The organism is Rhodanobacter sp. UC4451_H18 (assembly GCF_052978225.1).
This window is the reverse complement of the sequence record NZ_CM129663.1, coordinates 3,292,655-3,744,952: the sequence shown is the minus strand read 5'-3', so window position 1 is coordinate 3,744,952 and position 452,298 is coordinate 3,292,655. Positions and strand designations below refer to the sequence as shown.

Here is a 452,298-nt window from a genome sequence, read left to right as displayed (position 1 = left end):
GAAACCAAAGATGAAGTACCAGCGGTCGCCTCGATTGGTGGCGACGATGGTTCGTGCGCCTCCGCGCTTTCCACGGCCGGGCAAGGCAATCCGTTTCTTGACCAACTGTCCGCCGAGGTCGGCATCGATCAGTCGTGCCTCCATCTCGATCACCGACTGGAACAGATCAGGACCGGCCAGACCCGTCTTGCCCATCCAACGGCTGAACGTCCGTGTTCTGAAAATCCGTTTCATGGCTACAACCATAGCACTTGGTGATATGGTTTTCATCTGCCCGTGGAGTCCTCGCATCAGTCAAAAAAGAAGCCCGCCATCGGCGGGCTTCTTCAGGCCAACGAGGTATCCCGTGCCCTACCCCAGCAACACCCGGTTCATCCGCTGCACGAATGCGGCGGGGTCCGGCAGCTGCGCACCGGCGGAAATCTCCGCCTGCTCCAGCAGCAGCGTAGCGAGATCGCGCGCCTTGTCCTCATCGGCCTCGTTCTCCACACGCTTGACCAGCGCGTGCGCCGGGTTGATCTCCAGCGTCGGCTTGCTCTCGGGCATGTCCTGCCCGGCTTCGCGCAGCAGACGCGCCAGGTGCGGGGCCATTTCGTAATCGGAGAGCGCCAGGCACGACGGCGAATCGGTCAGGCGGGCGGACACCTTCACCTCGCCCACGCGATCGCCGAGCAGGTCCTTGAGCTTCTTCAGCAGCGGCTCGGCCTCTTTCGTGGCCTCTTCCTGCTTTTTCTTGTCGGCCTCGTCCAGCGGTACCTCGCCCTTGGCCACGCTCTTGAGCTTCTTGCCTTCGTACTCGCCCAGGGAGCCGATCATCCATTCGTCGATGCGGTCGGACATCAGCAGCACCTCGATGTCCTTGGCCTTGAACGCTTCCAGCTGCGGGCTGCCGGCGGCGGCCTTGTAGCTGTCGGCGGTGATATACCAGATCGCGTCCTGGCCGACGGCCATGCGGCTGATGTAGTCGTCCAGCGAGACGTTCTGTGCGGTGCCCTCGCCCCTGGTCGAGGCGAAGCGCAGCAGCTTGGCGATGCGCTCGCGGTTGTTGGCGTCTTCGCTGATGCCTTCCTTGAGCGTATTGCCGAAGGCCTTGTAGAAGGTCGCGAACTTCTCCGGTTCGTCGCGGGCGAGCTTCTCGATCAGGTCGAGCACGCGCTTGACGCAAGCCGCCTTGATGCGGTCGACCTGACGGTTGTGCTGCAGGATTTCGCGGCTGACGTTGAGCGGCAGGTCGTCGGCATCGACCACGCCGCGCACGAAGCGCAGGTAGTTCGGCAGCAGCTCTTCGGCGGCGTCCATGATGAAGACGCGCTTGATGTAGAGCTTCAGGCCCTTGCGCTCGTCGCGGCCGCCCATCATCAGGTCGAACGGCGGCTGCGCGGGAATGTAGAGCAGCGTGGTGAAACTCTGGCTGCCCTCGACGCGGTTGTGCGTCCACGCCAGCGGGTCGTTGAAATCGTGGCCGAGCGACTTGTAGAAGCTCTGGTAGTCCTCGTCGGAAATGTCCGATTTCGGCTTGGTCCAAAGCGCGGAGGCCGCGTTGATGCTCTCGAACTCGTCGGTGGGCTTGCCGTCCTTTTCCACCGGCATGCGGATCGGGAACGCCACGTGGTCGGAGTACTTGCGGATCAGCGATTTCAGCCGCCAGCCCTTGAGGAAGTCGTCCTCGTCGGCCTTCAGGTGCAGGGTCACCGCGGTGCCGCGTTCGGCCTGCTCGACCGCTTCCAGCGAGTACTCGCCCTTGCCGTCGCTCTCCCACTTCACGCCCTCGGCCGCGGGTGCGTCCGCGCGCCGGGTCACCACGGTGACCTTGTCGGCCACCACGAAGGCGGAATAGAAACCCACGCCGAACTGGCCGATCAGGCGGGCGTCGGCCTTCTGCTCGCCGCTCATCGCCTCCAGGAAACGGCGCGTGCCCGAGCTGGCGATGGTGCCGATGTTGGCCACCACCTCGTCGCGGCTCATGCCGATGCCGTTGTCGCGCACGGTGACGGTACGCGCCTCCGGGTCCCAGTTGATGTCGATGTGCAGCTCGCTGTCGCCGGCCAGGAGTCCGGGCTTGGCGATCGACTCGAAGCGCAGCTTGTCGCAGGCGTCGGAGGCGTTGGAGATCAGCTCGCGCAGGAAGATCTCCTTGTGCGAGTACAGCGAGTGGGTGACCAGGCGCAGGACCTGGGCAACTTCGGCTTCGAACTGGCGAGTTTCGGCGACAGGCGCATTCATGGGCGGATTCAACTCCATGGCAAATGAAAATGGTGGGTCGTCGCCTCCTCGGGCATGACCGGCGGACCGACCCCGCACGATCCCCGCACCGGTGGAACCGGTCATGGAAACGCGACAACTGGCCCCGAGATTCGGGCAGCCGGCCGCGGTTTCAAGGCCGGGCGGCCGATAAAATGGCCCGATGACGTACCGCGGACGCTTCGCCCCTTCGCCCACCGGGCAACTGCACTTCGGCTCGCTGGTGGCCGCGGTGGGCAGCTGGCTGTGCGCCCGCCACGCCGGCGGCGAATGGCTGGTGCGGATGGAGGATATCGACCCCCCGCGCGAGGTGCCCGGCGCCGCCGCCGACATCCTCGCCGCGCTGCCCGCGTTCGGCCTGGTGGCGGATGCGCCGGTGCTGTTCCAGTCGCAGCGCACCGCCGCCTACGACGAGGCGTTCGCGGCGTTGCGCGCGGCCGACCTGGTATTTCCCTGCACCTGCAGCCGAAGCCAGCTCGCCGCCAGCGGCGGCATCCATCGCGACGGCCACTGCATCGACGGCAGTCACGCCGATCGCGAACCGGCGTGGCGGCTGCGCGTGAGCGATGTGGAGATCGGGTTCGACGACGCCCTGCTGGGGCCGCAACGCGAGCGGTTGCGCGAAACCGTGGGCGATTTCGTGATCCGCCGCGCCGACGGTTTCTATTCCTACCAGCTGGCCTGCGTGGTGGACGACGCCTTCCAGGGCATCACCGAGGTGGTGCGGGGCCAGGACCTGCTCGACTCCACCGCGCGGCAGATCTGGCTGCAGCGCTGCCTGGGCCTGACCACGCCGACGTATCGACACCTGCCCCTGGTGCATGACAAGGCCGGCAACAAGCTGTCGAAATCCTCCCACGCCTGGCCGCTCGACCCCGGCGAGCCCACGCCGGCGCTTCGCCGCGCACTCGCTTTCCTCGGGCAGGCATTGCCGGACCGGCCGGTGGACGCAGACGCCCTGCTGGCCCACGCGCTGACCAGCTTCGACCCCGCCCGATTGCCGCATTGCAGCGGTAGTTCCCCCGACTGATCGGCTATAACTGGACGGCCGTTCACGCCGTTTTGCACGAGCAGTGCAGGCGCGCGACAACGGCAACATTCGCGTGCTTGACTTGGGCAAACAGGAGATCGACGGCATGACCCAGCGTACGGCTTTGGTTACCGGGGGAACCGGGGGCATCGGCAGCGCCATCGTGCGCCATCTGGCGAAACAGGGTCACAAGGTCGCCACCAATTATCGCGACGAGGCCAAGACCGCCGCCTGGCGCGAAGCGATGGCGCAGGAGGGCATCGAGGTGTGCACGGTGCGCGGTGATGTGTCCGATCCCGAATCCTGCGCGGCGATGGTGCGGGCGATCGAGGAAAAATGCGGTCCGGTGGACATCCTGGTCAACAACGCCGGCATTACCCGCGACACCACCTTCCACAAGATGAACTATCAGCAGTGGACGGACGTGATCAACACCAACCTCAACTCCTGCTTCAACGTCACCCGCGCGGTGATCGAGGGCATGCGCGCGCGCAAGTGGGGCCGCATCGTGCAGATCAGCTCGATCAACGGCCAGAAGGGCCAGTACGGCCAGGCCAACTACGCCGCGGCCAAGGCCGGCATGCACGGTTTCACCATCTCGCTGGCGCAGGAAAACGCCAAGTTCGGCATCACCGTCAACACCGTCTCGCCCGGCTACGTCGCCACCGACATGGTGATGGCCGTGCCGGCGGAAGTGCGCGCCAAGATCGAGGCGCAGATCCCGCTCGGCCGGCTCGGCCGGCCGGAGGAGATCGCCCACGCCGTGGCCTTCCTCACCGGCGAGGAAACCGGCTGGATGACCGGCGCCAACCTGGCGATCAATGGCGGCCAGTACATGGGGTGGTGAAAGAGCAGGAGTGATAGAAGAGGAGTGAGAAGTGAGAGAGGAGCCCCTGCTTTCTCTCTTTCCCCACTCCTCTGCACTCACTTCTCACCTTTCCCCAGGAGCTTCTCGATCACCTTGCCCACCGCCGCAAAGGCGAACGCGCCGGTGACGTGGGTGGCCGCGCCCAGGCCGCCGCCGCAGGCGAGGTTCATGGAATCGCCGCCCAGCGGCCGGGTGCCGCAGACAGTGCCGTCGGGTTGCGGGTACTGCACGTTCTGCAGCGAATAGACGGCTGAAACGCCGAAGTAGCGATCGGGGTTGCGCGGGAAATTGAAATCCGCACGGAGCTTCTTGCGGATCAGGCTGAACATTGCGTCGTGCTCCGTGCGCGACAGGTCGCGCACGCGGATCTGGGTGGGGTCGGTGCGACCACCCGCCGAGCCCACGCTGACGATCGGCAGCTTGCGCCGGCGGCACCAGGCGATCGTTTCCAGCTTCACCCGGAACGCGTCGCAGGCATCGAGCACCACGTCGTAGCCGCGGTCGAGCAGCTCGTCCAGCGTGGCCGGGGTGAGGAAGCGCTCGATCGCCTCCAGCCGGATCGCCGGGTTGATCGCATGCGCGCGCGCCGCCATCACGCCCACTTTCGACTTGCCGTATTCGCCGTCCAGCGCGTGCAGCTGGCGATTGGTGTTGGACACGCAGACCTCGTCGGCGTCGATCAGGGTGAGCCGGCCCACGCCGCTGCGCGCCAGCGCCTCGACCGCCCACGAGCCGACGCCGCCCACGCCGATCACGCAGACATGCTTCTGCGCCAGCATGCCCACGCTGCCCTGCCCGAACAACCGCTCGACGCCGGCGAAGCGCTCGACCGGCACGGCTACCTCGTTCATGGCATACCCGCGCGAAGCGGCGGCGGCAGGAAAACGGTCACGGCGAGCACCCTGGCGAAAACGGTCATTTTATCGCGCCGGCTTGGCCTCGCGGCAGTCGCGCAGGCTATGCTTGCGCTTATCCCTCGAAATGGAGCGGCTCCATGCGTGTTGCCCTGATGATCCTGCTCGGCCTGGTGATTGGCATCATCGGTACCGTCAACGTGATGAACGTGCTGAGCGAGCGCAATCCGATGCCCGCAGCGGTGATGCATACGCTCGGCTATCACGTGGGCGAATTGAAAGGCGCGATCAAGGCCAACCAGTGCGAGGCGGCGAAGGTCCAGCATCACCTGGCCCGGCTCGAATCCACCGCCAGCGACATCACGCCGGTGTTCGGCATGAACGACAAGGATTTCGCCGACCACGCCAGCCAGTTGCAGGACCGCCTGCACCAGGCCGTGGCAGCGGCGCCGGCGACCTGCACCGCGCTGGCCGCCGTGCTCAAGCCGGTGGGCGAGAGCTGCAAGAGCTGCCACGACAAATATCGCTGATCGCGGGCGCCGCTCAGAAGCGGATCTTGCCGCGCAGCATCTGCGCGTACATCACCCAGTCGCCGGCAAGGCTGTACAGCGGGTGCTTGAACGTGGCCGGGCGGTTTTTCTCGAACGCGTAGTGGCCCAGCCAGGCGAAGCCGTAGCCGGCCACCGGCACCAGCCACAGCCAGCGCCACTGGCCGCTCGCCACGGCCAGCACCAGCACCGCGAGCACCAGCGTGCTGCCGATGAAATGCATTCGGCGGCAGCTGCGATTGGCGTGCTCGCCGAGATAGAACGGATAGAACTCGGCAAAACTGCGAAAGGTCGACATGCTGCTGCTCCGCGAGCGGGCGCCCTGATTCCGCCCCGCCACATTTACCAGGCGCGTTGATATTGCACCGGTGCGTCGATCGACGCACCCAGCTGCACTGCCGCGCGGCGGGGAAAATAGGGATCGCGCAGGCTCTCGCGAGCGATCAGCACCACGTCGGCGTCGCGGTTGGCGATGATCTGCGCGGCCTGCTCCGCGCCGGTGATCAGGCCCACCGCACCGGTGGCGATCCCGGCCTCGCGGCGGATTTGCGCCGCGAACGGCACCTGGTAACCCGGCGCCAGCGGAATCTTCACGTGCGGCAGCAAGCCGCCGCTGGAGACGTCGATCAGGTCCACGCCCAGGGGCTTCATCTGGCGCGCCAGTTCCACGCTCTGCCCAATGTCCCAGCCGCCGGCATCCGCCCAGTCGGTAGCCGAGACGCGCAGCCACAACGGCAGTGCGGCCGGCCACACCTCGCGCACGGCGACGACCACCTCGCGCACCAGACGGATGCGATTCTCGAAGCTGCCGCCGTAAGCATCGTCGCGCAGGTTGCTCAGCGGCGACAGGAACTGATGCAGCAGGTAGCCGTGCGCCGCATGCACCTCGATCAACTCGAAACCCGCTGCCAGCGCGCGTTGCGCGGCGGCGCGAAAGTCCGCGATCACCGCCTGGATACCGGCCTCGTCCAGCGCCTGCGGCGCCGGCCAGCCGGCAGCGAACGGCAGCGCCGAAGGCGCGACGGTAAGCCAGTCGCCCTGCCCCGCCGGCACGGGGCCGTGCCCGTCCCACGGCCGCAGCGTGCTGGCCTTGCGCCCGGCGTGAGCCAACTGCATGCCGGCAATCGCGCCCTGCGCCTTGATGAAACGGGTGATCGGCTGCCATGCCTGCAACTGGGCGTCGTTCCACAGGCCGGTGTCCTGCGGCGAGATGCGCCCCTGCGCGGACACCGCCGAAGCCTCGGCGATCACCAGCGCCGCGCCGCCGACCGCGCGGCTGCCCAGGTGCACCATGTGCCAGTCATTGGGCACGCCGTCGGTGGCCGAGTATTCGCACATCGGCGACACCGCGAGGCGGTTGCGCAAGGTCAGGCTGCGTTGGGCAAGCGGATCGAACAGGTTCATGGAAAATCCAGCGTCACGGAACGGTCGAGATGCAGACGGCGACGCCGGGAATCAAGCCGCCGTGTCGCCGCGCGCGACGAAAGTCGCATCCGCCTCGGCCAACCAGCCGGCGATGCGCGCGGCGACCGGCGCCGGCGCCTTCATCCAGCCGAAATGGTCGGCCGGCGTGCCATCCAGGTCGTCGCGCAAGATCGTCTCCACGCGACGCGCGGCCGGACCGAGCTTGCCCAGCAGCCATGCCAGCGAGGCCGGCGGACCGAGCCAGTCCTGCTGCAGTCGCAACGCCAGCACCGGCAGTTGCAGCGCGGCCAGCAAGCGCTCGAAATCCTGCGTCATGCCGGCCACCGCATAGCGGCCGCTGCGGCCGCTGCGTGCCCAGTCGGCGATCACGCCGCGCGCCTCGTTGCCGCCGAAACCGATCCGCCGCCCGGGCAGATGGCCGACCAGCGCAGCCAGCCAGGGCGCCAGCGCATAAGCGGCACCAATCAGCCAGCCGTGCCGGAACCGCCGCCAGTACGGCGCGCCACTGGCGACCAGCACCACGCCGGCGAAATCGTGCGGATGCAGGCTGGCGTAAAGCAGTCCGAGCTGGCCGCCGAGGCTGTGGCCGCCCAGCCAGCAGCGCGCCTGCGGCCAGCGCTGGCGCACCGCCGCCATGCCGGCGGGCAAGTCGTCCTCCAGCAATTGACGGTAACCCCAGTTGCAATCGCGGCCGGCGCGCCGATCGCTGGAGCCGATGCCGCGCCATTCATGCAACACCACGGCGACGCCGGCCACCGCCAGCGCTTGGGCCAGCGGCAGGTAATGCCGCGCCGGCATGCCCATCGCCGGCATCCAGTACAACAACTGCTGCCAGCGACCGGCCGGAAGCGTGGCCAGCAGCTCGCAGCGCGCGCCGTCGGCGGCGGTGACCGGGATGACCAGCGACTCGGCCGCGACAGGGGCGTTCTGGATGAAATGGTCGGGCATCCCGACAGGCTAGCGAATTGCCCGCGCCACTACAAAAAGAGGCCGGCTTGCGCCGGCCTCCTCAAGCAGACCTCGCCACCGTCATCAGACGGGGGTGACGTCTTCGGCCTGCAGGCCTTTCTGGCCGTCGACCACCTTGAAGGTCACCTTCTGTCCTTCCTGCAGGCTCTTGAATCCCGAACCAGTGATGGCGCGGAAATGCACGAACACGTCGGGGCCGCTTTCACGGCTGATGAAGCCGAAGCCCTTGGCGTCGTTGAACCACTTGACTGTACCCGTTTCACGATCCGACATGACTCACACTCCGATCCAATCCAGACTCTATCGACTAACCGGCCACAGGGGGGCCGACGGTTTACTGAGCATGCCAAGGTCGGGTGCAACGGACGGATTCAGGAAATCCCCAGTGGGCACTCACGCCGCCAAGCAGACGCAGCGATTCAAGCATAACGGATTTTTGGAAGAAAAGTGATTTGTCAAGCGGCTCGTCGTGACAGCCGTCCCGACAGCCGAAATCCGTTGCCGATCCGCGCCCCTGGCGGGCCGGGGCGGGCTCGCCGACAACCGACCCCTGCCGACCCCGGCGCGCGGGTTTCAGGTTTTCTTTACTTCACTTGCGGTTTAGTTGATTCGTTCGACCTTCCGCCAGACCGGGTGCCTGCGGCCTGCCCAATGCACAGGAGAGCATCATGACCACCCCGTTCCGCCTGGCCCTGGCCGCCACGGCCGCCACCTTGCTTCTCGCCGGCTGCGCCAGCGACACCGGGACCCGGCCGACACCGGCCACCTCGTCCCACGCCACCACCCGCTCGACCGCTCCGCCGACACCCGGCCAGCGCTCCAGCCACCACGCCGCCGCGCCTGGCGACGCGAACCTGCCGGAACAGACCGGCATCCCCGCCTGCGACGACTACCTGTCCAGCTACCTCGCCTGCCACCGTGCGGCCGGCATCTTCTCGGCCGAACAGCTGCCGCTGCGTTACGAGGCGATGCGCACCAACTTGCTGCGCGATTCGCAGAACCCGGATGTCCGTCCGCAACTGGGCGAGCGCTGCAACTCGCTGGCGCGCAGCCTGCGCGAGGCACTGCATGGCAAGTCCTGCAGCCCCAACCCGGCTCCGGCGGGCAGCACGCCGTAGGCTGGGCGCCTAAGCCAGTCGACGCAGCTCGGCGCGCAGCGACCGGGCGAAGGCGGCCGGTCGCGAGCGGACCACCCGCACCTGCGGCGTGCCATGCCAGCGCGCGGTATCGAGGATGGCTTGTGCCAGTTCCGCCAGCAGGCGCGGCGCGATCGCCACACCGGGTTCGAGTTCGATCGACTTGACCTCGAACAGGCCATCGCCGCGATGCGCCTTGGCGTCGAGCCGCCCGACCAGCCGGCCGCGATGCAGGATCGGCAGCACGAAGTAGCCGTAGCGCCGTCGCGCGGCCGGGACGTAGCACTCCAGGCTGTAGTCGAAATCGAACATCGCGCGCAGCCGCGTGCGGTCCCACACCAGCGGATCGAACGGCGACAGCAGTGCCGTGCGCGTGGCGCGCAGCCGCCCGCCCAGCGCCCGTTCCAGCAGATCGGCGTGATCGCGATGCACGTAGCCGGGAGTCGCCCAGCCCTGTACCGCCACGGCCAGCAGTTCACCGCTGGCCAGCAGCGGCGCCAGTTCGGCAGCGCCAACGCGCGGCTTGAGCCGGTGGTAGTCGGCGATCCACGCGGCCGGCGCCACGCCCAGTGCGCGCACGCCGTCGAGGACGAAGCGGCGACGCAGCGCGGCGGCCGGGAGCGTGGCCACCCGCGGATCGGGCGGCGGGTCGAGTTGCGCCAGCACCCGTTCGCTCAAGTCGTACACGCGCTGGAAGCGCTCGCGCCGCAGCACCATCAGTTCACCCAGGGCGAACCACGCCTCCAGCCAGCGCTTCTCCGGCTTCCACTCCCACCAGCCCGAGCTGGCCGCGCCCTGCTCGCGGGCAAAATCCGCCGCGCGCACCGGGCCCTCGGCGCGAATCCGCTCGAGCAGGCCGTCCATCCCGCTGCGCTGTTCGCGATGCATGCGTGCGGCGTGTCGGTGCGCCCAGTGTCCACCGCGCTGGTCGCTCCACGCACGGTGCCACGGCAGATCGGCGGCGCTGACGAAGCAGGCCTCGTGCGCCCAGGTTTCGGCCAGCTTGCCTTCGGCCAGCGCCTCGTCCAGCCAGGCCATCGGGTAATCACCCAACCGCGCGTGCAGTACCAGGTACGGGCTGCGCGCCACGACGTGGATGGTGTCGATCTGCAGCAAGCCCATGCGCTCGATGGCGGCCACCACGTCGGCGCGCCGGGCGCGTCGCCGGCTGGCCTGCAGCAAGCCCTGGGCCGCCAGTTGCAACAGGCGCGCCTGGGCAAGGCTGAGGGTGGGCGAAGCTGAAGCCCGGCTCAATGGCGTGTCGCCGTTGCCCGCATCGGCGGGCGATCTTGAGCGGACATATACACATCCCTTGCTAGGGTCCAGAGGAGTTCGGGTGCGGCGGCATGCGCGACCGGACCCCCGTGTTTTTTCGGACACTCATTCTGGCATGGAGGATTCCATCATGAACTTCCGCACTCCCCTGTACGGCTGCCTGTTGGCCGGCGGGTTGTTGTTCGCCGGCGCGAGCCTGGCGCAGGACACCCCTGCCCCGGCCGCTTCCGCCACCGCTACCGATACCGCCACGTTCAACACGCCGCAGGGTCAGGTCGTGGTCAAAAGCGCACCGGCTCCGGCGCCGACGATCGCCCCGGCGCCCTCGTTCCAGCAGTTGGCGGCGGGCGGCAAGGGCATCACCGAGGAACAGGCCTCGGCCTATCCTCCGTTGGCCAACGACTTCCTCAACGCGGACAGCAACAAGAATGGCAAGGTCAGCGAAGCGGAATACGCACGCTGGGTGAAGCAGCTGCATTGAACACGCGGACGCGATGCCCGTGAATCGTGCATTCACGGGCATCGGATAAACTTGCCGGCCTGAATCGACGGCCGGCATGGCGCTCGCCGCGCATCGGAAAGACATCATGAAACTCCCGCTCGTCGCAGCCTGCGCGGCATGGGCCTGCGTGGCTGCTGCCACGGCGCATGCACAGAATCCCGACCCGATGGACATCCGCGGCTGCACCGCGATCGAGAGCGATGCGCAGCGGCTGGCCTGCTACGACCAGGCCACCGGCCGGGTCAACCTGCCGGTGGCGCAGAAGCGCACGGTGCAGGCCGCCGGCGGCGAAGTGTTCGGCCACGACCATCCCGGGGCACCCGCGGCCGGCCCCGGCAACAGCGAGGTGGCCGTGCCGCTGTCGCTGCTTGACAGCCGCTGGGAGCTGGCGCCGGAAAGCAAACTGGGCACCTTCAACGTACGCGGCTACAAGCCGGTCTACGTGCTGCCCATCTTCGCCAGCAGCAACCAGAACAACCAGCCGCACAGCCCCAACCCCGACAACGACGCCACCGGCAGCGAGCGGCTGGACAACATCGAGGCGAAATTCCAGCTGAGCCTCAAGGCCAAGGTGTGGCAAGGCGTGTTCGGCGACGCCGGCGACCTGTGGGTGGGCTATACCCAGTCGTCGCGGTGGCAGGTCTACAACTCCACCCTGTCGCGCCCGTTTCGCGAGACGGACTACGAGCCCGAGGCGATGCTGATGTTCGACACCAGCTACCACGTGCTTGGCTGGGAGGGACGCCTGCTCGGCATCGGCTTCAACCACCAGTCCAACGGCCGCGGGCTGCCCTTGTCGCGCAGCTGGAACCGGCTGATCGCCAACGTCGGCTTCGAACGCGAGGGCTGGACGGTGATGATCCGCCCGTGGTGGCGCATTCCCGAATCGCGAAGCATCGACGACAACCCCGACATCAGCGATTACGTGGGGCGCGGCGAGGTGGAGATCGTGCACGAGTGGAACGGCCAGGAATTCGGCCTGACCTTGCGCGACTCGTTCCGCGGCGGCAGCCGCCAGCACGGATCGTTGCGCTTCGGCTGGAGCTTTCCGATCGCCGGCAACCTGCGCGGCTACGCCGAACTGTTCAAGGGCTACGGCGAGAGCCTGATCGACTACAACCACAACGCCACCTACCTCGGCGTGGGCGTGTCGTTGCTGGACTGGTACTGACGCGCGACGCGTTGCCGGCGGGCTTCAAGGCTCGCCGGCGACGCCGTTGCGTTCACCAATGCACTGGCGCATCGGGGCACGATTGCCCTGGTTGCTCAGTGGTGATGGCCACCCGCACCGTGCACGTGGCCATGTGCCAGCTCTTCCTCGCTGGCCGCGCGCACGTCGGTCACCTCGATGGCGAAATGCAGGGTCTTGCCCGCCAGCGGATGGTTGCCGTCGATGAAGACCTTGTCGTCCTCGACGCGGGTGACGGTGACGTTGATCTCGCCCTGCGGACCGCGGCCCTGGAACTGCATGCCGGGCTGGATGTCCTCCACGCCCTGGAAGGCCGAGCGCGGCACTTCCTGCATCAGCTCGGGATGGTGCACGCCGTAACCCTCCTCGGGAACCACGTCGGCGGTGAACTTGTCGCCCGCCGAGCGGCCTTCCAGCTGCTTTTCCAGGCCCGGTACGATCTGGCCGCCGCCGTGCAGGTAGGTCAGCGGATCGCGACCGGCGGAGCTGTCGATGACCTGGTTCTGGTCGTCGGTGAGGGTGTAGTGGAAGGCGGCAACGGAATCTCGGGCAATCTGCATCATCTGGCCTCGCTCGGGGGTCATGTGGGCCGACCACGGTCGGCAAAGGGACAAAGCCTATCAGACCGCGCGCGCATGGCCTGCGCAGGAGGCGTCCCGAGCGCCGCCGACCAGCTCAATGCAGGCCGTGGCGATCGCCGTGGACCGCGGTGACGGGATGGTTCACCCCTGCAAGCGGGCCCGCGTGTCGCGACCGATCTTCTGCGGCGTGTCGGTGGGCGCGTAGCGCTTGACCACCTGGCCGTCGCCATCGACCAGGAACTTGGTGAAGTTCCACTTGATCGCCTCGCTGCCGAGGATGCCCTTGGCCTGGCTTTTCAGCCATTGGTACAGCGGCGCGGCGTGCTCGCCGTTCACCTCGACCTTGGCGAACATCGGAAAGGTCACGTCGAAGCGGGTGCTGCAGAAATCCTTGATCTCGGCTTCGCTGCCCGGCTCCTGGTGGCCGAACTGGTCGCAGGGAAAGCCCAGCACCACCAGGCCCAGCTCGCGCTGTTCGCGCCACAAGGCTTCCAGGCCCTCGTATTGCGGAGTGAATCCGCACTGCGAGGCGACGTTGACCACCAGCAAGGTCTTGCCGCGCCACTCACCCAGCGATCGCGGCTTGCCGTCGATGTCGGTCACGGTGAAATCGTGGATGCTGGTCATGGCTTGCTCCGGAACTGTGGCGGGTGTCCGGCCAGCGTATGCCATCGAGATGGCTCGGGCATATCCATATGCGGCATGCTCCTTTGGCGCCGGCGGTGCGCGCGGCTACCGTCAAGGCGTTGCCGCCACGCCGGATTCGCCGTGCTCCACCTTGCCCTCGTGCTGCTGTCCCTGTTGCTGCTGGCCGGCGTGTTCAGCCGCGCGCCGGACGATCCGTGATCGGCGCCACTCACCCCTGGGTGGCGGGGATCTCGAACACCTGGCGCAGGTAGGCCACGTAGGCCGGGTCATCGCACATGTTCTTGCCGGGGGAATCGCTGAGTTTGGCCACCGGCTGGCCGTTGCAGCGGATCATCTTGATCACGATGTTGATCGGCGCCGGCCCCACGTCGTTGGTGAGGTTGGTGCCAACGCCGAAGGCGAGTTGGCAGCGGCCGCGGAAATGCGCGTAGAGCTGCATCACGCGCGGGATGTCCAGGCCGTCGCTGAACACCAGCACCTTGTTGCGCGGGTCGACGCGGTTGTCGCGGTAGTGCGCCAGCACCTTCTCGCCCCAGGCGAACGGATCGCCGGAATCGTGGCGGGTGCCGTCGAACAGCTTGCAGAAGTACATGTCGAAATCGCGCAGGAAGGCATCCAGCCCGTACACGTCGGACAGCGCGATGCCCAGATCGCCACGGTATTCGCGCGCCCACGCCTCCAGCGCCGCGACCTGCGAATCGCGCAGCCGCGGCCCCAGCGCCTGGTGTGCCTGCAGATACTCGTGCGCCAGCGTGCCCAGCGGGGTCAGGCCCAGTTCGCGTGCCAGCCACACGTTGCTGGTGCCGGCCAGCTGCGCGCCCAGTTCGTCGCGCAAGGTGATGACCACCTCCTGCTGCCAGCGCCGCGAATACCGCCGGCGGGTGCCGTAATCGGCGATGCGGCACAGCGTGTAATCCGGCGCATCGCGCAGCATGGCGATCTTGTCGTGCAGGCGCCGGCGCCCTTCGGCCAGATCCAGCCCGGCGCTGGTGCGGCGGAAATATACCTCGTTGACGATCGCCAGCAGCGGCACCTCGAACATGATCGTGTGCAGCCACGGCCCGCGGATGCGGATCTCGATCTCGCCGGGCACGGCGGCCGAGGGCGCGATCTCCACGTACTTCTCGTTGAGCTGGAACAGGCCCAGGAAATCGACGAAATCGCTCTTGATGAAACGCCAGCTGCGCAGGTAATCCAGCTCGTCCGCGCGAAAACGCAGGCGGCACAGCGCGGCCAGTTCGGCGCGGATGTCGTCGATGCACGCGGCCAGGTCAATACCCGGCGTGCGGCACTTGAAGCGGTATTCCACCTCGGCCGCGGGATACTGGTGCAGCACCACCTGCATCATCGAGAACTTGTACAGGTCGGTGTCGAGCAGCGATTCGATGACCATCGGGCGCCCAGGGGAGGAAGAAGCGGCAGCACCGGCCATTATCCATGGTCGGCCATCGGCGCCGGGCAAAATAAAACCCCATCGGCCAGGGGAGGACCGATGGGGCTTGTCAGGCGGCCTCCAGGGGAGGTAAGGCCGGCCCCTCAGCAAGGCGATGGATTGCCCCGCTTCCTGTCGCCGTCACGGCGATACATGGGCTTAGTGTGTGCGCGACGACGTGAGTTCAACGTGCACGCCCGCCGCCGTTCAGCGCCGCGACAGGTGCGCCGCCCCGCCCGGCGCCAAAGCTGGCCCTACACTGGGCCCATTGCACGGAGAATCCCATGCGCGGAACCTCGATCGACGCCCCCCGGATGACGCGGATCACCGCCCTGCTTGCGATCGCGCTGATGCTTCTCGGCAGCAGTCGATTCGTGCGCGCCGCCGAACTCCGCATCGACCTGGGCCATGGTGCCACCCGCTGGAGCACCGCCACCCTGCTGGCGCGCCCGGACGCGCGCACCGTCACCGTGCTCGGCGACGTGGCGTTCAAGCGCACCCGACACTACCGCGCCGTGCCGCTGGCGGCCCTGCTGCCCGGCATCGTGGCCGGCGATCACCTGCAATTTGTCGCGAAGGACGGCTTTGTCGCCGAAATACCCGCCGCGCTGATCCTGAGCCGGCGCGGCAGCGTCGCCTGGCTGGCGATCGAGGAGCCGGCCCGGCCGTGGCCGGCGCTGCCTGGCGGACACGGCCGCGCCGGCCCGTTCTATGTCGTGTGGACGCAGCCGCGCGCGGCGGGCGTGGGACCGGAGCAATGGCCATATCAACTGGCCACGATCCGCCGCGCCGACAGCATGGCTGCGCGTTTTCCGGCCATTCTGCCGGACCCGCGAACGCCGGCGGACAGCGCCGTGCGGCGAGGGCTGGCGGTGTTCCAGCGCACCTGCTTCGCCTGCCACACACTCAACGGCGCCGGCGATGCCCGACTCGGGCCGGACCTCAACATTCCGCACAACCCCACCGAGTACCTGCGCGCCGACCTGCTGCGCGGGTACATCCGCGATCCGCAATCGCTGCGCCGCTGGCCGCAGGCGAAGATGCCGGGCTTCGACACGCGGGCGCTTTCCGACGCCGACCTCGATGATCTGCTGAGCTACCTGCGCCACATGGCGGGGAGAAAAACATTGCCGGGCGGCGGGCACTGAGTTTTCAGCGCGGCGCGTCCTGAGCCTCCGCACCGTGTGGCGGCGTCATCAGCGCTTCCAGCGCGCGATCGCGGCGCGGCTTCGGGTCGCGAGCCAAAGCGCGGACGTCGGCGTAGAACGCCGCCCAGTCCTGCCCCGAGCGCTGGAACAGCACGTCGAACGCCGGCACCCAGTGGTCGTACAAGCCGAACGGCAGCAGCCGGGCGTTGTTGATCGGCTGCGCCACCCACGCGTCGTAGCGATGGTCGCCGGGCCATCGGCGTTCGCGCCACTGCGCGTAGCGTTCGCGGAACGCGGCGATCGCGGCCTGCTTGCCGGCTTCCATTGCCTCGGCATCGACGCCGCTGGCGTACAACAGCTTCAGGCGCTCGCGCAGATCCAGCACGAGCCGGGTGAAGCCGTCGGCGATCGCGTCATCGTGGCCTTGCGCCGGCGGCAGGCCGCGCGAGGCGCGCCATTCGCGCAGGCCCTGGCGCTGCACGAAGCTGGCGAAGGATTCGTTGAACGCGCTGTCGCTTTTCACGTAGATCAGCTGGTGTGCCAACTCGTGGAAGATCGTGCCGGCCAGCTCGTCGTCGTCCCAGCGCAGCATGCTGGACAGCACCGGATCGGCAAACCACCCCAGCGTCGAATACGCCGGCACGCCGCCGATCCACACATCGTCGCCGCGGGCCTTCCAGCGCGCCGCATCGGCCTGCGCCGCCTGTTCGCTGAACCAGCCCCGGTAAGCCACGCAACCGGCGATCGGAAAGCACTGCGGCACCGCCTGCACCGAATAGCGCGGCGCAGCGAACACGTTCCACACCACGTAGTCGCGATCCAGCGGCACGTAGCCGGTGTAGCTGCGATTGTCAGGCAGGCCCAGCTCGCGCGAGGCGAACCGGCGCGCCTGCAGCGCCAGGCGCAGGCGCGCGGCCAGCTGCGGGTCGGTGTGCTGGTCGGCGAGCACGCGCTCGATCGGGCGTCGATGCACGATGAGTTCGGCTTGCCCGTGGGCGGCCTGCGCGTAGTAGCGCACGCTGGTGCAGGCGGACAGGGCAAGTCCCGCCACCATCAGGAGGGCAAACCGGAATATCGCGGCGGATGCGCTTGACGGTCGCGAAGGCATCCGCCGATTGTGCCTGAACGCCCGGCGCTACCGGGCGCGGCGGGGGTCAATGGCGACGGTCGTCGCGGTCGCGCGAATGACGTCCGCCGCGCTGCGAGTCGCGATGTCCCGAGTGGCCATCGTCGCGGTAATGGCCGCGGTCGTTGTCGCGATGGCGGTAGTCGCGTCCGTAGTCGCGCCCGTGATAGCGCGGATAGCGCGAACCGCCGTACCAGTGCGAGCTGATGCCGACGCTCACTCCGGGTGCGTAGCAGCAACCGTAGTAGCCGCCGTAATAGGCCGGCCCGTAGTAGCTGTCGTAAGGCGAGGCGTAGTACGTCGTGCCGCTGCCGTAATACGCGTCGCCGGACGACCCGCCGCCACGCACGTAGGTATAGCCGGGGTCGTAATAGCAACCGGACAGCGCCGCCGCTGCCACCATCAATCCAACGCAAGCGAGCAGTCGTTTCATGGTTCACCTCCGCGGTGCTTATCAAGCTCCACGCTGGACCATGCCGCTTGAACTCTGCCTGAGCGGACCCGGCGCCGCGGCACCGGCCCGCCCGCGGAGATTCAACCCTTGCGCTTGCCCAGGTCGTCGCGCGGCGATGCCGTCACGGACGCATCGCCCGTGCCGGTCACCGGCGCGTGCATCTCCGTCACGTTGGGGGTCGGATGCGACGGGTTGGCGCCAGGCCACGACGGCTCGCGCTGGTCCCGCTCATGCTTGGCGTCAAGCAAGGCCTGGATATGCGCCACGGCTTCTTCCGGGCTGATGTGCGCCACCGGCCGGTCGGCCGGACGAGGGCGCGCGGGCGACGACTTGGGCGCAGGCCGGGTTGCGACCCGAGGTGCGGCTGGCCGCGTGGCCAACGGCTTCTTCGCCATGGCTTTCTTCGCGGCAGGCTTCTTCGCGGGCGTGGCCCTGGCCGCGGATTTCACGGGCACGGCCTTGCGTGCGGCGAACTTGCGCGGTGCCGACTCGCGCGACGCTGCGCTGACGCTGGCGCGAGACTTCTTCGCTGCGGGCTTCGGCGCGGCCTTGCGGGTAGCGACTTTGCTTGTCTCCGGCCGCCGGGGCGTCGCCTTCTTCGCGCTGCGCGGGCCGGTCGTGCGCTTGGCGACGGCCTTCTTCGCGGCGGTTTTCTTCGCCGGGGACTTCCTGGCGGCTGCCTTCTTCACGGCGACCTTTTTCGCCGGAGCTTTCTTAGCAACTGATTTCTTCGCGGCGGGCTTCTTCGCGGCGGGCTTCTTCGCGGCGGCTTTCTTCGCGACTGGCTTTTTCGCTGCGGACTTTTTCGCCGATGCTTTCCCTGCCGCGGACGTCTTCGCTGCCGACTTGCGGGTCATTGCCATGCGTTCGTTCTCCTGCGGTGAGCGGTGAGCAACGCGGCCAGTATGCGCGTATCGGCGCGCGACGGCATTACGCAGCGCAAGAAGCGTTCATCTGCGGGCCGACCGAACGCGCGCTCAGCCCGGGTGCATCAGCGCGTCGAGAAAGTGCGGCAGCACGCGATGATTGATCGCGATGGTGAACAGCACGCCATAGGCTGCGCCCCACAGGTGCGCGCTGTGGTTGACGTTGCCCTGCCCGCGCCGGTCCATGTAGATCGAATAGGCGGTGTACAGCACCGCGTAGACGATTGCCGGCATCGGGATCACCAGCACGATGATCTGCTGCCATGGCGCGATCAGGATGTAGGCGAACAGCACCGCCGACACCGCGCCCGACGCACCCAGGCTGCGATAGTCCGGGTTGTTCCGGTTCTTCAGCCAGGTCGGCAGGATCGAGACCACCAGCCCGCCGATGTAGAACAGCGCGAACCCCAGCGTGCCGAGCACGCCGGTGTAGAACGGCTCCATCGCACGCCCGAAGAAGAACAGCGTGAACATGTTGAACAGCAGGTGGCCGAAATCCGCGTGCACCACGCCGTAGGTCACCAGCCGGTGGTACTCGCGCTGGCGGGTGATCGCCGGCGGCCACAGGATCAGGTCGTTCATCAGCCGCGCGTTCTTGAACGCCATGAACGAGACGATGCAGGTGATGGCAATGATGGCCAAGGTGATCGGCATGGACGGTTCCGCGACGCAAAAGTCGGCATCTTGGCGCCTTGCCCCGGGCTTGTCGACTCGCCCGGCGCCCCGGCGCACTTATGCCCGGCGCGGCGCGGCTTATGCGAAAGCGGCAGTGTCGCCGCCGTGGCCGCCCCTCTATCATCTGCCGTTTTGCACCGCGCCCCGCGGTCGGACGAAATGCATGAGCCTGCTCCGTTACCTGCATCTGGACGTCTTTGCGGCCACCCTCGGCGGTGGCAACCACCTGGGCGTGGTGATCGGCGCGGACGGCTGGGACAGCGCGGCGATGCAGCGTTTCGCGCGCTGGACGGCGCTGGTGGAAACCACCTTCCTGCTGCCGCCGACCGACCCCCGGGCGAGCTATCGGGTGCGCATCTTCACGCCGCACGAGGAGATCCCGTTTGCCGGCCACCCCAGCATCGGCAGCGCCCATGCGGCGCTGGAAGCAGGTCTGGCCACGCCGCGCGACGGACTGCTGTGGCAGGAGTGCGGCGCCGGCGTGTTGCCGATCCGGGTCGAAGGCAGCGGCGCCATGCGCGAACTGCTGCTGCGCTCGCCGGGCGAACGCGTGCTGGCGACCGGCCGCGACGCAAACCCGCTGCTGGCCGCAGCGCTGCACGGCGTGACCGATGGCGCGCTGCCGCCGGCGCTGGTCGACGGCGGCCGACGCTGGTGGCTGGCCGAGGTCGCCGACGAAGCCAGCCTGCGCGCCTGGCAACCCGACCACGCGGCCATTCTTGCGCTGGCCCGCGCCAGCAGCAGCATGGGGCTGTGCGCCTTCGCACGCGTGGCATCGGATCAGCCGCGACTGGTGGTGCGCGCATTCCCCGCCGGCGTGGGCATCGTCGAAGACCCCGCCTCCGGCGCCGCCAACGGGTTGATCGCCGCCTGGATCGCACACGCCGAACCGCATGGCCCGCTGGCCCGCGGCTACCAGGTCAGCCAGGGCCGCGAGATCGGCCACGACGCGCAGCTGATGGTGCACATCGACAACGACGCGATCTGGGTCGGCGGGCGCAGCCACACCATCGTCGACGGCAGCCTGGCCTGGTCGGCGTGAGCTTCCAGTCTCTCGGTGCCGGTGAAAGCGGCTTTCTGCTCGGGCGCTGACACGCACGCGCCCACGGCTTAAGCTCGTCGCACCTGCGACCGCCGGGAGCGCACGATCGTGTTCCATCCCTTGCACAGGCTGGGCCGTGCCCTGGCCCGTTACCTCTCGAAGCCGCGCGTCGGCGGCATGCATTTCGGCACCTCGCGCCACGACATGCTGGAGGCATCGCTGCGGCCGGCCGACGTGCTGCTGGTCGACGGCAACAGCCGCATCGGCACCGCGATCAAGTACGTCACCCAGTCGAGCTGGTCGCACGCGGCGTTGTACGTGGGCGACACCCTGCGCGACCGCTACCCCGCGCTCGGTGCGCACGTGCTGATCGAAGCCGACGTGGTGGAAGGCGTGCGTGCGCTGCCGCTGCAGGCGTATCGCGGGGCGCACACGCGCATCTGCCGCCCGGTCGGGTTGCACGCCGGCGAGATCGAGCAGGTGATCGAACACGCCGCGCGTCGCCTCGGCCAGCGCTACGACATGCGCAACGTGATCGACCTCATGCGCTACCTGCTGCCGACGCCGCCGGTGCCCGGACGCTGGCGCCGGCGCCTGCTGGCGCTGGGCAGCGGCGAGCCGACCCGGGCGATCTGCTCGTCGCTGATCGCGGCGGCCTTCCACAGTGTGCGTTATCCGATCCTGCCGATGCTGGACCGCGACTACCGCCAGTTGCGCGGCACCCAGCGCGCGCGCCAGGAGATCCTGCACATCCGCAGCTCCAGCCTGTTCACGCCGCGCGACTTCGACATCTCGCCCTACTTCCGCATCATCAAGCCGATGATCGAGAGCGGTTTCGATCCGCACCACCTCCACTGGGCGACCCTGGCGCCCGGCGACCTGCAACCGTCGGCGGGATCGCTGCAGGCCCCGCGATGAATCGGCGCGCCGCTCAGCGCAGGTTCGGCAGCGCCGCGAGGCACGACTCGCGGCAAAGGTAGCGCTGGTTGGTTGCCCCGCCGTCGTACAGATAGGCTGCCCCGCCGGCGAAAATCTCCCAGTGGTAGAGCTGGCCCGCACGGCGCAGGGTGCCGCGGTAGCTGCACGGCATGATGATCGCCTCGGCGTCGAACGTGGCCGGATCGACCACCTCGGCCAGCGTGAAATACCGCGCCACGTCCGCGCGACTGAGCGTCAACGCGCTGCAGATGTCGGCGTCGGCGCGCGTGGCATCGACCTGCCGCTGCAACGAAACAACCTCGATGCCGCCATTGCCGCGCACCGGCACACACGCAGCCAGCGCTGCGCCCAGCAGCACCAGGCCCAACGCCTTCACGGCTTGCCTCCAGCGGTCAGCGCCTGCAGCAACTGGGCGCCCTCGGTGACCTCCTTGCGGGCGATCGCGCCGTGCGCGTAGACGTCGCCCAACAGGTTCAGGCCGAACAGGCCGACCAGAATATCCACCAGGTACTTGAGCGACTTCAGTTGTTCCGGCGTCGGCGCCTCGAACGCCTTCTGCGCGGGCTGGAACGTGCCCACCACCTCGATCCCCAGCGAGTCCTGGTTGGAGGGATAGCGCGAGGGATACGGCTTGCCCAGTTCATGTCGCGAAAGGTTCTTCGCGCGGGTACCGAAGCCCACGCCTTTCGCGTGCATGAGCGAGGCAATCGTCTTCAGTTCCTGCGGATCGCAGCCGTGTTCGACCTGGCAGCGCGCCTGCAGCACACCGACGTGCCAGCACACCTGATCGACGCGTGCGGTCTGGCAGATCTTGCCGGCCTTGTCGATCAAGAAGTGCGCGCCGGTCTGCTTGCCGCCCGCGTACGCTTCGAGCGTGCTGGTGGCGGTGGAGGAATCGGTACGATGCAGCACGATCGCGTGGACGGCATCCAGGCTGCCATGCTCGATCGACGCATACAGCTTGACCTCGATCGCCGGGTCGACCAGCTTGCCCTTGTCCAGCGTTGCCATCGGCCGCCCTCCCCTGGAGATGCGCCGCCGCCCGATGGCGGGCGCGGCGCGTTGGAAATTCCGTCGCACGATGCTGCAGCCCCCGGCCGGAGGCGTCAAGCAACCGGCATCAGGCCGCCGCGCCCGCCGCCTGCCCCGACGCCCACGCCCACTGGAAGTTGTAGCCGCCGAGCCAGCCGGTGACGTCGACCACCTCGCCGATGAAGTAGAGGCCGGGCACGAGTTTCGATTGCATCGTGCTGGAGGAGAGGCCATCGGTGTCGACGCCGCCGAGAGTGACCTCGGCGGTGCGGTAGCCTTCCGTGCCGCTGGCGGTGATCGGCCACGCGGCGAGCTGCGCGCCGATCTGCGTCAGTTCGGTCTCGCGGTACTGGCGCATCGGGCGGTTGCCGAGCCATTGCTCGCACAACCGCTGCGCGAGGCGCTTCGGCAACACCTCGCCGAGCACGGTCTTCAGTTCGGCCAGCGGCCGCGCCGTGCGTTGGTCGACCAGCCAGGCGCCGACGTCGAGGTCCGGCAGCAAGTCGAGGCGCAAGTCGTCGCCGGGCTGCCAGTACGAGGAGATCTGCAGGATCGCCGGGCCGCTGATGCCGCGATGGGTGAACAGCAATCCGGCGCGAAAACCCTGCCTGCCCACGCGGGCCTCCACCCTCGGCAACGCCACACCGGCCAGATCCGCGTAATGCTCCTGGTGCTTGCCGCTCAGCGTCAGCGGCACCAGGCCGGCGCGCGTGGGCAGCACGGCGTGGCCGAACTGGCGGGCCAGTTCGTAACCGAAACCGCTGGCGCCCATGCTGGGAATCGACAGGCCGCCCGAAGCGACCACCAGCGACTCGGCATGCACCTCGCCGCGCGCGGTGTGCACGCTGAAGCCCTCCGGCGTCCTGCGCACGCGTTGCACGGCGCAGTTCGCCTCCACCGTGACGCCGGCCGCGGCGCACTCGTCCAGCAGCATGCGCACGATCTGCTTCGAGGAGTCGTCGCAGAACAACTGGCCCAGCTCCTTCTCGTGGTAGGCGATGCGATGCTTCTCCACCAGCGCGACGAAATCCCACGGCGTGCAGCGCGCCAGCGCGGACTTGGCGAAATGCGGGTTGGCCGAGAGGTAATTCGCCGGCGTCGTGCCCAGGTTGGTGAAGTTACAGCGGCCGCCGCCGGACATCAGGATTTTCTTGCCGACCTTGTTGGCGTGATCGACCACCAGCACGCGCCGGCCGCGCTGGCCGGCGGTGATCGCGCACATCAGGCCGGCGGCGCCGGCGCCGATGATCAACACGTCGGTTTTCAAGAACTCACCATGGTCACGCCATCAAGCTCGTTGTTCGTCATCCCGGCGCGGCGCCTTTCAACGACCGAAGGGTCGGTCAAGCCGGGACCCGGTGACTGTGTCCGTTGAAAGGCGCCGGATTCCGGCTTGCGCCGGAATGACGGAAGTGAGGGTTGCGCCATTATCGCCCAGCGCCATCGCTTACACTTTGCCTCCTGTTCCCAGCGAGCCGCCGCCATGCCCTCCTTCGACGTGATCTCCGAAGTCGACAAGCACGAACTGACCAATGCCGTCGACCAGGCCAACCGCGAACTCGGCACGCGCTTCGACTTCAAGGGCGTGGACGCGAAGTACGTGCTGGACGATGGCGTGATCGCCCAGAGCGCCCCCAGCGAATTCCAGCTGCAGCAGATGCTGGACATCCTGCGCGCCCGCCTGATCGCGCGGAAGATCGACGTGCGCGCGCTGGACGTCGGCGACCCGGAAACCAACCTGGGCGGCTCGCGCCAGAAGATCACCGTCAAGCAGGGCATCGAGCAGCCGGTGGCGAAGAAACTGGTGGCCGAGCTGAAGGCGGCCAAGCTCAAGGTCGAGGCGCAGATCAACGGCGACAAGCTGCGCGTCAGCGGCAAGAAGCGCGACGACCTGCAGGCGGCGATGGCGGTGCTGCGCAAGGCCGACGTGGAACTGCCGCTGCAGTTCGACAATTTCCGCGACTGAGCCGGGATTCGGGATCCGGGATCGAGGCCGGCATCCCACGCGCCCCGCCACAGCGGATCAAGGCCTTCCCCCGCAGGAGCCCGCTCGCGGGCGATGCTTTTCTTCGCGGGATCCCGGATTCGCAAGAGCAAAAGCATCGCCCGCGAGCGGGCTCCTACGCTTTGGACAGCAGCCGTCCGCCCATCACCGCGTTGACGGCCACCACCACGGCCACCGCCAGTGCGTGGGTCAGCAGGTCGGTGGCGGCAGAATCGAACGCGTGGCAGATCTCCAGCAGGCTGGCCGAAGCCGCCGCGCTGGCCAGGCCGATCAGCACCGCGGCAAGCACCGGCCGCAGCGGGCAGGCGCGGCGCAGCAGCACGACCAGCAGCGCGGACAGCGGCACCGAGAAGCCGATGATGAAGAGCAGGCAGTCGGCGCTCTGCTGCACGCCGGCGACTTCGGTGCCCGGCGCGAGCCACGTGCGCAGGCAGCCGAGGCCGCTGGCACCGATCCACAGCAAGGCACCGGGCAGCGGCAGCCACGCCCACGCCGCACGGCGCCCCGGCACGGCCAGCGCGAACGCGGCCCACGCCGCGCTGATCGCGGTGATCACCGCGCCGATGCCGGCCCAGGCCAGGTCCGGCGTGGCGGCCCAGCGCCGCAGCATCGGACCTGCGCCGTAGTGCATCAGCAAGCCCGCCGCCAGCGCCGCCACCAGCAGCAGCCAGCCGGCCGTGCGCAGCCCTGGCGGCAGCAGCCGCCGCACCGGCACCAGGTCGGTGCCAAGGCGGTCGATCAACGCCTGGTGGGATTGCGGATCGGCCGTCACGTCAGGGTTCTCCATGGAAACGTTCGCGCAGTGCCTTCAGCGCGCGATGCAGGTTCACTTTCAGCGCGCCGGTATTGCGCCCGGTCAGCTCGGCCGCCTCGCTGAGCGAGCGCTCGCGCAGGCCAAGCTGTTCCACCGCCTCGCGCTGGCCGGGCGGCAACTCGGCGATCGCCTCGTGCAGGCGCTGTGCGCGCTGCTCGCTTTCGGTGGCGGCGCTGGCGTCGTCGGCATCCGGGTGACGGTCGAGCGCGAATTCATCGTGCAGTTCGCGGCTGTCGCGGCGACCGCGGCTGCGCAGGGAGTCGATCGCGCGGCGAGCGGCGATCGCGCCGAGCCAGGCATCGTAGGAACGACTGGGGTCGTAGGTCTGGCGCACGCGATGCACGGTGATCAGGGTTTCCTGCACCACGTCATCCAGATGATCGGGCGCCACACCCTGGCGGCGTGCCACGGCGCGGATCAGCGCCACCGAATCGGCCAGCAGTTTTTCGTAGGCACGCCGGTCGCCGGCCTGCGCGGCGGCCATCCACGCCGACCGGCGCCGGTCGGGCGATTCGCTGGCGCTGGCGGCGGCGGATTCGGCTGGCACGGTCCGGACGGGACTGATCCCATGGGAAAGTCCACTATCTAGACCCATGAAGGCGGTGGCGGTCAAGGCTTGCGACCCGTTCGCTCCACGACGGAACGCTCACCGGGGTCTTCGCCGCATCGTGCGCCGACGTTACCTCCTGCCCGCAGGTAACCCGGGCGGCGGCGGCGGCGAATCCTCAGGCAACCACCCACGGATGAAACTCCATGCTCGTGTTGATCCTCGCCTATCTCGGCGGCGTCCTGACCATCCTCAGCCCGTGCATCCTGCCGGTGCTGCCGTTCGTGTTCGCCCGCTCCGACCGGCCGTTCATGCGCAACGGCTTGCCGATGCTGCTGGGCATGGCGATCACCTTCGCCGTGGTCGCCACGCTGGCCGCGCTCGGCGGCGGCTGGGCGGTGCACGCGAACCAGTACGGCCGCTGGGTGGCGATGGCGGTGCTGGCCTTCCTCGGGCTGACCCTGCTGTCGACCCATCTGGCCGAGTGGATCACGCGCCCGTTCGTGGCGCTGGGCAACCGGCTGTCGCAGCGCTCGGCCGCGGACGGCGACTCGGTCTGGGGCGCAGCCGGCCTCGGCGTCGCCACCGGCCTGCTGTGGGCGCCGTGCGCGGGGCCGATCCTCGGCCTGCTGCTGACCGGCGCGGCATTGAACGGCGCCAGCGTGCAGACCACCCTGCTGCTGCTCACCTACGCCGCCGGCGCCGCCACCTCGCTGGGCCTCGCCCTGCTGATCGGCGGCAGGGTGTTCGCGCTGATGAAGCGTTCGCTAGGCGCCGGTGAATGGGTGCGTCGTGCGCTCGGCGTGCTGGTGCTGTGCGGCGTGGCCGCGATCGCGCTGGGGCTGGACACCGGCCTGCTCACCCGCGTCTCGCTGGCCAGCACCAGTGGCATCGAACAGAAGCTGATCGACGCCGTGCGCCCGGCGCCGGCGCCGCAGCCCGAGCTGAAGGCCGGCGAGCCGTTGCCGGTGGAAGGCACGTTCCCGTCGCTGGCCGGCGCCACGCAGTGGCTCAACAGCCCGCCGCTGAGCGCCGAATCGCTGCGCGGCAAGGTGGTGCTGGTCGATTTCTGGACCTATTCCTGCATCAACTGCATCCGCGCGCTGCCGTACGTGCGCGGCTGGGCCGACAAGTACAAGGACCACGGCCTGGTGGTGATCGGCGTGCATGCGCCGGAGTTCGCCTTCGAGAAGAACCCGGCCAACGTCGCCAAGGCGGTGAAGGATCTGGGCGTCGACTACCCGGTAGCGCTGGACAACGACTACGCGATCTGGAGAGGCTTCAACAACGAATACTGGCCGGCGCACTACTTCATCGACGCGCAGGGGCGGATCCGCCACCACCATTTCGGCGAAGGCGAATACCGGCAAAGCGAGGACGTGATCCGCCAATTGCTGACCGATGCAGGCCAGAAGAACCTGCCCGGCGGCTACGTGCGCGACGACCATCGCGGCGTGGAGGCCGCTGCATCGAACGATCCCACCCGTTCGCCCGAGACCTATGTCGGCTATGCCCGCGCCAGGAACTTCGTCGGCGGCCGCGTGACGCGCGACAAGGCGCACGACTATCACGCACCGGCCGCGCTGGCCACCAACCAGTGGTCGCTCGACGGCCGCTGGAGCGTGCACGACGAGAACGCGCAACTGGAGCAGGCCGGCGGCGCCATCGTCTATCGCTTCCGCGGCCGCGACCTGCACCTGGTGCTCGGCCCGGCGGCGGACGGCAAGCCGATCCGCTACCGCGTCACCATCGACGGCAAGCCGCCCGGCGCCGACCACGGCATGGATACCGACGCCGATGGCAACGGTACCGTCACCGGCCAGCGCCTGTATCAACTCGTGCGCCAGGCCAACGGCAGCGGCGAACGCCTGTTCAAGATCACCTTCCTCGATCCCGGTGTGCGGGCCTACGCCTTCACCTTCGGCTGATCCGATCCGCCATTCCACCCATTCCGCAACCCGGGAGGCCGTCATGTCTCGACTCGATGAAACCCTCGCGATGGATCGCCGCCGCTTCCTGCGCGCCGCGCTCGGCGGCAGTGCCGTGCTGGCCGTGGGTGGCGGCTGGCTGGTGCCGCGGCTGCACGCGGCGGCCAACACGCCGGTGGGCGAAGCCGGCAACGTGCTGCTGGAGATCTTCGACGATGCGGGCCGCGACCTCGGCGCGCGCGAGGTAGCCAAGCTGGTGCTGAGCGACGCGCAGTGGCGGCAGCGGCTGTCGCCGGCGTCGTACGAAATCATGCGTCACGCAGGCACCGAGCGAGCATTCAGCGGCGAGCACGAACGCCCCGCCGTGCCCGGCCTGTTCCGCTGCATCGCCTGCGGCACCGCGCTTTACGACGCCGCCACCGAGTTCGACTCCGGCACCGGCTGGCCGAGCTTCTGGCAGCCGATCGCGCGGCGCAACCTGGTCGAGGCGACCGACCACCTGTTCGGCATGACGCGCACGGCCATCAGCTGCAAGGGCTGCGACAGCCACCTCGGCCACGTCTTCAACGACGGCCCGCGCCCGACCGGCCTGCGCTACTGCATGAACTCGGTGGCGTTGCGGTTCGTGCCGCGCCGGACGGCCTGATCCGCCAGCCGCGGCCGGCTTGGATTTCGCCGCGCGCGCCGCCATCTGCACTGCAGGGCGTCGCCCGCCCGTTGCCGGAGTCCGCCATGAGCACCGCACTGACCATCCCCTGCCCGCATTGCGGCGCGCTCAACCGCGTGCCCGCCGAGCGTGTTGCCGAGCACCCGAACTGCGGCCGCTGCAAGCAGGGCTTGTTCGAGGGGCATCCGGCGGAACTCACGACCGCGAACTTCGACGCGATAGCCGGCCGCGGCGACCTGCCGGTGCTGGTGGATTTCTGGGCGCCGTGGTGCGGGCCGTGCGTCGGTTTCGCGCCGGTGTTCGTGCAGGCCGCCGGCAGGTTCGAGCCGCGCCTGCGGCTGGCCAAGCTGGACACCGAAGCCCAACCGCAGATCGCCGCGCGCTTCAACATCCGCAGCATCCCCACCCTGGTCATGTTCAGGCAGGGCCGCGAGATCGCGCGGCAATCCGGTGCGCTGAACGCGGCGCAGCTGCAGCAGTTCATCGAAGGCGCGCTGGCGCGCGGCTGATCAGCGCGCAGCAGGCCGCCGCTCGCCACGTCGTCCGCCGCCAGCGCCACGCCCTGCCCTGCATCGCCGCACGCAATACCAGGTCGGGATGAGGCGTGTAGCGGGTGCCGCGCTGCAGCGCGCCGTCGACCCATGCCTTTCAGCACACTCGGTGCATGCGCCGCGCGTTTAGGCTTCGGTCTTTACGCTCGAGGAGAGGCCTGTGCGCAAGTCCCTGCCGTTTGCCCTGATGGCTGCCCTGCTGTTGCCGGGGTTCACCACCGCCGCCGTGGCGGCCGACAACCACAAGCCGGCGGCGAGCGCCGAGGCAACCGGCAAGGACGGCTTCCAGCTGCCGCCGTTCCCTGCCGACGCGCACGTGACGCAGACCACCACGGTCGACGGCAAGACGCTCAAGTACACCGTCACCGTTGGCTCGCTGCCGGTGCGGGACGAGCAGGGCAAGACCACTGCCGAAGTGGTGTTTACCGCCTACACCATCGCCGGCAAGGACCGGCCGGTGACCTTCGCGCTCAACGGCGGCCCCGGCGCCTCGTCGGTCTACCTCAACCTGGGCGCGATCGGCCCGAAGAAGGTGAGCTTCGGCGACGCCGGCGACTCGCCTTCCGACCCGCCGGTGCTGCACGACAACCCCGGCACCTGGCTGGGCTTCACCGACCTGGTCTTCATCGACCCGGTGGGCACCGGCTACAGCCGCGCGCTGGTCGACGACAAGCAGGCGACCAAGGATTTCTACAGCACCGACGTCGACATCAAGTACCTCTCGCGCATCATGTACGACTGGCTGGTGAAGAACGGCCGCATGGATTCGCGCAAGTACTACGTGGGCGAAAGCTACGGCGGCTTCCGCGGCCCGCGCATCACCGAGTACATGCAGACCCAGCTGGGCGTGGCGATGAGCGGCGTGACGCTGATCTCGCCCTACCTCGATCCGTCGGCGTGGAGCGACGACACCGTCTCGCCGCTGCCGTGGATGACCACCCTGCCTTCGATCGCCGCCGCCCACCTGGAGCGCGAGGGCAAGCTCAGTGCCGAGGCGATGGCGCCGATCATCGCCTACACCCGCGGCGAGTACGCGACCACGCTGATGAAGGGCCGCTCCGATCCGGCCGCCACCGAGGCGATGATCCGGAAAGTGACCGAGCTGACCGGGCTGGACCCGGTGTTCGTCAAGCGCTCCGGCGGTCGCATCGAGACCCAGGCCTACCTGCGCGAGGTGTACCGCGCCGAGGGCAAGCTGGGCAGCCGCTACGATTCCAACGTCACCGCCTGGGACCCGTTCCCGCATGCGCCCTCGCAGCGCACCGGCGACCCGCTGCTCAACAGCATCATCGCGCCGACCACCAGCGCGATGGTCAACTTCGTCACGCAGACGGTGGGCTGGAAAGTCGCCGGCCGCTACAACGCGCTCAGCTACGAGGTGAACCGCCTGTGGCATGAGGACGACGACGCCCGCGAGGGCTCGGTCAGCCAGCTGCGCGAGGCAGTGGCCAACGATCCGAAGCTGCGCGTGCTGATCGCGCACGGCTGGGACGACCTCTCCTGTCCGTTCATGGTCTCGGTGCTGGCGGTCGACCAGATGCCGGCCATGGGCGACCCGACCCGCGTGCAGGTGAAGGAGTATCCCGGTGGCCACATGTTCTACTCGCGCGCCGACAGCCAGTCCGCGCTGACCCGCGACGTGAAGGCGTTGTACGGCGCCAGGTAAGCGTGCCGCGCGACGACGGCAGGAGTCGGCAGCGCCCCGCCGACTTCCGCGTCGTCGCCATCCGCCAGGCCACCCATGAACAAGCGCACGCTGTATCACGTCGACGCCTTCACCACCACGCGTTTTCGCGGCAACCCGGCCGGCGTGGTGCTGAACGCCGACGGCATGTCCGACGCGGAGATGCAGGATCTCGCGCGGGAACTGAAGCACTCCGAGACCGCCTTCGTGCTGGCGCCGGACGGCGCGGACCACGACGTGCGGCTGCGCTACTTCTCCCCCACCACCGAAGTGCCGCTGTGCGGCCACGCCACGATCGCCACCCATTACGTGCGCACCGGCTTGCCCGGCTTCGGCAGCAACGAATTTCGACAGAAGACCGCCGCCGGCATCCAGCGCATCCGCATCGGCCGCAACGAAGCCGGGGGCCGCCGCGTCTTCATGCAGCAGGAGCGGCCGCGCATCGGCCCGCCGCTGGGCGATTCCGTCCGCCGTCGCATCGCCGCCGCACTGGGCGTGGCCGACGACCAGCTGACCCCGACGCTGCCGCTGCAGGTGATCTCCACCGGCCATGGCAAGGTCATGGTGCCGCTGGAACCGACGGTCGACCTCGACGCCCTGGCGCCGAGGATGTCCGCGCTGGCGGCCCTGAGCGCGGAGATCGGCTGCAACGGCTACTTCGTGTTCCAGCGGCGCGAGGGCGAGGCAGCCACTGACGGGCGCATGTTCGCCCCCGCCATCGGCATCGACGAGGACCCCGTCACCGGCAATGCCAACGGCCCGCTGGGAGCCTATCTGGTGCACCACCGACTGCTGCCGCACGACGGCGCCTCGCTGCGGTTCGCCGGCCACCAGGGCCGCGCGCTGCGCCGCGACGGCATCGTCCATGTCGAGGTGCGCATCGTGGACGACGAGCCGGTCGAGGTGACGATCGCGGGCGACGCCTGCATCCTGTTTTCCGCGCCGCTGAGCGGCTGACGCCGGCCCTCCCGCCCGCCGCGTCAATCCATCCGAAGGCCGGCACGCACCAGGTATTGCACGCTGAACATCCGTCGGGAATCGGTCCACACCCGCTGCACCGCCAACCCCGCCTTGTCTGCCAGCGCCGCGAAATCCTCCAGCGAATACTTGCAGCTGTATTCGACCTGGACAGCCTCCTCCGCGCCGAAGCGCACCTTGTCGCGCCCGATCGCCACCTGCTGCTCGTGCCGACTGACCAGTTGCGTCTCGATGCGCCCGGCCATCGGGTTGTAGCGCGCGCGGTGGGCGAAGGCGGCGAGGTCGAAATCGCTGCCGATCTCGCGGTTGAGCCGGAGCAGCATGTTCAGCGTGAACTCGGCGGTGACGCCGGCCGCATCGTTGTAGGCGGCCTCGATCAGCGCCGGGTCCTTTTTCAGATCCACCCCGATCAGCAGGCCGCCGGCGTCGCCCATCTCGCTGCGCATCTTGCGCAGCAAGGCCACCGCGTCATGCGCCTCGAAATTGCCGATGGTGGAACCGGGGAAATAGAGCACCGTGCGGCGCGGCGCGCGCGGCGGAATCGGCAGGCGCAACGGCTTGCTGAAATCGGCACACAGCGGTTGCAGCGGCAGTTGCGGAAACTCCTGCGCCAGGCGTTGCACGCTGTGCTGCAGCGGCTCGGGCGAGATTTCCACCGGCACGTAACTCACCGGCTCGCGCAGGTGGCGCAGCAGCATGCGCGTCTTGCGTCCGCTGCCGCTGCCGTACTCGACCAGGCGCACGTCGCTGCCGAGGCTGTCGGCGATGTCGGCGGCGTGCTCGCTCATCAACGCGATCTCGCAGCGGGTGAGGTAGTACTCCGGCTGCTCGCAGATCTGCTCGAACAAGGCCGAGCCGCGCTGGTCGTAGAACAGCCACGACGGCAGCCGCTTGGGCTTCAGCGCCAGCCCGTGCCGGGCGACTTCGAGCAGTTCGCTGGCGGGCGGGCGGCGTTCGTCGTCGCGAAGGCCGCAGGCTTGCATGCTGTTCATCGGTCCTGTCCCAGTCGCAGCCCGGCAAACTGCCAGCGGGCATGGGGTGGAAAGAAATTGCGGTAGCTGGCGCGGATGTGATCGCGCGGGGTGGCGCAGGAGCCACCGCGCAGCACCCATTGGCCGCACATGAACTTGCCGTTGTATTCGCCCAGCGATCCGGGCAGCGGGCGGTAACCGGGGTAGCCGACGTACGGCGAGGCGGTCCATTCCCACGCGTCGCCGAACAACTGCAGCGCGCCCTCGCCAGCGTGCGCGGGCAGCGGCTGGAAGCGCCCGCTTTCCTGCAGGTTGCCTTCGATCGCGACGCCCTGCGCGGCGGACTCCCACTCCGCCTCGGTCGGCAGCCGCGCGCCGGCCCAGCGCGCGAACGCATCGGCCTCGTAGTAGCTCAGGTGGCATACCGGTTCGGCGGGGTCGAGCGCACGCACGCCGGCCAGGGTGAACTCGCTGGCCAGGTCATCCTGCCAGTAGAGCGGATGTTGCCAGCCTTCGCGCTGCACCGTGGCCCAGCCGTCGGACAACCACAGGCCGGGCTCGCGATAGCCGCCTTCACGCACGAACGCCAGGTATTCGGCATTGGTCGCCAGCCGGTTGGCCAGCGCATGCGGTTGCAACAGGGTGCGGTGGCGCGGGGTTTCGTTGTCGAAGGCGAAGCCTTCGCCACGATGGCCGATCTCCACGATGCCCTCGCGCCCGGGCAGGAATTGCAGCGGCACCGTGGGCGCACCCGCGGGTGCCGCGATCGACGAATGCAGCGCCGGCTGCAGCGGATTGCACCAGAACGCATGCTTGATGTCGGTCAGCAACAACTCCTGGTGTTGCTGCTCGTGCTGCAGACCCAGCTCGACCAGGCTCGCCAGTTCCGGATCGTCGCGGCGATCCAGCAAAGCAAGCACCGCCTCGTCCACGCGCCGGCGGTAATCGCGCACCTCGTCCAGCGAGGGCCGCGACAGCAGCCCGCGCTGCGCGCGCACGTGCATCGGCCCGACCGACTGGTAGTAGGAGTTGAACAGGTAATGCCAGGCCGGGTCGCGCGGCTTCCAGGCCGGGTCGTGCGCAAGCACGAAGGTCTCGAAGAACCAGGTGGTATGCGCCAGGTGCCATTTCGCCGGGCTGGCGTCGGGCATCGACTGCAGCTGCATGTCCTCGGCCGTCAGGCTCGCGCACAGCGCCGGCGTCTGCCGGCGCACCCGCTCGAAACGCGCGGCGGTGCCGGCGCGGGCCGACAGTGGATCAACGGTCATGCATGCTGCGCCGCGGTCGCGACGGCCGGACGAACCGGCCACGGGACAGCGGCATGATGGTGCGAAAGTGCATGCCCTCAAGGATGCCGCGAGAGTTGTTCAGAACTTGTGATCGGACACGCCGTCTTGCGACGGGTACAAACGCGCGAGCCCGGCCGGGGCCGGGCTCGCACACTCGCATCACGACGTGACTCAGTTGCCGTCGTAGCCGTCGTCGCGGTCGTAGCCGTCGTCGCGGATGTAACGCGTCTGGTACGGGTCGTCGTACACCACGGTACGCGTTTCCACCACGCGGCGGGTCACCACCGGCGCACCGTACTCGTACACCACCGTGCGCGGCGCGCGGTAGACCGGCTGGTTGTAATAAACCGGAGCCGGCCGCAGCGCGTCGGCGACCAGGCCGACCACGGCACCGGTGACAATGGCCCCGGCGATCCAGCGGCCGCCGCTCCAGTGGCCGCCATGACCGTAGTAGCCGCCGTGATAACCGCCATGGTGACCGCCGTAGTAGCCACCATGGGGACCATGCCCGCCCCAGCCGCGCGCGGACGCGCCCAGAGGCATTGCCAACGCGGCGACCAGCGCCAGGCCGATCGCGGCACTCTTGCCGGAAGCACGCAAACCCGCTGTGTTCATGATCGTTCTCCGTTGTACGCGGGGATAGTCGAGCGCGCGGGCTTAATGCGCACTGAAAGGTTCACGGCTTGATGCGCGCCGTATCCCACGGGTTGACTCCCGTCACGGCCCGGCGCCGGCGCAGCAGCCAGCAGCCGTGGATGTCGGCACGGCGGGCGAAGTCGAACGGGATGCTGGGCGCGCTCCAGTCCTCGATCTCGAAGTGCGGCTCCAGCGCCTCGCGATCCAGCTTGAAGCGACGGAAATTGTTTGAGAACACGATCACGCCGTCACGGGTGAGCCGTTCGTTGCAGGCTTCGAGCAGCTTCACGTGATCGCGCTGCACGTCGAAATCCTCGGCGCGCTTGGAGTTGGAGAAGGTCGGTGGATCGACGAAGATCAGGCCGTAATGGCCGCGATCACGCTGCAGGAACTCCAGCGCGTCGAACTGCATCAGCCGATGGTCGGCGCCGGTGAAACCGTTCAACGCGAGGTTGCGCGATGCCCACTCCAGATAGGTGGCCGACAGATCCACGCTGGTGGTTTCCAGCGCGCCGCCGGCCGCCGCGTGCACGCTGGCGGTGGCGGTGTAGGCGAACAGGTTGAGGAAACACTTGCCGTCGGCCAGCTCGCGCACTTTCGCGCGCACCAGCCGGTGGTCGAGGAACAGGCCGGTATCGAGATAATCGGTGAGGTTGACCAGGAACTTCAGGCCGCCCTCCTCCACTTCGATGAACTCGCCGCGCTGGTCGAGCTGGCCGTACTTGGAACCGCCCTTGCCGCGCTCGCGGGTCTTGATCGCGACGCGCTCGCGCGGCACGCCCAGCACCTCGCCGGCGACGCGGGCGATCTCGCGCAGGCGCAGGCGCGCCACGTCGGCGGGGATATCCGCCGGCGCGCGGTACTCCTGGATGTGCAAATGGTCGTCGCCACCCGTGTCGCCGTAGACGTCGATCGCCGCCGCGTACTCGGGGAGGTCCTGGTCGTAGGCGCGCCAGCAGTGGATGCCTTCGCGGGTGAGCCGCTTGCGCAAATGCCTGACGTTCTTCTCCAGCCGGTTCTTCAGCATCTGCGCGCCCGGCGAGAGCGGCCTGGGTTCGCGCGGCGTCTCGTCGCGCGGCTTCAGGTCGAACGTCAGCAGCACGGTTTCCAGTGCGCCGTTGTACAGCGCGTAGCGCTTGTCCGCATGCAACTGCATGGCACGCCCCAGCTCCAGGTCGCCGGCCAGCACCGCGGCGCGCCAACCGGTGAAGCGCTGGCGCAACGTGTCGCCCAGCGCGCGGTAAAGCTTCGGCATCTCGGCGCGGTCGCCGAGGCGCTCGCCGTACGGCGGATTGGTGATGACCAGGCCGTAGCCGACGCCGGGCGGCGGCGCGGCGCGGGCCATGTCCTGCTTGTCCAGGGTGAAAAAGCCGGCCACGCCGGCGGCCTGCGCGTTGCGTTTGGCCGTCTGCACCATGCGCGGGTCAGCGTCACTGCCGAAGAAGCACGGGCGCAGCCCGCGCAAGCCGGTCTCGGCACGCTGCTTCGCCTCGTCCAGCAGGCTGCGCCACAGCGCGATGTCGTGCTGCTGCCAGCCGAGGAAGCCGAAGTATTCGCGGCGCAGGCCGGGCGCCACGTCGGCGGCCATCAACGCACCTTCGATCAGCAGGGTGCCCGAGCCGCACATCGGGTCGAGCAGCGCGCCGCCGCCGGCGTAGACCTCGGGCCAGTGCGCGCGCAGCAGCATCGCCGCGGCGAGGTTTTCCTTGAGCGGCGCTTCGCCCTGCTCCTCGCGCCAGCCGCGGCGATGCAGCGGTGAACCCGCGAGATCAAGCGATACGGTGGCGCGGTCGCGCCGCAGGCGCAGGTTGATGCGGATGTCCGGCTCGTCGGTGTCGATGTCCGGGCGCGAGCCGTCGCGCTGGCGGAACTGGTCGACCACCGCGTCCTTGGTGCGCAGGCCGACGAACTGGCTGTGGGTGAGCTTGCTCAGCGCGGTGCCGGCGTCCACGGCGAAGGTGCCGTGCGCGGCCAGGTGCGCGCTCCAGTCGATCGTCTGCACGCCGCGATACAGCGCCTCGTCGTCGGCCGCGTCGAACTCGGCCAGCGGCAGCAGGATGCGGCTGGCCAGGCGCGACCACAGGCAGGCGCGGTAGGCGGTTTCCAGCGTGCCGGAGAAGTGCGCGCCGGCCAGTGCCTCGCGCACGTCGTTGGCGCCGAGCGCGACCAGTTCGTCGCGCAGCAGGTATTCCATGCCTTTCGGGCAGGTGGCGAAGTAATGGTTCATGCGGCGCTCGCCAGGCGTTCGAGCATGGCCCGGAACTGCGTCGCGATCAGCTCCATGCTGGAGCCCAGCCGGTGGTCGTCGTCCAGCACGAGCAGCGGCAGCCGGCGCTTCGCGGCGAACGCCTGCACGCCGGCCAGCGGGCACACCTCGTCGCGCCAGCCATGGATCAGCATCGTGGGCACGCCGGGACGCAGATCGAACGCCCGCGCGTATCCCGGGACTTGACTGGGCGTGGCGAGCAGCAACAGCCCGGCCACGGGCACCTCCAGCGAGACCAGGCCGGAGACGAACGCGCCCATGCTCGACCCGACCAGCAGTGGCGGCGCGTCCAGCGATTCGATCGTGGCGCGCAGGCGCGCGATCCGCGGCGCGACCGACCCGGCATGGCCGCGCGCGTCGTCGCTGCGGTAGTCCGGTCGCTGCGTGCGCCAGCCCAGCGACTCGGCCAGTGCGGCCAGCGCGCTGACCTTGGTCGCCTCCGGCGCGGAATCCGAGCCGTGCGAAAGAATGATCTGGCCGCGCATGGCGGTCTCCGGAAAGGCCAAAAGCAAGACGCGCATGGTAGCAGGCGGCGTTTCCGGCTCCGGCCGCGCCATGCGAGACTTGGCCGATGTCCCTGACCCTCCACGACCAGCCGCTGCCCTACGTCGACCGGCTGCCCGAGCGCCCGGCCGAGGCCATCGAACTGGTGGTGATCCACTGCACCGAGCTACCCGACCTGGCCATGGCCCGCGAATACGGCGAACGCGTGCTGCATCCGAGCGGCACCGGCAACAGCGGCCACTACTACATCGACCGCGACGGCACGATCTGCCGCTACGTGCCCGGCACGCGCATCGCCCATCACGTACGCGGGCACAACGCGAATTCGATCGGCATCGAGCTGGTGAACGCGGGCCGCTACCCCGACTGGTTCGACTCGCGCCGCCAGACCATGACCGAGCCCTACCCCGCCGCGCAGATCGACGCCCTGCTTGCCCTGCTGACGCAGTTGCGCGCGGCGTTCCCGAACCTGCGCCGGATCGCCGGCCACGAAGACCTGGACACCGACCTGATCCCGGCCAGCGACGATCCCGCGCAGCAGATCCGCCGCAAACTCGACCCCGGCGTGCGCTTCCCGTGGGACGCCATCGTGCCCGCCTGCGGCCTGCAACGGCTGCGTTAGACTGCGAACCAGCCTCCCCAGGCCCAGGCCATGTCGGAATTCACCGTCCAGCCGCTGCTGCAAACGCCGCTCGTCGCGGCGCACGACGTGCATTGCCGCGGCGAGTGCCGTCATCGCAGCGCGGAGGAATGCGCGGCCGCGACGCACCTGGTGTTTCCGTATCGCGGCCTGTTCCTGCGCCACGTCGGCAGCACGCAGTCGGTGGCCGATGCGAACCACGTGCTGCTGTTCAATGCCGGCCAGGACTACCAGGTCAGCCATCCGGCGACTGGTGGGGATGCCTGCCTGTCGCTGTCGATCGCGCAACCGCTGCTGCGCGAGCTGGCGCCGACCGACCTGCTGCAGCGTCGCGACGAACCGGTCTTCCACGGCCAGTCGCTGCGCATCGACGAACGCGCCCAGGTGCTGGTGGCACTGCTGCGCCACAGCCTGCGCCACGGCAACATCGAGCCACTGGAAGCCGAGAGCCTGGCGCTGACCCTGGTCTGCCGCAGCCTCGGCCCTCGCACCACCCATGCTCCCGGCGCCAGCCACGCGCGCCAGCGGCTGGTGGACCGGGCCAAGCTGCTGCTGGCCAGCGACCTCACCCGGCGCTGGACGCTGGCCGAGATCGCCGCGGACATCGGCGGCTCGCCGGTCTACCTCACCCAGGCCTTCCAGCAGGTCGAAGGCATGCCGCTGTACCGCTATCACCTGCGCCTGCGGCTGGCGCATGCGCTGGACCGGATCGCCGATTGCGAGGACGTCGCCGCCCTGGCGCTGGACCTCGGCTTCTCCAGCCACAGCCACTTCAGCGCCGCGTTCCGCCAGGCTTACGGCCGCACGCCCAGCGCGTTCCGCCAGGCCGCGCTGACGCGCGCATCGTGAGTCGCTAAAGATCCTGACAGCCGCGCCTGCCGCAGCATGGTCTCCTGTGCATGCCCGATCCCGGGCAGCCCACGGAGAACCCCATGAACGAGAAAACCTGCGCCGCCTGCGACTACCCGCTGGACCACAACGCGATCGAAGTGACCATCGGCGGACGCACCGTCGAAGTGTGCTGCGAGGAATGCGCGCAGAAGCTGCGCGAGGCGGCAGCGCAAGCGTGAGCGGCGAAGTCCCCCTCGCCACAGGAACGGCGCCCCGAGGGGCGCCGTTCCGCCGCCGGGAAACGCCCGACGGGACCACCGACATGGCCCGAAAATTCCGGGGAACTACCTGATGACCAATCGTCGCGTCGCGGTGTACGGCGCCTACGGCCACACCGGCCGTTTCGTGCTGAACGAGCTTCGCCGACGCGGCTTCGTGCCGGTCGCCTGTGGCCGCGACGCGTCCCGACTGCAGCAACTGGCTGCGACCGCCGACGTGGAAGTGCGCGCGGCCGCCGTCGACGATGCCGCGGCATTGGACGCCGCCTTCGCCGGCACCGCCGCGGTGCTGCATTGCGCCGGGCCGTTCCTCGACACCGCCGTGCCGGTGCTGGATGCCGCGTTGCGCGCACGCATCCACTATCTGGACGTGGCGGCGGAACAACGCGCCGTGCTCGATACGTTCGCACGCGATGCGGCGGCGAAAGCCGCTGGCGTGACCGTGCTGCCGGCGATGGCCTTCTACGGCGGCCTCGCCGACCTGCTCGCCAGCGCCGCGCTCGGTGGCGCCACCGATGCGGATGCCGTGGACGTCGCCGTGGCGCTTGACGGCTGGCATCCCACCCGCGGCACCCGCATCACTGGCGAGCGCAATCATTACCCGCGCACCTGCATCGAGCACGGCCGCAGCCGCACCGTGCCCGACCCCGCGCCGCTGCGCGAGACGGATTTCCCGGCCCCGTTCGGACGACTGGAAACCGTGCTGCTGCCCTTGTCCGAGGCCGTCGTGCTGCCACGGCACATCACCTGCGGCGACCTGCATTCATGGATGAACCTGGCTCCGCTGCGCGACCTGCGCGATCCGTCCACGCCGGCACCGGTGGCCGCCGACGGCAGCGGGCGTTCCGCGCAGCGGTTCGTGGTCGACGTACGCGTACACCGAGACCAGCGCCGCCTGCGCGCCGTTGCCAGCGGCCGTGACATTTATGCGGTGACCGCGCCGCTGCTGGTGGAAGCGTTGCAGCGCATTCTGGACGGCCGCGTCAGCGGTACCGGCGCACTCGCCCCGGGCCAGGCTTTCGACGCCCGCGACTTCCTGGCCGCGCTCGATCCCCGGCAGATCGCCGTCACCTTCGACCGCTGAACGGGGATCGCGGGGCACCGCCGCTATACTGGCGCCCCCTGCAAGGATCCCCCATGAGCGAAGACCACGTCGCCGAACTCGTCGAACTGCTGCAGCTCGAACGGCTGGAAGACAACCTGTTCCGCGGCCAGAGCCGCGACATCGGCACGCGTTTCGTGTTCGGCGGCCAGGTGCTGGGGCAGGCCTTGTCGGCGGCGCAGCAGACAGTGGACCCGGCGCGCGAGGCGCACTCGCTGCACGCCTATTTCCTGCGCGCCGGCGACATCCGCGCACCGATCGTCTACAACGTGGAACGCACCCGCGATGGCGGTTCGTTCTCCTCGCGGCGGGTGGTGGCGATCCAGCACGGCCAGCCGATCCTCAACGGCTCGATCTCGTTCCAGCTCGCCGAGCACGGCGTGGAGCACCAGACCTCGATGCCCGAAGTGCCCGCGCCGGAAGACATCGAGCCGATGCATCCGCTGCCGGCCGACGAACTGGCGCGGCTGCCGGTGAAACTGCAGCGCTGGCTCGGCATCGACGGCCCGTTCGAGTTCCGCCAGGTGTGGCCGCGCGACGAGATGCACCCGGTCAAGCGCCCGCCGATCCAGCACATCTGGTTCCGGCTCACCGCGCCGATCGACGATTCGCCGATCCTGCACCGCGCGCTGCTGGCGTACGCGTCGGATTTCCACCTGATCGGCACCGCCACCTTGCCGCACGGCATCTCGTACATGACCCAGAACGTGCAGATGGCCAGCCTCGATCATGCGCTGTGGTTCCATCGCCCGTTCCGCGTCGACGAATGGCTGCTGTACTCGTTCGACAGCCCCACCGCGCAGGGTGGGCGCGGCCTGGCGCGCGGGCAGATCTTCAGCCGCGACGGCGCCCTGGTCGCCTCCAGCGCGCAGGAAGGGCTGATCCGCGTGCGCAACGGCGTGGCCGGGGACGACTGAACGCCCGGTTCAAGGCTGTTCGCGTAAACTTCCCGCATGCGCCAGATCTATACCTCCCCCCGCCCGGAAAACATCGATTCGGTGGTCGCCCTGATGGCCGAGCACGGCATCCAGGCGACGGTGTCCAATCGCTCCAACTACCATCGGCGCGGCTGGCAGCGGCACAGCTATTCGCCGCGCCGGCAGGATCGCAGCCAGTGGCCGCAGGTGTGGATCACCCACGCCGACGACTACAGCCAGGCGCGCAAGCTGCTGATGGGCCTCGGCATCGAGCCGGTGATCCGCCACGGCGAGGAACTGGCCGCCACGCGCAACGCCTCGCCGCTGGAGCGCCGCGCCCGCATCGCCACCCGCGTGCGCCGCGTGCTGCTGCTGGCCGTGCTGGCGGTGTTCGCGGTGCAGATGCTGCGCTACCTGCGCGTGTTCTGAACCGGGCCGCGCCGGCATAGAATCGGACCATGCGCCGCTCCGATCCCGTCCGCCTGTTCCAGACCCTGCCGCATGCCTGCGGCTACTACGCCGAGCGCACGGCGCAGAACCTGGTGCTGGACCCGGCCGCGCCGCAACTGGATCAACTTTACGGGCCGGCGCTGGAACGCGGCTTCCGCCGCGCCGGCGGCCACCTCTACTACCCGCATTGCCCGCAGTGCCACGCCTGCACGCCCTGCCGCATCGACGTGGAAAACTTCCGGCCGGATCGCGCGCAGAAGCGCTGCCTGAAGCGCAACGCGGATCTCACGGTGGTCGAATGCATGCCCGGCTACAACCGCGAGCGCCACGCGCTGTACGAGCACTACCTGCGCACGCGTCATCCCGGCGGCGGCATGGATGATGCCGACGCCAGCGATTTCCGCCGCTTTCTCACCGCGCCGTGGAGCCCCACGCTGTTCCTCGAACTGCGCCTGGGCACGCGCCTGCTGGCGCTGGCGGTGACCGACGTGTGCCCGAACGGGATCTCCGCCGTCTACACCTTCTACGACCCCGCCGAAACCGCGCGCAGCCTGGGCACCTGCGCGATCCTGCAACAGATCGAACTGGCCCGCCGCCGAGGCATGCCCTGGCTGTACCTGGGTTTCTGGATCGACGGCCACCCGAAGATGGATTACAAGCGCCGCTTCAAGCCGCTGCAGATTCGCGGCACGGATGGCTGGCGCGAACTGGCGTAGGGCGGGCACTGCCCGCCGCTTCGCTGGCGGCAGAGGAGTGAGTGAAGAGGAGCGAGAAGTGAGAGAAAGCGGGATGACGCAGACTGGATGCTTTCTCTCACTCCTCACTTCCAACCTCTCACTTCTCGCTCCATCGGATACGGGTAGAGCTTTTCCAGCGGCATGGAGATGCCGTCGTCGCCGACCACGCGGCAATGGCTGCGGTCGAGCTGGCGCGGGTCCTCGACACCGCAGCTGTGCGCGATGATGCCCACCTCGTGCATCACGTTGCGGGCGTAGTTCGCCACCTTCTCGCACTTGTCGGTGACCACCAGGCCGCGCTGCAGCTTCGGGTTCTGCGTGGTGATGCCGGTGGGACAGGTATTGCGGTTGCATTGCAGCGACTGGATGCAGCCCAGCGCCAGCATGAAGCCGCGCGCCGAGTTGACAAAATCCGCGCCGGTAGACATCGCCCGCGCCACGTCGTAGGCGGTGATGCACTTGCCCGAGCAGATCACCTTGATGCGCTGGCGCAGGCCGCGCCGGATCAGCACGTTCACCAGTTCCGGCAACGCCTCGTGCAATGGCAGGCCGACGCCTTCCATCAGCGTCTGCGGCGCCGCGCCGGTGCCGCCCTCGGAGCCGTCGACGATGATGAAGTCCGGTGCGCTCTCGATGCCGCGCAGCTCGACCTCGTCGCACAGTTGCTCGATCCAGTCCATGCCGCCGAACACCGCCTTGAAGCCGGTCGGCTTGCCGGTGAGCTCGCGGATGTGCGCGATCGCATCCATCAGCTGCGCCACGTTGGCGATGTCCAGGTGGCGGTTCGGGCTCTGCGAATCCTCGCCGACCGGGATGCCGCGGATCGCCGCGATCTCCTCGGTCACCTTGGCGCCCGGCAGCAGGCCGCCCATGCCCGGCTTGGCGCCCTGGCCGAGCTTGATGCTGACCATCTTCACCTGCCTGTGCGCGCAGATCGCGAGCAGCTTGTCGTCGTCGAGCTTGCCGTCGCTGGTACGCACGCCGTACTTGGCGGTGCCGATCTCGAACACGAGGTCGCAGCCGCCCTCCAGGTGGTACGGCGCCAGACCGCCTTCGCCGGTGTCCATCCAGATGCCGGCCTTGGCCGCGCCGATCGACAGCGCACGCACCGCCGGCGCCGACAGCGCCCCGAAACTCATCGCCGAGATGTTGAAGAACGCGGCGTGATCGTACGGCTCGCGCGCGTACGGGCCGATGCGCACCGGCTTGGCATCCACGTGGTGATCGCCCAGCGCCGGGAACGGTGCGTTGACGAAGAACGGCACGCCTTCGGCGCGCAGGTCGCGGGTGGAGCCGAACGCGTTGGTGTTCTCGGCGTTTTTCGCGGCGCGATAGACCCACACGCGCTGCGCGCGGTTGAACGGCAGTTCCTCGCGATCGCTCGAATACAGGTACTGGCGAAAGAACTCGCCCAGGTGCAGGAACCAGTAGCGGAAGTGGCCGATCACCGGGAAGTTGCGCAATACCGCGTTGGCGGTCTGGTTGCGGTCGATCACCCACGTGGCCATCAGCACCAGCACCGCCACCGCCAGCAGCATCAGCGCCAGCAGCGCGAAGGTCTCCACCAGTACCACCAGCCAATGCGAAAAACCCGTCGATTGCATGCCGCCTCTCCCCCGTCGTCATCCGGTGCGATGCCGCAAGCGTAACCCAACGGCGCGCGCCGCCTGGCTCACAGCTCGATGCGCAACGCCTCCTTCGCGCGCACCGCCTTGGCCACTGCCGCCTCCAGCGTGCCGGCGCGCGCCAGCGTCACCGCCATGCGCCGGCGGCCCTTCACCTCCGGCTTGCCGAAGATGCGCAACTGCGTGTCCGGCTCGGCCAGCGCCGCGGCCACGCCGTGGTAACGCGGCCCCGTGCCATCGCCTTCGACCAGCACTGCGCACGAGGCCGACGGTCCGTATTGGCGGATCACCGGGATCGGCAGGCCGAGGATCGCGCGCGCGTGCAGCGCGAACTCGGAAAGCTCCTGCGAGATCAGCGTGACCAGGCCGGTGTCGTGCGGCCGCGGGCTGACCTCGGAGAAGATCACCCGATCGCCCTTGACGAAAAACTCCACGCCGAACACGCCCCAGCCGCCCAGCGCGGCGGTCACCGCCGCGGCCTGCCGCTGCGCCTCGGCCAACGCGGCCTCGCTCATCGGCTGCGGCTGCCAGGATTCGCGATAGTCGCCGTCCTCCTGGCGATGGCCGATCGGTGCGCAGAAGCTGACGCCATCGACGTGGCGCACGGTGAGCATGGTGATCTCGTAATCGAAATCGACGAAGCCCTCGACGATCACCCGGCCCTTGCCGGCGCGCCCGCCGGACTGCGCGTACTCCCACGCGTGCTGCAACTCGTCGGCACGGCGCACCACGCTCTGGCCCTTGCCGGACGAACTCATCACCGGCTTGATCACGAACGGGTATCCGATCGCGGCGGCGGCCTCGCGGTACCGGGCCTCGTCGTCGCAGAAGCGATACGGCGAAGTCGGCAGCTGCAGCTCCTCGGCCGCCAGCTTGCGGATGCCTTCGCGGTCCATGGTGAGCCATGCCGCGCGGGCAGTCGGGATCACCCGCTGCCCTTCCTCTTCCAGCGCGAGCAGGGTCGGCGTGTGGATCGCCTCGATCTCCGGCACCACCAGGTCGGGCCGCTCGGCCTCGATCACCGCACGCAGCGCGGCGCCGTCGAGCATGTCGATCACGTGGCTGCGATGGGCGACCTGCATCGCCGGCGCGTCGGCGTAGCGATCCACCGCGATCACCTCCACCGCGTAGCGCTGCAACTCGATCGCCACCTCCTTGCCCAGCTCGCCGGCGCCCAGCAGCAGCACGCGCAGCGCGTGGTCGGTATGGGGCGTGCCGAATGGCTTCATCGGGTTCTCCGGTGCGGGCAAACCGGCATTGTATGCGGCCACGCGGGGCGTCCGGCGGCGGCGTTCACGGCATGCCGGAAGTTCGCTTGCATCAGATATCATTTTGATATCTAATTTTCCCACCTCAGGGAGACTGCTCATGAACGAACATCAAGGTTTTTCGGTCGCCGGCATTCCTTTCGTCGGCTTTTGCCTGGTGCTGGCCGGCATCGGCGTGTGGCTGGTGCTCGGCGCCATCCACGGCCAGCCGGACGCGCCGCCGCTGGCGCGGTTGCTGGGCGGCGCGCTGCTGCTGGCGATCGACGGCTTTCTGCTCAAGGGCTTCTTCCAGGTCGCGCCGAACGAGGGCCAGGTGCTGCAGCTGTTCGGCAAGTACGCCGGCACCGTGCGGGTCGAGGGCCTGCGCTGGACCAACCCGTTCTACTCGCGCCAGCGCATCTCGCTGCGCGTGCGCAACTTCGAGAGCGGCAAGCTCAAGGTCAACGACAACGACGGCAATCCGATCGAGATCGGCGCGGTGGTGGTGTGGCAGGTGCTGGATACCGCCGAGGCGGTGTTCTGCGTCGACGATTACGAGGACTTCGTGCACATCCAGAGCGAATCCGCGCTGCGCCAGATGGCGCAGAGCTACCCCTACGACGCCCACGACGACGGCAAGCCCTCGCTGCGCAGCCACGGCGAGGTGATCAACAACCACCTGCGCGACGAGATCCAGGCGCGGCTGGAGAAGGCCGGCGTGCAGGTGATCGAGTCGCGCATCAGCCACCTCGCCTACGCCCAGGAAATCGCCCAGGCGATGCTGCAGCGCCAGCAGGCCGGCGCGATCATCGCCGCGCGCACCCGCATCGTGGAAGGCGCGGTCAGCATGGTCGGCATGGCGCTGGTGCAATTGCGTGCGCAGGGCGTCGTGGAACTCGACGAGGAGCGCAAGGCGACCATGGTCAGCAACCTGCTGGTGGTGCTGTGCGGCGAACGCGGCACCCAGCCGGTGCTGAACACCGGCACCTTGTACTGACCCGTGGCCGGCGAAAAAAAAGCCTACCCGCTGCGCATCAGCGCAGCCGTACTCGACGCCATGCAGCGCTGGTCGGACGACGAACTGCGCAGCGTCAACGCCCAGATCGAGTACGTGCTGCGCGAGGCCTTGCGCAAGGCCGGCCGGCTCAAGGCCGGCCCGATCCGGCCGACGCCGGACGACGACGCAGACTGACCCCACCCATCCCCGAAGCCTGCCCATGCCCACCCATCCGACCAACCTGTCGGCCAGCGGCCCGCACCTGACGCTCGCCGTATTGTTCGGCGTCGCCGGCGCGTTGGCCACGCTGGCACTGATGCCTTATCTGCTGGCGCTGGTGCCGACGCAGCTCACCGCACTGCACTGGCCGCTGCCGGCCATCGTGCTGACGCAGGTGGGAGCGACCGGCGTGCTGTGCTGGTTGCTCGGCTGGGCGGGCCTGCGCCTGGGCGCACCGTACGGACTCGACGCACCGTGGCTGCGCGCCTGGGTATATGCGCAGCCGCGTGATCCGGCGCGGCGTTCGCGCTGGTTGCTGGCCGCGCTGCTCGGCGTACTCGCGGCGCTGGGGGTGATCGGCCTGTCGCTGCTCGGCCCGCAGCCGGCTCACACCGGGACGGTCATCGCGGCCTGGCGCGGCGCGCTGGCATTGCTCTACGGGGGCGTCGTGGAGGAAGTGTTGTGCCGCCTGTTCCCGATCGGCGCCATGGTGTGGATGCTGGCGCGCGGCAACGGACGCGTGGCGCGGCCGTGGATGTTCATGCTGGCAATCGTGCTGGCCGCGCTGCTGTTCGGCGCCGGCCACCTGCCCGCCGCGCACGCCGCCGGCATGCTCGGTACCCCGCTGCTGGTGGCGCGCATCGTGCTGCTCAATGCCATAGTCGGCATCGTCAGCGGCGGCCTGTTCTGGAAATACGGACTGGAGCACGCGATGCTCGCGCACTTCTGCGCCGACGTGGTGCTGCACGTGACCCTGCCGCTGATCGGCACCTGACGATCAACGCGTGTCGGCGCTCACCGCCTGCAATTGCGGCAGCTTCAGCAGGCGCACCTTCGGATGTTGCCCACCCGTCACGAACAGCCACGGCCCCTGCAGCACGATCGATTGCACGGGCGGCACGCCGTCTTCGGCGCCGAGGCGTTGCAGCGGCCGGCCGTCGCGGGCGTCATAGACGACCAGCTCGCGCGTCTGCGGATCGACCACCAGCAGCCAGTCGTGTCCGGCACCCTGCCAGTGCACCAGCTGGTTTGCCGCGGGAAGTTCCGTCGTTTCATCGGACGCCGGCAGCCACGACCACAGCAGGATCGCCGACAGCACGACGAGCAGCACGATGCCGGGCCGGCGCAGACGCTGCAGCAAGCGCCCGGGCCACGCGGCCGTGTCGGATGAATGCCGAAGGGCGATGCGCATGTCCATGCCGCCACCATCGCCGTCGACGATGACCGCCGCATGACACTTGCCGAAACTATTCGTGACGCGGGCGCAGCGCCCAACCCAGCGCCAGCCAGCCGATCACGAAGGCCAGCCCGCCGAACGGCGTGATGATTCCCGTCCAGCGCGGCGCACCGAGCGCCAGCGCGTACAGGCTGCCGCTGAACAGCACGATGCCGGCGGCAAACGCCACCGTCGCCACGCGCGCGCCGCGGCCGTGGCCGAGCGCCACGGCGAGCGCCAGGGCCAGCGCGTGCCAGGCGTGATATTCCACCGCGGTATGCCACAGCTCGACGGCACGGGCGTCCAGCATGCCGCGCAAGGCATGTGCGCCGAACGCGCCCAGCAGCACCGCGCTGGCGCCGGCGAGGCCGACCAGCAAGGCAGTGGCGAGGTGGGCAGGTTGTCGCATGGGCGGTGTATCTCCCGTACCGTCGGCGCCGCGGCGCGGCCGGTGTCGTATGCTTGAACGGATGAAGCTGCAGGATTCTCGCATGAAGTCACTTCGCACCCGCCTTGCCGCCCTGCTTGCGCTGCTGGTTGCCGGCACGCTGCTCGCCGGTTGCCACGGCGCGACGCCGCTGCCGTTCCGCCTGACCGACCTCACCGGCCACATGCCGCAGCTCGAGTTCAACCTGACCAGTGACGAGAACAAGCCGGTGTCCGCCACCGACTATCGCGGCAAGGTGGTGCTGCTGTTCTTCGGCTACACGCATTGCCCGGACGTCTGCCCGCTGACCATGGCCCAGCTGCACGTGGTGATGAAGAAGCTCGGCGCGCAGGCCGACGGCGCACGCATCCTGTTCGTCAGTGTCGACCCGACGCGGGACACGCCGGCCGTGCTGCACGGCTACGTCAACGCGTTCGACAAACATGCGATCGGGCTCACCGGCGCACCGCGCGCGGTCGAGGCACTGGTCAAGCGCTACCGCTCCGCGTTCACCCGCGAGCCGTCCGGCAAGGACGGCAACTACGAAGTGAGCCACAGCTCGGCGATCTACGTGTTCGACCGCGACGGCAACCCGCGCGTGTTGTACACCCCGGCCGACAAGCAGGACGACCTGGTACACGACCTGCAACTGCTGCTCGACCAGGGAGAACCGACATGAAGCACGCCCGCCTGTTTGCCCTGCTCGCCGGACTGTCGCTCGCTGCCGGCGTGCATGCCGCGGCCGCCGACCAGGTGCACGCCAGCCACGCCTGGATTCGCGTGTTGCCCGGCACGTTGCCGGCCGGCGGTTACGTCACGCTGGAAAACCGCGGCGACCAGCCGGTTGCGTTGACCGGCGCGCGCAGCACGGCATACGCGGAAGTGATGCTGCACCACAGCTCGACCCAGGGCGGCATGAGCCGCATGGCCATGGTCGAATCGTTGCCGATCCCCGCGCACGGCAGCGTCGTGCTGGGGCCCGGCGGCTATCACCTGATGCTGATGAAACCGGCCGCGGCGGTGTTACCCGGCAATCGGGTGCAAATGCAACTGCAATTCGACGACGGCAGCAGCCTGCCGGTCGACTTCGCCGCCCGCCCCGCCAATGCGCTGGGCGACGAGGCCCCCGCGTCTGCCCATTCCGGGCACTGATTCAATCCGCTCAGTCGTGCGCGCTGCCGGCGATCACCGTCGGCGGCAGCGGCTTGCGCGGCAGGCGCCCGTTGCGTGACAACCGCATCCAGTGGCGCAGCGCAATCAGGCCGCCGACCGACTCGATCAGCGCCGCCGGCACCCAGGTGATCAGCCCGCCGACCATCTGCCCGGTCAGCACGTTGAAGGTAAACGCGCGGCCGCAGATCTCGAAGATCGGATAGAGGTCGGTGCGCGAGAACGTGATGATCGCGCCAGCCAGGATCTGCGGCGTCATGGTGATCGCCGGCGACAGCACGCGCATGCCTGCCACCATGCGACCCGGCGGATGCGGGCGGTGGTCGAGCACCAGCGCCCAGTAGGCGAAGCCGCTGAGCAGCATCGTCCAGTTCATGAAGCGGTACACGCGCCAGTCCAGCATCGCCAGCGTCTGCAGGCTCGGGATCAGCCAGATCAGCACGAACACCACGAACAGCACGGTGACGATCGTGGGATTCATCAGCACGCCCATCACCGACCGCCACGGCCACGACCGCTGCAACGGCCGCAGCCACCGCGCCCGCCACGCCAGCGGCAGGCCGGCGCGCAGCGCACTGGCCGGATAGGCGATGACGATCAGCAGCGGCGCCAGGTGGTGCAACAGCAACTGCTGCAGGCGATGCATGAAGAACTCATGCTCGGCGTAGTAATCGAGATAAGTGTGCAGCGACAGGTAGATGATCGCCATGCCGATCCAGAACGCCAGCCGCCGGCTGGACGGCACCCTCAGGCGGCGGCTGCCGCGCCAGTACAGCACGCAGGCCAGCACGAACGTGGCCAGGAACAGCCACGAGAACTCCCACGGCACCACCCATTTCAACAGCGTTGCAATCACGATCGGCTTGCTTCCACGTCCGTCAGCACCGGCACGACCGGCGACCACCGCCCAGCATAGTGCGCCGCGCCGGCGCCGTCTGCCCTGCCGCGGACGATCGCTTGCGGCAGATTGCCGCCATCAGCGTCGACGCCGGCTGTGGCGGGTGCGACGCCAGCCGTACAGCAGGCCGATCAGCACCACCAGCGCCGGCACCAGCACGATGTTGATCACCTTCACGCGCAGACCCAGCGCGTCGATCTCGGCATTGAGCTGGTGCTGCACGTCGCGCAGCTCCTTGTTGATGGCGAGCTGGCGCTGGCGGAACTGCTCGATCTCGCGGCGCTGCTCGGGGGTGACCGTGCTCGACCGCGCACCCTTGGCCGGCTGCAGCTCGTCCAGCCGGCGGCGGGTGTCGGCCAGCTCCTTCTCCAGCTCCTGCTCCTTCTGCAGGAACTTCTGGTCGGCCACGTTGCGCAGCGCCTGCACCCGGGTGAACGGCCGCTGCGAGGTGGAGCGCGCGCGGATCGACAGCAGCGCCGACGAGCCGCTGAGGTTGTCGACCAGGTTGGTGACGAAATCACCGTTGTTGGCGAAGATGCGCACCATGGTCTGGCCCAGCACGGTCTGCGGCTCCACCCACAGACGATCGCTGAGCACGTCGGTGTCGGCCACCAGCACCACCTGTGCGTTGGCCGCCGAATGCGCACGGTGGCCCGGCTTGCCGGCGTCCTCGGGAAACGCGCTGACGAAGGTGCCGCGCAACCGCGCCGCCAGCACGTAGTGCGCGTTGTCCGCCTTGTAATCTTCGAGCAGGCTGGTCGGGTCGCTGCTGGCATCCATCACCCGCTGGGTCGGCGCCAGCTCGGCGTCGGCACTGCTCTGCAGCAGCGGGACCAGCCGCGCGGTCGCGGTCCGGGTGAGGTCGAAATGGCCGATGCTGGAGACGTTGATGCGCTGCAGGCTGGCGGTCACCGGATCATTGCGGTTGAGCTCCTGGTCGCCCAGCCCGAGCATTGCCGGATGGTTGAGGCTGCTGCCGGCCAGCTCGATTTGCAGGCCGCGGCTGCGGTCCAGCACCACCTCGCGCGGCTGGTATTCCACGCCCCACGCGGCGAACAGGCGCGGCAGGTCCGAGGCGTGCGCAGGCAAGCCGCCGATGTCGGGCGTGAACGGTGCGGCGTCGAGCTCGGCATCGGGATCGACGAACACCACCAGGTGGCCGCCGCCCATCACGTACTGGTCGATCGCGTACTGCGCGGCCGGCGGCAGCTGCTTGGGGTGGATCAGCAGCAGCACCTTCAGGCGATCATCCACGTGCTGCAGGGTGGCGGCGTCGAGGGTCTTCAGCTCGAACAACTGGCCCAGCTGCTGCATCACCGCCCAGGGCTGCTCGCCCAGCGCCAGGTCGCCCTGCACCGGCAGCGAGCTGAGCACGCCGATCTCCGGCTTGCGCACCTGGTTCAGCTCGTACAGCAGCTTGGCGATGTCGTATTCGAGGAAGGCCTCGCGCGAGGGATCGAAGAACGCGATCGAGAGCGATTTTTCCGGCGTGCCGGCGTCCTCCGCACCACGCGCCTCGCCCGGCGCCATGGCGCTGCCGGCCAGTCCGAAGAACACCCGCTCGCCGTTGCTGCCGCCATTGGCGGCAATCAGCCCGCTGCCCTCGGCGCCCGCCTCGTCGTCCGAATACGGCACCGGGTCGATCACGCGCAGGCGGATGCGCCCGTGCGAGCGCGCCACCATCTCCTGCAGCATCTCGTTGACGCGCCGCTCGTAGCTGCGCAGCTTGGGCAGGTCGCGCGTGGCGTGCTCGGAGAAGTACAGGGTCAGCTGCAGTGGCCGTTGCAGGCTGTCGACGATGTGCCGCGTGCCGGGCGTCAGCGTGTAGAGCTGGTCAGCGGTCAGGTCGATCCGCGTGGCATGCAGCCAGCGGCTGCTGGCCACCACCAGCGGCACCAGCACCAGCACCAGCGCCACCAGGCCGGCGTACAGCCAGCTGCTGCGGGTCAGGCGCAGCGGCGTGGTGAGCAGACGGGGCAGGCGCAGGCGCGGCATCGTTCAGCGCGTCCGCTTGAGGTCGAGCAGCAACACGCCGGCGACCAGCCAGCCCAGCGTGCTGAGCACGAAGTACAGCAGGTCGCGCAGGTCGAGCACACCGCGCGAGATCGCCTCGAAATGACGCAGCATCGAAAGGTGCGCCACGGCGTTGATGAGGCGCCGCGGCAGCGCGCCCTGGAAGAAATCCAGCACCTGCGGCTGCCCGGCCAGGATCAGCAGCACGCAGACCAGCGCGGTGAGGATGAAGGCCACCACCTGGCTGCGCGTCAGCGCCGACAGGCAGGCGCCGATGGCGATGAAGTTGCCGGCCATCAGCCAGCTGCCCAGGTAGCCGGCCAGGATCACGCCGTTGTCCGGCGCGCCCAGGTAGTTGACGGTGATCCAGATCGGAAAGGTCAGTGCCAGCGCCAGCCCGATGAACAGCCATGCGGCGAGGAACTTGCCGAGCATCGCCTGCCACAGCGTCAGCGGCAGGGTGAGCAGCAGTTCCAGCGTGCCGCCCTTGGTCTCCTCGGCCCACATGCGCATGGTGATCGCCGGCACCAGGATCAGGTACAGCCACGGGTGCATCACGAAGAACGGCTGCAGGTCGGCCTGTCCGCGCTCGTAGAAATCGCCGACGTAGAAGGTCAGGATGCCGGCGAGCACCAGGAAGATCACCAGGAAGACATAGGCCACCGGCGTCGCGAAGTAGCTGCCCAGCTCGCGCCGCACCACCGCGTTGACCGGACTCATGCCGCCACCCCGCGGCCGACTTCCTCACCGCTGGTGATCTGGCGGAACACCTCGTCGAGGCGGCCGCGTTCGAGCTGGATCTCGGAGACTTCAAGCCCCTGCTCTTGCAACAGCCGCTCGACCGGTTCCAGGATGCGCTCGCCCGGCTTGGGGAACACCGTGACGCGACCGTCCAGCGGGTCGATCTCCACTCCGGCCACCTGCGGCAGCCGGCCCAGCATTTCCTGCGACATGCCGCTGCCCGGCGCACTGAACGATACCGCGCCGTGATAACGCGAGCGCGCCTCCAGCTCGGCGGGCGTGGCATCCGCCAGCAGCTTGCCGCGGGCGATGATCACCACCCGGTTGCACAGCGCGTGCACTTCTTCCAGCAGGTGGGTGGAGATCAGGATCGTGCGGTCGCGCGCCATCATGTCGATCAGCTGGCGCACCGCGTGCTTCTGGTTCGGGTCGAGGCCGTCGGTGGGTTCGTCCAGCATCAGCACCGGCGGGTCATGCAGGATCGCCTGGGCCAGGCCCACGCGTCGGCGCAAACCCTTGGACAGCGTGTCGATGCCCAAGCCGAGCACCTCGTCCAGCTGCAGTTGCTGCACCACCGCATCCATGCGCCGATAGCCCGCCTCGCCGCGCAGCCCGCGGATGCGCACGATGAATTGCAGGAACTCGCGCACGGTCATCTCGCCGTAGCTGGGTGCGCCCTCGGGCAGATAGCCCAGCGCGCGCTTGGCCTTCAGCGGTTCGCGCATCGCGTCGTAGCCGCACACCCGCGCGCTGCCGGAGGTCGGCACCAGGAAGCCGGCGATCATGCGCATGGCCGTGGACTTGCCCGCGCCATTGGGTCCGAGCAGCCCCAGCACCTGGCCCGGCTCGACGCGGATGCTCAACGCATCCACCGCCGTGAGGTTGCCGTAGCATCGGGTGAGTTTGTCGGTTTCGATCATGTCCGCGAGCGGGCTGTGGCCGGGCTGGCGACGCGCTGGCCGCCGGCCAGTCGGGGCGCCGGAGTGTCCCGGCAATGTACCGCAAGAGCGCCGCGACCGCGCGCACGTCCGGCGTGCAGTCGCAGGGGCGCCCAAGAAAAAGGCCCTTTCATCACGAAAGGGCCTTCATCGAACAGCTGCCGTGCGCCAGGTTTATTCGGCGGCAGTGGCAGCCGCAGCCGGTGCGCTGGAGGCGGCCGGTGCGGGCGCCGAACCTGCAGCCGCCGGTGCACCGTTCTGCTCGGGCGGAAGCAGGCCTGCTTCCTGCTCCGGCGTCTGCGCCGGCGCGTCGAGCAGCGGCAGCGACACCTGGTGGCGTGCGTAGCTGGTGATCGCACCGGTGGAATCCCTCACCTCTGCCGCGACCACGATGTCGTAGGGCGGGTTCACGGTGCTGTCGAACTTGTAACCGTGGGTCTGCGCGTAGGCGGTGAGCATCTTCACGGTCTGCGGCACGCCGTTGAAGGTGCCTTCCCAGATGCCCTGCAGCGTGGAACCGCCGAAGGCCATCATGCCGCGCACATCGCCTTCCACCACCAGGTTGCCGAAGCGGTCGCGGGTGCCGGCCGTGGCGGCGGCCGCGGCGGCTGCGGCGGCGGAAGCGGACGGCGCCGGCTCGGCGGCTGCGGTCGCGTCCAGCGTGGGCGCGACGGGAGCGGTCAGCTGCTCGCTCTGGCCGTTGATGGTCAGCGTGCTGGAGTCGATCGGCAGGGCCACGTCGAAATCGAAATCCGGATCGCCGTAGTTGGTGATGAACAGGATCGCCGGGCCGGTCACGTTCACGCCCAGCTTCTTGGCCTGCGCCTTCAGCTCGGTCTGCGACTGCGCCAGGATGTCGTCGAGCACTTCGGAGCCGCCCTTGCTGCGGTCGATGTGACGCGTGACGAACAGCACCGGGGTCGGCTGCGACTGCGCGATCTTCGGCATCAGGCCGCTGTAGTCGACGTTGGCCACGCCGGCCAGCACGTTCTGCAGGTTGTTCAGGCTGAACTGGATGAACGAGTCCGGATCGCCGTGGATGTACAGGTTCGCGAAGCGGTTGATCAGGTTCCAGCCGTACTGCACGTCGTACGACCAGGTGATCTGGGTCAGGCGGCCGTGACCCTGGCGCTCGAGATCCAGCGTGAAATGCTTGTCCAGACCGCGCCAGTTGTTGTCCAGGTTCCAGACGATGGTCGCATCCTGCGTGTTGTTGTCGATCTGGTCGAACTGCGGCGTGGCGCTGGCGATGGTCAGACCGCCGTCACCCAGCTTGGGGTCGGTGCTGGTCCAGCTGATCTCGGAACCCGGGCCATACGCCTTGCCGGAGAACTTGAACTGCACGCCGCTGTCCTGTGAACGGAGCACGGAGTAATCCGGGAAGCGCCGGAAATTGTTCAGCAGGTCGTACACCTGGCGCATGTCCTTGCCGACAACCTGTGAGCGTTCGACGTGCCCGCTGGAGGGCATGACCACCGCCGCCACCACGCCAATCACCGCGACGATGACCAGGGCAACCAGAAATTCAAAGACACGCATCATTCCAGAGTTCTCCGAAGCGTCTTTACGCCATACCTTGAGTGTGCCCCAACAGCTGCGCGGGCCCAGGGGGCAGCAGCGGGGGTCGGCAAACGCCGAAGCCGCCGATGTTACTTGCTCGCGGGCTTGAACGCCATCCGCCCGCAGAGGCTCCCGCCGCGGCCGCGAAGGCAGCTCCACCCAAGGCGCGCAACCCCGTCGGAGCTCATACGATGCCCAGTTCCAGCGCCTTCAGCACGGCCCGGGTGCGATCGCGCACGCCGAGCTTGGAAAGGATGTTGGAGACGTGGTTCTTGACCGTGCCCTCGGCCACCTTCAGCGAGTTGGCGATCTCCTTGTTGCTGTAGCCGCCGGAGAGCAGGCGCAGGATCTCCGTCTCGCGCTCGGTCAGCGGGTCGGGCTGTTCGAGGCTGGTGAACTGGTTCTGCATCCGCGCCACGCCGGCCATCAGGCGCTGGGTGACCATCGGCGCCACCAGCGAGCCGCCGGCGGCGACGGTGCGCACGGCCTCGACCAGCTGCTCCAGCGAGACGTCCTTCAGCAGGTAGCCGCGCGCGCCGGCCTTGAGGCCCTGCAGCACCAGCTGGTCGTCGTCGAAGGTGGTCAGGATGATGGTCGGCGGCAATTCGTTGCGCGCCGACAGCGCCTGCAGGACTTCCAGCCCGCTCATGTTCGGCATGCGCAGGTCCAGCAGCATCACGTCGGGCTTGATCCGCGGCACCTCCAGCACGGCCTGCGCGCCGTCGGCGCACTCGGCCACCACGCGGATGTCCTCGGCCAGGTCCAGCAGCGAACGGACGCCCTGCCGCACCAGGTTCTGATCGTCGACGAGACAGACGGAAATCATCGGGGATCCTCGGTCATGGGTGACTGGCGGCTGGCTGGGTGGTGCCCCTGGGGAAGCGCCGTATTGTTGCACGGCTTCCGCCGCGGGCGACCGCGCCTGCACGAGGGCTGCCGCCGAACCACTTACGAAACATCCAGCGCCGGCGGCTCGAACCGCGAGGGCGTGTGCGCCAGCGCCGCCTGCTCGCCCAGTGGCAGCCGCACGGTCAGCGCAAAGCCTCGACTCAGGCCGGCATCCAGCGACACGCTGCCGCCGAACTCGGCCAGGCGCTCGCGCATGCCGGACAGGCCGTTGCCTTCGGCCACCTGGTCGGCGCCGCGACCGTCGTCGCGCGCGTGCAGCCCCAGCTGGCCGGCCTCGGCGTAGGCAAAATTGAGCCACAGGTTGCGCGCGCCCGCGTGTCGCGCGGTATTGGTGACGATTTCCTGCGCGCAGCGCAGCAGCACCTGGGCGCGCTGCGGGTCCTCCACGCTGAAGCGCGGCGGCATCGCCACGTGCACGTTCAGGCCGGGCACGCCCTCGGTGAGGCCGCGCAGCGCCTGGGTCAGGTCGATCGAGTCGTCCTGGCGCAACTCGCTGACCACCTCGCGCACGTCGGCCAGCAGCAGCTTGGCCGTGCTCTGCGCCTTGCGCACGTGCGCCGCGGCCGCCTCGTTGGTGAGGTGGCAGGCCACTTCCAGGTTCAGGCTGAGCGCGGTGAGATGGTGGCCGATCAGGTCGTGCAGGTCGCGTGCGATGCGCATGCGCTCGGCGATCCGGCTCGATTCGGCCAGCAACGCCCGCGTGGTGCGCAGCTCGGAGTTCAGGCGGCGCTGCACGTCGCTCTGCTCGGCCTGCTGGCTGGTCGCCAGCGAGGCGATGTAGGTCAGCGCCGAGATGCCCAGGTAGATGCTGGTCTGCAGGAAGGCCAGTCCGACGCTGTGGTCGTACTCAGGGAAGTTGACGAACACCGCGACCAGGCTGAGGTTCTGCAGCACGATGCACAGCACGCCCAGCCACACCGGCAGCAGCCACGGCAACGCCACCGCGCTGATCGCCATCAGCATCGCCGACAGGCCGCTGTGGCTGTACCAGCCCACCGCCATCGCGAAGAAGCTCATCGCCACCAGCCCGATCAGGCGCAGCCCCTGGTAACGGCGCTGGCCGAGGTTGCTGGTGACCACCCAGTACAGGAGGCCGAACAGCAGGTAGCACAGCGTCCACATCAGCAACGCGAGGTTGGGCCGATGCAGCAGGCTCACCCGTTCGGCCGCCCAGCTGGTGATCAGCGGGGTACCCACGCACAGGTAGGTGAACAGGCCGGCGTAGCGCAGCAGCCGCACGTGGTTGAAGTTGGACAATTGCATGCCCGGCATCATAGGGGAGCACGCCACGCGCGCAATGCGCGGGAAGTCACGCCCGGCCAGGCCTTGCCGGCACCGTTTTACGCCGGTTTTACATGTTCCCGGCTTGATGCCAGCGCGACAGCCGCATGGCATAATGCGCCGTCCGGGAGCCGCACCGTCGACTCCTGTCCCGATTCCACCATTGCGGAGCAACGAATGGCCCTTGCCATCCGCGACGTGCGCGAGCACGACCTGGATGCCGTGCTGGCGCTCAACAACGCCGCCGGTCGCTCCATCCTCACCCTCGATGCCGGCCAGTTGCGCTACTTCTTCGAGCACGCGAACTACTTCCGCGTCGCCGAGATCGACGGCCACATGGCCGGTTTCCTGATCGCCCTGCGCGAAGGGCTCGACTACGACAGCCCGAACTACCGCTGGTTCGCGGCGCATTACCCGCAGTTCGTCTACATCGACCGCATCGTGATCGCCAACGCCTACCGGCGCCACGGGCTGGGCCGCATTTTCTACAGCGATGTGCACAGCTACGCCGAAGTGCGCGTGCCGCTGCTGACCTGCGAGGTGTTCCTGGAGCCGCGCGACGACGTGGTGGTGCTGTTCCACGGCACCTACGGCTTCCAGGAGGTCGACCAGCAGAAGATGGGGCCCGACGGCCCGCAGGTCAGCCTGCTGGCGAAGGACCTGCCCAGCTACGCCTACGTCCGCGACACCTGGCTGGAGCACGGCGGGCTGCCCGACACGGCGTGGCTGGCCGAGCGCGAGCTGCCGCACGACGACAGCGGCCAGCGGCGTATCGCCCGCGAGCGGCACGCATGAACGCCCGCGCCGAAACCAACGACGCCTGCGACCTGCGCTTCGGCCAGGTCGGCATCGCCTGCGTGCGCGTGCGCCGGGTCGACGCCGCCGCGCTGTGCGACGAACTCGAACGCCGCGTGCGCGCCGCGCCGCAGATGTTCGCCCGCGCCGCGGTAGTGCTGGACCTGAGCCACCTGTCGAGCCTGCCCGACGACGGCGCGGTCGACGCCCTGCTGGAGGCCGTGCGCAGCGCCGGCATGCTGCCGGTGGGCCTGGCCTACGGCACCAGCGAGACCGAGGCGCTGGCCAAGCGCATGGGCCTGCCGCTGATCGCCAAGTTCCGCGCGGCGTACGAACCGGCCGCGGCCGCGCCGGCGGCAGCCCAGCCGGCGCGCACCGAACCCGCGCCGCCGCCCGAACCGATCCTGTCCACCCCCGCCGCCGGCAACCGGCAAAGCACCGAGCACCACATCGGCACGGTGCGCTCCGGCCAGCAGGTCTACGCGCGTGACTGCGACTTGATCGTCACCGGCACCGTCGCCAACGGCGCGGAGGTGATCGCCGACGGCAACATCCACATTTACGGTGGCCTGCGCGGGCGTGCCATGGCCGGCGCGCAAGGCGACGAGAAGGCGCGCATCTTCGTCTCCGGCTTCCGCGCCGAGCTGGTCGCGATCGCCGGGCAGTACCGCGTGTTCGAGCAGATTCCGGCCGAACTCGAAGGTCAATCCGTGCAATGCTGGCTGGAAGGCGAAAAGCTGCTGATCGCCAGGCTGTGATCGTTCACCACGCATCCTGTACAACAAGAACAACCACGCGGAGATGGGCCCTTGACTGCTGAGATTATCGTTGTCACCTCCGGCAAAGGCGGCGTCGGCAAGACGACGACCAGCGCCTCGCTCGCCACCGGCCTGGCCATGGCCGGCAAGAAAACCGCGGTGATCGACTTCGACGTCGGCCTGCGCAACCTCGACCTGATCATGGGCTGCGAACGCCGCGTGGTGTACGACTTCGTCAACGTCGTGCACGGCGAGGCCACGCTCAAGCAGTCGCTGATCAAGGACAAGCGCTACGACAACCTGTACGTGCTGGCTGCCAGCCAGACCCGCGACAAGGACGCGCTGACCATGGAAGGCGTCGAGAAGGTGCTCGACGGCCTGTCCGCGGAGGGTTTCGAGTACGTGGTGTGCGACTCCCCCGCCGGCATCGAGAAGGGCGCCCACCTGGCGATGTACTTCGCCGACCACGCCGTGGTGGTGGTCAACCCGGAAGTGTCCTCGGTGCGCGATTCGGACCGCATCCTCGGCCTGCTCGCCAGCAAGACCCGGCGCGCCGAGAAGGGCGAGACCCCGGTCACCCAGCACCTGCTGCTGACCCGCTACAACCCGGCGCGCGTGGCGATCGGCGAGATGCTCAGCGTGAAGGATGTGGAGGAAATCCTCGGCATCGAGGTGGTCGGCGTGATCCCCGAATCGGAGAACGTGCTGACCGCCTCCAACAACGGCATCCCGGTAATCGTCGACGCCAACTCGCAGGCCGGCCAGGCCTACGGCGACACGGTGGCCCGCATTCTCGGCGAAGAGCGCCCGTTGCGCTTCATCGACGTGCCCAGGAAGGGCTTTCTCCAGCGCGTGTTCGGAGGTTGATCACGATGGGTATTCTCGATTTCCTGAAGCGCAAGCCCGAAGCCACCGCCACGGTGGCGCGCGAACGCCTGCGCATCATCGTGGCGCAGGAGCGCTCCACCCGCGGCGCACCGGACTACCTGCCGATGATGCGCAACGAACTGCTCGAAGTGATCAAGAAATACGTCCACGTCGACCTCGATGCGATCAACATCAACTTCGAGCGCGACAGCGGCCACGAGATCCTCGAACTCTCGGTCACCCTGCCGGAAGGCAAGCAGGCGGCCAAGGGCGAGAACAAGGACGAAGCCAGGACCGGCTGAGCCGCGGCCAGCCGGTTTTCATCATTCGACAGCCCGCCGGCACCCTGTCCGGCTCCACTCCGCCGCCACCGCACGCGCCCGGCGCACGACCATGCATCCCGACATCACGCGACCTTCCGGCGATCCGGCCCGCACCGTGCTGCGCATGGCCGACATCGGATTCGACGCGCCCGCGGCGCTGCTCGGCCGCTTCGGCCTGCACCTGCAGCGGGTGGCGGCGGGTGAACCGATTCCCGGCAGCTTCTGGGGCGAGGAGGAGGCCGGCATCATCGGCACCACCGTCTACGCCCGCGACGACACGCCGGCGCACTCGCTGCTGCACGAGGCCGGCCACCTGATCGTGCTGCCGGCGGATAGACGTCCGGACGTCCATACCGACGCCACCGATTCGATCGAGGAAGAAGACGCCACCTGCTACCTGCAGATCGTGCTGGCCGACGAGCTGCCCGGCGTGGGCCGCGAACGCCTGATGCGCGACATGGACGCCTGGGGCTATTCGTTCCGGCTCGGCTCGACCCGCGCGTGGTTCGAACACGACGCCGAAAATGCCCGCGAATTTCTCAAGGCGCGCGGCCTGCCGCACACCTGACGCAAATCCCCGACTCCGAACCCCGAATCCCGGCTACCTGGCGTGCCAGTTGCCGTCGCGGCCCTTCTCGTACTTCTGCTTGACCGCCGACCAGGCGACCTTGTGCGCCACTTCCTCGCGTGACTCGTCGCCACGCCGCTCGTCCTTGTCGGCGTATTCGTCCCAGGCGCTGTTGAATGCTTCCTTGTAGATCTCCTGCGCGTGCCTGGGCAGGTGGTCGCGTACGGAATCGGGCAGGTTGCTGATGGAGGAATAAGGCATGGCCGCAGGCTCCGCAATGGATGGTGAGGCTGGGTACCGTGTACCGCGCGCGATCAACCTGCCGTCAATTCCATGTGGTCTGCGCGGAAAGCACCGCCGCTCAGCGACGCGAGACGTGCGGGTCGTTCGGCACGTACCAGCGCCACGGCTCGTCGACCGCGCGGGTGATGCCGACGCGCGGCGTGACCACCGGCGCGGCGGGCGGCGGCACGCCATCGTCGACGATGCTGAAGCCGCCGGCGCCGTCGACCAGGTCGATGCCGTCCTGCGCGCGGTCGATGCCCATCGCCTGGCACAGCCGCGCCGGTCCGCGGCACAGGTCGCGATCGCTGCGGCAGGCGGGGCGTGCGGCGCGCATCGCGGCCAGCCCGTCCAGCGGCGCCAGCGCGCGCAACAACACCGCCACGCCCTCGCCCTCCTCGCCGCAGACCGGGTTGCAACACCAATGCATGCCGTAGGTGAAGTACACATAGAGCAGCCCCGGCATACCGAACATCGTCGCGTTGCGCGCCGTGCGGCCGCGCCAGGAGTGCGCGGCCGGATCGGTCGGCCCGCAGTAGGCTTCGGTTTCCACGATGCGGCCGCTGCGGCCGTCGGCGTGCCGCAGCACCTTGTTCAGCAGTTCCGGCGCCACCGTGCGCGGGTCGCGCCGGTAGAATGCGCGCTCCAGCACCATGGCGCGATCAACCCGCCGGCTGCGGCTGGTAGTTGCCGACATCCGCGCGGAATCCGATGGCCAGCCGGTTCCAGCCGTTGATCGCGATGATCGCCAGGGTGAGATCGACCATGGCCTTGTCGTCGAACTGGGTGCGTACCTCGTCATACAGGGCGTCAGGCAGATCGTTCGTCGATACCAGGGTGACCGCCTCGGCCCAGGCCAGCGCGGCACGCTCGCGCGCCGAGTAGAACGGCGCCTCGCGCCACGCCGCCAGCACGTGCAGCCGCTGCTCGGTTTCGCCGGCGGCGCGCGCGTCCTTGCTGTGCATGTCCAGGCAGTACGCGCAGCCGTTGCTCTGCGACACGCGCATCTTCACCAGCTCGATCAACGAATGCTCCAGGCCGCTGCCGCGAACCTGGGCTTCCATCGCCAGCATGGCCTTGAAGGCGGCCGGCGAGGCGGTCCTGTAGTCGATGCGTCCACTCATTCCTGTCACCTCTCGTCAGTTCGAACCGGTTCGAACAGTTGCTGCGCGTCGGCGTAGCCGAAGTCGGCAACCAGTCCCTCGAAATTTCCGCTCTCGCGCATGCGCGCCAGCGCGTGATCGACGGCCGCCAGCGCCAGCGTGGTCAGCCGCGTGGCGGTGCTGACCCGGGCCACGCCGAGCCGGAAAAGCTCGGCCAGGCCGGGCATGCCGGCGCCTGCCGCGACGTTGACCGGCGCGTCGAGCGCGCGCACCAGCGCGGCCAGCGTGGCCGGATCGGCCAGTCCGATCGGATAGATGCAGTCGGCGCCCGCGGCGAGGTAGGCGCGGCCACGCTCGATGGCGTCGGCCAGGCGTGCGGCCGGCTCGGCGCCGTCATGCTGCATCCAGTGATCGACCCGTGCATTGATCACGATCGGCACCCCGGCCGCGTCGGCGGCCGTTCGTGCCGCGCGCACCCGCGCCGCCGCCGCGGACGCCTCGCGCAGCGGGCCGTGGCCCGGCATGCCGTCCTCGATGTTGATGCCGACGGCGCCCGCGGCAATCACCGACTGCACCGTCGCGGCCACCTCCGCCGGCGTCTCGCCGTAGCCGGTCTCGATATCCACCGTCACCGGCACCTCCGCCGCGCGCACGATGCGGGCGACCGCCGCCAGCACCTCGTCCAGCGGCGCCTGCTCGCCATCGGCGTAGCCCAGCGACCACGCCACGCCGGCGCTGGTGGTGGCCACCGCGGCGAAGCCCCGCCGCGCGAACAGCCGCGCGCTGAGCGCATCCCAGGCGTTGGGCAGCAGCAGTACGCGGCTGCGGTCATGCAGGCGCCGGAACGCCTGCGCCATGTCTGTCCGGGCCCGTGACTGCATCGTCGCGCGTCGCCTCGTCTGGCGGAGTTGACCTTGCAGCATACGCCGCCGGCCACACTGGCGCATGGCGCCTGCTACAGTCCGCGCCGATCGACCCGAAGCTGTCGCGGGCTGCGCCCGTCGCGACGGAGGAATCCATGACCACGCGCCGACTGGTGCTGTTGTTCGACGGCACCTGGAACAAGCCGGAATCGAATACCAACGTGGAGCGCCTGCGTCGGCTGATCGCGCCGCGCGACGCACTGGGCAACGTGCAACAGGTCAACTACATCCCCGGCGTGGGGGTGAAGCGCGGGATCACCCACCTGCTCGGCGGCGCGTTCGGCTATGGCCTCTCGGGCAACGTGCTGGATGGCTACCGCTGGCTGTGCGACACGTGGCAGGCGGGCGACGAGATCTACCTGTTCGGTTTCAGCCGCGGCGCCTATACCGCGCGCAGCCTGGGCGGCCTGATCCGAAAATGCGGCCTGCTCAAGCGCGACGGCCGCGGCAAGCTGTCCCGCGCCGACGCAAGTCACGCCTACGATTTCTACCGCGACGTGGAGACCAGGCCCGACGACCCGGCCGCGCGGGCATTTCGCCAGCAGCACTCGATCGAGGTGGACATCCATTTCATCGGCGTGTGGGACACGGTCGGTTCGCTCGGCATCCCCGACACCGCCTCGTGGTTTCCGTTTGCGCGCTCGCGCTACCGCTTCCACGACACCGAGCTGAGCAAGATCGTCAAGCACGCCTACCAGGCGCTGGCGCTGGACGAACATCGCGGCGATTTCCAGCCCGCGGTGTGGACGCGCAATCCGTACACCGTCAAGCCCGGCGAATCGCTGACCTCGAAGAAGCGCGAACAGATCGACGTCGAGCAACGCTGGTTCATCGGCTCGCACTCCGACGTGGGCGGCGGCAATCGCCGCGACGGCGCCGGCCGCAAGCCCGACCCGCTGCCCGACCTGGCCCTGGCCTGGCTGCAGACCCGCGCGATCAAGGCCGGCCTCACCTGCAGCGAACTGCTGGTGCCGCCGCGTGATGCATGCACGGGCGTGCCGCGCGACTCCTACAAGGAGTTCATGGACGGCCTCTACAAGGAGTTCAAGCCGCCGTTCGACCGCACCGTGGGCAGCGGCGTCAACGAGAAGGTGGACGAATCGGTGTGGCGTCGCTGGCTGGCCGACCCGGGCTACCGTTCGCCCAGCCTGGTTCGCGCCCTGGCCACCGCGACCGTGTTGATGTCGGTGGAAAGCGTGACCGACCCGGTCGCGCCGGTCGGCAGGCGCGGCGGTTGATCCACGCTTGACGGGCGGCCGGCGGTTTCCACTACGATGGCCCGATGGGAGATGGCATGCCTCCCGTTGCGGGCGCGCGACGCGTCCGCAACCAACCACCCCGGGTGCTTCCGCCACGAGGTTGATGATGCCTGCAACGCCGGTTCCCGGCGGCGCAGGCCTGCCTGTCGCTGCGGTCGCCGGAACCTTTCCTGCAACGGAGTAGCGCACGTGGGTCTGACTGGATTTGTCGCGATCGGGCTGGGCGGTGCCCTCGGTTGCTGGTGCCGCTGGGGCCTGGGCCTGCTGTTCAACCCGCTGTTCCCCACCCTGCCGCTGGGCACCCTGGCCGCCAACCTCACCGGCGGCCTGCTGATGGGCGTGGCAATCGGCCTGTTCCGCCATTTCCAGGCCGCGTCGCCGGAGCTGCAATTGTTCGTGATGACCGGCTTCCTCGGCGGCCTGACCACGTTCTCCACCTTCTCCGGCGAAGCGGTCACCCTGCTGCTGCGCCAGCAGTACCTGTGGTTCGGCGGCCACGTGCTCAGCCACCTGGCCGGCTCGCTCGGCATGACCGTGCTCGGCCTCGCCCTGACCCGCAACCTGCTGCGCCACTGAACGGGAGACCCCATGAATCACGAAGCCCTGCAACACGGCGCGCACCTCACCTTCTATTGCCATGCGCGCGCACGCCACGAAGGCATCCTGCTTTCCGAGTGGCTGCTGGCGCAGGCCAAGGCGCTGCATATCGGCGGCGGCTCGGTGTTCCGCGCGATCGCCGGCTACGGCCGCCACGGCGTGCTGCACGAGGAGCAGTTCTTCGAACTGGCCGACGACCTGCCGGTCAAGATCGAGTTCGTGCTGCTCGACGAGCAGGCCGAGGCGCTGCTGCAACGGCTGCGTGAGGCCCGCGTCGACGCCACGTATGCACGCTGGCCGGCAAGCTTCGCGGTATTCGGCGATTCGCCGCAGCCGCATGGGCATCATCAAGGCACGAGGTAGCGCATGAGCCAGGACGACCTCAAGAACCGCGCCGGGGAACTGCTGGCGCAAGCCGGCATCCACATCAACGGCCACGACGCGACCGACCTGCAGGTACACGACGAACGCCTCTACGCCCGCGTGTTTGCCCACGGTTCGCTGGGCCTGGGCGAGGCCTACATGGACGGCTGGTGGGACGCCGCCGACCTGCCCGGCCTGTGCACCCGCCTGCTCAGTGCGGGCATCGACCAGGGCCTGAAGACCCTCGACACCGTGCTCGCCCACCTCAAGGCGCGCTTCATCAACCTGCAGCGCGGCGAGCGCGCGTTCGAGATCGGCAAGGCCCACTACGACCTCGGCAACGACCTGTTCCAGGCCATGCTTGGCAAGCGCCTGGTTTACTCGTGCGGCTACTGGGCCAAGGCCGACAACCTCGACGACGCGCAGGAGGCCAAGCTCGACCTGGTCTGCCGCAAGCTGCAGTTGAAGACCGGCCAGCGCGTACTCGACATCGGCTGCGGCTGGGGCGAGGCGCTGAAGTATGCCGCCGAGCACTACGGCGTCGAAGGCGTCGGCATCACCGTCTCGCAACAGCAGGCCGACTACGCGCGCGAACTCTGCGCCGGCCTGCCGATCGAGATCCGCCTGCAGGATTACCGCGAGGTCGACGAGCCGTTCGACGCGGTGTATTCGATCGGCATGTTCGAGCACGTCGGCGGCAAGAACTACCGCAGCTATTTCGAAACCGTGCGCCGCTGCCTGAAGGAGGGTGGCCTGTCGCTGCTCCACTGCATCGGCAGCAACGGCGCGCCGGCGCAGACCGATCCGTGGATCGAGAAATACATCTTCCCCAACTCGATGATCCCCGCCGCCAGCCAGGTCGCGGCCGCGCTGGAAGACCTGTTCGTGGTCGAGGACTGGCACAACTTCGGCGCCGACTACGACCGCACCCTCACCGCCTGGCGCGCCAACGTCGAATCCGCCTGGTCCACCCTGCCGGAAACCTACGATGAACGCTTCCGGCGCATGTGGCGCTACTACCTCGCCGTCTCCGCCGCGGTCTTCCGCAGCCGCCGCGACCAGCTGTGGCAGATCACCCTGAGCCCGCACGGCGTGCCCGGCGGCTACCGCGTTCCGCGCTGACCAGCGAAACCCCGACGTAGCCGGCGCCTCCCATCCATGCCACCCACTCCACGCAAATCGCAGGCGGCACCATGACCACCTCAGCTCTGGTACTCACGCTGTTCCTCGCCTGGACGCTGCTCCTGCTGGTCGTGATGGAGGTGCTGCGCAGCTACCTCGTCCTCACGGGTCGCGTGCGCTCGAATGAGTTCAAGCCCGACAACTCGAATATCTCGCCATTCATGCAGCGGCTCGCACGTGCTCATGCGAACTGCACCGAGAGCCTGCCCGTCTTCGGCGGTCTGCTACTTGTAGCGCTGGTGACGAACCGGACCGAAGTCACGGATGCGCTGGCCCCGTGGCTGCTGGGCGCGCGGGTCATCCAGTCCGGCATCCACCTGGCTTCGACCAGCGTCATCGCCGTCAATGCCCGCTTCACCGCCTTTGCCGTGCAAATGGGCATTGGTGTTTACTGGACGTGGGGGCTGCTCGGCCTGTAGGTCAAACGAGGTCGGCTTCATTCAAATTCAAACGCCACAAACTCTCCCCGGGAGCCGAAAATGGATAGCCGGAACAAGTATTGGTTTCCCGCCAAACGGTACGGCTGGGGTTGGGGCCTGCCGGCTCGGTGGCAGGGCTGGGTTTGCCTCGCCGTCTATGCGGGCTGTGTTGCGCTCGTCTTTCGTTTGCTGCCGCCAGCGGCCGATCCGGTCATGTTCGCGCTCAGCCTGGTATTGCTTACCCTCGGCCTGATCGCCGTGTGCTGGCTGAAGGGCGAGCCGCCGCGCTGGCGTTCGGGCGACTGATCGGCATGGACGATCGCAGACAATCCGGGGTACCGGATTGAACCGCCACGCGCTTGCCGCAACACTCGCAGGCATGAAACACCTGCTCGCCCGCATCTCCCTCTGCCTGCTCCTGCTGCTGCCCGCGGCAGTCATCGCCCACCCCGCTCTGTGGGTAGTGAAGGACGCCGACACCACGATCTACCTGTTCGGCACGGTGCACCTGATGCCGAGCGACACCAGCTGGCATTCCCCCGAGCTGGACCGGGCGATGGCGGACAGCCGGACGTTGTACGTCGAGATCACCGACGACGACCCGGCGAACATGGCGGCGCTGGTGCTGCGCCACGGCATGGATGCGGCGCACCCGTTGTCCAGCCAGCTCAGCGAGTCGGAGGCGCATCGGCTGGACCTGCTGGCGAACAAGCTCGGCGTGCCCGGCGGCATGCAGACGCTGAACGTGATGCGCCCGTGGCTGGCCGCGCTGACGCTGGCGGTGACGCCGCTGCTGAAGGCCGGACTCGACCCGGAGCATGGCGTGGACAAGCAGCTGAAGGCGCAGATGAGCGCCGCCGGCAAGCCGGTGCTGGGGCTGGAAACCGCCGAACAGCAGATCCGCTTTCTCGCCGACATGCCGCGCGCGATCGAGCTGGCCCTGCTGCGCTCGACCATGCGCGACGCGGACAAGGGCACGTTCCGGCTCACCGAACTGATCGACGCCTGGAAGGCCGGCGACGTGGACGCCATCGCGCGCATCGGCAACGACGACATGCGCCGGCACGAGCCGAAGCTCTACCAACTGCTGCTGGTGCAGCGCAACCAGGTCTGGGCGACGAAGATCGCCGCGATGCTGCAGCAGCCCGGCACGGTCTTCATCGCCGTCGGCGCCGCGCACCTGGCCGGGCCGGACAGCGTGCAGGTGCAGTTGCGAAAGCTCGGCATCTCCGCTCAACGAAATTGAGGCCATCGCCGTGATGAAGTCCGCATGGATCGTTGCATTCGCACTGGTGTGTCCGCTTGCCTTGTGGGCACAAACGCCGGTGCAGCCATCGCACGGCCGAAATTTCAGCCACCTGCAGGTCATCGACATCGCCAACGGGCCCAACGCGATCGACATCGATGGCGATGGCCGGAAAGATCTGGTCTTCAATGCCCACCGAAGCAACTTCAACGCACATGATTTCGAGCACATCACGTTCTACATGCTGGGTCATGTTGAGGCCGGTGAAACGGATGGGACGGTGCAGGAGAAGCCGATGTGGAATGTCGTGCCGTTCTTCAACGAGAAGATTCCCGAATACGTGGCCTTCGACACCATCGAGGGGGCGGATTGCTGGCTGCGCGACATGGTCTTGCTACGCAACCCGGAGGGTTCCGTCACCGTTATCACGGCTGATCGCACCCTGGGGACGTCCTATGCCGACAAAGCGCGCATGACATTCTCGATCTATCGTGTTGCGCACAATGCGGATGGTGCACCAGGATCACCGCCTGTTTATTTCCAACGTATCGACCAGTTCCAAAGCAGGAACCTCTATTGCGATGCGAATTACGCCATCGCCGCAGAGCTCGGCGTGAAGTTCAGGCACCCGCTCGAAGACAACGGCATCGATCACTGAAAGGTACCCGCAGGCACCGGCTTTCTGGCACCATCGTCCGGCTATCCGCGCAGCCTGCGCGCTACCTGATTGATCCAACTCCATGAACCTGCAAGCCAATTACGAACAGATCCCGCTGAAGGAATACGCCGAGCGGGCCTATCTCGACTACTCGATGTACGTGGTGCTGGACCGCGCCCTGCCGTTCGTCGGCGACGGCCTGAAGCCGGTGCAGCGGCGCATCATCTACGCGATGAGCGAGCTTGGCCTGGCCGCCACCGCCAAGCCGAAGAAGTCCGCGCGCACCATCGGCGACGTGATCGGCAAGTTCCATCCGCACGGCGATTCGTCGTGCTACGAGGCGATGGTGCTGATGGCGCAGCCGTTCTCGTACCGCTATCCGCTGGTCGATGGCCAGGGCAACTTCGGTTCGCCGGATGACCCGAAAAGTTTTGCCGCGATGCGCTACACCGAATCCAAGCTCAGCCCGATCGCCGAGGCATTGCTCGGCGAGCTGGCCCAGGGCACGGTGGACTGGGTGCCGAATTTCGACGGCACCATGGACGAGCCGAGCTGGCTGCCGGCGCGCGTGCCGCACGTGCTGCTCAACGGCTCGATGGGCATCGCGGTCGGCATGGCCACCGACATCCCGCCGCACAACCTGCGCGAGCTGGCCACCGCGTGCATCCGCCTGCTGGACGATCCGGACGCCAGCGTCGCCGACCTGTGCGAGCACGTGCGCGGGCCGGACTACCCGACCGAGGCGGAGATCATCACCCCGCGCGCCGACCTGCTGGCGATGTACCAGACCGGCGGCGGTTCGGTGCGCGCCCGCGCGGTGTACCAGCGCGAGGAAGGCAACATCGTGATCACCGCGCTGCCGCACCAGGTAAGCCCGTCGAAGATCCTCGAACAGATCGCCGCGCAGATGCGCGCGAAGAAGCTGCCGATGATCGAGGACCTGCGCGACGAGTCCGACCACGAGAATCCGATCCGGCTGGTGATCGTGCCGCGCTCGAACCGCGTCGACGCGGACGAGACCATGCAGCACCTGTTCGCCACGACGGACATGGAGAAGAGCTTCCGCGTCAACCTCAACATGATCGGCCTGGACGGCCGGCCGCAAGTGAAGGACCTCAAGCGCATCCTCACCGAGTGGCTGAGCTTCCGCACCAGCACCGTCACCCGGCGCCTGGAACATCGCCTGGCCAAGGTCGACCGTCGCCTGCACCTGCTCGAAGGCCTGCACACCGCCTACCTCAACCTCGACGAAGTCATCCGCATCGTGCGCAGCGAGGACGAGCCCAGGCCGGTGCTGATGGCACGCTTCCGGCTCAGCGAGGAGCAGACCGACTACATCCTCGAAACCCGCCTGCGCCAGCTGGCACGGCTGGAGGAGATGAAGATCAACACCGAGCGCGACCAGCTCGAGGAGGAGCGCGCGCGCATCAACGTGCTGCTGAAATCGCCGGCCAAGCTGAAGGGACTGATCAAGGACGAACTGCGCGCCGATGCCGAGAAGTTCGGCGACGCACGCCGCTCGCCGCTGGTCGAGCGCGAGGTGGCGCATGCGCTGGACGAGAGCGCGCTGGTAGCCAGCGAACCGGTCACCGTGGTGCTCTCGCAGAAGGGCTGGACGCGCGCCGCGAAGGGCCACGACATCGACGCCGAGGCACTGAACTACCGCGAGGGCGACGGCCTGCTCGCCGCGGTGAAGGCGCGCACCACGCAGCAGGTCGCATTCATCGACTCCACCGGCCGCGCCTACTCCACGCCCGCGCACACCCTGCCCTCGGCGCGCGGCAATGGCGAGCCGCTGACCGGCCGCTTCAGCCCGGCCGCGGGCGCCAGCTTCGACGCGGTGATCGCCGGCGACAACGACACGCGGCTGATCCTCGCCACCGACTTCGGCTACGGCTTCGTCAACCGTTTTGAATCGCTCACCGGCCGCAACAAGGCCGGCAAGCAGATCATCTCGCTCAGCGACGGCGCGAAAGTGCTGGCGCCGCAGGTCAGCGCCGATCCGGCCCGCGACCGCATCGTGGTGGTCACCAGCGAAGGGCATCTCTTGATGTTCTCGGTGGCCGAACTGCCGGAACTGGACAAGGGCAAGGGCAACAAGCTGATCGAGATTCCCAAGAAGCAGCTGGCCGAGGGCGAGCGCGTGGCCGGCGTGGCGGTCGTCGCCGAAGGCAAGGGCGAGGTCACCCTGTACGCCGGCGCGCGCAAGCTCACCCTGAAGTGGGCCGACCTGGTCGAGTACGGCGGCAACCGCGCCACCCGCGGCAACCTGCTCCCCCGCGGCCTGCGTCGCGTCGAACGCATCGAAACCACCGGCTGAACCGAACACCCGTAGGAGCCCGCTCGCGGGCGATGCTCTTGGGCGACTTCGTCAGAAGCATCGCGCGCAAGCGGGCTCCTACGACAGACAGGTCGTGACGCCTCCCGGAACTTGTCGGCGCGCCGCCTTTCCAACAGGGATGTACACGCCGACGCGGCCTCGCGCGTTGGATACGTGATCACCTCGGAGTCCGCATGAACGTCCCCCGCCTTCTCCCCGCCCTGCTGGCCACCTTGCTGGCCGCGCCGGCATGGGCGCAGACCACGACCCAGCCGCTGAACCTGAAACTGCCCCCGGGCGAACTGCCGGCCGCCAGCAGCACCGCAACCGCAGCCGCGAACGACGCCACGACACCCGCTCCCGCCACCACGCCCCGCACGCGCACCGCAGACAGCGTCGCCGCCACGCCACCGCGCGACCCGCCAGGCGTCTACTACGGCGACACCAGCGGACGCCTGGGCAACACCGAAGTCGCCCGCGACGCGCGGGCGGACTGCGACGACTCCACCTACAACCAGCCACAAGTCCACGGCAGCGTCGGCATGGGCGTGGCCGGCGGCAGCCGCTTCAGCGGCAACTACCAGACCGGCACGGTCAACGTCACCAAGGCCTTCGGCAGCTGCGACGAGCCGAGCGGCGGCATCAGCATCTCCGTCGGCGCCGGCACCAGCCACTTCCACGGTCGCGGTCATTGATGCGGCAGGGGTACTCGCGCCCAAAGGGGTCAGGTTCATTTCCTACGCCAGATTGAGCCGTATGGAAGTGCGCCACGCGCGCGCTCCCGGCAGCACTCGTTTCAACAGCCATGCAACCTGATCCGCTCCAACGCAGGAAGCACGGCATGGCGCGCTAGCCCCGTATCGATCTTCCCGGCATCCCGCAACACGTGGTTCAACGAGGCAATGACCGCCAAGCCTGCTTCGCGGGAGAAGCCGGCTACTTGCGCTATCTGCAGGAGTTGCGTGGAGCATCATCCAGACACGACTGTGCAATCCACGCCTACGTGTTGATGACAAACCACGTCCACCTGCTGGTGACACCGGCCACCACCGGAGCCATCTCCCGCATGATGCAAGCGGTAGGCCGCCGCTACGTCGGCAGTTTCAATGCACGCTACCGGCGCACGGCACCTTGTGGGAAAGACGCTTCAAGGCAGCACTGGTCGATACCGACCGGTACCTGCTCACCTGCTATCGCTACATCGAGCTCAATCCCGTCAGGGCCCACATGACCGACGATCCCGCGGACTACCCTTCGAGCTACCACCACAACGCGATGGGACAACCAGCGCCGCTCATCACGCCGCACCAACAATACATGCTGCTGGCCACCACACCTGCCACACGACAAGCCGCCTACCGCGCGCTGGTCGATGAACTCGTGGAAGAAAAGCATCTCGACGACCTTCGCCAACACACTCAGCAGCAGCGCGCCTGGGGCAGCGAACGCTCTCGACAGCAAATCGAAGCACTGACCCAACGCTCAGTCAGCGTCAGGCCTCGCGGCAAACCCCCCAAGCCGCGAAAAATCGGGACTAAATGAACCTGCCCCCTTTTTTCGACCCCTTTTTTCGGGGACTGGGCACCGCGGCCTGCCGGGCGCGCGAACGGGCGAAACGGCCAGCCCTTGCCTCGACCCATGCGCGGAATCGATCCACGCCCGGTATCTTCTGTTGCTGCGGGTAGTCGCGGATATCCGATGCCAATTCAATGGACAGCGCATCCTCGAACAGGGCCCGTTACGTCACGGCGCGAGCGAAGGGCAGGGACCGCCCCAGCCCTCGTCCAACCCCCCGCGCGCTGCCAAGTGGGGTCTGCCGAACGGGCCAACTCAACCTCACTCCGTTCTTGCCACCGTTTTTGCCCCCACTTTTTCGCTTCCGCTACCATTCGCTGCGAACGTAGAGTTCCCTTTCACAGGAGTGAGCACTTATGGCGTTCGATGAGGGGAAAAGCCGCTCGGGTGAACCCGATCTCGACTTGCTCGGCTTGCGGCTGGGAGCAAATCGGATCGCCCAAGGAACGGTGGCCTACGAGGTTGGCAACGAACTCGTCGTCAGAAAGAAGAAGCGAGAAACCCTTTACAGGAATGGCTTCACATTGCCGGTGACGGCAGAACGACTGATGGCCGAGGCCGAGCGAACAACACGGCACTCGACGAAACTGACGCGCAACATGAAGGCCGCGGGTCAGATTCGGCCGGTCGATGCCGCACCCAGAACGGTGTCCGCGCACCACGTGGTTGCGGCCAAGGATCTACGCGCTGACGAAGCGAGAAAGATGCTGTTCCGATGGTGCATAGGCATCAACGACGTCGACAACGGCGTGTATCTGCCGGCCCACAAGAAGTCCACGGTGGCCAGCATTCCGGGCGCATCGAAGCATGCGGTGATACATACCGACCTTTACCATTTGAATGTCCTGGCGCGGCTCATGCCGGTACCAGCCAACAACCCTCAGAACGGGAGACTGGCGCTTCGTCAGATCAAGCAAGAGCTGGTCGACGGCGTCTTCCCCTACTAACCGGGCCATGCGATGACAATCTGGGAAATTGCGAACGACTCGATCGACAAGGCATCCATGCTCGTGGCGACCGAAAGCGATCGAGCCAACCTGCACTTCTGGGACCAGTTCGGCGGCGACGGATCGCCGATCCACTGGTCGAAGCCACCCAAGCTGCAACCGTTCACCGACAAGAAGCGATCGAAGCCAAAACCACGCGTGGACATAAGCCCGTTCCGGCCCGGCAGCCTTGCGCTCAACGCCAGGGCGCGCGACGCGCTGGGCGAATTCCTCGGCCAGTTCGGCCAACTGCTCGAAATCGACGTGCTTGGCGAGGTCGAGTACTATTACAACATCACCAACGCCATCGACTGCATCGACCACGACAGGTCGAACGTGCTGCCGGGCGGGTTCATCAAAAAACCGGTGTTCAAGGACTCTGCGGTCCCGACCCAGGCGACGATATTCAAGGATGCTACCCACCGCTCGAGCATCTACGTCAACGACGCCGCGAAATCGGAACTTGAAAAGCGCATCGCCGAGTCCGGCATCACGGGCATGAGCTTCAGGAAAGCGTGAACGCAACGGGGTGCCTGGCAAAAAGGGGACGTGGCCAATCAAGCCACCACCCTCAAAGCTTGTACTTGTACTTCCCCTTCACCCCCAACCCCTCCCTCTCCGGCCACACCGGACACAACGCCTCCACCACCTCCATCAACTCCACCCAGTCGGAAAGACCCCCCTTCCCCGGCAGCGAGGCCGACACAACGCAGCCACCGGCCAGCGGCTCGGCCACCCGGTCAGGATGCTTCGTCGGCAGCTTGGGCGAGGAGTTCATCGAGCCATTCCGTGCGGTCGAACAGGGCGAAATATTCGCATACCTCGGTCATTTGAGCTTTCGGCCACGGTCGCGCTGCCCGAGCAGTACCGCTGGTCAAGCGTGGACGCAAACCTGGACTTGTCAGAGGACCGGTTGGTGAACCCTCACCCGGTCTTCCTGGCGCAGGATCGTGATCCTCAGATGCGCGCGGCGTGCTACCGGGCCTGGTTGCGTGAGGGTGTCGGCGAAGACGAACTGGCGAGCATCAGCGCGCACCTCGAACAAGACCGTGCGCTGCGCGACGCGAAGTTCCAGGCGATGATCGAAAAGGCCCTGGGCCGCCCGGCCCACGTACGGCACCGCGGTCGGCCGCGACGCGCAAACCGCCCGCCGGACGAGGCTTAATTCCCTCCGTCCCCTTTTTGTGAGGGGCAAGCCTGCCGGCAGCAGGCATGCTGACCCAACCTCAGGCACAGGCGCTTCAGTGCGTTGTGGCAAGGACGCTTCAAGTCCTGTCTGCTGCAAAGTGAACGCTACCTGCTGACCGTCATGCGCTACATCGAGCTCAACCCGGTACGCGCCGCCATGGTCGAGGCGCCGCAAGACTGCGTCCCCTTTAATTCGTTTTTTGCGGCGTCGTACCCGCCGCGATTGGCGCCGGAGCGGCCACCACCCGGTTTCCGCCCTGCTCCTTGGCGCGGTAGAGCGCCTGGTCCGCACGTTGCAGCACGGTTTCCTGGTTGTCCCAGCTCTGGAGCAACGTGGCCCCAAGCGATGCGGTTACCTGCCCGACTGGCGCGACGGACAAGTCGGCGATCGCCAACCGCAGGCGTTCGGCCACCCGCTGCAGGCCGGGCGCATCGACGTTCGGCACGATCACCAGGAATTCTTCGCCACCCCAGCGCGAGATGGTTTTGCCCGCGCGCAGCAGCCCCTGGCAAGCATCGGCCACCGCCTGCAGCACCTTGTCGCCCATCGGATGGCCGTGCGTGTCGTTGATCGCCTTGAACTTGTCCAAGTCCAGCATGATCACGCCGGCAGGGATCCGTTCGCTCAGCGCCTGACGCAACATCTGCTCGCCGAGCAGGCGGCTCTGCACGCCCGTCAGCGGATCCCGGCGAAGCATGACCTCCATCCGGTCCCGTTCCCGGGCCAGTCGCCTGATCTTGCCGACCAGCGCCCGCTGCACCGGCAGCAGGACGACGACCATGATGCTCGCCGGGCCATACGCCATCAGCAGATCCCGGCCCCGCGGCGACCACATTTCCTGCCCATGCAACAGCAGGTAGACCAGCACCGGCAGCGCGATCAGCACCCAGCTCAGGGCGGCCATGAGAAAAGCCAGCCGGCCGGGGAGGAAGATCATCAGCATGATCAGGAACACCACGAACAACGAAGACACGGGCGGCAGGATGTCGATCAACTGCACGCCGGGCGTCAGGGTCGCCTGCAGAGTGTAGAGCCACGCCGGCGCAGCGAGCGCGACGCCCGCGGCCAGCAGATCGATTCGCACGATGCCGAGCACCCAATCCGGACGCCGCACCAGGGCCGTGATCAGACCGACACTGAGCACGCAGAACGCGGGAGGAACGACCAGATCCATCATGCGATGGATGGGCGCGAGCCAATGGATCAGGGTGGCGCAGGCGCTGGCGAACAACGTCAACGCCAGCATGATCATGACCGCGATGCGGACGTAGCGTTCGTCGGGGTCTTGCGCTTGCGTCATGGGGCTTCGGAAACCACTGGCATGCTCAACGGAAACCGCCTCCCGGACAGAACTCCCGCTGGCGCGCGGGCATGCCTGCATTATCGGCCGGAAAACCGGCCACTTGAATCCCGCCGCCTAAGGGACGGACGGAATCAAGAGACGCGCCCCCAGGACGCTAAAACGGGACGGAGGAAGTTAAGGGGCGCGGGACCTAAGGGCGCTAAAACGGGACGGCGAGAAACCCGACATGCACCTACCTGCGCCGTCTCGCGTGGCCGATGCTGCCCGTTGCCGTGTGGCGGGACACTGGGATGCTCCGGCTATCGACTCTGCTCATGCCACGCCAAGCTCGCCTGCAAATTCCGGGTGTACCGCTCCACATCACCCAGCGCGGGGTCAATCGATGCGCCATCTTTCTGGATGACGACGACCGCCGCCACTATCTGTGTTTGCTGGGCGAAAGCGCCGCGAAACATGGGCTGGAAATCCACGCCTATGTCCTGATGGGCAACCACGTGCACTTGCTCGTCAGCTCCGGGGAATCCGGCCAGGTGTCGTTGGCCATGCGCCAACTTGGACAGGCCTATGTCACCGCATTCAACCGCCGCCATCGACGCACCGGAACCCTGTGGGAAGGACGCTTCAAATCCTGCCTGGTCGACTCGGATCGCTACCTGCTGACCGCATACAGGTATATCGAACTCAACCCGGTGCGCGCCGCGATGGTCGATAAGCCCGAACATCACCACTGGTCCAGCGTCCACGCCAACCTGGCGCGTTGCGAAGATTCACTGGTCACACCCCACCCCTGCTTCGTTGCGATGGGAAGTACGCCGCTGGAACGCGCCGATGCCTACGGAGCGTGGCTCAAACAAGGCATCAGCGACGACGAACTGATCGCCATCCGCCAGCATCTGCAGCAGGAACGCGCCTTTGGGAGCAAACGTTTCCAGGCCATGGCGGAAAAGACGCTGGGCCGCTCGGTGAGCTTGCGCCGTCCAGGACGGCCGAGACGTCCAGACGTTGGGCTAGAGGGCATTTAACTTCCTCCGTCCCGGTTTCGACCAATCATTTCGTTGGTATCGATATCCACCATTTGAGCTGAATACTCATGGAGATCGTCGAAAATTGCCGTGGCGACTTGAGCGCTTCGAGAAGACCCCTTCCTGATGATGTAGATGTCCACATCGTGCCCGCTGGCACGTGTTCGCTGCCCGGATCACGGCGTGGTGCAGGTCGCGGTGCCTTGGGCCGAGCCACGCTCTCGCTTCACGTTGCTGATGGAGCGCTGGATCATCGACGTGCTGCAGCAGTGCGCCACGGTCAGTGGCGCCTGCCGGCTGCTGCATCTGTCCTGGGACGAGGTGTTCGGCGTCATGGAGCGAGCGGTGCGCCGTGGTCAGTCGCGCAAGGGGCCGCTGTCGCTGCGTCGGATCGGCGTGGATGAAAAGGCGTTCCGCAAAGGCCATTCGTACACGACCATTGTCAGTGACGTGGATCGTTCCACCAGGACATGTTTCAAGATCGGCTGGTGTCATTTGTGTGGTCTAACGAGGTGGTAGAGAAAGCTACGCCGAGCTTGCTTCAATAGCCTCAAGCGAACAAGAGGCAGCGGCCGTCCCACGACGATTCAAACGACTGTAAGTGAACCCCTTTTTGAACCACCTTCTTCCCCCGCACCAACCTCCCCTCATCCTGCAGCCGTCGATACAACGATCCCGCACTGAAATCCAACCCGTTCGGCCAAGCCAGTGCACCAAGCTCGATGAAGTGGCGTGCAAAGAACGCCGGCTCACGCAGCGGCGCCGTCATCTCAGTGTCCGCCTCAACGAACCTGGAAAAGTCAAACACGCCCGAGGCACCGTCGGAGAAACGCAGCAACAGCTGATACCGCTCTTTTGGTTCGACTGCGATCAGCTTGATCATCGTCGGCTCCCGGAATCCGACTGGGGAAGCAAAGGGTCGGGCCTGGCATCATTGCATTCGGACATCTAGACGGCCCCGCGGATGATGCGACCGACCGTGGTGAAATGCACGTTGAAATAGGCGGCAATCTGCGTGTAGCTGTATTCACCGGTGGCCCACGCCGCCCGCATGGCGGCATCACGATCCAGGTGGGCTTTCGCAATCGCCTTTAGCGGCGGTGCCGGTGGCCGACGCTGAGCACGCGGAATGTTGATGTCGTCCGGCCGCTGCCCGGCTCGTTGGTGTGAAGCAGCGACAAAAGTATCGTCACCGAGGAATACTTGGCGGTTCAGATGTTTCCAGATCGACTCGCCTTCCATCCCCTCGTGCACGAACTTCTCGTACGCTGCCACGGCCCGGGCACGGCGTGTTCCAAACTGCGCAAGAAGCCCATCAGTCTCCAGCCAAGCTGGCGCGCCCACCTCCCCCGTAATGGCTTGATAGCTGCTCCACGGCCACTTTGCGGGCGAGTCCACCATGTGTGCACGCACCGGATTCAACACCACGTAACGGGTCAACTCCAGTAGATAGCTGTCGGCATCGACCAGGATCGCCTTGTAGCGCCCTTGGAACAGGTGGCCCGTGCGGTGGTGACGGCGATTGCTCCATTGCGTGAACACGCCATTGAGTTGGCGCATCCCTTTTGACAAATTGCCATCCGGCGTCGCGATCACCAGATGGTAGTGATTGCTCATCAGGCAGTACGCATGGCAACACCAGTTGAACTGGCCGACCACCTGACCGAGCACCCCAAGAAACTGCGCACGATCCACGTCATCCTCATAGATCGCCTCCCGGCGATCACCACGTGCCGTCACGTGATAGAGCGCACCACCAAATTCAAGGCGAACGGGTCGAGCCATGCCGCGGAGCCTACTCCAGCGAATGCTACGATGCTAGACCTGACCCCATGCTTTCTAGACCTGACCCCATGCTTTCTTTTCGCCCCCTTTTTGTCGTCCGCGGTCAGATCTTTGCCGTCGCCGCAAGCAACGCGGCTCTAAAAGCATCTAGGCTCGGCATCCCGACTCGTTCGAACTCGACACGTCCATCTTCAATCATCCCCACCAAATCCGCGCTTGTAGGTGAATATCCCAATGCTAAATCGAGCTGACGCTTTAATGACGCTGGGCTGGAATCGTTGCCTGATTCATCCTCCAGTGCTGCACAATCTATATATGGGGCTTCCTTAAGCGCACATAGAAACCAAGCCTCCTGCTTCGGCTTCGGTACCATCGGCACCCCTCTTTCATAGCCGCAATCCCGAAATCCTAATGCTATAGCATTCACAATATGATTCCACCTTGCTGCAACATCAGAATTCGTGCCGTCGCTATCATGAAATAATACGGCAACAGTTGTATCGTTTAGATCCATCTCTATTTGCGACGCATAACGACCCAAGGCTTGCGCGAGTCTATACTGCGCCAGCATTTCTTTTCCACGTCTAGCACTCGGCAAACCGACTGACGGGGACCATCTTCCTAGCTTTGCTTTTGCAGCCAAAGCGGCTCGACTTATCCAATGAATGCATGAGCAAGCAATTGGCGAAAAGTCCATCAGCCGATGTATTTCCCTATCTATTAGTAAAGCCATAGGACCAGCATTAAACCGGTCACCATCACAGGAGGCAGAACCGTTATTGCTTCCTCCAATATCGCTTCCGCCCTCCCCGGACATTACGAGAAGCATCTCACTCATCCTTAAGTTTTGCGGCATCCTCAGAAGCCAAATCAGAACTTAAAAGTTCTAAACCCGTGTCCGCAAACGCTTCACCAGGACCCATGATCTCCAATTTTTCCTTCATTCTTTCTACAGAAAAGAGACGGCGACAGCGAACGGCGCCACTCTTGTTTCGAAACAAGAAAAAAACCGAATCAACCGCTACTGTGTCTGGGAGATAATTCAGAAGCATAGGACTATGCGTGGTAAGAATGACCTGTTGCCTGACAGTCAATAGATAATTGACCAACTTATCCATAAGCTCCGGATTTATACCATTTTCAATTTCATCTAATAGAATTAAGTCGTAAAATTTATGCGCCAAGCTACCAAGGTCCTTTCTCTCAGCATCGCTGAGGGCCTTGGAACGTATTTGCTTAGCCACACCAGGCTCCGCAATAGTTTGCGCCAATATCGAAAGGAGCCTCAATAGACCGTCATTAACATGACGCGCTTCCGTCTCCATGCCATCACCATAGTCTTCTGTGACATAGAGTCGGCGCCATCCATATTTTGTTGATTTTGACGTTACTTTTGAAATTTTTGGATAGAATATCTTGAGTTTTTCTGTTAGTTGTTTTTTGCTATCAAACGACAAACCGTCTATGAATGCGGCCAAATGCTCTCCGCCCACCCCAATGTCGACTGCATCACGAGAAGGCTTTCTCATCAAATTGGGCGATAGCAGTTCGAGAGACTTTATTCCCTCAAGACTAATATCCAAGATTATTTTTGCTAACGACGCATTACCAGATACGTTGTCGGCCTGGAACTGAGAGAAAACCGATCCTTCGTATTTAAATGTTACCGGAAATTTCCGATCATTCGAAGAAATTGAAATCTCTCCGGATTCTAATTTAATGATTTCAGACTTGACGAAACTATCAAATTCTTCGTTTGCCTTTATTTGTAAACTTTCCGAAGTACACCGTAGCAGCTGAGTGTTGAAGGATCCACCCCAAGTCAACTCCCCAAAGGCGGTCTCCATTTCTATTTGAAAAGTAATTAGGTTTCGGCGCCTTCCTTTGCTGCTCAAGTCTGCCTTCGACCAATCTCGCGCTTTCAGCCATTCACTCATACCACCCACGGTCAGCTGCCTAAGGAAGTCTAGCGCTTGAAGGATGGTGCTTTTTCCAGATCCATTTAAACCGACGATGCAGACCAGCTTGCCAAGGACATCTTCATCCTTGGGCGGAAATTGAAAGTCTATTAACGATTTAAAATTATCAATCGTTATTCGTTTTAGCACGACCCACTCCTTAATTTGCGATCTACATTCTCAAACGCGCTGTTGATTCGTGAGCCATTACATATTCCGCCGATACTCCCCCCCCACCTCATACAACGCATGGCTGATCTGCCCCAGCGAGTTGTACTTCACCGCCTCGATCAGCTGCTCGAACACATTGCGCCGATCCCGCGCCGTCGTTTGTAGCACCTTCAAGCTGTCGGCAGCCAGCGCGTTGCGCGCCTCCCCATACCGCTTCACGTTGGCGATCTGCTGCCCCTTCTCCTCCTCGGTCGAGCGGATCAACTCGATCTCGGTAGCGATCTCGCCGCCCTTGTCCTTCGGCAGGAAGGTATTGACGCCGATCAACGGCAACGACCCATCATGCTTCTTGTGCTCGTAATACATCGACTCTTCCTGGATCTTGCCGCGCTGGTACATGGTGTCCATCGCCCCAAGCACGCCGCCGCGCTCGCTGATCGCCTCGAACTCCTTGTACACCGCCTCCTCGACCAGGTCGGTCAGCGTGTCGACGACGTAGCTGCCCTGCCAAGGATTCTCGTTGAAGTTCAGCCCCAGCTCCTTGTTGATGATCATCTGGATCGCCACGGCGCGCCGCACGCTTTCCTCGGTGGGCGTGGTGATCGCCTCGTCGTAGGCGTTGGTGTGCAGCGAGTTGCAGTTGTCGAACAGCGCGTACATCGCCTGCAAGGTGGTGCGTATGTCGTTGAACTGGATCTCCTGCGCGTGCAGCGAGCGGCCTGAAGTCTGGATGTGGTACTTCATCATCTGGCTGCGCGGGCTGGCGCCGTAGCGCTCGCGCATGGCGCGGGCCCAGATGCGGCGGGCGACGCGGCCGATGACGGTGTATTCCGGGTCCATGCCGTTGGAGAAGAAGAAGCTCAGGTTGGGCGCGAAGTCGTCCACCTTCATGCCACGGGCAAGGTAGTACTCGACGATGGTGAAGCCGTTGCTGAGGGTGAAGGCGAGCTGGCTGATCGGGTTGGCGCCGGCTTCGGCGATGTGGTAACCGCTGATGCTGACCGAGTAGAAGTTGCGCACCTTGTGGTCGACGAAGTACTGCTGGATGTCGCCCATCATGCGCAGCGCGAATTCGGTGGAGAAGATGCAGGTGTTCTGCGCCTGGTCTTCCTTCAGGATGTCGGCTTGCACGGTGCCGCGCACCTTGGTGAGCGTGTCGGCCTTGATGCGGGTGTAGGTTTCCGCGTCGACCAGCTCGTCGCCGCAGACGCCGAGCAGGCCTAGCCCTAAGCCGTCGTTACCCTTGGGTAGATCGCCGTGGTACTGCGGGCGCGAGGTGTTGGCGTAGAGCTTGTCGATGGTTTGCTGCGCGGTGGCCCAGCGCTGCTCGTCTTCCTTCAGGTACTTCTCGACGTTCTGGTCGATGGCGGTGTTCATGAACATCGCCAGGATCATCGGCGCGGGGCCGTTGATGGTCATCGACACCGAGGTGCTGGGCGCGCTGAGGTCGAAGCCGGAGTACAGCTTCTTCATGTCGTCGAGCGTGGCGATGTTGACGCCGGAGTTGCCGATCTTGCCGTAGATGTCCGGGCGCGGCGCCGGGTCCTCGCCGTACAGGGTGACCGAGTCGAACGCGGTGGACAGGCGCGTGGCGGCGCCGCCCTGGCTCAGGTAATGGAACCTTCGGTTTGTCCGCTCGGGCGTGCCTTCGCCGGCGAACATGCGGGTGGGGTCTTCGCCGCTGCGGCGGTACGGGTAGACGCCGCCGGTGTACGGGTAGTGGCCGGGCAGGTTTTCCTTGCCGAGGAAGGTGAGCAGTTCGCCCCAGTCCTTCGACTTCGGCGGGGAGACTTTCGGGATCTTCTGGTGGCTCAGCGATTCGCGGTAGTTGTCGACGCGGATGACCTTGTCGCGCACCTTGTATTCGTTGACGTCGGCGGTGACCGAGGCGTACAGCGCGGGCCATTCGCGGAGCTGGTGGATCGCCTCGTGGCTGAGTTCCTTCAGCGCGGCGTTGTAGCGCTGGCGCAGGGTGAGCAGCGAGCGGTCGGCCTCGGCCTGCAAATCGGCGTTGCGATACAACTCGAGCGGGCGCGGCAGCTTGTCGTCGCCCAGTTCCTTCAACGCCTCGTAGTAGTGCTGCGCCTTGCTGGCGTACTCGGCCTGGGTCTCGATGCTCTTGTTGATGGCGCGGCCCTGCTCGGCGATTTCGGCGAGGTAGCGCACGCGGGGGCCGGGGATCAGCACGGTGGCGCGGGGTTCTTTCAGGGTGGTGTCGAGGTTGGGGGTCCACTTGTCGGCGGGCAGCGACAGCTTTTCGCGCATGAGCCGGCACAGGTTGGCGAACATCCAGGTGATGCCGGGGTCGTTGAACTGGCTGGCGATGGTGGGGTACGCCGGCACGTCCTCGTCTTTCACGGTGAACGCGGTGCGGTTGCGCTTCCACTGCTTGCGCACGTCGCGCAGCGCGTCCTCGGCGCCGCGCTTGTCGAACTTGTTGAGCACGATGAGCTCGGCGAAGTCGATCATGTCGATCTTCTCCAGCTGGCTGGCGGCGCCGTAGTCGCTGGTCATCACGTAGGTGGGGAAATCGACCAGGTCGACGATCTCCGAATCGCTCTGGCCGATGCCGGCGGTCTCGACGATGACCAGGTCGTAGGGCTGGCTCTTGAGGAAGTCGATGCAGTCGTGCAGCACGGTGTTGGTGGCCGCGTGCTGGCGGCGGGTGGCCATCGAGCGCATGTAGACGCGATGGCTGCGCAGCGAGTTCATGCGGATGCGGTCGCCCAGCAGCGCACCGCCGGAGCGGCGACGCGTGGGATCGACGGCGAGCACGGCGATGCGCATGTCGGGAAAGGCGTGCAGGAAGCGCAGCAGCAGTTCGTCGACCACGCTGGATTTGCCGGCGCCGCCGGTGCCGGTGAGACCGAGGACGGGCGTGTGCTTGCCGGCCAGCTTCCACTGCTTGCGCAGGCGGTCGAGTTCGGCGTCGGTGTAGCTGCCGCCTTCGAGGCTGGTCAGCACGTGGCCGATGCTGATCTCGTCGTCGACGTCGGGCGTGGCGTGGCTGGCCGCCTCGCGCTGGGTGAGGCGCGACTCGCGGCCCTGCTGCGCGCGGCGGATCACGTCCTCGATCATCTCCACCAGGCCCAGCTTCATGCCGTCGTTGGGGTGGTAGATGCGCTCGACGCCGTAGGCTTCCAGCTCCCTGATCTCTTCCGGGGTGATGGTGCCGCCGCCACCGCCGAACACGCGGATATGGCTGGCGCCCTTCTCCTTGAGCATGTCGACCATGTACTTGAAGTACTCGACGTGGCCGCCCTGGTAGGACGACATGGCGATCGCGTCGGCATCCTCCTGCAATGCCGCGCGCACCACGTCCTCGACCGAGCGGTTGTGGCCGAGGTGGATCACCTCCGCGCCCTGGGCCTGGATGATCCGCCGCATGATGTTGATCGCCGCATCGTGGCCATCGAACAGGCTGGCCGCGGTGACGAAACGCAGTGGGGTGGTTTCCGTCTGCGGGGCGCTGGCGGGGACGTGCTTGGCGGGGGAACTCATGGCAACTCCGGACATCGTGTGCTTGAACCGTTCGATTCTAGTGGGAATCGGCATCAAGGGCTTGGACGGGGTCAGCCTGATGCGAGGCGCGCCGGGGTGTTCCTCCGGCATCCGGCGGCGCCCCACGTGGTGGCTGCCACCACGTTTTGCCGACATACTCGGCTCAGACAGGTGACGCCATCGGCGCGCCGACCAAGGCGAACGGGTAACGGACCGCGGCAGGGAGCGGCGCCAGGCAACTTCAACGCACTGGAGGAATGCACGCATGAAGAAGGTGATATTCGCGGCCATCTTTGCCTTGGTCGCGGTGGTCGCGCAGGCCAGCTCGGTCAAGGATCTCGAATCCTCCGCCGTCATCGACGGCAGCATCGTGGTGACCACGGATGGCTCGGTGCGGACCACGCAGATCGATGAGCCCGAGAAGTACGGTCCCATCGCCGAGATGGTGCGCAACGCCGCGCTGAAGTGGCGCTTCCAGCCCGTGCTGCGCCATGGCGAACCGGTGGTGGCGAAAGCCAGCATGCATGTCCGCGTGGTGGTCAAGAAATTGTCCAAGGGCCGCTATGCCGCGCGCATCACGGGCGCGACGTTCGGCGACGACGACCTCGTGCCCACCAACGAGCTGCGATATGCGGACAGCCAGCGGGTCATGCCGATCTACCCCGCCGCCCCGGCCAAGGCCGGCGTGGACGCCACGGTGTACGTGGTGTTGCGCGTGAACCGCAGCGGCCGCGTCGCCGATGCCGTGGCCGAACAGGTGAACCTTGGCAGCCCCGGGGCCGAAGTTCTGGCGCGCAGATACCGCCGTGCCTTCGCCGAGGCGGCGCTGGAGGCGGCGCGCAAGTGGACTTTCAAGGTCCCCACCACCGGCGAGCTGGCCGCCAGATCGGACTGGACGGCTCGCGTCCCGATCAATTTCCACATCGAATCACCGCGCCATGGCGATGCCGTGCCGGTCTGGCAGACCTACGTTCCCGGGCCGTACACGCCCGCCCCATGGGTTCACCGCCCGGGGCAAGACGCCGGCGATGCCATTGCCGAGGGTGCGCTGCAGACCGATGGCACCGGCCCGGTACTGCTCAGCAAACCGGACCAGGGCTGACAAGCGGCGAATAGCGCGCCGTCCGGTGGCGCGGAAGCGGCGCTTGCCCAAGGACACGCCATGGTGGCGATCACGCCGCCGCAGGCGTGGCTCAGGCCTGGTCGCAGAAGAGGTTCGGCGAACCCACCACGCGCGCGCCCACCGTTTCCCCGCGCAGGAAAGCAAACGCCGCGTTGATCACCTCGGGCGCATCGAGCACGCGGCGGTGACCGAGGCCCTGCGTCGTGTACAGCCGCGCGCCGGAGCAGTACTGGGCGTAGCGCTCGCCCTCGCCCCACGGCACCTCGGTGTCATCGAGGTCGTGCACGATCAGCACGGGCTGGCCCAGCGCGGGCAGGTGGCGATGCACCTGCAGTTGTTCGACGCTGACGCCGGTGCGGCGCAGCAGCCAGTCGAAGAATGGTTGTTGCAGGTGTTCGCCCAGGCGCACGAAGCGGAAAAAACGGCTGGCCGCGGCCTTCATGTCTGCCGCCGGCGCCACCAGGATCAGCCGCCGCGCATGCCAACTCTCGTCCTGCGCGAAGACAACGGCGGTGCCACCCAGCGAGTGGCCGACCGCCAGCGCGGCGTTGCCGTAATGTTCGCCGATCGCGTGGATGGTCGCGGTGAATTCCGGCAGCGTGCACAGCGTGCCGCTGCTGTGGCCATGGCCGGGCTGGTCGAACGTGACCACGGCCAATCCCAGCGCGCGCAAGCGCGCCACCCACGGCAGGAAGCGCAGGCCGAAGCTGGACCAGCCGTGCGCCAGCAGCGCATACGGCTGGATCGAGGGATCGCCCCAGACATAGGTGGCGATGGTTTCGCCGTTGACGCGCAACTCGCCGCGGCGCATGTCCGCGTCGCCCTGCACGGCTTCGGCGCGGCTGCGGCTGCTGGCGAACGGGGTGGCAAACAGGCGCGCGGCGCGGTTCACGGTGCGCCCGGGCGCGATCCGCCCGCCCAGCACGAAGCCGGTGCGCACGGTGCCGAGCCTGATTTTTTCGATGACGGTGGACATGGGTCTCGCCTCAGGTTTGCCAGCTGCGCCACAGGCGCTCGAAGGCCGCGCGGGTGCGCTGGCCGGCTTCGTCGAATCCGAACAGCCCGGCGTCGTGGTGCAGGCCGAGCATCAGGGCGTAGATCTCGAAGGCGAGCTGGGCGACGTCGGTGTCGCTGCGCAGGTGGCCCAGTTCCACCGCCTGCGCGATCGCCTTCTGCAGTTCGTCGCGCCAGCCGGCCTGCTGCCGCACCACGCCGTCGTGCAGCGCACCGTCGCGGCCGTCGTACTCGCTCACGGCCGACAGCAGCACGCAGCCGCTCTGGTGCTCGCGGCTCCACTCGAACCAGTGCGCCACGATCGCGCGCAGCCGCGGCAGGCCGCGTGGCTGCTTCAGCGCGGGGAGCAGCACCTGGGTCACGAAGCGCTGGCGGCCGGTGTCGAGCACGGCCAGTTGCAGGTCTTCGCGCGAGCCGAAGTGGGCGAACACGCCGCTCTTGGACATGCCCACGTCGCTGGCCAGGCCGCCGATCGACAGGCCTTCCAGCCCGTCGCGGCGGGCCAGCGCATAGGCATGATCGAGGATGGTGTCGCGGGTGGCCGTGCGCTTGCCGGGGCGGGTTGCGAGTGTCATGTCGGAAAAATAGCACGACCGTTCGTTCTATATCAAATGGCACTCACACAGTCTCGGCGGACCTTGCGGCTATGCTTCACCACTGCACGCCATGGAGGATTCCGCATGAAAATCCGCAACCTGGGCATTCCGCTCGCCACCGCCCTGCTGGCCGCCTGTGTCACCTCGCCCACCGGCCGCTCGCAGCTGATGGTGGTGTCGGACAGCCAGATGAGCCAGATGGGGCTGGCCGCGTTCAACGACATGCGCAAGCAGGGCAAGTTCGTCGACGCGCCGCGCGAGCGCGCCTATGCCACCTGCGTGTCCCGCGCGCTGGTCGCGGTGCTGCCGCCGCCGTGGAATACCCAGCAGTGGTAAGTGCAGATCGTTGGTGACGACACCGCCAACGCGTTCGCCCTGCCCGGTGGCCGGATCGGCGTGAACAAGGGCATGTTCAAGCTCGCCGACAACCAGGACCAGCTGGCCGTGGTGCTCGGCCACGAGCTGTCGCACGTGGTGGCACGCCACGGCGCGGAGCGCGTGTCCGACAACATGGCGGCGCAGGCGGCGGTGGCCGCCGGCACGATCTACGCCGGGTCGCGCGGCGGCGACGCCGGCAACGCCGCCGCCCTGCTGGGCGCCGGCGCGCAACTGGGCATCCTGCTGCCGTTCTCGCGCACCCAGGAAAGCGAGGCCGATACCTTGGGCCAGCGCTACATGGCGCAGGCCGGTTTCGATCCGCGCGCGGCGGTGGTGCTGTGGCAGAAAATGGGCGCGCAGGGCGGCAGCAAGCCGCCGGCATTTCTTTCCACGCATCCCGCGCCGGGCAACCGCGCCGAGGCGCTGGGTCGGCAGGCGCAGCAGTTGCTGCCGGTCTATCAACACGTACGCGCCAGCGGCCACGCACCGGACTGCCACTTGTGAACGGCGCTTGATCGCCGCCTGAACGAGCCACGCGCGGCGGGTCAACTGCCCGCCGCGCATCTCGTTTTCCATCCTGCCTGCCGCCTGACGCGGCGCCGACGGAGAACGCGATGTTGCGCAGCCCACTCAAGTTTGCCCTGCTGGCCGGTTTCGGCCTGAGCCTTGCCGGCGCGCTGTATGCGCCGCCCGCCACCGCGCACGCGCGGGTCGCGGTGGGCGTGAGCATCGGCGTGGCGCCGCCGCCGGCCCGCTTCGAACGCGTCCCGCCGCCACGCCGCGGCTACGTCTGGGCGCCCGGTTACTGGCGCTGGAACGCGCCCGCGCATCGCCATGTCTGGGTCGGCGGCTACTGGGTGCGGATGCGTCCGGGCTACCACTACCGGCCGGCGCATTGGGTCCGTCACGGCCACGATTGGCGCTTCCGGGGCGGCTACTGGGGCCGCTGAAGGCCGCGGCCCGCGGCGCTCCATCCGCAGCCGGCTTGACGCGCCGCACCATCGCCGCAGGGGACGACGTACTAAACTTGGCGTTTTGACTGATCGCCCCGGCCCTGGTCGGGGCGATCGATTTCGTCCCTTACCACCATCGAGCGGGCCGCGTGCCCGCACCTTAGTCGGCGAGGCCTGCGGGCAACGTCAATCCATGGAGTCACCGTCGCAATGATTTTTGAAACCATCGCCAAGACCGGCCACGAAGAAGTCGTGTTCTGCCACAACGCCGACGCCGGCCTGAAGGCCATCGTCGCGATCCACAACACGGTGCTGGGCCCCGCGCTCGGCGGCCTGCGCATGTGGCCGTACAAGTCCGAGGCCGAAGCGGTGAACGACGTGCTGCGCCTGTCGCGCGGCATGACCTACAAGAACGCCGTGGCCGGCCTGAACCTGGGCGGCGGCAAGGCGGTGATCATCGGCGATCCGAGCAAGGACAAGTCCGAGGCGCTGTTCCGCTCGTTCGGCCGCTTCATCAACTCGTTGAACGGCCGCTACATCACCGCCGAGGACGTCGGCATCGACGTCAACGACATGGAATACGTGTTCCGCGAAACCGAGTACGTCACCGGCGTGCACCAGGTGCACGGCGGCTCGGGCGATCCCTCGCCGTTCACCGCCTACGGCACGCTGCAGGGCCTGATGGCCACGCTGCAGTTCAAGCACGGCAACGAGGACGTGGGCAAGTACAGCTTCGCGGTGCAGGGCTGCGGCCACGTCGGCGGCGAGTACATCAAGCTGCTGCGCGAACAGGGCGCCAAGGTGTTCGTCACCGACATCAACAAGGAAGCGGTGCAGCGCTGCGTCGACGAACTCGGTTGCGAGGCGGTGGGCCTGGACGAAATCTACGACGTGGACGCGGACGTCTATTCGCCGTGCGCGCTGGGCGGCACGCTGAACGAGCAGACCATCAACCGCATCAAGGCGAAGATCATCTGCGGCCCGGCCAACAACCAGCTGGCCACCGACGAGATCGGCGACGAGCTGAACCGCCGCGGCGTGCTGTATGCGCCGGACTACGCGGTCAACGCAGGCGGCGTGATGAACGTGTCGCTGGAGATCGACGGCTACAACCGCGAGCGCGCGATGCGCATGATGCGCACGATCTACTACAACCTGGGCCGCATCTTCGAGATCAGCAAGTCGCAGGGCGTGCCGACCTACCTGGCCGCCGACCGCATGGCCGAAGAGCGCATCGCCGCGATCGGCAAGATCAAGCTGCCGCACATGGGCAACGGCGGCACCCGCTTCCAGGGCCGCATGCGCGGTCAGTGATCCCGACGGTTGCGCAAGACAAGGGCCGCGTCGCGAGGCGCGGCCTTTTTCATGGCAATCACGCCAGGCAGACGCCGTTGCGGCCGGCGTGCTTGGCCGCGTACATCTGCTGGTCGGCGCGGGCGACGGCTTCCATGAAACCCTCGCCGCGGCGATATTGGGTCACGCCGGCGGAAAAGCTGAAGGGCTGGCCCTCCGCTGCCCGCAATCCGCGCACGCCCTGGAGCAGACGATCGACCGTGGCGAGCGCGTCGACCCCGGCGCTGTCCGGCATCAGCACGAGAAACTCCTCGCCGCCCCAGCGGGCCACCATGTCCGAGCCGCGCAGCAGGTCGCGCACCGTATCCGCGAATGCGCGCAGAACGCGGTCGCCGCCGGCGTGGCCGAGCGTGTCGTTGATTTCCTTGAAGTGATCCAGATCGATCAGCGCCACCGAAAAGATCGTGCCGCTGCGCTCGGCGCGTGCCTGTTCCTGGGCCAGGCGATCCTGCGCGTGGCGGCGGTTGGCGAGTCCGGTGAGTTCGTCGTAGGCGGCGAGCCGCTGCACTTCCTCCAATGCGCTGGCCAGCGCCACGCCCTGTTCGCGCAGGTTGGAACGCAGGCGCGAGAGCCGCGACGCCACGTACGAAATCACCGGCAGCACGATCAGCAGCATGCCAAGGGCGGAAATGTCGTCGAGCATTTCCGGCGAGTCCAGCGACCACCCGATGGCGGGCGCGCGCTGCCACTCCATCACCGCGATGCTGACCAGAAAGCTTGCCAGCGCAAAGATGGTGAGCCGGGCGATGCGCTGCCACGGCAGCGAGAACGCGCCGAAGGTGAAGACCAGCAGCAGCGGGCACAATGCCAGGTGGCGCGCGCTGCCTGCGGACATGTAGGCATAATCCACGGCCACGATCGCCAGCACGGTCTGCCATTCGGTGAGCGCCGGATCGGCAAAGCGCAAGCTGAAGCCGCTGCGCAACGCGGCGTAGATGAGCCCCTGCCCGATCGCCTCGATCACGCCCAGGATCAGCAGGTTTTCCCAGCTCATCCAGCCCAGGAAAACGCCGCCTGCAAAGAACAGCGCGCAGCCCGCGGTGGCCACGCAGGCGATCAGCCACTGGCGCAGCCGGATGCGCTGGTGTCGCTCCGACCCCAGGATGATCTTGTCCAACCGCTGCATCAACGTTGTCACGTGGGCCTTGCCACCTCTTGTCGCCGGGGCATACATGGGGTGCACCATGGGCAACTGTGCCCATGGACAACCTGCAAGGCGGCCCGAACTCTGACGGTTGCCCGCCGTCGTCTTGCGACACGGCAACGGCCGGGGCGGCGAAAACTTTAGCCGGTCCCCGCGCAGGACTCGGTGAAGGCCGCCTGGCGGCGCTCCCGCGGCCGTTGCGTGGGCACGCCAGACTGTCCATCCCCCTTCCGGCTTTGCGTATGCGCGGCGGTCAACGAATAATCGGGTACGGGAGGTGCCACGGATGCGCAGGATGATGATCTGGCTGGGTTGCGGCATGTTCGCGCTGGTGCTGCTGATGGTCAGCGGGCTGTTGCTCGCCGATCGGCTGACCCCGCGCGCCACCGGTGCCCCGAGCAGCGCGTTGCCGACGCAGCCGGCGCAGACCCCGATCGATCGCGAACTGGCCCCGTACCTGGCCGCGCACCCCGGCGAGACCGCGGCGACCCTGCTGCCCGACGGCCTGGACGCGTTCGCCGCGCGCGCAGCCTCCGCGCGCCTGGCCGGGCGCAGCCTGGACCTGCAGTACTACATGTGGCACGACGACCTGGTCGGCCACCTGCTGGCGCGCGAGGTGTACGCCGCGGCGGAGCGTGGCGTGCGCGTGCGCCTGCTGCTCGACGACATCAACACCAAGGGCCTCGACCCGGCGCTGCTGGCGCTGGACGCGCACCCGAACATCGAGGTGCGCCTGTACAACCCGTTCCGCAACCGCAGCGGCGTGTGGCGATTGCTGGAGATGGTGCAGCGTTTCTTCAGCGTCAACCACCGCATGCACAACAAGGCGTGGATCGCCGACGGCCGCGTCGCGCTGGTCGGGGGGCGCAACATCGGCGACGAGTACTTCGACGCCAACCGCAGCGTGAATTTCCGCGACCTCGACATGCTCCTGCTCGGTCCGGCCGTGGCCGACGCCAGCGCGATCTTCGACGACTTCTGGAACTCCAGCGCCGCGGTGCCGATCGAGGCTCTGAACCCGCAGACACCGGAAAATCTGCACAGGCTGGTGGCCGCGCTCGCCCACGAGTCCGCCGACGCGGCCGCGCAGGTCTACCTTGGCCGCGTCGCCGCCTCGCCTTCGGCGCAGCGCCTGACCAACCACGAGCTGGTGCCGCACTGGAGCGCGAACATCACCGTGGCATCCGATCCGCCGCAGAAGACAAAAGGCGCCGACCGCCGCGGCTGGCTGCAGCCGCGGCTGGCCGCGCATCTCGACGGCATGCATCGCGAGGTACTGCTGATCTCGCCCTACTTCGTCCCCGGCAAGCAAGGCACGGCGACCCTGCTCGGGCTGGCACGCGGCGGCACCCGCGTCGGCGTGGTCACCAACTCGCTGGCCGCGAACGACGTGCCGGCCGTACACAGCGGCTACGAGCGCTATCGCGATCGGTTGCTGGATGGCGGCGTGAGCCTGTTCGAGATCCGTCGCCACGGCCCGGTCGCCACCCACGGCCTGTTCGGCAGCAGCGGCGCCAGCCTGCACACCAAGGCATTCGTGATCGACGGCGCGCGCGGCTTCGTCGGATCGTTCAACCTCGACCCGCGCTCGGCCAACCTCAACACCGAGATGGGCGTGCTGTTCGACGACCCCGGCCTGGCCCGCGACCTGCGCCAGGAATACCTGCGGCTGGCCGCGCCGGTGCTCAGCTACGCGGTGCGCCGCGGCGCGGATGGCTCGACACAGTGGCTGGACCGCAGCACGCAGCCGCCGCAGGTGCTGGAGCACGAGCCCGACACCAGCTGGTGGCTGCGCACGACCACCCGCGCGATCAGCTGGCTGCCGATCGAATCGCAGCTGTAGGGACGCACGGGCCAGGCGGTGCCGCGTGCGCTAAAATCAGCGGCTCGCACCCAAGGAACCACCATGCGCCCGTTCCCGCTCGGAGAAGACATCGACCTGTTGCGCGAATCCGTGCATGCGTTCGCGGAGAAGGAGATCGCCCCGCGCGCCGACCGCATCGACCGCGACAACCTGTTCCCCGCCGACCTGTGGAAGAAGTTCGGCGAGATGGGGCTGCTCGGCGTGACCATTCCCGCCGAATACGGCGGCAGCGGCATGGGGTTCCTCGCGCACATGGTGGCGATGGAGGAGATCTCGCGCGCTTCCGGTTCGGTGGGCCTGTCCTACGGCGCGCACTCCAATCTCGCCGTGCAGAACATCTTCCACAACGGCAACGAGGCGCAGCGGCGCAAGTACATCCCGAAACTGTGTTCGGGCGAGTACGTCGGCGCGCTGGCGATGAGCGAGCCGGGCGCCGGCTCGGACGTGGTCGGTTCGATGAGCTGCAAGGCCGAGAAGAAGGGCGACGCCTGGGTCGCCAACGGCAACAAGATGTGGATCACCAACGGCCCGGACGCCGACGTGCTGCTGGTCTACATGCGCACCGCGCCGCGCGTCGCCGGCAGCCGCTGCATGACCGCCTTCATCGTCGAGAAAGGCATGAAGGGCTTCCACACCGCGCAGAAGCTGGACAAGCTGGGCATGCGCGGCTCCAACACCTGCGAGCTGGTGTTCGAGGATTGCGCGATCCCCGAGGAGAACATCGTCGGCGAGGTCAACGAGGGTGTACGCGTGCTGATGAGCGGCCTGGACACCGAGCGGCTGGTGCTCTCCGGCGGCCCGATCGGATTGATGCAGGCATCGCTGGACCTTGCCCTGCCCTACGTGCGCGAGCGCAAGCAGTTCAACGCGCCGATCGGAACGTTCGGCGTGATGCAGGCGAAGATCGCCGACATGTACACGCGGCTGCAGTCCTCGCGCGGCTTTGCCTACATGGTCGCGCAGCAGTTCGACAATGGCGTCAAGTCGCGCATCGACCCGGCCGCGTGCCTGCTCAACGCCTCGGTCAACGCGGTGCAGGTGGCGCTGGAGGCCATCCAGACCCTCGGCGGCAACGGCTACATCAACGAGTTCCCCGCCGGGCGCCTGCTGCGCGACGCCAAGCTGTACGAGATCGGCGCCGGCACCAACGAGATCCGCCGCATGCTGATCGGCCGCGAACTCTTCCACGGCAAGGCATGAACCACATGCGCCGACAAAGGCATCGGCGCCGGCACATCGAACCGAATTCCGCCGCATGCTGATCGGCCGCGAACTCTTCCACGGCAAGGCATGAACCATATGCGCCGACAAAGGCATCGGCGCCGGCACATCGAACCGAATCCCGCCGCATGCTGATCGGCCGCGAACTCTTCCACGGCAAGGCATGAATCACATGCGCCGACAAAGGCATCGGCGCCGGCACATCGAACCGAATTCCGCCGCATGCTGATCGGCCGCGAACTCTTCCACGGCAAGGCATGAACCACATGCGCCGACAAAGGCATCGGCGCCGGCACATCGAACCGAGTCCCGCCGCATGCTGATCGGCCGCGAACTCTTCCACGGCAAGGCATGAAGCAAGGCGCCGAGGGAAGGTGCCAGACATGAAAAGGCCCGCACGACGCGGGCCTTTTCATCACGCATGACTCGCGCGTTTCAGAACGTCCAGTTGAAGCTGATGGTGCCGGTCTGACCCTGCTGGTGCTGGCCGGCGTAGCGGTCGTAACCCAACTGCAGGCTGGCCGCCGGGCTCATTTGCCAGTCCAGCGTGGTGCCAAGCACGCTGCCGTAGCGCGCCAGCCCGATGCCGCCGACCGGGGCAAACTGGTTGACGCCGCTGAAGCTGGCGTCGACCCACTCGCCACGCAGGCCGAAACTCTGCTGCCACAGCAGGCGCGTGCGCAGGCTGAGGCTGCCGCCATGCGCCAGCGCCCACGTGCGCGTGGCGCGCACGCCCAGGCCGGCCTGCCACAGGGCGGTGGTCTGCGCTCCCGACTTCAGTCCGAAGCCATAGGCGCCGACTTCGTTGAAGCCATCGCGTTGCAGCTGGGCGTACTGCATGTCGACGTACGGCGTCAGCTCGGTGCGACCCAGCGCAAGGCGGTAACCGCTCTCGCCATAAGCCACGCCGTAGCGGCCATTGACGTTGCTGGCCACGCCGGTGACCTGGTTGCCCAGTTGCACCTGGCGACGCATCATCTCGCGATAGCTGCCAAGCCCGAAGCGGCCCATGGTGTACCACGAGCCGTGGATGATGCCGCCGTACAGCATGCCTTCCAGCGCGTGGCTGCGGCCCTGGTCGGCACTGCCGGCCAGCCGGCCCAGCCCCTCGCTCTGGCTGATCGCGTAACCAGCCACCGCGTTGCCGCCGCCGAACCGGTAATCCTGGCCGACCAGCCAGCCACTGAGATCGACGCCGACGTTGCTGTAGCCGCTGCGCGACAGGTCGCCGTGATAGCCGAGGTTCTGCGTCCAGCCACCGGGCTGCGGGTTGTCGACCAGCGTATCGAAACGATCCGACAACGCGCGCGTGCCGGCGTTGATCGCCTCCAGCGTCATCGCGGCACTGGCCGCGTGCAGTTGGCCGGACAGGCTCTCCAGCGAATTCTGCAGCGCCGGGATGCCCTGCGTGTGCTGCAGGTTGCCGGCGCCCTCGATGAAGCCCAGCGATGCCGGCGCGATCCCCGACGGCGCCGCCGGACCCAGTTGGGTGTTGATCTGGTCGAATGCCGTCTGCACGCGCTGGGCCGCACCGTAGGACGCGGCGGTATAGCCCATCCCCTGCACGGCCGTGGCTTGCACCTGGGTCACGTTGAGCCAGGCGTTGTTGCCGTCGTAATTGAGCGTGGCGGTGAGCAAGGTGACGTTGGATGCCTTGTTCAGCGCACTGAACGTCCCGGTGAGGCCGCCGGTCGCGGTGAGCACGTCGGTGTGCGTGTTGACCGTGTAGCCGGAGTCGTAGCCGGTGACGTACAGGTCGCCGCCGTTGAGCGTGGCGGTGCCGGTCACGCGCAATGCCGAACCCAGCGAAAGCGCCAGTCGCCCGCTGCTCTGCTGGGTGTAGTTCCCAGCCACGTTGACGTCGCCGCCGGCCACGGCCAGCACGCCGGCATTGCCCACGTTGCCGCCGATATCGTGGGTCTGGCTCAGCGTGCCCGCGGTGCCGATGTTGACGCTGCCGCCCAGCGACTTCGCCGTGAGCGTGCCGCCCAGCACCTGGGTCATGCCGGTGTAGCTGGCCGCCTGGGTCAGGTTGAGCGTGCCGGTGCCTTGCTTGATCAGGCCGCCCGCGCCGGAGATCGGGTTGTTCCAGTTGGAGCTGCCGGTGAAGCTGACGGTGACGTCGCCCCAGTTGAACTTCGCCGGGCCGTCGACCGCCCGCCCGACGTTCAACGCGCCGTAGCCGAAGACCGGGTCCGGGCCGGCAGCGCCGAGATCATCGGCGGTGCCGAGCAGGGTCTGCCGCACCAGATCATTGGTGAAGTACGGGAACGCCTGCCACACCACGGCTGCGGCGCCGGAGATTTCCGGTGCAGCGAACGAGGTGCCCTTGACGATCCAGTAATCCGGGCTCGTCGTGCTGGCCGTTGCATCCTTGTCCAGTACGATCACGTCGCCCGGCGCGGCCAGGCAGTAGTCCATCGCCTTGCCGCAGGCGTTGGAATAACTGGCCAGCTGAGTCGGGTGCAGGCTGTCCAGCGCCACCGCGACCAGCCAGCCCTGCTCCAGATCGGGCGACAGCGTGGGCAAGGCGGCGATGTCGCTGGGATCGGTCCTGGATTCGTTGCCCGCGGCGAACACCACCAGGCCGCCGTGCTGCACCACGAAGGGTCGATAAGCGGCAGCGAAAGCCTGGTTGATCGAGGCGTCGGTGGTATCCCAGTAGATGCCGCCCCATGAATTGTTCATCACCTGCACGCCGGCATTGATCAGCGCCGGGTTCAGGGTCTGCGCGAAAAAGTCCGCGTCGGCGGCGGTGACCTTGTTGCCCTGGCCCGAACCGTCGTCGGTCGGCTCGGTGTCGCTGATGATGCGCGCCGATACCAGTTTGGCCCCGGGGGCGATGCCGCCCGGGAACTTGTCGAAAGCCGCGCCGGCGGCAATCTCCGATACCCAGGTGCCGTGCCCGACCACGTCGTCGATGGAGGTGTTGTTGAGCGTCGGGTCGACGTAGATCAGCTCCTGCGTGACCCGACCGGCCACGGTCGGATTGCTGCGCATGATGCCGCTGTCGACGACGCCCAAGGTGATGCCGGCGCCGGTGAAGCCCTTGCTGTGTGCGGCATAGGTGTTGGTGAGACCGAGCTGGGCGTCGATCGGCGGCTGATCGGCCGGCGGCGGTGCCGGTGGTGGTGCCGGCGGCGGAGCGGGTGGCGGCCCGGATGGAGTGACCGGCGGCGCCTTGACCATGCCGCCGCCACCGCCGCAAGCACCCAGTGCAAACGCCAAGGCCGTCACCAAGGCGACGTTGCGTCGACGCATTCCCGCCACAGTCCTGCTCATGTTCCTTCTCCCGTCTCGTTCAGCACGCCGACCGCCAACGCTCGATCGCGGCAGTAGTATCCCCCCGGATCGGCGTATCTTCGCACAACATAATGTCATGAAAAACGCGCCGATATGTGCGCTTCGTCTACTGCCGGGGCCATTTGCCGTCGCCGGGAGCGCACTGCGATAATCCAGAGGTTCATTCCGGGCATTTGCCCGTCGATTGCCACCTTTCAGTACCCCAGCGGAGTGTCATCATGTCGGACGTAAGCATCGTCATCACCGGTTCCAGGCGCACCGCCATCGGCTCCTTCCTCGGCCAGTTCACCGGCGTGCCCACCCCGAAGCTCGGCGCCACCGCGATCCGCGCGGCGCTGAAGCAGTCCGGCGTGGCGCCGGCCGAGGTCAGCGAGGTGATCATGGGCTGCGTGCTGCCGGCCAACCTGGGCCAGGCCCCCGCGCGTCAGGCGGCGCTGGCCGCCGATCTGCCGGCCGGCACCGGCTGCACCACGATCAACAAGGTGTGCGGCTCGGGCATGAAGGCGATCATGCTCGGCCACGACCTGATCAAGGCCGGCTCGGCCAGCGTGGTGGTGGCCGGCGGCATGGAGTCGATGACCAACGCACCGCACATGGTGCAGGCGCGTACCGGCATCCGCTACGGCGATGGCCAACTGGTCGACCACATGGCCTGGGACGGCCTGACCAACCCCTACGACGGCAAGTCGATGGGGGTGTTCGCCGAATCCTGCGCCGACAAGTACCACTTCACCCGCGAGGAACAGGACGCCTACGCGATCGAATCGGTCAATCGCGCCAAGGCAGCCCAGGCGAGCGGTGCGTTCGCCGACGAAATCGTCCCGGTCACGGTCAGCGGTCGCAAGGGTGACGTGCTGGTCGACACCGACGAGCAGCCCGGCCGCTCCGACATCGCCAAGGTGCCCACGCTCAAGCCCGCGTTCCGCAAGGAGAACGGCACCGTCACCGCCGCCAGCTCGTCCAGCATCTCCGACGGCGCTGCCGCGGTGGTGCTGATGTCCGCCGACGACGCGGCCAGCCGCGGGTTGAAACCGCTGGCCCGCATCGTGGCCCATGCCACCCATTCGCAGGAGCCGGAATGGTTCACCACCGCGCCGGTCGGTGCGATCCGCAAGGTGCTTGAAAAAGCCGGCTGGAAGGTCGAGGACGTCGACCTGTGGGAGATCAACGAGGCATTCGCGGTAGTGGCGATGACGCCGATGAAGGAGCTGGGCATTGCGCACGACAAGCTCAACGTCAACGGCGGCGCCTGCGCGCTCGGCCACCCGATCGGCGCCAGCGGTGCGCGACTGGTGGTGACGTTGATCAACGCCTTGAAAACGCGGGGATTGCGTCGCGGCGTAGCCTCGCTGTGCATCGGCGGCGGCGAGGCGACGGCGATTGCGGTGGAGTGCACCGACTGACACGACAAGGCGCCGTCCATCCCGCCGCCTTCACCTGACGCTTGCGTAAATCGTTTTGCCGGCAAGGCCCGCAGCACCATGAAAGATGTGGCGCAATGCCGGCGAAAGCGCTATTAATACACGGCCAAACGGCATTCCACGGCAAAGGAGATCACCCATGAAGTTTACGCGTACCCTACTCGCCGCCGCGCTCGTCGCGCTGTTGGCGGCATGCAGCAACGGCGCGCAGGATTCCGCGCAGGACGCCCAGAAGTCGGCGGACACGGCGCAGCAGGCGGCAGACCAGGCGCAGCAGGCTGCTTCGGAGGCCCCGAACACGGCCACCGAACAGGCTGCCGGCCAGGCCGCCACCGCCGCTTCCGCTGCGGGCGAGGCGGCCACCCAGGCTGCCGGCGCCGCCAGCGCCGCTTCCGCGATGGCTCCGGCCGCTGCCGGCACCTCGCATGACGCGATGTCGATGGCGAAGGATGCCGCCAGCAACGCGGCCGACGCGGCCAGCAACGCTGCCGACGCCGCCAAGAGCGCTGCCAGCAACGCGAAGGACGCCGCCGAGAAAGCCAAGGACGCCGCGAAGGGTCACTGATCCCCAGCTGGCTCTCGGCAACAGAAAAAACGGTCGCCTCGTGCGGCCGTTTTTTTTGCCCTTGATAACCAAGCCGCCTTGCCTTGCGCCGGCCACCTTCCGTTTTGGGGGGCACGCCGCCGCCGGTTATGATCCAGAGTTTGGCAACCCGCCGTTTCCCGCTTCCCGTGAATCCCTCCATGAATGTTTTCGCGACCCAGATCGACCCCCGCTCACCCGAGTTCCAGGGCAGCACGACCCAGTTGCGCGCCATGGTCGACGACCTGCACCGCGAACTGGCGCGCAACGCCGAGGGCGGCGGCGCGAAGGCACGCGAGAGGCACGTCGCCCGCGGCAAGCTGCTGCCGCGCGAGCGCATCCGCGCCCTGCTTGATCCCGGTTCGCCCTTCCTCGAACTGTCGCCGCTGGCCGCACACGGCATGTACGACGACGCCGCGCCCGGCGCAGGCATCGTCACCGGCATCGGCCGCGTGCACGGCGCCGAGGTGGTGGTGGTCGCCAATGACGCCACCGTCAAGGGCGGCACCTATTTCCCGATGACGGTGAAGAAGCACCTGCGCGCGCAGGAAGTGGCTCTGGAAAACCGCCTGCCCTGCATCTACCTGGTCGACTCCGGCGGTGCGTTCCTGCCACTGCAGGACGAGGTGTTCCCGGACAAGGAGCACTTCGGGCGGATCTTCTACAACCAGGCGCGGATGTCGTCGCTCAACATCCCGCAGATCGCGGTGGTGATGGGCTCATGCACCGCCGGCGGCGCCTACGTGCCGGCAATGAGCGACGAGACGATCATCGTGCGCGAGCAGGGCACCATCTTCCTCGGCGGCCCGCCGCTGGTGAAGGCGGCCACCGGCGAGGTGGTGGACGCCGAGACGCTGGGTGGCGCGGACGTCCATACGTCCATTTCCGGCGTGGCCGACCACTTTGCCGAGAACGACGCGCACGCGCTGTCGATCGCACGCGACATCGTGGCCCACCTCAACCGGAAGAAGGACATGCCGCTGGCGCTGCGCACACCGGTCGAGCCGAAGTATCCGGCCGAGGAACTGTACGGCGTGATCCCGCAGGACACCCGCCGCCCGTTCGACATCCGCGAGGTGATCGCGCGCATCGTCGACGGCTCGGAGTTCCATGAGTTCAAGGCGCGCTACGGCAAGACCCTGGTGTGCGGCTTCGCGCACATCCACGGCTACCCGGTGGGCATCGTCGCCAACAACGGCATCCTGTTCGCCGAGAGCGCGCTCAAGGGCGCGCACTTCATCGAGCTGTGCAACCAGCGCAACGTGCCGCTGGTGTTTTTGCAGAACATCACCGGCTTCATGGTCGGCAAGAAATACGAGCAGGCCGGCATCGCCAAGGACGGCGCGAAGATGGTCACCGCGGTCGCCTGCTCGCACGTGCCGAAGTTCACCGTGGTGATCGGCGGCAGCTTCGGTGCCGGCAACTACGCGATGTGCGGCCGGGCCTACGGGGCCCGCTTCCTGTGGATGTGGCCGAACGCGCGCATCTCGGTGATGGGCGGCGAACAGGCCGCGAGCGTGCTCGCCACGGTGAAGCGCGACGGCATCGAGGCCAAGGGCGGCGAGTGGTCGGCCGAGGAGGAGGAAGCGTTCAAGGCGCCGTTGCGCGAGCAGTACGAACGCCAGGGCCACCCGTATTACGCCAGCGCGCGGCTGTGGGACGACGGCATCATCGACCCGGCCGATACCCGGCGGGTGCTGGGACTGGCGATCTCCGCCTCGATGAATGCCCCGATCGAGCCGCAGCGCTATGGCGTGTTCCGCATGTAGTCAGGCGGACCGCCCTCAATCGCCGGCTTTTTCGCCGCGCAGGCGCACGTCGTCGGCAAGCATCTCGGCGCGTTCGGCTTCGGCTTCGCGTTGCGACTCGAAGAAGCGCTGCACCTGCTGGCACACTGCCATGGTGTTTTCACGCGCGATCGCCGAGACCAGGAACCACGGCTGGGTCCAGCCCAGCTTGTCGACGATGCCTTGCGCCACGGCCTGGCGTTCGCCCTCCGGCAGCACGTCGGCCTTGTTGAGCACCAGCCAGCGCGGGCGCTCGAGCAACTCCGGATTGAACTTCTGCAGCTCCTGCTCGATCGCGCGGACCTGATCGGCCACGTCGGTGCCGTCGATCGGCGCGATGTCGACGATGTGCAGCAGCAGGCTGGTGCGCGCCACGTGGCGCAGGAACTGGATGCCCAGCCCCGCCCCCTCGGAAGCGCCCTCGATCAGGCCGGGGATGTCGGCGATCACGAAACTCTGGTCGGTACCCAGGCTGACCACGCCAAGATTCGGGTGCAAGGTGGTGAACGGATAGTCTGCCACCCGCGGGGTCGCCGCCGACACCGCGCGGATGAAGGTGGATTTGCCCGCATTCGGGAACCCCAGCAGGCCCACGTCGGCCAGCAGGCGCAATTCGAGTTTCAGCTCGCGCACCTCGCCCGGCGTCCCTGGCGTGGCCTTGCGCGGGGCGCGGTTCACCGAACTCTTGAAATGGATGTTGCCCAGCCCACCCTTGCCGCCTTGCGCCACCAGCATGCGCTGGCCGTGGGCGGTCAGGTCGCCGATCACCTCGTCGGTGTCGACGTTGGTGACCATGGTGCCTACCGGCACGCGGATCGTGGTGTCCTCGCCGCCCTTGCCGTACATCTGGCTGCCCATGCCGTTCTCGCCGCGCTGCGCCTTGAAGCTGCGCTGGTGGCGAAAGTCGATCAGGGTGTTCAGGCCCTCGTCGGCCACCAGCCACACCGACCCGCCCGAGCCGCCGTCGCCGCCGTCGGGGCCGCCGAACGGAATGAACTTCTCCCGCCGGAAACTGATGCAGCCATTGCCACCGTCACCGGCCAGGACCTTGATTTGCGCTTCGTCGACGAATTTCATGGAATAGGGCCGGGAATGGAGAATCGGGAGTCGGGAATCGGAAGAGCAGGCAACCAGGGCATGGTACGAGGCCGGCGGCAGGCCCGCCTTTGCCATCCCGATTCCCGGCGGTACAAAACAAAAACCCCGCCGAAGCGGGGCCTTCGTTGCCGCGTCGCGAAGAGCTTACGCCTGCACGACGTCGACGAAACGGCGGTTCTTGTCGCCGCGGACAGCAAACTGGACCTTGCCGTCGACCAGCGCGAACAGCGTATGGTCGCGACCCAGGCCGACGCCATTGCCCGGATGGAACTGGGTGCCGCGCTGGCGCACGATGATGTTGCCGGCTTCGATGGCCTGGCCACCGTAGACCTTGACGCCGAGGTATTTCGGGTTCGAATCGCGACCGTTGCGGCTGGAACCTACGCCTTTTTTATGTGCCATGACTCAATGCTCCAGGTGCTCAGGCGTTGATGCCCGTGATCTCGATTTCGGTGAAATGCTGCCGATGGCCCTGCTGACGCTTGTAGTGCTTGCGGCGGCGGAACTTGATGATGCGGATCTTGTCGGCACGGCCGTGCTTGCGCACGGTGGCGCTGACGGTGGCGCCCTCGACGACCGGCGCACCGATGGTGACCGACTCGCCGGTGCCGACCAGCAACACCTGGTCGAAGCTCACGCTGGCGCCTTCATCGGCAGTCAACAGCTCCACGCGCAGCACGTCACCCTGCTGCACACGGTACTGCTTGCCACCGGTCTTGATGACTGCATAACTCATGGGAATGCCCTTCTGTCGTTATTCTCTTGGGTATCGCCAAGGCCCTGCGGGTCTGGCGAACCGCGGATTATAGCGATGGCAACACGGCCTGGTCAAATAGTGAGCAGGCCCACTGAACGCCCGCCCGGCGCTCAGTGGGCCACGGCCGGCGACGGCGCGGTGCCGCTGGCGGCGGGGCTGGCCGGGCAGCGGCCGGTGGCGTCCAGCGTACCCTTCTGCTGCAACTCCCGGATCATCTGTTCGCCGCGCTCGTGCCCCCATTGCTGGCCGACCTTCATGCCCTCGGCCATCGTCTGCGGCATCTGGGTGATCACCTTCTGGCCCAGCGCGGACTTGTAGAACTTCAGCAGGCCGGCCACATCGGCGGCGGTGAAGTGCTGCTGGTAGACCGGAACCATCCTGTCCAGCAGCTGCTCGGTGCCGGCCGCGTCGATGAAGCCCTGCCAGTAGGACGCCGGCACGCAGGGCACGGCCTGGCCCATCACGCCGGCCATCTGCGTGTTCATCTGGCTGAACATCTGGCTCAGGTGCATCACCTCGAACAGCTGGCGTACCTGCCTGGCGCTGGATTGCGCCGCCATCGCCGCGCCGCTCGCGCCCCATGCCAACACGGCCGCAGCCGCCATTCCTGCCCATCGGTGCATGCCGGTTCCCGGTCGAGTGGAACCGCCATTTAGCCACAGCCGCCGCGTCGGGGGAAAGCAAGGCGCGGCTCCTGTCGAGTGAACTATCCAAACTACTTGGTATAGTAATGAGTCCCCCCCATATACGGCGTCCATGGACACCATTCGCATCCGCGGCGCACGCACGCACAACCTCAAGAACATCGACCTCGACCTGCCGCGCGACCAGTTGATCGTGATTACCGGCCTGTCCGGCTCGGGCAAATCCTCGCTGGCGTTCGACACCATCTATGCCGAAGGCCAGCGCCGCTACGTGGAGTCGCTCTCCGCGTACGCACGACAGTTCCTGTCGATGATGGAAAAGCCCGACGTCGACCATATCGAAGGCCTGTCGCCGGCGATCTCGATCGAGCAGAAATCCACCTCGCACAACCCGCGCTCCACCGTGGGCACGATCACCGAGGTGTACGACTACCTGCGCCTGCTGTACGCCCGTGTGGGCACGCCGCGCTGCCCCGACCACGGCATCCCGCTGGAGGCGCAGACGGTAAGCCAGATGGTCGACGCCACGCTCGCGCTCGACCCCGGGCAGCGCTACATGCTGCTGGCGCCGGTGGTGCGCGAGCGCAAGGGCGAGCATGTGCAGGTGTTCGAGCAGCTGCGCGCACAGGGTTTCGTGCGCGCCCGCGTCGACGGCGCGGTGTACGACCTCGATGCGGTGCCGCCGCTGGGGCTGCGCATCAAGCACACCATCGAGGTGGTGGTGGATCGCTTCCGCCCGCGCGAGGACATCAAGCAGCGCCTGGCCGAATCGTTCGAGACCGCGCTGCGGCTCGGCGACGGGCTGGTGATCCTGGCCAACATGGATGCAACCGACGCCCCCGAGCAGTTGCTGTCCTCGCGCTATTCCTGCCCGGTCTGCGACTACTCGCTGCCGGAACTGGAGCCGCGGCTGTTCTCGTTCAACTCGCCGATCGGCGCCTGCCCGGCCTGCGACGGCCTGGGCGTGACCCAGGTGTTCGACGCCGCGCGCGTGGTCGGCCACCCGGAGCTGTCGCTGGCCAACGGCGCGGTGCGCGGCTGGGACCGGCGCAACGCACACTATTTCCAGCTGCTCATGTCGCTGGCCGCGCACTACGGCTTCGACGTCGACGCGCCGTGGCAGAAGCTTCCCGCGGACGTCCAGAAGGCCATTCTCTACGGCAGCGGCAAGGAACAGATTGCCTTCCGCTACATCACCGAGCGCGGCGGCAAGGTCACCCGCGAGCACGCGTTCGAGGGCATCGTGCCGAACCTGGAACGACGCTACAAGGAAACCGAATCCGCCGCCGTGCGCGAGGAGCTGGCCAAGTACATCAGCGACCAGCCCTGCCCCGCCTGCGAAGGCCAGCGGCTGAACCGCTCGGCGCGCAATGTGTTCGTCGCCGACCACGCGCTGCCCTCGCTCACCGCGCGCTCGATCGATGATGCGCTGGCGTTCTTCCAGGAGTTGAAGCTCAGCGGCTGGCGCGGCGAGATCGCGGTGAAGATCGTCAAGGAGATCCGCGAGCGGCTGACCTTCCTCAACGACGTGGGCCTGAACTACCTCACGCTCGATCGCCAGGCCGATTCGCTCTCCGGCGGCGAGGCGCAACGCATCCGCCTCGCCTCGCAGATCGGCGCCGGCCTGGTCGGCGTGATGTACGTGCTGGACGAACCGTCGATCGGCCTGCACCAGCGCGACAACGAGCGCCTGCTCGGCACGCTGACCCGCCTGCGCGACCTCGGCAACACGGTGATCGTGGTCGAGCACGACGAGGACGCGATCCGCATGGCCGACCACGTGCTCGACATCGGCCCCGGCGCCGGCGTGCACGGCGGCGAGATCGTGGCGCAGGGCACGGTGCAGGACATGCTCGACTCGCCGCGCTCGGTCACCGGCCAGTTCCTCTCCGGCGTGCGCGCGATCGAGGTGCCGAAGGAACGCCGCCAGCCTGTCGACGACGCGTGGCTGCATCTGAACGGCGCCAGCGGCAACAACCTCAAGCAGGTCGACCTGGCGATCCCGGCCGGCCTGTTCACCTGCGTCACCGGCGTGTCGGGTTCGGGCAAGTCGACCCTGGTCAACGACACCCTGTTCCGCCTCGCCGCGATCGAGCTCAACGGCGCCAGCGCGCAGCCGGCGCCGTTCAAGTCGGTCACCGGACTGGAACTGTTCGACAAGGTGGTCGACATCGACCAGTCGCCGATCGGCCGCACGCCACGTTCCAACCCCGCCACCTACACCGGCTTGTTCACCCCGCTGCGCGACATGTTTTCGCAGGTACCGGAGGCGCGCTCGCGCGGCTACACGCCAGGCCGCTTCAGCTTCAATGTGCGCGGCGGCCGCTGCGAGGCGTGCGAAGGCGACGGCATGATCAAGGTGGAGATGCACTTCCTGCCCGACGTCTACGTGCCCTGCGACGTCTGCCACGGCAAGCGCTACAACCGCGAGACGCTGGAGATCCTGTACAAGGGCCACACCATCGCCGACGTGCTCGACATGACGGTGGAGGACGCGCTGAAGCTGTTCGAGAACGTGCCAACCATCGCGCGCAAGCTCGACACCCTGCGTGCGGTCGGCCTCGACTACATCAAGCTCGGCCAGAGCGCGACCACGCTGTCCGGCGGCGAGGCGCAGCGTGTGAAGCTGTCCAAGGAGTTGAGCAAGCGCGACACCGGCAACACCCTGTACATCCTCGACGAGCCCACCACCGGATTGCACTTCCACGACATCGAGCAGCTGCTCGACGTGCTGCACCAGCTGGTCGACCAGGGCAACACCGTGGTGGTGATCGAGCACAACCTGGATGTGATCAAGACCGCCGACTGGGTGGTCGACCTCGGCCCCGAAGGCGGCGCCGGCGGCGGTCGCATCCTGGTCGCCGGCACGCCGGAGACCGTGGCGGCCACAACCGGGTCGCACACCGGCCACTTCCTCGCACCGCACCTGAAACCGGCCAAGCCGAAAAAGCCGGGCACCACCACGCGGGTCAAGGCCGCCACCAAACACATTGCCTCGGCCGACAAGTACAAGCCGATGCGCGGACGAAAGAAGAAGCCCACATGAGTACTCGCACCCCCAACCCGCCGCCAGCCGACACGGACACCGGCGCGGGCAAGCCGCTGTTCGTCGCCGCCATCGGCGTGCGCTGGCGCGATCTCGACGCGTTCAATCACGTCAACAATTCCAACTACCTCACCTACCTGGAAGAGGCGCGCCTGCAATGGCTCAGCCACGTGCCGGGCCCGTGGTTCGACGAGCACGCCATGCCGGTGATGGCCGCCAGCCAGGTCAACTACCGCCGCCCGATCGCGTGGCCCGCGCAGTTGCAGGTGCAGCTGTTCTGCGAGCGCATGGGCAACAGCTCGATGACGATCGCGCACCGGGTGATCGACGCCGAACGGGCCGACACCCTTTACTGCGACGGCAACGTGGTGATGGTCTGGATGGACCCGGCCACCGGCAAGCCGGTGCCGCTGCCAGAGGCGATCCGCCGCGCGGTGGAGTAAACGGCCCGTGCATGCCGCCGCCCGCACCTTCTTCACGGTCAGCGCAACCGGCGCCCATCGGATCGAAACGATCGCCGGCGCGCGCCATGCCTGGCGCTTCCGGCTGCATTTTCATGCCGGCGACGAAGTCGTGCGGATGTTGGCGGGACGGGCACGACTGCGCTTCCCCGATACCTGCAGAGACGTGGTCGCCGGCGATACCGTCGTGGTGCCGGCGGGTGTGATCCACCGCTTCGAACCGGTGGATGGCGGTGGCTGGTCCTTTGTCTCGCGCTTCGAGCAGCCCGCCGCGAACAGCGACGAGGGCCGCGAAGCGCTCATCGCGCGGGTCGCGGCCTTGCTGGCCGAACGACCTTCGCTGCACACCGACGTGGAGATGATCGCGCGCACGTGCGCGATTTCCGCCGGCCACCTGTCGCGCACGTTCCGCCGCCAGACCGGCACCAGCCTGCACAACTTCCACGTCCTGCTGGCCTTGCACAAGGCCAAGGCCCTCTTGCGGAACCAGGTGCCGATCATCGACGCGGCGCTCGACGCAGGCTTCTGCGACCAGGCTCATCTCAACCGCGAATTCGCGCGGACATTCGGCATGACTCCCGCCGCATTCCGAGCGGCCTGGGCCACTTGCGGATCGATGTCCAGGGCCATGTACAAGGTTCCGGGCAGCGGGTTGTCGTAATACGGCGCCACCGGATGAAAACCCAGCGCGACATAGAGCTGCCGCGCCGCCGCCATCGACGCCAGCGTATCCAGCAGCATGCACGCATAGCCGGCTCGCGCGGCCCACGCGATCGCCGCTTCGGCCAGTTGCCGCCCCAGCGCCTGCCCGCGCGCCGCCGGGCGCACGTAGAGGCGCTTGATCTCGCACACGCCAGGCTGCGGCCATGGGCGCAAGGCCACGCAACCCGGCGTGGCTCCCGCACTGTCGCGCGCGAGCAGGATCACGCCGCCTGGTGGCGCGTACTTGCCGGGCAGTTGCGCCAGTTCCGTGGCCACATTCTGAAAGGAAAGATCGACGCCGAGGCTGTCGACATATTCCGTGAGCAGTTGGCGCACGCTCCCGATGTCCTCCGGCAGGCGGGCGGGCGCGATGGTGACGGTCGGGGAGGCGGGCATGCTCGGTCACTCGCGGGAAAGCTCCCGACACGATAGTGAATCCGGACCGCCGGTTCTTGAACGGTTCTGATCGCACGCGCACCCCGCCGACGCGCGCTGCACGCGTGATCGTTATGATGGCCGTTCGGTCCCCACCATGGAATGCACCATGACGACAGCCCGCCACCTCCTCGCCTTCGCCTGTCTCACCGCCCTGGCCGGCACTGCCAACGCGCAGACGGCCGACAGCACGGCACTGAGCTTGTACCGCAGCGACAACCCCTCCCTGTATGCCAGCCAGGGCGGCGACGTCGACGCGGGCTACGCGGTAGTGCGCGAACAGCGCGCGCTGACCTTGGCCGCGGGCACCCACGACGTGACCATCGGCAACTTGCCGAATGCGCTGGACGCCGAGGCGCTGGCGCTGGCCTTTCCCGACAACGATGCCACGGTGATCTCGCAGCGGCTGTTGCTGGCGCAAGGCAACGACGGCGCGTTGTCCGGTCTGGTCGGACAGGAGGTCAACGTGCTGGGCAGCAACGGCGAATCGCTGGCCAACGGCACGTTGCTGCGTGCCGGCAACGGCCTGCTGGTCCGCGGCGTCAGCGGCGTCAGCGGCACCACGCTGGTGCGCGATTACGCGGCGGTGCGCAGCAACGGCGGCAGCTTCCCGCTTGGCTCCAGCCTCAGCCTGCGCGTGGACGCCGCCCGCGCCGGCCGGGCGCGCGCCGTGCTCAGCTATCCCACCGCCGGCCTGGGTTGGCGCGCTGCGTATGTGGCGACGCTGCAGCCGGGCAATGCCTGTCGCATGCAGTTCGAATCGCGCGCCAGCATCGCCAACCGCAGCGGGCGCGACTGGCAAGACGCCCAGCTCACCCTGATCGCCGGCGAGCCGAACATGGCCAGGGATTCCGGCCCGCGCCCGATGATGGCGATGGCGCGCGGCTACAGCGCCAAGGCCGAGGCGATGCCGCAGCAGGACAGCCTGGGCGATTACCGCAGCTTCACCCTGCCCGACAAGGTGAGCCTGCCCGACGGCAGCGTCAGCCAGGTGCCGCTGTATGCCACGCGCACGATGGATTGCGAGCGCACCACCTTGCTGGAGAACGGCAATGCCTTCGAGCCGCAGCAGCCTGTCATCCAGCGCGACTTCCAGCAAGGCGTCGGCGCCATCGTCAGCACGCTGCAACTGAAGGCCTTCGACAGCCTGCCCGCCGGTTACCTGCGCGTGCTCCAACACGACCGCCACGGCGTGCCGCAGTTCATCGGTGAAGGCCGCATCAACGACACGCCCAAGGGCAGCGACGCCACGATCACCCTGGGCACGCCGTTCGACCTGCGTGCCGAACGCACGCGCACCAGCTTCCACGTCGACAAGGACGGCCGCACCCTCGACGAGGCCTTCCGCATCGAGCTCAGCAATGCCGGCGACAGCGCGCGTACCGTGACGGTGCGCGAGCATCCCTCGCGCTGGCGCGAGTGGAAGCTGGTCTCCTCCAGCAGCAAGCCCGCGCAGCAGGACGCCGACACGCTCGAGTTCCGGGTAGAAGTGCCCGCCAACGGCAAGGCCACGCTGAGCTATGCCGTGCGCTACAGCTGGACCGCCGACCAACAGCCGCAGTAACCGAACGGAGTCGATCATGCTCAACCTCATCACGCACGACCATGCCATCCGTGAAATCCAGCTCGCCCGCCCGCCGGTCAACGCGCTGAACCTGGAACTGCTGCAGGCGCTGCGCAAGGCGATCGACGACAGCGTGCGCGACGACGTGCGCGGCATCGTGCTGTCCGGCGCGCCCGGCCTGTTCTCCGCCGGCGTCGACGTGCCCGCCCTGCTGCAGCGCGACCGCGCCGGGGTTCGCGAATACTGGCGGGAATTTTTCGCCCTGTGCGGCGCGCTGGCGCGCGCGCCGATCCCGCTGGTCGCGGCGATCACCGGTCACAGCCCGGCCGGCGGCGCGGTGCTGGCGCTGTTCTGCGACTACCGGGTGATGGCCGACGGCCCGTACCGGATCGGCCTCAACGAGGTGCAGGTCGGCCTGATCGTGCCCGAGGCGATCCAGCTGGCGCTGCGTCGCGTGGTCGGCACCTACCGCGCCGAGCGCCTGCTGGTGGTAGGCGCCATGATCGAATCGGCCGACGCGCTGGCTTGCGGCTTCGTCGACGAAACCACCGCCGTCGAACAGGTCACCACCCGCGCGCTGCGCTGGCTGGACGAACTGCTGGCGCTGCCGAAGCACGCCATGCTCACCACCCGCCGCCTGGCCCGCGCCGATCTCGCCAACGCCTACGCCGACCTGGACGCGTTGCCGCTGGACGACTTCGTCGAAGCGTTCTTCCACCCGGAGACGCAGGCCACCTTGCAGGCGCTGGTGGCGCGGCTGAAGAGCAAGAGCGAGAAGTGAGTAAAGAGGAGTGAGGAGTGAGGTCGAGCATTCGCTTCCACTCTCTTTTCTCCCACCTCTCCACTCACTCCTCGCCTGTTGCCACTGGTCGCGACGGGTCGCTGACCCAGCCGCTCCACGATGGCGCGTACAGCCGCGAGCCGTGCAGGCCGGCGTGTTCCATCGCCAGCAGGTTGTGGCAGGCGGTGACCCCGGAGCCGCACATGTGCACCACGTGCGAGGGTTCGGTGGCGCCGAGCACGGCGGTGAACTCGGCACGCAACTGCACCGCCGGCTTGAAGTGGCCATTGGCATCGAGGTTGTCGGCGAACGGGCGGTTCAGCGCGCCGGGGACGTGGCCGGCGGCGCGGTCCAGCGGCTCGGTATCCCCGCGGTAGCGCGGCGCGCCGCGCGCGTCCAGTAGTTGGCCCGAGGCGCCATCGGCGACGGCCCGGTGATCGAGCAGCAGCTGGCTGGCGTCGTAGCGCAGCGAAACATCGCTGGACGGTCGCGGCGCGGGCTCGCCGCGTTCGACGGGCTTCCCCGCCGCCGTCCAGGCGGCCCAGCCGCCATCCAGCACCGCGGCGGGAATGCCCGTCAGGCGCAGCAGCCACCAAAGCCGCGCGGCCGCCAGCGCGCCGCCGGCGGCGTCATAGGCCACCACCTGCATGCCGTCGCGCCAGCCCCAGCGCGACAGCAATGCGCTGAACGCCGCCTCCAGCGGCAGCGGGTGGCGGCCCAGACCTTCGGCCTGGCGCGACAGGTCGGACAGGTCGCGATCGAGACTGGCGTAGATTGCGCCGGGCACATGGCCCTGCGCGTAATCACGCGCGCCGCCGGCGGGGTTGGAAAGCTCGAAGCGGCAATCCACGATCAGTACGTCGCGTGGCGTCAGCGCGGCCAACGCGTCGACGTCGATCAGGGTAGTTTTCAGGCTCATGTGCGGTCCATCCTCTCCAGCAGGTTGCAAAGCATCGCGGCGGTGGCGCCCCAGATGCGGTGTCCGGCGTGGACGAATTCCACCATCGGCCGCTGCTGCCCACGGAACTCCATCGTGTAGCGACGCAGGTTGGCCGGGTCGAACAGGAACGTCAGCGGCACCTCGAACACCTCGGCCACTTCATCGGGCGACGGATACAGGCGGGCCTCGGCCGCGATGCTCGCCACCACCGGCGTGACGCTGTAGCCGCTGATCGTCTCGAAGCGATCGAGGAAACCCAGCGGCTTCACCAGCGCGCGATTCAGGCCGATCTCCTCCTCGCTCTCGCGCAGCGCGGTATCCACGGCATCGGCATCCCGCGGCTCGCTGCGCCCGCCCGGAAACGCCACCTGGCCGGCATGGGCCGGCAGGCGCGCGTCGCGCACGGTAAACACCAGCCGCGGCTGCACGCCTTCGCGGATGCCGAGCAGCACGGCGGCCGGCAGGCGTGCCTGGTCGCCGAGCCATTCGTTCACCTCGGCGTGGTTCCAGGCCGGACCTTCGGGCGGTGCGGACAAGGGCCGCAGCGCCTGCACCAGGGTATCCATCATGGCCGGCGACCGGGCAGCAGCACGTCCATCACGTGGCGGCGTTCGGGATCGCTCATCGCGCGCCAGCGGCCGATTTCCTCGCCGCTGCGGCGGCAGCCGATGCAGTAGCCGTGGCTGTCCAGTCGGCACACGCCGGTACAGGGAGTCAGGGGCGGAACTGGCTGCGGCGCGGGATCGTTCGGCATGTCGGCGCATGTTAGCACCGGCCGGATTCAGCCCCTCAGCCCCGCGGCGGCTTGATCTCGATCAGTTCGATCACGAACTGCAGCGCCTCGTTGGGCCCGATGCGCGGCAGCGCGCCCTCCTCGCCGTATGCGAGCCGCGAGGGGATCACCACCTTCCAGCGATCGCCCACGCGCATGCGCGGGAGCACGTCGCGCCAACCGGGAATGACCTGGTCGACCGCGATCGTCGCTGGCGCGCCATGCGCCCAGGTGCTGTCGAACTCGGTACCGTCCACCAGCATGCCGCGGTAGTTCACCACCACCGTGCTGGTCAGGCTCGGGTGCACCGCGCCGCTACCCTGGTGCACCACCGCGTACTGGATGCCGGAAGGCAGCTGCACCACGCCCGGCTTCTTGCGGTTTTCCGCCATGAACGCCGCGCTCTTGCTCGCGTTCGCCGCAGCGATGCGCTTGAACTCGGCCAGGGCGTCGCTGTGCATCTGTTGCTGCAGGCGTTGCAATTGCGCCTGCATCTCGCCAATCGGGACGCGCGGCTGGTGACGCGCGTAGGCGTCCGCGATCGCGCGCTGCAGGGTGGACAGATCCACCTCGGGCGAGCCGCCGGCGAAGCGGCTGCCGATCTGGTAGCCGATCGCATAGGACAACTTGACCTTGTCGGGTTTCGCCGTGCTGGCGGCTTGCGCGGGCGCGCCAGCCTGTGCCGCATGCGCCGGCAGCATGCCACCCGGCAACACGCCGATCAGCAGCCACGCCGCCAGATGTGTCACGCCTTTCGCCATCGAATCCATGCCCGCCGTGGTGAGGTATCGCGGCCCCGCACGCGTGCCGCTGATGCATACGCGAGTTGAGAACCCCGCCATCGGCAAAGGTTCCCGCTGCTACCATCGGCGGCCTGCACTCACAGGAACCGGCCATGGCCTATCGCAATCTGGAACTCGGCAACCGCGGTGCGGTGCGCACGATCGTAGTGAACCGCCCCGACAAGCTCAATGCGCTGGATCGGCAGACGCTCAACGAGCTGACGCTGGCCTTTGCCCAGGCCGCGCAGGACGACGCCGTGCGCGTGGTGGTGCTCGCCGGCGCCGGCGAAAAGGCGTTCGTGGCCGGCGCCGACATCAGCGAGATGAGCGGCTGCAGCAGCGTGCAGGCGCAGGCGTTCTCGCGCGCCGGGCAGCGCCTGATGAGCAGCATCGAACGGCTGGGCAAACCGGTGATCGCGCGCGTGCAGGGTTTCGCGCTGGGCGGCGGCATGGAGCTGGCGATGGCCTGTCACCTGCGCGTGGCCAGCGAAAAGGCGAAGTTCGGCCAGCCGGAAATCAACCTCGGCCTGATCCCCGGCTTCGGCGGCACCCAGCGCCTGCTGCGCCTGGCCGGGCGCAGCGCCGCGCTGGAACTGTGCCTCACCGGCACCCCGGTCAACGCGCAACGCGCGTACGAACTGGGCATCGTCAACCGCGTGGTGGCACCCGAGGCGCTGGACGAAACCGTGGAAGCGCTGGCCGACCAGCTCGCCGCCGCCGCGCCGCTGGCCGCCGCCGGCATCCTCGATGCCGTGCTGCAAGGTGGCGAGACGTCGCTCGACCAGGGGCTGGAATTCGAGACGCAGGGTTTCGCGCTGATGTTCTCCACCGAGGACATGCGCGAGGGGACGCGCGCGTTCCTGGAGAAGCGCAAGGCCGCGTTCAAGGGGCAATGAGCCCCCCGACAAAGTTACTGGTCAGTGCCCGCCGCGGTATTTCTTTTCGCCGGCGGTGATGGCGACGTCCAGCCGGTTCTCCGGTGGCGCCAGCGGACAAGTCGCGAACGAGGTGAACGCGCAGGGCGGGTTGTAGGCCTTGTTGAAATCCAGCACGACCTTGCCCGGATGCTCGAGACCACCGGCGGGCAGCGCGGCGTACAGGAATCGCGCGGCGCCGTAGGTCTGCTTGCCCGAAGTGCGATCGGCCAGCACGAAGAACAGCTCGCCGCCCGGCTCCTCCTGATAGGGCAACAGCTCGAAGGTGTGGCCATCGCGCTGGAACACCGCCTTGCCGGGCACCTTCACCGTGTCGATGGTGCCGATCACCGAGCCCATCGCGAGGTCGTGCGCGGGCACGAACGGCACCCAGTCGGCCTCGATGCGCCAGGAGTCGTCGATGGGAAAATAATCGATGCCGAGGAAATGCCGGCGCGCCTCGGCGTCCTCGTCCTTCACCCGCAACGCCTTGCGGCCATCGCGCTCGATCACGTAGAAGCTGGCCTTGCCGAAACGCACGGTGGTGGGCTCGGCATCGGCGGAGTGCATGTCGTCCACCAGCGCGGCTTCGGTCACGGCCTTGCCGTCGATGGTGGCGCCGCTGGCCGGGTCGAGCGCCAGGTGCAAGCTGCCATCGTGCGCCAGCGTCACCGTGCCCAGGTGCGCGGGGCCGGCCTTCAGCACGATGTCGTTGTCGGCGGCGCTGCCCACGCGGTTGGCACCTTCGTTCAACCATTCCAGCCCGATCAGGCTCAGCCATCCCGTCGGCGCGGTGAGCCGTGCCACGCGGGCGGCGCGCCATTGCTCGATCTGCTGCGTATAGGTGGCGCTGGGTGACGGAACATCGGCGGCAGACACGGTGGCAACTCCGGAAAGCATGGCAAGAACGAAGGCGGCGGTACGCAACATGGGGACGATCACGCTTCGATGAAAGCGTCGAGTATGCGCAGCAGCGCGCGCCGCCGGCAAGCCACCACCCGAAACGATCCCGAGCCTCCACGTGACGCGCAGCGCCCTTGCTCTTGCGAATCCCGAATCCCGGCTCTCACCGCCCCCGCAGGAACAACTTGTCCAGCTCGCCCAGCGACAGCTGCGCCCACGTCGGCCGCCCGTGATTGCACTGGCCGGAGCGCTCGGTCTCTTCCATCTCGCGCAGCAGCGCGTTCATTTCCGGCAGGGTCAGGCGGCGCCCTGCGCGCACCGAGCCGTGGCAGGCCATGGTGGAAAGCAGTTCGTTTTCCAGTTCCTGCAGGCGTCGCGAGCTGCCGTGCTGGGCCAGCTCGCCCAGCACGTCGCGGGCCAGCTGGGCCACATCGGCGCCATCGAGCAACGCGGGGATGCGCCGCACCACCACGCCCGACGGGCCGCTGCGGGAAAGCTCCAGGCCCCACTCGGCCAGCGCGTCGGCATGTTCCTCGGCGGCGGCGGCCTCCTTCGCGCTCACCGCGAGGTTGAGCGGCACCAGCAGCAACTGCGAACGCAGGTTGCTGCACACGCGCCCGGCCTTGAGCTTCTCGTAGGTGATCCGCTCGTGCGCCGCATGCATGTCCACCAGCACCAGTCCGGCGGCGTTCTCGGCGAGGATGTAGATGTTCTTCAGCTGGGCGATCGCGAAACCCAGCGGCGGCGCCTCGCCAGGTTCAGCTTCGCGCATCGGCGCCGCGTTCGCGGCGCTGCCGAGCAACGCGGCGTAATCGGCCAGTGGCTCGTCGCGCACGCCCAGCGACAGCCGGCTCTGGCTAGCGCTGGCCGGCCAAGCCGCCGGCATCGGCATCGGTGCGGCCATGCGCAGGCCGCCCTCGGCCTCGTGCGCGGGCGACGCGACCTGCCCTGCACGCGTCTGCGCCAGTGCCTCGTGCAGGGTGCGGAACAGGAAATCGTGCACCAGCCGCTGCTCGCGGAACCGCACCTCGTGCTTGGCCGGGTGCACGTTCACGTCGACGCCTGCCGGGTCGAGTTCGAGGTACAGCACGAAGGCGGCGTGGCGACCGTGGAATAGCACGTCGGCATACGCCTGGCGCACGGCGTGGGCGACGATGCGATCGCGCACCAGGCGCCCGTTGACGTAGAAATACTGCGCGTCGGCCTGCGCCCGCGACGCGGTGGGCAAGCCGACCCAGCCGGACAACTGCAAGCCGGCGGCGGCGTGCTCGACGCGCAGGCTGCGTTGCGGGAATTCCGCGCCGAGCACTTCGGCCACGCGCTGCAGCACGGCCTGTTCGTCGCGCGCCGCCTTCCACACGCGCACCGGCTTGCCGTTGTGGCTGAGCCGGAACTCCACCGAACTGCGCGCCAGCGACAGCGATTTCAGCAGGTCGTCGATGTGCGCGAATTCGGTGCGTTCGGCGCGCATGAATTTCTTGCGCGCCGGCACGTTGTAGAACAGGTCGCGCACTTCCACGCTGGTGCCCGGCGGGTGCTGCGCCGGGCGTGCCGCCTGCAACCGGCCGCCATCGACCTCGATGCGGAAGGCAGCCTCCTGGCCGGCGGTGCGCGAGACCAGCGCGAAGCGCGACACGGACGACACCGAGGCCAGCGCCTCGCCGCGAAAACCCATGCTGGCGACGTGTTCGAGGTCGTCGAAACTGCCGATCTTGCTGGTGGCATGCGAGGCCACTGCCAGCGGCAGGTCGTCCAGCGCGATGCCGCCGCCGTCGTCACGCACGCGGATCAACCGCGCGCCGCCGGCCTCGATGTCCACCTCGATGCGCGTGGCGCCGGCGTCGAGGCTGTTCTCGACCAGCTCCTTGACCACCGAGGAAGGCCGCTCGATGACCTCGCCGGCGGCGATCTGGTTGATGAGTTCGGGAGGAAGCGCGCGGATGTTGGCCATCCGCGGACTTTAGCAGCCCGCCGTCGGAAGACGGATCAGCCGGACGGAATCGTCAGCACCGCGCCGGCCTGCACGATGTTGCTGCGGATCTGGTTGGCGGTCTTGAGCGCGCCTACGCTGATGCCGTATTGCTGCGCGATGCCGCTGAGGCTCTCGCCGCGGGTGACCCTGTGCTTGTCCGCGGCGTCACCGGCCGACTTGATGGCGCTGCCGGCGGGGGTGTCGACGGCCGCCACGCGCACGTCGCGGCGCTTGGCCGCCTGCGCGGCAAACCAGGTGCCCGGCGGCGGCGTCGATTCAAAATAATTCCTGACGCCGGACATCACCGCGTTGGCCAGCAGTTTCTGGTGCGACGGGTCGCGCAGCTTGCGCTCTTCCGCCGGGTTGCTGATGAAGGCCGTCTCCACCAGGATCGAGGGCACATCGGGCGAACGCAGCACCACGAAGTTGGCGCGTTCGACATGGCCGCGATGGGTCGGACCGAGCTTGGCCAGCGCGCGCAGCACGTTGCCCGCCACCTCGTCGCTGGCCTGGATCGCCCAGCCCTGCTGCAGGTCCAGCAGCACCTTGGCCAGGCCATCGTCCTTGTCGTCCAGGCTGATGCCGCCAATCAGGTCGGCACGGTTTTCCTTGTCGGCAAGCCAGCGCGCGGCCATGCTGGTCTTGCCGCGTGGCGACAGCACCCACACCGACGAGCCGCGGGCGTCGTCGCTGGTGAAGGCGTCGGCGTGGATCGACACGAACAGGTCGGCGTTGTGCTCGCGCGCGATTTCGTAACGGCGCTTGAGCGGAATGAAGATGTCGCTGTCGCGGGTGAGCACCGCCTTCATGCCGGGCTGGCGATTGATCTCCTTCGCCAGGTCGCGCGCCACCGCCAGGGTGACGTTCTTCTCCTGGGTACCGGCCGGGCCGTGCGAGCCTGGATCCTTGCCGCCATGGCCGGCGTCGATCGCCACCACCACGGCACGCTGTCCGTTGAGCATCGCCGCAGCCTGCTCGGCGGCGACCCGGCGGCTGTGCGTGGGGTTGCTGTAGGTGACGGTCGGGATCGGCGCGCTGGCAGTGGGCGCCTTGGCGCTCGGCGCGCTGGCCGGATACAGATCCAGCACCAGCCGGTAATTGTCGTTCGCGGTGGGCTTGAGCACGAAACTCTTGAGCGTGCTGGCGGGATCGACCGCGGCGATCAGTTGCAGGTCGTCGCCGCGGCGCGCATGGCTGATGCCGCGAAACAAGCCTTGCGCCGTCGGGGCGGAGAAGCCGCCCACGGCCTGGCTGTCGCGCAGATCTACCACGATCCGGCCATCCTTCTGCGCGATCGTGTAGTGCAGCGGACCGTCGGCATCGAGCACCACGCGGGTGTATTGCGGCCCCGCCCAGACGCGGGCGTCCTTGATCTGGGCCGCTTGGGCGGCGCACGGCAGCAGCGCCGCCAGCATCGCCGCGACGCCCCAACCGGCCAGCTTGTTCAGATAACCCCGCATGGGCCGCATTGAAACGCAGTCGCCAGGCGAATGCAAGCGTGTTTTCCTTTTAATATCCGCCACCTGCAGTGCATTCATCAGGGGATATCAAGTTATCGGCCGCAAGTGCCACATTTCGAACAGCTCCCTGCCCGATTCGGCGACCGGGGAAAACCCAAGCAGAAATAGTCACTTGGAGTGTCAGGACAGGCGCGAGAGCAACTCGTCGCCACGCACGGTATCGGCACGCAGGACGGCCTGGCGACCGGGCCCGGCGTAATCGAGATGAACGTGGAGATCCGCCGCCGGCAAGGCGCCGGCACCGCGTTCGGGCCACTCCACCAGCACCAGCGCAGCCGGGTCGGCCAGCGTGTCCAGGCCCAGCCACTCCAGCTCGGCGGGGTCGGCGATGCGGTACAGGTCGAGATGCCAGGCCGGTCGCTGCGCGGTCGCATAGCCCTCGACCAGGCTGTAGGTCGGGCTCTTGACCCGCTCGCCCACGCCCAGCGCCAGCAGCAGGGCCCGGGCGAAACTGGTCTTGCCGGCGCCGAGCGGGCCATGCAGGTAGACCACCAGGCCGTGATCCAGCAGGCCGGCCACGCGTTGCGCCAGTGCGGCGGTCGCGGCCTCGTCCGGCAAGCTGCGGGAAAGCTCGTTGGACATGGTCCCGTTCATTCGTCGGTTTCACAGGGAACGGCATTGCCGAGCCGCCGCAGCGGCAGCAGCAGGTCACTGGCCAGCAAGCCGCGCTCGCCCTCGCATGCGGCGAGGTCGCCGGCCCGCGCATGCAGGCCGACGCCGAGGCGTGCCGCCTGCCAGGCGTCGCAGCCTTGCGCGAGCATGGCCGCGACGATGCCGGTGAGCAGATCGCCCATGCCGCCGGACGCCATGCCGGGGTTGCCCCACGGACAGACGTCCAGACGTCCATTCGGATCGGCCACCAGGCTGCCGGCGCCCTTCAGCACCACGACGGCATCGAAGCGCGCGGCCAGCTCGCGCGCGGCCGCGAAACGGTCACGCTCGACCGCCTCCACGGAACGGCCGAGCAATCGCGCCGCCTCGCCCGGATGCGGCGTCAGCACGGTCGGCGCGGTGAATCGCCGAGGCTCCTTCGCCAGCAGGTTGAGGCCGTCGGCGTCGAGCACCAGCGGCTTGCGGGCATCCAGCGCGGTCAGCCACAGCGCATGCGACCACGCGGACTGGCCGAGCCCGGGGCCGAGCGCCAGCGTGTCGGCACGCTCCAGCAGCGGCTGCAGCGCCTGCGGGCCGTCCACGCCGTGGGCCATCAATTCCGGTCGCGCCGCGTTGAGCGCGCCCACGTGTTCGGCATGCGTGGCGACGCTGACCAGGCCGGCACCGGCGCGCAGTGCCGCCGCGCCGGCCAGGTGCACGGCGCCGGCCATGCCCTGCCCGCCACCGATCACCAGCACATGGCCATAATTGCCCTTGTTGGCATAGCGACGGCGCGGCGGCAGGCTCGCGGCAACAAGCAGATGCGCGTCCGGCGCCACCTGCGCAAACGCACTGGCCGGCACGCCCAGCGTCGCCAGCTCCAGCACGCCCGTGCAGTCGGCCGCGCGACCGGTGTGCAGGCCGCGCTTGTCGGCGATGAAGGTGACCGTGAGATCCGCGCGGATCGCGGCACCGGGGCACTGCCCGCTGTCGGCGTCCAGCCCGGACGGCACGTCGAGCGCCAGGACGGGGATGCCGCTGCCGTTGATGCGTTCGATCAGCGCCGCGGCAGCCGGCTCGGGCGCGCGGTTCAAGCCGATGCCGTACAGCGCATCCACCTGCAGGTCGGGCTCCGGCAATTCGTGCAGTGCGTCGACGGCATGCACTGCACCGCCGGCGTCCACCCACGCGGCACGCGCCGATGCGGCATCGCCGCGCGACGTGTCGGCCAGCGCCACCATGTCGACCTGCAGGCCCGCTTCGCGCGCCAGCACGCCAAGCAGGAAACCATCGCCGCCGTTGTTGCCCGGGCCGCAATGCACGCGAAGCCTGCGCGCCTGCGGCCAGCGCCGGTGCAGGCTGCGCAGGGCGTCGCTGGCGGCACGGCGCATCAACTCGCTGCCGGAGATGCCCAGTGCATCCAGCGCGGCGCGATCGATCCGCCGCATGTCGTCGACGGTGTACAGGTCGCGGGGCGAAGGTTCGGACATGCGGCGAATTATAGGGGTGCGACTAGACTATGCGGATGTCCGTGTCGTCCGCTTCCGCCTCACCCGATTACGCCGCGCTCGCCCGCGACATCAAGCGCTGGGCGCGCGAACTGGGGTTTGCCGAGACCGGCATCAGCGGTGTCGACCTCGCCGAGGACGAGCGGCATCTGCAGCACTGGCTCGATGCCGGCCGGCACGGCGAGATGGAGTACATGGCCAGACACGGCAGCAAGCGCACCCGCCCGGCTGAACTGGAACCGGGCACGCAACGCGTCATCTCGGTGCGCATGGATTACGCCCCACCCGGCACCGCCAACGCCTGGGACGTGCTCGGCGACGGCGAGGCCGGCTACGTCTCGCGTTACGCGCTGGGCCGCGACTATCACAAGCTGATGCGCAACCGCCTGCAGAAACTGGCCGAGCGCATCCGCGCCGCGGTGGGCGAGTTCGGCCATCGCGCCTATGTCGATTCCGCGCCGGTGATGGAAAAAGCGCTGGCGCGCAACTCGGGGCTGGGCTGGATCGGCAAGCACACCGTGCTGATCAACCGTCATGCCGGCTCGTACTTCTTCCTCGGCGAGCTGTACACCGACCTGCCGCTACCGGTGGATGCACCGGCCAGCGCGCACTGCGGCACCTGCACGCGCTGCATCGAGGTGTGCCCGACCCAGGCAATCACCGGGCCGTACCAGCTCGACGCCAAACGCTGCATTTCGTATCTCACGATCGAGCTCAAGGGCAGCATTCCCGAAGATCTGCGCGCGCCGATGGGCAACCGCATCTTCGGTTGCGACGACTGCCAGCTGGTATGCCCCTGGAACAAGTTCGCGCAGGTCGCCACCGAGGCGGATTTCGCGCCGCGGCACAGCCTGGACGGCGCGAAGCTGGTCGAGCTGTTCGGCTGGAGCGAGGAGGAGTTTCTCAAACGTACCGAAGGCATGGCGATCCGCCGCACCGGCTACGAAGGCTGGCTGCGCAATATCGCCGTGGCGCTGGGCAACGCGCCTCCCGGTGACTCGGTCGACGCCGCCCTCGCCAGCCGCGCCGACGATGCCTCGCCGCTGGTGCGCGAACACGTCGCCTGGGCGCTGGCGCAGCAAGCGGCCAAACGGCGCGCCGGCTGAATCCCGCGGTCAAGCCGGCGACGGCGCCGCCGGCAAGCCCGGGCCCGACCGTCAGGCAGCGGCCATCTGCTTGGGGATCGAGCGGTTGGTGTGGCTGATGTGGTTCCCTTCACCGGCGGCGATGTACACGCAGGTGGGCTGGAATTTCTCCAGCTCAGCCTCGTTCAGCTGGGCGAAGGCGGCAATGATGACGATGTCGCCGGGCTTGGCCCGATGCGCGGCACTGCCGTTCACCGAGATGATCCCCGAGCCTTCCTCGGCGCGCAGCGCGTAGGTGACGAAGCGCTTGCCGTTGTTGACGTTCCACGCGTGGATCTGCTCGTACTCGCGGATGCCCGACGCATCCAGCAGCAAGCCGTCGATCGCGATCGAGCCTTCGTAGTGCAGCTCGGCGTGCGTCACCGTGGCGCGGTGGATCTTGGCCTTGAGCATGTTCAGGTGCATGACGTTGTTCCCGCGGTGCTCCGCAAAGTCGGCGATTATCGAACCGATGGCGCTGCGCTGCAACATCAACGGCCCGCCCACGATATGTGCGGGCGGCTCAGTCCAACAGCAAGTTGTCGATCAGCCGGGTGCCGCCCAGCCGCGCGGCGATCAGCGCCACCAGCCCGTCACGCTGGCCATCGTCCGGCTCGGCGAGATCCCCGGCCCGGCGGATCGCCGCGTAGTCGGGCACGAAGCCGGCGCGGGTCAGCTGGGCTTCGGCCACCTGCTCCACGGCGCGCCAGGCGTGGCCCTGGCCCAGCAATTCGCGCATTTTCAGCAAGGTGTCGTGGATCAGCGGCGCCCGCGCACGCTCCTGCGCCGAAAGGTACTGGTTGCGCGAACTCAGCGCCAACCCGTCGTCGTCGCGCACGATGGGCGCGGCGATCACCTTCACTGGCAGCGACAGGTCGCGCACCATGCGCTCGATCACCTTGAGCTGCTGGAAATCCTTCTGCCCGAACACGGCCAGGTCCGGATTGACCAGGTTGAACAGCTTGCACACCACGGTGGCCACGCCATCGAAGTGCCCGGGCCGGTGGGCACCTTCCAGCGTGGCGGTGACCTGCGGCACGCGCAGGTTCACGCTGAGCGCGGCGCCGTAGGGATAGATCGTGGCGACCTCGGGTGCAAACAGCAGGTCGCAACCTTCGTCGGCCAGCGCCGCCTGGTCGTGCACCAGGGTGCGCGGGTAGCGCTCGAAATCCTCGCCGGGGCCGAACTGGGTCGGATTGACGAACACGCTCGCCACCACCCGATCGGCACGCGCCCGCGCCAGCCGCACCAGCGACTGGTGGCCGGCGTGCAGATTGCCCATGGTCGGCACGAAGCCGACCGTCTGGCCCTTGCTGCGCCAGCCGCGAACCGCGGCGCGCAACGCCGGCGCATCCTGAACCGTTTGCATGGTGGAAACTCGTCAGCTCAGTTGAAACAATGTTCCGGCGCCGGAAAGGCACCGCTGCGCACGTCGTCCGCATAGGCGCGGATCGCCGCTGCCACAGAATCGCGGCCGGCGAGAAAATCCTTGCTGAACTTGGGGCGCTTGCCGGGCGTGACGCCGAGCATGTCGTGGATCACCAGCACCTGGCCATCGCAATGCGGGCCGGCGCCGATGCCGATCACCGGGATCTCCACCGCCGCGGTCACGCGCCGGCCCAGCTCGACCGGCACGCCCTCCATCACCAGCAATTGCGCGCCCGCCGCCTGCACCGCCAACGCGTCGGCCACCAGTTGATCCGCAGCGGCCTGCTCCCGGCCCTGGACGCGGAAACCGCCGAAGCGGTGCACGGATTGCGGGGTCAGTCCCAGATGCGCGCATACCGGCATGGCCCGCGCGGTCAGCGCGGCGATGCCCTCCAGCACGTGCGCGGCGGCGCCTTCGAGCTTCACCATCGCCGCACCCGCTTCACCGACCAGCCGCGCACCGGCCGCGAGCACGTGGGCGACGTCGCGATCGGCCATGAACGGCAGGTCGGCCACCAGCAAGGTGGCGGACAAGCCGCGCGCCACGGCTGCGGCGTGGTAGACCATCTGGTCGAGTGTCACCGGCAAGGTGCTGGCGTGTCCTTGCACCACCATGCCGAGCGAATCGCCGACCAGCGCCACGTCGATGCCCGCCGCTTCCAGTTGCCAGGCGAAGCTGGCGTCGTAGGCCGTCAGCATGGTGATGCGCTGGCCTTGCGCCTTCATCGCGCGCAGGCCCGGCACGGTCACCGGCTTGCGGTCGGGGAGATTGGCGTTCTGCACGTACACGGGGGTTTCCTGGTCGGCGAGGGTGACTGCCGATTATGGCGCAAGCAGCCGCTCGCAACCGGCCGGGTCGACCCGCGCCAGCAGCTCGGCCACGCGCCCCTGGCCGGGCAGGTGCAGATCCGGTACGACATCGTTCAGCGGCAACAGCACGAAGGCACGCTCGGCCAACCGTGGGTGCGGCAGGGTCAATGCCGGGTCGTCGCGACGCACGCCCTCGACATGCAGCAGATCCAGGTCGAGCGTGCGTGGCCCGTTGCGTTCGGCGCGGACGCGGCCGGCGCGCTGCTCGATCGCCAGCAGGTGCTGCAGCAGCGCTTCGGGCGACAGCGTCGTTTCCAGCTCGGCCACGGCATTGATGAAGGATGGTTGATCGAGCACGCCCCAGGGCGGCGTGCGGTAAAGCGGCGAGCGCTGCAGCAAGCAGGTGCCGGGCAGCTCGGCGAGCGCGTTGAACGCGTCGAGTACCTGCTGGCGCGGTTCACCGAGGTTGCTGCCCAGCGCCACGTAGGCCAGGGTCATTCGGAGGCCGGGTTGTCGCTGCGTTTGCGCCGGCGCCGGCGCGGGCGCGGCGGCTTGCGCACCGCCGGTGCGGGAGCAGCCTCTGCCGCAGCCGCGCCGCTGAGCACCGGCAAGGCCGCGGCCAGCACGTCCTGCGGCAGGCGCTGGGCGTGCGCCCACCACTGCCCCAGCTCACGCATCGCCGGCGATTCGTCGGCGCGCAACAACAGGAAATCGAACGCCGCGCGGAACCGCGGATGTGCCATCAGGCGGAACACCCGCTTGCGTTGCACCTGCTCGAAACGCGGCTGCAGCGACCAGATCTCTTCCATGGTGAAGGTGAAGCGCCGCGGGATCGCCACCCGCTGGCACTGTTCGCCGACCACCTTGGCAGCCGCGCGCGACCACGCCTCGGCGCTGTCCAGGCCGCGCTCGATGCCGAGTTGGGCCTCGTCGCGCACCTCGCCCCACAGCAGCACCGCGAACAGGAACGCGGGGGTGACCGACTTGCCTTCGCCAATGCGCGCATCGGTGTTGGCCAGGCCCTGCTCCACCAGCGAGCGCAACGCCGCATCGCCACGCTTGAGCGCGCGCGCGGTGGCCGGGAACAGGAACTTCAGCAGGCCGCACTGCTCCAGCATGCGGAAACTCTTCAGGCCGTTGCCGGACAGGAACATCTTCAGCGATTCGTCGAACAGCCGCGCCGGCGCGGCGTCGCCCAGCAGCGGCCCCAGCGATTCGAAAGGCGCCGCCGCCGCCGCGTCGATGCGCATGCCGAGCTTGCCCGCCAGCCGCGCGGCGCGCAGCATCCGCACGGGATCTTCGTGGTAGCGCACCTCGGGGTCGCCGATCAGGCGCAGCACGCGATCGTGCAGGTCCTGCATGCCGCCGACGTAATCGCGCACGGAGAAATCGCTGATGTCGTAATACAGGGCATTGACGCGAAAATCGCGGCGCAGCGCGTCCTCCTCGATGGTGCCCCAGATGTTGTCGCGCACGATGCGGCCGTCGACGATGTGGCGGTCGCCCTCGCCTTCCTCGCCGGTGCCGCGGAAGGTGGCGACTTCGATGATCTCCGGGCCGAACACCACGTGCGCCAGGCGGAACCGTCGCCCGATCAGGCGGCAGTTGCGGAAGAGCTTCTTGACCTCCTCCGGCGTGGCGTCGGTGGCGACGTCGAAATCCTTCGGACGAAACCCCAGCAACAGGTCGCGCACCGCGCCACCGACGAGGTAGGCGGCATAACCGGCGTCATGCAGCCGGTACAGCACGCGCAGCGCGGCCTTGCTGATGTTCGCCCGCGAAATGATGTGCTGGTCGCGCGGAATGATTCGCAGCGCGGGGGTGGGATCGGTGCCTGGTGTGGGGTTCAAGCGGTTGGAATCCTTGCGGGACGCAGGCGCCCCGTGCTTGCCATGTTCACGATGCCGAGCATCAACAAATAGCCGCGGCAGGACGACGATCTGTGCACCTGCGCGGCAGGCTTCGACGCGCGTCGATCGGGCGTTGCCGCGCGAAGCAATTCCGCTATACTAGCGCGCTTCGCCGCACAACGCTCCCTTCGTCTAGTGGCCCAGGACACCGCCCTCTCAAGGCGGGAACACGAGTTCGAGTCTCGTAGGGAGCGCCATTTGGTTGTGCAATCTTCCATGATTGCCATGGTCTGGAAGGAGTGCGGTAGCCCAAGGTTACCGGCTATCGGCTGGATCAAAAGCAGCCATCCATGGCCGCACTGTCTGTCACCTGTGCGATCATCCCCGATCGCGGTTGTCCGGGAACATCCGGACAGCAGGGAGTTCCGGGCCTTCGGCCGGATCAGAAGCGGCCATCCATGGCCGCACTTTTCAAAAGAGCCCTCTGCCGAACCCCGCGAGAGCCCTTCGGTGTACTTTGCCGTGGATCTGCGTCGTTTTTCAGAAGAGCGTTCCATCTGCCCCTTCCTACAGCCGAGTTGACTTCATGACTTTCGTCGTCATCGACAACTGCATCAAGTGCAAGTACACCGATTGCGTCGAGGTGTGCCCGGTGGATGCCTTTCACGAAGGCCCGAACTTCCTGGTGATCGACCCGGACGAGTGCATCGACTGCACCCTGTGCGAGCCGGAGTGCCCGATCAACGCGATCTACCCGGAGGACGACGTGCCGGTGGGGCAGGAGCCGCTGGTGGCGCTCAACGCCGAGCTGGCCAAGAGCTGGCCGGTGATCACCGAGCGCAAGGACGCTCCCGCCGATGCCGGCGACTGGGAAGGCAAGCCGGACAAGCTGGCGCTGCTCGAGCGCTGAACCGGCCTGCCGTCACGATGTCGAAACGAAAACGCCGCCCCTCCGGGCGGCGTTTTCGCCTGCGTGGCGCGCTTGCGATCAATCCAGCTTCGACTTCAGCCGATCGATCACCTTGGCCACCGCGCCCAGCGAATCGCTCTGCGCGCGAATCTCGCTGCCGGCGTCGCCGCGGCTCTCCACGTTGACCTGTACCTGGTGCATGCCGCCACCGGCGGTGCTGGCAGAATCATCCCGGTGCCGGCCGAACAGTCGCGAGAAGAAACCGCGCTTCTTGCCGGTGGCGGCCGCCGTCACGCTGACCACGTAGGAGTGCGTGGCGTCGTCGTGGCTGACCAGTTGGCCCGCCTTGCCGTCGGCCAGCACCTTGCCCACCTGCTGGTACACGCTGTCGACCGTGCCCTCGTGCACGAAGCCGTCGGAGATCTGCCCTGCCTGGCCCGGCACGCCCGCCACGGAGGCAGTCGCGCCGTCCGCCGTCGGCTGGTTCGCGCCCGGCGGCGGGATCACCAGGGCGTCGCTGGTGGAGGGACGATCCATGCTGGGCGGAATCTCCAGCGGCGCCTCCTGCCGGGCCTTCTGCCACGCGCTGTGCGAACGGAACATGCCGCAACCGGAGAGCAGCAGGCCGGCGAGCGCGACGGCCGGCAAGGCCACGAGGAGCGAGGTTTTCTTCATCGAATCGGATTCCGTGAGTGAGCCAGGCCCGGATCAGCGGGCGCAGGTGTCTAGGATGACAGACTGGACAGCGCCTGGTGCAAGCGGGCGCGATCCGGGCCGTCGGGCAGTTCCACCAGCGGCAACCGCGGCCGGGCCGAGCCCAGCCCCAGCGGCGGCAGTCCGGCCTTGACCGCGATCGGATTGGGCGCGCAGTCCAGCGCGTGCAGCAAGGGTTCCAGTGCATCCCGGCACCGTGCCGTGGCCGCCTCGTCGCCCGCCGTGGCGGCGTCGCACAGGGCGCGGAACAGCCGCGGCACCAGGTTGGCCACCACCGAGACGGTGCCGGCCGCACCGGCAAGCATCGCCACACCGGCGCTGGCGTCGTCACCGGACAGATAGACGAAATCCGCGCGCGCAAGTTCCGCCAGCGCGGCGATCCGCGGCGCATCGCCCCGCGCTTCCTTGATGCCGATGATCGCCGGATGCTCGCTCAGGCGCGCCACCGTCTCCGGCAGCAGGTCGCAACCGGTGCGACCGGGCACGTTGTAGAGCAACACCGGCAAGCCGCCTGCATCGGCGACCGCGGTGAAGTGTCGCCACAGGCCCTCCTGCGTGGGGCGCACGTAGTACGGCACCACCACCAGTGCCGCATCCGCGCCCAGCTCCTGCGCACGACGCGTGGCAGCGATGGTCTTCGCGGTACCGGCCTCGCCGGTGCCGGCAATCACCGGCACGCGACCTGCCACGCGCTCGATCGCGAACGTCAGCAGGCGGTCGAACTCGCCCGCCTCCAGCATGTGCGCCTCGCCGGTCGAGCCGGCCACCACCAGCGCCTGGGTGCCGCCGGCGATCTGCTGTTCGATCAGGCGGCCGAACGCCGCCAGGTCGAGGCTGTCGTCGGCCGCGAACGGCGTGACCAGCGCACAGATGCTTCCACGAATGTCCACGTGCTCGATTCCGCTGCAACGGCAAGCCATGCATGTTACTTGCCGCTTCGCAAGACGGGCAAGTAAGCTCGATGGGAGTAACCTGATGCTTCCGCATCGGGCGGAATGCTGCCCACAGGTGGACCTCCTTGAAATCTCCCTCCACTGCCTCGCACGCGGCCGGACGCACGACTGGCGACAGCCAGTTGCTGATCCAGGCGCTCACTCCGGCCGACAAGTCGCCGCTGCTGGCGCTGGCCCGCCGCATTGCCGACGCCGGCTGCAACCTTTCCGAATCGCGCGTCTCCACCATCGGCACCGAGGTCTCGCTGATGCTGCTCGCCAGCGGCGCCTGGGATGCGCTGGCCAAGCTGGAAACCGCACTGACCAAGCTGGCCCGCGACGAAAGCCTGCGCCTGGTGCACTACCGCACCGGCCAGCGCGGCAACAGCGCGCAGCTGCCTTACCTGGTGGAAGTGGTGGCCGCCGATCGCCCCGGCATCGTCGCCCGCATCGTGGAGTTCTTCGCCCAGCACGAAATCAGCGTGGAGCAGTTGAACTCCACCCGCTATCGCGCCATGCAGACCGGCGCGGAGATGTTCCAGGCCCAGTTCACCATCGGCATCCCGGCGGACATCCACATCGCCGCCTTGCGCGACGATTTCCTGGAACTGTGCGACGGCATGAACCTCGACGCGATCATGGACCCGGTGAAGTTCTGAAGTGTTGCCGTCCGCCGAGCATCGCGCGAACGCCTTGCCCTGACAAGACCTGTCATCCGCCACCCCGGGCGCGCTAGTCTGTGGCCGTGGCCCTGCCGGAGGACGTCAGCATTGCAGAACCGCGAGTCGATTCACGCCAGCCGGCCCCGGCTTGCCCGGTCGCCTCGCCGCCGCACTGTCGTCATCCGCGCCACGTCTCCCTTCCATCCCACCGCAAGCACGGCCGCGCAGGCCGCGCAGGATGCCCCATGCCCGCCATCGGCAAGAAACTTCCCGCACTGAAAGGCACCACCGGCGACGGCACCGAGCTGAAGCTTTCCGACTACCGCGGCCAATGGCTGGTCGTGTACTTCTATCCGAAGGATTCGACCCCCGGCTGCACCAACGAGGCCAGGGACTTCCGCGACTTGCACGCGAAGTTCCGCCAACGTCACGCGCAGGTCATCGGCGTGTCACGCGACTCACCGAAATCACACGCCAACTTTGCCGCGAAGCAGGAGCTGCCGTTCCCGCTGATATCCGACGCCGACGAAACCTGGTGCCAGGCCTTCGACGTGATTCACGAGAAGGTGCTCTACGGCAAGCGCCACCTCGGCATCGTGCGCAGCACCTTCCTGATCGACCCCGACGGCAAGCTCGCCGCCGAATGGCGCGGGGTGAAAGTCCCCGGCCACGCGCAGGCCGTGCTTGACGCGATCCCCGCCGCCTGAGCCATTCGCCCTGATGAGTTGTCGCCATCCGCTTTGCCCACCCACCAGCGAGGACACTTCCGCATGACCGGAAGCAAGCGCATCTACGCTCTCGACACCAACGTCCTGCTGCATGACCCGACCTCGCTGTTCCGCTTCGAGGAACACGACGTATTCATCCCCATGACCGTCCTGGAGGAGCTGGACGAGAAGAAGAAAGGTGCTTCGGAAGTCTCGCGCAACGGCCGCCAGGTCAGTCGCTTCCTCAACGAACTGATCGAGGCCGGCAAGCAGCACGACCTGGCGGAAGGGCTGGAACTGGCCAATCCGCAAGGCGTCAAGCTCAAGCGCGGCGGCTCGGCCGGTCGGCTCTATTTCCAGCATCGCATCAGCAGCAACGGCCACACCAAGGCCGACAACCAGATCCTCGCCGCGGTGATCGAGCTGCGCGACCAGAACCAGGATCGCGACGTGATCCTGGTCACCAAGGACATCAACCTGCGCATCAAGGCCGGCATCAACGGCCTGGTTGCGGAGGATTACGAGAACGACCGCGCGCTCGACGATTTCTCCCTGCTCTACACCGGCTCGACCGAACTGCCGGCGAACTTCTGGGACCTGCACCCGGAAGTGCACTCGTGGACCGATCACGGCCGCACCTATTACCAGCTCGATCGCCGCGAGGACGAGGCGTGGCATCCCAACGAGTGCCTCTACCTGCCCGGCGAGAACGAGATCGAACTGCGCGTGCAGAAACTGGACGACGAGCACGCGACGCTCATGCTTCTGGACGACCACTCGCACGCCAACCATCACGTCTGGGGCATCGGTGCGCGCAACCGCGAGCAGAACTTCGCGCTCAACGCGCTGATGGACCCGGAGATCGACTTCGTCACCCTGCTCGGCAACGCCGGCACCGGCAAGACCCTGCTGGCGCTGGCCGCCGGCCTGGCCCAGGTGATGGACCAGCAGCGCTACCGCGAGATCATCATGACGCGCGCCACTGTTTCTGTCGGCGAGGACATCGGCTTCCTGCCCGGCACCGAGGAAGAAAAGATGACGCCGTGGATGGGCGCGCTCACCGACAACCTCGAAGTGCTCGCCAACCCCGAGGACGGCGGCAGCTGGGGCCGCCAGGCCACCAACGACCTGCTTGCCTCGCGCATCAAGATCCGCTCGCTCAACTTCATGCGCGGGCGCACCTTCCTGTCACGCTACCTGATCATCGACGAGGCCCAGAACCTCACCCCGAAGCAGATGAAGACCCTGATCACCCGCGCCGGCCCCGGCACCAAGATCGTCTGCCTCGGCAACGTCGAACAGATCGATACTCCCTACCTCACCGAAACCACCTCCGGGCTTACCTATGCGGTGGATCGCTTCAAGAGCTGGGAGCATTCGGCGCACATCACGTTGCGGCGGGGAGAGAGGTCGCGGTTGGCGGACTTCGCGGCGGAGATGATGTAGGAGCTGGCTTTCGGTTTTCGGCGTTCGGAAGCCCGGTAGCGGAAGACCTGCCAGGCAACACCACTCCTGCCATCATGGTGAACACCCGATGCGCTGCGCGCGGTTGACCAGCCGCGACGCGGAACGCAGGTTGGATTTGCCGGTGTCCAACGATCCATTGCGGGCACGTCCATGGGAAATCGTGCCAAACAGTTGGGGGGCAAGCCTTGAACGCGGTGACCCGTCGGGGCTGGCCAACCTGGCTGCGGAAACGGCGCACGCGCGAATCCGCATCCGGTGGCTGAAGAACGTGATCGCACGTGGTACCGGGCCCGTCACGTAGGTAGAATGTGTTGCCGTTGCCAAAGCCAAGACCGAGTTTTCGCCTCTCACGACCAAGCAAGGACCGCCATGTCAACCGCACTTTTTATGCAACTGTTCCAGATCATGCTGGTTCTCGGCCTGGGCACGGCGTTGGCGGTTTCCGCCATACGGTTGATGTGGATTGCCGGCAGTTTCCTCAAGCGCAAATCGCGCCTGTTGCCGTAAAGACAAGTCGCACGAAATGGCGTCCGGCCGGGCCGGCGTCAACTGATGTTGCCATCGGTCGAGTAGAATCACGACATTGCTGGCTCCGTGGTTCCTCTGCCCATGTTCGTGACGCCGCGCCTCATCCTGTTGCTCTTGTTCGCCTTCTTCGCACTGTGCGTGCTGCTGGTGCATTTGCGCGGGCGGGTGCGGTTGCGTTTCGACCGCCAGCTGGTGGATCACTCGGCAGTGTTCGCGCCTTACAACCTGCTGATGTACGCGTTCTCGGCGGTGCCGGCCAAGCCGATACTCGACCGCCGCGGATTTCCCGAGCTGGATTTGCTGCAGGCAAACTGGGAGACGATCCGGGCCGAGGCGCTGCACCTGACGGACCGGGGACACATTCGCGGCACCACGAAGAACGACGACGCCAGTTTCAACAGCTTCATCAAGCAGGGCTGGAAGCGCTTCTACCTCAAGTGGTACGGCGAGCCGCTGGCCTCGGCCCAGGCGCTGTGCCCGAAGACGGTGGAACTGCTCAATGCGATCCCCGGAATCAAGGCGGCGATGTTCGCCACGCTGGCACCCAACAGCAAGCTCAATCCGCATCGCGATCCGTTTGCCGGTTCGCTGCGCTATCACTTGGGCCTGATCACGCCGAACTCGCGCGACTGCCGCATCTTCGTCGATGGCGAAGAGCACGCCTGGGGCGACGGCAAGGACGTGGTGTTCGACGAGACCTTCGTGCACTGGGTGGAGAACAAGACCGACCAGACCCGGGTGATCCTGTTCGCCGACGTGGAGCGCCCGCTGCGCACGCGCTGGATGAGTGCGATCAACCATCGCGTGGGCGCGTTCATGGGCAAGATCACCGCTTCGCCCAACAGCGACACCGGTACCGAGAAGACCGGCTTCGTCAACCGCCTGTACGCGTGGAGCCAGCGCAAGGGCGCCATGCATCAATGGAAGGCGGCGTTCAAGCGGCGTCACAAGAAGCTGTACAAGGCCGGAAAATACGTCGGCATCCTTGTGCTGTTGTGGCTGATTTTCCTGGCTCCCTGGCCATTGCTCCGCTAGCGGTCACGTTTCGCTCCATCCATGCGTCCTGGCAGCATCCTTTCCCCGGAGTGCCTCATGGATTCGCAAACCGCCCTGTTCCAGCAACACCGCCAGCGCCTGTTCGGCCTGGCCTACCGCATGCTCGGCACGCCCGCCGACGCCGAGGACGTGCTGCACGATGCCTGGCTGCGCTGGCACGCACAGAATGTCGCCGCGCTGGACGACCCGGAAGCCTGGCTGGTCACCGTGACCACGCGCATCGCGCTGGATCGCCTGCGCCGGGCCAAGACCGAACGCGCGCACTACTCCGGCCCCTGGCTGCCGGAGCCGCTGACCGTGGATGCCGACCAGCCCGAGGCGCAACTGGAACGCGCCGAAAGCCTCACCCTCACCTTTCTGCTGTTGCTGGAGCGGCTGAGCCCCGAGGAGCGTGCCGCCTTCCTGCTGCGCGAAGTATTCGACTACAGCCACGCCGAAACGGCCTCGATGCTGGAAATCAGCGAAGACGCCTGCCGCCAGCGCGTGCACCGGGCGAAGCAGCGGCTGCGCGAGGATCGACCGCGCCAGACGATGCCGAACGCCGACATCCAGCGGCGCCTGCTCGAACGCTTCATGCAGGCGCTGCAGCAGCCGGACATGCCCACGTTGCGTGCCTTGTTTGCCGAAGACGCCATGAGCGTATCCGACGGCGGCGGCCTGGCGCGGGCCACCCTGCACCCGCTGCACGGCGCCGAGCGGCTGGCCCGGCTGTACATGCAGATCGCGCTGCAGCAGCAGCGCCATGGTGGCGTGCGCCACGAAATCCGTCAGCTCAACGGTACGCCGGCCCTGTTCGGCTGGCAGGGCGACACGCTGGTCTCGGCCAGTTGGATCGACGACGACGGCGAACGCATCACCGCGGTGCATGCCCTGCGCCACCCCGGCAAGCTTGCCCGGCTGGCGGCGGTCACGAAATCGACGGCGCCCACGTCCTTGCACTGAACGGCCGGTCCCGGCCGCACACCGCAAGGAGAACCCCATGCCTCGTTTCAACGTCAACAAGCGCCTCGACGCCGTGAAGCCCCTGTTCGCCCTGGGCGAATACATCAAGAACTCCGGCATCGAACAAAGTCTGATCGAACTGGTACAGATGCGCGTTTCCCAACTCAACGGTTGCGCCTACTGCCTGGACATGCACAGCAAGGATGCCCGCGCCGCCGGCGAGACCGAGCAGCGCCTGTACGTGCTGCAGGCCTGGCGCGAGGCGCCGTTCTACAGCCCGCGCGAGCGTGCCGCGCTGGCGTGGTGCGAGGCGGTGACCCGGCTCGACCCGGTGCACGGCGTGCCGGACGAGGTCTACGAACAAGCCCGCGCCGAATTCAGCGAAGAACAGCTGATCGACCTCAACATGGCAGTGATCGCGATCAACAGCTGGAACCGCATCGCCATTCCCTCTCGCGCGGAACCCGGTCACTACCGGGCGGCGCAACACTGAACCGGCGGCGCCTCGCGCAAACCGTGCACGACAAGCCTGCCTCGCGATGCGCGCCAACGGCGTATCCCGTCAACGGCATGACACCGGCTGGGGCACGACCATCCCGCGCCGATCCAACGAAAAGGCCGCGGCATGCCGCGGCCTTCATTGCGCCCAGCGGCGTCCCGGATCAGGCCGCGAGGCGCTTCACGATGGCGTCGGCGAAGCTGCCGGTGCTGCCCTTGCCGCCGATGTCCGGCGTCACGCTGTCGCGATCGTTCGTCATGGTGTCGCGGATCGCGGCGCGCAGCTTGTCGCCCTTGGCCACCATGTCCAGGTAGTCGAGCATGTCGGCCGCGGCCAGCAGCAGCGCGCAGGGGTTGGCGATGCCCTTGCCCGCGATGTCCGGTGCCGAGCCGTGCACCGCCTCGAAGATCGCCGCGTGCTCGCCGATGTTGTCGCCCGGCGCCAGGCCGAGGCCACCGACCAGGCCGGCGCACAGGTCCGAGAGGATGTCGCCAAACAGGTTGGTGGTGACGATCACGTCGAACTGGTACGGGTTCATCACCAGCTGCATGCAGGTGTTGTCCACGATCATCTCGTTGAACTCGATCTGCGGGTATTCCTTGGCAATCTCGCGCGCCACATTGAGGAACAACCCCGAGCTGGTCTTCAGGATGTTCGCCTTGTGCACCGCGGTGACCTTCTTGCGGCCCTTCTTCACCGCCAGCTCGAACGCGTAGCGCACGATCCGGCTGCTGCCCTTGCGCGTGTTGCGCGCCACCGACTCGGCGATCTCGCCGTCGGCGGACAGGGTTTGCCCCTCGGAGCGGTAGGCGCCCTCGGTGTTCTCGCGCACGGTGATGATGTCGATGTTCTCGTAGCGCGACTTGGTACCGGGGAAGCTCACCGCCGGGCGCACGTTCGCGTACAGGTCGAAGTGGCGGCGCAGGGTCACGTTGACCGAGGTAAAGCCGCCGCCGATCGGCGTGGTCAGCGGGCCCTTCAGCGCGACCTTGTGCTCGGCGATCTTGTCCAGCGTGGCCTTGGGCAGCAGGTCGCCGTGCTTCTCCAGCGCGACCATGCCGGCGTCGACGAAGTCGTATTTCAGGCCGCAGTCCAGCGCGTCGAGCACGCGCAGCGTGGCGGTCATGATCTCCGGGCCGATGCCGTCGCCCGGGATCACGGCGATGGTGTTGTTCATGGGGGGACTCCTTGGGGGCTGATCGCATGCACGGCGCGCAAGGCGCGCGTCAAGACCGCCCATTATCGCTCATGCGCCCCAATGCCGGACACCCGTCCGCCGCGCAAGTCGTTGCAAATCCTCGCATGGAGCGTTGCGGAAAGCCGCATGCCCGCGGGCGTCTCAAGCGTGGTCGGCGCACTCCGGCGCACCGGACTCGCCGTTCTCCAGCTGGTCCAGGAAATCCACCGCGCGGCGCAGATGCGGGATCACGATCGAGCCGCCCACCACCAGGCCCACGCTGAACACCTCGAAGAACTCGTCGCGCTGCACGCCGGCTTCCTTGCACTGGGCCACGTGGTAGCTGATGCAGTCGTCGCAGCGCAGCACCATCGAGGCGACCAGGCCCAGCATCTCCTTGGTCTTCAAGTCCAGCGCGCCGGCCTTGTAGGTCTGCGTGTCCAGCGCGAAGAAGCGCCGCACGACCTGGTTGTCCTCGGCCAGGATGCGCTCGTTCATGCGTTGGCGGAACGCGGTGAATTCGGCCAGCTTGTCGCTCATGCGCCCGCCTCCAGCAATTGCGCCAGTTTGCCGCTGCGGTCGGCCGCCGCCAGGTCGTCGAAGCCACCGACGTGGTGGTCGTTGATGAAGATCTGCGGCACGGTGCGCGCGCCACCGCTGCGCGTCAGCATCGCCTCGCGCTGGGACGGGTCGGTGTCCACGCGCACCTCGGTCCACTCCAGCCCACGGGCCTTGAGCAGGTTCTTGGCGGCCACGCAGTAAGGACACACCGCGGTGGAATAGACCTCGATCTTCGACATCACGACAACTCCGCAAAACGGGGGAACGGCCTGTAAATGGGGGCGTCCGGGACAACAGGCAAGGTGGGAACCGACGCCGCCCGGGGCGGTCACAATGCTATTGTCGCTTACCCATGGCCATGACACCACGACGACCCGCCCGGCGTGTTCTGACTGCGCTGCTCTGCGCCGGCCTGACCTGCATGGCCAGCGCGCAGGACGACGTACGCCTGCCCGACCTGGGCAGCTCGGCCGACGCGCTGATCTCGCCGCAGGAGGCGCGTGATTACGGCGCCTCCATGCTGCGCCAGATGCGCGCGCTGGACATGGTGGTGGACGACCCGCTGCTGGACGACTACGTCAACGATCTCGGCCATCGCCTGGCATCCAACTCCGACAAGCCCAAGGACCACTTCGCCTTCTTCATCGTGAAGGACCCGGAGATCAACGCCTTCGCCGCGCCGGGCGGCTACATCGCGGTCAACTCCGGGCTGTTCGTCATCACCCGCGACGAGAGCGAACTGGCCGGCGTGATCGCGCACGAGATCGGCCACATCACCCAGAACCACCTGCAGCGGGCATTCGAGGCCTCGCGCAAGGATGCACCGCTGATGGCGCTGGTGCTGCTGGGTGCGGTACTGGCCGGCGCCGGCAGCCACAGCGGCGACGCGCCGATGGCGGTGCTCGCCGGCGGCCAGGGCCTGATCGCGCAGCGTTCGATCAACTTCACCCGCAAGGACGAGATCGAGGCCGACCGCGTCGGCATCCAGACCCTCGCCAAGGCCGGTTTCGACCCGGAAGCGATGGCGGCCTTTTTCCAGCGCATGCAGGACGTGCTCAGCACCGGCGCCGGTGGCGACGACGTGCCCGTCCTGCTGCAGACCCACCCGGTGACCAGCATGCGCATCAGCGACGCCAAGGCGCGTGCCGGCGCACTGGTGGCGGCGCAGAAGCTGCGGCCCTCGGGCACCGTCATGGACGTGCAGCAGTGGCAGCAGCACACCGCGCCGATCGCCTTCGTCAAGGACCCGACCTCGCTGCTGGACACGCCCAGGCCCGGCCCGCTCGACACCTACCAGCTGATGCGCGAACGCGTGCGCGTGCTGGCCGGCGACGCCACCCGCGAAGCGACGTACTACGGCTCCAACCTGCAGGACCGGCCTGCGTTCGACACCCCGGCCAACCATTACGGCTACGCGCTGGCACTTACCCGCAGCGGCCGCGGCGCACAGGCGGTGGCGCAGTTGCAGCCGTTGCTGCGCGACGCGCCGGACAACCTGATCCTCAAGCTCGCGCTGGCCGATGCCAGGTTGCAAGCCGGCCAGCGTGCCGCGGCGCTCGCCATCTACCAGGACCTCAACGAGCAATCGCCGCGCAACCGCGCGGTGGCGCTGGCCTACGCCAAGGCGCTCACCGCCGGCGGCGACAAGGCGCAGGCCGGCCTCGCCGCCAGCTTGCTGCGCCCCCTGCTGGACGACGCCAGCGAACCGGAGATCTACAGCGCCTACGCCCGCGCCAGCGACGCAGCCGGCGACAACGTGCGTGCCGGCGAGGCGTTCGCCGATGCCAGCTATTACTCCGGCCGCCCGTTCGACGCGATGGAACAACTGCAGCGTCTGCTCAAGCGCAACGACCTGGATTACTACGCCCGCGCACGCATCCAGGGCCGCATCACCGAACTGACGCCGCTGCTGCTGGAGCTGCGCAAGCGCCGGATCGAGACCAAGGACAACCCGGACAGCCAGCAGCACGCACAACCGTTCGGCCCGTGCATCGAGCCCGCCTGCCGCGGCAGCGCGCCAGTCTCCGCCTGGCGGCAGGATTGATCCGCCGCTGAAGGTCCTTTGCGCGCCGGCGCATCATGCATCGTCCACCGCCATGGGCCAGAATGGGCCATGTCCAGACCTTCCGCCCGCGTACCCGCCGTCGACCTTGCCGCCCCGCAGCTGTACTTCAGCCGCGAGCTGGCCGCCCTGGAGTTCAACTTCCGCGTGCTGGCGATGGCCCGCGATGCCAGCGTGCCCCTGCTCGAACGCGTGCGCTACATGAGCATCGTGGCGAACAACCTCGACGAGTTCTTCGAGGTGCGCGTGGCCATGCTCAAGCATCATCACGCCTACGGCTCGGCCGCGCCGGGCCCGGATGGCGTCCCCTCCGGCGAATTGCTGGCGCGCATCCGCGGCCGGGTGCTGGACCTGGTGGCCGAGGTCTACGCCGCGTGGCGGGAACAGATCCGCCCGCAGTTGGAGCAGGAGCACATCCACATCCTCACCCGCAAGCAGTGGACGCCGCGCCAGCGACGCTGGCTGCAGGGCTATTTCGAGCACGAGGTGCTGCCGGTGCTGTCGCCGCTGGGGCTGGACCCGGCGCATCCGTTCCCGCGCATCCTCAACAAGACGCTGAACATCGCGGTCGTGCTGAAGGGCCGCGACGCCTTCGGCCATGAAGGCCATCTGGCCCTGGTGCGCGCACCGCGCTCGCTGCCGCGGATCATCCGCGTGCCGGCCGAGGTCAGCGGCCGTGGCCATCACTTCGTGTTCCTGGCGGAGTTGCTGCAGGCTTTCGTCGACCTGATGTTCCCCGGCCTCAAGGTGCTCGGCTCGTACCAGTTCCGCGTCACCCGCAACAGCGAGCTGATCGTCGAGGAGGCGGAGGTCGAGAACCTCGCGCTCGCCCTCAGCGAGGAGTTGCTCGGCCGCGGCTACGCGCGCCCGGTGCGGCTGGAGATCGCCGAGGATTGCCCGCAGGCGATCACCGCGCTGCTGGTGGAGAAATTCCAGCTCGGCGAGGCCGACGTCTACCGCTGCGACGGCCCGGTCAACATCATCCGCGCCGGCCTGATCTACGACTGGCTGGACCGTGCGGAGCTGAAGTTTCCGCGCTTCACCCCGCAGTTGCCGCCGTCGCTGGACAGCAGCCTGAACAAATTCGAGGTGATCGCCAAGGGCGACGTGCTGCTGCACCATCCCTACCAGAGCTTCGCCGCGGTGATCGACCTGCTGCGCCAGGCCGCCGCCGACCCGCAGGTGCTGGCGATCAAGCAGACCCTGTACCGCGCCGGCGAGGACACCCCGCTGGTCGACCTGCTGGTGGAGGCCGCGCGCCACGGCAAGGACGTCACCGTGGTGATCGAACTGCGGGCGCGCTTCGACGAGGAGGCCAACATCCGCCTGGCCACGCGGCTGCAGGAGGCCGGCGTGCAGGTGGTGTACGGCGTGGTGGGTTACAAGACCCACGCCAAGATGATGCTGATCGTTCGCCGCGAGGGAGACACCTTGCGCCGCTACGCGCACCTGTCCACCGGCAACTACCACCAGGCCAACAGCCGCGTGTACACCGACATCGGCCTGATGACCGCCAACCCCGAAATCGGCGAGGACTTGCACAAGGTGTTCCAGCAGCTGTCCGGACTGGGCCCGGTGATCGAGCTGAAGCGCCTGCTGCATTCGCCGTTCACGCTGTATCGCGGCGTGCTGGCCCGGATCGAGCGCGAGACCGAACACGCCCGCGCGGGGCGACCGGCGCGCATCGTGGCCAAGCTCAACGCGCTCAACGAGGCGAAGGTGATCACCGCGCTGTACACCGCCTCGCAGGCCGGCGTGGAGATCGACCTGATCGTGCGCGGCGCCTGCACCTTGCGACCCGGCCTGCCCGGTGTCTCCGAGCGCATCCGGGTGCGCTCGATCGTCGGGCGCTTCCTCGAACACAGCCGGGTGTACTGGTTCGCCAACGATGGCGAGGCGGAAATCTACTGCGCCAGCGCCGACTGGATGGAGCGCAACCTGATGCGGCGGATCGAGATCGCCTTCCCCATCCTCGATCCGCAGCTGGCCGCGCGTGTCTACGACGAGACGCTGGCCAACGGCCTGGCCGACAACACCCAGGCGTGGCTGCTCGACAGCGACGGCCGCTACACCCGCGCCGAGCCCGGCGACAACCCGCCGTACAGCGCGCAGCAGACGCTGCTGGAACGACTGTGCCCGTGAGCCGCCTGCAATGCGCGCACGCGTGCGAGAATCCGCACTTCGCGATTGCCGGAGCGCCGGATTGAGCGCAGTCGAACAAACGCCGATCCGCGATGGCGAACTGATGGCCGCCATCGACATGGGCTCGAACAGCTTCCACATGGTGGTGGCGCGCATGGAGCATGGCGAACCGCGGGTGATCGACCGCCTGCGCGACACCGTGCGCATGGCCGCCGGCCTGCGCGCCGACGGCAGCCTGGATGCCGAACGGCGCGCGCGCGCACTGGCCTGCCTGGCCCGCTTCGGCCAGCGCATCGCCGGCTTGCCCACCGCGCGCGTGCGCGCCGTGGCGACCAATACCGTGCGCCAGCTCGCCTCGCCGCAAACCTTTCTGACCGCGGCGGAAGCCGCGCTGGGCCACCCGATCGAGGTGGTCTCCGGCCGCGAGGAGGGCCGCCTGATCTTCCTCGGCGCCGCGCACGACCTGCCCGCCTCGCGCGAACCGCGGCTGGTCATCGACGTCGGCGGCGGCAGCACCGAATTCATCATCGGCCGCGGCCTCGCGCCGTTGCACACCGAGAGCGTGCAGGCCGGCTGCATCGCTTCGACCCTGCGTTTCTTCCCCGGCGGCAAGATCACCCGCGCGCGCTGGCAGCGCGGCCTGAGCGAGATCGGCGTGCTGCTGCAGCAGTTCGCGGAGGACTATCGCGAATCGGGCTGGCAGGATGCGTTCGGCTCGTCCGGCACCACCAAGTCGATCGGCGCGGTGGCACTGGCCATGGAGCTTTCCGACGACGGCATCACGCCCGCGGCGCTGGCCGCCCTGCGCGATGCGCTGATCGAGCAGGGCCAGGTCGGCACGCTCAAGCTGCCGGGCCTGGTTCCTGAACGCACGCCGGTGTTCGCCGGCGGCGTGATGATCATGGAAGCGGCCTTCACCGCGCTGGGCATCGAGCGGCTGCGCGTGTGCGAAAGCTCGATGCGCGAAGGACTGCTGTGGGACCTGCTCGGCCGCGCCGGCGGCAGCGACCCGCGCACCGCCAGCATCGACGCGCTGGCGACCCGCTACGGCGTCGACCGCGCGCAGGCGCGGCGAGTGGAAGCGACGGCACTGATGCTGTTCGACCAGGTCGCGCGCAACTGGAAGCTCGACGCCGACGCGCGTGAGTGGCTGTCCTGGGCTGCGCGGGTGCACGAGATCGGCCTGGCCATCGCGCACAGCCAACATCATCGCCACGGCGCCTACATCCTGCGTCATGCCGACCTGGCTGGCTTCTCGCGGCAGGAGCAGGAATTGCTGGCCGCGGTGATCGAACTGCACCGGCGCAAGCCGGACAAGTCCATCGTCGCCAGCCTGCCGCTGCGTTATCGCGCGCTGGCGAAGCACATCACCGCGCTGTTGCGTCTGGCCGTGCTGTTCCGCCGCGCCCGCCGCGCCGAGTCGCTGCCGCAGATGCAACTGGCAGCCAGCGCCCGCTCGCTGCGCCTGAAACTCCCGCCGGGATGGGGCGAGCAGCACCCGCTCACCGAAGCCGACCTGCAACAGGAAAAGGCACCGATGACCGAACTTGGGGTGAAACTGGATCTCGCGAACAAGTGATCCGCCTTTTTCGCGGCATGCCGATGCCATGCCGCGTATCATGGACGCCCGCCTCGTGAATGCCGGTCCGGATCGCTCGCTGCCATGCTCAAATCCCTGCTGATCGCCCTGCTCCTGCTCGTTCCGTTCGGCGCCGCCGCGCAGGCGGGCAAACCTGCACCGGCCACATCGAGCGCCGCGCCCGTCGCCGCACCGCCGCACGTCCTGCTGCACACATCGCAGGGCGATCTCACGCTGGAGCTGTATCCGGACAAGGCGCCCAAGAGCGTGGCCAACTTCCTGCAGTATGTGCGCGACGGCTTCTACGACGGCACCCTGCTGCACCGGGTCATCCCCGGCTATCTGGTGCAGGGCGGCCTCTACACCCGCGACCTGCAGCCCAAGCGCACGCGCCCGGCCATCGCCAGCGAGGCGGACAACGGGTTGTCGAACCTGCGCGGCACGATCGCCGTCGCCCGCGGCGCCGATCCCAATTCCGGCACCGCGCAGTTCTTCTTCAACCTGGTCGACAACCGCCGGCTGGATTTCGTCGGCAACCAGAGCGGCCTCACCTGGGGCTTCGCGGTGTTCGGCAAGGTGACCAAGGGCATGGACGTGCTGGACAAGATCGCCGCCCTGCCCACCCGCCCGCTGGGCCCGTTCGCCGGCGACGTACCCGAGCCACTGGTGGTGATCGAGAAGGCCAGCGTGATCGGCGAAGAGGTTCAGGCGCCGGCGAGCAGCGCCAAGGCGCCGGCCAGGGCAGCATCTGTCACCAAGCCGACCAGCAAGCCGGCGGCGAAGCAGTCCGGCGGGAACTGATCGGCATGGCCACGTTGTTCATCGCCGACCTGCACCTCGATCCCGCACGCCCGCAAATCACCCGCCTGTTCGAGAATTACCTCGCCAGCGACGAAGTGCGAAGCGCCGACACGCTGTACATCCTCGGCGACCTGGTGGAAGCCTGGATCGGCGACGACGATGATGCCGAGTTGCCGCAGCGCATCGCCGAGGCCATCCGCGCCGTGCACGATGCCGGTGTGCCGGTGCATTTCATGGTCGGCAACCGCGACTTCCTGCTCGGCGAAACATTCGCCACCCGCGCCGGCATGACCCTGCTCGACGACGGCACCGTGCGCGACATCCAGGGCCGGCCCACCTTGCTGATGCACGGCGACACGCTGTGCACCGATGACCTCGCCTACCAGGCCGTGCGCAAGCAGGTTCGCACGCCCGAATGGCAGGCGCAGATCCTGGCGATGCCGCTGGAGGCGCGCCGCGCGTTTGCCGCCAAGGCCCGCGCCGACAGCAAGGCACACACCGGCAGCACCATGGAAAGCATCATGGACGTCAACGCCGAGGCGGTCGCCGCGGCACTGCGCGGAGCGGGCGTGACGCGGTTGATCCACGGACACACGCATCGGCCAGCCATCCATCGTCTCGAACTGGACGGAAAGCCTGCCGAGCGGATCGTGCTGGGGGACTGGTACGAACAGGGGTCGGTGCTGGTGGTGGACGGCGAGCGCGTGGAGCTGCGTGGATTGGCGACGAGGTGAGGCCCCACGGGCCAGAAACTCGACATCAAGGATTGATTCCCCGAACCGTTCGGGCTGAGCGTAGCGCTGGAGGCGCGCAGTCGAAGCCTCGGCGCGACCTGCCAAGCAAGAGCTCGCTTCGATGGAATGCGTCGCGGTGTAGAGGGCGCGGAGATTGTGAATCCCATCCACGGGATTCACAATCTCCGCGCTGTGCGCTACCGGGCCAGCCTTCGGCTGTCCAAATTCGTTCCAGACGAATTTGTCGCTCGCGGAGGCAGGATGCCGGAGCGAACAGCGGCAAAGCCGCCGGCCCGAAGGGTGAGGCGCAGGATGCGCCGAGTCACCGGAGAGTCCGTCCACCGCCTCTCTCCGCCAGATACGCAAAACGCCCGCTTCGACGGAGCACGTGGTTACTTGGTCGTGCACGAGGGATTGTTCGGCCCATCCATGGGCCTCACCCCTTCGCGCTGCGCGCTACGGGGCCAGCCTGCGGCTGTCCAATTTTGTTCCAGACAAAATTGTCGAACCGGGAGGGTCCGTCCACCACCTCTCTCCGCCAGATACGCAAAACGCCCCGTTCGGGGCGCTTTGCGTATCTGGCGGAGAGAGAGGGATTCGAACCCTCGATCAGGCTTTTGACCCGATACTCCCTTAGCAGGGGAGCCCCTTCGGCCACTCGGGCATCTCTCCGGGGTTTTGCCGCATGACTGCGGAGCCGGCAAGGATACTGATCGGCGCGGCCCAGGTAAAGTCTTGAAACGGTGGTCAGTGGTCGCCGCTGTCGTCCGGAGCGCTGCCGGCGTCGTGTTCACCGCGGATTCGCTGGTAGATTTCCTCGCGATGGACGGCCACGGTTTTCGGCGCGTTGATGCCGATGCGTACCTGATTGCCTTTCACGCCAAGAACGGTGACGGTCACCTCGTCGCCGATCATCAGGGTCTCACCGACCCGGCGGGTCAGAATCAACATGATTGCTACTCCATAAAATGCTGCTGGTCACAGGCTTGCGGATTGACCCTGCCTCACCCCTGAGCGTGAGTCCATCCGCGGCTCGACGTTTTTGATCCGTCGAAGGCCCTACCGCCTTCCCGGCTCACAGCCAAAACACTCCTTAAGCGTCCTGACTGGCGGCTTTGCGCCTTTTGGCGAAAAACCGACCTCCGCGGATACTAACTGAGCACGATTCCCCGGTGCAATCGGCGCTGCAGCAGTCGTTAAGCCGAATCAACGCGAGGAAACCCAGTCGGCAAGACCCGCCAGGATCGCCGGCAAGTCGGCGCTGTCGGAACCGCCGCCCTGGGCCATGTCGGGTCGACCGCCGCCCTTGCCACCGATCTTCGCCGCGACATGGGCGACCACGTCACCGGCCTTGATCCGGCCCAGCGCCTTGCCGTGTACACCGGCGATCAGCGCGACCTTGCCGTCGGCAGCCCCGGCCAGCAGCACCACGCAATCGCCGAGCTGCTGCTTGAGCTGGTCGACGCTGTCGCGCAGCGACTTTGCGTCGAACCCTTCCAGGCGCGCAGCGACCACCTTGATGCCGTCGACGTCTGCAGCCGAGGCAGTCAGGTCGGCAGTGGCGGAACCGGCGGCCTTGCTGCGCAGCGAATCCAGTTCGCGCTCGAGTTTCTTCTGGCGATCGAACAACTGGCGCAGTTTTTCCACGGCGTCGTCGCCGCTGCTGGAGAGCAGACGGGAGAGATCGGCGAGGCGGCGCTCCTCCTCGGCGACATGCGCGAGCGCACCGTCGCCGGTGACCGCCTCGATGCGACGCACGCCGGAGGCGACGCCGGATTCGCCGACGATCTTGAACAGGCCGATGTCGCCGGTGCGGTTGACGTGCGTGCCGCCGCAGAGTTCGGTGGAAAAGTCGCCCATCTTCAGCACGCGCACTTCATCGCCGTACTTTTCGCCGAAGAGTGCCATGGCACCAGTGGCGATCGCCTCGTCGTAACCCATGCGGTGCACCTCGGCGGCCGCGTTGCGGCGCACCTCGGCGTTGACCATCGACTCGACGCGAGCCAATTCCCCGTGGCTCACTGGCTTGGGGTGCGAGAAATCGAAACGCAGGCGCTCCGGCGCCACCAGCGAGCCCTTCTGGGTGACGTGGGTGCCGAGCACCTCGCGCAGCGCCGCATGCAGCAGATGCGTGGCCGAGTGGTTGAGCACGATCGCCTGGCGGCGCGCGGGATCCACCTGGGCGTCGAGCAGGTCGCCGCTGCGCAGCGGTTGCGTGCCGTGCCAGTGGCCGGCGTGGCCGAAGAACACGCCGCCCATCTTCAAGGTGTCGTCGACCGCGAAACGGCCGGACGTGCCGGACAACGTGCCGGTGTCGCCGACCTGGCCGCCGGATTCGGCGTAGAACGGCGTGCGATCCAGGATCAGCAATCCTTCCTCGCCCTCGCCCAACCGGTCGACATGGCGACCGCCGCGCACGATGCCAAGCACCTTGCCGCCGCGGTCTTCCAAGGCCTCGTAGCCGAGGAACACGGTAGGCGGCAGTTGGCTGGCCAGCTCGGCCGGCATCTGTCCCCTGGCCTCGAACTTGCCGGCGGCGCGGGCGCGTTCGCGCTGCTCGTTCATGGCCTGCTCGAAGCCGGCCATGTCGACGTCGAGGCCGCGCTCGCGTGCGATGTCGGCGGTGAGGTCGACCGGGAAACCGTACGTGTCGTAGAGGCGGAACGCCTCGGCGCCCAGGATGGTCTTGCCGGACTTCGCCGCGGCCTCGTCGAACAGCCGCATGCCGTGTTCCAGCGTTTCGCCGAAACGCTGCTCCTCGGTGCGCAACGCATCCTCGACGATGGCCTGCTTCTCTTTCAGCTCCGGATAGGCCTCGCCCATCTCCTCCACCAGCGGCGCCACCATCTTCCAGAAGAAGTCGCCGCGCACGCCGAGCATCCAGCCGTGCCGCAGCGCGCGGCGGATGATCCGGCGCAGCACGTAGCCGCGCCCCTCGTTGGACGGCAGCACGCCGTCGACGATCAGGAAGGAACAGGCGCGGATGTGGTCGGCAATCACGCGCAGCGACTTGTTGGCCAGGTCGGGCGTGCCGGTGAGTTCGCCGGCGACGCGGATCAGGTGCGCGAACAGGTCGATCTCGTAATTGGAATGCACGTGCTGCAGGATCGCGGCAAGCCGCTCCAGGCCCATGCCGGTATCCACGCACGGCGCCGGCAGCGGGCTCAGCGTACCGTCGGGGGCGCGGTCGAACTGCATGAACACCAGGTTCCAGATTTCGATGTAGCGGTCGCCGTCCTCATCCGGCGAACCGGGCGGACCACCGGCGATGTGCGCGCCGTGGTCGTAGAAGATCTCGGTGCACGGGCCGCACGGGCCGGTGTCGGCCATCTGCCAGAAATTGTCGGAGGCAAACGGCGCGCCCTTGTTGTCACCGATGCGGATGATGCGCTCGACCGGCACGCCGATCTCGTCGCGCCAGATCGCGAAAGCCTCGTCGTCGGTGTGGTAGACGGTGACGGTGAGCCGCTCCGGCGGCAGCTTGAACACCTGGGTCAGCAGCTCCCACGCCCAGCCGATCGCCTCATGCTTGAAGTAGTCGCCGAACGACCAGTTGCCGAGCATCTCGAAGAACGTGTGGTGGCGCGCGGTGTAGCCGACCTGGTCCAGATCGTTGTGCTTGCCGCCGGCGCGCAGGCAGCGCTGCACGTCGGCCGCGCGCACGTAGCCGGGTTTCTCGCTGCCGAGGAACACATTCTTGAACTGCACCATGCCGGAGTTGGTGAACATCAAGGTCGGGTCGCTGGCCGGCACCAGTGAACTGGACGGCACGATGGCGTGGCCCCGGGCGCGGAAGAAGTCGAGGAAGGCGGAACGGATTTCGGAGGTTTTCATGCGGATCGCGGTGGCTGGCGGCAGGGGGTCACACCGGCTTGGCGCCAATCGCTCCGCCACCGCCGGGTGGCGATGGATGTCAGGGAAGATCGTCGGCGTCGTCCACTTCGGCGTGGGTAACACGTCGTACTGTGGCGGCGGCAAAGCCGCGGCGCAAGAGGAACTGTGCCCGGCGGGCGCGTTCGGCGGGGTCGTTGGCGCCTGTCTTGCCGTAGCGTCGGCGCAGTTGGGCGGCGGCCGACGCGTCCCAGTCGACCTCCGCCGCGTCCAGCAACTCGCGGATGCGGGCGTCGGCCAGGCCGTGGCTTTTCAGCTCCTGGCGCAGGCGCATGGGTCCGTAGCCCTGGGCAATCCGGCTGCGCAGCAGCACTTCGGCGAAGCGGTCGTCGTCCTGGTAGTGCTGCTCGCCCAAACGATCCAGCGCCGCAGCGGTTTCCTCGCCCTCGTAGCCGCCCTGGCGCAGCTTGGTCTTCAGTTCCTTGCGCGAATGCTCGCGGCGGGCGAGCAGGCCCAGCGCCTTCTCGTAGGCGCTGCGTTGGGGTTTGGTCGGGTTGCCCGCGCCAGGACGCTTGTTCATGTCATGGCCATGCGAACGCATACCGGGTACGGGCAAATTCCCCCCGCCGTTCTGCCTGGGCGTGGCGTGGCGGAGCCGAAGGGCGACCCTTCGACGCCGATCCTGCGGATCCACGCCCGGGCGGACCGGCCGGGAAGACATGCATCGTCGCGCCGAGATACGGCACCTGGCCAAAACGCGCATGGCCCGGGCGAGCCGGGCCATGCGCATGCAACGGAACGTCAACCATCACGGCTCACGCTTCCTCGAGCGCCTCTTCGGGACCGGCCGCGGCCGCCTTGCCCACCGGCACCAGCAGGCGTTCGCGCAGCTGCTTGTCGATCTCGTTGGCGATGGCCGGGTTGTCGCGCAGGAACTGGCGCACGTTCTCCTTGCCCTGGCCGATGCGGTCGCCGTTGTAGCTGTACCAGGCGCCGGACTTGTCGATCAGGTTCTGCGCCACGCCCAGCTCGATGATCTCGCCTTCGCGCGAGGTGCCCTCGCCGTACAGGATTTCGAATTCGCACTGGCGGAACGGCGGCGCCACCTTGTTCTTGACCACCTTGACGCGGGTTTCCGAGCCGATGATCTCGTCGCCCTTCTTCACCGCGCCGATGCGGCGGATGTCCAGGCGCACCGAGGCGTAGAACTTCAGCGCGTTGCCGCCGGTGGTGGTCTCGGGGCTGCCGAACATCACGCCGATCTTCATGCGGATCTGGTTGATGAAGATCACCAGGCAGCCGGACTTCTTGATGTTGGCGGTGAGCTTGCGCAGCGCCTGGCTCATCAGGCGCGCGTGCAGGCCGACGTGGGAGTCGCCCATTTCGCCCTCGATTTCCGCCTTCGGGGTGAGCGCGGCGACCGAGTCGACCACCACCATGTCCACTGCGCCCGAGCGCACCAGCATGTCGGCGATTTCCAGCGCCTGCTCGCCGGTGTCGGGCTGCGACACCAGCAGGTCGTCGACCTTGACGCCGAGCTTTTCCGCGTAGGTCGGATCGAGCGCGTGCTCGGCGTCGATGAACGCGGCAGTGCCGCCGGCGCGCTGGCAGCTGGCGATGGCCTGCAGGGTCATGGTGGTCTTGCCGGAGGACTCCGGGCCGTAGATCTCGACCACGCGGCCGCGCGGCAGGCCGCCGACGCCCAACGCGATGTCCAGGCCCAGCGAACCGGTGGAAACCGTCTCGATCGCCTCGTTGACGCGGTCACCCATCCGCATCACGGCGCCCTTGCCGAACTGCTTCTCGATCTGGCCGAGGGCGGAGGTGAGCGCCTTGCGCTTGTTGTCATCCATCGTTGGTATTCCGGTTGGGCGGTGAGTGGGAGGCATGATGCCCGGATCGAATCTCACGGGTTGCGATCATGCGGGCTCGGCCGCGCGCGGCAACGGGCCATGATCGGAACGTGCAGTATCCCACACTCGTCAAGCCGGTCCGGCAGCGCGCGGCGCCTCATTCCGTCAGGGTTTTCCGCAAGCCTTCGAGCGCCGCCGCCACGGTTTGCCGGCGCACGGCCTCGCGATCGCCGGAAAAATGGAACATCCGCGCATGGGCGTAACCGCCGCGGCGTTTCCAGCCGATCCAGACCGTACCGACGGGTTTGCCCGGCATGCCGCCGGTCGGGCCGGCGATGCCGGTCACCGCTACCGCCACGCCGGCACCGAAGCGCGCCAGCGCGCCGGCCACCATCTCCAGCACGGTCTCTTCGCTGACCGCGCCGGCATGCTCCAGCGTGCGCGGGTTGACCCCGAGCAGGGCCTCCTTGGCCTCGTAGCTGTAGGTGACCACGCCGGCGTCGAACCAGGCCGAACTGCCCGGCAGGTCGGTCAGCGTCTTGGCGATCCAGCCGCCGCTGCAGGATTCGGCCGTGACCAGCATCAAGCGGCAGCGCTGCACTTCCACGGCCACCTCACCGGCCAGCGCCAGCAGTTCGGCATCGGTGGGAACGGACGGCATATCCATACGGGGCTCCGGGGATGGGGCGTGGTCGTCGCCACGCGCGAACGGCACCGTTCTACCCGTTCCGCGCGACCACGCCAAGACGGCGAGTCGCACGTCGGCGCGAGCCATTCAGCGTGTCGAGGAGTCCACCGACTCGGGCCGCGACCGGGACGGCGGCTTTCCGGCATCCCGGGGGCGGACTGCCGGAATCTCGCCGCCCGCGTCGGCGCCGTGTCGGCCAAGCAGGGTTTCCATCTGCAGTTGCAGGTTTTTCAGCGCCACCGTGTGACGGTGAAGCGCGGCCATGATGGCCCACAGCAGCACGCCGTTGACAATGAGCAGGATGCCAAGACTGGTGAGGGTCATCGGTATGGTTCCCGGTTGCAGCAATCGCGGACGCGTGGCGTCGCTTGTGGACATGGAATGGTCGCTCACCCGTCCGGTGGCGCGACGGATGGCCGGCTCGGCAGAGCCTGCAGGGGATTCAAGCACATTCCAGGCCATGACCACCGTGCGCGCGTGCACGTCTCCCCTGATGACGGTCACCCTGCCGGTTGCGCAAGCGCACCGCGCCGCGAAATCCGACGCGCGCAGCGGGTCATCTGCGCGCAGCCGATACCCCGCGCAGGGATCAGGCGAGCCGTCAGTCGACGGCGGCGGCGTGCGCCATGCGGTCGGGCTGCAGCAGTTCGCGGTATACCGCCAGCGTGCGTTCGATGACGAGGCGTTCGTCGAAATTCGCCAGTACCTTGGCCCGCGCGGCGGCGCCCAGGCGGGCGGCCAGTTCGGGCGCATCGACCAGGCGGGCGATGGCGCGCGCCAACGCGGCGGCGTCATGCGGCGGAATCAGCAGGCCATCGACCTCGTTCGTCACTACCTCGCGGCAGCCCGGCATGTCGGTGGTGATCAACGGTCGCGCGCAGGCGGCGGCCTCGATCAGCGATTTCGGCAGGCCTTCGCGGTAGTACGTGGGCAGCGCCACGATGTCCACCGAACGGAACAGCTCGCTGGTGTCGTCCACGTGCCCCAGCCACTCGATCACGCCTTCCTCCACCCACTGTTGCAGCGTGGCTTCCGGCACCGCCGCCGGATTGCCCCGATCGGGCATGCCGGCGAGCAGGAAGCGGATGCGGCGGCCGGCCCCGCGCAGCAGGCGCGCCGCCTCGACGTATTCGGCCACCCCCTTGTCCCACAGCAGTCGCGCGGCCAGCAAAACGCACGGTTGCGGCCTGCGCGGACCGTCTGCGTTCGCGCGCGGACTGAACCGCGTGCAGTCCACACCCGAGCCCGGGATCAGGTCGATGCGATCGGCACCGATCAGGCCCGATTGCCGAAACATCATTTCGTCGTCCGGATTCTGCAGGATCAGCCGCGTACGCCGCCCGCGCATGGCCAGACGCAGCGCCGCGCGCACCACCGGCCGCAGGCAGCGCGCCTTGCGGTCGTTGCTGGCGAACACGTAGCCCAGCCCGGCCACCGCATTCACCCGCGCCGGCACGCCGGCGAACTGCGCGGCAAGCGAGCCGTACACCGCGCACTTGATCGTGAAGCCATGCATCAGCGCCGGGCGCTCGCGCCGGAACAGCCGCACCAGGCTCGCCAGCAGTTGCAGTTCGCGGGCGGGATTCAGGCTGCGCCGATCCATCCCTGCCAGCGGCTGCCAGCGCAGGCCAAGGCCGCGCAGCCGCTCGCCGTACGCGCCGGACGGCGACACCAGCAGCACCTCGTAGCCGCTGGACTGCGCGGCCAGCGCCAGTGAGCGGCGGAAGTTGTAGAGGTACCAGTCGGTGTTGGCGAAAAAGACGATCTTCACGGTGGGTATCGAGCCTCCTCAGTGTGCCTGCCTTTGCGCCAGCGGGTCGGCAGCGCTCGCCGTGCAGGACGCGCGCATCGCATGGATGGCGGCGGTGTACTGCGGAAAGTCGGCGGTGACCGGCGCGCCGCCATAGGGGCCGTCGGTCTGCCACGCGCTGCCGTAGCCGTAGATCCACACGTAGTCTTCCGCCGCGCTGTAGGCGGACCGCAGGTGCTCGGCGAATGCCTGCGGCGTATCGCGGGCGGACTTGTCGGTGTAGGAATGCCCCAGCGGCCACAGTCCGGGAGCCACGCTGAGGTCGCTGCGACTGGCCTGTTCGGCGCCCATGAAGACGTCGTAGTTGCGCTGCGTCTGGCGTACCGGCGTGGCCATGTCCGAGCCGTCGTAGGTGACTTCGGTCGCAATCACCACATGCGCCCAGTTCGCCGACAGCAACCCGTGCAGGAACGGGATGGCCAGCGCATAGCCGCCATGCCAGAAATGACGCGAGGGGCCCGGATCGGTGCCGAACTTCGAGACCAGTTCGTCGAGCGGCGTGCGCGGATAGTTCTGGTGAAGCGCGTCCTTGATGACGACCAGGGTCATCTGCGGATAGGCCGCCCGCATGGCCTCGGCGATCGCGCTTGCCTCGGCCTGCACGGTGGCGGACAGCTCGCCGCTGTCGACCCAGGTCGGCTCGTACGGCTCCAGGTCGATCGCGATGCCCTTGAGCCCTGCATGCCGCGCCAGCGCCGCGGCGTGCGAGAAGTTCCGCACCACCTGTTTCAACCCATCCGGGTCATGCCAGTCGATCGGCTTGTACAACGCCACCTTGATGAAGTTGTCGGTCACGCCGTGGCGGGCATAGACGGACTGGAACAGGCCCAGTTGCCGCCACAACTTGCTGTCCGTGCGGGTGCCGACATCGTCCTGCCAGGAGGCCATGACGCGGTTGACGAAGAATCCCTGCACGCCGACCGTGTCGCCCCAATAGGCAGCCTGCCCGTCGGTCGCCTGGGTGTGGAAATTGGTGCCGTCGAACATCAGCAGTTTCGGGCAGCCTGCGCTGACGGGCCTGGCTGCGAACAGCAGCAGCGCGACCGCGCCGAGCAACGCCCGCGTTGCGCGCGGCGACGCATGCACCCCCCTCATGGCGTGGAACCCGGTGCGTCGGCTGCGCCGAACACGCCGGCCCGGCCGCGCCGGGAGCGCAACAGGAACACTATCTCCTGCGACAGCGCAGGCGCGATCCATATTTGCCGGAGCACCTCGAAATCCGCTGACAGCTCGGCATGCGCCTGCCGGACGCTGCAGAAGCACAGCGGGTCCCGCCCGCCGCCGAACACCGCCGCGCGCAGTTCACGCCGTTTCTTGTGGAAACCGGTTTCGATCCCGTACGAGACGATGGTGCAAGGCGCGATCCGGGCGAACTCGCGCAGCATCCGCCGGCGCAGACCCGAAGGCACGCGGTGCATCAGCCGCAGGCACACCACCACGTCGAACGACCCTTCGCGGAAGCGCGCCAGGTCGGTCGCGTCCTCCACCTGGAAGCGCGCATCGGTGCAGCCGGCGCGAGCGTATTCGGCCTCGGCCAGTTTCAGCATGCTGGCGGAGATGTCCGAGGCCACCACGCGCGTACCCCGCGCGGCGAAGATGCCGGCGAGCTTGCCGGTGCCGGCCGGCAGGTCCAGCGCGGTGCGGTGCGGCACCTGGTCGAGCAGGGTTTCGATGGCTCGCCGCTCGCGTCGCGCGACCAGCCGCGAGGGAAGATTGCGCCACCCTTTCGGCGACATGAACATCTGGTGGTAACGCCGCGCCGTATCGTCGTTCTGATAGAAGCCGCGGGTATCGCGCTCATAGTCAAAATTCATGGTTTGCGGCCCAGTGGTTGAGTTGCATGAAATAGCCGGCCAGATACGGTCGGCCAATGACCCGCCTGGCGCCCGCCATGTTGCGCAGCGCCTTCTGCGCAAAATGTCGACGCATGGCGATCGTCTCGCGCAGGAAATAAGTGAGCAGGGTGCCGTCGAGCAGGAAGCCGGCAGCATCCTCGTAGGCGGCGAGCAGGTCCTCCACGTCGAATCCCTGCCACAGCGTGACGCCGCCGCCCTGCCCCCAGTTGATCATCAGCAGGGAGATCACGAACCGCGCCACGTCGTCCTCCGGCATGCCGAGGTAGACGTGCTGCGGGTCGAAGAACAACCAGTCCTCGCGCTCCTCGTCGTAGCGGAAATTGCGCACTTCGAAACCGCCGATGAAGAGCGTGCGCTCGCGTTCGCCGATGCGCCGTGCGACCTCCGCGTCGGGCACCAGGTAGCCGTCGTGCAGGTAGTCCTTGGCCGGGTAGCCGGCCGGATTCGAGCGCGCGCGATGCAATTGCGCCAGCACCACCATCGCCTTGCGCAAGGCTTGCGCTCGATGCCGCGCGCCGAAGGCACCGTGCTTCTGCTGCAGCATCGGGCGCAGGTCCGGCCCGGAGAGTCGCGGATAGACCACGCATGCATGGTCGAGCCGCAACGGCGTGCAGACGTGTTCGCTCAGCTCCCGCAGCAGCAGCGCGTCGGCGTACTCGCGGCCGGCCTTTTCCATGCACGTCGGGTCCAGCCAGTCGCGCAGCGGGTCGTCGCTGCGGCGGAATATCTTGTAGAAGCGGTCCGCCGACGAGGCCACCCAGGATTCCTTGCGTGGCGTGAAGGCAAGCTCGGCCAGCCACCCCGCGGAGCCGGTCGGCGGCACCCGTTCGGACGCTGCGTTCTGTCCGTTCATGTCGTCAGCTCGCCATGCCACGTCAAAAGCCCGCCGGCGCGTGCGAGCCGCACGCGTTCGCGACCGCATCGCGCGGGTGCGCGTCCGGCTGCCGGGTTTCCCGCAGCCAGGCCTGGAACATCAGCACGTCCCACAGCCGGCCGCCCTCCTGCACCCGCCCCGCCAGGTGGTCGACGAACATCGCGCGCACGTATTCGGGTTCGAAGTAACCCTCCTCGCGCAACCGTGCCGGTTCCAGCAGCGCTTCGGCCCACTCGCGCAGCGGCCCGCGCAGCCACTCGCCCATCGGCACGCCGAAGCCCTTCTTGGGGCGGTCAATCAGCGCGCGCGGCACGTGCCGGTACAGCACCTGGCGCAACAGCCACTTGCCCTCGCCGCCGCGCACTTTCTGCCGCATCGGCACGCGCCAGGCGAACTCGGCCACGCGGTGATCCAGCAGCGGCACGCGCGCCTCCAGGCTCACCGCCATGCTGGCGCGATCGACCTTGGTCAGCACGTCGCCCGGCAGGTAGCTGACCAGGTCGCTGTACATCATCCGCTCGAACACCTCCCGCACCTGCGGCCCCAGCTCGGGGTGGCTCAGCCCGGTCGGCGGCTCCTCGCCGTGCAGCACCACGCGAGCGGGATCGCGCAAATGCGACATCAGCAGGCGATAGCGCTGCTCCTGTGGCCCGGCGTCGAGCATGCTGGCGAGCACGCCGATCTTGGAGCGCGGCCGCTTCAGGCGGATGCGCGCCGGTACGCAGCGATTGGCGCCGGCGAGCAGCGACTCGTAGAAACCGGCGCGATGCGACAGCGAGCGCGCGAGCCGCCGCTGCAACCCCGCCGGTATCCAGTCCAGGCCGCGCTCGATCGCGCGCGCCTTGAAATAGCGCTCGTAACCGCCGAACAACTCATCGCCGCCGTCACCGGAGAGACTCACCGTCACCTGGCGCCGGGCCAGCCGCGACAGCAGGTAGGTCGGTATCTGCGAGGAATCGGAGAACGGCTCGTCGAACATCGACGGCAACTTCGGCACCACGTCCAGCGCGTCGCGCGCGGTCACGTACAACTCGTGGTGCTCGGTGCCAAGGTGTTCGGCCACGGCGCGGGCGTAACCCGCTTCGTCGTAGCCCTTCTCGTGGAAGCCGATGGAGAAGGTCTGCACCGGCCGCATCGACTGCGCCTGCATCAGCGCCACCACCAGCGAGGAATCCACGCCGCCGGAGAGGAACGCGCCCAGCGGCACGTCGGCCTCCATGCGCAGGCCGACCGCGTCGAGCAGGAGTTTCTCCAGCTCGTCGGCGGCCGCGGCGTCGGACAGGTGCAGGCGATCGGCCACGCCGGCCTGCGCGACCTCGCGGGCCGACCAGTAGACTTGCGCCCGCGTGGCGAGCGTCGACGCGTCGACGCGCGAGGCGGCCATCCCCTGGTCCACGCTCAGCCAGGTGCCCGGCAGCAGCTTGCGGATGCCCCGGTAGATGGCGTGCGGTGCGCCGATGTAGTTGTGCCGCAGCAGCAGGCACAGCGCGTCGCGGTCGACCGGGTTGGCGAACCGCGGGCAGCGCCGCAGCGCCTTCAGCTCGGAGCCGAACACGAACAGCGAACCCACCCAGCCGTAATAGAGCGGCTTGATGCCGAGCCGGTCGCGCACCAGGGCGAGCGTGCGCTCGCGGCGATCCCACAACGCGAAAGCGAACATGCCCACGAAGCGCCTGACCGCCGCTTCCAGCCCCCATTGCTCGATCGCCGCCAGCATCACCTCCGTGTCCGAGTGCCCGCGGAACGTCGCGCCGAGCGGCGTCAGCTCGCGGCGCAGGCGGTGATGGTTGTAGACCTCGCCGTTGAACACGATCACGTAGCGTCCACTGGCCGAAGTCATCGGCTGGTGGCCACCCGGTGTCGGGTCGATCACCGAAAGACGCCGATGGCCGAGCGCCACGCCTGCCGCGGCATCCTGGAAATGGCCGTCGTCGTCCGGGCCGCGATGGCTCAGCGCGTCGGTCATGCGCCGCACGATGGCGCCGCCGTCTTCGGCGGTGAAGGCGTGGGAGGCATCCCAGAAGCCGGCTATTCCGCACATGCTTGTCGCTCCTGCACGATGGACGAATACAGATCGGCGTAACGCCGCGTGCGCAGCCTGGCCGTGTAGTTGTCGACGATGCGCTGGCGCGCGCGCAGACCCAGTTGGTGCCGCTCGCGCGGCGACAGCGCGGCCAGGCTGGCCCAGCCGGCGCAGAGCGCGGCGGAATCGCGCGCCGGCACCACCACACCGGTGTCGGCCACGATCAGCGGCACATCGCCCACGTCGGTGGCCACGCACGGCACGCCGCAGGCCATCGCCTCGGCCACCGCATTGGGGAAGGCCTCGCCGCGCGAGGCCAGGGTGGCGATGTCGAACGCCGCGTTGATCGCGGGGATGTCCTGGCGCCGGCCGAGCAGGCGCACATGGGTGCGCAATTGCAAGGCGTCGACCTGGCTGGCGAGTTCCGCATTCGCGGCGGTCGCGCCGTCGCCGACCAGCACGAACACGCTGTCGGGATGGCTTTCCCGGAACAGCTTCGCTGCGTGCAGGAAGTTGCCGTGATCCTTGGTCGGATGCACGCGCGCCACCATGCCGATCACCAGGCCATCGCCCGGCACCGCCAGCTCCTCGCGGATGCGCGCGCGCGCCGCCGGGTCCGGCACCAGCACGCCGGTGTCGTAACCGTTGGGAATCACCACCGTGCGCAAGCGGCTGAAGCCGTAGTCCTCGTGCTGCGAGGCGCTGAGCTGGGAGGCATACAGCACGCAGCTGGGCCGCGTCGAGAACACCGCGTTGAGGCGGATCACCACGCGCGTCAGCGGCTTGTCGGTGGCCAGGTCGGTCAGTGAATGGTGCACGCTCCACAGGTGCGGCACGGACTGCCCCCACAGCGCCAGCGAGGTGAGCAGGTGCGCGTGGTACATCCAGGCATGGACCAGGTCGGCCGACTCGTGCGCCAGCAATCGCCGCAGCCGCATCACGTCGCCGGGGCCGGCGCGGCCGGGCCGGATGCCCATGTGGTGCACCCGGGCAGATTCGGCCAGGCGCGCGCTCAGCGTCCCCTCGCCGCCCAGCACCACCACCGCATGCCGGTACGCCGGGGCGGGCAATGATTCGAGCAGGCGACACAGCGCGATCTCGGCGCCGCCGGCGTTCAACCCGGTGATGACGTGGCAGATCTTCACGCCGGCACCCCCACGCGGGGCGACGCCAACCACCGCGTCACCGCGAGCTCGCGTTTCTCCAGCGCCTGCCGCGCAAGCATGAAGCTGATGACGAGGATGATCGTCGGGCTTTCCAGCAGGTTGTGCGAGAAGAAGCTGGCGATCACCAGTTGCAACACCAGCACGCGCTGCAGCCCCGACGTGGCCCGCCACAACACGACCAGCAAGGCCAGGTAGAAAGCCAGCCCGAACACGCCGCCCTCGACCAGGAAACGCAGGTACATGTCGTGCGGCCCGACCGGAAACGCCCACTCGTAGACATAGCCGCTGCCATGCCCGAACAGCGGGCTCCGCGCCGCCTCGTGCAGCGAGAACCAGACCAGGTCCATGCGGGTGGCAGCCGAATCGCCCGACAGCGAGGAGCCGCCCACGCCCATGCGCGCCAGCGTGTTCGGATCGAGATAGCGGGCGAACGACGTGCCGGCCAGCAGTTCGCCCAGCTCGCCGCTGAACAGGGACAGCAGGATGCCGATGCCGGCCAGCGTGGACAGCGTCATCACGGCGAGCTTCCACTTCGCGCCGTGCGTGCGATCGTGCCGGCCCAGCCAGATCAGCGCCACGCCCCACATGATCCACGCCGATCGCGAGAACGTGACCAGCACGCCGACGCCGCAGACCAGCACGAACAGCCAGCGCAAGCGCGCCGGCACGCTGTCCATGCCGCACAACATCACCAGCGCGAGCGCATAGCCGGCCACGTTGGGGTTGATGTACAGCCCGGCCGCGCGCCCGGGCACGTTGGAGAACCGCGGATGGATGAAATCGAGCAGGTTCATGCCGGCGGCGAACAGGGCCAGCAGCAGGAACATCCCGCCCAGCATGTGCAACCGCCGCGGATGCACCATCAGCGTGGCGAACGCCATGCCGATCGCCGCCATCTCGATCAGCGTGATCAGCGCCTGCAACGCGGTATGGCTCTGCGAGGACTGCAGGAAGATCAGCACGCCATACACGATGTAGAGCAGCAGCCAGATGACGAAGCGACGCGTGCCGCCGTCGCGCAGGATGGCCAGCGACTGCGCCGCCGCGCCCTGGGCCACCGCATAGAAGGCGGCAAAGCCGATCACCGCCACGTAGGAATAGAGCGGCTTGAGGCCGCGCGTGGTGAACAGGAAATCGCTGGCATCGCTGCCGAACCACAGCACGAAGGCTGCCAACAGGAGGTCCACCGGCGTGCGCGGCAGGAAGCGGGCGTTCACGACGTCGCCCCGCCCAGCGTGCAGTGGCGACGATGCACCTCTTCCAGCACGCGCTCCGAATGGCCGACCAGCCGCGCAGTGCTGAACTGGTCGACGACGCGCGTGCGTGCAGCGTGCGCCGCCGCGAACGGATCGCGCGCCATCCGCTCGCGCATCCGCGCGATGCCGTCGCGCAGCGCCACCGGGTCACCGGCCGGCACGACGATGCCGGTGTCCCCCACCAGATCTGCCGAATCGCCGACGTCGGTGACCACGCACGGCCGTCCGCACGCCATCGCCTCGGCGACCACGTTCGGAAAGCCTTCACCGCGCGAGGAGGACGCCAGGATGTCGATCGCGCTGTAGGCCGCGGCCATGTCCTCGCACGGGCCGGCCCAGACCAGGCGCTCGGCCAGCCCCAGCCCGCGCGCCAGTGCCTGCAGTTGCTCGGCGTAACCCGAATCGCCGCCGCCGACGCAGACGAAACGCCAGCGCGCATCGTGCGCCAGCCCCGCGATCGCCTGCAGGAAGGTCGGGTGGTCCTTCATCGGATCGAGCCGCCCGACCAGCCCCACCAGCAGCGCAGTGTCGGGCACCTCCCACGCGCGCCGCATCCGCGCGCGCGAGGCCGCGTCGAAGCGGAAGTGTCCGGTGTCGATGCCGTTGGCGATCACCACCAGCCGGTCGGCGGGATAACCCTGCGCGCCATGCAGCGTGGAGCCGGCGCGGGAGTTGAAGATGATCCGGTCCGCGCGGCGCGCCATGCGGCAACTCAGCGCAAAGGTGGCGCGCGACATCCAGTCGTAGCGCTGCCGGTCGATGAACGAGGAGCGCACGCCCCAGACCACGCGCGAACCCGGGCTGGCCAGCGGCGCGAACAGCGACAGCAGATTGCCGACGGTGAGGTAGCCGTGCACGATGTCCGGCCGGTACCCGCGCAAGGCGCGCGCCAGGCGCCACAGGAAACCGGCCACGTCCCAGCGCCCGCGCTTGTGCAGGTCGATGATCGGCACGCCGCCGCGCTCCAGCTCGTGCTGGAACGGGCCGCCGGCGTAGAAGCAGGCCACCGCCACCTCCCAGCCGTCGCGGCGCAGGCCGATCGCCAGCGTCGCCAGCTGCCGCTCGGCGCCGCCACGGCCGAGCGAACGGATCAGGAACAGCACGCGCGGCTTGCGCGCGTCGTCCGCGCCGTTCGACGGCACAGTCGCGCGCACGCGCACCGGGCACTGCGCCGCCACGCGCGTCACCAGCGACTGCCAGCGGGCGAACACCGAGGCCAGCGAATGGGTGTGGCGCACCTCGATGGCGCGTGCGCCAAGGCGCCGCCGCAGCGCCTCGTCGTGCATCAGCGTGCCGAGCCCGGCGGCCAGCGCGGGCGCATCGGCCACCGGCACCAGCCAGCCGTTGCTGCCGTGCTCGATGATCTCGCGCGGACCGGTCTCGCAATCGGTGCTGACGCAGGCCAGGCCCAGCGACATCGCCTCCAGCAGCACATTGGGCATGCCCTCGAAACGCGAGGAGAGCACGAAGATGTCGGCCTCGCGCATCGCACCGGCGAGGTCGTCGTCGAACCCGGCCAGCTCCACGCTGGCGCCGAGGCCGAGCCGGTCGATCTGTTCGTTCAGCGCCGCACGCATCGAGCCTTCGCCGGTGATGCGCAGGCGCCAGTGCGGGTGCGTCGCGGCGAGCGTGGCCCAGGCGCCGATCAGGATGTCGAAACCCTTCTGCGCCTCCAGCCGGCCGGACGCCAGCACGATGCGCCCTGGCCCGCGCGGGGTCCGAGGCGCGCCGGCCAGCGGCAGCTCGCGTACCGGGTTGGGGATCACCTCGACCGGACGTTGCAGGCGCGCCTCCAGGTCGTCGGCGCCGCGGCGCGTCTGCGCCACCACGGCGGCGGCGCGACGGCAGAGCACGCGGTACAGGAGCCGCCAGGGCGCCCGCGGCGGATGCGCCGCGACGAACACCCGCTCCGAAACGATCACCGGCACGCGCCAGCCGGTGACGGCAAGCACCACCATCAGGTTGGTGGTGGTGGTGAAGCTGACGATGACATCGGGCCGCGCCGCGCGCAGCGCATGGCGCAGCGCGCGCAGCCGCAGCACATTGCTGCGCAGCGCCACCAACGCATGCGGCGAGGGCGCCGCCACGTCCAGCCCCACCCGCTGCACCGCCGCGTGCAGCGGGTACTTGTCGCCATGGCTGCGCGCCAGCGTGATCAGGGTCACGGCCGCGCCGTCGGCCACCCACGCATTGGCCAGGGCAGCCATCACGCGCTCGGCGCCGCCGCCGCCCATCGTCGGAATGACCAGCGCCACCCTCATCGCGGCACCCCCTTTGCCGGTACGCCGAAGATCGACGGATCGATGCCCAGTCGCGCGCGCACCGCGCGCCATGCCAGAGCGCGCCAGACCAGCAGCGACGCCACTGCGCCGATCGCCGCGCCGGTCGCGCCGAGGCTGGGCACCAGCAGCCATGCCACCGCCGCATTGGCGGCCACGCCCACCAGCACCAGCATCGAGGCCCGCCGCTGGAACCTGGTCATCGACAACATGAAGCCGACCTCGCCCAGCGACGTGGTGGCGCAGTAGCCGCACAGCAGGATCAGCAACGGCACATAGGCCGCGTCGAAGCCCGGGCCGAACAGCCCCAGCAACCAGTGCCCGGCGACGCCGAAGCCCAGGCTCACGGCGAGCGCACCGGCGAAGGAGAAACGCGCCGCGCGGGTGGCCACCAATTGCAGCCCGCCCATGTCGTGCGCGTCGTAGCGCTCGGCGATCATCGGCGCGAGCACCACGTTGGCCGCGCTCTGCACGAACAGCGCAAAGCCGGCCATGCGCACCGCGGCGTAATACGGGCCGACGTCGCCGGGACCCATCAACGCGCCGAGGATGAGCACGTCCAGGCGGCTGCCTGAGACCGCGATGATCGACAGCATCGACATCTGCGAGCCGACGGCCAGCCAGCGGCGGATTTCGTAGGTGGGTGCCGCCGCCCTGCCCGCCTCGGGCCAGCTGCGCTGCAGGTGCCGCGCCGAGCCGGCCAGCGCCAGCGCCGCCGCCGCCAGCGACGCGGCCGCCGCCCACGGCGCATCGATCTCGCGCACGCTCGACACCAGCACGCCGAGCAGCACGATCAGCAGCAGCGGACGCCCCAGCGTCTGATACAGCCCGCTGACCACCGGTCGCTTGAACGCCCGGTGCAACGCGCCGCTCTGCTGCAGCTGGGTCAACACCGGCAACATCGCGAAGCCGATGTAGAACGTGTGCCGCCAGCTCGCGCTCTGGTCCGCGCCGAGCACGTGCACCACCACGCAGCCGCCCAGCGCGATGCAGCAGCTGGTGGCCAGCACGATCATGCCGACGCCCCGCCGCAGGCCGCGCACCTTGCCCCACGCACCTTCGCGGATATAGGACGGCAGCAGCCGGATCATGCTGATGTCCTGGCCGGCCTGCGCGATCACCGCCAGCACGCTGACCCAGCTGAACATCAGCGCGTAGACGCCGAACTCGTGCCGCCCGATGACCCGCGCCATCACCAGGTTGGCCAGAAAGCTCAGCCCGGTGCCGCCGACGGTGACGAGGAACGCACCGGAGGCGCCGCGCTTGAGCAGCTGCAAGCTGGACGCGTGCAGTGCCGGCAGCGAGCCGATCGTGCGGGCGGCGGCGGTGTCATTCATGGCTTCCACCGAGGCATCCCTGGACGCGCTCACGAGGCGGACGCCCGCGCCAGCAGCGCATCGAGCGTGCGCGCGGCCTCGTCGGCGCCGTACCAGTCCAAGCCGGTATCCGCCTGCGACGGCTGCCGTTCCAGGCTGCGCAGCGCGTGCACGCAGTGGAAGGCGATCAGGCGTCGATTGGCTTCGTTGCGCGAGCGTCCCAGCTCGCCCATCAACCGTTGTTCGAGTCCCTGCGCCCGCGCGGCCGGCGCATCGCCGCCCAGCCGCGCCACCGCGTCGAGCAGGCAGATCAGGTCGTGGTCGGCCGGATACGCGGCGCCGGCGTATTCCCAGTCGAAGACGCACAGGCGGCTGTCCTGCCGGAAGCAGTTGACCGGCGTGAAGTCGCCATGGGCCAGGCCGCGGGATGCGATCAGCGACGGCTCCGCCGCCAGCACCGCCATCGCGCGATCCAGGCGTTGTCGCCACGGCGGCGCCAGAGCGTCACCTAGTTGCGCAAGGCGTGCGCTCCATTCGTCCAGCAGCGAGGCTCCGCTGCGAGCCCATGACGACGCCGTGCGCGCAGCGAGTTCCTGCAGGAAATCCAGGTGCAAGGCATCGAGGTCGGTCAGGCAGCGGGCGGCAGGCGTCCGCACCGCATCGGTGGCGAGGATCGCGGTGCCGCCGCGCACTTCACTGCGCAACACGCAGGGCAGCCACGCCGAGCGCAGGTCCATCGCCGCAAGCAGGCGCAACACCTGCGCTTCGCGCTGAAGCAGCACCTGCACCGCCGGCACGAGCGACACCTTCGCGTAGGCGCGAATGTGGCCGGCGTCGTCCATCAGCTGCACGCTCAGCTTGCGATGCGGGCCGGGCGTGCCGGTCAGGAAGGCGCCGTGGCGGGCACCGGCATCCGCCATGCGCGCCAGGTCGCCCACCCCGGAAACATGCACCTTGTGCGGCAACAGCGGCCCCAGTCCCAGCCGCGCGCCGACGCTGGCCACGCCCTTGACCGCGCGCGGCACCCACCGCACCGGCTGCACCAGGGCCAGCGCACCGGTGCTGACCGCACGCGGACGCAGCGGCAGCAGGAAGAAGCGCGAACCGGTGCGGCCGGACAACACGCCGTACGGCGCGGAGCCGGCATGCGGCTGCGTGCGCACGCGCAGGCCGACCGCCTCCATCTCCCGCACCGCCGCGCGGAAAGACGTATCCGCGCCGAAACCCGGCCGACGGCGCGAGCCGGACCCGTCGCGGTTCGACGGCCGCGGCACCGGCTCAGCCAAGTCGCTGATCTCGGCGCGGATCATTGGGCAAAGCCGTATCCGAGGAACCCGTAGGTGGAAAAGCCGTTGCTTCGCTTCTCCATGCCGTTGAACACCACGCCCTTGATCGACACGCCAGCCTGGCGGAAGCGCTGTATGGCCAGCTCGACCTCGCGCGACTGGTTGAGCCCGTAGCGCACCACCAGCAGGCTGGTGCCCACGTGATGGCCGATGATGGCCGCGTCGGTCACCGCCAGGATCGGCGGGCTGTCGATCACCACCAGGTCATAGGCGGGCGAAAGCCGCCGTAGCAGCGCGCCGAAGTACGGCTGCATCAGCAGCTCCGACGGATTGGACGGCTTGCTGCCGCGCGGGATGAAATCCAGCTCGCCGCCCAGGCCGGTGATCGGGCGGATGGCTTCAGCCACCTCCAGCTCGCCGGCCAGCAGCTCGGACAGGCCGCCGTCCGCGCGCACGCCGAGTACCTGGTGCAGGTCGCCATCGCGCATGTTGGCGTCGATCAGCAACACGCGCAGGCCCGCCTGCGCATTGACCGCCGCGAGGTTGGACGAGACGAAGGTCTTGCCTGCCTGCGAGCTGGAGCCGCAGACCATCAAGCGGTTGTCGCTGGCGCCGAGCTGGGTGAAGCGCATGCTGGTGCGCAGGCTGCGCATGGCCTCGGACGCCACGTCGTCGGGGGCCGCCAGCGCCAGCAGCGCGGAGCGCCCCTTGCCGAGCAGGCGCCGACGATGCTGCGACAGCTCGATCTGCTGCTCGCTCAACGGAATCGCGGAATACACCTCCACGCCGAGCTGTTCGATCTCGGCGGGGTCTTCCAGGCCGCGCCGGAACATCTGCTGCAAGAAAATGTACGCCACCGCCAGGAACCCGCCGAGAAAGGCGCAGCCCATCAGGGTGAGCAGCTTGCGCGGCTTGGCCGGGTGGGTGATGTCGACCGAAGGCGCATCCACCACGCGCGCGGTGCCCACCGTGCCCGCCTGCGCAAGTTCGAGTTGCTGCGCCTCGTTGAGCAGCCCGGTATAGGTGTTGTTGAGCACTTGCACGTCGCCGGTCAGGCGCAGCAGTTGGCGCTGCGTGTCGGGGAACGTGGTCATCCGCTTGTCGATCGCGGCGCGCTGCGCCTGGAGCTGCCCGATCTGCTGCATGATCGCCTTGTAGGCCGGATGCTGCGGCGTGTACAGGCGCTGCACCTCCGCCTTCTGGATGTTGAGCTGGTCGATGTTGTTGTTGATCGTGGCCATCTCGCTCAGCAGCGTCTGCGTCTGCATCGGCACATCCACCGAATGGGCCTTGAGCTGGAACGCGGCCAGCGCGGCCTGGGCGTCGGCCAGCTTCTTCTTGACGTCGGGCAGTTGCTGCTGCACGAACTTCAGGCTGCTGGATGCCTGGGCCGAATTGCGCCCCACGTTCTGCGCGAGGAACGCGCTGACCACGTGCTCGAGCACCTTGACCGCCTGGTGCGGATCGGCGCTGTCATAGGCCAGCGAGATGATGTTGGAGCCCTGCACCGGCTGGCTGGTCGAGATCGCCTGCTGGATACCGGCGATCGTGGTCACCTCGTCGTTGCGCACCACGTGGAAGCGCATGCCGGGGTTGGCGCGCATGCTCTTGACCAGCATGGTCACGCCCGACCCGCTCGACACGCGTCCGACATGGCCCTGCAGCAACTGCATCCCCGGCGAGAACGGCACCTCGCTGTCCTCGGTGAGCACATAGCTGCCGTCCGGGCCGGCGGTCAGTGTCATGTCCTCCCCCAGCAACCGGTCGGGCACGTTCAGCTGCGGCATGTCCAGGTGCGCGCCGCCCCATCCGTACCCGTTCAGCCCGAACCAGGGCGCGTTGACCTCGTTGCCCGAGGTCAGGTCGTGCAACCGGGCGACCAGACCGCCGATCACCGGCACGCGATAGGGACTGGTGTCGATATAGAGATGCAGGTTGCGCACCGCCTCGCCGACCACCGATTGCGCGGTGAGGATCGCCTTGGCGTCCGCCGCCGCGGGGCTCGACGGGCTGCTTTGCTGCGTGCCCAGGTTCAATCCGGGCAAGCTCGGCGCCTGCTCCACCTGCACCATCGCCTTGGCCTCGTACTGCGGCGTCGCCACCAGCAGGTAGGCGAGCCCGATCGCCAGGGCGCCCAGGGTCGCCTTGATGATGAGCCATTTGTGGTCCAGCAAGGTGCCCACCAGGGCACGGGGATCGATCTCGTCGTCGGGCTGGATCTGGATCGCGGGACCACTGATGGCTTTCACGGGGCTCTCTCCGGAACGAAGCTGGATACGCGGACGCCACGGCGGACGGCCATGCCCGGGAACCGGCATTCGCCGGCATCGGCGACGCGATTACCCGGGCGCATCCACAGTGGACCTTGAAAATGTGAATGTTCCATATGAAACCATTATCTACTCATGCATTTCATGCAGAAGACATTCCGGTTTGAAACGGATATTCACGTCATTCATGAATCAGCCAAGTTGGCGCATCGATCACTCACCATCGAAACAAAATGCGACGCGCCATCGCGCCGAATATCCGCCGCACCCACCGGAGTTTTGCCGCCTCCATCCTTCGCTGCCGCACGAGGCCTCGATGCGATCGGATTCAGGCCATGGATACCGGCTTTCGCCGCGGCCGCAGCGCAATTTCTTGCGGCACGCCGCCTCGCGAGGGCCGGCGTGAACGGTAGAGCCACATGACGCAATGCGCCGTTGTCGAAGGAAGCATTTGCGCGCGGCGCGCCGGAATTGTCAACCCGGACATCGGCACTGAAACGTGAAATGCCGATGAAATGATTCACTGCCGGGACATGTGAATGAACATCCAATAAATCCATGCACTGGACAAATCATCCGCGGCGCGGATTATTGGGCCGGCTCGATATTGCATCAATGCCATTATCCGATCCGAATGACAGGAGCAATCCGACATGAACCGAGGTGCGCTTGCTGCAGTTCCGACGATGCCCCGCCGCCAGGTCCGCAACGACATCCGCCCGCAGGGCAAGCGCGGCAGGGCGCACGCCGCGGCGTCGATGCGCAGCGTGGCCGGCATGCTGCTGGTGGCATCGCTCGCCGGCTGCGTCTGGGCGCCGGGGCAGTCGATGTCGAAGAGCTCGCTCGGCGGCGAAAACAGCTACGTGACGCTGGTGCCGATCACGCCGAGCCTGGTCCAGACGCAGCAGCAGAACGCGGCGGCCGACACGACCTCGGCGCTGCCGCCGGCGCTGCTGGACTATCGCCCGGAAGGCTACCGGATCGGCCCCGGCGACACCCTGCACATCACCGTGTGGGACCACCCGGAGCTGACCTCGCCCGCCGGCCAACAGCAGGAAACCGCCGCCAACGAGCGGCTGGTGCGGCCCGACGGCACCTTGTATTTCCCCTACGCCGGCGTGGTGAAGGTGGCCGGCATGACCATCGAGCAGGCGCGCCAGGCGATCACCTCGGGGCTGTCGCACTTCATCCGGGCGCCGCTGGTGGACGTGAGCGTCGCCGGCTACGGCAGCCAGCGCGTGGTGCTGGAAGGCGCCTTCGTCAAGGCCGGCGCGCAGCCGGTGACCACGGTGCCGCTGACGCTGGGCGAGGCGATCGGCGTGGCGGGCGGCGTGGACAGCAAGAATGCCGACCTCTCCAACGTGGTGCTGACGCGCGGAGACGAGTCTTACCACCTCGACCTGAGCCCGTCGCACGACGGCAAGGCGCTGGCCCGCAAGATCTACCTGCGCCCGGGCGACCGCGTGTTCGTGCCGTTCAACTTCGACCAGGAGGTCTACGTGATGGGCGAAGTGCTGCGCCCGCAGGCGCTGCGCTTCAACACCTCGAACCTCACCCTGACCCAGGCGCTGGGACAGGCCGGCGGCCTCAACGAGACCACCTCCAGAGGCATGGTCTACGTGGTGCGCGGCGCGCTGCACAAGGAGGACCCCAACCAGCGGCCGACCGTGTACGAGCTGGATGCGAAATCGCCTGCCGCGTTCGCGCTGGCCGACAGTTTCAAGGTGCAACCGGGCGACGTGGTGTTCGCCAGCGCGGCCGGCATCACTCGCTGGAATCGCTTCACCAGCCAGTTGTTGCCGCTCACCAGCGCGCTGAGCGCCACGGCGTCCAGCCAGTACTACCTCAACAACAGCAAATGACCGGGCTGGGCGGCGAAGGGTCGCGGAGTCGACCCTTCGCCGATGCGGCATGCCCCTCCACCGAGCCGTTCGTGTGGCATCTCGAACAGGCCGAGCAGCGTCACCGAACGATGCAGCGACCCGGGCTTGCGAAAGCATCGAGGCTGCCGGCGACGCGAAGAACAAGCAGGATTGCCATGACCTTCGACCCGCGGATACTCGAAAGCTGCGCGATCGCCACCGGCGTGTCGGCTGTCTCGCTGATGGCACTGCTGCCGCTCGGTCGCCGCCTGGGCCTGGTCGATTACCCGGACCAGGGTCGCAAGCGGCACGCCTTCGACACGCCGCTGGTCGGCGGCCTGGCCATCGCCATCGGCATGCTGGCCGGGTGGTGGCACGCGGATGTATTCACCCCGTTCGAGGACGCCGTGATCTGGACCACGCTGATGCTGGTGGTGGTCGGCGTGGCCGACGACCTGCTCGACCTGCGCGTGTGGGTGCGCGTGGTCACCGAGCTGGCCGCCATCGCCATCGTGGTCATCAGCTCGGGCGTCTACATCCGTTCGCTGGGCATGGTGCATGGCCACGAGCTCACGCTCGGCTGGCTGGGGATACCGTTCACCGTGGTCGCGGTGATCGGCCTGCTGAATGCGTTCAACCTCATCGACGGCATCGACGGATTGGCCGGCTGCCTGGCCCTGGTCGCCGCCGGTGGCATCGAGCTGCTCGGCCGCCACACCGGATCGAACCTGCAGTTCGCCGCGGTGGCGGTGATCGCTGCCGCACTGGTGCCGTATCTGGCGGCCAACCTGGGTCTGTTCGGACGCGTCGGCAAGGTGTTCCTGGGCGATGCCGGCAGCGTCATGCTGGGCTACCTGCTGGCCTGGTCGCTGATCGGCATGAGCCAGGGCCAGTCGCGGCAGCTCTCGCCCGGGCTGGTGCTGTGGTGCGTGGCGCTACCCGTGTTCGACACTTTGACCGTGATGTTCCGCCGCCTGCACCGGGGCGAGTCCCCGTTCACCGCCGATCGCGGCCACATCCATCACCTGCTGATGGATGCAGGCCTGAAGCCACGCGACACGCTGATCTGCCTGGTGGCGTTCGCCGCGATCATGCCGGTGCTGGGCCACGTCATCCACCAGCTTGCCGGCGCGCTGGCCAACGCGGTGGCCTTCGTCGTGCTGCTGGCCATGTATGCGCTGTTCACCGCTTGCCTGGGTCGGCGGCGGGAGATGGAACAGCCATCGCCGCGGATGGCCTCGCGCGTGCTCGCCGGCCCGGGCATGCCCGCGCGGCGTCCTTCGCGCATGCGCCAGCGCAGCGGTGAGGGCGCGCAACACGACGCACCGCCGCGCGTCCAGCGCAGCACCGACCTGCCGACCTGAATCTCGCCGCCCGCACCGGCGTGTTCACCGGCAGTCGCAGCGCGGGATCACGCACGCCGTTACCATGGGCACGAACTCCGTGCCAGACTCGCGCCCCGGAATCCGGCCGCGGGCATGTCGCCGGCCGGGCGCCTGCTCCCCTTCCAGATCCGATTGCATGAGTCACGACGACCACGCCAAGCACACCCCGTTCATGCGCCAGAATATGGGTGTGGTGAACAGCGCTAGTCGCAGCAAGGCTTCCCAGCCAATTCCTGACAATCCGAGAGCCGTGGACACTTCTTGGACACCATAAAACGGGGGTTTTGACCCGGGTACAACCCCGAAAAACGCTTGGACACCCCCCATAAAACACCGCCGCACAGGCCGCCGTTTGGACGTCCAAACGCCCGCCACGAATGCACCCACAGTTCAGCGACAGGACCTTCTCAACGCGTGGATAGCGCCCACTACTTGGCCGACTCCTAAAGCGAGCCTCGGGTGCTTGGGATTGGCCCAACCAGAAGGACTTCCCGGACAAGTCGGCCGAGATGACGACCAGCGCTGGTCGCGACGAGAACGGAGTGAAGTGGTCCGCGGATGCGTAAGGGCACGTACGCTGTCGCCCGGCACGAAAGACGGGTAACCCAATCCAGGACAACCTGGAGCACTGATGGCGTACCACCACACCGGGAACAAAGCTCGAGCGCGCGGTAAGAATTGACCAGAAAAGGTTAGCTGGCCGGTGGATCGCTAGCCAGAGTTAGTAATCCAGAATGGCCTAGCTCGGGCCAATCATGCTCTGGTGCGTCGTCCAGGCCCGGGTTTCACGCTGGTCGTGAGACCTCATGCGTGCACCGGGGCGAATACATCACACGACCAATCGACAGTGACCAGCCCGCCAACCAGTCTCATCAGTTGCAAGCCCATGTCGACCGGCGGAAACCGACCCTTTACAGTCATTGGGAGAAGTCCAACCTAACCCCGATTTCTGGCGTCGTGAATTGCTCAGGTTGCCGCAATTTGCGGGAGCGCGTGATGCAGTGCGGCGACAAGCCCCGGTGCCCGATCATTGAGAAGCACCCGCATGAGCCACGCCTCGAATTGATCTCGACGAGTGTTCCTCAAGCGACTGGCGGCTTGCGCTAGCATTCCCTTGTTGTCGACCAGCGACAAGAGAGCTGGAAGGTCACGATCACTAATAGCCGCGTTGATTTTGTCCCGACGCTCTTGGGCGATGGCTTGGATGTCGAGGCTTTGGGTCTGCTGCCGGTAGTTAGCTTCCATCTCATCAATCGTGCGCTGGTGGCTCAGGTCGGTGTTTTTGAGCGTACGATCAATGCGTCTTAGGGTATGCCGCCGCACAACCGACTCGATCACTTCGGGTTTAGCGGCCGCGGCTAGGATTTCGTTCCGCAACTCCTCAATACGCGTCTCAATGTCATCGGCAGCAAGGTGCTCAGCGACCGCGATCTGTCGACTGATCTCGGGGAGCAAAAAGAGGTTTTCGATTTCTGAAACCGGCAAGACGGTTACGCCTAGTTCTTGAAAACGCGCGGTATCCGCGGCGTCGTAGTCATCTGCATCGACGATGCCCGCGCACTGAATACGCGTAAAGGCGGCATTGGCGCGCATCGTGGTGACAGCGTGGATAACGTCTTTGCATGAGCCGCGGGGAACTACGGTCCATTGTCGATACGCGCATCGGTAGACTGCTTTGTCGAGCCCCTCCAGATCGCCCTCGACGAACAGGATGGGGCGTCGACTTCCCAGCAACAGAGTAGTGAGTTCTTCTGAGAACCCCGTATCTTCTGGCACCGGCTCGACGGTCCATCGAGGGGGAGGCGACGCATAGTCGCGTATCACGTATTTTTGGCCGGTCCGCGAGGCTGCGAACTCCAAGTCATGTGTGATGAACACCAATGCGCAGTCGGGTCGTGCATTTTCCAGCTGGTCCCAAAGCTTGTTCATGATCGACCGGTGTACGTGCAGCTCGGGTTCGTCGATTACGAGAAGAGAATTTTCCGCTGCCTCCAGTGTTTGGCCGATCAGGTAAAAAATGGCACGTTCGCCATCGCTCATATCAGCCGCGCTGTATAGATCGGTGCTGCCGGGCGCACGGACTTGGATGTCATCCCCGCTAATCACGAGCTCACGATGTGGTAACAGATGTTGCCAAATCACCTTCAACCGCTCGAACTTCGTAGCTTTAGCCTCATGCGTGATACCAGCACGCGCGTTGTCATGGGTAGATAAGGCGACGCGGGACTGATCGGCAAATAGCGCTTGGACGACGAAGTCAAAATCGTTCAATAGCGCGACGGCCTGCTGACCTTGCACCCAGCGATGGCCATTGCGATGATTGACTCCGGCACCGTCGTTGGCAAAGCCATACCGTAGGCCTTTCAATGCCAGGCTCTCTTTGATCTTCGGAACTCCCGGGTTCAACGCCAATGCGCGATGCGCTGATATCCGGTGGACGTGCTCGCCAATCGCAGTTTCTATGTGGACGGCAAGACGGGTCTTACCGCCCCCATTGGCACCGACGAAAACAACGGATGTTCCTTGCTCAATGGTGATTTCGACGGGCTCGTCATTGTCGTGCGTCGGAATTAAGAAATTGAAGGGCATGGAGTTAGGACCACGGAGACAGGCAGACATCATGCCCGATACGCGCGGCCCGCGCCTCCGGCCCAATGGCGACAGCTGAGTGACCGCTTCTGGCCGGTCACTGACCGTTGGCCGCCGTTCGTTTGATTCGTCGACTGGTGAATGATGCCCGACGGACGCTGTTCGACCCACAAGAGACATTCGTCGTCTAGGCGGACCAGCGGCAGGTTTCTGAGTTGAGCTATCGCTCCAAGCGCGATCCGATTGCGAACACCTCGGCCAGAGCGGACGGTGGAGCTGCATCTCATAAACAACCGCTGTGCAGCGGGAGTGGTCGGTCGTTGGGGCACTACGAACGCTAGCCCCTCGGCCGGAAGCAGTCCTCCGGGCGGGCCAGTTCGACCCAGCGTGGTCTCTCTCGCCTGGCATCGCCGCTGAATCTGCATGGCTTAGAGCGAGTAGCCGTTCTTCGCCGTCTTCAAGAGAGATTGCCCGTAGCTGCTCGGCTGTTTGATGTGCCTGCTTGCGAACACGTTGATGTCGAGGCCCATCTTCCCACGGGCAGTGGTGATCTGTTCGAGACCTACCGGCGTCAGTACAAGGTAGCAACCCTCGCCCCACAGAGATTCCGCATCGATATCAACTGGACCACCGTCACGCCACCAATGGAGCTTTGCGACCACAGCTCCGCTCGCGTCGAGGAAGACGCTCGGTTCGTCGTCATGCGCGCACCAGCGAAGTCTCATCACCCAGTTCGGGCACAACACGATTGGATAGGCTGCTGCGTCGAAGCCCATGTCCACAGAGCAAACAACCCGCCTTACAAGCGTTGGTGCCAGTTCATTGTCAAGTGCGAGGTACTGACCTAGCCAAACAGCAATTGGCAGCCTGGTATAGCAGTCGTCGAAGTCTTCACCGTCAGTCTGTGCCGAGGGTGCTCTAAAACGGTAGAGGCGGTGCTCCGATAGGCGCGGCTTAAAAATCTTGAAGAGCGACACCTCGGCCACGACCTGGCCGTCGTGGTGTACCGGAAAAGACGCAACGTCGCCGTCGACCTCATCAACCCACTTCTGCTCTCGCTCGGACCAACCGGCACTTCGGTCCATCGGCGGCATTTGAATCCATTCGGGACGCACTCGCGGGAGCTTCAGCGGCCGAGGGGGAAGCGGGCAACCCAAACACTCCAACAGCGTCGGCCTGTCGCGGCCGGTCAGCTTGCCGGCCAGCCGCAGTTCTCCCGCGACGTGGCGAAGGGCGGCAATGGCAATGTAGGCATGAGGCTTCAGGTAAGTGATCTGCATGTCGAGGACGCGAAGCTGAGCCTCAAGCCTTTTGATGCCAGAGGGTCCGAATGCCTCAAGCCCTCCCCAATCTTGGATGAACATCGCCGCGCGGCGGCGGACTGTCATCTCGTCAATGCCTGACACCTTCGCAATGTGCCGTGCCGTCGAGCTCAACATCTGGGTCCAGCCAAGCGGCGACTCGATGCGCATTGCACCAGTTCTCTCGTCCCTGAACGCAGGGTCGCCCTCTGAAGGCTGCTCGAATTCTAGGCTATAGAAGAGCGGCAGTGGCGTCGCGTCCAAGGGGACAGCCAGTCCCCATCGATGCGACAAAAGCGCGGCTGACTCTGCCACCGCAATGTCGCGATGGCTGACCAACGCAACCACTGCGGTGCCCAACTCGGGGGCATGGTCCGCGCTATCAGCAGCCAGCAGCGTTCCGAGCGCCTGCAAGGGGGCGTCGGATTCGCCGGTTAGAAGTCGCCGCATAAGGGACTTGAACAAAGCTTGACCGTGTTCGGCTTGCCCTGCCAATCGCAGCGCGCAATTACGTGCGTGTCGCTGAACTTCTGCAACGGGCAGCCGATAGGCAAAGTGCAGCAACTCTTCCAGAAGATCCGTGTCGCTGAGGGGAAGCTCGCTCGACTGGAAAGGCCGTCCCAGTTGGAACTCGCGAGTGCAGGTCATCTGCTCCTCAAGCAGCGACCAGATGGCCGGCCAGTCCGGCGTCGCGCTGATTACTGGCAATATCGAATCCAGCTCTGTCAGCAGCGACTGGGTGCTCTCCTGGCCCGCCGTCACTGAATCGACGATGTTCTCGAAGGCTGCAGGGGACGTGTCTGGTCCCTCCAAAAGCTTCTTCGCCTCAAAGTAGAGGAACTTGCCGCCACCCATCCACTGGCTCCAGGAGCTCCAAGGGTCCTTGCTTGTCTCGTAGCCTTGCACCAGCTTATTGGCGTACTCGACCTCTCCCGCTGCAACCAACCGCTTCACCATTAGGAAGCGGCAGCGCGCGTTCTCCTGCAAAACCTGCCAGCGCTCAAACATCCTCTGCACCAGAGGAAGCGGAGCCGTCTCGGCCAGATCTCTGAAACGGTACGGGGCGTTGTAGTTCAGTTCGTCGCCATCCGCTTCAAACGCGCGCTCAAGCTCCGCGAGAGTGACCTCTGAGTCGTACTTGCTGGGCGTAGATGAGTGCCGCGATTCCGGCGCTTCTAATGCCCACCGAGCGACAACGGCGTCAAGCTCGGCGGATGAGAACCCATACTCTTCCGCTGCGGCGCGAAGGCGCTTGAGCAGTCCGACCCTCTCGTGTGCTCTGCTGGCTACCTCGATCGCCCCCATTAGCATCAGCACGAGAGGCTCAATCTGACCGGGGCCTGCAGCGTCGGCTGCGACGTCGATGAAGTCGCCGACATGGTACGGATCCCGGTAATGCGGTTCCATGTAGAATGGCAGGCATAGCCCGCACCAGACTGTCGCGCAAGGCAAGACAAATTCGGGGCTTCGCCGGACCATCCCTGACATGAGTAGGTCGACGCGGTTCGGCCAGCCAATCAGATGCCAAGCCGCCAGCGTCTCTGACACCTCGAAGCCGAAGCGAGGCCCAACCTGCATCGCTTCCTCAATGAGCGACATCGTCAGGCGATGCGCGGCCGACGACCCTTCCGTTTCGGTCATGCCGCTGACCTGGCGCATCAAGTTTGAGACCCGCTTGACACTGTTCTCCGGGTCAGCGGTGTTCGCAAGGACCAGAATGTCCCGCCAGATTGCGTACTGTGGGTCCTTTTTTGGGGCCAGCGCGTAGCCAAGGCATTGCTCGGGAACTGTCGCCAGCAACTGTTTTGCCCGTTCCACGTCCCCGACCACAGCCAACGCAATGGCCAAATCTGCCAACCCGTCGATCTGCTCGCTCGGCGTGCTCTCTTGAAGCTCCGCCGCGAGGGCGTTTAGCCGGTCGACGGCCCCCTCACGGTCACCGTCAACCCAGTACGCATCGACGGCCAGTCTGCGTCGCAGGTACGCAGTCCCCCCGAGCGTCGATGAGGCTATGGCTATATCAACTTCTCTAAGTACGGCGCGGTATTCATCCTCGCCACACTTGGCCCCGAGCGTCAGCAGCGCTTGCGCGAGCACAGGGACCGCTTTGAAGGCCTGCTGGATCCGATATGTTTCGTTGCCGCCATCTGATGTCAGACGCAGGACGTACCCAAGCGCAACGCGGGCTTCTTCCTGGATGCTGCCAGCCGGTACGGTCGCGTTGTCGATCGCGGCGCGACCTAAAAGCACGCCTATCTTCGAGGCGTGGTGCTGGAACGGATGAAGGAAGGAGTGCTTCGACAGTGACGCGCTTGGCATCGGCTTGTTGAGCAACGTGCAAAGCCTCGCGTGATGCATCACCGCGCCTACCAGATTACCCAGCCCAGCCAGGTCCGTCTCGTCGTCGCACATAGAGATCATCGGTGCGACTAACGTGTCGAACAGGGCCTCAGCAAGCTCACGACGGCCAGCTTGGAATGCAATCAGTGCCATACGGCGGCGGTAGCCGTTGGGTACCTTTCCGAAGTCAGGAAGGGCGGAGGCGGCGTCAAACAAGGCAAGCGCTTGTGCGACGTCGCCACACCGGTTTGCCACAATCCCAGCGTGAACCATTACTGACGGCTTGTCTTCGTCGGCTACCCCGAGATTGCCGCAGAGATCTAGTGGATCAGCGCCAACCTTCTGAAGAAGCATCGCCTCTGCGGCTTCCCTCCTCAAATGCTGGCGCAGTGAGGCGACTGTTTCTGGATCCAACTTTTCGGGCTGGCGTAGCCCCTCTGCGGCGAGATGGTCAATCGCTGTCTGAATCTGTTCGGTGTCTCGGAAGTTGACGGCGCGCTTTGCCCACCTTTCGAACTCATTGATGTTGTGGTTGTGCCCGTGGTTCTGGAACTTGGACGTATGGAGCTGCGCTAGCGGCTCGAGGCTTTCAAACAGATCCTTCGCGCGCTCGAAGTCGCCTCGCGCCAGCAGTGCGTCGACAACCTCGTAGCCCTGGCTGGGGAAGTACTGCACAAAGGAGAGGGCTGCATCTATGTCCCCGACTGCAACCATTGCCAGCGGAAGCTGGTCGGCGTACTCAAGGGCTGTTTCGCGCCGCCCCACTTCGTCACGACACAGCAGCAGCCGTGCGAAGGCGGTCGAGTCGTGGGTTCCACGCACTGCCAGCAGAGCCAAGCGGATATCGGCGTGGATCTCGGCGATAGAACGCCCGTCAGCCAGTTGCTGCCTGAATCGAGCAGGCATCGCCAGTGCAAGTACATCGGCACCGTCGCCGGCACGTGCGCGGTAGCGCAGTTCCAGCCAGTGCTGCGCCGATTCGCGGGGCGCGCTCTTCGCCAACTGGGCGAGGTCGCGGTACACGCGCTGCGAGTATTCGGCGTCGATGCTTCCGAGGCGGTTTCGCGGTTGAGTGATGACGAACAGCCTGAAGCTGTTGTGGAAGACGCTCCACCCCTGAGATGAACTGCGGAGCAGGTGCCGTGCAACGATCAGGGCGCGTTCAATCGCGGATTCCTTGACCATCGTGGCCAGCAGCCGCAGGTCCATGGGCGCCTCAGCCCGAGCGATGAAGCCCAGCACGTCCATGGCATCGACATCGCTTGCAATCTCGCGCCAAGCAGCGGTGTACACGGTCTCAATATCGCCGTCGAACGGCATCCCACCGCTGAGAAGGTCCTTGCGGCCGCCTTCGTCAGCGTGCAACAGCGCCTGAGTAAGGTAACGCGTTGCCAGCGGGTGGCCATGCGTGAGATTGCTCAGATCCAATCTCGGAATCTCGGCAGGCAGGCCAAGAGCATCCGCCATCCGGGCGACCTCCTCGCGCCCGAGAGGCCCCATGAGAACCTGTCGCTCGCTCTTCTCCGCTTGCTCTCTCACGGCGGGCTTCAGATTCGCGAGATCCAGCCGCTGCGTGCCGAGCACGAGCACAACCCCGATGGGGATCGCTGCGGGAAGAGGCAGCTCGCCCAGAAGCGAATTGGTCGGCCGCTCTTCGCGAGGCACGTGGTCGAGCCCGTCGACGACGATGATTGTTCGGATCCCGTCGCGGTCGAAGCGTTCACCAGCCTGCCGCACCAGGACGCCGAACTGCTCGCGGCGCTCATGCAGCGAGTCGTCGCGAAGACGAAGTCCAACCAAACCGCTGTTGCGCAACTGCGTGCCGACGTCGGTCAGGAAGTTGTCGGCCTCCCCGCGACCCACGCCTTGAGCAGCGCCCGGCACGTAGGCCAAGTAGCGAACGAGCCGGACATTTGCTTCAGTGGCCAGCGCAACCTGCAGGAGAGTGGACTTCCCGGAGCCAGGCGGTCCTATGAGTGAGACGTAGCCCTGGTCGGCGGCATGCAGCGCGGCTAGCAGCTTGACCTCAGTGTCACGGTTGCGCTGGACATAGGCGCCGACCGGGAACCGGTGGATGAGCAGCGTCTTGGCGGGATCACGCCAGCCCAGCTCACGAAGCAGCTCGTCACGCGTCCACCTGTCTTTGTCGCGGGCATCGGCGACCAGCTTGGGCAGTACGCTGGCAATCTCGGATGCCTGCCGCGCCTGCTCGGCGTTCAACTTGTGCGACTGGATGAAGTCCGCCGCAGCTCCGCACACCACACGGAGGCTGTGCAAGAACTGTTCGAAGTCGTCATCGCCCAGGCCGGCTTCACGGCGCAGGTGGTCGATCAGTCGGCTCCATTCCGGTGTGTACCAATCCGCTAGCGGGCGATTGGGATGCTGCTGGAGTTCTTTAAGAAATGCCGCGCTGTGGGGCGGCGTGCCGTCGCCTGGCTTGTCAGTAATCGACGGAAAGTCATTGACAACCAGGCGAATCTCGACCCGGCTTCCCGGGTTGTCCTTGCGCAGGCATTGCCAAGCATGAACCAGGGGCTTCAATAGGCCGTTGGCGCCAGTAAACAGCGTCTCAACAGTGAAGGTGCCAGGGAACTTGGACGTCTTGAACTGGTGGCCGACCACCAATCCATCGAAGCCGAGTACTAGGTCGTCAGCAATACCCGCGTTGCGGTCCGCGACGCCGATCCAGATCAGCTCGTCGCGCTCTAGCGCTGCGTATATGGCAGTGCCCGCCCGCTCATACTGGCCGATGTATCCACGGAGTGCTTGACGTTCACCTTCCGCTGGCGCAGTTGCAGGAGCCGCAGCGTTGGATGGATTCGGTTTCTTGGGCATTTCGGAGCCATGGAAATGGGTTCGGTAGTTGACGCCGACTGGTGCCAAGAGAACTCCCTCAGCATAACCCGGGGCGTCGAGCACCAGATGGTAGATGCTGCTGAGTCATCGAACGCCGTTCTGCAACGAAGTCTGGCCAGCACCGACCGAAGCGGTCATTCGCGAGGTCGATCGTGAATGACTCAGACCAGCCTTTAGCGGACGTATTCGATTACTGTCGTGACCGAACTCTTCGGCCGAGGTCCTTTCGTAGGTTGTACGGCAGGTTTCAGCGGCAACCGGACTTTTGGTCGACGGCTTCGGAGAGAACATGACGGGCAGGTCATGGCCGATATCTGCCGCTGCGTCGATAGATGATCATTGTGCCGGAGAGCTGATCAATCTCGGTCGGTTCAGGCGATCAAGTTGAGCGATGTGTGCACCTCACAACCCCACTATCCTGATGTAAGCGGCGCGCAACGCCTCGGCGTCCACTGCTGCGTGATGTCGGCGCGCCGCCCTCTCAGGCCGGCGGCCGAAATAGATCTCCAGTTCACCCAGGACGTCTTGGCGTGTGACGAGCACCGGCTCCCACGCCGGCACCTCACCGCTCCACGCTCCAAACCCCGTCAGCGCGCTCGCCAACTGTCTCTTGTCGATCGCCCCGTCGAAGTGAATGCGTGGGTGGCCGAAGGATGCTACGAACCCTCGTAGTTGTTCACCGAAGTTCTCATCCGAGAGCGCTGCATCGCCGCCGTCCAGGAGCGGATAGACCACCTTGCTGACGAAGGATGACGGCGCTCCGGGGCGTGGAGCCCGCTCGGCGTAGAAGCATTGGGTGGCATCCGCGTTGACCAAGGCCAAGCTGACCAGCTCGCGCACGGCATCGTTGTTCCACTCGGTGTCGAGAAAGAGAAGATCGGCCATGCTGGGCCCCGGTGTAATTGGGTGGTGCTTGGGAATAACGACGGACAGCGATGTCGTCAGTATGCCCAGCGAAACGACTGCCCACCTGATCAGGCGAACTAGAGCACATCGAGCGCTGATGGCTAGCCACACCGGGAACAAGGCCCTGCGCGCACCGATGTAGTTGATCAGTAGAACCAATCGATCATGATCAGCGCGTCGGCATCCTGACCAGCGCGAGACCACCGGCCGGAATCGGCCAAATGCTACCGTTCGCGGTGATAGCCTTGAGCACCAGACCGATCCTCGCGCAGATCGACTTGGCCAAGCCTTGGACGCGACGATTTGGTGGGCGGAGCACGGTCCGGGCTTATTGCTCTGGCCCGTCGATCATCACGAGCGCCGGAAATGCGGGCTCCTCAATCGATTCCAGGTCGGGCATCAAGTCCTTGTGCAGTGCCTTATTTCCGCGGGCGCCGGCATCCACCAGTTTTTTGCCTCGCGCGACTACAGACTGATTGGATTCGTAAAGGCGATTCTTGGCCTGCCCGTAGGCTTTTGTCACCCCGCCCAGCTTATCCTCGATGGCATTGAACTCAGTCAGGAAGGCGGTCAGCGAATCCATCAGATTGCTGGCCACCTTTCTGATGGCCTCAACCTGAGTATGGAACTTGTCTCGAACCCACATACGCTCGACTACCTTCAGTAGAGCCATGAGTGTGTTGGGGGAGGCAAAAGCGATGTTGTTCTTCATCGCGTCGGTCTGCAGGGAGGGGTCGGATGCCATCGCTTCGGCCAAGGCGCCTTCAATTGGCACGAACAGCACCGTCAGCTCCAAGGCATCATCACCCACCACCTTCGGATAATTCTTGCCGTGCAGATCCTTCACATGCGTGCGCAGCGCCGCAGCATGCTTGGTGAGCGCCATCTGTCGTTCCTCGACGGATTCGGCTGCCGCAGCTTCCGCCCAGGCGACTAGGTTCACCTTTGAATCGATTACCACCCTGCGCCCGTCCGGCAGGTCGAAGATCACGTCCGGACGCAGCTGCTTGCCGGTCTCCTCGTCCTTGTTTGATTCCTGGCGTTGGTAGTTGACGCCCTCGATGAACCCGCAGGTCGTCAACACGCCGTCCAGAATCATCTCGCCCCAGTCACCTCGAACCTTGGCATTGCCCTTGAGGGCGCGGGTCAGATCCCCGGTCGCCTCGGCCATATGCTGATTGAGTGTTTGCAGTTGCTCGATCGAGCCGCGCAGGGTCGAACTCTCCTGAGTCTGGGTCTTGCCCAGTTCCTCCATGCGCTCTTTGAATTTGTCGATGTTGTCAACAAACGGTTTGAGCGTGTCGGCGAGGAGGGCCTTCGAGTGCTCGCCCGTGGCTTTGATACGTTGATCGAGCACGGCGGACTTCTGGTCGAACACCGAACTCGCTTCCTCGATGAACGCGGTGCGCATGGACTCCTTAGCGGAATCTACGAAAGCTTTAGTTTGTTTGACCAGTTCCAGCGCCGCATCACGTTCGGCCGTCATCCCGATCAGACCATTGGACTGGGCGCGCAGATCCCGCTGCGCCTGGCCCAGTTCATTCTTCATCCCTTCCAGGGCTTTGTTCGCCTGGCCGAGTTGGTCATTGCTCGACGTACTCTGTTGCCTAGCGCCGCTGGCCTCGATGCGCGCCGCCTCGCTCTCTTTGCGCAGACCTCCGATGGTGCCGTTCAGTGACGTGCGTTCGAGGTCAAACGCCTGCAGCTGAGTACCGAGGTTGCGCTCGCGTTCTTCCAGCCTTGAGACAATCGCCCGAAACTCGCGTATCTGCTCCTGAAGTCCTTGAATTTCATCAGATGAAGTCTGGGCAGCGTTCTTAGCCTGGCGAATCAGGCTTAGGCGCATTAGCCAACCGGAAACAGCGGCGGATACGATGGCCGCAACGGCTACCAGTGAAAACAGTTCCCATGAAGACATGCGCGAATCTCCTTGAGCTCGAAAACGGTGTAGAACCCGAGTTTAGTTGGCAACGACTGTGACAGGTCGATGTCTGCGCGTCGCGACCGGGACATCGCCCGAGTCTCGCCAATCCGAACAAGTCGGCGAGACACAGAATGCGAGGGCACAGAGTGGCGGTTTCACAGGCGGTCCATCTGATCGGTTTGGGAGCATTTGGGGTGGCAAGTTTGATCGGGATGCGCATCGGTCCGGAAAAGCCGGACACCCTCAGCTCCCCTTCTTAATCTGGACGACCTCCAAAATTCGCTCACGTTGACCAGGAATACGCAGCTCTATCTGTTCCCCTACCACAGCCCCCAGCAATACCTGCGCGAGCGGCGTTGTCTCGGCGATCATGCCTGTTCCAAGATCGGTGCGGTTACGGGTGATCATCACGGCCAACTCTCTGTCGGGATGGTCGGCGCTCAGATCCTTGTAAGTCACGTAATCCCCGACAGAGACCTCCTCTTGGCTGGCCTCGGTCACTAGGCTGTCGACCGTCAGGTTCACGCTTTCGAGATCAGACGGCGGTTGTGTGGACATGTCGTCAGCGGAACTCGCTGACGAATCGCTAGTCATCGATCTGATGTCGGCGTCAACTTCCTGTAGCTTCAACTCTTCGAGGAAAGCGACCAGCTTACGAAGCTCGGGCTTCGGGTTCCGGAACCACTCGGTCGACCAGATCCGCCATAACTTGCCCTTCCATCCGAGGCTTTCGAGGATCTCTTGGCGGATCCTGTCACGATCTCGTACGGTGATTCCAGAGTGATACGACGCACCGTCGCACTCGATGCCCGCGAGGAAGAGATGGGGGTATTGGGGATGACGGACACCGATGTCGATTCGGAAGCCTGCAACGCCGACCTGGGGCTCGCAGTCGAACCCGTGATCGCACAATGCCGCGATGACTGATTCTTCGAAAGGCGACTCCGGCGCACCGCCTGTTGCCTGGCCTTGGTCGACATGCAACCGCCCCGTGGCGGCGAACGTCAGGTAATCGCGCAGGGCCTTTGTGCCCTCCGGACTACCATTCCCCACGACGATGTCAGTGTCCTTGAGCGAGGTTACGAGCAGGACAGACGACTTTGCGCGAGTGAACAACACATTGAGGCGACGCCATCCACCCTTCTGGCTGATCGGACCGAAGTTCTGGCGCGGCTTGGTCCCACCGGGAGGCGGCCCGAATGTAGTCGAAATAATGATGGCGTCGCGCTCATCGCCTTGGACGTTCTCCAAATTTTTGACGAATAGGCCAAGGCCCTGCTCTGCCCACTTGTCTCGAAAGACCTGCGCACTCGTCATCGTTTTCAGTCGATCTTCCAGCAGTTCTGCGATCAGATCTCGCTGACGGATGTTCAGCGCCACCACGCCAAGGGATTGGTCGGGTTGATGCACGATGTGGTCTACGACGAAGTCGACGACCCGCGCGGCCTCCTGCGGGTTCATCTGGCTTTCGTACACGGCGTTCGTTACGTAATGAGACCGCACGCCAAGCCCGCGTTTGCGCGGATAGGGCGATGGGAACACCACCAAGTTACCGCGATAGAACTTGTCGTTGGAGAAAGCTATCAGCGACTCGTGCCTGGATCGATAATGCCAGCGCAAGGACCGAATCGGCCGGAAGTGGCTGCTCGCCACGTCCAGGATCGATTCTGCGTCTACCGCGGCCATCTGCGGCTGCGTTTCGTCCTCGTTCTGCGACCTTGAGAAGAACGACGTCGGCGGCAGCTGCTTCGGATCCCCCACTACGATCAGCTGGCGACCACGCGCGATCGCACCAATCGCCTCCTCCGGGCGGAGCTGCGAAGCCTCGTCCATGATTACGACATCGAACACCTGCGGGACGGCGTACAGGAACTGCGCGACTGCCTGCGGCCCCATCATGAAGCAGGGCTTGAGTTCGCGAATCGACTCGCCCGCGCGTCGCAACATCTCGCGCACTGTCACGCGCGGCCTTTGCTGCGGGACGAGATACTCGAGCAAGCTCATTTCGGTCTTGTCGGCCACTCGAGCACCGGCGTGCCCGATCGGGGGGCTCGCTGCCTTTAGCCGTTTCGCCGCGATCTGTTTGCCGCGCAGTCCCGCGATCTCACGGTCTAAGGCGGCAAATTCCTGCCGAACCGCTTCATGCACCGGGGCGTTGAAATGATTCAAGGCGGGCGTCATTCGGATGAGCGACTCGGCAATGGAAGCGTGGAAGCGAAACACGAACGCTTCCTCCAGCAGATTAGCCGGCACCTGCAGCTTTTCCAGCAACCGGACGAAGGGCTCGAGTTCGTTCTGGATGCACAGACGCCTTGCGTACACGTATTGCGACCACGTTACGACCGAATCCAGTTGCTCTATGGCCTTCTCGAAACGCGCGAACGTGCGTTCGCAACCCGCCTCTGTGCCGGAGTCGCGTTGTATCCATGAATCGACAGCCACCAGGCCGAACTTCTCAAGGCCGCCGACCTTCTCGGTCAGCGACGTCCAATGTGCGCGGATCCGATCCAGTGCGGCGGTAAGCGCATCTAACACCTCTCGGCCTCCGGTGGACCACAGCGCCTGTTTGGCGACCTGCGGAAGCCTGCAATCGACTACCTGACGGCCAAAGCGCACAGCAGCCGTGATACTCCGGACGTCTGCACGGAAATTCGCGTGACGCGCTCCCAGAACTCGCGCCAACTCGTCGGACGACGCCAGTTCATCGCTGAGCTTGCGTAGCTGGCGGGACAAGCCGAGTAGAGCGTGGGCTTCAACAAGGTTCAAGTCAGGCGCGAAAGCACCCGCAAACCCTGCGTGCAGAGATTCGAGGCGATCACGAAGCGCCACGGCTTGTTCGAGCTTTGCGGCCCAGTGCCGATCGGCTTCCCAGTTGTGGCCACCAGCAAGTACCTCACCCAACTTGCGATCGAATACCTCGAGCGTGGTCATGTGCTCTCCCACTTCCGACGCGCGCGTAGTGAGGTGCAAGATGACCTTTTCGGCGACGTAAACTGGATCGAAAACCTCGCGACCTATCTCAGTCGCACTGAACGCCTGCCGCGCGGATCGCAGCCACTGGGCAACGATACGGCTTCGCTCCAGTGGAAATTGGAAATCGAACTTCGCGGAACCGATAACGGCTTTCAACTTCGGAGACGCCGACCACGCCTCGCGGGCCTTGCGGTGTGCAGCCCATTGTTCGAGGTCGGCCAGGCGCGTCGCGGCGTCGACTTTCTCCTTCTTGTCCTTCTTCAAATTCTTGTGGGCGCTGATTGCAGTGCGCCAAGGCTTCTGGAAAAACCGGTACCAAGCTGCGCCCTGCCGCAGCGCGAGAATCCACGTTCGCAGGTCGGTGTCGGTAGGCGCTTGGTCAAGATATAGGCGTTCGCCAAGTATTTGTTCTTCCTCGATGAGACGGTTGCGTTCCAAGATGGCGCGCGAAAGAAGAGTGCAGGCCTCCGGCGCGATCAGTCCTTCGTGCCGTAAATGGAGATCGTGCATTGGCGCCGTAACGGCGACTGCGCTGATCGCGTTTAGCTTTGCGTACGTGATCGGCATCCCGTCTTGGACCAGGCCGGCGTCATGTAGCTGTTCGTCGAGCCTTCGAACACTTTGCAACGCAGCGTCAGTGACGGCAGTAATGTCTGCGACGGTCTGAGAAAGTTGCCCTACCGTGAGCTGCTCCAGCCCTTCGCCCTTGGCGAACGCCAAGTCCGCGTCTGAGAACACCGCATCGAGCGCCACAGTATGGTCAACTTTGCCGCGCATCGCCTCTTCAAGGCGTATGACACTTTCCAACGCAACTTCCGCGTCGCTGAGGGTTTGCAATGATTGCGACTGGTGGTATTCGCCTTGCCCAAAGATGTTCGGGAGGATATCCAACGCCGCACTCGGCACTGCCAATGCGCGAAGCCCCTCGACGACTTCGATAACCGAGCGGTTACCGGTGGCGCCCAGCGAATCATCGAGCGCAAAGCCGAAATGCGCGCGCACCTCAGTTGCCAGAGTGCACAACACCGCCGCCTCGTCACGTAAGGAGTGGAAGGCGTTACCGATTTTTAGGTCGTCGTTCGGCGCGAGGCTCTCAGGATAGAAGCCCCAGAATGAGTGCGTCGCGTCGAATGCGTGGATCTCGACGAACTGCTTCGCGAGGTAGCGAATCTGATCACGACGCCGCCCGAATTCGATTGCATTGACCGTCGCTGCGTCCGCGATCACGATGCTGGACAAACCGTCACCTAATCCGCCCAGGTTTCGGCGACTACGATCCGCGCGCCACAAGACTTGGTGAACCGTGCAGCCGAGTTGATTGCCGACCTGGCTGTTAAGCAGTGCAGCGTGCTCGCGTAACTTCTTCTTCCGGTCGCTCAGCTGAGCTTCCTTGTAATCCAGGTCGCGCGGCGCCGTCGCCCGAAACCCCATGCGGTTCGCCAAGGAGTCGAGCACTTGCCGTTTGCTGGTCTTGTTGGAATGCAGTTCCAGCAGGAACGGATCGAGACCGGCTATTTCCAGGCGACTCTTGACTACTTGCAGCGCCGCAAGCTTCTCTGCGACGAACAGCACCGATTTGCCGGCGTGCAAACACGCGGCAACGATATTGGTGATTGTCTGCGACTTGCCGGTGCCCGGGGGACCCTCGACCACCAACGACTTGCCGGCCATGACGTCGACGATCGCGCTGTGCTGCGAGCTATCCGCGTCGAAGATCAACGGGAGGTTGGCCTCCGGCATCGAGTCGAGGTCGAGTTCCTCTCCGTAGGCATCCGCGGTCGGCTCGTGACCGCCTTGGAACACGCGCCGGATGATGGGATGTTCCAGCAGCAGCGAGCTGCCGGTGTGCGACTTCCAGCGCTCGGGATCCAGATCGCGGACCAGGAGCATGTTGGCAAACGAGAGGATCGCTAGAGTCGTTGCCCGGCGAACGCGCCACCCGGGTTTCCTGGCCACCTCTTTCTCGATGGCTACCAGGTACGCCTCAATTCCGTCTTCCTCGTCGGGAAACTCAGGGAGTGTCGTCGCGAGGTCGCGCTTCAACTTTTCGCGCAGCGAAAGGTTCTCCTCGACCTCCTCGCCCGTGTAGCAAAGCTTGAAGATGACTCCACGCTGCTCCTGCACAGCGTCCATCCGCACAGGCACGCAGATCAGCGGTGCTGCGAACGTGCGCGTCGAGTCCTTGTTGTCAGGAAACTCTAGGAATCCCAGAACGAGATACAACATGTTGGCACCGGTCTCTTCAATCGCTAAGCGCGCTTCGCGATCGAGCTTGCGGCAATGCTTGCCAAGATCTTCGTCGTAGTAGAGCGCCAAGGTCGCGTCGGGCTTAGCCCGGCTTTCCGGCAGCTCTTCCATCTGGACGTTTAGACCTCGCCGAATGGCGTACTCCTTGGCCTCGGGTTTCGCCATCCGGCCATTGCGTTCGACCCAGTCGTCGCGCATCGGATCAGGCACGGACAGGATCGTGACCTTGCCTGTCTGTCCTCCCACGAGCCGCTGGAACGTGCCATCGAGATTGGTAGGTACCAAAGGCAATGACTTGCCGGCTGTGTGCTTGAAGTTGAGCAGTCGATTTCGGCCAGTCAAATCCAGCAGACGCAACCGGAGCTGCTCCAGCGCCTGCGGAATCGGCGTCGAGCCGTCAAAAATTGCGTCGTCCACGAGATCCCTCACTCCCTCTGCTCCCCGGCGCCTGAATAGCGCACGGCCCCTGATCATTAGGGAAGTTTACGCGCAGGGCCGGCCTTTCTTCTCGCTGGCAACTTCGTTCGTGGCTTCTTTTGGAAACTCGAAGCGGATCGCAGAGAATATTTCCTTGGAGACATCGCCCGAGTTGGCTTGAGCTAATGCACCTCGGACCACGCGAATAAGTCGATGAATTACACAGCCTCGTGCTTCGGGACGAACGGCAGCCAAATGTCCGCATCGGGTCGGTTTCCGCCTGTCAACGTGAATCTACAGCTGTCCGGTAGGATCGAGGTCAAGCGGGAAGTAGGACAGATTGAATACTACGCCTAGACCGCTGCACGCTTTGTGGTCTCAACTCCGCAAGAAACCAACCATGCGGATCATCCCTTGTTGTCCAACATTTCCGTGGTTCAATGACTTCAGCTCCGGCGCCTATCCCGAAGACTCGTCTGGTTCAAGGCCTCTCATTGGTTTTCCCTGAAGAAGAACTTGGACACCCCAGGACACCGACATGCGCACCCTCTTCAACTTGGACGCTACCCGGACACCAATTTGTCCCCTCCAAGCCACGGACGCGCGAAAAGCACACGAAATCACCCAAACTGTACAAAAATACCAAAAGCCAAAACCTTGAAATGATTGACAAAAATGACAAAGAGGCGCACGCTGCTTGGTTGGCTGCCCATTCTCCTTCCATGCGCCAGTACCTCGCCGCCAAGGCCGAGCACCCGGACGTGCTGCTGTTCTTCCGCATGGGCGATTTCTACGAGCTGTTCTACGACGATGCGCGCAAGGCGGCGCGGCTGCTCGACATCACGCTGACCCAGCGCGGGCAATCGGCCGGTGCGCCGATCCCGATGGCCGGCGTGCCATACCACGCGGCGGAGAACTACCTGGCGCGGCTGGTGCGCCTGGGCGAGTCGGTGGCGATCTGCGAGCAGATGGGTGACCCGGCACTGGCCAAGGGCATCGTCGAGCGCAAGGTGGTGCGCGTGGTCACCCCCGGCACGGTGACCGATGCCGCGCTGCTGGAGGAACGCCGCGACAACCTGCTGCTGGCGATCGCCGCCGGCGCGCGCGGCGATTACGGGCTGGCCTGGGTCGATCTTTCCAGCGGCCGTTTCCTGCTCAGCGAAGTGCCCAGCGCCGAGGCGCTGGCCGCCGAGCTGGCACGGTTGCAGCCGGCCGAGACCCTGGTCGGCGAAGACGTGGCCTGGCCGAAGCTGGTCAGCGCCCTGCCCGGCCTGCGCAAGCGTCCGCCGTGGCATTTCGACAGCGACGCGGCGCAGCGCGAACTGAACCGTTTCTTCGGCACCCACGACCTCGGCGGTTTCGGCGTGGACAAGCTGCCGCTGGCCGTGGCCGCCGCCGGTTGTTTGCTCGGCTACCTCGAGGAAACCCAGAAGAGCGCGCTGCCGCACCTCACCGGCATGGCCGTGGAAAGTGCCAGCGAGACGATCGCGCTGGACGCGGCCACGCGGCGCAACCTGGAGCTGGACACCCACCCGAGCGGGCGCACCGAACACACCTTGCTCGGCGTGCTCGACGAAACCGTGACGCCGATGGGCGCGCGAGCGCTGCGCCGCTGGCTGAACCGCCCACTGCGCTCGCACGACGTGCTGCGCCGGCGCCATCAGGCGATCGGCATGCTGACCGACAGCCGCCGCGGCGCACCCCTGCGCGAGCAGTTGCGCGGCATCGGCGATCTCGAACGCATCCTCGCCCGCGTGGCGCTGCGCTCGGCGCGCCCGCGCGATCTTTCGACCCTGCGCGACGGCTTGCTGGCTGCACCGGAGTTGCAGCAGCGCATCGACGGTCTGGACAGCCCGCTGCTGCATGCCCTGGTCGAACGCATCGGCGACCACGCGGACACCGCCACCCTGCTCGCCCACGCCATCGTCGAGCAACCGCCGGTACTGCAGCGCGACGGCGGCGTGGTGGCCGACGGCTACGACGCGGAACTCGACGAACTGCGCCGCCTGTCCACCCATGCCGACCAATTCCTGGTCGAGCTGGAGGAACGCGAGAAGGCCGCCAGCGGCATCACCACGCTGAAGGTCGGCTACAACCGCGTGCACGGCTACTACATCGAGATCACCAAGGCGCAGTCGGACAAGGCGCCCACGCACTACACGCGCCGGCAGACCACCAAGAACGCCGAGCGCTACATCACCGAGGAACTGAAGGCGTTCGAGGACAAGGTGCTGTCGGCGAAGGAACGCTCGCTGATGCGCGAGCGCGCGCTGTACGAGGCGCTGCTCGACACGCTCACCGAGAAACTCGAACCGCTGAAAACCGCCGCCGCCGCGATGGCCGAACTGGACGTGCTGGCCACCCTGGCCGAGCGCGCCGAAGCGCTCGACTGGAGCGCACCGCAGCTCACCGACGAACCGGGCATCGCGATCGAGCGCGGCCGCCACCCGGTGGTCGAGAAAGTCCGCGACGAGCCGTTCGAGCCGAACGACCTGAAGCTCGACGACACCCGCCGCATGCTGGTGATCACCGGCCCGAACATGGGCGGCAAGTCCACCTACATGCGCCAGAACGCGCTGATCGTGCTGCTTGCGCACATCGGCAGCTACGTGCCGGCGGCCAGCGCGGTGATCGGCCCGATCGACCGCATCTTCACCCGCATCGGCGCCGGCGACGATCTTTCGCGTGGCCAGTCCACCTTCATGGTGGAGATGAGCGAGACGGCGAACATCCTGCACAACGCCACCGCCGACAGCCTCGTGCTGATGGACGAGGTCGGCCGCGGCACCAGCACCTACGACGGTCTGGCGCTGGCCCGCGCCGCCGCCGTGCACCTGGCGCGGCACTGCCGCGCGTACACCTTGTTCGCCACGCATTATTTCGAGCTGACCGAACTGGCCGGCGAGTTCCCGGCGATCGCCAACGTGCACCTGGATGCGGTCGAGCTGCACGACCAGAAGCGCGGCGAGCAGCTGGTGTTCATGCACGCGGTGAAGGACGGCCCGGCCAACCGCAGCTTCGGTCTCCAGGTGGCCGCGCTGGCCGGCCTGCCGAAATCGGTGATCGCCGATGCGAAGCGCACGCTGGCCGAACTCGAACGCGGCATGCACCGGCACGCCAGCGCAGCGCCCTCCGCTGAAGCTTCGCCGCAACTGGGATTGTTTGCGCCGGCGCAACCCTCGGCCGCCCAGCGCGAGCTGGAACGCATCGATCCGGATACGCTGACGCCGCGCGAGGCGCTGGAAGCCCTGTACCGGCTGAAATCGCTGGACTGAGCCGGCGCGCTGTCAAGCCACGCGATGCAGCGGCAGCGGCGCCTCGGTCGTTCCCGGCGTCCCGGCATCGGGCATGGCGATGTCGGGAATGCCGTCCAGCGCCTCCGCCGACAAGGCAGACAGCAGCGTGTTCTCCGCCACCGAGGTATCGCGGGCGGGCAACCGCCCGGCGGCCACCAGGCTGCCGATGCGCTCGTACACGTCGTCGCGGTCGAACGGCTTTTTCATGAAGTCGTCCGCACCGTAACGCTGCAGGTAGAACTGCTCGGTGGCCTGCTGGTTGCCGCTGATCATGATGATCGGGATGTCGCGCGTGGCCGGATCGTGGCGCAGCGCGCGCAGCACGCTGAAACCGTTCATGCCGGGCATCACCACGTCGAGGAAGATCAGCGCCGGCAACTCGCTGCGCGCCAGCTCGATCGCCGCCGCGCCATCGGCCGCCTTCAACGGGTGGTAGCCATCCTGGCTGAGCATCTTGCCGAGCACGGCGCAGATCGTGGGCGAATCGTCCACTACCAGCATGCGCGCGCCCTGCGTGGTCTGCACGTGTTGCGGCTCGACCGCATGCCCGCCCAGCAGGCGCTTGATGAAGCCGATGCCACTGATGCGTGCCAGTCCGTCCATGCCTTCTCCCCGGGTCGTGAGTGGTGCGCGCGGGGCGCACTCGTGGATACGTCGCGCATGCTCGCGCAGAGCGACGCAGCAATGTGCGACGCAGTACTCAGCCTGAACTTGTCAACGCAAGTCCTTGATCTTCCGCAATTGCCGGCGCGCCTGCTTGTCGGGTCGATGTGCCGGATGATCGAGTGCCGCGCCGCTCAGGCGACGCTGTTCGCGCAATACCTCGGCGGCCTCGCGGCTGGCTTCGGTTTCCCGATACAGCCATTGCGCCTCGCTGGCCGGCCCGCGCCGCCAGGCCAGCGCGAGCACGTCCAGTTCCAGTCGCTCGTGCCCGCGATTGACCTGCATTCGATCGCCGACATGCACGGCGCGGGAAGGCTTGCAGCGCGCGCCATCGAGTTCCACGCGCCCGGCCTCGATCGCCGCGCGGGCGAGGCCACGGGTCTTGAAGAAGCGTGCCGCCCACAGCCAGATGTCGAGACGCAGCTCGCCGCGTTCCTCGGGCATGCCGTTCAGTTCGTTTCGCCCGGAGGCGGCACCAGGTCCTGCGGATCGGGCATGGCGATGTCCGGAATGGCCGCCTGCTCGTCGGCGCTGAGCACCGGCTCGGCCGCCGCCACCGGCACGCTGGTGCGCGGTCGCACCACCAGGCGGCCGGACTGGGTCAGGTGCTGCAGGCGCGCAAACACCTCGCCGCGGCCGAACGGCTTTTTCATGAAGTCGTCGGCGCCGAATCGCTGCACGTAGAACTGCTCGGTGGCCTGCAGGTTGCCGCTGATCATCACGATCGGGATGTCGTGGGTGAGCGCTTCGCGGCGCAACGCGCGCAGCACGGCGAAGCCGTTCATGCCGGGCATCACGATGTCCAGGAAAATCAGGTCGGGCAATTCGTTGCGGGCCAGCTCGATCGCGCTCTCGCCGTCGGCCGCCTTGAACACCACGTGGCCGTCCTGGGTGAGCATCTTGCCCAGCACCGCGCGAATGGTCGGCGAGTCGTCGACCACCAGGATGTGCGCTTCCTTGGGCACGCCACTGCGCGGCACCGCACGACGCTCGCCGTGTTCGTTGCCGAAAATCCGCCGTATCAGCTCAAAGCCGGACATGACGCGAGCCCCTTCCCCCGGGAAATCCCCGCCCAGTCTCGACGCAGCGCGGCCGCGACGCAAGCGTCCGCACCGCGTCGCTCACCACGCCGCGCCGACCATCAGATAGTTGGCCAGCGGGACGGTCAGCAGCGACAGCACGATGCCCGCGCCCAGCACGGTGTTGGCCAGCGCCGGGTCGAGCTCGTACTCGTCGGCCAGGATCGCCGCCGACACCATCGGCGCCATCGCCGCCTGCAGCACGCCCACCGTGAGCACCAGGCCCTCCACGCCCGCCGCCGTGCCCATCAGCCAGCACAGCAGCGGCGCCAGCAGCAGCTTCCAGCCCAACCCCCAGACGGCCGCGCCGAGCTGACGCTGGCCGGGATGGAACTTGAACTGCAAACCGACCGAGAACAGCGCCAGCGGCGTCAGCGTGGCCCCGATCGGCGCGAACACCCCGTCGAGCCACTCCGGCCAGCCACCGAGGCGGCCCACCGCTATGCCCAGCAACAAGGCCAGGAACGGCGGAAACGAAAACACGCGGCGCAGCATCGGGCGCAGCTGCGGCGTGCGTCCGGAATAAAGCGATGCCACCACGATGCCCGCCGACGCCAGCACCGGAAACGCGCCCAGCTGATCGGCGACCACGGCCAGCGCCAGGCCGGCCTTGCCGTGCAGCGCCTGCACCATCGGATAACCCATGTAGGCGGTGTTGCCCAGCCCGCACACCAAGATCAGCGAACCGGTGCGCTGCCGCGACCAGCCCAGCCGCGGGCCGAGCAGGCCGAACAGCAACCAGGCGCCGCCGAAGGTGAGCCACATCGCGGCCACCACGAACCACAGGTCGGCGTTGAACTTCAGCTTCGGGATCAGCTCCAGCACCAGCGCCGCCAGCGCCACGTTCAGCACCCACCAGTTGATGCCTTGCACGATGCCCGCCGGCAGCCGCGCGAAACGCGCCACCACGACGCCGAGCAGCAGGCAGACGAACAGCAGCAGCAAGGCACTCATGGGATGCGCACGGACCCGGGCAAAGAGCGTCATTAGACGCGAAAAACACCGTCGGCCGAAAGGCGCAGCGGCTGGGCGATAATCGTGCCGATGCCAAAGCCGACCGCCCCTGCAGACCCCGATCACCTCGTGCACGGCCTGGCCGGCGACGATATCGCTCCCGACTGGCCGGCTCTCGTCGCGCCGGAACTGCAGGTGCTGCTGAGCCGCTTTCCGCAAACCGGCGCCTTGCGGCGAGTCGTCTGGCACAGTCCGCGCCCGCTCTCGGCGGCCTGTCTGGTCGACACCGAAGCCGGCACGCTGTTCGTCAAGCGCCATCATCAACGGGTGCGCTCGGCCGCCACGCTGACGGAGGAACACCGCTACATCGCGCACCTGCGCCAGCACGGACTGCCGCTGGCCGACGTGTTGCGCGACGCCGACGGCGACACCGCCATCGCCATCGGCGACTGGGTCTACGAAGTGCATCGGCGCGCCGCGGGCATCGACCTGTACCGCGAGCTGGTCTCGTGGCAGCCATTGCCGAACCCGTTCCACGCGCGCCGCGCCGGCCGCATGCTGGCGCGGCTGCACGACGCCGGCGCCGACTACGCGGCGCCCCAGCGCAGCACCCACATTCTGGTGGCACGCAGCGAGCTGATCGCCGCTGCCGATCCGGTGGCGGCACTGGAATCGCAGTTGCCGCAGCGACCCGGCCTCGCCGATTACTTGCGCGGCCGGCCCTGGCAGCGCGAGTTCGCCGACCTGCTCGCGCCATGGCACGCGCGCCTGCAGCCAGCGCTGGCCCGGCAACCACGGCTGTGGACGCACGGCGACTGGCACGTCTCCAACCTCTGCTGGAGCGGCAGCGGCGACGACGCCGACATCACCGCCGTGCTCGATTTCGGCCTGGCCGCGGCGAACTGCGCGCTGTTCGACCTCGCCACCGCGATCGAGCGCAATGCGGTCGCATGGCTGGCGCTGGATACCGGTGCGGCGGCGATCCATCCGTCCATCGCCCGCGCGCTGATCGAGGGTTATCGGGAAATCCGCCCACTCGCCCGCGACGACCTGCAACTGCTGGCCGACCTGCTGCCGCTGGTGCACGTGGATTTCGCTCTGTCCGAAGTGGAGTACTTCCACGCAATCACGCAATCGACTGCGAGCGCCGACGTTGCCTACGACACCTTTTTGCGCGGCCATGCGGCGTGGTTCCGCACATCCGCCGGGCAGGCTCTGTTGCAAACCATCCGCGCCCTTGCCACCGGCGCGCAGGGCGATTCGGCAGGCCGCGCCCATTCGTGTTTCAATACGCATTCTTGAAGCGGGGGTGCCCGGCAAAACGCCGGGCTGAGAGAGTCCCTTGGAACCTGATCCGGTCAATACCGGCGTAGGGAGCTTGCAGAGTCGGATCGTTCTCGCGAACGTACCGGTTCGCCGTCGCTTCGTCCGCTACCCGAAGACGACGACGATGACCCGCACTCCCCTCGCCCTGGCCCTGCTTGCCGCCCTTGCCGCCACCGGCGCGGCCGCCACCGGCAGCGCCACCCCGCAACCCGATACCCCGCAGGCCGTCGACCTGGCCACCGTGCACGTGCGCGGACAGGCGCCGGAGCACCCGCGCGACAGCGGCCTCGACAGCTACGGCCGCGCCACGCTGCACGACACGCCGGCGTCGATCACCGTGGTGGCGCGCCAGCAGCTGGACGACCGGCAGATCCGCACGCTCAGCGAACTGGCCCGCGAGGATGCCGCGCTGGGCGACAACTACGCGCCGGTCGGCTACTACCAGGACATCGCGATCCGCGGCTACGTGCTGGACCCCGCTACCGGCTTTCGCAGCAACGGCCTGACCATCGCCGGCGAGCAGAAGGTGCCGCTGGAAGACGTGCAGCAGGTGCAGATCCTGAAAGGCCTGGCTGGCCTGGAAGCCGGCGTGATGGAGCCCGGCGGCGTGGTCAATTACGTCAGCAAGCGGCCGGCCGACGTGCGCAGCGTCACCCTGGGCACCGATTCGCACGGCTCGCGCCACGTCGCAGTCGACGTCGGCGGCTGGCTCACGCCGCAGTTCGGCGTGCGCGTCAACGCGGCCCACGAGGACATCCATTCGTATGTGCACCACGCCAACGGCCGACGCAGCATGCTGGCGCTGGCGGCGGACTGGAAGATCAGCGAGCGCACCACGCTGGAGCTGGACGGCAACTACCAGACCAGCGGCCAGCGTTCGGTGTCGGGCTACCAGTTGCTCGGCGGCACGACGCTGCCGGCGCACCCGGACGCCACGCGCATGCTGGGCTATCAGCCGTGGCAGCAGCCGGTGGGTATCCAGTCGTCCAACAGCAGCGTGCGCATCGAGCATGCCTTCAGCGACGACTGGCACCTGCGCTTCGCCGGCGGCCACAGCCGCAGCGTGATCGACGACAACGTAGCGTTCGCCTACGGCTGCTTCTACGCCAGCGAATGCGCCGACGGCAGCGTGCCCGGCTGGTTCTTCGCGCCCAACGGCGACTACGACATCTATGATTTCCGCAGCCCCGACGACACCCGCGTCAGCGACGAGGCCCGCGCCGTGCTCGAAGGTCGTTTCGCCACCGGCGCGCTGAGCCACGAGCTGAGCCTCGGCGCCAGCGCGTTCCGCCGCACCATCGACCGCCGCGCCTATGTCTACGACTACGTCGGCACCGGCAACATCGACCAGGCCGACCCACCCATCTTCGCGCCCTCGCCGAACCAGCCCGGCCCTTCGGTGCGCCGGCTCACCAGTTGGCAGCATTCGCTGTTCGCGCTGGATCGCGTGCACCTGGGCGAGCGCTGGCAGCTGATCGCCGGCGCCCGACTGGCACGCCTGCACGAGCGCAGCTACGACGACAGCGGTGCGCCCGAGCGCACCACCCGCTTGCGCAAGGCGTTGCCGCAGGCCGCCGTGTTGTGGCAGCCGAACGCACCGACCACCGTATACCTGAGCTACAGCGAAGGCCTGTCGCTGGGCATCGAGGCGCCGTACTGGACCAGCAACGGCGGCAGCACGCTGGGGCCGCGGCTGTCGCGCCAGCTCGAAGCCGGCGTCAAGCTGCAGGCCACCGATGCGCTGGCGCTGAGCGGCGCGCTCTACCGCATCCACCAGCCCGGCCAGTTCGCCCGGCCGGACGGCACGCCCGAGGGATTCACCTTCGTGCAGCAAGGCGATGAAGTGCATACGGGTGTCGAGCTGGGCGCGAACGGCCGGCTCGGCGACAACCTGCGCGTGATCGCCAGCGCCAGCGTCATCCAGGCCCGCGCCGAAGGCAGCGGCACGCCCGCGTACGAGGGCCACCAGTTGACCAACGTGCCGCGCCTGCGTGCCGCCGTATTCCTCGACTACCGCCTGCCGTCCGCACCGGCACTGAGCCTGCTCGGCGGCTGGCGCCACGCGTCGGCCAACGTCGCCACGCCCGATGGCGCCGTGCGCGTACCGTCGTACGACGTGTTCGACGCCGGCCTGCGCTACACCACGCCGTGGCGCGGCCACGCGCTGACCTGGCGGTTGTCGGTGGACAACGTGTTCAACCACTTCTACTGGCGCGACACCGGCTCGGCCGGCGGCGATCGCTACCTGTTCCCGGCTGCGCCGCGGCTGGCGCGGCTCTCCGTCAGCTACGACTTCCAGTGATCTGGATCGAACTCGCCGGCGCGCTGATCAGCGCCTGGGCCGTCTGGCTCACCGCCAGGCGGCGGCCCTGGTGCTGGCCGGTCGGGCTGGTGTCGGTGCTGGTCTACGGCTGGATCTTCATCGACGCCAGGCTGTATTCCGACGCCCTGCTGCAGCTCGCCTTCGCCGGCCTGATCGTCTACGGCTGGCGACGCTGGCTGCAGAACCTGGACGACGACGGTCGCGTCCAGCTCGCCCCGCTGCCGCTGATGCAGGCGATCGTCCACCTGACCATCGGTACCGTCGCGGCCTTGCTGCTCGGCTATTCGATGCATCGCTGGACCGATGCCGCGCTGCCCTGGCTGGACGCGGCACTCACCGCCTTCAGCCTGGTCGCGCAGTGGTGGCAGGGCCGCCGCCACATCGCGGCGTGGTGGCTGTGGATTGCGGTGGACGTGATCTATGTCGGCGAATACATCTACAAGCACCTGCTGATCACCTCGGTGCTCTACGCCGGCTTCGTGGTGCTGGCGGCGATCGGCTTGCGCGCGTGGCGGCAAGCCGGGCGCGCCGCTGCGGCGGCTTGATTTCACGGCACATGGTGCCCGTCGGGGCACAATGGGCGATTCCGCAACCATGACGAAACAGCATGCCCGACCTGTCCCGTTTTCCGATCACCGCGCGCTGGCCCGCGCGGCACCCCGAACGCATCCAGCTGTATTCGCTCAACACGCCCAACGGCGTGAAAGCGTCGATCATGCTGGAGGAAACCGGGTTGCCGTACGAGCCGCACCTGGTCGACATCACCAACGACGAAAGCCACACGCCGGAGTTCCTGTCGATCAACCCCAACGGCAAGATTCCCGCGATCATCGACCCCGACGGCCCCGGCAGCGAGCCGCTGGCGCTGTTCGAATCCGGCGCCATCCTGCTGTACCTGGCCGACAAGACCGGCGGCTTCATTCCCGCCGAACCCGCGCGGCGCTGGGAGTGCATCCAGTGGGTGTTCTTCCAGATGGCGTCGATCGGCCCGATGTTCGGCCAGCTCGGTTACTTCAACAAGTTCGCCGGCAGGGAGATCGCCGACAAGCGCCCGCGCGAGCGCTACGCCAACGAATCGAAACGACTGCTCGCCGTACTCGAGGCTCGCCTCGCGGGCCGCGACTGGATCATGGGCGACGACTACGGCATCGCCGACATCGCCACGCTGGGCTGGGTGAACAACCTGATCACCTTCTACGAGGCGCGCGAGCTGGTCGACTACGACCGCCTCGTGCACGTGCCCGCCTGGCTGGAGCGCGGCATGGCGCGGCCGGCGGTGGCGCGCGGCCTGCAGATCCCGCGGCGCGGCTGAACCGGGCGCCTGCGGGCTGGACGAAGGTACGCGCCGGGGGCAAGCTTCCAGTCACGCGGCATCCAGTCGCGCTGCCGCAAAGTGGCCATCACCATGAACGACTCGATCGCCTCATCGTTGCTGCCTGGCCTGGCGCTGGCCTTGTGGTTGCTGGCCCCGGCGGCCGGCGCCCAGAACATCTACAAGTGCCCGCAGGCCGGCGGCGGCGTAGCCTATACCGATCACCCCTGTGCCGACGGCAAGGGCCAGCTGCTGCACCAGGCCGACGACAGCGAGGTGATCGACCGCTACCTGCGCCTGGGCCAGCACGACCTCGCCAGGCAGTACGCCCACGCGCGCCATCTCGACGCGTTGTACGAGGAGCGCGTGGCCGCCTATCGGCAGGCGCAGGAGGACGCCGAACAACGCCGCTACGACGAGGCCCTCGCCGCGCAGCAGCGCGAGGATGCCGCGCGCCGGCAGGCGCAGCTCGACCAGGAGGCCGAGCGCAACCAGTTGCAGGTCGAGAACGACACCCTGCGCCAGCAGAACGACCAGTATCGCGAGGCGTTGTCCCAGCCGGTGGACGACTACGCGCCGCTCTACTGGGGGGCGCCGGCGCCGCCGTATCGACACCGCCCGCACGACCACGACGGCGATCACGGCCATCGCTGGACGCCGCCCCCACCGCCGACCTACCAGCCGTGCACGCAACTCGCCGGCGGCCGGGTGCAGTGCTGAGGCCGCATCCGGACCACCGCCGCCGCTGAGGCGCGCAGGCGCCCGATTCAGCGCGCCGCTTGCGGTATGTCGGCACCCTGGCGGCGAACCCCCGGATCGTCCAGATGCTCGGCCTTCCACACCATCGCGCGATGGATGCGCTGCCAGCCACTGGGATGGTCGAAGAACAGGAACTCCTCGACCGGACCGGGATGCATCTTGCGGTACTCGGACAACTGCACCGCGACATGCGCAAAACCATCCGGCTGGCGTGCCGCGTTCAGGCCGAACGCGTCGGCCTCGGCCTCCATGCTGCGGGTGATGGTGTTGTTCACCGGCGTCATGAAGAACATGAAGATCGCGAACAGCGCCGCGATCAGCGGCAAGCCCGCCACGTCGCCCACGTCGCGCAACTGCCAGCGTTCGCCCCAGCGCCGCTGCGCCCAGCCGAAGCCCCAGCGCACGAAGGCGAAGCCGATCACGATGATGACGCCGAAGAACACGATGCCCTTGTAGATGTGGTTGAGCACGTAGTGGCCCATCTCGTGCCCGAGCACGGCCTTGATCTCTTCCGGCGAGCTGCGCTTGAGCAGGTTGTCGTTGAGGCTGATGCGGGTGGTGCCGAACATGCCGCTGACGTTGGCGCTGATGCGCTTGCTCTGCCGCGAGGCGTCGAACCAGTACACGTCCGAGGCGGGGATGCCGTTGGCGCGCGCCATCGACAGGACCTGCTCCTTCAGCGGGCTCTCCGGCAGCGACTGGTAGGTATTGAACAGCGGCGAGATGTAGACCGGCGCGATGGTGGCCATGAACATCACGAACACGATGGCCACCCCCGCGCCCCACAACCACCAGGTGCGCGTGGCGCGCCGGATCACCGCATAGATCAGCACCAGCGCCAGCGTGCCGAAGATCAGCCCCACCGCCAGCCCCTTGGCCTGCTCGCCCAGCCAGCCGCCGAGGCCCAGATTCGACAAGCCGTACTGGTGCTCGCGGAAATAACCTTCGTACAGCGCCCACGGCAGGGTCAGCACGGTCGTCAGCACGATGTACTGGATCGCGTAGATCGCCGTCTGCAGCCAGCGCCAGCGGGTGAGTCGCTCGGCGAGGTTGCGCATGCGCGCCGAGAGCCGCGTGCCGAGCAGCAGCCACGCCACGCCCAGGGCCACCAGCAGATCCCAGCCGGTCAGCCAGTAACCGCCCTCGAAGTAGGCATCGGAATTGGCCCGCTGCGCCGGCGTCAGCTCGGCCATGTAGGCCTGGGTGGCAGCATCGGCGTCGAACGCCGCCGCCGCGGAAACCGCCGGCGCCGGGGCCGCTGCGGTGGACGAAGGTATTGCTTGCGCGTGGATCGCGCCGACGACAAACCATGCAAGCAGCAGCACGCCGATCAGCTTCTTCATGACTCCCCCATCCCCATGTGGAGCCAGCACGCTAACCCAATCGCCGGAAGCCCGCCACCACGCCCGTCGCCGCGCCGGTCGCCTACAATGCGGGACACGACCCGCCGGATCGATCCATGCCCCCGCTCCGCCTCAAACGCTATCTGCTGACCGGCCTGCTGACCTTCATCCCGTTGTGGGTGACCTGGCTGGTATTCAATTTCGTGCTGGGCGTGCTGGCCGGGATCGGCGCGCCGATGGTCGAGGCCCTGCTCGGCACGCTGGCGCTGGTGGCACCGCGTGCCGCCGAGTCGTTGAAGATGGAATGGCTCACCTACATCGCCGCCCTGCTGATCACACTGGGCTCGCTGTACCTGCTCGGCTTCGTGGCAAACCGGGTGATCGGCCAGCGCTTCCTCAATGCCTTCGACAACCTGCTCGCGCGCATCCCGCTGGTGCAGACCATCTACGGCGGCACCAAGAAGCTGATGGCGGTACTGCAGAACAAGCCCAGCGGCATGCAGCGCGTGGTGCTGGTGGACTTTCCGCGGCGCGGCATGAAAGTGGTGGGCTTCGTGACCCGGGTGATGATCGAGGAAGGCAGTGGCCGGGAGATCGCCGCGGTGTACATCCCGACCACGCCCAACCCCACCGGCGGCTATCTGGAACTGGTGCCGGTGGACGAGCTCGTCCCCACCGACTGGACCATGGACCAGGCCATGGCCTTCATCATTTCCGGCGGCGCGGTGGCGCCGGACAGCCTGCCGGCCGCGCCGGTCCGGCACGCCCTCAGCCCCTCACCCCCTGACCTTTGACACTGTCTGGCCCCTGTCGATTGGCCTAGCGTGAACGGCTGCGTCCGCGCGCCCGGGGAGCCTTTTGCGCGCGGCCATGTCCGCAACCTCAAACCGTCCAGATCCACCCATCGAGGGATATCCATGACCAAGCAGTACCTGAAGCCCCTGGCCCTTGCGGTCAGCCTGGCCCTGACCGTGAGCGCCTGCGGCAAGCAGGATGCCACCCCGGCCGATGCACCGGCGCCGACCGCCAGCACCGCACCGGCCGCCGCCGGCAGCACCGCGGCCGTCGACAGCAAGAGCATCTTCGACGTCAGCGAGCTGGGTGCGCCGGCCGAGGCGTGCACGGACTTCGACCAGTTCGTCAATGCCAAGTGGGTCGCCGCCAACCCGATCCCGAACGACCGCACCCGCTGGGGCGCGTTCGACAAGCTGGCCGAGGACAGCCTCAACACCCAGCACACGATCGTCGAGAACGCCGCCAAGGGCGCCGACCAGGCTGCCGCCGGCTCGATCGAGCAGAAGATCGGCAACCTGTACAAGTCGGGCATGGACGAGGCCGCCATCGACAAGGCCGGCTTCGACCCGATCAAGCCCAAGCTGGCCGAGATCGATCAGCTGAAGAACGGCAACGACGTGGCCGCCTTCCTCGACAAGAGCTTCGCCCAGGGCGACATGCTGGTGTTCCAGTTCGGCGCCGGCGCCGACTTCAAGCACGCCGAAACGCAGATCGGCTACACCTTCCAGGATGGCCTGGGCCTGCCCACCAAGGACTACTACACCGACCCGAAGCATGCCGACCTGCGCAAGGCCTACCTCGACTACATCGCCAAGACGCTGGAGCTGACCGGCGTGTCCGCCGCCGACGCCAAGGCACAGGCCGACCAGGTGATGGCGTTCGAGACCAGCCTGGCCGCCGCCTCGCTGGCGCCGGTCGAACTGCGCACCCCGGAAAACCAGTACCACTTCGTGAGCGTGGCCGAAGCGGACAAGATCACCCCGCACTTCAGCTGGGAGAACTTCTTCAAGGCCCAGGGCGTGACCATCGACAAGGGCTTCTCGCTGTCGCAGCCGAAGTTCTTCGCCGAGTTCGACAAGCTGCTGGCCAGCGCGCCGGCCAGCCAGTGGCAGGCGTACCTGCGCTTCCACACCATCGACGGCGCCGCCGATGCGCTGAGCAAGCCGTTCCGCGACAACCGCTTCGCCTTCTACGGCAAGACCCTCTCCGGCCAGCCGGAGCAGAAGCCGCGCTGGAAGCAGGTGCTGAATGCGGTCAACGGCTCGATGGGCATGGCGCTGGGCGAGCTGTACGTCAAGCAGGAGTTCACCCCCGAGGCCAAGCAGCGCGCCGAGGAACTGGTCACCAACATCCGCAACGCGCTGAAGGCGCGCATCCAGAACCTCGACTGGATGAGCGACGAAACCAAGGCCAAGGCGATCGCCAAGTGGGAAACCTTCCTGCCCAAGATCGGCTACCCGGACAAGTTCCGCAGCTGGGACGGCCTGACCATCGTGCCGGACAACTACTACGCCAACCTCGAAGCAGCGTCGAAGTTCAACTACGACTACGACATCGCCAAGATCGGCAAGCCGACCGACCGCAAGGAATGGGGCATGACCCCGCAGACGGTCAACGCGTACTACAACCCCACCGACAACACGATCAACTTCCCGGCCGCGATCCTGCAGCCGCCGTTCTTCGATGCCAAGGCCGACGACGCGATCAATTACGGCGGCATCGGCGCGGTGATCGGTCACGAAGCCAGCCACGGCTTCGACGACGAAGGCAGCCAGTTCGACGGCGCCGGCAACAACGTGAACTGGTGGAGCAAGGCCGACCGCGCCAAGTTCGACGCCCGCACGGCCAAGCTGGTGCAGCAGTTCAACGACTACACGCCGATCAAGGACAAACCCGACGCGCACGTCAACGGCAAGCTGACCCTGGGCGAGAACATCGCCGACCTGGGCGGCCTCAACGTCGCCTACGACGCCTTGCAGGTGGCGCTGAAGCAGCACCCGGCCGAAGCCACGCAGAAGATCGACGGCTACACCCAGGACCAGCGCTTCTTCCTCAACTGGGCGCGTGTGTGGCGCGGCAACATCCGCGAGCAGCAGGCGCTGCTGCGGCTGAACACCGACCCGCACGCCCCGGCCCCGCTGCGCGCGATCGGTGCGCCGTCCAACATGCCGGCGTTCGCGGCGGCGTTCCAGTGCAAGCCGGGCGACGCGATGGTGCGTCCGGCCGACAAGCAGGTGAAGATCTGGTAACCGCGCTCGTCGCAGCCGCTTGAGAACCGGGGCCCCGCATGCGAATGCGGGGCCCTTTTGCATGCCGGCCCCTGACCTTTGACACTGTTTGACCCATGACGTTTGGCCTAGCGTGAATCGGCATGGCCACGGCCTTGCCGGCCGTCGAACACCGGCCATCCGGACACCCACGCAACGCCTGCGGGCGAACCATCCATGGAGGCAATCCGCATGACCAAGACCCTTCTGAAACCGCTCGCGCTCGCCGTCAGCGCCGCGCTGGCGCTCACCGCGTGCGGCAAGCAGGAACCTGCCAACACGCCGGCGACTCCGGCCGACGCAGCCAGCGCGGCCCCCGCATCCAGCAGCGCCGTCACGGCGGCAGCACCCAGCGTGTTCGACATCAGCGAGCTGGGCCAGGCCGCCGAGGCGTGCGCCGACTTCAACCAGTTCGTCAACGCCAAGTGGATCGCCGCCAACCCGATCCCGGCCGACCAGACCGTGTGGGGCTCGTTCAACCTGCTGCGCGAGAAGAGCCTGTCCGACCAGCACGCGCTGGTCGACGCGGCCGACAAGAACGCCGACAGCGCCGCGCCCGGTTCGATCGAGCAGAAGATCGGCTGGCTGTACCGCTCCAGCATGAACATGGACGCGCGCAACAAGGCCGGCTTCGAGCCGCTCAAGCCCTACCTGGCGAAGATCGACGCGCTGAAGTCGAACAAGGACATCCCCGCCTGGCTCAACCAGTCCTTCGCCAAGGGCGACAGCGCGGTGTTCCGCTTCGGCGCGCGCGCGGATTACAAGAACGCCAGCATGCAGATCGCCTACGCGGTGCAGGGCGGCCTGGGCCTGCCCACCCCGGACTACTACACCGATGCCAAGTACAAGGACGTGCGCGCCGAGTACGTGAAATACCTGGCCAAGCTGTTCGAGCTCACCGGCACGCCGGCCAAGGACGCGGCCACCCAGGCCGACCTGGCCATGAAGTTCGAGACCGAGCTGGCCAGGCACTCCATCCCGCGGGTGGAGATGCGCAAGCCGGAGAACCAGTACCACTTCGTCACCGTGGCCGAGGCGAACAAGGTCACTCCGCATTTCGACTGGAACGATTTCTTCAAGGCGCAGGGCGTCACCATCGACAAGGGCTTCTCGCTTTCGCAGCCGAAGTTCTTCGCCGAAATGGACAAGCTGCTGGCCAGCGCGCCATTGGCCCAGTGGAAGGCCTATCTGACCGCCCACACGATCTCCGGCGCGGCCGACGTGTTGTCCGAGCCGTTCGTCGACGCCCGTTTCGATTTCTACGACAAGACCCTGCGCGGCCAGCCCGAGCAGAAACCGCAGTGGAAGCGCTCGCTGAGCGCGGTCAACGATGCCATGGGGCAGGCGCTGGGCCAGTTGTACGTGGCCAAGTATTTCCCGCCGGAAGCCAAGCAGCGTGCCGAGGAACTGGTCACCAACATCCGCAACGCGTTGAAGGCGCGCATCCAGAACCTCGACTGGATGAGCGACGAAACCAAGGCCAAGGCGATCGCCAAGTGGGAAACCTTCCTGCCCAAGATCGGCTATCCCGAAAAGTGGCGCAGCTGGGACGGCCTGAAGATCACCGCGGACAACTACTTCGCCAACATGGAGGCGGCGCAGCAGTTCGACCATGACTACGACATCGCCAAGATCGGCCAGCCGACCGACCGCCAGGAATGGTTCATGACGCCGCAGACGGTCAACGCGTACTACAACCCCACCGACAACACGATCAACTTCCCGGCCGCGATCCTGCAGCCGCCGTTCTTCTATGCCAAGGGCGACGACGCGATCAACTACGGCGGCATCGGCGCGGTGATCGGCCACGAGGCCAGCCACGGCTTCGACGACCAGGGCAGCCAGTTCGACGGCAGCGGCAACCTGGACAACTGGTGGACGGACGCCGACAAGAAGCAGTTCGACGAGCGCGCGCAGAAGCTGGTCGACCAGTTCGACAACTACGCGCCGCTGCCCGACCACCCGGACCTGCACGTCAACGGCAAGCTGACCCTGGGCGAGAACATCGCCGACCTGGGTGGCCTCAACATCGCCTACGACGCGCTGCAGACCGCGCTGAAGAATCAGCCGGCCGAGGCCACGCAGAAGATCGACGGCTACACCGAGGATCAGCGCTTCTTCCTCAACTGGGCGCGCGTGTGGCGTGGCAGCATCCGCGACAAGGCGCAGATGGTCTACCTCAACGCCGATCCGCATTCGCCGATGAAGTTCCGCGCGATCGGCGCGCCGTCCAACATGCCGGCGTTCGCCCAGGCGTTCCAGTGCAAGACCGGCGACGCGATGGTTCGCCCGGCCGACAAGCAGGTGAAGATCTGGTAACCGCCGGCGCGGCGGCAGGCGCAACGCCTCGCCGCCGCAGCCGAACATCGACAAGCAGGAAACACGAGGCCCCACACGCTGCTGCGGGGCCTCTCGCTGTGTGATGCCTGTCGTTGGCGAATGGGCCTTGTTGCCTCGACGAGTTATTGCAAATCATTCTCATTGGCAATATCGTGTGCGCCTTCACGGCCACCGCCGTCACTCCATTCGATCGACGGCGATGGCTGTCGCGCGTGCGGGACGGGGACCGGCCTGATTCCACACGACGCACAGGACCCCGCATGAGCCCGATCAAGAGCAGGAAACACCCCACCCGCCGCGCCCTCCCCGCGATGGCGCCCGGGTTGCTGACCACCGCCCTCCTCGGCAGCCTGGCCCTCGCCCCCGCGCATGCCGCCACGCCCGCCGACGCGGCTGCCGCGGACGCCCCGCTGGTCGCGCAGGCGCGCAACCTGCCGCGCGTGCAGGTGCGAGGCAGCGTCGGCGTCGACTACCGCATCGACGAGCTCTCGTCGAACAAGTTCACCCAGCCGCTGCTGGACACCACGCAGACCATCAGCGTCATCGGCCGCGACCTGATCCAGCAGCAAGGCGCCACCACGCTTTCCGAGGCGTTGCGCAACAGCCCCGGCGTGGGCACCTTCTACGCCGGCGAAAACGGCGCCACCAGCACCGGCGACACGATGTACATGCGCGGCTTCGACAGCTCAGGCAGCATCTTCGTCGACGGCGTGCGTGACCTCGGCTCGGTCTCGCGCGACGTGTTCAACATCGAGCAGATCGAAGTCACCAAGGGCCCGGACGGCACCGAATACGGCCGCACCGCGCCGACCGGCGCGATCAACATGGTCAGCAAGCGCCCGCAGCTGGACAACGCCATCTCCGGCTCGCTGGGTTACGGCAGCGCCAGCCAGCAACGTGCCACCGCGGACTGGAACCAGGCGATCGGCGAAGACGCTGCCTTCCGCCTCAACGTGATGGGCCAGGACAGCGGCGTGCCGGGGCGCGACCGGGTGCAGAACAACCGCTGGGGCGTGGCGCCGTCGCTGGGCCTCGGCCTGGGCAGCGCCACCCGGACCTATCTCGACTACCTGCACGTGAAGCACGACAACGTGCCCGATGGCGGCGTCTCCACCATCGGCCTGCCCGGCTACGCCAGTCCCGATCCGACGCGGCCGTTCCTGTCCGACGCCGCTGCGGTCGACCCGCACAACTTCTACGGCACCCGGCAGGACCACGACGACGTGCAGGTCGACATGTTCACCGCGATCGTCGAACACGATTTCTCCGATCACCTCGCCGTGCACGACACCTTGCGCTGGGGCCGCACGCGCCAGGATTACCTGCTCACCTCGTTCACGGCCACCGCGGCGCACCTGTCGACGCCGGACCCGGATGACCCCTCGACCTGGACGGTGGCGCGCAGCAACCCGACCTTCAAGCACCAGACCAACCGCATCCTCACCAACCAGACCAACCTCGCCGCCAGCTTCGACACCGGCGCGGTCGGCCACGACCTCAGCGCCGGCATCGAGCTCAGCCGCGAGCAAGCCGCGACGCAGGGCATTGCCCCGCTCTCCGGCAGCACCTGGCCCCCGGCAAACCTGTACCGGCCCGACCCCGACCAGGGCGGCCTGGCCTACGCCCGCAACGGTGCCCACGGCAACGGCAAGACCGATACCGTCGCGGCCTACCTGTTCGACACGCTCAAATTCGGCGAGCGCTGGCAACTCAACGCCGGCGCGCGGCTGGACCATTACCGCACGCGGTTCGTCAGCACCGACGTCTGCGGCGGCCGGCGCGGCCCGGCCTGCGGCAGTCACCCGGCCGGGACGGTGCTGCCCAGCGTGGACGCGCGCCTCTCCGGCAACCTGCCCAATTACAAACTCGGCGTGCTGTTCAAGCCCGTCGCCGCCGGCAGCATCTACGCCAACTTCGCCATGTCGCAGGAGCCACCGGGCGGCAACACGCTTACCCTCAGCAACGCGTCGAACAGTGCCGACAATCCCGACCTCGACCCCCAGCGCGCGCGCACCGTCGAGCTGGGCACGAAGTGGAGCGTGCTGGGCGACAGGCTGCTGCTGACCGGTGCGCTGTACCGCACCACGGTCAGCAACGACCTGGTGCAGGACCCGACCGATGGCCTGTACTACCAGGTCGGCAGGAAGCGCGTGCAAGGCGTGGAGATCGGCGCGGTCGGCAGGATCACCGACCGCTGGGCGGTGAGCACCGGCTATACCCGCATGGACGCCAAGGTCATCCGCGGCAGCGCGGTGACCAGCGACGGCTCCGCCGATCTGCCGTACACGCCGACCAGCGCGTTCACCGCGTGGACCACATACCGGCTGCCGTTCAACCTCACCCTCGGCGGCGGCGCACGCCATGCCGGCGGGATGAAGCGCGGCAGCGACGGCGCGGTCGGCACGCCGGCCTTCACCCGCGGCTACTGGGTATTCGACGCGATGGCCAGCCTCGAGGTGAACACGCACCTCGACCTGCAGCTCAATGTCTACAATGTCTTCGACAAGCACTACATCGCGGCGATCAACAAGAGCGGCTACCGCTACACGCCGGCCATGCCGCGCTCGGCGATGCTCACCGCGCAGTTGCGCTTTTGACCCGCCGACCCACGCCACCACTTCCCGCGGGTGACTCATGCTGCTGCACATTCCCGGTGTACTGAGCGCCGAACAGATCAGGCGGATGCGCGAGTCGCTCGACGCGGCGCCGTGGGTCGACGGCCGCGAAACGGTGGGTGCGCAGGGCGCGCGGGTCAAGCATAACCAGCAACTGCCTGACGCCTCGCCGCTGCGTCGGCAACTGGGCGAAACGGTGCTGGCGGCGCTGGCCGCGCAACCGCTGTTCCACGCCGCCACGCTGCCGCTGCGCATCCTGCCGCCACGCTTCAACCGCTATGCCGACGGCGGCCAGTACGGCTTCCACGTCGACGGCGCGGTGATGGCCCTCCCCGATGGCGGCGGGCAAATGCGCAGCGACGTCTCGTGCACGCTGTTCCTCGGCGAACCGGACGAGTACGAGGGCGGCGAACTGATCGTCAGCGACACCTACGGCGAGCACGAGGTGAAACTGCCGGCCGGCGACCTGATCGTCTACCCGTCCAGCAGCCTGCACCGGGTGGCCCCGGTGACTCGCGGCGCGCGGGTGGCCTCGTTCTTCTGGGTGCAAAGCCTGGTGCGTGACGACAGCCAGCGCCGGCTGCTGTTCGAGCTGGACACCTCGATCCAGGCATTGACCCGCACCGGCGCCGACCACGCCGCTGTGCTGCAACTCACCGGCGTCTACCACAACCTGCTGCGGCAGTGGTCCGTCACCTGATCGTCGCAGCGGTTCCCTCGGCGCGGCGCACGGCGGATAATCGTCGACCCCCGACGCCGATGGCTGCACGATGTTCGTACCCGGTCAACGCTGGATCTCCTCCGCCGAACCCGAGCTTGGCCTCGGCACCGTGCTGCGCGTCGAAGGACGCGGCGTGCAGGTGCTGTTCGCCAAGGCCGGCGTGCTGCGCCCTTACGCGATCGACTCGGCGCCGCTGCTGCGCGCCGAGTTCCGCGCCGGCCAGCGCGTCGCCGGCAAGGGCATCGCGTTCCTGGTCGAGCGCGTCGAGATCAAGGACGAGCTGCTGATCTACCGCGGCGAAGGCCGCGAACTGCACGAAGGCCAGCTCGACGACGAACAGAGCGTGAGCCAGGCCGACGACCGCCTGATCGGTGGGCGCACCGACAGCGTGGCGCAGTTCGAGCTGCGCCTGGAGGGTCTGAAGCGGCGCGCCGAGGCGCGCCGTTCGCCGATGTGGGGCCTGGGTGCCGCGCGCATCGGACTGGTGCCGCACCAGCTGCGCGTGGCCGGCATCGCCTCGGCGCGCCGCCCGCCGCGCGTGCTGCTGGCCGACGAAGTGGGACTGGGCAAGACCATCGAGGCGGGCATGATCGTCGCGCGCCAGCTCGCCACCGGCCGCGCCTCGCGCGTGCTGCTGCTGTTGCCCGACACGCTGGTCTACCAGTGGTTCGTCGAGATGCTGCGCCGCTTCAACCTCAGCTTCGCGATCTACGACGAGGAACGCTGCGAGGCCCTGGAGCAATCCGGCGATGTCGGCAACCCGTTCGAGGACGAGCAACTGGTGATCGCCGACTTCGGCTTCCTGGAAAGCTCGCCGAAATACACGCAGCAACTGCTGGACGCGCCGTGGGACCTGCTGGTGGTGGACGAAGCGCATCACCTGGCCTGGTCGCCGGAAGCCGCCAGTCCGCGCTACACGATGGTGGAGCAACTGGCCGCGGCGATCCCCGGCGTCATCCTTCTCACCGCCACCCCGGAACAGCTCGGACGCAGCGGCCACTTCGCCCGCCTGCGCCTGCTCGATCCGCAGCGCTACCACGATCTGGACGGCTATCTGGCCGAGGCCGACACCTATCAGGCGCTATCGAAGATCGCCGACCGCCTGCTCGACGGCCAGCCGTTGGATGCCGGCCAGCACGCCGCGCTCACCGAGGCCTTCCACGGCGATGCGACGCTCACCGCACTGCTGGCCGATTCCACCAGGCCGGCCCATGCGCGCGAACTGCTGGCCGCGCTGATCGACCGCCATGGCACCGGTCGCGTGATGTTCCGCAACAACCGCGCCGGCGTCGGCGGCTTTCCCAAACGCCTGCCCGAATGGCACCTGCTGGACGCCGACACGGTCGACGACAGCACACGGCAGGCGCTGCTGGCCGAGTTCCACGCCGACATCCAGCAGCCGCCGGCGCTGATCGAGGTCGACTACGCCACCGACCCGCGCATCGATACCCTGATCGCCCTGCTGGAGAAACATCCGCAGGACAAGTTCCTGCTGATCTGCCGCAGCCAGGCCAAGGTGCTGGCGCTGGAAGAAGCGCTGCGCACGAAGAGCGGCGTCGGCGTGGCGCGTTTCCACGAAGGTCTCAGCATCGTGCAGCGCGACCGCAACGCCGCCTATTTCGCCCAGCCCGACGGCGCGCGTTTGCTGCTGTGCTCGGAGATCGGTTCGGAAGGCCGCAACTTTCAGTTTGCGCACCGGCTGGTGCTGTGGGATCTGCCGCTGGATCCGGACCTGCTCGAACAGCGCATCGGTCGGCTCGACCGCATCGGCCAGAAGCACGACATCGCCATCCACATCCTCGCCGTGGCCGACAGCGCCCAGCACGTGCTGGCGCGCTGGTACGACGAAGGCGTCGACGCGTTCCGCCTCAGCCCGGCCGACGGCCGCGAACTGTTGCGCCGCTACGGCGAGCCGCTGACCCGCCTGGCGGACGAGCACGCCCGCGGCGACGACAACCGCGATCAGGAACTCGACGCCCTGCTCGCCGAAACCCGCGCCAGCCACGAGCAGATGGCGGCACTCATCCGCGGCGGCCGCGACCACCTGCTGGAACTCGCTTCCAGCCGCGACCCGCACGCCGACGAATTGCAGCAGGCCTTCCGCCGCGACGACCATGATCCGGGCCGCGACGCCTTCGTGCAGCGCCTGCTGGAGGCATTCGGCATCCACGCCGAGGAGCTCGGCGCGCAAGTGCTGCTGCTCGACCCGCAATACCTCTCCACCGACGCCCTGCCCGGCTTCGCCGAAGGCCCGCAGTCGGTCACGTTCTCGCGTGAGGTGGCGCTGTCGCGCGAGGAGCTGCCGCTGCTGCGGCTGGACCTCCCGCTGGTAGCCGGTGCGCTGGATCTGGCGCTGTCCGGCGAACAGGGCAATGCCGCCTTCATGGTCGACGACGTGCTGGCTCCGCGGACCGCACTGCTGCAGGCGGTTTACGTGCTCGAATGCGTGGCCGATCGCCGGCTCGACGCCGAGCGTTTCCTGCCGCCCTCGCCGCTGGTGGTGACCGTGGACACCCGCCTGGTCGAACGCGCCGACTTCACGCCCAGCGACACGGCGCTGCGCAAGGCCAACGACCGCCACATCGAGGTGGCACGCTACCGCAAGTTCCTCGGCAAGCTGGTGCCGCCGATGCTGGAACGCGCCGAAGCGCTGGCCAGTACGCGCGCGCAAGCGCACATCGACGACGCCGTGGCCGCCGCCACCGAATCGCTGGACAACGAACTCTCGCGGCTGCTCGCCCTGCGCACAGTGAACCCATCGATCAGCGACACCGAAATCGCCGCCGTCACCGACGAGCGCCACGCCCTGCTCGGTGCACTGCCGCAAGCGCGGCTGCGACTGGACGCCGTGCGTTTCGTCGTCAGCGCCGACTTCCTCGCCCTGCGCTGACCCGCCTGCGACGCCGGGCGGGCACCGCCAGCCCGGCGCGTCCGCCTTTGCGATCCCCGATTCCCGGATCTACAGCATCAGCCGCCGCTGCGGCTTGATCGGCAGCTTGCCACGCCAGTACTGGATCAGCACGATGCCGCCGACCATGCCGCCGAGATGGGCGAAATGGGCCACGCCGGCCTGGGTGCCGGTCACGCCCAGCACCAGCTCCACCGCCGCATAGCCGATCACGAAGATCCATGCGGGGATCGGCACTGGCAGGAAGATCAGCATCATCTTCTCGTGCGGATACAGCATGCCGAAGGCCAGCAACAGGCCGAAAATCGCGCCAGACGCGCCCAGCGTGGGATAGAAGCCATGGGTGAACCAGTGCACCACGATCAGCTGGGCCACCGCCGCCACGACTGCACAGACAAAGTAGTAAATGATGAAATTGCGCGCGCCGAAGGTGCGCTCGATGGTGCCGCCGAACATGAACAGCGCGAACATGTTGAACGCGATGTGGGTCAGGCCGCCGTGCATGAAGGCGTAGGTCACCAGCTGCCACGGGCGAAAGCCGATCGAGGCCAGGCCCTGCGTGGTCTGGAACACCTGGTCGGCCCCCCACGGCCACAGCGCGAAATACTGCAGGAAGACCTCGCCGAAGAACTGTTGCAGCAGGTAGACGACGATGTTGGCGATCAGCAGGTTGCGCGTGACCGGCGGCAGATCAAGAGGCATCAGGCGGTTCCGGGGAAAGGGGCTCGACCCCAAGCGTAACGGCGCGCGCGCCCGGCCGCCATGCAGGTGATGTCGCGGGGGTCCGATCGGCCCATGGCGCCGGCCATAAAAAAGCCGCCTTGCGGCGGCTGCAGAACGCACCTGTGCAGGTACTCAACCCTTGTTGTTGGCAGCCAGCGCCATCGCCTCCGGCCGCTTGGCACCGGCGAAACGCTTGGCCCAGTAACCGTCGTCCAGGCTGGAGATTTCCACCGACTTGCCGGCGCTCGGCGAATGGATGAAACGTCCGCCGGAAATGTAGATGCCCACATGCGAGATGCGGTGACGGCCATGGGTGCGGAAGAACACCAGGTCGCCCGGCTTGATGTCGGCGCGATTGATCTTGACCCCGGCCAGGAACTGGCTGGCGGAGGTGCTCGGCAACTGCAGGCCGATCGCGTGCGAGAACACGTAGCGCACGAAGCCGCTGCAATCGAAACCGGTGGCCGGATTGCGGCCGCCGCGCACGTAGCGGATGTCGCGCAGACCCATCGCCGCGGCCAGCAATGCCTTGCGCAGGTCGGTGATGTTCTGCGTGGCGACGCGGGCTTCCGGAGTCCGGGCAGTCGTGATCGCCGGCTCGGCCGCAGCCGCCTGCGTGTCCGCCGCCTGGGGCAGCAGGTCGCTGGCGTTGTCGGGCAGTACCGACTGGCTCAGGCGAACGGCCGGGCTGAAGCTGGGGAGCGGCTGCAGCAGCGGCGCGGCCACGCTAACGGAAGCCGATGCGCTGAAGGCAGTGTCGAGATTGGCGGCGCGAAGGGTTCCGGAAAACAGCAGCGCAGGCACAAGCGCAGCAAGCACGATCAATCGCTGGGTTGGCATGCAGGAAAATCCCGGATATTCACGGAGTTGGCCATCACCGCAAAGCGGCAACGACGTGACTGAGCCGTGAAAATACCAAGCCAGGGCCCCTCGTATGTTGGATTGAGGTTAAGTGAACCCTGCCGTTTCGGTATTTCGGGACGCACCGCACATTTTACACAAGTTACTGATAATAAAAGGATTTACTTGCCATCTGACGACTCGGGCCAGTAGTGCGAGTCCGGATAGGGTCGCCGGCCGAAGATCGCGGTGCCGATCCGCACCTCGGTCGCTCCCTCGGCGATGGCGAGCGGAAAATCACCGCTCATGCCCATGGAAAGTTTTGGCAAATCATGCCCTTGCAAAACCGCCTGGTCGCGCAGCTCGCGCAACCGACGAAAGCAGCCGCGCACCTCGACCGGATCGGTGGAGTGGATCGCCAGGGTCATCAGGCCGCGTACGCGCAAGGTGGCGTAGCCGCGCAGGGTGTCGAGGAAGCCGGGCAGCTGTTCAGGCGGCAGTCCGTATTTGCTGGGCTCGGTGGAGGTCTTCACCTGCACCAGCACGTCGATCGCCCGACCCTCGTGCTGCAGGCGGCGATCCAGCGCCTCGGCCAGTTCCAGGCGATCCAGCGACTGCACTTCGCTGGCCAGCCGCGCCACGTCTTTTGCCTTGTTGGTCTGCAGGTGGCCGATCATCACCCAGGCGATGCCGCAGTCGACCAGCAGCGGTGCCTTGTCGCGGATCTCCTGCACCTTGTTCTCGCCGAAGCGGCGCATGCCCAGCGCCACGCCCTCGCGGATCAGCTCCGGACCGAAGGTCTTGCTGACCGGCAGGATGGATACCTCGGCCGGGTCGCGGCCGGCGGCCCGGCAGGCCTCGTCCACCCGGCGCCGGATATCGGACCAGTTGGCGGCGAGGTGGGAATGGGTGGTCATCTTGCGGACTCCGCGGGAGAAAAAGGAGTGAGAAATGAGGAGTGAGAGATGAGCGGACGCGTGCGATGCGGCTATCTCTCACTCCTCACTACTCACTACTCACTCCTCGCCCTCAGCCTTGCGCGAAGTGCTTCGCCACCACCTCGGCCACCACCATGCTGACCTTCTTGCCGGTGGGGATGTGCAGGAACTCGTTCGGGCCGTGCGCGTTGGAATGCGGACCGAGCACGCCGGTGATCAGGAACTGCGCCTTGGGGAATTTCTCGCCCAGCATGCCCATGAACGGGATGCTGCCGCCTTCGCCCATGTAGGTGGCCGGCGCGCCGAAGTAGTGCTGCGAGGCATCGCTGACCGCCTGCTCCAGCCACGGCGACAGTGCGGGCGCGTTCCAGCCCGAGCCGTCCTTTTCCAGGGTGAACGTGACCTTGGCGCCGTACGGCGGGTCCTTCTCCAGCAACTGCTTGACGAACTCGCCGGCCTTGGCGCCGTTGAGCGTGGGCGGCACGCGCAGGCTCAGCTTCACCGCGGTGAACGGGCGCAGCACGTTGCCGGCGCTTTCCAGCGGCGGAATGCCGCCGATGCCGGTCACCGCCAGCTGCGGGCGCCAGGTGCGGTTGAGCACCAGCTCGGCAAGGTTCTTGGTGACCGGCTGCATGCCCTCGGCCCACGGGAACTTGCTGTAGATGTCCTCGCCCAGCACCTCGGCCGACAGTTTGGCCTGGTCGATGCGCTGCTGCGGAATGTCGACGTACAGCTCCTTCGGCTTGATCGTGCCGGTGGCCGGGTCCTCCAGCCGCGACAGCAGCTCGCGCAGGATGCGGAAGCTCGACGGCACCACGCCGGACGCATCGCCCGAATGCACGCCCTCTTCCAGCACCTGCACGGTGAGGTTGCCGCCGGTCATGCCGCGCAGGGACGTGGTCAGCCACAGCTGGTCGTAGTTGCCGCAGCCCGAATCCAGGCACACCACCAGCGACGGGCTGCCGATGCGCTCGGCGAGGTGATCGACGTAAAACGGCAGGTCGTAGCTGCCCGATTCCTCGCAGGCCTCGATCATCACCACGCAGCGCGCATGCGGGATGCCCTGCTCATGCAGCGCCAGCAGCGCGGCCAGCGAGCCGAAAATCGCATAGCCGTCGTCGGCGCCGCCACGGCCGTACAGCTTGTCGCCCTTGAGCACCGGCGTCCACGGACCGAGACCATCAGCCCAGCCTGTCATCTCCGGCTGCTTGTCCAGGTGGCCGTACAGCATGACGGTGTCGTCGCCCTGGCCGGGAACTTCGATGTAGATGAGCGGCGTGCGCCCTTCCAGCCGCACCACTTCCAGCGAGGCACCCGGCAACTGGCTGAGCTTGGAGCGCGCCCAGGTTTCCATCAGCTTCACGGCCGCATCCATGTAGCCGTGCGCCACCCAGTCCTTGTCGAACATCGGCGACTTGTTGGGAATGCGGATGTATTCGACCAGTTGCGGCACGATCTCCGCATCCCACAAATCGCTGACGAAACGGGACAGGCGGCTGGTATCCATGGGCAACTCCAACGTGGCGAACAATCGCTCATTGTAGCAGCGCACCCGCGGCGGCACCGACGTCGCGGGCGGCCGTCGCCCACACGAGCGGGGGCGCAAGCCGCACGTCGGGGCAACCCGGGGTCCGGCTGCGCGGCCATGCGGTGGCGCGCATGGTGAGGGCGCGGCGTCGACCGCCGCGATCCACCCGCCAACCCGCCATTTCACGGAGGAAAGACCATGTTCCACAAGCTCGCCGCCATCACCCTCGCGCTGGGCCTCGCCGCCCCGGGGCTGCTGTTCGCCGCCACGCCGGTCAACATCAACAAGGCCGATGCCAAGGTCATCGCCAAATCGCTCGACGGGATCGGCGCGACCCGCGCCGAGGCCATCGTGGCCTGGCGCGAGGCGCACGGCCCGTTCAAGAAGGCCGACGATCTGAAACATGTCAAGGGCATCGGCAAGGCCACGATCGAACGCAACCGCAGCGCGATCCTGTTCGCCGACGACGGCGCCGCCGGCAGCGACACCGCCGCCGTACCCAAGCCGCGACGCGGCAAGGCGGCCGCCAGCGAGTAATCCCGGCGGCGACGGGCGCAAGCGGTGCGCGCCCTGCACCGCTTGCGCTACACTCGCGCGCCGCATCCGCCGCCGCGCCGACATGATCCTCCCGCGTTACCACATTGCCGCCTCCGCCATCGCCGGTGCCGGCAAGGGTCTGTTCCTCGACGAGGCGGTGGCCGCGGGCCGCATCCTTACAGCACCTGACGGCATCGAACAGACCTACCGGCAGGCCGACATCGAGGCCTCCGACGCGCTGCGCAGCTTGTGGCACGCCAGCGCACGCTGGTTCGAGGACCGCTACACGCTGTCGCCGGAATGGCCCGACGAGTGCTTCATCAACCACAGCTTCACGCCGAACGGACTGTGGCACCTGGGTTTCGTGTTCGCCTTGGCGGACCTGCCCGCCGGCAGCGAAATCACCGTGGATTACCGCCACCTGCTGCCTCCCGGCCAGGCCGAGGACTTTGTCGATGCGGCCACGGGTGAGACAATAACGGGGTTGTCCTGGCAAGAGAGCCTCGTCAGCAGTACCCGCGCCCTGGCCGAACTGCTGAACCCTGCTCGATCCGGGTCGTGATGGTTGATGGTGATGGTTGAGATTCCTACCCTTGAGACGCCGCGGTTGCGCCTGACCGCGTTGAGCGAACGACACTTCAACGACTACGCCGCGATGCTGGCCGATCCGGACAGCACCCGCTGGGTGGGCGACGGCCAACCGCTGGACCGCACCAACGCCTGGCGCTCGCTGGCGATGCTGTTGGGCCACTGGCAGTTGCGGGGTTTCGGCATGTGGGCGCTGGAGCTGAAGGAGACCGGCGAGTTCGTCGGCCGCGCCGGCCTGATGTATCCGGACGGCTGGCCGGACCTGGAGCTTGGCTGGATGCTCAAGCCGACGCATCGCCACCAGGGCTATGCCACCGAGGCGGGCAATGCGACGCTGGATTTCGCCTGGACCCAGTTGCGCGCGCCGCGCGTGATCAGCCTGGTGCGCATCGGCAACGAGGCCTCCGACCGGCTGGCCGAGCGGCTCGGCGGCGAACACATCGAGAACATCGACTTCTACGGCAGCAACAGCCACGTGTTCGCCTACTACCCGCCGCATCGCGAACGCCACCGCGCCTACGCCTGAGCGGACGTCAGTAGACGTCGCGGCGATAACGCCCCTGCTCACGCAACTGCGCGACCTGTCCCGCCCCCAGCACGTCGCACAACGCCGCATCGACGCCGGGGGCCAGCCCGTCGAGGCTGCCGCAGACGTAGATCGCCGCCCCCTCGTCGACCCAGCGCCGCAGCTCGTCGCCGGCTTCGCGCAGACGCTGCTGCACATGGATGCGCTCGCCCTGGTCGCGCGACCAGGCAAAATCGGCGCGCTCGATGGCGCCTTCGCCGATCCAGCGCTCGATGTCTTCCCGGTGGAGGAAGTCGTGCGCACGATGACGCTCGCCGAACAGCAGCCAGTTGCGCGTCCGGCCGACGGCGATGCGCTGCTTGAGCAGGGCGCGCAAGGCGGCCAGGCCCGTGCCATTGCCGATCAGCACCAGCGGGCGCGCATCGCGAGGCGCATGGAAGTTGACGTTGCTGCGCACGCGCAGCGCGATCTCCGCGCCGATCGGCGCGTGCTCGGTAAGCCAGCCCGAGCCCAACCCGGGATAGCCACCACGCGCACGCATCCGGCGCACGATCAACTGCAGCGCGCCGTCCTGCGGCAGCGAGGCGATCGAGTACGCGCGATGCGGCAGCTGTTGCAATATCGCGGCGACGCCTTCCTCGTCCAGGCCGTCGACCTCGCCCGGCTCGGGCAGGCGACAGCGCGCCAGCAAGGTCGCCAATGGCAGCCGCTCCCGGTGCCCGAACGGCACCACGACGCGGCCATCCAGCCCCCGCGCCGCCAGCCATGCCGCCACCGCTTCGGCGGCATGGCAAGGACCGATCTCGGCCAGGTCGCCGGCCTGCCAATCGGCACGACCTTCCAGCGGCTTCATCGCCAGATGGAAGCAGGGTTCACCCACGCTGCCCGGATTGAGCAGGCGGCGCTCGACCAGTTGCCAGCGCTGGTATTTCGGCGCCTGCCAGTCCGGCAGATCAGGCGCGCCGCCGAGCATGGCCAGGTGATGCTGCCAGTGGCGCAGGCTGGCGTCGTCCTCGCTGTCCACCTCAACCGGATCGAACAGCGCCTGCGCGCCGCTGGCCTGCAGCCAGCGTTGGAGCTGGCGGCCGAAGCCGCAGAAGTCCTCGTAGTCGCTGTCGCCCAGGGCCAGCAGGCCGTAATGCAGGCCGGCCAGCGACGCCGGCTGTTGCATCAGCTTTCGGCTGAACATCTGTGCCATGTCCGGTGGCTCGCCATCGCCGGTGGTGCTGACCACGAACAGCACGCGGCCGGCCTGGCGCAGGTCGTCCAGTGCCAGATCGCCGATGCCGATCATGCGAGTGGGCAGACCGGCCAGTTGCAGGCTCTGCGCGGTCTGCCGCGCCAGTTGTTCGGCAAAACCGGTCTGGCTGGCGTACACCACGCGCAACACCGCGTCCGCGGGCCGAGCCTCGATGCTGCGGATGTCGCCCGCATCGCGCGTGGCGGGCGACTCTGAGGCCGCCATGTCCGTCACGGCGACCGGCCGGCGTGGCGCGGCATGACGCCGAAAGCGCAGCAGGCCGAACAGATCCAGCGCCGAATTGATCCAGTGCCACGGGTACAACTGGCGCGTGCAGAAGGTACCGCGCTGCAGTTGTGCGTTACCGACGGAAGAGGTGGGTTGATTCATGGCGATCCGTGTTCCGCGCGCCAGCCCTTCCCGCGGCAACTTGCGTGGGCGCGAAAGACGGAACCGGCGCGGTGCCGGGCAAATGATCCGGTCGCATCATTAGACAGTAAACAAGAATCAATCGCAATACGGCACGTCAGGGAACGCGGCATTCCCCATGGGCAAAATGGCTGTCCCGACCGATGAGCAATGCACCACGGACGCGGCGCCACACACGCCAGCGCTATCGTCCGGCGTGATACAAACGGGTACCGCGCGCGCCCCTCGCAACCGCCGTGTCCGCGCAGGCAGTCAGCTCAACCCGATCTGCTTCATCGCCTTGCTCTTGATGCCCGCGAAGAAACCCTTCTTCGCATGCGTCCCCTTGTTGCTGCTCAGCCCCTCCAGCTGCAGGCGGGAACCCATGATGTTCTTGTTGGCGATCTTCAGCAGCGGGTCCATCTGCTTCTTCTTCATCAGCTCGACCTTGTCCATCCAGCCCGGCAGGCCGATGTCGGCGACGAACATGTTGGCGACCGCCGAGGTGTCGGCGCAGGTGAGCAGGTAGCAGCCGAGGATCGGGCACTCGCCGAACACCGTGAGATCCAGCGTGTTGGGCGCCGCCAACCGCTTGTTGCCGGCACGCATGTCCTTGATGTCCAGGCCCAGCGAGAACAGCTGGAGGCCCAGGCTGGCCAGCGTGTTGGCCACGCCGATCGCCGCGGTAGTGGCCGTGCCGAAGTCGGCGAACAGGCCGCCGATCTTCGCTCCCGTCGCCACCGTCTGCTGGCCCAGTTTCACCGAATGCTGGGCCAGGTCGCGCTTGATGATCGCCTGGATCGCTTCGGCCGCCGCACTCGGGTCGCCCATGCGGAAGCCATTCTTGTATTCGTCGCTCTTGTAGAGGTTGTAGCCGTCCTGCGCCACCGCCTTGCCCGCCTTGGCCAGCTTCACCGTGCTGGTGACCACGCCGAGGTAGGGCGTCACCTCCGACACCAGTTCGTGCAGCACCTCGCCGCCGATCGCCTCGATCACGTCGTGGATGTTCTCCACGTCGGCGCATTCCACCATGAAGTTCTCGAACGCCTCCTTCATGCCCGGCACGCTGGCGACCTTGCTTGCCGTGCTGCCGCCCTTGGCAAGCTTGTCGACGCCCGACTTCAGCTTCTTGCCGGACGACAGCAGCGACTTGCCCGACGACAGCATGCTGGCACTGCCGAACTTGAGCTTGGTGCCCCCGAACATGTTGACGACGAGCTGGCGGCGCGCCTTGGCGAGCTCGCCCATGGCGATGAATTCGGCACGACTGAGAGGGGTGGATGGCATGACTTTGGCTCCGATTCGTTAACAGCGGCCCATGCGATCAGCTCAGCGAGCGCCCGATCGCCCTCGGGCTGTCACCCGACTCCAGCCGTCGTTGGAATTCCACTCGCTCTTCCAGCGTCAGTTCGTTGTACGTTCTCATCGCAACGATCCATGTCAGATAAGGCATGGTGGTGTACGTGGAATTCGAGTCGGCCTGAGCTTAAATTCCACTTTGATCCCGGTTCATCGTTTCGCTGCCCGCTTTCATAAACTCTTACAAGCCCTTGAAATCCTCTCCCTTCCCAGTAAAATCTTTAATTGGACCTTTGTACTTTGGACTTACACCGCCGCCGTAATACCAAAGATTAATATCGCCCTCACCAAGCTCGGTCAGCCTATGCTTTAATCTCAAAACCTCAGGAATACCCGGCTGGTAATGACCACTATAGTCTTTCACGTAAAAGATGCTTTTTGTATGCTCGCCCTTGACCTTATTGCAGAAAAATACACCCGCGCACTGAACCGGCGATCCAGACATGAAGCTAGAGTGATGGATCCTCACATCACCAGAAGTTTGCTTGGGAGCCGCATAAAAATTACCAACAGCATCCAAAACAAAGGCATAATCTGAATATTTCGCCTGGACATACTCTCCACTCAGATCCCCGTCTTTTATGTTGACAATATAATCCACACGCTCCTCAGCATTAAGCTGCAAAACCCTTGCGCTAGCTTTTATGGTCCCCACCCAGTCGTAGAAATTTGGGGCCTGCCACTGATTCTTACTCCACTTCTCGTCCCATACCTTTCTTAATTCGGCAAGCTCTTCTAGGGGCCTACGCTCCTTATCCAATGTCTCGCCAATGTATTTCAGATCAATTTTCTTTAGATTTGGTGCGCTGAGCACGAGATGTCTCACAAGCATAAGTTTCTCAGCAATACGAACTCTGGCCTCTTGGCTTAATATTGGATACCCACATCTCTTGCACGTTTTTACAATGTGCTTATCTTTGGCCTTCGAAACAACCTCCGTAAACTCAGCCGGGTATGCATCGTTATCACATTTAGGACATGTCATTACAAAATCTCCCTAAAAAGGAAACAAGCGCCAAAAACGGCCCGGTTATTTCCTGCCCATGAATCACCCAAACGCGTACGAAAAATCCCCGTCCGCCACGTCCACCTGAACCTTGGCGATCTCCTCCCCCGCGATCATCTTGCTCAGGAAAGCGCGCGAAATATCCGGCAGCATCGAGTTGGTCAAGATCGCATCGATCATGCGGCCGCCCGACTCGGTCTCGGTGCAGCGCTCGACCACCAGCTTCACCACGTCCTCGCTGTACTCGAACGGGATCTTGTAGCGGGCCTCGACGCGCTTCTTGATGCGGTTGATCTGCAGCTTGACGATCTTGCCCAGCATCTCCGGGCTCAGCGGGTAGTACGGGATCGTCACCAGGCGGCCCAGCAGCGCTGGCGGGAAGATCTTCAGCAGCGGCTCGCGCAGCGCCTTGGCCATGCCCTCGTGATCGGGCATCAGCTCCGGGTCCTTGCACAAGCCGGCGATCATGTCGGTGCCGGCGTTGGTGGTGAGCAGGATCAGGGTGTTCTTGAAGTCGATCTGGCGGCCCTCGCCGTCTTCCATCACGCCCTTGTCGAACACCTGGAAGAAGATTTCATGGACGTCCGGATGGGCCTTTTCCACCTCGTCCAGCAACACTACCGAATACGGCTTTCGACGCACCGCTTCGGTAAGCACGCCACCCTCGCCATAACCGACATAGCCCGGAGGCGCGCCCTTGAGCGTGGAGACGGTGTGCGCCTCCTGGAACTCGCTCATGTTGATGGTGATGATGTTCTGCTCGCCGCCGTACAGCGCCTCGGCCAGCGCGAGCGCGGTTTCGGTCTTGCCCACGCCGGAGGTGCCGGCGAGCATGAACACGCCGATCGGCTTGTTCGGGTCGACCAGGCCGGCACGCGAGGTCTGGATGCGCTTGGCGATCATCTCCATCGCGTGGTCCTGGCCGATGACGCGCTGGCCCATCAGCTTGGCCAGGTTCATCACGGTCTCGACTTCGCTCTTGACCATGCGACCGACCGGGATGCCGGTCCAGTCCGAGACCACCGAACCCACCGCCTGCTGGTCGACCGAGGCCAGGATCAGCGGATGCTCGCCCTGCAGCTCGGCCAGTTGGCCCTGCAACTCCTGCAGTTCCTTCAATGCAGCAGCGCGATCGTCGCCCGCAAGGGCGGCCTCTCCCGCCGATGCCTCCTTTGCTTCGGCAACCTGGTTGGCCGACTCTTCCAGCGCACTGCCGGTGCCTTCTACCGGCGCCGAAGAACCGCGCAACTTCGAGCGGATGTCGAGGATCTTCTCGACCAGATCCTTCTCCTTGATCCAGTTCGCCTCCAGCGTTTCCAGTCGTGCCTTCTGCGTGGCCAGCTTCTCGTTGGCGGCTTCTTCGCGGGCGGTGACGTTGACGCCGACGTTCTTCTCGCGGGCGATGATGCCCAGCTCGGTCTCCAGCGCCTGGATGCGCTTGCGGGTGTCGTCCACCTCGGCCGGCACGGCGTGCTGGCTGATCGCCACGCGGGCGCAGGCGGTATCGAGCAGGCTGACCGACTTGTCCGGCAACTGGCGCGCGGGAATGTAGCGGTGCGACAACTTCACTGCCGCCTCCAGCGCCTCGTCGAGGATCTGCACCTTGTGGTGCTTCTCCATCACGCTGGCGACGCCGCGCATCATCAGGATCGCCTTCTCCTCGCTGGGTTCGTCGATCTGCACGGTCTGGAAGCGGCGGGTCAGCGCGGGGTCTTTCTCGATGTGCTTCTTGTACTCCGCCCAGGTGGTGGCGCCGATCGTGCGCAGGTTGCCGCGCGCCAGTGCGGGCTTGAGCAGGTTCGCCGCGTCGCCGGTGCCGGCCGCGCCGCCGGCGCCGACCAGGGTGTGCGCCTCGTCGATGAACAGGATGATCGGCTTGGTGGACGACTGCACCTCCTCGATCACCTGCTTCAGGCGGTTCTCGAACTCGCCCTTCATGCTGGCGCCGGCCTGCAGCAGGCCGACGTCGAGCACGCGCAGTTGCACGTCCTTCAGCGGCGGCGGCACGTCGCCGATGGCGATGCGCATGGCAAAGCCCTCGATCACCGCGGTCTTGCCCACGCCGGCTTCGCCGACCAGCATCGGGTTGTTCTGGCGACGGCGCATGAGGATGTCGACCAGCTGGCGGATCTCGTCGTCGCGACCGACGATCGGGTCCATCTTGCCGTCGCGCGCCTGCGCGGTGAGGTCGATGGTGAACTGCGCCAGCGCTTCCTGCTTGCCCATCTGTGCCGGCGACATCGCGCCGCTTGCCTCGCCCGGCGCGCTGCCACCGCCCATGCGGAAACCGTCGTTCGCATGCTGCCCGTCCTCGGGCGAGCCGCCGACCACCTCGGCGAACTTCTCCACCAATGCCTCGGGCTTGATCTTGTCGAACTCGGCCGAGATGTTGACCAGCGCGTTGCGCAGATTGCGCGTGCGCAGGCAGCCGACGATCAGGTAACCGGTGCGCACCTGCGCCTCGCCGAACATCAGCGTGGCGAACACCCAGCCGCGCTCGACCGCTTCCTCGACGTTGCTGGACAGATCGGAGATGGACGAGGAGCCACGCGGCAGCCGGTCCAGCGCATCGGTGATGTCGCGCGCCAGGTTCGACGGGTTGAGGTTGAACTGCTTGACGATGCGGTGCAGGTCCGAATCCTGCAACTGCAGGATCTGGTGGATCCAGTGCACCAGTTCCACGTACGGATTGCCGCGCAGCTTGCAGAACACGGTCGCGCTTTCGATGCACCGGAAAGCGAGCTTGTTGAGTTTCCCGAACAGCGCGCCGCGACTGATCTCGGCCATGTCATTGATCCTCTGAGTTGATTGCCAATCCCATCATGTCTGTTGCCACGTCGACCCGGCCGCCAGCGGCTATCCCACCGGTTGCAGCACGACCTCGTCGACGTCGTCGTCGTGCCGGGGCGAGCCCATCCACGTCGTCAGGCCCATCCGTCCTTCGCGCCCCAGGCGCGTCACCGGGACATCGGCCTTCTTCAGTACCAACTGCACATCCCAGGCTTTTTCCTCGCCGACGTAGGTTTTCACCGCGGCCACCAGTTGCCGCAGCGCTTCGCCGCCGGGCAGGAAGTTGTTGAACTGGGCGCGGGTGAGCGGCCCCAGGCGCAGGCGGAAACGCTGCTGGCTGCCGCGCACGTATTCGCCGGTGACCGTGGTCAGGCCCAGTGCTGCAACCTCGCGCGAGGCGCCCAGGCGCAGCTGCGAGGCTGACGGCAGGCGCATCCATTCGGCGATGAACTCGACGACGCCCACCGGCACGCGGAAGAAGCGCTCCAGCATGCCCTGCAGGCCTTCGGCATTGCGCGCCTGCTGCAGCAGGCGTGCGGCGAAGAACCGCTTGAACTGGTCCGGCAAGGCGTCGCGATCGCCCAGATCCGGCGTGGCCAGGCCGACCAGCGCGCCCATGTACAGCTGGAAACGATCCTCCTCGGGGCGATCCAGCTGCACCGTGGGCTGGGCGTCGGCCCAGCTGCGGTAGAACAGGCTCATCATGCGATGGTGGAAGATGTCGGCGAACGCGCGGAAGGTGGAATCCCGCGCGTTGATCTCGCGGTCCATCGCGTATTCGGTCAGGTGCAGCGGCAACGGCCCGTTCGGGCCGAACAGGCCGAAGAACAGGCCTCGCATGCGCGCCGGGCGGCCGCCGCCACCGGGCTGGTAGCTGTCCACGGTGCGTGGCGCAAAGGCCAGCGAAGGGGTCTGGCCCAGGCGCACGAAATCGTCGCTGACCTTGGTCGACTGGCCCAGCCGCGGACGCTCCGGGAATGCGCACTCCAACCGCCGGAGCGCTTCGAAGAACTCGAAGGACTCGGGATGGTCGCGCAGCGCGTTCTCCAGCGCTACAGCGTCTGCCGTGTTCCCAGCCGGGCGGGCCATCGGGCGACCTCGTTGCGTTCCAGCGTGCGCAGAACGGTTTCAGTGAAGGAGTTGATCGATACGTAACGGGTAAAGAACTGCTGCATCACCGCGCCCAGCAGGAACGCTCCGGTGCCCTCGAAGGCGCCGTCGTCACAGGTCAGGGTGATCTCCAGGCCGCGGCCGAAGGTGATCGGCCCGGGCAACGGGATGCGTCGCACGATGGATTGCGAACTCACCGCCTTGAGCCCCTCGATCTGGCGCAGTGCGCTGGAGTCGAACTCGTCGCAGTACAGGGTCAGCATCTCGCGCAGTGCCGCGGCGCCTTCGCCCGCGTTGTTTTCCAGCAGCGACACGTAGTTGAGCTGCAGGTGGCTGAGCAGGCGCCACGCGGTCTCGCCGGTGGCGACCGAGGCACGCGGCTTGGTCGGACCGGCGACGCAGCGGATCGATTCCACCGGCGCGCCCGTCTCCAGGGTGAAGTCGGTGTGCGACTTGCCGACCGGCATCTGCAGCGGCAGGTCGCGGTTGGTGCACATCAGCTGCATGCCGATCTGGCGCAGCTCGGTGGAGTACGGAGCCTCGCTGGAGTCGACCAGCGAGATGAACATCTCGTTGCCGATGTAGCTGGAGCGCGCACCCTGGCGCTTCTGCCGGGAGGACAACAGCCGCGGCTCGCGGCGGATCGTGTAGTAGGCCGAGTGCCGTGCGTGCCAGGTGCGCTCGTCGCAGCCGTAGAACGGCAGGAAGCGCTGCTCCGGCTCCTGCCGGTCGCCGAACCCCTCGACGTTGCCGATGCTGTGGATTTCGAAATCCATCGGCCGGGTGCGATCGGCGAGGATTTGGTATTCGCTGGTGCCCTGCGTCAGGTGGATGCGATCGGCACGCCGCGGGAACAGGTTGATCGCCGGCGTGCAGAACAGCCGGAAGTTGCTGACGTCGACGGCGTTGTGCAGGCTGGCCACGCTGCGGTCGAACAACACCACGATCTCGAACTCGTTGCCCTTGGCCCGCGCCAGCAGCGACCGCAGGCCGGTGAACTCGGCGAACAGGAAGCGCTCGGGGCAGGCGAAATACTCCTGCAGCAGCCGGTAGCCGCTGAACGAGCGCCCGGAGTAAGGGATCAGCGCCTCGTCGTCGTCGTAGCCGCGACGCTCGATGTGGCTGGCGTCGTGGTTCTCGTTGATCGCCCCCGACGCGCCCTGCGCGCGGACCTGGTAGCCGACCGCATTGCCGAGCAATTGCTCGTACAGGCGTTTGGGCAGTTCATCGGCGCCGGCAAGGAATATCGGCAGCCGGTCCAGCGCCAGCATGTTGGCCTGGGCACCGGCGGTGACGCGGAACTTCAGGCGCAGGCCGGCGCGTACGATCTTGCCGGCCGGCAGCACCACCCCGGCGGCGGCGATCGCGGCGGGGGTCTCGAAATACTTCGCCTCGGCCAGCTCCAGCGGCCACAGGGTGACCTCGTGGGCGGTGCGGTATTCGCAGGCGGTGCGGTCGTCCTTGCCGATCATGCTGCGCAATGCCGTGTGCCGGGCCACCTTGTGGCCGGCCAGCAGGCCGCTTTCCTTGAGGTCCGGGTGCATCTGCACCACGGCCATCGAGGGCACCGGCGCCAGGTAATGCGGATAGATCATCTCCAGCAGGTGCTGGGTGAACACCGGATACTGCGCGTCGAGTTTGAGCTGCACGCGCGCGGCCATGAAGGCAAAGCCTTCCAGCAGGCGTTCCACGTAGGGGTCGGCGCACTCGAAGCCTTCCAGGCCGAGGCGGCCGGCGATCTTCGGATACTCGCGGGCAAACTCGCCGCCCATTTCGCGTACGTGTTGCAGTTCCCGGTTGTAGTAGCGCAGCAGTCTCGGGTCCATGGGCGATCAGCCGAAGCCCTCCGACACCTTGAAGTTGCCGGTCTCCAGGTCGACTTCGGTCTTCAGGTACAGGTTCAACGGAATCGGTTGCGCCCACATTTCCGATTCGATGTTGAAAATCAGCGCCTGGCGATCCATGCGCTTGGTCAACGCGTTGACGTTGACGCGCAGGGTGTTGGCGGTCAGCCGTGGCTCGTAGGCCACGATGGCATCGCGTACACGGCGCTGCAGCGCTTCGGCGTTGATTCCCGACAGCGCCGCACCGGTAAGGTCGGGGATGCCGAAGTTGAGCACCGAGCGGGAAACCTCGGGATATTCCTCGAGCTCGACATTCGCCTCCAGGCTCACGCAATTCAGCAGCCAGGAGATATCGCGGGTGACGCATTCGCGCAGTCGGGACACCGAGATCACGCGCTTCTCGCGGCTTTCCTCCAGCTTGCCCGGCTCGTCGTCGGTCAGGCGATCGAGCAGCGAAGGCTGAAGTCGTTCCTGGGTGGTGAGCTCAGCCATGGAAAGTCGGCACTCCGGCTCAGGCGACGTCGAAGGTGATCAGTCGCGCGTCGAGCAGCGGATAGTCGGCCACGTCGGTGGCCAGCATGCGCTGCCCCAGACCGATCTGGTCGCTGCCCTGCTCCACCCAGTCGGTCTTGCGCCCGAGCACGATGTCCTGGTCCTCGGACCGTTCGCTGCCGGCGTAACGCCCCGGAATGAAGCCGATGGCCTGGCCGCCATTGCTCCATGTCACCTGGGTGGGCACCCAGATCTTGTCGCGCAGGTCACTGGGGGCCTCGAATTTCAGCTCGCGCAGGCGCGAGAACGGTACCCAGGAGTAGCCGCCGTTGACGATGATCTCCAGGCACGGCCCGATGCGGGGGTCGGCATCGGCGATCCACTCGAACGCGGCGCCGTCGATGTTGCCCGCCACCGCGGGAGCCTGTTCCAGTGCCTGCTCGCGCAGCGTCGCGGCCTGCTCGTGCCTGCCTTCGGCGCCGAGCTTGAGCGATTGCAGCAGCCACGCCAGCCAGGGTTCCGGCTCGCCGATGATCACCGGCATGCGTTTGCCGGCGAAGACGTCGGCGCGCACCAGTTCGCCCTTCAGCGCCTCCGAATAGGCACCGACCATCATGGCGTTGAGCGGGTCGAGTTCGCCGCAGACGCTGAGCTGGTTCTGTGCCCGCTCCCATTGTCCGAGCAGCGCCAGCAACTGGAATAAAAAAACCCGGCGCTTGGCATCTGCCGGGTTGTTGCGTACTTCCGCCGTGAGCAGTTGCAACGCTTCGTCCGGCCGGCCTTCTTTGAGCTTGCTTTCGGGTGTCATGTCGTCTCTCGATGCCGGCGCCCCGTCGGCAGCGGGGCCGCGGGCGCGGGAAGGTCGCCGTCACCCCGACCGGACGATCCCGGGTGCAGGCGGACAAACGCCGCTGGTCGCACCCGGAAGTCCGGGGTGCGACAAGCCGTTGCATTCGTCCCCTGCACCTGGACCGCCGGACAGCAGGTGCCGGCGAAGCCTGGTCAGGCGCCAGCTCAGCTCGCCGCGACTTCCTCGACGCTGTACCCGACCGTGCCGGCCGAAGCCACCACGCCCTTGTCGTTCTGGGCGAAGTACTCGACGTCGAACTTGGCGAAGCTGATCGAGATGTTCTCCGTCAGCATGTCCTCACCGCCCGAGCCGCCGGTGGAATAGCTGGTCACCATCGCGCTGGTCAGCTTGATGGTGAAGTAGTCCTCCTGCTTGCCGCCGGCCTTGGACACGAACAAGGTCGCGGTGCCGATGTGCGCGCCGGTGACCAGCGCCTTGATGAAGGACGTGGTGCTCTTGTCGAGGTACTTGGTGAAGCTGATGTCCTGCACGTTGGCCTTGCCCGCGCCGCCGCCGGTGCCATGGCCGAAGGAACCGCTCTGCGACATCCCCCAGGACCAGGCCAGCAGCTGGATCTGGTCCTTGTGCTTGGTGTGCTTGGATTCGCCGGTGAAGGTGACGTCGCCGCCCTCCAGCTTCAGGTGCATGTCTAGTGCCATGAGAATTCTCCTTGTCTGTTGAAATCAGGTGAACCGGACAGTTCTCGCTCGGAGGAAGCTGCTCGGCGATTGACTGGTACTGCCAGTTGAAACCGTGGAACGAACCTGCGAGAAACTTCCGGGTCAGCTCTTGGCCGCCGAAGGAAGACGGGACACCAGCCTCAGGGAAACGGTCAGGCCCTCCAACTGATAATGCGGCTTGAGGAAAAACTTCGACGTGTAATACCCAGGTGCTCCTTCCACCTCTTCCACCACCACCTCCGCGGCCGACAAGGGTTTGCGGGCCTTGGTCTCTTCGCTGGAGTTGGCCGGGTCGCCGTCGACGTACTGGTTGATCCAGGACGCCAGCCAGCGCTCCATCGCCGTACGATCCTTGAAGGAGCCGATCTTGTCGCGCACGATGCACTTCAGGTAATGCGCGAAGCGGCAGCAGGCGAACATGTACGGCAAGCGCGCGCCCAGTGCCGCGTTGGCGGTGGCGTCCGGATCGTCGTACTCCTCCGGCTTGCTCAGCGACTGGGCACTGATGAACGCGGCCATGTCCGAGTTCTTGCGATGCACCAGCGGCATCATGCCCATCTTGTCCAGCTCGGCCGAGCGGCGATCGGTGATCGCGATCTCGGTCGGGCACTTCATGTCCACGCCGCCGTCGTCGGTCGGGAAGGTGTGTGCGGGCAGGCCTTCCACCGCGCCGCCGGACTCGATGCCGCGGATGCGCGAGCACCAGCCATATTCCTTGAACGAGCGGTTGATATTCACCGCCATCGCGTAAGCCGCGTTCTGCCAGGTGTACTTGGACGAGTCCGCGCCGGCAGTGTCCTCCTCGAAGTTGAACTCCTCCACCGGATCGGTGTTGGCGCCATACGGCAGGCGGGCCAGGGTGCGCGGCATGGTCAGGCCGATGTACTTGGCATCGTCCGACTCGCGCAGCGAGCGCCACGCGGCATAGTCCGGCGTGGAGAACACCTTGGCCAGGTCGCGCGGGTTGGCAAGCTCGTTCCAGCTGTCCATGCCCATCAGGGTGGAAGCCGCGGCCGAGATGAACGGCGCGTGTGCGGCAGCCGCAACCTGCGCGATGCCGGCAAGCAGCTCGACGTCGGGCGGGCTGTGGTCGAAGTAGTAGTCGCCGACCAGGCAGCCATAGGGCTCGCCGCCCAGTTGGCCGTACTCTTCCTCATACAGCTTCTTGAAGATCGGGCTCTGGTCCCAGGCCGTGCCCTTGTAGCGTTTCAGGGTCTTGCCCAGCTCCTTCTTGGAGATGTTCATCACGCGGATCTTCAGCAGCTGATCCGTCTCCGTGTTGTTGACCAGGTGATGCAGGCCGCGCCACGCGCTTTCCAGCTTCTGGAAATCGGGGTGGTGCATGATCAGGTTGATCTGCTCGCTGAGCTTGCGGTCGATCTCGGCGATGTAGGCGTTGATGGTCTGGGCGACGTCGTCGGAAACGATGTCGGCCTTGTTCAGCACCTGCTCGGCCAGGGTGCGCACGGCCGATTCGACCTCTTCCTTGGCGCGGTCGCTCTTGGGTTTGAACTCCTTGCTCAGCAACGCAGCGAAGTCGCCGGCGTCGAGAGTCTGTACGGCGCCTTCCTGTTCGGCTAGCTTTTCGGTGGCCATGCGTGCTTACTCCCCGTCTTTGTTGGTGTCGTCGGCGGGCTTGGGCGCCGAAACCAGCGACTGCAGCAGCGCCGGGTCCTTGAGTGCCTGGGCAATCAGGTTTTCAGCGCCTGCCTTGCCGTCCATGTAGGTATCCAGGTTGGCAAGCTGCGTGCGCGCCTCGAGCAGTTTCGCCACGGCGCCCACCTTGCGGGCGACCGCCGCCGGCGAGAAGTCGTCCATGCTCTCGAAGGTGATGTCCACCGCCAGGCTGCCTTCGCCGGTGAGCGTGTTCGGCACCGCGAAGGTCACCCGCGGCTTCATCGAATTCAGGCGGCTGTCGAAATTGTCGACGTCGATCTCCAGCGCCTTGCGATCCTCGATCGGCGGCAGCTCGCCCGCATTGGCACCGGACAGGTCCGACATCACGCCCATCACGAACGGTACCTGCACCTTCTTCTGTGCGCCGTAGACCTCGACGTCGTACTCGATCTGCACGCGGGGCGCACGATTGCGCGCGATGAATTTCTGACTACTTTGCTTGGCCATGCGACTCTCCCGGTGGGCATGCTTGGGTTTTCGAGATGCAGCATTCATCCGCCCCGGCGCGGCCGGGACCAGCCCGGCGGCAACGGAACGAAAAGTCATTGAAGGCAGGTGCGCAGACGCGGCGGCGACCTTGCACGGTCGTGACCGAGACATCGTGCGCGCGGCATTGGCGATCGGCAGAAAGATCGGGCGACACGGCAACGCGCCCGCGCGAACCGCGTCGACGTACGGGAGCAAGGCACGATTCCGATGGCGACTGTGCACGCAAGTCCATACGTCCCCTTCGTTCCCCCGGCGGTTCGGCAGTGGCGGCATGACATGCGCCGCGACGCATGCAACGTCTCGGCACACCATCCGACTTTACTGAAGCACCACATCCCGCCGTCGCACGTCGAAACCGATGACCACCCCACCTCGGCGTTGGACTTGGCGTAGCTGCGTGCCCGATCTCCTCGTCGCCTCACGGCGCGCCCGGACCCGAAGATCGCTGGCAGCCGGAGTACGATCGACCGTCCGGGCAATCTACATCCGTGAAGAGATTGCTGCAAGCTGAATCGACGGAATTCCGCCGATCCGCGAGGGAGCGGCGAGAGGGCATCGAATCGCGCGGCCGGCGAGGGCACGCGCAGCGGACGCGAACGTGTTCGGCGAACGAATCAGATGGCCGCGCGGCCAGCGACGAGCGCGCCGTCGCCCCACGAAAAAGGGGAACCCTGGCCGGATTCCCCTCTCGGTTCCACTCGATCGGTGGATCATGGAATTGGTGGGCGGTACAAGGATCGAACTTGTGACCCCTACCATGTCAAGGTAGTGCTCTACCGCTGAGCTAACCGCCCGTCGCCACGGCCAGGCCGTGCGAGCCGCGCAGTATACGGGAGCCGGCGGCGCCCGACAATATCCCGCCGCCCGGCTCAGCGCAGGGCCTGCTCGCGCAACTGGTGGATCTGGTCGCGCAGCCGGGCGGCGTCCTCGAACTCCAGGTTCTGGGCGTGCTTGTACATCTGCGCCTCCAGCTTCTTCAGCAGGGCAGCCGCCTGCGCCGCGCCGAGACCGGCGTAATCGGCGCCCTGCTCGGCCACCGCGCGGTCGCGGGTGCGCGTCTTGCCGCCACGCCGGTTGCCGACCTCGCTGCGCGCGCCCTCCATGATGTCGGCGATGCGCCGCACCACGGTTTTCGGGGTGATGCCGTGCACCTCGTTGAAGACGATCTGCTTCTCGCGGCGGCGGGCGGTCTCGTCCATCGCCGCCTGCATCGAGCGGGTGATGTTGTCGGCGTACAGGATCGCCTTGCCGCGCACGTTGCGGGCAGCGCGGCCGATGGTCTGGATCAGCGAGCCGGTGGAACGCAGGAAGCCCTCCTTGTCCGCGTCGAGGATCGCCACCAGTGATACCTCGGGCATGTCCAGGCCCTCGCGCAGCAGGTTGATGCCGACCAGCACGTCGAACTCGCCCAGGCGCAGGTCGCGGATGATCTCGCTGCGCTCCACCGTCTCGATGTCCGAGTGCAGGTAACGCACCTTCACGTCGTGCTCGGACAGGTACTCGGTGAGGTTCTCGGCCATGCGCTTGGTCAGCGTGGTGACCAGTACGCGGTCGCCCATCGCCACGCGCTTGTGCACCTCGCTGAGCAGGTCGTCGACCTGGGTGCGCACCGGGCGCACCTCGACTTCCGGATCGACCAGGCCGGTCGGGCGCACCACCAGCTCGGTCACCGCATCGCCGGATTTGTGCAGTTCGTAATCGCGCGGCGTGGCGGAGACGTAGATCGCCCGCGGCACGCGCTCCTCCCATTCCTCGAAACGCAGCGGCCGGTTGTCCATCGCCGAGGGCAGGCGGAAACCGAACTCCACCAGGGTCTCCTTGCGCGAGCGGTCGCCCTTGTACATCGCGCCCAGCTGCGGCACGGTGACGTGCGACTCGTCCACCACCAGCAGGCCGTCGGCCGGCAGGTAGTCGAACAGGGTCGGCGGCGGCTCGCCCGGCGCGCGGCGGGTCAGGTGGCGCGAGTAGTTCTCGATGCCCTGGCAGTAGCCGACCTCGGCCATCATCTCCAGGTCGAAGCGGGTGCGCTGCTCCAGTCGCTGCGCCTCGACCAGCTTGTTCTCCCTGTACAGATATTCCAGCCGGTCCTTCAGTTCGACCTTGATCGTCTCGATCGCGTTGAGCACGCTCTCGCGCGTGCTGGCGTAGTGCGTGCGCGGGTAGACGGTATAGCGCTGCACCTTGCGGATCGTCTCGCCGGTGAGCGGATCGAACAGCGCCATCTTCTCCACTTCGCCGTCGAACAGCTCGATGCGCAGCGCCTCCGTCTCCGACTCGGCCGGGAACACGTCGACGATCTCGCCGCGCACGCGATAGGTGCCGCGGCGCAGCTCCGTTTCGTTGCGGGTGTACTGCAGCTCGGTCAGCTGGTGGATCAGCTTGCGCTGGTCGATGCGCTCGCCGGTGGCCAGGATCAGGCGCAGTGACAGGTAGTCCTCCGGATTGCCCAGGCCGTAGATCGCCGACACGGTGGCCACGATGATCGAGTCGCGCCGCGACAGCAGCGCCTTGGTCGCCGACAACCGCATCTGCTCGATGTGCTCATTGATCGAGGCGTCCTTCTCGATGAAGGTGTCCGACGCCACCACATAGGCTTCCGGCTGGTAGTAGTCGTAATAGCTGACGAAGTACTCCACCGCATTCTGCGGGAAGAACTCCCTGAACTCGCCGTACAGCTGCGCGGCCAGCGTCTTGTTCGGCGCCATCACGATGGTCGGGCGCTGGATGCGCTCGATGACGTTCGCGATGGTGTAGGTCTTGCCCGAGCCGGTCACGCCGAGCAGGGTCTGCGCGGCCAGGCCGGCCTCGAAACCCTCGGCCAGGCGCTGGATCGCCTGCGGCTGGTCGCCGGCGGGCTGGTAGGGGGCGGCGAGTTGGAAGCGGTCGGTCATCAGCTGCAGATGTGGGCGGGACGGCACATTTTAAATCCGGCCTGCTGACATGCCGCGTCAGCAGAGTCCGACGCCGCGGGCGGCATCGGGCTGCTGGCTGGCACGGGCCATCGTCCTAGCATGCCGGTTCCGGCACAGCGCAGGATGCGAGATGACGACGACGCCATGGAAAGCGAACCGCGGTTTCAGCCTGATCGAACAAGTCATGGTACTGGCCATCGCCGGCATTCTGACCGGCATCGCGTTGCCGCCGCTGCACCATGTGTTGAGCCGCAATCGACTGCAGGCGGCGCAAAGCGACTTCATCGCCGCCTTGCGACACACGCGCAGCACCGCGGCGATCACCGGCAAACGCACGCTGTTCTGCCCCAGTGCGGATGGCAGCCGATGCAGCGAAGACAACCGCTGGGAACATGGCTGGCTGCTCGGACAGGACCTCGACGGCGATCACCAGCCCGATGGCCAACCCGCCCGCACCGGGGCAGCCTACGACCTGGGTCTGCGCATCACCAGCAGCAATGGCCGCCACGAGGTGCGCTTCCAGCCTGACGGCAGTGCCGGCGGCAGCAACCTGACCTTGCTGTTCTGCGAGCCGGGGCGGGACAGCCAGGCGCTCAGCGTGGTGGTGTCCAATGCCGGCCGGGTGCGCGGCGCGCCGGCCACAGCCGCACAGGCCGCGCACTGCCAACAAGGCGGCTGACGCGCGAAGTCAGCGGTCGTCGCGCGTCCAGATCGCGCCGTCTTCCTCGCGCACCGGAAAGCTGGCGATCGGGACATACGCCGGCGGCCTGGTCACCGCACCGGTGCGCAGGTCGAAGCGCGCGCCGTGGCGCGGGCATTCCACCTCGAATCCGAACACTTCGCCGCCAGCCAGTTCGCCGCCATCGTGGGTGCAGGTGTCCTCGACCGCATACAGCGCGCCGTCGATGTTGTACACGGCGATCGACGTGTCGCCGTCCCACACCACCTTGTATTCGCCGGGCAGGAAATCGCTGCGCGTGCCGACCCTGATCCATCCGTTCATGCAAGCACCTCGGTGAACTCCTTGACCAGCACCTCGAAACACAGGTCGGCGCGACGCGGAATGCCGAAACGCTCGTTGCCGTACGGGAACGGCTGCCGTTCGCCGGTGCGCCGGTAGCCGCGCCGGCCATACCAGGCGATCAGCTCCTCGCGCTGCACGATCACCGTCATGCGCATCGCGCTGCAATGCCACTGTTCGCGCGCGATGCGTTCGGCCTGGGCCAGCACCTGCTTGCCCAGGCCGTGGCCCTGCTCCGCCGGGTCAACCGCGAACATGCCGAAATAGCCGGCCGCAGCTTGCCGCTCGACGTGGCAGCTCGCCACCAGCGCACCGTCGCGGAACGCCAGCAGCACGCAGCTGTCCGGCCGCGCGATCAACGCCTCGACATCGGCCGCGTCGGTGCGCTGGCCGTCGAGCAGGTGGGATTCGGTGGTCCAGCCGCGCAAGCCCGATTCGCCGCGATAAGCCGATTCGACCAGCGCGACGATGGCAGGGACGTCCGCCGCGCGGGCGGTGCGAAATGCGACGGGGGCGCGTGGCTCTGTCATCCGCGCATGGTAATGCGCGACGTGCCGGCCGGCCATGATCTGCAGCAAGCGCGCACGCCGGATCGACTCATGCCGACGGGGTGGCCAGCCGACGGGCCTCGTAGACCTTGAGGTGCGCATGGACGAGTTCCAGCATCGTGGCCGGCAACTGCGCCTGTCGCGCGCGCGCAAGCATGTCGCCCACCACGTGGTCGGCCTCGATCGGATGGCCCTGGCGCAGGTCGCGCAGCATGGAAGCTTCGAGGCGCGACCCCGGTTCCGTCAGCATGCCGCGCGCCCGTTCCAGCACGCGCTCGTGGGGAGCATGGCCGGCCGCTGCCGCCGTCGCGCGGCATTCCTCCAGCAGCGCGAGCGCCGCCGCGCGACCGCCGGGTGCGGCCTCGATCTCGCCGATCGCCCCGCGCATCAGGCAGGTGATGCCGGCCAGCGAGGTCAGGAAAAACCATTTGTCCCACATCTCCTGCACGATCGCGTCGCTGGGTCGCGCGTCGAAACCGGCCTGACCCAGCATTCCGGTGATCGCCTGCATGCGCGCGGACGCGCTGCCGTCGCGCTCGCCGAAGGTGAGGCTGTGAAGCCGGTTGAGATGCTGCACGGCTCCTTGCGCGTCGAGCGTGGCGGAAATGGCGCATTGGCCGCCGAAGATGCGCTCGGCACCGAAGCGGTGATCCAGCAGGTCGAGATGGCGCATGCCGTTGAGCAATGGCAGCACGGTGGTGCGCTCGCCCACGGCCGGAGCGATGTCGGCCATCGCCTGCTCCAGGCCGTAGGCCTTGCAGCTGAGCAGAATCAGGTCGAACGGCTCGCACAGTGCACTTGCCAGCACGGTCGGCGGTGCGGGCAGGTCGACGTCGCCGGCCGCGCTGCGGATGACCAGGCCGTGCTGCGCCAGCTGCCGCGCGCGGCCCTCACGCACCAGGAAGGTCACATCGCGCCCGTACTGCAGCAGGCGGCCGCCAAAATAGCCGCCGGTAGCCCCGGCGCCCACGACCAGCACACGCATTTCAGTCTCCTCTCGATCCGGCATCGGGCGACAGCTGCATGCGCGCCGCCTGGGCGTCCTTCTCGTGCCACAAGTCGTTCATCCATGCCTTGACCCGGCCGCGGAATGCCGCGTCTTCGTCGTAGCTGCCGATCAGCTCGCGACCTATCGGGCGCTCACGCACATGCACGCGAATTTCGCGCACGCGACCGGCGATCAGGTCGGCAATGGTGCATCGGCCATGCGGATAGACGATGGTGACGTCGAGGATCGCGTGCAGCGCCTCGCCCATCGCATCGAGCACGAAGGCCACGCCGCCGGCTTTCGGCCGCAGCAGGTAGCGAAACGGCGAATGCTGCGCGTCGTGCTTGGCCGGCGTGAAGCGCGTGCCTTCGGCGAAGTTCATCACCGACACCGGCATGTGGCGGAACTTCTCGCAGGCGCGGCGGGTCGCCTCGCGGTCCTTGCCCTGCAGCTCGGGGTGGCGCAGCAGGGTCTGCCGCGAATAGCGCTTCATGAAGGGGAAATCCAGCGCCCACCATGCCAGGCCGAGCAAGGGCACCCAGATCAGTTCCTGCTTGAGGAAAAAGCGCAGGAACGGGATGCGCCGGTTGAACACCTTCTGCAGCACCGGGATATCCACCCAGCTCTGGTGGTTGCACAGCACCAGGTAGTTGCCGTCGCGACGCAGCCCGGCCAGCCCCTCCACCTGCCAGCGCACGCGGGCGAATACGCCGAACAGGACATTGTTGACGCCGATCCAGCTTTCCGCGATGGCGACCAGGGCTCGTGAGCAGGCCTGCCGGATCGCGTGCACCGGCAGCAGCAGCTTGAGCAGGGTGAACGCGAAAATGAAAGCCACGTGCAACAGGATGTTGAGTGCAAGCGCAAGCAGCGCCAGCGGCACGCGGATGAACGATGGCAACGAGGCAAGCATGGGGATGATCGATGGGAACTCCGCCGCACATGATGCCCGACCGTGGCGGCGGCAGGAAAGCCGCCGCCGTTTCAGCGCAGCAGGCGGCGCACCTTGAGCAGGGCGACGACGAAACTGTCGATCTCCTCGCGCGTGTTGTAGAGCGCCAGCGACGCACGCAGCGTGGCGGGCACGCCGAAGAACTGCATCAACGGATGCGCGCAGTGGTGGCCGGAGCGCACGGCGACGCCTTCGAGGTCGAGCAGGGTCGCTAGATCGGTGGCCTGCGCACCTTCCAGCAGGAACGAGACCACCGGCTCCTTCTCGGCCGCCTCGCCGATGATGCGCAGGCCGGGAATCTCGCGCAGGCGTTCCGTGGCGTAATGCAGCAGTTGCTGCTCCCATGCCTCGATCGCCGCGAAGCCGACCGACTCGTAGTAGTCGATCGCCGCCGCCAGGCCGACGAAGCCGGCGATGTTCGGCGTGCCGGCCTCGAACTTGTGCGGTGGCGCAGCGAAGGTGGTGCCGGAGAACTTCACCTCGCGGATCATCTCGCCGCCGCCGAAAAACGGCGGCATCGCCTCCAGGTGTTCGCGCCTCGCCCACAGCGCGCCGGTGCCGGTGGGGCCGAGCATCTTGTGCCCGGTCAGCGCGTAGAAATCGCAGCCCAGCGCCTGCACGTCCACCCGCCGGTGCGGCACCGCCTGCGAGCCGTCGACCAGCAGCGGGATACCGCGCTTGCGGCATTCGCGCGCGATCTCGCGCACCGGGTTGACCGTGCCCAGCACATTGGAAACGTGGGTGACGCAGGCCAGCTTCACCTCCGGCGTCAGCATCTCGACGTACTTCTCCACGATCAGCTCGCCGCGCTCGTCGATCGGCGCGGCCTTCACCGTGGCGCCGCGGCGCGCGGCAACCAGCTGCCACGGCACGATGTTGGCGTGGTGCTCCATCACCGTGGTGAGGATGCTGTCGCCCGCCTTCAGTTGCGGCAGCACATGGCTGTAGGCGACCAGGTTGGTGGCCTGGGTGGTGCCGGAGGTGAGGATGACCTCATCGCGCGAACCGGCATGGATGAACCGCGCGAGCTTGTCGCGCGCGCCTTCATACGCCGCCGTGGCCTCCTCGCCCAGCTGATGCACCGCGCGCGACACGTTGGCGTTGTGTTCGCGATAGTGGGTGTTCACCGCCTCGATCACCGACACCGGCTTCTGGCTGGTGTTGGCGCTGTCGAAGTACACCAGCGGCTTGCCGTGCACCGTGCGCGACAGCAACGGGAAGTCCGCGCGGATGCGCTGGACGTCGAAGACGGTCGGTGTGCTGGCTTGTGCGTTCATTCGGAGAATCCGGTTGGGACTCCCTCCCCTGCTCGCAGGGGAGGGTTGGGCTGGGGTTCGCTCTTGATCTTCAGGCCAGGAGCCTCGCCCCTCCCGGCCTGCCCCTGCGGGCAGGCGCAGGAGCTGGAGCGTCAAGCGGGAAGCTGTGCGACCAGCAAGGTGGATAGATGCTCGCGCAGGGCCACGTTCGGCAGGTCGTCCAGCACCGCGCGGCAGAATGCGGCAGTCAGCAGTGCGCGTGCCTCGGCGAGCGGAATGCCGCGCGAGCGCAGGTAGAACAGCGAACGCTCGTCGAGCTGGCCCACCGTGGCGCCATGCGCGGCCTGCACTTCGTCGGCATAGATTTCCAGCTCCGGCTTGGTGTCGATCTCGGCGCTCGGCGACAGCAGCAGGTTCTTGTTGGTGAGGTTGGCGTCGCTGCCGTCGGCACCGGGCGCCACCACGATCGCGCCGCGGAACACGCCGCGCGCGCGGTCGTTGGCGACGCCGCGCCAGTGCGAGGTGGAGGTGGTGTCCAGCGCCTGGTGGCGGATCGCCAGCTGGGTGTCGATGTGCTGGCGACCATGCGGCATGAACACGCCGCGGGTGTGCACCTGTGCGCCGTCGCCGATCAGCTCGGCACGCAGGTCGTGGCGTACCAACGCGCCACCCAGTTCCAGCACGTGCAGGGCAGCCTGCGCGCGCGCATGCAGGCGCAGGCTGCTGCGTCGAATCAGATTGGTGCCGGCTGCCGCATCCTGCAGCATGACGTGATGCAGCTGCGCACCGTCGCGCAGTTCGATGTCGCTGACCACGGTGGCCAACTGCGCGGCCTCGCCACGGCTTGCATGCTGTTCGACCAGGCTCAGCTCGGCGCCCTCGCCCAGCTCGATCACATTGCGCACATGCCAGGCCAGTTCGGCCTCGGCGCCGACGAACACCAGCTGCACCGGCTGGTCGATCCTGGCGTGGGCGGCTACGCGCAGTACCACGCCATCACCGGCACTGGCGGCATTGATCTGTGCGAAGGCGTCGCCGATGTCGCGGTAGTGGCGCGACAGCGCGAAGCGCAGCGGTTCGACGTCGCCCCGCAAGGCCTGCGACAGCGGTTGCAGCGAAAGTCCGGCGGGCAGCGAATCCACCGCCGACAGATCGGCGCGGAATGCCCCGTTGACGAAGACCAGGCGAACGCCCGAGACACCGGGCAATGCCAGAGTCGATGCCTCCACCGCGCGCGTCTGCGCCGCGGCGTCGCCTTGGGTAAAGCGGCGCTGGCCGAGCCCGCGCAGTGCGGTGTACTTCCATGCCTCCACCCGCGTGTCGGGCAGACCGCCGATGGCGAACGCCGCGCGGTTTTCCTGCCGCGCCGCATCCAGCCAGGCGATGCCGCTGGGCGGCAGCGGGGCATCCAGCAGCGAGGCGACCAACGGCAGCGATGCCGGCTGGTTCATGCCTGCGCTCCCGCCTGGTGCGGGACTGCCGGATGGCTGGCGCCGATCCCGGCGTAGCCATGCGCTTCCAGCTTCAACGCCAGCGACCTGTCGCCGCTCTCGACGATGCGGCCACCGGCGAGCACGTGCACGAAGTCCGGCACCACGTAGTCGAGCAGGCGCTGGTAGTGGGTGATCATCAGGAACGCGCGCTCGGGCGAACGCAACGTGTTGACGCCCTGCGCCACCTGCTTCAGCGCGTCGATGTCGAGGCCCGAGTCGGTCTCGTCTAGGATCGCCAGCTGCGGCTCCAGCACCGCCATCTGGAAGATCTCGTTGCGCTTCTTCTCGCCGCCGGAAAAGCCCTCGTTGACGGCGCGGTGCAGCAGCTCGTCGGAGATCTGCATCACCTTGAGTTTCTCGCGCACCAGCTTGAGGAACTGCATCGAGTCGAGCTCCTTCTCGCCACGCACCTTGCGCTGCGCATTCAGCGCCGCGCGCAGGAAATAGGTGTTGTTGACGCCGGGAATCTCCACCGGGTACTGGAACGCCAGGAACACCCCGGCCGCCGCTCGCGCCTCCGGCGCCAGCGCCAGCAGATCGATGCCGTTGTAGGTCACGCTGCCCGCGGTCACCTCGTAGCCGTCACGGCCGGACAACACGTTGCCCAGCGTCGACTTGCCGGCGCCGTTCGGCCCCATGATCGCGTGCACCTCGCCCGCGTTCACTTCGAGGCTGAGCCCCTTGAGGATTTCCTTGCCCTCGACGCGGGCATGCAGGTTTTCGATTTTGAGCATGAGGATTCCTGATCTTGAGCCCCTCTCCCACCGGGAGAGGGGTTGGGGTGAGGGTTCGGGGCTTGCGGAAAAATCCGTGCAGGCCCGCACCCTCATCCGCACTTCGGGCACCTTCTCCCGGAAGGAGAAGGAAAAAGCATCAACCCACCGCACCTTCGAGGCTCACCTCAAGCAGCTTCTTCGCCTCCACCGCGAACTCCATCGGCAGTTCGCGGAACACCTGCTTGCAGAAGCCGTCGACGATCATCGACACGGCATCCTCTTCCGGGATGCCGCGCGCGCGGCAGTAGAACATCTGGTCGTCGGAGATCTTGGACGTGGTCGCCTCGTGCTCGACGATCGCGGTGGGGTTCTTCACTTCCATGTACGGGAAGGTGTGCGCGCCGCACTGCTTGCCGATCAGCAGGCTGTCGCACTGGGTGTAGTTGCGCGCGCCCTCGGCGCCCTTCTCCATCTTCACCAGGCCGCGGTAGCTGTTGGAGCTGCGCCCGGCGCTGATGCCCTTGGAGACGATCTTCGACTTGGTGTGCTTGCCGAGGTGGATCATCTTGGTGCCGGTGTCGGCCTGCTGGAAATGGTGGGTCAGCGCCACCGAGTAGAACTCGCCCACCGAGCGGTCGCCGCGCAGCACCACGGACGGGTACTTCCAGGTGATCGCCGAGCCGGTCTCGACCTGGGTCCAGCAGATCTTCGAGTCGTCGCCGCGGCAGTCGCCGCGCTTGGTCACGAAGTTGTAGATGCCGCCCACGCCGTTCTCGTCGCCGGGATACCAGTTCTGCACGGTGGAGTACTTGATCTGCGCGCCCTCCAGCGCCACCAGCTCGACCACCGCGGCGTGCAACTGGTTCTCGTCGCGCTTGGGTGCGGTGCAGCCCTCGAGGTAGGAGACGTGGGCGCGCTCCTCGGCGACGATCAGGGTGCGCTCGAACTGGCCGGTGTTCTGCGCGTTGATGCGGAAGTACGTGCTCAGCTCCATCGGGCAGCGCACGCCTTTCGGGATGAACACGAAGCTGCCGTCGGAGAACACCGCCGAGTTCAGCGCGGCGAAGAAATTGTCGCCAGTGGGCACCACGCTGCCCAGGTATTTCCGCACGATCTCGGGGTATTCGCGGATCGCCTCGCTCATCGAGCAGAACAGCACGCCGGCGTCGGCCAGCTGCTTGCGGAAGGTGGTGCCGACCGAGACCGAGTCGAATACCGCATCCACCGCCACGCCGGCCAGCGCAGCGCGCTCGTGCAGCGGTACACCGAGCTTCTCGTAGGTTTCCAGCAGGGCCGGATCGACTTCGTCCAACGACTTGGGCTGCTTCTTCGGCGCGGCGTAATAGCTGATCGCCTGGTAGTCGATCGGGTCGATGTTGAGCTTGGCCCAGTCCGGTTTGGGCATGGTCAACCAGTGGCGATAGGCCTGCAGCCGCCACTCGGTCATCCATTCCGGCTCGTGCTTGACGGCGGAGATGGCGCGGATGGTGCCCTCGTCCAGGCCCGGCGGCAGGCCGGTCATCTCGATCTCGGTGATGAAACCGGCCGAGTAGCTGCGACCGAGCGCCTCGGCGACGTCGGCATTGTCGCGCAGTGCGGTGGCGCTGCTGCTGTCGTTGATCATGCTGTTCATTCGGTGATGGCCTCGCCGGTTTTCACGGTGACGGCGATTTTTCGTTTCGCGGGCGGCGGCTTGAGCATGTCGGCCAGGCTGACCGCGCGCAGGGTCTGGTCCAGCACGCTGTTGATGCGTTGCCAGCTGCCGCGCACGCCGCACTGCGCCTCGCGTTCGCACTGGCCTTCGCCCACGCCGCACTCGGTCATGCCGATCGGGCCTTCCAGCGCCTCGACGATTTCCGCCAGCGATATCTCGCTGGCCGGGCGGGCCAGCCGGTAGCCGCCGTTGACGCCGCGGAAGGACTCGACCAGTTCGGCGTGGCCCAGCGCCTTGAGCAGCTTGCTGACCGTGGGCAGCTCGAGCCGCGTCTCGTCGGCGATCTGCGCGGTGCTCAGCACGTCAGCCGGGTGCGCAGCGATGCAGGTCATCACCACGGTGGCGTAATCGGTGAGGCGGCTGACGCGAAGCATGGCAGGCGGAATCGGCCGGGCTTGAATCGGGACCAAAATGGTACTGATTAAGCCGGCCGCGGTCAACGTGACCGCCGCCACCGGCGCAGGGTAGCCGGGCCCGCCTCTTTCATCTCGTCGCGTGCGCAGGCCAGCCTGTGCCTGCCGCGCCCACGCACGCACGGGGTCCGGGCTGAAGCGATCCAGCGAGGCCGTGTCGCCATGCCGTGGCGGCCTCGCTAAGCTGGCGGCCATGACTTCGCACGATCGCGCCGCTGCCCGCCTCGCCTGGGCCCGCAAAACCCTGAACGCCCCCACGCTGACGCTGGACAGCGCCTCGGCCGATGCCAGCTTTCGCAGCTACTGGCGCACCACGCAAGGCGGGCAAAGCTGGATCGTGATGGATTCGCCGCCCGATCGCGAAGACCCGCGCCCGTGGCTGGCCATTGGCGAGCGCCTGGCCGCCGCCGGCCTGCACGTGCCGCAAGTGCATGCACGCGACCTCGACCAGGGCTTCCTGCTGATCGAGGACCTGGGCTCGCGGCTGTACCTCGATGCATTGAACGACACCAGCGCCGACCGCCTGTACGGCGATGCGATGGACGCCCTGCTGAAGATACAGACGCGGGTGGCCGCCGACGACCTGCCGCCGTTCGGCCATCAGGTGCTGGTGAGCGGACTGGAGGTGATGCCCGAATGGTTCCTGCAGCGCCACCTCGGCCACACGCCGGCCTGCGGGGAATGGGACGTGCTGGAGGCGGCGTTTGACCTCATCGTCCACAACGCGCTGGAGCAACCGCGCCGTTTCGTGCACCGCGACTTCCACAGCCGCAACCTGCTGCTGACGGAGGCGAACAACCCGGGCATCGTCGATTTCCAGGGCGCGCTGCACGGGCCGGTCACCTATGACCTCGCCTCGCTGCTGCGCGATGCCTACATCGCCTGGCCGGGCGATCGCGTGGAGGCGTGGGTGGAGTCGTACCGGCAGCGACTGCTGCGCGCAGGCGTGATCGACGCGGCAGTGGACGCCGCGCGTTTCCTGCGCTGGTTCGATCTCACCGGCCTGCATCGCCACGTGCGCGTGCTGGGCCAGTTCTATCGGCTGTGGTACCGCGACGGCAAGAGCGGCTATCTCAAGGACGTGCCGCAGGTGTACCGCTACGTGATCGAGGTGGCGCGCCGCTATCCCGAGCTGGCCGATTTCGCCGACCTGCTGGAGCGCCACGCGCAGGGCCGCGACCTGACCCGGGCGGCGGCATGAGGCACGCACTGATCTTCGCCGCCGGCCGCGGCGAGCGCATGCGCCCGCTGACCGACCGCACGCCCAAGCCACTGCTTTGCGTGGGCGGCAAACCGCTGATCGTCTGGCACCTCGAACGTCTCGCCGCCGCCGGCGTGCACTACGTGGTGATCAACACCTCGCACCTGGCCGAGCAGTTTCCGGCGGTGCTGGGCGACGGTTCCCGCTGGGGCCTGCGCATCCGCTACGCCTACGAAGGCCCCGTGCCGCTGGAAACCGGCGGTGGCATGCTGAACGCGCTGCCGTTGCTGGGCACCGGGCCGTTCCTCGCCATCAGCGGGGATGTCTGGTGCGATGCCGATTTCGGCACGCTGCCCGCCGAGCCGGCGGGGCTGGCGCACCTGCTGCTGGTCGACAACCCGCCGCACCACCCCGAAGGCGATTTCGCGCTGGACGGGCAAGGCTTGGTGCAGGCGAGCGGCGAACCGCGGCTCACCTTCAGCGGCATTGGCGTGTTCCGCCGGGAGCTGCTGGACGGCTGGCGGGAACTTGCCGGCACGGCCGCCGACGAAGCCGCGGCGCCCACCTTCAAGCTGCGCCAGTTGCTGCTGGGCGCGATGGCTCGGCAAGCCGTCAGCGGCACCCATCACCACGGCGTGTGGACGGACGTGGGCACGCCCGAGCGCCTCGCACAGCTCGACGCCGAACGCGGCGACGCAGCGATGTCGCACGGCGATCAGCGCGACGAGGGTTTCGCCGAGAACTGAGTCGCGCCCGTTCCCGGCGTCGCCGCGCTCTCGGGGTGGACGATCACCGGCGGCACCGGCAGACGCGCCAGCGCGGGCGTCGTGGCGACAATCGAAGCGGCCAGTGGTGCCGGTTTTGGAGTCGGCATCGGCGAAGGCTGCGTCGCACCGCCATCGGCCACTTCCATCGAACGCGCCGCCTTGGCGGCCTGGTCGGTCATCACGATGATGCTGATGCGGCGATTGACCGGATCGGCGGGGTTCTGCTTGTCGAACGGCACGGATGCGGCCAGGCCCACCACGCGCGAGATCTTGTCCGCCTCCAGCCCGCCGGCGATCAGCGCACGACGGGCGGCGTTGCCGCGATCGGCCGACAACTCCCAGTTGCTGTAGTCGTGCCCGCTGTTGTACGGCGCATCGTCGGTGTGGCCGGAGATGCTGATCTGGTTCGGCACGTCGTCGATCGAGCGGCCCAGTTCGCGCAGGATCTGCACCGTGTACGGCTTGAGCCGCGCGCTGCCGGTGTCGAACATCGGCCGGTTGAGCTTGTCGACGATCTGGATGCGCAGGCCTTCGGAGGTGATGTCCAGCAGCAGCTGATCCTTGAATGGCGCCAGCGCCTGGCTGCTCTGGATCGAGGCATTCAGCCGCTTCATCAGCTCCTCCAGACGCGACTTGTCGGCCTGGCGCGCCAGTTTGATCGCGTCCTCGACGTTGTGCTTGACCTGCGGCGCACCGCGCTTTTCCGCGCCCGGGCCGCGCGGCAGGTCCATCGTCCCGCCAAGCTTGATCATGCTGTCGCTGGCGCCGCCGGGGCCGGCCTGGCCAGGCGGCGCGATCGTGGCGGCGCCCGGAGTCATGCTCGGGTTCTTGAAGTACTCGGAGATCGCGGCCTTCTGCTCGCGGGTGCCCACGCCGATCAGCCACATCACCAGGAAGAACGCCATCATCGCGGTGACGAAATCCGCATAGGCCACCTTCCACGCACCGCCGTGATGGCCGTGCTTCCGGCGCTGCACGCGCCGGATGATGATCGGCTGGTCGAACTCCTCGCTCACGCCCCGGCTCCGGCGCGCGCGCCCTTGAGATGCCCCTCCAGCTCCATGAAGCTGGGCCGCACCTGCGCGACCAGCGATTTGCGCGCGAACTCCACCGACACCATCGGGTTGTAGCCGCGCAGGTTGGCCATCAGCGCCACTTTCACGCATTCAAACGCCTTGCCGTCCTCCTGCGCGCGGTTCTCCATCGCCGAGGCCAGCGGCCCGGCGAAGCCATAGCACAGCAGGATGCCGAGAAAGGTGCCGACCAGCGCGCCGGCGATGTGCTCGCCGATGCGCGAGGTATCTCCGCTCAGCTGCGACATCGTGGTGACGATGCCGAGCACCGCCGCCACGATGCCGAAACCGGGCAGCGCGTCGGCGGATTTCATCAGGGCCATCGCCGGCGCCTCGGCTTCCTGGTGGTGGACTTCCAGCTCCATCTCCAGGAGCTGTTCCAGCTCGTGCGGGTTCATGCTGCCGCCCACGATCAGGCGCAGGCAGTCGGTGATGAACTCGATCAGGTGGTGCTCGGCGAGCAGGCGCGGATAGGCCGAGAACACGCTGCTGGTGGCCGGCTCCTCGATGTGCGATTCGAGGCTGAGCAGGCCGTTCTTGCGCATCAGGCTGAAGATGTCGTAGAGCAGCGAAAGCAGGTCGAGATAATCCTGTGTCCGGTACTTCGGGCCTTTCAGCAGCCCCATGATGTCGCGGAAGGTGGCCTTGACGATCTTGGTCGGATTGGCGGTCAGGTAGGCCCCCGCAGCGCCGCCGCCGATGATCAGCAGTTCGTAGGGCTGCCACAACGCCAGCAGCTGCCCGTGGGACAGCAGGTAGCCGCCCACGACGCTGACGAGCACAACCAGGGTTCCGACCAGGACAAGCATGCAGGTTCCAGCGCGCGGTTCGACAACGAGTTATCGGCCCGCCGCGGGAAAGATGTAGCCCGGATTTGCCGCAAGGCCGCCGGCGTCGCGAACGGCGGGTATCCCGAAAAAGGAAAGGCCCGGGCATGGCCGGGCCTCTCGTCTGGCTCGTGCCGCGCGGTCGGTCAGGGGCGGCGCGCCAGCTCCGGGTTGTCGCGGGTGACCGGCATCAGGTCCTTCTTCGAGACGCCCAGCCACAGCAGGATCGGGCTGGCCACGAAGATCGAGGACAGCGTGCCGACCACGATGCCGATCAGCATGGTGATGGCGAAGCCGTGCACGGCCGGGCCGCCCAGCAGCCACATCGCGCCCATGGTGATGCCGGTGAACAGCGAGGTGATGATGGTTCGCGACAGGGTGTTGTTGATCGAGCGGTTGAGGATCTCCTCCGGCTCGGCCTTGCGCGCGAGGCGGAACAACTCGCGGATGCGGTCGAACACCACGACCTTGTCGTTGATCGAGTAGCCGATCACCGCCAGCACCGAGGCCAGCACGGTCATGTCGAATTCGCGCTGCACCAGCGCGATGACGCCCAGCGTGACCAGCGTGTCGTGGATTTCGGTCGCCACCGCGGCGATCGCGAAGCGGCGCTCGAAGCGGATCCACAGGTAGGCCATGATGCCCAGGATCACCAGCAAGGCCGCCCAGGTACCGTCCGATTTCAGCTCCGCGCCGACCTGCGCGCTGACGAAGTCGCGGCTCTTCAGCTTGGCGTCCGGTCGCGCCGCATGGAGCTTCGCCATCACGTCGGCGGAAACACGGTCGAGGTTGACCGTGCCGTTGGCCAGGATCGCCTCCGGATCATCCTTGGCCTGGAACCGGATCGACACCTCGCGGGTGCCGCCCAGGCTCTGCACCACGGCGTCCTCGAAGCCGCCCTTGGCCAGCGCGCCGCGCACGTCGGCGATCTCCACCGGCTGGTCGTAGTTGACCAGCATCGACACGCCGCCGGTGAAATCCAGCCCGTAGTTGAGCCCGCGGGTGGCGATCAGCACGATCGAGCCGATCATCAGCAGGATCGCCAGGCCGACCGTGTACTTGCGCATCCCCAGGAAGTGGATGTTGCTGTCGTGATTGAAGATTTCCATGGCAATTCTCTGTGTGGACGTTCCGTTCCGGTCAAGCGGCCCTCATGGCCGCACGATCAATTCAGGGAATCCCTTTCCGGCGAAAGCGGCCGTCCGGGGCCGCACTGTTCGACGCGACGCCTAGACTGACAGGGTCTTGAGCTTGCGGTGGCCGTGGATCGCCGCAGTGAACGCATGGGTCAGCGTCACCGAGGTGAACAGCGAGGTCAGGATGCCGATCATCAGCGTGACGCCGAAGCCCTTGATCGCGCCGGTGCCCATCGTGGTCAGCGCCAGCGCCGCGATCAGGTGGGTGACGTTGGCGTCCAGAATGGTCGACCAGGCCTTCTCGTAGCCGGCGTAGATCGCCGCGTGCGGCGTGGAGCCGTTGCGCAGCTCCTCGCGCACGCGTTCGCAGATCAGCACGTTGGCGTCGATCGCCATGCCCAGGGTGAGCACGATGCCGGCGATGCCGGGCATGGTCAGGGTCACCCCGATCAGCGACATCACCGCCACCAGGATCACCAGGTTGAAGAACAGCGCGATGTCCGCGACCAGGCCGAACAGCTTGTAGTAGACCGCGGCGGCCAGCAGCACCAGGGCCAGGCCCAGCATCACCGACTTGAAGCCCTTGTCGATGTTGTCCGCACCCATGCTGGAACCGATCACGCCTTCCTCGATGATGTCCACCGGAGCAGCGAACGCGCCACCCTTGAGCAGCAGCGCCAGGTCGGATGCTTCCTTCGGGCTGCCCAGGCCGGTGGTCTGGAATTGCCGGCCGAACGGGCTGGCGATGTTGGCGTCGTTGATCACCGACTCGGTGACCTTCGGAACGCGCACTTCCTTGCCGTCGATCATCTTGGTCTCGGTCACGCGCTCGACGTAGACCACCGCCATCGGCTTGCCGACGTTCGCGTTGGTGAAATCGCTCATCTTGCGCGCGCCGGCGGCATTGAGCGTGACGTCTACCTTGGGCGTGCCGCTCTGCTGGTCGATGCCCGAGGAGGCGTCGACCAGCTCCTTGCCGGTCACGATCACCTTCTTGCTGACCAGCACCGGCAGGCCGGTGCCGCGCATGTGGTAGAGGTTGGCGTCCGGCGGGATGTTGCCGGTCTTCTCCGCCTCGCGCGCCTGCGGATCGCCGGGGTGGCCGATGCCGGGGCGGTATTCCAGGGTGGCCACGGTGCCGATCAGCTTCTTCGCCTCGGCCGGGTCCTGCACGCCGGCGAGGTCGACCACGATGTGGTTCTCGCCCTGCTGCTGGATCAGCGGCTCGGACACGCCCAGCGCGTTGATGCGGTTGCGCAGCGTCTGCAGGTTCTGGGTGATCGCGCCGCGGCCGATGTCGCGCAGCTTGTCGGGCTTGATCACCGCATTGAGCACGAAACGGTCGCCGGTGCTGGGACCGTTGGACACCAGCAAGTCGGTGTACTCGTTGGCGATCGCGTCTGCGGCCTTGGCGCGGTCGTCCTCCGAGCGCAACACCACGGCGACGCCCTTGCCGCGCACGGAATTGCGCGCCACCGATTCATAGCGGATCTTCTTGTCGCGCAGCAGGCTGCGGATGTCGTCGGCGTAGCTGCTCTCCTGCTTGTCGATGACGTCGTTCTGGTCGACCTGCATCAGGAAGTGCACGCCGCCCTGCAGGTCCAGGCCCAGCGGCATGGAACGGGCACCGATCATGCCCAGCCACTCCGGCACGGTGGACTGCAGCTTGAACGCCACCGTGTACTTGTCGCCGAGCAGCGCCTTGATCGCGTCCGAGCCGCTCTTCTGCACGTCGGTGTCGGCGAAGGTGGCAAGCAGGCTGTCGCCTTCCACCACGACCTCGCCGAAGGCGATGCGCTTCTGGGTCAGCGTGTCGATGACCTTCTGGCGCACGGCCTGGTCGATTGCCGGCGCACCGCGATTGGCGCTCACCTGAACGGCGGGCACGGGAACAAAGGCGTTCGGCAGCGCGTAGATCACGCCGAACACCATCACCAGCGCGACCAGCGCGTATTTCCAGCGGGGAAAATCAGTCATGATCCGGTCCTTTGCGATCATCCATGATCGCGAACGTCAACAAGCGGCCATCCATGGCCGCACTATTGGAGAAAGTCCCGCGTCCGGACATCCCGCGACTCATGCAGACTTCAGCGAGCCCTTGGGCAGCACCTGCTGCACGGCACCCTTCTGCAGCTTCACCTTCACGTTTGGCGCGATCTCGACCGTGACGAAGGTGTCGCCCACTTCTTCCACGCGCCCGGCCAGGCCGCCGTTGGTGACCACTTCGTCGCCCTTGGCCAGCGCGGCGATCAGGGCGCGGTGCTCCTTCTGCCGCTTCATCTGCGGCCGGATCATCATGAAATACATCAGGCCGAACAGCACCACCATCATGATGATCATGGACATGCCGCCGCCCTGCTGCGGCGTGGCTTGGGCAATCACGGGGGAAAGCGGAAAACTCATCTTCGCGTCTCGCAAGTTGTGGCGCCAGCAGCGATTTCCGCCGAACGCCCGATAAAAGATTCTCGATTATGCCTTGCAGGAGGGGTCAGCGTCACCCTTGGAGGGGGTCAGGGTCACCTTTCGCTTGCCAAAGGTGACCCTGACCCCGGTTCCGGCCCCGGCTCCGCGCCGCGCCGGGCATGAAATTCGGCGACGAAGGCGTCCAGGCGGCGCGCGGCTATCGCCTCGCGCAAGCCTGCCATCAGCCGCTGGTAGTAGCGCAGGTTGTGCATGGTGGCGAGCTGGCTGCCGAGGATCTCGTTGCAGCGGTCGAGGTGGCGCAGGTAGGCGCGGCTGAACCCGTGGCTGCAGGCGTAGCAGTCGCAGCCTTCCTCGATCACCGCGGTGTCGCTGGCGTACTTCGCATTGCGGATGCGCAGCGTGCCCGCGGCGGTGAACAGGAAGCCGTTGCGCGCGTTGCGGGTAGGCATCACGCAGTCGAACATGTCGATGCCGCGGCGCACTGCTTCCACGATGTCCTCCGGCCGGCCCACGCCCATCAGGTAGCGCGGCTTGTCCGCCGGCAGCAGGGGTACGGTGAAGTCCAGCGCGTGGTTGCGCTCGGCCTCCGGTTCGCCCACCGCCAGGCCGCCGATCGCGTAGCCGTCGAAGCCGAGCTTCACCAGCCCTTCCGCGGAGCGTCGGCGCAGGGTTTCGTAGACGCTGCCCTGCACGATGCCGAACAGCGAGTTCGGATTCTGCAAATCGTCGAACGCGCGGCGCGAGCGCTCGGCCCAGCGCAGGCTGAGCTCCATCGAATCGGCCGCCACCTTCTCCGTCGCCGGGTACGGCGTGCACTCGTCGAAGATCATCGCGATGTCCGAATCCAGCGTCGTCTGGATCCGCATCGACACTTCCGGCGACAGGAACACCTTCGAGCCGTCCACCGGCGAGGCGAAGGTCACGCCTTCCTCGGTGATCTTGCGCTTGTGCGCCAGCGAGAACACCTGGAAGCCGCCCGAATCGGTGAGGATGGGCTTGTCCCAGCCGATGAAGCGGTGCAGCCCGCCGAACTTCTCCACGATCTCCAGCCCGGGTCGCAGGAACAGGTGGAACGTGTTGCCCAGGATGATCTCGGCACCGGTATCGGCAACGTCGCGCGGCGTCATCGCCTTGACCGAGCCATAGGTGCCCACAGGCATGAACGCCGGCGTCTCCACCGTGCCACGGGCAAACGTGAGGCGGCCGCGGCGGGCGGCGCCGTCGGTGGCGTGGAGGTCGAACTGGAGGGAGGTCATCCGGCCATTATCGCGGGTTTGCCCTGTTCCGCCCATCGCCACACCGTGTGTGCAGGAACCCGCCAGCGGGCTCCTGCAACCATGCAACGTATCGCTCAGGCGCCGTGCGGCAGGATCAGCATGGCGTCGCCGTAGGAGAAGAAGCGGTAGCGCTGCTCGACCGCGTGGCGATACGCGTCCAGCATGAACTCGCGCCCGGCCAGCGCCGACACCAGCATCAGCAGGGTCGACTGCGGCAGGTGGAAGTTGGTGAGCAGGCCGTCGATGCTGCTGAAGCGGTAGCCGGGGAAGATGAAGATCTGCGTCTCGCCGGCGAACGGATGCACCTGGCCATCCTTGCTGGCGCTTTCCAGCGCGCGCACCACCGTGGTGCCGACCGCGATCACCCGCCCTCCGCTGGCGCGCGTGCGTCGGATTTGCTCGACCAGGTGCGCGCCGACATTGAGCCACTCGGTGTGCATGTGGTGATCTTCGAGATTGACCGCGCGCACGGGCTGGAAGGTGCCGGCGCCCACATGCAGGGTGATGTAGCCGAACTCGACGCCGCGCTCGCGCAGCTGATCCAGGATCGCCTCGTCGAAATGCAGGCCGGCGGTGGGCGCAGCGACCGCGCCGGGCTCGCGCGCGAACACCGTCTGGTAGCGCTCCATGTCGCTGGCGTCGGCGTGCCGCTCGATGTACGGCGGCAACGGCATCTCGCCCAGCTTCAGCAGCAGCCTCTCCAGCGGCTCCGGCGCCTCGAAGCGCAGCCGGAAGAAACCTTCGTCGCGGCCCAACACCACGGCATGGCTGCCGTCGGCCAGTTCGATCTGTGCGCCTTCCTTGGGCTTCTTGCTGACGCCCAATTGCACGGTGGCCTCATGCGCGCCGGTAACCCGCTCGATCAGGATCTCCACCGCACCGCCGGTGTCCTTGCGCCCGTACAGCCGCGCCGGCAGCACGCGGGTGTCGTTGAACACCAGCAGGTCGCCCGGACGCAGGAAGTCGGGCAGCTCGCGAAACATGCGGTCCTGCCGCGACTGCGCGGCCACGTCGAGCAGCAACAGGCGACTGGCCGAACGCTCGGGCAACGGGGCCTGCGCGATCAGCTCATGCGGCAGGTCAAAATCGAAATCGGACTTCTTCAAGGCTGCGGCCGGCATCGGAAAACGGGACATTATCCCGCAGCCGGCGCGCCGGGGCACGCGCGAAAAGACGCCGCCCCTCGCGGAGCGGCGCCGGCTTCATCCCTTCACGCACAGCACCTGGCGCAGCGTGTGCACCACGTCGACCAGGTCGGACTGCGCCGCCATAACCGCGTCGATCGACTTGTACGCCGCCGGCGATTCGTCGATCACCGCCGCGTCCTTGCGGCATTCGACATGGGCGGTGGCCTCCCGATGCTGCGCCAGCGTGATCCGCTGGCGCGCCGCGGTACGGCTCATCACCCGGCCCGCGCCGTGGCTGCAGCTGTGGAAACTTTCAGGATTGCCCTTGCCACGCACGATGTAGCTGCACGTACCCATGCTGCCCGGGATGATGCCCAGCTCGCCGGCCCGCGCGCTCACCGCACCCTTGCGGGTCACCAGCAAGTCCTCGCCACCGTGCGTTTCCTTCTGCACGTAGTTGTGGTGGCAGTTCACCGCCAGCTTTTCCAACTGGAACTTCGGCAGCCGGTGGCGCATCTCGGCCAACACCCTCGCCATCATCGCCTCGCGGTTGGCCTGGGCGTAGTCCTGCGCCCAGGACACCGCTTCCACGTAGTCGTCGAACAATGCTTCGCCTTCCATGAAGAAGGCCAGGTCTCTGTCCAGCAGGTCGAAACCCAGCACGCGCTGCGCCAGCTCCTCGCGCGCCCGCTCGATGAAGTAGCTGCCAATCAGGTTGCCGGTGCCGCGCGAACCCGAGTGCAACATCACCCACACGGCGTCCGATTCGTCGAGGCAGACCTCGATGAAGTGGTTACCACCGCCCAGCGTGCCGATCTGCCGGCCCAGCTTGTCGGTGCGGATCTTGCGATGCTTCGCCTTGATTGCTTCCAGCCGCGCGACCAGCCCGGATTGCGCCAGTTGCGTCTCAATGCTGTCCGGCAGCTTGTGATGGTCGCCACCACGGCCGTTGCCGACCGGCACGCCGCGCTCGATGCTGGAACGCAGCTGGGCCAGGTTGTCCGGCAGGTCGCTGGCGCGCAGCGTGGTGCGCACCGCGGCCATGCCGCAGCCGATGTCCACGCCGACCGCAGCCGGGATGATCGCGCCCCGCGTGGGCACGACTGAACCGACCGTCGCGCCCTTGCCCAGGTGCACGTCGGGCATCACCGCGACCCACGGACCGACAAACGGCAGCATGGCGATGTTGCGCAGCTGCTGCCTCGCGGCATCTTCCAGCGGCACGCCATGCACCCAGCCCTTGATCGGCGTGGCGCTGCCTTCGGCATGCAGAAACTCGTACTGTTGGTTGCTCATCTCTTCTTTCCTTGAATGGATCGCGGCGAGCGCTTCCGTGCGATCGCCGCGAGGTTACTGCTTGAGGCTCACCAGCTGGTTCAGCACGCCGTCCAGGCCGCCGAACACGGTGAGCTTGTCGATCTTCTCGGTGACCTTCTCCAGAGCCTCCAGCTCCTTCAGACGCATCAGCACCGGGCTCTCCTCGATCAGCCGCGCGGTATTGAGCAGCGAACGGGTGGCGTTCGACTCCTCGCGCCGGCGGATCACGTTGGCCTGGGCCGCCTTCTCCGCCTGCACCACGCTGTTCAGGATGTCCTTCATCTCGCCCGGCAGGATCACGTCCTTGACGCCCACGCCGAGCACTTCCACGCCCAGCTCGACGACACGGCCGCGCACGTAGGCAAAGATGTCCGCGTCCAGCGAAGCCTTGTCGCCCAGCAGCTCGTCCAGCGTCTTGCCGGACACCGCCTTGCGCAAGCCGAATTGCAGCTCGCGATAGACGTAGTCGCCGTACTTGACCACCTTGGTGCGCGCGGCGACCGGATCGGTCACGCGCAGGCTGGCGGCCAGGTTCACCCGCAGGCTCACCTTGTCGCGGGTCAGCAGTTCCTGGCCCGACACCTCCAGCGATTGCACGCGCAGCTCGACCACCTCGGCCGCCACGTTCTTCTGGAAATTCCAGAACGCCCAGGCCCCCGGTGCCAGCGTACGCACCAGCTTGCCGTCGATGAACAGCAGGCCTGCCGACTCCGTCGGCACGTCCACCATCACCGCGACCTTGCCGAGCACGCCCAGCTGGCGCAGTCGGCTGGCCACGCGCGCATCGACTTCCAGCGTTTCCGCCAGCGACACCGCCTGCACCTCGACCGGCACCAGGCCCTTCCAGTAGAGCTTGCGCGTACCCGGTGCCAGCACGTCCTCCAGCTTGCCGTTCTTGAGCACCAGGCCAACCTGCTGCGTGCCGATGTCGGCCACGTCGAAGCATTCGGCCAGCGCACCATCCATCAGCGCCATCAGCACGTCAGTGTCGGCGCCGGTGTACTCGGGCTTGGCCAGGTTGTGCACGCTGGCCGCGATACGCTTGCACGGGTCGACAAAGTGGTACACGCCCGGCGGCAGTACGCGCTGGAAACGACGGTTGCGATACAGCAAGCCGCGCTCGCCGTCGCCGATCACGATTTGCTTGATCCAGAACATGTTGATACTCCTTCCGTCAATCCTTGTTTCGATCCGTGGGATAAGCCGACTGCGTCGCCGGATCGGTACGACGCATTAACATTGCAGATAATCGGGCCGCAAAAGCCCCTCCCTCGCGGGATAATCGACGTCATGCGCCGATGAAAGCGAATAAGGCGGAAACGCCTCCTGACGATAATGGGGCGGAGCCGACGTGCGTTGGCGGGGACCGGATATTCCGGCGAATGCCTGCAAGACAATCGCTTCGATATCCGCTTGCCCGCTGTCGGGACGTGGGCCCGGCCCCGCCACCGCCGCCTTGCCTGATCCGCAAACCCTCCGTGGCTTGCAGGCCAGGCGCCGCACGAGGCGTTTCCTGGTCGGAACTTTCGTTCCTGGTCATGACGTGACAGGTCATGGTTTGGAGCGGGAGTCGAACCCGCGACACTCGGTTTACAAGACCGATGCTCTACCCCTCTGAGCTATCCAGTGGCCGACGTGCCGGAATCGAACCGGCGTTTGCAGGAACGAACCTGCCGCTCTACCGCTGAGCCAACGTCGTCGTTGTGGAACACCGCCCGGCAGACCCCGGCATACGCCGCCGGCAAAGCCGCGCGCACCGGATGGGGCTTGAGCCCATGCCGCTGGAGCCGGTCGGTTCGATGTTCCCGATTGCCGGCTGTCACCAACCGGCAATAGGTGCGGGCATGGTTGCCCGATACGTGGTGATCCGTTTCTCGCACAGCCCGCGCCGAAGCACCGGGACGCAGCGCGCAAGCGCCTTCGCAGCTGCGCCCCTGCCTCGGCCATGGCTGACCGGATGCCTCAGGGCGAAACGGATTCCGCAAACCTTGTTCGATGCATGCGCATCCCCTGCGAACGGCAAAAACAAGACGCCCCCGGGGTTGGCGACCCGAGGGCGTTCGCGTTGCCTCGGGAGATCGGGGTGACCGATCTCCGCAAAGGGATCAGTCGATTATCGGCAGACGATTGCCAAGTCGAGCCATTCGCCGCGCATGAACAGGCCTGCATCGCGGCAATACTGCGACGTGCATGGTGTGCTCATCTGGGTTATGCGGAACGACATGGAAACTCTTTTATCTGATGGTCGCCAAAAGGCGAGGGCTGCGGACGTTACACCTATTAACAACCACGCGCAAGCATTTTTTTATCGAATATCGGAAAAACTTACAACCAGCCTTTTTGCCGCGCCAGCCGATACGCCTCGATGCGGTTGCCGACGCCGAGTTTGCCGATCGCTTCGGACAGATAATTGCGCACGGTGCCGTGCGAGAGGTTGAGTTTTGCGGCGATGTCGCCGGCGGATTGGCCCTCGCCGGCGAGGCGCAGCACCTGGCGTTCGCGATCGTTCAGCGGGTCGGCTTCGGACCAGGCTTCCAGCGCCAGCTGCGGGTCGATCGCGCGCCCACCGCGGTGTACGGTGCGCAACGCCTCGGCGAGGTTCTCGGCGGGAGCGTCCTTCAGCAGGTAGCCCGACACGCCGGCGTCCAGCGCGCGACGCAGGAAACCAGGGCGGGCGAAGGTGGTGACGATGATGACCTTCACCGGCAGCTCGTCGTGACGCTGGATGCGCTGGGCCAGCTCCAGCCCGGTGAGGCCGGGCATCTCGATATCGGTGACCAGCACATCGGGCTTCAGGCGCTGCATCTCCCGCCACGCCGCCTCGCCGTCGGGTGCGGAGCCGAGCACCTCCATGTCCGGCTCCAGGCTCAGCAGCGCCGACAGTGCGCCGCGCACCATCGCCTGGTCCTCGGCCAGCAGCACGCGGATCATGCGGCGCCTCGTGGCGATTGCTTCAGCGGCATTGGAAAAGCTCCATCGTGATGGCTTCGATCGTCAGGCGGCCGAATGCCCACCCTGCGCCGCGGGCACCACGCCGCCGGCAGCGGTCGCTGGCATGGCGACCAGTCGCAGCACCGGCAGCGGCGCACTGACCAGCATGGTCGTGCCGCCGCGCAACGGCGAGCTGATCTCCAGCGTGCCGCCCAGCGAGCGCACGCGCTCGCGCATGCCGCGCAGGCCGTTGCCGGCGCCGTCGATGCCGCCGCGGCCGTTGTCACGGATACTCATGCGCACGCCGGCAGGCTCGCGCACGAAGTCGACGTTCGCGCAACTTGCCGCCGCGTGGCGCGCGATATTGGTCGCCGCCTCGCGCAGGATCAGCGAGAGGCTGCGTTCGGTGTCTTGCGGCAAGTCGGTCGGCGGTGCCGCGTATTCCATGCACACCCCGGAGGATTCCAGCAGCAGCCGCGCCGAGGCCAGCTCGGCCGCCAGGTCGGTGGCGTGGATGCCGCTGACCGCACTGCGCACTTCGGCAAGGGCGTGACGCGCCACCTTCTCCGCCTCTTCCACTTCGCGCCTGGCCGCCGCATGGTCCCGGTCGAACAGCTTGCGTGACAACTCCAGCTTCAGCGTGATCAGCGACAGGGTATGGCCCAGCAGATCGTGCAGGTCGCGGCCGATGCGCTCGCGCTCGGCAGTGGCCGCCAGCCGACGCACTTCTTCGTGCGAGAGCCGCAGCTGCGCGTCCTTCTCCTCGCTGCCATGCTCGGCCTTGATGATGATGCCGATGATGAACGAGGTCAGCGGGATGGAGAACACGGCCTGCCATGGGTAACCGAGCAGCGAGGTCTCGGCCAGCAACACCACATTGAGCCCGGCCAGCCAGCCGAGATAGGCGCGGAAACGACCCACGCTGGTGCAGAGCATCACGCAGCCATAGATGAAATAGGTCAGCCCGCTGGGGTACCAGGGCAGCAACGACATGCTCAGCAGCACCAACGCGAGGGCGCCGGCGCGGACCTGCGCACGCGGCCCCGCGATGCACCGGTAATACAGCAGCAGGAACAGCGGATAGCTAACCAGAGTGGTGACGACCCAGCGCGTGCTCCAGCCGTCGTTGTTCCACACCGGCACGACGAAGATCCACGCCGACCACAACAGGTGCACAGCATCCACCCACGGCGATTTGCCGCGATGCATGTTGCGCGCCGCCGCGGAGTCCGGCGCCGGGGTCAGAAACTGGACGATGCGCTTGTGCATGACGCCAGGCTCCCGCAGATTGGTCATGAGGGTGATCCTACTTCAACCGTTCCGGTGCAAACGCCGCGCCGCCAGCCACAGGAAAACCGCAGCGAAACCGGCCAGCGCCAGCACGTGGCCCAGCACAGGGCCATGGTTCAGACCCACCGCCGCCTGGGTCAGCTGGTTGAGGTGATAGCTGGGCCAGACGGGCGCGATCTGTTGCAGCATCCGCGGCAACATCGACAGCGGCAGCCACAGGCCGGACAGGAACGCCATCGGCAGATAGACCAGGTTGAGCAGCCCCGGCGCGCCCTGCCCCTTGAGCAAGGTGCCGACGAACATGCCCAGCGCGCAGAACGGCAGTACGCCGAAAGCACCGGTGGCGACCAGCGCCAGCATCTGGCCCCACGACAGACTGACGTGCGCCAGGAAGATGCCGATCAGCAGCAGCAGCGCGATCACCACGGTGGCCGCGATCATGGCCATCACCATCTTGCCCAGCAGGTAGGCGCCAGGCGGCATCGGCAAGGCACGCTTGAGCGTGAGCAGGCCGCCATCGCGCTCGATCGCCAGCGAGACGCCGAAGCCGAACAGGCCCGGTCCGATGATGCCGAACGCACCATAGCTGGCCAGCAGGTAGCGCGACGCCTCGCCGTGGTTCAGCAACACGCCGAACATCACGTAGAACACCGTCGAGAACAGCGTCATCGGCAGAATGAAACCCGGCGCGCGCAGGTAGCGCAGGCATTCGCTGCGCATCTCGGCCAGGTAGGCGCCCAGCACGCGCCGGCGCGACATCGGCATCGCGGCGGCAAGCGGAATCGACATGGCTTGATCCATCTCAGGCAACCTCGCGGCGTGTTTCGGGCAAGCCCTGTTCGGCCTCGCGGGTGAGTTCGGTGAATGCCTCGGCCAGGCCGGCGCGCTGCACTTCCAGCTCGCTCAGTTGCGGGTCGGCGTCGAGCAGGCGGCGTACCACCGCTTCGGCCGCGTCGGTGGTCACGTGCAGGCGGTCCTGGCGCCGTTCCGCCGCGGTGACCGCAGGCCAGCCGCCGACCACGCCGGCATCCACCGTGCTGACGCAGCGGATGCGCCGGGTCGCGATCCGTGCGCGCAGCGCCTCGACCGTCCCTTCGTGGATCACCCGCCCGCGCGCCATCACGCAGACCCGGTCGGCCAGCACCTCGGCTTCCTCCAGGTAATGCGTGGTCAGCAGCACCGCGCAGCCCTCGGCCCGCAATTGGCTGATCGCCGCCCACAGCCTCTGCCGCGCCTCGATGTCCATGCCCACGGTCGGCTCGTCCAGGAACAGCAGCTCGGGCCGGCCGCACAGCGCCAGCGCGAACTGCACGCGCCGCTGCTGGCCGCCGGACAGCTTCGCGTAGGGGCGAGCCAGCAGGTCGTCGACACCGGCCATGCGGGCGCTCTCCGCCATGCTGCGGGGGGCCGAGTAATAGCTCGCAATCAGACGCAACAGTTCGCCCACCCGCAGCGTGCCGGGCAGTTCGGCGTGCTGCAGCATCACGCCGATGCGCCGGCGTGCGCGGACATCCCGGGGATCGCGCCCGAACAGCTCGACCGTGCCGGCATCGGCGCGCAGCAAGCCCAGCAGCAGGCTGATCGCGGTGGTCTTGCCGGCGCCGTTGGGGCCCAGCAGGGCCAGCAACTCGCCGCGGCGCAGTTGCAAACCGGCATTGTCCAGCGCGACCAGGCGGCCGTAGCGCTTCTCCACGCCCGCCAGCCGGGCCACCACCTGCTCGGAAACAGTCATCGACATGATCCTCCTCGATGCCCGCAGCTTGGGCATTTCGCGGCCGATTGCCCATGCGCCGGCGTCAGTCATCGGGGGTGACAGCCGTCATGCCGGGGGTACCGGAGACCTGCCCGGGCGCGTTATGCTGGGCCAATGATCTTGCGCGACCGGCACGTCCGGGCGCCCCGACGCGGGCTCGCCACGCTGGAATTTGCGCTACGCAAGGATTTCCGGCCCACGACGCCCACGCGCGGATCGAGCGGCCTGCTTCGCGCTGGGTGCGAGGCGCCGACGTCTACGAGGAGAATGTCATGGGTGTGATCAACCAGCTGCGCGAACTGCGCGAATTCGGCGGCAAGCCCCGCACCACCGGCCTGGACGACGCCAGCATCGAGCGCATGGCGGCGAACGATCCGCTGCTGGGCCAGGCAGTCGCCGAGGCCGTCGCGCGCCACCGCGAGCTGCGCGACGAGCTGGGGGATTTCCTCAAGCTCGACGAAGCCGAGCAACTGGCCAAGGCACAGGCGGGTTTCGTCAATTTCTACCCGGACGACGCGATCAACCCGTACCTGCCGGCCGCCGCGCGCGGGCCGTGGATCGTCACGCTGAAGGGCGCCGTGGTGCACGACAACGGCGGCTACGGCATGCTGGGTTTCGGCCACAACGATGCGGCCATCCTGGCGGCGCTGTCGCGCCCGCAGGTGATGGCCAACGTGATGTCGCCCAGCGTGGCGCAGATGCGTTTCACCGCCGCACTGAACAAGGAGCTCGGCCGCAACCGCGGCAAGAATCCGTACGAACATTACCTGTGCCTCAACTCCGGCTCCGAGTCGGTGTCGCTGGCCTGCCGCATCGCGGACGTCAACGCCAAGGCGATGACCGATGCCGGCGCGCGCCATGCGGGCCGCACGATCAAGCGACTGGCGGTGAAGGGCGCCTTCCACGGCCGCACCGAGGCGCCGGCGCTGTATTCGGACTCCTCGCGCAAGACCTACCAGCAGAACCTGGCCAGCTACCGCCACGAGGAGAGCGTGATCACGGTGGCGCCGTATGACGTGGCGCAACTGAAGGCCGTGTTCGCCGATGCCGACAAGCACGGCTGGTTCATCGAGGCCATGTTCCTGGAACCGGTGATGGGCGAAGGCGACCCGGGCCGGGCGGTGACGCCGGAGTTCTACAGTGCCGCCCGCGAGCTGACCGAAGCGCACGGCACCCTGCTGCTGGTCGATTCCATCCAGGCCGGGCTGCGCGCACACGGCGTGTTGTCGATCACCGACTACCCCGGTTTCGAGAAACTGCCGGCGCCGGACATGGAAACCTTCTCCAAGGCGCTCAACGCCGGCCAGTACCCGCTGTCGGTGCTGGCGGTGGGCAACCGCGCCGCCGGGTTGTACCGCAAGGGCATCTACGGCAACACCATGACTGCCAACCCGCGCGCACTCGACGTGGCGCTGGCCACGCTGGGCGAATTGACCGATGAGGTGCGGCAGAACATCCGCGAGCGCGGCAAGGAGTTCGTCGACAAGCTTGGCGCGCTCAAGCACGAGCTGGGAGGCCTGATCACCAAGGTGCAGGGCACCGGGCTGTTGTTCTCCTGCGAACTGGCCCCGGAGTACAAATGCTTCGGCGCCGATTCGACCGAGGAATTCATGCGCGAGCACGGCATCGGCGTGATCCATGGCGGCGTCAACTCGCTGCGTTTCACCCCGCATTTCAAGGTCACCAGCGCCGAGGTCGACCTGATCGTCGCCCACGTGCGCAAGGCCTTGCTGGAAGGCCCGCGCAAGGCCAAGGCCGAAGCGGCCTGAGCCGCGCGGCCACCCACACCGGCTGCGGCGAAACACGACGTTTCGCCGCAGCTGAATACTTCATGCACGTAAGAACTTGCCGACTGCCCTGACGGTGTCCCCCTGCCTAGACTGATCCGGCCGGCAGCTGCCGGTCACCCAGGGAGGATTCACCATGTCACTGTCACTGCGCCTGCTCGCCATCAGCGCCGCCTTCGCCTTTGCCGGCACCGCCTTCGCAGCCAGCCCGGCGACCCCGGCGGCATCCACCAAGCCGCACACTGCCCAGCAGCAGCGGATGATCGACTGCAACCACCAGGCCACCGGCAAGAAGGGCGCCGAGCGCAAGGCGTTCATGAGCTCCTGCCTGAAAGGCCATGCCTCGGCGCCCGCGGCGGCGTCGACCGACACGGCCCAGCACGCGAAGATGAAGAGCTGCAACGCGGACGCCAAGACCAAGGCGCTCAAGGGTGCCGAGCGCAAGGCGTTCATGAGCTCCTGCCTGAAGGGCGGAGCGGCCGCCGCGCCCTGACGCATCGCGGTGCTGTCCATGCCGGCGTGCGTGGACAGCACCGCTTCGCTAAGCTCCCGGACTGTCGCGCCCGGCGCCGCCACCAGACCGTCCACCGATGAAGATCGTCGAAGTCCGCCATCCGCTGATCCAGCACAAACTGGGCCTGATGCGCCGCGCCGGCATCAGCACCAAGGAGTTTCGCGAACTGGCTTCCGAAGTCGCCGCCCTGCTCACCTACGAGGCCACCAAGGATCTGGAGACGGTCGAGGAGGAGATCGAGGGTTGGGCCGGACCGCTGCACGTGCATCGGATCAAGGGCCGCAAGATCACCATCGTGCCGATCCTGCGCGCCGGCCTGGGCATGCTGCCCGGCGTGCTCGACATGATTCCGGCGGCCAAGGTCAGCGTGGTCGGCCTGCAACGCGACGAGCACACGCTCAAGCCCGTCACATACTACGAGAAACTCACCGGCCGCATGGACGAGCGCATCGCGCTGATCGTCGACCCCATGCTGGCCACCGCCGGCACCCTGGTCGCCACCGTGGACATGCTCAAGGCGGCCGGCTGCAAGCGCATCAAGGGGCTGTTCCTGGTCGCCGCGCCGGAAGGGCTCGAACGCATCACCGCGACCCATCCCGATATCGAGATCTACACCGCCTCCATCGACCAGCGGCTCAACGAGAACGGCTACATCCTGCCCGGCCTGGGCGACGCCGGCGACAAGATCTTCGGCACCAAGCAGCTGCCCGCCGGCTGAGCGCCAGATCGCCGCGGAAGCGGCATGCGCGGTTTCACGGCACGGTCACAAGGCGCCACTAAACTCGGCGCGTTCCGGCTGACCGGACGTCATCGGGGGAGAAACCATGTTCGCAAAGCTCGCGCAACGCGGCCTGTGGCTGCTGCTGGCCGGCATCGCCTCGACGTTCGCCGCACAGGCTGCCGACGTCAGCATCGACCAGTTCCGGGTTCGCGGCCCCGCCGGCGGCAACGACGAGTTCGTCGAACTGTTCAACGCCGGCCCTGCGGCGATTGACTTGTCCGCGTACAAGTTCAACGCCTCCAACGCCAGCGGCACGATCGGCACGCGGCTTACCTTCCCCGCCGGCACGCAACTGGCGTCGGGCTGCCACCTGCTGCTGACCAACAGCGCCAGCGGCGGCTACTCCGGCAGCGTGCCGGGCGATCTCACCTACGCCACCGGTGTCACCGACACCGGTGGCCTGGCCCTGCTCGACGCCGACGGCAACATCGTCGACCAGGTGGGCCTCAGCACCGGTTCGGCCTACAAGGCGGGCACGCCGCTGGCCTCGCTGGGCAGCAGCAACATCGACCAAGGCTACCAGCGGCGGCAGACCGCGGCCGGCCTGCCGCAGAACTCCGGCGACAACAGCGCCGATTTCGTCACCGTGAGCCCGACCCAGCCGCACAACAGCGCCAGCACCTGCGTGGCCATGGGCCCGTCGCTGTCGATTGCCGACGCCAGCATCAGCGTGCACGGCGCCAGCGACGTGGCGATGCCGTTCACCATCACCATGAATGAACCGGCGCCGAGCGGCGGCACCAGCGTGCACGTGGCCACCGCCAACGGCAGCGCCACCGCGGGCGTGGAGTACGAAGCGCTCGACACTACCCTCACCATCGCCGCGGGCGAGACCCAGGCCAGCTTCAACGTGGTCGTGCATGGGCGCTCCACGCCGGCCGACGACAAGGACTTCAGCGTCACGCTGAGCGATCCCGGCGACGGCGTGGCGCTGGGCGACGCCACCGCCATCGGCACCATCCACTACGACATCCCGGTGCAGGCGGAGATCTGGCAGATCAACGGCAGCGGGCAGTGGGCGGCCCTGCTCGGCAAGTCGGTGCTGACCTACGGCAACGTGGTCACCGCAGTGGGCCCGCTGGGCTTCACCATGCAGACGCCCGACGCGCGCGCCGACGCCAGCCCGCTGACGTCCAATGGCGTGTATGTGTTCACCAACGCCGCACCGACGGTAAGCGTGGGCGAGGCGGTGGACGTCGCGGCGGTGGTGGACGACTACTACGGCCTCACCGAGTTGAAGAACCCGACGATAAGCGTGGTCGGCCGCCACGTGCGCCTGCCGCGCGCCGTCGTGTTCGACCGGCGCACGCCCTCGCCCGATCCGGACCAGCTCTCCTGCGGCACCACCAATTTCCAGTGCTTCATGAGCATGCGTGTGCGCATCGATCACGGCATGATCAACACCGGCAACAAGCGTTTCAGCAGCGAACCGTATGCGGAGGTCAGCATCACCGCCAATGGCCGGCGCTCGCTGCGCCAGCCCGGCGTGGTGTTCGGCGTGCCGGTGCCTGCGGGCGTGGACCTGCCCAACTGGAGCGGCAACCCGGAAGTGTTCAAGATGAACACTGCCGACTTCGGTGCGGTGCCGCTGAACACGCCGTTCAACGCCGGCAGCACGTTCCGGGCCGAGGGCGTGATCTCCTACGACTTCGGCGCCTACACCTTCATCCCGACGCAGTTCCGGCTGGCGTACGCCGCGCCGATACCACGGCCGGTCTCGCCCACCCCGCTGCTGGCGCTGCGCATCGGCGCGTTCAACATGGAGCGCTTCTGCGACAGCGTGTTCGACACCACCTACACCTGCAGCGGCGGGAGCAAGGAGCCCACGCCGGACGCCGTCGCGCTGAAGACCCGCCGCCTGTCCAGCTATGTCGGCAGCGTGCTGCAGCTGCCCGACGTGCTGTCGGTGGAGGAAGTGGAAACCCGGCCGCTGCTGCAGGGCCTGGCTACGCAGATTCTTGCCGACTATGGCGTGGCGTACGACGCTTACCTGCTGCCCGGCCACGATCCCAGCGGCATCAACGTCGGATTCCTGGTGCGCCGCGACCACGTGCAGGTGCTCTCGGTGCAGCAACTCGCCGCCGGCGAAACCTGGGACGACGACGGCCACACCGCCTTCATCCACGACCACCCGCCGCTGCTGCTCACCGCGCAGGCAGGCCGCACGCGTTTCCACGTGATTGCCGTGCACATGAAGGCGCGCTCGAACGTCGACGACAATACCGCCGCCGCGGAGCGTGATCGGGAAAAGCGTTTCCTGCAGGCAAAATCGCTGGCCAGCCAGGTGCAGGCGCTGCAGCAGGCCGATCCGCGCATGCCGCTGCTGGTGGTGGGCGACTTCAATGCCTACCAGTTCACCGATGGCTGGACCGACGTGGTGAACCTGGTCGCCGGCCGCTACGACGACAACCAGAACCTGCTCAAGCTCGGCCACAATATCGTGCAGCCGGCGCTGTGGAACGCGGTGAACACGGTGCCGCCCGACGATCGCTACTCGTTCCTTTACACGCAGAACTTCGGCGAGATCCAGGGTTACACCAGGGCCGGCAGCGGCAACCCCGGGCGCACCGTGCCGACCTTCCAGGTGCTGGACCACGCCCTGCTCAACGTGCCGGCGCGGCTGCGCTTCCTGCGCATGCAGTTCGGCCGTGCCGACCTCGACGCGCCGGCGCAGACCGTCGACGACGCCGCCAATGCCAGCGACTGGACGCGGGCGATCGGCGTCTCGGACCATGACGGCTTCGTGGTGGACCTGTTCGTGCCGCTGATCCACCGGCGGCTGCACTGAACACACTGGCGAAGGCCGCCGACCGGCGGCCTTCGCACGTTGACCGGGCTCAGCGACCGAAGCGGTCGGTGGCTTCCAGCAACTGGTGCAGGATGCCCGGCTCGAACGCCGAATGGCCGGCGTCCTGCACGATGTGCAGGTCGGCTTCGGGCCAGGCACGGTGCAGATCCCATGCGCTGCGCAATGGGCACACCACGTCGTAGCGGCCCTGCACGATCACGGCCGGAATATGGCGGATGCGATCCACGTTGCGCAGCAACTGATCGTCGTGTTCGAAGAAGCCGCCGTTGACGAAGTAATGGCATTCGATGCGGGCAAAGGCCAGCGCGAAGTCGTCCGCGGCACTCGATTCGATGTGCGACTTGTCCTGCCACAGGAAGCTGGTGGCGCCTTCCCATACCGACCAGGCGCGCGCGGCCGCGCTGCGCACCGCCGCGTCGTCGCTGGTCAGGCGGCGGTGGTAGGCGCTCATCAGGTCACCGCGTTCCACCTCGGGGATTGCAGCCAGATAGGTTTCCCATGCGTCCGGATACAGCGCGTCGCAACCCTTCTGGTAGAACCACTCCAGCTCTTCCCGGCGCAGCATGAAGATGCCGCGCAGCACCAGCTCGGTCACCTTGTCCGGATGGGTCTGCGCGTATGCCAGCGCCAGGGTCGAACCCCACGAACCGCCAAACACCTGCCAGCGGTCGATGCCAAGGTGCTCGCGCACGCGCTCGATGTCGCCGACCAGGTCCCAGGTGGTGTTGTCGGCGAGTTCGGCATGCGGGGTCGACTGGCCGCAGCCACGCTGGTCGAACAGCACGATGCGATAGACCGCCGGATCGAAGAAGCGCCGGCATTTCGGATTCGTGCCGCCGCCCGGGCCACCGTGCAGGAACACCACCGGCTTGCCGTGCGGATTGCCGCTCTGCTCGTAGTACAACGTGTGCAGCGGCGACACCGGCAACATGCCGCGGTCGAACGGCTCGATCTCGGGATACAGCGAACGCAGCGGCGACGACGGCATGACGGCTCCTTCGAATCCACAGACAAGCCGCCAAGGCTAGCACGGGCACGGTTTGCAGGCCCTCAATCGCCAGCAAACAGCTTGCCGGGATTGAGGATGCCGCGTGGGTCGAACACCTTGCGCACGCCGCGCATCAGGTCGATCTCCGCCGCGCTGCGGGTGCTGTCCAGATAGGCCCGCTTGACCAGGCCGATGCCGTGTTCCGCCGAGATGCTGCCGCCATGGCGCTGCAGGGTATCCGCCAGCAGATGGGTGACGTGTTCGCACTGCTCGATGAACGCGGCCTCGGCCAGGTCATCCGGCCGCAGCACGTTGATGTGCAGGTTGCCGTCGCCGATGTGACCGAACCAGACCACCTCGGCTTGCGGATACTCGCGCGCCAGCAACGCCTGCATGTCGTGCAGAAAGGCGGGAACCGCGCCGACCCGAACCGAGATGTCGTTCTTGTACGGCCGCCGCGGCGCCAGGCTCTCGGTGATGCCTTCGCGCAGGCGCCACAGCGCGGCTGCCTGCGCTTCGCTCTGCGCGATCACGCCGTCGCTGACCCAGCCCTGTTCCAGTGCCAGCTCGAATGCAGCCAACGCTGCTTCCTGCTGCCGCTCGTCCGCAGCATCGAACTCGGTGACCACGTAGTACGGATAATCGCCGTCGATGGCGCGCTGCGCGCCGTGTGCCAGCACGTGGCGCAAGGCGTGATCGGTGAAGAACTCGAACGCCTGCAGCACCAGCCGCGCGCGGAACAGCGCGAACACCTGCATCAGCGCGTCCATGTCCGGCAACGCCAGCAGCATCACCTGCGAGGGTAGCGGCGGATCGGTGAGCTTCAGCGTCGCCTCCACCACGATGCCCAGCGTGCCTTCCGAGCCGACCAGCAACTGGCGAAAATCGTAGCCGCTGGAGTTCTTCACCAGGCCGCGGTTGAGATCGAGCAGCTCCCCGTTGCCGGCCACCACCTTCAACCCGGCGATCCACTCGCGCGTGTTGCCGTAACGGATCACCCGGATGCCGCCGGCGTTGGTGGCTATGTTGCCGCCGATCGAACACGAGCCGCGCGCCGCGAAATCGACCGGATAGATCAGGCCATGCTGGCGTGCCGCGTCATGGACGTGCTGCAGGATCATCCCCGCCTGCACGGTGAGGGTGCGATCGACTGCATCGAAGCCGAGCACGCGCTGCATCCGCTCCAGGCTGAGCACCAGCTCGCCGTTCGCCGCCACCGCGCCGCCGGACAGACCCGTACGCCCGCCCGATGGCACGATCGCCACCGCCTGCTCGTTGGCCCAGCGCACGATCGCCTGCACTTCTTCCACCGACGTCGGCAAGGCGATTGCCAGCGGCGCCGGCGTCCAGCGGCGGGTCCAGTCGCGACCGTAGTGTTCGAGGTCGGCCGCGGCCGTCAGCAGGCGCAGTTCGGGCAGTCGGCGGGACAGGTCGGCGAGGCGGTCATCGGACATGCGGCGGCTCCGGGGGCATCCACACAGACTGCCAGTCGCGCCGGAGCGCGTCCAGTGTTGCAGTGCGGCAATTCCTCGCCTACTCTGGACCGACCGCCGCCACCGGACACGCCACGAAGATGCAGACCTCCTATCCGCGCCAGGACATCAAGGTATTGCTGCTGGAGGGGGTCAGCGCCAGCGCGGTGGAGGTATTCCATCGGGCCGGCTACAGCCAGGTCGAGTTGCACGCCAAGTCGCTGCCCGAGGACGAACTCAAGGCGCGCATCGGCGAAGCCCACATCATCGGCATCCGTTCGCGCACGCAGCTCACCGCCGAAGTGCTGGCGCAGGCCAAGCGGCTGATTGCGGTGGGCTGCTTCTGCATCGGCACCAACCAGGTGAACCTGGGCGCCGCCCGCCTGGCCGGCGTGCCGGTGTTCAACGCGCCCTATTCCAACACCCGCAGCGTGGCCGAACTGGTGATTGCCGAGGCGATCATGCTGCTGCGCGGCATTCCGCAGAAGAACGCGCAATGCCACCGCGGCGGCTGGGCCAAGTCGGCCAACGGCAGCTACGAGACGCGCGACAAGGTGCTCGGCATCGTCGGCTACGGCCACATCGGCACCCAGGTCGGCGTACTGGCCGAGAGCCTGGGCATGCGGGTGATCTTCCACGACATCGAGACCAAGCTGGCGCTGGGCAATGCCCGCGCCGTATCCAGTCTGGACGAACTGCTGGAACGCGCCGACGTGGTCACCCTGCACGTGCCCGAGACCCCGGCCACGCAGCTGATGATCCGCGCCGAACAACTGGCGAAGATGCACGCCGGCGCCATGCTGATCAACGCCTCGCGCGGCAGCGTGGTCGACATCGATGCGCTGGCCGTGGCACTGCGCGAGAAGCGGCTGGCCGGCGCGGCGATCGACGTGTTCCCGCTCGAACCCAAAGGCAACGACGACGCCTTCGTCTCGCCGCTGGCGGGCATGGACAACGTGATCCTGACTCCGCACATCGGCGGCAGCACGCTGGAAGCGCAGGACAACATCGGCATCGAGGTGGCCAGCAAGCTGGTGCGCTACAGCGACAACGGCTCCACCCTGTCGGCGGTGAACTTCCCCGAGGTCACCCTGCCCGAACACCCGCACAGCCGCCGCCTGCTGCACATCCACCGCAACGTGCCCGGCACGCTGTCGCGCATCAACGAACTGTTCTCCGCCGGCAACCTCAACATCGACGCGCAGTTCCTGCAGACCGACAGCGAAGTCGGCTACGTGGTGATCGACGTCAGCGCCGACGAGGCCCAGGCGAATGCGTTGAAGGCGCAGATGGCGACGATTCCGGGGACGCTGCGCGCCCGAGTGCTGTATTAGGCCGGGGATGGGGAAAGGGCATCGGGAATCGGAAGAGCTGGCGATGCGGCGGCACCGCTTCTTCGATTTCCCATTTCCGCACATGAAAAAAGCGCCCGATGGGCGCTTTTTTCATGTGCGAAATCACTTGGTCGGGGCGGCCGGATTCGAACCGACGACCCTCTGCCCCCCAGGCAGATGCGCTACCAGGCTGCGCTACGCCCCGACGAAACGGCGATTCTAGCAGCTTGTGGTGCGCTGCCGGAAGCGTGATGTCGCTCAGCGGCGCAGCAACGTCAGCACTTCCTCCAGCTCCATCCGCACCTGGCGCACGATCTGGTGCGACATGCTCGATTCCAGCCGTGCCTGCGGGCCTTCAAGGCGCGCGCGCGCACCGGTGATGGTGAAACCCTCGTCGTACAGCAGCGAACGGATCTGACGGATCATCAGCACGTCGTGGCGCTGGTAGTAGCGGCGGTTGCCGCGGCGCTTGACCGGGTTGAGGGCCGGAAACTCCTGCTCCCAGTAACGCAGCACGTGGGGCTTCACACCGCACAGCTCGCCCACTTCACCGATGGTGAAGTAGCGCTTGGCCGGGATGGCCGGCAGTTCGGTGTTATTCCCTTGATCCAGCATAGCTTTCGACTCTCACCTTGAGTTTCTGCCCCGGTCGGAAGGTCACCACCCGCCGCGCGGAGATCGGGATCTCCTCGCCGGTCTTGGGGTTGCGCCCCGGCCGCTGGTTTTTCATGCGCAGGTCGAAATTGCCGAACCCGGACAGCTTCACCTGCTCGCCGTTCTCCAGCGCACCACGCACCACCTCGAAGTAGGCATCCACGAATTCCTTGGCCTCACGCTTGTTGAGGCCCACGTCGAGGAAAAGCCGCTCGGCCATTTCCGCCTTGGTCAGCGCCATCTCATCCTCGCAGTTTCCCCTGGCATGTCTGCTCCAACGCGTTCACCGCTTCGCGTACCCAGTGATCCGCGTCGTCGTCTGTAAGGGTGCGTGAAGCGTCCTGCAAAATCAAGCCCATAGCGAGACTCTTTCGGCCTGCTTCGACGCCTTTGCCGCTGTAGCGGTCGAACAGCCGCAGCTCCCGCAACCGCGCGCCCAGCGTGCCGCGAACGGTGTGCTCGATCCGTGACCAGCTGACGCTTTCCGGCAAATCCATCGCGATATCGCGGCGCACCGCAGGAAATCGCGGGATCGCGGTCGCCCGGGGCAGGCGGCGGGCCAGCAGCGGCTCCAGCGCCACCTCCAGCACATGCACGTCGGGGCCCAGATCGAGCTCCCGCGCCAGCCGGGGGTGCAGGGCGCCGAGATAGCCGACCGTCTCGCCGTCGCGCGCGACCCGGGCGCCGCGGCCCGGATGCAGCCAGGACGGCAGCTCATCGGCATGGATCGACCAGCGCTCCGGCTCGCCGCCCCAGGCGATCAGCGTATCCAGGTCGCCCTTGAGATCGTGGAAATCGAGCAGGCGCGACGGCTCGCCCCATTGCTCGGCGCGCGCGTTGCCGCTGGCCACGACGGCCAGGCTGGGGGTTTCCACCGGTGGTTCGCCGGCCTGCGGATGCGTCAGGCCGTGGATGCCCGGCTCCTCGCACCCGGCCGCGCCTTGCCGGAACACCCGCGCCACTTCGAACAGGCGCACGCGACCCTGCTGGCGTGCGCGGTTGTGCCGCAACGCCTCGACCAGGCCCGGCAGCAGCGAGGGGCGCATCACCGCCAGGTCGGCCGACAGCGGATTGGCCAGCGGCACCAGTTGTTCGTTGAAGCCCCAGCGGGAGAGCAACTCGGCCGCCACGAACGACAGGTTGACGGCTTCGTGGTAACCCCGTGCCGCCAATTGCTCGCGCAGCGCCAGCTCGTTGATGCGCGCTTCGGGCTCGATCGCCAGCACCAGCGCGCCGGACGGCGAATGGGTGGGAATCTTGTCGTAGCCGAAGATGCGCGCGACCTCCTCGATCAGGTCTTCCTCGCGCTCGATGTCGAAGCGGCTGCTCGGCGCGGTGACCCGCCAGCCATCGCCGATCGTTTCCACCCGCATGCCCAGCGCGGTGAAGATGCGTGCCACCTCGGCGTCGGCCACGTCCACCCCGAGCACGCGTTTCAGGCGTGCTCGGCGCAAGGTCACCGGCACCGGCTGCGGCAGGTCGGCGGCGTTCTCGGCCACCAGCACCGGGCCGGCCTGCCCGCCGGCGATCGCCAGCAGCAGTTCGCTGGCGCGCTCCAGCGCGCGACGCGGCAAGCCCGGATCGACGCCGCGTTCGAAGCGGTGCGAGGCGTCGGTGTGCAAGCCCAGCTTGCGCGCGCGGCCCATGATCGCGGCCGGGGCGAAGTGCGCGGACTCCAGGAACACGTTGCGCGTGACGTCGGTGACGCGCGAGTCGTGACCGCCCATCACGCCGGCTACCGCCAGCGCTTTCTTCTCATCGGCGATCAGCACGAAGCCGTCATCCAGCTTTGCTTCGCTGCCATCGAGCAGCTTCAGTGTCTCGCCGGCGCGCGCATGGCGCACCACGATGTCGCCGTCCAGCGTGTCGTTGTCGAACGCGTGCAGCGGCTGGCCCAGTTCCAGCATCACGTAATTGGTGACGTCGACCACCGCGTTGATCGGGCGCAGGCCGGCTCGGCGCAGGCGCTCGGCCAGCCACAACGGCGTTTTCGCCGCCAGGTCGATGCCTTCGATGATGCGCCCGAGATAGCGCGGCGCATCCTTGCCCGCCTCCAGGCGGATGCCGCGGCGCGCTTCGCTGCTCACGGGCACCGCCGCCTGCGCGACGGTCTTCACGTGACTGCCGAACAGCGCAGCCACGTCATGCGCCAGGCCGAGCAGGCCGAGGCAATCGGGGCGATTCGGGGTGAGCTTCAGTTCGAAGCTGGCATCGGGCAGGCCGAGGTAGGCAGCCAGCGGCTGGCCCACCGGCGCATCCAGCGGCAGTTCCAGCAGGCCGGAGGCATCGGCATCGATGCCCAATTCCTTCGCCGAGCAAAGCATGCCGAACGACTCGACGCCGCGCAGCTTGGCCGCCTTGATCGAAACATCGCCGGGCAACTGCGCACCAACGGTGGCCAGCGGCACCTTGATGCCCACCCGCGCGTTCGGCGCACCGCAGACGATCTGCAGCGGCTCGCCCTGCCCTGCATCGACCTTGCACACCTGCAGCCGGTCGGCCTGCGGATGCTTTTCGGCTGCGACGATCTCGGCCACCACCACGCCGGTCAGGCCCTCGCCCAGTGGCGTGAGCTCTTCCACCTCCAGCCCGGCCATGGTCAGCGCATGCGCCAATGCCGCACGGTCAGCCTTGACCTCGACCAGTTCACGCAACCAGTTTTCGGAAAATTTCATGGTTTGGATCCGGGAATGGGGAATCGGGAATCGGGAATGGGAAAGGCAAAAACCACGGCACCGAGGCCGCCTCTACGATTCCCTGCCCCCCATTCCCGATTCCCGTTCATGCAAACTGCCTGAGAAACCGCAGATCGTTCTCGAAGAACGCACGCAGGTCGGAGACGCCGTAGCGCAGCATGGCGAAGCGCTCCACGCCGAGGCCGAAGGCGAAGCCGGTGTAGCGCTCCGGATCGATGCCGCAGTTCTTCAGCACGTTCGGATGCACCATGCCGCAGCCGAGCACCTCCAGCCAGCGGCTCTGGCCATCCTCGGTCTCCCAGCGGATGTCGACCTCGGCCGAAGGCTCGGTAAAGGGGAAATAGCTGGGGCGGAAACGCATCTCGAAATCGCGTTCGAAGAACGCGCGGATGAACTCGGCCAGGGTGCCCTTGAGGTCGGCGAAACTGGAAGTCTCGTCAACCAGCAGGCCTTCGATCTGATGGAACATCGGCGAGTGAGTCTGGTCCGAATCGCTGCGGTAGACCTTGCCCGGCGCGATGATGCGGATCGGCGGCTGGCGACCGGCCATCGTGCGGATCTGCACCGGCGAGGTATGCGTGCGCAGCAGACGGCCGTCGCCGAAGTAGAAGGTGTCGTGCATCGCGCGCGCCGGATGGTGCGGCGGGAAGTTCAACGCCTCGAAGTTGTGCCAGTCGTCCTCGATCTCGGGGCCGTCGGCGCGCTGATAGCCGAGCCGCGCGAAAATCGACGCGATGCGTTCCAGCGCGCGGGTGATCGGGTGAATGCCGCCGCGCTCGCCATCGCGGCCGGGCAGCGAAATGTCGATCGCCTCGGAGGCAAGCCGATGGTCGAGCTCGGCCTGTTCCAGCACGGCCTTGCGTGTCGCCAGTGCGTCGACGAGGCGCTCCTTGACACGGTTCACTTCGGCACCGCGCGCCTTGCGCTGCTCGGGCGCCAGGGTGCCCAGGGTCTTCAGCGCGGCGGTCACGATGCCGCTCTTGCCCAGCAGACCCACGCGCAGGGACTCCAGCGTATCCAGCGTCTCGGCCTGTTCGATGCCAGCCAGCGCCTGCGCGGCCTGGCGTTCCAGATCATCCATCGGTGCGGTCCCGGTTCGGACGTGCAAAAACGAAAACGGGGAGGAGGCGTGTGGCCTCCTCCCCGCTTGATTCACATTCTATCGTCGCAAGCGACGATCAAGCAGCCAGGGCGGCCTTCGCCTTGTCAGCGATGGCCCCAAACGCCTTGATGTCATGCACGGCGATATCAGCCAGGACCTTGCGGTCGACGGTGATGCCGGCCTTGCTCAGCCCATTGATCAGACGGCTGTAGGACAGCCCGAACATGCGCGCGGCAGCGTTGATGCGCACGATCCACAGTGCACGGAACTGGCGCTTGCGCTGCTTGCGGCCGATATAGGCGTACTGACCAGCCTTGATGACGGCCTGGTTGGCGACGCGGAAGACCTTGCGGCGGGCGTTGTAGTAGCCCTTGGCGCGGCCGATGATGGTCTTGTGACGACGACGAGCGGTGACGCCACGCTTTACACGAGCCATGGTCTATCTCCTCACAAGTACGGCAGCATGCGAGCCACGCCCGGCGCGTCACACGCCTTGAGGTGGTTCGGGGCACGGAGACCACGCTTCAGCTTGGTCGACTTCTTGGTCAGGATGTGCGACTTGTATGCGTGGCCGCACTTGATCTTGCCGGATGCGGTCTTGCGAAAACGCTTCGCAGCCGCCCGGTTGGTCTTGATCTTGGGCATGGAATGCTCCTTGAGTGGGAATGATCCCGTTTCTGACTGATCTGGCGGCAACCGCGGGTTGCTCTTTCCGTCCTGCCATGACCGGTGCACGACCCTTCCGGCGGGTCGAACCCGTAATCATACGGGTTCAAAAGGTCAAACGCCAGCACGAAGTGCCGACGCGTGCCTCCTCCCCCTCCGGAGAGGATTGGGGAGAGGGCACGGGGCTTGCCCGCTACCCAATTGAGGGCGGCCGCTCCGGGAGACACGGCAAAAGGAGCATTGCCCGCGAGCGAACTCCCGCAAAGGCGAACAGCCTATTTCTTCTTGGGCCCGATCATCATGACCATCTGGCGCCCTTCGAGTCGGGGGTACGACTCGACCTGGCCGTTGTCGCCGACGTCTTCCTGGATCTTGCGGGCCAGGTTCTGGCCGAGATCCTGGTGCGACATCTCGCGGCCGCGGAAGCGGATGGTGACCTTGACCTTGTCGCCCTCTTCCAGGAAGCGAAGCATGTTGCGCAGCTTGATCTGGTAGTCGCCCACGTCCGTGACCGGACGGAACTTCACTTCCTTGATCTCGACCTGCTTCTGCTTCTTCTTGGCGGCCTGGGCTTTCTTCTGGGCTTCGAACTTGAACTTGCCGTAATCCATGATGCGGCATACGGGCGGATCGCCATTGGGCTGGATCTCGACCAGATCCATGCCGGCTTCCTGCGCCAGCGCCAGCGCTTCGTCACGGGTCAGGATGCCGAGTTGCTCGGAATCTGCGCCAATGACACGCACCCGCGGCACGCGGATTTCCAGGTTGCGACGATTGCCCTTGTTGTCGGTGGTTGCGATACCACGATCCTCCAGAAGAAGTAATGAAACAGACCGTTCGGCGTTCAACGCCGGGTTTCGGTCTCCAGTCGCCCGATGAAATCGGCCAGCGGCATGCTGCCCAGATCCTCGCCGGAACGGGTACGGACAGAAACCGCGCCCGTCTCTTTCTCGCGGTCGCCGACCACGAGCAGATAAGGCACTTTCTGCATCGTATGTTCGCGGATTTTATAGCCGACTTTCTCGTTGCGCAAATCCGATTGTACCCGGAAACCTTTGTCGACAAGGGCTTGCGTGACCTCGCGAACGTAACCGGCCTGCGCATCGGTAATGCTGAACACCATCGCCTGGACCGGCGCCAGCCAGGTCGGCAGCAGGCCGGCATGGTGCTCGATCAGGATGCCGATGAAACGCTCCATGGACCCCACGATGGCCCGGTGCAGCATCACCGGATGCTGCTTCTGGGAGTGCTCGTCCACGTATTCGGCGCCCAGCCGCTCGGGCATCATGAAATCCACCTGCATGGTGCCGACCTGCCAGTCGCGGCCGATCGAATCGCGCATGTGGTACTCGATCTTGGGGCCGTAGAAGGCGCCCTCGCCCGGCAGCTCGGTCCAGGTTACCCCGGCAGCCGCCAAGGCACCCCGCAGCGCAGCCTCGGCCCGATCCCATACCTCGTCGTCGCCGATGCGCTGGTCCGGGCGCAGCGCCAGAGCCACCTCGATCTTGTCGAAACCGAAATCGGCGTAGACCTGCATCGCCTGCTGGTGAAAGGCGGTGACCTCCGGCTCGATCTGCCCGGGCGTGCAGAAGATGTGGCCGTCGTCCTGGGTGAACGCGCGCACGCGCATGATGCCGTGCAGCGCGCCGGACGGCTCGTTGCGATGGCAGCCGCCGAACTCGCCATAGCGCAGCGGCAGGTCGCGGTAGCTGCGCAGGCCCTCATTGAAGATCTGCACGTGGCCAGGGCAGTTCATCGGGCGCAGCGCGAAGGTGTGCTTCTCCGACTCGGTGAAGAACATGTTCTCCTTGTAATTGTCCCAGTGCCCCGACTTTTTCCACAACGACACGTCCAGCACCATCGGGCAACGCACCTCCTGGTAACCGCTGCTGCGGTACACGCCGCGCATGTACTGCTCGACCTGCTGCCAGATAGCCCAGCCGTTCGGGTGCCAGAACACCATGCCGGGGCTCTCTTCCTGCTGGTGGAACAGGTCCAGCTGCTTGCCGATCTTGCGATGGTCGCGCTTCTCGGCCTCTTCCAGCTGGAACAGGTAGGCCTTCAGGTCCTTGTCGTTGAGCCAGGCGGTACCGTAGATGCGGCTGAGCATCGCGTTGTTCGAGTCGCCGCGCCAGTAAGCGCCAGCCACCTTCATCAGCTTGAACGAATGCAGCTTGCCGGTGTTCGGCACGTGCGGCCCCCGGCACAGGTCGGTGAATTCGCCCTGCGAATACAGCGACAGATCCTGGTCGGCCGGGATGCCCTCGATGATCTCGGCCTTGTAGTTCTCGCCCAGGCCGCGGAAGAACGCCACCGCCTCGTCGCGTGATTTCACGCTGCGCGTGACCGGCAATTGCTCGGCCACGATCTTGTGCATCTCCGCCTCGATCTTCGGCAGATCCTCGGGCGTGAACGGGCGCTCGTAGGCGAAGTCGTAGTAGAAGCCGTTGTCGATCACCGGGCCGATGGTGACCTGCGCGCCGGGAAACAGCCGCTGCACGGCCTGGCCCATCAGGTGCGCGGTGGAATGGCGCAGGATCTCCAGCGCCTCCGGGCTCTTCTCGGTGACGATCTGCAGGCTGGCATCGTGTTCGATCGGGAAGCTGGCGTCGACCAGCTTGCCGTCGACCTTGCCGGCCAGCGTGGCCTTGGCCAGGCCGGCGCCGATCGAAGCGGCCACGTCCTGCACGGTGACGGGGTGTTCGAACGGCTTCTTGCTGCCGTCGGGGAGCGTAATCTCGATCATCGCGAAAGCTTCTCTTGAAAAGCAAAAAAGGGCTTGACGCCCTTTCTTTGACAAACGAAGGCGTGGTGGCGGTCAGTCGTGGCAGCACGTAGTCGTCATGTCGCACACTCGGCCGGCGCAAGCGCGGGCCACCTTGGTCTCGTGGATGGTGCCGAAATCCTAGTCTAGCCCAGATCGTGCGCGTCGCGGAGAGCCTCAGAACGGCTTGGCCAGCACCAGCCAGATCACGCCCAGCAGCAACAGCACCGGCAGCTCGTTGAGCCAGCGCAACGTGCGCGCCGAGGGCAACGCAAGGCCCTTTGCGCTGCGCTTGAGCAATCGCCCGGCCCAGGTGAAGTAGACCAGCAACAACGCGACGAGGGTCAGTTTGGCGTCGATCCAGTGCGTGCCGGAGGCCACGTTCGGCAGGCTCTGCGGGAATACCCGCCAACCCTGCCACAGCACCAGGCCGAACAGGAACGCGATGCCGAACATGTTGTGGCCGAACTTGTACAGCCGACGCCCCATCAGCTGCAGCCGCGCCTGCACCGCCGGCTCGTTCGCCGCTTCGGCCATGTTCACCAGGATGCGCGGCAGGTAGAACACCGTGGCCATCCAGGCGATCACGAACAGCAGGTGCAACGATTTGATCAACAGATAGGTCATGACGAATGGGCGTGGCCGCTGCCTCGCGCAGCGGCGGGCATGATAGCGCGAGCCGCCCGCTTCACTCGCGCGCGGGACCGATCCGCGCCAGCAACGCCTGCAGCAGGCGCTGCTGGTGCTGCGCATCGAGCGGCGCGTTGGCGCGGTCGGTCAGCAGGAAGAAGTCCTCCACCCGCTCGCCGAAGGTGGCGATGCGTGCGTCGTGCACGCGTACGTCCTCGCTCAGCATCACCTGCGCCACCGCCGCCAGCAGACCGGGCCGGTCGGTCCCCGCCAATGCCAACTGGGTGCGACCGCCGGCGGCATGGAAGCTGATCTTCGGCGTCACCTGGAAATGCTTCTGATGACGCGACATGCTGCGCTTGCTCGGCTGCACGCCCACCGCTTGCGCGAGTGCGCGCTGCAGGCGCTGCTGCAACTCCTCGGCACGCGCGGGACTGGCCGGTTGCTGGCTGTCGGCTTCGAGCAACAGGAAGGTATCCAGCGCCATGCCGGTGGGCGAGCTGAGGATGCGCGACTCCATCACCGAAAAGCGCAGCCGATCCAGCATCGCCGTCACGGTCGCGAACAGGCCGTCCCGATCGGGCGTGTAGACGAACAGCTCGGTGCTGCCGCGTACCGACAACGGTTCCACCGCGACCAGCGGCACCGCACCCTGCGCGCGCAGGATCGCCGCGGTCTGCCACGCGATCTGCTCGGGCCGATGGCGCAGGAAGCTGAGTTGCGGAAAATCCCCCCAGACCTGCCGCACCCGGGCTTCGTCGAAGCCATCCTCCTGCAGCCGCGCCAGCGCCTGCGCGCTGCATTCGCGCACGCGCACGCCGGCGTCGCGCGGCAACTCGACGTCGCTGCGCAGGGCATGGCGGGTGCTGGTGCAGAGATCGGCCAGCAGGCGATCCTTCCAGCTGTTCCACAGGCGCGGGCTGGTGCCGATGATGTCGGCAATGGTCAGCAGGTAGAGCTGGCCGAGCTGCTCCCGCTCGCCCACCGTCTCGGCGAAGCGGTGCACCACCTCGGGATCGGTGATGTCCTGGCGTTGCGCCGTGGTGCTCATCAGCAGGTGATGGCGCACCAGCCAGGCGACCCGTTCGACGTCGCCAGAGGGGAGGCCCAGCCGCGTGCAGAAATCCCGCGCATCCTGTTCGCCCAGCACCGAATGGTCGCCGCCGCGACCCTTGGCGATGTCGTGGAACAACGCCGCCAGCAGCAGCACCTCGGGCTTGGGCAGCATGGCCCAGATCTCGCAGCCAAGCGGGAACTCGCCCCGTGCCGCCGGCTCGGCGAAGCGCGCCATGTTGCGCAACACGCGCAAGGTGTGTTCGTCGACCGTGTAGACATGGAACAGGTCGTACTGCATGCGCCCGAACACCTTGCCGAACGCCGGCAGGATCGCCGCCAGCAGGCCGTGCCGGTTCATCCGCCACAACGCCTCCACCGCCGGCGCACCTCGCCGCAACAGGCGCAGGAACGCGGCCAGCACCTCCTCGTCCCGGGCCAGCGCCGCGCCATGGGCGTCGGTCGCCTGATGGATGCGGCGCATGGTGTCGGCGCTGAAGCCCAGCACGCCGGACTGCTCCAGCCGGGCGATGAAAATCTCCACCAGCGCCGCGGGCCGGCGCATGAACAATTCCGGATCGCGCGCGGCCAGGCGCGCGCCGTAGCGCACGAAATCGTCGCCCACCGGCTGCTCCGCCGCGGGAGGCTCCAGCATCTCCTCGAAGCGCTCGGCCACCTGCACGCCGAGCCGCTCGACCTGGCTGGCTGCGCGGTAGTAGCCCTGCATGAACTGTTCGACGCCGAGGTTCTTCTCGTGCTCGTCCTGGAATCCCAGGCGTGCGGCCAGCGCCTGCTGATAGTCGAAGAGCAGCCGCTCCTCGGCCCGTCCCGCTTCCAGATGCAGGGCATAGCGGTAACGGCGCAGCGTCGATTCGGCTTGTTCCAGTTGGGCTTGCTCGGCCGGATCGAGCAGCCCCTCGGCGACCATCCCCGACAACCCGTCCGCGTGCGCCAGGCGTCGCCCCATCCAGCGCAGCGAGTCGAGCGTACGCAGGCCGCCGGGCCCGTCCTTGAGGTTCGGTTCGAGGTTGTAGGCAGTGTCGTCGTAACGGGCGTGCCGCGCGTTGCGCTCGGCCAGCCGGGCGGCGAGGTATTCGCGCGGCGGCCACAACGCCGGGTCGTCAACGATGCCCCGCAGTTGCGCATCGAAGGCCGGATCGCCGGCCAGCCGTCGCGCGTCGAGCAGGCTGGTGAATACGCTGGCGTCCTGCGCGGCCAGCGCCCGGCATTGCGCTGGTTCGCGCACGGCGTGGCCCACTTTCAGGCCGATGTCCCACAAGGTAGCGAAGAACTGCTCCAGTGCCCGCAGGCGCGCGGGCTCGGGTGCCGCCGCCAGCGCCAGCAGGTCCACATCCGAGTACGGAAACAGCAGGCCGCGGCCAAAGCCGCCAATCGCGAACAGCGCCGCGCCGGCTACCTCACCGAGGCAGGCTGCCCACACATGCGCAACCACCCGCGCCACCGACTCGCCGCGCCGCCGCGCCAACGCACTGGCATCCATGCCGTCGCGAAACGCCGTAGCCAACCCGCGATCCACATCCTCCAGCAACTGCCGCAACGCCCGCCGCGCCTCGGCCGAAACGCCGGAGCGCGGCACTGCCACGGGCAGGCGCGGCAAGGGAGGGAGCGCTGAATTCATTGGAGCGAGAAGTGAGTGGAGAGGAGTGCGGAATGAGAGAAGGCAGTCTGCCATGTCTGCATGGCATCCGGCGCCGGCGCCGCGCGTCCGGCTCTCTTTTCTCACTCCTCCCCACTCACTCCTGCTTCACGCATCCGGCCAGGGCGTGAGGATCTCGAAGCCGTCGTCGGTCACCGCCAGGGTGTGTTCCCACTGGGCGGACAGCGAATGGTCCTTGGTCACCACGGTCCAGCCGTCGGGCATCTGGCGCGTCTGCGGCTTGCCGGCGTTGATCATCGGCTCGATGGTGAAGGTCATGCCCTTCTTCAACTCGACGCCGGTGCCGGGCTTGCCGTAATGCAGCACCTGCGGCTCGTCGTGATAGACCTTGCCGATGCCGTGGCCGCAGTACTCCTTGACCACGCTGAAACCGGCCGCCTCGGCATGCTGCTGGATGGCGTGGCCAATATCCCCAAGCGTGGCGCCGGGACGCACCGCCTCGATGCCGCGCATCATCGCCTCGAAAGTCGTATCCACCAGCCGTTTGGCCAGCACCGACGGGGTGCCGGCGACGTACATGCGACTGGTGTCGCCGTGCCAGCCGTCCTTGATCACGGTGACGTCGAGGTTGACGATGTCGCCGTCCTTGAGCACCTTGCCCTCGCTCGGGATGCCGTGGCAGATCACATGGTTGACCGAGGTGCACAGGGTCTTGGGGAAGCCGTGATAGCCGACGTTGGCGGGAATCGCCTTCTGCACGTTGACGATGTGCTCGTAGGCGCGGCGGTCCAACTCCTCGGTGGTGACGCCGGGCTTGACGTACTCCTTGAGCATGGCCAGCACTTCGGCAGCCAGCTTGCCGGCGACGCGCATGCCTTCAAGGTCTTCGGGAGATTTCAGGGTAATGGCCATGGATTCCACTCATGTGGCGACAGAACTCCTTGAAATCCAGAGACTTGCCGCACCGCCGGCGTACCGGCTACAATTTCGGAGTTTTGCAGGGCTGATGCCTCCCGAGCGGGAGTCGATCCACGCAAAGCGAGCCGGGATTGTAACGCCCAGCGGTACAACACCCAAACCAACGCCACACACGCATCGGCACCGCCTTCGGGGTGCCGCGCCTCGCCCACCGTCAAAATCGGGCCAGTCGCGGTCGAAGCCGGGGATGCGTGGAGGTCCCAACCCCCAGGTTCCTTCTCGAGGGAACCGACAATCGGAGCGACACCCATGGCACAAGTCACCATGCGTCAGATGCTGGAAGCCGGCGTCCATTTCGGTCATCAGACCCGTTACTGGAATCCCAAGATGGCCCCGTACATCTTCGGTGCCCGCGGCAAGATCCACATCATCAATCTCGAAAAGACCCTGCCGCTGTTCACCGACGCGATGAATTTCCTGTCGGGCCTGGCGCAGAAGCGCGGCACCATCCTGTTCGTCGGCACCAAGCGTTCGGCCCGCGAGCCGTTGGCCGAAGAGGCTGCCCGCGCCGGCATGCCGTTCGTCACCTCGCGCTGGCTCGGCGGCATGCTGACCAACTTCCGCACCGTGAAGCAGTCCGTTTCGCGCCTGAAGGAGCTGGAAGCAGCCGAGACCGATGGCAGCTTCGACAAGCTGGTCAAGCACGAAGTGCTGGCCCGTCGCCGCGAGCGCGACAAGCTGCAGGCCTCGCTGGGCGGCATCAAGGACATGAACCGCCTGCCCGACGCGCTGTTCGTGATCGACATCGGCCACGAAGACATCGCCGTGCAGGAAGCCAAGAAGCTCGGCATCCCGGTGATCGCCGTGGTCGACACCAACTACAACCCGGAGCTGGTCGACTACGCCATCCCGGGCAACGACGACGCGATCCGCGCGATCCAGCTGTATGCCCGCGCCGCCGCCGACTCGATCCTCGAAGGCAAGGCCGCCGCGCCGGCCGCCGCCCAGGGCGACGGCAACGACTTCGTCGAGCTGGACGAGGAAGGCAACCCGGTGGCCAAGGTCGATCGCCCGCGCCGCGAGGCTGCCCCGCGCAAGTCCGCGCCGCGCCGCGACGGCGGTCGCGACGGCGGCCGTGGCCCGCGCAACGAAGGCGCGCCCGCCAAGTAAGCGCCGAGGCGGCGGTCGCCGACCGCCGCCAGGCTGCCGAGATCAACGCGTGACGGCGTTTGCTTGCCGTCGCGCCATCCAAGCATTGGAGAACTACCGATGAGCAATATTTCCGCCCAGATGGTGAAGGAGCTGCGCGAGCGGTCCGGCGCCGGCATGATGGAATGCAAGAAGGCGCTGGTGGAGAACAACGGCGACCTCGACGCCGCCATGGAGTGGCTGCGCAAGTCCGGCCTCGCCAAGGCCGACAAGAAAGCCAGCCGCATCGCCGCCGAAGGCCGCATCGTCACCGACCAGGCCAGCGGCAAGGCCGTACTGGTCGAGATCAACTGCGAAACCGACTTCGTGGGCAAGGACGCGAGCTTCCTGAAGTTCAGCGACGCCGTCGCCGAAGTCGCGCTGAAGTCCAGCGCCGCCGATATCGACGCGCTCAAGGCAGCCGCCTATCCCGGCGGCGGCACCGTCGAGGACGCGGCCAAGGCGCTGATCGCCACCATCGGCGAGAAGATCGACGTGCGCCGCATGGCCCGCATCGAGAACGACGGCGTGATCGGCAACTACATCCATGGCGGTCGCATCGGCGTGCTGGTGTCGCTCAAGGGCGGCTCCGAGGAGCTGGCCAAAGGCATCGCCATGCACGTGGCGGCGATGAACCCGGCGCACGTCCGCGCCGAGGACGTGCCGGCCGAGTTCGTCGCCAAGGAGAAGGAAATCGCGCTGAGCCTGATGTCCGAGAAGGACAAGGCCAAGCCGGCCGAGATCCTGGAGAAGATCATCAGCGGCAAGATCCACAAGATCGTTTCCGAAGTCACCCTGCTGGGCCAGCCCTACGTGCTGGACACCAACGTCACGGTCGCCGAGGCGCTGAAGAAGGAAGGCGCCGACGTCATCTCGGTCGTCCGCCTGGCCGTCGGCGAAGGCATCGAGAAGGTGGAAGAGGATTTCGCCGCCGAAGTCATGAAGCAGGCAGGCTTGAGGTAATCCGAAGTACCCGTCATCCCTGACGGCAAAGACCGGCCATCGGGCAACCGCTCCTGCGTTGCCTCACCTCGGGCATCCATGCCCTCGCCATGGCCGGACTTTCAGAAAGAGCGGGTGCTTCGAACCAGGGGCCGCGGGAAACCGCGGCCCTTTTCGTTGTCGCGGTCAATCCCGGTAGGCGCCCAGGTCGCGACGATGGCCGAACTGCGTGACGTAGAACCCCAGCCGCCCGTGAAAGCCTCCCAGCGCCACCTCCACGCGATGGCGCGGATGGGCCTCGTAATAGGCCGAACTGGTGCAAAGGTGGTCGAACAGGAAGCCGGTCATGGGGCCGCCCCTCAACTGGTAGTCGCATTCCCGGCGCCGCCGGCGGTGAACGGTGTGCATCTGCACCGGCGGCATGAATGCGGCATCGCCCAGCATTCGCGTGACCCCGCCCGCCACCCCATGCGCCAGCGCGCACCAGATGAAGCCCGCAGCCAAGGCAGCGCAGAACGGTGCCGCCAGGAGCATTTTGGCGGTACCGCCCTGATAGGCTTCGTTGCGTCCGGTGAGATTGACCCACGCGAGCCACACCGTGACCGCCACGCCAAGCACCAGCGCCACGTAGAAGCTGGATCGTTCCACCCACGGCTCGGGCAGGAAGTCGATCCAGCCGCCGTAGAACGCCAGGGCCATCACGATCAGCGTGCCGTGGATGGCGATGCGTCGCCCGCGCGACGGCGCCGGGACCCCGTAATAAAGCGTGTTCCACCCCACCCGTTCGCTCCTTGAACCGAATCCGTCACGGCGACTTCAATCGACCGACGCAAGCTTACCCGAGAGCGGCTCTGCCGCTACAATGTGGCGGTTTGCCCCCACAATCCGGAGAACCCATGAGCACCCAGCCCAAGTACCACCGCATCCTGCTCAAGCTCTCCGGTGAAGCGCTGATGGGCGAGGCCGACTACGGCATTGATCCGAACGTGATCGGCCGGCTCGCCGAGGAGATCATCGAGGTGCGCCGCGCCGGCGTGGAAGTGGGCGTGGTGATCGGCGGCGGCAACATCTTCCGCGGCGCCGGCCTGGCCGCGGCCGGCATGGATCGCGTCACCGGCGACCACATGGGCATGCTCGCCACCGTGATGAACGCGCTGGCGATGGCCGATGCGATCGAGAAGCGTGGCGGCTATGCGCGGGTGATGAGCGCGATCCAGATCCACGACGTGGCCGAGGACTACATCCGCCGCCGCGCGATCCGCCACATCGAGAAGGGCCGCATCGTGCTGTTCGCTGCCGGCACCGGCAATCCGTTCTTCACCACCGACTCGGCCGCGGCGCTGCGCGCCGTGGAAGTCGGCGCCGACCTGCTGCTCAAGGCCACCAAGGTCGACGGCGTCTACAGCGCCGACCCCGCCCGTGACGCGCACGCCATCCGCTACGAGCGGCTGAGCTACGAGGAAGTGATCCAGCGCAACCTGCAAGTGATGGACACCGCCGCGATCGCGCTGTGCCGCGACCACGGCATGCCGCTGCGCATCTACGACATGAGCGTGCCCGGCAGCCTGATGCGCATCATGGGCGGCGAGTCGATCGGCACGCTGGTCGGCTGAGTCGGCCCGCGGGGGCGACGCCCGCCACTGCTATAATCACGCGTTGCCAGATTCACCGGGGTACGACACATGCTCAACGACATCAAGAACGATGCCCAGGCCCGCATGGGCAAGAGCATCGACTCGCTCAAGCACGACCTCACGCGTATCCGCACCGGCCGCGCCAGCACCACGTTGGTCGACCACATCAAGGTCAGCTACTACGGCGCGGAAACGCCGCTGTCGCAGGTCGCGTCCGTGACGCTGGCCGATGCGCGCACCATCCTCATCACGCCGTGGGAAAAAAACATGGTGGCGCCGATCGAGAAGGCCCTGATGGCATCGGACATCGGCATCACGCCGACCACCGCCGGCACCGTGATCCGGCTCAACATGCCCGCGCTCACCGAGGAGCGTCGCAAGGAGCTGGCCAAGCACGTGGGCCATGAGGGCGAGAACGCCAAGATCGCCATCCGCAACGTGCGCCGCGATGCCCTGCAGCAGGTCAAGGACCTGCTCAGGGACAAGCAGATCACGGAGGACGAGGATCGCCGTTTCGACGACGAGATCCAGAAGCTCACCGATCGCGCGGTCAAGGACGTCGATACCGTGGTCAAGGCCAAGGAAGAGGAGCTGATGGCGCTCTGAGCGCCATCGCACCCCGCATGCCGGCCGCCACGGCTGCCCGGGTTCCCCGCCATGTCGCCATCGTGATGGACGGCAACGGGCGCTGGGCCCGCGCCCGGCACCGTCCGCGCAGCTTCGGCCACAACGCCGGGCGCCGCGCGGTGCGCGAGGTGATCGAAGCCTGCCTGCGCGAAGGCGTGCCGGTGCTGACCCTGTTCGCCTTCTCCAGCGAAAACTGGCAGCGCCCGCAGGACGAGGTCAGCGCGCTGATGAACCTGTTCGTGCGCGCGCTGGACAAAGAAGTGGAGGAACTGCACGGCCACGGCGTGCGCCTGCGCTTCATCGGCGACCTGGACAGCTTCGACGAGCCGCTGCGCCAGCGCATGCGCGCGGCGACGGACCGCACCGCCGGCAACGCGGCGCTGCAACTGAATATCGCGGTGAGTTACGGCGGCCGCTGGGACATCGTGCAGGCCTGTCGCCACGCTGCCGCGGCAGTCGCGCATGGCGAGTTGCGCGCCGACGAGATCGACGAATCACGGCTGGGCCAGTGGATGAGCCTGGCCGAGCTGCCGCCGCTGGACCTGTTCATCCGCACCGGCGGCGAACGCCGCATCAGCAACTTCCTGTTGTGGCAGGTCGCCTACGCCGAGCTGTACTTTACCGATACGTTGTGGCCCGATTTCGACCAGGCTTGCCTGCGCGAGGCCATCGCCGACTACGCTTCGCGCGAGCGCCGCTACGGCCGCACCAGCGCGCAGCTGGCCCCTGCCCCCCAGGAGCGTGGGCGATAGAAACCAAGGGGCTATGGCTTCGCGCTTTTGGCCAGCTTTTCCGCTCCTTCTCGTCAGATAGCTACGGCTATCTTCCTCAAACGATCGAAAAACCTGACTCAAAATCGCTTTGCCTCGCTCCCTTGGTTTCTACCGCCCACGCTCCTAGAGGATTTCCATGCTGCTTCAGCGCATTCTCACCGCCCTGGTGCTCGCGCCGCTGGCGATCCTGATCGTCCTGCTGCCGCCGACCGGCGTCTTCGGCGCGATCGTGGCCGTGGCTTTCCTGGCGGCATGGGGGGAATGGGCCCAGCTGAGCGGCCTGCATGGCCGTGCCCGGGTGGCCTTGCTGATCGTGGCCGCCGGCGTGTTCGTGCTGCTTTGGCTGGCGCGCGACAGCGCGTGGCTCGACTGGCTGCTGGTCGCTGGCGTGGCATGGTGGCTGGTGGCCTGCCTGTGGCTGCGCCACTTCGCGTTCGCCGCCGCGCCCACGCGCGACAACACCGCGCTGAAACTGCTGGCCGGCGCATTCGTGATCTTTCCGGCCTGGGTCGCCCTGGTCCGCATCCATGGCCACTCGCCGCACGGCCCGTGGTGGACCTTGCTGGCGCTGATGATCGTGTGGGCCTCGGACATCGGCGCCTACGCCGCCGGCCGCGCCTTCGGCAAGCGCAAGCTGGCGCCGCATATCAGCCCGGGCAAGACCTGGGCCGGCGCCTACGGCGCGCTGGTCGCCGGCGTGCTGCTGGCGCTGGTCGGCGCCTGGCTGCTCGACGTGCGTGATGTGCGGTTGCTGGCGCTGGCGCTGCTGGCGGCGGCCACCGTGTCCATTTCTATCGTCGGCGACCTGTTCGAGAGCCTGCTCAAGCGGCATGCCCAGGTGAAGGATTCGGGCAGCATCTTTCCCGGCCATGGCGGCCTGATGGATCGACTGGACAGCGTGTTCGCGGCACTGCCCATTTTCGCCGCCGGCTTGTGGCTGCTGCAGTTGTGACGATGCGCACGGTCGCTGTCCTTGGTGCCACCGGCTCGATCGGCGGCAGCACGCTGGACGTGATCGCGCGCCATCCGGAGCGGTTCCGCGCCAGCGTGCTCACCGCGAACCACCGCGTCGAGGCGCTGGTCGAACTGTGCGCTCGTCACCGGCCGGACCTGGCCATCGTCGCCGATCCCGCGCACGAGCGCGAACTGGCCCGGCGCCTGGTCGACGCCGGGGTGCGCTGCGACGTCGCCAGCGGCCCGGACGCGCTGGTCACCGCGGCGGCCGGCAACCTGTGCGACACCGTGGTGGCGGCCATTGTCGGCGCCGCCGGGCTGGAGTCGACCCTGGCCGCCGCGCAGGCCGGCAAGCGGCTGCTGCTGGCCAACAAGGAGTCCATCGTGATGGCCGGCCCGCTGCTGCTGCAGGCGGTCGAGCGCGGTGGCGGGGTGCTGGTGCCGGTCGACTCCGAGCACAACGCGTTGTTCCAGTGCCTGCCGGGCGGTCGCCCCGCACTGGCCCGCAGTGGCGTGCGCCGATTGATCCTGACCGCGTCCGGCGGCCCGTTCCGCGGCCGCAGCCGCGCCGAGCTGGCGCATGTCACGCCCGACCAGGCCTGCAAGCATCCCAATTGGGTCATGGGCCGCAAGATCTCGGTCGACTCGGCCACCCTGATGAACAAGGGGCTGGAGGTGATCGAGGCGCATCACCTGTTCGCCGCGCCGGTCGAGGCTATCGAGGTGGTGGTGCATCCGCAGAGCCTGATCCACTCGATGGTCGACTACGTCGACGGCTCCGTGCTGGCGCAACTGGGCAACCCGGACATGCGCACCGCGATCGCCCACGCGCTGGCCTGGCCGGAGCGGGTCGAGTCCGGGGTCACCCCGCTCGACCTCGCCGCCTGCGCGCCGCTGCAGTTCGAGGCGCCGGATCTGGCCACCTTCCGCTGCCTGGCGCTGGCCTTCCAGGCGCTGCGCGCCGGTGGCGATGCCCCGACCGTGCTGAGCGCGGCCAACGAGGTGGCGGTGGAGGCCTTCCTCGCCGGCACGCTGGCGTTCCTGTCGATCGCCGACGTGGTCGAGGCGGTGCTTGCGGAACTGCCGGCGCAGCCGGTGGTCGATATCCCGACCCTGCTCGAGCGCGACCGGGCGGCCCGCGAGGCGGCCCGGCGCGTACTGCGCAGGGCTTGCTGATATTCTTGTCCCGATGACTTTCCGCTGCGGTACTTGATGACTTCCTTTTTCGGCTCGGTGTTCTGGTTGCTGGTCACGCTCGGCGTGCTGGTGACCTTCCATGAGTTCGGCCACTACTGGGTCGCGCGGCGCTGTGGGGTCAAGGTGCTGCGGTTCTCGATCGGCTTCGGCAAGGCGATCTGGAAGCGCATCGGCCGCGACGGCACCGAATACTGGATCGCGGCGATCCCGCTGGGCGGCTACGTGAAGATGCTGGACGCGCGCGAGGGCGAGGTCGACCCGGCCCTGCGCGACCAGGAGTTCACCGGCAAATCGGTGTGGAAACGCATCGCCATCGTGGCGGCCGGGCCGGGCTTCAACGTGATCTTCACCATCGCCGCGCTGTGGCTGATGTTCATGCTCGGCCGGAGCGACTACGCGCCGATCGTCACCGCCACGCCGGACAGCATCGCCGCCGAGGCAGGCATCCAGCCGGGCGACCGCATCCTCAGCGTCAACGGGCGCCAGGTCTCCACCTGGAGCGATTCGATGGACGCGGTGGGCAACGCGCTGCTGGCGCTGACCCCGCTGCCGCTGACGGTGCGCCACGCCGACGGCCAGACCCGCGAACTCGTGCTGCCGCTGGACCGTCTGCCGGCCGGCCAGCCGATCGACCAGTACTTCGGCAAGCTCGGCTTGCGCCTGGCGCCGCCGCCGGCGATCGCCGGCACGGTCAAGCCCGGGCAACCGGCGGCCCTGGGCGGCATCCAGGGCGGCGATCGCATCGTCAGCATCAACGGCCAGCCGGTGGGCGATTTCGACAGCCTCGGCAAGCTGGTGCAATCGGCGGCGGCCACATCGCCGCGACTGTCGATCGGCGTGCTGCGCGACGGCCGGCTGCTGACCCTCGCGGTCACCGCGACATGGGAGTCGCTCGGCGACCAGCCGGCGAAGTGGATGCTGGGCGTCGCCCCGCCGCCACCGGAGCCGGCCACCGTGCAGTACTCGCCGGCGCGCGCACTGGGCGCCGCGTTCACCACCACCTGGCGCAATACCCGGCAGACCTTCGGCATGATCGGGGAGATGCTCAGCGGGCACGCCTCGACCAAGAACATCTCCAGCGTGATCGGCATCGCCCAGTACGCCAATGCGTCGGCGCAGATGGGGCTGGCGTGGTTCCTGCAGTTCCTGGCGATGGTGTCGCTGAGCCTGGCGATCCTGAACCTGCTGCCGATCCCGGTCCTCGATGGCGGGCACCTGCTGTATTATCTGATCGAACTGGTCAAGGGCAGCCCGGTCAGCGAACAGGCCATGATCATCGGCCAGTACATCGGTCTGGTCCTGCTGTTCAGCCTGGTCGGATGGACGCTATTCAACGACATCCAGCGAACCCTGCTGTCGTGATGCGCATCGCCATCGCCCTCGACCACCTGGCGATCCGCCAGACTGCGCCGGCCGTGCTTGCCCGGGCCGACGCGGTCCGCGACAACTCCCGCTGGAATGCAGCGCCCCTTTTCGCGACGGGCTCATCCCCCGCCGCATGCGTTGACGGAGCGGCCGCGCTGGCCGCCCCGTCAAACTAACCCAACGGAACCGACGATGAAGCGTATCGCCGCGCTGATCCTGCTTGCCTCCCTTGCCGCCAACGCGTACGCGTTCGAGCCCTTCGTGATCTCGGACATCCGCATCGACGGCCTCAGCCGCATCGCGGCCGGCACGGTGTACAACTACCTGCCGGTGAACAAGGGCGACCGGCTCACCAACGCCGAGGCGGCACGCGCCATCCGCGCGCTGTACCAAACCAAGTTCTTCAGCGACGTGGAGCTCGACCGCGACGGCAACATCCTGGTGATCAAGGTGGTCGAGCGGCCGTCCATCGCCAAGCTCAACATCCGCGGCAACCACGACATCAAGACCGACGACCTGAAGAAGGGCCTCAAGCAGACCGGCATCTCCGAAGGCGAGACCTTCGACCGGCTGGCCATCGACGGCGTGCAGCAGGAGCTGATCCGGCAGTACTACAACCGCGGCAAGTACAACGTGTCGGTCGAGCCGCACGTGACCCGGCTCGACCGCAACCGTGTCGCCATCGACATCGAGATCCGCGAGGGCAAGGCCGCCAAGATCCGCGAGATCAACATCCTCGGCAACCACGCCTACACCGACAAGCAGATCCGCGACGATTTCGAGTCCGGCACACCGAATCTGATGTCGTGGTACTCCAAGAATGACCAGTACTCGCGCGAGAAGCTTTCCGGCGACCTGGAGAAGCTGCAGTCCTACTACATGAACCGCGGTTACGCGGATTTCGGCGTGGATTCGACCCAGGTCAGCATCTCGCCGGACAAGCGCAACATGTACATCGACGCCAGCATCAAGGAAGGCGACATCTACAAGGTCACCGACGTCAAGCTGCTCGGCGACCTGATCCTGCCGGAAAAGACGATGCGCCAGCTGGTGTTCGTCAAGGAAGGCGACATCTTCAACCGCGGCGCGATCGAGAACTCCAGCAAGGCGATCAAGGCGGTGCTGTCCAACATCGGCTATGCCTACGCCAAGGTCACGCCGATCCCGAAGCTGGACAAGGACAAGCACACGGTCGACCTGACCATGTACGTCGAGCCGGGCCAGCGCGTGTACGTGCGCCGCGTGATCTTCTCCGGCAACACCAAGACCGAGGACAACGTGCTGCGTCGCGAGATGCGCCAGCTCGAAGGCTCCATGTACTCGCAGGCCGCGATCGACCGCTCGAAGATCCGCCTGCAGCGGCTGGGCTACTTCAAGAAGGTCGACATCGACAAGAAACTGGTGCCCGGCTCGCAGGACCAGGTCGACGTCAGCGTCAAGGTCGAGGAGCAGGCCGCCGGCAGCATGCAGTTCGGCATCGGCTACTCGCAGTACGCCGGCATCATCCTCAACGCCTCGTTGAGCCAGAACAACCTGTTCGGCAGTGGCGACAGCTTCTCGGTGAGCGGCTCGCGCAGCACCTACCAGACCAGTTTCGGCGCCAACTACTACAACCCGTACCTGACCGACAACGGCATCGGCATCGGCTACAGCGTCAACTATTCCAAGACCGACTACGGCAACACCGACTACGCCAACTACAGCACCAGCGCCAAGGGCTTCTCCACCTACCTGGGCATCCCGATCAGCGAAACCGACGGCGTGCGCGTGGGCCTGGGCATCAGCAGCAACAAGGTCAACCTGTTCCCCGGCTACAGCCCGCGGGACCTGATCGACTACCAGAACCAGCTCGGCAACAAGACGATCCATTCGTGGACCGGCACGCTGGGCTGGAACCACGACACCCGCAACGGCTTCTGGGCGCCCACCCGCGGCGGCCTGCTGCAGGCCCAGGCGGATGTCGCCCTGCCCGGCTCCACCGTGCAGTACTGGAAGCTCACCGCCGAGGCCAACCATTACTGGCCGATCGGCAAGGGCTTCGTGCTCTACCTGGACGGCCAGGTGGGCTACGGCAAGACCTATGGCAAGAACGGCATCAGCGACGACCAGTTCGCCGTGCTCAAGGCCGCCACCGAAGCGCAGCGCGGCGCAGGCTACGTGATGCCCGACCTGCGCCAGGATTTCCCGTTCTTCGCCAACTTCTCCGCCGGCGGCGTGCGCGACGTGCGCGGCTTCCAGGACAACACCCTGGGCCCACGCGTGTGCATCGACGGCAGCTCGCCGGACGCGCGCGGCAACTGCCTGGGCGCCTACTGGGCGCAACCGATCGGCGGCTCGTTCAAGGTGCTGGGCACCGCCGAGCTGTACCTGCCGCTGCCGTTCCTGAAGGACATCAACACCGCGCGCGTGTCGCTGTTCACCGACGTCGGCAACGTCTACCGGGATTACCAGAGTTTCGACGCCAGCACGCTGCGCGCCTCGGCCGGCGTATCGCTGCACTGGCAGGCGCCGATCGGCCCGCTGATCATCAGCCTGGCCGTGCCGTTCCGCTCGCAGCCGTCGGACGGTCATTACGAGGAGCGCATCCAGTTCACCTTCGGCAGCCAGTTCTGACCATCGGCCGGTGCGGGCGCCGCCACGTGCGGAGCTGCCGGCGTATCGAAGGAAAACGCGGCGATGCCGCGTTTTCTTTTTCGTCGTCCGGGCACACCTGCGTCGTGCGGTGCCACGCCCTACAATGACGCGCACCGTCCGGAGCCACGCATGAACGCCATCCACTACTCGGCAGCCGAACTGGCCGCGCGCTTCGGCCTCGACGTCCGCGGCGACGGCACGCGGATGGTGAGCGGCGTGGGCACGCTCGGTGGCGCCGGTGCCAGCGAGTTGAGCTTTCTTTCCAACAGCAAATACACCGCGCAGCTGCTGTCCACCCGCGCGGGCGTGGTGGTGCTGCGCGAGGAGAACCTCGCCGATTGCCCGGCCACCGCGCTGATCGCCAGGGACCCCTACGTCGCCTACGCGCGCATCGCCGCGCTGTTCGAGCGCCTGCCCGCCGCACCGGCTGGCGTGCATCCCAGTGCCGTGGTCGCCGCTTCCGCGCGCGTCAGCGCCGGCGCCAGCATCGGCCCGTGTTGCGTGATCGAGGCCGATGCAGTGGTCGAGGACGGCGCCGTGCTGGGGCCACATTGCATCATCGGCGAGGGCTGCACGGTGGGGGCGCAATCGCGGCTGGTGGCCCGGGTCACCCTGGTCACGCGCGTCATCCTGGGTCGCCGCGTGCTGGTGCATCCCGGCGCGGTGATCGGTTCGGACGGCTTCGGCCTGGCCTTCGACACCGACCACTGGATCAAGCTGCCCCAGTTGGGTGGGGTACGCATCGGCGATGACTGCGAGATCGGCGCCAACACCACGATCGACCGCGGCACGCTGGACGACACCGTGCTGGAAGAAGACGTGCGGCTGGACAACCAGATCCAGATCGCCCACAACGTGCACGTGGGCGCGCACACCGCAATGGCCGGATGCGCCGCCGTGGCCGGCAGTGCCAGGATCGGCCGCTACTGCCAGATCGGAGGCAATGCGGGCGTGCTCGGCCATCTCGAGCTGGCCGACCGGGTTACCATTACCGCCAAGAGCCTGGTCACCCATTCGATACGCGAACCGGGCGAGTACTCCTCCGGCGTGCCGCTGCAGGAAAATCGCCTGTGGCGCAGGAATGCGGCGCGATTCAAGCATCTGGACGAATACGCGCGCCGTCTGGCGGCACTGGAAAAGGACAAGAGCAATGACTGAGGAAAATTTCGAGATCACCCTGCCGGTGCAGGTGGAGCAGATCCAGCGCCTGCTGCCACACCGCTACCCGTTCCTGCTGGTCGACCGGGTGATCGAGGTCGTGCCGGACGTCAGCGCGGTCGCGCTGAAGAACGTCACCATCAACGAACCGTTCTTCGATGGCCATTTCCCGGGCCATCCGGTGATGCCGGGCGTGCTGATCATCGAGGCGATGGCGCAGGCCGCCGGCCTGCTGACGCAGATCAGCCGCCGCATGAAGGGCGACGCGGGCAGCCCGTTGTTCTATCTGGTCAAGGTCGACAATGCGCGCTTCAGCGCCCCGGTGGTGCCGGGCGACCAGTTGCGCCTGGAAGTGAACCTGAAACGCCTGGTCCGCGGCATGGGCCTGTTCGCCGCGCGCACCACGGTCGACGGCAAGGAAGTGGCAAGCTGCGAACTGATGTGCGCCGCGAGGTCATGAACATGAGTGACAGCACCGCGATCCACCCCACTGCGCAGGTCGACCCGGCTGCCGTGATCGGCGCCGGCGTGCGCATCGGCGCCTATAGCGTCATCGGCGCGCAGGTGGAGATCGGCGACCGCACGGTGATCGGCCCGCACGTGGTGATCGAAGGCCCCACCCGGCTCGGGTGCGACAACCGCGTCGCCCAGTTCGCCTCGCTGGGCGGCGATCCGCAGGACAAGAAATTCGCCGGCGAGCGCACCGAACTGGTCATCGGCGACCGCAACCTGATCCGCGAATTCACCACCATCAACCGCGGCACCGGCGACGGCGGCGGCGTCACGCGCCTCGGCGACGACAACTGGGTGCTTGCCTACGTGCACATCGCGCACGACTGCCAGGTCGGCAATCACGTGGTGTTCTCCAACTATTCCGCCCTGGCCGGGCACGTGGAGATCGGTGACTGGACGATCCTCTCCGGCTATTCGGGCGTGCACCAGTTCTGCAAGGTCGGCGCGCACGCCTTCATCGGCATGGGCTGCCTGGTCGGCCACGACGTGCCGCCGTTCGTGATGATGGCCAACGAGCAGCAGGGCCGCCCGCGCGGCATCAACAGCGAAGGCCTCAAACGCCGGGGCTTCGATGCCACCCGCATCGCCGCGATCAAGCGCGCCTACCGCACCCTCTACATGGCCGGCCTCTCGCTGCCCGAAGCCCGCGAGAAACTCGCCGAGCAGGCGCGCGAAAGCGCCGACGTCATGGCAATGCTGGAGTTCCTCGACCACAGCGAGCGGTCGTTGGCGCGATAAGCGCGTCGCGCTTATCGCAAAATCAAGCACGCGCTCTGGCTCTCGCTTCACGACGGAGACGAAATGCAAAACACCGGCGTCTCCGCACCTGCCCCGCTGATCGCCATCCTCGCCGGTGAGGATTCCGGCGACCAGCTCGGTGCCGACCTGATCGTCGCCTTGCGCCAGCGCTACCCGCAGGCGCGCTTCGTCGGCATCGGCGGGGCGCGGATGCAGCGCGAGGGCTTCGAGTCCTGGTACGACATCCGCGAGCTGTCGCTGTTCGGTTTCAGCGAGGTGATCAGCCACCTGCCGCGCCTGCTGCGTCTGCGCCGTTCCCTGGTCGCGCGCCTCAGGCAGGCCAGGCCGGCGGTGGTGATCGGCATCGACGCCCCGGATTTCAACCTCGGCGTGGAACGGCGCCTGAAGGAGGCCGGCTTGCGCACGGTTCACTACGTCAGCCCCTCAGTGTGGGCATGGCGCGAGAATCGCGTGGAGAAGATCGGTCGCAGCGCGGACCGCGTGCTGTGCCTGTTCCCGATGGAACCGGCGATCTACGCGCGCCATGGCATCGACGCGCGCTTCGTCGGCCACCCGCTGGCCGACCGCTTCGCGCTGGTCGCCGACCGCGTCGGCGCGCGCGAGGCGCTGCACCTGCCGCAGCAGGCGCCGGTGTTGGCGGTACTGCCGGGCAGCCGGATGTCCGAGGTGGATCGGCTGGGCCGGATTTTCCTGGATGCCGCGCAGCACGTTGCCGCAGTCGTGCCCGGCCTGCGCATCGTGGTCCCCGCCGCCAATGCACGGGTACACGCGCGATTGCAGGAACTGCTCGCCCGATTGCCGGCCAGCGAACCCGCGCCACTGCTGCTGGACGGCCAGGCCCACGAGGCGATGCTGGCCGCCGACGTGGTGCTGCTGGCCTCCGGCACCGCCACGCTGGAGGCCATGCTGGCCAAGCGGCCGATGGTGGTCGGCTACCGCGTGGCGCCGCTGAGCTATCGCATCGCGCGCGCCCTGAACATGATCAAGACGGACGTCTATTCGCTGCCCAACATCCTGGCCCGCGCCAGCGGGCTGGGCCCGGGGCCGTGGGTGCCCGAGCTGATGCAGGACGACTGCACCGCCGACAAGCTGGCCGCCGCCACGCTGGCCCTGTTCGGCGACAGCGAGCGCCGCAGCGCGATCGTGGCCGCCTTCGAATACCTGCACCAGGAACTGCGCGGCGACATGGCCGGCCACGCCGGCGAACGGGCCGCGACCGCGGTGGCGGAGCTGGTCGACGATCACGGCCGCGCCGATGGCTGAGCTTGTTCTCGACAGCCATCGCCCGCCGCCGCGCTCGCAGGCGGACGAGGACGGATCGGCGACCAGCCTGCTGGTCGCCGGCGTCGACGAAGCCGGTCGCGGCCCTCTCGCCGGTCCGCTGGCGGTGGCGGCGGTGATCCTCGATCCGGTCCGGCCGATCCGCGGCCTCGACGATTCGAAGAGGCTCAGCGAGGCGCGCCGCGAGGCGCTGTTCCCGCTGATTCTCGAACGCGCGCTGGCGTACTGCATCGTGCTGGTCGAGCCGGAGGAAATCGATTCGCTGAACATCTTCCGCGCCACCATGACCGGCATGCGCCGCGCCCTCGCCGGCCTGGCGCCCGCCGCGCAGCACGCGCTGATCGACGGCAACAAGCTGCCGCCGGACCTGCCCTGCCCGGCGCGCGCGATCGTCGGCGGCGACGCGCTGGAACCGGCCATCAGCGCGGCCTCGATCCTGGCCAAGGTCACCCGCGACCGCTTGATGGTGGAACTGGACGCGCTCCACCCCGGCTACGGCTTCGCCCTGCACAAGGGCTACCCCACGCCGGCCCACCTCTCCTCGCTGCAGCGGCTGGGGCCATGCCCACTGCACCGCCGCAGCTTTGCCCCGGTGCGCCTGCTGCTGGATCAGGCCAGCTTGTTCTGAGGCAAACATCGCGGCCGCGATTGCCGCACCCGGCCATCGCTTACACTGGCCTCTCGTGACCGCTGGTCCATGGATATGAAGGGGACGCCATGCGACGGATGAGCCTGCTCCTGGTCGCCTTGATGAGCTGCTTCGCCGCCACCGCGGGCGTGCGGCCCGGCGACGTGCCGCCGGATTCACTGGGGCCAACGATGGATGGACACACGGTGAGCCTGGCCTCGCTGCGCGGCAAGGTCGTGGTGATCAGTTTCTGGGCGACCTGGTGCGGCTACTGCATGAAGGAGATGCCGGTGCTGGCGAAGATGCAATCGCTGGCGACCGAGCGCGGCATGTCGCTGCAGGTGGTGGCGGTCAACTACAAGGAGGATCGCCGCGTCTTCCTGCGTGCCGCGCGCGCACTGGGCAAGAGCCTCCCCGAACTGCTGCTCACCTGGGATCGTCACGGCGCCATCGGCAAGCCGTATGACGTCACGGGAATCCCGGTGATGGTGATGCTGCATCGTGACGGCACCGTGGCCCATGTCCACGTCGGATATGGCGAAGACATGCTCGGTACGCTCGTCGAGGAGATCAACGCGTTGCTGCGCGAACCGCCGATCGCGGCACCGGTGCTCGCGCCGCGATGACCCCCGGTCGGCGCCGGCCCGCGCTTCGCGCAAACCCCGCGCAAGTCAATCTTGCCGCTGCCTGCGGCGGCGGGTAGCCTGCACGGATAACGCGCGCAGATTTGCATGACCGCCAGCTTCGCCCACCTTCACCTGCACAGCGAGTACTCGCTGGTCGACTCGACCATCCGCATCAAGGCGCTGGTCGCCGCCTGCGTGCGCGACGGCATCCCGGCGGTGGCGTTGACCGACGAATGCAACATGTTCGCGCTGGTCAAGTTCTACAAAGCCTGCAGCGCGGCCGGAATCAAGGCCATCGGCGGTTGCGACCTGCTGGTCTCCGCGCCGGACGATCCGCGCCCGTGGCGGCTGACCCTGCTGTGCCAGGACCATGACGGCTACCTCAACCTGTCGCGGCTGGTGTCGCGTGCCTGGCAGGAGGGCCAGCACGGCGGACGCGCGCTGATCGACGCCGGCTGGTTGCATGGCGAGGCCTGCAGCGGGTTGATCGCCCTGCTCGGCCGCGACAGCGAAGTAGCCCGCATCGCGGTGCACCAGGGCGGCGACGCCGCGCTGGCGAAACTGCGCGCGCTGGCACGACTGTTTCCGGATCGGCTGTACCTGGAGTTGACCCGCTGCGGCCGCGACGGCGAGGAGCTCTGGAACAGCGCCGCCCTGGGCCTGGCCGCCACGCTCGACTTGCCGGTGCTGGCCAGCAACGACGTGCGCTTCCTCAAGCAGGCCGACTTCGACGCGCACGAGGCGCGCGTGTGCATCAACCAGGGCCGCGTGCTGGCCGACCCCAAGCGCCCGCGGGAATACACCGACCAGCAGTACCTCAAGACGCCCGGAGACATGGCGACGCTGTTCGCGGACCTGCCCGAGGCACTGGCAAATACCGTCGAGCTGGCCAAGCGCTGCACGCTGGAACTCAAGTTCGGCAAGTACTACCTGCCCGACTTCCCCGTGCCGGCGGGCCACGACCTCGACAGCCACATCCGCGAACTGTCGCGGCAAGGCCTGGAACAGCGCCTTGCACTCGCGCCGCTGGCTGCCGGCCACTCGCGCGCGGACTACGACGCACGGCTCGAACGCGAGCTGGACGTCATCGTCAAGATGGGCTTCCCCGGCTACTTCCTGATCGTCGCGGACTTCATCAACTGGGGCAAGCAACACGGCATCCCGGTGGGCCCCGGGCGTGGTTCCGGCGCCGGCTCGCTGGTGGCGTGGGCGCTGAAGATCACCGACCTCGACCCGCTGCAGTTCGACCTGCTGTTCGAGCGCTTCCTGAATCCCGAACGCGTGTCGATGCCAGACTTCGACATCGACTTCTGCATGGATCGCCGCGACGAGGTGATCGACTACGTCGCGCGCAAGTACGGGCGCGACAAGGTCAGCCAGATCATCACCTACGGCTCGATGGCGGCCAAGGCGGTGCTGCGCGATTCGGGCCGCGTGCTCGGCATGGGTTACGGCCAGGTCGACAAGCTGGCCAAGATGATCCCGCCGCGACCGCTTGACCTGACCCTGTCCGACGCACTGGGCCTGTCGGAGAAATCGAAGAAGGAAACCGACCGCGTGGTGCGCGAGTTCTGCGACGCCTACGCGCAGGACGAGGACGCCCACGCGCTGATCGACCTGGCGCTGAGCCTGGAAAACCTCACCCGCAACGCCGGCAAGCATGCCGGCGGCGTGGTGATCGCGCCGACCCCGCTCACCGATTTCTCCCCGCTGTACTGCGAAGCCGGCGGCGGCGGTGTGGTCACCCAGTACGACAAGGACGACGTCGAGGCGGTCGGCTTGGTCAAGTTCGACTTCCTCGGCCTGCGCACGCTGACCATCATCGACTGGGCGGTCAAGGCGATCAACGCGCGCCGCGCGAAAACCGGCGAGGCGGTGCTGGACATCTCGGCGCTGCCGCTGGACGACCCGGCGCCGTACGAGCTGCTGAAGAAGGCGCAGACGGTCGCCGTGTTCCAGCTCGAATCCTCCGGCATGCAGCGCATGCTGAAGGATGCGAAACCCGATCGCTTCGAGGACATCATCGCGCTGGTGGCGCTGTACCGCCCCGGCCCGATGGACCTGATCCCCAGCTTCATTGCGCGCAAGCACGGCCGCGAGGAAGTCGAATATCCCGACCCGCGCGTCGAGCCGATCCTGAAAGAGACCTACGGCATCATGGTCTACCAGGAGCAGGTGATGCAGATGGCGCAGATCGTGGGCGGCTACACGCTCGGCGGCGCCGACCTGCTGCGCCGAGCGATGGGCAAGAAGAAAGTCGAGGAGATGGTCAAGCACCGCGCGATCTTCCGCGAGGGTGCGGCCAAGGACGGACTCTCGGGCGAAAAGGCCGACGCCATCTTCGACCTGATGGAGAAGTTCGCCGGCTACGGCTTCAACAAGTCGCACGCGGCCGCCTACGCGCTGGTCTCCTACCAGACCGCCTGGCTGAAGGCACATTACCCCGCCGAGTTCATGGCCGCGACGATCTCCGCGGACATGGACAACACCGACAAGGCGGTCACCTTCCTCAACGAAGCGCGCGCACTGGGCATCGTGGTGCAGCCGCCGGACGTCAATGCGTCCGAGTACATGTTCGTGGCGGTGGAACCCAAGGTCATCCAGTACGGCTTGGGCGCGATCAAGGGCGTCGGCCACGGCGTGTGCGAGGCGATCGTCGCCGAGCGCGCGCACGGGCGCTACACCGACCTGGCCGATTTCTGCCGCCGGATCGATCCGGGCAAGCTCAATCGGCGGGTGCTGGAGGCGCTGATCCTGTCCGGCGCGCTGGACGCGCTGGCGGCCAACCGCGCCAGCCTGATGCTCCAGCTTCCCGACGCGGTCAAGGCCGCCGAACAGCACCAGCGCGACCGGCAATCGGGCCAGAACGACATGTTCGGCGCGGCGATGGGCTCGGCCACGCCGGTACTCGAGATCGACTTGCCGACCGCGCCGGAGTGGCCGCTGGAACAACGCCTGCAAGGTGAACGCGACACCCTCGGCCATTACCTCTCCGGCCACCCCACCGACCCGTGGAAAGACGAGCTGGCGCAGCTGTCCACCTGCCCGCTGGGCGAGATCGTCGACCGCTACCAGCCGCCGAAGCCGCGCCGCAACGACGACGGCAGCGAGAACCGCTTCCGCCGCGGCCCGGACACGCCCTGGACCATCGCCGGCATGGTCGCCGCCGTGCGCAAGCGCGGCGACAGCGACGCGTTCGTGCGCATCGAGGACGGCGGCGGCGCCATCGAGGTGAGTTTCTTCGGCGAGATCTACCACCAGGCCGCGCCGCTGCTCACGCGCGGACAGTTGTTGGTCGTCGACGGCGGCCTGCGCATCGACGAATTCTCCGGCGGCGGTTTCCAGTTGCGCGCGCGCAGTGCCTGCTCGCTCGACGACGCCTGCCGCAGGCACGCGCGCCTGCTGCAACTGAAATTGAACGGCATCCACGCCGACTTCGCCGAACAACTGCAACGCACCCTGGCCGGCTACCGCGGGGGCCAGGCCAGCGTCACCCTGCACGGCTACCGCAACCGCAGCGCCCAGGCCGACCTGGAACTGGGCGAGGAATGGCGCGTGGACGCCATCCCCGCCCTGCTGCGCGCCGTGCGCGCGCTGCCCGGAGTGCAGGCCGCACGCCTGCGCATCGTCAAGCAGCAGGATTGAGACACCGCCGGGCGCATGTATCCACTGTCTGCGGGCACGCATGGAGAGACCGATGACCGTTGCCTATAAATGGACTTTCGCGCTGTTCGCGTTGGTTTTTTTCGGCGGCGTCCATGCGCAGCAGACACATCCCGACGCGCCGTTTCTGTGCGAGGGAGGCGATGGCAGCAGCGATCAGACGACACTCGCCGAAGTCGTCGGCGACGGACGCGCCCACTTCGTCGCGGGCACCGACGACTGCCCTTCCACGGCGGATCGCTGCCGGGAAAAGGCCTACCTGATCCCGGGTGACCAGGTACTGGCGGGCGACGTCCGCGGCGACTACGCCTGCGTCATGTTTCCCGACAACCAGGATGGACACGCCGGCTGGCTGCCGCGCAACCGCCTGCGGCCGGTGCTGGCGCAGCCATCACCGTCGGCATGGGAAGGCGACTGGGTGCAGGGGGACAACCGCATCACGATCCGCCATGACAACGGCATGTTGCGTGCCGACGGCGAAGCCTATTACCCGATGGCCGACCCGCCGCCGGACCAGTTCCCCGGCGGCCCCAACCTGGGCGCCATGGGCGGGGAGGCACGGCCCAGCGGCCATCACGCAACCTTTGTCGACGATGCGTGCGAGATGAGCGCCTTCCTGGTCGGGAAGTTTCTGGTGGTCAGCGACAATCACCAGTGCGGCGGACTCAACGTCCGCTTCGACGGCATCTATCGACGCAGGTAGGCCTTCGCGGGATTACTTGCCGCCCCGCTCCATCATCGCCTTCAGGTCGGCAAACGGATTGCCCGTCGCCGGCGGCGCTTCCTCCACTGCCATCACCCCGCCGCGCACGTGGTCGATATGCCGCGCGTGCTCGTTGTCGTGGCAGTACACGCACAGCAGTTCCCAGTTGCTGCCGTCGGGCGGGTTGAAGTCGTGATCGTGGTTGCGGTGGTGCACGGTCAGTTCCTGCAGATTGGCGCGCGTGAACTCGCGGGCGCAGCGACCGCACACCCACGGATACATCTTCAGCGCCCGCTCGCGATAGCCCAGCTCGCGCTGCTCGGCGGCGCGTCGCGCCTCGGCCACGATGCGGTCGAGTTTCGCGTTGTCGATGGGTTTGCTGGGCATGGCGGCGATCCGGCGGCGGGTGCTCGATGGGGCGGACGATAACGCAATCACCGCGCCCGCGGCAGGCATCTGTCGACCCGATCACGGCCATACGGCGCCGTTCTCGCCTTTTCTTGCGGAACGGTATACTTGAGCGCTTCCGTGCAATGAACAGCAACGAATGAACCCCAACTTCCTCGATTTCGAACAACCCATCGCCGAACTGGATGCGAAGATCGAGGAGCTTCGCCACGCCAGCGATGGCCAGGCGTTCAACATCGACGAGGAAGTGGCGCGCCTGCGGCAGAAGGTGAAGGTGAAGACGGCGGACATCTTCCGCAACCTCAATTCCTGGCAGACCACCCAGCTTTCCCGCCACCCGGCGCGGCCCTACACGCTCGACTACATCGGCGTGATCTGCGAGGAGTTCCACGAACTGGCCGGCGACCGCATGTACGCCGAGGACGCTGCCATCGTGGGCGGCCTGGGCCGCATCAACGGCCGGCCGGTGATGATCATCGGCCACCAGAAAGGCCGCGACACCAAGACCAAGGTGCGCCGCAACTTCGGCATGCCGCGCCCCGAGGGCTATCGCAAGGCGCTGCGCCTGATGCAGATGGCCGAGCGTTTCGGCTTGCCCCTGCTGACCCTGATCGACACCCCGGGCGCCTACCCCGGCGTCGGCGCCGAAGAGCGCGGGCAAAGCGAGGCGATCGCGCGCAACCTGCTGGAAATGGCCGAACTCAAGGTGCCGATCATCTGCACCGTGATCGGCGAGGGCGGCTCCGGCGGCGCGCTGGCGATCGGCGTCGGCGACCGCACCAACATGCTGCAGTACTCCACCTATTCGGTGATCTCGCCCGAAGGCTGCGCCTCGATCCTGTGGAAGAGCGCCGACAAGGTAAAAGACGCCGCCGAGGCCCTGGGCATGACCGCCCCGCGCCTGCTCGAACTGGGCCTGATCGACAAGCTCATCCGCGAGCCGCTCGGCGGCGCCCACCGCAACCCGCGCTCGATGGCGATCCGCCTGAAAGCCGTGCTGCTGAACCAGCTCGACGAGCTGCAGGCGATGCCGGTCCCCGACCTGCTCGAACAGCGCTACAAGCGCCTGCGCAGCTACGGGGCTTATCAGGAATAGCTCCCCTTGCCCCGTCCCTGCCTGTGCGGGTAGGAGCCCGCTCGCGGGCGATGCTTTCGCGAATCCCGATCCCCGACTCCCGGCTCCGAAAGCATCGCCCGCGAGCGGGTTCCTTCGGCAATGGCGGAAAGGCGGCGAAGCGCTACCATCGGCTCATTCTTTCCGACGGACTCGCGCGCCATGGCCCACGACAAGCTCGCCGTACTGATCGATGCCGACAATGCCCGCCCGGCGATCGTCGAGGGCCTGCTGGCCGAGATCGCCAAATACGGCACCGCCCACGTCAAGCGCATCTACGGCGACTGGACCAAGCCGGACTTGAACGGCTGGAAGGAAGCGCTGCTGCGCTACTCGATCCAGCCGATCCAGCAGTTCCGCTACACGGTCGGCAAGAACGCCACCGACTCGGCGATGATCATCGACGCGATGGACCTGCTCTACGCCGAGCGCTTCGACGGCTTCTGCATCGTCTCCAGCGACAGCGATTTCACCCGCCTCGCCTCGCGCATCCGCGAATCGGGGCGCATCGTCTACGGTTTCGGCGAGAAGAAGACGCCGGAGCCGTTCCGCACCGCCTGCGACAAATTCATCTATACCGAGGTGCTGGCTGGCACCAGCGAGACCGAAACCGAGACGGCACCGAAACAGCGCTCGGCCAAGGAACTGCGCGGCGACAGCAAATTGATGAACATGCTGCGCAATGCGATCGAGGCCGCGTCCGACGAGACCGGCTGGGCCAGCCTCGGGCCGGTCGGCAGCATCATCAACAAGCAGTCGCCCGACTTCGACTCGCGCAACTATGGCTACGCAAAACTGAGCGGCCTGATCAAGGGCATCGGCCTGTTCGACACCGAGGAGCGCCAGATCGGCAACGGCAAGCACATTTACGTGCGGTCCCGCGCCGACAAGAAATGAGCGACCCGCTGCAAGCCCATCTACTCGCGGCGCTGACCGCGACAGCACCCGCGCCGATCTGTGTCGCCTTCAGCGGCGGCCCCGATTCCAGCGCCCTGCTGCACGCGCTGGCCCGCGAACCGCTGGCCCGGGAACGCGGGTTGCGCGCGGCGCACGTCGATCATGGCTTGCATGCCGACAGCGCGCGTTGGGCGGCACACTGCGCTCGCTTCTGCCAGGACCTCGACGTGCCTTGCGCGCTGGTGCGCGTGGACGTGCCGCGCGATGGCGGCAAGGGCCTGGAGGCCGCTGCGCGGCACGTCCGCCATGCTGCGCTGGCCGACCTGCTGCACGATGGCGAGTGGCTGCTGTTCGGCCACCATCGCGACGACCAGGTCGAGACCGTACTGCTGAAATTGCTGCGCGGCGCAGGGCCGGAGGGCCTGGGCGGGATGCGCGTACGACGACCGTTCGGCGCCGGCCAACTCTGGCGCCCCCTGCTGGAGCTGCCGCGGGCCACGCTGCTCGACTACGTCGCCGCCCACCAACTCGACTGCATCGACGACCCCTCCAACGCCGACATCCGCCTCGCGCGCAATCGCCTGCGCCATGAAATCCTGCCGGGGCTGCTGCGTTACTGGCCGCAGGCCTGCGACTCGATCCTGCACAGCGCCGCGCTGAGCCGCGATGCCGCCGACGCACTGCGCAGCCAATGGCTCCCCGCGTTCGATGCCCTGCACGACCACGCCAGCGGCAGCCTCGACCTGCCCGGCTGGCGCGCGCTGCTGCCCGCATTGCGCGAACCGCTGCTCGACCACTGGCTGCACCTGCGCGGACTGGCCGCTCCCGGTGCGGCGCAGCGCCGGCAGATCGAGCGCCAGTGCGATGCACGTGCCGGCCAGTTGCCGTGCGTGCGCTGGGCCGGCACCGAGTTGCACATCTGGAAGCAGCGATTGTGGGCCCTGCCGACACAGGCACCGATCGACCCCGACTGGCAACAGCGCTGGAGCGGCGAACCGCTGGCGCTGCCGGACGGCGGCGAACTGGCGCTGACGGCGCCGGCCACCCGCCTGGCGCAACCGCTGCAAGTGCGCATGCGCCGCGGCGGCGAGCGCATCCGCCCGGCGGGCAACCCGCACACGCGCGAGTTGCGCAACCTGTTCCAGCAGGCGCAGATGCCGCCGTGGCGACGCGACGCGTGTCCGCTGCTGTATGCAGATGGCGACCTGATCGCCGTGGCCGACCGCTGGATCAACGCCCGCGGTGCCGAGCTGTTCGACCGCTGCGGCGCGCAGCCCCGCTGGCGCCCCGGACGCTGATCCAGATCACGCCCGCGGCTTGCGGCGACGCCGCGCCGATTGATTCGCCCGCCGCGCTGCGCTAGCGTTGCGGGCCATGGCCAAGACCGCTCCCAAGACCGTTGCCGACCCCGCTCCCGCCGTCGATTTCGAACACTCGCTCGACGAGCTGGAGCAACTGGTCACCCGGATGGAAGGCGGCGAGTTGAGCCTCGACGAATCGCTTGCCTCGTTCGAGCGCGGCATCGGCCTGTTCCGTCATTGCCAGCAGTCGCTGCAACAAGCGGAACTGCGCGTGCGCCTGCTGCTGGACCCCGATGCCCCCGACCGCGCCGAACCGTTTGAACCCGAACTCTGAGTCCGCCGAACTCGGCCCTGCCCTGCAGTCGCTGGTTGCCCGCGCCGAGCGCGCGCTGCAACGCTGCCTGCCCCCGGCCGCCCACGCCACCGACCATCTGCGTCGCGCCATGCACTATGCCGTGATGGGCGGCGGCAAGCGGCTGCGCCCGATGCTGGTCTACGCCACCGCGCACGCGCTGGACGAAGACGGTCCGGCACTGGACGCCGCCGCCTGCGCGGTGGAACTGATCCACGCCTACTCGCTGGTGCACGACGACCTGCCCGCCATGGACGACGACGCGCTGCGCCGCGGCCGGCCGACCTGCCACGTGGTGTTCGGCGAGGCGATGGCGATCCTCGCCGGCGACGCGCTGCAGGCGCTGGCGTTCGAGGTGCTCGCCGCCGAAGAGGCCGGTGCCATCGACGCCCGCGTGCGCATCGCGATGCTGCAAACGCTGGGTCGCGCCTGCGGCGCCGACGGCATGGCCGGCGGGCAGGCGCTCGACCTGGCCGCGGTCGGGTGTCCGCTGGAGCTGGCCGAACTGGAATACATGCATGGCTGCAAGACCGGCGCGCTGATCCGCGCCTCGGTGCGCCTCGGCGCGCTGGTCGCTGCGGCGGACGACGACGCGCTGCAGGCGCTGGACCGCTACGCCAGCGCCGTCGGCCTGGCCTTCCAGGTGCGCGACGACATCCTGGACGTGGAAGGCGACCCTGAAGTGATCGGCAAGACTGCCGGCAAGGACGCCGCCGCGGTCAAGCCCACCTTCCCCTCGATCATCGGCCTCGACGCCTCGCGCGCACGGCTGGCCGAACTGACCGATGCCGCGCTGGCGGCGATCACGCCGTGGGGCGCGCGCGCCGTGCTGCTGCAAGAGCTGGCCCGCTACGCGGCGCATCGCACGCGTTGATTCGCGGCAACGAAAAGGCGGCCCGCAGGCCGCCTTTTCAATCCACTCGCCGAACTACTTGATCAGGCGCAGCGTGAACGGGTAGCGATACGTCACGCCCTCGTTGGCCTTGATCGCGGCGATGATGGTGAACACCAGCCAGGCGATGCCGATGATGAACCACAGCGGGATCGCGATGACCAGGCCGATGCCGAACGTCATCACCGAGAGCAGGAACAGCACCACGAACGCGATGGCCACCGTGATGTTGAAGTTCAGCGCCTCCTTGCCCTGGTCGTTGACGAACGGCATGGTGTCCTTCTTGATGAGCCAGATCACCAGCGGGCCGATGAAGCAGCCCCAGCCGCCGCCCAGCGCACCGGTGAGGATCGCACCGAGCAGCGCGGACAGATGCGCAAACATCGCCCACTGTCTTTCCTCGGCAGGCGGAACGCCCGGCGCCGGATCGGTCGGCGCGGGCGGGATGACGGATTCGGGTGGAACGCTCATGCGCATCTCCTTCGACGTCGAAGCTCACCGGCCGCTTGCCGGTCGTGCCGATGCTAGCAAGGCTTGCGCCGCTTTGCCGCAAGAACCTGCCAACCGGCCCAACCCCGCCGGAGGCGCGGCTACTCGCCGGCGACGGTCATGCGATCGAGCAGGATCGAGCCGGTGAGGACCGGCGAGCGCGGATCGACATCGTCGCCAACCGCCACGATGCCGGCGAACATGTCGCGCAGGTTGGCGGCGATGGTGATGCCTTCCACCGGATGCACGATGCGGCCGTGCTCCACCCAGAAACCGGCGGCCCCACGCGAATAATCGCCAGTGACGATCGACACGCCCTGGCCCATCACCTCGGTGACCAGCAGACCGGTGCCCAGGCGCCGCAGCATGCCGGCGAAATCGGACGCCTCGCCATCGGCCGCGCCCGCGGCCACCACCAGATTGTGCACGCCGCCGGCGTTGCCGGTGGATTCCATGCCGAGCTTGCGCGCCGAATAGCTGCCCAGCATGTAGCGCGCCAGCACGCCGCCTTCGATCAGGGCGCTGTCGCGCGTGGCCACGCCCTCGGCATCGAAATTGGCCGAGCCCTGGCCGCGCTGAAGATGCGGCCGCTCGTCGATATTCAACCATGCAGGCATCACCGCCTGGCCCACATGGTCGAGCAGGAAGCTGGCCCGCCGATACAGCGAGCCACCGCTGACCGCCCCGAGCAGATGCCCGATCACGCCGCGCGCAAGCTCCGGCGCGAACAGCACCGGGCATTGCCGGGTGGACAGGCCGCGCGCCCCAAGCCGCGCCAGCGTGCGCTCGGCGGCCTTGTCGCCGAGCGCCTTCGCGCTGATGAAATCGCCCGCCGCGCGCACGCTGTCGTACCAGTAATCGCGCTGCATGCCATCCTCGTCGCCGGCGATCAGCGCCAGCGACAACGCGTGGCGAGTGCCGCGCTCGCGGCCCACGAAACCGTGCGAGTTCGCGTACACGGACAGACCCTGCCCGGCCTGCACGGAGGCGCCATCGGAGTTGCTGATGCCGGCATGTGCGCGCCCGGCATCCTCGATCGCGATGCCCAGCTCGATCGCCTGCGTGGTGTCGATGTCCCAGGGGTGCCACAGGTCCAGTTCCGGGAACGCGCTGGCCATGCGCGAGGCATCGGCCAGTCCGGCGGCGGGATCGGCCTCGGTGTAGCGCGCAATCGCGCAGGCCTGGTCCAGCGTCGCCTGGATCGAGTCGGGATGGAGGTCGGCCGTGCTCGCCGAGCCCTTGCGCTGGCCGAAATACACCGTGAGCCCGAAGCCGCGATCGCGGGTGTGCTCGACCGTCTCCACCTCGCCGAGGCGCACATTCACGCTGAGCCCGGTGTCGATGGTGGCGGCCACTTCGGCCTGGCTGGCGCCGGCGATCCGCGCGCGGCGGATCACGTCCTCGGCCAACTCGGCGAGTCGATCCAGTTCGGATGTACTGCTATCGCGGCTGACGACGGCTTCACTCACGTTGGTCTTTCCTGGGCAAGGGGCGGGTAGAATAGGCGGCTCGCAATCGCCAGAGCGTTCACATGGGGGCGCGGCGGGAGAATGAAAGGAGCCATGAGCCTTCCCTCGCCACCTGCCCCGGGCATCTATCGCCACTACAAGGGCCGGCGTTATCGCGTGCTGGGTACCGCGCGGCACAGCGAGACGCTGGAGTCGATGGTGGTCTATCAGGCACTCTACGGCGAACATGGCCTGTGGGTGCGGCCGGCCGCCATGTTCACCGAAACCATTGATCTGCACGGCACGCCGACGGCACGCTTTGCGCTGGAGCAGGCCGAAGCCGACCCCGCCGGCAACGCCGCCGACGATCCACCCGCCCCTGCCGGAATGAACCCGTGAGCCCCAGCCGCAGCCGCAACCAGACCGAACTAGACGAACAGGACTACGGCCCCAGCCGCACCCAGCAGCGACGCGAGGCGCTCGCCGTGCTGACGCTCGCCGGCCAACTGGTCGAGCTGCCCGCCAGCCGGCTGGCCAAGCTCGACCTCCCCGACGACGTGCGCCGCGAGATCGAGATCACCCGTCGCATCACCGCACACGGCGCCAGGAAGCGCCAGATGGCGTTCCTGGCCAAGGTCATGCGCCGCTTCGGCGAGGAGGATTTCGCCGCCGTGCGCGCCGAGCTCGGCGAGAACCGCGAGAAGCAGCGCCAGGACACCGCTGCGATGCACCGTCTGGAAGCGATCCGCGACCGGCTGGTCGACGGTGACGACGCGGCACTGGCCGAAGTGATCGCCGAACACCCGCAGGTCGATCGCCAGCACCTGCGCTCACTGGTGCGCCAGGCGCGGCTGGAGCGGGAGACGCCGAACAAGCCGCCCCGCGCCTTTCGCGAAATCTTCCAGTTGCTGAAGGAACTGACCGCCGGCAATTCCGACGCTTCCTGAGCGCGCCGACGCACGTCCGCGTCGTCCGCTGCAGCAGCTCGCGAACTGCCCTGCATCGCCCGTCGCAAGGACGCGCGGAGTCGGCCCCTGCCAATTGACGGCCATGCGCCGGCTGGCATAGGCTGGCAATCTTTTCCCACCGCCTCGCGAGTCGCCAACCATGAGCCTGGAACTGCACATCACCCTCAGCGACGCTGACCTGAAGCTGTTCGTCGACAGCATCACCGAGGCGCGAAAGCAGGTGGACACCGTGGATGCCATCAGCATCGTCGGCGCCGCGCGCAAGCTGCTCGAGGAAACCAATCGCGCGGAACTGCCCGACTTCGTCGCCAATCGCCTGAAGCATCTGGACACCATGATCAGCATGATCGAGGACGCCGGTTTCGCCCTGCCCGAGGAGGATCGCAACAACGTGCTGGCCGCGCTTGCGTACTTCTCCAGCCAGGATGACGTCCTCCCCGACAATGTTCCCGTACTGGGCTTCCTCGACGACGCCATCATGATCGAGCTGTGCATGCGCGAGCTGCAGTACGAAATCGAGGCCTACGACGACTTCCGCCTCTGGCGCGACAATGAGGCCACCCGCCGCGGCGAAAGCAAGGCCGGCCTGATGCTGAACCGCGTGGAATGGGCCGAGGTTCGCCGCCAGGAGGCCATCGAACGCATGCACCGCCGCCGCCGCGAAGCCTATGCCGGCGGCAGCTGGACGCCGGTACTGTTCAAGGTGCGCTGAGGCGGCATCGGCCTCACCCGCGAAGGGCGCTGCGGCGCCCTTCGTCGTTTCCGCCAACGACAAAGGCCGGCAGTTTCCTGCCGGCCTTTGTCTTGCATCTGGCGCCCGAAGTTGGACTCGAACCAACGACCCCCTGATTAACAGTCAAGTGCTCTAACCAGCTGAGCTATTCGGGCGGGAGCTGCGTAGTTTGTCGACGCGGCGGCGTACTGTCAAGCCGCCGGCCGCATGATCCGCCGCCGATTCAGTGGGTGATCACGCGATAGCAAGGCACGTAGGCCGAACCGCCCGGCAACTTCATGCGGTGCTGCTGCACGAAGGCCTGCAGCAGCTGGTCCAGCGCGCGCATGATGTCGACATCGCCGTCGATGGCGAACGGCCCGTTGCGCTCGATCGCCTGCACGCCCTCTTCCTTCACGTTGCCGGCGACGATGCCGGAGAACGCCCGCCGCAAGTCGGCGGCAAGCTCGTGACGCGGGCGGCCGTGGCGGATCTGCAGCGCACCCATCGCCTCGTGCGTGGGCCGGAACGGTTGCTGGAATTCCACGGGAATCTGCAACGCCCAGTTGAAGAAGAACGCGTCCTTGGTGTCGAGCCGGTTGTGGCGCACTTTCTCCAGCCCCGTGACCATCGTGCGCGCCACTGCCTGCGGATCGTCGACGATGATCTGGTAGTGCCGCGCCACCTCGTCGCCGAGGGTCAGCCTCAGGAAGCGGTCGATCTGTTCGAAATAGGCGGCCGAATGGCGCGGCCCGGTGAAGATCAGCGGGAACGGCGTGCTGGCGTTGTCCGGGTGCAGCAGGATGCCGAGCAGGTAGAGGATCTCCTCCGCCGTGCCGACGCCGCCGGGAAACACGATGATGCCGTGGCCCAGGCGCACGAACGCCTCCAGCCGCTTCTCGATGTCCGGCATGATCACCAGGTGGTTGACGATCGGGTTCGGCGACTCGGCCGCGATGATGCCCGGCTCGGTGATGCCGATGTAGCGGTTGTGCCGGCGCCGCTGCTTGGCGTGCGAGATGGTGGCGCCCTTCATCGGCCCCTTCATCGCGCCCGGGCCGCAGCCCGTGCAGATGTCCAGCCCGCGCAGGCCGAGCTGGTAGCCGACCAGCTTGGAGTAGTCGTATTCCTCGCGCGAGATCGAGTGGCCGCCCCAGCACACCACCAGGTTCGGGTCGACCTGCGGCTTCAGGATGCGGGCGTTGCGCAGGATCTCGAACACACCCTGGGTCAGGCCCGCGGAAAGATCCAGGTCGAAGCCGACCTGTTCGAGCTGGGTCGACACGTAGACGATGTCGCGCACCACCGCGACCAGCAGCTCGTTGATGCCGCGGATGATCTCGCCATCGACGAACGCTTGTGCCGGTGCGTTCGAGAGCTCGATCTTCATGCCGCGGTCCTGCTGCAGCACCTGGATGTCGAAATCGGGGTATTGCTCCAGCATCGCGCGCGGATCGTCGCTGAAGTTGCCGGAAGTCAGCACCGCCAGCGCGCAGCGCCGCAGCAGCGCGTGCAGCCCCGAACCGCTGGCGCCACGCAGTCGCGCCACCTCGTGCCGCGAGAGCACGTCGAGCCCGCCGATCGGCGTGATGCGGGCGCTCACCGTGCCCGCTTTGCCGGCACGGCCGGCCTGGGAATCATTCATCCACCACTCTCCTGCCGCTGACGACGTGACTGCCTCATGCAGTGTCGTGGCGGGTTGCCAAGCATCCGCTGCGCGAATCATCGGGTCAAGACAGCACGACGCCGATGCGCTCTCCGTCGGGCGAAAAAAAACCGGCACCCTGGGGTGCCGGTTCGTTTCGGGACGATGCAGCGATCAGAACGTGTAACGCAACGTCAGCATGGCCGACCAGCGCGACACCACGCGTGTCGGGTTGGAACCGGCGTCGTAGCGGATCAGCTGCTGCGGCTGGTAATTGCCGTTCTGGTCGGTGGGCAGGTAGTAGATGTACTGGCCCTGCGCATTCACGCCGTCGTAGCCGGCCAGCGTGCGCGTGTTGAACTGGCCGTTGACGGTCTGGCCCCAGTCGCTGTCGAGCAGGTTGAGGAAGTTGTAGACGTCCAGACGCACGACGCCCTTGTTGCCCTCGAAGATGCCGGGCACTTCCTGCGAGAAGCTCATGTCGAGCTGGTTGACCCAGCCGTAATGATCGGTATTGCGGCCAGCAATCTGGCCCCGGTGACGGCTGAGGTACTTGTTGCCGGCAATGTAGTCCTGGAACTGCTGGATCAGTTCGGGCGATGCGCTGCCGTAGCTGACCTTCGCGTCGTTCACCGTCGGGATGTAGATCGGGTCCTGGTAGGTGATGCCGTCGCCGTTGGAGTCGCCGGAGAAGATCCAGCTGTACGGCAGGCCGCTGTGGCCGTTGTAGAACGCCGACACGCTGGTCTTGTAGTTGCCGAAGAACGCATGCTGCCAGGTCAGCGACGCCTTGAGCGCCTTGGGAATGTTGCGGTCGGCAGTGGCGGCCACTTCGTCGTTGACGTTTTCGCGCACCACGTACTTGTAGCCGGAGAACGCCTGCGAGCTGTTGCCCGGGTTGACCTCGGTGGCATGGCTGAACGTGAGGCTCACGTTGCCGAACCAGCTCTCCGAAAACGGCTTGGCCAAGGCCAGGGTCAAGCTATCGGACTTGCCCTTCCCTGTGTTGGTGAGCAGCGTGGACTGCTGATCGAATGCCAGGTCGCGATTGGCGGCGGCATCTTTGCTGCTGCCGCGCTCGCCCGGGGTCTTCCAGTACTGGTTGCGACCGTCAGGCATCGTGCCGGTTGGCGCACCGATGTTGATGGCCTTGTAGAAGATTGCGTTGTCGGCCTGGATGTGCTGCAACTCCACCGAGCTGATCAAGCCCCACCACGGCAGTTCGGCATCGAACGCCAAGGTGGTCTTCCACACGCTGGGCAGCTTGAAGTCGGGGTCGATCGTGTCCACGATTCCCGCCGGTGTTGTCGTACTCGGGCGATTCTGGTTGTACGGATCCCGGCTGAACGGCGCATCCGTCGGATCGAACGATTCATAAGTGGACACGGTGAGACCATTGTTCTGGTAGGGGTTGGTCATCCATACCGTCGGCGGAGTGGTCTGGAACAGGCCGATGCCGCCACGCAACTGCATCATGCGCTCGGTGTTGAAGGCGTAGTTGAACGCGAAGCGCGGCTCGACCACTTTGTTCTTGCTACCCAGGCTGCTGTTGTTCGGGTAGCCGAACGACTGCTGGAACGCGGCGTTGTAGAACGGCGCATGGTCGGATTGCGGGATGTTCATGCGCAGGCCATAGGTCAGCGACAGGTTGTTGTTGACCTGCCAGCTGTCCTGGATGAACGGGCTGTACTGGCTGTACACCCACTGCGCCGCCACGTCATTGAGTGTGTAGCCCGGCGCCGGCTGGTACAAGTAATACGAGGCGTAATCGCGGTTCGCGAAATTGGCCAGTCCGTAGAAAGTGTAATTGCCGTGCTCGGTGCGGCCGAACAGGTTGTAGATCTCGTCGCGCTGGAAATCGATGCCGCCCTTGATCGTGTGATCGCCGAGGAAGTAAGTACCGGCGATGAACGCCGACCACTTCTTGGTGCTGACGGCGTTCTCGTGGCGATACTGGTCTTCGCCCAGGTTGACGGACGGTCCCTTGTTATTCGGGCTGAGGTAGACCTTCACCTGAGGCTGGTTGATCGCATTGCCGGCCAACTGCTCGAAGGTCTGATAGCTGATTTTGGCCTCGGTCGAGAAGTTTTCGCTCCAGTCATCGTAGAACTGCAGCGCGGCGTTCTTGGTCAGGCTGTCCTTGCTGTACCAGTAGCTGTCCAGGCCCACTTCCTTGGAGCTGTTGCCCTGCACGATGGGCTGGTTCTCCTTGGTGTACTGGTAGGTGAAGCTGGCACGATGGTCGTTGCTGATGTTCCAGTCGATCTTGCCGAGGTAGCGCTTGTCGGTCAGGCCGACCGCACCGCCGCCCAGGCTGCCCGGCTGCAGGCCAAGCGCCTTGGCGGTGTCGATCACCTGCTGCAGGTCGCTGGGCGAGATCTTGTTGGAGGTGGACGCGCCGGTCAGCGACGGATCCAGGCCGTTGGACGAGTCCGCGCCGATACCGGTGGTCTTTTCCTGCTCGGCCGAGAAGAAGAAGAACAGCTTGTCCTTGATGATCGGGCCGCCCACGGTGACGCCGCCGGTCCAGTCGCGCTGGTAGCCGGTGTAGTCGTAACCGCGGTCGCCGTTGTCCAGCCAGCCGGCGTTGCCGACCATCTTGTTGGCATTGCGATAGGCGTAATACACCGAGCCGTGAAACTCGTTGGTGCCCGACTTGGTGACCGCATTGATGTCGGCACCGACCGTGTCGGAGGTGACGTCGAAATTGGCGGTGGAGATGTTGTACTCGCCGATCGTGTCGACCGAGATCGGCGAACCCTGGTACGGCAGGCCATTGGCGTTGAGGCCGTAGGGGTCGCCCTGGGAAATGCCGTCGACGCTGATGTTGTTGAAGCGGTTCGGCAGGCCGGCCATCGAGATCGAACCGTCGCCCTGGTCGGTCACGTTGATGCGCGGGTCGAGGCGCGCGATGTCGTCGATCGAACGGTTGCCCTGCGGCGTCGTCTCCAGCTCGCGCTGCGAGACGTTCATCGACAGGCCCTTGTTGTCCGCCGAGAAAATCTGGCTGAGCGCCGAGGTGGTGACCGTGACCGCGCTGAGGTCCTTGGCCTGAACCCCGGATGTGCTCATCTGCACGTTGATCGAGGAGACCTGGCCCAGTTGCAGGTAGACGTTGTTCTTTTCCGCCTGCCCCATGCCCGTCTTGGACACGGTGATGTCGAACGGGCCGCCCACGCGCAGGCCCTGCGCGGTGTAGCGGCCGTCGGCGTCGGTGGTGACCGTCTTGGTGGTGCCTGACGGCTCATGCACGATCTGCACGGTGGCTCCGGCCACCGGCTGGCCGCTGGCGTCGACGATTCGTCCCGTCGCGCCGGAGGAGGTCACGTTCTGGGCGGCGGCCGGCGCGCCCGCAAGCAACGCAGCAATCGCAAACGGCAGCAATTTGGTGCGAATTCGGCTGTTCATGTCTTGTTCGTCCCTCGAGTCAACGACAAAAGAAAAGTATGTACGGAATCAAACATGCCGCGACCCGGGATGGCCCAGGCATGGTGGCGAAGCGTTTGATGGTCCTGCTTGGCTCCCGGCAGCGGTCCGCGCGGGACCGATGCGGGCGGCTGGCAGCTGTCTCCCTCTGCCAACCAATTGTTAAAAGAATTTTAACGGCATTGTATGACACTTTCATGCCAGTGGCACGTCACCCCGGCGACGGCCAACCGCCCCCGCGGGGCATGGTTTTCAGGGCATCGAACGCAGGAACGAGGCCACGCCGGACATGAACATCTGTACCGACAAGGCGATCAGCAGCATGCCCATCACGCGCTCCAGCGCGGTCAGCACGCTCTCGCCCAGCCAGCGGAACAGGTAGGTCGAGCTGAGCAGGATGATCGCCGTGGCCAGCCACGCCAGCAGCAGCGCGAGCACCCAATCCGCGGTGCGCCCGGGCTGGGTGTTGGTGAGCAGCAGCAGCGCGGCCATCGCCGAGGGCCCGGCCACGCCGGGGATCGCCATGGGCACGATGAAGGGCTCGCCCTGCCCCGGCTTGCCGAAGATGCCGCTGCCGTCGGCCGGCGGGAACACCATGCGGATGCCGATCAGGAACAGCACGATGCCGCCGGCGACGCTGATCGAGTCGGGCTTGAGCTGCATCAGGTGCAGGAACTGCTGGCCGCCGAACAGGAACACCAGCAGCACGCCGAGCGCGATCAGCAGCTCGCGCACCATCACCCGGCGCCGGCGCCGCGGCGGCACGTCCTTGAGCAGGCTGAGGAAGATCGGAATGTTGCCCAGCGGGTCCATGATCAGGAACAACATGATGCCCGCCGACAACGTGGTCATTTGCGCTTCCATTTCGACTCCCTGCAGTCAGGTTTGCGACGTGCCCCGATCGTGGATGCGCGGCGGGAGCCTGCCCGCGAGCTCTACGAGCGAAGGTCCAGCACCGCGCCGCGTGCCGCCCGCGCCTGCGGGCCGAGCAGATAGATGGCCGCATCGGCAGTGGCGTCCGGCGTGGGCTGCTGCATGATGTCGTCGCCGAAATAGGCCAGCCGGCGCAACGCCGTGCGCATCGGCGCGGGCAGCAGCGCGTGCACGCGCAGCGAAGTCTCGTCGGTTTCCTCGTGCAGGATCGCCGCCAACCGCTCCAGCGCGGCCTTGGACACGCCGTAACCGCCCCAGTGTGCACGTCGCAGCAGGTCGGGGCTGTCCAACACGAATACCACGGCGCTGTCGGCGGCCCCGGTCAGCAGTGGCATGCAAGCCTGGGTCAGGGCGAACGGCGCGTTGACGTTGACGTGCATCGCGCGCAGCCAGTCGTCCGGCCGCTGCATGGAAATCGGCGTGAGCCCGGCGAAACTGGCCGCGCAATGCACGATGCCGTCGAGACGGCCGAGGTCGCGCTGCAAGCCCTCGGCCAGTGCGGCGTACTCGCGCGGCGTGGCCACTTCCATGTCCAGCGGATGGATCACCGGCTCGGCCAGGCCCTCCTCGCGCATCGCGTCGTAAAGCTTCTCCAGCTGCCGCTTGCGCTTGCCGGTGATGACCACGGTGGCGCCGGCCAGCGTGGCCGCGCGCACCACCGCGCTGCCGAGCCCGCCATAGGCGCCGGTGACCAGGATCACGCGACCGGCGAGGCTGCCGGCCTCGGGCTGCCAATCGGCCGGCAGGCGCGCCACGGGCAAGCCGCTCAAGAGGCGGCCCCCGCCACGTCGCTGGCCATGCGCGCGAGTTCGCCGGAGGACATCAGCTCCTCGATGATGTCGCAGCCGCCGATCAACTCGCCGTTGATGAACAGTTGCGGGAACGTCGGCCAGTTCGCGAAGTGCGGCAGCGCGGCGCGCACCTGCGGATCGGCCAGCACGTTGACTGCGTGGAATGTCGCTCCTGCCCGAGTCAGCGCCTGCGCCGCGCGACTTGAAAAACCGCACATGGGATATTGCGGCGTGCCTTTCATGAAAAGCACGATGGGATGCTCGGCCAGCATCGCCTTGATTGGCTCGTTGATGTCCATGGTGGTGTTTCATCTTTACAATGCAGGCAAGCCGCTATTGTATCAGCCGCCCGTCGGCCGCCACCTGTTGCGCCGACATTTTCTCCCTCAGCAACATCCCAAGGAGTCGCTCATGGCCATCGAACTTCCCCCGCTTCCGTACGAAAAGAATGCATTGGAGCCGCACGTCTCCGCCGAGACGCTCGAGTACCACTACGGCAAGCACCACCAGGCCTATGTGACCAACCTCAACAAGCAGATCGAAGGCACCGAGTTCGCCGACGCGAAACTCGAGGACATCATCCGCAAGTCCTCCGGCGGCATCTTCAACAACGCCGCGCAGACCTGGAACCACACCTTCTACTGGAACTCGATGAGCCCGAACGGTGGCGGCGAACCCACTGGCAAGCTCGCCGACGCGATCAACAAGGCGTTCGGCTCGGTGGCCAAGTTCAAGGATGAGTTCAGCAAATCCGCCGCCGGCAACTTCGGCTCCGGCTGGACCTGGCTGGTGCAGCGCCCGGATGGCTCGCTCGGCATCGTGAACACGTCCAACGCCGGTACGCCGATCACCGGCAGCGACAAGCCGCTGCTCACCGCCGACGTGTGGGAGCACGCCTACTACATCGACTACCGCAACGCGCGCCCGAAGTATCTGGAGGCGTTCTGGAACCTGGTCAACTGGGATTTCGCGGCGAAGAACCTGACCTGATCCCGCGGCTCACCGAAAAAAGGCGGCGCCAATGGCGCCGCCTTTTTCATGCCCGCTTTTGCACGAGCGCACCCTGTGCGCGATGGTTCCGGGTCACGTGACGAAAGGCTCGCGCACAGACGGGGGTGCGATCCTACCGGCCCGCCAGCGCACGCAACACGGGTGCCACCTGCGCCTCGCGCCCCAGCGCCTGCGCGATGTCGCGCAAGCGTGACGCCAGCGTGGGGGCATCGGGCGCGCACACGGTGGCGTGACCGACCTTGCGCCCCTGCCGCGCCTGCTTGCCGTAGTCATGCCAGTGGGCATCCACGCCGCGCAGCACCGGCGCGGCATCGGGCAGCTCGCCGATCCAGTTGAACATGGCCGCCATGCCGCGCACGTTGGTGTCTCCCAGCGGCAGGCCGAGCACGGCGCGCACGTGGTTCTCGAACTGGCTGGCGTGCGCGCCCTCGATCGTCCAATGGCCGGAGTTGTGCACGCGCGGGGCCATTTCGTTGCCGAGCAATTCGCCGTCGCGCACGAACAGTTCCAGCGCGAACACGCCGACGTAGCCCAGGCGTTCGGCCAGGATGCGCGCGTGTTCGCTGGCGCGGTGCTGCAGCGGGCCGAGGTCCGGCGCCGGCGCGAGGCTCATCGACAACACGCCGTCGACGTGCCAGTTGCCGGTCAGCGGCCAGGTGCGGAACTCGCCGTCGCGCCCGCGCACGGCGATCACCGACAGCTCGCGCTCGAACGGCACGAAGGCTTCCAGGATCAGCCCCAGCGTGGCCGCCTGGGCACCCAGCGCCGCCCAGGCCGCATCCGCGTCGGCCGCCGTGGCCAGCCGGAACTGGCCCTTGCCGTCGTAACCCAGGCGACGCGTCTTGAGGATGGCCGGGGCGCCGACCGCGGCCAGCGCCTGATCCAGCTGCTCGCGGGTGTCGACCGCCATGAATTCGGTGGTGGGCAGGCCGCAGGCGCGGAACAGGTTTTTCTCGGCCAGCCGGTCCTGCGCCACCGCCAGCGCCTCGGGCGCCGGGTGCACGGCGACCCGTTCGGCCAGCCAGTGCGCGGTATCGGCCGGCACGTTCTCGAAATCGAAGGTGACCACGTCCACCCGACGGGCGAACGCCTCCAGCGCGGCGCGATCGTCCCAACCGGCCACCACCAGCGGCGCCACCTGGCCGGCGCACGCATCGGCGGAGCCATCCACGACCAGGCAGTTCGCGCCCAGCGGCGCGGCGGCCACGGCCAGCATGCGGGCGAGTTGCCCGCCGCCGAGGATGCCCACCACCGGCTGCTTGCGGTCGCTCATGCCCGCGGGTCCGGCTGGGCGAGCACGGCTCGCGTCTGGCGCGCGCGCCATTGATCCAGCGCATCGGCCAGCGCGTGGTCGTGCAGGGCCAGCACGGCGGCGGCCAGCAAGGCGGCATTGACCGCCCCGGCACGTCCGATCGCCAGCGTACCGACCGGAACCCCTGCCGGCATCTGCGCGATCGACAGCAGCGAGTCCATGCCGTTGAGTGCCTTCGACTGGACCGGCACGCCGAACACCGGCAGGCGGGTCTTGGCTGCCAGCATGCCCGGCAGGTGGGCGGCGCCACCGGCGCCGGCAACGACGACCTGGATGCCCCGCCCGGCCGCTTGTTCGGCGTAGCTGAACAGCAGGTCCGGCGTACGGTGGGCCGAGACCACGCGAACCTCGTGTGCCACACCCAGCTCGGTCAGCACGTCGGCGGCGTGCTGCATGGTTTCCCAATCCGAATGCGAACCCATCACCACGCCCACGCGTGGTGTTTCTGTGGCTGCTGTCATGGCCGGAGTGTCCAAAAACCGTTATTGTACGGGCTTTCCCGGCCCGACACACCCGAACCCCGATGATGGACAAGCGCCTGCTCGACATCCTGTGCTGCCCCGTCAGCAAGACCCCGCTGCGATCGGTGACGCGCCCGCAACTGGAGGCGCTGAACGAGGCCATCGCCGCGGGCAAGGTCGACACGGTGGCCGGCGTGCCGGTGCGCGAGCGGGTGGCCGAGGCGCTGATCACCACCGACTGCAAGGTCATTTACCGCATCGAGGACGGCATTCCGGTGATGCTGCCGGAGGAAGGCATCGGCACCTTGCAACTGGCCGATTTCCCCACCGGCCAGGGCTAGCGCGTCGTGGCGGGCGGGAATGGGCATGACAGGCGTGCGCGAATTGGCTTATTGTCGGCCTCTGCGCAAGCCTGCAGGGTCCGGCCGTGCGTGCTACAGGTCAGGGGAACAGGGCGATGAACGAGGCCAATGAGCCAACCCGCGTAGTCAACTTGAATCAGCGCCTGGACCCGTCCAGCGAGCGCGTGGGCGAGTTGCTCAATGCCGTGCGCAGCATCGCCAACAAGCGCCTGCAGCAGTGGGTGGGCAATGCCTTCGAGCAGGTCGACGACGCCCTGTTCGACCTCGCCGAGAAGGCCGAGAACAACGCGGCGCAGATGCACTACTTCGACGGCATGCGCGAGGTGCGCAAGCGTCGCCCCGGCATCGAGCGCAACTTCCTCAACGCCATCGCGCGCAAGCTCGGCGATCTGGCGCACCCGGGCAAGGCCACCGCACCGGCGGGGCCATCCTCGCTCGGCACCGCCGAACTGACCCTCGTGGCCGAAAGCGACCTGGAAGAATCGCTGGCGATCACCAGCATGATCAGCAAGAACGACGCGCGCCTGGCGCGTGACCTGTTCGCGGTCAACCAGCGCCTGTCGGTGATCTGCGGCGGCTACAAGATCGAGGACACCAGCAACCCGGTGGCGCCGGCCACGCTGTCCCAGGCGTTCCGCGAAGCGCTGCAGGAACTCAGCGCAGACATGCGCGTCAAGCTGATCATCTACAAGCTGTTCGACCGCTACGTGCTGTCGCTGCTGGAAGAGCTGTACCAGGAGATCAACACGGAGCTGGTTCGCGCCGGCGTGTTGCCGCAGCTGCGCCACGGCCTGCTGCGCGGCGGTCAGGCCAAGGGTGGCAGCGGCACCCCGGCGGGAGCCACGGCCACGGCGGCGGCTGCCATGGACGACGGCACCGAGATCTCCGACGACCTGCTGCATACCCTGCACGCGCTGTTCAGTGCACGCCGCGGCAACGCCGGCGGTGGCCGCATGGCCAGCGGGGGCGGCACGGCGGCGGCCGGGGGTTCGCTGCCGTCGGTCAACGAACTGCTCGGCGCACTCAGCGTGCTGCAGAGCCAGATCAGCAACAGCGGACCGGTCAACTACGACGAATCCGACGACGCCGGCGCGCTCAGCCGCGAAGTCCTGCAGCTGAAGACCCAGCTGCTGGCCCAGATCGGTGCCCTGCGCGGCGAACGACCCAGCCATGTGGCCAGCATGGACGAGGACACGATCGACCTGGTCGGCATGCTGTTCGAGTTCATCCTTGAGGACCGCAACCTGCCCGCAGCGATGCAGGTGATGCTGGCGCGGCTGCAGATTCCCTATCTCAAGGCGGCGATCCTCGACCGCAAGATGTTCTCGCACCGCCAGCACCCGGCACGCCGGTTGCTGGACAGCCTGGCCGAACAGGCCAAGAGCTGGTCGGAGGAGTCCGACCGCGACCATCGCCTGCACGAGAAGGTGAAGTCGATCGTCGACCAACTGCTGCACGATTTCGACGACGACATGGGCATCTTCGAGCGCCTGTTGACCGACCTGCAGCAGTTCCAGGACGTCAACAAGCGGCGCTCCGAGCTGGCCGAGCAGCGCGTGGCCGAATCCGCGCGTGGCCGCGAGAAGCTGGAACAGGCACGCCGCCGCGCCGCCCGCGAGATCCTCGAGCGCATCGGCAGCCAGAAGCTGCCGCCGCTGATCCACGGCGTGCTGGCGCGCGCCTGGGCCAACCACCTGGTACTGACCCTGCTGCGCCAGGGCGAGGACTCGCCCGAGTTCAAGACCGCCTTGCGCTTCATCGACGAGTTCATCGCCAGCACCCGGCCGGCCAACGACACCACCAGCCGACAGGCCCTGCGGCAGATGCTGCCGGGTATCGAACGAGCGCTGCGCCAGGGCCTGGCCAACGTCGCTTTCCAGGAACAGGACGTCGAACGCCTGCTGGGCCAGCTGCACGCCTACTATCGCCAGCAGCTGGGCGAAACGACCGCGTCGGAAACGCCGGACGTCGCCGCCGCAGCCGAGGAGGACGTCGCGATGCTGGCGATCCCGGACAGCATCCAGCCGGTCATCGACCGCCAGACGGCACCCGCGGACATCCTGGAAGAAGAGGAAGAGCTGGCCGAGGTGCCGCCGGACAGCCCGGAGTGGTACCAGGTGCAGGCGCTGCAACCGGGCAACTGGCTGGAGTTCACGCTCGACGACGAGGCACCGGCACGCGCCAAGCTGTCGTGGATCAGCCCGATGAGCGGCCGCTACCTGTTCGTCAACCGTCGCGGCCTGAAGGTCGCCGATTACGCCCCGCGCGAGCTGGCTGGCCTGTTTGCGGACGGCAAGGCGCGCGTGCTGGCAGCCAACGCACTGTTCGATCGCGCGATGACCGCGATCGTCGGCAAGCTCAGCCAGGCCGGCGACGACACGCCCGCCAGCGGCACCGCTCCCACGGACACCGAATGACCGCCACGCTCCGTTTCGCGCCTCCCGCTGCCGCCCAGATCGCCGCTGATGTCGAACGCGCCCTGACCGAGGATCTCGGCCAGGGCGATGCCACCGCCGCCCTGCTCCCGGCCGATGCGCGGGCGCAGGCCCGGCTCACCTGCCGTGACGCCGCCGTGATTGCCGGCAGCGCCTGGTTCGACGCCTGCTTCCGGCGGCTGGACCCTTCGGTGCAGATCGACTGGCGGGTAAGCGACGGCGACCAGGTCGCCCCCGGCACGCTGCTCTGCAGCCTGTCCGGACACGCCCGCTCGCTGGTTACCGCCGAGCGTACGGCGCTCAACTTCCTGCAACTGCTCTCGGCCACCGCCACTACCACCGCTCGCCATGTCGCCGCGGTAGCCGGCACCGCCGTGCGCGTGCTCGACACCCGCAAGACCGTGCCCGGCCTGCGCGTCGCGCAGAAATATGCCGTGCGCTGCGGCGGCGGCCACAACCAGCGCATGGGCCTGTACGACGCGATCCTGGTCAAGGAGAACCACATCATCGCCGCCGGCGGCATCGCCGCGGCGGTGTCGGCTGCGCGCCGGCTGCACCCCGACCTGCCGCTGGAGGTGGAAGTGGAGAACCTCGACGAGCTCGAACAGGCCCTGCAAGCCGGCGTGGACCGCATCATGCTCGACAACTTCGAGCTGGAGCAGATGCGCGAGGCCGTGGCGCGCACGGCCGGCCGCGTGCCGCTGGAGATTTCCGGCAACGTCGACCTGCAGACCATCGGCGACTTTGCCCGCACCGGCGTGGATTTCATCTCGGTCGGCGCACTGACCAAACACGTGCACGCGATCGACCTCTCGCTGCGCCTGCAATTGCTCTGACCCTGGCTTGCGCGGGCGCCGGCGCGCCCACACACTGGGTGCATGTCCGATTTCTCCGCCCTCGTCCTGCTGCTGGTGCTCGGCGCCGCCGTGGGGCTGTGGCTGAAGCTCAGCGTGGCGCGCGAACGCGCGGTGCGGATCGCGCGACAACAGTGCCATTTGCACGGCCTGCAATTGCTGGACGAGACGGTGGGCATGCGTGCACTGCGCCTGCGCCGGGTCAACGGCCTGCGCCGGGTCGAGCGGGGTTACGGCTTCGAAGTCAGCATCGACGGGCACGATCGCGAGCCGGGCCGGCTGTGGATGATCGGCGACGCGCTGACCGGCCTGAGCCTGCCGGTGGTCGAGCCGCTGGCAGTCGCAAGCACGCCCGAAGACGGATTTGCAGCCTCGTCGGGGAAGGTCGTGGCATTGCGTCCGCGACGGGCCGATCGACAGCCCTGAAACGGCAGCCGCCCGACGGGGCGGCAACGGGTTACTTCACCACGCGCAGGTGCGGCGTCGCGCGCTTGGGCTTGTCGCCCCCCTCATCGGCTGCAGGGGCGGGGCCGTCCGGCGGCGGCTCGTTCGGCGGAGTGTCGCCGCCCTCGCCTTCGGCCGGAAACATCATGCCCTGGCCGTTCTCCTGCGCATACAGAGCCAGCACGGCCTGCACCGGAATCTGGATCGCCTGGCTGACCCCGGAGAAACGCGCCTGGAAGCTGATCCATTCGTTGCCGAGGTCGAGGTTGGCCACCGCGCGGGTAGCCAGGTTGAGCACTACCTGGCCGTTCTGGATCACCTGTGGCGGCACCCGCACGCCGGCCACGCCGGCATCGACCAGCACGTAAGGGGTCAGGTTGTTGTCGGAAATCCAGTCGTAGATCGCCCGCAGCAGGTACGGGCGATTCGAGCTCATGGCGATGGCGTCATGCTTGCTCATGGACCGGCCGCATGGCCTTTTCCTCGTCGGTCATGCTGCGTGCAAAACCCTGGCTGTGGAACAGGCGCTCGCCGTAATCGACGATCGACTTGCCCTCGCGGCCCAGATCCACGCCGAGCCAGGGCAGCCGCCAGATCACCGGCGCCACCAGGCAATCGGCCAGGCTCATCTCGGGGTTGAGGAAGAACCGCGAGGCCTTGAACAGCGGCACCGTGGAGAGCAGGTGTTCGCGCAACCGCTTGCGTGCCGCATCCGCCGGACGGCCGCCTGCGCGGATCTTGTCCACCTCGGGCAACCAGTCCTTCTCGATCCGCACGGCCGCCACGCGCAGGCGCGCGCGCGATTGCGGGTCGATCGGCATCAGCGGCGGGTGCGGGTAGCGCTCGTCGATGTATTCGCACACCACCGCGGTATCGAACAACGTCAGGTCGCGGTCGATCAGGGTCGGCGTGCTGCCGTACGGGTTGAGATCGAGCAGGTCCTGCGGTGGCCGGGCGTGGTCCACCAGCACCCGTTCGTAGCTGACCCCCTTGGCGGCCAGCACCAGTCGGGCACGATGGCACTGGATGTCATCGGCCGTGGTGTACAGCGTCAATGCGTTACGCAAGCGGGGGTTTTGAACCATGCGCGATTTCCCCATCGGTGAGACAGACGCGGCGGCCCGTGGCCGCCGCGTCCGCAGTGCCTTGCGGCTCAGTGGACGTCTTTCCAGTATTCCTTCTTGAGCAGCGCCGCCAGGAAGGTGAACAGGGCCAGGAACAGCAGCACCCAGATACCGTAATGGTGGCGTTGCAGCGCCGCCGGCTCGGAGACGTATTGCAGGAAGCTGGTCAGGTCACGGGTGGCCTGCTGGAACTGCGCCGGGGTCATCTTGCCCGGGTGCGACAGCACCAGCTTCTCCACGCCCGCGGCTTCGCCATCCTTCGCCGGCTTCATCTGCGCGGTCTGCATGCCCTGCAGCTCCCACAGCGGGAACGGCATGGCGGCATTGGGCAAGGTGGTGTTGTTCCAGCCGATCGGGCTCTTCGGGTCGAGGTAGAAGGTGTTGAGGTAGGTGTAGACCCAGTCGGCGCCCTTGGCATCCACTTCCAGCGAGAGATCCGGCGGAGCCTTGCCGAACCACGTGCCGGCCAGCGCTGCCGGCATGTGCGAGACCACCGGCTCCTGGAACTTGGCGCCGGTGAAGTTGAGGTTCTTCATCACCTCGTCTTCGGTCAGGCCCAGGTCCTCGGCCATGCGCGAATAGCGCACGTACTTCAGCGAGTGGCAGCCGACGCAATAGTTGAAGAACAGCCGCGCGCCGCGTTGCAGCGAAGCCTGGTCGCGCACGTCGGCGCCGGACTTCATCAACTCGACCTTGGCGCTCTCGGCCGCGTGCGCCGGCAGCGTGCCGACGAACAGGCCGAGTGCCAGCGCGATACCGGAAAGAAAATGCTTCATCGTCGTTGGCAGCTTAGTCATGCGTGGTCACCCGATCCGGAACCGGCTTGGTCGTCTCCCAGCCGAAATAGGTATAGGCCCAGAGGAAAACGAAGAAACCGAAATACAGCAGCGTCATCAGCCGTCCGAACAGGTTCTCCCAGAACGTGAGGTCGACATTGCCGAACCACGCCGGGATGACCTCCGCCGTGACGCCTGCACCGACCGCACCGAGCCCGAAGAACGACAGCACGAAGACCGTCAGCGCCACCTTGTAGCCGGTGCCGCGGTAACGGATCGACTTGACCTTGCCGCGATCGAGCCAGGGCATCGCGAACAGCACCGCGATCGCGCTGAACATCGCCAGCACGCCCCACACGGCCGAGCCGAGGAAGGACGGAATCATGCGCACGATCGCGTAGAACGGAGTGAAGTACCACACCGGCTTGATCTCCGGCGGAGTCAGCAGGTTGTTGGCTGGGATCGCGTTGTCATGCTCCAGGAACCAGCCGCCGAACGTCGGCGCGAAGAAGATGATGAACGCGGCGATCAGCAGGAAGAAGCCCACACCCACCAGATCCTTCACCGTGTAATACGGATGGAACGGGATGCCGTCGGCGGGCTTGAGCGCATCCCAGCGGTTGCCCTTGGGACCCTTCTTGATCTCCACGCCGTCCGGGTTGTTCGAGCCAACCTCGTGCAGCGCGGCGATGTGCAGCACCACCAGCAGCAGCAGCACCAGCGGCAGCGCGATCACGTGCAGCGCGAAGAAGCGGTTGAGCGTGGCATCGCCGGGCAGGAAGTCGCCCATGATCCACTGCTCCAGCCCCGAACCGATGTAGGGCAGCGTGCCGAACAGCGAGATGATCACCTTGGCGCCCCAGAACGACATGTTGCCCCACGGCAGCACGTAGCCCATGAAGGCCTCGGCCATCAGCACCAGGAAGATCAGCATGCCGAGCAGCCAGACCAGCTCGCGCGGCTTCTTGTACGAGCCGTACATCAGGCCGCGGAACATGTGCAGGAACACCACCACGAAGAACAGCGAGGCGCCGGTGGAGTGCATGTAGCGGATCAGCCAGCCCCACTCCACGTCACGCATGATGTACTGCACCGAGTCGAAGGCTCCCGCCGCGCTCGGGGTGTAGTTCATGGTGAGGAAGATGCCGGTGACGATCTGGTTGACCAGCACCAGCAGAGCCAGCGAACCGAAGTAGTACCAGAGGTTGAAGTTCTTCGGCGCGTAGTACTCGGTCATGTGGGCGCGGTACATCGGCATCATGCCGGGGGCGCGCTCGTTGACCCAGTCGCCGATGTTGCTGAATACGTTGGCCATCAGCCAGCCTCCTTCGGATCAACGCCAATCTGCACGGTGGTGTCGTCCACGAAGTGGTACGGCGGAACCTGCATGTTCTTCGGCGCCGGCACGTTCTTGTAGACCCGGCCCGCGATGTCGTAGCGCGAGTGGTGGCAGGGGCAGTAGTAGCCGCCTTTCCAGTTCGGGTCGAACGGCTCGGGCTTGATCTCGCCGTAGAAGTCCGGCACGCAGCCCAGGTGGGTGCAGATGCCGACCATCACCAGCCACTCGGGCTTGATCGAGCGCGTCTCGTTCTGCGCGTACTTGGGCTGCTGCTCGACCTCGGACTTGGGATCGACCAGCAGCGGGTCTTCCTTCGGCAACTGCGCCAGCTGGGCCGGCGTGCGGTTGACGATGAAGACCGGCAGGCTGCGCCAGGCCACGATCAGCTGCTGGCCCTTCTCGATCTTCTTGAGCGACTGGGTAACCGGAGCGCCGGCGGCCTTGGCCCGCGCGCTGGGCTCCCACGACTTGATGAAGGGCACTGCCGCCGAGACGACCCCGATGCCACCCACCACTGCGGTGGTTGCGGTCAGGAATCGGCGGCGGCCGTGGTCGACGACTTCGTTCGCCATCAGGCTCTCCGGTACTTGCAAGGTCATGCCAGGACGGGGTTTCAGGCCCCGCAAAAATCGCGTTAGTGTAGCGTCAGGGGCCGCGCCGTACAATAAACCGGATGCCTGCCGGACTCTGCCCGGTGCCTCCCCCGCCACGACTCGCCGGAACGTTCTCCCCGACATGAAACATGCCGCCGGCACCCTTCTGTTCATTGCCCGCTTCGTCATCCTTGGACTGGCGCTGGCCTTCGTGATCGGCCTGTTCTGGCCCGGCAGCGGCGAGCGCCTGCGCGCGCGCCTGGGGCTCGCTCCGGCGGCGGTCGCGCCGACCCGGCACGAGCAAGCGGGCGCGGCGCCGGTATCGTACGCCGACGCCGTGGCCGCCGCGGCACCGTCGGTGGTGAACATCTATGCCAACAAGATCGTCACCGAGCAAGCGCTGCGCATGTACGACAACCCGGTGCTGCAGCAGCTGTTCGGCGGCCAGCCGACGACCTACCAGCATCGCGAGCAGACGCTGGGCTCGGGCGTGATCGTCAGCGCCCGCGGCAACGACTACGTGCTGACCAACAACCACGTGATCGCCAACGCTGCCGATATCCAGGTGCTGCTTTACGACGGCCGCATCGCCAAGGCGCGGCTGGTCGGTTCCGACCGCGAGACCGACCTGGCTGTGCTCAAGATCGACGCCAGCAACCTGCCGGTGATCCACATGGCCGACCCCAGCCAGTTGCGCCCCGGCGACGTGGTGCTGGCGATCGGCAACCCGTTCGGCCTCAACCAGACCGTGACGATGGGCATCGTCAGCGCGATCGGGCGGCAGTTGAACAGTTCCAGCGCCGAGGACTTCATCCAGACCGATGCGGCCATCAACCTGGGCAACTCCGGCGGCGCGCTGGTCAACACGCAGGGGCAGCTGGTCGGCATCAATACCCTGCTGATCGGCAAGGGTCAGGCCGCCAACGCGGAGGGCATCGGTTTCGCGATCCCGGTGGCCACCGCCACCAAGGTGCTCGATCAATTGATCACCACCGGCCACGTGGTGCGCGGCTGGCTCGGTGCCGACTACGCCTTCGTGCCGGTGGCGGCGGACAGCGGCCTGCCCGCTGCCGCGCGCGGCGCACAGGTCATCGCGGTGTACTCCGGCGGTCCGGCCGCGCAGGCGGGGATCAAGCCGCGCGACATCCTGCTGCGCATCGGCAACGACGACATCATGGGCCCGGCCGACCTGCGCCGCCGCGAGGCCACGCTCAAGCCCGGCAGCCAGGTGCAGATCTCCGGCCTGCGTGACGGCACGCCGTTCCAGGTCACGGTCACGCTGGCACAGCGCCCGCCGATGGACGGCAGTCTCTCCAGCCAGCCCTGAGCGGGTCGCCGCGGCGGGCGGGCCTCAGCCCGGCCCGCGCGAAGCCAGCGGCGGATGGATCGCCGCGCCGTAACGCTTGCGCAGGGTTTCCACCCGCTCCACGTAGACCTGGGTCTCCGCATACGGCGGCACGCCCTTGTAGCGCTGCACCGCCCCCGGCCCGGCGTTGTAGGCCGCTGCAGCCAGCCGCTCGCTGCCGTCGAAATCGCGCAGCAACAGGCTCAGGTAGCGGGCGCCGCCGCGGATGTTCTGGGCGGAATTGAAGGCATCGAGCACGCCCATGTCGCTGGCCGTGCCGGGCATCAGCTGCATCAGCCCCTGGGCGCCCTTGAGCGACAGCGCACGCGGGTTGAACGCACTCTCGGCATGGATGATCGCGCGCAGAAACGCCTCGTCGACGCCGTACTCGATGCTGGCCGCGCGGATCGTGTCGGCATACGCGTCGAGGTTCAGCGCCACGCGATCCCAGCGGATCGTCGAATGCAGGTTGCAGGCCACGCAGGTGGAGATGTAGCTGAACAGCATGGTCACCGCGCGGCCCTTGCCGCCGGCGGGACGCAGGTTGGTGTATTCCACGCTGCCGTCGGCGCGCACGATGCGATAGACCGCCCCGCGCAGCACGCGGTCGCCGGCGTCGGCCACCTTGGGCGCGACCGGCGCGGCGTCGGCATGGGCTTCGCGATACTGCCACTGGCCCGGCGTGCCGGCCGCCCTGGCCGCCAGCGGCAACTTCGCCGTGCTGACCGCCGAACTGCTCACCGCGGCCAGCGACTCGCGCTCTACCCGCGCCGTCTCGCGTGTCTGTGCGGTGCTCAGCGCGCCGCCTTGCACGCGCGCCAGCGACACCGGCCGGGCGCCATCGGCCGCAAGGCTCTGCGCCGTGGTGACCACCTGGCCGCTGACCGCGGTCAACGATGCGCGCGCGACCGGCGCGGCCCGGCGCGTCGCCTTCGGCTCGGCGTAGCTGCTGATTGCGCGGCAGCCGTGATACCCCGCCCGCTCGCTGCTGTACACGGTTTCGCCGCTGCTGCCGGTGCACTGGTACAAGGTGCCGGCGCGGGCCCCCGTGGCCAACAGGCAGGCAGCCAGCAGCGCGACCCCGACAAGGATCGAACGCAAGGGGAAACCGCGAACAGGCCGATCGACGCGTCCCCCGTGACTGGCGGCACCGGACATGGGCGCAGTGTGCCGCCACGCGCGGCCAGCGCCAAGTGCGCAAGTCTCATTCCACGACCGTGGCCAGGGCGGCGCCGCAAACTCCGTGGCGGCCGCAAGTGCTTGATCTGGCAGGCACACGGGCCGCGCAGTACACTGCGCGGTTCCGCGGATCGCGCATCCGCCCTGGAATCACGGTACCCACGCGATGAGCGGCAAGCTTTTCATCAAGACCCACGGCTGCCAGATGAACGAGTACGACTCGGCCAAGATGGCCGACGTGCTGAAGGCCTCGCACGGGCTGGAGCTGACCCAGGACGAGTCCCAGGCGGACGTGATCCTGATCAACACCTGCTCGATCCGCGAAAAGGCGCAGGAAAAGGTCTTCAGCCAGCTTGGTCGCTGGAAGCAGCACAAGCAGGACGGCCGTCAGGTGGTGATTGGCGTCGGCGGCTGCGTGGCAAGTCAGGAAGGCGCGGCGATCGTCAAGCGCGCGCCGTACGTGGATCTCGTGTTCGGCCCGCAGACCCTGCACCGCCTGCCCCAGCTGATCGAGGCGCAACGCGCCACCGGCAAGCCGCAGGTGGACATCAGCTTCCCCGAGATCGAGAAGTTCGACTGCCTGCCCGAGCCGCGCGCCGAAGGCCCGACCGCCTTCGTCTCGATCATGGAAGGCTGCTCGAAATACTGCAGCTACTGCGTGGTGCCGTACACCCGCGGCACCGAGATCAGCCGTCCGTTCGACGACGTGCTGGTGGAAGTGGCCAAGCTCGCCGCCCAGGGCGTGCGCGAGGTGAACCTGCTCGGCCAGAACGTCAATGCGTACCGCGGCCCCACCTTCGACGGCGGCGTCGCCGACCTCGCCGTGCTGATCCATGCGATCGCGCAGATCGACGGCATCGGTCGCATCCGCTTCACCACCTCGCATCCGCTGGAGTTCTCCGACTCGCTGATCGAGGCCTACGCCAACGTACCGCAGCTGGCCAACTACCTGCACCTGCCGGTGCAGGCCGGTTCCGACCGCATCCTTTCGGCGATGAAGCGCGGCTACACCGCGCTGGAGTTCAAGCAGAAGATCCGCAAGCTGCGCGCGGTGCGACCGGACATCTGCGTGTCCACCGACATCATCGTCGGCTTCCCCGGCGAGAGCGACGAGGATTTCGAGAAGACCATGAAGCTGGTCGACGACGTCGGCTTCGACCAGAGCTTCACCTTCATCTTCTCCGCGCGCCCCGGCACGCCGGCGGCGAACCTCGCCGATGACACGCCGATGACGGTCAAGCACGAGCGCCTCGCGCGCCTGCAGGCCGCGATCAACGCGAACGCCAGGAAGATCAACGAGGCGATGGTCGGCTCCGTGCAGCGCGTGCTGGTGGAAAAGCCCAGTACCCGCAATCCGGACGAACTCAGCGGTCGCACCGAGAACATGCGCTACGTGAACTTCGCCGGCGACGCCCGCATGATCGGCCAGTTCGTCGACGTGGTGATCACCGACGCGATGAGCAATTCGCTGCGCGGGCGGGTGAAAACGTCCGACGACGCGGCCGCACTGGCGTCGTGAGCGAGCTGGTGATCCGGGAAATCGGCGCGGACGAGTTCGCTCGCGTGTGGCCGTTCTTCCAGGCGATCGCCGCTGGCGGCGAGACCTATACCTACCCGCGCGACATCAGCCTCGAACAGGCCCGTTCCATGTGGACCACGCCGCACGCACGCTGCTTCGTGGCCGAACGCGACGGCCAGGCGCTGGGCTGTTACCGGCTGGCGCCCAACCAGATGGGGCCGGGTGACCACGTGGCCAACGGCAGCTACATGGTGGCGCCGCAAGCGCGCCGCCAGGGCGTGGCGTCGGCCTTGTGCGAGCACTCGCTGGAACAGGCGCGCCGAGCCGGCTTCCGCGCCATGCAGTTCAATGCCGTCGTCGCCAGCAATACCACCGCCGTGCGGCTGTGGCAGCGCCACGGCTTCCGCATCGTCGGCCAGGTGCCCGGTGCGTTCCGCCACGCCCAGCTCGGCCCCACCGATCTGTACGTGATGCACCGCATGCTGTGAGCGCGAGGCGGCACGCGGAGCGGCGGGTCAGTCCAGTCGCTTGCGGAAGCGCAATATCGCCAGCGCCATCATCGCCAGCGTGAACACCGCCAGCGCCAGCACGTCGAGCCACATCTCCCACAAGCCCGCGCCGCGCAGCATCACGCCACGGATCAGGCGCAGGAAATGGGTCAGCGGCAAGACTTCCGCGAGCCACTGCACCAGCTTCGGCATGCCGGCGAACGGGAACATGAAGCCCGACAGCAGGATCGACGGCAGGAACACGAAGAACGTCATCTGCATCGCCTGGAACTGCGACTGCGCACGCGTCGAGATCAGCAGGCCCAATGCAAGGTTGGCGAGGATCAGCAGGCCCGACGCCAGGTACACGTCGAGCACGCTGCCCAGGATCGGCACCGCGAACAGCCACGTGCCGAGCGCCAGGATCACGCTGGTCTGCACCAGGCCGATCGCCACGTACGGCAGCACCTTGCCGATCATGAGCTCCGAGCTGGTCAGCGGCGTGGCGATCAGCAGCTCCATGTTGCCGCGCTCGCGTTCGCGCACGATCGCGATGGCGGTGAACAGCACCATCGTCATGGTCAGGATCACGCCGATGAGCCCGGGCACGATGTTGACCGCCGAGCGCCGCTGCGGGTTGTAGAAGGCGACCATGCTGATCCGCCCGCCGACCGGCGTGCTGGTGGCCGGCGCACGCATGTCGGGTGCGGCGCTGTCGATCGGCACCTGCATCAGTTGCGCGGCGGCGGCCTGCACCGCCGTATCGCTGCCGTCGACCAGGATCTGCGCCACCGCCCGGCCGTCGATGCGGCGGCGCTCGAAATCCGGCGGCACCACGATGCCGATGCCGACCTGCCCGCGGCGGATCATCGCCATCAGCTCCTGCGGCGTGTCCGCCCGCGCCACCGGCGCCACCACGCCGGTGGCGAGCATGTCCATCACCAATGCGCGCGAACCGGCGGTGTTCGCCTGGTCGACGATGCCCGCGTCGAGTCCGCGCAGGTTGGTGTTGATCGCGTAGCCGAACAGCACCAGTTGGATCACCGGGATGCCCACCACCATCGCCAGCGTGATGCGGTCGCGGCGCAGCTGGCGCAGCTCCTTGACCACGATCGCCCACAGCCGCCGTCCGTTCATGCGGCGCGCTCCGCGTCGCGGCGCGTGGCGGCGACGAACACGTCTTCGAGATTCGGCGGCGTCGCCGTCAGCGCGGCCTGGTGCCCCGTCGTCGCCAGCGCCTTGTCCATGTCCGGCGTGGCGCCGTCGGCGTGGGTCAGCACGCGCAGGATGTTGCCGACCTGGGCCACGCCGAGCACGCCCGCCACGCCGGCGAGCGCGCGCTGGGCGGCCCGCGGGTCGTCCGTTTCGACGGTGAAGGTGCGCCCTTCCAGTTGCGCGGCCAGCTCGCGCGGCGTGCCGTCGGCGACCAGTGCGCCGCGGTCGAGGATGGCCAACCGGTGGCAGCGCTCGGCCTCGTCCATCAGGTGGGTGGAGACCAGCAGCGTGGTGCCGGCATCGGCCAGCTCGAAGAGCTTTTCCCAGAAATCGCGGCGCGATTCCGGGTCGACCGCGCTGGTCGGCTCGTCGAGGAACAGCAATTGCGGCTCGTGCAGCACCGCACAGGCCAGCGCCAGGCGCTGCTTCTGGCCGCCACTCAGGGTGCCGGCCAGTTGCCGCTGGCGATCGCCGAAGTGGTATTGCTCGATCAGCTCGTCGACGCGGCGTTTCGTCTTCGTCTTCGGCACGCCCTGGATGGCGGCGAGGAACTCCAGGTTCTCGCGCACGCCGAGGTCCTCGAACAGCGAGAACTTCTGTGTCATGTAGCCGATGTGCGAACGCAATTCGTCGGCCTGCGCCGGAATCTTCAGGCCGAGCACCTCGATCTCGCCCTCGCTTGGCGTGAGCAAGCCGCACAGCATGCGGATGGTGGTGGACTTGCCCGAGCCGTTCGGCCCGAGGAAGCCGTAGACGCGCCGCGCCGGCACGTCGAGGTCGACGTGATCGACCGCCACCAGCTTGCCGAAGCGCCGGGTCAAACCGCGGGCGCGGATCGCCACGCCTTCGGCGCCGGCATTCATTTCGCCGGTCCGCGGAACTCGACGCGCACCGGCAGGCCGGCGGGCAGTTCCGCCGCGTCCGCACCCAGCGCGACTTCGGCGAGATAGCTGAGCCGCGCCGCGTCGTCGCCGATCAGTGCGTAGTACGGGGTGAAGTCCGGTTCGCTGCGGATCATGCGCAGCTTGCCGGCATAAGGTTTTTCGCGGTCGGCCACGAACACGTCGATGGCGTCGCCGACGTGCATGCCTGCGCGCTGCTGCACCGGCACGTAGATGCGCGCGTACGGCGCGTCGCCGGCCAGCAGGATCGCCAGCGGCGCGCCGACCGGTGCCTGATCGCCCAGCCGGTACGGCAGGCTGTCGACGCGCCCGGCACGCGGCGCCACGACGGCCAGCTTGCCCAGCAGCACCTGCTGCGCGCTGACTTGCGCCTCCGCCGCCGCGACCGCGGCTTGCGCCTGGGCGAGCTGCTCCGGACGCGTGCCGTGCAACAACTCGTCGAGCGCTGCGCGTGCGGCCGATGTCTGACCCTCGGCGTTGCCTGCCGCGGCGCGGGCGCGGTCGAGATCGGCCGCGGCCACGTAACCATTGCCTTTCAGGGACGCCAGCCGCGCGTAATAAGCCCGCGCCTCGCGTGCCTGCGCCTGCACCGCGGCCAGATTCGCGCGAGCCTTGGCGATGTCCTCGCGGCGCGGCCCGGCCTGGAGTTCGGCCAGGAGTTCGCGTTGCTGCTCCAGCTGGGCCTGGGCCGCTGCGAGCTGGGCGCGGGTATGCGCGGGGTCCAGTTGCAGCAGCGGCTGGCCCGCCCTGACCTGCTCGCCCTCGCGCACGTCGATCGCCACGATGCGCTCCGCGGCCGGCGCCGGCAGCGTGATGCGGTCGAACTCGAGCGTACCCAGCGCCTGCGGCACCCGCTTGCTGCAACCAGCGGGAACGACGAGCACCAGCGCCGCCAGCGACTGGCAGATCACGGTCGTGAACTTCATGCGGGTTCTCCACGTTTCGTCGTGCCGACGCCCTGCCCCAGCAAGGCCAGCGTGTGTTGGAGCATGGTCTCGGGGCCGAGTGACTCGGCATCGAATGCGCGTCGCCAGATCGGCGCACCGGCAGCAGGGAACAGGGTCAGGCCGACCAGCGAGACGACCAGCAGGCGTGGGTCCAGCGCCGGGTTCAGCCGTCCATTTGCCTGCGCCGCGGCGAAGCGTTGCGCCAGCAGCTGCGGCACGCCCGGCACGGCGCGGTCGAACAGTACCTCACGCAGCGCACCGCCCTCGCACAGCACTTCGCGCACCCACAGCGGCGGCAGCCAGGGATGGCTTGCCACGACGTCGCTGATCCCGCGCACGAATGCTTCGGTCAACGCGACCGGGTCACCGCCGGCGTGCTCCAACTGCGCGCGCAGCGGCGCCAGCGCCGGCAGCAGGCGCTCGTCGATCACGGCATGCAGCAGCCGCGCCTTGTCGCCGAAGTAGTAATGCAGCATCGCCGGGGTGACGCCCGCCTCGGTGGCGATTGCCCGCAACGAGGTGGCGGCGATGCCTGTGCGCGCGAACTGCCCCAACGCCGCATCCAGCAGATGCCGGCGCAGATCCTGGTCGTCGCCGCTGGGGCGTCCGGCGCGGCGCGGCGGTTTTGCGCGTTTGCCTGAAATAGTCATGAGTCTAAATTAATTCATCGTTTAATTATTTGCAAACCCATCAGCGCCGGCCGCCACCGGCATGGTCCTTCCGGCGCCTGCGCGCTACGCTCGCGCCCCTATGAGCGAACTCAACCAGCGCGACTTCACCCTCGATCCCGACGACAACGCCCGCCTCGCCAACCTGTGCGGGCCGTTCGACGAACACCTGCGCCAGATCGAGCTGCGCCTCGGCGTGGAGATCAACCACCGCGGCAGCATCTTCCAGGTGATCGGCGAGAACCCGCCGGCGCGCGCCGCCGAAAATGTGCTGCGCGCGCTGTACGCCAGCACCGCCGGCGAGGCGCTGACCGGCGCGAAGATCAACCTGCATCTGGCCGAATCGGGCATCGACGCGATCACCGAGTCGGCCGCCGAAGGCGCCCAGGAAGTGGTCATCAAGGTCAAGCGCGGCGTGATCAAGGGCCGCGGCCCGAACCAGGCGCGCTACCTGCACGCCATCGCCAGCCACGACATCAACTTCGGCGTGGGCCCGGCCGGCACCGGCAAGACCTATCTCGCCGTGGCCAGCGCGGTCGAGGCGCTGGAAGCGAACCGGGTGCAGCGGCTGATCCTGGTGCGCCCGGCGGTGGAGGCCGGCGAGAAGCTGGGCTTCCTGCCCGGCGACCTCAGCCAGAAGGTCGACCCCTACCTGCGCCCGCTGTACGACGCGCTGTACGAGATGCTCGGCTTCGAGAAGGTGGCCAAGCTGATCGAGCGCAACGTGATCGAGATCGCGCCGCTGGCGTACATGCGCGGGCGCACCTTGAACGATTCCTACGTGATCCTCGACGAGGCGCAGAACACCACGGTCGAGCAGATGAAGATGTTCCTCACCCGGATCGGCTTCGGCACGGTGGCGGTGATCACCGGCGACGTCACCCAGGTCGACCTGCCGCGCAACACGCGCTCCGGATTGCGACAGGCGATCGAAGTGCTGCGCGGCGTGGCCGGCATCAGCTTCACCTTCTTCACCTCGCGCGATGTGGTGCGCCATCCGCTGGTGGCCAAGATCGTGCGCGCCTACGAGGCGTTCGAGGAAGCAGGGAATGGGGAATCGGGAATAGAGAATAGGGAAAAGCACTGACTCTCAATCTCCGCTTCGGACGCCCAGACATGCCTCGCCCCGCTCTTGCCATTCCCCATTCCCTATTCCCTATTCCCACCCTTGTCCACCTCGGCTACGCCGTGCCGCGTGCCGGCCTGCCCGCACCGGCCAGCTTCCGCCGCTGGGTCGAGGCGGCCTTGCGCGGAGCCAAACGGCGCAAGCCGGCCGAGCTTTCCATCCGCATCGTCGATGCCGCAGAGGGCCGTACGCTTAACCGCGACTACCGCGGCAAGGACTACGCCACCAATGTGCTGTCGTTCCCCGCCGAGCTGCCGCCCGGCGTGGTGCTGCCGCTGATCGGGGATCTGGCGATCTGCGCGCCGGTGGTGCAGCGCGAGGCCGCCGAACAGGGCAAATTGCCGCGCGACCACTGGGCCCATCTCACGGTACACGGCGTGCTGCACCTGCTCGGCTACGACCACATCGTGGAGACCGAGGCCGAGGCCATGGAAGCGCTGGAGACACGCATCCTGGCCGGCCTCGGCATCGCCGACCCGTACACCTGAATGCTGCAGGGCGGACCCGGCCCGCCGCCATTTCGCCGTACGACGATGACGGGCCGTGCCCGCCCTGCGCGGCCCCCGGGCGATCGCGCATACCGTGCGCCCCTGCCGGGCCAGGATGGATTTTTCCGCTAGAATCAAGCTTCCGCCCGCGTCCGGGCTGATTTTCAACGAGTGATGAACGACGACCCTGGCAGTACCAGCGGCCCGGCCCACCGCACCTGGTGGGATCGACTGGGCCACCTGTTTTCCGGCGAGCCGCGCAACCGCAACGAGTTGCTTGAGGAGCTGCGCGCCGCGCAGAGCAACGGCCTGCTCTCCGTCGACACCCTCACCATGGTCGAGGGGGCGATCAAGGTCACCGAGCTGGATGTCGACGACGTCATGGTGCCGCGCGCGCAGATCGTGATGCTCGCGGCGGACTCTTCCCTGTCCGACCTGCTGGCCACCGTGGTCGAATCCGGCCACTCGCGCTTCCCCGTGCACGGCGAGGACAAGGACGAGATCCTCGGCATCCTGCTGGCCAAGGATTTGCTGAAGTACTTCGGCGCGACCGAACACTTCGACATCCGCTCGATCCTGCGCCCGGCCGTGCTGATCCCCGAGTCGATGCGGCTCAACGTGCTGCTGGAGGAGTTCCGCCTCAGCCGCAACCACATGGCGCTGGTGGTCAATGAATACGGCGGCGTCGCCGGCCTGGTGACCATCGAGGACGTGCTGGAGGAGATCGTCGGCGAGATCGACGACGAGCACGACGACGAGGAAGAACCCGAGCTGATGCACGAACAGCCCGGCGGCGACTGGCTGGTGAGCGCGCTGACCCCGATCGAGGATTTCAACGAGCAGACCGGCGCCGGCTTCCCCGACGAGGAATACGACACCGTCGGCGGCATGGTCACCGCCGAATTCGGCCACCTGCCCGAGGTCGGCGAAGAAGTCGCGATGGGCGACTACCTGTTCCACGTCACCGCGGCGGACGACCGCCGCGTGCAGCAGTTCCGCGTGGTCCGGCAACCCGGCCTGCTGGCCTCCTGATCCGGCGCATGGACCCGCTCCGCCGAATCGCCGTCATGTTCGCCCTGCTCGTGCTCGCCGCACTGGCACCGGCGCACGCCGGCATCGCCGAGGCGCCCGGCACCGACCTCGAGGTGTCGCTGGTGACCTACGGCCCCGGCGACATCTACTGGGAGCGCTTCGGCCACGACGCCATCGAGGTGCGCGATCGCGTCTCGGGCGAGTCGGTCAATTTCAACTACGGCGTGTTCGACTTCGAGGAAAAGAACTTTCTCCTCAACTTCGCGCGCGGCCGCATGCATTACATGATGGACGCCGAAGCCAGCGCGCCGGAGGAGGCCTACTACGCCGAAGTCGGCCGCTCGGTGACACGCCAACGGCTGGCGCTGGACGCCGACCAGGCCGCCCGCCTGCGCGACGACCTGCTGTGGAACCTGCGCCCGCAGAACGCCGTCTACGACTACGACTACTACGCCGACAACTGCACCACCCGCGTGCGCGACGCCTTCGATCGCGCACTCGACGGCGCCGTGAAAAGCCAGTTGCAGGCGCGTGCGGGTGAATTCACCTATCGCCAGCAGACGGTGCGGCTGATGAGCGCGCAACCCTGGCTGATGCTGATGCTGGACCTGGGCCTGGGGCCCTACGCCGACCAGCCGTTGACGGCGTGGCAGGAGAGTTTCCTGCCCGCCGTCCTGCAAACGCAGTTGCGCCACGTGCAGGTCACCGGGCCGGGCGGCGACAGCCGACCGCTGGTAAAGGACGAGCGCGTGGTGTCGCCCAACCGCCTCGTTCCGCCGCCGGCCTCGCCGCCCGACCTGCGCATGCCATTGGGCGCGGCGGGCCTGCTGTTGGGTGCGTTGCTGCTGGCCACGCGGCTGTGGTGGCCGCTCGGCCATGCCCTGCTCGGCACGCTGTTCCTGCTGCTGGCCGGTCTTGTCGGCGTGGTGTTGCTGGGCCTGTGGACGCTGACCACGCACCACTCCGCCTGGGCCAACGCCAACCTGCTGCTGTTCAATCCGTTGGCGTGGTGGCTGCTGCCCACGCTGTGGCGCACGCGTCGCGGCTTCGCCGCCTCGCGCTTCGTCGACGGCCTGATCGTGCTGCAGTTGCTGGCCATGCTCGCCGCGCTCGCGCTGCACCTGCTGCCCGGCACGGTGCAGCAGAACCAGCCGTGGCTGCTGTTCGCGCTGCCGTGCTGGCTGGCGCTGGCGTGGGGCCTGCGCCGCAACCGCTGACCCCGCGCGCGTTGCCCCGCCACGACGGGCACGGCATCATGGGGCATGCTCCCGACCTCGCCATCGCCTGCTGCACTTGCGCCCGTTGCCGAACCGATGGTGGTCAACTGCATCGCCTACCAACGCGACGGCACGCGCCTCGGCGAAATCAGCCTGGACGCCATCAGCGACGTGCTGGCAGCGCCGGACACCTTCGTCTGGGTCGGCCTGCACGAGCCGGACGAGCCGCTGCTGGAAAAACTGCAGGAGGAGTTCTGCCTGCATGACCTGGCGATCGAGGACGCGCACACCGCCCACCAGCGCACCAAGATCGAGACCTACGGCGACTCGCTGTTCCTGGTGGTGCAGACCGCGCAGCTGATCGAGGCCGAGCTGAAGTTCGGCGAGACGCAGATCTTCCTCGGCGCGCGCTACCTGGTCACCGTGCGCCACGGTGCCTCGCTGTCGTACGCCCCGGCGCGGCGCGCCTGCGAGAACGTGCCCGAGCTGCTCGCCAACGGACCCAGCTATGGTCTCTACGGCGTGCTCGACCTGATCGTCGACAACCTGCTGCCGATCGTGCGCGACTTCCGCGAAGAGCTGGGCCTGCTCGAGCAGGACATCTTCGCCGAGACCTTCAAGCGCAGCACGGTGCACCGGCTCTACGACATGCAGCGCGACCTGATGACGCTTCGTCTGGCCGTGGCCCCGCTGCAGGACATCACCAGCCAGCTGGTGCGGCTGCACCAGGGTCTGATCCCCGACGAGCTGCGGCCCTACTTCCGCGACGTCTACGACCACGTGTTCCGCGTCAACGAATCGATCAGCGCAATGCGCGAAATGCTCACCGCCGCGATCAACGTCAACCTCTCGCTGGTCACCTTCGGCCAGAACGAGGTGATGAAGAAACTCGCCGGCTGGGCCGCCATGCTGGCCGCGCCGACCCTGCTCACCAGCTGGTACGGCATGAACTTCCAGCACATGCCCGAGCTGGGTCAGCCGTGGGCATACCCGGCGATCATCGTGGTGATGGCCGGCGTGGTGGGCGGCATCTACGCGGCCCTGAAGCGCAACAAGTGGCTGTGACGCCCGTTCGACCCCGCTGACGACCTGATCCGCGCCCGCCCGCGCTGCCGCGGCGCCCCCTGCCGGGCCCTGTCCCGCCGTCCCGCTCCGGCGGCGATGGGGCGCGGGGCTAAAGATTTTCCCGCGCCGGCCGAACACGGTAGTACTCACCACAAAACCCCAGGGGATGCATCGACCCATGAAAACTCTGCTCATGACCACCGCTTTGTTGCTGGCGCCGATGGCGGTCCACGCCGAGTGCACCGTCAAGGATTTCGCCATCACCGAGTTCACCCCGTCGGCCGCCAGCGGCCTGGCCGGCAAGCTGAGCCTGCGCGGCCAGCTGGTGAACAGCTGCGCCACGCCGTCGGCGGCGCAGATCCGCATCGAGCTGAAGGACGACGCGGGCAACGTCCTGCAGTCCAAGCAGGCCTGGCCGGCCGGCACCTCCAACATCACCCCGGGCCAGTCGGTGTCGTTCGACCTCGGCCGCCTGTTCCATTACGAGCGCAACATCGCCAGCTTCACCGCCAGCGTGGTGAAGGTGCGCTCCTGGTAAACCTGCCGGTTTCCATCAACAGCAAAAAAGGCTCCCTCGGGAGCCTTTTTACTGTGTGAGTCCCGCAGGAGCGCGCTCGCGGGCGATGCTCTCTTGTCCGGATTGGGGATCAGGGCGGGGACTCGCAAAGGATCGCCCGCGAGCGGGCTCCTGCGGGAAATGCCGCGGGGGACAGGGCTCTCTTGAAGCTGATCCCTCGCCCCTCAATGCAACACAAACAGCTTGTCGAACCCCGCCACGCGCAGGGTGCCGCGCAGTTCGGTGCCGGCGTTGACGATGCGGATGTCCGCGTGGTCCGCGCCGGCGTGTTCGCGCAGCAGCAACAGCATGCCCAGCGCGGAGCTGTCCATGTGGGTGACTTCGGCCAGATCGATCAGGTAGCTGCGTGCCACGCGGCCGGCGCCGAGGCAGGCGTCGTGGAACTCGCGGTGGATGCTGAAATCGAAGCGCTCGCCCAGTTGCAGGCTGAGGCAATCGCTTTCGCTGTCGTGGTGAACAATCATGGCCAATCCTCAGAAAAGTTCGATTTCGCCGGCGTCCATGCTGCTTTGCAGGGCCGGGCCGCGCGAGCGCAGGCGCGCCTTTTCGCGTTGAACCGCGAGGCGTGAACGCACGCGCCGTGCGCGCTCGTCCAGCGCCTCGGCGTCCATCGACGCGCAGGCCAGCTCTTCGATGTCGCGGGTGCAATCGGCGGTGATTTCCTGCAGTTCCACCAGCCGCGCGCGGGTCTGCGTGATCAGCTGGCTCAGGATGTCCTCGAACTGCAGCGAACGGATCGTGGTGGAGACGTCGCTGCCCAGGCCGCGGTTGATCTCCACCACCTGGTCGGCCACCGCGCTGGTGCGCGCGTCGCTCTCGGTGACGTGGGCCATCATCGCGTCGATGCCGCCCTTGGCCGACAGCGCCACGTTGAGATCCTGCGAGGCCATCGTGCCGACCAGGCCGCGCAGCTGCTCCATCGCTGCGCGCGCCCGTTCGACGTGGCTGCCGATCTGTTCGTTGAACTGGTTGGAGTTGCTGGCCAGGTTGCGGATCTCCCCGGCCACCACGGCAAAGCCGCGGCCGGATTCGCCCGCGCGCGCCGCCTCGATCGCGGCGTTGAGCGCCAGCAGGTTGGTTTCCTCGGCGATCGTGTTGACGTTCTTCAGCAGGCCGAACACCGCATCCATCTCCTTGGCCATGCCGTCGATGCGGTAGACGATGCGCAGGCTCTCGCGCGACATCTGCACGATCATGCCGACGAAATGCTCCAGCAGGTCGCCGGTGCGGCTGGCGAAATCCTGGATCGACACGCCGCCGTCCTGCACCTCGATGATCTGCTTGAGCAGCGACTGCTGCAGCGCGGTCTTGTTGGAGAGGCCGTCGAAGCCGCCGCCGAGTTCGGAGACGGCATCGCGCAGCAGGCCCAGGCCCTGGTGCAGTTCGCGGCTGGCGTGGCCGAGTTCGTCGACCAGCGCGCCGCGCACGTCTTCCAGCGCCTCGCGCACCGGCCCGGCATGGATGGCCGGTACCGGTTCGGCGGCCGGTTCGGCGCGGTGGCAGGTCTCCACGATCCACACCACGGTCAGCAGCACCACCAGCAGCGGCGCCAGCCAGGCCGGATGCCACAGCAGCGACAGCCCAAGCGCCAGCGCGCTGGCGGCGACGCCGGCAAGCGGGCGTCCGGCAAGAAGGGAGGGCGTGAAAGTCATGATCGAATCCCCGGATCAGGCGCGCATGGCGCCGGCTAGCGGTTGGCGCGCCAGCGCCAGCAGGCGCGGCGCGATGTGGTCCAGCGGCAGCATTTCGCCGGCGGCACCGAGTTTCCAGGCAGCACCGGGCATGCCCCACACCACCGAACTGGCCTCGTCCTGCACCAGCGTGGCGGCACCGGCCTGGCGCAGTTCCAGCAGGCCGCGGGCGCCGTCGTCGCCCATGCCGGTCAACAGCACGGCAAGCGTGGCCGCGCCCGCGCTGGCGGCCAGCGAACGGAACAGCACGTCCACGCTGGGCTTGTGCCGGTTCACCGGCGGGCCGTCGTGCAGGCGGCAGACGTATTTCGCGCCGTCCCACATCGCCAGCAGGTGGTGGCTGCCGGGGGCGATGTAGGCATGGCCGGACTGGATCGGCTGGCCATCTTGCGCCTCGCACACGCGCATCGCCGAGCAGCGATCCATGCGCGCGGCGAACGGGCCGCTGAACGCAGCCGGGATGTGCTGGGTGACCAGGATCGGCGGCGCATCCGGCGGCATCGCCTCCAGCACCACGCGCACCGCCTCGGTGCCGCCGGTGGAGGCGCCGATGGCGATGATCGGACTGCCGCCGCGGCTGCCGGCGGTCTGTGCCCGCGGCAGCACGGCGTCGGCGGACAGGCGCGGCGCCACGTCCAGCTTGCGCACCGTGGTCCGCGCGCGCGGACGGGTGCGCGCGGCGAGCTTCACCTTGTCGCAGATCTCCTGCGCGCATTCGCCGAAGCGGCTGGCCAGGTCGTGGTCGGGCTTGGCGAAGAAATCCACCGCGCCCATTTCCAGCGCTCGCAAGGTGACATCGGCGCCTTCCACGGTCAGCGACGACACCATCACCACCGGCATCGGCCGCAGCCGCATCAGGTTTTCCAGGAAGGTGATGCCGTCCATGCGCGGCATCTCCACGTCAAGGGTCAGCACGTCGGGGTTGAGCTGCTTGATCTTCTCGCGGGCGATCAGCGGGTCGGCGGCAGCGCCGACCACCTCGATCTCCGGATCGCAGGCAAGCATCGTCGACATCAGCTTGCGCACCAATGCGGAATCGTCGATCACCAGAACGCGCACCCTTGTCATTGCCTGCTTCTCTGCCTTGTCTTGTCGAGGGTGGTGCGAAACGAGCCGCGAGCGCGGAGGCGGAAGCAGTGCGGCCACTTCCGGCCACCGCCGCCGCCACTAGAACAGCTCCACCTCACCCTCTATCGGATCGTTTGCCAAACGCTTGAGGTAACCGCTCTCGCCGGCCACCAGCGCCACGTCGTCGCTGCGCCGGAGCAGGCGCACGCGGGCGCGGCCGCTGTGCGGGAAGAACTGCACCTGGCGCGGGAACACGTCGCCGAGATCCGACGCCACCAGCTCCAGGTTCTCCGCCGCGATGTAGCGGCGCACGAACTCGATGTTGCGCTGGCCCACGTCGCTCATGCGCGCCAGCACGCGGCCGCCGCCGAATACCTTCACGCGCAGGTCGGCGCGTTGGCCGCCGGCCTTGAGGATCGCGTTGATCAGCTGCTCCATCGCGTCCGAGCCGTAGCGCGCCGCGCGGCCCACGGTGGAGGACCAGTTGTCGCGCTCGCCGACGGGTTCGGGCAGCATGAAATGGTTCATGCCGCCGATGCCGCGGCGCACGTCGTGGATGCAGGCGGAGACGCACGAGCCCAGCACGGTGCTGAGCATTTCTTCCTGGTCGCTGACGTAGAACTCGCCGGGCAGCACCTTGACCGTCATGCAGCCCTGCGCCGGGTCCCAGAAGCGCCGCAGGTGCTCGAAGCCCGGCGGTGCCGCCGAAATCGCGGGCGCCTTGCGTCGATCGGCCAGCTGCACGTCCATCAACCGCGTTTCCGGTAGACCGTGCGGCCGATCAGTTCGAAATCCTCGCTGATGCCGTGCAGCGACTCGCTGTGGCCCAGGAACAGGTAGCCGCCGACCGGCAACAGTTCCGCGTAGCGACGGAACAGGCGCTGCTTGGTCGGCTGGTCGAAATAGATCACCACGTTGCGGCAGAAGATCGCGTCGAACGGGCCCTTCATCGGCCAATCGTGCAGCAGGTTCAACGGCTGGATCGTGACCAGCTCGCGCAGCGTCGGATGCACGCTGGCGAGGCCTTCGTACTCGCCCGAGCCGCGCAGCATCCAGCGGCGGCGATGGGCGTCGCTGATGCCGCCGAGGCGGTCCAGCGGATAGACGCCGCGGCGCGCGGTCTCCAGCGCCTGCGGCGAGAGGTCGGTGGCGAGGATCTTCGCGTCCACGCCGCTGGCGCCGTGCTGCTCGATCGCCTCGGCCAGCACCATCGCCAGCGCGTAGGGCTCCTCGCCGGTGGAGCAGCCCGCCGACCAGATGCGCAGGCGCTCGCCGCTGCGACGCTTGTCTTCCAGCCAGCGCGGCAGCAGCTCGGCAACCAGCAGGTCGTAGTGGTGCACCTCGCGGAAGAACGAGGTCACATTGGTGCTGATGACGCTGGCCAGTTCGCCCAGTTCGCTTTGCGGATCGCGCTGCAGCAGCTCGCAATAGCTGCTGAACTGCTGCAGGCCAAGCGCGCGCAGGCGACGGAACAGCCGCCCCTGCACCAGTTGCCGCTTGTGCTCGCCCAGCGAGATGCCGCAATGGGTGTAGACGAACTTGCGCAGGAACTCGAACTCGCTGTCGCCCAGGCGCGGACCGCCGGCGAGCTCGGCGACGGGCATGTCGACCGTCGCGTTCATGCTCAGAACTCCTTCCACGCACCAGCCGCGGCGGCGTCCGCCTCGGCCATCGCGCGTGCCGGCTGCGCCTTGCGCACGGCGGCCAATACCGCGGCAGTCTCCACCGCGGCGGCGGCCGCGACCGGCGCCTTGGCCGGCGCCGCCTGGCTGCTGTCGGCGACCTGGAAGAACGCCACCTGACGTGCCAGTTCGTCGGCCTGCTCGTGCATCGCGCGGGCAGCGGCCGAGGCTTCCTCGACCAGCGCGGCGTTCTGCTGGGTCATCTCGTCCATCTGCATCACGGCGTTGTTGACCTGGTCGATGCCGGCGGACTGCTCATGGCTGGCCGCGGCGATCTCGGCCACGATGTCGGTGACTTTCTTCACGCTGTCGACGATCTCGGCCAGCGCCTTGCCTGACTGGTTGACCAGTTCGGAACCGGTACGCACCTTCTCCTCGCTGTCGCTGATCAGGCCCTTGATCTCCTTTGCCGCGCCGGCGCTGCGCTGGGCCAGGCTGCGCACCTCGGTGGCCACCACGGCAAAGCCGCGGCCCTGCTCGCCGGCGCGCGCCGCTTCCACCGCCGCGTTGAGCGCCAGCAGGTTGGTCTGGAAGGCGATCTCCTGGATCAGCCCCACGATGTCGCCGATCTTGCGGCTGGAGGCGTCGATCTCGGTCATCGCCGCGATCGCCTTGCCGGCCACTTCACCGCCGCGTTCGGCCTGTTCGCGCGCACCACGGGCGAGCTGGTTGGCGTGGCTGGCGTTCTCCGCGTTCTGCTTCACGGTGGAGGTCATCTCCTCCATCGACGAGGCGGTTTCCTCCAGGCTGGAGGCCTGTTCCTGCGTGCGCTGGCTGAGGTCGTCGTTGCCGCGGGCGATCTGCTGCGCGGCCGTGCTCACCGCATCCGAGCCAAGCCGCACTTCGCCCACGATCTCGCTGAGGTGCTGGTCCATGTTGCGGAAGGCGAGCAGCAGGCGACCGAACTCGTCCTTGCGGTTCACGCGGATGTCATGGCCCAGTTTGCCCTCGCCGATCTGGTCGGCGATCTTCACCGCATGGTGCAAGGCGCCGGTGATCGAGCGGATCAGCCGCACCGCGACGAACAGCGCCAGCAGCAGGCCGGCGATCAGTGCCGCCAGCGTGGACGTGTGCACGAATTTGTAGCGCCCGACCTGCGACTGGTAGACATCGTGCACCTCGTCGCCCTGGGCGGTGATCAGCTTGTCCAGCGCGTCCTGCCGCATCATCAGCAACGGCCGCAGCTGCATGTCCATCATGTCGGCGGTGCCGGTATCGGCGGAAGCCAGCGCGGAGTAGATTTCCTGCTGCGCTTCGCTATAGTCCGGCGTGGTCTCGTTGTAGTCGGCAAGTTTCTTGGTGACTGCCGGGCTCATCCGGATGGCGGCCAACTGCTTGCCGATCGCTGCAATGTCCTTGTCGATCTGGTTCGCCTCGGCAACCTTCTGCTTCACCTGGTTGGGCTTGTCGATCGCGCCGGCGGCTTCGCCCAGCACGATGAAGTTCATCAGCGACTTGGCCCGCAATTGGCCCATCAGCCGGGACGGCACCATCGCCTCCTCGTAGCTATGGCGCATGCCTTCGTTCTGCCAGGACATCACGCCCAGGCCGATCGCCGCACCGGCCACCAGCATCGCGCCGAGCAGCGCGAACACGCCGATCAGGCGCGCCTTGACGGTTAGGGTGGGCACCTTGGCAAAACGTGCCAGCACTTTCTTGATCTTCATGAGCATTCCCCGATTCAGGCGGCAACTTCGACTTCGCGGACATGCGGCAGCGCCGCGTCCAGGGTTTCCACGTCTTCCGGACGCATCAGCTTGTCCACGTCCAGCAGCATCACCATGCGTTCGACATGGGTGGCTAGACCTTTCAGGTAGCGGGTGTCCACGACGGCGCCCATGTCGGGCACCGGCTTGATCGCGGACGGGTCGATGTCGACCACGTCGGAAACGGCATCCACCACGATGCCGAACAACCGCTCGGCGACCGCCACGATGATCACCACCGTGCTGTCGCCATAGCTCTCGCGCTCCAGGCCGAAGCGCAGGCGCAGGTCCATGATCGGCACGATCGCGCCGCGCAGGTTGAGCACGCCGAGCAGGTGGTCGGGCGTCTGCGGGATGCGCGTCACGCGCGACCAGCCGCGGATCTCGCGCACCGACAGGATGTCGACGCCGTACTCCTCGCCCGCCAGGTTGAACGTCAGCTGCTGCACCGTCGGTGCCGCGCCATCGGTGTTCTCGTGCATGAGCCTGCTACCTCGTGATGGGCGATTGCGGTCGCCGTGCCGCCATCACCTGTGTCGGCACGGCGACAGGAAACTTGAGCGGAAAGCGGACGCGGCCGCTGCTGCCGCGCCGTGCGGAAGACGGGCGCGGTCCCGCCATCGGGCGGCCGCTGGCAGGCAAGCGCCCGGGGAGGACCGCGAAACGGAGAATCAGAACTCGGTCCAGGCGCCGGCGGCCGCCGCGCGCCGCGGCGCCGGCTCGGCAGCACGAGCCACCGCCTTGCGCGGCAGCTCCACCACGCGTGCCGATTCCGGCGCCGCGACGGGCGCTTGCGCATCGGACGGTGCGCCGCCGAGCTGGAAGAACCTCATCTGCCGCTGCAGTTCCAGCGCCTGTTCCTGCATCGCCCGCGCGGCGGCGGCGGCCTCCTCGACCAGCGCCGCGTTCTGCTGGGTGACCTCGTCCATCTGCATCACGGCGCGGTTGACCTGGTCGATGCCGGCGGACTGCTCGTGGCTGGCCGCGGCGATCTCGGCAACGATGTCGGTGACTTTCTTGACGCTCTCCACGATGCCGGTCAGCGCCGCGCCGGACTGGTCGACCAGCGCGCTGCCGGCCTGCACCCGCTGCACGCTTTCGTTGATCAGCCCCTTGATCTCCTTCGCCGCCGCCGCGCTGCGCTGGGACAGGCTGCGCACCTCGCTGGCCACCACGGCGAAGCCACGGCCCTGCTCGCCGGCACGCGCGGCTTCCACCGCGGCGTTGAGCGACAGCAGGTTGGTCTGGAACGCGATCTCGTCGATCAGCCCCACGATGTCGGCGATCTTGCGGCTGGAGGCATTGATCTCGCCCATCGCCGCCACTGCCTGCGCCGCCACTTCGCCGCCGCGCTCGGCCTGCTCGCGCGCACCGCTGGCGAGCTGGTTGGCGTAGCTGGCGTTCTCCGCATTCTGCTTCACGGTGGAGGTCATCTCCTCCATCGAGGCAGCGGTCTCTTCCAGGCTGGAGGCCTGCTCCTGGGTGCGCTGGCTGAGGTCGTCGTTGCCCTTGGCGATCTGCTGTGCGGCGCTGCTCACCGTTTGCGAACCATGCTGCACCTCGCCCACGATGCCGGTCAGCTTGTCGCGCATGCGCGCCAGCTCGGCCAGCAGGCTGCCGCTGACGAAGCGCTTGCCGTCATCGTCGCGGCTGAGGTCGCCATTGGCGATGCGGCTGGCCATGGCCATGGCAAAGTCCGGCTCGCCGCCGATGCTTTGACGGATGCTGCGCATCGACAGCCACACCAGCAGGACCACCAGCATGGCCACCAGGCCCGCTTCGCCCAGGCTCGTCTCCAGCGCCTGCCGGAACTCGGCGTCGATATTGTCGACGTCGGCGCCGCTGGCGAAGTTCAGATTCCACGGTTTGAACAGCAGCGAATAGGTGATCTCGTCCATGTTGCCGCCATCGGGCATCTTCTGCGTATAGCGGATGATGCCGTGGCCGTCCTTCACGTCGGCCTCCGACATCAGCCGGTAGTGCCGCATGCCGTTGGCGTCGGCCTCGGCGCTGATGTCCTTGCCGGCCCACTCCGGGTGCAGCGGATGCAGACGCATGATCAGGTCGGTACCGAACACGAAGATGTAGCCGGCGCCGCCGTCCCACCGCATGTCGTGGATCTGCGCCAGCGCCAGCTTCTGCGCCTCGGCCTGGCTGAACTCGCCCTTGACCGCACGCGCGTGGAAACCGTTGGCCACCGAGATGGCCGACTCGATTTCGTTGCCCAGCATGCGTTCCAGCTCGAACATCTGGCGATTGCGGCTTTCGAACGCATTCAGCACGGTCAGTCCGGCCAGGCCGGCAACGACCACCACGACCACCAGCATCACCCGCGCGTTCAGGCTCAGCCGACTCAACGACCAACGCTTGAAAGAGTTCATCGTCATCAACCTCGAAAATTGAATGGATACCGGGCCCAGGCCCGCCAGACCGGCGGCTGGTGTCAGTCGCAGGCAGCAACTTCATGTACACGCACTGCTCGACGCTCCATCCACATGCTTCCTGTGGCGCCGCTCACGCCGCCTGGCGACGCTGCCCCAACCGCACCACGCCACTCACATCCACGATCAACGCCACCGAGCCATCGCTGAGAATCGTCGCGCCGGAAATGCCCTGCACGCGCTGGTAATGCGCCTCCAGCGACTTCACTACCGCTTGCTGCTGGCCGAGCAGGTCGTCCACCAGCAAGCCGACGCGGCGGCCTTCTTCCTCGACCACCACCACGATGCCGCGCTCGATCTCGGTCACCGCCGCCTTGCAGCCGAACGAGCGGTGCAACCGCATGATTGGCAGGTAAGCGTCGCGGAAGTGGAACACTTCGCCGCCACCGGCGATCTTGCGCACCATGTCCGGGCGCAGCCGCAGCGACTCGACGATGGAGATCAGCGGCACGATGTAACGCTCCTCGCCGACCGACGTGACCAGGCCGTCGATGATCGCCAGGGTCAGCGGCAGCGCGATGGTGAACACGCTGCCCTTGCCGCTCTGGCTGCGCACGCCGACGCTGCCGCCGAGATCGCGCACGTTGCGGCGCACGACATCCATGCCGACGCCGCGGCCGGAGAGGTCGGTGGCCTGGGCAGCCGTGGAAAAGCCGGGCTGGAAGATCAAGTCGGCCACTTCGCCGTCGTCCAGTTCCTGGCCGGCGCGGATCAGGCCGCGCTGCTCGGCCTTGGCCACGATGGCGGCGCGGTTGAGGCCGGCACCGTCGTCGCTGATCTGCACCACGATATTGCCGCCTTCGTGGTAGGCGTTGAGCTTGAGCACGCCAGTCTCCGGCTTGCCGGCGGCCTTGCGCTGCTCCGGCGGCTCCAGCCCGTGGTCGATCGCATTGCGCACCAGGTGCACCAGCGGGTCGCCGATTTTCTCCAGCACGGTCTTGTCCAGCTCGGTGTGTTCGCCGTGCAGTTCCAGCTTCACCTGCTTGCCGAGCTTGCGCTCCAGGTCACGCACCAGCCGCGGGAAGCGATTGAACACCGAGCCGATCGGCAGCATGCGGATGCGCATCACGCTTTCCTGCAGCTCGCGCGTGTTGCGCTCCAGCTGCAGCAGGCCCTCGCGCAGGCGTTCGAGCTGCGAGAGGTGGAAATGTTCGCCGATGTCGCTGAGCATCGACTGGGTGATCACCAGTTCGCCCATCATGTTGATCAGCGCGTCGACCTTGTCGATGCCGACGCGGATCGAGCTGCCCTCGCTGCTCGCGGCGGCCGTTTCGCGGACCGGGCGCGGCGCGCTGGCGGCAGGTGCGGGGCTGGCGACGGGGGCAGCCACCGGCGGCGCAACGATGGTCGGCGCGACCGCGACCGGCGCGGCGCCGATCGGCTCGATCGTCAGCTCGCAGTCGCCCTCGACCCAGTCGAACACCGCGGCCACGTCGGCGCGCGCCACGGCGCCGTGCAGGCGCAATTCCCAGCCCAGCCAGCACTGGCCCGGATCGAGTTCGGCCAGTTGCGTTGGCGCAGCGTCGACCACGAAGACGCGGCATACCTCGAGCCGCGTCAGCTGCTGCAGTTCGCGGAACAGGCGCAGCGGATCGTTGCCGGTCTGCAACAGGTGCGGCAAGGCCACGAAGCGGATCGCCCAGCCATCCACGCTCGCTGCCGCGGGTGTCGTCGGGACCGCCGCCGGGGCCGTTTCGCCGCTGACCAGGCGCACCAGTTCACCACGCAGCGCCTCGCTGTCGGCGTCGGCCGCGGGCAGGCCGTGGCTGGTATGGTCGAGCATCGCGCGCAGGCAATCCACCGAGCGCAGCAGCAGGTCGATCAGTTCGCCGTCCACGCCGCGACGTTCGCTGCGCACTTCCTCCAGCAGCGATTCGGCCACGTGGGTGAACGCGGCCACCTCGGCAAAGCCGAACGTGGCCGCGCCGCCCTTGATCGAGTGCGCGGCACGGAAGATGGTGTGCACCAGCTCATGGTCGGTCGCGCCCGAATCCAGTGCGAGCAACGCCGCCTCCATCGCGTCCAGCCCTTCCAGGCTTTCCTCGAAGAAGGTCTTGTGGAACTGGGTCAGGTCGACGGCGCCCATCGGTGTTCCTTCAGCCGAGCACGCGCTTGACGGTGGCCAGCAGCTGTTCCGGGTCGAACGGCTTGACCAGCCAGCCGGTGGCGCCGGCGGCCTTGCCTTCCATCTTTTTCTCGGTGTGCGATTCGGTGGTCAGCATCAGGATCGGCACGCCCTTGTACGCATCCAGCGCACGCAACTGGCGCACCATCGCGATGCCGTCCATCACCGGCATGTTGACGTCCGCCAGCACCAGCTCGAACGCGCTGCCGCGCGCGGCGTCCAGCGCCAGCTGGCCGTTCTCCGCTTCGGTCACCTCGTGGCCGGCGCCACGCAGGGTGAAGGCCACCATGCCCCGCATCGAGGCCGAATCGTCTACCGCGAGAATCTTTGCCATGCTGCCACCTCGTGTCAGGCCGACGTTGCCGTCGGCAGGTTCAATGACTGTTCCAGCCCGAGCAGGGCCGCGGCCTCGTGCAGGACCTCGTTGGTGCCGCGCCAGGCCAGCGCGCCGCCGTTGTGTTCCAGCTCGCGCCGGAACAGCACCAGCAACTGCAACGCCGCGGTGTCGACGCGCTCGAGCGCCTGCGCGTCGATCACGATGTCGCCGTGTTGCAGCACCTGCTGCAGTTGTTCCTTCAGCGCCATCTGCGCGGCCAGCCGGCAGTCCGCCGGCAGGCAGACCACCGCGGCCCCGTCGGCCGCCGCCGGTGGCTGCTTGTTCTTCGCTGCCCGCTTGCCGCCCATTTCGATGACTCCGTTCGCGCCGTTGTGCGCCGACGCCTGCTCTATCGGCCGCCGGGCGGTTCGCTTTAGGGAGTCTCGAATAACTGCCCTCTTGCCGTCATTCCCGCGAAAGCGGGAATGACGGCAGCCCGGGTTCTCCCGGGTTTCCCTGCCGGCGCCGGCAGGCGTCGCGCGCCCAAACGGCACGCTCAAGTATTCCCGCAAGCGGCCGATGACCTTCGCGACCGCCGCCTTTCCCATCCGCGCCAGGCGCAGGAACTTACGCTTGAACATTCCACCGATCAGCCTCGCCGCGCTTACCTGGGCTGGCGCCGCCTCCGGCACCACTGCCCAGAGCTGGCGCATCGGCACGGTGCTGGCGGCGCGCCCGCTGGGCGTGAACCCGCAGGGCCTGCTGGTGTTGCAGATCGGCGCGCTCACGGTGGAGGCGGACGTGTCGCACAGCCAACTGCCGGCACAGTTCCAGGTGCGTGTGCTGAGCCTGGGCGCGCAGCCGCAACTGGAGGTGCTCAGCCAGGCGGCCGACCCCACTTTCCAGCGCATGCTGCGCGAACGCCTGCCGCAGCAGAACGGCTACACGCCGCTGCTTTCCACGCTCTCCGCGCTGGCCCAGCGGCCGGCGCTGCGCCAATTGCCGGCCGACGTGCGCACCGCGCTGGCGGTGCTGGAGCAGGCGCTGCGCACGCCGGCGGAAATCACCCGCGGCGACGGCCTGCGCGAAGCGATCCGGCGCAGCGGCCTGTTCTTCGAATCACGACTGCTGCAACCGCGCCCCGGCCAGCCGATGCCGCCCGCCGACGACTGGAAAGGCGCCCTGCTGCGCCTGGCCAGCCTGCTCGACCGGCGCGCGCCGGCGCCGCCGCCATCGGATCGCGGCGACGCCGCGCCACCCTTGCTGCAGCGCGCACTGCAGTCGCAGCCGCGCCTGCCGCTGCCGTTGCCGGCGCTGACCGGCGATGACGACGTGGCCCAGTTGCTGCGCCGCCTGCACGGCGACGTGAAGGCCGCGCTGGCACGCATCGAAGTGGCGCAGCTCGATGCCAGCGCCCATCCCGCCTCGGCCTGGATCATCGAGGTGCCGCTGCTGGGCAAGGACGGCCACGACGTGCTGCAGATCAAGCTGGAGTTCGGCACCGACGGCGCCGAGGGCAGCAAGGGCTGGACACTGGGTTTCGCGCTGGACCTGCCCCCGCTGGGCCCGGTGCAGGGCGAGCTGCAATTGAACGAGCCGCGGCTGTCGGTGCGGCTGTGGGCCGAGCGCATCGAGACTGCGCAGAAACTGGAGCGCCAGTTCACCCCGCTGCGCCAGCGCCTGGCCGCCTGCGGCGTGCTGCTCGACCAGCTGAGCTGCCAGGTCGGCATACCGCACCCGCCAGGCAGCAGTGCCCTGCTGCTGAAGGCCACCGCATGAACGATCAGCCGCCACCGAAGCGGGTCAGCCTGCGCCTGGCCGGTGCCAGCGAGGAAACCGCGCCGATGTCGCCGCAGTCGCTGGAACTGCTGCTGGCCCGCGCCCGCGAGATGGGCGTGCCGCTGCACCACGACGCCCAGATCGCCGCCCTGCTGGCCACGTTGCGCCTGCGCGACGACATCCCCGTGCAGCTCTACGCCGCCGCCGCCTCGGTGCTGGCGACGATCTACGACGCGGCGGAGGAGTAGGCGCGAGGCGCGCCGGCCGACCCGGAAACGGCAGGAGCCCGCTTGCGGGCGATGCCTTTGGCCGGGAATCGGGAATCGCGAAAACAAAAGCATCGCCCGCAAGCGGGCTCCTGCGGGAGCGCGACACCGGCGCGCTGATTCCAGCCGATGTCAGGAACCGGCCGGATGCATCTGCATTACCAGCCGCGCCTCGTCGCGCGACAAGCCGCAGCGGCTCACCAGCTGGTCGAGGTCGGCGCCTTCGCGGGCCAGTTGCTGGGCCAGCTCGTAGGACTGGCGGGTGGGCGGCGGTTGCTGCTCGGCGTGGCGGATCTGCCGCTCGACGCGGCCGAGCGCGGCGACCAGCATCGAGGTCGGCACGTCGGTGACGCCGTGGGCGGTGTCATGCACGACCTGTTCGACGCGTTGCTGCAGCTGCAACGAGTGTTGCCACAGCCGGTACAGCACGGCGCACTGGACCAGCGCCAGCCCCAGCAGCACCCCCATCCCGATCTCAAGCCACATGGCCCGCTTCTCCCCCCAGTCGACACAACCGACATACATCAAGCAGGGCCACGAATCCACCCTGCCATGACAGTACACCGGTGACCGGATCGTCGCGGCGGCTGGCGCGGCCCGGCGGCGGGGGTTCGATCTCGATGCCGTCGCTGTGCAGCAGCTCGCCGACCGCACCCACGCGCAGGCCGACCAGGTGTTCGGCGTGGGCCAGCATCACGATGCGCACGCTGGCCGGATCGAGCGGCGCGCTCGCCACGCCCATGCGGCGCTGGCCATCGAGCACCGGCACGATGCGTCCGCGCAGGTGGCGCACGCCGAGCACGTCGGCGGCGGCGCCGGGCACGGGGGTGATGTCGCCGTCGCGGATCACTTCGTTCACCGCCTCCAGCGGCGCGGCATAGAGCTGCGCGCCGATGCGGAACGACAGCCAGTGCCCGGCGGCAGCGTCGGGTGCGCAGGCGGGCGCGTTCATGGGCAGGGTCCGGCAAGGTTGAACAGAGGCATGGCGCTCACCGATCCGGGCTGAGGTTGCGCGCGACCGGATGCGGCGCATCGGCCGGCACGGCGGGCGTGACCGCGGCAGGCAGCGGGTCGGCGGGATGGACGGCGATCACCGCGGGCACGACCGGCAGCAGGTCTGCCCCGCTGGCCGCAGCGGGTGCAGGCACGGGTGCGGCAGCATTCGCGACAGGCGCCGCGGCCGGGCCGGCCAGCTCGCTCCATCGCTGCGCATCGAGCTGCTGGCGCGGCTCGCCCGTGCGCTCGTTCATCACCACCACCAGCACGCGACGGTTCTGGTTGCGGCCTTCGGCGGTGTCGTTGGTGGCCAGCGGACGCACCTCGCCCCAGCCGATGATGCCCAGCCGGTCGGGTGCCACGCCCGTCATCGCGAACAAGCGCGCCACGCTGGCCGCGCGCGCGGCGGAGAGCTCCCAGTTGGACGGATATTGGGCGGTGCTGATCGGCACGTTGTCGGTGAAGCCTTCCACGCGCAACGCGTTGGGGAAGCGGGCCAGGATGCCGGCCAGGTTCTCCAGCACGGCGTTGGCCGAGGTGGAAAGCTGTGCCACGCCGCTGGGGAACAGGATGTCGGTGCGGATCTCGATCTCCAGCCAGTTCGGCGTGTGGCGCACCACCACCAGCTTGCGGTCGATCAGCGGCTGCAGCGCCTTGCGTACCTGGTTCTCGATGTCGTGCATGCTTTGCGCGCCGCCGCGTCCCGGCGCCGGCGGGCGCTGCAGCGGCAACGGCAGCGTCACCGGGTTGCTGCGGTTGACGGAATGGCGGATCGGCACGGCCGCGGCCGGCTGGCGCTGGCCTTCCGACGCGGGCGGCGGCGCGATGACCTGGCTGTTGCCGTTGAAGGCCTGCAGCAGCGATTCGGACATCACGCGGAACTTGCCCTCGTTGACCACCGACACCGCGTACATCACCACGAAGAAGGCCAGCAGCAGGGTCATCAGATCGGCATAGGGGATCGCCCACGCCTCGTGGTTCTGGTGCTCTTCGTGGCGATGCCGCCTCACGCGACGTAACCCTGCAGGCGCGCTTCGATCTGGCGCGGGTTGTCGCCCTGGGCGATCGAGACCAGGCCTTCGACCAGGATCTCGCGCATCTGCGACTGCTTGCCCACCAGGCTCTTCAGCCTTGCGGCCATCGGCAGCATGAACAGGTTGGCCAGCGCCACGCCGTAGATCGTCGCCACGAAGGCCGCGGCGATGCCGTGGCCGAGCTTGCTCGGATCTGCCAGGTTCTGCATCACCGCCATCAGGCCCATCACCGCGCCGATGATGCCCAGCGTGGGCGAGTAGATGCCGGCGTTCTCGTAGACCTTGGCGCCGGCCAGGTCGATCGCCTCGCGCGTGTCCATGTCCACTTCCAGCACGCTGCGGATGGTGTCCGGCTCGCCGCCGTCGACCAGCAGTTGCAGGCCCTTGCTGACAAACGGGTCGCTCTCGGACTCGATCTGCGGCTCCAGCCCGAGCAGGCCCTGGCGGCGCGAGATTTCGCTCCAGCCCACGATGCGGCTGATCAGGTCGCGCGGCTCGTGCCGCGGCGGCCGGTAGATCAGTTTCATCATCTTCAGCGCGTGTTTCATCACCGCGCCCTGGTTCTGCACCAGCAGCGCGGCCAGCGTGCCGAAGAACACGATCACGAACGCGGCCGGGTTCCACAGCGCTTCCACGGTGGAGCCCTTGAGCACGGTGCCCATCACGATCACCACGAAGCCCAGGATGGTGCCGATGATGCTGATTCTGTCCATGCGGTCAGACTTCCTTCTGCAGCGAGGCGGAACAGCTGTCGGCCGCGGCGACCAGGCCCGCCAGGTCCATCACCAGCGCCAGCCGTCCGTCGCCGGTGACGGTGGCGCCGGCGATGCCCGAGGCGTCGGCGAACAGCGGGCCGAGCGGCTTGACGATGACGTCCTCGCGCCCGCGCACCTCGTGCACCAGGCAGCCGAGGCGCTGGTGGCCGATGTGCAGCACCACCACGTGGCGGCCGGCACCGGCATCGGTGCCCACCCAGCGCGCGAGATCGGTCAGCGGCAGCGCGCGGCCGCGGTGCTCGGCGACCAGGCGGCCGTCCAGCTCGCGATCCTGGCCGTCGGCCAGTTCGAACACTTCCTGCACGTTGCCCAGCGGCAGCGCCAGCAGGCGGTCGGCCACGCGCACCATCAGCACGCGCAGCACGGCGAGGGTCAGCGGCACGGTCAGTTCCAGCTCGCTGCCGTGGCCCAGCCGCGACTGCACGCGCAAGGTGCCGCCCAGCTCGGCCACGCGGGTCTTGACCACGTCCATGCCGACGCCGCGGCCGGAGATGTCCGACACCGCCGCGGCGGTGCTGAAGCCGGGGCGGAAGATCAGTTCATAGCACTCGGCGTCGCTCAGGCGGGCGGCCTGGGCATTGTCCAGCAGGCCCTTCTCGACCGCCTTGCGGCGCAGGATGTCCGGGTCCATGCCGTGGCCGTCGTCGCTGACCGCGATCACGATGCGCTCGCCGCGCTGACTGGCGGAAAGCACGATGCGGCCCTTGCGCGGCTTGCCGTTGCACTCGCGTTCGTCCGGCATTTCCACGCCGTGGTCGAGTGCGTTGCGCAGCAGGTGGATCAGCGGGTCGGCCAGCGCTTCGACCAGGCTGCGGTCGAGGTCGGTGCCCTCGCCTTCCAGCACCAGTTCGACCTCCTTGCCGAGCTGGCGCGCGAGGTCGCGCACGATTCGCGGGAAGCGCTGGAACAGGCGTCCGACCGGCTGCATGCGCATGCCCATCGCCGCGCCCTGCAACGCGTCGGTGACGCGATCGAGTTCGCCGGCGGTGGTGGCCAGCGATTCGTCGCCGAGGCGCGCGGCCAGGCTGAGCAGGCGGTTGCGCAGCAGCACCAGTTCGCCGGCGTGGTTGACCAGCAGGTCGAGTCGCGCGGTGTCCACCCGCACCGAGTGATCCGCCGCCGCGGCCGGACGCGCCGGGGCGGCGTTCGCCGACGGCGCGGTCGTTGCGGGCGACGGTGCAGGTGAAGGTGAAGGTGCGGCAGGCTGGCCCGGCTTGCCGTGCAGGCTGTCGAGCAGGGCCTCGAACTCGTCGTCGTCGATGCCGGCCGGCGGCGCGGCGGGAAGCGGGGCCGGCGCGACGGTGCCGGGGGCGGCGGTGCCGTACAAGGTGTCCAGCAGCGCCTCGAATTCGTTGTCGTCGATGGCGCCGGCTTCGGCAGGCGCCGCGGCCGGCGGCGGCGCGGCCACCGGTGCCGGCGCCGCGGCGTGCGGCGTGAGCGCCTGCAGCAGGGCCGGCGGCGGCATCGCCATCGCGCCGCCGTCGCTCACCGCGGCCATCATGTCGTTGAGCAGGTCCAGCGCCTGCAGCAGGCCGTCCATGTGGGCGGCGTCCAGCGCGAGCTTGCCGTTGCGCGCCTCGTTGAGCAGGTCCTCGGCGTGGTGGCACAGCAGCACCATCGGCTCCAGCGCGAGGAAACCGGCGCCGCCCTTGACGGTGTGGAACGCGCGAAACACGGCGTTGAGCAGCTCGCTGTCGCGCGGCGACGTCTCCAGCGCCACCAGTTGCTCGCCGAGCCGCTGCAGCAACTCCCCGGCCTCGACCAGGAAATCCTGGCGCAGCTCGAGGTCGAATGCCGTGTCCATCGAGGCCATGTCCTCAGAACCCGAATTCGCTGAGCAGGCGATCGGCCTCCTCCTGGCTGGAAACCTTGGCCACGCTGGCCGGCACCTCGCTGCCTGCCAGCGCGCCGGTGAGGCGCACCAGTTCCAGCAGGGTCGACTCGACCGAACCGATGAAGTTGTCGACCTTCTTGATGCGTTGCCCGGTGAGGTCCTGCCACGACTGCGCCACCACCAGTTCGGCCAGCCCTTCGCGGCAGCCGTCGGCAAACATCACCGACTCGCGCGCCAGCACTGAAGCCGGCTCGTTGTCCTGCGACCACTTGAGCATTTCGGCGGCGTTGATGGTCAGCGCCTCGGCCTGCGGGCGCATGCGTTCGGCGAAGTCGATGGTGCGATGCGCGGCGTTCGCGCTCATCTCCAGCGCGTCCTGCAGGTAGCGGCGCGCATCGGCGGCATTGCCGGGGAAACCGTCCTGCGCCAGGTCGCTGCCCAGCCGGCGCACGGCGTCGTGCAGGTCGCGCGCAAGCTGGCCGAGTGCACGGAACATGTGCTGCTCGCGCTGGCGCACGATGGCGTCCAGCGCCTGTTCGAACTCGGCGCCGTCCGGGCTGTTCAGCAGCGCGCGCAGTTCGGTCGGCAGGTTCTCGTCCATCGCGAGGGCGGGTGCGGCGCTCATGCCGTCACCCCGCCGGCGGCGATGCGCTCGAAGATCTTGGTGAGTTTTTCCTTCAGCGTGACCGCGGTGAACGGCTTGACGATGTAGCCGTTCACGCCGGCCTGGGCGGCGGCGATGATCTGGTCGCGGTTGTTCTCGGCGGTGACCATCAGCACCGGCAGACCCTTCAGCGACGCTTCGGCGCGGATCGCCTTGAGCAGGTCGATGCCGGTCATGTTGGGCATGTTCCAGTCGGTGACCACCAGGTCGAACGGCTGGCTGCGCAGCATCGCGATCGCGTTCTCGCCGTCGTCGGCCTCCTGGATCAGCGGGTTGCTGAAACCCAGCTCCACCAGCAGGTTCCTGACGATGCGCCGCATGGTGGAGAAGTCGTCCACCACCAGGATTTTCATGTTCTTGTCCAACGCTTCTCTCCACATGGGCCGTCAGGCGGCCCCTTGGTTTTGGTCCGTCCGGCCGCGGTCAGCCGCGCCAGCCGGAAAGTCGTGCGCGCAACCGGAGCACCGCCTGCCCGTGGATCTGGCAGACGCGCGACTCGCTCACGCCGAGCACCGCGCCGATCTCCTTCAGGTTCAGCTCCTGTTCGTAGTACAGCGACATCACCAGCTGCTCGCGGTCGGGCAGGCCGCTGATCGCCTCGGCCAGGTCCTCACGCATGCCCTCGCGCTCGATGTTCTCCGACGGCCCGAGGCTGCCCTCGTCGGCCACGTCCATCACGCCGCCCTCGTCGCCGTCGTCCGACCCGGTGAGGCTGAGCAGCCGCACGCAGGCGGCATCGGCCAGCACCTGGTGGTATTCCTCGGCGCTGATGCCCAGCCGCCGCATCACCTCCTTCTCGTCCGCCTCCGCACCCGTCTCGACCTCGATCTGGCGGATCACCTCCGCCACCTCGCGGGTCTTGCGATGGACCGAGCGCGGCGCCCAGTCGGTGCGTCGCAGCTCGTCCAGCATCGCGCCACGGATGCGGATGCCCGCATACGTTTCGAAGCTCGCCCCGCGGTTCTGGGCGAAATTGCGCGACGCTTCCAGCAAACCGATCATTCCCGACTGGATCAGGTCGCCCACGTCCACGCTGGCCGGCAACCGCCCCATCAGGTGATAGGCGATCCGCCGCACCAACGGTGCATGCCGGCGTACCAGTTCGTCGGCACTTTCGCGGGAAACCTGCAGATACTCCGAAGCCACACTCATCTCGGCACCCCATCAGCCGTTGCGTTCCGGCCGCCAAAGAAGGCAATCCGGTCGAACACTGCGCGGTCCGTCTCCGCCCACTTATCGACCAGTTCCGCCAATTTCTTGAATGCCAGCGCCGAATGGCTCGACGGCCACACGTCGACGACGGCACATTGCCTGCGGATGGCCTGGCGCAGACGCTCGTCGTGCGGCACCCATCCACTGAAATCGATCACCACGTCCAGGAAGCGGTCGCTGACCCGCGCCAGCTTCTGGTGCAGCGCGCGCGCATCGCCCTCGTTGCGCACCATGTTGGCCACCATGCGGATGCGCCGCACGCCGAAATCGCGGCTGAGCACCTTGGTCAGGCCGTAGGCGTCGGTCAGCGAGGCGGGCTCGTCGCACACCACCAGGATCACGTCCGAGGCGGCGGCGGCAAACATGGTCACGTTGTCGGACAGGCCGGCAGCGGTGTCCACCAGCAGGAATTCGGGCGGGCGCGCCAGTTCGTCGAACGCGCGGATGATCGCCGCGTGCTCGCCGTTGTCGAGCTGCGCCAGCCGGCGCGCACCGGAGCCGGCCGGCACCACCTGCAGGCCGCGCGCGGCGGGCAGCAGCAGTTCCTCCAGCGTGCACTCGCCGTCGAGCAGGTGGCCGATGTGGCGCGAGGGGGTGAGCCCGAGCATCACGTCGACGTTGGCCAGGCCCATGTCGGCGTCCAGCAGCATCACCTCGCGGCCGGCGATGGACAGTGCCATCGCCAGGTTCACCGCGACCGTGCTCTTGCCCACGCCACCCTTGCCGCCGGCCACCGCGATGGTGCGGCACGGCGGGCGTGCGGGCGCGCCGTTGCCGAACAGGTTGCTGGCCTGGTGACCCGGCGGCAGCGCGGCCGGCGGGGTCGCCGGGCCGGCGGCCATGCCCAGTGTCTGTTGCAGCCCGAAGGCCTGGTCCATTGCAGGTACTCCGCTCATGCGCTGGCTACCGCCAGTCCGAACCGGTCGGCCATCAGGCTGTCGTCGGGAATGCCGGTCTTCAGCGATTGCGCCGCGCGGCACACCAGCACGCGCGCGTCGGCCACGCTGATGTCCTCCGGCACGCGCTGGCCGTCGGTGGTGTAGTCCAGCGCCAGCCGGCGCCGGATCAGCACCGACAGCGCGCCGCCCAGGTTGGGCGCTTCGTCGAGCTTGGTCAGGATGCAGGCCTGCGGCTGCAGCGGCAGGTAGGCGCGCACGGCGTCGTCCAGCGACTGTGCATGCGTGTTCGCCGCCAGCACCAGGGTGGCGCGCAGTTCATTGGCCTGGGCCAGGGTGTCCAGCTGCTGGTTGAGCCGCGGATCGTGGCTGGCCACGCCGGCGGTGTCGATCAGCACGGTGTGGCGATCGCGCAGCAGCTCCAGCACCTTGCGCAGGCTGTCGCCGTCGTAGGCCGGGTAGACGCGCACGCCGAGCAGGCGGCCGTAGTGTTCCAGTTGCGCGGCCGCGCCGATGCGGTAGTGGTCGGTGCTGACCAGGGCGACCTGGTCGGCGCCGTGGCGCATCACCGCGCGGGCGGCGAGCTTGGCGATGGTGGTGGTCTTGCCCACGCCGGTGGGACCGACCAGGGCGGTGACCATCGGCGCATCGTCGGCCAGCGCGCGGCCGCTCACCGCCAGGCGGCGGCTGAGCATGCCCAGCGGCAGGTAGCGCGCCTGCTCGGCATTGATCTGCTCGGGCAGGTCGTCGACCAGCAAACGCGCCACGTCGGGCTCGATGCCGATGCGGGTCATCTCGCGCAGCACCCGCGCGCGCAGCGGCTGGCGCCGCTCCAGGTCGTTCCAGGCGAGGCTGGACAACTGCACTTCCAGCATCTCGCGCATGCTGCCCAGCTCGTTGCGCAGGCGCGCCGTGTCCTGCGCGGCACGTTCCATCAGCGGCGCGGCCGCGGCACGCGCGGCGACCGGCGCGGCAGGCGTCGGCTCGACGCGCGGACGACGCGGCGGCGGCGGTGCCACCGCGGCACGAGGCGCGGGCGCCTCCGCAACCGGCGCGCGCGTCGCCGGCGCCGCGACCGGCGGCTGGCTGTTCGCCGCCGGCAACGGCGGTGGCGGCTCGGCCGGCGCACGCGCGCCCCCCTGGCGCGAAGCCTCGCGCATCAGCGCTTCGTCGTAATCCAGCGCCGCGATGATCTCGATGCCCTCGGCAATCCGCCGCGTCGACAGGATCACCGCCTCGTCGCCCTGCTCCTCGCGCACCTCGCGCATCGCCTGGCGCATGTCGGGGGCTACGTAACGTTTGATTTTCATGGGTGCTCGCTTCGCTCGCGGGAATAGGGAATGGGGAATAGGGAATCGGCAGAAGCAGCCGCGTCGCGCTCGACAGCACGCGGCCTTCGCGATTTCCCATTCCCGATTTCAGTTTCGTGTGCGCGCATTTCCTATTCCCTATTCCCTATTCCCTATTCCCTATTCCCTATTCCCTATTCCCTATTCCCTATTCCCTATTCCCTATTCCCTATTCCCTATTCCCTATTCCCTATTCCCTATTCCCTATTCCCGGCGTTGGGGCGCTAGCGCCCCAGCGCTTGTACCAATCGCACCCGACGGTTGTCGGGCACCTCGTTGTAGGCCAGTACGTGCAGGTTCTGTGCCACATGGCGGGTGAAGCGCGCGAGCCATGGCCGCAGCGGTGGCGCAACCAGCAATACCGCGGGTTCGCCGCTCATTTCCTGGCGTCGCGCGGCATCGGCCACGCTCTGCTGCAGGCGGTCGGCCAGGCCCGGTTCCACCGCGGCTCCGGCCACGCCGCCGCCGGAAAGCGAGCCGAGCAGGATCTGTTCGAGCTCCGGCGCCAGCGTGATCACCGGCACCTCGGTACCCAGCCCGGTGATCTCCTGCACGATCTGCCGGCCCAGCGCGACGCGCACGGCGGCGGTCAGAACGCCGGGATCCTGACTCTGCCCGGCGTGCTCCGCCAAGGATTCGACGATGCTGCGCATGTTGCGGATCGGCACCCGCTCGGCCAGCAGGTTCTGCAGCACCTTGACCACCACGCCCAGCGACAGCCGCTTGGGCACCAGGTCCTCGACCAGCTTCGGCGCGTTGGCGGCGAGCCGGTCCAGCAGTTGCTGCACGTCCTGGTGGCTGAGCAGTTCGTGCGCGTGGCCCTGCAGGATGTGCGACAGATGCGTGGCGATCACCGTGGCCGGGTCGACCACGGTATAGCCGTAGCTTTGCGCCAGCTCGCGCTGGCCGCTCTCGATCCACACCGCCTCCAGCCCGAATGCCGGGTCCTGCGTGGCGATGCCCTGCAAGGTGCCGTGCACCTGGCCCGGATTGATCGCCATCAGGCGGTCGTTGTGCACCTCGGCCTCGCCCATCGGCACGCCCATCAGGGTGATGCGGTAGGTGTTGGGGCCGAGGTCCAGGTTGTCGCGGATATGCACCGCCGGCACCAGGAAACCGAGTTCCTGCGACAGCTTGCGGCGCACCGACTTGATCCGCCCCATCAGCTCGCCGCCCTGGTGGGTGTCGACCAGCGGGATCAGCCGGTAGCCCACTTCCAGGCCCAGCGGATCGACGCTGGCCACGTCCTCCCAGCCCAGCTCCAGCCGCTCGGTCGGTGCGGCCGCCACCGGCGCCTCGGCTACCGACTCGGCCAGCCGCTCGCGCGTCTCGCGCTCGCGCCTGAACAGCAGCCAGGCGATGCCGCCGCAGATGCCGCCCAGCAGCAGGAAGGCCACGTTCGGCATGCCCGGGATCACGCCCATCACGCCCAGCACCACCGCGGCCACCGCCAGCGCGCGCGGCTGGCCGAACACCTGGCCGATCACCTGCTTGCCCATGTCCTGCGATTTGGACACGCGCGTGACGATCACCGCCGCGGCCACCGACAGCAGCAGCGCCGGCACCTGCGCCACCAGGCCATCGCCGATGGTGAGCAAGGTGTAGGTGCGCGCCGCCTCGCTGGCGGACAGGCCGTGCTGCATCACGCCGACGAAGAACCCGCCGACGATGTTGATGAACAGGATCAGGATGCCGGCGGTGGCGTCGCCGCGCACGAACTTCGAGGCGCCGTCCATCGAGCCGTAGAAGTCCGCCTCCTCGCGCACTTCCTGGCGCCGCTCGCGCGCCTGCTCCTGGGTCAGCAGGCCGGCGTTGAGGTCGGCGTCGATCGCCATCTGCTTGCCGGGCATGGCGTCCAGGGTGAACCGCGCGGTCACCTCCGATACGCGGGTGGCGCCCTTGGTGATCACCACGAAGTTGATCACCACGATGATGGCGAATACCACCAGGCCCACGGCGAAATTGCCGCCGATGACGAACTCGCCGAATGCCTCGATCACCTTGCCGGCGGCGCCGGGGCCGTCGTGGCCGTGCAGCAGCACCACGCGGGTGGAGGCGATGTTGAGCGCCAGCCGCAGCAAGGTGGCCATCAGCACCACGGTGGGGAACGCGGCGAACTCCAGCGGCCGCATCACGTAGACCACGGCCAGCAAAATCACCAGCGACAAGGCGATGTTGAAGCTGAACAGGATATCCAGCAAAAACGGCGGCATCGGCAGCATCAGCATGCCCAGCATCGCCAGCACGATCACCGGCGCGCCAACACCCCGTCGCGCGAGGTGTCTGAAATTGCCCAGTACGTCTGCACCCGTCATCGTTTTGACTCGTCACGCATCGCGGTAGGGGCCCATCAGGTCAGGATCGACCTCGGGGTTGGGTGCGGCCGGCGGGCTCTCGCCCTGCGCCGCGGCTTGCTTGAGCTGGTAGACCCAGGCAAGCACCTGGGCCACCGCGACAAACAGCGAAGCGGGGATTTCGCGACCCAGTTCAGTCGTTGCATACAAGGCGCGTGCCAACGGCGGCGCTTCCACCACCGGGATGCGGTGGCTGGCCGCCACCAGGCGGATCTGCGCGGCCAGCACGTCGACGCCCTTGGCGATCACCCGCGGCGCGCCCATGCGGCCATCGTCGTAGCGCAGCGCCACCGCGAAGTGGGTGGGATTGACCACCAGCACGTCGGCGCGGGGCAGGTCCTCCATCATGCGGCGGCGCGCCTGCGCCTGCTGCACCTGGCGGATGCGCCCCTTCATCTCGGGGTTGCCCTCGCTCTCCTTCATCTCGTCCTTGATCTCCTGCTTGGTCATGCGCAGGTTCTTGGCGTGGTCGAACTTCTGGTACAGCGCATCGATCGCACCGATCAGCGCCAGGATCACGCCGAACCACAACGCGGCACGCCCGAGCAGCCCGATCGACTGCGCGATGCCGGCCGCCACCGAGCCGCGCCCGGTGGCCTGCAGTTCGCCCTGCCAGTGCTGCAGCACCAGCGCCAGCACGCCACCGATGAACAACAGCTTGAGCAGTGCCTTGCCCAGTTCCACCAGGCCGCGCAGCGCGAAGATCTTGCCCAGCCCCTTGATCGGGTCGAGTCGCTCGAACTTCGGTTGCAGCGCCTCGGTGCTGAAGTTCAACCCGCCCAGCAGCAGCGGCCCGGCCAGCGCGGCCAGCAAGGTGGCGATGGCCACCGGCGCGAACAGCAGCAGCGCCTCGTGCATCGCCGCGTGCAGCGCACTGCCGGCCAGCGCGTCGGTGAACAGCGCATCGCGCGAGTAGCCCAGGCCCAACGCAAAGATGCGCCGCGCATGCTCCAGGCCGCTCTGCCCGCTGCCCATCAGCGCCGCCACGCCGGCCAGCACCACCAGCGCGCCGGACAGGTCGCGCGATCGCGGAACCTCGCCCTTCTCGCGCGATTCGCGAAGTTTCTTTTCTGTCGGTTGTTCGGTTTTTTCCTGGTCGCTGTCGTCGGACATGGCGTCAGCTCCCCATCAATTCGCGCATCAGCGACCAGGCATCACCCTGCAACGCCTGGAACGCGCCGGGCAGGCTGCGCAGCGACAACCACAAGGCGATGAAGCCCAGCGACACGGTGATCGGAAAGCCCACCGCAAACAGGTTCATCGACGGCGCCGCGCGGCTGATCGCGGCAAAGCCGATGTTCACCACCAGCAGCGACGTCATCGCCGGCAAGGCCACCCGCACCGCACCGGCAAACAGCTCCGTGCCGAACGCCACCACCGCATGCAACGCATTGGCGCTGACCGCCGGCGTACCCGGCGGCAAGGCATGGAAGCTGTCGGCCAGCAGCGCGATCAACTGCAAATGGCCGTCCATCACCAGGAACAGCAAGGTCACCAGCAACAGGTAGAACTGGCTCAGCACGGTGGACTGCCCGGCGCCCGGGCTGACCACCTGGGCAAAACCAAGGCTCATGCTCTGTGCCACCAGCTCGCCGCCGAACGACACGGCCTCGAACACCAGCTTCAGCACGAAACCCACCATCGCACCGATCACCACCTGCCCCGCCAGCGTGGCCACGCCCGCGCCGCTCAATGGATCGATCGTGGTCGGCGCCAGCGGTGCCAGCACCAGCGAGAGCACCACCACCACGCCCACGCGGATGCGCGCCGGGATCACCGTGGAGCTGAACACCGGCGCCACCAGGCACAGCCCGCTGACCCGCCCCAGCGACCAGAACAGGCTGCCCAGCCACGCCGGGAGCTGCGCCAGATCCAGCGCAGTCATCTGATCGCGCCCGGCAGGCTCTCGATCAGCTGCGTGGTGAACTGCACCAGCAGGCGCAGCATCCACGGCCCCGCCACCAGCGCCACCAGCGCCATCGCGATCAGCTTGGGGATGAAGCTGAGCGTCATCTCGTTGATCTGCGTCGCCGCCTGGATCACGCCGATGAGCAGGCCCACCGCCAGCGCGGTGAGCAGCAGCGGCGCGGCCACCAGCATCGCCACGTAGAGCGCATGCTGGCCGAGTTCCATGATGGATTCGGGGGTCATGGGCGGGGTCCTGCGGTGTGGTTCGCCGAGAGCGGGGTTCGCTTTGCCCCTGTAGGAACGCACTCTGTGCGCGATGCTCTTGCTCGCGGCACATTCGGAGCGAAGAGCGGTCGATCGCCTTCGGCGACCGAGTCACTTTTCTCTTGCGTGGCCAAGAGAAAAGTAACCAAAAGAGAAGGCCACCCCGCTTGGCGCTTGCCGCCCATCCATGGGCGGCAAGTCCGTGAGCCGGGGCCGGGCTTTTCGACCGGACTCCTGTCCGGGCGAAAAGGCATCGGCATCCCTGCCGATGCCCGCTGCGCGGCCTGTCGACCCCGACTCACCGCCGCACAGGGGCCCCGGCAGAGCAGCGGGCCATCGTGGCCCGCACTATTCAGAACGGCCAGATCAAAATCAAAGCCGTGGCGAACCGGCACTCTGCTCTGGCTCTGGCTCTTGCTTTTCAGCTTTATCACGGAGTGCGGGCCACGACGGCCCGCTGCTCTACCCGGGGCCCCTCTGCAGCGGCGGGCGGATGAAGGAAAGCCCGCAGGGTGGCCGGCAAGGATGCCGGCCAGTTTGGCGTCAGGGCAGGATGCCCTGTCGACAAACCCCGTAAGCCGCCCGCGAACCTTGTGGGCAGGATGCCCACAAGGCGCGAAAGCGGGGTGGCCTTTCTCTTTGGTTACTTTCTCTTTGGCCACGCAAAGAGAAAGTGACTCGGTCGCCGTAGGCGATCGACCGCTCTTGACCTTGATTGCACCCGCGCCAAGAGCAAGAGCATCGCGCACAGGGTGCGCTCCTACATGGCCTCGAGCGAGGGAGCAAAAGAGCGTGGTCGCGTGCACGCTCACGTGAAAAAACTCCCCGCCAGCGTGCCCAGCAACAACGTCCACCCGTCCACCAGCACGAACAGCATGATCTTGAATGGCAGCGAGATGATCATCGGAGAGACCATCATCATGCCCATCGACATCAGCACGCTGGCCACCACCAGGTCGATGATGAGGAACGGGATGAACAGCAGGAAGCCCATCTGGAACGCGGTCTTCAGCTCGCTGGTGAGGAACGCCGGCATCGCCACCTTGAACGGCACGTCGGCCTTGCTGGCATAGGGCTTCTCCTTGGCCAGGCGGGTGAACAGCTGCAGGTCGGCGTCGCGGGTCTGCTCGAGCATGAAATGCTTGAACGGTGCGGAGGCCGCCGGCAGTGCCTGCTCGGCGGTGATCTGGCCGTCCATGTAGGGCTTGATGCCGTCGTCGTAGGCGCGGGTGAGCACGGGCGACATCACGAACAGGGTGAGGAACAGCGCCAGCCCCAGCAGCACCTGGTTGGGCGGCGTGGACTGCGTGCCAAGCGCCTGGCGCAGGAAGCCGAGCACGATGATGATGCGGGTGAACGAGGTCATCATCAGCGCGATCGCCGGCAGCAGCGTCAGCGCCGTCATCAGCGCCAGCATCTGCAGCGACAGCGTCCAGCTCTGGCTGCCGTCGGCGGCCGGTTGCACGTTCACCAGCGGAATGCCCGGCGTGGCCGCCAGGGTGGCCAGCGGCAACAGCAGCAGCGCGCCGCCGATGATCCAGTGCCGCGCGCTCACGAGCGCACCTTCAGTCGCGCCAGCAGATCGCCGAACACGGGTTTGAGCGGCTCGTTCGATGCCGCCGGAACGATGTCGCGCGGCGCCTCGCTGTCGTAGACATGCAGGGTGCGCATGCCACCGGGGCCGGTGCCGATCAACAGCCGCTTGCCGTCCGCGTCCAGCAGCAGCAGGCGCTCGCGCGCGCCCACGGCGAACGATTCCACGCAGCGGATGCGCCGCCCGCCGCCGCCCGGCCGACGCTGCAACCGACGCGTGACCCAACCGGCGACGAGAATCATCGCGATGATCGCCACCAGGCTGACGATCACCCGCAACAGTTCGCCGCCCACGTTGATGTCGGCGGCGGGCAACGCTGCCGGCGCCAGGGCCGCGACAATCCGATTCCCGATTGACTCGCCGCATCGGCGGCTCGCCCTGCGGGCCATCGGCTGCGCCGATGTTCGCTCCGGCATCCTGCCTGCGCGATCCGGTTTCACTGTCCTGAGCCTGTCGAAGGGCGAATTCACGGCGCTGTCACCGCAACTTGCGCACGCGCTCGGCGGGGCTGATCACGTCGGTCAGGCGGATGCCGAACTTCTCGTTGATCACCACCACCTCGCCGTGCGCCACCAGGGTGCCGTTGACGAACACGTCCAGCGGTTCGCCCGCGGCGCGGTCCAGTTCCACCACCGAGCCCTGGTTGAGCTGCAGCAGGTTGCGGATGCTGATGCGGGTGCGGCCGACTTCCATCGCCAGGGTCACCGGCACGTCGAGGATCATGTCGAGGTTGACGTCGCCGCCATCGGCCGCAGCCCCGTGCAGGGCATCGAATTGAACGCGCTCGCCGGCATCGGCGAAGGCATCTGCAGACTGGTTCATGAGAGGTTCTTCCGGGTGGAGGGATCGGTGGCTGCCTGTCGCTCGCGACGACCGGCCGGGACATGGAAACGCACGGCGTTGCGGCCGTTGGACTGGCCGTAGCGGCCGCGGAAAACCGGCACGTCCTCGGCATACACGGTGGTCAGCTCGGGCAGCTGCACGGGGATCACGTCGCCGGGGCGCAAGTGCAGGAACTGGCCCAGGCTCAGCTGCGCCTCCAGCAGCAGCGAGCTCACGTCGACCTCGGCGTCGAGCACTTCCTCGCGCAGCATCTCGGCGAAGCGATCGTCGCCATCCATGCGGTCGCTCTGCACGCCGGCGTCGAGCAGGGTGCGGATCGGTTCGACCATCGCGTAGGGCATGGTCAGGTGGACTTCGCCGCCGCCGCCGTCCAGTTCGACGTGGAAGCGCGACACCACCACCGTCTCGGTGGGACTGACGATGTTGGCGAACTGCGGGTTGATCTCCGAGTTGAGGTACTCGAAGTTGAGCGCCAGCACCGGCGCCCACGCCTCGGCCATCGCACCGAACAGTTCGGCGAGCATGATCTGGATCACGCGATTCTCGGTCGCAGTGAAGTCGCGGCCCTCGATGCGCGCGTGGAAGCGGCCGTCGCCGCCGAAGAAATTGTCGATCACGGTGAACACCAGGCGCGGCTCGAACACCACCAGCGCGTTGCCGCGCAGCGGCTTGATGCGCACCATGTTCAAGTTGCTGGGCAGCGCCAGGCCGTGCACGTACTCGGCGAACTTCACCATCTTCACGCCCAGCACCGAGACCTCGCAGGTCTTGCGCAGCACGCCGAACAGCGCGGTGCGGAAGAACCGCGCGAAGCGGTCGTTGACCATCTCCAGCGTGGGCAGGCGGCCGCGCACGATGCGGTCCTGCTGGGTAAAGTCGTAGCTGATCACCGCATCCGGCGGCAGCGGTTCGTCGCTGCCGGTGGCCACCGTGCCGCCGGTGACGCCATCCATCAGCGCATCGATTTCGTCCTGGGAAAGCAGGTCGCTCATGGCCGTGGCTCCCGCCTACTGGATCACGAAGCTGGTGAAATACAGCGCGTCGATGCCCGGCCGGCCGAGCCGCTTGCCGACCACCTTGCGCACCTCGGCCAGCGCGTCGGCCTGCAGCTTCTCGCGGCCGGCGGTCTCGCTGACCGTCTCGAACTTCTGGCTGCTGAACAGCGAAACCAGCCCGTCACGCAGGATCGGGTCGACGTCCTTGGCCACCGTGATGGCCTGCTGGTCGTGCGCCATCAGGGTCACGCCCACCTGCAGGTAACGCAGCGCATCGCCATCGCGCAGGGTGACCACGAACGCCGGGTCCATCGCCAGGAAAATCTCCGGCTTGTTCGCCTCCGCCTTCGCCTGCTTGTCCGACCCGGCGCGATGCGATTGCCAGTAGTAGCCGCCGCCGGCCAGCGCGACGAGCAGCACCGCCACGATTCCGATCAGCAAGGGCGAACGCCGGCTCGGTACCAGCTCTTCGTCTTCCACTACCTCGGGTGCTTCGTCGTCGCTCATGGAGAATCTCGTGTGGGGATCGGGGCTGCCGTCGCCGGCTTGCGAGATGGAAAGCAATCCGCGTGCCATCACAAATACATGTTTTTATTCATGCATTTGCGTTGGTTTCAGGCGTGGGCGGCGCTTTCTTGACGCGTGCCGGAGCGGTGGCGCGGCGCCATCCCGACAGCGCGCCCGCGGCGGGCGAATGACGTTCCTGCAAGACGCCATTCCCCACAGGCCGGGTGCCGCCCGCCGGCTCTTCTTCGCGCCGGGACGAGGAAGCGGCGGGCAGTGCCCGCTCCAGGCAGCACGCCTGTTCGCGGATCGGGGTTCAGGCGAAGGCGTCGACGAGCCCGAGCTGGGTCAGCGGGACGGTCTGGCCGGGGCCGGTGACTTCGTCGATGGCGGCGATCTCGTCGCCCTGTCCGCGATGGCCGGCCTGGCCGCCGCGATCGTGCTGGCCCACGTCGGCGTGGCCGAGCGACAAGCCGTGGCGAGCGAGCATCTGGTCGAGCTGGGGCAGAGCCTGCTGCACGGCGGTGACGGCGCCGGGATGCTGGGCCTGCAACACCACGTCGACACGGTTGTGCTGCACGCTGATCTTCAGGTCGAGCGAACCCAGCTCTTCCGGATGCAGGCGGATGCGCGCCTGCTTGACGTCATGGCCGACGAACCAGGCCAGCTGCTGGCCCAGCTCCTGCGCGAAGGCGTGTGCAGGGGCCACCGGCACCGGCGCGGCAGTCGGCGCCACTGTCGCCGCGGTGTGGGTGATGACGGGCGCCGCGCCGGGGCCGGCCTCGAGTCGCACCGTTTCGCGGGTGGCGTCCGGGTCGAGCTTCAGCAGTTCGGCGGCAGGGACGGTGGTGGTCGCGGCCATGACGGCGGGGTCGACGGCAGGCGTGGCGGGCGCGGCGTTTGCTCCGGCCTGGCCGAGCGCGGCAAGCCCGGTCTGTGCGGCGGCCAGCCGTGCCGCCGTGGCGTCGACGATGCCGGCCGCGACGCTGCCGGCAGGTGCGGCGGGATGGACTGGCGCGGGAGCGATCAAGGCGAGCATCGCTTCGACCAGGGCAGCGGCGCCCGTATCGGTGTCGTCGTCCTTGCCACCGGCGGGTTCGACGGTGGCCACGTCGGCAATCGCCTTGGGCGGTGGCGGTGGCGGCGGCGCCGCGACCGGCAGCGTGGGAGCGGTGGCGTCGGCAGCCGGCGGCGGCGTGACAGCGTCGCGCGATGTATCCAGGCGAGCGGCGGCGGACGACAGCTGCGCGTCCGGCCCCTTCGGCGAGGGATCGTCGCGACGGTCGCGCCCCGGGTCCGGGCCGCGCTGCGGGCGCGCATCGTGCGCATCGCGGGCGGGGGAACCGCCCTGCCCGCGCGCGTCCTGCAGGCGCTGGTGGAACGGTGGCGTGCCCGGCGACTCCGGCGTACCCGTGTTCGCGGCCGTCTTCGCGGCGACCGTGGAAGCGGACAACGATCCGACGTGGGTGGCAGTCATGGCATGAAGGCTCCTGGCGGGACAACACGGCCGCGCGGAGACGCAGGCACGTGGCCGAGGCGGGATCGGCGATCGCGACGCATCACGGCCGCCGGTGCTGGAAACGTTCGTCGAGCTCGGCCTGCTCGCGGCGTTCCTCGGCGCGGCGCTCGTTCTCGACGTGATGGGCGACCACGCTGTCCAGCGCGCTCTCGCGGGCGTGGCTGTGGGTCCAGTCCGCGCGCACCAGCTCCAGCTGGCGCTGCTGGCGGGCGACCTCGGCCACCTGCTGGGTGATCGCCTGGTCGATGCGCTGCACGAAAGCCTGCCGGTTGAGCATGGCGCTGACGCTGGAGGCGGCGTCGCCGCCGTTGGCGTATTCGTCGCGATAGCGATGCAGTTCGCTCAGCTGGTGTTCGGCGCGCGCCAGCTGCTGCTGCTGCGCGGCGAAACGGGCCAGCGCATCCTCGCTGCGCTGGCGGGCCTGGTCCACGGCCGGCTGCAATCGTTCGGCGCGGGAACTCATTCATGCACCTGTTCGGCCAGCGCGGCCAGGCGTTCGATGGCCTGGTCGAGGGTGATCGGTTCGTCCACTTCCTGCTGCAGGAACGCACGCAGTTGCGGCCACATCTCGATGGCCTGGTCCACCTGCGGGTCGGAGCCCTTCTGGTAGGCGCCCACCGCGATCAGGTCGCGTTGCTGGCGATAGGCGGAATAGACCTGGCGGAAGCGCTGCGCGCTGCGCATGTGCTCGCGCGTGGCGACCGCCGGCATCACGCGACTGATCGAGGCCTCGATGTCGATGGCCGGGTAATGGCCGGCTTCGGCGAGGTCGCGCGAGAGCACGATATGGCCGTCCAGGATCGCGCGCGCCGCATCGGCGATCGGGTCGTGGCGATAGTCGTCGCCCTCGGTGAGCACGGTGTAGAACGCGGTGATCGAACCCTTGCCGTCGGCATCGTTGCCGGCACGCTCGACCAGCGCCGGCATCATCGCGAACACCGACGGCGGATAACCCTTGGTCGCCGGTGGCTCGCCGATCGCCAGCGCGATCTCGCGCTGCGCCTGGGCGTAGCGGGTGAGCGAATCCATCAGCAGCAGCACGCGCTGGCCGCGGTCGCGGAACCACTCGGCGATCGCGGTGGCGTACTGCGCGCCGCGCAGGCGCTTGAGCGGCGGCGCGTCGGCCGGCGCGGCGACGATCACCGCGCGGCGGCGGCCCTCCTCGCCCAGTGTGTGTTCGACGAACTCCTTCACTTCGCGGCCGCGTTCGCCGATCAGCCCCACCACCACCACGTCGGCGTTGGTGTATTTGGTCATCATGCCCAGCAGGGTGGACTTGCCCACGCCGGAGCCGGCGAACAGGCCCAGGCGCTGGCCACGGCCGACGGTAAGCAGCGCATTGATCGCGCGCACGCCGGTGTCCAGCGGGGTGTCGATCGGCTTGCGCGCCATCGGGTTGATCGGCTCGGCCTTGAGCGCGGCCTGCTCGTCCGATTCCAGCGGACCGTGCCCGTCCAGCGGCACGCCGTCGGCGCCGATCACGCGGCCGAGCAGGCCCGCGCCCACCGGCAGGCCGCCGCTGCGCGCGCACGGGCGTACCCGCGCATTCGGCAGCACGCCGTGCATGTCGCCCACCGGCATCAGCAGCAGGCGCTCGTCGGCAAAGCCGACCACCTCGGTATCCAGCGTGGCGCCGTCGGCGGTGTCGACCAGGCAACGCGCGCCGAGCGCGGCCTCGCAACCCTCGGCCTCCAGGGTGAGGCCGACCACCCGGCGCAGGCTGCCCTCGACCACCAGCGTGCGCGCGGTCTCGGCGAGACTGCGCCGCCGTGCCAGCTTCTGCTGCCACGTCTGGCGGCGTGCGGCGATGGCGGATTCAGGCGTCATGGACGGGAACGAGGAGTGAGGAGTGAGTGGTGGGAAGTGAGAGGGGGTTGTCGCCATCGGATGGCGTCGGTGATCCTGCCGTCATCCCGGCGAAAGCCGGGACCCAGCGCCTTTCCGGTGCTTCAGAGACGCTGGGTTCCAGCTTTCGCTGGAACGACGAAAGGGAGTTTCCGGCGGGGTGCGGGGGGCGGCGACGGGAGACAGGACTCATGCATCGCCCTCCCCTGCTGCAACAACCTCGTCACCGGCGTCGTCGCCGAGCACGGCATCGACCACCGCGGCCAGGCGGGCATCCACCCGCGCATCCAGCCGCGAGCGCTCGCTTTCCAGGCGGCAGTCGCCGCGCGCCAGGGCGGGATCGGCGAGCAGTTGCCAGTGGCTTTCGACCGCGCCGAGGTCATGCAGCAGGGCCAGGTCGTCCGGGTGCACGTGCACGCGCAGCTCGCGGGCGGCGGCGGGCAGCGCGGTCGCGGCCTGGCGCACGGCTTGCACGATCAGCTCGGGGGAGAGTTTCAATTCGCGCACGATGACCCGGCGCGCGATCACCGTGGCCAGCCGCGCCAGTTCCTTCTCGACCTGTTCGTCGAGCGACTGCAGCGGACGGGCGACGGCGTCGCACAGCGCGGCGAGTCGGGCCAGCTGCTCGCGCACCTGTTGCTGGCCGGCAGCCAGCCCTTCGGCGTGGCCGCTGGTGAAACCTTCCGCCCGCGCCTGCTGGTGCAGCGCCTCCAGCTCGCGCACGGTCGGTTGCGGGGCCGGTGGATCGGTCGCACGGCGATGCGGGTGATCGTTGCCGACCTCGGGCAGTTCCCAGCGCCGGAAGTCCTGTGCCGCGTGGTGGAACACGGCGACCATCAGACGAACTCATCCCCGCCGCCGGCGAGGCTGAGCTGGCCGGCGTCGGACAGCTTGCGGGCGATGCCGAGCACTTCCTTCTGCGCCGCGTCGACTTCGCTCAGGCGCACCGGGCCCTTCACTTCGAGGTCGTCACGCATCATGTCGGCGGCGCGCTTGGACATGTTGGCGAAGATTTTTTCGCGGATCTCCGGCTCGGCGCCCTTCAGCGCGGTGACCAGGGTGGCCGAGGGCACTTCGCGCAGCAGCACCTGCATGCCGCGGTCGTCCAGCTCCACCAGATCCTCGAACACGAACATCAGGTCTTCGATCTTCTCGCCCAGCGTTTCGTCCTGGCTGCGGATGGCCGACATCAGCTCGGCCTCGCGGCTGCCTTCCATCGCGTTGAGGATGTCGGCGGCAGCCTTCAGCCCGCCGACGCTGGCGGACTTGAGTTTCTTGGAGCCGCCGGAGAACTGGCGCTCCATGATTTCGTCCAGCTCGTTCAGCGCATGCGGCTGCACGCCGTCGAGCGTGGCGATGCGCATCACCGCGTCGGAACGCACGCGCGGCGGCAGGTAGCCGATCACCTCGGCGGCCTGGTCCGGTTCCAGGTGCGCCAGCACCAGCGCGATGATCTGCGGGTGCTCCTGGTTGATCATCTCGGCGATGGCGCGGCTTTCCATCCACTTGAGCGATTCCAGGCCCTTGCTGGAACGCCCGAGCAGGATGCGGTCGATCAGGCCGCCGGCCTTGGTCTCGCCCAGCGCGTTGACCAGGATCTTGCGGATGTATTCCTCGGTGCCCACGCCGAGCGAGGTCTGCCGCCCGATGTCCTCGTCTAGCTTGTCCAGCGCCTTGGTCACGTGTTCGCGGCTGACACTGGTCAGCGCGGCCATCGCGGTGCCGATGGTCTGCACGTCGCGGGCGCTGAGGTGCTTGAGCACCTCGGCGGCGTCCTGCTCGCCCAGGGTCAGCAGCAGGATCGCCGCACGCTGGGCACCGGTGATCGGCGCGTCATGTTGGTTAGTTGCCATCTTCGCTTACCCAGTTCCTCACGACCTGCGCCACTTGCCTGGAGTTTTCGCCGACCAGGCGGCGAGCCTGGCCGATGCGTTGTTCGTACTCGAGCGCGGGCGTGGCACCGGCAAGCCGCGCCGGTTGGCCATCGGCCTCCGGCTCATCGGCCACGCGTACCGAAATCTGCGGCCTCGGCGCGGGCAGCGCCTTGGCATTGGACGTGCCGCGCGTCACGCCGCGCAGCAGCGGGCGCAGCAGGCCGAACGCCACCAGCAAGGCGATCAGCACGCCGATGCCCTGCTTGATCAGATCCATCGCGCCGGGGCGCTCCCACAGCGGCGGCTCGGGCAGCGCCTCGGGCGCCACCGGGCGCTGGAACGGCTGGTTCACCACGCTCACGCTGTCGCCGCGCGCGGCGTCGAAGCCCACCGCGTTCTTGGTCAGTTCGGTCAGCCGCTCCAGCTCCTGCGCGGTGAACGGCACGCCGGCGGGAGCCGCACCGGCGGCGCTGCCGGCGGTGGCCGGCCCCTTGTCGGCGAGCTTGTTGTCCAGCACCACGGCCACGGTGAGCCGGGCCAGTCGCCCCGCCGGGTCGCTGATGTGGCTGATGGTGCGATCGAGTTCGAAGTTGCGCGTGGCGCTGCTGGACACGTCGCCGCTGGCCACCGTGGCGCTGGATGCGGCGGCGGACGGGTTCGCCTTGCCGGCATCGGGGTTGGCCGCGGTGGGCTGCGCCACCAGGCTGGGCGGCTGGTTGCTCAGTGCGCCGGGGATGCCGCCGCCCGCGGCACCGCCGCCGCGCCGCTCGCTGCTGGTCTGCTCGCTGCGCAGCGCCGGGTGATCGTGGCCGTAGGTTTCGGTGGCCTTTTCCGACTGGCTGAAATCGAGATCCGCATACACCTGCGCGCGCACGCGGCCGGGGCCGACCAGCGGGGTGAGCAGCTCCTCGATGCGCTGCGCGTAGGTGTTCTCGATGCGCGTGGCCATGCGCAGGCGATCGTCGCCGACGGCGGCCGGGCTGCTCGGATCGGTGGTCAGCAACTGGCCCTGCTGATCGACCACCGACACCTCCCGCGCGTCGAGCCCGGGCACGCTGGAGGCGACCAGGTGCACGATCGCGGCGACCTGGCCGGCATCGAGCTGGCGGCCGGGATAGAGCGTGACCAGCACCGAGGCGCTGGCTTCGCGGTTGTCGCGGATGAACGCCGACGGCTTGGCCATCGCCAGGTGCACGCGCGCGGCGCGCACCGACTGCAGGCCGCCGATGGTGGCGCTGAGATCGCTCTCCAGCATCTGCTGGTAGCGGGTGCGTTCGGCCAGGTCGCTCATGCCGAACGGCGAATCGGACGCCGGCATCACGCTGCTGGTGGCGCTGCCGCGCGGCAGGCCCTTGCTGGCCAGCTTCAGGCGCAGGCCGGCCAGGTCGGCGGCCGGTGCCATGATCGAGGAGCCGTCCGCACTCAACTGGAACGGCGTGTTGCCCGCCTGCAGCTCCTGCGCCACCGCGGCGGCGTCCTTCTGGTCGAGCCCGGCATACAGCAGGCCGTAGTTCGGCCCGCGCGACCACAGCACCACCGCCACGCCCAGCGCCACCGCCGCAGCGATCGCCACCAGCAGCAGCATCTGGCGCGCGGCCGGGCTGCGGGCGATCTGCTTGAAGGGGTCCGGTCGCGCCGCGTCGTTGTCGCGGGCTGCGATGGCGTTGTCGGCCATGGTGTTGCTCGTGTGGGGTAAGCGGGGTCAGCGAGGCGCCGGGATCAGACCGGCATGTTCATGATTTCCTTGTACGCGTCGACCATCTTGTTGCGCACCTCGACCATCGTGCGCAGCGAGAGATCGGCCTTCTGCACCGCGATCATGGTGCGGCCCAGGTCCGCGCCCGGATCGCCGCGCTCGAAACTGGCGGCCATGCGACCGGCCTCCATCTGGCTGCGCCCCACCGCTGACACCGACTCCTTCAACACCGACGAAAAGTCCGGCTGCCCCGCCACCGGCACGGCCTTGGCCACTGCCGCCGGCGCGCGCACCTGCGCCGTCATCTGGCGCATCTGTGAAAGCAGGTTGTTGACGTCGATCGTGCTCATCGCGGTGCGTCCTCATGACGTATTCCCGACGCGTGGCGGGTTTCTTGGGGGTGGTTGCAGGAGGCGTGCCAGTTGGTGCCGGGAATCGGGAATGGACAATGGGGAGTCGACAAAGCGGAACGCAGCGGCCTTTGCACTTGCGATTCCCCGTTCCCCATTCGCGATTCCCGGCCGCCCTAGGCGGCCAGGCTGCTCTGCAGCCCGTACTTGCGCAGTTTTTCGACCAGGGTGGTGCGTTGCATGTGAAGCAGGCGGGCGGCGTGGGCGACGACGCCGCCAGTGGCGTCCAGTGCCTGGCGGATCAGGCCGACTTCGATGTCGGCCAGGTGATCCTTCAGGTCGAGGCCTTCTTCCGGCAGCAGACGTTCGGATTCGCTGGCCGGTTGCAGCGCAATGCCGGCGATCGCGTGCTCTTCGCTCATCATCGCCAGCGCCGTGGCGCCGTGTTCGTCGCCGGCCAGCGGGGCGCCGCGGTATTTCGCCGGCAGGTCGCTGCTGCGCACTTCGCCGTGCGGGAACAGGATCGCCATGCGCTCGACCAGGTTGGACAGCTCGCGCACGTTGCCCGGCCAGGCGTAGGCACGCAGCGACTGCATCGCGCCGGTGCTGAAGCGCACCACGCCCAGGCCCCGGCGCGCGCCGCGCAGGTTGAACTCGGCGATCAGGGTGGTCAGGTCGTCCAGCCGCTCGCGCAGGGAGGGCAGCTCCAGCGGAAACACGCTGAGGCGGTAATAGAGATCCTCGCGGAAACGATCCTCGGCGATCGCCTGCTCCAGGTTGCGATGGGTGGCGGCGATGATCCGCACGTCGCAGTGCAGCGTCTTGTTGCCGCCGACGCGCTCGTAGGCGCGCTCCTGCAGCACGCGCAGCAACTTCACCTGCATCGGCAGGCTCATGTCGCCGATCTCGTCGAGGAACAGGGTGCCGCCCTCGGCCATCTCGAAGCGGCCCTTGCGCGCACTGATCGCGCCGGTGAAGGCGCCCTTCTCGTGGCCGAACAGCTCGCTTTCCAGCAGCTCGGGCGGGATCGCGCCGCAATTGATCGCCACGAACGGCTTGCCGCGGCGCGGGGAATGCTCATGGATCGCGCGGGCGACCATCTCCTTGCCGGTGCCCGATTCGCCCAGCACCAGCACGTTGGAGTCGAACGGCGCCACCTGGCGGATCAGCCCGTTGACCCGCACCATCGGCGCGGAGTCGCCGACGAAGCGCAGCCCGCCGGAACGCCCGCCGAGCAGACGCGCATAGACATTGCGCAGCGCCTCGGTGAGCTTCTCGTAGCTGAGCGGGAAAGCCAGCGTGGCGGTGCGGCCGGCGAACGGGGATTTCGCCGCGCCCAGCCGCTGCGCCCAGGGCGAATCCTCGGCCAGCAACACCGGAATGTGCGCGGCGCTGGCGCCGAGCAGCGCGAACTGCCGCTCGGCTTCGGCCGCGTCGTCGATGCCGCCGACGTAGACCGCGCGCCAGTCAGGGGTGGACTCGCTGGTGTCGGTGCACTGCGCGCCGTGCTGGGGGTGGTAGCCCAGGAAGTGGAGCGCCGACATCACGGCATTGACTCGCGCCGCATCGGATTCAATCACCAGGAAATCGAATTGCTGCATCTCTACTCTCCGTCTTGCATCGTTGGCGTACCCAACTTCCGGCATGGCCATTTTTTGTCACCGTCGGCAAGTCGTCGCCGGGCTGATGGACCGGTTGCAACAAGGAGGCCAGTTTCTGGCGCACAGGGCGCCGACAAAATGACGCAGATCGGCCACCCGCTCCGTGAAAATTTCCAGAGCCGGTTCGAGCTGTCGCATGTAAACGTTTGATGCCGCACGTTTGTGCCGGCATTCGTCTGCGATCGTGCGGGGTCGGCGGAGCTCGGCGGGGCGCGAAAACGCTGACGGCGCGTGAGGGTTTTCCTGCACGCGAGTTCTCAATAGTGTGAACTGGGTCTCGCGACGCCGACGGCGCATCCGCGCCCGCGGCGGCGGGGGTCGGCGAACTCAACCGGGAAGCTGGCGCGCTTCTGCCACTTTGCGTCGGTGATGACGAAAAACGAGGCGCTCAATTGCGTCACTTTGCGCGTCGCTCAGCGAGGTGAAAGCGACGAAGGTTCGACCATCGTCGAATTGCTTTTCGCGCAACGCCGGCAACTCCAGCGGAAGGCTGCGGCAATGCTCGAAACGCAGGCCCAGCAGCACTGCGTCGCCCGGCAACGCGACGTCCGCAGCGAGCACCGCGCCACGTGCGTTGAAGCGCACCAGGCGCTGTACCGGCAGCGTGCCGGGCGGCACCAGCAGGCGGTTGACGATGTCCACCAGCGCGGTGAGCTTGGCATCCATGCGGCGCATTTCCTGCACCAGCGGATTGTCGTCGTCGGGCGTCTCGACACGGCGTTCTTCCAGCGCCGCGATCGCCGCCAGCGCATTGCCGTTGCGCTCGGCCAGCGCCAGCGCCAGCGCCTGCGGCATCGGCCAGGCCAGCGGCTCGATCGCCACGTGCAGCAGTTCCTCGACGCTGACCCGCTGCTCGAACTCGTTCCAGCTGGCGTTGTTCATCGTGCGGCTCCCGGATATCGGCTGTCGGCCTTGGCGGCAAGGCCTGCATGGCGCGGGCCATCTGCCGTGCATGATGACATCGCCGGGCGATTCAGGCCTGCGCGTAGGCCGCGATGGCCTGGGCCCGGTCACGCTCGCGCTGCCACTGGTGGGCGAGCGCATCGCGTGCCGTCACCAGCAGGGCCTGCAGTTGGCGATCGCAGGCGAGGATCTGGCCGAGCTGGGCGTGGGTGGCCGCGTCGGGGTGGTGCTGGCGATGCACCAGCGGGGCGCGCGCTTCTTCCAGCTGCAGCAGTTGCTGCCAATCTTCCGCGCGCGCAGCGGCGAGCATCGCGCGGGTAATCACCAACGCGCTGGTCAACGCCGAGTTGTCCTCGAAAGTTGACGGCGACATGGTTCAGGCGCCTGCCACGCGACCGACGGGGGCGGTTGCCGGCGACGGGCCGATCTGCACCCAGCTGTCGCGCACCTGCTGCAACAGCCGGCTGACCTCGTCGATGATGCCGGCGTCGTCGCGCAGGTTGGCCTGCAGCAGGCGCCGGCTCATGTATTCGTAGAGCGAATCGAGGCGGTCGACCAGGGTCGGGTCGGCCTTGCGGTCGAGCGCATCGCGCAAGCCACCGAGGATCTCGATGCAGCGGCTGATGGTTTCGCCCTTGGGCCCCGTCTCGCCGCGCATCATGTGCGCGCGGGCCTTGACCAGGCGCTCCAGTGCGCCATCCATCAACAACGTGATCAGGCCGTGCTTGTCGGCCGACTCCACGCCGCCGTGCGAACGAACCTGTTGGTAGGCGCCTGCGCCGTAACCGAATCCCATGATCGTCTCCTGCCCTTACTTCTTGTTGATGTTGTTCAACGCGTCGAACTGCTGCTGCAGGTAGCTGCTGGTGCTGTTGAGCTTGCTCATCAGCGTGTCCAGCGCGGTGAACTGCGCCTGGTAGCGCGCGGTGAGGTCGGCCATGCGGCTGTCCAGCGTGGCTTGCTGGTCCTTCAACGCGCTCAGCTGCTGGCTGATGCTGCTGGTGCGGCCGGCCAGCGTGCCGTTCGGACCGACCCACTGGTCGAGCTGGCCGTTCAACTGTGCGGCCAGGCCGGTATCGCCGCCGAACAGCTGGCTGGCGAGCTTGCCGCCGTCGCTCATCGCCTGGGTCAGCTTGCCGTTGTCCAGCTTCAGCGTGCCGTCCACCTGCAGCGAGATGCCCAGCGCGGCCAGCGAGGTGCCGTTGGCCACGCCGCCCACCAGCCGCGAGAGCGTGCTGTTGATGCCGTTGATGGTGGCGTCGCCGATCATGGCGCCGGCCGTGCCACTGGTAGCGTCGTACTTGGTGAGGTTCTGGTAGATCCCCACGAAACTGTTGTAGGTATTGACCAGGTTGCTCAGCGCGCTGCTGCCCTTGCTGGGGTCGTTGGCCACGGTCAGCGTGGTCTGGCCCGAAGCGACCAGGCTGAGGGTCAGGCCGTCGATGGCGCCGCTGACGCTGTTGCCGGCGCCGTGGCCGGCTACGCCGTCGATGCTGTACTGGGCATCCTGTGCGGCGGTGATGACGGTCAGCGCGTTGCCGCTGCCGGCGGCCGCGTCGTAGTCGAGTGCGGCCAGGCCGCCGTCGCCGCCGCTGCTGCTCACCACGAAACCGTTGGCCGCGCCGGTGCGGGTACCGCTGAGCACCAGGTGCGCGCCGTCGGTGCCGGTGACGATGGTGGCGCTGATGCCGGGGTTGTCGCTGGCCTTGTTGATGGCGTCGCGAACCTGGGCCAGCGAGTTGTTGCTGTCGGTGAGGTCCAGGCTCATCGACTGGCCATCCACCGCGAGGGTGAGCGTGCCGGTGCCCACCTTGGCGCTGCTGTCGGCGAACGCGCCGGAGGAGGCCTTGAGTGCGGTGGCCAGCTGGGTGACGTCGATCTTGTAGCTACCGCTGACCGGGGAGCCGGAGGCCGTGGCCCCGAGGACGTCGGTGTCGGCGGAGTTCACCGTGCGCGCGTTGAAGGCGCTGCCGTCGGTGATCGAGGCCATGGCCGATTGCAGCGCGGAGAGCGCGGCGCCGACCTGGCCCAGGCCGGACAACTGGGTGTTGGCCAGGGCGGCCTGGTTGGTGATCTGGTTCTGCTGCGGCGCCTTCTTGGCGGCCACCAGCTTGTCCACCAACGTGGCGACATCCAGGCCGGAACCCACGCCCATGGAGGTAAGCAAACCCGTGGTGGGTGTGGTCGAACCTACCGTGATAGCCATGGACGTCGATTCCTGTAATGAGGGAAACGGCCGCGGGCTGTCCGCGGCCGTTCCGGGTCAAGCAGTTACTGCAGGAGCTTCAACACGCTCTGCGTGGTGGCGTTGGCCTGCGCCAGCACCGAGACGCCGGCCTGCTGCAGGATGTTGGCGCTGGACATGTTCGCGGTCTCCGCGGCGAAGTCGGCATCCTGGATCTGGCTGCGCGACGCGCTCAGGTTCTGCGAAATGGTCTGCAGGTTGGCGATGGTGGAGGTGAAGCGGTTCTGCACCGCGCCCAGGTCGCTGCGCATGGAGCTGATGGTGCCCAGCGCCGAGTCGATGCGGCTGATGGTGTCGTTGGCACCGGCCACCGACTTCACGTTGGCACTGGCCAGGTCGCCGCCAATGGCGTTCGTGGCGCTGAACCCGAGGACGCCGGTACCCTTGGCGCCGCCGACCGTGAGCGCTTCCTGCGAGGCCAGGTGCAGGACACCCGTCGTGGCATCGGCGTAGGCCGAAACACCGGCGATGCCCTTGGCGTTGATCGCGGCCGCCAGCGAAGCGGCGTCGTTGAACGTGCCTTCGATGCTCACCGCCGAACCCGAACCGGCCTGCAGCGTGAATTCGTTGGCAGCCAGGGTCAGCGGGGTCGCGTCACCAACGGCCACGGCGTCGGTACCTGCGGTGGGAGCCGCAAAGGTGGCACCGCTGGCGCCAGTGACGGTCATCGGATCGGCGCCGGCGGTCTTGGCCGTCAACTTGAACCCGTTCGCGCCGTCGGCGGCGACCGTGTACTTGTTGCTGCCACCGTCCAGAGCGGCCTGGATCGCGTTCAGCGTGGTGGTCTGGTCGGTGCTTGCGGTGACACTGACCGAATCGGAACCGATCGTGAAGGCGATCGTGCCCGTGGTCCAGTCGGCAACACCCGAGGCACTGACCGATCCGGCAGTGGCACCGGCAGCCGCCGTCGCGACGAACACGCCCGTGGCGCTCGTGGCCGAGGCGATCTTGCCCACCTGCGACGCACCCGCGCCCTGGCTCAGGTTGACCGAAATGGTCTCGCCGACGTTGGCACCGATCTGGAACGCGGCCGAACCGAAGCTGCCGTCCAGCACGTGGCGGCCGTTGAAGGTGGTCTGCTGCGAGATACGGGTGATCTCGGCCAGGCGCTGCTGCACTTCGGCGTCGAGCGCGGCGCGGTCGGAGTCGGAGTTGGTGGCGTTGGCGGACTGCACGGCCAGCGTGCGGATGCGCTGCATGTTGTTGGTCACCTCGTTCAGCGCCGACTCGGTGGTCTGCGCCAGCGAGATGCCGTCGTTGGCATTGCTGACAGCCTGGTTCAGGCCGTTGATCTGGGTGGTGAAGCGGGTCGAGATGGCGAGGCCGGCGGCATCGTCCTTCGCGCTGTTGATGCGCATGCCCGAGGACAGGCGCTCGATCGCGGTGGCGAGTTTGCTCTGCGAGGCAGCCAGATTTTTCTGGGCATTCAGCGAGCTGATGTTGGTGTTGACGCTCATGACCATGGGAATTCTCCGAATCGAGTTGGTATGCCGACAGTGGCCGGCTCAGACAATCCGGCGGGGATTCACCATTGAATGCATCCGCCTTGTGTACTGTTTCGACTCGCCATACCAAAACTTGAGCCTTGTCAACGCAAATAATCGAAAAGTTTTGAACCCTGGATCTTGGTGAACGTCTGCTGCGCGGCCTGCAGCGCCGTGGTCTGCGCACCGAGCTGGCTGATCGCGTCGTAGTAGTTCAGATCCTGCACGTCCGACAGCGACGTCTTGTACTGCAAGGTGAGGTCGTCATTGAGCGCGCCCTGCTGATCCAGCGCGTTCATGCGCGCGCCGACCAGGCCGCGCGTGCGCGTGATGGAGTCGAGCGCCTGGTCGAGATTGGCGAACTCGGTATTGAGCGCGTTCTGCATGTGCGCGTCGCCGCCGTTGGGCGTGCGCAGCGTCTTGATGATGTTGTCCAGCGTGGTGAATACGTCCTGCTTGCCGGAGGCACCGATGGCGAAGCTGTCGCCGACCGCGGGCTCACCGCTGAACGCGACCTGCGCGCCGCGGAAGGTGACGCTGCCGCCCTTGGCCGGATCGTAGCTGCCGCTGTCGAGCACGGCGCCGCCGGCATCGCGCACTTCGTACGCGTCGGCCGCGGTGAACACGATGCTGTACGCGCCACCGTCCCATGCCGACGGACTGGCCGACGGATCGCTGACGCTGCTGGCGCCGGCCACCATCGAGCCGGTGTTGGTCGCCGCGGCGCTCACCGCGAAGGTGCCGTTGCCGGTGGGGATGTCCATGAACACCGCACTGCCCGCATCGCCGGTGGCGACCTGCAGGCCGGGACCGGCGGCGACCATGCGCTGGCCGGCGTCGCCCAGGTAGCTGACCGAATCGCCGGAGACGAACGGCTGCGTACCGGTGCGATTGCCGGCAAAGATGTATTCGCCCTGGCCGTCGGTGCTGTTGGCCTGGCCCAGCATCTGCGCGCGCAGCTGCGACAGCTCGGCGGCGATGTCGCCGCGGCTGCCGTCGGTCTGGCTGCCGTTGGCCGCCTGCAGCAGCAAGGTGCGCACGCGCTGCAGCACGTTGCCGGTGTTGGACAGGGTCTGGTCTTCCAGGCCCAGCCGCGCGTTGGCCGAGGTGATGTTGCGCTGGTACTGCGCCGAGTCGGCGATCAGGTGCGACATGTCCAGCGCGCGCGCCGCGCCGACCGGATCGTCGGACGGCTGGTTGATCCGCTTGCCGGTGCTGAGCTGCGTGTTGAGATCGGACAGGTCGCTCTGCCGGTTCATCATGCTGCCGACGGACTGCTGCTGGATCCAGCTGGTGGAGACGCGCATGGTTAACTCCGCACCGCGCCGAGCAGCGCGTTGAAAATGCTGTTGGCCGTGCTGATGACCTGGGCCGAGGCCTGGTACGCCTGCTGGTAACGCACCAGGTTGGCGGCCTCCTCGTCCAGGTTCACGCCGGAGACGCTCTGCTGCGCGCCCATCGCCTGGTTGTAGACCGCGGTCTGCGTGGTCAGCTCGTCCTTGGCCAGCGCGCCGGCGCTGCCGACCTGACCGACCAGCTGGCTGTAGGCGCGACCGGTGCTGGTGACGCCGCCGTCGAGCACGCCGAGATTGGCGACCTTGCCCAGCATCAGCGCGTTGGCGTTGTCGCCCTGCGCGTTGCTGTTGGCCTTGAGGCTGAAGCTGTCGCCGGCCTGCGGCGCGCCATCGAGCTGCATGCTCCAGCCGTTGTGCATGATCGGCTGGCCGGCGGTGAAGGTCTGCGCCGGGCCGCCGTCGATGCTGTAGCTGGTGGCCGAGCTGAACACGATCGAGGAGGCGTTGAACAGCGCCGGGTCGCTGCCGTCGGCGATGCTGGCGCGTGCCGTGGCGGAGCCGGCGTTGCCGGCGCCGGCGGCGACCACGAACGGCGCGGCGGCGGCGATCCGGTCGGGCTGATCGACGGTCACGGCGAAGCTGGCCGCGGCATCGCGGCTGGGCTGCACGCGGAAGCTGTCACCCGCGCTGGCGCCGCCACCGACCACCAGGCTGAGGCCCGCGGCGGTGAACGGGTCCGCACTGGTGCCGCTGCCGCCGAGCGCCACGGCATTGCCGCTGGTATCGCGCATGCTCCAGGCCGTGCCGTCGAAACTCAGCACGTATTCCTTGGCGGGCAGGGCCCCGATGTCGGTGATGCTGGCGGCGACCGTGCCGCTGCCGGTGTTGGTCGAGGCGCCCTGCACCGTCGGCCCGGCGGCGGCGAAGAACTGGCCGCCGACGTCGCCGTGCAGATCCACGCCCTGCGCATGCTGCGCGTTGAACGCGCTGGCCATCGCCTGCGCCGCGCGGCCGAGCTGGATCTGCGCCGGGTCCAGCACATTGCTGCGGAAATCCAGCAGCGCGCCCAGCGCACCGCCGCCGATGCGCCCGCTGATCACGTTGCCGCTGCCGGCGCCCACCACTTCCACGCGGGTGGCGTCGTAGACGTTGGCGGCCGTACCCAGCGCATGCGCCTCGGTGCCGGTGACCAGTGCCTGGCCGTTGCCGGCGAACACGCTGATGGTGTTGTCGTTCTGCGGCACCACGCTGATGCCCACCTCGCCGGCCAGTTTCTTGACCAACGCATCGCGCTGGTCGAGCAGGTCGGCCGGCGGCATGCCTTCGGTGGAGGAGAACGAGCGGATCTTCTCGTTGAGCTTGGCGATCGACTGCGTGTCGACATTGATCGCGTCGACGGTGTCGCCGATCTGCTGCTGGATCTGCCCGGACAGCTGGCTGAACTGCCCCGACAACGCACGGAACGTGGTCGCCAGGCCGCCGGCACGGGCCAGCAACACCTGGCGCGAGGCGGCATCCGACGGCGCATTGGCCATGTCCTGCACCGCGCCGTAGAAACCGTCCAGCGACGTCTGCAAGTTGCTGCTGCCGGCCAGCTGGTTGTTGAGTTGGGCGGTCAGGCCCGCCATCGTGCTGGCACGACCCTGGCCCGAGCTGGCCGACCACAGCGAGGCGTTGAGGAATTCGCTGTAGGCACGCTGCACCGCCACCGTATTGACGCCGGTGCCGACGTAGTAGCCCGCCTGGCCCTCGGGCAGGCGCGCGCCGAACGACACCACCTGGCGGCTGTAGCCGTCGGTGTTCACGTTGGCCACGTTGTGGCTGACCGTGCTGAGCCCGATCTGCGAGGCGAGCAGCCCGGACACGCCGGTCGAAAGCATGTCAGCCATGGAACATCCTCGACGCATGGCACACCGCCCGGATCGCGCGGTGCGTGGAAACGTTAACGGCCGGAGGAGGGATCACTTGAATGCCTCCGGCTGCTGCAGCGCCGCCAGCGCCTCGCGCATCTGCGCGCTGTTGGCGATCGCCGTGATCTTGGCCACGTATGCAGGGTCCGTCGCATACCCGCCATGCACCAACCCGCGCGCGAACGCGGCGATGTTCTCGCCCTGCCCCAGCGCCTGCTGGTAACGCGGGCTGTCGGCAATCAACTGCGCGTAGTCGGCGAACGAATCGGCCGGCGAATCGTAGGCGCGGAACGCGTCGCGCCGGCGCACCGCCACGCCGTTCTCGTACTCCAGCGTGGGCACGCTGACCTTGTCGCCATCCCAGCTGCTGCCGGCCTTGATGCCGAACAGGTTGAAACTGCTGCTGCCGTCGCTGCCCTTGGGCAGGTGCTTGCCCCAGCCGGTTTCCAGCGCGGCCTGCGCCAGCAGCGCGCGCACGGAAACGCCCAGCTTCTTCGCCGCCTCGGCGGCATGCGGCGCCAGGGCGCGCACGAAGTTCACCGGGTCGCCGCCGGGAAGCCAGTGGGCGGCGGTGTCGGCCACGTCCATCGCGCCGCGGGTCATGCGGTCGACCACGTGCTGCCACGGTGAGTCGTTGTCGGCGGTCGACGGCATGCCGATCGCGCTGGCTGCGTCGTCGCCGGCAACGGGCTCGTTGCCCAGCTGCAGCAACGCGCGCACGTGCGCGTTGCGCACATCGGCGACCGGCACCGCAAAAGGCTGCCGGGGCGCCGCGGCCGCAGCCGCCTCGCCCTTGCCGCCAAGCTGGCGCACCAGCATCTTCGCGATGCCCAGGCCGTTCTTGCCGTTGGCCAGGCTCAGCGAGAGCTGCTGGTCGAACAACTGGCGATAGGAGTCGACCTGCTCGCTGCCGGCGAGGTCGCTGCCCATGCCGGCGTTCGCCTCGCGCATGGACTTGAGCATCATCTGGGTGAAGATCGCCTCGAACTGCTTCGCCACCGCCGGCAGCGCGCTCTTGCCGCCGTCGCTGCGCGCCTGCGCACGCAGTTGCTGGAAGCCGGACAGTTCGGTCCAGGTGTCCAGCGCGGGGGAAGCGGGATTCAGCGGCGTCATGGCATCACCTCGCTCAGATCACCACCAGGTCGGCATGCAGCGCGCCGGCCTGCTTCAGCGCCTGCAGGATCGAGATCAGGTCGCTGGGCGTGGCGCCGACCTGGTTCACCGCGCGCACGATGGCGTCCAGGCTCACGCCCGGGCCGAACTTGAACATGTGCGCGCCTTCCTCGCTGACCTGCACGCTGCTGGACGGCACGATCGCCGTCTGGCCCTGGCTGAAGGGCGCCGGCTGGCTGACCTGCGGCTGTTCGCCGATGGTCACCTGGATCGCGCCGTGCGCCACCGCCGCGGCGGTGACGCGCACGTCCGAGCCGATGACCACGGTGCCGGTGCGCGAGTTGACGATGATCCGCGCCGGCGCATCGCCCGGCTGCACGTCGAGATTCTGGATCGCGCCCAGCCAGGCCACCTTCTGCGCCGGGTCCTGCGGGCCCCGCACCGATACGGTGCCGCCGTCCACCGGCTGCGCGGTGCCGGCGCCATACGCGTGGTTGATCGCGGTGGCGATGCGCGTGGCGGTGGTGAAATCCGCCGTGTTGAGGTTGAGCATCAGGTCGCCGCCGCCGGCGAACGAGGAGGCCACCACGCGTTCCACCGAGGCGCCGTTGGGAATGCGTCCGCTGGCGGAAATGTTCACCTGCACGCTGGAGCCGCTCTTGCCCTGCGCGCTGATGCCGCCGACCACCACGCTGCCCTGCGCCACCGCGTAGACGTTGCCGTCGGCGCCGCGCAACGGCGCCATCAGCAACTGGCCGCCGCGGATGCTCTTGGCGTTGCCGATCGAGGCGACGGTGACGTCGATGGTCTGGCCCGGCTTGGCGAACGGCGGCAGGTCGGCCGTCACCATCACCGCCGCGGCGTTCTTCAACTGCGGCCGCGCATTGGCCGGCACCGTGATGCCGAACTGCTGCAGCATGTTCTCCAGGCTCTGCGTGGTGAACGGCGCCTGCGTGGTCTGGTCGCCCGAGCCATCCAGGCCCACGACCAGGCCGTAGCCGATCAGCTGGTTGCTGCGCACGCCGGCGACCTGCACCAGGTCGCGGATCTTGTCGGCGTGGGCGGGGGCGATGAGCAGCAGGCACAGCGCGATGCCAGACACGAACCGAACACTGGCTCCCTCTCCCTTGCGGGTGGAGGAGGGTTGGGGTGAGGGGACACGCTTGCGAAAGAGGTGGGCGAGGCGACACATGAAAGCAAAGGCGTTGCGTACGTGCGTGGATTTGCTCGCGACAATCCGCCCCTCATCCCAACCTTCTCCCCGAGGGGGAGAAGGGGCAAAGGTGCCGTGCGGGTTCGCACCCTCGTGCCTCCGCGCACCCGTCAAGCCAATGGACAAATGGGCGTTCATTCAAAAGGGCATCCACTTGGAATTGAAGAAGCGCGACAGCCAGCCGCGCGTGTTCGCGTCGGCGAGGGTGCCGCGACCGGTGTAGCTGATCCGTGCGTCGGCGACGCGGGTGGACGGCACCACGTTGTCCTGGCCGATGTCCTGCGGACGCACTATGCCGGCGATGCGCACCAGCTCCTGGCCCTGGTTGATGGTCAGCCACTTCTCGCCGCGCACGATCAGGTTGCCGTTGGACAGGCGCTGCGCCACGGTGACGGTGATCTGCCCGGTGAGCTGGTTGCTCTGGCTGCTCGAGCCGGCGCCGTCGAAGCTGCGCTCGCCGTCCAGGCCGATGTCGGCGACCTTGCCGCCGATCGCCAGCGCATGCCCGAGCACGGTGGGCGAGGCGAGCTTGGCCTTGTCGGTCTTGCTGGTGGTGGTGGTGGCCTTCTTGCTGGCCTGGGTGCTCTCCACCAGCGCGACGGTGAGGATGTCGCCCACGCGATGCGCGCGCGGATCGGCGAACAGCTCCATGTTCTGCTGGTCGTGGTAGATCGAGCCGTCGGCGGGCGTCGCAGCCATCTGCGGGGCGGGCGGCGAGGTCGGCGCCCACTGCGCGTCGTCGCGCGCGGCGGGGCCGCTGGCGCAGCCGGCCAGCAGGGCCAGCACGCACAGGGCAAGGGGGAAACGGCAGGCAGGCATCACGTTGCGCCTCAGGTCTTGTTGGTCAGGAACTGCAGCATCGAATCGGCCGCCGACACTGCCTTGGAGTTCATCTCGTAGGTGCGCTGGGTCTCGATCATGTTGACCATCTGCTCCACCACGTTGACGTTGGAGCTTTCCAGCGCGCCCTGCTCCAGCGTGCCCAGGCCGTTGAGGCCGGGCTGGCCGATCTGCGGCGAGCCGCTGGAGGCGGTCTCGAGATAAAGGTTGTCGCCGTTCGGCTGCAGGCCGGCGGGGTTGATGAAATCGGCCAGCTGCACGGTGCCGATCTGCTGGGTGGCGGCCTGGCCGGGCAGGCTCACGCTGACCGTGCCGTCGCTGCCGATGGTGATGCTCTGCGCGTTCGCCGGCACGCTCAGCGCCGGATCCAGCGCGTAGCCGTTGGCGGTGACGATCTGGCCGTTCTGGTCCATGTGCAGCGAGCCGTCGCGGGTGTAGGCGATGGTGCCGTCCGGCATCGTCACCTGCAGGAAACCGCGGCCCTGCACGGCCACGTCCAGCGAGTTGCCGGTCTGCTCGATGTTGCCCTGGGTGAACAGTTTCTCGCTGCCCACCACGCGCACGCCGGTGCCCAGCATCAGGCCCGAGGGCGACTGCGTCTGCTCGGTGGTCTGGCCGCCGGGCTGGCGCAGGTTCTGGTAGACCAGGTCCTGGAACGCGGCGCGCGCGCTCTTGTAACCGGTGGTGTTGGCGTTGGCGAGGTTGTTCGAGATGACGTCCATGCGCGTCTGCTGCGCATCGAGGCCGGTCTTGGCTACCCACAGGGATGAAAACATGTCGTTGGACTCCGTCTGGACGTCTGGATGTCTGTTTGAATGAGGCTGACCTGGATCAGGCCGGTCAGGTCATCTGCAGCAGGCGCGAAGCCGACTGCGCGTTCTCGTCGGCACTCTTGATCGAGCGGATCTGCAGCTCGTACTGGCGCGAGAGCTGGATCATCTGCACCAGCGTCTGCGACGGGTCGACGTTGCTCGACTCCAGCACGCCGGATTTCAGCCCCACCGCCGGATCGGCCTGCGCGGTGGCGCCGTCGGCGAGGTGCATCAGGCCATCGCTGCCCAGCGACAGCTCGTCGGCGGGCGGGTTGACCAGCTTGATCCGGCCCACCGCAGCGATGGTTTCCGGCGACTGGCCCATCGGCACCACCGACACGGTGCCATCCGCGCCGATGCTCATCTGGCTGCTCTGCGGCACGCTGATCGGGCCACCTTCACCCAGTACCAGGTTGCCGCGCGCGTCGGTGAGCAGGCCGTCCGGTGTCAGTCGCAGTTCGCCGGCGCGGGTGTAGCCCTCGCTGCCGTCGGCGCCCTGCACCGCGATCCAGCCGGTGCCCTGCACCGCCACGTCCAGTTCGCGTCCGGTTTCCATCTGGCTGCCCGGGCGCAGATCCACGCCCAGCCCGTGCGCCACGCCGTTGATGCGCGTGGCCATGCCTGGGCCCTGCACGGTCAGCGGCTGGAACGCCGACAACTGCGCCTTGAAGCCCACCGTGTCGGCGTTGGCCAGGTTGTGTGCCACCTCGGACTGCGCCCGCATCATCTGCGTGGCGCCGGTCATGGCTACGTAAAGCGAACGATCCATGGGGACTTCCTTCAGGAGTGAGTGGAGAGGAGTGAGAAAAGAGAGAAAGCCGCCTTCTCTCACTCCTCACTCCTTGTTCCTCACTCCTCAGTTGCGGATGTTGATGATGGTCTGCGTGAGCTGGTTGTCGGTGGAGATCACCTGCGCATTCGCCTGGTAGTTGCGCTGCGCCTTGATCATGTTGACCAGCTGCGCGGTGAGGTCGGCGGTGTTGGAGGCCTCCAGCGCGCCGGCCTGCACGCTGCCGAACGTGCCGTTGCCGGCCGCGCCCATCACCGGCGTGCCGGAGTCGTACGAGGCCGCCCAGTTGGTGTTGTCGAGCTGGCGCAGGCCTTGTTCGTTGCTGAACTGGGCGATCGCCAGCTGGCCCAGCGCGGTGCTCTGGCCGTTGGAATACTTCGCCTGCACCACGCCTTCGCGCGACACGTCGATGCTGGACAGGATGCCGGTGGGATAGCCGTCCTGGTTGATCGCGCTGGCGGCGTAGGCGTTGCCGAACTGGGTGGCCTTGGTCATGTCCAGGGTCAGCTGCATCGGATCGGCACCCGGGCTCACCGCCGCGGCGGGGAACGCGAGCTGGCCGTTGGCCGGGGCAACCAGGCTGCCGTTGCTGCCGAAGGTCAGCGTCTGCGGCGTGCCGACCGCGGTGCCGTCGATGTAGAGGTTGGCGTTCCACACGTTGGCCGCCGCGTCCTTGACGAAATACACCACGCCGTTGTGGGTGGCGCCGAGCGAGTCGTAGGCGGTGAACGGCGTGGCCTGGTTGTAGCTGGACGGATCGTTCAGCGGGTCGAAGGCGGTGGCCGGTGGCGTGGCGTCGGAAGGCAGGTTCAAGGCCATCTGCACCGAGCTGGTGGCCTTGGCCGCGTTCTGCGCGGTGAACAGCTGCAGGTCGGTCATGGTGCTGGTGTCGAAGCCGCCGCCGGCAACCGGCGGGAACACCTGCAGGCGCTGGCCGTTGGCGTTCATCACGTAGCCGTTCTGGTCTTTCTGGAAGGCGCCGGCGCGGGTGTAGGAGTAGCCCTTGCCGTCGCGGATGGTGAAGAAGCCCTCGCCGCTCAGGGCGAAATCCAGGCTGTTGTTGGTGGTCTCCACGCTGCCGGCGGTGAACTGCTGCGCCACGTTGGTCAGCCGCACGCCGCTGCCGACCTGGCTGGAGCTCAAGTTGGGGCCGGCCGCGCTGAACAGCTCGGCGAACTGCGCGCGCGAGCCCTTGAAACCGGTGGTGCCGGTGTTGGCGATGTTGTTGGCCGTGACCTCGAGATCTTTCGAGGCGGCGTTCAGACCGCTCAGTGCAATGTTGAATGCCATCGGAGCATTTCCTCGTTCGGTTGCGACCCTTGAGGTCGTCAGTTGATCTGTGCGACCTGACTCAGCAGGACCCCGCCAAAACCATCCACGTCCAGATAGGTGCCGTCGGCGCCGGTCATGCCCACGCCGGTGACCTTGCCGCTGACGTAAGTCGCCACGGCGGTATTGCCCGCCTGCGCGGCCAGCCCGTAGGTGCCCGGCGCCAGCGCCTCGCCGTTGTCGCCGATGCCGTCCCAGTGGAAGCGCACCAGCCCGGCCGCGGGCTTGCCCAGGTCGATCGTGCGCAGCACGGTGCCGCTGGCGTCGGTGATCTTGACGAACACCTGGCCGCCGCCGTCGGGCACGTTGACCGCGCCGTCCATGCCGCCCGCGGCCAGCGTGCCGGCCTCGGCGGGCACCACCACATCGCGGCCGATCATCCCGCTCGCCTGCAGGATCTGGTTGCCCTGCAGCGACTTGCCGAGGTCGTCGAACGAGGCCTGCAACGCCTGCGTCGCCGAGACCTGGCTGATCTGCGCCAACTGGCTGACCATCTGCGATGAATCCATCGGCTTGGTCGGATCCTGGTTGCGCATCTGCTGCACCAGCAGGCTCAGGAAGTCGGCCTGGCCCAGGGTCTTTTCCTTGCCCAGGCCGGCGGCTTTCGCCGCGCTGGCGGCATTGCCGATCGCCATGTCGCTCATGCGTGGTTCCTCGTGGCGGACTGAAGGTGATTCATGTGCCGGCGCCTCACTTGCCCAGATCCAGGGTCTTCTGCAGCAGCTGGCGCGCCGAGTTCATGACCTCGACGTTGTTCTGGTAGGAGCGCGAAGCGGAAATCATGTTGACCAGCTCGTCGACCGGATTGACGTTGCTGGCGTAGACGTAGCCATCGGCGTCGGCCAGCGGGTTGCCCGGCTCGTAGCGACTGGGAATCGCCGCCTGGCTCTCGGTGACGCCGAGCACCTGCACGCCTTCCCCGTTCGCGCTGGTGTCGCCGGCGCCCTGCTGGCTGCGGATGGTGGCAAACAGCGGCTCGCGCGAGCGGTAGGCCGCTTCGGGCGAACTGGCGACGCTGTCGGCATTGGCCAGGTTGCTGGCCACCGTGTTGAGGCGGGTCGATTGCGCGGCCATGCCGGAGCCGGCCACGTTGAAGATGGAGAACATCGACATCAGCCCTGGCCTCCGTTGATCGCCATCCGCAACATGCGGATCTGCGCGGTGATGAAGGAGAGGCTGGCCTGGTAGTGCACGCCGTTGGCGGCGAACGCGGCCTGCTCCACCTGCGCATCGACGGTGTTGCCGTCCATGCTGGGCTGGGTGGGCACGCGATAGGCGAGCGCTTCGGCGCTGCGGCCGGCGCTGCCGATCTGGCCCGGCGCATCGGTTTCCAGCGCCACGCCGTTGGCCGCGCCGCTGGCCGTAGCCAGCGCCTTGCGGAAATCCACGTCGCGCGCCAGGTATCCGGGCGTGTCGGCGTTGGCCAGGTTGTTGGCCAGCACTTCGGTACGGCGCTGCCACAGGTCGAGCGCCTGGGTATGGATGCCGAACAGATTGGGGGTGGACGGGTTCATCGTTTCGCTCCGCATGCACTGCTGCACGGAAGCGAAAGGCAAATTGCATGCCACGGGCCGGGAAGCCTTGCGGCAGCTCGAATTCCGCGCATGTCGCGCGGCGCCGTCAGGCAGATGCCGCGGCGAAAGACGGTTTGTTGACGCGGCCCCGGCGCCGCGCGCCCGGCGTCAGCCGGTTGCCGCCTGCGGCGCGGCGACGGGTTCGGGCAGCAACTCCATCACCGCCTGCGCCAGCTGGTCGGGGTGGAACTTCGCCACGAAGCGGTCGGCCTTGACCTCCTTCACCATGCCCTCGTTGAACATGCCGCTGAGCGAGCTGTGCAACAGCACCTTGATCCGGCGCAGCGTCGGCGCCTCGCGGATCGCGCGGGTCAGCGCATAGCCGTCCAGCCGCGGCATCTCGATGTCCGACACCACCAGCTCGATCGCCTGCGCCGGGTCGCCCGCGGCCAGCTCCAGCAGCCGCTCCAGCGCCTCGCGCCCGTCCTTGGCCACCACGCAATCGGTGCCCAGTTGCTTGAACAGGTTGACCAGCCGCCGCCGCGCGATGCCCGAATCGTCCACCACCATCACCCGCCGCGACGCCAGCGAACGATGGCTGGCCTCGCGCTGCAGCCCCGCCGACAGCTCGGCCGGCGGTGCGTCGATGCTGGCCAGCACGTGCTCCACGTCGACCACCGCCAGCAGCGCGCCATCGACCCGGGTCACCGCGTTCACCCGCGAACCGAACCCCAGCGCACTGGCCGGCGCCGCCATCGCGTCGCCCGCGCAGTGCACCATGCGCTGCAGGTCGGCCACCAGGAAACCCTGCACCGAGCGGTTGAACTCAGTCACCATCAGGTGCGCCGATTCCACCTCGCGCAGCGGCGCGTAACCCAGCGCGGCAGCCAGATCGATCACCGGAATGGTCTGCCCGCGGTAATCGCAGCTGCCCGCGATCAACTCGTGCACGCCGTGCAGGCGCTCCATCGGCGGTCGGCGCAGCACCTCGCGCACCTTGAACACGTTGATGCCGAACAACTGCTGGTCGCCCAGCCGGAACAACAGCATCGCCACCCGGTTGTGCCCGGCCAGCCGCGTGTGCTGCTCCACTTTCTCCAGCAATGTGCCGGCCATGCGGCCTCCCTCGGCAAGCGCGGCCGCCACGCGACCGTCTGCTGCGCTATCGGCCGGGCATGCTCCGCCTTTAGCCGGCAAAGCCCGCCCCCAGTGGTGGGGTGATCACATCGCCGCACCCACTGGCATGCGGATTGCTTGCTCAAGCTTCGACACCTGTGGCCGATGCAGCAGCCATTCCATTCCTTTGCGAGTCGACGCCAGCACCATGAGCTTTCTTCTCAAACAGCACATTGCCGCCCTGGTGAAAGCCGCCGCCCAAGGGGACGACGCCGAGCTCGCCGTGCTGCGACACCGCCACCCGCGCACCGCCGCGGTACTGGCGCCGCTGCTGGCGCGCGCCGCCAGCCGGCCGCCGTCGGCGGTGGCGCTGCAGACCATGGAACAGCAAGGCCTCGTGCTCGGCGCCGCACAACAACTGGCGCGCGAGCAGACCGCACTGGACCAGGCCGCCGCCGAAAGCCGCGCCAGCGTCGATCGCTTGACGGATGGCAGCGCCGGGATCTCGACGGCCCTGCAGCAGTTGGGCGCCGACCTGGAGCAGGCCAGCCACGCCGGCAGCGTCGGCGCCGACGGCGTCAGCGAGCTGGACGGCCAGCTGCGCCTGCTGCGCAGTGCGCTCAGCGCAATGAACCGCAACCAGAGCAAGCTGGCCGAACAGGTCGCGCAGATACGCAAGCTGACCGGCGCCGTGCAGGAGATCGCCCATCAGACCAACCTGGTGGCGCTGAACGCCGCCATCGAGGCGGCCCGCGCCGGCGAGGCCGGGCGCGGCTTCGCGGTGGTGGCCGACGAGGTCAAGCAGCTGGCCGAGAAAACCGCGCTGACCACCACTGAAATCGAGACCGTCACCGTCTCCATCGGCGACTTCTCGCTGCAGCTCGATGGCGACGTCAACCACGGCCTGCAGCAGCTCAAGCGCGCCCAGGTCGGCGTGAGCCAGTGCAGCAACCAGCTGGGCGAAGGCAGCGCCACCCTGCGTACCGCCAGCGAACGCATCCGCAAGCTGCAACAGGGTCACGACGCGCAACACGCGCGCGCCACCACCGCGCAGGCGGCACTGGGCGCTTCGCAGCGACGCAGCAGCGAGGCGCGGCGCCAATCCGAATCGCTCCATCGCGCTGCCCTGCTGGCGCATCGCCTTGGCCTGGACTGGCTGGAAGGCGAAAGCGGCAACGACCCGGCCAGCCTCAGCCTGACCGTGCGCGAAGCGGCCATGAACCTGCGCCAGGCGATGAGCCTGGCCCTGCTCGAACCGGCCGCGCTGGACCGGCGCTGGTTCGACACCCACGCCCTGGTCAGCGGCGTGCAGCGGCTCGCCCGGCTGCGTCGCGGCGGCGACAACGGCGCCGCGCTCGGCGATGCCGGCACCCAACTGGGCGAACAGGGCCAGCGCTTCATCACCTTGCTCGGCGCCGGGCAACTCGACCAGGCCGGCGCCGTGGCACGCGAACTCGAAGCGGGCCAGGACGCCCTGCTCGCCCAGCTCGACGCCCTGCTGGCCGACGCATGACCCTGCGCGCCGCCCTCGCCGCCGTCGGGTTGGTCGCGTTGCTGGGCAGCGCCACCGCGCATGCCGCTGCCACGCAGTCGCTCGACAGCGTGCGCGCGGCAGCCGAACAGGCGATGCAAGATCGTTACAGCCGACCCGGCAGCCGCGTCGTGGTCAGCACCGAGCCGCTGGACACGCGCCTGCAACTGGACGCATGCAGCGAGCCGCTGCGCGCGCTCGTTTCCGAACAGGCACAGCCGCGCTCGCGCATGACCGTGCCGGTGCAGTGCCCGCAGCCCGGCGGCTGGATCGTGCGCGTGCCGATCCAGTTGCAGGTGTTTCGCCAGGTGCTGGTAAGCAGCCGCGCGCTGCTGCGCGGCGACGGCATCGGCGCCGCCGACGTGCACGTCGAGCAACGCGACGTGACCCGCCTCGGCTACGGCTACCTGGACAACCTCGACCAGATCGCCGGCCGCACGCTTTCGCGCGCACTGGCGCGCGGCAGCGTGCTCAGTCCCGGCAGCCTGGGCGGGCGACGCATGGTGCGCGCGGGCGACCACGTGCAGGTGCTGGCGCAGCTCGAAGGCATCTCGGTGCGCGCCGAAGGCGTGGCGCTGGGCAGCGGCGACAACGGCGCCCGCCTGCGCGTGCGCAACGCGGCATCGGGGCGGGTGATCGACGCCATGGTCAGCGCGCCGGGCGTGGTGGTGGCCCTGCCATGAAACCGACACCCCTCATTCGAACCATGAAAATCAGTCACTTGCGCCACGGCGCGAGCGACGGTCGCGGCCCGGTCGATTTTTCGACGGGCTGCTAAAGTTTTCCGGACAGCGGCCGATTATCCAGTCACAGGGCACACTCCAGCGGGACGGGTTCAATGAACACGACGATTACCAACAACGGTTTGCCGAAGCTGCCGCAGGCCGGCAGCGGCACGGGCAGCGGCACCTCGGCCAATGCAGCCGCCGCGCCGGAGGCTTCGGTCGCGGCGCCACGCAACGCCGATCAGCTCAAGCTGACCGATTCGGCGCGGGCACTGCAGGAGGTCGCCCGGCTGGGCGACGCCTCGCCGATCGACGCCAAACGCGTCGAACAGGTGCGCCAGGCCATCGCCGACGGCAGCTACAAGATCGACGCCGGCAAGATCGCCGAACGCCTGCTGGCGATGGATCAGCAACTCGGCGGCACGGACAAGGCATGAGGCAGCCGCTGCAGCACGAACTGAACGATGCGCTCGCGTCCGTTCTGGACGAGATGCAGCAGCGTGCCGAGCAGTTGCAGACCACGCTGGAAGCCGAGCGTGCCGCGCTGGACATCGCCGACGCGGCAGCGCTGGACGCGGCGGGCAACCGCAAGCAGGCGCTGATGCAGCAACTGGAGCAACTCGACGCCGACCGTCGGCTGCTGCAGCGCCAGCAGCCGGTCAGCGACGCATCGCGCGAATCGCGCTGGGCGCAGATCCTGCAGGTGCTGCGCCACTGCCACGCGCTGAACCTGCGCAACGGCAGCCTGGTCAACCAGCGGCTGGCCCAGTTGCGCCAGGCGCTGGCCATCCTCACCGGCCACGCCGGCGAAGGCGAACTCTATGGCAGCGGCGGCGAACTGCACGGCAGCCTGCGCTCCAAATCGCTGGCCGCCGCATGAACGCGACATCCCACCCCTTCGCTGCCACCTGTCCCCGCAGGCGACACCCCCACTGACCACACGGCCGGCGCCGGCTGGCCCCGCACCGATGCGATGACCGACCATGAGCAATCTCCACGCCTCCCCCGTCGCCTCCCCGAACCACGCCAGCGCCGCCGAACAGCCCCCCGCCTCGGCACTCGTTCCGCTGGCCACGCCGCTGCCGGTGCTGCGCACGCCGATGCTCGACCGCGAGCGCAACCTGTTCGCCTATGAAATCGTCTTCCACTGCGAGCCGGGTGACGAGCAGAACCTGCTGCGCAGCGTGCTCTCCACCATCACCGACGGCGCGCTGACCCGGCTGGTGCGCGGCAACCGCGCCTTCCTCAACCTGCCCGCCGAACTGCTGCCCGAAGACTCCGACGTGCTGCTGCACCAGCCGCGCCTTGGCGTGGTGCTGCAACCTTCGGTGGCCGACGACGCGGCGCTGATGAAGCGCCTGCAGCAGATGGCCGAACGCGGCTGCCAGCTGCTGCTGGAAGCCGGCGACATCGACCCGGAAAGCAGCCGCCAGCTGCAGGCGCTGCTGCAGATCGTGCAACTGGTGCGGCTGGACGCCAGCCGGCTGACGCCGGAGACGCTGAAGGAGCGCACCGAGTACCTGTTCGCCCGCGGCATCCGCGTGGTCATCGGCCAGGTCAACGACCACCCCACCTACGAGCGCTGCCTGGAGCTGCAGGTGCAGGCGATCCAGGGACGGTTCCTGCTGATCCCGCAGCCCGTCGCCGTACCGGTGCTCACCGCCAACCGCATGAGCATCCTGCGGCTGATGGGCGCGCTGCAGGAAAAGAACCCCGGGCCGGTGGAACTGGGCAACATCATCCGCGACGACGCCGTGCTGAGCTACAAGCTGCTCAGCTGCGTGAACTCCGCCTATTTCGCCCTGCCGCGCCAGTTGAAGTCGGTGCAGCAGGCGGCGATCTTCTTCGGCGTCACGCGCATGCGCAACTGGATCGAGACGATGTCCCTGTGCGGCATGGACGACCACCCGCCCGAGCTGCTGCGCGCGGCGCTGATCCGTGCGCACATGTGCGAGAAATTCGCCGCCGGCAACTCGGCCATCTCGCCCGAAACCGCCTTCACCGTGGGTCTGTTCTCGCTGCTGGACACGCTGATGTGCGCACCGATGGATTTCCTGCTCAGCCATTTGCGGCTGGTGCCGGAAGTCAGCGACGCGCTGACCGACCGCAGCGGCCCGTACGGCACCCTGCTCAAGCAGATCATCGCCTGGGAAGCCGGCGAAATGACCAGCGGCATGGCCACGCCCCAGCGCATCATGAGCATGGCCTCGATCTACCTGGGCGCCACGCAGTGGGCCGACCAGGTGTTCGCCTCCGCCAACGGCAAGCAGGCCGCCTGACCGCACACCGGGCCACCGCCGGGGGCTTGTCACACACCCCCGCGCGACAAGCCCGCGCCCATCGCCGATAATGCGCACTCGTCGCGAATGCGCCGCGTCGGCCACTCCGCTTGCCGCAGATCAGCGACCCGACCCCGCGCGCATCGCACACTCCCCCGCCGTACCCGCGCGCTTTTCGCGCGGGCGCACAGGAATGAACCGATGAGCCGCACCATCCACTGCAGCAAGCTCCACGTCGACGCCGAAGGCCTCGACTTCGCACCCTGGCCCGGCCCCCTCGGCCAGCGCATCTATGCCGAGATCTCCAAGCCCGCGTGGCAGCAATGGCTGGCCCACCAGACCACCCTGATCAACGAATACCGGCTCAACCCGCTCGACGCGAAATCGCGCCAGTACCTGGGCGAGCAGATGGAGAAATTCCTGTTCGGCGGCGACGTCGACCATGCCGCCGGCTTCACCCCGCCGCCCTCCGCGTCTTGACGATTCCGCACACTTTCGGTCTAATGCACGGCTCCACGCATCAACGGCAACCCACCCGGTTGTGCTTGATCGCCAGGTTCCCGGCCGGGTAGCTCAGTTGGTAGAGCAGGGGATTGAAAATCCCCGTGTCGGCGGTTCGATTCCGTCCCCGGCCACCATCGGATTCAACGACTTAGCCCATCCTCGTCGGATGGGCTAAGTCGTTGTGTCCAGCCTGCGTCTGACAACGCGGGATGAACGCTTCCGCAAAATTTGAGAAAAAAATCCAACCAAAGGTTGAAACCAGCCCCAGTGCTAGGTACGCTTCATCTAGCAATGAAATTGCTATCGCTGTCTCAAGGAAACTTGGGCGGCAAATCCTACGGCCACCTCTGGTGGCCGTAGTTGTTTCTGTGGCAACGGGGGAAGGGGAGAACGGATGCACCTGATGTACGTAGATGAGGCTGGCGACCTAGCCTCCCTAAGTGATCCTGCGGGGCACAACGACCAGCCCGTCTTCATCCTTGCCGGACTCATCATCGAATCAAACAGGGTTCGGTCATTCACTGCCGAATACTTAGCAGCGAAACGACGATTCTTCCCCAAGCTCATCCAGAGCAAACATCACTTCGATTGGATGCTAGCCGAAGTAAAAGGTGCATCCATCAAAAAATCTGCGTTAGCCGAACCCCGAAATAAGCGCCGTCAAGCGCGCTTGTTCCTTGGTCAAATTCTTGATCTTGTCGAGAAACACGACTGTAAGTTAGTCAGCCGCGTATGGATCAAAGAGCCCGCAACCCCGATCAAGCACACGGCCGTATACACCTTCTCTGTTCAATCCCTATGCGCCGCTTTCGACAACTACCTAGAGTTCAGGAACTCGCACGGCGTATGCGTTGCCGACTTTAGAACCCAAAGTCTCAACAGCAAGGTCGCTCACTCCCTGTTCACACAAAAACACGGCTTTGCGGAAAAGTACCCACGCTTAGAAGAAGTCCCCCTCTTTGGTGACAGCAACAACCATGCAGGGCTCCAAGTTTGCGATCTAATTACTTCCGCCATCCTCATGCCTGTTGCTTGCGGTGCCTATTGTTTAGGACGGGTAAAAAACACGCACGTCACACCGAAAGCATTAGAGCTCCGCGAACTTTTTGGTGAGCGGCTCAAAGCGATCCAACACCGTTACGTCCAGCCGGATACTGGAAAATACGGCGGCGGTGTATCCGTCTCCGATCCAGTCGGTCACCGCAACGGAAGTCTCATGTTCGACAGGTAAGCCTCCTTAGCGCTCACGCCATCGGCTCGATGCGTGCCGGTAGCGGGTGCGCGGTTCCACGGGCCGGGCGCGGCGCTCCGCCGGCAGCAGCCGGCCATGCCCGCGCAGGTAGCAGGCTTGCGTCGAACTCGGGCGGTTCGTCAGGATCGCCGCACCATGCTGGGATGCCGTAGTCGTAGACCGGCGCGTAGGCCATAACCTCGTGGCGAGGCGCAATGCCGCCAGCCTGCAAGCGGTGCGGTTCGATCATGTGTGGGGCGCAGGCCGTGCCGTAGTACCAGCCCAGCGTTGCGGGTAGAGCTCGCGGGGCATTCCATGTCCACCACTCTGTCGGCCGGGTGTCTGGACTCTCTGCGATCCACTCGGTGAGGGTCCGTCGTGATCTTCTGCCGAGTAGCGGGAGGATTTTCGGCTGGCAACGCCCCCTTCTGTGACGCAGTTCTCATTTGGCACGGTTTCTGCTGTTGCTCTCAGTGAACCGCCCCGGTTCCGTCATCGAGAAGCAGCCATGGACGAAGTCATCGATCGCACCGCGCCGAACTCGCCGGAAGAGCTGGCGATCCATTTCCTGCTGCGCCACGCTGCGTGCCGCATGGCATTGACCGAGCAGGCCGGCGAGGAAGCGCTGCTGCAGGCTTTGCGGGATGCCCGCCCCGGCCAGCCGCAGCCGACGCCCGCTGGCGAACCCGTGCCTGGCGTCGTCGCAGCCGCGGCCGAGGTGACGAAGGACGACAGCTGCGCCGCCCGTTTTTCCCGGGCATATGCCGCGGCACGTCACCGCAGCCTGTCCGCCGGCACGAGCCGGGGCACGCGCAGCGCCGCCTGAAGGCGCGAGCCGCCGGCGCGGTGGCCATGCGAAAATGCACGGACCACGCCCCGACAAGTGTCCCGATGACCTCCTCGAAATACGACTTCCGCCAGTTCCAGGAAGAACTCGCCCAACTCGAACGCAAGACCCCCGCCCCCGCACCCGCCCCCACACCGGCCAAACCGCTGGGCAAGAAAGCCGCCGCCGCGCAGCGCCTGTCGGTGGCGCGCGAGGAGTTCCTGGCCCTGCGCAAACGCCACGGGCTCAGCGTGGCCGACGTGGTGGCCTTTTTCCCCGAGGAAGAAGGCATCGCCTACCTGCAGGAACTGATCGTCGCCGCGCAAGCCAAGCCGCGCCGCCGGAGCAAGCCGAAGCCGTAAGGCAAGCAACATGAATCAGGGTTCGGCGGCAGGACAGCCGGCGGGCGATGCCCGCCCTGCGCCGTCGGCTCTGCCGACACCGTTCACCCTGAGCGTAGCCGCGCAGCGGCGGAGTCTAAGGGTGGGGCTGGCGCGCGGCTTCGACATCGCGCCTGCGGCGCTACGCCCAGCCTGAACGGTGCAGGCGCGGTAGTGCTTCAAACCGCAGGGCGCGCACTGCCCGCCTTGCACGGTCGAGTCGACACTGCAAAAACTACTTGGCCGCGGGCGGTGGTGCGGCAGGCGTGAGCGTCACGTCGCCGAACCACGCCTGCGCGTGACCGCCGGTGTTGTCGGTGTCGGCGGAGAGTGCGATGCCGGTGATGCGCGGCGCGGGGCGGCCGAATGCGGCGAGGTAATCGGCGGCGAGATTGCGATCTTGCACTTGCCACTGGCCGGCGCGCGTGTTGCCGCTTTGCAGGACGATGGTGCGTATCTGCGGCGAGTACGGGCTGGGGGCGATGGTGCCGATCGGGTGGCGGTTGTCCCACACGTAGCAAAGCGCCGCGGTGGGCATCGCGTGGCCCAGGGTGCGGCGGGCCAGTTTCAATTTCATGCGCTGCAGCCAGGACAGGCTGGACAGCGGCACGTCGAAGAACACGTAGACGCGCGCGGCGAAATCGTCACCCTTCTTCTTCGACATGTCCGCCGCTGCCACGCTGTGGTCGACCTTCCAGCGCCAGTTGAGCGTGGTGGCGGCCGGCAGATCCAGCGCATGCGCGATGGCGCCGGCGGCGTGATCGGCGTCGATGCGAAACACGCTGTCGGTGCCGTCGCGCACGATCGCCATCGGCGCCATCGGACGGTGCCGCGACATGGCGTACGCCTTCCAGCCGCCGGGCAGCGCGTTGCCCGGCACGGCGCCGGAGAAGCGCAGCGTGACCGGCGTCGCCGCCCACGCGACGGGCACAAGCACAAGCACAAGCAGCATCGCCCATCGTGACCTGCGCAGGCCATGTGCGCGACGACGCGTGAGGCGTCCAGCCAGCCAGCGCGTCGCGGAGCGTTTCGTCATGGCCAAGCACCGGTGGGAAGTGTGCGGGGAGCATACCGATGCGGCGTGCCGTGGGCGTGAATGAGGGAGCGCGCAAGCCCGCCGATATGCATCGTGCGCTGCCGCATCCGCAGCGCCGCGAAAAAAAATATCGCGCGCGGGGCGCGACAGTTGCGTCAAACCCCTAAAATTTCGCTACATTGTGCGGGCCGCAAGGCCTCCGAGCCCAGAAAGCCGGGGTTTCCTACTATCGAGATCAACTAATGGCTACCAAAACCACTGCCAAGAAAGCTCCCGCCAAGGCTGCCAAGCCTGCCGCCGCCAAGTCCGCCGCGCCGGTCAAGCCGCTGGGCGAGAGCCTGTCGAAGTCCGGGCTGATTGCCCACATCGCCGCGCAGGCCAACGTCGAGGCGAAGGCGGTCAAGGCCGTGCTCGCCGGCCTGGAGTCGGCCGTGCTCGCCTCGGTGCACAAGAAGGGCGTGGGCCAGTTCACCCTGCCCGGCCTGTTCAAGATCAACGCCGTGAAGGTTGCCGCCAAGCCGAAGCGCAAGGGCAAGAACCCGTTCACCGGCGAAGAGCAGGTGTTTGCCGCCAAGCCCGCCACGGTGAAGGTGAAGGTGCGCCCGCTGAAGAAGCTGAAGGACGCCGCGCTCTGATGTGCGCGCGTTGATCAACCCTGCGTTGATCAATACCGTCTGATCCACCCGCGCGCCGCCGTCCGGCACTCCACCGGGCGGCGGCGTCGCGTTTGCGGTGCGGCGCCTCACGTTGCTGAACCGTTGGCGGGGATTCACGCCCGCATTCACCGCATGTTTTCGTCGGGCACCCAAGACTCGGAGCTTTCCGCAAGCAACGAGGTGCGCCATGAAACCGACGATCCCCTCCCTGGTCCTGGCCCTGAGCATCGGCGCGCTGTCGCTGGGCGTTTTCCAGAGCGCGCTCGCGCAGCAGGCGCTGACCGAAGCGCAGGTGCGCGCCCGACTCACCGCCCAGGGCTACACCGACGTGCACGACCTCAAGTTCAAGGACGGCATGTGGAAGGCCGAGGCGGACAGCGCCGACGGCAACGACCTGGACGTGCGCGTCGACGCCAGCACCGGCCAGATCTACCCGGATGCGCAAGTCTCCACGCTGAGCAAGCACGACGTGGAAGCGGCGCTGTCGACCCAGGGCTACACCGACGTGCACGACGTGGATTACGACGACGGCATCTGGAAGGCCAAGGCCGACAACCCCGCCGGCAAGAAGGTCAAGCTGCGCATCGATGCGCACAGCGGCAAGGTGATCGGCATCGACTGAGCACAGCCGGCGCCGCGGGCATCCGCCGGGACATGGACCGGTACCGGCTTGTTGACTAGTATCGGGCTTCCCTCCCCCACGTGATGGATTGCCCGTGAAGCGATTGATTCTCTCTGCGCTCATCATCGGCGCCTGTGCCGGCGCACAGGCTGCCGATGTCCCCACCTTCAGCACGCAGCGACTTTCCGACGAGGTCAAGACGCTGAGCTCCGATGCCTTCGAGGGCCGCGGTCCGGCCACGCCGGCGGAGACGCGCACGATCGACTACGTGGTCGAGCAGATGAAGGCCGCCGGCCTGCAGCCGGGCGGCGACCTCAAGGACGGCAAGCGGCTGTGGACGCAGGCCGTGCCGCTGCTGCGCAGCGAGATCATCGGCAAGCCTTCGCTCAGCCTGACCCTGGGCGACAAGAGCGAGCCGCTCACCCAGGGCGAACAGATCGCCATCCGCGCGCCGATGAACGGCGCCAGCGCGATCGACATCAGCCACGCGCCGCTGGTCTTCGTCGGCTACGGCGTGAAGGCACCGGAGCGCAACTGGGACGACTTCAAGGGCGTCGACCTGCACGGCAAGATCGCCGTGGTGCTGGTCAACGATCCGGATTTCGAAACCGGCAAGGGCGACTTCGGCGGCAAGGCCATGACCTACTACGGCCGCTGGACCTACAAGTACGAGGAAGCCGCGCGGCAAGGCGCGCTGGGCCTGCTGGTGATCCACGAGACCGCGCCGGCCTCCTACGGCTGGGCCACGGTGAAGAACTCCAATACCAACACCATGTTCGACATCGTGCGCGACAAGCCGGGCGACTCGCACGTGCCGCTGGAAGGCTGGATCCAGCGCGACCTGGCGGTGCAGCTGTTCAAGCACGCGGGGCTGGATTTCGACAGCGCCAAGAAGCTCGCGCAGACGCGCGCGTTCAAGCCGATCGCGCTGAAGGGCGAAAGCCTGTCGGCCAACTTCAAGGTCGACAAGAGCGTGATCACCTCGCACAACATCGTCGGTCGCGTGATCGGCTCCAGGCACCCCGACCAGACCGTGATCTACAGCGCGCACTGGGACCACCTGGGCGTCGGCCTGCCCGATGCCACCGGCGACCGCATCTACAACGGCGCGGTGGACAACGCCACCGGCACCGCGGCGCTGATCGAGATGGGCCGCGCCTTCGCGCACGCGCCGCAACCGGAGCGCAGCGTGGTTTTCCTCAACGTCACCGCCGAGGAAAAGGGCCTGCTCGGTTCGGAGTACTACGCCAGCCATCCGCTGTACTCGCTGGCCACCACCACCGGCGTGATCAACATGGATGCGCTCGACCCGCAGGGCCCCACCCGCGACTTCACCATCTCCGGCAGCGCCAAGCTCGGCCTGCTGGACGATCTGACCGCCGACGCGAAGCAGTTCCACATGGTCTACACGCCGGACTCGCATCCGGAAGCGGGCTACTTCTTCCGCTCCGATCACTTCTCCTTCGCCAAGCGCGGCGTGCCGGCAGTGTCGTTCGGCTCGGGCAGCGACCGCATCGACGGCGGCCTGAAGGCGGGCGAGGCGGCGGACAAGGAATACACCGCCAAGCACTACCACCAGCCCTCTGACGAGTGGCAGGCGAGCTGGCCGTTCACCGGCATGGCGCGCGACCTGCAACTGCTCTACACCGTCGGCAGCCAGCTGGCGAACTCGGACCAGTGGCCGGGCTGGAGCAAGGACTCGGAGTTCCGCGCCGCACGCGAGGCCACGGCGGATCAGCGCAAGTAAGCGCCTTTACCCAACGCCGCGCCGGTCGCCGGCGCGGCGTTGTCGTGTCCGCCACCGCAGGGGCCCGCTCGCGCGCAATGCTCTTGCGGCGAGATTCGGCATGTGAAAGGCATCGCCCGCGAGCGGGCTCCTGCGCGGGGCGTGCGGCCGGTCAGGAAAGACGCGCGAACCACGCCCCATGGCCGGGCAGGTGCAGGGCGCCACCGTGCATCGTGCCGGCTTGCAGGCCATGGCCGTCGATCGCTGACGGCTTGCCGGGCAGCGGCGGCAATGTCACCTCGCACGCCGACGCGCCAAGGTTGAACACCACCAGCACCGTGTCGCCCTGCAGCCGGCGCAGGAAGGCCAGCACCGGTTCGGGCGCATCGAGGAATTCGATGTCGCCCCAGCGCAGTGCCGGGTGTGCCTGGCGCCAGCGCATGAAGGTGCGGAAGCCGTTGAGCACGGACTGCGGGTTGCCCTGCTGTTGCGCCACGGCGCGGGCGCGATGTTCCTCGGGCACGGGCAGCCACGGCATGCCATGGCTGAAACCGGCTTGCGCGTCCTCGTCGCTCCACGGCATCGGCGTGCGGCAGCCGTCGCGGCCCTTGAACTGCGGCCAGAACGCGATGCCGTACGGATCGCGCAACGATTCGTAGGGCACGTCCGCCTCGGTAAGGCCCAGTTCCTCGCCCTGGTAGATGCACACCGAGCCGCGCAGCGAGCAGACCATTGCGGTGAACAGGTTGGCCAGCTGCGCCGAGGCATCGCCGTTGCCCCAGCGGCTGAGCACGCGCTCCACGTCGTGGTTGGAGATCGCCCAGCACGGCCAGCCCTCGGTCATCTGCGCCTCCAGCTGGCGCACCGTGCCGCGGATGTGCGCCGCGCTGAAATCCTCGGTGAGCAGCTCGAAGCTGTAGCCCATGTGCAGCCGGCCGTGCATGGTGTACTCGGCCATCGTCGCCAGCGAATCCTCCGAGGAGATCTCGCCCAGCGCCGCCACGTCGGCATAGCCGTCCATCAGCGCACGCAGCTCGGCGAGGAAGCCCAGGTTCTCCGGCTGCGTGTTGTTGTAGTAGTGGTACTGGAACGCGTACGGATTGGCCGGGCTGAAGCCGCGGCCCACGCGCTGCTCGCTTGGCTTGGGCGGGTTGTCGCGCAGCTGGCGGTCGTGGAAGCAGAAGTTGATCGCGTCCAGGCGGATGCCGTCCACGCCCTTGTCCAGCCAGAAACGCACATTGTCCAGCGTGGCCGCGCGCACGTCGGGGTGGTGGAAGTTCAGGTCCGGCTGCGAGGCGAGGAAGTTGTGCAGGTAGTACTGGCCGCGGCGCGGCTCCCACTGCCATGCACTGCCGCCGAACAGCGACAGCCAGTTGTTCGGCGGCGTGCCGTCGGGCCGGGCGTCGGCCCACACGTACCAGTCGGCCTTCGGGTTGTCGCGGCTCTGCCGGCTTTCGCGGAACCATGCGTGCTCGGCCGAGGTATGGCTGAGCACCTGGTCGATCATCACCTTCAACCCCAGCCCGTGCGCCTTGTGCAGCAGGCGGTCGAAATCCTCCAGCGTGCCGAACAGCGGATCGACCTCGCGGTAATCGGCGATGTCGTAGCCGAAATCCGCCATCGGCGACTTGAAGAACGGCGCCACCCAGATCGCGTCCACGCCAAGCTCGGCCACGTAGTCGAGCCGCTCGACGATGCCGGGCAGATCTCCCACCCCGTCCCCGTCGGTGTCGAGAAAGCTGCGCGGGTAGATCTGGTAGATGATGGCGCCACGCCACCACGGGGCATTGCTCATTCGCCTGTCCATGCCGTTGCCACCCGGGGCTGCAGGACACGCCGCGTGGCGAACCTGTCGGGGTTGGCGAGCAGCTTAGCGGCTGCAGACAGGCCCGCCGCGATCGTGCATACGTATTCATGGATCGCCGCTGCCGCTACGCAGCATCAGTGGCTACCACGGCGTTTGGACGTCCAAACGAACAGCGGCCGGAACCGGCGCACGCCGCGCCGCGCCTGCATTCGCGCCGCTCCGGCATCGACGCGCAGCGTCTGGCGCAGACATGCCGCTTCGACAGGCCGCGACGCCCCGGGCGAGGCCTTGCGACGCGGCGCAGCAGAATGAATACGTATGCATGAACGGCTCGCTCCGACGCAGCCGTCCTAACATCGGCCTCACGGAGTCGACCGCCGCATGTTCGACGGCAGCGGCCCGCGAGTTCCGAACAGACCATCACGATCGTCACAAGACCTGCAGTACTTACCCTGGGAGGGGACAACGGTGATACTCAAACACAACGTGCTTGCCTTGGCGCTGGCATCGGTCGGTTTCTGCGCATTCATTCCTGCCCACGCTGCCGCCCCGCGGGCCAGCAGCGCGACCGCTGCGCAGGACACCCAGGCCCAGGACGCCCAGACCCAGGATGCGACCACGACGGATACCAAGGCCGACAAGGATCGCCGCCGCTCCGCCAAGGACAACGCCAAGCAGCTGCAGGCAGTCGAGGTGAAGGGCTTCATCAGCAGTATCGAGAACTCCACCGCGCTCAAGCGCAACGCCAGCACCATCGTCGAGGCGGTGTCCGCCGAGCAGGTCGGCAAGTTGCCGGGCGTGTCCATCGCCGATGCGCTGGGTCGCCTGCCCGGCCTCGCCGTGCAGACCGTCAGCGGCCGTCCGCAGGTGCTGACCATCCACGGCCTGGGCCCGGACTTCTCCACCGCGCTGATCAACGGCGGCCAGCAGGTGTCCACCTCCAACAACCGCGACGTGCAGTTCGACCAGTACCCGTCGAGCTGGTTCGACAACGTGGTGGTGCACCTGTCGCCATCGGCAAACCTGATCGGCCAGGGTCTCACCGGCACGGTGGACATGCATACCATCCGCCCGCTGGACAAGAACGGCCCGGAGGCGGCGATCAACGCGCGCTACATCTGGAACGGCATGTCGCAGCTGGCCGACGGCCCGGGCGTGAGCAACAAGGGTCACAACGTCAACGGCGTGTGGGTGCACCAGTTCGCCAACAACACGCTGGGCGTGACGCTGGGCGTGGACCTGGAAGACAGCCCGTCGCAGATCGAGCATCAGCAGCCGTGGGGCTACCCCACCGACGCCAACGGCAACTACGTCATCGGCGGCTCGAAGAACTACGGCATCACCGATTCGATGAAGCGCAGCGGCCTGCTCGCCACCGTGCAGTGGCGGCCGAACGAGCACTACACCGGCACCGTCGACCTCACCTTCGACGATTTCAAGGAAGTGCAGCAGGCCAAGGGCATGGAGTTCCCGCTGTTCTGGAGCTCCGCGCAGCTGCAGCCGGGCGGCACGGTGCAGGACGGTTTCATCACCAGCGCTGCGTACACCAACGTCAAGCCGGTGATCCGCAACGACTACAACCGCACCAAGGCGCGGGTCTACAACTTCAACTGGGACAACCAGTTCACCATCAACGAGAACTGGTCGATCGACGCCGACGTCAACTACTCGCGCGCCACCCGCGACGACATCAACCTGGAGAGCTACTCCGGCACCGGCTTCACGGCGGCCAACGGCGCACTCGACACGATCGGCTTCAACCAGATCGACAGCGGCCTGTTCTATTTCTTCCCGACGCTCGACTACACCCAGGGCGTCGTGCTGACCGATCCGCAAGGCTGGGGCGGCGGCAACGACGTGGTGCAGGCCGGCTTCATCAACGCGCCGCACACCGTCGACTACCTCGCCAACCTGCGCCTCGCCGCGCAGCGCAGCTTCGCCAGCGGCCCGATCGCCAGCGTGGAATTCGGCGTGGCGCACAGCACGCGCAACAAGACCTACCACATCGACCAGAGCTTCCTGACCCTGGGCGGCGGCACCATCAGCGGCGGCACCGCGGTCACCACCGCGCCGTTCAGCGGCACACCGTGCAGCCCGCTGGCGTGGATGGGCGTGGCCTCGCAGCTCTGCTACAACCCGTTCAACCTGCTCGACAGCGGCACGCTGCAGAGCGTGCCGACCTTCGGCTCCTCGCTGAACCTGCCGCCGAACTGGGAAGTGCGCGAGAAGACCTTCACCCCGTTCGTGCAGTTCAACCTGGACACCTACCTCGGCGACGTCGGGCTGCGCGGCAACTTCGGCGTGCAGGCCTCGCACACCTCGCAGCGCGCCACCGGCGAGCGCGTGGCGCCGGGCAGCGCGGTCACCGGCAATGCGATCACGCTGATCCCGGTGGTGGGCAGCACCAGCTTCAACAAGTTCCTGCCCAGCGCCAACCTGATCTTCGGCCTCACCGCCAGCGATGATCTGCGCGTCAGCGCCGCACGCACCATGGCCCGCCCGCGCATGGACCAGATGAACGCCAGCATGGCGGTGAGCGGCAACATCACGCACCTGACCAGCACCGACCCGAACCAGGCCTATTTCAGCTCGTCCGGCGGCAACGCCAAGCTCAAGCCGACCATGGCCGACAACTACAACGTCAGCTACGAGCACTACTTCTCCGGCGGCAACAGCTACGAGTGCAGCTCCGCCGACCAGAAGAACTCCGACCTGTGCCGCGGCAGCGGCGGCTACGTCGCGTTGTCGGGCTACTTCATCAAGCTGAAGGATTACATCAACCCGAACGCGGCCTACCTGTACGACTTCAGCTCGTTCCTGCCGTTCGGCCTGACGCCGGATCAGCTGAGCCAGCTGGGCACCACGCTGGGCACCGTCTCCGGCCCGACCAACGACGGCCGCGGCTACGTGAAGGGCGCGCAGCTCACGCTGAACCTGCCGTTCAACCTGATCGCCCAGCCGCTGAACGGCTTCGGCGTGATCGTCACCGGCAACCGCACCAAGAGCTCGCTGGTGTACCCGGGCAACTCCGACCCGATCACCGTGCCGGGCCTGTCCAAGTGGGTCGCCAACGGCACCTTGTACTACCAGCACGAGGGCTTCGAGGCGCGCATCAGCGACAGCTACCGCTCCAGCTTCCTGGGCCGCGTGTCGGGCATCAGCGCCAGCCGCATCGAGCAGACCATCCAGGGCGGCAGCACCTACGACGCCCAGGTCAGTTACAGCTTCGACTCCGGCTCGCTGAAGGGGCTGACCCTGATCGCGCAGGGTTCCAACCTGTCCAACAAGACCTTCACCACGTTCCAGAACAACGACCCGCGCCAGGTGCTGACCTGGGAACGCTACGGCCGCATGTACGAACTGGGGGTCTCCTACAAGTTCCAGTAAGACCGAGCAGCACACCTGCTCCCCTGCGGGCCCCGTTGTGCAAGATCAACGGGGCCTTTTTTTTGACAGGCGCGGCGGCGCGGGTTACTTCAGGGCCGGACGCAAGCGGGGAAACGGCAACGGCATGAACGCAGCACCCATCCAACGCGTGGTGATCGTCGGCGGCGGCACGGCCGGCTGGATGACGGCCGCCCTGCTCGCCCGGGCGCTGGGCAAGGCGGTGCAGATCCGCCTGATCGAGTCGGACGAGATCGGCATCGTCGGCGTGGGCGAGGCCACCATCCCGCAGATCCGCCACATCAATGCGTTCCTCGGCATCGACGAGGACGACATGCTCAAGGCCACCCACGGCACGTTCAAGCTGGGTGTGCAGTTGAACAACTTCGGACGGCTCGGCGACTCCTACCTGCACGCCTTCAGCGACATCGGCCTGCCGCTGGGGCTGATCGGCTTCCATCACTACTGGTTGCGGAACCGCCGGCGCGATCCCGACAGCGACCTGTGGGCCTACTCGCTCAACACGCAGGCGGCGAACGAGCACCGCTTCGCGCGCATGGAGAAAGTCGGCGACACGCCGCTGGGCGGCATCAAGTACGCCTACCACTTCGACGCCGGCCTGTACGGCCAGTACCTGCGCAAGCGCTGCGATCCGGCCGTGGTCACGCGCACCGAAGGCAAGGTGGTGGAGGTGAAGCTGCGCGAGGGCGACGGCTTCATCGAATCGGTGCGACTGGCCAGCGGCGAGCGCATCGAAGGCGATCTGTTCATCGACTGCTCGGGCTTCCGCGGCCTGCTGATCGAAGGCGGGCTGCACACCGGCTACGAAAGCTGGCAGCACTGGCTGCCGTGCGACCGCGCGATGGCCGTGGCCTGCGCGCGCAGCGAACCGCTGTGGCCGTACACCCGCGCCACCGCGCGCAACGTCGGCTGGCAATGGCGCGTGCCGTTGCAACACCGCACCGGCAACGGCCTGGTCTACGCCAGTGCGCACCTGAGCGACGACGAGGCCGCCGCGACGCTGCTGGCGAACCTCGACGGCGAGGCGATCGGCGAGCCGCGCCCGCTGCGCTTCACCACCGGCATGCGGCGCAATGCCTGGCAACGCAACTGCGTGGCGCTAGGCCTCGCGGCCGGTTTCATGGAGCCGCTGGAATCGACCAGCATCCACCTGATCCAGTCCGGCATCAGCCGGCTGCTGGCAATGTTCCCCGACGGCCGATGCGATCCGGTGCTGGTCGACGAGTACAACCGCCAGACCCGCTTCGAATACGAAAGCATCCGCGATTTCCTGATCCTGCATTACAAGGCCACCGAGCGCGACGACACGCCGTTCTGGCGCCAGTGCGCGGCCATGGAGATTCCGCCCGGACTGGCCCGCAAGCTGGCGCTGTTCCGCGGCCACGGACAGATTTTCCGCGAGCGCGAGGAACTGTTCACCGAAGTCGCCTGGCTGCAGGTGATGATCGGCCAGCGCATCGAGCCGCAGTCGTATCACCCGCTCGCCGACGCACTGGATGCGACGCAACTGGATGGCTTCCTCGGCGACATCCGCACCTTGGTCGGCCGCGCCGCCGCCGGCATGCCCGACCACGCCCGCTTCGTCGCCGACCACTGCCACGTCGACCCCTAGAAGGAGACCTCGCCATGCCTCGATCACGCCTCGCCCTGCTCGCCTTGCTCGCCCTGCTCATCGCCGGCCCGGCAATCGCCGCCACCAGGCCGGCACCCGCGGACACGAAGCCGGCCGCCTCCGGCGTGTGGTACGAAATCTTCGTGCGCAGCTGGGTCGACAACAATGGCGACGGCATCGGCGACTTGAACGGCGTCACCGCGAAACTCGATTACCTGCAATCGCTGGGCGTCAGCGGCATCTGGCTGATGCCGATCAATCCCTCGCCCAGCTACCACGGCTACAACGTCACCGACTACCGCGGCATCAACCCCGAGTACGGCACCCTGGCCGACTTCGACCGCCTGCTGGCCGAGGCGCACAAGCGCGGCATCAGGATCATCATGGACCTGGTCATCAACCACAGCAGCAGCGAGCACCCGTGGTTCAAGGCCGCGCGCGATCCGGCCAGCCCGTACCACGACTGGTACCAGTGGTCGAACAGGCACACCGATCTCGATGCGGTCAGCGCCACCGGCTCGCCTGCGTGGCACGCGCTGGGCAAGCAGCACTACCTCGGCATCTTCGTCGACCAGATGCCGGACCTGAACTTCGACAACCCGGCCGTGCGCAAGGAGATGATCGACATCGGCCGGTTCTGGTTGAAGCGCGGCGTCGACGGCTTCCGCCTCGACGCGGCCCAGCACGTCTATTACGACTTCGAGAACCAGCGCCACGACCCGAAGATCCTGGCGAAGAACCTCGCCTGGTGGAGCGAGTTCCGCCACGGCATCGACAGCGTCGATCCGCAGGCTTATGTCGTCGGCGAAGTCACCCGCGACACCGAGGCCGAGTTGGCGCCGTGGTTCAAGCCGCTCAGCGGCGTGTTCAACTTCCCGCTGGCCGTGCAGCTGATCGAAAGCGCCCGCAGCGGCCACGCCGGCAAGCTGCCCGCCCTGCTCGACGGCACCCGGGCCTATCACGCGGTCACCGGCAAGTACGGCGTGGACGTGCCGTTCCTGTCCAACCACGACCAGGAACGGGTGATGAGCCAGCTGCACGACAACCCGCAGCAGATGCGCATCGCCGCCGCGATGCTGCTCACGCTGCCCGGCGAGCCGTTCATCTACTACGGCGAAGAACTCGGCATGCGCGGCAAGAAACCCGACCCCGACCTGCGCGAGCCGATGCGCTGGTATCGCGACCCGCAAGGCACCGACCAGACGCACTGGAAGGCTTTCAGTGCCGGCGACGGCCCGGACATCACCGTGCAAGCGCAGCAGGATGATCCGCACTCCCTGCTGGCGCGCTATCGCGAACTGATCGGCTGGCGCCGTCACATCGGCGCCTTGCGTGACGGCGCGCTGACCACGCGCGACTTGGGCAACCCGCAATTAATCGCGTGGGAGCTGCGCGATGCGCACGGTGCGGTGCTGGTGGTGCACAACCTGTCCGGCAGCGCGCAAACCATCCGGCTCGCTGCGCACGACCTGCAGCGCTATGCCGGCGTGCGCGCCCGTACCGAGGACGCGACTACGCTGGCGCAAGGTGTGCTGCACCTGCCGGCGTACGGCTCGGCGGTGCTGCAACCGGCATCGGCCAGCACCAAGTGAATCGCGAGAACCGCCACCACGGCAGGAGCCCGCTCGCGGGCGATGCTCTGGCTTTGCCGGATCCCGAACCCGCCATCCTGAGCTTGTCGAAGGACCGAATCCCGAATTCCGGCCCAAGAGCATCGCGCGCGAGCGGGCTCCTGCGGAAGGGACATGGCTCCCACGCGAACGCAAGCCTGCACCGACCCCACTGCGGAGCCCACTCATGACCCGATCGTCCGCCCTGCTCGCCGGCATCTTCGCCACGCTGCTCGCGCTCGCCCCAGCCGCCCCGGCCATGGCCAAGGCACCCACCACCTCCTCGACAACGAGTGAGCGCATCGACATCCCCACCGACACCGGCAGTGTGCGCATCACCCTGCCCACCGCCAACGTCGTGCACCTGAGCGCGCTCGTCGACGGCAAGTCGCCGGCACGTTCGATGGTGATCGACCCCGCGCTCGCATCCGCGCCGACCGGCACCGGCGAAGCGACCACGGCGCTCACGCTCGACTCGCCGCAGGTGCGCGTGCGCTACGACCGCGCCGCGCACAGCCTGTCCATCGCCGACGCGCAGGGCCACGTGCTGCTGCACATCGCCGACGTCAGCGCGCTGGCGCACGGCAAGCTCAGCCTCGGCCACGCGGCCGGCGATCCGATGTATGGCGTCAGCGGCTACGACGCCTTCACCAGCGATGTCGGCGCCGGCATGCTGCGCCAGGGCAAGCTGGAGGCCAAGGCCGGCGAGCAGGGCTGGGCCGGCGCGCCGCTGGCGTGGAGCACCGCCGGCTACGCCGTGCTGGCCGACATCGACGGCGGCCACTTCACGCTGGCGCCCGCCAGCATCGACATCGCCGCACCCGAGGCGACGCCGCTGGATGTCTACGTGATCGTCGGCGCGCCCAAGGCGATCTTCGCCGCGGTCGCCGACTTGAGCGGCCACACGCCGCTGTTCCCGAAATGGGCGATGGGCTTCACCAACAGCCAGTGGGGCATCGACCAGAAGGAACTCCTGCAGATCGTCGACACCTACCGCGCCAGGCACATCCCGATCGACAACTTCACCCTCGATTTCGACTGGAAGGCCTGGGGCGAGGACAACTACGGCGAGTTCCGCTGGAACCCCGCCAAGTTCCCCGACGGCCCCGGCGGCGCGCTGGCGAAACAGCTGCACGCGCGCGGCATCCAGCTCACCGGCATCATGAAGCCGCGCCTCCATGTCGACACGGTGGAGGGACGTTACGCGACGGAGCACGATTTCTGGGTGCCGGGCGAGAAAGTCAGCGACGACTACTTCTCGCACAAACCGGTGAAGAACATCGACTTCGACATCCCCGCCGCGCGCACCTGGTTCGCCGAGCTGGCGATGAAGTACGGCTTCGACCAGGGCATCGTCGGCTGGTGGAACGACGAGGCCGACACCACCGGCAGCGACACCGAGTTCATGAACATGCAGCGTGCCTTGTATGAGGCACAGCGCGCGCAGAGCAAGCTGCGCGTGTGGTCGGTCAACCGCAACTTCTGGCTTGGCTCGCAGCGCTACGCCTACGGCCTCTGGTCGGGCGACATCGACACCGGCTTCGCCAGCATGGCCGGCCAGCGCGCGCGCATGCTCAGTGCGATCAACGTCGGTGCCATGCAATGGGGCATGGACGGCGGCGGCTTCAAGGGCCACCCGTCGAACGAGAACTACGCGCGCTGGATCCAGTTCGGCGCGTTCACCCCGATCTTCCGCGTGCACGGCGCGTTCGACGAAAAACGCCAGCCCTGGGTCTACGGCCCCGTCGCCGAGAAAGCCGCCACCGCGGCGATCCGCCTGCGCTACGCGCTGATCCCCTACATCTACAGCTACGAGTACGCCCGCCACGTCGACGGCGTCGGCCTGGTGCGTCCGCTGCTGTTCGACTGGCCGCACGATCCGAAGGTCGCCAACGACGTCGACAGCTGGCTGTTCGGCGATTACCTGCTGGTCTCGCCGGTAGTGCAGCAAGGCCAGACCGAAAAACACATCTACCTGCCCGCCGGCACCTGGCTCGACTGGTTCACCGGCAAGTCCTACGCCGGCGGCCAGACCATTACCCTGGCAGTGGACGCCACCCACTGGAGCGACATCCCGCTGTTCGTGCGTGAAGGCGCCATCATCCCGACCCAGGCGGTGCAGGACTACGTCGGCCAGAAACCCGTCACCGAAATCTCGCTCGACGCCTTCCCCGGTGACCAGCGCACCAGCTTCGACTACTACGACGACGACGGCAGCACCTACGCCTACGAACACGGCGCGTACTTCCGCCAGTCGCTTTCCCTGCAGCAACATGGCGACACCGTAACCTTCCGGACCGGCAAACCCGAAGGCAGCTTCCACCCCGCCCTGCGCACCTGGCTGCTGAAGATCCACGGCCACGCTGCACAAGCCGTGCAAGTCGACGGCAAGCCGCTGGCTGCACAAGCCGACGCCGCAACCCTGCAACGCACCGACACCGCAGGCTGGGCCACCGGAAAGGATCGCTACGGCCCGGTGACGTGGGTGCGCCTGCCCGCCGGCAAGACAACGACGGTCACGCTGCACGACCGGCGATAAGCGCACAACTTCTCCGGCCACGCCCACGAAGCACGCCCCCGAACGGCCGAAGGACCGGCCAGGCGGGCACCCCGGAACACGACCCATCGAGCTTTGCTTCCGCGGGGACGGCGGCATCTTCGGACCGCCTCGGAACATCCCGGCCCCGTCGCGGCCGCGAACCGACGCGCCGGAACGAAAGGCATACAGTTTCCACCAGACCAACCGCAGACTCTGCGCCGCCGTTACACCGCCATGCGTGCTCCGGCAATTCATGCCGGCCCGAAAGTCGCTGACAACAACGGGAGATGCCCACACCCTGCCCCGCCTGCCATGCACGCAAACCCCTGTTCCAACGCGAGAATCGTCTGCTTGTGCGAGCAGGGGCACCGCCGCATACTCTGAGCAACACCCACTTTGTTGGGTCTACTTGGTTAGGCCTCATGGGGAGCATCTCGGTGGGTACCGCATTCTGGATCAAGCGCTTTTTTACCGTTCTCGTTGGCGCGTTTGTCATCATCGGCGCAGCGCAAATGCTCAAAGGCCATGATTTGTCTTACTCCGTGACTCAAGCTGCAATATGGGGCGCCATCACGGCAATCGTGTTCACGGTGGGCAGACTTTATCAATCTCGTAGAGGTCAGCACTGCGCAATCTGCAAGGACACACCAGAAATGCAGCAGGGTGATCGCGGCAGCGATGCCTGACCGTTCGTTCAAGGCGGACGGATTCGCTGCCTCTCAACTCCAGCGTTAGGCATAGGGATGCTGTCTGATGAGTACTGAGGTCATATTGGGCATTGGCGTCGCCTTGGTAATCGTGGTCGGCTTCATCGGCAAGCTCATTCCAAAGCGCATGCCGCCCTCCAAGTCCTTCAAGTGTGGTCGCTGCGGTGTACAGGTACTTCACACCAACCGCACTGCAGAGGCGTGGCGCAATGGCAAGACAAAATTCTTCTGTCAGTCTTGCCACCACAAGTGGCTCCAATCGCATCCGCCGCAAGAGCGCGAGTCTTATGGTGTACGTGGTTCGTCAGGGCGGGGCTCTGGATGTCTGGGCGTCGTGGTGCTGTTTGCGCTGGTTCCAATAGGCACGTGGGCTGTCTGGGCCTATGTCTGACAGCTCGTTCAAGACGGACGGCTTCGCCGCCGCTTATTCCAGCGTTAGACGTAGAGAGGCAGGAGTAACCACATGCACTGTCCGCTCTGCAGGCACTTCATTGAGCTTCGATATTTTGAGATGTGCCGCGTAACCATGCGGGGCTCCAAGGTCTGGTCGATGCAGTGTCCTTGCTGTAAGCAGAAAGTAACCGTGCCAAAGGTGTGTGACTTTGGTGCTTGCGTTTTGCCTTGCCTTTTTATGACCCTTGTCGCCGGATGCCTAATTCCATACCGTTCCAATCCAGCTATATCTCTTGTTATAGCGACTACATTTCTGTTTTTTCCAGCGGTGTACTTCCTCACTGGATTGAGCCGGATGATATTTTTCCCAAAACTGGCGTCAAGGCGAGTGAGGGCTAAACAGGCCGCCCAAGCACAGCAATCGCAACCGTCTGACACTCCCTTCAAGGCGCACGGCTGCGCCACCGCCTAGTTCAAGCGCCAGTTTTGCCTATGGAGATCAAAACACATGAAAGCTTCACGTAGTACTCATCTGTCATTATTGGCAGCATTTTTCGTGTGCGTCAGCGCAGAAGCTGTCGCAGCGTCACCAAGCGCACTCCACGCAGACGTACTACTCGGGTGTTACGCGCAAGACCCAAATGGACCGATCACCATGCGCGTAAACAGAGAAGATGGGCATTACTCTCTTGTTGCCATCCATAAGGATGGGAGCACAGAAAAATCATTCACGTTGTATAGTCGCGAGGCGAAGGAAGGCAAAGCACAGGATGCGGAGAAGATTGACGCGCTGATCTCGGATAAGCTAGGCGTCATCGCAATACTCAAGTCAAAAAACGGTGTGCCGATAAACACCACGAGTCCGGGTAGTGACGTCTATTTCTATGCTCCCCAGGTCGGTGGCCCGCTGTTCAAGAGAACGTGTCCAAAAGTGGGGGATCACGACCGGACAAGTCGTCCAAGCGGGCCGCGCTCCGCGACCGGTTGACTCGAGCGTTGTGCTTGCAGATCCACCGGCAACAGCTGCGGGCTCATGTCAATGTGTAGGTAGCGCGCCATGTCGGCCCCACTTGTTCGTGTGGGGCTATTGAAGCAAGATCGGCAGAGGTTTTTCTACAACCTCGTTAGGCACGGAGACAGGCATGTCCCTATTTGCCGGTGTTGCACTCGTGGCTTTTGCGGCCATCTGGCTCACGGCGGCCCTCACTTTGCTGGCGTGTGCCGTCTACGCGTTCAAGGCTGTTCGCCAAGCTCGCCCAGGTATCAATCTCCGGGGTCGCGACACGCTCTGGAACCCGCTCAACGTGCTCCTTAGCTCCAAGATGCTCACAGACGCGGGCCTGCGCTATCGTCACAAGTTTCTTGTGTCGCTCGCAATCTTCGTCGCATGCGTAGGTGGTACTTTGCTGTTTGCAACAATCACAGGGCACCTCGGGTGAAGTGCGGGCTGCCCAACCAGTCGCTCAAGGCGGACGGCTTCGCCGCGGCTTGACTCAAGCGTTGGTACTCACACCCATTTCTCTCGCATGTGAAAGCGGAGGTCGCAATGAAACGGCTATTCGCATTAGCGCTGTCAATCATTCTTCCTGGCCTGGCCTGTGCGAAAGAAGCACCAAAATTTTCCGGCCCACTAGCCGAGACGATGGCCGGCAAGCGAGTTCTTTTGGTTTCCGCTCATCCGGACGACGAGAGTCTGTTTGCCCCTCTCCTGGCTGAAGTTTGCCGCTTCAATGGAGCAACTTGCCACCTGGTTGTTGCAGCTGAGGCAAATAGTCCGGGGTGCATCATCCCGCTTAAACTGCATGATCTTGAAAAGTGCAGCTCGATGCGGCGCTACGAGACTGCCGCTTCTGCTTCAAACTTGAACGCGAGCCATGAGTTCTATGGCTGGCGCGACGTACTTTCACCCTGGAATGACGCAGGTCTTGACAGGAATATTGACGAGTGGGCAAAAGACGTAGGCGGACGCACCAAGCTCGTGCATCGCATCTACCACACTCTTTCGCAATTCAAGCCAGACTTCCTGCTTGGCTTTGACCCTCGCCATGGCACAACCTGCAACCCAAATCACCGCGCAATCGTGCTTTTGGCACTGGAGGCGGTGAAACAACTTCCACCCGAGCAACGTCCACACGTTTGGCTGGAGTCCGACTTTGCGGTTCCAACAACGGCGCCGCCCGACTTGGCCGCGATCATTGATGAATTCGGTATTGTCCGATGGCCGAACGATGACGTCGCAATAACGTGGTACGACAGCAATTTCAAACTGCCTAACGGCAGAACCACATGGGACTACCTCGTGGATGCGCTCAGACTCAATTCCACTCAGTTTCCTGATATTGCAACAGGCAAGAGGACGCCTAACCCTTCCACGCAGTATCGTCGAGTCCCATTTGTAAAGCTTGCCGATATCAATCCAACGCAGAGAGGCATGTGTGAACCTTACACTCCGGAGTTTTCGCTCTCCCTATAGTCGGTGAGTGCCAAAAATTCATTCAAGCCGAAGCCGCTTCGCGGCTCGGCTCAATTCAGGCGTTGGCCGGCAGCTCGTGCCGGTTTGCCGTATCGCGTGCTTCGCCCGGCTTCGCGCCGGGTTCAACTCACGTGCAAGTCATCAGCCCGAGACTGCAATGACGTCGAGACCGTCCGCTGCCACCGACTGCTTCATCGCCCTGTATCGCTGGCGTCTGCATGCCGGCGCCGAGGACGACTTCGTGCAAGGCTGGTCCCGCATCACCGAGTTGCTTCGGTTGCGCGGTTCGCTCGGTTCTCGCCTGCATCGCGGTTCCGACGGCCTGTGGTACAGCTATGCGCAGTGGCCCAGCGCGCAGGTGCGCCGCGACATCTTTGCGCTCGGTCCTCTCGACGAGGAAGCCAGCCGCCGGATGAAGGCAGCCATCGCGGAGAGCCTTCCGGAGATCACGCTCGACACAAGGGCCGACTACCTCGATGCACTGCATCGCGAGGGCATCTGAAATGACGCGGCAGCCATGGACGGCCTGCACGCCAGCGGGATTCCTGCGGGCCTGATTCTTGCTGCAGTTTGCGCGGCACGTTCGCGAAGCGCGGCTCCGGTGCCGCCTTTCGCGTGTCAACTGGATGCATCGCGCACTCTTTCTCACCCCTGCGACGATCCTCGTCCGCTGCCTCCTGCCCGCCTGCCTTCTCGCCATCCCGGCGCGGGCCGCGATGAAGGCGGGGAGCGAACCGCGGCCTGCGGCGAACCTGGGACAGGGTTCGCGGCAGGCCGCGGAAGTTGCACTACGGACTCAGTGCTGCGCATCCGCGCTGGTACCGGCGTCGCCGTTGGCTTGTGCCGAGGCGGAGAGGCCGCCGCGGGCCGAGCCGTGGGCGTTGGCGTGGCCGCCGGCGTTGGCCGAGCCGTTGCTTTGGGCGGCCGGGCCAGCGTTGGCGTCGGTGGTGCCGTGGGCGGCGCCGGAGCCGGAGACGTCGAGCGATGCATTGCCGGTGCGGCGTGCGGCATCCGCTGCTTGGGGCAGCAGGCCCGACGACGGGGACGCCGAGTCATTCGACGGCTGTTGCGCGGCGTCCGTGGTTACCGGGCTGGTCCGCGCCGCGTTGCCTGCGGCAGCCGCGCCGAGCGAGCCGTCCGCGCTGACCGACTGGGCGCCGTTGGCGATCGCCTGCCCGGCGGTGTCCAGGCCCGCGCTGGCCGCGGCTTCGGCGTTCGCCGGGGCGCTCTGCACGCGATCCAGCGCGTTGCGGGTTCCGCGTTTGGCCGTCGAGACGGCTGAACGCGTCGAGCCGGCGGCCTGACCGGCGGCATCGGTGGCGGCCCGGCGCGGACCGCTGGCGTCGATGGCGCCATTCACGGAAGAACCCAGTTCGCCTGCACCGTTCAATACCGCGTTGCCGTTGCCGGCGGGGTTGGCGGCGACCGAGCCGGCGAGGCTGCCGGCCGCACCCGCGCCCGCCTGGCCGTTCACCTGGCGAGTGGCCTGCGCGGCGGCGCCGGTGGCCGCATCGGCGGCTGCCCCGGCACGCGGGTGCGGCGCGCGACGTTCGGCGGCACGGGGGTTCACGTCGGGAGCATGGAGATTGCCCATGCCGCGTGCGGCGCCGTCGATGCGACCACCGATCTGGTCCATGGTGGTCGGCATGGAACCGCGCAAGCCACCGCCGATGCCACCACCGAGCGCGCCGCCCAGCACCTGGGCATGCACCGGTATCGCCGTGGCGAGCGCAAGCGTGCCGGCGAGCAGGCCGATGGTGACAGTCTTGTTGATGAGAGTCGTGTTGCGCATGGTAGGACCTCCTGCCAGCGGACGATCCGCGGCTTCCAAGGTCCTGTACGTCGCTGCCGGGGGAATCCTTCCGTACCGGCCAGTGACGCTTGGGCGGCGTTCAGTTTCAGGGCGACAGCAGGCCGTAACCGTAACGCGGGTCGCGACCGCGGGCGCCGAGCGGGCGCGCTTCGCCGATCAGCTGCTGCTGCACCTGGGCCGCGGCGCCCGTGCGCGGGGCTTCCAACAGTTGCGCCGCTTTTCGCGCCACGATCGGCGCCGCGAACGAGGTGCCACGCAGTGCGTTGCGGCCGCTGCCGACCACACCGGACGCACAGAAATCCACCTGCTCGCCGCTGCCGGCTTCGGGCAGCACACGGTCGCGCGCGTCGACGCCGCTGACGCCGATCACGTCCGGGTACGCCGCCGGATACAGCGGTGGCGCCGCGGGACCGTCGTTGCCCACGGCGCTGACCAGCACGTGGCCGCGGGCGATCATCGCCTGCACTGCACGCGCGAGCACCGGGTTGTCCGGACCGACCAGGCTGATGTTGATCACCGCCACGTGCTCGCGCGCCATCCACGCCAGCGCGTCCACCAGTTTCGAGGTGGCGCCGCCGACCGCATCGCCGCACCACAGGTCGGCGGCATACAGCGTGTCCGCGTCGCCGGCGACGAGGCGCGCGGCGACCGCCGTGCCGTGCCGCGACGGATTCGCCGTGGTGCAGCCGTGCCGCTCGATGCGCGCGTGCGCCAGCGCGGGATCGCCGGGATCGACGCCGCCGTCGATCAGCCCCACGCGTTGCGAAGGCGCAACGGACGACGGCGCCGCTGCCGTTGCGACGCGGGCCGCGTCGCCCTCGCCGGCGGGCAGGTACAGGTGCTGGTAGGTGAACGCTGCGCCCGGCGCGGCTCGCTGCAGGGCGCGCAGAGCGCGGGACGTGCGGCGGTCGCGGGTGTCGTGCAGCACCACGAAGTCCAGCCCCAGCGTGGCATCCGCCGACGTTTCGCGATCCACCACGAAACCTGCTGCCTGCACGGCATCGCGTTGCGCCGTCGACAGGCCGATGGCGAGGAATTCGCCGCGCAGGACCGGCGCGCCGTGCGGGTCGATGTCGACGCGCCGAGGCTCCCTGCGCCGCAGCGTCTCGATCTGCACTTTTCGCGTGAGGGCGAGCGGGCCGCGCAGCAGGTCGTCGACGCTGTGCAAGGGCGCAACGGGATCCAAGCCGGGCAGACGCGCGCCGGGCAGTTGCACGTTCGGCAATCCTTGCACCGGGCCGAGCAGCTGCGCCTGCGCAGGCGCCACGCCGATCGAGGCGATGGCCAGCAGCAAAACGAACACGGCGGACGGACGGCGCATGGGCATGGCCAACGGCCTCGGGAGCAACGGGGCCGGATGCTAGCATGGCCCCGCTTTACGCCCTCGAACCGCGCCGACGCGCACGAGGGAAGGAATCCACCCCTCCAGACGTAATGGAAGGTGATGCGTGAATTCGAGCGACGCCGTGCGCGAAGGACTGATCCCGCTGTTGCCGCGCCTGCGCCGGCTGGCGCGGGCGCTGGCCGGCCAGGCCGCCGACGCCGACGACCTGGTGCAGATCGTGCTGGAGCGCGCGCTCGCTCGTGCCGCGCAGTGGCGGCCGGATGCCGCGCTGGATCGGTGGGTGTTCGCGATCGCACGCAATGCCTGGCGCGACGAACTGCGCGCGCGCGGCCGTTCGCAGCATCTGTTCGCGCCGGAGGAAGCCGGCGAGATGGCGGCCGACCGCGCCAGTGCGCAGCCGGCGCAGCAACTGGAACTGGCGATGGCGCTGGCGGCGCTGCCGCCGGACCATCGCGAAGTGGTGGCCCTGGTGCTGGTCGAGGGCATGTCCTACGGCGAGGCTGCCGAGCTGCTGGAGGTGCCGGTGGGCACCGTCACCAGTCGCCTGGCTCGCGCCCGCGCCACCTTGCAGGCCCACCTTGGGAAAGAAGCATGAACGCGATCGACGACGACACCTTGCAGGCTTACGTGGATGGCGAACTCGACGCCGACGCGGCCGCGCGCGTCGACGCCGCGCTGGCGCACGACGCCGTGCTCGCGCACCGCGTGCAGCAGGCGCGTGCCGTGCGCGCGCAACTGCATGCCGCGTTCGACCCGGTGCTCGACGAGCCGGTGCCGGCGCGGCTGTCCGCCTTGCTGCAGCCGCCCGCCGCGCCGGCGCTCGCCGGTGGACGTCATGCGCACGCCATGCATCGCCGCGCACCACGGCGCTGGTATGTGGGCGCCGCGCTGGCCGCGTCGGTGGCACTGCTGGCCGTGGCCCTGTGGTGGCCGCGCGCCGGCGGCGACATGCTGCGCATGCACGGCGGCCAGTCGTTTGCCGCCGGTCCGCTGGAGCAAGCGCTGAATCATGCGCTGGCAAGCGAACCGGAAGCAGATGCGCAGGTGGCGATCGGCCTGAGTTTCCGCAGCAACGACGGGCACATCTGCCGCAGCTTCGTGCTGCATCGTGCACCGGCGCGCGCCGGGCTCGCCTGCCATGGCGACGGCGGCTGGAGCGTGCCCGTGCTCACCGCGGCGCCCTCCTCCGGGGACGACGGCGAACTGCGCCAGGCGGCCAGCGACTTGCCGAGCGCGGTGCGCGCCGCGATCGACGCCCGCTTGCGCGGCGAAGTCTTCGATGCGCAACAGGAGCGCGCAGCGCGCGACGCCGGCTGGCAGTAACCGTGCAGCCCATCACGCGGACTGCGCGACTGCGGCCGTCGACGGTCTTGCATCGCCGGTCCGCTGCCGTGCAGGCTAGGCAGCGCCCGACCGTCGGCCGGTCGCCACCTTCCAATGCGGAGACACACGCCATGTTCAGTCACGTGATGGTCGGCTCGAACGACATCGAACGGGCAAAGCGCTTCTATGACGCCGTGCTGGGTACGCTGGGAGCGGGCCAACCGCACCGCGACCGGACCGCCACCGGCCACGACCGCCTGTTCTATCGGCACGACGGCAACACCTTCTGCGTGAGCGAGCCGATCGACGGCGGCGCGGCAACGTTCGCCAACGGCGGCACGATCGGCTTCAAGTGCAACTCGCCCGAACAGGTGCGCGCGTTCCACGACACCGCCGTGGCCCACGGCGGCACCTCGATCGAACAGCCGCCCGGGCTGCGCGAAAGCGGCTTTGGCGCGCTGTACCTGGCCTACGTGCGCGACCCCGACGGCAACAAGCTGTGCGCGAGCCATCGCGTCAGGCGGGAGGAGTGAGGGCGGGCGAGAAGATGTCTTGTGCCGAGCCGCGCGGAGAGCCCGGAAGGCCCAGTGACGTCATCCCAGCGAATGCGGGAATCCCTGGTGCGCCCCGCAAGATCAAGACGAATTCCCGCGTTCGAACTTCCTTTCGTTGAAACGCAGGAGCACGCATGAACCAGACCGCGAACGCCCCCGACCACCACACTTCGCGCATCGCCCGGCCACGCTGGGTGGCCACGGTGATCCGCCATCCCTCGGCGATCCTCCTGCTGGTGCAGCTGGCCGGCTTGCTGCTGTATCCGTTCATCGAGCAGACGCATTCGGCGCGCGCGTTGTTCGGCGCGTTCGGTGTGGTGGTGTTGCTGCTGACGATCGCGATGGTGCAGCGCACGCGCGGACGCGGCTGGGTGAGCCTGGCGATCGCGGTGCCGGCGGTGGTATTGAACGTGATGGGCCTGACGCTGGAGCTGCCGGCGCTGCGGCCCTGGTGGGCGGCGCTGGAGGCGCTGTTCTACTTCTACGCGGCCGGCTGCCTGATCGCGTACATGCTGGCCGACCGGCGCGCCACCACCGACGAGCTGTTCGCCGCCGGGGCCACCTTCACCCTGCTGGTGTGGGCGTTCACCTATGTGTTCGTGTTGTGCCAGACCCTGCAGCCGGGCTGTTTTTCCGCGGCGGTCGACCCGCAGGCGCCGCGCACGTGGACCGAGCTGCTGTTTCTGAGTTTCGCGCTGATGTCGAGCACCGGCATCGGCGACGTCATCCCGATCACCGTCCACGCGCGGGCGGTGGCAAGCCTGGAGATGTTCGTCGGCGTGATGTACCTCGCGCTGGTGGTGTCGCGGCTGATCGGGCTCACCATCGCTCCGTCGGCAGCGGGCGGCAAGCGCGGAGAATCGTGATTTTTCGACCAGATGAGGAGGTTCGCATGAACGCGCCAGACGCCACCCGCAAGCCGCTGATCACGCGACCGGCGCAGGGCCGCCGCTACGACATGGGCCGCATGCGCGCGGTATTCCATGCCGATGGCGCGCAGACTGCCGAGCGCTACTCGCTGTCGGAGTGGTGGCTGCAGCCGCGCACCGGCGGGCCGGGCAGCCATGCCCATGACGACGACCACATCTATTACGTCCTCGCCGGCACGCTCAGCGTCTGCATCGACGGCGAGTGGGCGCCGGCGCCGCGCGGCAGCTGGGTGCTGATCCCCGGTGGCACGCCGCACGATTTCGAGAATCGCGACGCGGCCGAATGCGGTTTCCTGTGCATCAACACGCCCGCCGGCTTCGAACGGAAGATGCCCGAACTGGTGGCCTGGTTTGCCGACAACCCGCTGGGCGACGCCCGGTCCGATTGACTCGCGCCGGCCGGGCGGACGGGGCTCACTGGACGTCGCACGCCGACTGCAAGATACTGCGGCAGTCGGCACGTAAACGTTTACATCGCGCGCGCCCGACCCCACCGATCCAAGCTCCGCTGACGACGAGGAATCCCCCGATGCGCCTCCCGGCCGCCTTCCGCCATTTCCTGCTCGGCCTGTGCGCCAGCGCCTTGCTGGTTGGTTCCGCCCTCGCGGCCACGCCGACCACCGTGCAGATCCGCGTCGACGCGCAGGCCGCCGGCACGCCGTTCCCGCACTTCTGGGAAACCATGTTCGGCTCCGGCCGCGCCTCGCTGTCGCTGCGCGACGATTACCGCAAGGACCTGGACGCCGTGCGCGAGGCCACCGGCCTCAGCTACATCCGCTTCCACGGCATCTTCGACCACGACGTGGGCATGGTGAACCGCGACCCGGACGGCTCGATCCGCTACAACTTCTCCTACATCGACCAGATCTATGACGGCCTGCTCGAGCACGGCGTGAAGCCCTTCATCGAGCTGGGCTTCATGCCGCCGGAGCTCACCTCCGACCCGAACGAGCTGCAGGAGTTCTGGTATCACCCCAACCGCGCGCCGCCGAAGAACTACGCCGAGTGGGACGCGATGATCACCGCCTTCGCCCGCCACCTGGTCGCGCGTTACGGCATCGACGAGGTAGCCAGCTGGTACTTCGAGGTGTGGAACGAGCCGAACATCGGCTTCTGGGCCGGCGAGCCGAAGCAGTCCACCTACTACACGCTGTACGACCACACCGCCCGCGCGCTGAAGGCGGTGAACCCGCGCCTGCGCGTCGGCGGGCCGGCCACCGCACAGGGCGCGTGGGCCACGGATTTCCTGGCGCACACGAAAAAGAACAACGTGCCGGTCGATTTCCTCAGCACCCACGTCTACGGCGACGACACCGCGCAGAACGTGTTCCACAGCGACGAGCACATCCCGCGCCGCGACATGGTCTGCCGCACGGTGGACAAGGTGCACAAGGAGATCCTCGCCTCGCCCTACCCGCGGATGCCGCTGGTGTTCAGCGAGTACAACGCCAGCTACGCCAACCTGCCCAACGTCACCGACACCGTGTTCATGGGGCCGTGGATGGCCAACACGATCCGCGAGTGCGCCGGCAAGATCCAGATCATGAGCTACTGGTCGTTCTCCGACGTGTTCGAGGAACAGGGCATCGTGCGCAATCCGTTCTACGGCGGCTTCGGCCTGATCGCCGCGCGACGCATCCCCAAGCCCGCATTCAACGCCTTCGCGATGCTGCACAAGCTGGGCGATCGCCAGCTGAAATCGGACTCCGACTCGGCCCTGGTGACCAGGCGCGACGACGGCACCGTGGTGCTGGCACTGTGGAACTACGCCCCGCCGGTGGGCGACACCGCCAGCTACACGCCCGGCAAGCCCCGGGGCACGAACAGGCATTTCAGCGTCGACGTGCGCAACCTCGCCGCCGGCGCCCATGCCACCGTGTGGCGGCTGGACGAAAACCACGGCAACGCGGTAGCCGCGTTCGACCAGATGGGTCGCCCGGACTTCCCCAGCCGCGCGCAGATCGCCGCCTTGCGCAAGGCCGGCGAGATGGCGCCGCCGCAGCGCGTCGAACTGCAGGACGGCAAGCTGCAGCTCGACATTCCGCCGCAGGGGCTGGTGGTGGTCGAGTTGCGCTGAGGTCGGAGCCCGGCGCGCATCGCGCGCGCCGGAGGCGTCAACCGCCGACTGCCACCGGTTCGCCTGTGCGAACCGGATTTCGCTGCGCATGTTGCCGGCACAACTGCTCCACCAGCGCCCGGTGATCCGGCAGATCCTGCAGCGCGCGCCCCGCCACCTGCTGGATCATCGCGAACTCGCGCCGCGCCTCGTCCATCTGCGGGTAGGCGCTGCGGGCGTGCTCCAGGTCGGTCCTGAACTCCATGCCATAGAGCACGTACTGCCAGCTCGCCGGCATGAACATTTCCAGGTCGGTGACGAAGTCCAGCCGGTGCGGCGGGCGACGCCGCCACAGTTGCAGGCGATCGCGCAGCGTCGGCGGAATGCTGGCCGGGTTGGCGTTGTCGATCCAGAACGCCGAGTCGCGCCGCTGCGACAGGCAGTAATGCATCTTGATGAAGTCGATGATGCGCTCGTAGCGCGCCACCATCATTTCGTTGAAGCGCCGTGCCGTGCGCTCCATGTCGTCGTGATCGGCCGGGAACAGGTGGGTCAGCATGCACACCGCCAGCTCGACCAGCGCGATGCCGGTGGATTCCAGCGGTTCCACGAACCCGCCGGCCAGACCGACCGCCACGCAGTTCCCGCGCCAGTGTTCCGGGCGATAGCCGGTCTCGAACTGCAGGTGCTGGGCTTCGAGCGCATCGGCCGCCGCACCGACGTAACGGCGCGCGATCTCCTCGGCCTGCGTGGCATCCATGTGCCGAGACGAATAGACGTGGCCGATGCCGCGGCGCTTCTGCAGGCCGATGTCCCAGACCCATCCCGCCGGCTGCGCCGTGGCCCGGGTATACGGCAGGATCGGCGTGTCCGGTGCCGGATACGGCACCTGCAAGGCCACCGCGCGATCGACGAACAGCACGTCGCGGCGACTGCGGAACGCCGATCGCATGGCGCCGCCGATCAGGCTGCCGCGCAGGCCGGTGCAATCCACGTAGAGGTCGGCCGAGAGCGCACCGAGCTCGGTGGTGACCACCCGCGCGATATTGCCCCGCTCGTCCAGCTCCGTGCGTTCGACCGTCGCCAGATGGCGCTTCACGCCCAGGCCCTGGCCGTGCTCGGCCAGGGTGGCGGCGAAGGCGGCCGCGTCGAAATGGTAGGCATGGTTCATCGGTGCCTGGTAATCGGCATCGGAGGCGTGCTTTGGTGCGCGCCCGTGATCGACCAGCCGGCTCTGCATGGTCACCGCTTCGGCGAACGGCGTGCCTTCGGGCGCCGCGCCCAGCAACCAGTAAGGCAACAGCTCGGGACTGCCCGGCCGACGGCTGGGCGTGTTGAACGGATGGAAGAAACGATCCGCGCCGGGCATGCCCGGCGGCCGCACCCAGTTGACGTACTGAATGCCCTGCTTGAACGTCGCCGTGGCGCCGACCAGGAACCGGCGTTCGTCCAGGCCGATCGCCGCCAGCGTGCCCCGGATTGAGGGGAAGGTGGCCTCGCCGACGCCGAGCAGGCGGATGTTCGGCGACTCGACCAGCTCCACCTGGACGCTGTCCGGCGCCACGCTGTTCATCGCCTTGGCCAGATAGCAGGCGGCCAGCCAGCCAGCCGTGCCACCCCCGACGACCAGCACCTTCTTGAGACGTGGCATGGATTTTCTCCCCTGCTGCCATGCAGCAAGCAAATTCGCGATATTCGCAGTAGCATCCGAATTGACAGCGCTGTCATATTGAAGTTGACAGCGCTATCAATCAGCCTACCGCAAGCTCACGATATTGGGGAGAGGGAGACCATGAAACTTCGCTATTCCGCGCTGTACATCGCCGTGACCGCTGTATTTGCATCGGCCGCGGTCCACGCGGCAGGCCAGCAGGCAAGCCAGCCGACGGAGAAAGCTCCCTCCGCCAGCAAGGTCAAGAACCTGGATGCCGTCCAGGTCACCGCGACCAAGCGCGAGACGCCGCTGCAGAAAACCCCGATCGCCATCACCGCGATCGGCGGCGACACGCTCGACAAGGAGCGCGTCATGACGGTGCAGGACCTGACCAAGCTGGTGCCCGGCCTGCAAGGCACTTCGCAGGGCGACCACGGCGTGGTCACGCTGACCTTGCGCGGCATCGGCAACGACAGCGCCAAGACCGAGTATGCCGATCCGGAGGTCGCCACCTTCGTCGACGGCGTGTACACCCCGCGTGCCGAGGCCGCCGCGAGCCTGCTGCTGGACATGGACAGCGTGGAAGTGCTGCGCGGCCCGCAGGGCACGTTGTGGGGCCGCAACTCCACCGCCGGCGCGATCAGCTTCAACACCGTCAAGCCCGACATCGATGGCGGTTTCTACGGCAACGGCAGCATCGGGCTGGGCAACTACAACCAGAGCGGCGTGCGCGCGGCGGTGAACCTGCCGATCAGCAGCACCTTCGCGATGCGCGTGGCCGCCGTGCACGAACAGCACGATGGCTACGTCGACTACCAGAACCCGGTGGGGCAGATCCCGACGCTGGCGCAGCAGCAGGCCAGCTATCTCGCCTCCGGCGGCGATCCGGCCAATTTCCGGCCGATCGACACCAACCTGTTCGTGCAGAAGGGCCCGAAGTACAACTCCCAGGACCAGTCCGCCGCGCGCGTGAGCGCCCGCTGGCGGCCCGGCGACAGCTTCCTGTGGGATCTGTCGTACGAGTACTTCAAGGATCGCGGCACGCCGGGCATGAACCTGATGCAGCATCCGCGTGCGGGGCAGGATTTCTGGTCCGCGCTGATCGACGTGGCGCCGTACCTGGACCGCAGCTCGCACTCGGTACGCAGCCGGATGGACTGGGTCATCAACGACAACCTCGAACTGACCTACGTGGCGGGCTTCAACCGCTACTCGGGCAAGAGCGACTTCGACCAGGACGGCGGCGTCAACGTGCCGACCAGTTTCACCACCAACGGCGTGTACCAGGAAGACCGCACCAACCATTCCAACTATCTCAGCTCCAGCCACGAGTTCAACCTCAAGTCCCGCGGCGACAACACGCTGGACTGGATTCTCGGCGCGTACTACGAGCACGAGAACAACAACATCCGCTTCGACATCCCGATCATGAACGGCACCCAGCAGGGCACCGTCAGCTGGCAGGGTTCCTTCATCCAGCCGGAGGAACGGGTCACCGCCACCGCCGCCTTCGCCCAGGCCACCTGGAACATGAGCGACAGCTGGCACCTCACCGGCGGCGCGCGCTGGTCGCACGACAAGCGCGAGAACCGCGGCGGCGTCAACTGGGGCTGGGCCTACGACCCGGCCTACCCGCAGCAGCCCATCTCGCCCGGCCAGCAGCCCGGCGATGTCGGCTTCGCCATCAGCCAGCACAACGACGCCACCTACAGCAAGAGCAAGCCCACCTGGCTGCTGCGCATCAACCATGACGTCGGCGCCAACAGCATGATCTACGCGAGCGTATCGACCGGCTACAAATCCGGCGGCACCCAGGACGGCGGTGCCCTGTACCAGCCCGAGACGCTGACCAACTACGAGATCGGCGCCAAGCTTGCGTTCCTCGACGGCCACCTGACCTGGAACAGCGCCGCGTATTACGAAGTGTTCAAGAACTACCAGTTGTCGGCACCGGTCACCTATCCCGATGGTTCGCACGGGCTCGGCTTCTCCAACGTCGGCGGCAAGACCAAGGTGGCCGGCTTCGAATCGGAGCTGGCCTGGCAGTCGACCAACGACCGCGCCAACCTCGTGCTGTCGGTGATCCCCGAGAAGAAGCTGGGCACGGAGAAGTACGCCGCCAGCAACGACTACTACGTGCCGACGATCTGCCCGCCGGAGTCGACCATCAGCAACAACTGCATGGACATTTCCGGCAACGACCTGCCGCACGCCCCCAACGTGTCGCTCACCGCCATCTACGAGCACGACTTCGTGCTGGGCAGCGGCGGCCGCCTGACGCCGCGGATCAGCGCGCAGTACCAGAGCGCCCAGTGGCTCAGCTGGTTCAACTTCGGCGCAGGCGACAAGCAGAAGGCCTACGCGCGCGGCGATCTCTCGCTGCGTTACACCGAGCCCGGCGACAAGTGGTACATCAACGCCTACGTGCAGAATGTCACCGACGGCAAGGTGAAGAGCAACGCGGCAGGCAGCACCCTGCTCGCCGACGGCAGCGTGGCGTTCACCTCCCAGTACCTGCCGCCGCGCACCTACGGCGTGCAGTTCGGGTTCTGGTTCTAAGGAGCCATTCGTTTCACCGGCGACAGGCCCCTCCCCTGCGGTCGCCACTGGATGCCCCGGCAACGGGGCATCCTTTTTTTCTGGCGAAGGGTGGCCCGCGATGGATGCGATTCGGCTCAGCGGGAGCGCGGACTCTTGCCATTCACGAACGGCATCACACCCGCGTCTCTGCTTTCAACTTCTTTGACGAAGCTCAGCCATGGAATCCGTTCGCGCTGAGCCTAGCTTGCGATAGCAAGCGAAGTCGAAGCGCCTCTTGGCGGCTACCCTTCGACTTCGGCCCTGCGGGCCTGCGCACAGGGCGAACGGGCGGGAGCTCAGGGCCTCGGCTCAATGCACCTTGCAGGCCAGCGTCCTGTCCGCCACGGTGCCCAGCGCCACTTCGGTGAGGACAATGCTTTCGCCACGGCTGCTGGTCCACTCGAATGGCCGATCCAGCTTGCTCATGTCGGCGCCCGCATCGCGGAAGCACTTCAGCGGAATGCCCACACGCAGCCACTGCCCGCGCGGCAGCGCCGCGAGTTGGGAGCCGATCGAAACCCCGGCGCCGCAGCCCTTGCCGCAGGCGACGCCGAGGGTCGTGCCGCGGGGCGACAGCGCATCGATGCGCAGGGTGGCCACCAGCATCACGTCGCCGTTGGTCTGGCGATCCAGGTCCAGCGGCGAGCTGCTCGCCAGCGCGGCGGTCGCCGTGCCTGCAGCGGACCAGCTCAAGCGTCGCGCGTCTTCCTGCGCCTTGTAGTCGAGGGCGGCCACTTGCAGGCTGCCGTCGCCGGTGGCGGCAGGCGCCGACGATACGGTGTCGCTTTCGCCGTTGGCCGCCGTCAGTTGCAAGGCGAAACCGTGCGCCGCCTGGCCGCGCACGAAGTACACCCCGGCGCGCTCGTCATCCAGCGCCACGCCGGCCTGCTCCGGCAAGGTGCCCAGCTCGCGGTGATCGGCATAGCTCAGGCCATAGCCATAGGGGAATTGCGGGTGGTAATCCGGCTGCCCCACGTTGAGCGGTGTCTGGATCGCCGTGCGCGGCCACGAATAGGGCAGCTTGCCGTGGAAGTCGTAGTCGATCGAGCCGTCGCGCTTGCGCAGCAGCACGTCGGCGATGCCCTCGCCCTCGCTGCCGGGCAGCCATGCCACCACGAAAGCATCGGAGGCGTTGATCTCGCGATTCATCCACAACGGCCGGCCGGTGATGAACAGGGCCACCACCGGCACGCCCCGATCATGCAGGCGGCGCAGCAGGTCGAGGTCGTGATCGTTTCCGGGCTTGTAGGCAAGGTTGGGCAGGTCGCCCTGGAACTCGGCATAGGGATCCTCGCCGAACACCACGATGGCGGCGTCGGGCTTCTGCCTGTAACTGCCGTCGACCGACAGCACCGCCGTGCCGCCCGCGGCACGCACCTGCGCATCGATGCCGGCCCAGATCGAGGTTGCGCCAGGGAAGTTCGCGTTGGTGAGGCCGGTGCCTTGCCAGGTCAGGGTCCAGCCACCGTTCTGCTTGGAGATGTTGTCCGCGCCATCGCCGGCGACCAGGATGCGCTTGCGCGGGTCCAGCGGCAGCAGGCCGTGGTTGTTCTTCAGCAGCACCAGCGACTCGCGCACGGCGCGCCGCGCCACGGCCCGATGCGCGGCGCTGCCGATCACCTGCGCCGATGAGCGGGCCAGCGGATTTTGGCTGGGCAAGCCTTGCTTGAACATGCCCAGGCGCATCTTCACCCGCAGGATGCGGCTGACCGCGTCGTCCACGCGGCTCATCGGGATCGCGCCGGACTTCACCTCGGCCAGCGTGTTGCGGTACAGCCCCTTCCAGGAATCGGGCGCCTCCAGCATGTCCAGGCCGGCGTTGTAGGCGGCGGCGCAATCCTCGTTGGTGCAGCCGGGCACCTGGCCATGCGCGTTCCAGTCGCCCAGCACGATGCCGTCGAAACCCATGCGCTTTTTCAGCACGTCGGTGATCAGCGCCTTGTTGCCGGCCATCTTCACCCCGTTCCAGCTGGAGAAGGACACCATCACCACCTGCACGCCGGCGCGGATGGCCGGCGGATAGCCCGCTCCATGCACGTCGCGCAGCACCGCCTCGCTGACTTCCGCGTCGCCCTGGTCCTTGCCGTCCCTGGTGCCGCCGTCGCCAATGAAATGCTTGGCGGTGGCGATCACGTGATTCGCATCGAGGAACTGCGGCGTGCCGACCGCGCCCTCCAGCCCGGTCACGATCTGCGAGGCGTATGCCGCCACCAGTGTCGGGTTTTCCGAATAGCCCTCGTAGGCGCGGCCCCAGCGACTGTCGCGCGGCACGGTCAGGGTGGGGGCGAAGGTCCAGTTGATGCCGCTGGCGCGCAGCTCCCGCGCGGTGACCTTGCCGATGTCGCGCAGCAGTTCGGGATCGCGCGTGGCGCCCAGGCCCACGTTCTGCGGAAACAGCGTGCTGCCGACCAGGTTGTTGTGACCGTGCACGGCGTCGATGCCGAACAGCACCGGGATCGCGGGGCGCCCGTCGGAGCGCTCCAGCGAGGCGCGATGGAACGCGTCGGACAACTTCTTCCACTGCGCTGCGGTGCCGTACTCGCCACCGTCGGGGCCGGAATTGCCGCCGGCCAGGATCGAGCCGAGGCGGTACTGGCGCACGTCCTCCGGCGTCACGTACTTGATGTCGGCCTGGATCATCTGGCCGACCTTGTCCTCCACCGACATGCGATCCAGCAGCGCCTTCACCCGTGCGTCCAGCGCGGGGTCGGCCGGCAACGGCGAGCTCACCCTGGGCCACAGCTGCGGATGCACGGTGGTCGAGGGGCTGACGGCATGGGCCGGCACGGCAAGGAGCAAGGTGCCAGCGATCGAAACGACCACAAGACGGCAGGGCAGGCCCCGGATCGGGCGAAAGGACTGTGGCACGTGAGGCTCCAGGCTGGCTCGCGCGCAAGGCGCGGAAGCCGCAGCGTGACACAATTGACAGCGCTGTCAATTTGCAGGGCAACATCGCCGCGGAGCGGGCTCGCGGCGGCCAATTCAGGCGGGGCTGGCGGTCGAGTCGCGGACTTCCAGCGAGAACGGCATCTCCACCAGCCGCCCTGGTCCGCGACCGCGCAATACTTCCAGCAATTGCAGGGCGGCGACCTTGCCCATCTCGCGGCTGGGCTGGCGAATCGTGGTCAGTGCCGGCCACAGCTGGCTGGCCAGCGGGATGTCGTCGAAGCCGCACACGGAAATGTCCTGCGGCACCTTCATGCCCCGCTCGTTGGCCACCCACATCACGCCGCTGGCCATGTCGTCATTGGCCGCGAACACCGCGGTCGGACGTTTCTTCAGCGCGAACAACTGCCGCGCCGCGGCCACCCCCGAGGCGAAGGTGAAGGCACCCTGCACCACCAGTGCCGGGTCCTCGACCAGGCCGGCGGCGGCCATCGCCTCGCGGTAGCCGGCCAGCCGCCACCTGCTGGCGCCGTGGTCGGCAATACCCGAGACGTGCGCGATCCGCCGGTGCCCAAGCGACAGCAGGTGCTCGACCATCGTGCGCGCGGCGAGTTGCTCGTCCATCGCCACGCCGATGTTGTTCTCCCGCGACACCGGCGACACGCTGGCGAACGGCACCTGGCGTTCGCGCAGGCGCTTGAGCAGCGGTGCGTAGTCGGTGATCGGCGGGGTCAGCACGATGCCGTCGGGATGATGGTCGGAGATCACCGCATCGAGCCGGCGCACGAAATCCTCGCCGCGCATGCGCAGCGGCCGCACCATCATGTTGTAGCGGTGCGCGTCGCAGGCCTCGAGCACGCCATCCTGGATCTCGGCCAGGTAGGTCGAGGCGGGATTGTCGTTGTTGTCGTACAGCATCGCCACCAGGAACGAACGATTGCCGGCCAGGCTGCGTGCCGACGACAGCGGCCGGTAATCCATCGCCTCCATCGCCTCGGTCACGCGCTTGCGCGTGGCGTCGCTGACGTTGGCCTCGTCGTTGAGCACGCGCGACACCGTCTTGGGCGAAACGCCCGCGCGGCGTGCAACGTCTTCCAGCCTTACCCGCATGCCTTGATCCAAGTGTTGCCGCGCCTGCGCTCAACTATGCGGTCAGCGCCGGCCCGTTTACAAGAACCGCCGCGACCGGCGGTCGGCAGCCGCCCGGACCCGGCGCGGCCAGGGCATGAATACGTATGCATCGGGTAGTCGTCGGCGCGCGCGGCTGCCTACCATGCCGGATGGCCGGGCCGGTTGGGTGCCGTGGATGCTGCACTCGCAACGTGCAGGCCGGGCGCGGCCGTGACATAACAGCTGTCGGAGAATCCAGCACATGAGCCGCATGACCCCTCGCCACACTTCCAGGCTCTCGCCATGCTGGGCCTGATGCTGGCTGCCGCCATGGCCAGCGCGCCGCTGGAAGCGCCCGCATGGCATGACGGGCTGGACTGGCACGGCGTGCATGTGGGCATCCGGCGTGACGCGCAGGACGCCTACACCCTGGACTGGCCGTTCGGGCAGCGGGTGATTGCGCCGCAACCGTTCAAGGCCGATACCGCCAGTGCGCTGTTCGACGGCTTGTACGCGATGGCGCAGGACGATCTGCGCCAGGATTCGGTGAGCGCGATTCGCGACGGCGCGTTCGACCACGGCGCGCCGATTCCCTGCCACTGTTTCGAGACCGGGTTGAAGTGGCCATACGTGTGGACGCGCGACCTGTCGTACGCGATCGACCTCGGCCTGTGGCGGTTCGACCGCGCCCGCGCGCGCAACGGGCTGGAGTTCAAGCTGTCCGGCGTGCGCGAACCATCCGCGCCGCAGGGCCTGTACGTGATGCAGGACACCGGCTCGGGCGGCAGCTGGCCGATCAGCACGGATCGCGTGGTGTGGTTCCTCGCCGCGCGGCACCTGCAGGACGATGCCGCGTTCGCCGACAAGATGCGCACGGCCCTGCGCGACACCCTGGCGCAGGACCGGCAATACGCGTTCGACGCCAATTTCGGCTTGTACCGCGGCGAGACCTCGTTCCTGGACTGGCGCGAACAGACCTACCCGGCGTGGACCGCCAACGAGGTGACCTTCATCGGGCAATCGTTCGCGCTGTCGACCAACGTGCTGCACTACGAGGCGTTGCAACTGGCCGCCGCGCAGGCCGGCGCCGATCACCAGGCTACCGCCAGGAACACCTACCGCACCCAGGCCGCGGCGCTGAAGCAGGCGATCAACCTGCACTTCTGGCGCGCCGACCGCGGCATGTACATGAGCTACATCGGTGGCGACGGCACGCCGGTGGACAGCTACGACCTGCTTGGCATCTCGCTGGCGATCGCCAGCGGAGTGGCCGACGGCGAGCGCGCGCGCCAGACCCTGGAGAACTATCCGAGCTGGCCGGCCGGCAGCCCGGTGATCTGGCCCGAACGCAGCGACCAGCCGATCTATCACAACCGCGCGATCTGGCCGTTCGTCAGCGCCTACGCGCTGCGCGCCGCACGCACGGTCAACGACCCGGCGCGCATCGCCCACGAGATCACCTCGGTGATGCGCGGCGCGGCACTGGTCGGCTCCAACATGGAAAACTACGAGCTGCTGACCCAGGGCCAGCACGTGGACGAGGGCAAGCTCAGCGGCCCGGTGGTCAATTCGCCGCGCCAGCTGTGGTCGGTGGCGGCGTACCTGGACGTGGTGACCGAGGGCGTTTTCGGCGTGGAGGAGGACGGCCGCGTGCAACCGAAGCTGCCTGTCTCGCTGGTGCCGATGCTGTTCGGCGCGCGCAACGCCATCAGCCTGGACCTGCCCGGTCGCCGGATCACGCTGCAATTGCCGGCCAAGCGTGACGGCAACCTGCTGGTCGCCGATCGCATCCGCACGCAAGGCACGCATGCCACCGTGACGTTGAAGGCGATCCGGGCCGACGCACCGCCGCTGCGCATGGACGCCCCGCTGTACGCGCCGATCGCCCCGGCCGCGCCGACGCTGGCCGCCGACGGCGATCGCTGGATCGTCAACGGCGACGGGAAGCTGCAGCTCTACGTCAACGGGCAGCGCGCCGGTGCCATCGACGGCCACGGCACGCTCGCCCGCACCGAGGATCTCGCCTGCGTGCGCGCCACCCGCGTCGATGCGCATGGCCTGGAATCCCTGCCCAGCCCGGCGACCTGCGTCGGCCCGGTCGATCAGGCCGGCGGCGACTGGCCGCGCCACTGGACCGCGCCCGCCACCGGCAGCTATCGCGTGTGGGCGGATTACCGCAACGCCAACGGCCCGATCAACACCGGCGTCACCGCCGCGGTGAAATGGCTGCTCATCAACTGCGATGGCAGCGACACGCAGCGCGTGCCGCTGGTGATGCCGCACAGCGTGGCCACCCAGCCATCCACCCATGGCCGCTTCAGCGCCACCGGCAAGGCGCGCTGCACGTTCGCGCTGGAGGACGGTTTCAACATGAGCTACCTGCAGCACTTCGCGCACTACACGGGCGGTACCGGCGGCATCGACGGGCCGTTGAACCAGGCCGAGGTCGACGACCTGCACATTGCGCCGCTGGCGGACGGAACCCGTACCCCATGAGCAGGAAACCCGAACTGTCGTTCTGGCAGATCTGGAACATGTGTTTCGGCTTCCTGGGCATCCAGTTCGGCTTCGCATTGCAGAACGCCAACGTCAGCCGGATCTTCCAGACGCTCGGCGCCGAGGTGAACGACATCCCGATCCTGTGGGTGGCCGCACCGCTCACCGGGCTGATCGTGCAGCCGATCATCGGCCACTACTCCGACCGCACCTGGAACCGGCTCGGCCGTCGCCGGCCGTATTTCCTGGCCGGCGCGATCCTCGCCACGCTGGCCCTGCTGGCGATGCCGAACTCACCCACGCTGTGGGTGGCTGCAGGGCTGCTGTGGATCATGGACGCCTCGTTCAACGTGTCGATGGAGCCGTTCCGCGCCTTCGTCGGCGACCAGTTGCCGGAGCACCAGCGCCCGCGCGGCTTCTCCATGCAAAGCGTGTTCATCGGCGTGGGTGCGGTAGTGGCGTCGCTGATGCCGTGGCTGCTGACCAAGGTCGGCGTCAGCAACGTCGCCCCGGACGGCGCGATTCCGGACACGGTCAAGTACGCCTTCTACGCCGGCGGCGCCCTGCTGATGGGCACGGTGCTGTGGACCGTGCTCTCCACGCGGGAGTACCCGCCCGAGCAGTTGCGCGAATTCGACGATGACGCCAGGCCCATGCCCGTGGACGCCTCGCGCGCGTGGCGGCCCGGCCTGCTGCTGATCGTCGGCGGCCTGCTGGTATGGCTGGCCATCCGGCACTTCTCGCTCGAAAAGGAACTCTACGTGCTGGCCGGCGGCCTGCTGGTGTTCGGCGCGCTGTTCGCCTGGCTTGCCTTCAGCCGCAGCCAGGGCATGCTGCGCGAGGTGATGGGCGATCTCTACAGCATGCCGGATGCGATGCGGCGGCTCGCCATCGTGCAGTTCTTCTCGTGGTTCGCGCTGTTCGCGATGTGGATCTTCACCACCCCGGCGGTAACCGCCGTGCAGTTCGGCAGCAGCGACCCGCATTCGGTGGCCTACAACACCGGCGCCAACTGGGTCGGCGTGCTGATGGGTGCGTACAACGGCTTCGCCGCGCTGGCGGCGATCGCGATCCCGCTGCTGGTGCGCCGCATCGGCCTGCGCTGGAGCCACCTGGTCAACCTGTGGCTGGGCGGCGCGGGGCTGCTCTCGTTCCTGTTCATTCGCGATCCCGACTGGCTGCTGCTGTCGATGGTCGGGGTGGGCGTGGCGTGGGCGTCGATCCTGTCGCTGCCCTACGCGATGCTGTCGGACAACCTGCCCGCGCAGAAGATGGGCGTGTACATGGGCATCTTCAATTTCTTCATCGTGATCCCGCAGCTGATGGCGGCCAGCGTGCTCGGCCTGCTGCTGCGGTTGTGCTTCCACGACGAGCCGATCTACGCGCTGGCGCTGGGCGGTGCCAGCCTGTTCGTGGCCGGTCTGTTCACCCTGCGCGTGCGCGAGCCCGCCATCGATGACGGAAAGCCTTCGCCCGCCGCGTAGGAGCCCGCTCGCGGGCGATGCTCTTGAAGTCGGGATCTGCAAGAGCAAGAGCTATCGCCCGCGAGCTGGCTCCTGCACGGAGAGTCGGAAGGGTCAGACGTACTCGACCACCTCAAGCCCGAAGCCGCCCAGTCCCACCAGTTTGCGCGGCGTACCCAGCACGCGCAGGCGGTGCACGCCGAGGTCGGCCAGCATCTGCGCGCCGAGGCCAAGCTGGCGCCACTCCTGCTGCTGCGCATCCTCCGGCGCCTGCGCCGTCGGCTTGCCCTGCAACCGCGCCAGCAGGGCCTCCGGCGTGTCCTCGCCGGAGAGCACCAGCAGCACGCCGCGACCCTCGTCGGCGATGCGGCGCAAGGCCGAAGTGACGGTGAGGCCGAGGTCGTCGCGCTTGAGATGCAGCACGTCGGACAAGGTATTGCGCACGTGCACGCGCGAGAGCACCGGCGCGCCGTCGTCCACGGTGCCGCGCACCAGCGCGTAGTGCAGGCCGCGACGGATCACGTCGCGGTACGCCACCAGCCGGAACGGGCCGAACTCGGTCTCCACCGATTCCTCGTGTACACGCTGCACGGTCTTTTCGGTTTCCAGCCGGTAACGGATCAGGTCGGCGATCGAGCCGATCTTCAAGCCGTGCCTGGCCGCAAAGACTTCCAATTCGGGACGACGCGCCATCGAGCCGTCTTCATGCAGCACTTCGATCAGCACCGCCGACGGCTCCAACCCGGCCAGCGCGGCCAGGTCGCAGCCGGCCTCCGTGTGGCCGGCGCGGGTCAGCACGCCGCCCGGTTGCGCGGTGAGCGGAAAGACGTGGCCGGGCTGGGCCAGGTCCTGTGGCTTCGCATCGGACTTCACCGCCACCTGGATGGTGCGCGCGCGGTCGTGCGCCGAAATGCCGGTGGTGACGCCCTCGGCCGCCTCGATCGAGACGGTGAAATTGGTGTGGTAGACTGAGGTGTTGTCGCTCACCATCGGCCGCAGCCCGAGCTGGCGCGTGCGCTGCTCGGTGAGCGTGAGGCACAGCAGGCCGCGCGCCTCGCGCACCATGAAGTTCACGTCTTCCGGCCGCACCATCTGCGCGGCCATGATCAGGTCACCCTCGTTCTCGCGGTCCTCGTCGTCGAGGATCACGACCATGCGGCCGGCGCGGATGTCTTCGAGGATTTCGGGGATGGTGTTGAAGGGCATGGGGACGTCCTGGGGAATTTTGATTTGATCGCAGAGACAGGGAGTGAGTGGAGAGGAGTGAGAAGTGAGAGAAGGCATCTCGATGCTGCGGCTCTCTCACTTCTCACTCCTCCCCACTCACTTCTCGCCTTCAGGCAAAGCCGTGCTGTTTCAAGAACGCCTCGTCGAGCTTCGGCGCCTCGCCGCTGGCCAGCAGGCGCTCGACATAGCGTGCAATCACGTCCACCTCGATGTTCACCGCATCACCCGCGCGGCGCGCGTGGAACGCCGTGTGCTCGACCGTGTGCGGGATCAGGTTGACGCCGAAGCGATGGCCGGCGACTTCGTTGACGGTGAGGCTGGTGCCGTCGATGCAGATCGAGCCTTTCGCGGCGATGTAGCGCGACAGGGCGGCAGGCACTTCGAACGTCCAGCGCTGCGAGCGGCCATCGGGCGTGATCGAGACCACCCTGCCCAGCCCGTCGACATGGCCGGAGACCAGATGCCCACCGAGCCGGTCGGCCAGGCGCAGCGCCTTTTCGAGATTCACCGGATCGCCGGGCTTCAACTGGCCCAGCGACGTCAGCGACAGCGTCTCGTTGGAAACGTCGGCGCTGAAGCCGCGCGCGTCCAGCGTGATCGCAGTGAGACACACGCCGGAGACGGCGATCGAGTCGCCGAGCTGCACGTCGGTGAGGTCGAGGTCGGCGGTATCGACGTGCAGGCGCACGTCACCGCCGCGCGGTTCGAGTCGCGCAACGCGTCCCACGGTCTGGATGATGCCGGTGAACATCAGCACACCTCCCGGAGGGAGATGGCAAGCGAGACTGAAACGATGACAGGCATGAAACGTTCTCCGCGTCGGAAAGCGAGAACGCCCCAAGGCATGAGGCAGACGCATGGCATCGCTGCCATCCGCCTGGCCGTCTTCTTTCATCCGGACTGTGGGCCGCACCGGCGAACCGGAACAACCTGGACCGTCGGCTCCGGCATCGGACCGGATCTGCTGACCTCCCGATGCTGCCGGGAGCGCTCGCGGGCTCGTTCCGAGGAACCTACCGCCGGTGGGGAATTTCGCCCCGCCCTGAAGACGTTTGCCGATGAACCGGCCGCCGGATTCTAACACGCCCGCCATGCGCCACTCGCGCGCCAGCCGTTTGCCCGCCCGCTGCGGCATCATGTCCGTCCCTGCCAAGGAGGTTTCCATGCGCAAGCATCGACGCGGCTGGTCGACGTGGCTCGCCATCCTGCCGGCCATGTTCTGGCTGGCCCACGCGCGCGCCGGCGAGGCGCCGGCCGACGTCTACACCGGCACGCTGGGCCGGCAGGCCATCGTGCTGCAAATCACCCCCGGCGACGACGCCGCCACGGCCGGCCGCTACTTCTACGTGCGCCACCATCGCGACATCGCCTTGTCGGGCGCGCCGGCCAGCAACGGTCACCTGCAACTGCGCGAAGGCTGGGACGCCGACGCCAACGGCCCGCGCATCACGCTGGACCGGCAAGCCGACGGTGGCTGGCGCGGCCAATGGCAGGACGACAAGGGAACGACCCTGCCGGTCGCCCTGCACCCGGCCACGGTGGCGCCGCCCTCCGCCGATACGCCGCCCTGGCTGAAGCAGCTCCATGCGAGCGACCGCTACGACTACCTGCGCCTGGCCGGCCTCAAGCCACAGGCCGGCCAGCGCGAAACCTTCATGAGCCATGCCCTGCAGTGGTGGCGCGTGCCCGACGCCGGCATCGCGTTCTTCGAGATCCTGGACGGGTATCCGTCCGCCGAGCTTGCGCGCATCAACCAGGTGCTGATGGACCGGATGTGGCGGGAAACCGGCAGCTACTACGACTGCATGTTCAACCACTTCAACGAAGGCGATTACGAGCAGACGGTGACGCCGCGCCTGCTCACGGCGAACCTCGTCAGCGTCAGCGTGTTCACCAATTACTACTGCGGCGGCGCCCATCCGGACTTCGGCGATGCGGCGATCAACCTCGACGCGCACACCGCCCGGCCGCTGACCCTGGAAGACCTGCTGTGGTTGGGCAAGGGTGAGGCGTTGCACTATGCCACGGATGCCGACGGCAACCCCGCACCCGGCTCGGCCAGCTTCGAGGCGTGGTCGGATTACCGCGAGCAGCACCTGGCGCCCTGGCTGACGCGGCAATGGCGGCAACTCTATCCGCAGGAGACGACGGCCACCGGCGGCGAAGACGATTGCGGCTACGACGACCCCGGCGTGTGGCAGTTCGTGAGCTGGCACATGACACCGAAGGGCTTGTTCATCGGCCCCTCCTACGCTCGCGCCGCGCGCGTGTGCGAAGCCAACGACGACTGGTCGGTGCTGCCGTGGGAGACGGTGCGCCGGCATCCGGGGCGGCTCCGGCCCGGCTTGCCCTGAGTGACGCTGTGCGCGTGTTGGCGAGCGGGCGACGTGCGTGTGCGCGTCAGGCCGGCGGGCGCAGGCGCAAGCGGATATCCGGACCGAGCATGCGCTGGTCGACCACCTGCAACTGCCAGCGCGATGCCATGTCGGCCAGCGACGGCAACTGCAGCAGCGGCCGCGCGCTGTCGCCCAGCAGCAAGGGCGCGACATAGAGCAGCAGTTCGTCGACCAGGCCGGCCGCGAACAGCGCGCCGCACAGGGTCGGGCCGGCTTCGACGTGCACCTCGTTGCAGCCGCGTCCGGCCAGCAGGGCGAGCACGGCGGGCAGGTCGAGTCCGTGGTCTCGTGTCGCCACCGCAAGGCGTTCCGCCCGGGCAAAGCGATCGTCTGCGCACGTTGCCGCAGCGCCATGCAGGACCAGCGTCGGCGCCGCGCCGTCCAGCACATGGCTGCCGGCGGGCGTGCGCAGTTGGCGATCCAGCAGCACGCGCAGCGGCGGCATGAACTCCTCGTCCTGCGGCAACCGGACGGTGAATCGCGGATCGTCCGCCAGCACCGTGCCACTGCCGGTGAGGATTGCCGAGCTGCGCGCGCGCCAGCGCTGCACGTCCAGGCGCGCCGCATCGCCGGTGATCCACTTCGACTCGCCACTGGCCAGTGCGGTGCGCCCGTCCAGGCTCATCGCCAGCTTCACCCGCACGAACGGGCGGCCGCGTTCGAGACGGCCGAGGAAGCCGCAGTTCAACTCGCGCGCCGGCCCGCGCAGCAGGCCGGTTTCGACCGCAACGCCGGCGGCGCGCAACTTGTCGATGCCGCGACCGGCCACCTGCGGAAACGGATCTTCCGCGGCAATCACCACCCGCGCCACACCGGCGGCCACCAGCGCATCGGCGCATGGCGGCGTACGTCCATGGTGTGCGCACGGCTCCAGGGTCACGTAGGCGGTGGCGCCCCGCGCCTGCGCGCCTGCCTCGCGCAACGCATGTACCTCCGCGTGCGGCTCGCCGGCGCGCTGATGAAAGCCGGTACCGATCACCTCGTCGCCATGCGCGATCACGCAGCCCACGCGCGGATTCGGCTGGGTGGTGTACAGGCCGCGCTCGGCCAGGCGCAGCGCGTGCGCCATGTGGAGGTGGTCAGTGCCTGAAAATGCCATGCGTCGATTGTACGGGCCCGCTGGCGGGCGATGCTCTTGGCCGGGAATCGGCCTTTCGACAAGCTCGGGACGATGAATTGGGGAATCGCGGAAACGGGAACATCGCCCGCCAGCGGGCTCCTACGGTTTGCGCGTACCGCCACCGAGCAGGGGAAGCTGCAGATCGGACAGGCCCGGCAGGTCGCGTTCCAGCTTCTCGATCTCCTCGCGGAACGCGTGCACGTCCTCGAACTTGCGGTAGACCGAGGCGAAACGCACGTAGGCGACCTGGTCGAGGTTCTTCAGCTCGCGCATCACCAGCTCGCCGACCTGGCGCGAAGGCACCTCGCGTTCGCCGCTGCGACGCAGGTCGTTGACGATCGCCCGCACCGCCGCGTCCACCGCATCACTGGCCACCGGCCGCTTCTGCAACGCCCGCTCGAAACTCACCCGCAACTTGCGCTCGTCGAAGGTCTCGCGCCGCTCGCCGCTCTTCACGATCGCCGGCAACTTCAGCTCGGCCGTCTCGAACGTGTTGAAGCGCTCGCCGCACTGCGGACACTCGCGCCGTCGCCGCACGGTCGAACCGTCCTCGGTCAGGCGCGAGTCGATCACGCGCGTGTCTTCGTGCTGGCAGAAGGGGCAATGCATGGGTCAGGAATGAGGGTAGAGAAGTGAGTAACGAGAGAAAAGCATCAACGCCGGCTTTCTCTCACCTCTCACTCCTCTTCACCCACTTCTCGCTCAGCCGTAGACCGGGAATTTGTGGCACTGCGCCGTCACCGCGTCGCGTACGCGGGCGATCACGGCGGCGTCGTTCGGGGCGTCGAGCACGTCGCAGATCCAGCCGGCCAGGGCCACGCAGTCGGCTTCCTTGTAACCGCGGGTGGTGGCGGCGGGGGTGCCTACGCGCAGGCCGGAGGTGACGAAGGGCTTTTGCGGGTCGTTCGGCACGGCGTTCTTGTTGACCGTGATGTGCGCCTTGCCCAGCGCGGCCTCGGCGTCCTTGCCGGTGATCGGCTTGCCGATCATGTCGACCAGCATCAGGTGGTTCTCGGTGCCGCCGGAGACGATCTTGTAGCCGCGTTCGATGAAGGTCTTCGCCATTGCCTTGGCGTTCTTCACCACCTGCGTCTGGTACTCCTTGAACGCCGGTTCCAGCGCTTCCTTGAACGCCACCGCCTTGGCCGCGATCACGTGCATCAGCGGGCCGCCCTGGATACCGGGGAACACGATCGACTGCAGCTTCTTCTCGATCTCCTCGCCCGCGCCCCTGCTCACGATGATGCCGCCGCGCGGGCCGCGCAGGGTCTTGTGGGTGGTCGAGGTGACCACGTGCGCGTGCGGCAGTGGGCTCGGATAGACGCCGGCGGCGACCAGGCCGGCGACGTGCGCCATGTCGACGAAGAACAGCGCGCCGACCGAATCGGCGATCCGGCGCATGCGCGCCCAGTCGACCACCTGCGAGTAGGCGCTGAAACCGCCGACCAGCATCTTCGGCTGGTGTTCGGTGGCCAGGCGCTGCAGCTCGTCGTAGTCGATCAGGCCGTTTTCGTCGACGCCGTACTGCACCGCGTTGAACAGCTTGCCGGAGATGTTGACCTTGGCGCCGTGGGTGAGATGGCCGCCATGCGCGAGCGACATGCCCAGGATGGTGTCGCCCGGCTGCAGCAGCGCCAGGTACACCGCCTGGTTCGCCTGCGAGCCGGAGTGCGGCTGCACGTTGGCGTAGTCGCAGTCGAACAGCTGCTTGAGCCGCTCGATCGCCAGCTTCTCGGCCACGTCCACGTACTCGCAGCCGCCGTAGTAGCGCTTGCCGGGATAGCCCTCGGCGTACTTGTTGGTGAGCTTGGAGCCCTGCGCTTCCATCACCCGCGGGCTGGCGTAGTTTTCCGAGGCGATCAGCTCGACGTGATCTTCCTGGCGCTGGCCCTCGTGGGCGATGGCCTGGGCCAGTTCGTCGTCGTAACCGGCAATCGTGCAGTCCTTGGGGAACATTCTGGCCTCGGCTGGTGTTTGGCGGGATTAGCCGGAAAGTGTAGCGCCGCCGGGCGTTTGCAGCCACCGCCGGGCGTATCCGGGCGGCCGCATCGGCGCAACGCCACAACCCGCTATAATGTCCGGTTTGACGAATTCCCTTTCCGTGCCGAACCCGCGGCGCGGCGCACGCCTTCGGAGGTTGCATGAGCTCGCAGTACATCTACACCATGAACGGGGTCAGCAAGATCGTCCCGCCGAAGCGCCAGATCATCAAGGACATTTCGCTCAGCTTCTTCCCCGGCGCGAAGATCGGCCTGCTCGGCGTCAACGGCGCGGGCAAGTCCACCGTGCTGCGCATCATGGCCGGCGTGGACACCGACTTCCAGGGCGAGGCGCGCGCGCAGCCCGGCACCAAGGTCGGCTATCTGGCGCAGGAGCCGGATCTGAACCCGGAAAAGACCGTGCGCGAAGTGGTCGAGGAAGGCGTGGCCGAAATCCTCGATGCGCAGAAACGGCTCGAAGAGGTCTACGCCGCCTATGCCGAAGACGGTGCCGATTTCGACGCGCTGGCCAAGGAGCAGGAGAAGCTGGAAAACCTGCTGGCCGCCAACGACGCCCACGCGCTGGAGCGCCAGCTCGAGGTGGCCGCCGACGCGCTGCGACTGCCGCCGTGGGATGCGAAGATCGGCCCGCTCTCCGGCGGCGAGAAGCGCCGCGTGGCGCTGTGCCGCCTGCTGCTGTCCAAGCCGGACATGCTGCTGCTGGACGAGCCGACCAACCACCTGGACGCCGAGTCGGTGGACTGGCTGGAGAAGTTCCTGCACGACTATCCCGGCACCGTGGTGGCAGTCACCCATGACCGCTACTTCCTCGACAACGCCGCCGAGTGGATCCTCGAACTCGACCGCGGCCGCGGCATTCCGTGGAAGGGCAACTACACCGAATGGCTGGAGCAGAAGGACGCCCGCCTGAAGCAGGAAGCGAACCAGGAGAAGTCGCGCCAGAAGGCGATCGCGAAGGAGCTGGAGTGGGTGCGTTCGGCCGCCAAGGGCCGCCAGTCCAAGGGCAAGGCCCGCCTGGCCCGCTTCGAGGAACTGAACTCGGTCGACTACCAGCGCCGCAACGAGACGAATGAAATCTTCATCCCGCCGGGCGAGCGCCTGGGCCAGGAGGTGATCGAGTTCAAGAACGTGACCAAGTCTTTCGGCGACCGCGTGCTGATCGAGGACCTGTCGTTCAAGGTGCCGCCGGGCGCGATCATCGGCGTGATCGGCCCGAACGGCGCCGGCAAGTCCACCATGATGAAGATGATCATGGGCAAGGAGACGCCGGACTCGGGCGAGGTGAAGCTGGGCCACACCACCAAGCTCGCCTACGTCGATCAGTCGCGCGACGCGCTCGATCCGAAGAACAACGTGTGGCAGGAAGTGTCCGGCGGCT

The 452,298-nt window shown here is 67.3% G+C and carries 416 protein-coding genes, 8 tRNA genes, 4 pseudogenes and 2 riboswitches (2 of these 430 only partly in view); of the genes and pseudogenes, 179 read left to right on the top strand and 249 right to left on the bottom strand.

What is annotated here, in order from left to right; translation table 11 throughout:
* Both ACVCMG_RS16835 and htpG read right to left on the bottom strand, forming a co-directional pair.
* On the bottom strand, nt 1-234 hold the 5' portion of the coding sequence (locus ACVCMG_RS16835; protein WP_447106371.1) for a type II toxin-antitoxin system RelE/ParE family toxin. Its footprint begins 141 nt before the window's first position; the window shows 234 of its 375 coding nt (coding positions 1-234); it begins with the start codon at nt 232-234; its stop codon lies off the left edge, out of view.
* Nucleotides 235-351: 117 nt separating this feature from the next.
* Nucleotides 352-2,223 (bottom strand): molecular chaperone HtpG, encoded by a 1,872-nt coding sequence (gene htpG, locus ACVCMG_RS16830; protein ID WP_447114593.1) that lies wholly within the window; start codon nt 2,221-2,223, stop codon nt 352-354.
* A gap of 181 nt (nt 2,224-2,404) precedes the next feature.
* Here htpG and gluQRS point away from each other — a divergent pair, with 181 nt between their 5' ends.
* Both gluQRS and phbB read left to right on the top strand, forming a co-directional pair.
* The gene (gene gluQRS, locus ACVCMG_RS16825; RefSeq protein ID WP_447098560.1) at nt 2,405-3,271 is read left to right on the top strand and encodes a tRNA glutamyl-Q(34) synthetase GluQRS; all 867 of its coding nucleotides are present in this window, start codon (nt 2,405-2,407) and stop codon (nt 3,269-3,271) included.
* Between the two features lie 106 nt (nt 3,272-3,377).
* Entirely contained in the window at nt 3,378-4,118 is a 741-nt protein-coding gene (phbB, locus tag ACVCMG_RS16820) for a beta-ketoacyl-ACP reductase (RefSeq protein WP_395119344.1), read from the top strand.
* A 77-nt stretch (nt 4,119-4,195) separates the two neighbouring features.
* Here phbB and ACVCMG_RS16815 read toward each other — a convergent pair whose 3' ends face one another.
* The gene (locus ACVCMG_RS16815; protein WP_447114592.1) at nt 4,196-4,990 is read right to left on the bottom strand and encodes a tRNA threonylcarbamoyladenosine dehydratase; all 795 of its coding nucleotides are present in this window, start codon (nt 4,988-4,990) and stop codon (nt 4,196-4,198) included.
* Nucleotides 4,991-5,133: 143 nt separating this feature from the next.
* On the opposite strand from ACVCMG_RS16815, the gene ACVCMG_RS16810 reads away from it, so the two are divergent.
* On the top strand, nt 5,134-5,523 hold the full coding sequence (locus ACVCMG_RS16810) for a cytochrome c (RefSeq protein ID WP_395119348.1): 390 nt from the start codon (nt 5,134-5,136) through the stop codon (nt 5,521-5,523).
* A gap of 13 nt (nt 5,524-5,536) precedes the next feature.
* Here the strand turns inward: ACVCMG_RS16810 and ACVCMG_RS16805 are convergent, their stop codons facing one another.
* The 4 genes from ACVCMG_RS16805 to ACVCMG_RS16790 all read right to left on the bottom strand — a co-directional run bounded on the left by ACVCMG_RS16805 (nt 5,537) and on the right by ACVCMG_RS16790 (nt 8,208).
* Nucleotides 5,537-5,839, bottom strand: coding sequence for a DUF962 domain-containing protein (locus tag ACVCMG_RS16805; RefSeq protein WP_395119350.1), 303 nt, complete (start codon nt 5,837-5,839; stop codon nt 5,537-5,539).
* A gap of 44 nt (nt 5,840-5,883) precedes the next feature.
* Nucleotides 5,884-6,945, bottom strand: coding sequence for an NADH:flavin oxidoreductase/NADH oxidase (locus ACVCMG_RS16800; protein WP_447114591.1), 1,062 nt, complete (start codon nt 6,943-6,945; stop codon nt 5,884-5,886).
* A 51-nt stretch (nt 6,946-6,996) separates the two neighbouring features.
* Complete coding sequence (locus ACVCMG_RS16795; protein ID WP_447106374.1) at nt 6,997-7,914, bottom strand: alpha/beta hydrolase family protein; 918 nt, start codon at nt 7,912-7,914, stop codon at nt 6,997-6,999.
* Nucleotides 7,915-7,998: 84 nt separating this feature from the next.
* A complete protein-coding gene (locus ACVCMG_RS16790) occupies nt 7,999-8,208 on the bottom strand; it encodes a cold-shock protein (protein WP_395119356.1) in 210 nt (69 codons plus the stop codon).
* A 395-nt stretch (nt 8,209-8,603) separates the two neighbouring features.
* Here ACVCMG_RS16790 and ACVCMG_RS16785 point away from each other — a divergent pair, with 395 nt between their 5' ends.
* Complete coding sequence (locus ACVCMG_RS16785) at nt 8,604-9,053, top strand: hypothetical protein (protein ID WP_447106375.1); 450 nt, start codon at nt 8,604-8,606, stop codon at nt 9,051-9,053.
* Nucleotides 9,054-9,062: 9 nt separating this feature from the next.
* Here ACVCMG_RS16785 and ACVCMG_RS16780 read toward each other — a convergent pair whose 3' ends face one another.
* Nucleotides 9,063-10,325, bottom strand: coding sequence for a winged helix-turn-helix domain-containing protein (locus ACVCMG_RS16780; protein ID WP_447106376.1), 1,263 nt, complete (start codon nt 10,323-10,325; stop codon nt 9,063-9,065).
* 151 nt (nt 10,326-10,476) lie between these two features.
* Between ACVCMG_RS16780 and ACVCMG_RS16775 the strand changes: the two genes are divergently transcribed.
* Together ACVCMG_RS16775 and ACVCMG_RS16770 are read left to right on the top strand one after the other, a co-directional pair.
* Nucleotides 10,477-10,827: a hypothetical protein gene (locus ACVCMG_RS16775; protein ID WP_447100088.1), complete on the top strand. Its 351-nt coding sequence runs from the start codon at nt 10,477-10,479 to the stop codon at nt 10,825-10,827.
* 106 nt (nt 10,828-10,933) lie between these two features.
* Nucleotides 10,934-12,019: a phospholipase A gene (locus ACVCMG_RS16770; protein ID WP_447098553.1), complete on the top strand. Its 1,086-nt coding sequence runs from the start codon at nt 10,934-10,936 to the stop codon at nt 12,017-12,019.
* Nucleotides 12,020-12,114: 95 nt separating this feature from the next.
* On the opposite strand, the gene ACVCMG_RS16765 is transcribed toward ACVCMG_RS16770, so the two are convergent.
* The 3 genes from ACVCMG_RS16765 to pncB all read right to left on the bottom strand — a co-directional run bounded on the left by ACVCMG_RS16765 (nt 12,115) and on the right by pncB (nt 14,659).
* Nucleotides 12,115-12,597 carry an FKBP-type peptidyl-prolyl cis-trans isomerase gene (locus ACVCMG_RS16765; RefSeq protein WP_395121410.1) on the bottom strand — a complete coding sequence of 161 codons (483 nt, stop codon included), beginning with the start codon at nt 12,595-12,597 and terminating at the stop codon, nt 12,115-12,117.
* Between the two features lie 162 nt (nt 12,598-12,759).
* Nucleotides 12,760-13,245, bottom strand: coding sequence for a glutathione peroxidase (locus tag ACVCMG_RS16760; protein ID WP_447098552.1), 486 nt, complete (start codon nt 13,243-13,245; stop codon nt 12,760-12,762).
* Between the two features lie 229 nt (nt 13,246-13,474).
* The gene (pncB, locus tag ACVCMG_RS16755) at nt 13,475-14,659 is read right to left on the bottom strand and encodes a nicotinate phosphoribosyltransferase (protein ID WP_395119368.1); all 1,185 of its coding nucleotides are present in this window, start codon (nt 14,657-14,659) and stop codon (nt 13,475-13,477) included.
* A gap of 323 nt (nt 14,660-14,982) precedes the next feature.
* Between pncB and ACVCMG_RS16750 the strand changes: the two genes are divergently transcribed.
* Complete coding sequence (locus ACVCMG_RS16750; RefSeq protein ID WP_447114590.1) at nt 14,983-15,846, top strand: c-type cytochrome; 864 nt, start codon at nt 14,983-14,985, stop codon at nt 15,844-15,846.
* Nucleotides 15,847-15,850: 4 nt separating this feature from the next.
* Here the strand turns inward: ACVCMG_RS16750 and ACVCMG_RS16745 are convergent, their stop codons facing one another.
* From ACVCMG_RS16745 to ACVCMG_RS16725, 5 genes and pseudogenes are all read right to left on the bottom strand, one after another.
* Nucleotides 15,851-16,900 carry an aminopeptidase gene (locus ACVCMG_RS16745; protein WP_447114589.1) on the bottom strand — a complete coding sequence of 350 codons (1,050 nt, stop codon included), beginning with the start codon at nt 16,898-16,900 and terminating at the stop codon, nt 15,851-15,853.
* A 100-nt stretch (nt 16,901-17,000) separates the two neighbouring features.
* Nucleotides 17,001-17,405: a hypothetical protein gene (locus tag ACVCMG_RS16740; protein WP_395119374.1), complete on the bottom strand. Its 405-nt coding sequence runs from the start codon at nt 17,403-17,405 to the stop codon at nt 17,001-17,003.
* A 101-nt stretch (nt 17,406-17,506) separates the two neighbouring features.
* Nucleotides 17,507-17,719: a hypothetical protein gene (locus ACVCMG_RS16735; protein WP_395119376.1), complete on the bottom strand. Its 213-nt coding sequence runs from the start codon at nt 17,717-17,719 to the stop codon at nt 17,507-17,509.
* A 342-nt stretch (nt 17,720-18,061) separates the two neighbouring features.
* Nucleotides 18,062-18,364, bottom strand: a pseudogene (locus ACVCMG_RS16730) (histone H1-like repetitive region-containing protein); the annotation flags it as partial.
* A 39-nt stretch (nt 18,365-18,403) separates the two neighbouring features.
* The gene (locus ACVCMG_RS16725; RefSeq protein ID WP_447098547.1) at nt 18,404-19,006 is read right to left on the bottom strand and encodes a rhomboid family intramembrane serine protease; all 603 of its coding nucleotides are present in this window, start codon (nt 19,004-19,006) and stop codon (nt 18,404-18,406) included.
* 184 nt (nt 19,007-19,190) lie between these two features.
* Here ACVCMG_RS16725 and ACVCMG_RS16720 point away from each other — a divergent pair, with 184 nt between their 5' ends.
* Together ACVCMG_RS16720 and ACVCMG_RS16715 are read left to right on the top strand one after the other, a co-directional pair.
* Nucleotides 19,191-20,069 carry a PhzF family phenazine biosynthesis protein gene (locus ACVCMG_RS16720; RefSeq protein WP_447106381.1) on the top strand — a complete coding sequence of 293 codons (879 nt, stop codon included), beginning with the start codon at nt 19,191-19,193 and terminating at the stop codon, nt 20,067-20,069.
* 108 nt (nt 20,070-20,177) lie between these two features.
* Nucleotides 20,178-20,987 carry a YiiX/YebB-like N1pC/P60 family cysteine hydrolase gene (locus tag ACVCMG_RS16715; protein WP_447098545.1) on the top strand — a complete coding sequence of 270 codons (810 nt, stop codon included), beginning with the start codon at nt 20,178-20,180 and terminating at the stop codon, nt 20,985-20,987.
* A 13-nt stretch (nt 20,988-21,000) separates the two neighbouring features.
* On the opposite strand, the gene ACVCMG_RS16710 is transcribed toward ACVCMG_RS16715, so the two are convergent.
* From ACVCMG_RS16710 to ACVCMG_RS16700, 3 genes are all read right to left on the bottom strand, one after another.
* Nucleotides 21,001-21,384: a hypothetical protein gene (locus ACVCMG_RS16710; protein WP_447106383.1), complete on the bottom strand. Its 384-nt coding sequence runs from the start codon at nt 21,382-21,384 to the stop codon at nt 21,001-21,003.
* Complete coding sequence (locus ACVCMG_RS16705; protein WP_447098543.1) at nt 21,381-22,019, bottom strand: peptidoglycan recognition protein family protein; 639 nt, start codon at nt 22,017-22,019, stop codon at nt 21,381-21,383. Before ACVCMG_RS16705 ends, ACVCMG_RS16710 begins: the two co-directional genes overlap by 4 nt.
* A gap of 109 nt (nt 22,020-22,128) precedes the next feature.
* Complete coding sequence (locus ACVCMG_RS16700; RefSeq protein ID WP_447115425.1) at nt 22,129-23,262, bottom strand: NAD(P)/FAD-dependent oxidoreductase; 1,134 nt, start codon at nt 23,260-23,262, stop codon at nt 22,129-22,131.
* Nucleotides 23,263-23,523: 261 nt separating this feature from the next.
* Here ACVCMG_RS16700 and ACVCMG_RS16695 point away from each other — a divergent pair, with 261 nt between their 5' ends.
* Nucleotides 23,524-24,006, top strand: a complete 483-nt coding sequence (locus ACVCMG_RS16695) for a YajQ family cyclic di-GMP-binding protein (RefSeq protein WP_395119390.1) — start codon at nt 23,524-23,526, stop codon at nt 24,004-24,006.
* A gap of 154 nt (nt 24,007-24,160) precedes the next feature.
* Here the strand turns inward: ACVCMG_RS16695 and ACVCMG_RS16690 are convergent, their stop codons facing one another.
* Both ACVCMG_RS16690 and ACVCMG_RS16685 read right to left on the bottom strand, forming a co-directional pair.
* A complete protein-coding gene (locus tag ACVCMG_RS16690) occupies nt 24,161-24,832 on the bottom strand; it encodes an NrsF family protein (protein WP_447114588.1) in 672 nt (223 codons plus the stop codon).
* The gene (locus ACVCMG_RS16685; protein ID WP_447101546.1) at nt 24,819-25,343 is read right to left on the bottom strand and encodes an RNA polymerase sigma factor; all 525 of its coding nucleotides are present in this window, start codon (nt 25,341-25,343) and stop codon (nt 24,819-24,821) included. Before ACVCMG_RS16685 ends, ACVCMG_RS16690 begins: the two co-directional genes overlap by 14 nt.
* 269 nt (nt 25,344-25,612) lie before the next feature.
* Here ACVCMG_RS16685 and ACVCMG_RS16680 point away from each other — a divergent pair, with 269 nt between their 5' ends.
* From ACVCMG_RS16680 to ACVCMG_RS16660, 5 genes are all read left to right on the top strand, one after another.
* Nucleotides 25,613-27,334, top strand: coding sequence for a cytochrome c biogenesis protein DipZ (locus ACVCMG_RS16680; RefSeq protein WP_447114587.1), 1,722 nt, complete (start codon nt 25,613-25,615; stop codon nt 27,332-27,334).
* A 43-nt stretch (nt 27,335-27,377) separates the two neighbouring features.
* A complete protein-coding gene (msrB, locus tag ACVCMG_RS16675; RefSeq protein WP_447114586.1) occupies nt 27,378-27,980 on the top strand; it encodes a peptide-methionine (R)-S-oxide reductase MsrB in 603 nt (200 codons plus the stop codon).
* 86 nt (nt 27,981-28,066) lie between these two features.
* Nucleotides 28,067-28,510 carry a thioredoxin TrxC gene (trxC, locus tag ACVCMG_RS16670; RefSeq protein ID WP_447100077.1) on the top strand — a complete coding sequence of 148 codons (444 nt, stop codon included), beginning with the start codon at nt 28,067-28,069 and terminating at the stop codon, nt 28,508-28,510.
* A 229-nt stretch (nt 28,511-28,739) separates the two neighbouring features.
* Complete coding sequence (locus tag ACVCMG_RS16665) at nt 28,740-30,218, top strand: S10 family peptidase (RefSeq protein ID WP_447107220.1); 1,479 nt, start codon at nt 28,740-28,742, stop codon at nt 30,216-30,218.
* A 75-nt stretch (nt 30,219-30,293) separates the two neighbouring features.
* On the top strand, nt 30,294-31,193 hold the full coding sequence (locus ACVCMG_RS16660; RefSeq protein WP_447114585.1) for a PhzF family isomerase: 900 nt from the start codon (nt 30,294-30,296) through the stop codon (nt 31,191-31,193).
* A gap of 23 nt (nt 31,194-31,216) precedes the next feature.
* Here the strand turns inward: ACVCMG_RS16660 and egtD are convergent, their stop codons facing one another.
* The 5 genes from egtD to ACVCMG_RS16635 all read right to left on the bottom strand — a co-directional run bounded on the left by egtD (nt 31,217) and on the right by ACVCMG_RS16635 (nt 36,861).
* The gene (egtD, locus tag ACVCMG_RS16655; protein WP_447114584.1) at nt 31,217-32,206 is read right to left on the bottom strand and encodes an L-histidine N(alpha)-methyltransferase; all 990 of its coding nucleotides are present in this window, start codon (nt 32,204-32,206) and stop codon (nt 31,217-31,219) included.
* The gene (gene egtB, locus ACVCMG_RS16650) at nt 32,203-33,453 is read right to left on the bottom strand and encodes an ergothioneine biosynthesis protein EgtB (protein ID WP_395119413.1); all 1,251 of its coding nucleotides are present in this window, start codon (nt 33,451-33,453) and stop codon (nt 32,203-32,205) included. The genes egtD and egtB overlap by 4 nt, the downstream gene beginning before the upstream one ends.
* 192 nt (nt 33,454-33,645) lie before the next feature.
* Nucleotides 33,646-34,089: a hypothetical protein gene (locus ACVCMG_RS16645; RefSeq protein WP_447114583.1), complete on the bottom strand. Its 444-nt coding sequence runs from the start codon at nt 34,087-34,089 to the stop codon at nt 33,646-33,648.
* 61 nt (nt 34,090-34,150) lie between these two features.
* The gene (rlmKL, locus tag ACVCMG_RS16640; protein WP_447114582.1) at nt 34,151-36,337 is read right to left on the bottom strand and encodes a bifunctional 23S rRNA (guanine(2069)-N(7))-methyltransferase RlmK/23S rRNA (guanine(2445)-N(2))-methyltransferase RlmL; all 2,187 of its coding nucleotides are present in this window, start codon (nt 36,335-36,337) and stop codon (nt 34,151-34,153) included.
* A complete protein-coding gene (locus ACVCMG_RS16635; RefSeq protein WP_447106391.1) occupies nt 36,334-36,861 on the bottom strand; it encodes an alpha/beta hydrolase in 528 nt (175 codons plus the stop codon). Before ACVCMG_RS16635 ends, rlmKL begins: the two co-directional genes overlap by 4 nt.
* Nucleotides 36,862-36,947: 86 nt before the next feature.
* Here ACVCMG_RS16635 and ACVCMG_RS16630 point away from each other — a divergent pair, with 86 nt between their 5' ends.
* The 7 genes from ACVCMG_RS16630 (at nt 36,948) to ACVCMG_RS16600 (ending at nt 41,814) form a co-directional block, all read left to right on the top strand.
* Nucleotides 36,948-37,502, top strand: a complete 555-nt coding sequence (locus tag ACVCMG_RS16630) for an N-acetylmuramoyl-L-alanine amidase (protein WP_447100069.1) — start codon at nt 36,948-36,950, stop codon at nt 37,500-37,502.
* A 30-nt stretch (nt 37,503-37,532) separates the two neighbouring features.
* Nucleotides 37,533-38,369, top strand: coding sequence for a helix-turn-helix transcriptional regulator (locus tag ACVCMG_RS16625; RefSeq protein WP_447106392.1), 837 nt, complete (start codon nt 37,533-37,535; stop codon nt 38,367-38,369).
* Between the two features lie 83 nt (nt 38,370-38,452).
* Nucleotides 38,453-38,590, top strand: a complete 138-nt coding sequence (locus ACVCMG_RS16620) for a hypothetical protein (protein WP_395119426.1) — start codon at nt 38,453-38,455, stop codon at nt 38,588-38,590.
* 112 nt (nt 38,591-38,702) lie between these two features.
* Nucleotides 38,703-39,713, top strand: a complete 1,011-nt coding sequence (locus ACVCMG_RS16615; RefSeq protein WP_447114581.1) for a saccharopine dehydrogenase NADP-binding domain-containing protein — start codon at nt 38,703-38,705, stop codon at nt 39,711-39,713.
* Nucleotides 39,714-39,766: 53 nt separating this feature from the next.
* The gene (locus ACVCMG_RS16610; protein WP_395119430.1) at nt 39,767-40,648 is read left to right on the top strand and encodes an acyl-CoA thioesterase; all 882 of its coding nucleotides are present in this window, start codon (nt 39,767-39,769) and stop codon (nt 40,646-40,648) included.
* A 36-nt stretch (nt 40,649-40,684) separates the two neighbouring features.
* Complete coding sequence (locus ACVCMG_RS16605) at nt 40,685-41,077, top strand: hypothetical protein (RefSeq protein WP_395119432.1); 393 nt, start codon at nt 40,685-40,687, stop codon at nt 41,075-41,077.
* Nucleotides 41,078-41,106: 29 nt separating this feature from the next.
* Nucleotides 41,107-41,814, top strand: a complete 708-nt coding sequence (locus tag ACVCMG_RS16600) for an arginyltransferase (RefSeq protein ID WP_447106394.1) — start codon at nt 41,107-41,109, stop codon at nt 41,812-41,814.
* Between the two features lie 104 nt (nt 41,815-41,918).
* Here ACVCMG_RS16600 and ACVCMG_RS16595 read toward each other — a convergent pair whose 3' ends face one another.
* Together ACVCMG_RS16595 and purT are read right to left on the bottom strand one after the other, a co-directional pair.
* Nucleotides 41,919-43,439, bottom strand: a complete 1,521-nt coding sequence (locus tag ACVCMG_RS16595) for an FMN-binding glutamate synthase family protein (RefSeq protein WP_395119436.1) — start codon at nt 43,437-43,439, stop codon at nt 41,919-41,921.
* A gap of 68 nt (nt 43,440-43,507) precedes the next feature.
* Nucleotides 43,508-44,689, bottom strand: a complete 1,182-nt coding sequence (gene purT / locus ACVCMG_RS16590; protein ID WP_447114580.1) for a formate-dependent phosphoribosylglycinamide formyltransferase — start codon at nt 44,687-44,689, stop codon at nt 43,508-43,510.
* Nucleotides 44,690-44,828: 139 nt separating this feature from the next.
* On the opposite strand from purT, the gene ACVCMG_RS16585 reads away from it, so the two are divergent.
* The 3 genes from ACVCMG_RS16585 to ACVCMG_RS16575 are packed head-to-tail and all read left to right on the top strand — an operon-like array spanning nt 44,829 to nt 46,698.
* A complete protein-coding gene (locus ACVCMG_RS16585; protein ID WP_447106395.1) occupies nt 44,829-45,704 on the top strand; it encodes an SPFH domain-containing protein in 876 nt (291 codons plus the stop codon).
* A 3-nt stretch (nt 45,705-45,707) separates the two neighbouring features.
* Entirely contained in the window at nt 45,708-45,899 is a 192-nt protein-coding gene (locus tag ACVCMG_RS16580) for an Arc family DNA binding domain-containing protein (RefSeq protein WP_395119440.1), read from the top strand.
* Nucleotides 45,900-45,924: 25 nt separating this feature from the next.
* Complete coding sequence (locus ACVCMG_RS16575; protein ID WP_447114579.1) at nt 45,925-46,698, top strand: CPBP family glutamic-type intramembrane protease; 774 nt, start codon at nt 45,925-45,927, stop codon at nt 46,696-46,698.
* 3 nt (nt 46,699-46,701) lie between these two features.
* On the opposite strand, the gene ACVCMG_RS16570 is transcribed toward ACVCMG_RS16575, so the two are convergent.
* Nucleotides 46,702-47,115, bottom strand: coding sequence for a hypothetical protein (locus ACVCMG_RS16570; RefSeq protein ID WP_447106396.1), 414 nt, complete (start codon nt 47,113-47,115; stop codon nt 46,702-46,704).
* Between the two features lie 55 nt (nt 47,116-47,170).
* Complete coding sequence (locus ACVCMG_RS16565) at nt 47,171-47,548, bottom strand: DUF423 domain-containing protein (protein ID WP_447098518.1); 378 nt, start codon at nt 47,546-47,548, stop codon at nt 47,171-47,173.
* An 82-nt stretch (nt 47,549-47,630) separates the two neighbouring features.
* Between ACVCMG_RS16565 and ACVCMG_RS16560 the strand changes: the two genes are divergently transcribed.
* Both ACVCMG_RS16560 and ACVCMG_RS16555 read left to right on the top strand, forming a co-directional pair.
* Nucleotides 47,631-48,245 (top strand): SCO family protein, encoded by a 615-nt coding sequence (locus ACVCMG_RS16560; RefSeq protein WP_395119449.1) that lies wholly within the window; start codon nt 47,631-47,633, stop codon nt 48,243-48,245.
* Entirely contained in the window at nt 48,242-48,718 is a 477-nt protein-coding gene (locus tag ACVCMG_RS16555) for a copper chaperone PCu(A)C (RefSeq protein ID WP_447106397.1), read from the top strand. The genes ACVCMG_RS16560 and ACVCMG_RS16555 overlap by 4 nt, the downstream gene beginning before the upstream one ends.
* 10 nt (nt 48,719-48,728) lie before the next feature.
* On the opposite strand, the gene ACVCMG_RS16550 is transcribed toward ACVCMG_RS16555, so the two are convergent.
* The 7 genes from ACVCMG_RS16550 to ACVCMG_RS16520 form a co-directional block, all read right to left on the bottom strand.
* Nucleotides 48,729-49,592: a cytochrome c oxidase assembly protein gene (locus tag ACVCMG_RS16550; RefSeq protein WP_447114578.1), complete on the bottom strand. Its 864-nt coding sequence runs from the start codon at nt 49,590-49,592 to the stop codon at nt 48,729-48,731.
* A gap of 120 nt (nt 49,593-49,712) precedes the next feature.
* Complete coding sequence (locus tag ACVCMG_RS16545; protein WP_447114577.1) at nt 49,713-51,629, bottom strand: GldG family protein; 1,917 nt, start codon at nt 51,627-51,629, stop codon at nt 49,713-49,715.
* 3 nt (nt 51,630-51,632) lie between these two features.
* Nucleotides 51,633-52,367, bottom strand: coding sequence for an ABC transporter permease subunit (locus tag ACVCMG_RS16540; protein ID WP_395119457.1), 735 nt, complete (start codon nt 52,365-52,367; stop codon nt 51,633-51,635).
* On the bottom strand, nt 52,364-53,308 hold the full coding sequence (locus ACVCMG_RS16535; RefSeq protein ID WP_395119459.1) for an ABC transporter ATP-binding protein: 945 nt from the start codon (nt 53,306-53,308) through the stop codon (nt 52,364-52,366). The genes ACVCMG_RS16540 and ACVCMG_RS16535 overlap by 4 nt, the downstream gene beginning before the upstream one ends.
* A 192-nt stretch (nt 53,309-53,500) precedes the next feature.
* On the bottom strand, nt 53,501-54,868 hold the full coding sequence (locus tag ACVCMG_RS16530) for a polyketide cyclase (protein WP_395119461.1): 1,368 nt from the start codon (nt 54,866-54,868) through the stop codon (nt 53,501-53,503).
* Between the two features lie 202 nt (nt 54,869-55,070).
* The gene (locus ACVCMG_RS16525; RefSeq protein ID WP_395119463.1) at nt 55,071-55,712 is read right to left on the bottom strand and encodes a response regulator; all 642 of its coding nucleotides are present in this window, start codon (nt 55,710-55,712) and stop codon (nt 55,071-55,073) included.
* A gap of 122 nt (nt 55,713-55,834) precedes the next feature.
* A complete protein-coding gene (locus tag ACVCMG_RS16520; RefSeq protein ID WP_395119465.1) occupies nt 55,835-57,058 on the bottom strand; it encodes a sensor histidine kinase in 1,224 nt (407 codons plus the stop codon).
* A gap of 195 nt (nt 57,059-57,253) precedes the next feature.
* Here ACVCMG_RS16520 and ACVCMG_RS16515 point away from each other — a divergent pair, with 195 nt between their 5' ends.
* From ACVCMG_RS16515 to ACVCMG_RS16495, 5 genes are all read left to right on the top strand, one after another.
* Complete coding sequence (locus tag ACVCMG_RS16515) at nt 57,254-57,871, top strand: GNAT family N-acetyltransferase (protein ID WP_395119467.1); 618 nt, start codon at nt 57,254-57,256, stop codon at nt 57,869-57,871.
* Entirely contained in the window at nt 57,868-58,629 is a 762-nt protein-coding gene (gene minC / locus ACVCMG_RS16510; protein WP_395119469.1) for a septum site-determining protein MinC, read from the top strand. Before ACVCMG_RS16515 ends, minC begins: the two co-directional genes overlap by 4 nt.
* A 51-nt stretch (nt 58,630-58,680) precedes the next feature.
* On the top strand, nt 58,681-59,496 hold the full coding sequence (minD, locus tag ACVCMG_RS16505) for a septum site-determining protein MinD (protein ID WP_395119471.1): 816 nt from the start codon (nt 58,681-58,683) through the stop codon (nt 59,494-59,496).
* Nucleotides 59,497-59,501: 5 nt separating this feature from the next.
* Complete coding sequence (gene minE / locus ACVCMG_RS16500; RefSeq protein ID WP_395119473.1) at nt 59,502-59,798, top strand: cell division topological specificity factor MinE; 297 nt, start codon at nt 59,502-59,504, stop codon at nt 59,796-59,798.
* Between the two features lie 91 nt (nt 59,799-59,889).
* Nucleotides 59,890-60,387, top strand: coding sequence for a hypothetical protein (locus tag ACVCMG_RS16495; protein WP_447114576.1), 498 nt, complete (start codon nt 59,890-59,892; stop codon nt 60,385-60,387).
* 33 nt (nt 60,388-60,420) lie between these two features.
* On the opposite strand, the gene chaB is transcribed toward ACVCMG_RS16495, so the two are convergent.
* The 4 genes from chaB to ACVCMG_RS16475 all read right to left on the bottom strand — a co-directional run bounded on the left by chaB (nt 60,421) and on the right by ACVCMG_RS16475 (nt 62,629).
* Nucleotides 60,421-60,648 (bottom strand): putative cation transport regulator ChaB, encoded by a 228-nt coding sequence (gene chaB / locus ACVCMG_RS16490; protein ID WP_395119477.1) that lies wholly within the window; start codon nt 60,646-60,648, stop codon nt 60,421-60,423.
* Nucleotides 60,649-60,748: 100 nt separating this feature from the next.
* Nucleotides 60,749-61,324: a DNA-3-methyladenine glycosylase gene (locus tag ACVCMG_RS16485; RefSeq protein ID WP_395121413.1), complete on the bottom strand. Its 576-nt coding sequence runs from the start codon at nt 61,322-61,324 to the stop codon at nt 60,749-60,751.
* Nucleotides 61,325-61,331: 7 nt separating this feature from the next.
* Nucleotides 61,332-61,793 carry a carboxymuconolactone decarboxylase family protein gene (locus tag ACVCMG_RS16480; RefSeq protein ID WP_447114575.1) on the bottom strand — a complete coding sequence of 154 codons (462 nt, stop codon included), beginning with the start codon at nt 61,791-61,793 and terminating at the stop codon, nt 61,332-61,334.
* A 5-nt stretch (nt 61,794-61,798) separates the two neighbouring features.
* Nucleotides 61,799-62,629, bottom strand: coding sequence for an isocitrate lyase/PEP mutase family protein (locus ACVCMG_RS16475; RefSeq protein WP_395119481.1), 831 nt, complete (start codon nt 62,627-62,629; stop codon nt 61,799-61,801).
* 161 nt (nt 62,630-62,790) lie between these two features.
* Between ACVCMG_RS16475 and ACVCMG_RS16470 the strand changes: the two genes are divergently transcribed.
* From ACVCMG_RS16470 to ACVCMG_RS16410, 13 genes are all read left to right on the top strand, one after another.
* Nucleotides 62,791-63,933, top strand: coding sequence for a DUF2235 domain-containing protein (locus ACVCMG_RS16470; RefSeq protein WP_395119483.1), 1,143 nt, complete (start codon nt 62,791-62,793; stop codon nt 63,931-63,933).
* Nucleotides 63,934-64,143: 210 nt separating this feature from the next.
* Nucleotides 64,144-64,530, top strand: a complete 387-nt coding sequence (crcB, locus tag ACVCMG_RS16465; RefSeq protein ID WP_395119485.1) for a fluoride efflux transporter CrcB — start codon at nt 64,144-64,146, stop codon at nt 64,528-64,530.
* Between the two features lie 12 nt (nt 64,531-64,542).
* Nucleotides 64,543-64,914 (top strand): DUF190 domain-containing protein, encoded by a 372-nt coding sequence (locus tag ACVCMG_RS16460; RefSeq protein ID WP_447114574.1) that lies wholly within the window; start codon nt 64,543-64,545, stop codon nt 64,912-64,914.
* A gap of 3 nt (nt 64,915-64,917) precedes the next feature.
* Complete coding sequence (cfa, locus tag ACVCMG_RS16455) at nt 64,918-66,036, top strand: cyclopropane fatty acyl phospholipid synthase (protein ID WP_447114573.1); 1,119 nt, start codon at nt 64,918-64,920, stop codon at nt 66,034-66,036.
* Between the two features lie 71 nt (nt 66,037-66,107).
* A complete protein-coding gene (locus ACVCMG_RS16450) occupies nt 66,108-66,515 on the top strand; it encodes an MAPEG family protein (protein WP_395119491.1) in 408 nt (135 codons plus the stop codon).
* A 379-nt stretch (nt 66,516-66,894) separates the two neighbouring features.
* Nucleotides 66,895-67,761 (top strand): TraB/GumN family protein, encoded by an 867-nt coding sequence (locus ACVCMG_RS16445; protein ID WP_447114572.1) that lies wholly within the window; start codon nt 66,895-66,897, stop codon nt 67,759-67,761.
* Between the two features lie 13 nt (nt 67,762-67,774).
* Complete coding sequence (locus tag ACVCMG_RS16440; RefSeq protein ID WP_447114571.1) at nt 67,775-68,419, top strand: carbapenem self-resistance protein CarG family protein; 645 nt, start codon at nt 67,775-67,777, stop codon at nt 68,417-68,419.
* 82 nt (nt 68,420-68,501) lie between these two features.
* On the top strand, nt 68,502-70,739 hold the full coding sequence (parC, locus tag ACVCMG_RS16435; protein WP_447114570.1) for a DNA topoisomerase IV subunit A: 2,238 nt from the start codon (nt 68,502-68,504) through the stop codon (nt 70,737-70,739).
* Between the two features lie 194 nt (nt 70,740-70,933).
* Entirely contained in the window at nt 70,934-71,434 is a 501-nt protein-coding gene (locus ACVCMG_RS16430) for a hypothetical protein (protein ID WP_447114569.1), read from the top strand.
* Between the two features lie 191 nt (nt 71,435-71,625).
* Nucleotides 71,626-71,970: a transposase gene (locus tag ACVCMG_RS16425; protein WP_447114568.1), complete on the top strand. Its 345-nt coding sequence runs from the start codon at nt 71,626-71,628 to the stop codon at nt 71,968-71,970.
* On the top strand, nt 71,871-72,281 hold the full coding sequence (locus ACVCMG_RS16420; protein ID WP_447115430.1) for a transposase: 411 nt from the start codon (nt 71,871-71,873) through the stop codon (nt 72,279-72,281). Before ACVCMG_RS16425 ends, ACVCMG_RS16420 begins: the two co-directional genes overlap by 100 nt.
* Nucleotides 72,282-72,670: 389 nt before the next feature.
* Nucleotides 72,671-73,261: an AHH domain-containing protein gene (locus ACVCMG_RS16415; RefSeq protein WP_447106407.1), complete on the top strand. Its 591-nt coding sequence runs from the start codon at nt 72,671-72,673 to the stop codon at nt 73,259-73,261.
* 12 nt (nt 73,262-73,273) lie between these two features.
* On the top strand, nt 73,274-73,819 hold the full coding sequence (locus ACVCMG_RS16410) for a hypothetical protein (protein ID WP_447106408.1): 546 nt from the start codon (nt 73,274-73,276) through the stop codon (nt 73,817-73,819).
* A 52-nt stretch (nt 73,820-73,871) separates the two neighbouring features.
* On the opposite strand, the gene ACVCMG_RS16405 is transcribed toward ACVCMG_RS16410, so the two are convergent.
* Nucleotides 73,872-74,078, bottom strand: a complete 207-nt coding sequence (locus ACVCMG_RS16405; RefSeq protein ID WP_447106409.1) for a hypothetical protein — start codon at nt 74,076-74,078, stop codon at nt 73,872-73,874.
* Between the two features lie 138 nt (nt 74,079-74,216).
* Here ACVCMG_RS16405 and ACVCMG_RS16400 point away from each other — a divergent pair, with 138 nt between their 5' ends.
* On the top strand, nt 74,217-74,465 hold the full coding sequence (locus tag ACVCMG_RS16400) for a hypothetical protein (protein ID WP_447114567.1): 249 nt from the start codon (nt 74,217-74,219) through the stop codon (nt 74,463-74,465).
* A gap of 57 nt (nt 74,466-74,522) precedes the next feature.
* Nucleotides 74,523-74,666, top strand: a pseudogene (locus ACVCMG_RS16395) (transposase); the annotation flags it as partial.
* A gap of 10 nt (nt 74,667-74,676) precedes the next feature.
* Here ACVCMG_RS16395 and ACVCMG_RS16390 read toward each other — a convergent pair.
* Nucleotides 74,677-75,789, bottom strand: coding sequence for a GGDEF domain-containing protein (locus ACVCMG_RS16390; protein WP_447114566.1), 1,113 nt, complete (start codon nt 75,787-75,789; stop codon nt 74,677-74,679).
* Nucleotides 75,790-76,106: 317 nt separating this feature from the next.
* Here ACVCMG_RS16390 and ACVCMG_RS16385 point away from each other — a divergent pair, with 317 nt between their 5' ends.
* Both ACVCMG_RS16385 and ACVCMG_RS16380 read left to right on the top strand, forming a co-directional pair.
* The gene (locus tag ACVCMG_RS16385; protein ID WP_447114565.1) at nt 76,107-76,814 is read left to right on the top strand and encodes a transposase; all 708 of its coding nucleotides are present in this window, start codon (nt 76,107-76,109) and stop codon (nt 76,812-76,814) included.
* A 183-nt stretch (nt 76,815-76,997) separates the two neighbouring features.
* Nucleotides 76,998-77,333 (top strand): helix-turn-helix domain-containing protein, encoded by a 336-nt coding sequence (locus tag ACVCMG_RS16380; RefSeq protein WP_447114564.1) that lies wholly within the window; start codon nt 76,998-77,000, stop codon nt 77,331-77,333.
* Between the two features lie 31 nt (nt 77,334-77,364).
* On the opposite strand, the gene ACVCMG_RS16375 is transcribed toward ACVCMG_RS16380, so the two are convergent.
* From ACVCMG_RS16375 to ACVCMG_RS16355, 5 genes are all read right to left on the bottom strand, one after another.
* A complete protein-coding gene (locus ACVCMG_RS16375) occupies nt 77,365-77,697 on the bottom strand; it encodes a DUF2442 domain-containing protein (RefSeq protein ID WP_447114563.1) in 333 nt (110 codons plus the stop codon).
* Nucleotides 77,698-77,762: 65 nt separating this feature from the next.
* The gene (locus ACVCMG_RS16370) at nt 77,763-78,599 is read right to left on the bottom strand and encodes a transposase (RefSeq protein ID WP_447114562.1); all 837 of its coding nucleotides are present in this window, start codon (nt 78,597-78,599) and stop codon (nt 77,763-77,765) included.
* Nucleotides 78,600-78,702: 103 nt separating this feature from the next.
* Nucleotides 78,703-79,170, bottom strand: coding sequence for a hypothetical protein (locus ACVCMG_RS16365; protein WP_447114561.1), 468 nt, complete (start codon nt 79,168-79,170; stop codon nt 78,703-78,705).
* Nucleotides 79,171-79,429: 259 nt separating this feature from the next.
* Nucleotides 79,430-80,707, bottom strand: a complete 1,278-nt coding sequence (locus ACVCMG_RS16360; protein WP_447114560.1) for an AAA family ATPase — start codon at nt 80,705-80,707, stop codon at nt 79,430-79,432.
* A gap of 57 nt (nt 80,708-80,764) precedes the next feature.
* Nucleotides 80,765-84,229 (bottom strand): methylmalonyl-CoA mutase family protein, encoded by a 3,465-nt coding sequence (locus ACVCMG_RS16355; RefSeq protein WP_447114559.1) that lies wholly within the window; start codon nt 84,227-84,229, stop codon nt 80,765-80,767.
* A 265-nt stretch (nt 84,230-84,494) separates the two neighbouring features.
* Between ACVCMG_RS16355 and ACVCMG_RS16350 the strand changes: the two genes are divergently transcribed.
* The gene (locus ACVCMG_RS16350; RefSeq protein ID WP_447100041.1) at nt 84,495-85,331 is read left to right on the top strand and encodes a TonB family protein; all 837 of its coding nucleotides are present in this window, start codon (nt 84,495-84,497) and stop codon (nt 85,329-85,331) included.
* A 91-nt stretch (nt 85,332-85,422) separates the two neighbouring features.
* Here ACVCMG_RS16350 and ACVCMG_RS16345 read toward each other — a convergent pair whose 3' ends face one another.
* Nucleotides 85,423-86,328, bottom strand: a complete 906-nt coding sequence (locus ACVCMG_RS16345) for an alpha/beta hydrolase (protein ID WP_447114558.1) — start codon at nt 86,326-86,328, stop codon at nt 85,423-85,425.
* A gap of 10 nt (nt 86,329-86,338) precedes the next feature.
* Nucleotides 86,339-86,941, bottom strand: a complete 603-nt coding sequence (locus ACVCMG_RS16340) for a TetR/AcrR family transcriptional regulator (RefSeq protein ID WP_447106419.1) — start codon at nt 86,939-86,941, stop codon at nt 86,339-86,341.
* Between the two features lie 105 nt (nt 86,942-87,046).
* Here ACVCMG_RS16340 and ACVCMG_RS16335 point away from each other — a divergent pair.
* From ACVCMG_RS16335 to ACVCMG_RS16325, 3 genes and pseudogenes are all read left to right on the top strand, one after another.
* Nucleotides 87,047-87,844, top strand: a pseudogene (locus tag ACVCMG_RS16335) (M48 family metalloprotease).
* A gap of 110 nt (nt 87,845-87,954) precedes the next feature.
* Nucleotides 87,955-88,290 (top strand): YXWGXW repeat-containing protein, encoded by a 336-nt coding sequence (locus ACVCMG_RS16330; protein ID WP_447114557.1) that lies wholly within the window; start codon nt 87,955-87,957, stop codon nt 88,288-88,290.
* A gap of 213 nt (nt 88,291-88,503) precedes the next feature.
* Nucleotides 88,504-89,607, top strand: a complete 1,104-nt coding sequence (locus tag ACVCMG_RS16325) for a Glu/Leu/Phe/Val dehydrogenase dimerization domain-containing protein (RefSeq protein ID WP_395119529.1) — start codon at nt 88,504-88,506, stop codon at nt 89,605-89,607.
* A gap of 58 nt (nt 89,608-89,665) precedes the next feature.
* Here the strand turns inward: ACVCMG_RS16325 and ACVCMG_RS16320 are convergent, their stop codons facing one another.
* Nucleotides 89,666-91,111: a diguanylate cyclase domain-containing protein gene (locus tag ACVCMG_RS16320; RefSeq protein WP_447114556.1), complete on the bottom strand. Its 1,446-nt coding sequence runs from the start codon at nt 91,109-91,111 to the stop codon at nt 89,666-89,668.
* Between ACVCMG_RS16320 and ACVCMG_RS16315 the strand changes: the two genes are divergently transcribed.
* Both ACVCMG_RS16315 and ACVCMG_RS16310 read left to right on the top strand, forming a co-directional pair.
* Nucleotides 91,086-92,633 (top strand): phospholipase D family protein, encoded by a 1,548-nt coding sequence (locus tag ACVCMG_RS16315; protein WP_447114555.1) that lies wholly within the window; start codon nt 91,086-91,088, stop codon nt 92,631-92,633. The genes ACVCMG_RS16320 and ACVCMG_RS16315 overlap by 26 nt on opposite strands.
* 63 nt (nt 92,634-92,696) lie before the next feature.
* Nucleotides 92,697-93,854 (top strand): isovaleryl-CoA dehydrogenase, encoded by a 1,158-nt coding sequence (locus ACVCMG_RS16310; RefSeq protein WP_395119532.1) that lies wholly within the window; start codon nt 92,697-92,699, stop codon nt 93,852-93,854.
* Nucleotides 93,855-94,310: 456 nt separating this feature from the next.
* On the opposite strand, the gene ACVCMG_RS16305 is transcribed toward ACVCMG_RS16310, so the two are convergent.
* Nucleotides 94,311-97,157 carry a S8 family serine peptidase gene (locus ACVCMG_RS16305; RefSeq protein WP_447114554.1) on the bottom strand — a complete coding sequence of 949 codons (2,847 nt, stop codon included), beginning with the start codon at nt 97,155-97,157 and terminating at the stop codon, nt 94,311-94,313.
* A 239-nt stretch (nt 97,158-97,396) separates the two neighbouring features.
* Here ACVCMG_RS16305 and ACVCMG_RS16300 point away from each other — a divergent pair, with 239 nt between their 5' ends.
* From ACVCMG_RS16300 to ACVCMG_RS16290, 3 genes are all read left to right on the top strand, one after another.
* Nucleotides 97,397-98,581 carry a thiolase family protein gene (locus ACVCMG_RS16300; RefSeq protein WP_395119534.1) on the top strand — a complete coding sequence of 395 codons (1,185 nt, stop codon included), beginning with the start codon at nt 97,397-97,399 and terminating at the stop codon, nt 98,579-98,581.
* A 157-nt stretch (nt 98,582-98,738) separates the two neighbouring features.
* The gene (locus ACVCMG_RS16295; protein WP_395119535.1) at nt 98,739-99,164 is read left to right on the top strand and encodes a hypothetical protein; all 426 of its coding nucleotides are present in this window, start codon (nt 98,739-98,741) and stop codon (nt 99,162-99,164) included.
* Nucleotides 99,165-99,343: 179 nt separating this feature from the next.
* Nucleotides 99,344-100,951 carry a carboxyl transferase domain-containing protein gene (locus ACVCMG_RS16290; protein WP_447100037.1) on the top strand — a complete coding sequence of 536 codons (1,608 nt, stop codon included), beginning with the start codon at nt 99,344-99,346 and terminating at the stop codon, nt 100,949-100,951.
* Between the two features lie 15 nt (nt 100,952-100,966).
* On the opposite strand, the gene cgtA is transcribed toward ACVCMG_RS16290, so the two are convergent.
* The 4 genes from cgtA to ACVCMG_RS16270 form a co-directional block, all read right to left on the bottom strand.
* Entirely contained in the window at nt 100,967-102,046 is a 1,080-nt protein-coding gene (cgtA, locus tag ACVCMG_RS16285) for an Obg family GTPase CgtA (protein WP_447114553.1), read from the bottom strand.
* Nucleotides 102,047-102,211: 165 nt separating this feature from the next.
* Nucleotides 102,212-102,469, bottom strand: a complete 258-nt coding sequence (rpmA, locus tag ACVCMG_RS16280) for a 50S ribosomal protein L27 (protein WP_395119538.1) — start codon at nt 102,467-102,469, stop codon at nt 102,212-102,214.
* Between the two features lie 19 nt (nt 102,470-102,488).
* Complete coding sequence (gene rplU / locus ACVCMG_RS16275; protein ID WP_395119539.1) at nt 102,489-102,803, bottom strand: 50S ribosomal protein L21; 315 nt, start codon at nt 102,801-102,803, stop codon at nt 102,489-102,491.
* A 131-nt stretch (nt 102,804-102,934) separates the two neighbouring features.
* Nucleotides 102,935-103,429 carry a DUF2059 domain-containing protein gene (locus ACVCMG_RS16270; RefSeq protein ID WP_447114552.1) on the bottom strand — a complete coding sequence of 165 codons (495 nt, stop codon included), beginning with the start codon at nt 103,427-103,429 and terminating at the stop codon, nt 102,935-102,937.
* A gap of 151 nt (nt 103,430-103,580) precedes the next feature.
* On the opposite strand from ACVCMG_RS16270, the gene uvrA reads away from it, so the two are divergent.
* The 3 genes and pseudogenes from uvrA to ACVCMG_RS16255 form a co-directional block, all read left to right on the top strand.
* Nucleotides 103,581-106,514: an excinuclease ABC subunit UvrA gene (gene uvrA / locus ACVCMG_RS16265; protein ID WP_447114551.1), complete on the top strand. Its 2,934-nt coding sequence runs from the start codon at nt 103,581-103,583 to the stop codon at nt 106,512-106,514.
* Nucleotides 106,511-106,957, top strand: coding sequence for an acyl-CoA thioesterase (locus tag ACVCMG_RS16260; protein WP_395119542.1), 447 nt, complete (start codon nt 106,511-106,513; stop codon nt 106,955-106,957). Before uvrA ends, ACVCMG_RS16260 begins: the two co-directional genes overlap by 4 nt.
* Before the next feature lie 7 nt (nt 106,958-106,964).
* Nucleotides 106,965-107,522 (top strand): annotated as a pseudogene (locus ACVCMG_RS16255) (helix-turn-helix domain-containing protein); the annotation flags it as partial.
* Here ACVCMG_RS16255 and ACVCMG_RS16250 read toward each other — a convergent pair.
* Nucleotides 107,513-108,073: a GNAT family N-acetyltransferase gene (locus tag ACVCMG_RS16250; RefSeq protein ID WP_447106424.1), complete on the bottom strand. Its 561-nt coding sequence runs from the start codon at nt 108,071-108,073 to the stop codon at nt 107,513-107,515. The pseudogene ACVCMG_RS16255 and the gene ACVCMG_RS16250 sit on opposite strands and share 10 nt — an antisense overlap.
* A gap of 148 nt (nt 108,074-108,221) precedes the next feature.
* Here ACVCMG_RS16250 and ACVCMG_RS16245 point away from each other — a divergent pair, with 148 nt between their 5' ends.
* Complete coding sequence (locus tag ACVCMG_RS16245; protein ID WP_395119544.1) at nt 108,222-109,676, top strand: DUF4139 domain-containing protein; 1,455 nt, start codon at nt 108,222-108,224, stop codon at nt 109,674-109,676.
* A 16-nt stretch (nt 109,677-109,692) separates the two neighbouring features.
* Complete coding sequence (locus ACVCMG_RS16240; protein WP_395119545.1) at nt 109,693-110,457, top strand: enoyl-CoA hydratase/isomerase family protein; 765 nt, start codon at nt 109,693-109,695, stop codon at nt 110,455-110,457.
* 64 nt (nt 110,458-110,521) lie between these two features.
* Here the strand turns inward: ACVCMG_RS16240 and ACVCMG_RS16235 are convergent, their stop codons facing one another.
* The 4 genes from ACVCMG_RS16235 to ACVCMG_RS16220 are packed head-to-tail and all read right to left on the bottom strand — an operon-like array spanning nt 110,522 to nt 112,930.
* The gene (locus tag ACVCMG_RS16235; protein WP_395119546.1) at nt 110,522-111,376 is read right to left on the bottom strand and encodes a sulfurtransferase; all 855 of its coding nucleotides are present in this window, start codon (nt 111,374-111,376) and stop codon (nt 110,522-110,524) included.
* Entirely contained in the window at nt 111,373-111,966 is a 594-nt protein-coding gene (locus ACVCMG_RS16230) for an NUDIX hydrolase (protein WP_447106426.1), read from the bottom strand. Before ACVCMG_RS16230 ends, ACVCMG_RS16235 begins: the two co-directional genes overlap by 4 nt.
* Nucleotides 111,963-112,151 (bottom strand): DUF1289 domain-containing protein, encoded by a 189-nt coding sequence (locus tag ACVCMG_RS16225; RefSeq protein WP_395119548.1) that lies wholly within the window; start codon nt 112,149-112,151, stop codon nt 111,963-111,965. The genes ACVCMG_RS16230 and ACVCMG_RS16225 overlap by 4 nt, the downstream gene beginning before the upstream one ends.
* 35 nt (nt 112,152-112,186) lie before the next feature.
* Nucleotides 112,187-112,930, bottom strand: coding sequence for an FKBP-type peptidyl-prolyl cis-trans isomerase (locus ACVCMG_RS16220; protein WP_447115424.1), 744 nt, complete (start codon nt 112,928-112,930; stop codon nt 112,187-112,189).
* Nucleotides 112,931-113,064: 134 nt separating this feature from the next.
* Here ACVCMG_RS16220 and ACVCMG_RS16215 point away from each other — a divergent pair, with 134 nt between their 5' ends.
* Complete coding sequence (locus ACVCMG_RS16215) at nt 113,065-113,847, top strand: enoyl-CoA hydratase/isomerase family protein (protein ID WP_447106427.1); 783 nt, start codon at nt 113,065-113,067, stop codon at nt 113,845-113,847.
* A 21-nt stretch (nt 113,848-113,868) separates the two neighbouring features.
* Here ACVCMG_RS16215 and ACVCMG_RS16210 read toward each other — a convergent pair whose 3' ends face one another.
* The 5 genes from ACVCMG_RS16210 to ACVCMG_RS16190 form a co-directional block, all read right to left on the bottom strand.
* Nucleotides 113,869-114,795, bottom strand: a complete 927-nt coding sequence (locus ACVCMG_RS16210; protein WP_447114550.1) for a DUF1684 domain-containing protein — start codon at nt 114,793-114,795, stop codon at nt 113,869-113,871.
* A 136-nt stretch (nt 114,796-114,931) separates the two neighbouring features.
* Entirely contained in the window at nt 114,932-116,719 is a 1,788-nt protein-coding gene (mutL, locus tag ACVCMG_RS16205) for a DNA mismatch repair endonuclease MutL (RefSeq protein ID WP_447114549.1), read from the bottom strand.
* A gap of 35 nt (nt 116,720-116,754) precedes the next feature.
* Complete coding sequence (locus ACVCMG_RS16200) at nt 116,755-118,200, bottom strand: N-acetylmuramoyl-L-alanine amidase (RefSeq protein ID WP_136258171.1); 1,446 nt, start codon at nt 118,198-118,200, stop codon at nt 116,755-116,757.
* Between the two features lie 180 nt (nt 118,201-118,380).
* A complete protein-coding gene (gene tsaE, locus ACVCMG_RS16195) occupies nt 118,381-118,842 on the bottom strand; it encodes a tRNA (adenosine(37)-N6)-threonylcarbamoyltransferase complex ATPase subunit type 1 TsaE (RefSeq protein ID WP_395119553.1) in 462 nt (153 codons plus the stop codon).
* Nucleotides 118,843-118,850: 8 nt separating this feature from the next.
* On the bottom strand, nt 118,851-120,341 hold the full coding sequence (locus ACVCMG_RS16190) for an NAD(P)H-hydrate dehydratase (RefSeq protein ID WP_447114548.1): 1,491 nt from the start codon (nt 120,339-120,341) through the stop codon (nt 118,851-118,853).
* 41 nt (nt 120,342-120,382) lie between these two features.
* Between ACVCMG_RS16190 and queG the strand changes: the two genes are divergently transcribed.
* Complete coding sequence (gene queG, locus ACVCMG_RS16185; RefSeq protein ID WP_447106431.1) at nt 120,383-121,465, top strand: tRNA epoxyqueuosine(34) reductase QueG; 1,083 nt, start codon at nt 120,383-120,385, stop codon at nt 121,463-121,465.
* 51 nt (nt 121,466-121,516) lie between these two features.
* On the opposite strand, the gene panD is transcribed toward queG, so the two are convergent.
* From panD to pcnB, 5 genes are all read right to left on the bottom strand, one after another.
* Nucleotides 121,517-121,909: an aspartate 1-decarboxylase gene (gene panD / locus ACVCMG_RS16180; protein WP_136258177.1), complete on the bottom strand. Its 393-nt coding sequence runs from the start codon at nt 121,907-121,909 to the stop codon at nt 121,517-121,519.
* A gap of 97 nt (nt 121,910-122,006) precedes the next feature.
* A complete protein-coding gene (gene panC, locus ACVCMG_RS16175) occupies nt 122,007-122,852 on the bottom strand; it encodes a pantoate--beta-alanine ligase (RefSeq protein ID WP_395119556.1) in 846 nt (281 codons plus the stop codon).
* Nucleotides 122,853-122,869: 17 nt separating this feature from the next.
* Entirely contained in the window at nt 122,870-123,700 is an 831-nt protein-coding gene (gene panB, locus ACVCMG_RS16170; protein ID WP_447114547.1) for a 3-methyl-2-oxobutanoate hydroxymethyltransferase, read from the bottom strand.
* Between the two features lie 33 nt (nt 123,701-123,733).
* The gene (folK, locus tag ACVCMG_RS16165; RefSeq protein ID WP_395119558.1) at nt 123,734-124,219 is read right to left on the bottom strand and encodes a 2-amino-4-hydroxy-6-hydroxymethyldihydropteridine diphosphokinase; all 486 of its coding nucleotides are present in this window, start codon (nt 124,217-124,219) and stop codon (nt 123,734-123,736) included.
* On the bottom strand, nt 124,216-125,571 hold the full coding sequence (gene pcnB / locus ACVCMG_RS16160; protein WP_395119559.1) for a polynucleotide adenylyltransferase PcnB: 1,356 nt from the start codon (nt 125,569-125,571) through the stop codon (nt 124,216-124,218). The genes folK and pcnB overlap by 4 nt, the downstream gene beginning before the upstream one ends.
* 181 nt (nt 125,572-125,752) lie before the next feature.
* Between pcnB and ACVCMG_RS16155 the strand changes: the two genes are divergently transcribed.
* Nucleotides 125,753-125,828, top strand: a tRNA-Glu gene (locus ACVCMG_RS16155).
* A gap of 329 nt (nt 125,829-126,157) precedes the next feature.
* Nucleotides 126,158-126,481 (top strand): ferredoxin FdxA, encoded by a 324-nt coding sequence (gene fdxA / locus ACVCMG_RS16150; protein WP_395119560.1) that lies wholly within the window; start codon nt 126,158-126,160, stop codon nt 126,479-126,481.
* A gap of 78 nt (nt 126,482-126,559) precedes the next feature.
* On the opposite strand, the gene ACVCMG_RS16145 is transcribed toward fdxA, so the two are convergent.
* Together ACVCMG_RS16145 and dapA are read right to left on the bottom strand one after the other, a co-directional pair.
* Nucleotides 126,560-127,156, bottom strand: a complete 597-nt coding sequence (locus ACVCMG_RS16145; protein WP_395119561.1) for a hypothetical protein — start codon at nt 127,154-127,156, stop codon at nt 126,560-126,562.
* 50 nt (nt 127,157-127,206) lie between these two features.
* Nucleotides 127,207-128,085 (bottom strand): 4-hydroxy-tetrahydrodipicolinate synthase, encoded by an 879-nt coding sequence (dapA, locus tag ACVCMG_RS16140; RefSeq protein WP_447114546.1) that lies wholly within the window; start codon nt 128,083-128,085, stop codon nt 127,207-127,209.
* A 185-nt stretch (nt 128,086-128,270) separates the two neighbouring features.
* Here dapA and ACVCMG_RS16135 point away from each other — a divergent pair, with 185 nt between their 5' ends.
* The 7 genes from ACVCMG_RS16135 (at nt 128,271) to ACVCMG_RS16105 (ending at nt 133,982) form a co-directional block, all read left to right on the top strand.
* Nucleotides 128,271-128,786: a glycine cleavage system protein R gene (locus ACVCMG_RS16135; protein WP_136258190.1), complete on the top strand. Its 516-nt coding sequence runs from the start codon at nt 128,271-128,273 to the stop codon at nt 128,784-128,786.
* A 248-nt stretch (nt 128,787-129,034) separates the two neighbouring features.
* A complete protein-coding gene (locus tag ACVCMG_RS16130; protein ID WP_291229068.1) occupies nt 129,035-129,496 on the top strand; it encodes a peroxiredoxin in 462 nt (153 codons plus the stop codon).
* Nucleotides 129,497-129,559: 63 nt separating this feature from the next.
* A complete protein-coding gene (locus tag ACVCMG_RS16125) occupies nt 129,560-130,942 on the top strand; it encodes a PhoH family protein (RefSeq protein WP_447114545.1) in 1,383 nt (460 codons plus the stop codon).
* Between the two features lie 390 nt (nt 130,943-131,332).
* Nucleotides 131,333-131,470, top strand: a complete 138-nt coding sequence (locus tag ACVCMG_RS16120) for a hypothetical protein (RefSeq protein WP_447114544.1) — start codon at nt 131,333-131,335, stop codon at nt 131,468-131,470.
* A gap of 102 nt (nt 131,471-131,572) precedes the next feature.
* Nucleotides 131,573-132,526, top strand: coding sequence for an aspartyl/asparaginyl beta-hydroxylase domain-containing protein (locus ACVCMG_RS16115; protein ID WP_447098469.1), 954 nt, complete (start codon nt 131,573-131,575; stop codon nt 132,524-132,526).
* Nucleotides 132,527-132,583: 57 nt separating this feature from the next.
* A complete protein-coding gene (sigJ, locus tag ACVCMG_RS16110; RefSeq protein ID WP_447100015.1) occupies nt 132,584-133,489 on the top strand; it encodes an RNA polymerase sigma factor SigJ in 906 nt (301 codons plus the stop codon).
* Nucleotides 133,490-133,526: 37 nt separating this feature from the next.
* On the top strand, nt 133,527-133,982 hold the full coding sequence (locus tag ACVCMG_RS16105; RefSeq protein WP_395119568.1) for a carboxymuconolactone decarboxylase family protein: 456 nt from the start codon (nt 133,527-133,529) through the stop codon (nt 133,980-133,982).
* A 169-nt stretch (nt 133,983-134,151) separates the two neighbouring features.
* Here the strand turns inward: ACVCMG_RS16105 and ACVCMG_RS16100 are convergent, their stop codons facing one another.
* The 3 genes from ACVCMG_RS16100 to grxC form a co-directional block, all read right to left on the bottom strand.
* Complete coding sequence (locus tag ACVCMG_RS16100; RefSeq protein WP_395119569.1) at nt 134,152-135,165, bottom strand: isocitrate dehydrogenase; 1,014 nt, start codon at nt 135,163-135,165, stop codon at nt 134,152-134,154.
* Between the two features lie 162 nt (nt 135,166-135,327).
* A complete protein-coding gene (locus ACVCMG_RS16095; RefSeq protein ID WP_447114543.1) occupies nt 135,328-135,705 on the bottom strand; it encodes a carboxymuconolactone decarboxylase family protein in 378 nt (125 codons plus the stop codon).
* Nucleotides 135,702-135,965, bottom strand: coding sequence for a glutaredoxin 3 (gene grxC, locus ACVCMG_RS16090; RefSeq protein ID WP_395119571.1), 264 nt, complete (start codon nt 135,963-135,965; stop codon nt 135,702-135,704). Before grxC ends, ACVCMG_RS16095 begins: the two co-directional genes overlap by 4 nt.
* Before the next feature lie 113 nt (nt 135,966-136,078).
* On the opposite strand from grxC, the gene ACVCMG_RS16085 reads away from it, so the two are divergent.
* From ACVCMG_RS16085 to ACVCMG_RS16065, 5 genes are all read left to right on the top strand, one after another.
* Nucleotides 136,079-137,770, top strand: coding sequence for a M48 family metalloprotease (locus ACVCMG_RS16085; protein WP_447100011.1), 1,692 nt, complete (start codon nt 136,079-136,081; stop codon nt 137,768-137,770).
* 69 nt (nt 137,771-137,839) lie between these two features.
* Entirely contained in the window at nt 137,840-139,930 is a 2,091-nt protein-coding gene (gene ppk1, locus ACVCMG_RS16080; protein WP_395119573.1) for a polyphosphate kinase 1, read from the top strand.
* Between the two features lie 61 nt (nt 139,931-139,991).
* Entirely contained in the window at nt 139,992-141,509 is a 1,518-nt protein-coding gene (locus tag ACVCMG_RS16075; RefSeq protein WP_395119574.1) for a Ppx/GppA phosphatase family protein, read from the top strand.
* 84 nt (nt 141,510-141,593) lie between these two features.
* Nucleotides 141,594-142,310: a peptidylprolyl isomerase gene (locus ACVCMG_RS16070; RefSeq protein WP_395119575.1), complete on the top strand. Its 717-nt coding sequence runs from the start codon at nt 141,594-141,596 to the stop codon at nt 142,308-142,310.
* 5 nt (nt 142,311-142,315) lie between these two features.
* The gene (locus ACVCMG_RS16065) at nt 142,316-143,044 is read left to right on the top strand and encodes a UDP-2,3-diacylglucosamine diphosphatase (protein ID WP_447098462.1); all 729 of its coding nucleotides are present in this window, start codon (nt 142,316-142,318) and stop codon (nt 143,042-143,044) included.
* Nucleotides 143,045-143,623: 579 nt separating this feature from the next.
* Here ACVCMG_RS16065 and ACVCMG_RS16060 read toward each other — a convergent pair.
* The 19 genes from ACVCMG_RS16060 to ACVCMG_RS15970 form a co-directional block, all read right to left on the bottom strand.
* Nucleotides 143,624-143,716, bottom strand: a tRNA-Ser gene (locus ACVCMG_RS16060).
* Nucleotides 143,717-143,791: 75 nt separating this feature from the next.
* The gene (gene csrA / locus ACVCMG_RS16055) at nt 143,792-143,995 is read right to left on the bottom strand and encodes a carbon storage regulator CsrA (protein WP_395119577.1); all 204 of its coding nucleotides are present in this window, start codon (nt 143,993-143,995) and stop codon (nt 143,792-143,794) included.
* 255 nt (nt 143,996-144,250) lie between these two features.
* The gene (alaS, locus tag ACVCMG_RS16050) at nt 144,251-146,878 is read right to left on the bottom strand and encodes an alanine--tRNA ligase (protein ID WP_447114542.1); all 2,628 of its coding nucleotides are present in this window, start codon (nt 146,876-146,878) and stop codon (nt 144,251-144,253) included.
* 79 nt (nt 146,879-146,957) lie between these two features.
* Nucleotides 146,958-147,455: a regulatory protein RecX gene (locus tag ACVCMG_RS16045; protein WP_395119579.1), complete on the bottom strand. Its 498-nt coding sequence runs from the start codon at nt 147,453-147,455 to the stop codon at nt 146,958-146,960.
* Nucleotides 147,456-147,690: 235 nt separating this feature from the next.
* Complete coding sequence (gene recA, locus ACVCMG_RS16040; protein ID WP_395119580.1) at nt 147,691-148,728, bottom strand: recombinase RecA; 1,038 nt, start codon at nt 148,726-148,728, stop codon at nt 147,691-147,693.
* A gap of 157 nt (nt 148,729-148,885) precedes the next feature.
* Nucleotides 148,886-149,395 (bottom strand): CinA family protein, encoded by a 510-nt coding sequence (locus tag ACVCMG_RS16035; RefSeq protein ID WP_395119581.1) that lies wholly within the window; start codon nt 149,393-149,395, stop codon nt 148,886-148,888.
* Nucleotides 149,396-149,503: 108 nt separating this feature from the next.
* Nucleotides 149,504-149,740 carry a hypothetical protein gene (locus ACVCMG_RS16030; RefSeq protein ID WP_395119582.1) on the bottom strand — a complete coding sequence of 79 codons (237 nt, stop codon included), beginning with the start codon at nt 149,738-149,740 and terminating at the stop codon, nt 149,504-149,506.
* Nucleotides 149,741-150,017: 277 nt separating this feature from the next.
* Complete coding sequence (locus tag ACVCMG_RS16025) at nt 150,018-151,187, bottom strand: glycosyltransferase family 4 protein (RefSeq protein ID WP_447114541.1); 1,170 nt, start codon at nt 151,185-151,187, stop codon at nt 150,018-150,020.
* A gap of 18 nt (nt 151,188-151,205) precedes the next feature.
* Entirely contained in the window at nt 151,206-152,321 is a 1,116-nt protein-coding gene (locus ACVCMG_RS16020; RefSeq protein ID WP_447114540.1) for a hypothetical protein, read from the bottom strand.
* Nucleotides 152,318-153,097: a class I SAM-dependent methyltransferase gene (locus tag ACVCMG_RS16015; RefSeq protein ID WP_447114539.1), complete on the bottom strand. Its 780-nt coding sequence runs from the start codon at nt 153,095-153,097 to the stop codon at nt 152,318-152,320. Before ACVCMG_RS16015 ends, ACVCMG_RS16020 begins: the two co-directional genes overlap by 4 nt.
* Nucleotides 153,030-153,935: a hypothetical protein gene (locus tag ACVCMG_RS16010; RefSeq protein ID WP_447114538.1), complete on the bottom strand. Its 906-nt coding sequence runs from the start codon at nt 153,933-153,935 to the stop codon at nt 153,030-153,032. The genes ACVCMG_RS16015 and ACVCMG_RS16010 overlap by 68 nt, the downstream gene beginning before the upstream one ends.
* Before the next feature lie 22 nt (nt 153,936-153,957).
* Nucleotides 153,958-155,997, bottom strand: coding sequence for an asparagine synthase (glutamine-hydrolyzing) (asnB, locus tag ACVCMG_RS16005; RefSeq protein WP_447106441.1), 2,040 nt, complete (start codon nt 155,995-155,997; stop codon nt 153,958-153,960).
* The gene (locus tag ACVCMG_RS16000; RefSeq protein WP_447106442.1) at nt 155,985-157,124 is read right to left on the bottom strand and encodes a glycosyltransferase family 4 protein; all 1,140 of its coding nucleotides are present in this window, start codon (nt 157,122-157,124) and stop codon (nt 155,985-155,987) included. The genes asnB and ACVCMG_RS16000 overlap by 13 nt, the downstream gene beginning before the upstream one ends.
* The gene (locus ACVCMG_RS15995) at nt 157,121-158,362 is read right to left on the bottom strand and encodes an O-antigen ligase family protein (protein WP_447106443.1); all 1,242 of its coding nucleotides are present in this window, start codon (nt 158,360-158,362) and stop codon (nt 157,121-157,123) included. The genes ACVCMG_RS16000 and ACVCMG_RS15995 overlap by 4 nt, the downstream gene beginning before the upstream one ends.
* Nucleotides 158,359-160,662, bottom strand: coding sequence for a glycosyltransferase (locus tag ACVCMG_RS15990; RefSeq protein ID WP_447114537.1), 2,304 nt, complete (start codon nt 160,660-160,662; stop codon nt 158,359-158,361). Before ACVCMG_RS15990 ends, ACVCMG_RS15995 begins: the two co-directional genes overlap by 4 nt.
* Nucleotides 160,659-162,017 (bottom strand): lipopolysaccharide biosynthesis protein, encoded by a 1,359-nt coding sequence (locus ACVCMG_RS15985; protein ID WP_447114536.1) that lies wholly within the window; start codon nt 162,015-162,017, stop codon nt 160,659-160,661. Before ACVCMG_RS15985 ends, ACVCMG_RS15990 begins: the two co-directional genes overlap by 4 nt.
* 29 nt (nt 162,018-162,046) lie before the next feature.
* Nucleotides 162,047-163,306, bottom strand: a complete 1,260-nt coding sequence (locus ACVCMG_RS15980; RefSeq protein WP_447114535.1) for a phosphotransferase family protein — start codon at nt 163,304-163,306, stop codon at nt 162,047-162,049.
* Nucleotides 163,303-165,531: a polysaccharide biosynthesis tyrosine autokinase gene (locus ACVCMG_RS15975; protein ID WP_447106447.1), complete on the bottom strand. Its 2,229-nt coding sequence runs from the start codon at nt 165,529-165,531 to the stop codon at nt 163,303-163,305. The genes ACVCMG_RS15980 and ACVCMG_RS15975 overlap by 4 nt, the downstream gene beginning before the upstream one ends.
* Before the next feature lie 206 nt (nt 165,532-165,737).
* The gene (locus ACVCMG_RS15970) at nt 165,738-166,112 is read right to left on the bottom strand and encodes a hypothetical protein (RefSeq protein WP_395119594.1); all 375 of its coding nucleotides are present in this window, start codon (nt 166,110-166,112) and stop codon (nt 165,738-165,740) included.
* Nucleotides 166,113-166,238: 126 nt separating this feature from the next.
* On the opposite strand from ACVCMG_RS15970, the gene ACVCMG_RS15965 reads away from it, so the two are divergent.
* Nucleotides 166,239-167,414, top strand: a complete 1,176-nt coding sequence (locus tag ACVCMG_RS15965; protein WP_395119595.1) for a polysaccharide biosynthesis/export family protein — start codon at nt 166,239-166,241, stop codon at nt 167,412-167,414.
* A gap of 176 nt (nt 167,415-167,590) precedes the next feature.
* Complete coding sequence (locus ACVCMG_RS15960) at nt 167,591-168,778, top strand: MraY family glycosyltransferase (RefSeq protein WP_447114534.1); 1,188 nt, start codon at nt 167,591-167,593, stop codon at nt 168,776-168,778.
* Between the two features lie 987 nt (nt 168,779-169,765).
* Here ACVCMG_RS15960 and ACVCMG_RS15955 read toward each other — a convergent pair.
* The 5 genes from ACVCMG_RS15955 to ACVCMG_RS15935 form a co-directional block, all read right to left on the bottom strand.
* Complete coding sequence (locus tag ACVCMG_RS15955) at nt 169,766-171,388, bottom strand: AAA family ATPase (protein WP_447114533.1); 1,623 nt, start codon at nt 171,386-171,388, stop codon at nt 169,766-169,768.
* A 428-nt stretch (nt 171,389-171,816) separates the two neighbouring features.
* Nucleotides 171,817-177,864, bottom strand: a complete 6,048-nt coding sequence (locus ACVCMG_RS15950; RefSeq protein ID WP_447114532.1) for an ATP-binding protein — start codon at nt 177,862-177,864, stop codon at nt 171,817-171,819.
* 423 nt (nt 177,865-178,287) lie between these two features.
* Entirely contained in the window at nt 178,288-178,770 is a 483-nt protein-coding gene (locus tag ACVCMG_RS15945) for a hypothetical protein (RefSeq protein ID WP_447114531.1), read from the bottom strand.
* A 349-nt stretch (nt 178,771-179,119) separates the two neighbouring features.
* Complete coding sequence (gene rmuC / locus ACVCMG_RS15940) at nt 179,120-180,709, bottom strand: DNA recombination protein RmuC (protein ID WP_447114530.1); 1,590 nt, start codon at nt 180,707-180,709, stop codon at nt 179,120-179,122.
* 249 nt (nt 180,710-180,958) lie between these two features.
* The gene (locus ACVCMG_RS15935) at nt 180,959-186,352 is read right to left on the bottom strand and encodes a DUF4011 domain-containing protein (protein WP_447114529.1); all 5,394 of its coding nucleotides are present in this window, start codon (nt 186,350-186,352) and stop codon (nt 180,959-180,961) included.
* A gap of 722 nt (nt 186,353-187,074) precedes the next feature.
* Here ACVCMG_RS15935 and mutS point away from each other — a divergent pair.
* Nucleotides 187,075-189,627 carry a DNA mismatch repair protein MutS gene (mutS, locus tag ACVCMG_RS15930; protein ID WP_447114528.1) on the top strand — a complete coding sequence of 851 codons (2,553 nt, stop codon included), beginning with the start codon at nt 187,075-187,077 and terminating at the stop codon, nt 189,625-189,627.
* Nucleotides 189,628-189,639: 12 nt separating this feature from the next.
* On the opposite strand, the gene ACVCMG_RS15925 is transcribed toward mutS, so the two are convergent.
* The 4 genes from ACVCMG_RS15925 to ACVCMG_RS15910 form a co-directional block, all read right to left on the bottom strand.
* Nucleotides 189,640-190,251 (bottom strand): response regulator, encoded by a 612-nt coding sequence (locus ACVCMG_RS15925; protein WP_395119598.1) that lies wholly within the window; start codon nt 190,249-190,251, stop codon nt 189,640-189,642.
* 111 nt (nt 190,252-190,362) lie between these two features.
* Entirely contained in the window at nt 190,363-190,755 is a 393-nt protein-coding gene (locus tag ACVCMG_RS15920) for an RNA-binding S4 domain-containing protein (protein ID WP_447106468.1), read from the bottom strand.
* Nucleotides 190,756-190,760: 5 nt separating this feature from the next.
* Nucleotides 190,761-191,351, bottom strand: coding sequence for a response regulator (locus tag ACVCMG_RS15915; RefSeq protein ID WP_447100003.1), 591 nt, complete (start codon nt 191,349-191,351; stop codon nt 190,761-190,763).
* Nucleotides 191,352-191,432: 81 nt separating this feature from the next.
* Entirely contained in the window at nt 191,433-192,344 is a 912-nt protein-coding gene (locus ACVCMG_RS15910; RefSeq protein WP_447114527.1) for an AEC family transporter, read from the bottom strand.
* A gap of 90 nt (nt 192,345-192,434) precedes the next feature.
* Here ACVCMG_RS15910 and ACVCMG_RS15905 point away from each other — a divergent pair, with 90 nt between their 5' ends.
* The 5 genes from ACVCMG_RS15905 (at nt 192,435) to ACVCMG_RS15885 (ending at nt 198,025) form a co-directional block, all read left to right on the top strand.
* Nucleotides 192,435-193,646 (top strand): phosphotransferase enzyme family protein, encoded by a 1,212-nt coding sequence (locus tag ACVCMG_RS15905; RefSeq protein WP_447106470.1) that lies wholly within the window; start codon nt 192,435-192,437, stop codon nt 193,644-193,646.
* Nucleotides 193,640-193,737, top strand: a riboswitch (TPP riboswitch). Its footprint overlaps the gene before it by 7 nt.
* Before the next feature lie 57 nt (nt 193,738-193,794).
* Entirely contained in the window at nt 193,795-195,972 is a 2,178-nt protein-coding gene (locus tag ACVCMG_RS15900) for a TonB-dependent siderophore receptor (RefSeq protein WP_447106471.1), read from the top strand.
* Nucleotides 195,969-196,538, top strand: coding sequence for a nicotinamide riboside transporter PnuC (pnuC, locus tag ACVCMG_RS15895; protein ID WP_395119604.1), 570 nt, complete (start codon nt 195,969-195,971; stop codon nt 196,536-196,538). The genes ACVCMG_RS15900 and pnuC overlap by 4 nt, the downstream gene beginning before the upstream one ends.
* A 62-nt stretch (nt 196,539-196,600) precedes the next feature.
* Nucleotides 196,601-197,305 (top strand): glutathione S-transferase N-terminal domain-containing protein, encoded by a 705-nt coding sequence (locus ACVCMG_RS15890; protein WP_447106472.1) that lies wholly within the window; start codon nt 196,601-196,603, stop codon nt 197,303-197,305.
* Nucleotides 197,306-197,398: 93 nt separating this feature from the next.
* Nucleotides 197,399-198,025 (top strand): DUF4124 domain-containing protein, encoded by a 627-nt coding sequence (locus ACVCMG_RS15885; RefSeq protein ID WP_447098423.1) that lies wholly within the window; start codon nt 197,399-197,401, stop codon nt 198,023-198,025.
* Nucleotides 198,026-198,072: 47 nt separating this feature from the next.
* Here ACVCMG_RS15885 and ACVCMG_RS15880 read toward each other — a convergent pair whose 3' ends face one another.
* A complete protein-coding gene (locus ACVCMG_RS15880; protein ID WP_395119607.1) occupies nt 198,073-199,407 on the bottom strand; it encodes a M48 family metallopeptidase in 1,335 nt (444 codons plus the stop codon).
* 116 nt (nt 199,408-199,523) lie between these two features.
* Here ACVCMG_RS15880 and ACVCMG_RS15875 point away from each other — a divergent pair, with 116 nt between their 5' ends.
* From ACVCMG_RS15875 to rapA, 6 genes are all read left to right on the top strand, one after another.
* Nucleotides 199,524-200,201, top strand: coding sequence for a DUF502 domain-containing protein (locus ACVCMG_RS15875; RefSeq protein WP_395119608.1), 678 nt, complete (start codon nt 199,524-199,526; stop codon nt 200,199-200,201).
* Nucleotides 200,202-200,324: 123 nt separating this feature from the next.
* Nucleotides 200,325-202,451: a M13 family metallopeptidase gene (locus tag ACVCMG_RS15870; RefSeq protein WP_447106473.1), complete on the top strand. Its 2,127-nt coding sequence runs from the start codon at nt 200,325-200,327 to the stop codon at nt 202,449-202,451.
* A 210-nt stretch (nt 202,452-202,661) separates the two neighbouring features.
* Complete coding sequence (locus ACVCMG_RS15865; protein ID WP_447106474.1) at nt 202,662-204,788, top strand: M13 family metallopeptidase; 2,127 nt, start codon at nt 202,662-202,664, stop codon at nt 204,786-204,788.
* A 281-nt stretch (nt 204,789-205,069) separates the two neighbouring features.
* Entirely contained in the window at nt 205,070-207,406 is a 2,337-nt protein-coding gene (locus ACVCMG_RS15860) for a catecholate siderophore receptor Fiu (RefSeq protein ID WP_447106475.1), read from the top strand.
* A 37-nt stretch (nt 207,407-207,443) separates the two neighbouring features.
* Complete coding sequence (locus tag ACVCMG_RS15855; protein WP_447114526.1) at nt 207,444-208,124, top strand: Fe2+-dependent dioxygenase; 681 nt, start codon at nt 207,444-207,446, stop codon at nt 208,122-208,124.
* A gap of 70 nt (nt 208,125-208,194) precedes the next feature.
* A complete protein-coding gene (gene rapA, locus ACVCMG_RS15850; RefSeq protein WP_447114525.1) occupies nt 208,195-211,035 on the top strand; it encodes an RNA polymerase-associated protein RapA in 2,841 nt (946 codons plus the stop codon).
* Nucleotides 211,036-211,104: 69 nt separating this feature from the next.
* On the opposite strand, the gene ACVCMG_RS15845 is transcribed toward rapA, so the two are convergent.
* The 4 genes from ACVCMG_RS15845 to ACVCMG_RS15830 form a co-directional block, all read right to left on the bottom strand.
* Nucleotides 211,105-211,755 (bottom strand): rhomboid family intramembrane serine protease, encoded by a 651-nt coding sequence (locus ACVCMG_RS15845; RefSeq protein WP_447099990.1) that lies wholly within the window; start codon nt 211,753-211,755, stop codon nt 211,105-211,107.
* Between the two features lie 153 nt (nt 211,756-211,908).
* Nucleotides 211,909-212,616, bottom strand: a complete 708-nt coding sequence (locus tag ACVCMG_RS15840; protein ID WP_395119614.1) for a C40 family peptidase — start codon at nt 212,614-212,616, stop codon at nt 211,909-211,911.
* 182 nt (nt 212,617-212,798) lie between these two features.
* Nucleotides 212,799-213,533 (bottom strand): YggS family pyridoxal phosphate-dependent enzyme, encoded by a 735-nt coding sequence (locus tag ACVCMG_RS15835; protein ID WP_447114524.1) that lies wholly within the window; start codon nt 213,531-213,533, stop codon nt 212,799-212,801.
* Between the two features lie 112 nt (nt 213,534-213,645).
* The gene (locus ACVCMG_RS15830) at nt 213,646-215,061 is read right to left on the bottom strand and encodes a M20 family metallopeptidase (protein WP_447098414.1); all 1,416 of its coding nucleotides are present in this window, start codon (nt 215,059-215,061) and stop codon (nt 213,646-213,648) included.
* Nucleotides 215,062-215,280: 219 nt separating this feature from the next.
* Here ACVCMG_RS15830 and ACVCMG_RS15825 point away from each other — a divergent pair, with 219 nt between their 5' ends.
* The 3 genes from ACVCMG_RS15825 (at nt 215,281) to ACVCMG_RS15815 (ending at nt 216,733) form a co-directional block, all read left to right on the top strand.
* The gene (locus ACVCMG_RS15825; protein WP_447098413.1) at nt 215,281-215,619 is read left to right on the top strand and encodes a ComEA family DNA-binding protein; all 339 of its coding nucleotides are present in this window, start codon (nt 215,281-215,283) and stop codon (nt 215,617-215,619) included.
* Nucleotides 215,620-215,701: 82 nt separating this feature from the next.
* Complete coding sequence (locus ACVCMG_RS15820) at nt 215,702-216,181, top strand: SET domain-containing protein-lysine N-methyltransferase (protein WP_447114523.1); 480 nt, start codon at nt 215,702-215,704, stop codon at nt 216,179-216,181.
* Between the two features lie 12 nt (nt 216,182-216,193).
* Nucleotides 216,194-216,733 (top strand): GNAT family N-acetyltransferase, encoded by a 540-nt coding sequence (locus ACVCMG_RS15815; RefSeq protein ID WP_447098411.1) that lies wholly within the window; start codon nt 216,194-216,196, stop codon nt 216,731-216,733.
* A 7-nt stretch (nt 216,734-216,740) separates the two neighbouring features.
* Here ACVCMG_RS15815 and ACVCMG_RS15810 read toward each other — a convergent pair whose 3' ends face one another.
* From ACVCMG_RS15810 to uvrB, 13 genes are all read right to left on the bottom strand, one after another.
* Nucleotides 216,741-218,363, bottom strand: a complete 1,623-nt coding sequence (locus tag ACVCMG_RS15810) for a sulfite reductase subunit alpha (protein WP_447114522.1) — start codon at nt 218,361-218,363, stop codon at nt 216,741-216,743.
* Nucleotides 218,364-218,654: 291 nt separating this feature from the next.
* Nucleotides 218,655-219,668 carry a hypothetical protein gene (locus ACVCMG_RS15805; RefSeq protein ID WP_395119621.1) on the bottom strand — a complete coding sequence of 338 codons (1,014 nt, stop codon included), beginning with the start codon at nt 219,666-219,668 and terminating at the stop codon, nt 218,655-218,657.
* Nucleotides 219,669-219,921: 253 nt separating this feature from the next.
* Entirely contained in the window at nt 219,922-220,725 is an 804-nt protein-coding gene (locus tag ACVCMG_RS15800; protein WP_447114521.1) for a hypothetical protein, read from the bottom strand.
* Nucleotides 220,726-220,788: 63 nt separating this feature from the next.
* A complete protein-coding gene (tssH, locus tag ACVCMG_RS15795) occupies nt 220,789-223,533 on the bottom strand; it encodes a type VI secretion system ATPase TssH (protein WP_447114520.1) in 2,745 nt (914 codons plus the stop codon).
* 69 nt (nt 223,534-223,602) lie between these two features.
* Complete coding sequence (tssG, locus tag ACVCMG_RS15790; RefSeq protein ID WP_324899059.1) at nt 223,603-224,625, bottom strand: type VI secretion system baseplate subunit TssG; 1,023 nt, start codon at nt 224,623-224,625, stop codon at nt 223,603-223,605.
* Nucleotides 224,589-226,472, bottom strand: a complete 1,884-nt coding sequence (gene tssF / locus ACVCMG_RS15785) for a type VI secretion system baseplate subunit TssF (RefSeq protein ID WP_447114519.1) — start codon at nt 226,470-226,472, stop codon at nt 224,589-224,591. Before tssF ends, tssG begins: the two co-directional genes overlap by 37 nt.
* Nucleotides 226,473-226,478: 6 nt before the next feature.
* Nucleotides 226,479-226,982 (bottom strand): type VI secretion system baseplate subunit TssE, encoded by a 504-nt coding sequence (gene tssE, locus ACVCMG_RS15780; RefSeq protein WP_324899055.1) that lies wholly within the window; start codon nt 226,980-226,982, stop codon nt 226,479-226,481.
* A 19-nt stretch (nt 226,983-227,001) separates the two neighbouring features.
* Complete coding sequence (locus ACVCMG_RS15775) at nt 227,002-227,790, bottom strand: type VI secretion system accessory protein TagJ (RefSeq protein WP_324899053.1); 789 nt, start codon at nt 227,788-227,790, stop codon at nt 227,002-227,004.
* Nucleotides 227,791-227,996: 206 nt separating this feature from the next.
* The gene (locus tag ACVCMG_RS15770; RefSeq protein ID WP_324899050.1) at nt 227,997-228,491 is read right to left on the bottom strand and encodes an Hcp family type VI secretion system effector; all 495 of its coding nucleotides are present in this window, start codon (nt 228,489-228,491) and stop codon (nt 227,997-227,999) included.
* A 123-nt stretch (nt 228,492-228,614) separates the two neighbouring features.
* On the bottom strand, nt 228,615-230,108 hold the full coding sequence (gene tssC / locus ACVCMG_RS15765) for a type VI secretion system contractile sheath large subunit (RefSeq protein ID WP_447099985.1): 1,494 nt from the start codon (nt 230,106-230,108) through the stop codon (nt 228,615-228,617).
* A 6-nt stretch (nt 230,109-230,114) separates the two neighbouring features.
* On the bottom strand, nt 230,115-230,636 hold the full coding sequence (gene tssB / locus ACVCMG_RS15760; protein WP_324899045.1) for a type VI secretion system contractile sheath small subunit: 522 nt from the start codon (nt 230,634-230,636) through the stop codon (nt 230,115-230,117).
* Nucleotides 230,637-231,397: 761 nt separating this feature from the next.
* Nucleotides 231,398-231,472, bottom strand: a tRNA-Val gene (locus ACVCMG_RS15755).
* A gap of 75 nt (nt 231,473-231,547) precedes the next feature.
* Nucleotides 231,548-233,569 (bottom strand): excinuclease ABC subunit UvrB, encoded by a 2,022-nt coding sequence (gene uvrB / locus ACVCMG_RS15750; RefSeq protein ID WP_447114518.1) that lies wholly within the window; start codon nt 233,567-233,569, stop codon nt 231,548-231,550.
* Nucleotides 233,570-233,720: 151 nt separating this feature from the next.
* Here uvrB and ACVCMG_RS15745 point away from each other — a divergent pair, with 151 nt between their 5' ends.
* Nucleotides 233,721-234,269 (top strand): GspH/FimT family pseudopilin, encoded by a 549-nt coding sequence (locus ACVCMG_RS15745; RefSeq protein WP_447114517.1) that lies wholly within the window; start codon nt 233,721-233,723, stop codon nt 234,267-234,269.
* Nucleotides 234,270-234,278: 9 nt separating this feature from the next.
* Here ACVCMG_RS15745 and ACVCMG_RS15740 read toward each other — a convergent pair whose 3' ends face one another.
* The 9 genes from ACVCMG_RS15740 to ACVCMG_RS15700 form a co-directional block, all read right to left on the bottom strand.
* Nucleotides 234,279-234,593 (bottom strand): non-heme iron oxygenase ferredoxin subunit, encoded by a 315-nt coding sequence (locus tag ACVCMG_RS15740; protein WP_395119690.1) that lies wholly within the window; start codon nt 234,591-234,593, stop codon nt 234,279-234,281.
* On the bottom strand, nt 234,590-235,141 hold the full coding sequence (locus ACVCMG_RS15735) for a GNAT family N-acetyltransferase (protein ID WP_447099983.1): 552 nt from the start codon (nt 235,139-235,141) through the stop codon (nt 234,590-234,592). The genes ACVCMG_RS15740 and ACVCMG_RS15735 overlap by 4 nt, the downstream gene beginning before the upstream one ends.
* Nucleotides 235,142-235,208: 67 nt before the next feature.
* Entirely contained in the window at nt 235,209-236,144 is a 936-nt protein-coding gene (gene panE / locus ACVCMG_RS15730; RefSeq protein ID WP_447099982.1) for a 2-dehydropantoate 2-reductase, read from the bottom strand.
* Between the two features lies 1 nt (nt 236,145).
* Entirely contained in the window at nt 236,146-237,060 is a 915-nt protein-coding gene (locus ACVCMG_RS15725; protein ID WP_447114516.1) for an acyltransferase, read from the bottom strand.
* Nucleotides 237,061-237,131: 71 nt separating this feature from the next.
* A complete protein-coding gene (locus tag ACVCMG_RS15720; RefSeq protein WP_447106485.1) occupies nt 237,132-238,376 on the bottom strand; it encodes an aminotransferase class V-fold PLP-dependent enzyme in 1,245 nt (414 codons plus the stop codon).
* A 131-nt stretch (nt 238,377-238,507) separates the two neighbouring features.
* A complete protein-coding gene (sufD, locus tag ACVCMG_RS15715; protein ID WP_447106486.1) occupies nt 238,508-239,806 on the bottom strand; it encodes a Fe-S cluster assembly protein SufD in 1,299 nt (432 codons plus the stop codon).
* Nucleotides 239,803-240,582, bottom strand: coding sequence for a Fe-S cluster assembly ATPase SufC (sufC, locus tag ACVCMG_RS15710; RefSeq protein ID WP_395119696.1), 780 nt, complete (start codon nt 240,580-240,582; stop codon nt 239,803-239,805). Before sufC ends, sufD begins: the two co-directional genes overlap by 4 nt.
* A 139-nt stretch (nt 240,583-240,721) precedes the next feature.
* Nucleotides 240,722-242,188 (bottom strand): Fe-S cluster assembly protein SufB, encoded by a 1,467-nt coding sequence (gene sufB / locus ACVCMG_RS15705; protein ID WP_447107145.1) that lies wholly within the window; start codon nt 242,186-242,188, stop codon nt 240,722-240,724.
* 5 nt (nt 242,189-242,193) lie between these two features.
* Complete coding sequence (locus ACVCMG_RS15700) at nt 242,194-242,652, bottom strand: SUF system Fe-S cluster assembly regulator (protein WP_395119698.1); 459 nt, start codon at nt 242,650-242,652, stop codon at nt 242,194-242,196.
* Nucleotides 242,653-242,884: 232 nt separating this feature from the next.
* Between ACVCMG_RS15700 and ACVCMG_RS15695 the strand changes: the two genes are divergently transcribed.
* Together ACVCMG_RS15695 and murU are read left to right on the top strand one after the other, a co-directional pair.
* Nucleotides 242,885-243,892, top strand: a complete 1,008-nt coding sequence (locus tag ACVCMG_RS15695) for an aminoglycoside phosphotransferase family protein (protein WP_447106487.1) — start codon at nt 242,885-242,887, stop codon at nt 243,890-243,892.
* Nucleotides 243,889-244,638, top strand: a complete 750-nt coding sequence (murU, locus tag ACVCMG_RS15690) for an N-acetylmuramate alpha-1-phosphate uridylyltransferase MurU (RefSeq protein ID WP_395119700.1) — start codon at nt 243,889-243,891, stop codon at nt 244,636-244,638. The genes ACVCMG_RS15695 and murU overlap by 4 nt, the downstream gene beginning before the upstream one ends.
* On the opposite strand, the gene motB is transcribed toward murU, so the two are convergent.
* From motB to ACVCMG_RS15615, 15 genes are all read right to left on the bottom strand, one after another.
* Nucleotides 244,608-245,675, bottom strand: a complete 1,068-nt coding sequence (gene motB / locus ACVCMG_RS15685; RefSeq protein ID WP_395119701.1) for a flagellar motor protein MotB — start codon at nt 245,673-245,675, stop codon at nt 244,608-244,610. The two genes, murU and motB, sit on opposite strands and share 31 nt — an antisense overlap.
* Nucleotides 245,672-246,541 carry a flagellar motor stator protein MotA gene (gene motA / locus ACVCMG_RS15680; protein WP_447099978.1) on the bottom strand — a complete coding sequence of 290 codons (870 nt, stop codon included), beginning with the start codon at nt 246,539-246,541 and terminating at the stop codon, nt 245,672-245,674. Before motA ends, motB begins: the two co-directional genes overlap by 4 nt.
* A gap of 164 nt (nt 246,542-246,705) precedes the next feature.
* Nucleotides 246,706-247,668 carry a protein translocase subunit SecF gene (secF, locus tag ACVCMG_RS15675; RefSeq protein WP_395119703.1) on the bottom strand — a complete coding sequence of 321 codons (963 nt, stop codon included), beginning with the start codon at nt 247,666-247,668 and terminating at the stop codon, nt 246,706-246,708.
* Between the two features lie 120 nt (nt 247,669-247,788).
* Complete coding sequence (secD, locus tag ACVCMG_RS15670; protein ID WP_395119704.1) at nt 247,789-249,672, bottom strand: protein translocase subunit SecD; 1,884 nt, start codon at nt 249,670-249,672, stop codon at nt 247,789-247,791.
* Nucleotides 249,673-249,771: 99 nt separating this feature from the next.
* The gene (gene yajC / locus ACVCMG_RS15665; protein ID WP_395119705.1) at nt 249,772-250,098 is read right to left on the bottom strand and encodes a preprotein translocase subunit YajC; all 327 of its coding nucleotides are present in this window, start codon (nt 250,096-250,098) and stop codon (nt 249,772-249,774) included.
* A 113-nt stretch (nt 250,099-250,211) separates the two neighbouring features.
* A complete protein-coding gene (gene tgt, locus ACVCMG_RS15660) occupies nt 250,212-251,375 on the bottom strand; it encodes a tRNA guanosine(34) transglycosylase Tgt (protein WP_447106488.1) in 1,164 nt (387 codons plus the stop codon).
* Nucleotides 251,376-251,470: 95 nt separating this feature from the next.
* Nucleotides 251,471-252,502, bottom strand: a complete 1,032-nt coding sequence (queA, locus tag ACVCMG_RS15655) for a tRNA preQ1(34) S-adenosylmethionine ribosyltransferase-isomerase QueA (protein WP_447107146.1) — start codon at nt 252,500-252,502, stop codon at nt 251,471-251,473.
* 96 nt (nt 252,503-252,598) lie between these two features.
* A complete protein-coding gene (locus ACVCMG_RS15650) occupies nt 252,599-253,819 on the bottom strand; it encodes an RtcB family protein (RefSeq protein ID WP_447114515.1) in 1,221 nt (406 codons plus the stop codon).
* A 54-nt stretch (nt 253,820-253,873) separates the two neighbouring features.
* The gene (locus ACVCMG_RS15645; protein ID WP_447114514.1) at nt 253,874-254,998 is read right to left on the bottom strand and encodes a slipin family protein; all 1,125 of its coding nucleotides are present in this window, start codon (nt 254,996-254,998) and stop codon (nt 253,874-253,876) included.
* Between the two features lie 396 nt (nt 254,999-255,394).
* Nucleotides 255,395-255,467: transfer RNA gene (locus ACVCMG_RS15640), tRNA-Thr, on the bottom strand.
* Nucleotides 255,468-255,538, bottom strand: a tRNA-OTHER gene (locus ACVCMG_RS15635).
* A 627-nt stretch (nt 255,539-256,165) separates the two neighbouring features.
* The gene (locus tag ACVCMG_RS15630) at nt 256,166-256,771 is read right to left on the bottom strand and encodes a response regulator transcription factor (protein WP_395119709.1); all 606 of its coding nucleotides are present in this window, start codon (nt 256,769-256,771) and stop codon (nt 256,166-256,168) included.
* A gap of 63 nt (nt 256,772-256,834) precedes the next feature.
* Nucleotides 256,835-258,067: a sensor histidine kinase gene (locus ACVCMG_RS15625; RefSeq protein ID WP_447114513.1), complete on the bottom strand. Its 1,233-nt coding sequence runs from the start codon at nt 258,065-258,067 to the stop codon at nt 256,835-256,837.
* Nucleotides 258,068-258,082: 15 nt separating this feature from the next.
* Nucleotides 258,083-258,862: an ABC transporter permease gene (locus ACVCMG_RS15620; protein WP_395119711.1), complete on the bottom strand. Its 780-nt coding sequence runs from the start codon at nt 258,860-258,862 to the stop codon at nt 258,083-258,085.
* Between the two features lies 1 nt (nt 258,863).
* Nucleotides 258,864-259,793, bottom strand: coding sequence for an ABC transporter ATP-binding protein (locus ACVCMG_RS15615; RefSeq protein WP_447114512.1), 930 nt, complete (start codon nt 259,791-259,793; stop codon nt 258,864-258,866).
* Between the two features lie 293 nt (nt 259,794-260,086).
* On the opposite strand from ACVCMG_RS15615, the gene ACVCMG_RS15610 reads away from it, so the two are divergent.
* The 4 genes from ACVCMG_RS15610 (at nt 260,087) to ACVCMG_RS15595 (ending at nt 265,684) form a co-directional block, all read left to right on the top strand.
* Nucleotides 260,087-261,583, top strand: coding sequence for an aminotransferase class III-fold pyridoxal phosphate-dependent enzyme (locus tag ACVCMG_RS15610; protein WP_395119713.1), 1,497 nt, complete (start codon nt 260,087-260,089; stop codon nt 261,581-261,583).
* Nucleotides 261,584-261,737: 154 nt separating this feature from the next.
* Nucleotides 261,738-262,094, top strand: coding sequence for a PsiF family protein (locus ACVCMG_RS15605; RefSeq protein WP_447114511.1), 357 nt, complete (start codon nt 261,738-261,740; stop codon nt 262,092-262,094).
* A gap of 97 nt (nt 262,095-262,191) precedes the next feature.
* The gene (gene upp, locus ACVCMG_RS15600; protein ID WP_447106494.1) at nt 262,192-262,833 is read left to right on the top strand and encodes a uracil phosphoribosyltransferase; all 642 of its coding nucleotides are present in this window, start codon (nt 262,192-262,194) and stop codon (nt 262,831-262,833) included.
* A 106-nt stretch (nt 262,834-262,939) separates the two neighbouring features.
* Nucleotides 262,940-265,684: a lamin tail domain-containing protein gene (locus tag ACVCMG_RS15595; RefSeq protein ID WP_447114510.1), complete on the top strand. Its 2,745-nt coding sequence runs from the start codon at nt 262,940-262,942 to the stop codon at nt 265,682-265,684.
* Between the two features lie 49 nt (nt 265,685-265,733).
* Here the strand turns inward: ACVCMG_RS15595 and pip are convergent, their stop codons facing one another.
* Together pip and ACVCMG_RS15585 are read right to left on the bottom strand one after the other, a co-directional pair.
* Nucleotides 265,734-266,693 carry a prolyl aminopeptidase gene (gene pip, locus ACVCMG_RS15590; protein WP_395119717.1) on the bottom strand — a complete coding sequence of 320 codons (960 nt, stop codon included), beginning with the start codon at nt 266,691-266,693 and terminating at the stop codon, nt 265,734-265,736.
* Nucleotides 266,694-266,755: 62 nt separating this feature from the next.
* A complete protein-coding gene (locus ACVCMG_RS15585; protein ID WP_395119718.1) occupies nt 266,756-268,147 on the bottom strand; it encodes an FAD-binding oxidoreductase in 1,392 nt (463 codons plus the stop codon).
* 119 nt (nt 268,148-268,266) lie between these two features.
* On the opposite strand from ACVCMG_RS15585, the gene serA reads away from it, so the two are divergent.
* Nucleotides 268,267-269,499 carry a phosphoglycerate dehydrogenase gene (serA, locus tag ACVCMG_RS15580; protein WP_447114509.1) on the top strand — a complete coding sequence of 411 codons (1,233 nt, stop codon included), beginning with the start codon at nt 268,267-268,269 and terminating at the stop codon, nt 269,497-269,499.
* Between the two features lie 128 nt (nt 269,500-269,627).
* Here the strand turns inward: serA and ACVCMG_RS15575 are convergent.
* The 12 genes from ACVCMG_RS15575 to map all read right to left on the bottom strand — a co-directional run bounded on the left by ACVCMG_RS15575 (nt 269,628) and on the right by map (nt 281,594).
* Nucleotides 269,628-269,704: transfer RNA gene (locus tag ACVCMG_RS15575), tRNA-Pro, on the bottom strand.
* A gap of 53 nt (nt 269,705-269,757) precedes the next feature.
* Nucleotides 269,758-270,114: a MerR family transcriptional regulator gene (locus tag ACVCMG_RS15570; RefSeq protein ID WP_077513841.1), complete on the bottom strand. Its 357-nt coding sequence runs from the start codon at nt 270,112-270,114 to the stop codon at nt 269,758-269,760.
* A complete protein-coding gene (gene ihfA, locus ACVCMG_RS15565; RefSeq protein WP_395119720.1) occupies nt 270,095-270,394 on the bottom strand; it encodes an integration host factor subunit alpha in 300 nt (99 codons plus the stop codon). The genes ACVCMG_RS15570 and ihfA overlap by 20 nt, the downstream gene beginning before the upstream one ends.
* Before the next feature lies 1 nt (nt 270,395).
* Complete coding sequence (gene pheT, locus ACVCMG_RS15560) at nt 270,396-272,828, bottom strand: phenylalanine--tRNA ligase subunit beta (protein ID WP_447114508.1); 2,433 nt, start codon at nt 272,826-272,828, stop codon at nt 270,396-270,398.
* A 106-nt stretch (nt 272,829-272,934) separates the two neighbouring features.
* Nucleotides 272,935-273,930: a phenylalanine--tRNA ligase subunit alpha gene (gene pheS, locus ACVCMG_RS15555; protein WP_395119722.1), complete on the bottom strand. Its 996-nt coding sequence runs from the start codon at nt 273,928-273,930 to the stop codon at nt 272,935-272,937.
* 97 nt (nt 273,931-274,027) lie between these two features.
* Complete coding sequence (gene rplT / locus ACVCMG_RS15550) at nt 274,028-274,387, bottom strand: 50S ribosomal protein L20 (RefSeq protein WP_136257363.1); 360 nt, start codon at nt 274,385-274,387, stop codon at nt 274,028-274,030.
* 11 nt (nt 274,388-274,398) lie between these two features.
* Entirely contained in the window at nt 274,399-274,596 is a 198-nt protein-coding gene (gene rpmI, locus ACVCMG_RS15545) for a 50S ribosomal protein L35 (protein WP_395119723.1), read from the bottom strand.
* Nucleotides 274,597-274,892: 296 nt separating this feature from the next.
* Nucleotides 274,893-275,417 carry a translation initiation factor IF-3 gene (gene infC / locus ACVCMG_RS15540; RefSeq protein WP_395121221.1) on the bottom strand — a complete coding sequence of 175 codons (525 nt, stop codon included), beginning with the start codon at nt 275,415-275,417 and terminating at the stop codon, nt 274,893-274,895.
* A gap of 44 nt (nt 275,418-275,461) precedes the next feature.
* A complete protein-coding gene (thrS, locus tag ACVCMG_RS15535; protein WP_447114507.1) occupies nt 275,462-277,363 on the bottom strand; it encodes a threonine--tRNA ligase in 1,902 nt (633 codons plus the stop codon).
* Nucleotides 277,364-277,558: 195 nt separating this feature from the next.
* Nucleotides 277,559-278,008: a CopD family protein gene (locus ACVCMG_RS15530; protein WP_395119725.1), complete on the bottom strand. Its 450-nt coding sequence runs from the start codon at nt 278,006-278,008 to the stop codon at nt 277,559-277,561.
* Between the two features lie 61 nt (nt 278,009-278,069).
* Nucleotides 278,070-280,703: a [protein-PII] uridylyltransferase gene (gene glnD / locus ACVCMG_RS15525; RefSeq protein ID WP_447099967.1), complete on the bottom strand. Its 2,634-nt coding sequence runs from the start codon at nt 280,701-280,703 to the stop codon at nt 278,070-278,072.
* A 126-nt stretch (nt 280,704-280,829) separates the two neighbouring features.
* A complete protein-coding gene (map, locus tag ACVCMG_RS15520) occupies nt 280,830-281,594 on the bottom strand; it encodes a type I methionyl aminopeptidase (RefSeq protein WP_447098382.1) in 765 nt (254 codons plus the stop codon).
* Nucleotides 281,595-281,909: 315 nt separating this feature from the next.
* Here map and rpsB point away from each other — a divergent pair, with 315 nt between their 5' ends.
* Nucleotides 281,910-282,770: a 30S ribosomal protein S2 gene (gene rpsB, locus ACVCMG_RS15515; protein ID WP_395119728.1), complete on the top strand. Its 861-nt coding sequence runs from the start codon at nt 281,910-281,912 to the stop codon at nt 282,768-282,770.
* A 99-nt stretch (nt 282,771-282,869) separates the two neighbouring features.
* Complete coding sequence (gene tsf / locus ACVCMG_RS15510) at nt 282,870-283,751, top strand: translation elongation factor Ts (protein ID WP_447114506.1); 882 nt, start codon at nt 282,870-282,872, stop codon at nt 283,749-283,751.
* A gap of 165 nt (nt 283,752-283,916) precedes the next feature.
* Here the strand turns inward: tsf and ACVCMG_RS15505 are convergent, their stop codons facing one another.
* Nucleotides 283,917-284,510: a hypothetical protein gene (locus tag ACVCMG_RS15505; protein ID WP_447114505.1), complete on the bottom strand. Its 594-nt coding sequence runs from the start codon at nt 284,508-284,510 to the stop codon at nt 283,917-283,919.
* A gap of 116 nt (nt 284,511-284,626) precedes the next feature.
* On the opposite strand from ACVCMG_RS15505, the gene pyrH reads away from it, so the two are divergent.
* The 15 genes from pyrH to ACVCMG_RS15430 all read left to right on the top strand — a co-directional run bounded on the left by pyrH (nt 284,627) and on the right by ACVCMG_RS15430 (nt 302,245).
* Entirely contained in the window at nt 284,627-285,343 is a 717-nt protein-coding gene (gene pyrH, locus ACVCMG_RS15500; RefSeq protein ID WP_395119731.1) for a UMP kinase, read from the top strand.
* A 69-nt stretch (nt 285,344-285,412) separates the two neighbouring features.
* Nucleotides 285,413-285,970, top strand: a complete 558-nt coding sequence (frr, locus tag ACVCMG_RS15495) for a ribosome recycling factor (RefSeq protein WP_447098380.1) — start codon at nt 285,413-285,415, stop codon at nt 285,968-285,970.
* A gap of 17 nt (nt 285,971-285,987) precedes the next feature.
* Nucleotides 285,988-286,743, top strand: a complete 756-nt coding sequence (uppS, locus tag ACVCMG_RS15490; RefSeq protein ID WP_447098379.1) for a polyprenyl diphosphate synthase — start codon at nt 285,988-285,990, stop codon at nt 286,741-286,743.
* Nucleotides 286,744-286,900: 157 nt separating this feature from the next.
* Nucleotides 286,901-287,716, top strand: a complete 816-nt coding sequence (locus ACVCMG_RS15485; RefSeq protein ID WP_447114504.1) for a phosphatidate cytidylyltransferase — start codon at nt 286,901-286,903, stop codon at nt 287,714-287,716.
* Nucleotides 287,717-287,718: 2 nt separating this feature from the next.
* On the top strand, nt 287,719-288,894 hold the full coding sequence (locus ACVCMG_RS15480) for a 1-deoxy-D-xylulose-5-phosphate reductoisomerase (RefSeq protein ID WP_447106501.1): 1,176 nt from the start codon (nt 287,719-287,721) through the stop codon (nt 288,892-288,894).
* Between the two features lie 36 nt (nt 288,895-288,930).
* Nucleotides 288,931-290,277 (top strand): RIP metalloprotease RseP, encoded by a 1,347-nt coding sequence (rseP, locus tag ACVCMG_RS15475; protein WP_447114503.1) that lies wholly within the window; start codon nt 288,931-288,933, stop codon nt 290,275-290,277.
* A gap of 195 nt (nt 290,278-290,472) precedes the next feature.
* Nucleotides 290,473-292,893, top strand: coding sequence for an outer membrane protein assembly factor BamA (gene bamA / locus ACVCMG_RS15470; protein ID WP_395119737.1), 2,421 nt, complete (start codon nt 290,473-290,475; stop codon nt 292,891-292,893).
* 150 nt (nt 292,894-293,043) lie between these two features.
* The gene (lpxD, locus tag ACVCMG_RS15465) at nt 293,044-294,072 is read left to right on the top strand and encodes a UDP-3-O-(3-hydroxymyristoyl)glucosamine N-acyltransferase (RefSeq protein WP_447106502.1); all 1,029 of its coding nucleotides are present in this window, start codon (nt 293,044-293,046) and stop codon (nt 294,070-294,072) included.
* Complete coding sequence (gene fabZ, locus ACVCMG_RS15460) at nt 294,065-294,532, top strand: 3-hydroxyacyl-ACP dehydratase FabZ (protein ID WP_395119739.1); 468 nt, start codon at nt 294,065-294,067, stop codon at nt 294,530-294,532. The genes lpxD and fabZ overlap by 8 nt, the downstream gene beginning before the upstream one ends.
* Nucleotides 294,533-294,534: 2 nt before the next feature.
* Nucleotides 294,535-295,323: an acyl-ACP--UDP-N-acetylglucosamine O-acyltransferase gene (gene lpxA / locus ACVCMG_RS15455; protein ID WP_447114502.1), complete on the top strand. Its 789-nt coding sequence runs from the start codon at nt 294,535-294,537 to the stop codon at nt 295,321-295,323.
* Between the two features lie 63 nt (nt 295,324-295,386).
* Nucleotides 295,387-296,607 (top strand): lipid-A-disaccharide synthase, encoded by a 1,221-nt coding sequence (gene lpxB, locus ACVCMG_RS15450; protein ID WP_447114501.1) that lies wholly within the window; start codon nt 295,387-295,389, stop codon nt 296,605-296,607.
* The gene (rnhB, locus tag ACVCMG_RS15445; protein ID WP_395119742.1) at nt 296,600-297,253 is read left to right on the top strand and encodes a ribonuclease HII; all 654 of its coding nucleotides are present in this window, start codon (nt 296,600-296,602) and stop codon (nt 297,251-297,253) included. Before lpxB ends, rnhB begins: the two co-directional genes overlap by 8 nt.
* Before the next feature lie 98 nt (nt 297,254-297,351).
* Nucleotides 297,352-297,879 carry a TlpA family protein disulfide reductase gene (locus tag ACVCMG_RS15440; protein ID WP_395119743.1) on the top strand — a complete coding sequence of 176 codons (528 nt, stop codon included), beginning with the start codon at nt 297,352-297,354 and terminating at the stop codon, nt 297,877-297,879.
* Nucleotides 297,880-297,984: 105 nt separating this feature from the next.
* A complete protein-coding gene (gene dnaE / locus ACVCMG_RS15435; RefSeq protein ID WP_447114500.1) occupies nt 297,985-301,524 on the top strand; it encodes a DNA polymerase III subunit alpha in 3,540 nt (1,179 codons plus the stop codon).
* Nucleotides 301,525-301,576: 52 nt separating this feature from the next.
* The gene (locus ACVCMG_RS15430) at nt 301,577-302,245 is read left to right on the top strand and encodes a hypothetical protein (RefSeq protein WP_447114499.1); all 669 of its coding nucleotides are present in this window, start codon (nt 301,577-301,579) and stop codon (nt 302,243-302,245) included.
* A gap of 12 nt (nt 302,246-302,257) precedes the next feature.
* On the opposite strand, the gene ACVCMG_RS15425 is transcribed toward ACVCMG_RS15430, so the two are convergent.
* Nucleotides 302,258-302,632, bottom strand: a complete 375-nt coding sequence (locus ACVCMG_RS15425; RefSeq protein WP_447114498.1) for a YajD family HNH nuclease — start codon at nt 302,630-302,632, stop codon at nt 302,258-302,260.
* Nucleotides 302,633-302,792: 160 nt separating this feature from the next.
* Between ACVCMG_RS15425 and ACVCMG_RS15420 the strand changes: the two genes are divergently transcribed.
* The 5 genes from ACVCMG_RS15420 to ACVCMG_RS15400 all read left to right on the top strand — a co-directional run bounded on the left by ACVCMG_RS15420 (nt 302,793) and on the right by ACVCMG_RS15400 (nt 307,191).
* On the top strand, nt 302,793-303,749 hold the full coding sequence (locus tag ACVCMG_RS15420; protein WP_395119747.1) for an acetyl-CoA carboxylase carboxyltransferase subunit alpha: 957 nt from the start codon (nt 302,793-302,795) through the stop codon (nt 303,747-303,749).
* Between the two features lie 180 nt (nt 303,750-303,929).
* Entirely contained in the window at nt 303,930-304,664 is a 735-nt protein-coding gene (locus ACVCMG_RS15415) for an NYN domain-containing protein (protein ID WP_395119749.1), read from the top strand.
* The gene (gene tilS, locus ACVCMG_RS15410; RefSeq protein ID WP_447114497.1) at nt 304,661-305,962 is read left to right on the top strand and encodes a tRNA lysidine(34) synthetase TilS; all 1,302 of its coding nucleotides are present in this window, start codon (nt 304,661-304,663) and stop codon (nt 305,960-305,962) included. Before ACVCMG_RS15415 ends, tilS begins: the two co-directional genes overlap by 4 nt.
* Nucleotides 305,963-306,038: 76 nt before the next feature.
* Nucleotides 306,039-306,299: an exodeoxyribonuclease VII small subunit gene (locus ACVCMG_RS15405; protein WP_395119751.1), complete on the top strand. Its 261-nt coding sequence runs from the start codon at nt 306,039-306,041 to the stop codon at nt 306,297-306,299.
* Nucleotides 306,283-307,191, top strand: a complete 909-nt coding sequence (locus ACVCMG_RS15400) for a polyprenyl synthetase family protein (protein WP_447114496.1) — start codon at nt 306,283-306,285, stop codon at nt 307,189-307,191. The genes ACVCMG_RS15405 and ACVCMG_RS15400 overlap by 17 nt, the downstream gene beginning before the upstream one ends.
* 54 nt (nt 307,192-307,245) lie before the next feature.
* Here the strand turns inward: ACVCMG_RS15400 and ACVCMG_RS15395 are convergent, their stop codons facing one another.
* Nucleotides 307,246-307,680, bottom strand: coding sequence for a DUF4870 domain-containing protein (locus ACVCMG_RS15395; RefSeq protein ID WP_395119753.1), 435 nt, complete (start codon nt 307,678-307,680; stop codon nt 307,246-307,248).
* 119 nt (nt 307,681-307,799) lie between these two features.
* On the bottom strand, nt 307,800-309,167 hold the full coding sequence (gene pmbA / locus ACVCMG_RS15390; protein ID WP_447098365.1) for a metalloprotease PmbA: 1,368 nt from the start codon (nt 309,165-309,167) through the stop codon (nt 307,800-307,802).
* 93 nt (nt 309,168-309,260) lie between these two features.
* On the opposite strand from pmbA, the gene ACVCMG_RS15385 reads away from it, so the two are divergent.
* The 3 genes from ACVCMG_RS15385 (at nt 309,261) to ACVCMG_RS15375 (ending at nt 310,826) form a co-directional block, all read left to right on the top strand.
* Nucleotides 309,261-309,545 carry a DUF1653 domain-containing protein gene (locus tag ACVCMG_RS15385; protein WP_395119755.1) on the top strand — a complete coding sequence of 95 codons (285 nt, stop codon included), beginning with the start codon at nt 309,261-309,263 and terminating at the stop codon, nt 309,543-309,545.
* Nucleotides 309,542-310,093, top strand: coding sequence for a ribosome biogenesis factor YjgA (gene yjgA, locus ACVCMG_RS15380; RefSeq protein ID WP_395119756.1), 552 nt, complete (start codon nt 309,542-309,544; stop codon nt 310,091-310,093). Before ACVCMG_RS15385 ends, yjgA begins: the two co-directional genes overlap by 4 nt.
* Nucleotides 310,094-310,253: 160 nt before the next feature.
* On the top strand, nt 310,254-310,826 hold the full coding sequence (locus ACVCMG_RS15375) for a YkvA family protein (RefSeq protein ID WP_395119757.1): 573 nt from the start codon (nt 310,254-310,256) through the stop codon (nt 310,824-310,826).
* A 99-nt stretch (nt 310,827-310,925) separates the two neighbouring features.
* Here the strand turns inward: ACVCMG_RS15375 and ACVCMG_RS15370 are convergent.
* The 6 genes from ACVCMG_RS15370 to grxD form a co-directional block, all read right to left on the bottom strand.
* A tRNA-Asn gene (locus ACVCMG_RS15370) sits at nt 310,926-311,002 on the bottom strand.
* Nucleotides 311,003-311,070: 68 nt separating this feature from the next.
* Complete coding sequence (gene ppnN, locus ACVCMG_RS15365; protein ID WP_395119758.1) at nt 311,071-312,471, bottom strand: nucleotide 5'-monophosphate nucleosidase PpnN; 1,401 nt, start codon at nt 312,469-312,471, stop codon at nt 311,071-311,073.
* Nucleotides 312,472-312,645: 174 nt separating this feature from the next.
* The gene (locus tag ACVCMG_RS15360; RefSeq protein ID WP_447114495.1) at nt 312,646-315,879 is read right to left on the bottom strand and encodes a TonB-dependent receptor; all 3,234 of its coding nucleotides are present in this window, start codon (nt 315,877-315,879) and stop codon (nt 312,646-312,648) included.
* A 270-nt stretch (nt 315,880-316,149) separates the two neighbouring features.
* A complete protein-coding gene (locus ACVCMG_RS15355) occupies nt 316,150-316,749 on the bottom strand; it encodes a YhgN family NAAT transporter (protein WP_395119760.1) in 600 nt (199 codons plus the stop codon).
* A gap of 83 nt (nt 316,750-316,832) precedes the next feature.
* Nucleotides 316,833-317,600: an SDR family NAD(P)-dependent oxidoreductase gene (locus ACVCMG_RS15350; RefSeq protein WP_395119761.1), complete on the bottom strand. Its 768-nt coding sequence runs from the start codon at nt 317,598-317,600 to the stop codon at nt 316,833-316,835.
* Entirely contained in the window at nt 317,597-317,920 is a 324-nt protein-coding gene (grxD, locus tag ACVCMG_RS15345) for a Grx4 family monothiol glutaredoxin (protein WP_395119762.1), read from the bottom strand. Before grxD ends, ACVCMG_RS15350 begins: the two co-directional genes overlap by 4 nt.
* 112 nt (nt 317,921-318,032) lie before the next feature.
* Here grxD and ACVCMG_RS15340 point away from each other — a divergent pair, with 112 nt between their 5' ends.
* Nucleotides 318,033-318,611: a superoxide dismutase gene (locus ACVCMG_RS15340; protein WP_447114494.1), complete on the top strand. Its 579-nt coding sequence runs from the start codon at nt 318,033-318,035 to the stop codon at nt 318,609-318,611.
* Between the two features lie 133 nt (nt 318,612-318,744).
* Here ACVCMG_RS15340 and ACVCMG_RS15335 read toward each other — a convergent pair whose 3' ends face one another.
* Nucleotides 318,745-319,905 carry a 5-(carboxyamino)imidazole ribonucleotide synthase gene (locus ACVCMG_RS15335; RefSeq protein ID WP_447114493.1) on the bottom strand — a complete coding sequence of 387 codons (1,161 nt, stop codon included), beginning with the start codon at nt 319,903-319,905 and terminating at the stop codon, nt 318,745-318,747.
* Nucleotides 319,902-320,405 (bottom strand): 5-(carboxyamino)imidazole ribonucleotide mutase, encoded by a 504-nt coding sequence (gene purE / locus ACVCMG_RS15330; RefSeq protein WP_395119765.1) that lies wholly within the window; start codon nt 320,403-320,405, stop codon nt 319,902-319,904. The genes ACVCMG_RS15335 and purE overlap by 4 nt, the downstream gene beginning before the upstream one ends.
* Nucleotides 320,406-320,470: 65 nt before the next feature.
* Here purE and ACVCMG_RS15325 point away from each other — a divergent pair, with 65 nt between their 5' ends.
* From ACVCMG_RS15325 to ACVCMG_RS15310, 4 genes are all read left to right on the top strand, one after another.
* Nucleotides 320,471-320,746, top strand: a complete 276-nt coding sequence (locus ACVCMG_RS15325) for a Trm112 family protein (protein ID WP_447101542.1) — start codon at nt 320,471-320,473, stop codon at nt 320,744-320,746.
* 116 nt (nt 320,747-320,862) lie between these two features.
* Nucleotides 320,863-323,184: a DUF1631 domain-containing protein gene (locus ACVCMG_RS15320; protein ID WP_447114492.1), complete on the top strand. Its 2,322-nt coding sequence runs from the start codon at nt 320,863-320,865 to the stop codon at nt 323,182-323,184.
* Entirely contained in the window at nt 323,181-324,038 is an 858-nt protein-coding gene (gene nadC, locus ACVCMG_RS15315; RefSeq protein WP_447114491.1) for a carboxylating nicotinate-nucleotide diphosphorylase, read from the top strand. Before ACVCMG_RS15320 ends, nadC begins: the two co-directional genes overlap by 4 nt.
* A 42-nt stretch (nt 324,039-324,080) precedes the next feature.
* Nucleotides 324,081-324,482 (top strand): DUF3301 domain-containing protein, encoded by a 402-nt coding sequence (locus ACVCMG_RS15310; protein WP_395119768.1) that lies wholly within the window; start codon nt 324,081-324,083, stop codon nt 324,480-324,482.
* Nucleotides 324,483-324,513: 31 nt separating this feature from the next.
* Here the strand turns inward: ACVCMG_RS15310 and ACVCMG_RS15305 are convergent, their stop codons facing one another.
* From ACVCMG_RS15305 to petA, 5 genes are all read right to left on the bottom strand, one after another.
* Complete coding sequence (locus tag ACVCMG_RS15305; RefSeq protein ID WP_395119769.1) at nt 324,514-324,960, bottom strand: ClpXP protease specificity-enhancing factor; 447 nt, start codon at nt 324,958-324,960, stop codon at nt 324,514-324,516.
* Entirely contained in the window at nt 324,947-325,585 is a 639-nt protein-coding gene (locus ACVCMG_RS15300) for a glutathione S-transferase N-terminal domain-containing protein (RefSeq protein ID WP_395119770.1), read from the bottom strand. Before ACVCMG_RS15300 ends, ACVCMG_RS15305 begins: the two co-directional genes overlap by 14 nt.
* A 68-nt stretch (nt 325,586-325,653) precedes the next feature.
* Entirely contained in the window at nt 325,654-326,421 is a 768-nt protein-coding gene (locus ACVCMG_RS15295) for a cytochrome c1 (RefSeq protein ID WP_447098358.1), read from the bottom strand.
* Entirely contained in the window at nt 326,414-327,715 is a 1,302-nt protein-coding gene (locus ACVCMG_RS15290; RefSeq protein ID WP_395119772.1) for a cytochrome b, read from the bottom strand. Before ACVCMG_RS15290 ends, ACVCMG_RS15295 begins: the two co-directional genes overlap by 8 nt.
* Nucleotides 327,715-328,311, bottom strand: a complete 597-nt coding sequence (gene petA, locus ACVCMG_RS15285) for a ubiquinol-cytochrome c reductase iron-sulfur subunit (protein ID WP_136257406.1) — start codon at nt 328,309-328,311, stop codon at nt 327,715-327,717. The genes ACVCMG_RS15290 and petA overlap by 1 nt, the downstream gene beginning before the upstream one ends.
* Nucleotides 328,312-328,474: 163 nt before the next feature.
* Here petA and ACVCMG_RS15280 point away from each other — a divergent pair, with 163 nt between their 5' ends.
* Nucleotides 328,475-329,659 carry a S1C family serine protease gene (locus ACVCMG_RS15280; RefSeq protein ID WP_395119773.1) on the top strand — a complete coding sequence of 395 codons (1,185 nt, stop codon included), beginning with the start codon at nt 328,475-328,477 and terminating at the stop codon, nt 329,657-329,659.
* A 24-nt stretch (nt 329,660-329,683) separates the two neighbouring features.
* Here the strand turns inward: ACVCMG_RS15280 and ACVCMG_RS15275 are convergent, their stop codons facing one another.
* Nucleotides 329,684-330,778 carry a lytic transglycosylase domain-containing protein gene (locus ACVCMG_RS15275; RefSeq protein WP_447098357.1) on the bottom strand — a complete coding sequence of 365 codons (1,095 nt, stop codon included), beginning with the start codon at nt 330,776-330,778 and terminating at the stop codon, nt 329,684-329,686.
* A gap of 244 nt (nt 330,779-331,022) precedes the next feature.
* On the opposite strand from ACVCMG_RS15275, the gene miaB reads away from it, so the two are divergent.
* Both miaB and ACVCMG_RS15265 read left to right on the top strand, forming a co-directional pair.
* Complete coding sequence (gene miaB, locus ACVCMG_RS15270) at nt 331,023-332,375, top strand: tRNA (N6-isopentenyl adenosine(37)-C2)-methylthiotransferase MiaB (protein WP_447114490.1); 1,353 nt, start codon at nt 331,023-331,025, stop codon at nt 332,373-332,375.
* Nucleotides 332,372-332,863 (top strand): N-acetyltransferase family protein, encoded by a 492-nt coding sequence (locus ACVCMG_RS15265; RefSeq protein WP_447106513.1) that lies wholly within the window; start codon nt 332,372-332,374, stop codon nt 332,861-332,863. The genes miaB and ACVCMG_RS15265 overlap by 4 nt, the downstream gene beginning before the upstream one ends.
* A 27-nt stretch (nt 332,864-332,890) precedes the next feature.
* Here ACVCMG_RS15265 and ACVCMG_RS15260 read toward each other — a convergent pair whose 3' ends face one another.
* The 4 genes from ACVCMG_RS15260 to ACVCMG_RS15245 are packed head-to-tail and all read right to left on the bottom strand — an operon-like array spanning nt 332,891 to nt 336,577.
* Nucleotides 332,891-334,000 (bottom strand): ABC transporter permease, encoded by a 1,110-nt coding sequence (locus tag ACVCMG_RS15260; protein ID WP_395119777.1) that lies wholly within the window; start codon nt 333,998-334,000, stop codon nt 332,891-332,893.
* Nucleotides 333,997-334,941 carry an ATP-binding cassette domain-containing protein gene (locus tag ACVCMG_RS15255; RefSeq protein WP_447114489.1) on the bottom strand — a complete coding sequence of 315 codons (945 nt, stop codon included), beginning with the start codon at nt 334,939-334,941 and terminating at the stop codon, nt 333,997-333,999. The genes ACVCMG_RS15260 and ACVCMG_RS15255 overlap by 4 nt, the downstream gene beginning before the upstream one ends.
* Nucleotides 334,938-335,906, bottom strand: a complete 969-nt coding sequence (locus ACVCMG_RS15250) for an HlyD family secretion protein (protein WP_447114488.1) — start codon at nt 335,904-335,906, stop codon at nt 334,938-334,940. Before ACVCMG_RS15250 ends, ACVCMG_RS15255 begins: the two co-directional genes overlap by 4 nt.
* Nucleotides 335,903-336,577, bottom strand: a complete 675-nt coding sequence (locus ACVCMG_RS15245) for a TetR/AcrR family transcriptional regulator (protein ID WP_395119780.1) — start codon at nt 336,575-336,577, stop codon at nt 335,903-335,905. The genes ACVCMG_RS15250 and ACVCMG_RS15245 overlap by 4 nt, the downstream gene beginning before the upstream one ends.
* A gap of 100 nt (nt 336,578-336,677) precedes the next feature.
* Between ACVCMG_RS15245 and ACVCMG_RS15240 the strand changes: the two genes are divergently transcribed.
* The 6 genes from ACVCMG_RS15240 to ACVCMG_RS15215 all read left to right on the top strand — a co-directional run bounded on the left by ACVCMG_RS15240 (nt 336,678) and on the right by ACVCMG_RS15215 (nt 342,061).
* Complete coding sequence (locus ACVCMG_RS15240) at nt 336,678-337,682, top strand: PhoH family protein (RefSeq protein ID WP_447098352.1); 1,005 nt, start codon at nt 336,678-336,680, stop codon at nt 337,680-337,682.
* A gap of 29 nt (nt 337,683-337,711) precedes the next feature.
* Entirely contained in the window at nt 337,712-338,209 is a 498-nt protein-coding gene (ybeY, locus tag ACVCMG_RS15235) for an rRNA maturation RNase YbeY (protein WP_447114487.1), read from the top strand.
* A 174-nt stretch (nt 338,210-338,383) separates the two neighbouring features.
* A complete protein-coding gene (locus tag ACVCMG_RS15230; RefSeq protein ID WP_395119783.1) occupies nt 338,384-339,241 on the top strand; it encodes an HlyC/CorC family transporter in 858 nt (285 codons plus the stop codon).
* A gap of 35 nt (nt 339,242-339,276) precedes the next feature.
* Complete coding sequence (locus ACVCMG_RS15225; RefSeq protein WP_447114486.1) at nt 339,277-340,458, top strand: lipoprotein N-acyltransferase Lnb domain-containing protein; 1,182 nt, start codon at nt 339,277-339,279, stop codon at nt 340,456-340,458.
* A gap of 96 nt (nt 340,459-340,554) precedes the next feature.
* Nucleotides 340,555-341,523: a magnesium and cobalt transport protein CorA gene (locus ACVCMG_RS15220; protein WP_447115423.1), complete on the top strand. Its 969-nt coding sequence runs from the start codon at nt 340,555-340,557 to the stop codon at nt 341,521-341,523.
* A gap of 178 nt (nt 341,524-341,701) precedes the next feature.
* Nucleotides 341,702-342,061: a hypothetical protein gene (locus ACVCMG_RS15215; protein ID WP_395119786.1), complete on the top strand. Its 360-nt coding sequence runs from the start codon at nt 341,702-341,704 to the stop codon at nt 342,059-342,061.
* A gap of 203 nt (nt 342,062-342,264) precedes the next feature.
* On the opposite strand, the gene ACVCMG_RS15210 is transcribed toward ACVCMG_RS15215, so the two are convergent.
* From ACVCMG_RS15210 to ACVCMG_RS15160, 11 genes are all read right to left on the bottom strand, one after another.
* The gene (locus tag ACVCMG_RS15210; RefSeq protein WP_395119787.1) at nt 342,265-342,564 is read right to left on the bottom strand and encodes an STAS domain-containing protein; all 300 of its coding nucleotides are present in this window, start codon (nt 342,562-342,564) and stop codon (nt 342,265-342,267) included.
* 9 nt (nt 342,565-342,573) lie between these two features.
* The gene (locus ACVCMG_RS15205; RefSeq protein ID WP_395119788.1) at nt 342,574-343,752 is read right to left on the bottom strand and encodes a methyl-accepting chemotaxis protein; all 1,179 of its coding nucleotides are present in this window, start codon (nt 343,750-343,752) and stop codon (nt 342,574-342,576) included.
* Nucleotides 343,753-343,767: 15 nt separating this feature from the next.
* Nucleotides 343,768-344,859: a protein-glutamate methylesterase/protein-glutamine glutaminase gene (locus ACVCMG_RS15200; RefSeq protein ID WP_395119789.1), complete on the bottom strand. Its 1,092-nt coding sequence runs from the start codon at nt 344,857-344,859 to the stop codon at nt 343,768-343,770.
* A 99-nt stretch (nt 344,860-344,958) separates the two neighbouring features.
* Nucleotides 344,959-345,609, bottom strand: a complete 651-nt coding sequence (gene cheD / locus ACVCMG_RS15195; RefSeq protein ID WP_447114485.1) for a chemoreceptor glutamine deamidase CheD — start codon at nt 345,607-345,609, stop codon at nt 344,959-344,961.
* The gene (locus ACVCMG_RS15190; protein ID WP_447114484.1) at nt 345,609-346,481 is read right to left on the bottom strand and encodes a CheR family methyltransferase; all 873 of its coding nucleotides are present in this window, start codon (nt 346,479-346,481) and stop codon (nt 345,609-345,611) included. Before ACVCMG_RS15190 ends, cheD begins: the two co-directional genes overlap by 1 nt.
* A 2-nt stretch (nt 346,482-346,483) precedes the next feature.
* Complete coding sequence (locus ACVCMG_RS15185; RefSeq protein WP_447114483.1) at nt 346,484-348,208, bottom strand: methyl-accepting chemotaxis protein; 1,725 nt, start codon at nt 348,206-348,208, stop codon at nt 346,484-346,486.
* Nucleotides 348,209-348,222: 14 nt separating this feature from the next.
* Entirely contained in the window at nt 348,223-348,729 is a 507-nt protein-coding gene (locus ACVCMG_RS15180) for a chemotaxis protein CheW (protein ID WP_136257424.1), read from the bottom strand.
* 189 nt (nt 348,730-348,918) lie between these two features.
* A complete protein-coding gene (locus tag ACVCMG_RS15175; protein WP_447114482.1) occupies nt 348,919-350,628 on the bottom strand; it encodes a methyl-accepting chemotaxis protein in 1,710 nt (569 codons plus the stop codon).
* 133 nt (nt 350,629-350,761) lie between these two features.
* Nucleotides 350,762-352,774 carry a chemotaxis protein CheA gene (locus ACVCMG_RS15170; RefSeq protein WP_447114481.1) on the bottom strand — a complete coding sequence of 671 codons (2,013 nt, stop codon included), beginning with the start codon at nt 352,772-352,774 and terminating at the stop codon, nt 350,762-350,764.
* Nucleotides 352,775-352,784: 10 nt separating this feature from the next.
* Nucleotides 352,785-353,147 (bottom strand): response regulator, encoded by a 363-nt coding sequence (locus ACVCMG_RS15165; protein WP_447114480.1) that lies wholly within the window; start codon nt 353,145-353,147, stop codon nt 352,785-352,787.
* Nucleotides 353,148-353,161: 14 nt separating this feature from the next.
* The gene (locus ACVCMG_RS15160) at nt 353,162-353,770 is read right to left on the bottom strand and encodes an STAS domain-containing protein (RefSeq protein ID WP_395119795.1); all 609 of its coding nucleotides are present in this window, start codon (nt 353,768-353,770) and stop codon (nt 353,162-353,164) included.
* Between ACVCMG_RS15160 and fliK the strand changes: the two genes are divergently transcribed.
* Nucleotides 353,763-354,908, top strand: a complete 1,146-nt coding sequence (fliK, locus tag ACVCMG_RS15155; protein WP_395119796.1) for a flagellar hook-length control protein FliK — start codon at nt 353,763-353,765, stop codon at nt 354,906-354,908. The two genes, ACVCMG_RS15160 and fliK, sit on opposite strands and share 8 nt — an antisense overlap.
* Complete coding sequence (locus ACVCMG_RS15150; RefSeq protein WP_395119797.1) at nt 354,905-355,156, top strand: EscU/YscU/HrcU family type III secretion system export apparatus switch protein; 252 nt, start codon at nt 354,905-354,907, stop codon at nt 355,154-355,156. The genes fliK and ACVCMG_RS15150 overlap by 4 nt, the downstream gene beginning before the upstream one ends.
* Nucleotides 355,157-355,306: 150 nt before the next feature.
* Here ACVCMG_RS15150 and ACVCMG_RS15145 read toward each other — a convergent pair whose 3' ends face one another.
* The 44 genes from ACVCMG_RS15145 to ACVCMG_RS14930 all read right to left on the bottom strand — a co-directional run bounded on the left by ACVCMG_RS15145 (nt 355,307) and on the right by ACVCMG_RS14930 (nt 397,906).
* A complete protein-coding gene (locus ACVCMG_RS15145) occupies nt 355,307-355,660 on the bottom strand; it encodes a DUF2802 domain-containing protein (RefSeq protein WP_395119798.1) in 354 nt (117 codons plus the stop codon).
* Entirely contained in the window at nt 355,650-356,126 is a 477-nt protein-coding gene (locus ACVCMG_RS15140) for a chemotaxis protein CheW (protein WP_447114479.1), read from the bottom strand. The genes ACVCMG_RS15145 and ACVCMG_RS15140 overlap by 11 nt, the downstream gene beginning before the upstream one ends.
* A gap of 37 nt (nt 356,127-356,163) precedes the next feature.
* The gene (gene motD / locus ACVCMG_RS15135; RefSeq protein ID WP_447114478.1) at nt 356,164-357,180 is read right to left on the bottom strand and encodes a flagellar motor protein MotD; all 1,017 of its coding nucleotides are present in this window, start codon (nt 357,178-357,180) and stop codon (nt 356,164-356,166) included.
* Complete coding sequence (locus tag ACVCMG_RS15130) at nt 357,177-357,917, bottom strand: flagellar motor protein (protein WP_395119801.1); 741 nt, start codon at nt 357,915-357,917, stop codon at nt 357,177-357,179. Before ACVCMG_RS15130 ends, motD begins: the two co-directional genes overlap by 4 nt.
* Before the next feature lie 4 nt (nt 357,918-357,921).
* A complete protein-coding gene (locus tag ACVCMG_RS15125; RefSeq protein ID WP_447106526.1) occupies nt 357,922-359,784 on the bottom strand; it encodes a chemotaxis protein CheA in 1,863 nt (620 codons plus the stop codon).
* 13 nt (nt 359,785-359,797) lie between these two features.
* Nucleotides 359,798-360,439, bottom strand: a complete 642-nt coding sequence (locus ACVCMG_RS15120) for a protein phosphatase CheZ (protein ID WP_447106527.1) — start codon at nt 360,437-360,439, stop codon at nt 359,798-359,800.
* Nucleotides 360,436-360,843, bottom strand: coding sequence for a chemotaxis response regulator CheY (cheY, locus tag ACVCMG_RS15115; RefSeq protein ID WP_136257437.1), 408 nt, complete (start codon nt 360,841-360,843; stop codon nt 360,436-360,438). The genes ACVCMG_RS15120 and cheY overlap by 4 nt, the downstream gene beginning before the upstream one ends.
* Nucleotides 360,844-360,901: 58 nt before the next feature.
* Nucleotides 360,902-361,630 carry an RNA polymerase sigma factor FliA gene (locus tag ACVCMG_RS15110; RefSeq protein WP_447106528.1) on the bottom strand — a complete coding sequence of 243 codons (729 nt, stop codon included), beginning with the start codon at nt 361,628-361,630 and terminating at the stop codon, nt 360,902-360,904.
* Nucleotides 361,627-362,568, bottom strand: a complete 942-nt coding sequence (locus ACVCMG_RS15105) for a MinD/ParA family protein (RefSeq protein WP_395119805.1) — start codon at nt 362,566-362,568, stop codon at nt 361,627-361,629. Before ACVCMG_RS15105 ends, ACVCMG_RS15110 begins: the two co-directional genes overlap by 4 nt.
* A 14-nt stretch (nt 362,569-362,582) precedes the next feature.
* Nucleotides 362,583-363,896, bottom strand: coding sequence for a flagellar biosynthesis protein FlhF (gene flhF, locus ACVCMG_RS15100; RefSeq protein WP_447106529.1), 1,314 nt, complete (start codon nt 363,894-363,896; stop codon nt 362,583-362,585).
* Nucleotides 363,897-364,159: 263 nt separating this feature from the next.
* Entirely contained in the window at nt 364,160-366,250 is a 2,091-nt protein-coding gene (flhA, locus tag ACVCMG_RS15095) for a flagellar biosynthesis protein FlhA (RefSeq protein ID WP_447106530.1), read from the bottom strand.
* A gap of 12 nt (nt 366,251-366,262) precedes the next feature.
* Nucleotides 366,263-367,402 (bottom strand): flagellar biosynthesis protein FlhB, encoded by a 1,140-nt coding sequence (flhB, locus tag ACVCMG_RS15090; protein WP_395119808.1) that lies wholly within the window; start codon nt 367,400-367,402, stop codon nt 366,263-366,265.
* Between the two features lie 4 nt (nt 367,403-367,406).
* Entirely contained in the window at nt 367,407-368,174 is a 768-nt protein-coding gene (fliR, locus tag ACVCMG_RS15085; protein WP_395119809.1) for a flagellar biosynthetic protein FliR, read from the bottom strand.
* Nucleotides 368,171-368,440 carry a flagellar biosynthesis protein FliQ gene (gene fliQ, locus ACVCMG_RS15080; RefSeq protein WP_395119810.1) on the bottom strand — a complete coding sequence of 90 codons (270 nt, stop codon included), beginning with the start codon at nt 368,438-368,440 and terminating at the stop codon, nt 368,171-368,173. The genes fliR and fliQ overlap by 4 nt, the downstream gene beginning before the upstream one ends.
* Nucleotides 368,441-369,269: 829 nt before the next feature.
* Nucleotides 369,270-369,998, bottom strand: a complete 729-nt coding sequence (fliP, locus tag ACVCMG_RS15075; protein WP_447107147.1) for a flagellar type III secretion system pore protein FliP — start codon at nt 369,996-369,998, stop codon at nt 369,270-369,272.
* 14 nt (nt 369,999-370,012) lie between these two features.
* On the bottom strand, nt 370,013-370,525 hold the full coding sequence (locus tag ACVCMG_RS15070) for a FliO/MopB family protein (RefSeq protein WP_447106531.1): 513 nt from the start codon (nt 370,523-370,525) through the stop codon (nt 370,013-370,015).
* 7 nt (nt 370,526-370,532) lie between these two features.
* Nucleotides 370,533-370,877 (bottom strand): flagellar motor switch protein FliN, encoded by a 345-nt coding sequence (gene fliN / locus ACVCMG_RS15065; RefSeq protein ID WP_395119812.1) that lies wholly within the window; start codon nt 370,875-370,877, stop codon nt 370,533-370,535.
* Nucleotides 370,874-371,890 carry a flagellar motor switch protein FliM gene (gene fliM / locus ACVCMG_RS15060; RefSeq protein ID WP_395119813.1) on the bottom strand — a complete coding sequence of 339 codons (1,017 nt, stop codon included), beginning with the start codon at nt 371,888-371,890 and terminating at the stop codon, nt 370,874-370,876. Before fliM ends, fliN begins: the two co-directional genes overlap by 4 nt.
* A 15-nt stretch (nt 371,891-371,905) precedes the next feature.
* Nucleotides 371,906-372,400 carry a flagellar basal body-associated FliL family protein gene (locus ACVCMG_RS15055; protein WP_395119814.1) on the bottom strand — a complete coding sequence of 165 codons (495 nt, stop codon included), beginning with the start codon at nt 372,398-372,400 and terminating at the stop codon, nt 371,906-371,908.
* 313 nt (nt 372,401-372,713) lie between these two features.
* On the bottom strand, nt 372,714-373,874 hold the full coding sequence (locus tag ACVCMG_RS15050) for a flagellar hook-length control protein FliK (protein WP_447114477.1): 1,161 nt from the start codon (nt 373,872-373,874) through the stop codon (nt 372,714-372,716).
* 82 nt (nt 373,875-373,956) lie between these two features.
* Nucleotides 373,957-374,379: a flagellar export protein FliJ gene (gene fliJ / locus ACVCMG_RS15045; RefSeq protein ID WP_395119816.1), complete on the bottom strand. Its 423-nt coding sequence runs from the start codon at nt 374,377-374,379 to the stop codon at nt 373,957-373,959.
* Nucleotides 374,376-375,743, bottom strand: coding sequence for a flagellar protein export ATPase FliI (gene fliI / locus ACVCMG_RS15040; protein WP_395119817.1), 1,368 nt, complete (start codon nt 375,741-375,743; stop codon nt 374,376-374,378). The genes fliJ and fliI overlap by 4 nt, the downstream gene beginning before the upstream one ends.
* 207 nt (nt 375,744-375,950) lie before the next feature.
* A complete protein-coding gene (locus tag ACVCMG_RS15035; RefSeq protein WP_447098334.1) occupies nt 375,951-376,598 on the bottom strand; it encodes a flagellar assembly protein FliH in 648 nt (215 codons plus the stop codon).
* Complete coding sequence (fliG, locus tag ACVCMG_RS15030) at nt 376,598-377,587, bottom strand: flagellar motor switch protein FliG (protein WP_395121229.1); 990 nt, start codon at nt 377,585-377,587, stop codon at nt 376,598-376,600. The genes ACVCMG_RS15035 and fliG overlap by 1 nt, the downstream gene beginning before the upstream one ends.
* A 16-nt stretch (nt 377,588-377,603) precedes the next feature.
* Complete coding sequence (fliF, locus tag ACVCMG_RS15025) at nt 377,604-379,310, bottom strand: flagellar basal-body MS-ring/collar protein FliF (RefSeq protein ID WP_395119819.1); 1,707 nt, start codon at nt 379,308-379,310, stop codon at nt 377,604-377,606.
* 44 nt (nt 379,311-379,354) lie between these two features.
* Nucleotides 379,355-379,681 carry a flagellar hook-basal body complex protein FliE gene (fliE, locus tag ACVCMG_RS15020; RefSeq protein ID WP_447099882.1) on the bottom strand — a complete coding sequence of 109 codons (327 nt, stop codon included), beginning with the start codon at nt 379,679-379,681 and terminating at the stop codon, nt 379,355-379,357.
* A 176-nt stretch (nt 379,682-379,857) separates the two neighbouring features.
* The gene (locus tag ACVCMG_RS15015) at nt 379,858-381,282 is read right to left on the bottom strand and encodes a sigma-54 dependent transcriptional regulator (protein WP_447114476.1); all 1,425 of its coding nucleotides are present in this window, start codon (nt 381,280-381,282) and stop codon (nt 379,858-379,860) included.
* 387 nt (nt 381,283-381,669) lie between these two features.
* Entirely contained in the window at nt 381,670-382,224 is a 555-nt protein-coding gene (locus ACVCMG_RS15010; protein ID WP_447099880.1) for a PilZ domain-containing protein, read from the bottom strand.
* A 91-nt stretch (nt 382,225-382,315) separates the two neighbouring features.
* A complete protein-coding gene (locus ACVCMG_RS15005; RefSeq protein WP_395119823.1) occupies nt 382,316-382,618 on the bottom strand; it encodes a flagellar protein FliT in 303 nt (100 codons plus the stop codon).
* 3 nt (nt 382,619-382,621) lie between these two features.
* Nucleotides 382,622-383,041, bottom strand: coding sequence for a flagellar export chaperone FliS (gene fliS, locus ACVCMG_RS15000; RefSeq protein ID WP_395119824.1), 420 nt, complete (start codon nt 383,039-383,041; stop codon nt 382,622-382,624).
* A gap of 15 nt (nt 383,042-383,056) precedes the next feature.
* On the bottom strand, nt 383,057-384,451 hold the full coding sequence (fliD, locus tag ACVCMG_RS14995) for a flagellar filament capping protein FliD (protein ID WP_447106537.1): 1,395 nt from the start codon (nt 384,449-384,451) through the stop codon (nt 383,057-383,059).
* A gap of 65 nt (nt 384,452-384,516) precedes the next feature.
* A complete protein-coding gene (locus ACVCMG_RS14990; RefSeq protein ID WP_447114475.1) occupies nt 384,517-385,947 on the bottom strand; it encodes a flagellin N-terminal helical domain-containing protein in 1,431 nt (476 codons plus the stop codon).
* A 131-nt stretch (nt 385,948-386,078) separates the two neighbouring features.
* The gene (gene flgL, locus ACVCMG_RS14985) at nt 386,079-387,281 is read right to left on the bottom strand and encodes a flagellar hook-associated protein FlgL (RefSeq protein ID WP_447106539.1); all 1,203 of its coding nucleotides are present in this window, start codon (nt 387,279-387,281) and stop codon (nt 386,079-386,081) included.
* Between the two features lie 2 nt (nt 387,282-387,283).
* Nucleotides 387,284-389,158, bottom strand: coding sequence for a flagellar hook-associated protein FlgK (gene flgK / locus ACVCMG_RS14980; RefSeq protein WP_447114474.1), 1,875 nt, complete (start codon nt 389,156-389,158; stop codon nt 387,284-387,286).
* A 72-nt stretch (nt 389,159-389,230) separates the two neighbouring features.
* The gene (gene flgJ, locus ACVCMG_RS14975; RefSeq protein WP_395119829.1) at nt 389,231-390,292 is read right to left on the bottom strand and encodes a flagellar assembly peptidoglycan hydrolase FlgJ; all 1,062 of its coding nucleotides are present in this window, start codon (nt 390,290-390,292) and stop codon (nt 389,231-389,233) included.
* 13 nt (nt 390,293-390,305) lie between these two features.
* Nucleotides 390,306-391,394 (bottom strand): flagellar basal body P-ring protein FlgI, encoded by a 1,089-nt coding sequence (locus ACVCMG_RS14970; protein WP_447114473.1) that lies wholly within the window; start codon nt 391,392-391,394, stop codon nt 390,306-390,308.
* Between the two features lie 249 nt (nt 391,395-391,643).
* Entirely contained in the window at nt 391,644-392,324 is a 681-nt protein-coding gene (gene flgH, locus ACVCMG_RS14965) for a flagellar basal body L-ring protein FlgH (RefSeq protein ID WP_447114472.1), read from the bottom strand.
* Between the two features lie 11 nt (nt 392,325-392,335).
* A complete protein-coding gene (gene flgG / locus ACVCMG_RS14960; RefSeq protein WP_447114471.1) occupies nt 392,336-393,121 on the bottom strand; it encodes a flagellar basal-body rod protein FlgG in 786 nt (261 codons plus the stop codon).
* A gap of 64 nt (nt 393,122-393,185) precedes the next feature.
* A complete protein-coding gene (gene flgF / locus ACVCMG_RS14955) occupies nt 393,186-393,926 on the bottom strand; it encodes a flagellar basal-body rod protein FlgF (protein ID WP_447114470.1) in 741 nt (246 codons plus the stop codon).
* 87 nt (nt 393,927-394,013) lie between these two features.
* On the bottom strand, nt 394,014-395,237 hold the full coding sequence (gene flgE, locus ACVCMG_RS14950) for a flagellar hook protein FlgE (protein ID WP_395119834.1): 1,224 nt from the start codon (nt 395,235-395,237) through the stop codon (nt 394,014-394,016).
* Between the two features lie 38 nt (nt 395,238-395,275).
* A complete protein-coding gene (locus ACVCMG_RS14945; protein ID WP_447114469.1) occupies nt 395,276-395,920 on the bottom strand; it encodes a flagellar hook assembly protein FlgD in 645 nt (214 codons plus the stop codon).
* A 46-nt stretch (nt 395,921-395,966) separates the two neighbouring features.
* On the bottom strand, nt 395,967-396,389 hold the full coding sequence (gene flgC / locus ACVCMG_RS14940; RefSeq protein WP_447114468.1) for a flagellar basal body rod protein FlgC: 423 nt from the start codon (nt 396,387-396,389) through the stop codon (nt 395,967-395,969).
* Nucleotides 396,389-396,790 (bottom strand): flagellar basal body rod protein FlgB, encoded by a 402-nt coding sequence (flgB, locus tag ACVCMG_RS14935; RefSeq protein ID WP_447114467.1) that lies wholly within the window; start codon nt 396,788-396,790, stop codon nt 396,389-396,391. Before flgB ends, flgC begins: the two co-directional genes overlap by 1 nt.
* Nucleotides 396,791-396,958: 168 nt before the next feature.
* Nucleotides 396,959-397,906: a chemotaxis protein gene (locus tag ACVCMG_RS14930; RefSeq protein WP_395119838.1), complete on the bottom strand. Its 948-nt coding sequence runs from the start codon at nt 397,904-397,906 to the stop codon at nt 396,959-396,961.
* Nucleotides 397,907-398,114: 208 nt separating this feature from the next.
* Here ACVCMG_RS14930 and ACVCMG_RS14925 point away from each other — a divergent pair, with 208 nt between their 5' ends.
* The 10 genes from ACVCMG_RS14925 to ACVCMG_RS14880 all read left to right on the top strand — a co-directional run bounded on the left by ACVCMG_RS14925 (nt 398,115) and on the right by ACVCMG_RS14880 (nt 405,364).
* Nucleotides 398,115-399,419 (top strand): methyl-accepting chemotaxis protein, encoded by a 1,305-nt coding sequence (locus ACVCMG_RS14925; protein ID WP_395119839.1) that lies wholly within the window; start codon nt 398,115-398,117, stop codon nt 399,417-399,419.
* The gene (gene flgA / locus ACVCMG_RS14920) at nt 399,416-400,120 is read left to right on the top strand and encodes a flagellar basal body P-ring formation chaperone FlgA (RefSeq protein WP_395119840.1); all 705 of its coding nucleotides are present in this window, start codon (nt 399,416-399,418) and stop codon (nt 400,118-400,120) included. Before ACVCMG_RS14925 ends, flgA begins: the two co-directional genes overlap by 4 nt.
* 155 nt (nt 400,121-400,275) lie before the next feature.
* Entirely contained in the window at nt 400,276-400,599 is a 324-nt protein-coding gene (flgM, locus tag ACVCMG_RS14915; RefSeq protein WP_395119841.1) for a flagellar biosynthesis anti-sigma factor FlgM, read from the top strand.
* Nucleotides 400,596-401,042 (top strand): flagella synthesis protein FlgN, encoded by a 447-nt coding sequence (locus tag ACVCMG_RS14910; RefSeq protein ID WP_447098316.1) that lies wholly within the window; start codon nt 400,596-400,598, stop codon nt 401,040-401,042. The genes flgM and ACVCMG_RS14910 overlap by 4 nt, the downstream gene beginning before the upstream one ends.
* Nucleotides 401,043-401,145: 103 nt before the next feature.
* Nucleotides 401,146-402,441, top strand: a complete 1,296-nt coding sequence (locus ACVCMG_RS14905; protein ID WP_395119843.1) for an EAL and HDOD domain-containing protein — start codon at nt 401,146-401,148, stop codon at nt 402,439-402,441.
* A gap of 201 nt (nt 402,442-402,642) precedes the next feature.
* Nucleotides 402,643-402,921, top strand: coding sequence for an oxidative damage protection protein (locus ACVCMG_RS14900; RefSeq protein ID WP_395119844.1), 279 nt, complete (start codon nt 402,643-402,645; stop codon nt 402,919-402,921).
* Nucleotides 402,922-403,003: 82 nt separating this feature from the next.
* A tRNA-Phe gene (locus tag ACVCMG_RS14895) sits at nt 403,004-403,079 on the top strand.
* A gap of 260 nt (nt 403,080-403,339) precedes the next feature.
* A complete protein-coding gene (locus ACVCMG_RS14890) occupies nt 403,340-404,176 on the top strand; it encodes a DUF3800 domain-containing protein (RefSeq protein ID WP_447106542.1) in 837 nt (278 codons plus the stop codon).
* 508 nt (nt 404,177-404,684) lie between these two features.
* Nucleotides 404,685-405,002, top strand: a complete 318-nt coding sequence (locus ACVCMG_RS14885; RefSeq protein ID WP_447106543.1) for a hypothetical protein — start codon at nt 404,685-404,687, stop codon at nt 405,000-405,002.
* Between the two features lie 65 nt (nt 405,003-405,067).
* Complete coding sequence (locus ACVCMG_RS14880; RefSeq protein WP_447106544.1) at nt 405,068-405,364, top strand: 2-hydroxyacyl-CoA dehydratase; 297 nt, start codon at nt 405,068-405,070, stop codon at nt 405,362-405,364.
* Between the two features lie 253 nt (nt 405,365-405,617).
* Here ACVCMG_RS14880 and ACVCMG_RS14875 read toward each other — a convergent pair whose 3' ends face one another.
* Entirely contained in the window at nt 405,618-406,334 is a 717-nt protein-coding gene (locus ACVCMG_RS14875) for a DUF3047 domain-containing protein (RefSeq protein ID WP_447106545.1), read from the bottom strand.
* Nucleotides 406,335-406,660: 326 nt separating this feature from the next.
* On the opposite strand from ACVCMG_RS14875, the gene ACVCMG_RS14870 reads away from it, so the two are divergent.
* From ACVCMG_RS14870 to ACVCMG_RS14860, 3 genes are all read left to right on the top strand, one after another.
* Complete coding sequence (locus ACVCMG_RS14870) at nt 406,661-407,053, top strand: HU family DNA-binding protein (RefSeq protein ID WP_395119894.1); 393 nt, start codon at nt 406,661-406,663, stop codon at nt 407,051-407,053.
* Nucleotides 407,054-407,261: 208 nt separating this feature from the next.
* The gene (locus tag ACVCMG_RS14865) at nt 407,262-407,696 is read left to right on the top strand and encodes a PepSY domain-containing protein (RefSeq protein WP_447106546.1); all 435 of its coding nucleotides are present in this window, start codon (nt 407,262-407,264) and stop codon (nt 407,694-407,696) included.
* A 94-nt stretch (nt 407,697-407,790) separates the two neighbouring features.
* Nucleotides 407,791-409,443 (top strand): M28 family metallopeptidase, encoded by a 1,653-nt coding sequence (locus tag ACVCMG_RS14860; protein ID WP_447114466.1) that lies wholly within the window; start codon nt 407,791-407,793, stop codon nt 409,441-409,443.
* Nucleotides 409,444-409,594: 151 nt separating this feature from the next.
* On the opposite strand, the gene ACVCMG_RS14855 is transcribed toward ACVCMG_RS14860, so the two are convergent.
* On the bottom strand, nt 409,595-411,217 hold the full coding sequence (locus ACVCMG_RS14855; protein WP_395119898.1) for an alpha-glucosidase family protein: 1,623 nt from the start codon (nt 411,215-411,217) through the stop codon (nt 409,595-409,597).
* Nucleotides 411,218-411,697: 480 nt separating this feature from the next.
* Between ACVCMG_RS14855 and ACVCMG_RS14850 the strand changes: the two genes are divergently transcribed.
* From ACVCMG_RS14850 to ACVCMG_RS14805, 10 genes are all read left to right on the top strand, one after another.
* Entirely contained in the window at nt 411,698-414,616 is a 2,919-nt protein-coding gene (locus ACVCMG_RS14850) for a TonB-dependent receptor (protein ID WP_395119899.1), read from the top strand.
* 124 nt (nt 414,617-414,740) lie between these two features.
* Nucleotides 414,741-416,246: a tryptophan halogenase family protein gene (locus ACVCMG_RS14845; RefSeq protein ID WP_447114465.1), complete on the top strand. Its 1,506-nt coding sequence runs from the start codon at nt 414,741-414,743 to the stop codon at nt 416,244-416,246.
* 14 nt (nt 416,247-416,260) lie between these two features.
* Nucleotides 416,261-417,838: an alpha-amylase family glycosyl hydrolase gene (locus tag ACVCMG_RS14840; RefSeq protein ID WP_447114464.1), complete on the top strand. Its 1,578-nt coding sequence runs from the start codon at nt 416,261-416,263 to the stop codon at nt 417,836-417,838.
* 205 nt (nt 417,839-418,043) lie between these two features.
* Nucleotides 418,044-420,395: a TIM-barrel domain-containing protein gene (locus ACVCMG_RS14835; protein WP_447114463.1), complete on the top strand. Its 2,352-nt coding sequence runs from the start codon at nt 418,044-418,046 to the stop codon at nt 420,393-420,395.
* A gap of 437 nt (nt 420,396-420,832) precedes the next feature.
* Nucleotides 420,833-421,081 carry a hypothetical protein gene (locus ACVCMG_RS14830; RefSeq protein WP_447099855.1) on the top strand — a complete coding sequence of 83 codons (249 nt, stop codon included), beginning with the start codon at nt 420,833-420,835 and terminating at the stop codon, nt 421,079-421,081.
* Nucleotides 421,082-421,148: 67 nt separating this feature from the next.
* The gene (locus ACVCMG_RS14825) at nt 421,149-421,493 is read left to right on the top strand and encodes a hypothetical protein (protein ID WP_447114462.1); all 345 of its coding nucleotides are present in this window, start codon (nt 421,149-421,151) and stop codon (nt 421,491-421,493) included.
* A gap of 510 nt (nt 421,494-422,003) precedes the next feature.
* Nucleotides 422,004-422,483 carry a hypothetical protein gene (locus ACVCMG_RS14820; protein ID WP_447106553.1) on the top strand — a complete coding sequence of 160 codons (480 nt, stop codon included), beginning with the start codon at nt 422,004-422,006 and terminating at the stop codon, nt 422,481-422,483.
* 154 nt (nt 422,484-422,637) lie between these two features.
* Nucleotides 422,638-422,934, top strand: a complete 297-nt coding sequence (locus tag ACVCMG_RS14815) for a hypothetical protein (RefSeq protein ID WP_447106554.1) — start codon at nt 422,638-422,640, stop codon at nt 422,932-422,934.
* A 107-nt stretch (nt 422,935-423,041) separates the two neighbouring features.
* The gene (locus ACVCMG_RS14810) at nt 423,042-423,968 is read left to right on the top strand and encodes a PIG-L deacetylase family protein (protein WP_447114461.1); all 927 of its coding nucleotides are present in this window, start codon (nt 423,042-423,044) and stop codon (nt 423,966-423,968) included.
* A gap of 157 nt (nt 423,969-424,125) precedes the next feature.
* Nucleotides 424,126-424,470, top strand: coding sequence for an antibiotic biosynthesis monooxygenase family protein (locus tag ACVCMG_RS14805; protein WP_447106555.1), 345 nt, complete (start codon nt 424,126-424,128; stop codon nt 424,468-424,470).
* A 294-nt stretch (nt 424,471-424,764) separates the two neighbouring features.
* On the opposite strand, the gene ACVCMG_RS14800 is transcribed toward ACVCMG_RS14805, so the two are convergent.
* The gene (locus tag ACVCMG_RS14800; RefSeq protein ID WP_447106556.1) at nt 424,765-425,760 is read right to left on the bottom strand and encodes a hypothetical protein; all 996 of its coding nucleotides are present in this window, start codon (nt 425,758-425,760) and stop codon (nt 424,765-424,767) included.
* A 106-nt stretch (nt 425,761-425,866) separates the two neighbouring features.
* The gene (locus tag ACVCMG_RS14795) at nt 425,867-427,102 is read right to left on the bottom strand and encodes a S8 family serine peptidase (protein ID WP_447114460.1); all 1,236 of its coding nucleotides are present in this window, start codon (nt 427,100-427,102) and stop codon (nt 425,867-425,869) included.
* Nucleotides 427,103-427,229: 127 nt separating this feature from the next.
* Here ACVCMG_RS14795 and ACVCMG_RS14790 point away from each other — a divergent pair, with 127 nt between their 5' ends.
* From ACVCMG_RS14790 to ACVCMG_RS14765, 6 genes are all read left to right on the top strand, one after another.
* Entirely contained in the window at nt 427,230-427,721 is a 492-nt protein-coding gene (locus ACVCMG_RS14790; RefSeq protein ID WP_136257897.1) for an RNA polymerase sigma factor, read from the top strand.
* Complete coding sequence (locus ACVCMG_RS14785; protein ID WP_447114459.1) at nt 427,718-428,449, top strand: anti-sigma factor family protein; 732 nt, start codon at nt 427,718-427,720, stop codon at nt 428,447-428,449. Before ACVCMG_RS14790 ends, ACVCMG_RS14785 begins: the two co-directional genes overlap by 4 nt.
* Before the next feature lie 131 nt (nt 428,450-428,580).
* A complete protein-coding gene (locus ACVCMG_RS14780) occupies nt 428,581-428,982 on the top strand; it encodes a VOC family protein (protein WP_136257895.1) in 402 nt (133 codons plus the stop codon).
* Between the two features lie 155 nt (nt 428,983-429,137).
* Nucleotides 429,138-429,869 (top strand): ion channel, encoded by a 732-nt coding sequence (locus ACVCMG_RS14775; RefSeq protein WP_447114458.1) that lies wholly within the window; start codon nt 429,138-429,140, stop codon nt 429,867-429,869.
* 26 nt (nt 429,870-429,895) lie between these two features.
* Nucleotides 429,896-430,321 carry a cupin domain-containing protein gene (locus ACVCMG_RS14770; protein ID WP_395119913.1) on the top strand — a complete coding sequence of 142 codons (426 nt, stop codon included), beginning with the start codon at nt 429,896-429,898 and terminating at the stop codon, nt 430,319-430,321.
* A 140-nt stretch (nt 430,322-430,461) separates the two neighbouring features.
* Nucleotides 430,462-432,009 carry a GH39 family glycosyl hydrolase gene (locus ACVCMG_RS14765; protein WP_447114457.1) on the top strand — a complete coding sequence of 516 codons (1,548 nt, stop codon included), beginning with the start codon at nt 430,462-430,464 and terminating at the stop codon, nt 432,007-432,009.
* A 37-nt stretch (nt 432,010-432,046) separates the two neighbouring features.
* Here the strand turns inward: ACVCMG_RS14765 and ACVCMG_RS14760 are convergent, their stop codons facing one another.
* On the bottom strand, nt 432,047-433,639 hold the full coding sequence (locus ACVCMG_RS14760) for a tryptophan halogenase family protein (protein ID WP_447114456.1): 1,593 nt from the start codon (nt 433,637-433,639) through the stop codon (nt 432,047-432,049).
* A 141-nt stretch (nt 433,640-433,780) separates the two neighbouring features.
* On the opposite strand from ACVCMG_RS14760, the gene ACVCMG_RS14755 reads away from it, so the two are divergent.
* Nucleotides 433,781-436,201, top strand: coding sequence for a TonB-dependent receptor (locus ACVCMG_RS14755; RefSeq protein ID WP_447114455.1), 2,421 nt, complete (start codon nt 433,781-433,783; stop codon nt 436,199-436,201).
* Nucleotides 436,202-436,531: 330 nt separating this feature from the next.
* On the opposite strand, the gene ACVCMG_RS14750 is transcribed toward ACVCMG_RS14755, so the two are convergent.
* A complete protein-coding gene (locus ACVCMG_RS14750) occupies nt 436,532-439,021 on the bottom strand; it encodes a glycoside hydrolase family 3 N-terminal domain-containing protein (RefSeq protein ID WP_447106564.1) in 2,490 nt (829 codons plus the stop codon).
* 183 nt (nt 439,022-439,204) lie between these two features.
* Nucleotides 439,205-440,218, bottom strand: coding sequence for a LacI family DNA-binding transcriptional regulator (locus ACVCMG_RS14745; RefSeq protein ID WP_395119919.1), 1,014 nt, complete (start codon nt 440,216-440,218; stop codon nt 439,205-439,207).
* Nucleotides 440,219-440,521: 303 nt separating this feature from the next.
* Between ACVCMG_RS14745 and ACVCMG_RS14740 the strand changes: the two genes are divergently transcribed.
* Entirely contained in the window at nt 440,522-442,714 is a 2,193-nt protein-coding gene (locus tag ACVCMG_RS14740) for a Six-hairpin glycosidase-like protein (RefSeq protein ID WP_447114454.1), read from the top strand.
* Nucleotides 442,711-444,198 (top strand): MFS transporter, encoded by a 1,488-nt coding sequence (locus tag ACVCMG_RS14735; protein WP_395119921.1) that lies wholly within the window; start codon nt 442,711-442,713, stop codon nt 444,196-444,198. Before ACVCMG_RS14740 ends, ACVCMG_RS14735 begins: the two co-directional genes overlap by 4 nt.
* A 93-nt stretch (nt 444,199-444,291) precedes the next feature.
* On the opposite strand, the gene ribB is transcribed toward ACVCMG_RS14735, so the two are convergent.
* Together ribB and ACVCMG_RS14725 are read right to left on the bottom strand one after the other, a co-directional pair.
* Nucleotides 444,292-445,383, bottom strand: a complete 1,092-nt coding sequence (ribB, locus tag ACVCMG_RS14730; RefSeq protein ID WP_447114453.1) for a 3,4-dihydroxy-2-butanone-4-phosphate synthase — start codon at nt 445,381-445,383, stop codon at nt 444,292-444,294.
* A gap of 130 nt (nt 445,384-445,513) precedes the next feature.
* Nucleotides 445,514-446,155, bottom strand: a complete 642-nt coding sequence (locus ACVCMG_RS14725) for a riboflavin synthase (RefSeq protein ID WP_447114452.1) — start codon at nt 446,153-446,155, stop codon at nt 445,514-445,516.
* 128 nt (nt 446,156-446,283) lie between these two features.
* A riboswitch (FMN riboswitch) is annotated at nt 446,284-446,458 on the bottom strand.
* A gap of 109 nt (nt 446,459-446,567) precedes the next feature.
* Between ACVCMG_RS14725 and ACVCMG_RS14720 the strand changes: the two genes are divergently transcribed.
* Complete coding sequence (locus ACVCMG_RS14720) at nt 446,568-447,758, top strand: hypothetical protein (RefSeq protein WP_447114451.1); 1,191 nt, start codon at nt 446,568-446,570, stop codon at nt 447,756-447,758.
* Nucleotides 447,759-447,804: 46 nt separating this feature from the next.
* On the opposite strand, the gene ribD is transcribed toward ACVCMG_RS14720, so the two are convergent.
* The 3 genes from ribD to glyA all read right to left on the bottom strand — a co-directional run bounded on the left by ribD (nt 447,805) and on the right by glyA (nt 450,876).
* The gene (gene ribD, locus ACVCMG_RS14715; protein WP_447114450.1) at nt 447,805-448,899 is read right to left on the bottom strand and encodes a bifunctional diaminohydroxyphosphoribosylaminopyrimidine deaminase/5-amino-6-(5-phosphoribosylamino)uracil reductase RibD; all 1,095 of its coding nucleotides are present in this window, start codon (nt 448,897-448,899) and stop codon (nt 447,805-447,807) included.
* Between the two features lie 120 nt (nt 448,900-449,019).
* Nucleotides 449,020-449,529 (bottom strand): transcriptional regulator NrdR, encoded by a 510-nt coding sequence (nrdR, locus tag ACVCMG_RS14710; RefSeq protein WP_395119928.1) that lies wholly within the window; start codon nt 449,527-449,529, stop codon nt 449,020-449,022.
* Between the two features lie 93 nt (nt 449,530-449,622).
* The gene (gene glyA / locus ACVCMG_RS14705) at nt 449,623-450,876 is read right to left on the bottom strand and encodes a serine hydroxymethyltransferase (protein ID WP_447106568.1); all 1,254 of its coding nucleotides are present in this window, start codon (nt 450,874-450,876) and stop codon (nt 449,623-449,625) included.
* A gap of 185 nt (nt 450,877-451,061) precedes the next feature.
* On the opposite strand from glyA, the gene ettA reads away from it, so the two are divergent.
* On the top strand, nt 451,062-452,298 hold the 5' portion of the coding sequence (ettA, locus tag ACVCMG_RS14700) for an energy-dependent translational throttle protein EttA (RefSeq protein ID WP_447114449.1). It continues 431 nt past the right edge of the window; only the first 1,237 of its 1,668 coding nucleotides appear in the window; the start codon lies at nt 451,062-451,064; the stop codon falls past the right edge of the window.

What these genes read in the sequence shown, in the direction of transcription:
- ACVCMG_RS15005 (WP_395119823.1), bottom strand. Translation starts at nt 382,618, where the DNA reads ATGTCGCCGTCAACTTTCGAGGACAACTCGGCGTTGACCAGCGCGTTG.
- msrB (WP_447114586.1), top strand. Translation starts at nt 27,378, where the DNA reads ATGTCTCGACTCGATGAAACCCTCGCGATGGATCGCCGCCGCTTCCTG.
- ACVCMG_RS16760 (WP_447098552.1), bottom strand. Translation starts at nt 13,245, where the DNA reads ATGACCAGCATCCACGATTTCACCGTGACCGACATCGACGGCAAGCCG.
- ACVCMG_RS15965 (WP_395119595.1), top strand. Translation starts at nt 166,239, where the DNA reads ATGCCCCGCCGCCAGGTCCGCAACGACATCCGCCCGCAGGGCAAGCGC.
- ACVCMG_RS16220 (WP_447115424.1), bottom strand. Translation starts at nt 112,930, where the DNA reads ATGGCGAAAGGCGTGACACATCTGGCGGCGTGGCTGCTGATCGGCGTG.
- ACVCMG_RS15845 (WP_447099990.1), bottom strand. Translation starts at nt 211,755, where the DNA reads ATGCCTCTTGATCTGCCGCCGGTCACGCGCAACCTGCTGATCGCCAAC.
- ACVCMG_RS16485 (WP_395121413.1), bottom strand. Translation starts at nt 61,324, where the DNA reads ATGGTGCTGGAGCGCGCATTCTACCGGCGCGACCCGCGCACGGTGGCG.
- ACVCMG_RS16625 (WP_447106392.1), top strand. Translation starts at nt 37,533, where the DNA reads ATGTCGGAATTCACCGTCCAGCCGCTGCTGCAAACGCCGCTCGTCGCG.
- ACVCMG_RS16750 (WP_447114590.1), top strand. Translation starts at nt 14,983, where the DNA reads ATGCGCGGAACCTCGATCGACGCCCCCCGGATGACGCGGATCACCGCC.
- rnhB (WP_395119742.1), top strand. Translation starts at nt 296,600, where the DNA reads ATGGCTGAGCTTGTTCTCGACAGCCATCGCCCGCCGCCGCGCTCGCAG.
- ACVCMG_RS14865 (WP_447106546.1), top strand. Translation starts at nt 407,262, where the DNA reads ATGAAACCGACGATCCCCTCCCTGGTCCTGGCCCTGAGCATCGGCGCG.
- ACVCMG_RS15885 (WP_447098423.1), top strand. Translation starts at nt 197,399, where the DNA reads ATGAACGACTCGATCGCCTCATCGTTGCTGCCTGGCCTGGCGCTGGCC.
- ACVCMG_RS16695 (WP_395119390.1), top strand. Translation starts at nt 23,524, where the DNA reads ATGCCCTCCTTCGACGTGATCTCCGAAGTCGACAAGCACGAACTGACC.
- ACVCMG_RS15805 (WP_395119621.1), bottom strand. Translation starts at nt 219,668, where the DNA reads ATGCCATCCACCCCTCTCAGTCGTGCCGAATTCATCGCCATGGGCGAG.
- ACVCMG_RS15375 (WP_395119757.1), top strand. Translation starts at nt 310,254, where the DNA reads ATGAGCCTGGAACTGCACATCACCCTCAGCGACGCTGACCTGAAGCTG.
- flgF (WP_447114470.1), bottom strand. Translation starts at nt 393,926, where the DNA reads ATGGATCGTTCGCTTTACGTAGCCATGACCGGCGCCACGCAGATGATG.
- ACVCMG_RS16540 (WP_395119457.1), bottom strand. Translation starts at nt 52,367, where the DNA reads ATGAGTCCGGTCAACGCGGTGGTGCGGCGCGAGCTGGGCAGCTACTTC.
- ACVCMG_RS15880 (WP_395119607.1), bottom strand. Translation starts at nt 199,407, where the DNA reads ATGAAGAAGCTGATCGGCGTGCTGCTGCTTGCATGGTTTGTCGTCGGC.
- fliM (WP_395119813.1), bottom strand. Translation starts at nt 371,890, where the DNA reads ATGAGCGACCTGCTTTCCCAGGACGAAATCGATGCGCTGATGGATGGC.
- dnaE (WP_447114500.1), top strand. Translation starts at nt 297,985, where the DNA reads ATGACCGCCAGCTTCGCCCACCTTCACCTGCACAGCGAGTACTCGCTG.
- ACVCMG_RS16305 (WP_447114554.1), bottom strand. Translation starts at nt 97,157, where the DNA reads ATGAGCAGGACTGTGGCGGGAATGCGTCGACGCAACGTCGCCTTGGTG.
- ACVCMG_RS14745 (WP_395119919.1), bottom strand. Translation starts at nt 440,218, where the DNA reads ATGCGGGTAAGGCTGGAAGACGTTGCACGCCGCGCGGGCGTTTCGCCC.
- ACVCMG_RS16350 (WP_447100041.1), top strand. Translation starts at nt 84,495, where the DNA reads ATGAAGAAGGTGATATTCGCGGCCATCTTTGCCTTGGTCGCGGTGGTC.
- ACVCMG_RS16120 (WP_447114544.1), top strand. Translation starts at nt 131,333, where the DNA reads ATGTCAACCGCACTTTTTATGCAACTGTTCCAGATCATGCTGGTTCTC.
- mutL (WP_447114549.1), bottom strand. Translation starts at nt 116,719, where the DNA reads ATGGCCAACATCCGCGCGCTTCCTCCCGAACTCATCAACCAGATCGCC.
- tssH (WP_447114520.1), bottom strand. Translation starts at nt 223,533, where the DNA reads ATGGCCGAGATCAGTCGCGGCGCGCTGTTCGGGAAACTCAACAAGCTC.
- ACVCMG_RS15955 (WP_447114533.1), bottom strand. Translation starts at nt 171,388, where the DNA reads ATGCCCTTCAATTTCTTAATTCCGACGCACGACAATGACGAGCCCGTC.
- fliJ (WP_395119816.1), bottom strand. Translation starts at nt 374,379, where the DNA reads ATGAGTTCCCGCGCCGAACGATTGCAGCCGGCCGTGGACCAGGCCCGC.
- flgH (WP_447114472.1), bottom strand. Translation starts at nt 392,324, where the DNA reads ATGCCTGCCTGCCGTTTCCCCCTTGCCCTGTGCGTGCTGGCCCTGCTG.
- ACVCMG_RS16545 (WP_447114577.1), bottom strand. Translation starts at nt 51,629, where the DNA reads ATGCCGCGCCTGCGCCTGCCCCGTCTGCTCACCACGCCGCTGCGCCTG.
- fliN (WP_395119812.1), bottom strand. Translation starts at nt 370,877, where the DNA reads ATGAACCAGTCTGCAGATGCCTTCGCCGATGCCGGCGAGCGCGTTCAA.
- lpxA (WP_447114502.1), top strand. Translation starts at nt 294,535, where the DNA reads ATGAGTGACAGCACCGCGATCCACCCCACTGCGCAGGTCGACCCGGCT.
- ACVCMG_RS15420 (WP_395119747.1), top strand. Translation starts at nt 302,793, where the DNA reads ATGAACCCCAACTTCCTCGATTTCGAACAACCCATCGCCGAACTGGAT.
- ACVCMG_RS15950 (WP_447114532.1), bottom strand. Translation starts at nt 177,864, where the DNA reads ATGCCCAAGAAACCGAATCCATCCAACGCTGCGGCTCCTGCAACTGCG.
- ACVCMG_RS15530 (WP_395119725.1), bottom strand. Translation starts at nt 278,008, where the DNA reads ATGACCTATCTGTTGATCAAATCGTTGCACCTGCTGTTCGTGATCGCC.
- ACVCMG_RS16100 (WP_395119569.1), bottom strand. Translation starts at nt 135,165, where the DNA reads ATGAACAACACCATCGCCGTGATCCCGGGCGACGGCATCGGCCCGGAG.
- ACVCMG_RS16810 (WP_395119348.1), top strand. Translation starts at nt 5,134, where the DNA reads ATGCGTGTTGCCCTGATGATCCTGCTCGGCCTGGTGATTGGCATCATC.
- ACVCMG_RS14785 (WP_447114459.1), top strand. Translation starts at nt 427,718, where the DNA reads ATGAACGCGATCGACGACGACACCTTGCAGGCTTACGTGGATGGCGAA.
- ACVCMG_RS14930 (WP_395119838.1), bottom strand. Translation starts at nt 397,906, where the DNA reads ATGGCCGGCACATTGCTGGAGAAAGTGGAGCAGCACACGCGGCTGGCC.
- ACVCMG_RS15860 (WP_447106475.1), top strand. Translation starts at nt 205,070, where the DNA reads ATGAGCCCGATCAAGAGCAGGAAACACCCCACCCGCCGCGCCCTCCCC.
- pheT (WP_447114508.1), bottom strand. Translation starts at nt 272,828, where the DNA reads ATGAAATTTTCCGAAAACTGGTTGCGTGAACTGGTCGAGGTCAAGGCT.
- ACVCMG_RS15340 (WP_447114494.1), top strand. Translation starts at nt 318,033, where the DNA reads ATGGCCATCGAACTTCCCCCGCTTCCGTACGAAAAGAATGCATTGGAG.
- ACVCMG_RS16345 (WP_447114558.1), bottom strand. Translation starts at nt 86,328, where the DNA reads ATGTCCACCGTCATCGAAAAAATCAGGCTCGGCACCGTGCGCACCGGC.
- ACVCMG_RS16660 (WP_447114585.1), top strand. Translation starts at nt 30,294, where the DNA reads ATGAACAAGCGCACGCTGTATCACGTCGACGCCTTCACCACCACGCGT.
- rpsB (WP_395119728.1), top strand. Translation starts at nt 281,910, where the DNA reads ATGGCACAAGTCACCATGCGTCAGATGCTGGAAGCCGGCGTCCATTTC.
- rpmA (WP_395119538.1), bottom strand. Translation starts at nt 102,469, where the DNA reads ATGGCACATAAAAAAGGCGTAGGTTCCAGCCGCAACGGTCGCGATTCG.
- ACVCMG_RS15010 (WP_447099880.1), bottom strand. Translation starts at nt 382,224, where the DNA reads ATGAACAACGCCAGCTGGAACGAGTTCGAGCAGCGGGTCAGCGTCGAG.
- ACVCMG_RS16630 (WP_447100069.1), top strand. Translation starts at nt 36,948, where the DNA reads ATGTCCCTGACCCTCCACGACCAGCCGCTGCCCTACGTCGACCGGCTG.
- ACVCMG_RS16765 (WP_395121410.1), bottom strand. Translation starts at nt 12,597, where the DNA reads ATGCAGATTGCCCGAGATTCCGTTGCCGCCTTCCACTACACCCTCACC.
- ACVCMG_RS16410 (WP_447106408.1), top strand. Translation starts at nt 73,274, where the DNA reads ATGACAATCTGGGAAATTGCGAACGACTCGATCGACAAGGCATCCATG.
- ACVCMG_RS16600 (WP_447106394.1), top strand. Translation starts at nt 41,107, where the DNA reads ATGCGCCGCTCCGATCCCGTCCGCCTGTTCCAGACCCTGCCGCATGCC.
- fliR (WP_395119809.1), bottom strand. Translation starts at nt 368,174, where the DNA reads ATGACTGCGCTGGATCTGGCGCAGCTCCCGGCGTGGCTGGGCAGCCTG.
- csrA (WP_395119577.1), bottom strand. Translation starts at nt 143,995, where the DNA reads ATGTTGATTCTGACCCGCCGGGTCGGTGAGACCCTGATGATCGGCGAC.
- tssC (WP_447099985.1), bottom strand. Translation starts at nt 230,108, where the DNA reads ATGGCCACCGAAAAGCTAGCCGAACAGGAAGGCGCCGTACAGACTCTC.
- ACVCMG_RS15190 (WP_447114484.1), bottom strand. Translation starts at nt 346,481, where the DNA reads ATGAACGCGACGGTCGACATGCCCGTCGCCGAGCTCGCCGGCGGTCCG.
- secD (WP_395119704.1), bottom strand. Translation starts at nt 249,672, where the DNA reads ATGACTGATTTTCCCCGCTGGAAATACGCGCTGGTCGCGCTGGTGATG.
- ribD (WP_447114450.1), bottom strand. Translation starts at nt 448,899, where the DNA reads ATGGCATTTTCAGGCACTGACCACCTCCACATGGCGCACGCGCTGCGC.
- tssF (WP_447114519.1), bottom strand. Translation starts at nt 226,472, where the DNA reads ATGGACCCGAGACTGCTGCGCTACTACAACCGGGAACTGCAACACGTA.
- asnB (WP_447106441.1), bottom strand. Translation starts at nt 155,997, where the DNA reads ATGTGCGGAATAGCCGGCTTCTGGGATGCCTCCCACGCCTTCACCGCC.
- ACVCMG_RS14800 (WP_447106556.1), bottom strand. Translation starts at nt 425,760, where the DNA reads ATGCGCAACACGACTCTCATCAACAAGACTGTCACCATCGGCCTGCTC.
- ACVCMG_RS15320 (WP_447114492.1), top strand. Translation starts at nt 320,863, where the DNA reads ATGAACGAGGCCAATGAGCCAACCCGCGTAGTCAACTTGAATCAGCGC.
- ACVCMG_RS15585 (WP_395119718.1), bottom strand. Translation starts at nt 268,147, where the DNA reads ATGTCCGATGACCGCCTCGCCGACCTGTCCCGCCGACTGCCCGAACTG.
- chaB (WP_395119477.1), bottom strand. Translation starts at nt 60,648, where the DNA reads ATGCCTTATTCCTCCATCAGCAACCTGCCCGATTCCGTACGCGACCAC.
- ACVCMG_RS16105 (WP_395119568.1), top strand. Translation starts at nt 133,527, where the DNA reads ATGCCTCGTTTCAACGTCAACAAGCGCCTCGACGCCGTGAAGCCCCTG.
- ACVCMG_RS15740 (WP_395119690.1), bottom strand. Translation starts at nt 234,593, where the DNA reads ATGAACGGATGGATCAGGGTCGGCACGCGCAGCGATTTCCTGCCCGGC.
- ACVCMG_RS16785 (WP_447106375.1), top strand. Translation starts at nt 8,604, where the DNA reads ATGACCACCCCGTTCCGCCTGGCCCTGGCCGCCACGGCCGCCACCTTG.
- flgK (WP_447114474.1), bottom strand. Translation starts at nt 389,158, where the DNA reads ATGGCTGACATGCTTTCGACCGGCGTGTCCGGGCTGCTCGCCTCGCAG.
- ihfA (WP_395119720.1), bottom strand. Translation starts at nt 270,394, where the DNA reads ATGGCGCTGACCAAGGCGGAAATGGCCGAGCGGCTTTTCCTCGACGTG.
- tilS (WP_447114497.1), top strand. Translation starts at nt 304,661, where the DNA reads ATGAGCGACCCGCTGCAAGCCCATCTACTCGCGGCGCTGACCGCGACA.
- purT (WP_447114580.1), bottom strand. Translation starts at nt 44,689, where the DNA reads ATGAAGCCATTCGGCACGCCCCATACCGACCACGCGCTGCGCGTGCTG.
- rplU (WP_395119539.1), bottom strand. Translation starts at nt 102,803, where the DNA reads ATGAGTTATGCAGTCATCAAGACCGGTGGCAAGCAGTACCGTGTGCAG.
- ACVCMG_RS15150 (WP_395119797.1), top strand. Translation starts at nt 354,905, where the DNA reads ATGAACGATCAGCCGCCACCGAAGCGGGTCAGCCTGCGCCTGGCCGGT.
- ACVCMG_RS15225 (WP_447114486.1), top strand. Translation starts at nt 339,277, where the DNA reads ATGTTCGCCCTGCTCGTGCTCGCCGCACTGGCACCGGCGCACGCCGGC.
- flgC (WP_447114468.1), bottom strand. Translation starts at nt 396,389, where the DNA reads ATGTCGATGTTCTCCATCTTCAACGTGGCCGGCTCCGGCATGGCCGCG.
- flgA (WP_395119840.1), top strand. Translation starts at nt 399,416, where the DNA reads ATGACCCTGCGCGCCGCCCTCGCCGCCGTCGGGTTGGTCGCGTTGCTG.
- rapA (WP_447114525.1), top strand. Translation starts at nt 208,195, where the DNA reads ATGTTCGTACCCGGTCAACGCTGGATCTCCTCCGCCGAACCCGAGCTT.
- sufB (WP_447107145.1), bottom strand. Translation starts at nt 242,188, where the DNA reads ATGATCAACGACAGCAGCAGCGCCACCGCACTGCGCGACAATGCCGAC.
- ACVCMG_RS15430 (WP_447114499.1), top strand. Translation starts at nt 301,577, where the DNA reads ATGACCGTTGCCTATAAATGGACTTTCGCGCTGTTCGCGTTGGTTTTT.
- ACVCMG_RS15255 (WP_447114489.1), bottom strand. Translation starts at nt 334,941, where the DNA reads ATGAATGCCGGCGCCGAAGGCGTGGCGATCCGCGCCCGCGGTTTGACC.
- ACVCMG_RS16045 (WP_395119579.1), bottom strand. Translation starts at nt 147,455, where the DNA reads ATGAACAAGCGTCCTGGCGCGGGCAACCCGACCAAACCCCAACGCAGC.
- ACVCMG_RS16315 (WP_447114555.1), top strand. Translation starts at nt 91,086, where the DNA reads ATGATGATCTGGCTGGGTTGCGGCATGTTCGCGCTGGTGCTGCTGATG.
- glnD (WP_447099967.1), bottom strand. Translation starts at nt 280,703, where the DNA reads ATGAATTCAGCGCTCCCTCCCTTGCCGCGCCTGCCCGTGGCAGTGCCG.
- htpG (WP_447114593.1), bottom strand. Translation starts at nt 2,223, where the DNA reads ATGAATGCGCCTGTCGCCGAAACTCGCCAGTTCGAAGCCGAAGTTGCC.
- flgJ (WP_395119829.1), bottom strand. Translation starts at nt 390,292, where the DNA reads ATGACGCCGCTGAATCCCGCTTCCCCCGCGCTGGACACCTGGACCGAA.
- ACVCMG_RS14810 (WP_447114461.1), top strand. Translation starts at nt 423,042, where the DNA reads ATGAAACGGCTATTCGCATTAGCGCTGTCAATCATTCTTCCTGGCCTG.
- ACVCMG_RS15840 (WP_395119614.1), bottom strand. Translation starts at nt 212,616, where the DNA reads ATGCCAACCCAGCGATTGATCGTGCTTGCTGCGCTTGTGCCTGCGCTG.
- ACVCMG_RS16230 (WP_447106426.1), bottom strand. Translation starts at nt 111,966, where the DNA reads ATGATGGATACCCTGGTGCAGGCGCTGCGGCCCTTGTCCGCACCGCCC.
- ACVCMG_RS16615 (WP_447114581.1), top strand. Translation starts at nt 38,703, where the DNA reads ATGACCAATCGTCGCGTCGCGGTGTACGGCGCCTACGGCCACACCGGC.
- ACVCMG_RS15015 (WP_447114476.1), bottom strand. Translation starts at nt 381,282, where the DNA reads ATGCAGCAATTCGATTTCCTGGTGATTGAATCCGATGCGGCGCGAGTC.
- bamA (WP_395119737.1), top strand. Translation starts at nt 290,473, where the DNA reads ATGAAGCGTATCGCCGCGCTGATCCTGCTTGCCTCCCTTGCCGCCAAC.
- motA (WP_447099978.1), bottom strand. Translation starts at nt 246,541, where the DNA reads ATGCTTGTCCTGGTCGGAACCCTGGTTGTGCTCGTCAGCGTCGTGGGC.
- ACVCMG_RS14875 (WP_447106545.1), bottom strand. Translation starts at nt 406,334, where the DNA reads ATGCTGCTTGTGCTTGTGCTTGTGCCCGTCGCGTGGGCGGCGACGCCG.
- ACVCMG_RS15890 (WP_447106472.1), top strand. Translation starts at nt 196,601, where the DNA reads ATGCCCGACCTGTCCCGTTTTCCGATCACCGCGCGCTGGCCCGCGCGG.
- ACVCMG_RS16480 (WP_447114575.1), bottom strand. Translation starts at nt 61,793, where the DNA reads ATGAGTGGACGCATCGACTACAGGACCGCCTCGCCGGCCGCCTTCAAG.
- ACVCMG_RS16235 (WP_395119546.1), bottom strand. Translation starts at nt 111,376, where the DNA reads ATGAGCCTGAAAACTACCCTGATCGACGTCGACGCGTTGGCCGCGCTG.
- lpxD (WP_447106502.1), top strand. Translation starts at nt 293,044, where the DNA reads ATGAACGCCATCCACTACTCGGCAGCCGAACTGGCCGCGCGCTTCGGC.
- ACVCMG_RS16620 (WP_395119426.1), top strand. Translation starts at nt 38,453, where the DNA reads ATGAACGAGAAAACCTGCGCCGCCTGCGACTACCCGCTGGACCACAAC.
- ACVCMG_RS16795 (WP_447106374.1), bottom strand. Translation starts at nt 7,914, where the DNA reads ATGCCCGACCATTTCATCCAGAACGCCCCTGTCGCGGCCGAGTCGCTG.
- ACVCMG_RS14905 (WP_395119843.1), top strand. Translation starts at nt 401,146, where the DNA reads ATGAGCAATCTCCACGCCTCCCCCGTCGCCTCCCCGAACCACGCCAGC.
- ACVCMG_RS16805 (WP_395119350.1), bottom strand. Translation starts at nt 5,839, where the DNA reads ATGTCGACCTTTCGCAGTTTTGCCGAGTTCTATCCGTTCTATCTCGGC.
- ACVCMG_RS15310 (WP_395119768.1), top strand. Translation starts at nt 324,081, where the DNA reads ATGTCCGATTTCTCCGCCCTCGTCCTGCTGCTGGTGCTCGGCGCCGCC.
- ACVCMG_RS14735 (WP_395119921.1), top strand. Translation starts at nt 442,711, where the DNA reads ATGAGCAGGAAACCCGAACTGTCGTTCTGGCAGATCTGGAACATGTGT.
- ACVCMG_RS14755 (WP_447114455.1), top strand. Translation starts at nt 433,781, where the DNA reads ATGAAACTTCGCTATTCCGCGCTGTACATCGCCGTGACCGCTGTATTT.
- ACVCMG_RS14760 (WP_447114456.1), bottom strand. Translation starts at nt 433,639, where the DNA reads ATGCCACGTCTCAAGAAGGTGCTGGTCGTCGGGGGTGGCACGGCTGGC.
- ACVCMG_RS15725 (WP_447114516.1), bottom strand. Translation starts at nt 237,060, where the DNA reads ATGCTTGCCTCGTTGCCATCGTTCATCCGCGTGCCGCTGGCGCTGCTT.
- ACVCMG_RS15870 (WP_447106473.1), top strand. Translation starts at nt 200,325, where the DNA reads ATGACCAAGCAGTACCTGAAGCCCCTGGCCCTTGCGGTCAGCCTGGCC.
- flhF (WP_447106529.1), bottom strand. Translation starts at nt 363,896, where the DNA reads ATGAAAATCAAACGTTACGTAGCCCCCGACATGCGCCAGGCGATGCGC.
- ACVCMG_RS16390 (WP_447114566.1), bottom strand. Translation starts at nt 75,789, where the DNA reads ATGACGCAAGCGCAAGACCCCGACGAACGCTACGTCCGCATCGCGGTC.
- ACVCMG_RS16030 (WP_395119582.1), bottom strand. Translation starts at nt 149,740, where the DNA reads ATGACCCTCACCAGTCTTGGCATCCTGCTCATTGTCAACGGCGTGCTG.
- rseP (WP_447114503.1), top strand. Translation starts at nt 288,931, where the DNA reads ATGACTTCCTTTTTCGGCTCGGTGTTCTGGTTGCTGGTCACGCTCGGC.
- ACVCMG_RS16800 (WP_447114591.1), bottom strand. Translation starts at nt 6,945, where the DNA reads ATGAACCTGTTCGATCCGCTTGCCCAACGCAGCCTGACCTTGCGCAAC.
- pheS (WP_395119722.1), bottom strand. Translation starts at nt 273,930, where the DNA reads ATGGATGATCTGGAACGCCAGGCCGCGCAGGCGCTGGCTGGCATCGAA.
- cgtA (WP_447114553.1), bottom strand. Translation starts at nt 102,046, where the DNA reads ATGAAATTCGTCGACGAAGCGCAAATCAAGGTCCTGGCCGGTGACGGT.
- ACVCMG_RS14855 (WP_395119898.1), bottom strand. Translation starts at nt 411,217, where the DNA reads ATGAGCAATGCCCCGTGGTGGCGTGGCGCCATCATCTACCAGATCTAC.
- ACVCMG_RS16720 (WP_447106381.1), top strand. Translation starts at nt 19,191, where the DNA reads ATGAGCCTGCTCCGTTACCTGCATCTGGACGTCTTTGCGGCCACCCTC.
- ACVCMG_RS16300 (WP_395119534.1), top strand. Translation starts at nt 97,397, where the DNA reads ATGTCGGACGTAAGCATCGTCATCACCGGTTCCAGGCGCACCGCCATC.
- ACVCMG_RS15920 (WP_447106468.1), bottom strand. Translation starts at nt 190,755, where the DNA reads ATGCCCGAGGAACGCGGCGAGCTGCGTCTCGACATCTGGCTGTGGGCG.
- upp (WP_447106494.1), top strand. Translation starts at nt 262,192, where the DNA reads ATGAAGATCGTCGAAGTCCGCCATCCGCTGATCCAGCACAAACTGGGC.
- fliF (WP_395119819.1), bottom strand. Translation starts at nt 379,310, where the DNA reads ATGGCCGACAACGCCATCGCAGCCCGCGACAACGACGCGGCGCGACCG.
- yajC (WP_395119705.1), bottom strand. Translation starts at nt 250,098, where the DNA reads ATGAGTTTTCCGCTTTCCCCCGTGATTGCCCAAGCCACGCCGCAGCAG.
- ACVCMG_RS14770 (WP_395119913.1), top strand. Translation starts at nt 429,896, where the DNA reads ATGAACGCGCCAGACGCCACCCGCAAGCCGCTGATCACGCGACCGGCG.
- ACVCMG_RS16210 (WP_447114550.1), bottom strand. Translation starts at nt 114,795, where the DNA reads ATGTTGCGTACCGCCGCCTTCGTTCTTGCCATGCTTTCCGGAGTTGCC.
- alaS (WP_447114542.1), bottom strand. Translation starts at nt 146,878, where the DNA reads ATGAAAACCTCCGAAATCCGTTCCGCCTTCCTCGACTTCTTCCGCGCC.
- ACVCMG_RS15055 (WP_395119814.1), bottom strand. Translation starts at nt 372,400, where the DNA reads ATGAGCGACGACGAAGCACCCGAGGTAGTGGAAGACGAAGAGCTGGTA.
- ACVCMG_RS14815 (WP_447106554.1), top strand. Translation starts at nt 422,638, where the DNA reads ATGTCCCTATTTGCCGGTGTTGCACTCGTGGCTTTTGCGGCCATCTGG.
- ACVCMG_RS16605 (WP_395119432.1), top strand. Translation starts at nt 40,685, where the DNA reads ATGCGCCAGATCTATACCTCCCCCCGCCCGGAAAACATCGATTCGGTG.
- recA (WP_395119580.1), bottom strand. Translation starts at nt 148,728, where the DNA reads ATGGATGACAACAAGCGCAAGGCGCTCACCTCCGCCCTCGGCCAGATC.
- ACVCMG_RS15250 (WP_447114488.1), bottom strand. Translation starts at nt 335,906, where the DNA reads ATGAAGTTCACGACCGTGATCTGCCAGTCGCTGGCGGCGCTGGTGCTC.
- grxD (WP_395119762.1), bottom strand. Translation starts at nt 317,920, where the DNA reads ATGGACATCAACGAGCCAATCAAGGCGATGCTGGCCGAGCATCCCATC.
- ACVCMG_RS16035 (WP_395119581.1), bottom strand. Translation starts at nt 149,395, where the DNA reads ATGGATATGCCGTCCGTTCCCACCGATGCCGAACTGCTGGCGCTGGCC.
- ACVCMG_RS14820 (WP_447106553.1), top strand. Translation starts at nt 422,004, where the DNA reads ATGAAAGCTTCACGTAGTACTCATCTGTCATTATTGGCAGCATTTTTC.
- ACVCMG_RS14805 (WP_447106555.1), top strand. Translation starts at nt 424,126, where the DNA reads ATGACGTCGAGACCGTCCGCTGCCACCGACTGCTTCATCGCCCTGTAT.
- ACVCMG_RS16740 (WP_395119374.1), bottom strand. Translation starts at nt 17,405, where the DNA reads ATGAAACGACTGCTCGCTTGCGTTGGATTGATGGTGGCAGCGGCGGCG.
- secF (WP_395119703.1), bottom strand. Translation starts at nt 247,668, where the DNA reads ATGGAAATCTTCAATCACGACAGCAACATCCACTTCCTGGGGATGCGC.
- ACVCMG_RS15035 (WP_447098334.1), bottom strand. Translation starts at nt 376,598, where the DNA reads ATGGTCGCCGTGTTCCACCACGCGGCACAGGACTTCCGGCGCTGGGAA.
- ACVCMG_RS15855 (WP_447114526.1), top strand. Translation starts at nt 207,444, where the DNA reads ATGCTGCTGCACATTCCCGGTGTACTGAGCGCCGAACAGATCAGGCGG.
- ACVCMG_RS16700 (WP_447115425.1), bottom strand. Translation starts at nt 23,262, where the DNA reads ATGTGCGCGATCACCGCCGGCCAGCGCGGCCGGCGCGTGCTGGTGGTC.
- ppnN (WP_395119758.1), bottom strand. Translation starts at nt 312,471, where the DNA reads ATGAATGATTCCCAGGCCGGCCGTGCCGGCAAAGCGGGCACGGTGAGC.
- ACVCMG_RS16240 (WP_395119545.1), top strand. Translation starts at nt 109,693, where the DNA reads ATGCTCAACCTCATCACGCACGACCATGCCATCCGTGAAATCCAGCTC.
- ACVCMG_RS15630 (WP_395119709.1), bottom strand. Translation starts at nt 256,771, where the DNA reads ATGATCCGCGTGCTGCTGGCCGAGGACCAGGCGATGGTGCGCGGCGCA.
- ACVCMG_RS16525 (WP_395119463.1), bottom strand. Translation starts at nt 55,712, where the DNA reads ATGATTTCCGTCTGTCTCGTCGACGATCAGAACCTGGTGCGGCAGGGC.
- tssE (WP_324899055.1), bottom strand. Translation starts at nt 226,982, where the DNA reads ATGGCTGAGCTCACCACCCAGGAACGACTTCAGCCTTCGCTGCTCGAT.
- ACVCMG_RS16645 (WP_447114583.1), bottom strand. Translation starts at nt 34,089, where the DNA reads ATGAACACAGCGGGTTTGCGTGCTTCCGGCAAGAGTGCCGCGATCGGC.
- ACVCMG_RS15945 (WP_447114531.1), bottom strand. Translation starts at nt 178,770, where the DNA reads ATGGCCGATCTTCTCTTTCTCGACACCGAGTGGAACAACGATGCCGTG.
- ACVCMG_RS15110 (WP_447106528.1), bottom strand. Translation starts at nt 361,630, where the DNA reads ATGAGTGTGGCTTCGGAGTATCTGCAGGTTTCCCGCGAAAGTGCCGAC.
- fliI (WP_395119817.1), bottom strand. Translation starts at nt 375,743, where the DNA reads ATGACGCCTGAATCCGCCATCGCCGCACGCCGCCAGACGTGGCAGCAG.
- ACVCMG_RS15360 (WP_447114495.1), bottom strand. Translation starts at nt 315,879, where the DNA reads ATGAACAGCCGAATTCGCACCAAATTGCTGCCGTTTGCGATTGCTGCG.
- ACVCMG_RS15425 (WP_447114498.1), bottom strand. Translation starts at nt 302,632, where the DNA reads ATGCCCAGCAAACCCATCGACAACGCGAAACTCGACCGCATCGTGGCC.
- serA (WP_447114509.1), top strand. Translation starts at nt 268,267, where the DNA reads ATGCAGACCTCCTATCCGCGCCAGGACATCAAGGTATTGCTGCTGGAG.
- ACVCMG_RS15900 (WP_447106471.1), top strand. Translation starts at nt 193,795, where the DNA reads ATGACCCGCACTCCCCTCGCCCTGGCCCTGCTTGCCGCCCTTGCCGCC.
- ACVCMG_RS15180 (WP_136257424.1), bottom strand. Translation starts at nt 348,729, where the DNA reads ATGCACGAGAACACCGATGGCGCGGCACCGACGGTGCAGCAGCTGACG.
- fliD (WP_447106537.1), bottom strand. Translation starts at nt 384,451, where the DNA reads ATGGCTATCACGGTAGGTTCGACCACACCCACCACGGGTTTGCTTACC.
- ACVCMG_RS15185 (WP_447114483.1), bottom strand. Translation starts at nt 348,208, where the DNA reads ATGAAGATCAAGAAAGTGCTGGCACGTTTTGCCAAGGTGCCCACCCTA.
- ACVCMG_RS15290 (WP_395119772.1), bottom strand. Translation starts at nt 327,715, where the DNA reads ATGGCCAACGTATTCAGCAACATCGGCGACTGGGTCAACGAGCGCGCC.
- pyrH (WP_395119731.1), top strand. Translation starts at nt 284,627, where the DNA reads ATGAGCACCCAGCCCAAGTACCACCGCATCCTGCTCAAGCTCTCCGGT.
- ACVCMG_RS15440 (WP_395119743.1), top strand. Translation starts at nt 297,352, where the DNA reads ATGAGCCTGCTCCTGGTCGCCTTGATGAGCTGCTTCGCCGCCACCGCG.
- ACVCMG_RS15260 (WP_395119777.1), bottom strand. Translation starts at nt 334,000, where the DNA reads ATGAACGGACGGCGGCTGTGGGCGATCGTGGTCAAGGAGCTGCGCCAG.
- ACVCMG_RS15610 (WP_395119713.1), top strand. Translation starts at nt 260,087, where the DNA reads ATGGGTGTGATCAACCAGCTGCGCGAACTGCGCGAATTCGGCGGCAAG.
- ACVCMG_RS16565 (WP_447098518.1), bottom strand. Translation starts at nt 47,548, where the DNA reads ATGCGACAACCTGCCCACCTCGCCACTGCCTTGCTGGTCGGCCTCGCC.
- ACVCMG_RS15720 (WP_447106485.1), bottom strand. Translation starts at nt 238,376, where the DNA reads ATGAACGCACAAGCCAGCACACCGACCGTCTTCGACGTCCAGCGCATC.
- ACVCMG_RS15745 (WP_447114517.1), top strand. Translation starts at nt 233,721, where the DNA reads ATGACGACGACGCCATGGAAAGCGAACCGCGGTTTCAGCCTGATCGAA.
- cfa (WP_447114573.1), top strand. Translation starts at nt 64,918, where the DNA reads ATGAGCCAGGACGACCTCAAGAACCGCGCCGGGGAACTGCTGGCGCAA.
- ACVCMG_RS16725 (WP_447098547.1), bottom strand. Translation starts at nt 19,006, where the DNA reads ATGCCGATCACCTTGGCCATCATTGCCATCACCTGCATCGTCTCGTTC.
- ACVCMG_RS15305 (WP_395119769.1), bottom strand. Translation starts at nt 324,960, where the DNA reads ATGAGCAAGCATGACGCCATCGCCATGAGCTCGAATCGCCCGTACCTG.
- tssB (WP_324899045.1), bottom strand. Translation starts at nt 230,636, where the DNA reads ATGGCCAAGCAAAGTAGTCAGAAATTCATCGCGCGCAATCGTGCGCCC.
- phbB (WP_395119344.1), top strand. Translation starts at nt 3,378, where the DNA reads ATGACCCAGCGTACGGCTTTGGTTACCGGGGGAACCGGGGGCATCGGC.
- ACVCMG_RS14890 (WP_447106542.1), top strand. Translation starts at nt 403,340, where the DNA reads ATGCACCTGATGTACGTAGATGAGGCTGGCGACCTAGCCTCCCTAAGT.
- ACVCMG_RS14795 (WP_447114460.1), bottom strand. Translation starts at nt 427,102, where the DNA reads ATGCGCCGTCCGTCCGCCGTGTTCGTTTTGCTGCTGGCCATCGCCTCG.
- sufC (WP_395119696.1), bottom strand. Translation starts at nt 240,582, where the DNA reads ATGCTCAAAATCGAAAACCTGCATGCCCGCGTCGAGGGCAAGGAAATC.
- flhA (WP_447106530.1), bottom strand. Translation starts at nt 366,250, where the DNA reads ATGACGGGTGCAGACGTACTGGGCAATTTCAGACACCTCGCGCGACGG.
- pncB (WP_395119368.1), bottom strand. Translation starts at nt 14,659, where the DNA reads ATGGTCATCGAATCGCTGCTCGACACCGACCTGTACAAGTTCTCGATG.
- murU (WP_395119700.1), top strand. Translation starts at nt 243,889, where the DNA reads ATGAGGCACGCACTGATCTTCGCCGCCGGCCGCGGCGAGCGCATGCGC.
- ACVCMG_RS14925 (WP_395119839.1), top strand. Translation starts at nt 398,115, where the DNA reads ATGAGCTTTCTTCTCAAACAGCACATTGCCGCCCTGGTGAAAGCCGCC.
- ACVCMG_RS16610 (WP_395119430.1), top strand. Translation starts at nt 39,767, where the DNA reads ATGAGCGAAGACCACGTCGCCGAACTCGTCGAACTGCTGCAGCTCGAA.
- panC (WP_395119556.1), bottom strand. Translation starts at nt 122,852, where the DNA reads ATGCAAACGGTTCAGGATGCGCCGGCGTTGCGCGCCGCGGTTCGCGGC.
- ACVCMG_RS16665 (WP_447107220.1), top strand. Translation starts at nt 28,740, where the DNA reads ATGGCTGCCCTGCTGTTGCCGGGGTTCACCACCGCCGCCGTGGCGGCC.
- ACVCMG_RS15625 (WP_447114513.1), bottom strand. Translation starts at nt 258,067, where the DNA reads ATGACCAATCTGCGGGAGCCTGGCGTCATGCACAAGCGCATCGTCCAG.
- grxC (WP_395119571.1), bottom strand. Translation starts at nt 135,965, where the DNA reads ATGTCGAAGATCGAGGTCTATTCCACCGCGGTGTGTCCTTACTGCGTG.
- ACVCMG_RS15595 (WP_447114510.1), top strand. Translation starts at nt 262,940, where the DNA reads ATGTTCGCAAAGCTCGCGCAACGCGGCCTGTGGCTGCTGCTGGCCGGC.
- ACVCMG_RS16250 (WP_447106424.1), bottom strand. Translation starts at nt 108,073, where the DNA reads ATGCCCGCCTCCCCGACCGTCACCATCGCGCCCGCCCGCCTGCCGGAG.
- ACVCMG_RS15485 (WP_447114504.1), top strand. Translation starts at nt 286,901, where the DNA reads ATGCTGCTTCAGCGCATTCTCACCGCCCTGGTGCTCGCGCCGCTGGCG.
- ACVCMG_RS15220 (WP_447115423.1), top strand. Translation starts at nt 340,555, where the DNA reads ATGGTGGTCAACTGCATCGCCTACCAACGCGACGGCACGCGCCTCGGC.
- ACVCMG_RS16475 (WP_395119481.1), bottom strand. Translation starts at nt 62,629, where the DNA reads ATGGCGCAGGCGTTCCGGCGCCTGCATGACCGCAGCCGCGTACTGCTG.
- ACVCMG_RS16190 (WP_447114548.1), bottom strand. Translation starts at nt 120,341, where the DNA reads ATGTCCGAACCTTCGCCCCGCGACCTGTACACCGTCGACGACATGCGG.
- flgG (WP_447114471.1), bottom strand. Translation starts at nt 393,121, where the DNA reads ATGTTTTCATCCCTGTGGGTAGCCAAGACCGGCCTCGATGCGCAGCAG.
- ACVCMG_RS15970 (WP_395119594.1), bottom strand. Translation starts at nt 166,112, where the DNA reads ATGGATTTATTGGATGTTCATTCACATGTCCCGGCAGTGAATCATTTC.
- ACVCMG_RS15645 (WP_447114514.1), bottom strand. Translation starts at nt 254,998, where the DNA reads ATGTTCTGGATCAAGCAAATCGTGATCGGCGACGGCGAGCGCGGCTTG.
- rmuC (WP_447114530.1), bottom strand. Translation starts at nt 180,709, where the DNA reads ATGTCTTCATGGGAACTGTTTTCACTGGTAGCCGTTGCGGCCATCGTA.
- ACVCMG_RS16225 (WP_395119548.1), bottom strand. Translation starts at nt 112,151, where the DNA reads ATGCCGAACGATCCCGCGCCGCAGCCAGTTCCGCCCCTGACTCCCTGT.
- ACVCMG_RS14870 (WP_395119894.1), top strand. Translation starts at nt 406,661, where the DNA reads ATGGCTACCAAAACCACTGCCAAGAAAGCTCCCGCCAAGGCTGCCAAG.
- ACVCMG_RS15800 (WP_447114521.1), bottom strand. Translation starts at nt 220,725, where the DNA reads ATGACATGTCCTAAATGTGATAACGATGCATACCCGGCTGAGTTTACG.
- ACVCMG_RS16295 (WP_395119535.1), top strand. Translation starts at nt 98,739, where the DNA reads ATGAAGTTTACGCGTACCCTACTCGCCGCCGCGCTCGTCGCGCTGTTG.
- minC (WP_395119469.1), top strand. Translation starts at nt 57,868, where the DNA reads ATGAACGCCCGCGCCGAAACCAACGACGCCTGCGACCTGCGCTTCGGC.
- ACVCMG_RS15865 (WP_447106474.1), top strand. Translation starts at nt 202,662, where the DNA reads ATGACCAAGACCCTTCTGAAACCGCTCGCGCTCGCCGTCAGCGCCGCG.
- ACVCMG_RS16310 (WP_395119532.1), top strand. Translation starts at nt 92,697, where the DNA reads ATGCGCCCGTTCCCGCTCGGAGAAGACATCGACCTGTTGCGCGAATCC.
- miaB (WP_447114490.1), top strand. Translation starts at nt 331,023, where the DNA reads ATGAGCGGCAAGCTTTTCATCAAGACCCACGGCTGCCAGATGAACGAG.
- ACVCMG_RS16450 (WP_395119491.1), top strand. Translation starts at nt 66,108, where the DNA reads ATGACCACCTCAGCTCTGGTACTCACGCTGTTCCTCGCCTGGACGCTG.
- map (WP_447098382.1), bottom strand. Translation starts at nt 281,594, where the DNA reads ATGGCCATTACCCTGAAATCTCCCGAAGACCTTGAAGGCATGCGCGTC.
- ACVCMG_RS15910 (WP_447114527.1), bottom strand. Translation starts at nt 192,344, where the DNA reads ATGAGTGCCTTGCTGCTGCTGTTCGTCTGCCTGCTGCTCGGCGTCGTG.
- ACVCMG_RS16690 (WP_447114588.1), bottom strand. Translation starts at nt 24,832, where the DNA reads ATGGAGAACCCTGACGTGACGGCCGATCCGCAATCCCACCAGGCGTTG.
- ACVCMG_RS16680 (WP_447114587.1), top strand. Translation starts at nt 25,613, where the DNA reads ATGCTCGTGTTGATCCTCGCCTATCTCGGCGGCGTCCTGACCATCCTC.
- ACVCMG_RS16340 (WP_447106419.1), bottom strand. Translation starts at nt 86,941, where the DNA reads ATGACACTCGCAACCCGCCCCGGCAAGCGCACGGCCACCCGCGACACC.
- ACVCMG_RS16495 (WP_447114576.1), top strand. Translation starts at nt 59,890, where the DNA reads ATGCATCCCGACATCACGCGACCTTCCGGCGATCCGGCCCGCACCGTG.
- ACVCMG_RS16245 (WP_395119544.1), top strand. Translation starts at nt 108,222, where the DNA reads ATGACGACAGCCCGCCACCTCCTCGCCTTCGCCTGTCTCACCGCCCTG.
- ACVCMG_RS14945 (WP_447114469.1), bottom strand. Translation starts at nt 395,920, where the DNA reads ATGAGCGACATGGCGATCGGCAATGCCGCCAGCGCGGCGAAAGCCGCC.
- ACVCMG_RS16325 (WP_395119529.1), top strand. Translation starts at nt 88,504, where the DNA reads ATGATTTTTGAAACCATCGCCAAGACCGGCCACGAAGAAGTCGTGTTC.
- ACVCMG_RS15415 (WP_395119749.1), top strand. Translation starts at nt 303,930, where the DNA reads ATGGCCCACGACAAGCTCGCCGTACTGATCGATGCCGACAATGCCCGC.
- ACVCMG_RS16445 (WP_447114572.1), top strand. Translation starts at nt 66,895, where the DNA reads ATGAAACACCTGCTCGCCCGCATCTCCCTCTGCCTGCTCCTGCTGCTG.
- folK (WP_395119558.1), bottom strand. Translation starts at nt 124,219, where the DNA reads ATGACCCTGGCCTACGTGGCGCTGGGCAGCAACCTCGGTGAACCGCGC.
- ACVCMG_RS16010 (WP_447114538.1), bottom strand. Translation starts at nt 153,935, where the DNA reads ATGAACGGACAGAACGCAGCGTCCGAACGGGTGCCGCCGACCGGCTCC.
- ACVCMG_RS16260 (WP_395119542.1), top strand. Translation starts at nt 106,511, where the DNA reads ATGAGTACTCGCACCCCCAACCCGCCGCCAGCCGACACGGACACCGGC.
- trxC (WP_447100077.1), top strand. Translation starts at nt 28,067, where the DNA reads ATGAGCACCGCACTGACCATCCCCTGCCCGCATTGCGGCGCGCTCAAC.
- ACVCMG_RS15395 (WP_395119753.1), bottom strand. Translation starts at nt 307,680, where the DNA reads ATGAGCGTTCCACCCGAATCCGTCATCCCGCCCGCGCCGACCGATCCG.
- ribB (WP_447114453.1), bottom strand. Translation starts at nt 445,383, where the DNA reads ATGCCCTTCAACACCATCCCCGAAATCCTCGAAGACATCCGCGCCGGC.
- ACVCMG_RS16415 (WP_447106407.1), top strand. Translation starts at nt 72,671, where the DNA reads ATGGCGTTCGATGAGGGGAAAAGCCGCTCGGGTGAACCCGATCTCGAC.
- petA (WP_136257406.1), bottom strand. Translation starts at nt 328,311, where the DNA reads ATGGCGAACGAAGTCGTCGACCACGGCCGCCGCCGATTCCTGACCGCA.
- ACVCMG_RS15140 (WP_447114479.1), bottom strand. Translation starts at nt 356,126, where the DNA reads ATGAACGCGCCCGCCTGCGCACCCGACGCTGCCGCCGGGCACTGGCTG.
- egtB (WP_395119413.1), bottom strand. Translation starts at nt 33,453, where the DNA reads ATGACCGTTGATCCACTGTCGGCCCGCGCCGGCACCGCCGCGCGTTTC.
- ACVCMG_RS15230 (WP_395119783.1), top strand. Translation starts at nt 338,384, where the DNA reads ATGAACGACGACCCTGGCAGTACCAGCGGCCCGGCCCACCGCACCTGG.
- sufD (WP_447106486.1), bottom strand. Translation starts at nt 239,806, where the DNA reads ATGAACCAGCCGGCATCGCTGCCGTTGGTCGCCTCGCTGCTGGATGCC.
- ACVCMG_RS15980 (WP_447114535.1), bottom strand. Translation starts at nt 163,306, where the DNA reads ATGATCCGCGCCGAGATCAGCGACTTGGCTGAGCCGGTGCCGCGGCCG.
- ACVCMG_RS16215 (WP_447106427.1), top strand. Translation starts at nt 113,065, where the DNA reads ATGGCCTATCGCAATCTGGAACTCGGCAACCGCGGTGCGGTGCGCACG.
- ACVCMG_RS16330 (WP_447114557.1), top strand. Translation starts at nt 87,955, where the DNA reads ATGTTGCGCAGCCCACTCAAGTTTGCCCTGCTGGCCGGTTTCGGCCTG.
- ACVCMG_RS15240 (WP_447098352.1), top strand. Translation starts at nt 336,678, where the DNA reads ATGAGCGAACTCAACCAGCGCGACTTCACCCTCGATCCCGACGACAAC.
- sigJ (WP_447100015.1), top strand. Translation starts at nt 132,584, where the DNA reads ATGGATTCGCAAACCGCCCTGTTCCAGCAACACCGCCAGCGCCTGTTC.
- ACVCMG_RS15735 (WP_447099983.1), bottom strand. Translation starts at nt 235,141, where the DNA reads ATGACAGAGCCACGCGCCCCCGTCGCATTTCGCACCGCCCGCGCGGCG.
- ACVCMG_RS16430 (WP_447114569.1), top strand. Translation starts at nt 70,934, where the DNA reads ATGAACGTCCCCCGCCTTCTCCCCGCCCTGCTGGCCACCTTGCTGGCC.
- mutS (WP_447114528.1), top strand. Translation starts at nt 187,075, where the DNA reads ATGCGCCAGTACCTCGCCGCCAAGGCCGAGCACCCGGACGTGCTGCTG.
- ACVCMG_RS16145 (WP_395119561.1), bottom strand. Translation starts at nt 127,156, where the DNA reads ATGAAGAAAACCTCGCTCCTCGTGGCCTTGCCGGCCGTCGCGCTCGCC.
- ACVCMG_RS14725 (WP_447114452.1), bottom strand. Translation starts at nt 446,155, where the DNA reads ATGTTCACCGGCATCATCCAGACCGTGGGACGCGTTGCGCGACTCGAA.
- ACVCMG_RS16560 (WP_395119449.1), top strand. Translation starts at nt 47,631, where the DNA reads ATGAAGTCACTTCGCACCCGCCTTGCCGCCCTGCTTGCGCTGCTGGTT.
- ACVCMG_RS16115 (WP_447098469.1), top strand. Translation starts at nt 131,573, where the DNA reads ATGTTCGTGACGCCGCGCCTCATCCTGTTGCTCTTGTTCGCCTTCTTC.
- ACVCMG_RS14910 (WP_447098316.1), top strand. Translation starts at nt 400,596, where the DNA reads ATGAGGCAGCCGCTGCAGCACGAACTGAACGATGCGCTCGCGTCCGTT.
- ACVCMG_RS15605 (WP_447114511.1), top strand. Translation starts at nt 261,738, where the DNA reads ATGTCACTGTCACTGCGCCTGCTCGCCATCAGCGCCGCCTTCGCCTTT.
- ACVCMG_RS16440 (WP_447114571.1), top strand. Translation starts at nt 67,775, where the DNA reads ATGAAGTCCGCATGGATCGTTGCATTCGCACTGGTGTGTCCGCTTGCC.
- ACVCMG_RS15280 (WP_395119773.1), top strand. Translation starts at nt 328,475, where the DNA reads ATGAAACATGCCGCCGGCACCCTTCTGTTCATTGCCCGCTTCGTCATC.
- ACVCMG_RS15385 (WP_395119755.1), top strand. Translation starts at nt 309,261, where the DNA reads ATGAGCCTTCCCTCGCCACCTGCCCCGGGCATCTATCGCCACTACAAG.
- flgB (WP_447114467.1), bottom strand. Translation starts at nt 396,790, where the DNA reads ATGAACCCGTCCACCCCCAATCTGTTCGGCATCCATACCCAGGCGCTC.
- ACVCMG_RS15915 (WP_447100003.1), bottom strand. Translation starts at nt 191,351, where the DNA reads ATGTCCGGCTTTGAGCTGATACGGCGGATTTTCGGCAACGAACACGGC.
- pip (WP_395119717.1), bottom strand. Translation starts at nt 266,693, where the DNA reads ATGCCGTCGTCGCCGCTGCGTTCGCTGTATCCCGAGATCGAGCCGTTC.
- rpmI (WP_395119723.1), bottom strand. Translation starts at nt 274,596, where the DNA reads ATGCCCAAGATCAAGACCAACCGGGCGGCTGCGAAGCGTTTTCGCAAG.
- ACVCMG_RS16130 (WP_291229068.1), top strand. Translation starts at nt 129,035, where the DNA reads ATGCCCGCCATCGGCAAGAAACTTCCCGCACTGAAAGGCACCACCGGC.
- ACVCMG_RS15355 (WP_395119760.1), bottom strand. Translation starts at nt 316,749, where the DNA reads ATGACCACGTTGTCGGCGGGCATCATGTTGTTCCTGATCATGGACCCG.
- ACVCMG_RS15820 (WP_447114523.1), top strand. Translation starts at nt 215,702, where the DNA reads ATGATCCTCCCGCGTTACCACATTGCCGCCTCCGCCATCGCCGGTGCC.
- rplT (WP_136257363.1), bottom strand. Translation starts at nt 274,387, where the DNA reads ATGGCTCGTGTAAAGCGTGGCGTCACCGCTCGTCGTCGTCACAAGACC.
- ACVCMG_RS15695 (WP_447106487.1), top strand. Translation starts at nt 242,885, where the DNA reads ATGACTTCGCACGATCGCGCCGCTGCCCGCCTCGCCTGGGCCCGCAAA.
- ACVCMG_RS15405 (WP_395119751.1), top strand. Translation starts at nt 306,039, where the DNA reads ATGGCCAAGACCGCTCCCAAGACCGTTGCCGACCCCGCTCCCGCCGTC.
- ACVCMG_RS16320 (WP_447114556.1), bottom strand. Translation starts at nt 91,111, where the DNA reads ATGCCGCAACCCAGCCAGATCATCATCCTGCGCATCCGTGGCACCTCC.
- tgt (WP_447106488.1), bottom strand. Translation starts at nt 251,375, where the DNA reads ATGACCTCCCTCCAGTTCGACCTCCACGCCACCGACGGCGCCGCCCGC.
- ACVCMG_RS15775 (WP_324899053.1), bottom strand. Translation starts at nt 227,790, where the DNA reads ATGACACCCGAAAGCAAGCTCAAAGAAGGCCGGCCGGACGAAGCGTTG.
- glyA (WP_447106568.1), bottom strand. Translation starts at nt 450,876, where the DNA reads ATGTTCCCCAAGGACTGCACGATTGCCGGTTACGACGACGAACTGGCC.
- ACVCMG_RS14880 (WP_447106544.1), top strand. Translation starts at nt 405,068, where the DNA reads ATGACCTCCTCGAAATACGACTTCCGCCAGTTCCAGGAAGAACTCGCC.
- ACVCMG_RS15295 (WP_447098358.1), bottom strand. Translation starts at nt 326,421, where the DNA reads ATGACTAAGCTGCCAACGACGATGAAGCATTTTCTTTCCGGTATCGCG.
- ACVCMG_RS16470 (WP_395119483.1), top strand. Translation starts at nt 62,791, where the DNA reads ATGACCACGCGCCGACTGGTGCTGTTGTTCGACGGCACCTGGAACAAG.
- ACVCMG_RS16405 (WP_447106409.1), bottom strand. Translation starts at nt 74,078, where the DNA reads ATGAACTCCTCGCCCAAGCTGCCGACGAAGCATCCTGACCGGGTGGCC.
- tsf (WP_447114506.1), top strand. Translation starts at nt 282,870, where the DNA reads ATGAGCAATATTTCCGCCCAGATGGTGAAGGAGCTGCGCGAGCGGTCC.
- rlmKL (WP_447114582.1), bottom strand. Translation starts at nt 36,337, where the DNA reads ATGAACCATTACTTCGCCACCTGCCCGAAAGGCATGGAATACCTGCTG.
- ACVCMG_RS16530 (WP_395119461.1), bottom strand. Translation starts at nt 54,868, where the DNA reads ATGATGCGTGTCTTTGAATTTCTGGTTGCCCTGGTCATCGTCGCGGTG.
- ACVCMG_RS15210 (WP_395119787.1), bottom strand. Translation starts at nt 342,564, where the DNA reads ATGATTGTTCACCACGACAGCGAAAGCGATTGCCTCAGCCTGCAACTG.
- flhB (WP_395119808.1), bottom strand. Translation starts at nt 367,402, where the DNA reads ATGTCCGACGACAGCGACCAGGAAAAAACCGAACAACCGACAGAAAAG.
- ybeY (WP_447114487.1), top strand. Translation starts at nt 337,712, where the DNA reads ATGCCTCGCCCCGCTCTTGCCATTCCCCATTCCCTATTCCCTATTCCC.
- ACVCMG_RS15215 (WP_395119786.1), top strand. Translation starts at nt 341,702, where the DNA reads ATGAAAACTCTGCTCATGACCACCGCTTTGTTGCTGGCGCCGATGGCG.
- ACVCMG_RS16200 (WP_136258171.1), bottom strand. Translation starts at nt 118,200, where the DNA reads ATGCGGGGTTATCTGAACAAGCTGGCCGGTTGGGGCGTCGCGGCGATG.
- ACVCMG_RS15160 (WP_395119795.1), bottom strand. Translation starts at nt 353,770, where the DNA reads ATGTTCAAGCGTAAGTTCCTGCGCCTGGCGCGGATGGGAAAGGCGGCG.
- ACVCMG_RS15165 (WP_447114480.1), bottom strand. Translation starts at nt 353,147, where the DNA reads ATGGCAAAGATTCTCGCGGTAGACGATTCGGCCTCGATGCGGGGCATG.
- ACVCMG_RS15905 (WP_447106470.1), top strand. Translation starts at nt 192,435, where the DNA reads ATGCCAAAGCCGACCGCCCCTGCAGACCCCGATCACCTCGTGCACGGC.
- panD (WP_136258177.1), bottom strand. Translation starts at nt 121,909, where the DNA reads ATGCACCTGAACATGCTCAAGGCCAAGATCCACCGCGCCACGGTGACG.
- ACVCMG_RS15570 (WP_077513841.1), bottom strand. Translation starts at nt 270,114, where the DNA reads ATGCTGGATCAAGGGAATAACACCGAACTGCCGGCCATCCCGGCCAAG.
- minE (WP_395119473.1), top strand. Translation starts at nt 59,502, where the DNA reads ATGGGTATTCTCGATTTCCTGAAGCGCAAGCCCGAAGCCACCGCCACG.
- ACVCMG_RS15105 (WP_395119805.1), bottom strand. Translation starts at nt 362,568, where the DNA reads ATGGACCAGGCCTTCGGGCTGCAACAGACACTGGGCATGGCCGCCGGC.
- ppk1 (WP_395119573.1), top strand. Translation starts at nt 137,840, where the DNA reads ATGTCCAGACCTTCCGCCCGCGTACCCGCCGTCGACCTTGCCGCCCCG.
- flgE (WP_395119834.1), bottom strand. Translation starts at nt 395,237, where the DNA reads ATGGCATTCAACATTGCACTGAGCGGTCTGAACGCCGCCTCGAAAGAT.
- ACVCMG_RS15650 (WP_447114515.1), bottom strand. Translation starts at nt 253,819, where the DNA reads ATGAGCAACCAACAGTACGAGTTTCTGCATGCCGAAGGCAGCGCCACG.
- tssG (WP_324899059.1), bottom strand. Translation starts at nt 224,625, where the DNA reads ATGGCCCGCCCGGCTGGGAACACGGCAGACGCTGTAGCGCTGGAGAAC.
- ACVCMG_RS16570 (WP_447106396.1), bottom strand. Translation starts at nt 47,115, where the DNA reads ATGCGCATCGCCCTTCGGCATTCATCCGACACGGCCGCGTGGCCCGGG.
- gluQRS (WP_447098560.1), top strand. Translation starts at nt 2,405, where the DNA reads ATGACGTACCGCGGACGCTTCGCCCCTTCGCCCACCGGGCAACTGCAC.
- ACVCMG_RS15835 (WP_447114524.1), bottom strand. Translation starts at nt 213,533, where the DNA reads ATGACCACCCATTCCCACCTCGCCGCCAACTGGTCCGATATCCGGCGC.
- ACVCMG_RS15245 (WP_395119780.1), bottom strand. Translation starts at nt 336,577, where the DNA reads ATGACTATTTCAGGCAAACGCGCAAAACCGCCGCGCCGCGCCGGACGC.
- ACVCMG_RS16385 (WP_447114565.1), top strand. Translation starts at nt 76,107, where the DNA reads ATGCCACGCCAAGCTCGCCTGCAAATTCCGGGTGTACCGCTCCACATC.
- fabZ (WP_395119739.1), top strand. Translation starts at nt 294,065, where the DNA reads ATGACTGAGGAAAATTTCGAGATCACCCTGCCGGTGCAGGTGGAGCAG.
- ACVCMG_RS16520 (WP_395119465.1), bottom strand. Translation starts at nt 57,058, where the DNA reads ATGCAATTGTCCAACTTCAACCACGTGCGGCTGCTGCGCTACGCCGGC.
- ACVCMG_RS15615 (WP_447114512.1), bottom strand. Translation starts at nt 259,793, where the DNA reads ATGACTGTTTCCGAGCAGGTGGTGGCCCGGCTGGCGGGCGTGGAGAAG.
- ACVCMG_RS15335 (WP_447114493.1), bottom strand. Translation starts at nt 319,905, where the DNA reads ATGAGCGACCGCAAGCAGCCGGTGGTGGGCATCCTCGGCGGCGGGCAA.
- ACVCMG_RS14840 (WP_447114464.1), top strand. Translation starts at nt 416,261, where the DNA reads ATGCCTCGATCACGCCTCGCCCTGCTCGCCTTGCTCGCCCTGCTCATC.
- ACVCMG_RS15125 (WP_447106526.1), bottom strand. Translation starts at nt 359,784, where the DNA reads ATGGACACGGCATTCGACCTCGAGCTGCGCCAGGATTTCCTGGTCGAG.
- ACVCMG_RS16775 (WP_447100088.1), top strand. Translation starts at nt 10,477, where the DNA reads ATGAACTTCCGCACTCCCCTGTACGGCTGCCTGTTGGCCGGCGGGTTG.
- ACVCMG_RS16290 (WP_447100037.1), top strand. Translation starts at nt 99,344, where the DNA reads ATGAATGTTTTCGCGACCCAGATCGACCCCCGCTCACCCGAGTTCCAG.
- ACVCMG_RS16460 (WP_447114574.1), top strand. Translation starts at nt 64,543, where the DNA reads ATGAATCACGAAGCCCTGCAACACGGCGCGCACCTCACCTTCTATTGC.
- fliS (WP_395119824.1), bottom strand. Translation starts at nt 383,041, where the DNA reads ATGGGATTCGGTTACGGCGCAGGCGCCTACCAACAGGTTCGTTCGCAC.
- ACVCMG_RS16585 (WP_447106395.1), top strand. Translation starts at nt 44,829, where the DNA reads ATGAACGAACATCAAGGTTTTTCGGTCGCCGGCATTCCTTTCGTCGGC.
- thrS (WP_447114507.1), bottom strand. Translation starts at nt 277,363, where the DNA reads ATGATCGAGATTACGCTCCCCGACGGCAGCAAGAAGCCGTTCGAACAC.
- ACVCMG_RS16555 (WP_447106397.1), top strand. Translation starts at nt 48,242, where the DNA reads ATGAAGCACGCCCGCCTGTTTGCCCTGCTCGCCGGACTGTCGCTCGCT.
- ACVCMG_RS16535 (WP_395119459.1), bottom strand. Translation starts at nt 53,308, where the DNA reads ATGATCGAAACCGACAAACTCACCCGATGCTACGGCAACCTCACGGCG.
- ACVCMG_RS16635 (WP_447106391.1), bottom strand. Translation starts at nt 36,861, where the DNA reads ATGCGCGGCCAGATCATTCTTTCGCACGGCTCGGATTCCGCGCCGGAG.
- ACVCMG_RS16370 (WP_447114562.1), bottom strand. Translation starts at nt 78,599, where the DNA reads ATGGCTCGACCCGTTCGCCTTGAATTTGGTGGTGCGCTCTATCACGTG.
- ACVCMG_RS14765 (WP_447114457.1), top strand. Translation starts at nt 430,462, where the DNA reads ATGCGCCTCCCGGCCGCCTTCCGCCATTTCCTGCTCGGCCTGTGCGCC.
- ACVCMG_RS16020 (WP_447114540.1), bottom strand. Translation starts at nt 152,321, where the DNA reads ATGAGGGGGGTGCATGCGTCGCCGCGCGCAACGCGGGCGTTGCTCGGC.
- cheD (WP_447114485.1), bottom strand. Translation starts at nt 345,609, where the DNA reads ATGGACGTGCAGCTGGCCGATCGACGCAAGGCGCCCGCGATTTCGGCG.
- ACVCMG_RS16705 (WP_447098543.1), bottom strand. Translation starts at nt 22,019, where the DNA reads ATGGCAACGCTGGACAAGGGCAAGCTGGTCGACCCGGCGATCGAGGTC.
- nrdR (WP_395119928.1), bottom strand. Translation starts at nt 449,529, where the DNA reads ATGCATTGCCCCTTCTGCCAGCACGAAGACACGCGCGTGATCGACTCG.
- ACVCMG_RS16375 (WP_447114563.1), bottom strand. Translation starts at nt 77,697, where the DNA reads ATGATCAAGCTGATCGCAGTCGAACCAAAAGAGCGGTATCAGCTGTTG.
- ACVCMG_RS15830 (WP_447098414.1), bottom strand. Translation starts at nt 215,061, where the DNA reads ATGGATACCAGCCGCCTGTCCCGTTTCGTCAGCGATTTGTGGGATGCG.
- ACVCMG_RS16085 (WP_447100011.1), top strand. Translation starts at nt 136,079, where the DNA reads ATGGCCATGACACCACGACGACCCGCCCGGCGTGTTCTGACTGCGCTG.
- ACVCMG_RS16065 (WP_447098462.1), top strand. Translation starts at nt 142,316, where the DNA reads ATGGCCACGTTGTTCATCGCCGACCTGCACCTCGATCCCGCACGCCCG.
- ACVCMG_RS15480 (WP_447106501.1), top strand. Translation starts at nt 287,719, where the DNA reads ATGCGCACGGTCGCTGTCCTTGGTGCCACCGGCTCGATCGGCGGCAGC.
- ACVCMG_RS16770 (WP_447098553.1), top strand. Translation starts at nt 10,934, where the DNA reads ATGAAACTCCCGCTCGTCGCAGCCTGCGCGGCATGGGCCTGCGTGGCT.
- ACVCMG_RS16355 (WP_447114559.1), bottom strand. Translation starts at nt 84,229, where the DNA reads ATGAGTTCCCCCGCCAAGCACGTCCCCGCCAGCGCCCCGCAGACGGAA.
- nadC (WP_447114491.1), top strand. Translation starts at nt 323,181, where the DNA reads ATGACCGCCACGCTCCGTTTCGCGCCTCCCGCTGCCGCCCAGATCGCC.
- ACVCMG_RS15925 (WP_395119598.1), bottom strand. Translation starts at nt 190,251, where the DNA reads ATGGACGGACTGGCACGCATCAGTGGCATCGGCTTCATCAAGCGCCTG.
- ACVCMG_RS15145 (WP_395119798.1), bottom strand. Translation starts at nt 355,660, where the DNA reads ATGTGGCTTGAGATCGGGATGGGGGTGCTGCTGGGGCTGGCGCTGGTC.
- ACVCMG_RS14900 (WP_395119844.1), top strand. Translation starts at nt 402,643, where the DNA reads ATGAGCCGCACCATCCACTGCAGCAAGCTCCACGTCGACGCCGAAGGC.
- ACVCMG_RS14845 (WP_447114465.1), top strand. Translation starts at nt 414,741, where the DNA reads ATGAACGCAGCACCCATCCAACGCGTGGTGATCGTCGGCGGCGGCACG.
- ACVCMG_RS15175 (WP_447114482.1), bottom strand. Translation starts at nt 350,628, where the DNA reads ATGAACTCTTTCAAGCGTTGGTCGTTGAGTCGGCTGAGCCTGAACGCG.
- ACVCMG_RS16815 (WP_447114592.1), bottom strand. Translation starts at nt 4,990, where the DNA reads ATGAACGAGGTAGCCGTGCCGGTCGAGCGCTTCGCCGGCGTCGAGCGG.
- ACVCMG_RS15985 (WP_447114536.1), bottom strand. Translation starts at nt 162,017, where the DNA reads ATGAATGACACCGCCGCCGCCCGCACGATCGGCTCGCTGCCGGCACTG.
- fliQ (WP_395119810.1), bottom strand. Translation starts at nt 368,440, where the DNA reads ATGACCCCCGAATCCATCATGGAACTCGGCCAGCATGCGCTCTACGTG.
- ACVCMG_RS14825 (WP_447114462.1), top strand. Translation starts at nt 421,149, where the DNA reads ATGAGTACTGAGGTCATATTGGGCATTGGCGTCGCCTTGGTAATCGTG.
- ACVCMG_RS15815 (WP_447098411.1), top strand. Translation starts at nt 216,194, where the DNA reads ATGGTTGAGATTCCTACCCTTGAGACGCCGCGGTTGCGCCTGACCGCG.
- ACVCMG_RS14740 (WP_447114454.1), top strand. Translation starts at nt 440,522, where the DNA reads ATGCTGGGCCTGATGCTGGCTGCCGCCATGGCCAGCGCGCCGCTGGAA.
- ACVCMG_RS14835 (WP_447114463.1), top strand. Translation starts at nt 418,044, where the DNA reads ATGACCCGATCGTCCGCCCTGCTCGCCGGCATCTTCGCCACGCTGCTC.
- flgL (WP_447106539.1), bottom strand. Translation starts at nt 387,281, where the DNA reads ATGCGCGTCTCCACCAGCTGGATCCAGCAGCAGTCCGTCGGCAGCATG.
- ACVCMG_RS14775 (WP_447114458.1), top strand. Translation starts at nt 429,138, where the DNA reads ATGAACCAGACCGCGAACGCCCCCGACCACCACACTTCGCGCATCGCC.
- tsaE (WP_395119553.1), bottom strand. Translation starts at nt 118,842, where the DNA reads ATGTCCAACGAGCTTTCCCGCAGCTTGCCGGACGAGGCCGCGACCGCC.
- fliE (WP_447099882.1), bottom strand. Translation starts at nt 379,681, where the DNA reads ATGAGCACGATCGACGTCAACAACCTGCTTTCACAGATGCGCCAGATG.
- ACVCMG_RS16575 (WP_447114579.1), top strand. Translation starts at nt 45,925, where the DNA reads ATGCCCACCCATCCGACCAACCTGTCGGCCAGCGGCCCGCACCTGACG.
- ACVCMG_RS15825 (WP_447098413.1), top strand. Translation starts at nt 215,281, where the DNA reads ATGTTCCACAAGCTCGCCGCCATCACCCTCGCGCTGGGCCTCGCCGCC.
- ACVCMG_RS14780 (WP_136257895.1), top strand. Translation starts at nt 428,581, where the DNA reads ATGTTCAGTCACGTGATGGTCGGCTCGAACGACATCGAACGGGCAAAG.
- ACVCMG_RS16365 (WP_447114561.1), bottom strand. Translation starts at nt 79,170, where the DNA reads ATGCTGGCGCAGTATAGACTCGCGCAAGCCTTGGGTCGTTATGCGTCG.
- ACVCMG_RS15700 (WP_395119698.1), bottom strand. Translation starts at nt 242,652, where the DNA reads ATGCTTCGCGTCAGCCGCCTCACCGATTACGCCACCGTGGTGATGACC.
- ACVCMG_RS15770 (WP_324899050.1), bottom strand. Translation starts at nt 228,491, where the DNA reads ATGGCACTAGACATGCACCTGAAGCTGGAGGGCGGCGACGTCACCTTC.
- uvrB (WP_447114518.1), bottom strand. Translation starts at nt 233,569, where the DNA reads ATGACCGACCGCTTCCAACTCGCCGCCCCCTACCAGCCCGCCGGCGAC.
- flgM (WP_395119841.1), top strand. Translation starts at nt 400,276, where the DNA reads ATGAACACGACGATTACCAACAACGGTTTGCCGAAGCTGCCGCAGGCC.
- uppS (WP_447098379.1), top strand. Translation starts at nt 285,988, where the DNA reads ATGCCGGCCGCCACGGCTGCCCGGGTTCCCCGCCATGTCGCCATCGTG.
- ACVCMG_RS16070 (WP_395119575.1), top strand. Translation starts at nt 141,594, where the DNA reads ATGCTCAAATCCCTGCTGATCGCCCTGCTCCTGCTCGTTCCGTTCGGC.
- ACVCMG_RS15120 (WP_447106527.1), bottom strand. Translation starts at nt 360,439, where the DNA reads ATGAGCGCCGCACCCGCCCTCGCGATGGACGAGAACCTGCCGACCGAA.
- ACVCMG_RS16095 (WP_447114543.1), bottom strand. Translation starts at nt 135,705, where the DNA reads ATGAGCGACAAGCTGGCCGAATTCACCGCGTTCCGCCAACGCATGAAC.
- panE (WP_447099982.1), bottom strand. Translation starts at nt 236,144, where the DNA reads ATGCGTGTGCTGGTCGTGGGCGCCGGGGCTACCGGCGGCTATTTTGGC.
- ACVCMG_RS16125 (WP_447114545.1), top strand. Translation starts at nt 129,560, where the DNA reads ATGACCGGAAGCAAGCGCATCTACGCTCTCGACACCAACGTCCTGCTG.
- egtD (WP_447114584.1), bottom strand. Translation starts at nt 32,206, where the DNA reads ATGAACAGCATGCAAGCCTGCGGCCTTCGCGACGACGAACGCCGCCCG.
- ACVCMG_RS15620 (WP_395119711.1), bottom strand. Translation starts at nt 258,862, where the DNA reads ATGGATCAAGCCATGTCGATTCCGCTTGCCGCCGCGATGCCGATGTCG.
- ACVCMG_RS16790 (WP_395119356.1), bottom strand. Translation starts at nt 8,208, where the DNA reads ATGTCGGATCGTGAAACGGGTACAGTCAAGTGGTTCAACGACGCCAAG.
- lpxB (WP_447114501.1), top strand. Translation starts at nt 295,387, where the DNA reads ATGCAAAACACCGGCGTCTCCGCACCTGCCCCGCTGATCGCCATCCTC.
- ACVCMG_RS16745 (WP_447114589.1), bottom strand. Translation starts at nt 16,900, where the DNA reads ATGGTGGCGGGACTTGCCCTGTCCGCCTGCACCAGCGTGCGCTACTAC.
- frr (WP_447098380.1), top strand. Translation starts at nt 285,413, where the DNA reads ATGCTCAACGACATCAAGAACGATGCCCAGGCCCGCATGGGCAAGAGC.
- ACVCMG_RS15960 (WP_447114534.1), top strand. Translation starts at nt 167,591, where the DNA reads ATGACCTTCGACCCGCGGATACTCGAAAGCTGCGCGATCGCCACCGGC.
- purE (WP_395119765.1), bottom strand. Translation starts at nt 320,405, where the DNA reads ATGACAGCAGCCACAGAAACACCACGCGTGGGCGTGGTGATGGGTTCG.
- uvrA (WP_447114551.1), top strand. Translation starts at nt 103,581, where the DNA reads ATGGACACCATTCGCATCCGCGGCGCACGCACGCACAACCTCAAGAAC.
- ACVCMG_RS15205 (WP_395119788.1), bottom strand. Translation starts at nt 343,752, where the DNA reads ATGACTTTCACGCCCTCCCTTCTTGCCGGACGCCCGCTTGCCGGCGTC.
- ACVCMG_RS16515 (WP_395119467.1), top strand. Translation starts at nt 57,254, where the DNA reads ATGGCCCTTGCCATCCGCGACGTGCGCGAGCACGACCTGGATGCCGTG.
- ACVCMG_RS16595 (WP_395119436.1), bottom strand. Translation starts at nt 43,439, where the DNA reads ATGCAATCGACGGGTTTTTCGCATTGGCTGGTGGTACTGGTGGAGACC.
- fdxA (WP_395119560.1), top strand. Translation starts at nt 126,158, where the DNA reads ATGACTTTCGTCGTCATCGACAACTGCATCAAGTGCAAGTACACCGAT.
- ACVCMG_RS15810 (WP_447114522.1), bottom strand. Translation starts at nt 218,363, where the DNA reads ATGAATCAACCCACCTCTTCCGTCGGTAACGCACAACTGCAGCGCGGT.
- ACVCMG_RS15200 (WP_395119789.1), bottom strand. Translation starts at nt 344,859, where the DNA reads ATGACAAGGGTGCGCGTTCTGGTGATCGACGATTCCGCATTGGTGCGC.
- ACVCMG_RS15875 (WP_395119608.1), top strand. Translation starts at nt 199,524, where the DNA reads ATGCCCCCGCTCCGCCTCAAACGCTATCTGCTGACCGGCCTGCTGACC.
- ACVCMG_RS14720 (WP_447114451.1), top strand. Translation starts at nt 446,568, where the DNA reads ATGCGCAAGCATCGACGCGGCTGGTCGACGTGGCTCGCCATCCTGCCG.
- ACVCMG_RS16685 (WP_447101546.1), bottom strand. Translation starts at nt 25,343, where the DNA reads ATGGCCGCCGCGCAGGCCGGCGACCGGCGTGCCTACGAAAAACTGCTG.
- parC (WP_447114570.1), top strand. Translation starts at nt 68,502, where the DNA reads ATGAACCTGCAAGCCAATTACGAACAGATCCCGCTGAAGGAATACGCC.
- ACVCMG_RS14885 (WP_447106543.1), top strand. Translation starts at nt 404,685, where the DNA reads ATGGACGAAGTCATCGATCGCACCGCGCCGAACTCGCCGGAAGAGCTG.
- ACVCMG_RS15990 (WP_447114537.1), bottom strand. Translation starts at nt 160,662, where the DNA reads ATGAGGGTGGCGCTGGTCATTCCGACGATGGGCGGCGGCGGCGCCGAG.
- ACVCMG_RS15300 (WP_395119770.1), bottom strand. Translation starts at nt 325,585, where the DNA reads ATGGTTCAAAACCCCCGCTTGCGTAACGCATTGACGCTGTACACCACG.
- ACVCMG_RS14990 (WP_447114475.1), bottom strand. Translation starts at nt 385,947, where the DNA reads ATGAGCGTCAACACCAACATCAGCTCGCTGAATGCCCAGAAAAATCTG.
- ACVCMG_RS16270 (WP_447114552.1), bottom strand. Translation starts at nt 103,429, where the DNA reads ATGGCGGCTGCGGCCGTGTTGGCATGGGGCGCGAGCGGCGCGGCGATG.
- ACVCMG_RS15130 (WP_395119801.1), bottom strand. Translation starts at nt 357,917, where the DNA reads ATGGACAGAATCAGCATCATCGGCACCATCCTGGGCTTCGTGGTGATC.
- ACVCMG_RS15050 (WP_447114477.1), bottom strand. Translation starts at nt 373,874, where the DNA reads ATGACTGCCACCCACGTCGGATCGTTGTCCGCTTCCACGGTCGCCGCG.
- ACVCMG_RS15325 (WP_447101542.1), top strand. Translation starts at nt 320,471, where the DNA reads ATGGACAAGCGCCTGCTCGACATCCTGTGCTGCCCCGTCAGCAAGACC.
- ACVCMG_RS15170 (WP_447114481.1), bottom strand. Translation starts at nt 352,774, where the DNA reads ATGGGCGCCGTCGACCTGACCCAGTTCCACAAGACCTTCTTCGAGGAA.